Genomic DNA, 451748 nt, shown 5'->3' with positions numbered 1-451748 from the left:
TCGAACGTAGCGCTGCGCTTCCTCGATGTTGCGCGGCGTGACGTTCATCGTCTGCGTCATCTCACGGGCGACGCGTCGTGGGACACCGACTTCGTTCAGCGAGAGGGTCGGGTCCGGGCTGATGACGGTACGTGCGGAGAAGTTCACACGCTTTCCGGACAGCGAGCCACGGAATCGGCCCTCCTTCCCCTTCAATCGCTGGCTGAGCGTCTTTAGCGGACGTCCGGAACGATGACGGGCAGGCGGCGTGCCCGAAATCTCGTTGTCCATGAACGTCGTAACGTGGTACTGAAGCAGTTCCCACAAGTCCTCGATGATCAGCTGTGGGGCACCAGCCTCGCGGTTCTCCATGAACCGCTGGTTGATGCGGATGATGTCCACCAACTTGTGCGTCAAGTCGTCCTCGGAACGCTGGCCGTTGTCCAGCGTAATCGACGGCCGAGCAGTGACTGGCGGTACAGGGAGGACAGTAAGAATCATCCATTCGGGGCGCGAGCGGTCGGAGTCAATACCGAGCGCTTCGATATCCTCGTCCGGGATGTCTTCGAACCAGTCGCGAATGTCCGAGGGCATTAGTTTGTTCATGTCCTCGGTCGTGAGGTCGATGTCCAGCGCTTTCTCGATGGCCTTGCGGTCTTCCTCTCGTGGACGGAACTCGCCCGAGATAATCTGGTTGATGCGAGAGAGGTCGATACCCGTCTCTTCTGCGAGTTCTGGCGGCGCGATTGGTTCGCGCTCTTCGTCCTCTTCACCGTCCTCGTTCCGACCTTGCATCGCCGAGGCGATGCGCTCCGAGTACTCGCTCGTGAGAACCTGCTGAACCTCGTAGTAGGTCGTGGGTTTTTCGTGGTTGATGTCGTACTGGACTTCGCCACAGTGCGGACAGCGGTCCTTCTTGCGTGCCTCCCGAATCGCGGCCTTCGTCACGTCGGTGATATCGTTCCCGAGTTCCTTCGTCCGCGTGAGCATATCGTGGTATTTTTCCTGTTCTTCCTCAGTGAGGAGGAGTCGGGAGCAATCACGGCAAGTACCACGAAGCAGTCTGCGGATGAGTTTCGTAAAGCCGACGTGGATGACCGGTGCAGCGAGTTCGATGTGACCGAAGTGGCCGTTACAAGACCCGGAGTGTTGCCCACAGGTCTTACATTCCAGACCGGGGTCGATGACGCCCAGTCGTGGGTCCATGAGCCCCATATCGATGGGGAACCCGTCGTCGTCGTACGTGTCGGCGGTAATGATTTTCGTCGCCGACATCTCGCGGTACTCCTCCGGGTCCATCAGGCCGAAGCTGATGGAGCCGATCTCCTTGGGAGTTTGATTTGTTGCCATGTTAGACTGCGTCCTCCAGTTCGAGTCGCGGTGCGATTCCGAGCGCCTTCATTTCGTCGAGGAGGAGCTTGAACGCGTAGCTCATCTCTATTTCGTGGATATCCGTCTCCTCCTCACAGTTCGGACAGTACACGCGGTTCTGGTCGATGTTCTCGACTGCGCTCATGCCACACTGACCGCAGACGTAAATCCATTCGCGGTCGGAAGAGTCGAGAAGCCGTTCCTTGAGCGCCAATGCCGCACCGTGTCCGATGAGCACTTCGCGCTCCATCTCCCCGACACGAAGGCCACCCTCGCGGGCACGACCTTCGGTCGGCTGGCGCGTCAGCACCTGGACCGGTCCGCGCGACCGGGCGTGGAGCTTGTTCGACACCATGTGGTAGAGCTTGTGATACAGAATAGTGCCGACGAAAATCTCCGCCTCGATTTTCTCACCCGTCACACCGGAGTACATTATCTCCTTGCCGGAGGATTTGTACCCACGAGCTTCGAGGGCCGAACGGAGTTCCTCTTTGTCTTCGCCGGTGAAGGCGGTCCCATCGACGCGCCGTCCTTCGAGCGCACCGACTTTGCCACCGATCATCTCCAACACGTGCCCGACCGTCATGCGCGACGGAAGTGCGTGCGGGTTGACGATGAGGTCAGGGACGACACCTTCCTGCGTGAAGGGCATGTCCTCCTGCGGCGCGATGTGGCCGACGACGCCTTTCTGACCGTGTCGCGATGCGAACTTGTCCCCGAGTTCGGGGATTCGCTCGTCACGAACGGACACTTTCGAGAGCTTCGAACCGTCCTCGCCCTCCATCAGTGTGACGGTGTCGACGACGCCGGATTCGCCCGAGCGCATCGTGACGCTCGTCTCGCGGCGTTTCTGTGGCGACAGGCCGCCCATGTCGTCCGGCTCTTCGAGGAATCGTGGTGGGCTCGTCTTACCGAGCAGAACGCTGTTTTCGTCGACGCGTGTCTCGGGGTTCACCAACCCGTCCTCGTCCAAATGCGTGTACGCATCCTCACCGCGAGCACCACGCACGTCGTCGCTCGGGATCTCGAATCGGTCTTCCTGACCACCGGGGTAGCGTCGTTCTTCACCTTCGTACGTGCGGAAGAAGTGCGAGCGTGCGAGGGCGCGGTCAACCGAACCGCTGTTGAGAACGAGCGCGTCCTCGATGTTGAACCCTTCGTAGCTCATGACGGCGACGGTGAAGTTCTGTGCCGCAGGCCGGTCGTCGAAACCGATCTGTTCCGTCGTCTGCGTCTTCACCATCGACAACTGTGGATAGTGGAAGAGGTGTTGGCGCGTGTCCGGTCGAATCCGGTAGTTCGCCGCTGGCAGGCCGAGCGACTGCTTCATCATCCCCGACCCCATCGTAATACGTGGGCTGGCGTTGTGTTCAGGGTACGGAATCATTCCGGCACCGATACCGAAAATGAGCTGCGGGTCGATTTCGAGGTGCGTGTGATCCTCGTTGAGGTCATCTTCGTCGACGGCGACGTAGATGTCCTCCTCTTCCTCGGCGTCGATGAACTCTATTTTACCCCGCTCGACGAGTTCGTCGAAGGTGAGGTCGCCCTGTTTGACCGCCTCGACTTCGTCCTCGTCGAGGAGCGGTTCGCCGTTTTCGATGACGAGGAGTGGTCGGCGAGCACGTCCCGCGTCGGCGTTTATGATGACTTCACGAGTACGGTCCTTGACCGAGACGTTCACCATCTCGCTGACATCGCCGCGTCGGCGTGCCTCCCGTACCTGATCTGCAAGCTGTTCCGGGTCGGGATGTGTCCCGACCAAACTCCCGTTGACGTATACTTTCGCTTCTCGTCCCTGGCTCATGATTTAGTCCGCGCTCCCTTCGATGCTCTCGATTCCGGGGATACCCTCGACGCCCATCGACGAGAGTTCCTGTTTGAGTTCCTGTTCGTCCTCGATATTCTGGCTCAACTCCATCGCCTGCGCGAAGTTCTTCACCAGGCCACAGTTCGGTCCTTCCGGCGTCTCGGAGGGACAGATGCGACCCCACTGGGTCGCGTGTAGGTCTCGCGCCTCGAAGTGGGGCTGGCTTCGCGACAGCGGACTACGCAGACGGCGAAGGTGTGAGAGTACACCCATGAAGTCCGTGCGGTCGACCAACTGTGAGACGCCGGAACGGCCACCGACCCAATTTCCGGTCGCAATCGGATGTTCGAGTCGCTCGGTGAGCACGTCGGAACGAACGACGGTGTTCACCGACAGCTGACGGTTACGCATGTTCGCACGTTCGAGCTGGTATTTCACGTCGCGTGCCAGTTTGTTCAGTGCCGTGCGGAACAGGTCCTTCATCAGGTCGCCGGACACCTTTAGACGTTTGTTGGCGTAGTGGTCTTTGTCGTCCGAGTCACGCCGTCCGAGTGCGAGTTCGAAACACGCTTCGGCCATTCGTGCGAGGTAGTACGCCTTGTTGATACGCACTTCCTCCTCCTCGACGCCGTCCTCGTGGAGGTGCGGGAGAAGGTAGCGGTCGATGACGTAGTTCGCTCGCTTTAGCTGGTAGTTTTTGCCCTGTCCGGAGGCGACTCGTTTCCCGAGGGACTCGATTGCCTCCTCTTGGGTCTGGACTTCGGCAGCCTCCAGGTTTTCCAGCATGAACTTCACGATTTCCGGGTCGTCGGAAACACGGTGGACGATTTCCTCGTCCGACTCCAGTCCCAACGCACGAACCAGCGTGACGAAGTTGACGCTCCCCGAAACCGACGGGAACGACACTTCGAGCAGACCGTCACGGGTTCGCTCGACGAGCACCAGCGCGCGGTATCCTCGGCGCTGGCTAAACGTCTTTGCGACCTGAATCTCGTCGCCGTATTTTGTATCGTATTCGGCGAGAATCTTGTTCGGTGCGAGGTCCTCCGACGTCATCAGCACCCGCTCGGAACCGTTGACGATGAAGTAGCCACCGGGGTCTGCTGGGTCTTCACCGATTTCGACGAGGTCCTCCTCGTCAAAGTTGGCGATATTACATTTCTCGGAGCCGACCATTATCGGCATCCGGCCGACCTTCGTCTCGGTCGTATCGACGACTCGTTTGTCGTCGCCTTCGCCTTTGACGATGGTCATTTCCATGAAGACCGGTGCGGCGTACGTGATGTTACGGAGGCGGGCCTCCTGCGGATAGAGGAGCTCCTCGCTCCCGTCCGCTTCACGCACGCGCGGAGTGACGACGCGAACGTCGCCGAGTTCCACGAAGACCGGTTCTTCGCCCTCTTTGTCGCCGATATCCGTGTCGATAGTGCCCTTCTCGGTCACAACTTCCTGCATGCCGCGAGTCAGGAAGGAGTTAAACGAGCGGTAGTGATGCTCTGCGAGTCGTTCTTTCGAGAAATACTGTCTCGATAGTGCGCGTCTGTCTTCCCGTTGCATTATTCCACCACGAGTCGGTATACGACTGCTCTGTCTGTCGTTCGTGAGTCACGGACGATTTTGATCACGTCGCCGATTTCAGCATCGTCAGGCAACGCTGGGTCCGTTCGCTTGATTTTTGGCAAGTCTGTACTCTTGATTTCGTATTCCTCGAGCACTTCGTCGAGTTCGCCCTCATCGACGATGGAGTGCTCCGGAACCATCTTGTGTTGGCTTACGTCTACCATGTGTGCACGATTTTCTGGCCAGCGGGAGAAATGGCTATCACGAGATACTACAGGGTATTACTGGCGGCACTCATTTAAGGCTTGCTAAGTAGCGCGCACACGCCCGGCTATCGCACCCCACATCACCATGTGGGCAGTTCTCTAACACCAGTCTCTACTTCGTTCTGGTATAAATGATTTGGGCCGACCGGCGGTCGTACCACCGCTCGGTACGACCCGACACACTGCCTCCGTTTGGAAAGCCTTAAGCATACAAGCCAGAAAGAATGAAATGCGTTCGAAAGCCCGGGTGGTGTAGTGGCCCATCATACAACCCTGTCACGGTTGTGACGCGGGTTCAAATCCCGCCTCGGGCGCTTTCTGACGAAATAACGTTCGAATAGCAAATTCTCTGTGACTGCAGAATTTTAATCATCTATTCGAGAACGGTACTGTTCCTTTTTATCAGCTGTCGTTGATTCATTAATATTTATTATATAATCTAAAACAACAATTGTTATGTTCAAATACCAATATATTAATATACTGGGGAGTATAGAAGGATGAATACGAAAGGCAAAGGAGGCGAGACGGAGGCTGAGATAATCCATACATTCATCTCCCGTGGATATAGTATCTCGGTCCCATTCGGAGATAACGACAAATACGATATTATAGTGGATAGCGGTCAGAATATCTGTCGAGTGCAGTGTAAGACAGGATGGGCAAATAAAGATGCGACAACGCAAAAAATGGAACTTCGGTTTGACGCCGAAATAAACCATCCCTCCATCAACTGGGCAGAAGATTACGAATTTGATGGAGAGATACGATAGTTCGAACAATCTTATGTCACGGACTATCAAACAAGGACAAAATCGACACCCCTTAATAAGGGCAGGCTAAACAAATAGATGCGTTCGAAAGCCCGGGTGGTGTAGTGGCCCATCATACAACCCTGTCACGGTTGTGACGCGGGTTCAAATCCCGCCTCGGGCGTATTTTTCAAACGTCAACTCGCGAGCAAGGCGCTTTCACCGCGTAGATACCGAAGCCGGGAGGATTCGAGAAGAAAGAGATAGGACGGGGAGGATTTTCGGCCAGAAATAACAGACTACCGATGCGAACTATCGGGAAGATAGTTGGACAGGAGGCAAATCTATAGGAAGCGTCGTGACGTGACAGGAGAGGGGAAGGGGACAGATGGCGCTAATCAGGGGGCGGCTGGTACCGAGACGCTCAGTGCTCACGTCGAACAGTGAGCGACGGATGGGACGGGTGGCGCAGCAATGATGAGTCGGGAGTCGTTCGTACCGATTTTCATCGCTCTTCTCCTCATACAGGGTTCCATCGTCGTCGGTGGAACCCATCCAGACGCGGATATCGAACAGCGGACACAACCGACGGACGGAGGTGCGACTGCTCGATTCGAACTGGTTTCCGTCGCTTCGAACGTCCCCGTCGATGGGACCGGCAACCTTTCGCTCACGTTCGAGAACACCGGAGATGATATCACGAACGCCAGTGTCGCCGTGCAGTCACCGAACGAGAGTGTTCGGTTCGGTCAGTCACGGACCGCCAGCAAATCGGTGGGGAACTGGTCCGCAGGGGAACGACGAACAGTCACGTACAGACTGTTGGCGGAGGAGTTCGCGGAAATTCGAAGTTACCCGTTTCAGGCGTTTATCTCGTACACGACGGCGAACGGTTCGCGGGAGCGAGCGGGACCGTACACGTTCGACGTTCGTCCGACTGAACGTATTCGACTGGAACGGTTCGAGGTAACCGACATCTCCTCGAACGTGCAAGCGGGCGACACGGGAACGATATCCCTCACGCTCGAAAACACGGGACGGGACGTGAGCGATGCCGTCATCTCGCTACAGTCGCAAACCGACCAACTCCGTCTCGGGGAGTCGCGAAACGCGACCCAGTTCGTCAACGAGTGGGCGACAAACGAGGACGTACAGGTAGAGTATCAAGTGACGGCGAGCAACGATACCGTCGGTGGCAGCTATCCATTCAGTATCTCGGTATCGTATCGGGAGGACGGGTCACGGAATCAAACCGAGTCACAACTCATCGGAATCATCCCGGCTCCCGAGCAGTCGTTTTCGCTTTCCGACGTGAACAGCACACTCCGCGTCGGAGACGAGGGTGTCGTCTCCGGGCGGGTGACGAACGAAGGGCCGCAGACCGCCCCAAACGCGTTACTCGTCCTACAATCGCAGGGGGAGAACGTCTTTCCGCGAGAAACGGAATACGCACTTGGTACCCTCGACCGCGGCGAGTCGGTTCCCGTCCACTATCGAATCGATGTCAGCGACGGCGCGGACCGCGGGCCGCGGCAGTTCTCGTTCGTCGTTCGATATCAGAATCAGGATGGCGACCCACGGCAGAGCAAACCGCTCGAAACCGCGGTGGTAGTCTCTCCCCGAAAGGACGAGTTCGTCCTCGAACCACGTGGCGCGTCGGTCGAAGCAGGGTCGAGTTCGACCATTTCCCTCGTCATCACGAACAACGACGACAGGGCTCTCCGAAATATCGACGCGCGGGGATTCGTCGATAGTCCGCTCACACTTAGCGACAACCAAGCGTTTATTCCACGACTGGAACCGAACGAATCGGCGACCATCTCGTTTCGCATCTCGGCGGACAGCGGAACACTGGCCGGAACCTATCCGATGTCGCTGGATTTCCAGTATGAGACCCCTGACGGCGAGAGTCGGCTCTCGGATACCTACGAGGTCCCAGTGCGTGTGTCCGAACCGGAAGGAAACGGCCTCCGCTCGTTTCTAAGTGGAGGCGTTGGTCTGGCTGTGGGCATCTTCGCGGTTGTCCTGTTGGCAGTCGGGGGTTTCATCGCACTCCGGAGGTGGCGTGGTGATTGATTATCAGGCACTCATCGACAGAGCGGACGAGTGGATCGTCGGCCGCTCGAAAACCGTCCTGCTCGTCTTTCTCGTCTTGACTGCCGTATTCGCCGTCGGGTTGACTCGCGTTTCGACGGAGGCCGGGACGAGCGAATTCACGGAAGACAGCCCGGCACAGGAGGCGTTCGACGACGTCAACCGCGAGTTCACTCGCCCGTTCGAGGCCGAAAACGGGAGCACACAGCTCATCCAAAGTGGCCGGAACGTGCTTTCGAAACCGGAGCTCGTGGCGATGCTGACGGCGCAGTATCGACTCGAGCAGCGGGAGGAGCTGCGCGTCGCATCCACGGTGAGCGCCGCAGGAATCGTCGCCCAGCGACTCGACCCGAACGTGACGACGCTCGAAGACCAGATTCGTGTGTTGGAGCGCGCAACACCTACCGAAATCGAAATTGCGGTTCGAGAGTCGGCGACGGATCCTCGATTTCGTACGTTGGTGAGCAAGGATTTCAACCCACGATCCGCCTCCGCCTCAGCGACTATCGGTATCGTCGAACACGCGATTCCGCGGGGCGTTTCTCAGGAGGCAGGCGCCGAAGCATCGCCGGAAACCGACCCGCTCGCACGGATTCAGCTCCGGTCGCAGTCGGTCGTCGGGCCGGTCGATAGCGACATCCGACTGTTCGGAAGTGGTATTCTCTCCGATGAGTTGTCGAGCGTTACGTTCGATTCGCTCATCATCGTCATTCCTGCCGCCGGGATACTGATATTCGTCTTTCTGCTGTTCGCCTATCGAGACCCCGGCGACCTCGTTTTGGGAGTCGTCTCGCTTGTGATGACCATCGTATGGACGCTTGGGTTTATGGGAATCGTCGGCGTCCCGTTCACGCAGTTGTTGGTCGCTGTACCGCCGCTCTTGCTCGCCGTCGGAATCGACTACGGTATTCATGCTATCAACCGCTACCGCGAGGAGCGCGTCACCGGTGCGGGCGTAAAACAGTCGATGCGGCCGGCGACCGACCAACTGCTCGTCGCCTTTTTCATCGTGACGGGAACCACCGTTCTCGGATTCGGATCGAACATGACGAGTCGCCTCCAACCGATTCGGGAATTCGGACTGGTCGCGGCCATCGGCATCGTCTTTACCTTTCTCATCTTCGGCATCTTCCTTCCCTCCGTGAAGGTCGCTTCCGACGACCTTCGCGTTCGGTTCGGCCTTCCGACGTTCGGCGAGCGACCGTTGGGTGAGGAAGGGTCGGTTTTAGGCCGACTTCTGTCGAGCAGTGTCGTTCTCGCGCGTAACGGTGCCACAGTCGTCGTTATCGGTGCAGTCGTTCTCACTATCGTTTCTGGCACCTACGCGACCGGAATCGACACGTCGTTTTCAAACGAGGATTTCCTTCCGCCGGAGGAAACACCCGCGTATCTGGACGCTCTCCCCGAACCATTTGCACCGGAAACGTACACCATCACCGAACTCACCAACTTCTTGGCGGAAGAGTTCGCGTCCGCGGAAGACGACACCGTAACGGTGTACGTCGAGGGACCGCTACAGGAGGAGTACGCTCTCGAATCGATCGAGCACGCCAATCGGAACCCGCCGGATTCGTTTCTCTCGTCCCAACGGCAAGCCGACGCCGAAAGCATCATTAGCGTTATCCGCGCCTATAGCGACCAGTCGACGGAATTCCGCCGACTGGTTGAGAGGAACGATATCAACGATAACGGCGTTCCGGACGATAATCTGGAGTTGATTTACGACCGACTGCTCTCCTCGCCCGTCCGGGAGCAGGCGCTGGAGTTCATCTCCGAAGACCGACGAAGCGCACAGGTCATCTATTCGACGAAGAGCGGTGCGTCGCAGGACGCGATTACACGCGATGCCCGTCTCGTCGCCGACCGGTATCGTTTCGATGCGGTTGCGACCGGCGAAATCATCGTGTTTCAGTCCATCGCAGCGACTATCTTTTCTTCCGCCATTCGAAGTTTAGCCACCGCATTGGTCGCGACGGCGCTCTTCCTCATGTTCCTCTATCGAGTCCTCGTGGGGCGCGTCGCGTTCGGCATCATCAACCTCTTCCCGATCGTCGTTGCGGTTTCGTTGCTCGCGGGAACGATGCGGTTGCTCGGGATCCCCTTCAACGCCCTGACCGCAACCGTGCTGGCGATTGCACTCGGATTGGGTGTGGATTACTCCGCCCACGTCGTCCATCGATTTACGGACGAATATGCGTTCGACGATGGACAAGCGAGCGATAACGTACTCGACGCACTCATCCGAACCGTTCGCGGAACCGGGGGTGCACTGACGGGAAGCATGCTCACGACGATTTCCGGTACCGGAATACTCGTCCTCGCAATCACACCCGTCCTCGGACAGTTCGGACTCGTGACCGCGTTAAGCATCTTCTACTCCTATCTCACCGCCATTTTCCTGACGCCTTCCGCTATCGTTCTGTGGAGTCGGTACTCAAGGTGAAATCACGGTGACTACGAACCCGCCGACCGCCACCGCCAGCAGTGCGCCGACGAGATTGATCGTCGCGTTATTGATCGCTTTCCTGCGTTTGCCACGCTCGTACAGCCGGACCGTCTCGAAGGCGAAACTGGAAAAGGTCGTGAACGCGCCGCAAAAGCCGGTTCCGAACAGCATAAGCAGTGAGGCGTTTGGGGTGAAACTGGCGGTCAGCGCGCCGAGGAACAAACTCCCGAGAACGTTTACCGCGAGCGTTCCCCGGCCATCACCGGACACTCGCTGCCCGACGAAGTAACGACTCAACGCGCCGAGCATCCCGCCGACCCCCACGAGAACGACGGGATTCACGAGACGACACCGCCGACGATTCGCCGACCGAGAAGCACGGCCAGAAATCCGAGGACGTAGTTCGCACCGATGTTGAGGACCGCGACCATCGGCGACAGCTGTGACGTTTGCACCGCGAAGGTGCTGTAGGTCGTGAACGATGAGAGAAAACCGGTTCCGACGACCAGTCGGGTTTCGGGCGCGAGCATGTCGGCCAGATGTGCCTCGTACAGGAGGACACCGAGTGCGAAGCTCCCGGTGACGTTGACCGCGAGCGTTCCCCACGGAAACGCTCCCGGAAGCGCATCGCTCACCGCGGAACGCAATATTGCACCGACGAAGCCACCGACTGCGATGAGCAGAATCGGTTCGAACCGTTTCAGCGCGTGTGATTTTTGTACCGACATCGTACCATCGTTGGACCGTCTGCCCGGTGGGCAGTTTCCGAAACGTCGCCGGGAAACGTGGTCCGTTTCTCGTATCCGATTGCAATCAGCAGCGCAACCTATCCCTTTCGGAGTTCGTTCGCACTCGGACTCCCGCCGCCGTGTTCGACCTGTCGTTTTCGGATTTGTACCGAATGGACGCGTTCGGTAGCGTCGTCCACGATGACAGCTGAACCGGGGGTTTCCGGCATCCGATCGGTGAACGACCCCTGCATGTAGGTCGGGCGAGCACGGGCAAGCGCGTCGCGGTCGCGACGAGAGGTCAATCGATGGGCGACGAGCAGATCGGACTGCGAAATCGCCACCTCGGGCAGTGCGGCGGGACGCTGTGTTGCGGCAACGAGGCTAACGCCGGGATGTCGTCCTCTCGTGATAATCGTCCTGAGTGCTGCGTCGGCGATACCACCGAAGAAAGCGTGGGCTTCGTCCACCACTAACCACGGGAGCGTATCGATGGATTCCGCAACCCGGGCGCGGTACAGATCGCCCGCGACCGCTCGAACCACGGCGTTCATCGGTGCGTGATCGCAGCCGGAGCAATCGAGGAGAATCCCGGATTCGGGTTCTACACACGCCGCTGCGGTGAGACCGTTCGACGAGAACACGTCCCACGACGCCGCGAGCGCGAGATGGTTTCGTGCCGAGCGGCAAGTTGCCGGGTTCGCGTCAGCCTCGGAGACGAAATCCCTCATTTCAGCCAGTGTCGATGTTTCACTGACAGCACGCCACACCAGCGAACCGGTTGCACTCTCGTGATCGAGGCCAAGCAAATCACACCACGCCCGCGGCGATAGCGTATCGGCGGACACGCGAGGATCGGAAACGACCTCGAAGCCCGAAACCCCTTCAAACGTCGTGAACACCCCGATCGGATCCACGACGACCGGTGTGACCCCCTCCGCGTCCGCAAGTTCTTCGACCAACACGCCGAGAGTGTACGATTTTCCGTACCCCCGTTTTCCCACTATCAGCCCGACGTGGGGGTTGTCGAGGTCGATTCGAACAGTTGCCCCCGGACTTCCGTCCCTGGCGCGGTAGTGGCCGAGGTTACCTGCCGTATCCAAGCCCCTCGTTCCGCCCAAAACCTGCGTCATGGAGGTGGATAGTCCCGCCTTATCGGATAAACTCTCGGACGAAGGTTTATATTCGAAACCGGTACCAGACCGGGGCATGTCCATACGTCAGCGGTTTCGGACAGACGACCGCGCCATCGAGGGGCTCCCGATTCGGCTCGTAATCGCGCTCGTCGTCGGCGTGGCTAGTTTGAGCGTCATGATGAACATGCTCTCGGGGCTCAACGGATTGGCCGTGAGCGAACTCGATGCGAAACCGGAACCAGAAGTTATCGAACCGGGACACCAAACGCTCGACATCGTCGTCATCGACGCGGACGGAGAACCGGTTGCCGACGCAACCGTCGTCGTGAAAAGCGATTCGGCGAGGCTGGAGAGCGTCGAAACTGCAACGACGGAAAGCGACGGGCGGGCACGCCTCTCGATAGACCCAGGGCTCGGACCGAACCAGGACGACGGAACGCTTGAAATAGACATCAAGCCGCCTGCAGGGAGTGAGTTCGCGGACAAACGTGAAAATACCCGAATACTGGTAGTCAGTGATTGAAAAATCGGGTTCACGGACTACCGAGCCGATTAGCAGTAGCCGTCCCAGTCGATCCAGTCGTGCTCCCAACCGTGCCGTGTCTGGGCGTGTCGTTCGGCGAACTCACGGTCTTCCCTGTTGGTTCGGTTACGCTCGATGGTATCCGCCTGTTCACCCTCGACGAGGAGCGGTGCGAATGCAGTGGTTCCGAACGCTTCGGCGATTTCGGGAACTCCGGCGTCCACGGGTTCGACGGCGACGAGTTGCTGCGTTCCACTTCCAAGCGGAATTACGAGTCGGCCGTCGTTGGTGAGTTGCGAAACGAGCGTTCTCGGCGGTTCGATGGCTGCGGCTTCGACGAGAATCCGATCGAACGGCGCGTACTCTGGCAGGCCGTCGGCACCGTCGCGACAATCCACGAGGACGCCACCGTATCCCGCGGAATCGAGGTTTTGCCGGGCTTCGTAGACGATGGTTCGCGTGATATCGAGCGCATGGACGTTGTGTTCGCCGACGATTTCGGCCAGTACTGCCGAGGTGTAGCCGACTCCGGCACCGACGACGAGGACGGAGTCGTCCTCCCGAACGTCGAGCGCTTCGAGCAGTTGGGCGACGATACTTGGAGCGAGGATTCGCGTCCCCCGGTGATCGAACGACTGGTCGGAGTACGCCCCTTCGTCGGCGTCTATCGGCACGAACTCGTGGCGAGGTACGGTTCGAAGTGCCAGACCAACGTGATCGCTTCGCACCAGGCCCTTCATTTCGTGCTCCAAACTGGCGACCATATCGTCGCGCAGGACCGGCGGTTCCATACGCCCGCGTTGGGTTCGGACGTTCTTCAATTGCGCGGCCTGTGACCGACGATTGCTTGCTGATTCGTGCCCGGAATATCACGAATTTCGAACTCCACGAACCCCGCGCTGGCGAACCAGTTTTCGAACTCGTTCGCAGTGTACGTGTCGCCGTTTTCGGTTTGTGCGAGCATGTGTGCTCCCATCAGCGCGGCCCCCTCCGCACGCCCGCGTACTTGGTCGGTGAAGACGGCGACACCGCCGGGTTCGAGCGCATCGAACGCGTTTGCGAGGAGCTGTCGGTTTTCGTCCGGACCGAGGGCGTGAGCTACTCGGGAACAGAACACGATATCGAATCCGGTCGGAAGGGAGTCGGTCACATCACCGGCGGCCAGTACGACGGGTTCGTGTTCGAGAAACCGACTGTCGATGTCGATAACGTCGGGTTGGTCGACCAGCGTTGTTTCGTACCCCCGACGAGCGAACTCCGTGGCAAAGGTGCCGGGACCGCCACCGACGTCGAGAACGCGCTCCGCGTCCGGGTGTTCGTGTACCGCCTCGGTGACACACGACCGAACCGTCGGTTCCTCCACCGTGGCCATCGCACCCATGAAATTCGTCGTCCAATCGTCCGGAAGGTCCGGCGGAGAGCCAGTTCGCATCGTTTTCGGGAGTTCGATCCATCGTGAGAGGCAATCGAGCCGATGTGGAACGCTTCCGACCGATCGAACGTCCGTTTTGGTGAACAGGCCGAGGGCACGATTGGTTGCTTCGTATTCGTCGTCCAACCGTTCGAGAAACCCCATCTCTACCATCGCTTCGAGCGTGATTCGAGTCGAGCGCTCCGTGACACCGGTTTTTTCGGCGACATCCTCGACGGTTCCTGCTTCGAACATGACCGTCTCGATGAGGCCCGTCTCGCGGGCAGCCCACAGCAGACAGAGTTCACGGTAGTCCATACGGATTGCTCGGGTGGTATTCGAAAAAAGCTAGGCCTCCGCATCAGCCGAACTCGTGAGGTGGAATCAAAAAGCTCGTTCGGAGTCGTCTCGAGTCGGATTCGGACGCGCTTTACTGCGCTACCACGCAGACCACGCGGTCGAACTCTCGTCTTCCGCGTAGATGCGCTTTACGTCCTTTGCTATCACGGTGTCGCCGTCGAAGTCGAGTCGGTCGTGGTTGTAGCCAGTCGCGTCGTCGGTGACGAGAATACCGTCGATCGTGAACTCCTCGTTGGCGAGTTCCTCGGTTTCGCCGACGACGAACTCGTAATCACCGGGGATGTTCACCTTGATGCCGCGGGAGTTGTCCCTGCGTCCGTCGTTCGGATGTATCGTCACGTTAACCGAGACGTTGTCCACCGCTCGTGTCCAGATGGTTTCGACGTCCTCGGCGGCGGACTCCTCGACGCGTCGGTCGTGGTCCTGTTCGAGGCTCGTGATTCGGACGACGAATATCGCCTCGTCGGTTTCGAGGACGAATTCCTCGCCGACAGCTAGCGTCTCCTCGACCGGCACATCGGCCGCCGCGGAGAACGACTCGCCCTCCTGGGAAACGATGACGTCGATTTCTTCGGTCTGTACTCGCTCTATTTTCGTCTTGTGGACGTGACTGCACTCGGTACAGCGCACCGTCGCTTGCCCACCCGGTTTGAGCACCTCGTGGACGGTTTCATCGTTGGGGGAACAGGATGGGCAGACGACTGCCACACGTTCCGCAGTATCGCTCATATCGGAGGGTATGGACTCGGGGCGTAAAAGTGCGTGGAGACGAATCAGTCCTCGAAGTACAGATGAGAATGGTTCGCACAGCCCGGATTGAATTCCGTGTCGCAGTCAGGGCACTGCGATTCACAGGCCAAATACTCCGCAATCGTTAGTTCGGAACCGCAAGCACCACACAGCACCGCCTCCGAATCGCGCTGGTTTTCGGGCCACGTTTCCCGGGGATGGTCGGCTACTTCGTCGTGACACTGAAAACAGGGATAGAATTCGTCACAGCACGGGTACCGAATCGCGATTACGTCTCGCTCAGTGTGATAGTGCGAGCATCGTGTCTCTGCATCGACCTCGACGCCGTGAACTTTGGTTCCGTGGATGATTGGCATTCGGAAGTGGAAAGGTGGCGACTTCAGGATCGCGGCAGTTCGACTTCCTCCCCGTCTGCATAGACGGTCGGTTCGCGGATGATACCGTCGAGATGCAGCGGAGCGTCGGTGTCGCCGCCGATGCCTGCGTCGTCGCCGATTGCGATGTGAACCGTCCCGCCCGCTTTCTCGTCGAGCAGGACGGAGCCGACGAGTTCGGTGACGGCGACGTTCGTTCCGATACCGAGTTCTGCGAGGTTGTAGGCGTCTTGGCCGACTTCCTCGGCGGCGGTTTCGACCTGCGAGCGAATTTCGTCGTCACTGATTTCGGTTACGTAGCCGTCCTCGACTTCGAATTCGAGGGTTTGTCCGTCTTCGAGAAGGCCGTGGGGGCGCATCGTACCGTCCACGACGTAGCGTCCGTTTACGTTCTCGGGGCTGACGAACACCTCACCGGCCGGGAGGTTCGTGAAGTCGCCGGGTTCGTGACAGAGGCCGGTGTCGTCGTACCACTCGCGGTCACCGGGTTCGAACGTGATATCGGTTCCTTTTTTGGTCGTGACGCGGATTTGGTCCGCGCCTTCGACCTGCGCGAGCACGTCCTGACACTGTTGGTCGATGGTTTCGTAGTCGGCGGACAGACCTGTGACCATCACTTCCTCCGTGATTCCTGGGAGGGTGGCCGCTCGTGTCCCCGCATCGTTTGCCTCGCCACGTGCACGAGTGTGACTTAGACTCTTCGTCGTCGGTGCGAGAACGACGTCCGCGCCGGACATCGCGGCGGCGACGGGTTCCGGCGGTTCCTCGCCGTGCTGATTGCCGACTGGATAGCGCGCGATAACGACGTCGTCCGTGATTTCGCGGGCCGCGTCGTATAACGCCTTTCCGATGTCCCACCGTTTGTCGTCGGTGATGACCGCACAGCTTTCGTCCGGTCGGAGGGCCATACACTGCTCGACAGCGGTTTTCGCCGCGTCGTCCAGACTCATGTGTCTGGCGTAGCTTTCGGGTGCGGTTAGGTGTTCCCTTTCAGCCTTACTCGGAGGCGAGTTAGTTCCGGGGCGAGACGGCTCGAAACGGTTTTAGTGGCGGGTGTTGGATTTGGGGATGTACATGCTACAGGTCGGCATCAACGGGTACGGGACTATCGGGAAACGAGTCGCTGACGCTGTTCGGGCGCAACCGGACATGGAGGTCGTGGGTGTCGCAAAGACCCGACCCAATTTCGAAGCCGAGGGAGCAGTCGAGAAAGGGTATCCGCTCTACGCCGCGATTGAGGAGCGCGCAGGGCAGTTCGACGACGCGGGAATCGAACTCGCCGGAATGGTCGAAGAGATGGTCGAGAAGGCCGACGTGGTCGTGGACGCCTGTCCCTCCGGAATCGGTGCGGACAACAAATCGCTGTACGAGGAGTATGACACACCCGCTCTGTATCAGGGCGGTGAGGACGCGGACGTTGCCGACGTGAGCTTCAACGCACGCGCAAACTTCGAGAAAGCCGTGGATGCACGACACGTCCGCGTCGTTTCGTGCAACACGACCGGACTATCACGCCTCATCGCGCCACTCCGAGAGGAGTACGGCGTCGAGAAGGTTCGCGCGACACTCGTCCGGCGTGGTGGCGACCCGGCCCAGACCGGTCGTGGCCCCATCAACGACATCGTGCCAAACCCGGTCAGCCTGCCGTCGCACCACGGTCCCGACGTGAAAACCATCTTCCCCGACCTTTCCATCGACACGCTCGGTCTGAAGGTTCCGGCGACGCTGATGCACATGCACAGCGTCAACGTTTCGCTCGAATCCGAACCGGACGCGCAGGAAGTTCGTGAGCTGCTCGAACGCCAGTCGCGCATCTTCGTCGTTCCGGAACGAATGGATATCGACGGCGCTGGCAAACTCAAGGAGCACGCCATGGACAGGGACCGACCGCGGGCAGACCTCTGGGAGAACTGCCTCTGGGGCGAATCGGTCTCGATGGAAGGCAACGACCTCTACCTCTTCCAAGCGATTCACCAGGAGAGCGACGTGGTTCCCGAGAACGTCGATGCGATTCGCGCGGTGACGAACACCGCGGACGCACAAGAGAGTATCGAAACGACGAACGAAGCGCTGGACATCGGTTTCTAAACCGTCGCTGTTTTCGATCTATTGTCGGGAAGCGGCATTCGTTAGTTTCGTGTCGATATTCGACGAAATCAAAACACCTCGATGACGGGAAATATTCGACAGTTCGGTATTGGCTCGTGTTAGCATCCACCATTTAAAAGACACGATACTGTCGAAAATCCTCGAATTCTGTCGCTAGACCGGGGTGAAATACGAGGTATCTCGTACGTAACGGTCTGTGCCGAGCGAGAGCCGACAGTGATGTTCTACAATACTCACGAGTAGTCGGTGATTTGGTCGTTCGTGAACGTACAAACGGATTCAACAGTGGCGACCGTTCATTTTCACCTCGGGCGATGGTGCGAAACGGGTGGGACGGATCGCACGGAGCGAACGTGCGTCCGATAACTCTCTCCCGCCCGGAGAGAAAACCATGAAACAAACGCTCAAAGTCCTAATGACGCTGTCGCTCGTGGCGAGTCTGTTCGTCGCTGGCTTCGCAGGAACAGTGGCCGCAGACGAGAACGAACAGGAAATCGACCAAGAAGCAAACGCCGAAGTCAACCAGTACCAAGACGTCTATCAGAGCAATAGCAACTACCAAGGTGTCGCTGCTGCAGACGCGTACTACGGTGACGCAACGGCAGTCCAGTACAACGAGCAGGAGAACAACAACGCGCAGATCGGCATCGCGGAAGCCGAGAACAACGCCGAGCAGAACCAGTGGGTCAACAAGCACAAGAAAGACCGAGAGCGACCGGACCAAATGTAAAATCGGCAGATAGCCGACGAGAATTTTTATTTTTGTTGAGCGACCTCGCGAGCGACGCAAGCGGAAACCACATTACGCGCAGGTGGCCGATTCGAGCCGTCCAAACTGTTCCTAGAGTGCTCACCGAGTTGATTATCTGGCATGAAGTCCACCAGTGCGAGTTCCATGTCGTTCGGCCGTACGCCTCGGCGAGCGCTAGCAGCGAGAAGAGACAACCGGCGATTGAACGATTATCAAATGGAGTCGAACCCCTCTGTCCGACGAAACGCTTCCGGAGATACTCCGACGCCACGTCGATGAGGGGAGTTTCCTCATAAACCAAGTGTGGATACACGACACATCCTTCTCCGAACAGCAATCACCAACGGGACGCGACCACAACCGATGGCAAAGCGGCCGAGTCAAGACGCCGAAGTTATCTCCGCATCGCGGGAGCGGACAGAGGATTCGATTTTCGTACCTGACGTCGTGAGGTTCTCAGCACGAATCGTCTAGTTAGCTGGTACACACTCCGTCATAAACGGGTATACCAGTACGAGGATTGAACAGTGAATCGAGGTACTCGACGAACGCAGTTAGCGGCGGAAAAACGGCGTCGTGAGCGGGTATGTGGGTGTGGTCTCCGAATCATCTCAGTCCCAGCATCCTCCGAGCCATATCGAATCGAGGTGAACGTCCATCGCAGGTCTACAATCACACCCCCATTCAGCCAGTTCATGGACGTGCATCCCGTATCGATGTTCACTTACGCGACTTGCGTTGACTCGTTCATCGATGCCTGAACCGTGACAGTACTTGTTCGTTTCCTCGAGCGAGAACGGAGCACGTGCCACCGTTATCTACGGAATCCGGCTAGATAGTCACGCTTTTTATCGGCTTCAGCGTACAGAACGGTTGTTCCGATTACTGGCCGATAGCACCGGGTACAGGTCGGCGATTCGGGCTGACGATAAGGAAGCAGTAACGGAATTAGTATCACGGAGACCACGACGTATTCACCCACGTTCTTCGTTACTCACGGTAAGTTCGGGATTTGACCGTTTACGAAACGACAAAACCGTATTAACGGTGCTGGCCATTCATTTACACCTCGGGCGATGGTGCGAAACGGGTGGGACGGATCGCACGGAGCGAACGTGCGTCCGATAACTCTCTCCCGCCCGGAGAGAAAACCATGAAACAAACGCTCAAAGTCCTAATGACGCTGTCGCTCGTGGCGAGTCTGTTCGTCGCTGGCTTCGCAGGAACAGTGGCCGCAGACGAGAACGAACAGGAAATCGATCAAGAAGCAAACGCCGAAGTCAGCCAGGCACAGGCTGTCGCGCAGGGTAACTCAAACGTGCAAGGTGCTGCTGTTGCGGGTGCAGCCTTCGGTGACGCAACGGCGGTCCAGTACAACGAGCAGGAGAACAACAACGCGCAGATCGGCATCGCGGAAGCCGAGAACAACGCCGAGCAGAACCAGTGGATCAACAAGCACAAGAAAGACCGCAAAAAGCCACCTTGGGTCGACGCATAAAACACACTAATTAGCGATCGCGGAGTTTTATTTTAGCGACAAGTGAGACGTTTCGATACCGAATCGAATTGCGGTACACCTGGCGGCCGTCCAAAACCTTTTGCTTGGGAGGGGCTTACTATCGCGTATGCGACGAGACGACCGCGACGACCCCTTCGACGACCTCTTTCGCGAAATCGAACGTATGATGAACGATATGATGGGCGGAAACGTGGACATGCAGGTCGATACCGGCGCGTCGGGATTCGGGGCAGACACGCACGTCGACATCCACGAGGATGACGAACACGTTCGCGTCATCGCCGACCTTCCCGGTGTCGAAAAACAGGACATCAACCTCAAATGCGACGGCGAGATGATGACCATCAGCGCCGTCAGTGACCACCGCGAGTACGACGAACGCATCTCGCTTCCGGCACGTGTCGACGAACGATCTGCAAAAGCGACCTACAACAACGGCGTCCTGGAAGTCACCCTCGAAAAGACCGACGAATCGGCGAACATCAGCGTCGAATAGGCCTAAAGCGTCGAACCGTCTGGAAAAACGTCAACGGCTGGTTGCTCGAATCAGTCCGGCGAGGCGGTCGTAAAACCCGTTTTCGTATTTCGTTTCCGCGTCGATAGTCGGACGAGCGTTCGTTTCGCCGACGACGATTCGGTCACCGGTATCGAGCAAATCGACGCCACAAAACGGAATGTCGAGCACGGCCGCCGTTTGCTCCGCGATTTTCCGATGTTCGTCCGGTAGGCTAACGCCGCGAGCGGTTGCCCCACGGTGGACGTTGTGTTTCCAGCGACCGGATGCGAGCGCATCATCCGGTAGTCGTCGTTCGACCGCCCCGACGTACTCCCCATCGACGACCATCGCACGATAATCGACGGCCGCCGGGAGAAACTCCTGGACGAGAAACGATTTGTCACCCGTCGCTCGATAGTCGTGAACGAGATTCAGATAATCGACGACGCCGAGGAACGAGTCGAAGTCGCCGACCTTTGCGATGCCCGTCCCGCGCGTGGTCGAGTTGGGTTTGACGACGACCGGCGGGTCGAATCGGTCGAAGACGTCGCGAAGGTCGCCCTCTTCGACGGGGTTCGAAACCATCACCGTTCTCGGAACCGGAACATCCGCCTGCCCGAGTCGAGTGACGACACCGGCCTTGTTCCGCGAGGTGAGCACTGCTGCCCGATCGTTTATCCACGGAACCGAGAGCAGTGTGTCAACGACACCACCCTCCATCATCCGGGATGGATAGACGAATCCAACGTCGAACTCGCCCGATTCCCACGACGGGTTCGAGAGGTCGAACGTCCGCGCCTCGTTCGGAACGTGGCGTGCATGGATACCTCGTTCCGCGAGTGGCTCACACATCCGTTCGAACGTCTGTTTTCGGTACGCGACCGCCAGATTCAGCATTCAAATCGAACCTTTCGGGAGAACGGATAAAAAGCTGTGCTCGCGGAATCGGAGCGGTGAGAAGAGACCCGAACAGAGACGGTGGATGATTTTTGATGATGCTCCTGTCATCACGAACGAGAGCGTCATCCGCACCCCGTCGGCAAGCCGACTATATCATCCAATGGCTTCCGAAAACCGCACGGAGAGGGATGGCTACCCATATCCCATGTCACCGTGTCTCAATAGTTTTATGCCGATGGGGTGTTTCGATTCGTAACGATGATGAGCCAAACAGAACGGGAGGAAATCGACGATCTGCCACCGAGTGCCAAACTCGTATTCAAGGTCCTCGAATATCAGGGATCGCTCACGCAAAAACAGATCGTCGATGAGTCGATGCTGTCCGCGCGAACGGTTCGCTATGCGCTCGAACGACTCGAAGACATCGGCGTGGTTACGGAAGATATCTACTTCGCTGACGCCCGACAGAACCTCTACGACATCGATCTTCCGACCGAGACGGAGCTGGAGCAGTGTGCGGACGCTCAGTGTGCTGAATAACTGATTTCTTCTTTTCTTTCGTGCTGTTCTACGCAGTCACCACCGTAATCTGTCGTTCCCTGTCGATTGCGTGTTCCAACTCCTCCGCAATCGCGCTTCCGCGCGACACTTGGATGTCGCCACCACGGCCGACCGTCGCGGTGAACAGATAATCGCCATCCGCCTGCACTTCGACGGTCTCCCCCGCGTGGCCGTCCAGCGGAATGATGACGTGCCGCGAGGTGATTTCCGGAACGACGACGTCACCGCGCGGTTCGGCCTGTGCAGAACCGTTTCCGACCGATGACGGTTTTTCCTCGTGCGTGCGTACGTCGATGCTTATTCCGAGTCGGTTTTCGATATCGTCGATTCGACCGCCACCCTTGCCGATGACGTAGGAGATGTCGTTTTCCTCCACGTAGACGACCGCGTTGTTCTGTCCTTGGATTTCTACGTCCACTCGGCCGCGAGTGACGGATTGGATTTCCCGTTCGATTTCCTGTTTGGCGAGGCGTGAAACGCCACCTTCGTCACGGTCGCCCTCCTGTAGTGGGACGGTGACGACCTGCCGGTTGAACGTGTAAATCTCGTACTCGGGCGTCCCGGTTTCGAACTCCTCGACCATGATGACGGGGCGGGCGAGATCCTCTTCCATCATGCCTTCGGGCACTTTGACCTTCGTCGTCACGTCGTACACTTTCTCGATTTGACCGTTTTCGATGTAGACGACGGTGTCCACGATTTGCGGAATCATGCCGAGTTCGACGCGACCGATGAGGCGCTGAAGCGCGTCGATGGGTCGCGTCGCGTGGACGACACCGACCATGCCGACACCTGCGAGGCGCATGTCCGCGAACACCTCGAAGTCGTTCGTCTTTCGCACCTCGTCGTAGATGGTGTAGTCAGGGCGCACCATCAGCAGGGAGTCGGCGGTTTTCTCCATCTCCCCGGCGAGTTCGGTGTACTGGGTGATCTCCGGACCGACCTGCAAGTCGCGGGGTTTCTCCATCGTTTTGACGGCGAAGTCGTTGTCCGCGAGGAACTCCGCGACGGCCTGTGCGAACGTCGATTTCCCGGCACCGGGTGCACCGGAGATGAGGACACCACGCTGGCGTTCAAGCAGTCGCCCCTTGAGTTCGTCGGCGTGTTCGTAATCCTCCATCGAGGTCTTGACGATGGGTCGAACTGCGGTAATCTCCCACGCATCGGCGAACGGCGGTTCCGCGATGGCGATTCGGTAGTCGCGGAACTGGACGATGGTCATGCCGGGTTCGTCGATTTCGATGAACCCCTCCGTACTCTGTTTCGCACTTTCGATGATCTCCTGTGTGTACTCTTTGAGCTCCTGTTCGGTCGAGATATCGTCACGAATCCGCTGGTAATGCATCTCACCGACCTCACCACGTTTGGCCATCGGTTCGACGTCGGCCCGGAGGTGGACGCTCATCGTCTGTTCGTCGAAGTAGTCCTCGATACCGAGTCGTCCCACGTCGCGGGTCTTCGGCGAGATGTACTCGACGTCCAATCCTTTCGCCTTCGCTACCTCGCTCTGGACGAGATCGCTGGTGACGAACGTCGCGTCGTATTCGTCCGCGAGTTCCCGGATGAGGGCATCGATCTCGCCGCGATGGGCGTATCCCTGCTGTTCGGGTTCCGGACGCACGCCGACGTATTCGAGGTTGATATCACCCGTATCCGCGATGTCCGCCAGTCGTTGGAGTTCCGACAATCCGTTCCATCCGCTCTCTTCGCCGTTGTTCGCCTGCGATTCCAGTTCGCTGACGACGGCCTCGGGGATGAGTACCGTCGCCCCGGCAAAGTCACCGTCATCGATCTTCTGTGAAATTCGACCATCGATGACGGCGCTCGTATCCGGCACTACGTTCATGGCTGCACGTTCGTGTGGGGGACTGATAAGGGTTTCAGCGTTCGGAGTCATGCTTTTGCCATTCCATGACGTACCATAGTCGATGCGACACACCCATCTCGTCCTCACCATCGACGCCGAAACGCGCGAACAGATCAAAGCCGACTGCGCCGACGAAACCATCGACGAATGGCTGTTGGACGCAATCGAGCGGAAACTCGGCCGATACGACGAATACGAATTCGTCGATGATTGTTCGATATGATGACGACTTGCGATAGCAAGCGCCATCGTTAGGGGTGTGACGAGTAAACGAAAGACCGATGGTACAATCCGAGTCACGCCGACTCGACGCAGTGTTTTCTGCACTCTCCGACCGCAAACGGCGGCGTATAATCGACCACCTTTCCAAGGAGACCGACGGAACGGCGACCGTTTCGGAACTAGCTGCGCTCAGCGACGACCCAACGCACAGCCAGGTTCATCTCCGACACGTCCACCTTCCACGCCTCAATGAGACGAAGCTGGTCGAATACGATGCCAGGAGCGAAACGGTTCGGTACCGTGGCAATCAGTCCCTCGAAAAGGTCATCAGTTGTTGTCTCGACAGCGACCCGGCACTCTGAGGAGGATGGATGTGGAAACGGCGATGACCGCTCGAAGTCCCATCCAATCGAAATGTTCAGGCCAGCACCGATTTGCCCATCGACATAGTTCCTGCTGATATGCCGCGAGCAGACCTCGACGAAATTCGAACCGAACTCGAAATCGTTGCCGACGAGGCACCGGAGTCCGTCGCCTCGGAACTTCGGTCACTGAAAAAGGGCCTGACGAACCTGCCTGACGACGCGGAAACGAAGGAAACGCAACTCCGTGAGACGGAAAACCGGCTTTCGGAACTCGAACACGAGGTTGGGGAAGAGATAGCGACGGAACTGCACACGATTCAACAAAACCTCCAGTTGGTTGCCGAGGACATAGAGTACTAATCCACTGCCCGTAATGAGGAGGGTATGGACGAACTGGTCGATATTACCCATGACCTCGTGTCCATTTCGAGTCACGAGGACGAAACGAAGGCGGGCGATTTTATCGAGAAATGGCTTCGAGCGGAGACGGATGCGGAAGTAACTCGGGACGAGGTCGGAAACGTCATCGCTCGAAAAGGGGACGGCGCCGAACTGGCGCTCGTCGGCCATCACGATGTCGTGCCGCCGGACGAATCGCAGGTCGAAGACGGGAAGTATGTCGTCGAAGAGCGCGACGGCAGACTCTACGGACGGGGGGCCGCGGACATGAAAGGGTCGGTGGTCGCTTCGATGCTCGCGTTTCGTGATTCGGACCCCACCTGTGAACTCGTTTTCGCCAGTTTCGTCGCGGAGGAGTTGGGCGGCGACGGCGCGCGCCACGCCCTCGAAAACGGCTTCGCGCCGGAGTACGCTATCGTCGCCGAAGGCTCCACGAACTATTCGAAAGACGGCGTCACTGACGTGGTCATTGCCCATCGGGGGAGACGTGCAAGCACCATCACGGCGCGTGGGTCGGCGGCCCACGCGAGTGAACCGGAAGCAGGCGAAAACGCCATCTACCGAGCCTGTGATGCCACCGACATCGTCCGTGAGTGCGAGGTTCCGACCGTCTCCGTGCTCGGACACGATCTTTCCGGAAGTGTAGTTGCCACGGAAATCGACGGCGGGAGCGCGTGGAACGTAATTCCTGCTATCTGTGAGGTGACGATAGACGAGCGAACCGTCCCCGGCGAACGCGCCACACTCGAATCGGTCGAGGAGATCGAAGGCGTCACGTGGACCGTCGAACAGGACCTACCACCGATGGAGTGTGACGACGCCGAGTTCGCCGACACGGTACTCACTGCCGCCCGTCACGCACAGGACGGCGATCCAGAACACGTCACGAAGCCGCACGCGACCGACGCCGGGTGGCTCTCGCAGGCCGGAACGACCTGCGTCGTTTGCGGAGCCTCGGAACCCGGCGAGGCGCATACGAAAGACGAGAGTGTGGGTATCGACGTGTTGGAGCGATGTTATCGGATCTATCGGAATACCGCCGAACACCTGTGAGAGTTTCGTTCCGAAACCCGGTCATTGATAATCGGTGACAGCAAACACCCTGTGATGGCAACCGAAGCCGCCACAGAGAACGCCACGTACGAGGAGTTTCTCGGCAAAGTCAAGCGAATTTCGAACGTGAAAAACGCCGCAGGAATTCTTGGCTGGGACCAGGAAGTCGTGATGCCCGAAGGCGGCACACCCGCTCGGTCACAGCAACGGTCCGCCCTGTCAGCGATCGCCCACGAACTGCTCACCGACGACGAGATGGGTGAACTGCTGGACGAACTCGAATCGCAGGAGTTGGACGACGAACAGGCCGCCGTCGTCCGCGAAGTACGGCGCGAATACGAGCGAGCGACCCGCGTCCCCGGCGAACTGGTCGAGGAAATCTCCCGCACCACGTCCGAGGCGCTTCCGCAGTGGAAAGAAGCGAAAGCGGAGGACGATTTCTCGATTTTCGCGCCGACGCTGGAAAAGCTGGTCGAACTGAAACGCGAGTACGCGGAACATATCGATCCGGAGAAAGATCCATACGAAGTCCTGTTTGCGGACTACGAACCCTACCTCGGAATCGACACCGCGGAGGAGATGCTGTCACGCCTCCGCGACGAACTCGTCCCCCTTATCGACTCGATTCGGGAGAGTGGCGTCGAACTCGCAAGCCCGTTCGACGGCACCTACGACACCGATACGCAGGAGCAGCTTTCGCGGGACATTCTCGACACGCTCGGGTACGATTGGGACCGTGGCCGACTCGACACCGCACCACACCCATTCTCCAGCGGAACGCAGTTCGACGCTCGCGTGACCACACGGTTCGACGAGAGCGACCCGCTCGGCGCGATGATGAGCACCATCCACGAGTTCGGGCACGCGACCTATACACAGGGACTTCCGGACGAACAATACGGGACACCGCTCGGTCAATCCCGCGACCTGACCGCTCACGAATCCCAATCCCGGATTTGGGAGAACCACGTCGGTCGGTCGCGCGCCTTCTGGGAGCGATTCCTCCCCGCCCTCAAAGAGCGATTCCCCGACGTGGAAGACGTCTCAGTCGAGGATATGTACGAGGCCGCAAACCGCGTCTACGAGGACAACCTGATTCGTGTCGAAGCCGACGAACTCACCTACCACATGCATATCGTGGTTCGGTTCGAAATCGAGAAGGCGCTCATCCGCGGCGAAATCGAAGTCGAGGACGTGCCGGAACTCTGGAACGACAAGTACGAGGAGTATCTCGGCATCCGACCCGATACCGATTCGGAGGGCTGTTTGCAGGACATCCACTGGAGCCACGGAAGCTTCGGGTACTTCCCCACCTACTCGCTCGGAAGCGTCCTCGCGGCCCAACTCTACGCGAAAGCCGAGGAGGACATTCCGGACTTGGAAGACCAGATTCGTGCGGGCGAGTTCGACGACTTCCACGACTGGCTGACCACCAACGTCCACCAGCACGGCTGTTTATACACCACTGACGACCTTATCCAGGAAGCGACTGGCGAGGAGTTCACCGCGGATTACTTCGTGGAGTACGTAAACGAGAAATACTCCGAACTGTACGACTTGGAGTAGAGCGTCGGATTTTTCTCACGCTTCTTCTTTTTCCGGAGAGGACGGTTTGTCGGGTGTAGGTTGGACGAGCGGGCCGTTGGCCCGCCCGTCCTATAGTACCTGATGAGCGCGGACGAACGGGGAACGAACGACTGCAAGGGAAGTGACGAGTGAGGGCGTGGTTTGTAGGCGTGAGTTGCATTCACAACGATTCGAAAGCCACAATTCACAACGGAGAAAAAAACTTCGAGAACCCATCACTTAGTCAAACACAACCGCGCTACGTTCGTCGTAAAAGTGTCCGAAGGTGTTCCGTGGAAAAGAGCGACGTCGGCCTGTCCATGTGAACGCCGATTTCCCCGGACATCGTTCTGAGTCCGACGGTTTGTATCGGTTTCGGGAGCGAGTATGCCCGTCGGACCCAATGACCCAGCCGAATCTCGTTTTTCAACTCCTTGCGCCACGCGCGCTCGTAATCGGCCAACGTGCCGGGGTCGTCGGGGTCGATGGTCCGAACCGCGTGGTCCGCGGACGTCATTCCGTAGAGGATACCGCCGCCGGTGAACGGTTTCGTCTGGGCCGCGGCGTCACCGATGAGAAATCCTCGGTGGGCCGTAACGCTGGCCGGAGGACCGATAGGGATCATCCCGGCACAGAACTCGTTCGTCTCCACGTCGTAATCGGCGGTGAACTCATCGAAGAGGGCACGGGCGCTCCGTCCCGGCGGTGCGGCTAGACCGTATTCCACGCCAGCGTCACCGCGCGGGATGCGCCATGCGAAGAATTTCGGGGCGGTGAGATGCACGTCCACGAAGTTCCCGCCGTGAGCTTTCGGTGCGAATCCGAGGACGCCCTGTAGTTTTTCCGCCGGTTCCGGCAGGCCGAGTTCCCGCCGAACGCGCGAAACGGGACCATCACAACCGACGACCATCTTTCCACGGAAGGTTTCAGTTCCGTCGGGGGTGTTTGCCGTCACGTCCACGAAGTTTCCGTGTTCTGCTACGTCGGTAACGCTGTGTTCCTCGCGTACATCCGCGCCCGCATCGCGTGCGGCGCGGGCGAGTACCCTGTCGAGACCTACCCGATCGATAACGTTCGAGATGACTTCATCTTTGTAGAACGGATGTTCCGAAGAACGAGGACCACCGACGTGGAAACGCGCACCATAGATTTCGTTCTGGAGGAGATGGTCACGCGCACCGTCGGGGATAAACTCCCAGATATCGGTGCTCACGTGGCCGGAGCAGGCAAGTGGTGTCCCGACCTCCCCGCGCTCGAGGACGAGGACGTCGCGCCCTGCGTCCGCGGCTCGTCGAGCGAACCGCGACCCGGCAGGGCCTGCGCCGACCACCACGAAATCGTACATTGTCCTCGCTTACTGGCCGCCGAGTCAAATACCTTCTTTCTCGTTGCGGGAAGTGAAGACGGAGTGAATCGAAAGCGGGACTGCGTGTTTTTACCTCGCGGACGGAGGTCGCTCTCCCGCCCCGAGTTGACGGCGCCGAAGGTAGTGAACCAGTGCCGACAGTGCGAAGGCGGCGACGATGATGACGCCCCAGATTTCGTCCGGGATGGCCGTAAACGGAGGAATACCGAGGAAGTCCGCGAGTACGAGAATCGCGCTGACGATGGCGAGTCCGAGGTAGTACCGAATCCACGGGAATTCGTCCTGTGGGCGTAGATACCCCTCCAACTGTGCGGCGTTCGCCGAGAGTTCGACCACACCCCTGCTCTGATTATAATCTACAATGCCCGCGTCCGCGAGCTTCGGTAGATGGGTCTGATAGAGCGAGGTGTACACCGATTTGCGCTCGTTGGCCGACAACCCCTCGACGGTCGTGTCGTTCTCCCATGCGGCGACCTGTTCCGCAAGCTCGCTTAGCTCCACAGGTCGCCCCTGCTGTTTGAGGTAGTGGAGTGTGTATCGTCGCCGTCGGTTTTTCAGAACGTCGAAGATGAGGTCTTCGGACAGTTCTTGTGGGGTTCCATCAGTCGAACTCATGCCACCAGTGACCTGCAATCCGTTGTTTCGCTATGCCATTACCACCCGGACGTAACACGAGTGCGAAATTACCGCGGACGACACTTTGTTATCCAGTGCTTAGCTGGCAGTAATTTTCAAATTAATTAGAATACTCGGGTATAGGTGTGCGATTCTCCGGGGTAAGCCCGGCATTCCACAAGCGAGCGTCGCTCTCTGATGGTTCTCAATCGTCCATCGCGGCAGGTGCTGGTCTGTCGGCACGCGGACCATCGAGTTCCACACCTGGGAGTTTATCGCGGAGATACTGCCCGGTGTACGAATCTTCGTTCCGTGCAACCTCCTCCGGCGTTCCGGTGGCGACGATTTCGCCGCCCTTCTCGCCGCCCTCAGGACCGAGGTCGATGACGTGGTCCGCGTTCTTTACGAGGTCGAGTTCGTGTTCGATGACGACGATGGAGTTCCCCTTCTCGGTCAGCCGTTGGAGTACGGAGATGAGTTTGCGCTCGTCTTCGTGGTGCAGTCCGGTGGTCGGTTCGTCCAGCAAGTAGAGCGTGTCACCCGTCGATTTCTTGCCGAGTTCTTCGGCGAGTTTGATGCGCTGGGCTTCCCCACCCGATAGCGTCGTGGACGGCTGGCCGAGCTTCATGTAGTCGAGGCCAACGTCCTTCAACAGCTTCAGCCTACGCCGAATCCGCGAGTCGTGTTCGAAGAAGTCGTGAGCGTCCTCCACGGACATGTCGAGCACCTCCGCGATCGTCTTGCCGCGGTAGGTGACGTCCAACGTCTCGTCGTTGTAGCGTGCGCCTTCGCACTCTTCACAGGGGACGTATACGTCCGACAGGAAGTTCATTTCGATTTTTACGGTTCCCTGTCCGCCACATTCCTCACAGCGCCCGCCTTTCACGTTGAACGAGAAGCGACCTTTCTCGTAGCCACGCTGTTTGGCGAGTTTCGTCTCCGCGAATGCCTCACGAACGTAGTCGAAGACCCCGGTGTACGTTGCCGGGTTCGACCGTGGCGTTCGACCGATGGGCGACTGGTCGATGAGTCGTACCTTCTCGATTTCGCCCATTCGCTCGATGTCGTCGTGTTCGCCGGGGTCCACGGAGGTGTTGTTGTTCATCTCGCGAGCCAGTCCCTTGTAGAGGATGTCGTGCATCAGGGTAGATTTCCCGGACCCGGAAACACCCGTGATCGCGGTGAACTTGCCGACCGGTATGTCCACGTCGAGGTTTTTCAGATTGTGCTGGCGGGCACCGCGAACGGTGAGGTAGGTGTCGCTGTCCCTGCGCTCGTCCGGTACCGGAATTTCCTTGCGCCCGGCGAGGTAGTCGCCCGTGATGCTCTCCTCGTGGGCCATCACTTCGTCCACGTCGCCCTGTACGACGACTTCGCCGCCGCGTCTGCCGGGGCCGGGGCCCATGTCGATGACGTTGTCCGCCCGGCGCATCGTTTCCTCGTCGTGTTCCACGACGATGAGGGTATTACCCAAATCCCGAAGTTCACAGAGCGTGTTGAGCAGACGGTCGTTGTCTCGCTGGTGAAGACCGATCGATGGTTCGTCGAGGACGTACAGCACGCCGACCAGTCCCGATCCGATTTGGGTGGCCAGCCGAATCCGTTGGCTCTCGCCACCCGAGAGCGTCGATGCTTCGCGGTCGAGCGTGAGGTACTGTAAGCCGACTTCCTCCATGAAGCCGAGACGGGCGCGGATCTCCTTCAGGATCTCCTCGGCGATCCGGTTCTGGCGGTCGGTGAGGTTCGCTTCGAGGTTTTCGAAGTGTTCCAAAGCGTCGCCGATGGACATCCGGTTGACCTGCGAAATCGAGGTGCCATCGACGTACACCGAACGACTCTGTGGCCGCAGTCGGGTTCCGTCACAAGCGGGACACTCGGTCACCGCCATGTACTCCTCGATGTGCTTTCGAGCACGGTCGCTATCCGTTTCGACGTAGCGACGTTCGAGGTTCGACATCACGCCCTCGAACGGCTCTTCCTTTCGTCGAATGCCGTTCTTCGTGTTCCATTTGAACAGCACGTCCTCGTCGGTGCCGTAGAGGAACGCGTCTCGAATTTCGGAGTCGAGTTCCTCGAACGGCGTGGTCAGTTCCACGTCAAAATGACGGGCAACCGAATCGAGTTGTCGCCGATAGTACGTTCGCTGGTACCCCCACGGTTCGAACACGTGTTTCAGCTGTTTCGATGGGTCCTGGACGACGAGGTCTTCGTCGACTTCCTTCGTTTCGCCGATTCCCTCACACTCCGGACATGCGCCGTGTGGACTGTTAAAGGAGAAGCTGCGCGTCTCGATTTCGCGGAAATCGATGCCACAATGCGTACAAGCGAGGTCTTCCGAGAACTCCACGGTGAGTCGGTCGTCGCCGTCGCCAGCCAAGTCACCCGTCGAGCGCGACTCCGAACCCAGATCCACGTCCTCTGGCGGGTCCGGCACGATGAGTTTCATCATCCCATCGGCCTCTTCCAGCGCGGTCTCGACACTGTCGGTGATGCGCGATCGCGCTTCTTCGCTGACCTTCACCCGGTCCACGATAACGTCGATAGTGTGGTCGTAGTTCTTATCGAGCTCCGGACGGTCGAGGGTCAAATCGAACTCCTCGCCGTCTACTTCGACACGGGAGTAACCGTCCGAAACGAGGTCGTCGAACAGGTCCGCGAAGGCGCCTTTCTGGTCGCGGACGACCGGCGCTGCGATCTTCGCTTTGGTTCCTTCCGGTAGATCCAACACCCGTCGAACCATGTTCTGGGCGCTTTGCTCGCCGACTTCCTGTCCACACTGCGGACAGTGGGGTGTTCCTACACGCGCGTACAGCAAACGCAGATAGTCGTGCAGTTCGGTCACCGTCCCGACCGTCGAGCGTGGGTTGTTCGCCGCGTTCTTCTGATCGATGGAAATGGCGGGCGACAAGCCTTCGACGTTCTCGACCTGCGGTTTGTCCATCTGCCCGAGGAAGTTTCGGGCGTAGGCCGACAGGCTCTCGATGTATCGTCGCTGTCCTTCCGCGTACACCGTTTCGAAGGCGAGCGAGGACTTGCCCGACCCGGATAGGCCGGTCACGACGTTGAACTCCTCGCGCGGAATCCTCACGTCGAGGTCCTTGAGGTTGTGCTCCTCGGCCCCCCGCACTTCGATGTAGTCCTTGCTCATCTATCCACAGACAGCGACTGAATGAGGGTATGCCTGTCGGTTGCAGATGAAAGCAGAGTGAAAGTGAAACGGGGATCGAATACATGATATCGGTGATTGCTGTCCTCGTTCACTTTCACCGCGCTTAAGACTGAGTTTAAATACCGAGGCGACTGTCATTCATGTTCCCGTCTGAAAAGATGGGGGGTGAAAAGTGCCGAGGGGAGCATCGACGTTTGGCCCTTCCATCGCTCTCATAACGGCTGGCGGAACGGTGTTGGCGAGCGGACAATCCACTGGTTGGATACTCGTCGCTATCGGCGTGTTATGGGCGCAAAGGAAGTCGGTCGAGTGAGGGTTCAGACAACACCGCTCGACCGAAACCTTACAATTGTTTTTCCAACGCCGAGCAGCAGTGCTCGACGGTATAGGGTTGGGTAACTGATTTTTTATACGTTATGCTGGACTCGGAAGGCCAGTGACGAGGCGGTCGAAACGCCGAGTACGAGCAGGACGCTCAGAAAGCGTTTGACGCGAGCGAAAGCCGATCGAAGGGGAAAAGTCACGAAGACGTCGATGGGACTCGAAAAGTGAATGGCCGATCCACGAAGCAGCCGTACGTTCCCTCACCTAAACACACAAACCCACTGAACACCTAGATCCCACGATCAGGTGATATCATTCAGCGTCCGCAACCGACTTTCTGACACGCCGGAACCGGCCACGGAACGGCACACGATGTGGCGACTCTTCGTTGAATACGGCCGCGAGTACGCCTCACAGTTCGTCGCGGGAGTAGTCGCCACGATACTGTCGCGACTGTCAGGGCTGCTCCCGCCACTCGTTCTCGGTATCGCTATCGACGCGATCTTCCTCGACAAGCGGCCGTTCACCCTCCCGTTGCTCCCGGCAGAGTGGACACCGACCACTGCGAGTGGACAGCTTTGGCTCTCTATCGCCGTCGTTCTCGCGTCGTTCCTCGTTGGCGCAGGATTCTCGTGGGTCGAAGGGTGGGGTTGGAACGCGTTCGCACAGGGGGTCCAGCATCGACTTCGGGTCGATACCTACGACAAGATGCAACTGCTGGACATGACGTTTTTCGACGGCAAGCAGACGGGTGAGCTAATGTCAATCCTCAATAACGACGTGAATCAGTTGGAGACGTTCCTCAACGACGGGTTGAGCTCTGCGCTTCGAATCGTCGTGATGGTGATCGGAATCGGAGGCGTTCTGTTCTCGCTCAACCCGTCGCTCGCGCTCGTCGCCCTCTTTCCGGTTCCTCTCCTCGCGCTGTTCACCTATCTCTTCGTCCGAACGATTCAGCCGAAATACGCGGCGATGCGGGCCAGCGTCGGCGCACTCAATTCCCGACTGGAGAACAATCTCGGCGGGATTCGCGTCATCAAATCGGAGACAGCGGAGGGGTACGAATCGGACAGAATCGAAGCTGCGTCGGGCGATTACTACGACGCGAACTGGGACGCAATCACGACGCGTATTACCTTCTTTCCCGGTCTCAGTCTGTTAACCGGTGTGGGGTACGCCATCACCTTCACCGTCGGTGGGTTCTGGTTGCTTTCCGGCCCGCCGGGACCGTTTTCCGGCGTGCTGGAACCCGGGGTGTTCGTCACCTTCGTCATCCTCAGCCAGCAGTTCATCTGGCCCATGGCCCAGTTCGGCCAGATAATCAACATCTACCAGCGCGCAGAGGCGTCGAGCGACCGCGTCTTCACGCTGATGAGCGAGCGCGGGACGCTCGACGAAAGCACGGACGCGCCCGCGTTGGCCGTCACTGAGGGCCGTGTCGAATACGACGACGTGACCTTCGGCTACGACGACGAAGTCGTCATCAAAAACGTCGATTTGCACGCCGAACGAGGCGACACGATAGCACTGGTCGGACCCACCGGAGCAGGAAAGTCCACGGTTCTGAAACTCCTGCTCCGAATGTACGACGTGGACGGAGGCGCTATCCGAATCGATGAAACTGACATCCGCGACGTGAACCTCCGGAGTCTTCGCCGGGAAATCGGGTACGTCAGCCAAGAGCCGTTCCTGTTCTACGGAACGGTGAAAGAGAACATCGCCTACGGAACCTTCGAGGCGAGCGAGGAAGAGATCGTATCCGCGGCGAAAGCCGCAGAAGCTCACGAATTCATCGTCAATCTCCCGGACGGATACGACACGATGGTCGGCGAACGTGGCATGAAACTCTCGGGCGGTCAGCGACAGCGACTCTCCATCGCGCGGACGATTCTCAAGGACCCCGCCGTCCTCGTACTGGACGAAGCGACGAGTCACGTGGATACCGAAACCGAGGCACTCATTCAGCGCAGTCTGGCACGACTCGTCCGAGAAAAAACGACGTTCGCGATCGCTCACCGACTTTCGACCATCAGAGAAGCCGACGAAATCGCGGTGTTGGACGACGGGAAGATCGTCGAACGCGGAACCCACGACGAGCTGCTCGCGCGTGACGGACTCTACGCCAACCTCTGGCGGGTGCAAGCCGGAGAAATCGAATCGCTTCCACGGGATTTCATCGAACGTGCGATTCGACGGCGTGCCGAAGTCGAAGAGGAAGAGGCGAGCCTCGGAGGAGTCGATGCGCAAGCGGATGGCGGTGAATGATCCACAGAACCGAGGGGAAACCGCTCGACCTCAAATTTAAATAGCAGAGGACGACAAACGATGTTCGATGGAAGACCGCACGCAGGAACGCGACATCGGCGGCATCGTCCTCGACGAGGACGAATACACGGTCGAACAGAGCTACTTCCGAAACAAGTACAAAGTGTACGACACGGCCGGAAATCTCGTTCTGAAGTCGAAACAGAAGATGTTCAAGATGAAAGAGGAGTTCCCGTTTTTCGATTCGAACGGGAACACGGTTTTCCGCGTAAAAGCGAAGAACATCCTCGATGTCGCGGGCGATTACGTCCTCACGGAGGATGGATCGGACGAACCGGTGTTGGTGCTCACGAAGAACTTCACCTTCTTCCACCACCGCTGGAGTATCAAGCGTCCCGATGGAACCGAAGTCGCGGAAGTCGCTTCACGCAGTGCGTTCGTCGAAGCCCTCCGCTCGATCTCGAATATCTTCTCACTCCTGCCGCACAAATACTCGATTACGACCCCGGACGGGGAATCGGTCGGCGAAATCGCGGGGCAGTTTTCGCTCCGGGATAGATACGACATTCGAATCCACGATGCGGGGTCCGTGCCTAAAACCCCCCTCGTCGTCGGAGCCGTCGCCATCGACGCGCTAGAAGGTAATTAAACGGTCTCGGGTAACCACCCTCCATCGACTTCGACGTTGACTCCACTCAGGTAATCACTGTCTTCATCCAGGAAAAACCGAACTGCCTGTTCCATGTCCTCGAATCGGGCGGCACGACCGCGAGGCAACTCGTCGGGGAACTCGTCGGAGTTCTCGACGACGTAGGGCGAAACCGCGTTGACGGTGATGCCGTCGTCTTGGGTGTCCCCGGCGAGCATTCGAGTGAACATCAGGACGCCCGCTTTGGCCATGAAGTATGGTGCGTTTTTGGGATTGATGAGGCCCTTCTCGGAACTGGCGTAGCCGACGTTGACGATTCGCCCGTAGCCCCCCTCGCGCATTTCGGGGAGTGCCCGCTTCGAACAGAGGTAGGTTCCGTTGATGTTTCCCTGAATCACCGTGTTCCACGCTTCGAACGAGATGTCTTCCCAGTGGTCCGGGGCGAACGGGCCGACGTTGTTCACCAGCACGTCCACCGAACCGAGTTCGTCTTCGATAGTCGAAAAGAGGTCGTCCACGCTATCGGGGTCGGTAACGTCACCCTGAACGGGAATCGCGTCCACGCCACGATTCCGCGCTCGTGCTGCGACTGCTTTGGCATCCGTCTCGCTCGAACGATAGTGAACCGCCACGTCGGCCCCGCAGTCGGCCAGCGACAACAGTAGCTCTGTTCCGATACCGTTCGAACTGCCGGTAACCAGCGCAATTCGTCCACTCAACTCGGGCGTAATCATGTGCCCATTTCGTTGGGAGGAATAAACTAGCTTGAGGTTCCCATTTCTTCGATTCTACGTTGACCCCCGCAGTTTTAAGATTCTGCACGAAGAGCTAATACTATGGCAATCGATACTATTCTGCTCGCCGTGGGACCGGGCGACGCGGACCGTACCGACAGGCTCGCATCCGCCGTCGCGGACGTTGCAGGGCCGACTGGTGCGACAGTCGTGCTCGCACACGTATTTACGAACGAGGAGTTCGATGACGTGCTCGAACGACTCGACTACGACCCATCCGGAAAACCGAACTCGGACGAGGTGGCGACGCGTCACGCGACGATTCGCTCACTCTCGAACGCGCTGGACGAGGCGAACATCGGCTACTCGGTTCGTGGCGCTATCGGTGACCACGCTCAAACCATCGTGAAACTCGCGAAGGACGTCAATGCCGACAGCGTCTTCGTCGGCGGACGGAAGCGTTCACCGACCGGAAAGGCGGTGTTCGGAAGCACTGCACAGGAAGTGATGCTCTCGTCACCCTGTCCGGTAACGTTCGTGCGAGCGGACTGAGGCGACCGAATCAATCTCTCGCGCGCTCCCGCCACCGTCGCTGTTGGCGGCGCTCCATGACGTGGCGCTCGCCGGATGCGATGGTTTCGCAGGCGTTCCGTTCGAACGTGAGCACGTCGTGAAAGAACTCCTCTTCGAATTTTTCGAGCATATCGTACGTCCATCTGTCGTCACCGAGGACACCGCACGGCAGGATTTCGTCCCGAATGTGGTCGGCGAACTCGTCGTGGCCCGCCGCACGGAGGCTCGTTTCGGCGTCGCGGAGGTGGTTCATCGCGTGACCTGTCGCGTGGTGGAAATGAACGAGGTAACCGTGTGCCTTTCTGAGTCCTTCGACGCCGAGTTCGAGTTCGTGGAGAGCGACCGCTTCATCGTCGTTGAGTTGGGGTAGATCGTCAGACATAGTATCACATATCGTTCTGGACGAAGTTAGCTTTAGTCGGTGAGATGATACTCACCCGCGAGTAAATGCCTGTAGTTAAATGGGTCGGGCGACGTTTGTACATCTGAATGGCCTACTACGCGGGTGTAGACCTGGGGGCGACCAACGTCAGAGCGGCGGTCGCCGACAGGGACGGGAACGTCGTCAGCGCGTACGACCGCGGCACGCCAGGAGGTCCGACTGGCATCGCGGTTACCGAAGCAGTGCTCGAATGTTTGCGAAACGCATGTGCCGATGCGGGTATCGACCCGGCCGAAATCCGCGCGGCGGGTATCGGCAGTATCGGCCCGCTCGATCTCGCAGAAGGGGCGGTCGAGAACCCGGCGAACCTACCGGACACCATCGGCCGAATACCGCTCACCGGGCCGGTCGGAAACCTCATTCACAGTGACCGGGTGTATCTCCACAACGACACCAACGCGGGCGCCATCGGACAACGATTTTATAGCGACCGCAACCCCGATGATATGGTCTACATCACGATTTCGAGCGGTATCGGTGCTGGCGTGACCGTCGATGGAAACGTCCTGACTGGATGGGACGGAAACGCTGGCGAAGTCGGTCACATGGTTGTAGACCCACAGGGGAGACGCACCTGTGGCTGTGGCCACGACGGTCACTGGGAAGCCTACTGTTCGGGGAACAACATCCCGGAATTCGCGCGGATGCTGGCCGAAGAAGACGGCGACGTCGAAACCGCCCTTCCACTCGACAATCCGGATTTCTCCGCCAAAGACGTGTTCGAAAACGCTGGACTCGACGCCTTTGCGGACCACGTCATCGAGCAAGTCGCCCACTGGAATACCGTCGGCGTAACGAACGTCGTGCAGGCGTACGCCCCTCTCGTCGTCTATCTGGGCGGCGCCGTGGCGCTTAACAATGAGGAACTCGTTCTCGACCCGATTCGGGAACGAATCGAAAACGGTCTGCTGAACAACGTTCCCGATGTACAGTTGACCACTCTCGGCGACGAAATCGTGCTGAAAGGTGCCGTCGCGAGTGCGCTCACCGAGGGTACCGGAGACGAGACACGAGCGCCCGACTAGTTCCGTCGGTTCGCTTCCGCCACCCGCGCTTTTATTCTTCTCGCTCCCGACTAGGTCGTTATGCGACGGCGAGAGTTCCTCCACGCTACCGCCGTAGGGGGTGCAAGCGCGACTTTGCTCGCGTCCGGGGGCGTTACTGCAGAAGAACCGTACGAACCGCTCGGGAAGGTGGCTATCGAAAACGCAAAAGAGGCCGTAGTTGGCAACGGCGGAAAGACTGCATTCGTCGCCGCGACGGACGGGTTTGCGACGGTAGATATCAGTAATCCAGCGAAGCCGACCGTGTTGGCGGAGCGACGGGACTTGCTCGCCGACAGGGACGGTGGCCCACTGTCCCAGATCTGGGACGTGAAAATAGACGGCAACCGCCTCCTCGTCGCAGGACCGGCGAATCCCATCTCCAGCGATGCTGTCCACGGGTTTTTGTTGTACGACGTGAGTAACCCGGCGAAGCCAAAACGGGTGGCGTTCCACGAGACCGACTATCCGATTCACAACGCGATGTTCGTGGACGAAATCGCGTATCTCACGGGGAACGACGGGGCGGGGAATCCGCTCGTGATGGTCGATACGTCGAACGACGAACCGAACGAAGTCGGTCGGTGGTCGATTACGGAGTACGATTCGAAATGGTCGAACGTCGATTCGTGGGTCCGAACGATTCACGACGTGTGGGTGCAGGACGGTACGGCGTATCTCGCGATGTGGGACGCCGGAACGTGGCTCGTGGACGTATCGAACCCGAAGCAACCGACCTACGTCACCCGTTTCGGTGGGCGACCGGTCGGCAAGCTCGCGTCGATTCCGGACGACGAAGAGCAGGACGCCGTTCTCGGCTTGCCCGGAAACGACCACTACGTCATGGCGAACGAGGACGGGTCATTAGTCGTCGTCAACAAGGAAGCGTGGGACACGGACGGTCCGGGTGGCAACGGACCCGGTGGACTGGCTCTCTGGGACCTGTCGAACCCACGGAACCCGAAACGGCTGTCCACGATTTCCGCTCCGAAATCAGCCGACCCGACCTACGATCTGCAACTGCCATCACTGCTTCCGATCGGCGTCGCCTCGGCGCACGGAAAATGCCACGAATGCACGGGCGGGGCTGGAAGCGGGGGGCAGTGGACCACCTCACACAACTTCGACATCGTCGGCGATCGTCTCTACACCTCGTGGTATCAAGGTGGTGTGAAGCTGTTCGACATCAGCGACCCGGCGAATCCCGAAGAACTCGTCTGGTGGCGCGACCCCAAGACCACCGCCTTTTGGACAAGTCAGCGCGTCTCGGACGCTTTCTTCATCGCGTCGAGCATGGGCCAGCACGACGGAAAGGGTGCACTTTACACCTTCCCGAACCGCGCCGGAAAACAGGCGAACCCGCCGAAACTCACCGGGGGTGGAAACGGAGGTGGGAACGGAACCGGGAGTACGATACCCGCGCCGAAGGACGGTTCGACCACGTCGGCGAAACAACCCGGTTTCGGCCTCGGCGTTGCCGGACTGTCGGTGCTCGGGGTCGGGATTCTGAATCGGGTTCGAAATCGAGAGTAGGGTTCGTGGATTGTCACCATCCTCGTGGCACATGCGCCGTCCATCGTCGGGGATGGGACCCATCGACGATTGTCGGTTGGTGGTTGTTCACGCGAGGGAGGGGAAAGGAGCATCGGCGAGAACGGGAACGTCCGTCTCACGACACCAAACATCATGGATTTACACGCACCTACGAACACGAACCCCAACATTCCCATACCTCCAGCACCTAGGGATAGTCAATGAGCAAGTCCAGCGAGACGGAAGCGACGGAAGACGACCTCAAATCGCGGGTCGAACGCTGGCTCACCGCCCAAATGCCGATCATTCAAATGCACGGCGGAACGAGCGCGGTTCGGAAGGCGGACCCGGAGGACGGTGAGGTCGTCATCGAACTCGGCGGAGCCTGTAGCGGGTGTTCCATCACGCCCATCACGTCCCAAAACATCGAGATAGAACTCCTCAAGGAGTTCGAAGAAGTCGAGGACGTGACGGTTCGCATCGCCGAGGACGGAACCAGTCAGTGGAAAACCGAGCAGTCGGAGAGCGTAATGGGCATCGACCGAAGCGAAGGTGGCCGTGGTGGAAAGCTCAACACATCATCCGACCAAGAACACTTCTAAAACCACCTTTTACGACGGTCGCAGGCAAGAACGCCGTCGCTGTTCGTCGCCGTTCTTGCTGGTTCCCTGTAAAAGCTGGAGCAAAAGCACTCCTCACCCCGTCAGGAGCGCCAAAGACGCTCCTTAGAGGGATTCGTCGGCCCGCTCGTTCGTCACTTCGTTCCTCACTCGCGGTGAGTGTGCTGGCCTCCGTGGTTGTGTCGCTTGCCGATTCTCGTGGTTTCTATGCTTCTCTCCGTTCATCGGTTCGTTTCTGGCCGTCACATATATTGAAGACATGTTTTACTACCATGTCCGAGTTCGAGACAGCGAGGGGTCGGTGTCGGATCGAGGATGGGACGATTCGGATTCAAGGCGGTGCAGTAGGGGCACTTCGCAAACAGTTTCGACACGACCCAGTACAGTTCCTCGCCCTTTTCGGGTTTTACGCGGTAACTGTCGGATTTCTCTGGTGGCTTTCTTCCACTTTTGCCTTCATAGATCCCGTTTTTGTGTTCGCTATTGCGGTCGGAGCTGTTGTGATGGTACTGCTCTTCGGTCATATACAGGCTCGTTTCACTCGGCTTTCGTTGACGGCGGAAATTCCGGTATCAACTGTGAAAAAGGTCGTCTACGTGGATGGCGGGAAATGGAGCAAGCCGAGATTCTCATTTATTTCGAGACGGGGGATGCTGTCAACGTCTGACTCCCTCTCGGGGGTTCCTTTGGTAACGCCATTGGCGGCCTCAAACCGGAAAGAGGGCGTTCGAACGCGCCGGCTTCGAAGTCGATGACAGCATGTTGAATGCAGAGTTGTAAACGTCGAACTAACTACCGAAGCACTTTCTCCACGCTCGCCGCTACGCTCCGCGCTTTCTCGGCGAGTTCCTCGGAGATGTACTCCGCTTCGACTGCCGAATCGAGTTCGTCGTCGTCCACTCGCTCGACGGTTCCGTCGGGGCGTTTCACGACATCGACATGCAAATCGACGTAGCGCACGGAACGCGGGAACAATTCGACCGGCGTGCAGACGTTGACGTAGGTTCCCTTCGACTCGCCGTCCTCGCTCCGATAGGCTGTTGGATACCACCAACGGCCTTCGCGGAATTTGGTGACTGCCACGTCACCTGCCTCGCGGTCGGTGCCGATTGCGTCGTAGGTTCCCGGCCCCTGCATCTCCCGATGGACGGTGTATTTACCCGATTCGGGGTCGCGTTCAACGACGGCACCCTTCCCGAGCGAGAAACAGCGGCCGTCCGGTTTGCCGTGGTCGATGAACACCTCGCCGTCTTCCTCGGGGCCGAACTGACGGAGCGTGGCACCGATCGGCACTTCGTCCCCGGGTTCGTGGAGGTCTTCGGCAAAATCGACCGCCGCGCTGGCGGACTCGTCCGCGGCCTTGATTCGGTGATGGCCAGGGAGAGTCGTCGTGACTTCCCGCCGGGCGTCGTCCAGTTCGAATCGCGACTCCCGACCGAACCAGAGCCACGCTGTGGCATCGGGTTTCGTGATGGATTGTGGTGCGTCAGCGTCGCGTGCCGTGTTTACCGACTCCCCGAGCGCACTGTCGATGGTTTCTGCGCGTTCAACGGCGCTTGACAGTGCGGCGTCCATCTCGCCGATGGCGGCGTCGTTCGCACCGTACTCCCAGCGAACACCCCAGTCCTCCGGAACGTCGGTCGGCAGCATCTCGGTGGTTCGGGCGAGTTCGCGCCTGCTTGCGTCGTCCGGTGCGCTCGCGACGACGCGATTCACCCCTTTCGAGAGGCTCGCCACGCCGCCGAACACCTGCACGTCGGTTCCGAGGAGGGGTCGGTCGCGCGACCACGGCGGTGCGGGGTCGTGAACCTGCACGCGAACCTGGTCACCCTCGTCGATCCGTCGATCGATGTTCCGGAAGGGGAGAAAGCCGTCGCGCTCGCCGAGGGTAACGACTGCACCGCTGCCGAGGGTTTCCGTGACGACGCCATCGAACAGCGAACCGCGGGGCGTAGGGTCCTTCCAATCGAACGTGTCGATTCCCGTTCCTGCCAATCGTTCGACGACCGTCTCGACTACGCCGCCTTCGCCGGAGATGCCGATTCCCTGCCTGTCGTCGGTAGTTTCGACCGTCACGTCGTACTCGCCGGTTTCGAACTCGTCATCGAACCGGCGTCGAATCGGCGGCGACGCTTGGACGATATCGAACTCATCGCCAAGCAGGTGTGTGAGTGCAGTGGTGTAGATACCTCGAATACGGATTCGACTCGTAGAGCTCATCGTCGATTCGCGAAAAAGCAACGGTCAGTCGGGATGCGGGTGGTCGTCACGCAGGAACCAATCGTCCCACGAGAGGCGAGTGTGTCGCGCTTGCTAGTCATGCCTCCCGATTGGTGCGGAGGGGTTTTCAGCGTGACGAGGTCGGCCGTTGGATGGGAACCGTCTCAGTCGTCCGCCGAAACGGCGCCCGTCCAGTTCGCCTCAGTACCGGGGGATATCTGCGTCGCTTCTTTTTCTTCCGTTTCGAGGGACGTATCCTCTTCTCGTGGTTCTTCGTTTGCTGTCGATTCTGTGGGCGGTGCCGAGTACAGTATTCCTCGGCTATGACTCGTGGGTGTCATCGTGTGTCACGAATCGTGAGCCCTGACTAATAAGCGCAACCCTACATTTGTTTATGTTATTTAATTCCATTTAAGGTGTTAAAGGACGGAAGTGCCGAACGATTTACTCCCCGTCCGTTCGTTCGCTGGAGCATGGACGAGAATCGGGATCCGGTTGCTCGGGGGACGGACGACTCGGTGGACCTGTACGACATCGCGACGTGGGACGAGCGATCGCGTCTCGATCGGTTCGCGACGAAGCTCTACGGAACCATCGTCGTTTCGGCGCGGGCGTTCATCATTCTGCTCGCGGTGGCGATCCTCTTACTCCAGTTCGCGTTGGGTGGACTGGCGGCGCTTGCCGACCCGTGGATCGGGCTGTTCGTCGTGCTCTCGGTCGTTCCCGCGTTCGCCCTCGCGGCCTACATCTGGTATGCCGACGTGACGATGTCGGAACCGCTTCCACTCCTCGTCGGGACGTTCCTGCTCGGCGTGTTGTTCGCCGGGTTCGCGGCGATTTTGAACTCGTACGCACAACCGGTGTTCAACGAGATTCCGCTGGTCGGAACGGTGTTGTTTTTCTACATCATCGTCGCACCGGTCGAAGAAACGGTGAAACTGCTCGCGGTGCGTCTCTACGCTTTTCGAAGCAGTCGGTTCAACGCGGTCATCGACGGTGCCGTGTACGGGGCAATGGCCGGACTCGGCTTCGCAACCATCGAAAACGCCATCTACATCAGCCAGGGGGTGCTCAACACGTCTAGCACCGACCCGCTTCTACAGGCCGGTCAGACAGCCATTTTTCGGCTGTTCGCCGGACCCGGCCACGTCATTTATTCGGCTTTCGCGGGCTACTATCTCGGGTTGGCGAAGTTCAACCGCGAAAACGCCGGGCCGATCGTGATCAAAGGATTACTTATCGCGGCGGCCATCCACGCGACCTACAACACGCTGGTCGGATTCGTGCCGGCGTTAGCGACCATGATCTATCCTTCGGTTACACCGGTTATGGCCTACATCGCCTTCGTAATCGTTTACGATGGCTTCTTCGGCTATTTGCTCTATCGAAAACTCTCACGATACCGCAAGCTGTACGAACAGGTAGATCACCGCGAACCCGAGACGTTCGGCGTCGGTGTAGGGAAGCAAGTCGGTGAAGGCGCAAATGTCGAAGGGTATACAGGAGTCGAGGGAACTGGACGAATCGACAAAAGTGCACGAATCCGCGACGGGTCGAGACTCACCGAAAACGGCGGGAACGACGAGTACACAGGGGTCGGAAACGACGACATCCCGGAGGGGGAATCGGAGGACGACCGCAACCGACAGCGGGACGACGACCCGTTCGGCCTCGACTCGAAATAGCACCGCCGCTGCCGATAGTTGCTTACTTCGCCAACAGTTGTTCCGCGTACTTCGCCAACACGTCCACTTCGAGGTGGACAGGGTCGCCGGGTTCCTTCCCGGAGAGGTTCGTCACATCGCGTGTCGTCGGAATGATGGCCACGGTGAAGGTGTCCTCGCCTTTTTCGGCGACGGTGAGACTGATGCCGTCCAGCGCGACCGACCCTTTGTTCACGATGTACTGCCCGAACTCCTCCGGAATGGCGAACTCGTACTCCCAATCCTCACGGACCTGCCGCACGTCAACCACCTCGGTCGTCGTATCGACGTGACCCTGCACGAAGTGGCCGTCAAGTCTGGTGTCCGCCCGAAGCGCGCGTTCCAAGTTGACGGTGTCGCCCACAGTTACGTCGCCGAGGTACGTCTTGGCCACCGTTTCCTCGGCCAGAAACACCTCAAACGTCTCGTCGTCGAACTTCTCGACGGTAAGACACGCCCCGTTCACGCTGATGCTCGCACCGTGTTCGACGTCCGTGAGAACTTCCTCGGCTGAAATCGTTAGTCGGCGACCACCGTCGGCGTCTTCCACGCGACGAACCTCGCCGGCTTCCGCAACAATTCCGGTAAACATAACGGAACTGTTACGGTGGACGGGTGAAAACCGTTCCGAATCGGGGACTGCCGTACGTATCTCGTAGCGCCCCCACCGCCGTGACGTCGCACTTTTAATCGGTCGTTGGATAGAACGACCATGAACCTCGGTATTCTCGACACCGTGAGTCTGGCGGCGACGCTGGTGTTCGCGCTTCCCATCGCCCTGCTCGGCATCGAGCGCCTCATCGCGGGGCAGACACTCCTCGGCGGTGCTTTTCTTTCGATTGGCGTGTTGATGGTCGTCCTGCGCGAATGGGTTACGACTCCCGAAGACGTGCCCGCAAGCGCCGCGAAGAAGGTGGTCGGGACGGTTGCGAAGACCGACGACGACGAGGAGGAGTAACGGAAAACGGTCGCCGTTCGTCTTCCTACGCGGAGCGGCCAGATTCGCCGTTTCAGTCCAAATCGTAGATGTCGGAATACTTCTCGCGTACGTAGTCCAAGAAATACTCCGCGGTGAGCGGTTCGCCGGTCGCCTCCTCGATGAGTTCGTCGGTGGTGTATCGGCATCCGTGTTCGTGGATGTTTTCGGTCAACCATTCGCGGATGGGGTCGAAGTTCCCATCGCGGATGAGGTCCATCGGGTCGTCGATTTCTGCTTCGATGGTCGCCCACAGTTGGGCCGCGAAGACGCTCCCGACCGTGTAGTTCTGGAAGCCGCCGAACCGACTCGACCAATGGATGTCTTGCAGACAGCCCTCCGAATCCGTCTCGGGCACGATACCGAGATACTCGTCCATGAGTTCGTTCCACCGCGCGGGGATCTCCCCGACGTTCAACTCGCCGGCGACGAACTCCTGTTCGATCTCCGATCGGAGAATGATATGCATGTGGTAGGTGAGTTCGTCCGCCTCGACGCGAATCGTGTTGTCCGTGAACACCTGATTGACCGCCTCGTAGGCCTCGTCCACCGTCACGTCGTCCGCCTGCGGGAATCGCTCCTTGAACGTCGGCAGGAACAGTTCCCAGAACGCCTTCGTTCGTCCGACGTGATTCTCCCAAAACCGCGACTGGGATTCGTGAATACCCGAACTCCGCGACTCACCGAGCGGCGTTCCGTAGGCATCGTCGCGCAGGCCGAGTTGGTAGGTTGCGTGCCCGAACTCGTGAATCGTCGCCGTGAGCGAGTCGATCGGGTCGTCCTCGTTATACCGCGTCGTGACACGAGCATCGAACTGCGTTCCGGACATGAACGGATGTGGTGCGGTGTCCAGACGGCCGCGATTCCAGTCATAGCCGAGGACGTCGAGCGCGTCGCGCGCGACTGCTTCCTGCGTGTTCGTGTCGAACGTTCCCGAAAAGGCGTCGGCGGCGATGTCCGCACCGTTTTCCTGAATCTCCTCGATGAGAGGAACCAGTCCGTCCCGGAGTTCGTCGAAGATTCGTTCCACGGTGTTCAGTGGGAGGTACGGTTCGCCGTCCTCGAACATGACCTCGTACGGGTCTTTGTCTGGGTCGATGTGTTCTGCACGCTCGATTTGGAGTTCGCGCAATCGGTCGAGATACGATTCGAACGTCTCGAACTCGTCCTCGGCTTTCGCTTCCTGCCACGCAGGTTGCGCCTCGCTACTCGTCTCGGTGATTTCGGTGACGAGTTCGTTGGGGACGTTGACCGCTCGCTCGTACTGGCGGCGTACTTCGCGGACGACGGCGGCCTGTTCGTCGTTCAACTCCTGCGATTCGAGCTCGGTCAACAACTCGCCCGTTCGGTCCTCGGTCAACAGTTCGTGTTGAATCGACTGAAGCGAGGAAAGCTGTTTTGCCCGGGCGGGTGTTCCACCATCCGGCATCTTCGTCTGCTGGTCCCAGTAGAGAACCATCGTCGCGTTCCCGATATTCGAGATTCGCTTCGTTCGGGATTCGAGTTCGTCGTAGGCGGAATGAAATTCCTGTTCGGAAGTTGCCATGCGAAGCTATTCCATCGGCTGACGGTATCAATGCACGGGTATCGGAAAAGGGAGTCAAAACCCGGATCGTCCGGCTACTACGCTTCGAGTTCCTGGTCGAGGATGTCGTCGACCGACCGTCCGTTCGGTTCGTTGAACAACAGCACGTCGAGTTCGAGGGTCGGCGCGCCGCTGACGAGGTTCTCCATGAGGACGAGGCGTTCTCGGGCACGGCTCATCCCGACGTAGAAGACACGTCGTTCGTTGTCGGTAAGCACCGGCACGGGGTCGGTTCCCGCCGTGAACTCGTCCACGCCCGGAACTTCGAGGCCCTCGTTTTCGACGGTCGCCGCCATCTGCTCTACGACCTTCTCGGTCAGGTCGGTTGCGACGAACACGTGGTCCGCTTCACGACCTTTCGCGCTGTGGATAGTACCGATGCGGATTCGGTCCCGATCCATTCCCTGATACTTTCCGCTGAAATACGCCTTCATCGAGCGCTTCTGATAGCTCGTCACCTTCCGAACCATATCGGACGCGGATTTCGGACCGGGCATGAAGGGGGCAAAGTTCCGGACGAAGTCCCCGTCGAACTCCAGGTCAGTGAGGTCGTCGACACCTGTTTCTTCCTTGCGCTCGTCGATGGCGTCGAACATCTCGTCGCGGTCGTTCGACCCAAACGTGGAATCTGCGAGCATGTCCGCAAGTCGGCGGGCCTGCAGACCGTCGATGGGTTCGCCCTCATCGATCTGTTCGACCGCATCGACGTACTGGCACAGACGGTCGGTCCACATCCGCTGGTCGGTGAGCGTGCGGAACGGCATTCCCTCGTCGATGAACTCGTCGATGAACCGAAACATCTGATAGCGAGCACGGAACAACACCATCGCGGTGCCGTCGAACTCGCCGATCGTGTAGCGGACGTTCCGCACGAGGTCGAGCATCGAGGGGTTCTCGACGGCCTCAACGACACCGCCCTCTTTACGCGGTTTGAGGTTCTTCTCCTGTCGCTCTTCGATGTGTGTGACTTCCTGCTGGACGACCTTGAGAACCCGAGAGGGAAGACGGTGAGAGGTGTCGAGAATGACGTCTTCGCCCCCTTCCTGAAGGAGGAGTTTCGGGTCTGCGCCCTGCCACGCGTAGACGACCTGGTCGTCGTCACCTGCGATGAGAACGTTCTCCATGTGTGGTTTCCACTCCTCGTAGATGTCGAACTGGAGTCGGGTAATGTCCTGAAACTCGTCGATGATGAGATAATCGACGCTCGGCAGGAGCGAGCGCTGTTTGACACGTTCGAGCATATCGGCGAATCCGACGAGTCCCTCGTCGCCTTTGTACTTCCGCCATCCGCGAATCGCTTCGGGAACGTCGAATCGGTCGTCACTGCTCGGCCACGTCGGTGTGTATTTGTTACCCTCCTGTGAGTTCGGGTCGATTTCCGGCGGCAATCGAACAGTCTCCACATCCCACTGGAACGGAACGTCATACCAGTCTGCGACATCCCGGCGGGTTCGCTGAAGCCACTGTGAAGTAGCGATGATTTTGTTTCCGAGCGTCGTCGAGCGTGCCGTTCGACGACCTTTGCCGCTGTATTCGTCCTCGTACTCCAGACCGAAATCCTCACAGAACTCCTGTTTGTGTTTCTCGCTGACGACGTCGCCACGCGAGAGGTTGAGGAGTTCGTATGCTTTCGCGTGCATCGTACAGACGTTGCCTTGGAGCGAACGTGGGTCCACGTCGAGTCGTTCAGCCAGTCGTTCCCGAACTTCGTTTGCGGCCGCACGAGTGTACGAAACGACGAGAAGGTCGTTGACCGTGACGCCATCCTTTGCGAGAATATCCTCGACCCGGTCGAGGAGTTCGGTGGTTTTACCGCTTCCCGGTCCACCGAACAACCGAGTTACTTTCGCATCCGCCTCTGCCGTTGGCATGGTCATTACACCACCACAAGTGACGGGGACGTATAAAACGACGTGAATCGAACCGACGAATTTTAGCGTCTCAGGGGTTCCGCAGTGAACATGCCTCGTGAATCACCGAGCCGTCTCGAATATTCCCTTCATAGTTCGGAGAGACCTCCGATACTCGAACGCTTCACTGAATCGATGACAACCGATTTATTTTCCGACATCCATCCGAACGCGAGAGTTAACCCCCACGGACGGAAAGACGGGGACAATGGCACTTCCTTTCGAAGTGTACCTCCTTTCGCTCATCCCGGCCGTCCTGTGGGGATTCGAACCCATCGTCTCCAAGCGAGCGATGGCGAGCGGTGGTGATACCCTTCAAGCATCGCTCGTCGTAGTCGTCGTAGATACGGTCGTGTTCTGGGTCGCTCTCATTGCGCTAGAAGGTGGAAATCCGCTCGCGGACCTCTCGAACGCCACCATCGGTATCTTCCTCCTCGCGGGATTCGTCGGAACCGCAATCGGCCGACTGGCCGCGTTCACTGGTATCCGGCGCGTCGGTGCCAGCGTCAACAGCGCCGGAATCAGCACGCGACCGTTGTTCGCAACGACACTGGCGGTATTTACCCTCGACGAGCCACTGGCGCTCACGACCGCGTTCGGTATTCTCGTCCTCGTCGGTGGACTCACGGTGCTGACGCTGGCGAAGGGCGGGGACCTCTCCGGATGGGAGCCATGGGATTTGTCGTTTCCGCTAGCTGCTGCAGGAGCGTTCGCAGTCGGAAACGTCGTTCGTCGGTTCGGATAGGAGACGACGCCGGTGACCGCACTCGAAGCGGTCGCCCTGAACGAGACGGCGGCACTGGTCGCGCTTGCTGGGTACGCTCTCGCTCGAAACCGTCGCGACGTACTCGCTGCTCCGAGGCGAACGTACGGACTGTTCGCGGCGAGCGGCCTGCTCACCGCAGCCGCGCTGTTGTCGCTGTTCTCCGCGCTGGCGCTTCCGGAAGGACGGGTCGCCATCGTCGATCCGCTAACGGGAACCGCACCGCTGTTTACGACCTTCTTTGCGTACTTTCTGCTCCGGGATGTAGAACGAGTGACCCGCGGAATCGTCGCGGGCGCGATGTTGGTCGTCGTCGGTGCCGGAATCATCACCGCGCTGTGAGCGCGGATTTCGTATGTGAGGTACTACTTTTTCGCTCGCTGTTTACGAGTTCCACCCACAGACTGTACATTCAGTCGCGGCCATTTCGTGGAGTCCGCCGCACTCCGGGCACTGCTTTTTGTTATACTCCTGCTCCCAGTCTACCCGTTCTGTCTCGTGACCACGGTCGGTGAGAAACTGGTCGAACACGGACTCGTCATTGCCGGTCGGTGCGGAAGCCATACATGATATGCTAATGCACACCAACCATATAATCCTGATGGTAAAACAGACATCGATCTGACTACAACTGCGAAAATCGTGGAAAATTTTCCGTTTGATTCGGTGGAATTACGGTTTCGGATCGAAGTAGCGGGCGAGTTCGTCACCGAACTCCTCGGCTACCGTTCCGATTTCGTCGCCAGACAGCAGTTCGTATCCTTCTCGCATCGCTTTCTCGACGTGAACGCCGAGTGCCGCATCGAAAACCAGGTCGCTTTCGAGGAACGCTATCGCAGTGGTGAACGCACGTTCTCGTTCGACGACGTACCGGTCGCCGTCGATGAACGGGCCGTACGAATCGTCGTCAGCGTACTTCTCATAGAACCCGGTCGCGTGCTGACGGACGTGAACGGGCGGGCCGTCGTGGCGCTCGACTGCCGGACGCTCGGCGACCGCGAGTTCGAAGAACAATACGGCACTGTCGTCCGCGAACAGTTCGGCACGTAGTACTTCGAATCCCCGTCGGGAGAGCGCGTCAGCCACCCCTGAGAGCGATTTCTGCAGTTGCGGATACAGTTGGTCTTCGACCACGTTCGGTGCGTCGAATCGAATCGCAACGGGCGTGGTGCCGCGGTCGGCGACGAGTTCACCTAGCTCGGCCGGCGACAGCGGGTCGGGTGAATCGGCGAAAAAGAGCGATTCACGCGGGTCGGCAAGCAAATCGCGGGCATAGTGCTGGAGTCGGGCGATGTTCTCCGCGGAGAGAACGGCGGCGACGTTTCGCTCGGGGTCCGTCGGATCGATAACCACCAGCGGGTCGGCAAACGTTTCCGTTCCGTGGTCTTCCGGATCGAACCGAACCTGTGGTTTCCACTCCGACACTGCTTCGAGTAGGTCGCGGAAGCCACCGTATTCGAGGACGAGAAGCTCCGCCAGATAGCCCGAAAACCCCTTCGTCCGGAGGTCGCTTCCGTATGCCCCGATACCCTTCAAAAACTGTTTGAAAAGCAAAACGTCGCGGGCGAGGTCGTCGTCCAACCGTGCTTCGAGATACTGCGTGTGGAATGGCGTGCGGTCGACCGCCGACTGAATCTTCGTCGCAGATTCGACGTGATAGCAGGGGACGAGGTCCACGTCGAACCCCTCGAACTCGCCTTTGACGTACGGATGTTCCGCGAACTCTTCGTGACCATCCGGAAGCACGGCGTGACCGACTTCCAACCCGTAGGATTCCAGCGTTTCGCGATCGAGGTCCGGCGGGAATCGAACGAACAAGTCGATATCCCGGTCCCCACTCGTCCACGTTCCACGGGCGGTGCTCCCGACCTGTATCACGTCGGCCTCGACCGGCAGGTCGGCGACCGCCTTCTCGGTTCGCGAAGCGAGCGCACGGACGACCTCGCGAAGACGCTCGCGCTCGTCGCCGTCCGGTTCGACCCGTTCGCGGACCCCCGCGACGACATCCTCGAAGCGTTCCATCACGCGATGGTTTTCCACGAACGCGTGAAAGCGTATCGATGCTGCTGGATGAAAACGAAAGCCCTATCAAAGAACTCCGTCTATGCAAAGATGCAGTCGGAAGCCGCCGTAGCTCAGTTGGTAGAGCACCTGGTTGTTACCCAGGTTGTCCCAGGTTCGAGCCCTGGCGGCGGCGCTTCTCTCGGTTCGTTGTTCCGTGAGTGATTGCTGTGTCTTTCAACGGCCGGTATTCACGTAAAACCCGGTACGTTAAAGAGGTGTCACGGATTACCGATAGCCGACAGGGCCCTTAGCTCAGTCTGGTTAGAGCGCTCGGCTCATAACCGGGTGGTCATTGGTTCGAATCCGATAGGGCCCATCCAGATTTTGGTTGATTCTAAGCCAGCGGATTTGTGCGCTACAGGGAGTTTATTCGTTATTTTCTGATTTTTGGTTCAGAGACTATTTTCAGCCACTTCGGAGTACAACCACTGGGTCTCCTCGGGTCGCTTCTATATTGCCACCACTGCGGGCCGACGGTGCGATAGGAGGTAATCAATCGCCGATTGCACGATTCGCTGGGTACATGCCAAAATTGTAGGAACGAACCGAACACCTCAGATAATCATTCCTGATGCAATCGTGCACTCTATTCAAGGCCATGTTTGCATATAGAAGTGGTAGATCCATACATGAGAGCGACATATTTATTGTTGACCAAAACACATTTTTGATACAAATGTTAAAATTCCAACATATTTGGTGCTGATTTTTGCCATGATATAATCCACGGCAACAAATAATCATTGGAGCTATTACCATAGCTGGACACATATCTGTGTAGAGCAGTTAAATTACAAAACCTTCGTTAAGTCAAATATCTTATTACTGCCGTCTTCGGCTTTAGGAATGGCATAAATAAGGGAGTAGAACGCCAAGGGGGAATCATGTCTGTTTGGAGGCGGTACTCTCTCCAGAACGCACGTCGGGTTCTGGAAAATCCCGAGCTTCTTCGTGGAGAAACACGACGACTACGCAAGGACGCACTGAAAGCGAACGCCTACGTCTCCCGGTTACTGAACACCGACGACCGAGTGGACGTGATGGCGGAGGACTGGGATAATCTGGTCATTCTGGACGCCTGCCGATACGATATGTTTGCCGCGCGGGCCACCATTGGTGACCGAGTGACGAGCAAACTTTCGCCAGGAAGTGAAAGTTGGGAGTTCATGCAGGAGAGTTTCGTCGGGGGCGAGTACCACGACACGGTGTACGTCACGTCGAATCCACACGCGTACAAACTGCCCGATGGAACCTTCCACGCCGTCATCAACCTGTTGGACAGCCACTGGGACGACAAGTTCCGGACGGTCATGCCTGAAACGATGGTCGAGCAGACCATCGCGGCCTTCGAGAAATATCCCGACAAGCGCATCATCACGCATTTCATGCAACCGCACTTCCCCTTCATCGGCGAGAAGGGGCGGGAATTCGGCCACGCGGGCATCGAAATGCAACTCGACTCGGACGAACACAGCGACGAACCACATCCGTGGAACGCCCTGCAGTTCGGCGAGACGGACAAGGAGTCGGAAATAATCGAGGCTTACGTCGAGAACCTCAACGTAACGCTCCCGCACGTAGAGCGACTGCTGGACGAACTGCCGGGCAAATCGGTCATCACCGCGGACCACGGCAACCTCATCGGCGAGCGAACGTATCCAATTCCGATGCGAACCTTCGGTCATCCCGGTGGGTTGCACAAACGAGAACTCATCGAGGTTCCATGGGCGGAGATCGATTCCGACGAACGCCGCAAAATCACGGCGGAGTCGCCCGAGACACGCGAAGAGATGACCGACGAGGTTATCGAGGATAGATTACGGAATCTCGGCTACGCGGAGTGAGATGACGCAGGAAAGTCAGTCGTAACGTCGGCTACAATGAGGCGAGGCGAGCGATGTACACCAAACTCAACACATGGTCGTTCGTGTCGAGGTCATTTGGCCCGTCGGAGCCGAATCGGTCTATTTCAGAGAATCCGAACATGTACGACTGGAGCGCATCGCAGGCCGGTTCGCTCAACCACCCGACATCTTCGTAGTACGAGAGTGCGTTGGCAGTGTTCTCGAAGCCAGCCTTTTCGATGAGGAAATCAAGCCATTCGAAGACGATGACCTCCGCTCCGTATCTGCTCGGAAGGAGACTCAGATACGGTTTGTCCGGAAGCGAACCGGCCGCGAGCAACCGCGTCTGTAACTTCATCAGTTCCTCCCGCTGGCCGAGCCGAAAGAAATCTTCTGCGGTCCGCTCTTCGTCGCCCGCGGAACAGTCGAGAGGTGACTCATCCTCGTCAGCCATCCTGCGAAGTTCCCGCAGGTCGTAGTTGGCGGGTTTGATCGTCATCCTGATATTTCGAATACAACTCACCATACCTATTTAACTCTTGGTACGGGGCTTTTTCCAAATTCGATGTCAAAAATCGATAATTCCCTATTCGTCCGCCGACCCACCACGAACTTTTCGTGCGAGCGCGACGACGGCGAGAATCGTTCCCAGCACGCCGACGACGCTGGCCGCACTTTGTCGTCCTGACTGTGAGTCTGCATCGTCCGTCTCGAAGGCAGACGACTCGTCCGACGTGGTGCGACGTTTGCCGACCAACAGAGCGATACCGGCAACGATAAGGAGTCCGACCAGTGGTTTGACCAGCGACACGGCGGAGCGACCCGACGACTCGGATTTCGTCCTCGCACTGGCAGGAGCGGTGTCTCTGTTTGGGTACACCCGTTCTTCGACGAGTGCGGGTTTTTCGATGTTGATTTCGAGGAGCGACATCACAGTCCAATTCGTTACCAACCATCGTTATACCTTCTGGCTTGTCGTTCGGACTCCAGCAACCGACTGGGGTCCCGTGAGTCGGTACATTAGAGCGACGCGAACGACCCGCGAACTGCTTTTTCGAGCGTCCGCCTGACACCCGGGCTGACAACGAGGAGGATGCCGACGTAGACACCGCCACCGAGGGAAACGAGAACTGCGAGGTCTATCCATGACGTAATCGAAAACGAAGCACGGGTCATCGCCACGACGACGAACATGGCGAGACTCGAACCGATCTGTTCGATCATCGGTCGAGAAATCGGGGCGAGTCTCGAAACCACCTGTCGCAGAAACAGGAGACCGCCGAGGTAGAGGCACGTTTCCGCGATGATGGTCGCAACGACGACGCCGATGGGACCGAAACGGAGCGTCAGCACGACACCGAGAACGAGATTCACGACGACCGACACTGCGGAGAGTCGCATAGCGACATCCGGCCTGTCGAGTCCATTGACTGCTTGCATGAGCGGACCGCTTTGAGTTCTGATGACACGGTATCCGGCCAGTCCGACCAACAAGAGCGCGGCGTTCCGGTAGTCGGGGCCGTACACGGTCACGACGAGCGATTCCGAAAGTGCGAGTGACCCGAAAAAGATGGGAAACGCGAGAACACCAGCATATGCGATGGTGTTCGAAACGTCTCGTCCGACACCACCACCCTCAGCGCGGCGGGCGCTCACGGTTGCCATCAGTCCCCTGCCCGCCACGTCGGCGACGAACACCGCAGGGAGCGTGAGTTTCCACGCGACTTCGTAGAAACCTGCCGATGCCGATCCGAGCAACAACCCGAGCAGGAGAACGTCGAGGCGGTCGTACGTCGTTCCCAGCACAGTCGTCGGGATGCTGTAGCGGGCGTAGTCGGCGAGACTTCGAACGAACGCCCGGGACGGAAGCCTCGGCCGCGAGGAGACGAACAGCGCGACCACGGGAAGCGTCACTGCCGACGCGACGGCGAGACCGTACACCATTCCCGCGGCCGCGATTCCGGGAAGTGCGACGAACCAAATCTGAAGCGGGAGGGTCACCACCGAGCGAAGCGTGTCGTTCCACGTCGCGGCGCTGATTCGGCCTCTCCCTTGAACGAGACTTTCGATGGTTTCGTACATCGATTCGGTCGCCAACAACAGAACGAGCAGAAGCGGTGCGAGTGCGAGCCCGGTGTAGCTCCGTAGCGCGTCGTTCGCGAAAAAGACGGCAACTGCGGCAACCGCTATCCATGCGACGTTGAACAGTAACTGCGCGCCGAACGCGGGCGGGCGGAGTGCGTCCGACTCGGAGAGGCGTTTTTTCGCGGCGAGCGACCAACCGTTCATCGGGCGGTCCACGAGTTTCGCCACTGCGAACAGGAGGTACACCCCACCGAACGCGGATGGGCCAAGCCAGCGGGCGAAGATGACGGTTCCCGCGAACCCGACCGCAGCCATCGTAAACTGGGCGACGGTTCCGCCGAGCGTTTCCCTGCTGAGGCTGATTCCCGCCGCCTCGCTCATGCGTAGCCCAAGTCGCGGAGTTGGGCTTCGACCGACTCCGAGACGGCCACGTCGTTTTCGACGACCCGCCTGTCGAGACAGTCTACGAGGGCATCGATTCGCTCGCGGGGATCGTCTATACTGCCCAGTTCGTGGAATCCATCGATCGCCTCCCAGCCGTAATAGTCGCGAGCGATCAGCCCGTGCATCTCGTCGTCGAGTCGCTCGGTATCGAACCCGTCGCGACCGAGCGACGTTCGATGGCGGTCGGTCAGACCGTGATACTCCGCGAGCCACTCCCTGCTCGTCGTTTCGTGATGGCCGAGGAGACAGCGACCCCGCGACTCGCCGTCGAGATTGGCGATGTCGAGCAGTGTTCCGTGCACGTTGAGGATGCTCACCGTCTCTTCGCGGATCGCGTTCTGTTCGTTCGTCTCTCCGTTCCAGATACACAGTGGAATCCGTGTTACTTCGGGATACAGGCCACAAAGATGCTCCCACGCGCCGTATTCACCGAGGGCTTCCCCGTGGTCTGCAAGCGTGATGACGTAGTCGAACTCCTCCCGGAGTTCCGCGAAGATGGCACGATACATCGACGAGAGGTACCGGACGCTGTCGTTGTATGCTTGCCGAATCGTGTCCGGGTCGGCTTCCGGTTCGTCGAGCGTGGCCCGAAGCCCGTTCAGTTCGGGCGGTTCGACCGTCCGAAACTCCTCCGGTGGATCGTACGGCGTGTGGGCTTCCATCAGGTTGACGAACAGGAATTCGTCGTCGCCGAACTCGGTGTCGCGGACGAACCGAAGCGCCTCGGTCGCACCGTCGTCACGTGTCGTTTTCCCCCAGCCTAAATCGCGGAGCTTGAGCAGTGCACCTCGTTTGAGCGATGGAACCGTATCACAGTCGCCCGTTACCACCTCGTGAAGGGCAGACAAGTAGCGTTCTGGTCCCGATTCCCTCGTTTCCGCGATGAACCCGTCCCAGTCGAAGACGTTCTCCGAGAGGGCTTGCAGTCGCCAACTGCCCTCGAACTGGTCGAATCCGCGATGAAAACCGAACGGGCGGGAGATGTTCACGTTCGCGCTGAACGCCCGCGTCGTGTAGCCTGCCTCCCGAAACGATTCCGCGAGAACTGGTTCTTCGCAGTCGAGCAGTTGTGCCCCGGCGTACACGCCGAGTTCGCTGGCGTACTTGCCCGCGAACAGGGAGGCGTGCGCTGGAACCGTCCAGTGTGATGTGGAGTACGCGTTCTCGAACCGCTGGCCAGGGAGCCAGTCGAAGTGGCTGTCGAAGGCATCCTTCCGAAGGGTGTCGAGGACGACGAGCGCGACGTTCATCGGTACCCCAACGCGGAAAGACGGTCTTCGACCGATGCGTTCGCCCCTTCCATCCACGATTCCGGGTCGTGTGATCCGGAATCGTGAGCACTCGTCACGGACCACGGGACCTCCCGAAGGACGCGAATCGGAATCCTGTCCGGATGACCGTAGATGTACCATTCGCCGAACCCGTTGCCGTGGTCAGCGGTTAGCACGACGCGATGAGCATCGAGATTATCGAGGAGGAGGGAAACGTCAGCGAGCACGTATCGAAGATTTTCGCGATAGGCGCTCCAGACACGCTCTCGTGTGAGGTCGCCCCTACGCAGACGCTCCCAGACGCCGACTCGACTGCCGAACTGGTCCCGGCTCATCGCATCGCCCGGAATCGGATCCGACACGGAGGGGAAATGTGGTTGCATGTAATGGACAACGAGTTTTTCCGGGTCGTGTTCGCGGCCTGCCGAGATCGCGCGATCGGTAACCGCGCGAGCGGGAACCGTCCCGAGTTCGTCGTCCCAGCCGTCACGCCAAACTTCGTCCAGGAGGGCGAAATTGTCCGAGTCGAGATGTACGTCCGAGTTCGGGTTCGCCGTGACGTGAACCGTGTCGGTGCAATCCCTCCCCGAGAAGTTCGCGCGCATCCACTCGTCGGAGCGAGTTCCCGCCGATTGAAACCGGCCGATATGGTCGATAAACGAAAACTCTCCGGCGACCTCCCGCATGCAATCGACGCGACAACCATCGAGGACGACGAGCGCGTCCCACGGCTCGTCGTATATCGATTCGCCGTAGTTTCGTCGTCCGCCGATTCTTCGAAGGACACCTTTGTACAACTCGTAGGCAGACGTATCCACGCCGTGCCAGCCGTCGGTACGGACTCTCTCGTGGGTTTCAACGATCCAGTCTCCGAACGTCATCGTCCACCCCCAGCGTATCGAACCCTATCGACCGCGGCCCAAACCCCGCGCCGCCAGAGCCAGTCGTTGACACGTCCGACGGTCGAGTGCGGAACGATTCGTTTCTCGTAGTGAGACGGATATTCGCGCCGAAGGCGTGCTTCCTTCCGTTCATCGATGGTGGCACGTGGACGGTCGGGATGGTACATCACCAGGTTCGGGTCGTAGCGGCACGGTCCGTAGGCTTCCATGCGCCAACCGAATTCGGTGTCATCTCGCCATCCGGCGTACTCGTTTCGGAACCCACCAGCGGACAGCGCCGTATCGCGGTCGAACGCGAGATTACAGCCGACGTACAGCCCTTCACCGCGATACGTTCGACCGCCCTCCACGCTTCCCTCTACACACACTACGTCGTCCGAGAACGCTTGGTCTATCTTCGTAACCCAGTCCGGTGGCGGTCGGCAGTCATCGTCGGTGAGCGCGATTACATCCGCACATGCGGCCTCGATACCGGCATTTCGAGCCTCACAGATGTCGAGCGTTGCGTCGTCCACCAGTATCACCTCGAACGCTCGCATCGTCTGGTTGCGGAGAGTGGTGATCACTTTCTCGTGGTCGTGCGTCGGAAGCGTCGGGATGACGACTGAAACACGAGGTTCAGTAGATGTGTATGGTTTTCGTATCATCGCTATCGACTGCGGAGCGCTTCGAGGCGGCTTCCGCGTGGGTCTCCTCGACGAGGTCGAGAAGGGCTTCTTCAAACGTCGTTCGTTCGTACCGTTCGGCAAACTGCTGAATTTCACCGCCGTCGAAATCGTCCGGGTCAAACCGTTCGACGGCGGCGCGCAACGAATCCACGGTCGGCTCGAACCGGAGTCCGGTCGTCCCGTCGACGACCTGCTGGCGAGTGTAACCCTCGTTCACACCGATGAGCGGTTTTCCGGCCGACAGTGCTTCCGCGCCGACGAGGCCGAAATCCTCGTCTTTCGGCGCGTACACCACCGCTGTCGCACGGGAAACCACTTCTTCGATGTTGTTCACGTAGCCGAGCAGTTCGATGTTGTCGCAGTCGCGTGCTTTTCGTTCGAGTCGCTCGCGTTCCTGTCCATCACCCACCACCACGAGTCGGTCGTCCAACTCGGCGAATGCATCGACCACGAGGTCGATTCGTTTTTCCGGTGCCAGACGAGACCACGTGACGAAATAGCCGTCGTCGCCGTCGTTATACCAGTCCCCGATTACCGGAGGATAGACGACGGCGGCGTCTCGTCCGTAGTATCGTTGGATACGATCACGAACGAGTTCGCTGTTGGCGACGAACCGGTCCACGTAGTCGTTCGCCTCCTTGTCGAGTGCTCGCCACCCCTTTGCGTACGCCTTCAGCGCGAACCGGACGCCGGGGTAGTCGAAACCGGTGAGACGCTCTCGATAAAGGTCGTAGAGCCATCTCGGAGGGCTGTGTGGATAGTGAAGCACTGTCTGTTCGACGGGGGGGACGTACGACTTCGACAGCGGCGCACTCTCGAGAAGCACGTCGTAGGTCGCCAATTCGTCGTGTGCATCGGTCAGGTCGAGCGCGACCGATAGCGTTTCGAGCGGATTCATGCCCTCGTTTTTCCATTCGAGGAATCGGCCCGAGAGGCCGCGAGTGTACTTCTCCTGATGAATCGGTACGACGGTCACGTCGTCCGGGAGATGAACGCCGTTTGCGACGTACGTAGTATAAATCGGTGCATCGAGCACGCGTGCCGCCTCGATGGCGAAACGTTCTCCCCCTCCCATACCGGGAAACCGGTCGTGTAACACCGCCACGTTCTGTGTTGCCTTCTTCATTGGCCCACCCCTTCGGGTCTGACAACCCTACACCACGTTAGAACATAAATCACGGGTAATTTTTGAATCAGAGATGACTCCTTCGCGAGTGGGATACAAAACGCCCCTCGACGATATCCCGGAACACACTGTCCCGTGTTCGCGAACGGCGGCGAGAAAAGCAGCGGTTTCCAATCGTGGTCCCCGCTCAAGCAGAGTCGAAAAGCGGATGCGTCTCCCGAGCCTTCGAAATCAGCCCTCGAACGTCCTCATCCGCGTCCTCATCCGGAACCACCGGTTCCATCCCGTCGAAGACTTCGTGGACGATGGCAACTCCGTCCGAAAGCGTATCCAATCCGTAACCGCCTTCCAGAATGAATCCGAGGGCTGCACCGACCTCGTCAGCGACGGACCGCACTCGTGCGGTTAGCATCCCGTATCCTTCCGTGGAAACGCGCATTCGAGAGATCGGATCGTGTCGGTGCGCATCGAATCCGGCACTCACCAACAGCAGGTCGGGGTCGAACTCGATAATCGCGGGTGCAATCAGTTCGTCGAACACCGTCCGATACTCCGAGTCGCCCGACCCCGCCGGGAGCGGAACGTTGAGGGTCGTTCCTTCTCCGTCCCCGTCTCCGAATTCTTCGATTTCGCCGGTACCGGGATACAGTCCCTCCTCGTGAATCGAGGCGTAGAACACGTTCTCGTCGTCGTAGAAGATGTCCTGGGTTCCGTTTCCGTGATGAACGTCCCAGTCGAAGATGGCGACGCGTTCCGCGTCGCCCCGGTCGATGACTGACTGGGCCGCAACCGCAGCGTTGTTGAAGAAACAAAATCCCATGGCGTCGTCACCGACCGCGTGATGCCCCGGCGGTCGCCCCAATGCGAAGGGTGTTTCGCGACCGTCATTGCCAGCCAGCGCAGCGTGTGCTGACCAGCACGCCAATCCCGAGCTTTGGAGTGCGGCGTCCCACGTCTCCTCGACGGCGACGGTGTCCGGGTCCCAGTTTCCGCCACCGTTCGCACAGAACTCCCGGAACTCCTCGACGTAGTCCGCGTCGTGGACGGCAGTTATCTCCGACTCGGTCGCGGGGTCGGGATCGATATACTCGATACCGTGTTTGCGCGTGAGCGCCTGTCGAATCGCGCGCAGTCGATCCGGATTCTCTGGGTGGCGTTTGCCGGTGTCGTGAGCTAAACAAACCTCGCTGTAGCCGAATTTCATTCGAACAGCCTGAAGTAAGTCTCGATGTCCTCGGCCTTAACCGTTCTCCGGTCCGCGTGATGCGCGAGGATCGATGCCGCGGACGCGACGTTATCGGCGTAGTCTTCGAGAATGTCCGCTAGTGCCACGCGCGCGTCCATCGCAACGCGATAATCGTCGGCGATTTCGAGTCGCGCAATTCGATCGACCGGCGCGACCGGCAAGGTGAGTTCATCCTTGTCGATGACCTGCTGAACACCGAAATCCTCCGCCATCAGCGTCTTCCGTCCATCCCTTGTCGCCTGCGTTGCGGCATCTACGGCCAAATCAGCCCCGTGAATTTGAATACGACGGGCGAGTTCCTCTGCTGCCCCCGCACTGACGCGGAGGGAACCCGCGTTCCGTCGGATTATCGTATCGACCGGCGCAAACGGAAGCTCAACGCTCATAATCCAACAGCGGGAGTCGGTCGCCCTTAATCTTTCCCTACTGTCGTTCGCGGCAAACGGGACGGGGTGGCGGTGAAAATCTGCCAGCACGAATAAGAGCGATGACGACGAAGCACCGACCACGATGAGTGACGAAAACCCACACGAACGGGACCGAACGATGGCAAAGGAGAAAGAAGAAACGGACGAGGCGGATGGGAAACAGGAAGCGGAGCAAGCTCGCGAGGAGGAGCTCGAAGACGAAACGGAAGTCGAACACAAAGAAGCGCGTGAAGACGCCGCGGCTGACGAACAGAACATCGATAACCACCGCGACGAAGAACCGTTCGAGAGTTAAAACACGTCTTCCGCGTCGAGTGTTCCGTCGCGGAGTTTGCCTCGGGCCGTGACTTCTTGCCCGAGGTGCACATCCGCGCTCGTCTCGACGCTCATTGTTTCTTCGCCGTCGTCCAGAACCACTGGATTGCCCGCTTGAACGACCGTTCCCGTGAATTCCACTTGCTCACCGTTAGTACCGTTTGCTGTCGTGCTATCTGCTGAAGCACTCCCTTCCGAGTCCGTTTCCGTGTCCGCCGTAGAGGACTCAGTGGAACTGTCCGTTTCGGACTCATCCGCGGTGTCGCCACTGAACGCACCGAGACCGGTCGCGTCGTCGTCCGATTCCGCGGACTCCGAAGCCTCCGTCGGTGAACCGCTATCCAAGACGGTGATAGTGGACTGCCAGCCCGCGGAGGCCTCGATGTCATCGGCCCACCCATCTTTGATGTCCACGTCCGCAAACTGGGCTTTATCACCCGGCGCGAGTTCGTGGTCAGCTTTCTCGCCCCAGAGCGCGACCCGGATGTCGCCGGTTTCGTCCTGCACACGGACGTTTTTGACTTGGCCTTCCGACCCGTCGTCCCGATCAAAAGTTCGCTTGGGGTCCGCCGAACGAATCACGCCCGCGATGTCTGTCGTATCGCCGATTTGGAGGTCGGCAATCGGCGTGCTTTCGGGGACGTACTCGATGTCCACATCGATGGTTTCGACTGCGCCACGGTTTCCAACGTGGAGTTCGAGACTGCCATCCCGTTCGCGCACGTACCCATCGACTACTTCGACTGCGATGCCGGGCGAGAGTTCTTCCGCGGTGTTCGCCTGTTCGTCCCAGAGTGTGACGCGCAGTCGCCCCGTCTCGTCGCCAAGCGTCAGGTTCGCGACCCGCCCCTCCGACCCGTCGTCACGGTCGAAGGTACGGACCGTCCCCGTGTCGAGAAGCTTTCCTTGCAGGTTCACGTCCGAGAGACCGAGCGAGAGGTCGGAAATCGAGTAGGTGTCCTGCACCTGAACGTCGATTTCGGTATCCTCGTCCTGTTCTGCTTGGTCAACGTTGACCTCAGTACCGTTGTAGCCGTCCTTCGGGCGACCCTTGATCCGAAGCACCTGCCCCGGTTCGAGTTCCTCCTTCGCGGCTGCCGCCTGTTCGTCCCAGAGTGAGATGCGAATCGAACCAGTCTCGTCGGCGACATCGACGTTGAGAACGCGTCCGTCCTCGTCGTCCCCGTCGCGTTCGAAGGTGCGAATATCGCCGACGCTCGTGACCTTGGCGATGAACTTCACTTCGTCCATGCCGGGTTCGATGTCGGCGACCCCGTTGACCTCGTCCTCGTCCAGTTCGTGGGCAATGAGCATCGCGGCGGTTTCCTCGTCCGCGAGCCCGCCCATCTGTTCTACTTTTTCCTCGACGGCGTCCCGGAACTCGTCCAGAGAGATGTCGGCGTCGAGGTCCCCATGTACCTCGTCTATAACGCCCATAATCGTACTCTGGTGCAGGGTTGGCCGTCGCTTAAGCGTTGTCTTTGTGTCGGCAGTCCGACGCCGTCTGGTGATTTTATTGCGCTTCTGCTCACGAAGAAGGATGGTCGCGTCTTTCAAAATAAACCTACGCCTCCTCGGAGAATTCGTCTCGACCCGCTCGGCTCATCTTCGTTCTGTTATCCGTCGTTCGACTGCTTACGTTCCCTCGCTACTGCTTGCGCTCGCGTGCTCCGCCGTCGTGACCTTCTTTTTCTTCTCGTCGTCTCGTCTGTGAGAGACCGTTACCGACTTCGGGACGCCGGAGTCGAACACGAATGTCGATTCGTATTCGATCGCCCCGAGGCACTGTTGGCAGGCACCGACGCCCTTCTTTTTCTTCGCTTGAACGGTAATGTCGATCGTTTCAGCGTCCCGGTCGTAGTTCACTTTCCCGAGCTTTGCGACGTAACACGGGTCGCTCGTTTGAACGGTTCCTCTCACGACGAGCTTGTTTTTCGACTCCTTGAACGCCACCGACGATTCGTCGGCTGTGCCGGATGCACACCCCGCATTGACTACCGTGAGAGAACGATTCTGGAGGGTCGGCTTCGGCTGTGTCGTCTCTTTAGTCGTGGTAGTGGATTCGTTACCGGACCCATCGTCGGGGCCACTACCGCCGGGCGAACTTCCCTGGCTGAGACAGCCAGCGAGTGCACCGACCGTCACTGCCGCACCGGTTCGTTTGAGGATGTCGCGTCGTAGCATAGCAACAACCACCATGCCTACCGTAAAAGAACTCCTGTAGGCGAAAATAGCGATTTGAGTTACTGGCATGATTCCCTCGAACGACATTCGAGAGGGTGCGTACCACACGCACAGTGTCTCCAGACCGTAACCCCTATTAAGGGAACCGCGAAATGAATGAATGAGTCCTGGTAGGGTAGTGGACTATCCTCTTGGCTTGCGGAGCCAGGGACCGGAGTTCAAATCTCCGTCAGGACGTCTTCTTACGGAATCAACCCGAGAGGGGCAACGCCTCTCTCGGGTCATGGAGGAAGATGACGACTCGCGGAGGTTTGAGCAGGGAAATCGCACGCCGGGAAGCGCAACGCAGTGATCATCCCGGAACGGTTTCACGAGTTCAAATCTCCGTCAGGACGCTCACTTCGTTCGCGACCTGACGTGCCTCACACTCGCTACGCTCGCGTGAGACTCCGTCAGGACGTTTTGGCAAATACATTATCGACGAACGGAGCGACGCGTTTGCGCTCGAAAAACAGGTTTTGGCGGGAAAACCATACGCTAGCGAAAAAAAGCGTATACGACCGAGTAGAAGCGTCTCACTTAGTTCGAACATCGATTCATCTACAAACAACGTTATGCAGGTTCTATGGCTTATGGACTTCTTGCTTCCAACACGTTGTATTTGAATTACATTCGAAAAGATCGATTCCGTCCTCCGTTACCGTGTGAAGACGGGAACCTCGCTCAGTCGATCGAATCGGAGCGAGTTCGGTGCTGTATCCTCGCTTCGGAAGTCGTGCAGTGACTTTCACGGGTGTGTTCAGGGAAGATACGTTGACTGTTGAAACCACCCACACTTCGCCCGAATCAAGCGTTTGTGACCGGTTGAGCGCCGTTTTTCCACCGTTCGATGTGAACGTGATACGGACTTTTTCGGTCGATGATGCATCGTTTTGAACTACGAACTGAAGTTTCTGTTTTTGCTCGGCGGTATCAGACGGTTGGCCCGGCCCGTTGAGCGGTCCACCAGCACAACCGGCCACCAGAATCAACAGGAGGAGGGATAGGGTTCGTCCTTTCATAGTAATCGACCGTGGAAACAGAACCATTCCCCCAAGGATAAAGTGATTTTGGGATTTCTTACCTTCTCGCCCGAACCAACAGTTTCTCGTTGCTGAATCCACGGACGGTTCCCACCTCGAGGGTCACGTTGTACACCGTCTCTGCCGCCGGTCGTCGAACCAATTCGTTCAATCGTTCCCGCTTTTCCGCAGCAGGGTTCGTGCGCTCCACCCACGACTCGTAATCGAGTTCCTTGCGCATGGTCACGCTCTCGTCGATGGTAAATCCGGCATCCCGGAACCAATCCAACCACTGCTCGACGGTGTACGATTCCCCATGCGTCGAGTCGCGGAGACGCTCGAACCGGTTGTAAAAGTCGGCCAGTTCGTCGTCAGCGGGTGCGACGTTATCCTCGAACGCCAGAACGCCGCCGGGTGTGAGGACGCGGGCGGTTTCGTCCAAGAAAGCTTGGGGAGCAGGAAAGTGATGGGCCGCGATTCGGCACGTGACGGCGTCGAACGAATCGTCAGCGAACGGGAGTCGTTCCGCGTCGGCGACGGTGCCGGGAAGGTCGAACGCGGCGGTTGCTGTCTCGACCATCGCGGGTGTCGCGTCAGCCGCGATGACAGTTTTGACGCGCTCCGCGAGTGCGCCCGCGGTGTGCCCCGCCCCGCACGCTATGTCGAGGGCGCGACTCGCGTCGGAGCACCACGATACGAGAAGTTCCAAATCCGCGCCGGACTGGTGGACGTCGCTATCGAGATAGGCGTCGGCGATGTCGCCGAACGATGCGGTCGTCGTCCGTTTTCGTTCGAAGTCGTCCATACCAGGACGACGGCTGTCGTCGATATGACGGTTCGTGTTCTGTCAATTCTGGCTCGGATGGGAGGAGACACCCAGTCGCAACCCGTGATATGCCTTCACAAGTCAAATATACCTCCAACCGTGACACTTTTCTACTCCGGCCGAGTGTTTACTCGTGTATGAGTAAAATCGAAAACTACCGACTGTTCGTACAGGACTTGAAGAAGTGGGCCGTCAAAAAAGCGGCTGAGAAATAACGCCCCCATTTTCCGCGCGAACGCGTCGTATGACGTTGTGAGCCGATGTCCACAATAGCTCCTGAAGTTGCTACTCGTTGATGAGCGGCCGCTCTATCCGCGCCGCGAGGAGAAGGAAGAGGCCGAGAAGCTTGCCGGGTTCGCGGAACCGCGCCATCTCCGTCCTCGAATCGTACTCCACGACGCCCACGTCCGCCAATCTCGGTAGGTCGATGTTTCGCAGACGTGTCGCCGTAAGTTGGCACTCGTCGTCGGTTACGTCACTGATCGGTTTTTCGCCTTGCCACGCAGATACCTGAACGGCAATATCTTCGAGTTCCGCCGAGCCTTCCAACTCGTGAAGGTAGTAGAGCACGTACCGTCGTTGTTCGTCCGCCAGCAGTCGGAATATCTTGTTCAGTGACCGCTCATCAGTAATCGTTCCCTGTACCATCGCCTCTCCCCCCTGTACGCTCTCCCGCTGAATAACCATTGTGGCATGTTAACAAGATTCGTTCCGGAAGCGATTTTCCACTCCATCGAGAACGTCGCGATATGGACGACTATCTCCGAGCAGGTCTCGCGATCTTCAACGCGGGTCAGTTTCACGCCGCCCACGACGCCTGGGAGGACCGCTGGTTGGAACTCGAGCGAGGAAGTCGCGACGAACGGTTTCTCCACGGACTCATCCAATTTACCGCCGTCGTGTACCACGCACAGGACGCAAACTGGGACGGCGTTTGCGGCCTCGCCGAAAGTGCAGTCACGTATCTCGACGGCCTTCCATCGGACTATCGAACGATCAACCTCGATACAGTTCGAACCTATCTCCGGGCAGTTCGAAACGACCCCGAGCACGTCGAGCGAGTCGCACCGCCGCGACTGACGTACGATGGCGTTGTTCTCTACCCAAATGACTTGGATTTCGACTCGTCAGCGGTCACGGCCCACGTTCTCGCCGAGGAGTTTGGGTACGATGAATGGGTCATCGAGCGGGCCATCGGTTTCGCACGCACGGATTTGGACTCCGGCGATGAAGGGAGCCAATTCATTACCCTCATCATGGATTTCGTGCAGGAAAGCGAGAACCGAGGGCTGGTTTTCCAACGCCTTCGAGGACACGTCGAAAAGAGGGATTCGCGTGAACGCGACGTTGACGGCCTGTTCGAGTGACTCTGACGGACGAATCGTGAAACGTCGAGGGGAACCGAACGCGTAAACCCGACAGAGCAAACGCTATCCGATAAGCGACACCACCACACCGGTGAAAAACGGTTTCGCGTTTAGCTGATGAGCTCTTCCTCGCCACGCTCGACGACGATCCGGCACGGCGGGGAAATCTTGTTGTACGCACGGCGGAAGGCGTCCTTGACGGCGTCGGCGTCCTCTACTTCACACCACGCTGTGAAGAGGCGCTCACCGTTCTGGATACGTGCCGCGGTACCGACTGGCTTCCCGAATGCCTGTCGCATTCCGTCGGAAACACGGTCTGCACCCGCACCGGTTGCCTGCTTGTTCTCACGCAGGACGTGGTGTGGGAACTTGCGCAGAATCATCTTGTAGCCGGTTTCGCCGATGTTCTTGAGCAGGAATCGGTTTGCCGAAAGGCGGGAAGCCTCCAGCGCACCGTGTCGAATCTGACACTCCTCTTCGAGCACGAGGGAGATCTGGACGGGATAGTTGTCCTCGTCTTCTCCAACGTCGCCCATCTTGTGCTGTGCAATCTTCGAACCCGGGATACCCGTGATGTATTCGCGTCGCGTGTACGGGGGCTTTCGAATCTCCCGGTACATTGAGGCAGGTTTGTCGGACATAGTTACTACTGAAGTCTGATGGTCAGGCCGTGAATAAACCCTTCGAAGCGAGTTCGCCGCTTACTGTACGAAATCCCGGACGAACCGATCGGGAATGTAGTCCAGCATCGGCGCCGGGATCCGCCCGACCAGCCACTCAGCCGCAACGACGAGTTGCTTGCGAAGCAAAGCGTACACCGCTGAAACGAGGACTGCCACGATGACGAGGGTTTGGATCACCCCATCGTAGAGGACGATACTCGGGAGGGCAACGAACACCGCCAACACGAAGTCCTCGGGGGCGCCGTCGTATCGGATCCACCGGCGGGGAGGAATCCATCGCCCGCGAAAATGGTCGTACACGGCACGCTCGGACTCGCCGAGCCACGGTTTTAACTCCAACCCGCCGCCGAAGGCATCCGAGATGGAGTGAACGGCCGCCGAAAGGACGAAAACGGCGACGGCGATGGTCCATACGGTCGGCACGAGCACGGCAACACCGAGCAACGCCGATCCGGCAATCGAATAGTACACCGGGAAGTGCAGTGTTTTTCGGTGGCCGGAGTAGAGGTCGAAATCCGGAAATAGCCCACCGAAAAGCCCCGCGAAGACCGCGACGGGAGCGAGTTCCGGCGCGACCAGCAGCGTAGCACTTCCGAGGAGCACGCCGACGAGGGCGTGCGTCGTTGCCATCATTGTGACCCCCGGTAGGGGGGGTTCACGTAAACACCTATCGGGAGTTATCGTCGGTAGCACGCAACAGAAGGGTTATGGTTTACCTGCTGCGAACCGTACGTCCCTCCCGAGATGGGGGACGGAGGGAACACGCACGAACGATTCCTCTTTCGGGCGATGCAACTCGCAATCATCAGCGTCGTGATCACCGGTCTCGCCACCCGAAACGTCGGCGTGTTAGTGAATGGCGTCTTTGCACTCGGTGTGACGGTACTCCCCGCGCTACTGGAACGCGACTTTCGAATTTCGCTCGACCCCATGCTGACGTTGTGGATTACCGCCGCCGTTTTCCTCCACGCCATCGGCATGGTCGGGCTCTACGAAGTCGTCTGGTGGTGGGACCACCTAACACATCTCCTCTCCGCGACCATCGTAGCGGGCGTCGGCTACGCGACTGCACGGGCACTCGACGAGCACTCGGATGCGGTGGCGTTCCCACCGCGGTTCATGTTCATCTACATCCTCCTTTTCACGCTCGCTTTTGGCGTCGTCTGGGAAGTACTGGAGTTCGCCGCGCACGGCGTTGCTCGACACATCGGTGTCGAACCCGTACTGATCCAGTACGGACTAAACGATACCGTCACGGACCTCATTTTCGACGTTACCGGAGCGCTTCTCGTCGCCGTTTTCGGAACCGGAGTACTTTCCCGAACGATAGAGACGCTTGCAACCCGATTATCGGGAAGCACCGAATAGCCGAGTCGCGGTTACTCGCGTGAATAGTCCCACCCTGTTACGTCGCTCGGGAGTATTTCACCGTTGATGTGCCACTCTCGCGGTCGATATGCGACGACGAGGATTGCGGCGTAAAATGCGACGACGGTCGCCAGAACGACACCTCCGGGTACCCACGCGACGGCTGCACTTTGGGGCCACTCGCCACCTGACGCATAGGCGGTTAGATGGAACATCCACGCCGCGAGTAAAACTAAAAAGAGCGGCGCGTACACCCGACGTAGACGATGGGCGAGTGCCTCCTCCAGCGATACTTTCATTTTCGGCATACGATAATCCTCGCTCAACTTCTGTCGCCATTCCTCGTCAACGACGCCCGACGATTCGTGTAGTCCCACCGCGAAAACGTTCTGCTGGAGCATCCGAACTCGCGAGCGCCAGATGTCGTAGGCCCGATATCGCCGTGCCTCGATGAGCAGGAAGATGCTAACCGTAACGATCGCGAGAAGGACGATATAGTGGGGGTTAGTTCGACTCGAAAACGCCCAGGTCAGAATGGCTGCCATCAACGTAATCGCCCAGTTGCTCGTTCTATCGAGTCGTTCACGCCAGAACTTCATTCGGTGAATTTCACCACGGTAGAGATGTGCCAGCGACGAGCTCGGACCCATATTTGCTTCGAGCAATCCTGCACCGATATCAGCATCGCACGATTCTGGAGATTCGGATCGTTTTTGGCCAGTCATGGTAAATCCGGGGACTCTCGCCCAACGGTCATAGAACAGTATTGCACTGTATAGTGAAAACCGTAACGATAGAGTAGCGCAAATAGCTGTCATGCAGCCAGATCGTGAAGAAGGTCGTGTGACTGGTGGGTATCAGTGACGCAAGAGTATCGAGTGTTTCGCGCCGCTCCGCGTATCGCGGCTTCTTCAAAAAGTAATACTATTCGGTGATAAAAACCGATTTATAGGCGCGTGACGTTCGTCGCGCGCGGTCCTTTTGGTGCCTGTTCGATGTCGAATTCGATTTCCGTCCCCTCTTCGAGGTCCTCGCCGCCAACGTCTTCCATGTGGAAGAAAACGTCCTCGTCAGCATCCTCAGTCTCGATGAAACCGTAACCGCCAGTGTCGTTGAAGAAATCAACTTTGCCTTTCGCCATTGCTTTTGAACAAACTGGTGCCCCACGGATAACACTTCCGAGAGAGATAGTAACATGGATTTCAGCGCTCCTCCGTCGTCGTCGGGAGGTTCTCTGGGACTAGTAGTCATCGTGGACTATCGTACGCGCCGCTGTTGTCAGCGATATAATTTGCCACAGTAAAATTTCGATAAGGACTATCTCTTTCGTCCGCGTCAGCGGACGCGTATTCCGCTATTTACAGTCGCGTGACGTTGGTCGCGCGTGGTCCCTTCGGTGCCTGTTCGATGTCGAATTCGATTTCCGTTCCCTCTTCGAGGTCAGGGCCGCCAACGTCTTCCATGTGGAAGAACACGTCGTCGTCCGCGTCGTCAGTCTCGATGAAACCGTAACCGCCAGTGTCGTTGAAGAAGTCAACGTTTCCTTTTGCCATTGCTTCTAAAGGGAATCGCCTGTAACGGATAAGGCTTGGGAAAACGTTGTCGCCAGCGCGAAATACAGTTGATGTTTTTCGAAACCAACCTATTTCGGTGAACGAATGTCCGGTCCACCCAGCTATCTCCACCAGCAGTACCGGATCTGTCATCCCTTTCCGGCCAAACTATCGTTATTCACAGTTATCGATAGCTGGTCGATTTTCGCCTTCGAGGTTTTCGAACCATGGACGAATCTCGTTCCTTCGATACATCGGAAAACCGCTCAGTCGTCCGCTGTAACACCCGGGCGGAACTTTCGGCTGATCGTCTTCCATTTGCCGGTCGAAAACCGATAGTAGTTGATAGCCGCGGGAACCGTCGTTTCGGCCACAAACGAAAGGTAGAGACCCACAATACCGAGTGTCGTCGTAGCACCGAGGTACGCGACCGGTATCACACAGCCGAACATCCCGACTACCTGGCTGTAAAAGGGCCACCGCGTATCTCCACTGGCGTCGAGTGGGCCTGCGGCGGCCCCTTTGACACCTTGTGCTATGACGGCGACACACGAGGCATGGACGAGTGATATCGCGATGACCGACACCGATTGATCCGCCGTGCCCCCGACGAACGAGAGCACGATTGGTTCGGCGAACGCGAAGACGATGACTGCTGCAATAGCGTACGTAGCTACGGAAAACACGATTACGTCGCGCGCGTACGCCTCGGCGGCCATTTCATCGCCGCCACCGAGTTCCTGTCCGACGAGACTGCTCGACGCCAAACCGAAGCCCCATCCTGGAGTGTTCATCAATCCCCAAATCCGACGGCTGATGACGTAGGCGGCGACCACGTTCTGCCCGAACAGCGCGACGATAGCGAGCATCGGGAATTTGGCAACGGTCCACACCATATTACGCCCGACGACCGGAAGCCCGATTCGAACCAGCTGCCGAATCGTCTCCATATCGGCGTACCGAGCAACGGGGGCGACCTGGACGGGAAGGTCTCCAGCAATCGGAAGTTTACCCGCAACCAACCCGCTGGCGAACGCCGCAGTCACGAAGACGTTCGCCAGCACCGTTCCCAGCGCCGCACCGGCGACACTCCACCCGAATGCAAAGACGAACACCCCGCTGAGGACGATGTTCGAGATGGCCCCACCTGAACGAACCAGCATCGGGGTCCACGCATCGTCCATACCGATGTAGATTCGACTCCCGATGAGGTTCAGTCCTGCAAACGGGACGCCGACCGAAAGGATACGTAAGTAGGTTGCGCCCAGTTCGATCGTTTTCTCGCCGTCGGTCATCAGGGAGATGAGCTCCGTCGGGAACAGCCAGAAGACGCAGGCGACGGGGAGCGTCACTGCAAGCACGAGCGCGACGCTCGACCGTATTGCTTGTCCGAGTTCGTCGAACGCCGCCGCCCCGTAGCGTTGTGAAACGAGCGCGATGGTCCCGCCCGCGAACCCGCCACCGAGCGAGAACGCGATCCCCCAGTACGGAGTGGCGAACCCGACGCCAGCGATCGCCGCCGGACCGACCGCGAGGCCGACGAACGCGACGTCCACGGCGTTCTTCGACATGCGCGCCAGGCCAGTGACGATGCGCGGCCACGCCAAATCAGTCGTTCTGCGGACGTGTTTCGGATCGACGAGACCAACGCGAGCGAGTGAGAGACCGACTGCGAGGATGAGTAACCTAACCGGGTTCGGGAAACGGGGCACGACACGGAAGTATTTCGAATCGAAAGTAAAGTTTGTTTCAGATGCGGTAAAGGAAGACGGGTTGTCCGTACAAGTCGGTCCCCGTATCACCGATTCGCAGGCGAGTTAGTCGCCCAACGAGCGTTCCATGGAAATCCCAGTCGGCATGGATTTCCGGCGGTGCTTGCGTCCCCTCGTAGGAGTCGGTGAATTCGAACCCCCGGTCGAGATAGAGCAGGCGTGCTTTCTCGTGGTACGGGGCTACACCCATGGAAGGATTCAGAATTCACTCGAGTTATATGTCTGTCACTAACGGCGTTGTTCGTGACAGAAATGCCGCCTCCCGGATTGAACAACGTCCGAGAACCTGCGCTTCGCGCAGAACCTCGGTCTAATTCAAATCGCGCTCGGGTACATTCGTACTTCTGACGTGGCTTGCTTCGCTCGCAGGTCAGAAGTACAGAAATGCCGCCTCCCGGATTTGAACCGGAGGCGAGCAAAGCTTGCCGTGCTCTCGTTCGCGTTGCTCACGAGAACGGGGACAGCTCGATCTTCAGTCGAGTGCGATAGCTCGAATGGAAATCGTGTGAAAGAACCATGCCGCCTCCCGGATTTGAACCGGGGACAGCTCGATCTTCAGTCGAGTGCTCTCCCAGTCTGAGCTAAGGCGGCGCATTCGGAAGGAAGCGGATGGGACAAAAAAGGATTTCGAAATGCGATGGAGGGCGGGCGATTTTCCAAACCACACCTACACCCCCACAGTTCACGGACAGAAGGCATTTATCCCGTTCCATGTTACGAACAGCCATGGGAGACCGTGCCTGTTATCTGGAGTTCTGTCCCGCATGTGATGCACAGGTGACGATGGTTGACGAGACGTGCCCGGATTGCGGAATGGTGCTGGCGGAGGGCGAATAGGGGACCATCGTGTTCTTGTTCCGGCGCAGATGCAACGGATAGATTATGCTATTTTTTATCACGGTTGCTGTTGTTCCCGTGTTCTGGGGGAGCAATGAACGACACAGAGTTTGCCAGTCACGAGTGGTGGGAGCACTACAAAGAAACCGTAAACGGCGACCCGGAGATGCAGGTGAGGGGCCACGACAAGTTCAGCGACAACTTCTACGTACAAATCGACGACGAGCGGTTTCTCATCCAGATGCAGGATGGAACCGTTCGCGACATACTACCGAATCCGGCGCTGAACAACCGGTGGTCCTTCGGCGTCGAAGGCGACCGCGAAGCATGGGAGGAGTTCATCCAAGAAACGCCACCGGCGTTCAATCACGAAATCATCGCCTCACATTATCGGAGTGCGGTGAGAAATGAGGACGGACACCTCATGATGCGAGGGGATAACAAGAAAATCTTCCAGAATCTGCGACCGTTCCAACGCGCACTCGACTTGATGCGCGTGGCGAACAACAACGGAGGGAGCTAACATGGCCGAATCGGGAACCATCGAACCGATCACGGGAAAGTACGTCCACGTCGATATCGGCGGGGTAGACCACCGAATCTACTTCGAGGAGAACGGGCCGAAAGACGGGATTCCGCTCCTCTGTCAGCATACCGCGGGCAACAACTGTCAGGAGTGGCGACACCTCCTCACCGATGAGGACATAACCGAGGACTTCCGCGTCATCGCGCACGACTTGCCGTATCACGGAAAGTCGGTTCCGCCGACCAGCCAATCGTGGTGGGAGGAGGATTACAAGATGACGGGCGAGCAGTTTACCGAGACGCTCGTCGCGCTCGCCGATGCGCTCGAACTCGAAGACCCAATTTATATGGGGTCATCGATGGGCGGTAACATCACGCTCGAACTGGCCGACTGGTATCCGGACCGGTTTCAAGCCCTCATCGGGTTGGAGTGCGGCGCATACAGTCCGGGGTTCTACATCGATTGGCTCGACCACCCGCACGTCAACACGACTGAAGTGAACGCATACTCCTGCTGGGGATTGATGGCACCGCAGAGTCCCGAACAAACCCGTCGGGAGACGATGTATCTCTACGAGCAGGGAGCGACGGGCGTGTTCAAAGGAGACCTGTACTACTACTCGGTCGATCACGATTACCGGGACAAACTCGACCAAGTGAACGCCGACGAGTGTCCGCTGTACATCGTTAACGGCGAGTACGACTACCTTACCACGCCGGAGGATGGCGAAGAGACTGCAAAAGGCGTCGGCGACGGCGCGATCGCCATCGAAATGGCTCAAATAGGTCATTTCCCGATGAGCGAGCATCCGGAACTGTTCAACGCCTACCTGAAGGAGATCCTGAGCGATATTACAGGTGACCGGGAAGGAGACCTTCCGAGCGTTCTCAAACCCGAAGACGTCGGAATCGAACTCCACCCACCTGCACCGGCACGGGAAAAATCGGCGAAGTAACCGACGGAAAAACACCGCCCCGTTCTTTCATTGGAATGTTGTCAATTGTACGGTAAGCGGTGAATACCGCAACCGGGGGAAAGCTTATACCCACACGGTTCTGCACTCCGAATGTACCCAATGGTGCAAGAAAACACCGAGGAATGGGGCGATTGTCTGGAGCGCGAAATCGACGGCGGCGTCGAACTCTACAATCCCGATAACGAGGAGGCCTGGATTTGGTCCGATATGGGCATCGAACTCTCGTGGGAAGCGTAAGTTCACGCGCTTGGCAACCGATTCTGCAAACCTATCCATACCTCCTTCGACACTGCTACCACGCAGCGAAATTACCCGAACAGTGAGATTCCGAGATATTCGCTCACGCTCAGAACGAGCGTCATAACGACTGCTGCGAACAGCACGATTCGAACGTGCCACAACCAAAGCAAACCGAGTAGTCGCCCCCGTCGGCTATCCACACCGTGCAGGAGTTCATCGACTGCATCCCGACCGTATACCCACCCGACGAAGAGGGTAATCAGAAAGACACCCGACGGCAACAATAGCTTGCTCGTCACGGAATCGTACAGCGTAAGCACGTCCGTGTCGAACGCCACCGGAATCCCGGCGAGAAAGATCAAGCCTCCGATGGTGATTGCGACGACGGGACGGCTGAACGATACGTTATCGACGGCAAACGAAACGACGACTTCGAGCAGGCTGATCGCGCTCGAAAGCGCCGCGAGTGCGACCACCGCGAAGAAGATGACCCCGAGTATTTCGCCGAACGGAAGCGTTCTAAACGCCGTCGCGACGCTAACGAAAATAGCCCCCGCACCGGGTTCACCTGGGTTGACTCCCTGTGCGAACAACAGCGGGAAGACGAGGAGCCCCGCGAGATACCCGACGAACGTATTGACGAGCACGATGGCGATGCCGTCGGTACTCAAATTTTCGTCCGAATCGACATACGATGCATAGGTTATCATCGCACCCATCCCGAGCGACAGCGTGAACAACACCTCACCGACGGCCGCGGGAATGATGGTCTCCGCGTTCGCCACGATGACCGAAACATCGGGTTCGAGGAAGAACCGGTATCCTGCCCCGGAACCGGGGAGGGTGCTGGCCCAAACGACGAGTGCGATCATCATGAGGACGATGCTCGGAACCATGAGTTTCGTGCTCAGTTCGATACCACGCCGGACGCCGAGTGCGACGATACCGACGGTCAACGCCATGAAAAGCGTGTGATAAAAGAGCGCATCGAAACCGGCGGCGGACGCGGAGAAATACGCGCTCGGGTCCCCGAAGTACGCCCCCGTCACGCTCGCGGCGAAATACCGAAGCACCCACCCTCCAACGACGCTGTAGTACGCGAGGATGAGAAATCCCGTTATGACGCCGAGTACGCCGACGAACCGCCATGCCGGATGGCCTACACCGGCAAAGGCGTCGACGACGTTCTTCTGTGCTCTCCGCCCGACGACGAACTCGGCGAGAATCGCCGGAAGCCCGATGACGAAAATAGCGATGAAGTTGACGACGAGAAACGCAGCACCACCGTTCTGCGCTGCTTCGTACGGAAAGCGCCAGATATTCCCCAATCCGACCGCGCTCCCTACCGCGGCCATGATGAAACCGATCCGCGACGTCCAGTGTTCCCGAACCGGCACCCGTTTTCGAATCCCCCCGAACACACTGTCGTGTTCTGCCATAGCACATCCACACGTTAGCAACGATAATACGTCTGTTGACCGATTTCTCGAAGAATGGACGGAAAAATTCGTCCCAACTGCTGTTCGTTGGGGTTCCACTTGACAACGGAGCGTCCGTAGGAGGGACTCGTATCATGCCACTTGTTACCTTGTGACTTTTTCTCGACAGATTTAAATTTACACTCAGGATATGAATACGAGCGATGTACGACTCACTTCCGGAAGAACACCAGCGAGGTGTGGCGGCGTTCGTGGAAGGGCTCGAACACAAGAAAAAGCAGTGCGAGAACTGCGAATTCGAGGACAACATCCTGCACAGCGAGTGGAAGACACACGTCGAAACCGACCCACGGTCCGGACATATCCTGTACAAGCTTACGTGTCCGGATTGTGGTTCCCTCGAAACGGTCGATATAAACATCTCCTAACGGGGATGAAGTTCGGACGAATGCGAATCAGCTCGAGACGTTTTTATTGGTGCACTCCAGGACAGCGAACCGCTTCCGTACCCTCATCAGATCGTTTCTCGAGCCTGTGATATTTCCGGTCCAGTGTCCCCACACTGAGATCACTCCTCACGTCCGTTCGTCATAAAATTCGATGGGTTCAGGCGGATTCGAACCACCGACCTCGGCCTTGTAAAGGCCGCGTCATAACCAACTAGACCATGAACCCGTACCCGGGAAAAATCGCTCCGGGGGAATAACTGTTACTTTCTCGTTTTCGTAACGACTACCACACCCGCTAGCAATTCGCAGATATGAACGACTCGCTCTCCGCCCTCGGCGAACAGGATGGCTGGAAGATAGACGACTTCGCCGCTCGGGTTCACTATCGCGGCGCGGATGACTACTACAGCATCGAATACTACGAACCCAGCGACTGTGTGCTCTACTGGAAAGTAAAGGGAAACGGCGACGTGGCAGTACCGGTCGGCCGCGGGACGGTTCCCGGACCGCTCCGCGAACGAGTCCGACAGGATTTGGATGCCGCTGGAATCGACCCAACGGTCGAGGACCGCGACCTCTGACCGGAGGAAAGGACCGCGAGCGGTGAACGAACCGCTTGCCGTGATTGGAGTCATCCTGAGTAGCACCGACGATTGCCATCGTTTTAGAACGACTGAACTATCCAAACATTTATTCGTCAGGCGAGCACACAATCGAAAACTGGATTTCGAACCGTCGAGTAGGGGGTGTTTCGGTTCGTAGGAAACTCTTATCAATCCGGTGTCCCATTTATGAGTATCATGAGCACACACACGGACGAAGACGACCCGTTCGAGGAGCAACGGGAAAACGCCGATAATCCGATGCGGCGTCTGTTCCTCGAATACGGGGGCGAAAACCGGGTCGCCTTCGTCGTCGGGGTCATTTCGAGTTTCTTCGCTCGAGTGCTTAACCTCCTGCCGCCCATTATCCTTGGAGTCGCCCTCGACGCGCTGTTTGAGAATAAAGAGCAGATTCCGTATACGGAAGCACTCTCGAAATCCGTCCCATTTCTCTCACAGAGCTTCGCTACGCGAATCACACCGGGATCATCCCAAGGACAGTTCTGGTTCTCCGTCGGGGTCGTCGCAGTCGCGTTCGGGTTGGGTGCGGCCTTTCACTGGGCGCGAAACTGGGGGTGGAACTCGTTCGCCCAGAACATCCAGCACTCGATTCGTACCGATACGTACGATAAGATGCAGCGACTGGATATGGAGTTCTTCTCGGACAAGCAGACCGGGGAGATGATGTCCATCCTCTCGAACGACGTGAACCGCCTCGAACGCTTCCTCAACGACGGGATGAATTCCGCGTTCCGTCTCGGCGTGATGGTGGTCGCCATCGCTGCCGTCCTACTCACCATCAACTGGCAACTCGCGCTCGTCGCACTGGTACCTGTTCCGCTTATCGCCCTGTTCACCTACAAGTTCATTCAAATCATCCAGCCGAAATACGCCGACGTCCGCTCTTCCGTCGGCAAAGTCAACTCTCGGCTGGAAAACAACCTCGGCGGGATTCAAGTCATCAAGACCAGTAATACGGAATCGTTCGAATCCAACCGGGTAGAAGACGTCTCGAACGACTATTTCGGTGCAAACTGGGACGCCATCGTGACCCGAATCAAGTTCTTCCCGTCGCTCCAGATACTCTCGGGTCTCGGCTTCGCTCTAACGTTCATCGTCGGGGGGCTGTGGGTGTTCAACGGTGAAGGGCCGTGGTTCTTCTCGGGCGAGCTCGAAGCTGGACAGTTCATCACGTTCATGCTTCTCACCCAGCGATTCATCTGGCCGATGGCGCAGTTCGGCTCCATCATCAACATGTACCAACGCGCGTACGCCTCCAGTTCCCGTATCTTCGGCCTGATGGACGAACCGAGTCGGATCCGTGAGGACCCCGATGCAAACGACCTCGTCGTCGGCGAGGGCAAGGTCGTCTACGACGACGTGACCTTCGGCTACGACGACAGCGAGACCATCGTCGAGGACATCTCGTTCACCGTCGAGGGCGGCGACACACTCGCACTAGTTGGGCCGACTGGGGCGGGGAAATCCACCGTTCTGAAACTTCTCCTCCGGATGTACGACGTGAACGAGGGTGCGATTCGAATCGACGGCACCGACATCCGCGAGGTGAGCCTGCCGAGCATTCGCCGGAACATCGGCTACGTCAGCCAGAACACGTTCCTGTTCTACGGAACGGTAAAGGAAAACATCCAGTACGGCACCTTCGACGCGAGCGACGAGGAAATCGAGGAGGCCGCGAAAGCCGCGGAAGCCCACGATTTCATTACGAACTTGCCCGACGGATACGACACCAAAGTCGGCGAACGCGGCGTCAAGCTCTCCGGCGGTCAACGCCAGCGGATCTCGATTGCCCGTGCAATCCTGAAGGACCCCGAAATCCTCATCCTGGACGAGGCGACCAGCGACGTGGACACGGAGACGGAGATGCTCATCCAGCGCAGTCTCGACCGTCTCACCCAAAACCGCACGACGTTCGCCATCGCACACCGCCTCTCAACGATCAAGGACGCGGAGAAAATCATCGTCCTCGAAGGCGGAAAGATCGTCGAGCGGGGGCCACACGACGAACTCCTGAGAAACGACGGTCTGTACGCCCACCTCTGGGGTGTCCAAGCCGGAGAAATCGATGAACTCCCGGAGGAGTTCATCGAACGCGCCGCCCGCAGAACCGCGCGGACGGACGCGGACGACTAGTCCCACTGACCGGGGACGCGTCGCCGATCAAGCGACTACCGCTGGCCGCGCTGATATCGCCAGGTGCTCTTTTCCTGTCGGCTGGGGCGCTGTTGGCCGAACGCGACGTCCATCATCCGTTGATTTCCTTGCCACTCGGCCTTTTTCAGTTGCCGTCGTCGCTCCCAGTCCGGATCACGCGGCCCACCGTACTTTTCGACCTCGGTTGGCTCCGCTTCGCGCCGGTTTTCGCTTCGACGAGGGTGCGGTTCCGACGGCACCCCCTCACGAGCGCGCTCGCCGGCTTCCCGCTTTCGTACTCTGCTTCCATATCGGCCGCTGTAGGATTCGGTTCCCCTTCGCCCCTCGTTCCGCGGCGGGTCGGACGGTCCCCTCGATGGGGGTCTCGATCGATGGTTATCGCGGGAGGTATCTCGTCGATACCGTCCAGTGGGCCGCTGGCGCTCGGAGGGATGACGTGGTGACCGTTTTCGTCGTTCCACCGACTCCCCGTCCCTACCAGCGCGTGATTCCTCTCGTTCGGTTCGTTCTTCCCACCGGTGTTCCTCCGGTTCGTCGTTCGAACCGTCCGTGGTTCGTTCGGTCTTGTGGTCGTCGGTTGCCATGGGTTTTCTGCCGCCTGCTACTCGCAAACGGAGAATAAACCGGCGTGACTGTTCAGACAGTTTGTGAATTCCGTCGCCGGTTTCGAAACGGGTAACGTGAAGTTTCGTCAGCTCGGCGTTCCGTTCGAAAGCGACCCCATCCGAAGGAATTTGACACCATACTCCGCCAGCCACGCGATAATCGTCTGTACCGAGGACGGGTCGGCGACACGATATCTCGCCACAGTCGGGGGGTGGTGACCGACTTTGACGGCGAGACCGGAGTCCGGAAGCGTGTCGAACGCATCCTCGTCCGTTCGGTCATCGCCAACGTACAGGGGAAGCCACGTCTCGTCGTCCGGAACGTGGTGGTCGTACAGCCATCGGATGGCCCGTCCTTTGTGCCAATCCACGTCCGGGCGCAGTTCCAACACCTGCTTGCCCGACGTGACACGAACGTCGTTCAGCCCGCGAACTGCGTCCCGAACCGCCTGTCGAACTGCCGGAACGTGCTCATTATCGACGAGGCGATAATGAATCGACGCCGTAACGCCCTTGTTCTCGACGAATGCGCCCTCTACGTCGACGAGGTTCGATTCGAGTTCATCACAGAGAGCCGCGATTTCGACCCTCGCGTCGTCGGCGATCGGATGTGTTTCCCGTCCATCCTCGGTCTGCAGTTCCAAACCGTGATTTCCGGCGTACGCGATCCCATCGATACCGACACGCTCTCGGAGGTCGGCGAGGCCGCGACCGCTGACGATACCGACCTGGACGTCTTCGTTGTCACGAAGCGCCTCGAGTGCGGTTTGGGTCGTCCGTGGAAGTTCGACGTCGTCCGGATGATCTTCGATCGGAGCCAGGGACCCATCGAAATCGAACATGGCGAGCAGTCCGTCGGCCTTATCGAGTCGGGTTACCAGTGCGTGGAGGTTTTTTCGGAGTGGTTCGGGTACGTCGTTGGTCATTGTCGTTTGACTGATTTTGCGGCAACATCACGTCCACGCTGAATCGCCTTCACTGTACGGAATTGTGCATTCATCCACGCGTACACATCGTTCGAGTGAACCAGTCGTTCGAGGTCCTTCATTCGGCGCGCTCGTTCCGTTTCGGAGAGCGAAAGCGCGTACTCGATAGCATCGGCGAATCCCGGCGTATCGTGAGGATGGATCGTTACGGATTCGTCACCGAGTTCTTCGTCCGCGCCGGTCAACTCGCTGAGCAACAGGACACCGGGGTCGTCCACTTGTGAGGCAACGTACTCCTTCGCTACGAGATTCATTCCATCGCGTCTCGGACTGACGATACCGAGATCCGCCTCGCGATACAGCGCCGCAAGACCGTCTTTCGGAAGGTGTTCGTTCAGGTAGACAATCGGCGTCCAGTCGTCCGTCCCGAACCGTTCGTTGAGGCGTGTGATTTCGGATTCCACGAAGTCTTGTAACGCTTGATACTCCGGAATCCGGCTTCTACTCTCGCTCGCTTTCTGGACGTACGTGAGCCGTCCTTGCCATTCGGGCCGCGTCTCCCAGAAGTGTTCGAGCGCCGCCAGTCGTTCGGGGATTCCCTTCGTGTAGTCGAGTCGTTCGACACCGAGTGCGACGGTATCGCCGAGATTGTGTTCCTCACGGAACTCGGGCCAGAACGAGGAGTCCGCGCTCGACACAGCGAACTGTCGCCGTTGCGTCGCGTCGATACCGAGCGGGAAGGGTCGAACGAACGTCCGCCGCCCATCGTAGACGACGCTCCGAGTTGCTCTATCGACTCGAGCATCGGACAGCATGGCGGCGCAATCGAGGAAGTTCTGGCAGTACTGCTCGGTGTGGAATCCGATCAAGTCGTTTGCGAGAAGTCCGTCGAGCAGTTGTCTATACTGTGGACATGACTGAAACGCGTCCCGCGATGGCCACGTGATGTGCCAAAACTGCATACAGAATACGTTCGGGCGAGTTTCACGAACCATCCGTGGAGCAAGCGCGAGATGGTAATCCTGTAACCAAACGAGGGCATCATCACCCGCCTCGTCGGCGATGGCGTCCGCGAATTTTCGATTCGCCTCGCGATACCGGTCCCAGAAATCCGCACGGGCGTTCATTTTCGACGGGTCGATGTGACAAATCGGCCAGAGCACTTGGTTACTGTAGCCGTAGTAGTACCCCTCGACCTGTTCGTCGGAGAGCGAAACCCGTCGGAGGTCGTATGCGGGGTCTTCCGGGGGCACACCGACACGGCCGTCCTCGTCGATAACCTCGTCGTCCGCGTCGCCGCTGGCCCATGCGACCCACGTTCCCCCCGCGGACTGCACGACGGGGTCAAGCGCCGATGTGAGTCCGCCCGCGGGTCGGTTGACGATGATTTCCCCGTCTTCACGTTCGTGGCTATACGGCTGGCGATTCGAAGCGACGACCAGTTCGCGGTCGCCGAGAATGGACGACACCGTCTCCGCTGTCGGATGTTCACCTGTCATGGCTTCGTTCGCAGGCTCCGGTGGAGACCTGCACGTCTGTACTCACCTCTCATCAGGTGTCGGTCTGTGCGGGACTACGAGGAATAAGCCAGTCGTCCGTTCACGTTCGTTCGATTTCGTAAACGATAGTAACGAGGGTCTACCGTCGAAGTAATCGAAGCCTACTGCAAAAAGGAGGGATTTCGCTCCGTGTCTAGAGCATCAGAACGAGGCTTGATCCGGGTCGTCATCCGGTGACGATTGTTCAGTACCACCCCGGTCGGAATACCGCTGGCGACCGACGGCGTCACTGTCCGCCATGTTGAGTATCGACTGGCGAACGTCGTCCGCGGACTCGTACGTTTCGGAGAGCGGACCGATCACCTCTTCGAATCGCTCGGAGCCGTTCGGATACTCGATTTCGTAGTCGCCGTATTCCTCCACGAGTTCGTCCGACGAGGCCGGATAATCGTATCCGTCCAGTTTGTCGCTTAGTTCACCCAGTTCCACTCCCATTTCGCGATCTCTATCGGCCATGGAAGGGACGTCATCCGAGAGCGAGTAAGTCCTTCTGGCTAGATCGCGGAAAAAGGAACCGATCATCGACTCCGGCGGGTACAAGGGAATGCCCGCAAACAGGACAGATATGAATCTCTCTCACGCGACGTGGACCGACGCGGACGAGGTCGAGACGGATCTTGCACTCCTTCCGGTCGGGAGCACGGAACAGCACGGTCCCCACGCACCACTCGGAACCGATTGGCTGAACGCAGAAGCGGTCGCGAATGCGGCCGCTGAGGCGTACGACGAGGATATCGTCGTCGCACCACCCATCACGGTCGGTGTGAGCGAAGAACACCGACAGTTCACGGGGACGCTGTGGGTGAGCGAGGAAACCTTCCGACGGTACGTCCGCGAGACGGTCGCCAGTCTCGCCCATCACGGCTGGAATCGAGTCGTCGTCGTCAACGGTCACGGTGGCAACGTCGCCGCACTCCGCGAAGTCGCGGGGACAATCACGCGTCACGACGAGGCCTACGCGGTTCCGTTCACGTGGTTCGAAGCCGTCGGCGACCACCGGGGCGACATGGGTCACGCAGGGGCCCTGGAAACGGCTTTCTTACGCCATACCCGCGGCGAACTCGTTCACGAAGATAGAATCGAATCGGCCCGCGAGGGCGCGAGCGATGGATGGGGCGAATGGGTGTCCTACACCAACCTCGCCTATGACAGCGCGGAGTTCACGGAAAATGGCGTCGTCGGTGACCCCGCGGAAGGTGACGAAGCACGCGGTGAAGAACTGCTCGAACTGGCGACGCAATCGCTGGTGCAACTGCTCTCGGCGGTATCGTCGCGGGACGTTTCTCGTCCCGGCCACCGATAGTTACTCTTCCGTCTCTTCTTCCGCTTCTTCCGCTTCTTCCGCTTCTTCCGCTTCTTCCGCTTCTTCCGCTTCTTCCGCTTCGGACTCGTCGTTCACCGAGTGCAGTTCTTCGAGCGACCCCTTCAAACTCGGGACCGTACTCGCCAGTTCGCCGACCTGCTCGCGGGCGCTCTCGATGTCGCTGATCGCCGAGTCGAGCGTCTCGATCTCGGCCTCCAGGTCGTCCGCATCCTCGAAGGCGTCGGCGCGCTTGCCCATCGCGTACCATTTTTTCGCGTCGCGGAGGTGGTCCTCGGCGTCACCCACGTCGAGGGCGGAACGAAGTGCGTTGAGTGCTCCGAGCGTGTTCTCGGCGTCCGTCTCCCAGATCGCTTCGACCGGTGGCAGCACCTCGCGCGCGGCGGCGAGATGTTCCTCGACATCCTCGCGCATTTCGTTTGCCGCTTCACCGAACAGTTCGTCCTCGAACGAAGCTTGGCTCATAGCAGTCGATTCAACGGGATTGCATTTAAAACGTAACCCGAAACTGAAAGTGAAAACCCACCGTTTGCTGTGGGAGCGCGGCAATACCGCGCCCCCTGGAAAACCGGGACCGAAATCTCGGTGCATCCTTCGGTCCGCACCGAGTTCCCTCACTCGTCGCTAACGCTGCTCGCCGCCGACCTCGTCGGGGAGTTCTGGCCTTGGATATTTTCGGTGGTGGTTGGCGGCGGGAAACGATTGTTCGGTGAGGGAACAGTCCCTTCAGCCCTCGAACCGACGGAAGCGGAGATATCGAGTATGGATGGACAGATGCGTCGATACGAGCGGTCGGGGGAGATCGATCTCGGATCGTTCGCCTTGGACGATGCAACGAGTTGATTCGCGGACGACGCTCCTCAGTTCTCCTCGACCGACTCGATTTTCATCAGCGGATAGCCGTCCTCCATCTCCATCGTCGTCACGACTTCGGTGCCTTCGTGGTCGATGACGATTTCGACTTCCATGAACCGTCCCGTCAGTTCGGTGTATCCGTGCTCGATTTCCTCGGCCAACTCGTCGGCCAGGATGTCCACATCGACCGATTCACAGAAGGGCTGGTTTTCGATGCTCTCCTCGATGGCGCGTTCGAGGCTGGCCGCACTGTCGAGGCTAACGGGAGTTCCGGCAAACTGGTGATAAAGCGCACCGAACTTTATCCCTGCCTCGAAACAAGCCGCATCTCGCGTGGTCGGTTTCATCGACGATGGATACGGATTCGGGGGTTAAAGTTCGTGATGACATGGAACACGGAGAACCTTTATGCGTCCAAATCCTGGCACGAGTATGGATTACGATTCAGCTCTCGACAGAGGCATGGATGCGGTTCCGGAGCTCGAAACGAGCGACGAACGGTTCAGTTTCCCGAATCCGGCAGTACAAAAAGACGGGTCGTTCACACGATTGACGAACCTGGACGACATCTCGGACTCCCTCTCCCGGGACGCGGAGCACGTCCATAGCGCGCTACAGCGCGAACTCGGTACCAGTGGCAAGTTCGAGGACGGTCAGGCCCGCTACAGCGGGTCGTTCTCGGAATCGGACTTCGACGCCGCACTGGACGAGTACGTAGAGGAGTTCGTCACCTGTTCCGAGTGTGGCCTGCCGGACACCCGTCTCGTCCGCGAGGACCGCAACCTCATGCTTCGCTGTGACGCCTGTGGTGCGTTCCGTCCCGTCACGAAACGAAGCACGTCGAGTCGAACCCATCAACAAGATGCCGTCGAAGAGGGCCGAACCTACGAGGTCAAAATCACCGGTACCGGACGCAAAGGCGACGGCGTCGCTGAGCGCGGCAAGTACACGATTTTCGTTCCAGGCGCGCAAGAAGGGGACGTCGTCACCATCTACATCGAGAGCGTCCGCGGAAACCTCGCTTTCTCCCGTCTCGCGTAAGTTTTCAGTCTCTCCCGTTCTCGTTCTACTCCGTCAGCGGGAGGAGGATACCGAACACGAACGGCGAGAGCAGTCCGAGCAGGATGCCGACGATTTCGAGGTCAGTAAGAAGCATGTTTTCCCAGGCTGGCAGTGGTCCAAATAGCGCAGGGCCGGCGATTTCACCGAGCGCACCGATTGCGATCAGCGCGACGCCGAGCAAAAATCCAGCCTTCGTCAGTTTCGGATAGTCCAGTTTTCCGTATCGTCCCATAGTATCGGCTCCGTGATATCCCGTCAAAAAAGTTCCGCCGGACATCAGCGAAACGCTCATAGGTTCCACGTTCGGATAACTGAGCATGTACGAAGCACTACTCGAAGTCGGTGCGTTTTCGTTGTACGCTCTCGGGTCAGTACTCCTGACGGCACTCGGCCTGTTCGCGGAGTACGACGGACTCCAAACGGCGAGTTCGGGCGACACCGTGACCGCGATTTGGCTCGGCGTTATGGGTGCCGTTGCGCTCGTCGCTGGCATCATGCTGGCCCGAGACAAAGTTCTCCGACGCGTGCTGGCGTAAACGGTAGTCCCTCGCTGTCGTGAGCGAAATCGCATGGTTCTTATCACCGTTGTCCCTCTAGCCGACTGAATGGACGACCCCGTTCTTCTCACGGGTGCTGAAGGCCGCGTCGGGTCGGCGATTCTCGGCGACCTCGAATCGAAGTACGATTGGCGGCTCCTCGACCGAGAACCGCCAGCAGAGGAATCATCGAACGAATTTTTCGTTGCTGACATTACCGACTACGATGCGGTCTACGAAGCCGTCGACGGAGCAGGGGCCATCATCCACCTCGCGGGTGACCCCCGCCCGGAGGCACCGTGGAACAGCGTCCTCAGCAACAACATCGACGGAACCCACAACATCTTGCAGGCCGCAGTCGATTCGGGAAGCGTCGAAAAGTTCGTGTTCGCGTCCTCGAACCACGCGGTCGGGTCGTACGAAACCGACGATCGCAAACCGGATCTCTACCGCCCCCACCACGAATTCCGTCTCGATGGAAACGAACTCCCCCGCCCCAGCAACCTCTACGGCGTGAGCAAAGCGACGGGCGAAGTTCTCGGACGATACTACCACGACGAGTTCGGCCTCAGCGTGGCCTGCGTTCGAATCGGTAACCTCACGAAAGGCCACCCGCCGAAAGACTACGAGCGAGGACAGGCGATGTGGCTTTCGTACCGCGACTGCGCCCATCTCTTCGATTGCTGTCTCCAGGCCGACTACGACTACGAAATCGTCTACGGAATCTCCGACAACGACCGAAAATACTATTCCATCGACCGAGCGCGCGAGGTGTTCGACTACGATCCACGGGACAACTCCGCCCATTTCGACGACTAGCAGTTCGTGACCTCCTTCTGATCGATACGCTACTGGTCTTCGAACCAGCTGTAATGACACCACCGAACGAAACGAAGGAGATACACGCAAACGAACACCTTTTGAGGCAGGGTAACCGAGTGCCACCCATGGCGACTGAACAGGCATCCGAGCGACGGGCGGCCCATTTACGAAGTATTACCGTCACGTCGCTCGCTTCACTGGCCGGAATCGCAGCCGGATTCGTCTCTGCCATGATGGTAGGGACGACTGGCGAGGCGGCCACAGATCAGTTAGGATTGGCGATTATGGTCGGGTTCGTAGTGGTTCAACTCCCACTGCTCCGTTTCGTCGGCTACGAACTCGATGGAATCAAAGACCACCTCTACGTGGCGTTCATGACGTTCTCACTGTGGTTCATTACGTGGGGTATTTTGCTCACGAATCACGTGAAGGTGTAAAATGGCGGACGACAGCATTGCCGTCGTCGATTTGGAGCGCTGTTCGCCCGACCGATGCAACTACGAATGTAAGAACTACTGCCCGCCGAACCGGACCGGAAAGGAGTGCATCACGCTTCGCGGCGAAGACACCGAGGAGGGACAACCGGACCAGATACACATCAGTGAGGAAATCTGCCTCGGCGAAACGTGTGGTATCTGTGTCGAGAAATGTCCGTTCGACGCGATAGAGATCATCAACCTCCCGCAGGAGCTCCAGGACGACCCGGCCCACCGCTACGGCGAGAACGCCTTCTCGCTCTACGGACTGCCGGTTCCACAAGAGGGGCAGGTCACCGGTATTCTCGGTCCGAACGGGAGCGGGAAGACGACCGCGGTGAAGATTCTCGCAGGGGAGCTCGCGCCGAACCTCGGCCAGTTCGAAGACCCGCCGGGGTGGGATGCCGTCCTCGACCGATATCGTGGAACGGAGCTCCAGAACTACCTCGAAGACGTGCGGGCTGGCGACGTGACCGTGGCACGCAAGCCACAGTACGTCGATAAGATTCCGAATCGCTTCGACGGGAGCACGGCCGATCTGCTCTCTCGAACCGACGAACGCGGTGTTCTCGACGACCTGTTGGAACGGCTCGAGATCGAGCACGTGGTCGAACAGGACATCGATAGCCTCTCCGGCGGGGAACTCCAGCGCGTGGCGCTGGTTGCCGCACTCGCCCGCGACGCCGACTTCTACTTCCTCGACGAAATCACGCCGTACCTCGACATCAGCCAGCGCGTCAAAGTCGCGCGACTGATTCAGGAGATGGCGAACGAACAGGGTCGCTCGATGCTCGTGGTCGAACACGACCTCGCGATCCTCGATCTGGTCGCCGACAACCTCCACGTCGCGTACGGCGAACCGGGGGCATACGGTGTTATCACGACGCCGAAATCGGTTCGAAACGGTATCAACGAATATCTCGCGGGGTATCTCAACAACGAGAACATGCGGATTCGCCCGAACGCCATCGAGTTCGACGAACACGCGCCGCGCGAGACGAAGACCGCCGACGCGCTCGTTGAGTATCCCGACCTCACGAAATCCTACGGCGAGGGCGAGTTCTCGCTCGATGTCGACGGCGGAACGATTCACGAAAACGAAGTGCTCGGCATCGTCGGTCCGAACGGGATCGGTAAATCGACGTTCGCCAAGCTGCTCGCCGGACGACTGGACCCGGACGAGGGCGACGTGGACCTCAACCTCGACATCTCCTACAAGCCACAGTACATCGAAATCGACCAACCGATGCGCGTCGACGTGTTCCTCTCGTCACTTTCGGACGATTTCGGCTCCTCCTACTGGAACACCGAAATCGCACAGCCCCTCCAACTCGACCGTATTATGGAGCAGAACCTGACCGACCTCTCCGGCGGCGAACGCCAGCGGGTCGCCATCGCGGCCTGTCTGTCGAAGGACGCGGACCTCTATCTGCTGGACGAACCTTCGGCGTACCTCGACGTCGAACAGCGCGTCAGGGCGACGCGAGCGATTCGACGCTACGCCGAGATGCAGGACGCCACGGTGCTGGTCATCGACCACGACATCTACATGATCGACCTTCTCTCCGACCGCCTGATGGTGTTCGACGGCGAGCCCGCGGAACACGGTCACGCCGGACGGCCGAAGGGGATGCGCGACGGCATGAACGATTTCCTCGCCAACCTCGACATCACCTTCCGTCGGGACGAGAACGTGGGTCGGCCGCGTATCAACAAGCCCGGCAGCCAACTCGACCGCAAACAGAAGAGCGACGGCGAGTACTACTACAGCTGACGACGGTTCACTTTTCGATCCGAAGGGCATCTGCAGCGATGTTACGAGCGGGGAGCGAACTCGGGCGCCGAATCGGGAACCGAATCATCTTTTTTCGGAGCCGACAAACCGATTGATCGTGATTCCGACGCTTGCCGCGTGGTTTTCCCGCTCCGACAACCGCGCGAACCTGTTCGCCCTCCTTGCGGTCGTGTTGTTCGCTACTGCCGGGGTCGGCGCGTTTACCGCCCCTGACCAACCGCGTCCCACGACGGACGGAGAGCGTCCCGTAAACAACACGCTCATCGCGCTTCAGGGGTACGAATCCGAAGGACGGGCCATCGAGGTAACTCCGGAGGGGGACGTCGTCTGGGAGTACGCGAAGACAGACGACGTGTTCGACGTGGAAGCGCTCGGGGAGAACCGCGTCCAAATCGCGGTGGCCGATGAGCTCCCGGACGGGGAGTGCCCGGTTCGATTCCGCGACGACGGCCACGAAAACTGCGTCAGAAACGCGCTCCGCGTGGTGGACAAGGGGACCAACGAAACGATCTGGGAATATGCGTGGTTCGACGCGAAACTTCACGCTCACGAACTGCACGACGCCGACCATTATACCGTAAACGGGGAAGATCGGTGGGTGTTGGTGGATATGGGCAACGACCGTGTGTTCGCCGTGAACCGCTCGAAAGGGATCGTCTGGCAGTGGAACGCGACCGACCGCTACGACCGACCGTCCGAGATGGGGCCGGAAGGCGACTGGACACACGCCAACGACGTTGACAGGGTCGGGCCGGGCGTGTTCCGGGTGAGCCTCCGCAACTTCGATACGGTGATCGATTTGCACGTGAACGAAAATTCGAACCGAGCCACGGATTCGATTCGAGTCGAACCGGTCGTCGGTCCGGATTCGTTTTCGGAGCGCGGCGAGATCCTCCACGAGCAACACAATCCCGATACACTCGGCGAGACGCTGCTCGTGGCGGACAGTGAAAACGACCGCGTGCTCGAAATTCGAGACGGGAACATCGTCTGGGAATACGGAGGTAGCGCGATATTCGACTGGCCACGGGACGCGGACCGCCTCTCGAACGGTCATACGCTCGTCACGGATTCGTACAACGACCGTGTCGTCGAGGTGGACGAAAACGGCGAAATCGTCTGGGCCGTCGAAACCGGGTCGCTTCCCTACGAAGCAGACCGACTGCCGGGTGAAGGCAGCGACGGGCCGACAGCAAGCCAAGCAGCGATTCCATCTCGGACAGAAGATGCCTCCGTCGTCCGTGAACGCGGGTCGTGGGCGGTTTCGATGGCGAAATACGTCGCGCCGGACAGTCTCGCGGAGCAGTCGTTCGTCCTCCTCCTTGGACTGCTCGCGCTCGTTGGGGCGGGAGTGGAGCGATGGCGGTAGCGCTTTTCGTTGGAACGTCCATCAGCGGCAGTACGCTGGAGATGGAACTCGTCGGCAGGGAAGCAGATATAAACGCCGTATCGAAGGATGGCGGTCGGCGAATCTTCGAAGCGCGGAATCGAGACTCGTCCGCGTTTACAACACCTGACGCTGGCAGGTGCCACAGAGGTTCTCCTCTTTCACGTCCACCTCGCGGACGGTCGGCGAGAAGTTCATGACACAGCGACTGTTGTCGCAGTGTTCGAGCCCCATCGTGTGACCGATTTCGTGAACGACCTCCTTTCGAACACGGTCCGAAAACACTTCATCGACGGGTTTGGTCGTAATGCCACCGTCGGAAGAGAGCCCGTCAGCGGCGGGTTGCAGTCGATAGGTAGAGATGACGCTTCCCCGGCCGTCGAGGTAGGCGAGTCCGAACACGTAGTTTCGTCTGCGATAGAAGAGGTCCTGTGGCGTGATGGCGATGTTTTTTTCCCCCGTTCCGACACGACTTGCCAGTTCGATGAAATCCTCCGCGCGGTGTTGATCGCGGTTCGGGTCGTGTGACCCAGCGGGGATTTCCTGTCGCTCGTGAACCATCACGTCGCAGTCGTAAATCCGCCGCAGTGCCGAAGAGGCCTCGCGTTTGACCCGTCCCGTCACGTCCCCCACGGGGACGATGTCAATCAACATAGCAACCCCTATGGTGGGACGCCCCATAAACATCCCGCCGTGAACCCGGATACTCGCGATGAAATCGTTGCCCGTCTTGCCGATTACCAGTCCGCTGTCGAAATCGGAATCGGCAATCGTCCGGATGTGGCGGGCGCGCTCGCCGATGCAGGAACCGATGTCACCGCTACTGACATTCGGCCTCGAAAGGTGCCGACGGACGTTCGGTTCGTCCTCGACGACGTGACGAATCCGGATTCTACATTGTATCAGGATACGGACCTCCTTTACGCGCTGAACATTCCACCGGAACTCCATCGGTCCGCTCTCTTGGTGGCGAAGGAGTATGACTCCGCCTTCGTCTTTACCACGCTCGGCGGCGACCAACCCTCGGTTCCAGTGCGTCGGGAGACGATTTCCGGGGAAACGCTGTTTTGGGCCCGGGAGTGAGTCGGAAAATATCGAAAGATGGCATCTATGAAGTGGTTTCGGTCGGTTGCAGTGTGTAGTACGTGGTTACGTTTTTTGACAGTTCGCCGGCGAGCGCCCCACAGCCCGCGTTTGTGACCGATTCCTCCTCGACTATCGTGTAGGCACGAAGTTTCGACTGAGAACAGCCGTTTTCGAGCGCCCCGTGTCCACGCAGGAATCGCTCGCCTTCGACACGATACGTCGTCAATAGGGCCGCATCCTCGGGCATCCCGTCGAGACGGATGACGATGTTCGACTCCGGTTTGACGGTGTAGGTCTGTGAGGCGATACTATCCCCTTCCGGTTCGACGGTGAGTTCGTCCGTGACGTTGGCGGGAACCCTCGCCTCGAAGGTTCGTGTGGTCACCGTCCCGTTCCGCACGTAGGTGACGGAGTACGCCGAAATCGGGGCGTGTGTGACGGTGACGGTCACTTCGTACGTCGTGTTCGGCTCCGTGTTTTTGAAACCGTAGTAGGACGTGTTCGCATGGATGCCCATCGTGGCTTCCGGTTCGGCGCTCGTGGAGGGCGATGCAGGTGGCTCTGTGGAGGTTACTCCGAGACAGCCAGCAATCACGAGTACCCCGACGAGGACGAGCGTTTGGAGGGAACTGCGTCGCATACACCATCGTTCATGTTGGTAAATAAAAAGAATAGAAGAATGTTCTCACGTCCCGAGAATGGCGTTGCACCGGATTGGTTGGTCGAATACAGCCGAGACATAAAATTCTACGCACAGTAATTCGTCGATATGAATGTCATGTTCATCGATGGTAGCCTCCTTCTCATACTCGGAGGTTCTACATCCGATGGAATTCAAAGGGCCTGTGGAACCAACTCGCCGGAAGCCACACCGAGATGTAGCACGACCCTAACGCCGAGGAAAACATGGCGGGAGGCGCGCCGGTCATCGGCGGGTTGATGATGGTTTGTGGAGTCGCCGCGGCAATCGCCGGACTGTTTCTCGGATAAAAACGCCTGTCAGGCGCGGTGTTCGTGTCCGCGGTGTTCAATGAGGGTCGTATCGCTCTATGCCTCGGCATCGTAGCCGAGTTCGATTATCGCTTGCCGAACTCGGTCGGCCGTGTCGGGTTCTCCCCGGATGGTGACTTCGTTGGACTGTGCATCGGGGGCGACACTGCTGACGCCACGGAGGCCGGTGACGGCGTCACGAACCATACTTTCACAACTCTTGCAACTCATGCCGGTCACCTGGAGGGTAAATTCTTCCATCTGCACTCAAACAGATGGCCTCCATTTAATTAATACCGTAATATCATCCAAATTTATTGACTGTATTTCCGATTCGAATCGGATTATCGCTGGGGTCGAACTCGCATCGAGAAACACGAGTGAAAAATCCCGTGAGTCGTCTACGCTTCCGGCTTCTGTGCAACTATCGTCTCCGCGGCGTGTTGGTGTGGTTCGCCGCCGGAATCGTCGTCGAACACGAACGCGTCTTCGTCCATGACTTCCCAATCGTCGTAGTAACTCCGGAGTTCACCCTGTTCGTGAAAGTACTCGTTGTCCCCCCAGTCGGGTGCTGTCGGGATGTCTGGATGGTTCACGAACGCGAACAAGACGTGAATCCCGCCGTCAGTCGTCGAGGTTTTGAACTGTTCGAACTGCCTTCTGCGGTTCTCCGGGCGGAGATACTGGAGCGTACCGCAGGAGTACACCACGTCCATCGCCGGGAACGAGAGGTCGTTTACGTCCGCCTCGCGTGTCTGGATGACCACATCGCGCTTCTCCGCAAGTTGCTCGGCTTTTTCGAGTCCGTTGGGAGTCAAATCCACCGCGAGGACACCGTACCCCTGTTCGGCGAGATACACCGCATCGCGGCCTTCTCCGGCACCGATATCGATTGCGGCAGGGGCTTGCCGTTCGGGGGCGAACTCCAGAACCGTCTGGGCCAATCCGTTCGGCTCCGTTCCCCAGTAATATTCGGCGTGACCGTAGAGTTGCTGGAGTTCGTCGTATTCCATGGACCAACAATCACGCGCGATGACCATAGTCGATTCGGTAGACCCATACCGCCGGAAACGAAGCCAACCACATGGACGCGGACGCTGTCGTGCTGGACATCGACGGAGTACTCGTAGACGTTGCGGATTCGTACCGACGCGCCATCGTGGAGTCCGTCTCGCACGTGTACGACGAAACCATCCCGAAAGCGGACGTACAAGCCTTCAAAGACGCGGGTGGGTTCAACAACGATTGGGAACTCACGTATGCCGCGGCGCTGTACGTCCTCGCCTCGCGTGACGGACTCGACCACTCGATCGAGGAGTTTACCGATCAAATCGCGGAGGCAGGGGGCGGCCTCGACGCCGCGGAGCAATTCGTGGCCGATTCGCTGTCGGAAGATTCTCTCTCCACTGTTCTCGAAGAGTGGGACCCGAATCGACTGCGCGCGGTGTTTCAGCAACTCTACCTCGGGGGGGACCTGTACGCCGATCTCGAAGATGCGGCGCCAACTCTCGATACACGAGGCTACATCAACGACGAACCGGTGCTGGCACACTTCGAGACGATTACCGAACTCACAAAATCCTATCCGGTCGGTATCGTCACCGGTAGGCCATCCGCAGAGGCCGACATCGCGCTCGCCCGCGTCGAACTGGACGTGGCCGACGAGCATCGATTTACCATGGACGACTGGGAGGAAGGCAAACCACATCCACGCGCGCTGATGACGCTCGCGGAGCGATTCGACGCCGACCGAATCGTCTTCGTCGGCGACACGCTGGACGACGTTCGAACCGCGACGAACGCGGCGGATGCCGATTCCGAGCGCGACTACTTCGGCGTCGGCGTTTTGACTGGCGGTCTGACGGGGGAAGAGGGCAGACGGAAATACGAGGATGCCGGGGCAGCGGCGGTCATCGACTCCATCGACGACCTGCCCGAACTGCTCGCGGACGAGTGATCGGTCGCGGAGCGCTGATATTGCCGACGCGAGACGGTCGGCATCTACGTTCGCCTCACGTGGGGCATCGCCACGCTTCCAGTAGTTGCTGGGCTGTGTACTTTCGTGAATCCGATTTCGGGCTCGAAGAAAGCGGTGCCTGAAGAACGGGCGAAAAATCACAAGGGGGGCATAACAAAGCCACGGGAGGACGGTTGCAGAACGATGAGTAATCGTACTGCACTGACCGCCCTCCTCCTCGGCATACTCGTCTGTTCGACGTTTGGCATCGCTACCGCCCTCCCACCGCCCGGATTGCCCGGCGACACCCTTCCGGACACGCCAGCGTCGGAGCACGACACCTATACCGTCCAGCAAGGCGATACCTGTGTCGCGGTCACACCGATTCAGGGAAGCGAAGACGTCGTTTCGTTCTACGACTACCGAAACCCATACACGGAGCCGAGCGACTGGTCGTACAGTTCGTTCGCACCGGGGTCGGTCACCCGAGAGAACGGGAGCACGATGTTCCTCTACGAGGCCCCCGACGGCACGGTGAGCCTCGTCGTGCTTCACGACCGGTTACGAAAGGAACGAACCGGCGACAAACTGCCGATGAGTACTGCCTCGTTCGGTTTCGATGGCCTTCCCGAAGCCGGGCAGTGGATACTGATGGACGACACGTACGAAGGACGAGACGACCGCTGGTCACGAAACCGCATCGACTGGACATGGACCGGTTCGCGAGTCGATGGTGCCGTCTTCCGCGGTGTCTCGGGTGACTTCGACATCACCGTCTCACCGGCGTGGAACGAAGAAGCGACCCTGTATGACTCCCGATTCGAATCGGAACCGGTCACCTCGTGGGCGTTTCTCTCGGGGAGCGTTCGCAACCCGACAGAGACGCAACTCGATATGGGTGAATCAGTGACCATCCGACCTGGAGGATGCGGCTCACCACCCAGTGCACGCCTTTCCACGGCCAGTTCGTCCACGGTGGGACAGCGGATTACTTTCGACGCGAGTGAAACGAGCGACCCGGATGGCGACATTTCGGAATATCGCTGGGACTTCGACGACGATGGAACCACCGACGACACGACTGCTAAACCGACAACGACCCACACCTACCGAACAGTCGGAACGCGGACAGCGAACGTGACGGTCGTCGATAGCGAAAACAGTACCGCCAGCGCAAACGTGACCGTGCGAGTGACGAAGGCGACGAGTTCCGATACCGATGGGACGCTTCACGACGGGAGGGACGGGGACGACCAAACGAAGGATAGCCAACAGAGGGAGACCGGGACACGCGTTCCGGACGCACTCCCGGGTTCTGACGTGTTGTTCGACCATCCCGAACTGGGTGCAGTCGCGCTTGCACTCATCCTGTTGGGCGGGGCCGTCGTCGCGCGCCGGTGACGAGGCGTTTTTATTCGTCCCCTCCATATCGCCCTCCAATGACGAAAATCCTCGTCGTGGACAACCACGGCCAGTTCACGCACCTCGAGCATCGCGCGCTCCGTGACATGGGCATCGAAACCGACCTCATCGACAACGACACGCCGCCGGAAGACATCGACGCAGACGGCCTCGTTCTCTCGGGCGGCCCGTCGATGGATGACATCGGAAACAGTGCAGAGTATCTCGACCTCGACATTCCGGTCCTCGGCATCTGTCTCGGTATGCAAGTGATGGCACACGTTCTCGACGGTGAGGTCGGCGGTGGCGAATACGGCGGCTACGCCGACGTGACGGTCGAAATCACGGAGGATGGAGACCCGCTCGTCGGGTCGCTCGCGCCCGAAACTCGCGTGTGGGCCAGCCACGCCGACGAAGTCAAGGAAGTCCCCACCGGATTCGAACGAACCGGTACGAGCGACGTTTGCGGTATCGAAGCCATGAGTGACACCGACCGAGACCTGTACGGCGTCCAATGGCATCCTGAAGTCGCGCATACGGACGAGGGTGAGGAAGTGTTCGAAAACTTCCGCACCATCTGTGAGTAGTATCTTTTAACTCTTCACGGCGTAGCGTTTCTGGCAATGACAGCGACCCAGAGCGACCTGGCGAGCCTGTCCCGCTACATCTTCCGCGCACCGCGATGGTACGCAAGCGTCACGTTCGCGCTTCTCATCGCCGCTCTCGCGGGTATCGGGGCATTCGACTCCCAGTACATCCTTCAGGACGCGTGGGAGGGTGTGTTTTTCATCGGGATTCCGACGGTCGTGGCGAGCGTGCTAACAACGCCGGTCGACCGCCGTCTCGGCGGCCAGTTGACGTACAATCGGTCGTCACTGCTGGCGTTGACGTGTGAAATCATCGTCGTCGCAGTGATGACCCTCGCCGGGATCATCGCCGCCTTCACGTGGATCGGCCAGCAGTTCGTCTTCGACATGCTACTCGTCAGCCTCGCGTCCGTCTTCGCGCTCCGTCTTCTCGTCGTGATGGCCGTCTCTCGGACCTCGTTTCTCATCTCGGCGATCTCCGCGAGCATCCAGACCGGAACCGCCGCGATCCTCTTTTTCATCTACAGCGAGACGATTCGCGTCCTCGAAGTCGGCGGCCCGCTCGTGCAAAACGTGCTCGCTCGGGGGAACAAAGCACCACCTGAGCTCGCGGGTGTTATCGCACCGCGAGATTTCATCCTCCTCGCCCTCGTCAGTGGGGTGTACGCGCTTGGAGTATACGGGTTCCTCATCGTCATCGACCGTCCGTGGCGGCGCAGTCTCGGCGTCAGCGTGCTCGATTTCGTCCGTGGTTTCATCGGCCACATCGCCGAAGGTACCCGTGAACTGGAGGACTTTTTCGAGCAGATGGGCCAAAAGGCAATGGTTCCCATCACCGTCCTCTCGTTTCGAACCGATGGTGAAAGCGAAAAAGCCCGGTTCGTCTTGCCAATGATACACCCCGGACCGATGGGTGAGATCGGCGGCGGCAACCTCCCCCGGCGCGTGGCGAGTCAAGCAGACGGACTCGCGTTTCCACCACACGCCACCGCCGGGCACGATTTCAATCTCGTCACCGAACGCGAAGTGGACACGATCCTCGAAGCCGCAAACACGGCCTACGAGCGGATCGAATACAGCAATACCGCGACCCAGAGCGTCCGAACGCAGAACGGCGACGCGAAGATCGTCGGACAGGGGTTCGGCGACGACGCACTGCTCGCCGCCACGTACTCCCCCGAATTTGCTGATGACGTGGAATACTCCGTGGGCCTCGCTGCCGCCGCGGAGGCCCGGTCGAACGGGCTCGACGACGTAATGCTCGTCGATGCCCACAACTGTAACAACGGGCTTCAAGGCGACGACCTCGGCCACGTCTACCCCGGGAGCGAACGCTCGTTCCAGATGATTCAGGCTGCGAAGGCCGCGGGTGCCGATCTCAAGAATGCGAAGTGTGATAACCCCTGTCTCGGTATCGCGTGGGATGAAACCGAGTGGACGCCCGCGGAGGGAATTGGTCCGCTCGGAATCCGAGTCGCCGTGTTCGAAGTCGCAGGACAGCATACTGCCTACGTGCTCGTGGACGGGAACAACATGGAACCCGGGCTCCGGGACCGCATCGTCTCGGCTGTCGAAGCCGACGAGGTCGAAGTGATGACCACGGACACACACATCGTGAATATGGTCGAATCCTCGAATCAGGTCGGGAGTGCTATCGACCACGACGAACTCGTCTCGCTCGTGAATCGACTGGTCGATGAGGCGACCGACGACCTCGAACCGGTCGAGAGCGGCATGGAGAGCGAGTACGCCGAAGTAACCGTATTTGGCAACGACCGAACGGAGACGTTAGCGAGTCACGCCAATGCGCTCATCGCCATGGGTGGCGCACTCGCGGGGGCGGTCATTCTCGCGGTGATGTCCATCAGCATTCTCATCTTTTTCCTCGCGTGAAACTGTCCGCCGATTTCACAGTCGCGTTTATCGACGTGCCAGTTTAACAGTCACTTGGTGGGGGACCATGGCAACAGAGACAGTCGATTCGCCAGTCGAGAGGCTCGAATCGGAACTGAAAGGCGATCTCGTAACTCCGGAAGACGGGGACGTGTACGACGACGCACGACGGGTGTGGAACGGAATGATAAACCGACGACCGGCGATGGTCGCCCGGTGTGAGGGAGTTGCGGACGTGCAGACAGCGGTGCGATACGCTCGGGAATTCGACCTTCCAATCGCGGTTCGGGGCGGCGGACACGGCGTTTCGGGACGGGCGACCGTGGATGATGGACTGGTTATCGACCTCGAACACATGAACTGGGTACAGGTCGACCCCGACTCCCGGCGCGTCCGTGCCGGAGCGGGGGCCACGTGGGGAGACGTGGATCGGGAGACACAACTGTTCGGGTTGGCCGTCCCCGGCGGCGTCGTCTCCGATACAGGTATCGCGGGGTTAACGATGGGTGGCGGTATGGGACACGTCCGCCGAAAGTACGGGTTGTCGTGCGACAACCTCGTCTCCGCGGACGTCGTGACTGCTGACGGGGAGTTCATTACGGCGAGCGAGGACGACCATGAAGACCTACTTTGGGCGCTTCGCGGCGGCGGCGGAAACTTCGGCGTCGTCACCGCCTTCGAGTACGACTGTCACCCAGTCGGCCCGAAGGTCGCGATGTGTTTCGTCTGGCACGAAGGAGAGCGGACGATGGAAGCCCTCGAATTCTTCCGGGAGTATTCGGAGGACGCCCCGGACGAAGTGAGCCTCGTTCCGTTCTGCGCGTGGGTACCGGAACTGGAGGAGTTCCCGGAAACGTCGTGGGGAGACCCAGCCATCGCCTTCCTCGGGTGTTATTCCGACGACCCGGAGGAAGGAACCGAGGCACTTCGTCCGATTCGGGAGTTTGCCGACCCGATCGTGGATTTCAGCGGCACGATACCGTATGTCGAACTCCAGTCGTTGCTGGACGAGGATTACCCGCACGGACGCCTGTACTACTGGAAATCGCTCTATCTTGAAGACCTGAACGACGACGTCATCGAGAGCATTATCGCCTGTGCCGAACGGTGTCCGGTGCCGCTCTCGACCATCGATATCTGGCAAGGAGGGGGCGCAGTCGCCCGTGTCGATGAGGACGAAACGGCCTTCCCATATCGTGACGTGCCGTACGGACTCAACTTCGAGGCGAACTGGGACGACCCCCGGCAAACCGAGGTCGCAGTGGAATGGGTTCGCGATAGTATCGCACAGATGCGCAAGCATCCCGAAGCGCACGGCCAATACGTCAATTTCCCCGGCCTCGAGGAGGACCCCTCTGGAGTTCCGTTCGGGGAGCACGCGGAGAAACTCGCACAAATAAAGGCAAAATACGATCCGGAAGGAGTGTTCCGTGCCCACGGCAACCTCCAGGTTCGAGAGTGAATATCCGGAGAGCAATCACCGAAGGTGGTCGAATCCGGTCCGACAGAAGTGGATAGAGGTTGGATCGTCGATACGGACACTGCTCGGCACAAGTCACGCTTGTGAAAGAGGCCCCTCCTTCCTTTCCCTCGAACTGCCGGTACCGTGGCTCACCACACTCGCACTCACCCTCCTCGTGCTCGTGGTTTTCTCCACAACCGCGGATAACTCCATGAAGAGGCCCCAAAAACCGTAACCGCCCGGAAAGTGTGAAAGCCCTGAAATCGCCCCGGAAACCGCTGGATCAGGTGTGACAGACCAATTCTCCGTGTGTGACGACTGCACGCTGACCTACTCCCCCCCGATGTCTCCATCGAGGGTTTTCGGGTCATCATGTTCGGCGTGTCCCGGCGTACGTCGATGATGCAGGTCCTCGCCTACTCCAACTCGGGAGGGCGTTTCACTGCTCGGTGCGTACCGGTTCGCCCGTGGAAACAAACCCGGCCATCGGTTGTCCCGCTGGGAATCGGGTGGGCGGATCAGCCCGAAGGAACGCTGTCTCACGACGCGAGGAAAGCGCGTCGATTCCGCCATTGAGGGCGGTCGTCCTCCTCGCAGGCCAGTGACTGATGACTCGTCACGGATAATTTGAAGTGGCTAAAATGGCATAATCATTTTCCTTGCACGAGCAAGGAACGGACGAACCCTACGCCGATTCTTCGGCGAACAGTTCGTCCACCGACGCGCGGGCTGCCAGCGCCGCATCGTTTGCGACCTTTTCTTCATCCCGATTCGCGTTCGGGGCGTTGACGTACACATCCACGTCGAGGACGCCCTCTTCGAACGTGACAGTCACGTCGAAGTCCTTCACTTGGGACTGCTTGATACGCGAGAAAATCACGTCCTCGGCTGCCTCCGCGGCAGTTTGGACGACTGCTTCGTCGTCTACCATCGCTTACGCGCCGCCAGCGCCGCCAGGTCCGGACGGTCCGGATGGTCCTGCACCGCCGCCACCAAGCATGCTTTGGAGTTCGGTCTGAAGCGACTCGAACTGCTCTTGCACGCGGCTCTCCTGTTTTTCGAGCGTCTCGACGCGGATTTCGAGGCTGTCAACCTTGTCGTCGAGGTCGGACTGCGCTTCGTCGAAATCCGTCTTGACGAACAGTTCGCCGACTTCTCGGAACATCGTCGTGTCCTCGTCGATGTCTTCGAGTTCGTCGAGCGCGTTCTTCGCTTCGGTCAGTTGGGTCTCGGCCTGATTCTTCTGCACGGCGACCTGCTGTGCCGTGTCCTGAAGGTCTTGCAGTTGCTCGAGTTTCTCCTGTGCTTCCGGTGGAAGATTGCCCTGCATATGGACAACCTCGTGGTCAGGACGGAAAAAGCCACTCTTTTAGCTGAACACGCGCCCGAGGACGTAATCGGCTGTTGTCGGGTTTGAGTGGGTTGAATCGCTCTCGAGTGCGCGGTTCGAGCGTGTTCGCGACTAACCGTGCTTCGGTCCGTCGCAGGAGGTCGGAAGCCGTGGAGTGACGATGGAACGACGCTGATCGACACCACCGCGGTCGCCGTCGAACAGTCGATTCGGGAAGGGTAGTCGGATTCGAAAACTCGTTGCTTCGTCGGTTGCCTCCTCGAGCCACGATTCGCATAGAGTAACCAACGTGCTGCGGCAGAACACCTATCGACATCCATACCTATCGAATATGTATGAACGTCTTCGTCGCAGGAGCGACCGGCGTCCTCGGTCGCAGACTCGTCGAGCAACTCACCGGGCGAAATCATTCGGTCGTCGGTCTCACGCGGGATGCACGAGGCGACGAAGTCGTCGACGAGTGCGGGGGAGAGCCACGTCGCGGCGACGTCCTCGACCGCGAATCGCTCATCGACACGGCAGCGGACTGTGACGTACTCATCCACGCCGCGACCGCGATTCCGACCGGCACGAAACCGACGGACGAGGAGTGGGTGCTGAACGACCGGGTGCGCGTTGAGGGGGCGCGAAACCTCGTTTCCGTCGCGAACCAAGTCGGTGCCGACCGACTCCTCCAACAGAGCATCACGTGGTTGGCCCGCAGGCCGGACGGGTCGCCGTACGACGAGAACGCACCGCCGAACCCGAACCGGGTGACGCGGTCCGCACTCGACGCGGAGCGGGTCGTCCGGAAAGGGGGGAAGAAACACGGGTTCGAGGTCGGAATCCTCCGGTGTGGCTGGTTTTACGCGCCCGAATCGACACACACCCGTCAGATGGGTTCCGGACTATTGGACGGAAAATACCCGATTCTCGGCGGCGGTCTCCTCGGACGACGGGATGCAATGCTCTCGATAGTGCACGTCGAAGACGCAGCGAGAGCGTTCACGACGGCGAGCGAATCGAACCCGACCGGGATCTGGCACGTCACCGACGACCGACCGGTGACGCTTTCGACCTTCCTCCGGTCCTTCGCCGACCGACTCGATGCCCCCGAACCGCGACGGATCCCGGGATGGCTGGCGCGCCCGATCGTCGGCAAATCGTCGGTCCGTCTCCTGACGAACTCGGCTCCGACATCGAACGAGCGATTCCGCGAAACGTTCGATTGGGAACCTCGATTCCCGACCTATCGGGAGGGGCTCGAAGCGGTGGTCGAAACCTGGCGCGATGAAGGGATATTGTCCGACGTCGGGGATGGATACGAATGGAGGGACGACTGACGGTCGCCGGAGTCGCCCGTATCGTCTTTCGCAACCGTTGGTCGCGGTGGCTGGCGCGATCGGTACGATATCCTGGCGAAAACCGAACTGAGGTCACTGACCGATAGGGGACGAGTCGCCGACCGCCGACACTCGCTCCGCGACACCGGCGAGCGTTTGCCACGTATTCATCGCGGCACGGAGGGCAACGAGGTCGTCCGCAGAAACGTGAATGACGACCGTACACCCATCCATTTTCACGGTCGTTCGTGAGCGTTCGTCGTCGATTTTACCGATTTCTTGTTCGACGCTCCGGAAAATCAGCAGTGCACGCTCTGTGGATTCGTATTCGAAATCGAAACGCGCGTCGTGTGACACGGGGCTATCGGACGTGAACTTCCTTGACGTCCCTGCTCCGCTCCTTCAACAGGACGCGGTGGCCGCAGTACGGACAGCGAACGCCGCCGTACTCGTCCAGTTCGACATCCCGCTTACAACGCGAGCATTTGTAGCTCATTCTTCGTCAGCGAGTGCGGCACGGATGGAACGTTTGACGGTCTCTCCGGCGGGCGTCTGCGGGCGGTAGGTACCGCCAGCGAACGTGTAGCCACAGCGGCCGCAGGCCCAGATACCCGTTCCTTTCCGGTCGACGGTGTCGTTACCGCAGTCCGGGCAGGTGTGGTTCTCGTTCATGTCCGCTTCGATTTCGGAGATACGCTTGCGGGCGACGCGACCGTATCGCGCGCCGAACCGACCGGCACTGCCGGTTCGTGATTTAGAGTCTTCGGCCATAGTACCGGAGAATTACCCGAGAGGACAGATAAAGCCTTTGAGTTCAGACCGGCGGTCGGGCCAACGCGTACCCGATAACCAGCACTGCGCCGAGCAGTCCGAGCACCGTCAGCGGAAACGTCGTGAACTGCCCTGCCACATATCCACCGCCCGATAGCGTCGGAATCGCCGCGAGGACCGCGTCGTAGCGTGTGGCCATGTAATTACATCTAATTAGCCAGCCCCAAAAGCCCTGGGGCTCGAATGAAGTGATACGGGGTAAGCTCGGCGAGCCCACAGCATCCGGCTATCGGAACCCGGTCTCCCCGAGTGCTTCGTTCAGGTCGTCGCGGATACGCTCGCCGAGTTCCCTGTCCATCGCGGTAGTAACGACGCGGTTTTCCTGGACGCTCGAACCATCTCGGAGCAGGAGTCTAACGTTCCCGTTTTCGTCCGCTCGGGTGGCTTTGGCGCGAACACCGGAGTCCGAACTCGCACCACCCGCACTGATCGGGCCGGGTATGATTTTTTTGACGTGCGGGTGGCAGGCGACTTCTTGAATCACGCGCATGCCATCGCGGTTGCCGATGAGCGTGGTGTGTGACCCACCGAGTTTGTCTGCGGGGTCGGTTTGGACGACTTCTAGCGAACGCTCACCTCGCCGCGAAAGCACGTCTTCGACGGGGTTCTCCGCTCCGACCCGATAGAAATCGTGGTGAAGGTGCGCGCGAACCGCCCGAATCACGTCGCGCTCGCCCGCCGCAAACACTTCCTCGGGGCGTTTTCGCCGAATCTCGTCCGCGATTCGACCCGCGAAGTTACGGAGTTCGACCACCTCCGCATCACCGTTCTCGGGCGTCGTCCGCACGTCCGTTTTTCCGACCACCACGTCTTCCGACAACATCGTCAACTCCGCGTGGTCGCGGTCGAGCGAAAGCACCACCGTGTCGGCGTTGTGCGTCCGGCAGACGAGGCAGTAGTCGCCGGGACGTTCGAGCGGGGACGCACACTGCCGACACTCCATAGACGTCACTTTCCAATCGTCGCGTTTAATCTCGGCGTTTCGCGTTCGTGGAAACTGCGTGAGGGGAAACAAACATATCTGATTAGAAATGATTCCAGATATGGCACGTTCCCGCCTTCGAACGATTGCTCTCCTCGTCCTTGTCTTGCTGGTAGTGACGCCAGCGATGGCCGGTCGCCCGCCACAAACAGTCTGCGAACCGTGCGGTTCCGGATTCAGTGAGACGGCAATGTGGTACGGTGAAAAGAACCAACTCGAAAACGAGACAGCAACAGATGTCGAGTACAGCACGGTAACGGTTCACGTCTACGAGAACGAAACCGCGATTTGGACGGTCAGAAATCGGCTGACGAGCGAACGGGCAGCAACGTTCTTCCGGGAAAACGAATACGCATTCACCGAAATCGCTCGTGATGCGGAAGGATACAGCGATATAACCTACCTCTCGGCCGAAATCGTCGGGAACGACACTGTCGTCCTCCGGTATCGGAGCGACGAACAGGTCATCGAAACACGCGGTGGCACTCTCAGATTCGATGGCTTCCGTGACGAGGGGAGCAAAAAGTTCTCCGGATTAGGTGCCGACGAGATGACCGTTGTCGGGCCGTCAGGAACCCACGTTACGCGCGCACCGTCGCTTCGCTCGGTGCGCGGAAACAGGTTGGTGTTGACTTCCTTTACCGACGATGCGGGTGATGGCCCGTTCGTTACGTTCACACAGTCAGGCGGTTTGGTCGGGGAAGCGTGGAGTTTTGTGTCGGTCTCGGAAACGCTGACAGACGACGTGATTCAGAATTTGCTGGTCAACGTTCTTCTGCCCTCAGTCTCCTTGCTGGTCTTCCTCCTCGGGGTCGTCTGGCTCAGCGGAAAAACCGTGAAGCGAGATGAGCGGACGGCAAAATGGCTTGCGGGAACCGTCACCGCACTTGGCGTCCTCATGCTTCTCTTCGGCGTTGTGCAAATGGCAAACTGGGCAAACTTTCCCACACATATGGTCATCGCTGGCGGAGCCTATACCGTACTGGCACTCCTGACCTTCGCTGACCTTCGTCCGACGCTCCCCCGCGTTGCGGGCGGCGTCCTCCTCGCGTGGGGAACAGGAATGGCGGTGATGTTCGTCAGTGCTATCGTCGTCGATAGTTACCTCGTCCCTCGACTGCTCGCGGTGAACTACTACGCTGTCAACGATTTGCTGTTGGCCGCATTCTCCACCCTCTTTCTGCTCTCGATGGCAGTCGTGGGCTACGCCATTAGCGACCCGAGATACCGGAGAGTCGCTATTGCCCTTCCGCCAACGGTTCTGGCGGGCGCGCTCGCGATGATGAGACCGATCACGTCCGTCGGGTCGCCGCTCGACCTCTTCTATTCGCTCCTCTTCGTCGGCGTCATTCTGGTCGCCGTAACCCTGTTCGGCGTCCCAGCGTTCCTCCTCGGCAGAACGATTCCGGCGAAAAGGTCGTAAGCTGTTCCAGTCGAAATCTACCCCATATCGAGTGGGTCCGCTTTCAGGAACTCCCGCAAAAAGACCGTGGCGTACGACCCCGAAGGGAGCGAAAATTCGAACGACAGGGGGTCGTGTCCAACGGTGCAGTCGGTGCGAACCAGAATCGCACGGCGGGTACCGGTCGAGTAAAACTCACCTGGCGAGTTGAAATCGGCCGGTTCGAGGCCGAGGTCCGCCAGTACCTCGCGCTCGATATCACCTTGTTCACCGTCAGCGAGTTCGGTTTCCGTGCCGACGAGGGGTGCAGTGACGAACGCTCGACCACGCTCGCAGTGACGTTCGATGGTTTTCACGCGCTTTTCGGTCACGTTCTGTTCTCGGCCCATATCCGGCAGCAGGAAGCCATCAACTTCTTCGGCGAAACAAACCACGTCGCCAGCGACGGGTTTGTCGAACGGAAGCCCGCGTTCCAAACGTTCACTGAGGATTTGGTTGAAGACGTACGACTGGGCCGCGTTCACGAGCAGTCGCTGAAGATTGGTCGGAAGTGATTCCAGCGCGTCACGGAAGTCCTCCGGCTCCGTGCCACCGTTTTCCACGAGTCGATGGGCCATCGAGCGCTCGAATCCGAGTCGTCTCGGAAGCGCGTCGAGGACGGCATCCCAGTCGGGTGCGACTTCCTCGACACGGTTTCGGGCGGACTGAGTGTCTTCGGGTTCCGTCTCGAACGGATTGCCGACGTAGGCCATGACTGCCTCCTCCCACTCGCCGCGGACGATGTGCAGACCGACTTCGTGCGTGATTGGGCGCAAACTACCGAAGCGCTGCTGGCCGAAAAAGTTCGGCACCGCGACGCCGTCCGGGGAGCCAGCGAACTCCCGCAGTTCGCCGGCGATTTCGTCGGCGTTTTCGGGTCGGTCGGGATTCGAGACGACGATTTCGAACTCGTTCCCCGCGAGGTCGCCGAACTGGAGTGCCCGCCCCGACCGTCCGAGCGGTTCGATGTCGGCATTCCGAATTGCTGGCAGCTCGTCGGGAGTGACCTTTCGAAGGCTGAACAGTTGGGTCGTCACGGCGTACTTGTCCTTCGTCCCCGCCCACGAGACGCGCTCCCTACTGATGGCCAGTTTACTGGACAACCGTTTGGCGAAGTCGTTCGTATCCCATCCTCGCAGGGTTGCTCGGACGACGAGGTGAGGGTACGAACCTGGGTCAGCGTCGAGCGGTTCGACGTCGAATCGCTCTATTTCCCGAACGCGAAAATCTTCGTCAGTGTCACGGAGGTGGCCGCCAACTCCCGCGGCGTCGCTAACGTAGTAGTTCATACCGACCGCCGTTTCGATGGGATGTGCCTCGCGCATTCGTCCGGAGAATGAACCGGACGGGATTAAAATTCCGCGAGTTCGAGACAGTCCGTCGCTGACTCGATACCGTTGCCAGGTGAAACGACCCCATCCCCTGAATCGTATGTTACGAGGTCCGAATCCGCCATTTTCGGCAGGTGAACGTGATACAGCAGTATTTCGATATCCTCCGCGATCTCCGTGGATACATCAGCGACCGTGGTGCCTGCCTCCCATGCAGCGAGACGGTACGCGAGATCATCGATCGGAATCGGAGTCGATTCGTTGGAGAGGTTCGACAGGACGAACCGGCGGTGTTGACTGCCGAGAATATCGAACAGTAGTTCGGGTGAAAGGGCGGTATCACTGCCCGATAGTCGTGCTTGTGTTTCTAGCTTTGCCTGTCTCTCACTCATCGACTCTGTAATGGGGCGTTGTAGGCAAGTACTGTGTACCTACGTGCGTTGGTAGACACACGGCCCGACCGACAAAACCACCGTTTCAGGCCCGGTCGTCGCCGAAAAACGCAGACGCCAATTTACCCTCTGCCTTCCGAAGATGCTGATGGAGCGTGGCAGGTGCGATTTCCATGGTGTCTGCAACGTCTTCGGCCGTACTTCCACGTGGCCAGTCGTAGTATCCGGCGAGATACGCCGCACGGAACGCGGCGCGTTGCCGGGACGTGAGGTCCGCCGAAAACGACTCTCGAAACGCACTCTGCCCTTCCTCCGTCGGTTCGACTTCCCGTTTAGCGACGAGTTCCACGTCCGGATGTGACGACTGAACAGAGTCTATCAGCGTACGGATATCGGTATCCTGTGCGACTTCCACGACGAGGTGCTCTTCCCCTTTTTGTGCGCGAGCAGTTCGTACCTTCGCGCCGATTTCCACGAACAGTTGGACGAGTGATTCGGAGATGGACAACACGAGCAGTCCCGTGTCATCGTGTGAGGAGATGACTCGTGCGTCTTCTACCTTCGAAAACGTATTCGCGACTTCCGCAACTCGTTCCGGTGACGACCCCTCGGTACGGAGGTAGTAGAGAAGCTGGCCATCGGACGTCGGGACCGTCCCTTCGAGGACGAACGTACAGTCCGCTCGACGGGAGAGGGGAACCAGCAGCGCGTCTTCGTCCGCAACGTCGAACTCCAGCTCGACTATCGATCCCGTTGTCAGGAGTTTCTTGCTCTCAGTGGCGTTGATCGCGAACCCGACGAGTTCGCCGAGGGCTTCGAATCCGTCGGCCTCCCTCTCACTGAACGCGTCGGTGCGACTCGCATAGACGACGAGAACGCCGTAGGTCGTTTGGCCGTACGAAAGCGGTACCGCGATTCCCGAGTGAATTCCACGATTAACCCCTTCCGAGCGGAGTTCTGCAGGGAGTGAGGGTTCCTTCGAGATATCGCGAGTAACGAAGGAGTCCCCCGTTCGAAGCGCTGTCTCGGCGGGGCGTTCCTGGTCGGAACCGATTCGCCGGGTTATGATTTCATGGTATCCCTCGTCGTCGCCAGCACTCGTTCGAGAGACGAGACCCTCTTCGACGACATCGTATTCGCCAACCCACGCGAACTGATACAGCTCGGAAGCAGCGAGCCTCTCACAGACGGTTTGTTCGATCTCCTCACGAGTCGCGGCCGAGACGAGCGCGTGAGTTACCTCGCGGACGATTTCGTTGATACGGTTGAATGTCCCCAGTTCATCGCGTTGTCGGCGAAGTTCACGCTCGCGATTTCGTTGTTCGGTGATATCGGCGATCGAAGTGATGACTTCCACGACGTCACCATCGGCGTCGAAAATCGGCGCGGTGTTGACGGACAACCACACACGATCACCGGTCGGTCGGTCGATGCCGTAGGTCATGTCATACGTCGGTTTTCCGGTACGAACTGCCGCAGCGACCGGTCGTTCGTCGTCAGACACCGGATTACCGTCGCTGCCGAGGAGATTCCAACTCTCATATGATCGGTTGGCGATCTCCGACTTCGACATCCCAAGGATCTCACTGGCACGGTCGTTCACTTCGATGGGTGTGGCTTCGGCGTCAAAGATGACGATTCCGATCGGACTCGTTTCGAATATCTGTCGTGTCCGGTCCCGCTCGCGGCGAAGCTCCCGCTCTCGCCGTCGGCGATCGGAAATATTCCTCCCAACACCGACGAACCCGCGAACGGTTCCATTCGCATCGGAGATCTGTCTCGCATTGAATTCGAACGGAATTTTTTCCCCGTTTCTCGTCACGAGCGCGGATTGACGTGTCTCGACATGACCATTCGTAAGGACAGAGTCGATGGCATCCAGAATCATATCCTCGTCCTCCTCGGGCACGAAATCGAGGGGATGCATCCCCTCGATTTCGTCGTCATCGTAGCCGGACAGTTCAGTGAGGCGCCTGTTCCATTCGACGAGCGACCCGCTGGTATCGTAGGCATAGAACACGTCCGGAAGCATATCGAGGACTGAATGAACAGTCAGCTCGTCCATTACCGACTTCATAAGATGGTTGTTAACATGGGACGTTCTTCATCGAGAGAATGGGCAATCGACTCGCTAAAACATTTCGAATTTGGTATTTTGACGGGAGCAACCATCAGTACAAAGAAAGGTCTCCAGTGACCCGGTCGACGAGGTCGTCGTCCGCAGGACCGACCGCCAACGCAGTTACCGTCCCGGGGTCGAGTTGCGTGTGCCCAGCATCCCGGATCACGGCGTGTGGAAGCCCCTCCGCCCGCGCCTTTTCGGCCAGTTGGAAGATCGCTTTTTCGCCGCTGGCTTTCAACACGACTTTCTTTTGCCCCTCTCCCTTCCATCGTTTTCGTGCTTTCCGTCCCGTCTCCTCGTACGCGGACAGAGATGCGTGGGCGACCTGTGCTGCGAGCTTTCCCCGCCCCATTCCGATATCGGTACGGGCGACGATGGCCTGTTTCATACTCGGTCGTGGTGGTGGTGAGACAAAACGCTGGCCACTCGATCCTCGTCCGTAGGACGAATGCGGCAGCAGGGGTATCGCATTAGTATAATTCTAATGATAGTTTTCGGCAACGCATGACGACCGAACCTTCTTTACTTACCCCCGACCGTTCTACCGACATGATACTCTCCGATGCCGATATTCGCCGTCGTTTGGAGTCAGGGTCACTGGTCGTCGAACCGATAGACGAACCCGACCTTCAGATTCAACCGGCGAGTATCGACCTCCGTCTCGGGAAGGAGTTCCTCGAATTCCAGCGCACGAACATCCCGTGTATCCATCCGGATAGCGAAGGCGAAGTCGATAGTTACGTCGATGAAACCGTGGTGGAAGAAGGCGACGAGTTCATCCTCCATCCCGGCGATTTCGTACTCGGGACGACGAAAGAGCGCGTCGAGATTCCGGCGGACCTGTTGGCACACGTGGAAGGCAGGTCCTCACTGGGGCGACTGGCGGTCGTCGTCCACGCGACTGCGGGAGTCGTCGATCCGGGTTATCGCGGCCAAATCACTCTCGAACTGTCGAACCTCGGAACGGCACCCGTCGCACTGAAACCCGACACACGAATCTCACAGCTCATCTTTACCGAACTCAAGAACCCGTCGGAACGACCGTACGGGTCGGAACGTGGGTCGAAATATCAGGACCAAGACGGCCCACAGGCGTCCCGAATCGGAAGCGACCACGAGTTCGGTGGGGAACAGGATTTCGGAGGTGGAGGTACGTGAAGTTCGCCGAGGAGATCGTCGTCGAGGAGTTCCTCCCGACGTTTCGCTCGATGCTCGCAGAGGAACTCCGTGAGCGTGGGTTGACACAGAGCGAGGTTGCTGACGCGCTCGGTATCAGTCAGAGCGCCGTTTCGAAGTATGCCCACGGCGAGGTGGCACAAAACGACCGTATTCGTGACGACGAACGCGTCGTCCGCCTCGTGGATGAAATCGGCGAGGGACTCGCGACGGGAAGCATGAGCCAAGTGCAGGCCCTCGTGGAGGTGGAAGTACTCATCCGACGACTCGAAGACCGCGACCTCATCGCACAACTCCACGAGGAATCGATGCCGAAGTTGGAGGGTCACGGCGGCGATTTCAACATCCACGACCCAGAAGACGAACTCCGTGCGACGGAACGTGTTCTCACCTCGATGCGCCGAGCAGTACGCGTCGTCGAGCAGACCAGCGGCTTTTCGTCGCTCATCCCCGCAGTCGGGTCGAACCTGTGTGAGTGTTTACCCGATGCGGACGGTATCGACGACGTTGCAGGCATTCCAGGACGTATCTTCGATGTGAAAGGACGGGCAACGATTCCGGCCGACCCCGAGTTCGGCGTCAGCGAACACGTCGCTTCCATCCTCCTCTCGGCGCGAGACAACGGCGTTGGGGCCCATGCCGCACTCAACGTCAGGTACGACCCCGATATCATCAGCCGACTCGAAGCGTTGGGATACGAAACCGCGGAGTTCGATGCCACGTACGACACGCTCGATGAAACGCTCGGGACGGCCCTCGATGAAAAACCCGATGCAACAGTTCTCTATCACACCGGGAGCTACGGTATCGAGCCCATCACGTACATTCTCGGAGAAACCGCGGAAGAAACGGCGGAAATCGCGCGCAAAATCGTCTGAGCCGAACTGACTACACAGGGATTCGTTGGCCGCGTTTTACTTCCCGAACGATGTCGTCCGGGCGGACATCCCCCCGCTGATTACGAAGGTCGTTGACAGCCTCGGCAAGTGCCAGGAGTGCGATTACCGCCTGTTCCCGGGTATCAGCCTGCCCCACCGGTCGAATCGTCGTGTATTGGTTGCTGATGCTGTCCTCCATCTCGAGTTCCCACTCGTCCGCGCTCGTCGTACGTACCGCCTTTACCGCGATCGTTCCGTTTTGATGTTCGAGTTCGATTTCGTCGCCGCGGATGGGGGACTGCTCCCATCCGGCGGGGATTTCACTGGCTTTCGGCAGTGGTTCCATACTGTATTGTTTCTGTATCGTTCTCATTTCGTTTAGTTCTTACCTACTTGTGCAGGCCGTTTATGTCATTACGTTACATTCCCACACACAAAGTATATATCAATTGAGTCTCACTGTTCAGTTACCTCGGGTAGGGGTACACGAGGTTTTTTTGGACCAAACCGCTTAGCCGCGGGTCTGCAATACGACCCTATCGTCCTCGATTTTCTCGATAGCATCTTCGGAGAGTGCGTACGTGTTTTCGTCGCTTCCGCCCGCACTGAGTTCCTGCTTCATCTTTTCGACCACGCTCGGTTCTGCTTCGACGTGAGCCGTTCCGTGGCGAACGTCCGCAACGACGCCGATTTCCGCTCCGTCCGCCTCTACGACACGCTTCCCTTCGTCGTCTTTCGTTATCGCAGTCGTCATGCAATATGAGGCGAATACGCGAGAGGTCTTGGGGACTGTGGCCGTCCCGGCGAACGACGAACCCACCCGGTGACGAGTCCCGTACGTTACCGCCGTTCGGCCAACTCGGCCCGCAAATCCGCCAAATCCATGTCCTTCATCGCGAGCAGGACGAGCAGATGGTAGACGATGTCCGCACTTTCGTGGGCGATTTCCTCGTGATCGTTATCCTTCGCGGCGAGGACGAGTTCCGTCGTCTCCTCGCCGAGCTTTTCTAGAACAGCGTTCTGCCCCTTCTCGTGAGTGAACAGCGATGCGGTGTAGGAATCCTCCGGGAGCGTTTCCTTTCTGTCCTCGATAACGGCGAAGAGGTCGTCCATGACGTCACTCATGATCCGATCTGGGCAACTTCCCGAATATCCTGCAAATCGTCGAACTGTTCGCGTTCCTGCTGACCGTGCTGGAACACTTCGTCAGTGACTTCGATGGGTGCGTTGGTTCGCGATGCGAGTGCCAGCGAGTCGCTCGGTCGGGCATCAATGACCTCGTGCCCGCGAGGGGTCTGGATGTGGAGGTCCGCGATGTACGTGTTGTCTTCGAGTTCACTCACCACGACTCGTTCGACACGCCCACCGAGTTCCTCCATCACATCGAGCAGAAGGTCGTGTGTCAACGGTCGTCCGATATCCTCGGCTTCCATCCCGCGGGCAATGCTGATGCCCTCCTCGAATCGAATAAAAATGGGGAGCACGCCATCGGCGTCGTCCGGCGCGAGTACGACGACTGGAAGTGGACCGTCACCAGTCGCGGCGACGCGCACCGAATCGATTGAAACGTCCATGACCGAACCGAAGCGGTCCAGCGCCAAAAACTCTTGCTCACTGCCGTACAGAATGGAACGGACCGTTGTCAGTCGCGGAAGAACGCGAGTCCATGAATCCGACTGTCCGGCGTCAGTTCCGGGTGGAACGACGTACCGACAACTGGACCATTCCGTACCGCAACGGGTCTCCCATCCCATTCCGCGAGAACGTCGGCATCGCCAACGTCGCTGATGAGCGGCGCTCGAATGAAGACGGATGGGAAGGGGTCGTCGAGACCTGTTACGTCGAGCGGGGCCTCGAAGCTGTCCCTTTGTCGCCCAAAGGCGTTGCGTTCGACGGTCACGTCCAGCAAGCCGAGGTTTTCCACGCGGTCGTCGCCAGCATCCGCTGCGGCGACGATGAGACCGGCACAGGTTGCGAGGACGGGGTTTCCCGCTTCGACGTGCGCCTGTATCTCGGACGCGATGCCTTCCGATCGAAGCAGACGGGAAATGGCGGTCGATTCGCCGCCGGGCATACAGAGCAAATCACAATTGGGCACGATGCCCGATTGACGAATTTCGGTGACTTCGGCCGTCTCTCCGTGGGCGGTGGCGGCCCGACGAATCGCGTCGGCGTGCTCGCTCACGTCGCCCTGAACGGCGATAACGCCAGCGTTGAGACTCATAACCGGAGTTGGAAGTACGTCGGGAAAAGAGGCTCGTTTATATCGCGAGGACGTTCAGTACCATGATGAGAACACCGAAGAGAACGCCGAACGCGACGACCGTTTTGGGGTCGATGCGAATGGCGTTCCGGTCTTCAGCGTCGAAATAGCGCACGAGTCCGGCACTGGACATCAGTCCGCCGGAGTTTTGACCACTGCTCATGGTTGGGCATCCGACAGCGTGCGGCGTAAACCTTTCGCAACGATTGTCGGTTTCACGACGAGAATCGATTCGTTCAACCGTGGTCTGCTGTGCGGACGACACCGAAAACCCCTTGGCGAACCGACAGAATGGGAATTCATGGACGAGCAAATCGCGTCCGTGCTCGAACACGCCTTCCCCGATAGGGAAGCCGATGCTGTGCATCCCTCCGGACCCTCCTGGAATGAGAAAAATAGAACGGTCAAAATCGACTTCGCCGACGGGTGGGCGACGTATCTAAAGATGGCTACCGACGGGGACGGTTCACGAATCGTTCGCGAACGGGCAGCGCTTGCCTACGTCGGTGAACAACGGACAGTGTCTGTTCCGACAGTTTTGGTCAGTGATTCCGAATGGGAGGTACCGTACCTCGCTACCGTACCGGTATCCGGACAGAACCTCATTCACCTGTGGTCCAACGCAAGCGTGTCGGAACGGCAAAAAGTAGCTCGGCAGGTCGGGGAATCGCTGGCGAGCGTTCACTCGCTCCGTTTCGAGAATCACGGCCACATCGTCGGTGGCGACGGCGACGGTATCGAACTCGAAACGGGGCCGTGGACGGACGTGCTCATCGACACGATCGGGGATATGAGAACTGTGGCGTCATCCGACCGCTTCGGCCACTATTTCGACGATGTGGTTTCCGCCGTGGAAACCAACCGGGAACTGTTGGACGACGCGTCCGCCGCACTCCTCCACGGCGACCTTGCCCAACCGAACTGTTTCGACACCGGAGGCGGGATCGGCTTTCTCGACTGGGAAATCGCGCACGTCGGCGACCCTGTTCGGGACATCCATCGGACACAAGAGTTGCAGTTCGGCTCGCTCCGCGCTGATGCTCCCGAAGAAATCGTCTCCGCGTTCAACGACGGGTATCGTGAGCAGGCAGGTGGCTTTCCGCCCGGATTCGAGACCCGCCGACCCGTATATGATGCCGTCCGATTCCTCAACCACACCGGCGTCTTCGACAAATGGGCGGAGTTTCTCGACGAACCGCGCGAGGAACTCGCACGGTGGATGGACACGGAGATGCAGCGTCGGCTTGCCGAAATCAGCTGAGTTTTTTCCGTCACGACGTCATCGGCAACGATCATCAGTTCACTAGCTACTGAACCATTGTCGAGATAGCGGAGAAACAATCGGCAGAGTCGGCAGAGTGAGAAACCCTTATGCACGCGGCGGCAGAATCTGGACAGAGAAAGTATGACCGTCAAGCTACTCGACTTTTACGCAGATTGGTGTGGCCCGTGTAAGACGCAAGACCCGATCCTCGACGATTTGCAAGAAGACTGGGGAGACGATGTCGAGTTCGAGAAAGTGGATGTGGACGAACATCAGGACGTCGCAAACGAATACCAAGTACGTTCGATTCCGACCATCGTCATCGAGGACGACGACGGTGTCGTCGAACGATTCGTCGGCGTCACCCAACGCGACGACTTAGAACGCGTCCTCGAAGAAGCAGGCGCATAAAGTCGCGAGAATTTCTTTTCGACCGATTCGTCACCCGTGAGCAGTCACGCTACTCGAACGTAACGCCGACATCGTGGAGTCCGTCGTTATTGACTGCGAGATTGATGAGCAGCGGCGTCATGCTCTCGACTTCGGCACTGTTGGCGAGACCACCAGCGTCGAGTGCACGAAGGCCCTCGATACCGTCCGCGAGCAGTCGAACCGTCTCCTTTGCATCGTCGTCGTCGGCCACGAGAAGCGTATCCTGCGAGAGTTCGGCTTCGAGGTCGGCGAGTCGCCCCGCCGAGAGGCCGTGGAACGCGCCGACGACCGAGACGTGGTCGGGGGCACTCTCGGCCACGAGTTCCGTTACGCTCCCCGCCTTCGGTGGTTTGTAATGAAAGCCGTCCTTATCGCGGTCCATTCCGACGGCGGGCGTCACGAGTACGTCCACATCGTCCAGTCGGTCAGCCACTGATTCGACCGTATCGCGGACGTGGAACGGCGGCACGGCGAGGACGACCACGTCTCCCCGCTCGGCAGCCATCTCGTTGGCGAACCCGTTGATGGAGCGTGAAACGCCCATGCTGTCGAGTTCGGTTTCGTACTCCTCGGCCATCGTACGGGCTTTTTCCGGGTCACGAGAGCCGATAACGACCTCGTGATCGGTGTCGAACGCCCAGCGGAGCGCGAGTCCCTGCCCGATGTCGCCAGTCCCGCCCAAGAGTGCGATTCGCATACACGGGATGTCTTTCGGAGTGAGGATAAGTTCTCCGGAACGGCCACCCTGATGGCGATATTGGTGGACTGTTCCGTAACTCGATTCGAGTACTGTCCGAGGAGTCGAGTCTCGGTTGCGGGAGCGTGGTGACGGTGCAGCGATGGCTAACTCGCAAAGGGGTCGTTGCTTGCGATGAAGGAGGAGCAAGTGCCGACTCCAACGAACAGCAATACCGGTAGCCCACAGCTCCGCCGCCGGTACGGGAAAGTACTGCCTGACTTCGAACGACTGGTTACGAATCCAGTCGGTATTTCCGCCGCCACAACCGCTTTCTTCCCCCTTACCCTTGCAGTGTATACGATGACGTACGATGCTAGCGATGGGATTCCAAAGCTCGGACTTGGAACGTGGCAGAACACCGATGGAGCGCAGTGTGCAAACAGCGTCAAATACGCCCTCGACCTCGGTTACGAACATATCGATACGGCACAGGCTTACGACAACGAGGAGCACGTCGGCGACGGAATCGCGGAATCGTCCGTCGCTCGCGAGGATTTCTTCCTCGCGACGAAAGTTTGGATCGACAACCTCTCCCACGACGACGTGTTGGAGACGACCGAGGCGAGTCTGGAAAAGCTCGGGACGGACTACGTAGACCTCCTCTACGTCCACTGGCCAGCCCGCGAGTACGACGCCGAGGAAACCCTCTCGGCCTTCGACCAACTGTACGACGAGGGGACGATCGAACACGTCGGCGTGAGCAACTTCGAACCCGAGCATCTGGAGACGGCACAGGAGGTTCTCGACGCCCCCGTCTTCGCCAACCAGGTCGAGATGCATCCCCTGCTTCCACAGGACGAACTCCACACCTACGCCAAGGAGAACGACATCCAACTCGTCGCCTACTCGCCGCTGGCGCGCGGCGAGGTGTTCGATGTTCCCGAACTGAACGAAATCGCCGACAAGCACGACGCCAGCGAAGCGCAGGTCAGCCTCGCATGGTTGATGCAAAGGGAGAACGTCGCCACCATTCCGAAGGCAACCGGCGAAGACCACATCGAGGACAACTTCGCCGCCCTCGACCTCGAACTAGACGACGAGGATGTAGCGAAAATCGACGATATCGACCGAAAGGAACGTGAAGTCGATCCGGATTTCGCGCCGTGGTGACTACCCTCGCAAAAACGCAGTGAACAACTTTTCTTCGGCTTTTCGGAGATGTTGGTGGAGCGTCGGGGATGAGATTCCGAGCGCATCGGCGACATCCTCGGCGGTGCTCGCACGTGGCCAATCGAAGTATCCCGCCGTGTACGTCGCTCGAAGAATAGTGAACTGGCGGTCAGTAAGTTCGTTTTCGACCTCCGCACGGAGTTCATCGACGGTTTTTGGAGATCGGTCGCACTCACGTTTCCCGACCAGTTCGGATGCCGGGAACGACGTTTCGAAGGTTTCGACCGCGTTTCGAACGTCCGCGTCAGCGGGCAATTCGGCGACGATTCGTGCGGTACCGTTCTCGGCAGCCGCTTCGGTCACCGACGCGCCCAATTCCGCCAGTGTTAGAACCGGCGAGGCGTTCATGATTACCAGTTCGAACAGCGTTCCGTCGATGTTCCGAATCCGTCGAATCGCATCAGCGTTCTCCGCACGTTCGAGAACGTCTTCCGCCGGAATTCCCTCGACACGAACGTATTCGAGGAGCGTTCCGCCTTCACCCGGAATTACCTCTTCGAGGACGCATGTTGCACCCGCCTCCCGTGATAGGGAAACGAAAAACGACGCCTCGTCCGTCGTTCGAAACACGAGTTCGATAACGCGGTCTGCAAACAGCAGTCGTTTGCTCTCGACCGCGTTGATGACGAATCCGATGAGTTCACCGAGGGCTTCAAATTCGACGGCTTCACGCCGGCCAAACGCGTCAGTCCGGGTCGCATAGACGACCAACACACCGTACGTCGTTTGTCCGTGGGAAAGCGGTACCGCGACTCCGGAGCGAATCGCATTGTCGGTTACCTGCCGTCGAACCGACTCCGGAATCCGGTCGTCGGAGCCGATATCGTTGATGACCGTCGTCGTTCCGGTGCGGAGAACCGCGCTGGCTGGACGCTCCCACTCGCTCTCCATGTCGTGCGTTTTGAACAGTTCCCGTGCACCGTCGTCGGTTCCAGCCTCCACCTTGACGCTGACACCACCCGTCTCTCGGTCCCGCTCGCCGATCCAGGCGAACTGATAGAGGTCGGAATCACCGAGGTGGTGGCACACGGTTCGTTCTACTTCCTTGCGCGACGCCGCCGAAACGAGCGCCCACACGAGTTCGCGGATGACCACGTTGATGTGGTTGAGGGTTTCCAACTGGTCGCGTTGTCGACGGATTTCCGATTCGCGTTGTTGGCGCTCGGTTACATCGCGTGTCACACCGACCACCGTCGTAGCCCCGTCCTCCGGGAAGTAGGTAAAGCGCGTTTCGACCGGCAGCAGGGACCCATCCCTTCTGATGAGTTCGGATTCCAACGATGCGAGGTCCCGTTCGCCATTCCGTATGGCCTGCGCCAACTGCGTCCCCCGTTCGAAACCTTCCTCGGTACTGAGGACCGACGCGTCCATTCCAAGCAGTTGCTCTCGGTCGTATCCGGCCAACGATTCGAACGCGTTGTTGACCGCAGTGAACCTGAATTCGTCGTCCAACGCGTACACACCATCGTCGATGGTCTCGAGCAGGGTTTCGTACTTTTCGAGTTCGTTCTCGCGCCGCTTTCGTTCGGAGATATCCCGTGCCGTTCCCGCGAGTCCGATGACGGTCCCGCCCTCGTCCGTAATCGGTGAGCCGTTGAATTCGTGAGGAATCCGCTCCCCGTCTTTCGTGCGGAGATACGATTCGACCGTTTGTGTCTCCCCGCCTTCGAGCACCGCTCGGGTCGTCGCCGCGATCACTTCACGCTCGTCTTCAGGGACGAACTCGAGTGGATCCATTCCGCCGAGTTCGTCGGCGGTGTATCCCGTCCGTTCCGGTACCCGCTCGTTCCACCGACGGAGTTGCCAGTCGCAGTCGATAGCATAAAACAGGTCGGGAAGTGCATCGTAGAGGTTACTGTCGAATAGCGTCGCTTCCGATTCCGACCCTCTTCCGTGCTCAGATTCGTCCATCCCTTTCCCGTAGTTGGGGATATGCCAACTACTGAAGAAATACCTTGTGATGATGAATCATACCATCGTTTTCGGCCTTTCGAAATCATCGACCACTCCCACGACTGATTGCATCGGCTTACCGGGTGAACTATGAGTTCCCCGGTCCATCTCGCTCACATGACCGACCTCGTGACGTTTGGCGAGACGATGCTACGCCTTTCACCACCGGACCGTGAGCGAATCGAGAGTACGTCCACCCTCGAACTCCGTGCCGCGGGTGCGGAGAGCAACGTCGCAATCGCTGCTAATCGACTCGGTGCGCAAGCGATGTGGGCGTCGAAACTCCCGGACTCACCGCTCGGCCGACGAGTCGTCGCCGGACTCAGGCAGTACGGTATCGATACCGAAATCGCGTGGAGCGACGAGGGGAGACAGGGAACATATTACCTCGAACACGGGACTGACCCTCGTGGAACGAACGTCATCTATGACCGGGCCGACGCCGCCGTCACGACGGCGGAACTGAGGGACCTCCCGCTCGATTCGATTCGTGACGCGAGGATTTTCTACACGTCAGGTATTACGCCCGCCCTCTCCCCGACGCTCGAATCGACCGTGAGCGAGATACTCGAAGAAGCACAGAAGACCGGGACGACGACCGCGTTCGACGTGAACTATCGCTCGAAGCTCTGGTCCCCTGCCGAGGCCCGCGAGACCCTCTCGGACCTCTTTCCTGCAATCGACCTACTCGTCACGGCCGAGCGTGATGCCCGTGACGTGCTCGGACGGTCGGGCAGTGCCGAGGACATCGCCCGTGGACTCGCCGACGAATGGGGATTCGAAACCGTGGTCGTTACTCGCGGTTCCGAAGGCGCCTTGGCGCGTCACGATGGTGAACTGTTCGAGCAGTCGGCGTTCGACACCGAGACGGTTGACCCGATAGGAACCGGGGACGCATTCGTCGGCGCGTTTCTCGCTTGCCGACTCGACGGCAAAGGGGTCCAGACCGCGCTCGAATACGGTTCCGCGACCGCCGCACTCAAGCGAACGATTCCCGGCGACGTGGCCGTCGTGACGCGACCAGAAGTCGAACGAGTGCTCGATTCGGATGGAGGCGAAATTTCCAGATAGGGGAGAGGGGAAACGTGTAGCCGATTGGGAACGGGATGCCGGTCCTCGTCGGGGTCGTTTGGTGCCGACTCCAAGCAAAACCGCCACCCGGACCACCCTCCTCCCAACCGACACCCGTTACTCGGGTTCGCTCGTGCCGGTCGTCCTTCGTAAAAGAGTCGAACAGGTCCGAGAAACGTTACCACACGTGTCGATTCGAAAATCCGGATATCGGCCAGCGCAGACGATAGTTTTCCGATCATTCCCGTCGGCACCTCAAACCCTAATGCCCACCAGTCATTACAACCCGTATGACCATTCACGTAGCGATAATCGGCGCGTACGGAAGTGCTGGCGTCGCAGTCGCGAACGGACTCGCCGATGAAGCAGACGTACAGTTGACGCTCGTGGACGACGGCGAACCCGGCGGTGGCCTATGTATCCTTCGCGGCTGTATGCCCTCGAAAGAGGTACTGTCGGCGTCTGCTCACAAGTTCCACGCCCGGCACGACCCGCGACTTTCCGACACGCCGGAGGTAGATTTGGAGTCGGTAGTGAACAGCAAAAACGAGCATATCTACGACTTCGCGGAGCACCGTCGAGGCGCGGTTCACGACCTCGCAGAGCGTGAAAACGTCACGTTCTACCACGATACCGCCCGGTTCGTGGACGATCATACGATTCGAATCGGCGATCAGGAGATCGAAGCGGACTACGTCGTCGTCGCCACCGGCTCGGTGATAAACGTGCCCGACCTCCCCGGCATCGACGATGTGGATTTCATGACCAGCGCGGACGTGCTCGATACGATCCGATTCCCCGACTCGGGTATCGTGATGGGCTTTGGCTACGTCGGCCTCGAACTCGCCCCGTACCTCACCGAGGCGGCGGAAATGGACATCACCGTCATCGAACACGACCCACGACCGTTGGACGAGGCCGACTCGGCGTTCGGCGACGAACTACTCGAGATCTATCGCGACGACTTCGGTATCGACATCCTGACCGAAACCGACGAGAAGCGGGTCGAATCCACGGACGACGGGGTCCGACTTTACGTCGAGCAGGACGGCGAGGAACGCGCCATCGAAGCCGACGAACTGTTCCTGTTCACTGGACGGCGGCCGAATATCGAACGACTCGGATTGGAGAACACGGACCTCGAACCGAATCCGGGGTGGGTTATGGACACCATGCAGTCCCGCGACGACCCCCGAACCTTCGTCGTCGGGGACGTAAACGGTAAAGAGCCGATCCTTCACGTCGCCAAGGAACAGGGGTTCAAGGCCGCCGAAAACGTTCTCGCTCACGCACGTGGGAACGACCTCGAACCGTACGAGAACGTCCACCATCACGTCATCTTCTCGGCCACCGGAGTGTATCCTTTCGCGCGTGTCGGCCTCTCGGAAGATGAAGCCGAGTCAGAAGGCCGGGACTACGTTGCCGTCTCTCGGCAAGCGAGCGATGACGGCGTGTTCAAAACGAAGCAGGCCTCGGAAGGGTTGGCAAAACTCGTCGTGGACGCGGACGACGGCACCGTCCTCGGTTATCAAGGATTACACTACCACGCTGATGTGATGGCGAAGACGATGCAAGTGGTCGTGGAGCAGGGGATGGACGTACGCGACGTTCCGGATCGGGCGTATCATCCGACGACCCCCGAGATTCTGGATGGTCTGTTCCGCGATGCGAGCGAGGAAATCGGCGATAACTAGCGTCACTCAGATCGACCGCCGGTTCGAATACGCTGTCAGCATCTCCTTTGCGGTATCGCCGAGGTGGTGCAGATCCTCTTTCGTCATGTGGAACTTCGGTTCCCACTCCGAGAGACCGAGATAGTCGCTGATCACGAAAATAGATCCCGCGTCCACGCCACGATGCGTCGCAACGGCGAACACCGCGGACGCTTCCATGTCCACCGTGAGAACGCCCTCGTCGGCGTATCGTTCGATTTCGGCTTTCGTCTCCCGATAGATGGCATCGGTCGTCCACGACGGGCCGACGTGAAACGTTTCGTCCCGATTTTTGAGCAGTTCCTTCAATTTCGCCGTGAATGATTCGCTTGCGTGTGCGAACTTTTCGGATTCGACGTAGTGATGCGACGTTCCTTCATCGCGGATCGCTTTGTCACAGAGTATGAAGTCGCCCATCTCGATGGAGTCGTCCAGACTGCCCGCGATTCCGACCGAGAGAAACGCCTCGACGCCGTCCGCGATGAGTTCGTCCATCAGCATCGCGGTCGTTGGCGCGCCGATACCGAAGTTCCCCATGACGCCCACGGAGTGACCCGTATCGGCAAAGAGGAACAGGTCGCCGTAGTAGTGGCTCACTTCCCGCCCTTCGTAGATGTCCGTGAAATAGCGCATCAACGCGTTACTGTAGCAGAAGATCACTGCCTGCGGAGGTTCCACAGCGTCGCCTTCGGTTTTCGATTGTCTGTACTCGGAGTGCGCTTTCGGCGTGATAACCGGTTCTGCTCCGTACTTTTCTCGGAGGTTCGGAAACATTATATTTCAGATAAAATACAGAGAACGTGGTCAAGTACTTTTTGCCGACCGTCCATCGGTTACAATTTATAGTCGAAGCTCCCTTCGGGAATAGGACGATGAATTCACCGTACTCCCACTTTCCATCCGAAACGATTCCTCGAAATGAATGGGAGGTAAGGCTAAAACCCGGGGTGACATAGAGACGGATATGAAGGCCAAGCGGGAGTATCGACGCCGCCCGGATATCGAGGTTCGGGTGCTCGACGCCCTCGTAGACCGGAGCGAGGATGGGATGACGGTATTTGAACTCCGGACACAAGTCGATGTGGCTATCGACGATTTGGAGGACGCGCTGGGCAATCTCAAAGAGGACGGCCTCATCAACGCGGAAACGAAGGAGAGACGAACCCTCATCAAACCGGACGAGCGCGTCGTTCCCGACCCTGACGAGGTGGGGGAAGAGCCGTCCATCGTCGATCGAATCATCGAGCGTCTGCCGCTCTGAGATATCCGACGTTTTTACCCGCCCTCGGCGACGAATACGACCATGCACTTGGAAGACCTGCACGCCGACCACGGGGCGACGTTCTGCTCGGTCGGCAACCGTCGGGTTCCACGCGATTATGGACGACCGGAACGCACACATCGTGCAGTCAGAAACGGTGTCGGACTCACGGAAATGCCGTACGGCGTTCTCGTTATTTCGGGCGACGACCGAATCGAGTACGTGGACAACGTCATCTCGAATACGGTTCCGACTGAAGACGGGCAGGGAGTTTACGCCCTCCTCCTCGACCCGCAAGGAAAAATCGAGATGGACATGTACGTCTACACGACGGACGACAAACTCCTCCTCTTTACGCCGCCCGGAAAGGCGACCCCGTTAGCCGAGGAGTGGCGGGAGAAGGTGTTCATTCAGGACGTGGAAATCACGGTAGCGACCGATCAGTTCGCCGTCTTCGGTGTTCACGGTCCGCACGCAACCGAGAAAGTCGCCAGCGTGCTGAACAACGTGAGCACACCCGACGAGCAGTTGTCGTTCGTTCGTGGGAAGATGGCCGACGTGGGCGTCACAGTGGTGCGAACCGACGCCCCGACTGGCGAGGAGGGATACGAAGTCATCTGCACGACCGACGAGACGGAAGACGAAATCGGCCGTCCCCGCCCGAACATCGAACTGGTCTTCGACGCGCTCATCACTCACGGGATGAACGCCGCGCCGTTCGGCAGAAAAACGTGGGAATCGCTGACCCTGGAGGCTGGAACGCCCCTGTTCGAGTTCGAACTCGAGGACGAAATTCCGAACGTCCTCGGAATTCGAAACGCGCTCGACTTCGAGAAGGGCTGTTTCGTTGGGCAGGAAGTCGTCTCGCGCGTCGAAAATCGCGGGCAACCGAGTCGTAGACTCGCGGGACTACGTCCCGAATCGATACCGGAGCGAGGCACGGCGGTCTTCGACGGCGACGAAGTCGTCGGCGAAATCACCCGCGCAATCGACAGTCCGTCCTGCGAGGAACCGATTGCGATGGCATTAGTGAACTACGGCGTAGCGATGGGAACCGAACTGACCGTCCGAATCGACGGCGAGGACGTCTCTGCGGAACTACTGCCGCTTCCGTTCGTGGAAGGGAGCGATTCCTCGGGGCGCGTACCGCGTTACGACTAAACGAACGCACAGACGATTCACCGCGACGGATACCATCTGATGGCGGTTTGCGGATGTAGCGGGTTCGCGCCGACCGCGTCGTACTCGGTATAGGTCACCGAAACGTCCGGATGCGCTCGAAGGACAGGCAGCAGGTCGGTTTCGAACCCACGAACGTCGGCGTATCGACGACGAAGCAGACCGAGGACGGTGTTCGAGGGATGTGGCACGGTCTGTTCGAGATGGACGCCCACGATGGATCGTTTTTCTGCATGGGAAACCAATCGATCGATCACCGACTGAACGCCGTCGAGCGTGGTAAGCGCACCATAGGTGAACACCACCACGTCGTCGTGGCCGTCGAAGATGCTCCAGTCGCCGTGAAAATCGAATGTTTTGACCGAGATACGGTTTTCGTCGGCGTGCAGTTCCCGCGAGATGGTGACACCTTGTTCCGCGATTTCACCACCGACGACGGTCACGTCGGGAAACGAGTCGGCGATGATGCCGAGATTCCGACCCCAACCGCAGCCGAGGGCGACGACGGTTTCGCCACCGTCGAGAACCGGGCGAAGGGTTTCACGTACGGCATCTTTTTCCAGGGCGACCAGGTCGTTCGTGCTGGCGAGGTATAGCGATTCATCGATGGAGATGACGTCCGGTTCCTCGCGACCTTTCGCACGTGTTTCGAGGGAGAAAGTCTCACGGTCGAGGCCAGTGTCACGATAGTGTTCCAGTACATGACCGTATATCGTATCGTACACATCGATATCGGTGTAGGCGTCTAACTCGCCCGGTGGGTCACGGTTGGGGTCGAGGAGATAGCTGGCCCATTCGGAATACTGAGGCAGTCGATCGAGCGGGAGGAGTTCCATCGGACTTGTACTCTGTTCACATGCAAGTAATGAAATTTCCGATTGGCCGAACCGTTCGGCCTCCGTTTACCGTCCTTGTACCACCAACGGAGGGAAACCGTTTTCAATAACTTAGTAATATCACTAGGTGGTATGCACGATTTCGATGGATTTGCGGACGTTAGTGAAGCGGAAGTAACGCGAGCAATCGGCACCGCGTGGAGCGACGAGTTCACCGAGTTTTCCGAGAGCGAGGTCATCATCGTCGGCGGCGGTCCGTCCGGACTTGTGGCCGCGAAGGAACTCGCCGACCGTGGGGTGCAGACGATGGTCGTGGAGAAGAACAACTACCTCGGCGGAGGCTTCTGGCTCGGCGGCTTCCTGATGAATAAGGTCACGGTTCGTGACCCCTCACAGACCGTCCTCGACGAGTTGGGCGTTCCCTACGAGGAGTCGGACGAAGCCGAGGGACTGTACGTCGCAAACGGACCACACGCCTGTTCTGCGCTCATCGAATCGGCCTGTGCCGCGGGCGCGAAGATACAGAATATGACCGAATTTACCGACGTCGTGGTTCGCGAAGGCCACCGCGTTGGCGGTATCGTGATGAACTGGACACCGGTTCACGCCCTCCCGCGCGAACTCACCTGTGTTGACCCGATCGCGGTCGAATCCGACCTCGTCATCGACGCGACGGGTCACGATGCGGTCGTCGTCTCGAAACTCCAAGAACGCGGCGTACTGGACGCCCCGGGTCTCAGTCACGCGAAGGAGTACAACACCGGGATGGACAAGACCGAGGACGGCCAGTACGGTGCACCCGGTCACGACTCGCCCGGGCACGATTCGATGTGGGTCGCGAAGAGCGAGGACGAAGTGGTCGAACACGCTGGCACCGTTCACGACGGACTCATTGCAACCGGCCTCGCCACGGCGACGACGTACGGCCTCACCCGAATGGGACCGACCTTCGGCGCGATGCTGCTGTCGGGCAAGCGTGCCGCACAGGTCGCGCTCGACGAATTGGATGTCGGTGGAACCGTGGAGATGGCGGGAAGTCCGTCGCCCGCTGACGACTGAGCACGAATTCCCTTTTCCCGGCTCCCCTCGCCAAACTCGTCTTATCTACCCGCGGAGTCAACAGAATACGGCTGATTCGATTAAGCCCCGAAAACGCAGGAAAGTCGCCACCGACCGTGTCGCATACTCCGATTCACCGGGACGTATCAATGACCGTAATCGATTCGTTCGGATGGATAGTGACCTGGTAGCCAGCGTATTCGAAGACCGTTCGTGGTGAAGAACGTCCATACATCGCATCGAGTGCGTCCGGGTCCAGAACATCGTACAGCGGTGGCGTCAGGTTCGCCGGTTCACAGCCTTTTTTCTCAGCAATTGCTCGGATAACTACGTCGCTGATTGCTTTCGAAATCGGTTCGGAGGTCATTCCGTCCTCCGAACCGTCGTTTCTGGGGTCCAGTGGGGGCTTCGAAACCATTACAAACCCCTTCACTGGCCAATCATTAGCCACTGTGGATTGATTATGTATGGCATTTATATTCTTCTGCGGTCGTTCATTCCTCGCGTCGGGGATGAATAAGCGTATTCGCGATGAGATTTCGATGTCCGCGCCGGAGGCGTTCGGATAGGGCTTGACGTGTGATTTCCAAGTCGGCGGAAACCTCTTCGAGAGTCGCTTCGCGGGGTTTGTCGAAATAGCCCGCATCGAATGCAGAAACGAGTGCTGACTCCTGTGGCGGAGTGAGCCGATACTGCGTCCCCACTTGCATTTCGGCGACAGTGTAGATTCGAGTAATAGTGATCGGAATATCGTGATCGGCACAGTAGTCCTGAAATTCCGTCATTCCCTCGTGGTCTTGCGTTCGAAATTCGAACTCCCAGTGGTCCTCCGAACCGGTGGCAGAAAGCAGTACCAATCGTGTTTTGGTGATTCCCTTGAGAATTCCGTCCACATCGAGATTCCACTCAGTTCGGAACAGTGCTCCGTCTTTGACCGTATCGACGAGTTCGATGGAGTGAACCGCGGGGTTGCTTTCGAACGCATCCTCGATATCGTCCACGTCTTTTCCCCAGACCCAGAAGTAGGGAACGAGTGCGTGGTTCGTCGGAATTACCCGCTCGAGTTCGATATCCACCTCGGAGAACGTCTCGAAGATACTACCGAGTGGAAAATCGGTCGGCGGAACGGTGATGTTGATTATTGTCGTCATTTGTAAACGTCTCCTTACGAGCAATCCCGATTGGTCGGTGCAGCCGATATTACGGTATTTTTCCACCCGTAATCCGAACGATACCTAGTGCGTGTTCGCTATTGCTTGTTTCGACTGTACGCTCCGATAGCATCCGTCGTGCTTCCGCGACCCTTTCGTCTAGCACGTTCCACGGTGGCTTCTCGAAGTTCGTCCCACCCCCGGGCGTCGAAGCGATGACCAGTCCGCGGAACGCCTGATTTACGGGCCAAGAGTACGGATGCGTGCTCTGGCCTGCATCGAGCAGTGCCAGTCCACCACCCGAACTGATTCCGTCTAGCCAGCGTCCGATGGTAGTATGCGGGTCGTCGAGCATTCCGACGACGAACGTCGCGAGAACGGCATCAACCTCCCCGCGGAGCTCGAACGCGGCGGCGTCAGCCTGTACGAGATGGACGTTCTTCCACCCCTCTCGTTCGACTCTGTTACGCGCTTGCTGAAGCATCCCACGGGTGAAATCGACACCGACAACGGTCCCGTTCGGTCCGACGCGTTTCCGAAGGTGTGAAAAGTTCGCTCCCGTACCACAGCCCATTTCTATGACCGTATCACCGGAGGCGAGGCCGAGTTCGTCGACGGCGCGGCCGCGCAACTGGGAGAGGCCGGGCGTCGCCGACGCCAGGAAGTCGTAGAGCCGTGCCCACCGCCCGTAGAACTGCTGGGCGGCAGTTGTTCCGCGCTCTGACATGGGGACAGGTACGACCGGATTGGATAAAAGGAGTCGGGCTGGATATGCGGGTTCGTCGTATCGTATATACGCGAAAGACGTGGAGGCTTACGCTACCTGTTCGAAGCGATGCCGGTAAACTGTCGCATCGTCGTCCCACTCGAAATGATCGTGAGCGTGTTGCAACCGTTCACGGTACGCATCCAGATCATCCGAGCCTTCCGCCTGCGCATCTTCGTCCGTTAGGTCTCCCAATTTTCGCTCGGTGACTTCGACCACTTCGAACGTCTCGCCGTCGATGTCGAAGGTGTCACCCTCATCCGCATACCGGTCTCCGCGATGCAACTGCGAGACGCGCCCGGACGCGACTGCCTGTTGAATATGCTCCGCTGGAAGGAGTGTGTCGGCGTCGATCGTAGCCATGGTGGGAGTTCGGTCTGTGAACAAAAAACGTCTGCCCTTTCGGAAGTTCCGCTCGACGGGTTAGCTTTTGAGCAGTGAACCGACGGCACCGCCGATCGCGCTGTCGAGTGCCATGATGAATGCGACGAGGAGTGCGGCGAGGAAGATACCGATGCCGCCGAACAACGACCCGACGGGACCGCCAGCCAATCCACCGACGACAGTTCCGGCGAGACCCAAAACGAGAGCGACGACGATTCCGCCGAGCGCCCCCGCGAGCAGCCCGTGCCAAAAGCCACGAGCCATGCTACCGCCTGCGACGTATCCTGCGGCAAACCCCCCGATAAGTCCGGCACCGATGTGGCCGATTCCGGGGACGGCGAACGCGACAACGCCCGCGATAACGGAGACGATGAAGCCGACAAAAACTGCGTACCAATCGGTCATGGGATATCAAATACGCGTCCAACGAAGAAAAGCTTCCCACCGAAACGGAGCAAACGACGCTATGGACGCGCTTTTAAGCGGGGAGTTCATACAGATGATCATGATTTTCGAGACCCTACCGACGACGCCCACGTCGGAGGAACTCATCGACAAGGCGTTCTCGCGGGCAGCACGGGCAGGCCGTGCCAAAAGCGGCATTCAAGCCCAACAGTCCATGCTCCAGACCGCCTCGAACGTCCTTTCGGACAATCTCCAGAACGTCGTCACCGAATGGCCCGATTTCCGCGAGGTAGACCCGTTCTACTACGAAATCGCGGACGCCGTCGTAGAGGTAGACGAGATTCGACAGAGCCTCTCCGAAATCCAATGGGCCTCGCGAAAGACGAAAGAAATCGGCCGAGAGTACCAAGGCAAGCTCCGCGGCGACATCAACTACACCCGAAAGGTTCGTAAACAGGGGTTCGCCCGCCTCGCGGACATCGTAGAGGAAGTCGAAGACGACTTGGACCGCGTCGGCGAGGCACGGAACGACCTCCGCAAACTACCCGACATCAACCCCGACGATCCGACCGTCGTCGTCGCGGGATACCCCAACGTCGGGAAATCGTCGTTCGTCAACGATGTCACCCGCGCTCGCAACGAAATCGCGAAATACCCCTTTACGACCAAGGGGGTCCATGTCGGCCACTTCGAGCGCGACCACATCAGATACCAAATCGTGGACACACCCGGTCTGCTCGACCGACCCGAAGACGAGCGGAACGCCATCGAAAAACAGGCAGTGTCGGCACTCACCCACGTGGCGGACTGCATCCTGTTCGTGGTGGACGCCAGCGCGTACTGTGGCTATCCGCTCGATGCACAACTCGAACTCCGCGATTCCGTGGAAAAACAGTTCAGTGACGTGCCGGTGCTCACGGTCTGTAACAAATCCGACCTCTCAACCGACGTGGAGGCAGACCGATACATGAGCATCGAGGAGGATGACAACGTCACGGAAACCCTCGATGCCGCCGTGGAAGCCATCGGCTACGAACCCGAACTGCCGTTCGACGGCTAACGAACGCTGCAACAGTTGCTGGTAAACGGCGGCTACTGCCGTCGAACGGCTTCTTCCGTCCCGTCGGTTGTACTCACCCATGAGATACCCGTTACTCGTCTGAACCCGACCGTCATTTCCGTACCAGTGTCCACTACTGAGAACGTAGATTCCAAGCGCTGTGAGTAGTGAACGTTATACTGAGGACGAGATACGATAGCGACAATCGAATAGCTCAGGCAGGGGTTTCGTCTATTTCCACGTATCGAACCTGAACCGCGACCTCTCGCCCCGTTTGGCGTTCGATGCTGTTTTGGAGGCGATTCGAAAGGTTCGGATAGCGCTTTCCTTCGGGTCGCCCGACCGTTACCGTGACACGACTCGGTTTTCGGAACGGGAGATTACCCGCATACGTGGCCTTCCCCATCGGGAGCGCACGCCGATATTGCACCTCCATATCCAACTGTTCCGCCTGTTGAAACTGCGACTGGTTGAGTACTTGCACCACCGTCGTATCTGCTTGCTGTTCGAACTGCGCGCCCTGATACGTGGAGTACGTCACACCACCGAGGAAAACGGAGAGGACGGCGAGAGCCAGGACGAGCACGCCGACCCGTCGAACCGTCTCTTTCCGCGACCGCTCCAGTTTGAACCAGCTCCGCGGTTGGTAGCCCATATACTGGAGCGTCGCGATCGCCGAGAGGTTGATCGACAGTACGTTCACCAAGACGAGGACACTCGCGCCGAGTGCGACCATGGGTTCTCCCCATGCGATACCGACGCCGACCGCCGCGGCGGGCGGGATGAGCGCTGCGGCGATCATCACACCCACGAGGGCGACCGATACGCCTGCCGCGAGACTGACGATACCCGCCGCACCAGCGCCGAGTGCGACGATGAGCGACAGGAAGTCGGGGGTCAACCGGCCGCTTATCTGCTGAATAGCGACGATATCCGTGTTGGGCGGGAACAGGAAGAGGTGGCGAACGAGCAGGGCGAACAGGGTCGAACTGGCGATGGCCGTGCCGACGCCGAGCAGTTGGAGTTTGACGCCACGGTGGAAGAGATCGCGCTCGTGGAGGACCGTCCCTACACCCGCACCGAGTGCCGGGCCGACCAGTGGGGCGATGACCATCGACCCGACGACGACGGCAGGTGAGTCGAGCAGCAGTCCCGCCGTTGCGACGACGGCACTTACCACGGTCATGAAGACGAACGTTTGGAGACGGGGCGACATTTCCCTGGCTTGCGTGAGGATTTCGTCGCGGGCAATTCTGTCGCCACCGTTTTCGGCGTCGTAGCGTTTTGATAGCTGTTGAAACTGTCGAGACGTGTCCGTTTCGGCGTCGATGATGACCGTGTGTGCATCGTCGCTCAACCCAGCATCGTGAAGTTTGTCGATGACCGGTTGCACGGCGTTCGGCGGGAGCGGAAAGGTGGCAATGGCGGTGTATTTGCGTCCGCTCGTTTCGTCGGTTAGAAAGAAGTCGATACCCTCGGCCTCGAGCGTCTGAACGACCGCCTCGCGCTCGCCCGTCGGGATAGAGACCTGTAAGAGTCGCATAGTTCCCGGTGGGGTTCGCAGATTGATATAATCGCTGGCCCGGGTGCGAAAACACGTCCGTTAAGCCCGGTCGGGGAGAAAGACGTGTATGTTCGACAATCGACCCAACCGAGATGCTGAAATCGTCTTCGTCGGGCGCTCGAACGTCGGGAAGTCCACCCTGATGCGCGAACTGACGGGGCATAAATTCGAGACAGGTGGCAAACCCGGCGTGACGCGCAAACCGAACCATTTCGACTGGGCCAGCGAGGATTTCATGCTCACTGACCTTCCGGGCTTCGGGTTCATGTCCGGCGTCGAAGAGGAGTACAGGGAACAGATAAAGACCGACATCGTACACTACATCGAGGACAACGCTGACGAAATTCTTCTCGGCGTGCTCGTCGTGGATGGCAAGAGCGTCATCGACATCATCGACCGTCACTCGGGCGAGGACGAAATCCCGCACGACGTGGAGATGTTCTATTTCCTTCAAGACGTGGGTATTCCCGTCGTCGTCGCGGTGAACAAGATGGACAAAGTGGATGATAGGGACGAACGATTGGACGACCTCTGTGACCGACTCGGACTGCACCCGCCGTGGAAACAGTGGCAGGATACCATCGCGCCGATCACCGCAAAACGCGGGAGCATCGACGCACTGAACGAATCGGTGAAAGAACATCTGCACGACCAGAAGCGCGACGATTTGCTCAAATTCTTCTCGTAACGGCGGGTAGTTCGGAGAGATCGTTTTCCATCGTCTAGTTTCGAGCACTAACCGGTTTGGTCGCTTTTTGACATATAAACCTACGTGTGAAGGGTTAGGCGTTGGCCGCTGGAAAATCGGTTGGAGACGAATCAATGTGCTTCGTCCTTCGATTACTACTGTGGTGCTAGGTAGTCCCGACAACAAACGAAGCCACCGGAAGAGCGAAGCCCTTCCGAGGCTGGGAAAATCGGGAATTTTCCCCGGCCCTCAGTCGCTTCGCTTCCTCGCCCTTTATCCATCAAGGAACCGCCACCGCCAGTGTTCCCACCCCTCCGCACCAGCGTAGGCTGGACTCGCGCCTCACTTCGTTCGTCGCTCGTCCGAATACGCTGGCGCATCCTTTTGGCCGAGTAATCAAGCGACGTGGCGCGCGCTGGCGGGGTTTCGAGGACACTTCGTCCGAGAAATCGAGTAAAAGCGTGCGGGGGGAGCGAAGCGAGTCGGTTGGGGAGGCATATGGGCGGTGTCGGAACGTTATAGAAACCGCCACAAACTCACCACCTACTGGTTCGTCGAAACGATTTCGACGACCGACCGATGATCCAACTCAGTGCTGGAGCCGATCTGACGCTTACTACGACAGTCGATACCGTGGAGGAACCCGTCGCCGATATCGCTGTGCAGGTGATAGGCGAAGTCCTCGGCGGTAGAACCACCGGGGAGAAGGAAGCAGTCACGGAAGACACCCTTTTCGCTGGCGCTGCCGTTCGCGGAACCGGGGAAGATAGCCATCAGATTCAGTTCGTCGAACAGCGCCGCTTCGATGGCTTTCTGGACACCCGTACCACCGAATTCGGTGACGAACTCCCGAATTCGGGAGAGACCTTCTTCCTGTTCGTCGCTCACGTCACCCATGATTTCGAAATCCTCGTCGCCAGCGTCGTAGTCGATGACACCCTGTTCAGCCGCGTTTTTGAGCGCCTTTTCTGCGTGTGCACTGGCCGGAACGATGGTCAGATGTTCGTATTCCGGGTCGGACGTGATGTCATCGTAGTTCGCCTGCGCCTCGGGCGTGTCCATCTTGTTCGCCGCGATAACCATCGGTTTGGTGCGCTTTCGGATTTCGCGGGCGAGTTCCTCGCGGTCATCGTCGTCCCACGTATCGGGGTCCAAATCGAGTCCGAGCGCGAGGATGATTTGCTTGATTTCGTCCTTGTTCGTTTTGAAGGCGGACATCTGTTCGGCGAGGTCGATTTCGATGTGTTTCTCGTCGCCGTCGTAGCCCGACCGGTAGCGCTCGATTCCCTTTTCCAGAATCTCCAGATACCACATGTCGAGTTCGTTTTCGAGGAACGCGATGTCCTCTCGTGGGTCGTGACCCTCGGTCGGTTCACCTTCGATATCGGTCTGACCCGAGAAGTCCACGACGTGAACCAACACGTCGGCCTCGTTTAGGTCAGTGAGGAACTGGTTGCCGAGACCGTTGCCCTCGTGAGCGCCGGGTATCAAACCTGCGACGTCAACCAGTTTCGTCGGAACATAGCGCGTACCCTCCTCACAGAACCCGACGCTCGGAGTACACGATTCGTCGAATTCGGGTGCCGCGCAGTCCACGCGGACGTACGCCTCGCCGACGGAAGGGTCGATGGTCGTGAAAGGGTACGCACCCTCCGGCACATCGTTCATCGTTGCAGCATTGAAAAACGTCGATTTGCCCACGGAGGGCTTCCCGACGAGTCCGATTTTGTAACTCATTAGGCCGGATTGGGCCATCCGTGGGTAAAGGAGTTTTCAAACGTTGACACGTCTGATACGTGGTATCGAATGGCGTGGGAAGTCGGGTAATGGGACTCTCGACAGGTCGTAACGGCGCAAACTGCGCCTGCGAAAGAGGTCGTCGCTCTCGCGGCCGGGACAGTCGATTGTTTTCGCCGGCGCGAACTCGATCACTCACTTCGGTCACCCCACAGAACACAGGTTCAGCGCGAAGGCGTAATTCCGTGCCCCGGCCCGCCGATGTCGATGGTTGGCTCCCGATTCGTTGCAACCACATCGTCCGCGAGCAAGCGATTCCCATCCAAATCGACGTGCGAGAACGACCCGATTCCGGACACGAGGTGCGCGCTCGCATGGATGCCGATTGCGCTTTCGAGCATACATCCGACCATCAGTTCGACGTTTGCGGCTTCCGCAATGCTCGCGATGTCCTGCGCGGCTAGCAAGCCTGATTTGCCAAGTTTGACGTTGAGTATGTCCGCGGCGTCCTCGCGAACCACTCGAATCGCGTCCTCCGGCGTGAACACCGTCTCGTCCGCAGCAACTGGAATCGAAACCGCATCACGGGTGCGGGCGAGACCGACCACGTCGTCGGCCGGAACCGGTTGTTCGATGAGCGAACAGTCGATTCCCCGCGATTCGAGTTCGGCGGCGAACTGGATGGTCTCCTTCGGCGACCATCCTTGATTCGCATCGACCGCCAGTTCCGCATTCGGCGCCCCCTCGTGGACGGATTCGACTCGCGCAACGTCGCGTTCGACCGTGGTTCCGGTTTTCACTTTTAGATGATCGAAACCCTCTTCGACGGCGCGAGTTGCGCGGTCGGCAGCCTCGTCGGGTGGGAGAATCGGAATCGTGAGGTCCGTCGTCACCGGGTCGGGTGACCCGCCGAACAACTCGGAGAGGGGAACCCCTCGCTCCCGGCAGTAGGCGTCTACAATCGCGGTTTCGACCGCGAACAGGGCCGAAACCATTCCGGGGAACGTAGTACGGACCTCCGAAACGAGTTCCCGATAGTCGGCGATATTCTTCCCCTCCAGCAGTTCGACGGCGGCACGTGCGGTCGCGAGCGCCGCTTCCTGTGTTTCCCCCGTGACTGGCGTAAGCGGCGAGCCTTCGCCGTAGCCGGTGGCGTTCTCGGTTTCGACCGTCACGAGCAGATTGTTCGCGTGATGCTGCGTGCCGAGCGAGATTTCGAATGGTTCACGGAGGGGTAAATCGAGGGGCGAGACAGTTACCTGCCCGATGTTCATCTTACAATGCCTCCCGAACTGCCGCGAGCAGGTCCTCCGGCCCGTTTTCGTCGTAGACGTTCGCGGCAGGAACGGGATAGGTAGCTTCCTCGGGGGTAGCCCACGTCGAAACGCCCGCAACCGTCGCGTCCGACAGTTCGGTCACGAGGTCGATTTCCGTCTCGACGCCCGCGACGGGCCACTGTTCGAAGTGGGTCCGGCCCTCTCGGTCGGGGTCGTCCACCAGTACGACGGCATCCGGCCATGCGCCGTGCAATAGCGAGAGCGTAACACCGGAGTACGCACGATGAGTGAGCGCGGCCTGTCCCTCCACGAAAACGATGTCGTGGTCCCGTGCGACCGCATGAACGAGGTCTTCGACCACTCCCGAAGTAAAATCGGCGGGGACGCGGTCGATAACGACGCCTCGGTGTGCTCCGACCATGATTCCCGTCTGGCCGGTGGCGACCCACCCCGCGTTCAGTCCAGCACGCGTCGCCGCGCGGTAGAGTTCGAAGGTCGTCGTTCGCTTGCCGACAGCACAGTCAGTACCGACGGTCAATACGACATCGGCGTCGGCCTCGTCAACTGTTCCGTCCGCGACCCGAAGTTCGTCCTCTTCCGGCGGTTTTCGTACGTCGAAGAGTCGAGCGTCGTGTTCGTCCGCGAGATCCTGCCACGAGGACTGTTCGGAGAGAAAGACGTGAAGACCGGAAACGATGTCGAGTCCGCCGCGAATCGCCGCTTCGATATCAGCTACCCACTCGTCCGGCAGCGCACCACCAGCAGGTGCGACACCGATGACGAGGGCTTCGGCGTCAGGGGAGCGCTCGATGGCTTTCTCAGTGGAGGTGACGATTGGGACGTTTTCGACGTCGTCTCGGCCGAGAACGTCGCCCGCATCCTCCCCGGCGTGCGTCGAGTCGACGACCGCTTTTGCGTCGAACAGTTCGCTGTGCATGACGACGCCGTTCGCCGTCTTGCCATCCATGGTTCCGAATGCGCCCTCTGCGAGAACGATCGCCGATGCAGGGGCGTCGAAAGCGTCGCGAAGGTTCATGTGCTACACAGGCGGGTTGCCAATGAAAGTTTTGCCCCCTTTCATAGTAGGGTTGCCGACGCTTGGTCGTGGTTTTCGAGCAGGAATCCCTCAAATCGACAGTAAATACGTTTTTCCGCTGCTCCTCGACGGGGGACGGTAGTAACCGAAGTCGCACGAATCGTGACAACGGTGCAATACGCTTCATCGTGGTAAGGAACAAAAAAGTTCGAAGCCTCAGTTTGCCGGTTCGATGTTCTGGTTCACGTGGAAGAAGTTGTCGGGGTCGTACTCCGCTTTGACCTCGCGCAACCGCTCGTAGTTATCACCGTAGCTGGCTCGAATCCGATCCTCTCCTTCTTCCATCATGAAGTTGATGTACGAACCGCCGACCGTGTGCGGATGGAGCGCATCCCAGTAATCGCGCGCCCATTTGGTGATTTTTCCGTCGTTCGCCGGGTCGGAATCGACACCAACGATGACCATCGACCACGTTGCATCGCGAACGTTCCAGGCGGTTTCGTCCGGTGCAACCTCGTGGACGGCACCATCGATGGGATAGAGATGCATCGTCGATTTCGCGGTTGGGACCTCGCTGAAGCGCTCGTGTACGTCGATGGCTTCATCGGTCAGCTCGCGCACGTAATCCCCCTTCCAGTACCACTGGTCGCCCGGCGGGTAGAGGTCGTCGAACAAGCTTTGGAGCGCCGGATAGGGCATCGGCCCTACGTGCTCGAACAGCGGTTCGGCGACATCACGAGCCGATTGAAGCATCTCCTCGGCTTCGGATTCCGATCCAAGACAGCACCACATCAGTCCACAGACGTTCTCACCGTGAATCTCCTCCGGGAAGGGGTCGCCTGGAACTTCGGCAACTAAAAAGAACGCGTACACGTCCTCCGGTGCCTGCGGTAGCCACTCGCGGTACCAGCGCATCGTCGATTCGAGTTCGTCTATCGGCCAAAACAGCGGCCCGGCAACCACCGTGTCTACCGGATGTAATCGATACTCGAAGGAGACGACCACGCCGAAATTGCCGCCGCCGCCGCGGAGCGCCCAGAACAGGTCTTCGTTTTCGTGTTCGCTCGCACGAACCAACCGCCCATCTGCCAGTACGACGTCCGCGCTCAGCAGATTGTCGATGGTCAAGCCGTATTTTCGGGTCAGATAGCCGTGTCCTCCGCCGAGGGTGAGGCCACTGACACCCGTCGTGGAGATGACACCGCTGACCGTTGCGAGGCCGAAGGCGTGAGTTGCGTAATCCACGTCACCCCACGTGCACCCGGGTTCGACTCGTACGGTTTTCGCTTCAGGGTCGACATGAATGCCGGTCATGTCCGAGAGGTCGATGACCAATCCGTCGTCCACCAGTCCCAACCCGGGACCGCTGTGGCCGCCGCTTCGTATCGCGGTATCGAAGTCGTTTTCCCGGGCGAAATGTACCGTCGAAATCACATCCCCGACGTTGGCACAGTGGACGATCAACCGTGGCCGTTTGTCGATCATCGCGTTATAGATCGTGCGTTCGTCGTCGTACCCCGCGTCGTTCGGGCCAATCACGGTTCCCCGAAGACCCTCCCGAAGTCGTTCGATGGCCGTTTCCTCATCGTCTCTTGCTTTCGTCGCCATTGTGTTCCCCCGTCTTTTACGCCCATCCTGACGGCCGTCATGTCCGATTCACCGCCACAGCGAGCGCTAGTTGACCTACAATTCACACAACATTAGAAGTTGCTAAATGATAACTTCTGTCAAAGTATCGTTCCGAATCGACAAAATATCATATCACGGCCGGTTCGACGGAGACCACGCTATCGAAGAACTGTCGGCGATGAACCGTCTACACGACGCGGTTCGTGATCTCTTCGTCGGCGTCGATATGTTGGACGTTCTCCCGCACCAACTCCGCGATATGTTCGTAGTAATCGCGCTCCGCCGCGGCAGCGTGGGGCGTCACGATTACGCCGTCCATCTCCCACAACGGGGAGTTCTCGGGAAGGGGTTCCGCCTCGAACACGTCCAGGGCAGCACCCGCGATTTCTCCCTCCTCTAACGCGGCGATCAATGCGTCCTCGTCCGCGCATTTTCCGCGGGCGACGTTGACGAAGTAGGCATCCTCGCGCATGATGGCGAACTCCGCCTCGCCCATCAGTTTTTCCGTTGCATCGGTGAGCGGCGTCGCTAGCGCGACGAAGCGGGCCTCCGAAATCGCCTCGTGGAGGTCGTCGTTCGAATACACCTCGCGAACGTGTGGGACCGGTTCGGGGGACCGCCGGACGCCTGTGACGTGCATCCCGACCCCGTCAGCCCGTTTTGCGATTCCCCGTCCGAGCGTGCCGAGACCGACCACGCAAAGCGGTTCGTGTTGGAGCGTGAACGGTTCGTCCCACGCGGGACGGTCCCATTCGTGGTCGATCTGTTGGCGAGAAAACGCGTGAAGACGGCGTGAAATGGAGAGCATCATCCCCAGCGTGGATTCGCCGACGCTGGTACCGTGGATTCCGGTGCTGTTCGTCAGGGTGATTCCTGCATCCTCGAATTCGGAAAGCGGGAATCGGTCGTAACCCGCCTGAATCGAGTGAATCCATTCAAGCCCCGAATCGAGGAACGCATCACAGTGTGCAAACGTGACTACCGCGTCACAGCCCGCGATTTCCGTCGGGTCGTCACCGACCACCGCGACGTTCGGGTCGATGGACGAAAGCGCCTCGTGCAACCGTTCGGGTGGGAAGACGGCCTCGACCGACTCGTGGATTCCGAGGTGGGAAATCTGCATACGGGTGGTTACCGATGGCGTGCGGATGAATCTTCGGAACGGGGCAGAAGAGCACGGGAGGAGCGATAGCTATCGCACAGCTTGTCTGTGCTAAACCTGTTACTCACCATCGATGTACGGAAGGGCGGCTCGGGTAAAATCCTCGTCACAAGGGGCTCGGAGGGGGTAACTTTCGTCACCGCCGCCCGGACGAGTGTATCCACCCGAGCGGTTTGACTCTTACGTGCAGCCAGCAGAATGACGGCCAAGTATCATTTCGAAACTAGCTCGATTCACACCCGGTCGATTCCCACGGGCGAGATGTCCGAAGTGAGGTTGCCGACGATGACTGCAATCCCAACCGACATCGTGACGCCGGTAGTGAGCGACATATACCTTCGGACGAACACGGGGTGACTACCACTCCGCGAGCGAGCGCAGTTCTTTCGCTACGGCACCGATATCCTCGCTGTCCAGCACGCCGCGCTCAGTAACGTAACCCGAGACCAGTTCCCCGGGCGTCACGTCGAACGTCGGGTTCGACACCGACAGATGTGCGTCGCCGTCGTACACCATCTCCGCCGTGCCGAATTCCAGCACAGGGTCAGCGTCGGTGCGTATCTTGTCCGTCGCCGTGACGACGAACACCGGCACGTCTTCGTAACGTGCCGCGACTGCCGTTGCCCGCGTACCGGTCTTGTTCACCACGTCACCGTTCGGCAGAACCGCATCAGCGCCGACGACCACGCTATCGATGGTTTCTGTCGCCAGCAGATGTGCTATCGCGGCGTCGATGTGGAGTGTTACGTCCGTGTCGTCAGCCAGTTCTTCCGCAACGCTGACCCCCTCACGCCCCGGTCGCGATTCCGCCACGAAGACGCGCCTCGCGGCGCGAAGCGCGTCGAGTACCGTTCCGGAGCGGGAGAGCGTGCAAACCGTCGAGTCAGCGACTTTCTCGCGCCCGGTTTCGGTTGCCTTTTCATCGACGCGATACGCACGGTCAATGGCGTCGATAGCGGCCTGTTCCGCCGTTTCCGGGGAGTCGGATTCGGCCATCACGCGATTCACTCGATTTTCGAGGACGGCCATGCTCGGGCGGGCCGAACGGAGTTCGGTCGCCAGTTCGGTCAGTTCGTCCCAGTCGCCGCCGCGAACCGCGTACAGACCGGCCCTGTCGCGGAGGACTTCGAGGGCCCGAATCGAGAGAGACGCCGAACCGTGCGTCGTGTCGTCGGCAACCGATCCCGTGGTCGGGGCGACGTGCCCGTACGATGTCCAGAGTTCCGGGACTACCTCCCGCCGCAGGATTTCGGTCGGCGAAGCCCACTCCACCTCGGTCGATTCCCAGTCCGATTCGACCGCGCGACTCGCGCAGTCGAACAGGTACGGATGAACGACCCAACGTTTGCCCAGCGACTCGTCTTCCACGTCGAAGGGGTCACCCGCCCGAACGAACGTGCATGCATCGAGCAGGCCAGTTTCCTCGTCGATTTCTTCGCGTGCGAGGCTATCGGGGTTGCCTTCGGCGTGTCCGGCGACGCCGCCCCACTTGCCAGCATACGACCCGACTTCGTCGCTTCGGCGGAGCAGGAGTACGTCACCCCGATTCCGCAGAAAACAGGTGACGACGTGGGTTTCGTCCATACGATGTGGACGCTCTAAGGACGGGTTAATCTGTGGGCAAAACCGTGAGGCATCGACTCAACGGTCGTGGGCGACGATGGTGTTTCCATCGCTGAAGATGACGACGCCGTCGCGAAGGATGGGTTTCATCGTCACCCGTTCGGAGAGATCGTACTGCTGTTTTCGCCCACCGCCGACGCCGAAGATAGACAACCGGTCTCGCGGTTTCATTTCTCCGTCGGACGTCTCGGCCCGTTCGACCGATTCGAAGGCCACGACGTTTTTCGTCGCCGTGAGCGGCGTCCCGAACCTCGCTCGTTTGCGCCATCGCTCCTCACCAGTGGTTCGATTGTACGCCACCACGTAGGTCTCCATCGCGAGTCGGCTACGGGCGTGATTCGAGTAGAGCGAGAGAACGGCGTACACGGTGGAATCGTTCGCTTCCGGTATCGTTCCGACCGACCCGATCCAGTCGCTTTCGGTGTGCCAGCGCACTGTTCCGTCGGTTGGACTCAACGCGGTAACGCCGTCCATAGACGCGACGAAGACGGTGCCGTCGTGATGGGTGAGTACCGCATTTCCGGCCGTTTCCTGCCGCCACTCCGTCCTACCGTCGGCCGCGTTGTACGCTCGAACGGTTCCCGTCGGTGACGCGGCGAAGAGTCGTTTACCGTCGGTATCCACCGACGACCGCGTGTGGCCGAATGGATGCAACCATTCGAGTCGTTCCGTTTCGAGGTTCAGCGAAAACGCGCCGTACTTCTCGATACGCTCGCTGTAGCCGACGCCGTACAACCGCGAGTCGGAAATCAGCGGGGAGTAGCGGCCGAAGGCGAGGTACTCCGTCCGAAGACGGGTTGGTTCCCCGCCGTTCAACGGAACGCTGCGGACGACGCCGTCCGCTTCGACGAACGCTCGATTTCCGTGGTTGATTGGCGATGCGGTAATTCGCGGGAAGTCAGCGAGCGATTCGTATTCTCCCGAGAAGTGAGCGAAGCCGAGTTCGCCATCCGCCACCAGCGTGGACGCCACTACGAATCCGTCGTTGGACACGTCCACGGCGCGTGCCGGCGACCCGTCCAACTCGATCGACCAACGTAAGTTCGCTCGAAGCGTGTTACACCCACTCCCCAGTGCCAACAAACCAGCGCCGGTAGCACGGAGAAATTCGCGGCGATGGAAACCGCGGTCCATATCGAACCCACCCGAACTGAATAAAAAAGCGTTCCGGTGGAACGGACGCTCCAACGCTTTTCTATCAGCACATACAAACGACGATCATGCTCCAAGTCGCCATCATCAGTGACACGCACATACCTACCCGTGCAAACCGTCTCCCCGACTGGGTTCGAACTCGAATCCAGCGCGCGGATTACACGATTCACGCGGGGGATTTCGACTCGGCGGACGCACTGGCCTCGGTGGGGGAACTGACGGATGGCAACCTCACCGCGGTCGCCGGGAACACCGACCCACGTTCGCTTCGCCTGCCGGAACTAGCGACCCGTGAACTCGACGGCGTTACGTTCGTCGTGACACACGGGACAGGGCCGAAACGGGGGTATCGAAAACGGGTCGCGAAAACCGTCCGTGAAACCGCTGGGACCGTCGAAAACGGGGCGGTCGTCGGTGTTGCAGGACATACTCATCGAGTGATGGACGAGGAAATCGACGGCGTGCGCCTGCTCAATCCGGGAAGTGCGACGGGGGCCGCCCCCGCTCGAAAAGCGACGATGCTCGTGGCAACCGTCGAAGACGGGAGCCTAACCGTACAGGCACACGAAAGCTGACGGGATTTGCACGTTTCGGACGGGTTTTTATTCGGGCACTCCAACGCTCAAGCATGAACGTTTTCGCGGTCCCGGGGATTCCGGAGGTCGAACCCGGCGACGATATCGCCGAACTCGTAGAGGAACGAGTGAACCTCGAACCCGGCGACGTGTTAGTGGTGGCGAGCACCATCGTCTCGAAGGCGGAGGGTCGTGTTGCAACCCTCGCGGACTTTCCCGCGAGTCCACGAGCGGAGGAACTCGCGACCCGCCTCGGCGAGATTTCGGGCGAGGAGAAAGACCCCAGATTCGCACAGGCCGTGCTCGAAGAGAGTACCGAGATCATCATGGACGCACCCTTCCTGCTCACCGCGACACGATTTGGCCACATCGGTGTCAATGCGGGCATCGACCGCTCGAACACGGGGAATGCGGACCTACTCCTGCTTCCGAAGCGACCGACCGAGAGTGCCGAGCGAATTCGCTCGGCACTCTCGCAGGACGTTCCGGTCGTCGTTACGGACACCTGTGGAAGACCGTTCCGGCACGGGCAACGCGGTGTCGCACTCGGCTGGGCCGGGATGCCCGCAAGCCGTGACTGGCGGGGCGAACGCGACAGGGATGGGCACGAACTCGAAGTGACGGTCGAATCAGTTGTGGACGAACTCGCATCGGCCGCGAACCTCGTGAGCGGCGAGGGTGACGACGGCCTGCCGGTCGTCGTCGTCCGCGATTGGGAGTTCGGCAACCACGAAGGAAGCGACAACCTCTTTCGGGCAGTCGATGGTGATTTCGTCCGGCAAGCGCTCCGGGGGTGGCAGTTTGCGCGGGATTGAACTCACGCCCGAACACCCGGTTCCGGACCTGGTCGAACTCGGCGTGCGGGCCGAAACGGAGGGCTTCGATACGCTGTTCGCTAGCAGTCACTACAACAACCGGGACCCCTTCACCGTGCTGTCCCAAATCGCGGCGGAGACCGACGACATCCGACTCGGGCCGGGTGTCGTCAACCCCTATGAGACGCATCCTGTCACTCTCGCGTCACAAGTCGCAACCATCGACGAAGCGAGCGACGGCCGCGGGGTTTTCGGATTGGGAGCGGGCGACCGTTCGACCCTCCGAAACCTCGGCATCGAGCGCGAGAAACCGCTCCGACGCGTACTGGAGACGATGAAAGTCTCGAAACGACTCTGGGGTGGCGAGCGCGTAACCCACGATGGAACCTTCGTTGCGGAGGATGCGGGCCTGAACTACGACGGCGGCGAGATACCGGTTTACGTCGGGGCACAGGGGCCACATATGCTTCGGATGAGCGCAAAACACGCTGACGGTGCGTTGGTCAACGCCGCACATCCCCGCGATTTCGCGTGGGCGGACGAACGAATTTCGGAGGGGTTGGCCGAGCGACCCGACCACCGCGGCGAGTTCGATTTCGCGGCATATGCCAGCGTGAGCGTCGCCGAAGACGGTGACGAAGCACGCGAGGCCGCCCGCCCACCGGTCGCGTTCATCGCTGGCGGCTCGGCAAAGCCGGTATTGGAGCGACACGATATCGACCACAAACGCGCCGAGAAAATCGGGGAGAAAATCGGGGCAGGAGAGTTCACCTCGGCGTTCGAGGCGGTGACACCCGAGATGATAGATGCCTTCTGTATCGCCGGAACGCCGGAGACGGTGGGCGACCGAATCGACGCGGTGCTCGACTACGCGGACAGTTTCGTCGCCGGGTCTCCACTCGGACCCGGCAACCCGATTAGCCTTGTCGCTGGGGCCCTCGACCGGACGTGTCTGGGACGATAGCCGAACCGAGTCCGCCGAGCGTGAGGATTCCGAAGACGAGCACCGAAACGCCGACGAGAAGCGCTCCGAAGAGGAGCAGTATCGCGGAGGTGGGGAACGCCGTTGCGACTTCGGTAAACAGCCGAATCATTTCCGTGATGTCGTGGACGGGATTTACCATAGGTAGTTCTCAGGACCGAGGGTACTTGGTTTCTCCGTCACGCTTACGAAGGGGCGATTCGTAGGCAGACACGTGTCGCGGGATACCTCACTGGCCGACTTCGGGGCGAAGACGGACGAGGCGGAAGCCGAGTCCGACGAGAAAGCGAACTCCACTGAACAGGCCGACAGCGACGACGAGAACACCGAGGAAACCGCCGAGTCGGTCACGAAATCCGAAGCCAACGAGCAGAAAACCGGTTCCGAAGCGAAAAACGACCTCGACTCGGACGGCGCCGAATCATCGGTCGATTTCGACACCGAAACCGAACCGGCTAGTGCGACGTACGATTGGACGCCAACCGGGGCGCTCTGCGAGTGCTGTGGTGAATCGGTCAAAGCACGATGGCGGGACGAGGGCGGAATGGTTTGTGCGAACTGTAAAGAGTGGTAGCGGGTACTGGACGAGAAGGATGTATTCTTGCGGGAGGCTCGTTTGAATCCGAAAAAGGCGCACTCCAACAGTGGCTCGTTGAGATGCCGAGCGATTTCGTCGAAGGTCAAGTAACAAACAACTCGAAGGCACGACCAGCCACATGTCGTGATACGGTAAACACCAATCCACAAAGTATTCAACAGTAAGTCAATCTACTCTTTGAGTAGCGACAAAAGTTACAAAGGTATGTCTCCCTACTACGTGTAACGAGGGGACGCATTTTATAGCGTCTCCAAAGCGAAATCCGAACTCCTCAGACCCAACCGCTGCATTTAGAGCATGAAGGAAGCTAACAAAGACCCCGAGCCAACCTCCGTGGAACGACCGACAGACGAATTTGCAGACCCACTCTCGATCGAAGATGCGGCGGATTTGACCCAACGGATCATCGACAATATCGAACACGTCATCGTCGGCCAACACGATGCCGCCCAACATATCTTGACGACAATTCTTGCACGCGGACATTTGTTACTCGAAGACGTTCCGGGCGTCGGGAAAACGATGCTAGCACGGTCATTGGCCCGTTCCGTCGATTGTTCGTTCAAGCGCGTACAGTTCACGCCGGACCTGCTTCCGTCGGACGTAACCGGAGTCAACATCTTCAATCAGCAAAGCCGGGAGTTCGAGTTTCAGCCCGGCCCGATTTTCGGCAACGTCGTTCTCGCGGACGAAATCAACCGTGCACCGCCCAAAACGCAGGCCGCCCTGCTGGAAGCGATGGAAGAAGAGCAGGTCACTATCGACGGAACGACCCACGACGTGCCGAGTCCGTTTACCGTCATCGCCACACAAAACGCCATCGACCAGGACCGAACCTACGAACTCCCCGTCGCGGAGATAGACCGGTTCATGAAGAAACTCTCCCTGGGCTATCCGAACCCGGAAGACGAATCCGAAGTGCTCCGTAGGGTCGTTGGCGAACATCCGATTCGCAGACTCGACCCGGTCGCGAGCGCCAGCGACATCCGACGAGCACAGGCAACCGTATCGCAGGTGACGGTTCGGGAACCGGTACGTGATTACGTCACCCGACTGGCGAACTACACCCGCGACCATGGCCAACTCGGCGTGAGTCCCCGCGGATCGATTACCGTCCTCCGTGCCGCACAAGCGCGGGCCGTCCTCGAAGGCCGCGAGTACGTCGTTCCCGACGACGTCAAGTTAGAAGCCGAAACGGTGTTGGCCCATCGTGTCCGCGCTAATTCCGGCACGATGGGCGGCGACGAAGGGAAAGCCGTCATCGAAGCCGCCCTCGATAACGTTCCGGTGGAATGAGATGTTGACGCGACGTGGACTGGGATTTCTCCTCGTCGGAGCCCTCGGAATCGGACTGGCGTTTTTCTTCGGTGCGCGGTCGTTGAACGCCGTCGTCGGCCCAATTTTAGTCGCGCTGGTCGTCGGATACGTCCAGCTGAAACGAACCAGCCATCCGAACCTCGACGTTTCGGCCCCGAGCGTGGGATTCCGCGGCGACGAGGCGACCGTCTCGCTCGATTTTTCCGCACCCGACCCGTTCGCCGGACGGGTTTCGTTGGACTTCGGTGATGGACTCGAATACGCGGGAGAATCGGTCGAAACCAGTATCGGAGACACGGCTGTCGAATTCGACGTTCGTCTCACAGAACGCGGCGACCAAACTATCGGCCCGGTGCGAGTCGTCGGCGAGGACGTATTCGGCCTGTTTCGACGACCGTTCACCCATCAGGTGCGTGAATCAATACTCGTCTTCCCACAAATACGTCCGGTAGACGGACTCGAAACCGCCACAGCGCTCGAAGAGGACCTCGGTGTTTCGCTCCATCGCGAGTTCGACCAACTGCGCGAGTATCAGCGCGGCGACCCACTTCGTGACGTACACTGGAAATCGAGCGCAAAACGACCGGCGGACGATTTGCTCATCAAAGAGTTCGAGACGGGAAAGGAGCGTCAGCAGATCGAAATCACCGCGGAAGCCGACGCTGGTCGCGTCGATACTGTTGCGGATGCGACAGCGAGCATCGCATCGGCATTGCTCGATGCGGACATCTCCGTCGGGGTAACGACGCCAGAAGGGCGAATCGCACCCGATTTCGGCGACACGCAGCAGACCGACATCCTCACACAACTCGCCCACATGGAAAGCGGGCGCGTTCACGAACGCGAACGGGGACGAGGAGACATCGTAATCCGTGGGTCAACCGGGCGCGAAGATGTCGAAGTTCGGTTCGCTGGTCGAACGATGTCGTTCGACGAATTCGCTGCGAGCGGGGCACAGTCGCGACGGGCAGCACGCGCGGATGGTGGAACGAACGAACGGGAAAACATGCACACCGAACGAGGTAACTCGCGATGAGCACGATGCAGGACGACCACCTGCAGTTAGGCGGGGTAACGATTCCGTATCACTGGCTTGCCGTCTCGTCGACCGCAGTGCTCATTTGGTCGTATCTGAGCATCCTGTATCGCATCACGAACGTCGTCAGCGCGGCGGACGATTTGTTGTTGCTGGTCGCAGGGTCGCTCGTCGGAGCGATGTTGCTCGCACGGAAGCTTCCAGCATGGACAGCGTTCGTCTTCGGCGCGGTTTTACTCACCATTGGCCTGTTCAGTTACTATGCGACGGTTCCCGGGGCGTATCTCACCCTGTCCCAGTCGAGTCGCATCATCGCCGACACCGTCGCACTGCTGACTGGGTTGTCAGTGGAGATGATGCGCGAGATAGAGACGTGGGCGCTGAGCGTCGCACCGGGTGCCGTCTTCGTTCCGTGGTATCTCGTTTTCCGACGGCGGTACGGTCTCGCCGCGGCGAGCGGCGGAGCAGTACTCGGTTTCTTCGTCCTCACCGGTGACGCGGGAGCGTTCGTGACCCTCATCGGGATGGTCGGCGCACTCGGTATCGTCGCCTTCGGGACGATGTCCCGGTACGGCGGCACCGTCGCACAGATGGACGTGTTGGCTGTGGCTTTGGTCGCGATGGTACTCCTCTCGACGACGATTAGCGTCGTTCCGGGCGGGAGCGCGAGTCCGATTCTCCCGAGTGGCGGGAGTGGCACTGGGGGGAGTGGTGGACTCATCAGCAACGATCAGCGCGTCGCGGTGCAGGGGAGCATCGAACTCTCGCCGAAGGTCCAGTACACCGTAACAGCGAACCATGGGGGCTACTGGAAAGTCGGGTCGTACGACCGCTACACTGGCAGCGACTGGGTTCGCACCGGCAGCAGTCGCCCATACGACGACCAGTCTCCGCCACCGGGAAGTTCCTACGAAGTGCGACAAACGGTTACCGTCGAGGCGGACCGCGTCAGCGCGATGCCCGCGGCATGGAAGCCGGTACGAGTCATCGGCAACGCAAGGGAAAAAACGCGGATCAGTAGCGTCGGCGGATTGTCACCGAAAAGCGCGCTGACGAGAGACCAGACGTACAGCGTCGTCAGTCGTGTTCCCACGAAAAATATGGACGAGTTGCGGGATGCCGGAACCGACTACCCGACGGGGCTGAAACGACAGTACACGCAGTTGCCCGGAACAACGCCGGACCGGTTAGAAGAAAAGACGAATCGGATTACCGCCGAGGCGGATACCCCGTACGAGAAGGCAGCCATCGTCGAATCGTGGCTTGAAGAGAACAAACGGTACTCACTCGACGTCGAGAAGCCGAAAGGGGACGTCGCCGATTCGTTCGTTTTCGACATGGAGAAGGGGTACTGTGTGTACTACGCCACGTCGATGGTCACGATGCTTCGGACGCAGGGAATTCCAGCACGGTTCGTCACCGGGTACACCTCGGGACAACGCGTCTCCGAGGACGAATGGGTCGTCAGAGGTCTCGACTCACACGCATGGGTAGAAGTGTACTTCCCCAACACTGGCTGGGTTCGGTTCGACCCGACGCCGAGTGACCCACGGTCGGCCGCGGAGGATGAAATGGTCGAGGAAGCGCGAGCGAACGACGAAACGCGAATCGACGTCGCTGGGAGCGAGAACGGATCGTGGACGCCCGAACCGACAGAAACTACGACGACAACGACCACAACCACGACGACGGACGAAGAGAACTCGACGAGCAGCGAAATCGACGGTCCGCAACCCGACCCCCAAAATCAGCCGAATCCAATCGGCGGCGGAACGAGCGTGGCAACATCGACCGAAACGACGGCGAACGCGTCGGTGAGTGGTGGGAGTGAGATTCCATTCAGTATGCCGTCGAGGGAACAGCTGTTGTACGGTGGATTGTTGGTCACTGGACTGCTGCTCACGGCGAGACGGAGTGGCGTGCTCCAGCGGGCATATCGAGCGGTGTGGGTGCGTTGGCAACCACGCGACAACCCCGAAACGGACGTCGAACGTGCTTTCGGCCGGCTGGAGTATCACCTCTCTCGAAAACATCGGACACGACGTACAGGTGAAACGCCACGCGAATATCTCGCTGCACTTTCGCACGTCGGCGTGGACGACCGGGCACAACGTGTCGGATCGTTGTACGAACGAGCGCGGTATGCAGGCGACGTGAGTCGAGAACACGCGGACGAAGCGGTGTCGCTCGTAAATGACATCGTTCGAGGGTCACGACGTCGGAAACCAAGTGGATAAATACCACCTGACATGGCAACATACCCGACACTGTTTAATAGGTTGCTTTCGTAGCCCCATGCGTAATGTCGGAAGTCTGCTCGACGTGCGGACTGCCTCAGGAACTTTGCGTCTGCGAAGACGTCGCCAAAGAATCCCAGCAGATCACTATCCGCATCGACGAGCGCCGTTACGGAAAAGAGGTAACGATCATCGAAGGATTTGACCCCAGAGACGTGGATCTAGACACCCTATCATCGGACCTAAAATCCAAGTTCGCTTGCGGTGGTACGGTCGAAGATGGGCAAATAGAGCTACAGGGTAATCACACTGGGCGCGTCGAGGATTTCCTCCGCGACAAAGGATTCAACGTCGCCTGACGAGTATCAGTAGTTGACCCTCGAGTTTTGAGAGAGCGGCCTCAAACGGATCGAGGCCATTTATACCCCCGAGAGAGGTATCGTGACGGCTACGGCCGAACTCGACGAGCGATGCAATCTAAAACGGTGCGTCGGACTCGGGACTGTTGACCGATTCGAGTTCGTGGTCCCACTCTTCTAAGCCACCGGCCATACTTTCGACGTGAGCGTCCGCCGGTACACCCTCATACGAACTGATGAGTCGGGCGGCCTGCACGCTCGATTTTCCGAGGGGGCAGACGGTGACGACGCGGTCGGCATCGTCCAACTCGGAAACACGTTGTGGAAGCGTGTGAAACGGGATATTTTCGCTACCGGGAATATGGCCGCGTTCGAACTGCGACTGTGGCCGAATATCAACGATGCGCACGTCAGCGTTAGTCTCTATGAGTTCGTGAACGTCGTCCGTGGAGATTTCCCCGTCCATCGGGACGACATATGAACGCCGACGGAATAAGCGACCCGGTCCTCTTCCGGTCGAAAATCGGTCAAAGCAGTCCTGCTTCTTCGGCGAGCAGCAAAGGCGGAAGCGACCACCCACAGGTCGTGCCGGAACGGACGACATCGAGAGCGTCCTCGACTGGAACCGTCCGTACCTCGATGAACTCGTCAGGTTCGAGGCGTTGCGCTCCCGGCGTGAGATCATCGGCGAAGACGACGGCTCGTCGTTTTCGCATTCCTGCCGTCGGATAGTACGTTTCGAGGAGTTCGACGTGTTCGGCTTCGTAACCCGTTTCCTCGCGAAGTTCGCGTTTGGCGGCGCGTTCGTAGGATTCTCTGGGGTCGCGCCGTCCCGCAGGGCAGGAGAGCACCCGTTCCCCGAGTCGTGGGCGGTACTCCTCGATAAGCACGAGTTCATCTCCCGAGCGGGCCACGATTGCCACCGAGTCCGGCGGGTCGAACCAGAGACGACGAACGTGCTTTCCATCGGGACGTTCGAGGGAATCGTATCCCACGGCGTGGCCGAGCAGCGTGATACCCCGTCGCGCGCGACGTTTCCAGTTCATCCGTCGATGAAACCGGCCTCGCTGGCGAGGAGCAGCGCCTCGATAGTTGCGTCGTTTGCGGGAGCCTCACGGGCCGCGTCGAGAGCGTCCTCGACCGGTATCGATCGGACCGAGAGGAACTCGTTGTCGTCCAAGTTTTGGTCGGTCGGCGTCAATCCGTCGGCGAAGACGATACCGCGTTCGTGGCGGAGGACGCCCGTCGCAACCCAAAACGTTTCAAGCAGTGCGAGGTTGTTCGCGTCGAACCCCGTTTCCTCCCGGAGTTCCCGTGCCCCCGCGGTGGTGTAGGATTCGCCATCCTCGACGATTCCGGCGGGACACTCCAAGCAGGCTTCTCGAATCGCGGGTCGATACTGCTCGACGAAGACGATGTCGTCGCCCGCAACCGCCAGTACGACGACTGCTGGTGGGAGTTCGGCCCAGTAATATTTCTTCGTCGTCCCGTCGGGTTGCTCCACGAGGTCGTAGCCGCCCGTATACCAGCCGGTTTCGTACTCGACTTCCGATTCGAGCACCGGCCAGTCGTGGTCACGCCAGTCGTCAGTCATAGTCGTGAAATGTTACGGAAGGGGCTTAAAATCGGAAGGTTGGGTCGTGGGGGTGTGAGATGATGAGTGTTCTCTCCGCGAGTGAGGAGCAACGCGACGAGCGAGTGGGCCAACGACCGAACGGAGCAGAGCGAAATGAGGGAAGAGTTTTTTGGTCCAGCTTTTACGGGAGACGGGCAGGGCCAGTGCGATTCGCACTGGCCCTGCCGCTCGACCGTGGTAAAAGGTGGTCTTGAGGGATGGATTTATGCCTGTCCTGCACACATGTGTAGACGATGAGTGAGGTTTCCGCGAGTGTCGGGCGCTACCTCAGCACGATACATCTCGTGAGCGAGAGCACCGGTCGCCCGGCGAAAACCGGCGAACTGGCGACTGCCCTCGACGTGAGTGCCGCCAGCGTCACCGAAATGCTCACCGCGCTCGAGTCGCGCGACCTCGCAACCTACGAGAAGTACAAGGGTGCGACGCTCACGGACGAAGGTGAGGAGACGGCCCGCGAAGTGATGTGGAAACACTGCCTCGCAGAGAACTTCCTCGCCGACGACCTCGAAATCGAGAGCCCCGAGGAAGCACGCGAAATGGGACAGGCGCTCTCCGACGAGGTTGCGGCGCGACTTCGCGAACTAATCAATCACCCGTGTGCTGGACAGTGCAGTGCGCCTCAAACCGAGTACAGCGAGTGCTGTGACGACGTGCGTGGCGATACCTGATTTTCGAACGACCGGTGTTACTGAACGATATCCCGGTAGATGCGACCAAAGGCGATTCGCTGGAGGGTTGCGACCGCCGCTCGTTCCTTCTCGTGATACGTGGCCGCAATAACGGATTCTACGGCAGGTGCGATATGCCACGCAACGTTTTCCACGTTCTCACTACCCTCCTCGTGAACGTCGAACGTGTCCGGTATCGCGTCTTCGAACTCCTCGCGTGTTCCAGTCGAAATTTTTAGAAGTGAAGCAAAAAGGGCGTCCCGTGCAGTTTCGACCACGTCACTAGTCACACGCTCGCCGTACTCCTCTCGGTCGAAATCCATGGCCTTCGCCGACTCCCTGACGACGGTTTGGGCCGACGGGCCGACGGTCTCGTACTGTTCGCGCGCCTCCGTCTCGTCCGACGGGGCGAAAATCCCGTGAGTTTCCATACCCAGTGCTTCTCGGGCCGGGGACTACTCGTTTTCGCCCTCGTCCTCCCCGTCTCCGGCATCATCGTCCCCCAACTCCTCGTCGTCCAGCATCGCTTCAGTCATCCGACGCGCTTCGTTCATGATGGACTGGGCTTGTGCGCCCAGATTTGCGTCCCGTCCGTATCCTCCCGCTTGCTGCAGCTCGGTCTCCAATCCATGGCCGTGCTGGCCGTGACCGTGTTGATCGAGTTCCTGCTGACCGTGATGATGGTGACTGTGGTCGTGAACCGTATCCTCGAACATCTGGGGATACTCCTCTTCCGACGCGTACTCCGTGACGCGGGACGCGAGTTCGTCCGGACTCTCCTCGCTCCATCCCGGTGCATGCTCGTCCAACCACGTTTCGTGTTCGTCGTCTCCGAGAATGGCGGCGAACGCGAGGTGGTTAGCGAGGTGCTTCCCATCGGACTGAGGCGTCGCACAGACCGGACACGCAAATCCCATGTCGCGCCCTACGAAACGCAGACGGAAAAACGGTTCAGTTCGGGCGGGTCAATCGAGTTCGACGATCATCACGAGTGCGTTCTCTCCGTCGCCGTAGTAGCGAGGCACCGTCCGAAGGTATCGAAAGCCGAACTCCTGATAGAGCGAAATCGCCGTTTCGTTGCTCTGGCGTACCTCCAGTTTGACGGAGTGGACACCTTGTGCCCGGAGGCCGTTGAGCGCGCGTTCGAGTAACGTCCGTCCGATACCTTCCCCGCGTCGGGCGGGATGCACCGCGATATCTTTGATGTGACCGAGTGCTCGGCCGTGATTCGGGACCATATCAGCGACGACGTAGCCGAGAACTTTCGAGTCATCAACCGCCACGAGGAACGTCGGCTTACCGACATAGCGCTGGAACGCCGAAAACGGCCACGGCTGGCTGAACGACGCCTTCTCGATGCGGAAGATGGCGAGTAAATCCGCGTCTTCGGCGGGCCGGATAGTTGGCGTATTCGCTTCGCTCGCCGTGGTCGTCACAAATGAGGGTTCGACACGCATACCTAAAATACCACCTTTTACGACGGTCGCGCCGCTCTTCGTCTCTCGACCGTCGTAAAAGGTGGTTGCTGAAAGGTGGGTTCTAGTCGTCAGCAGGTGCCGCGCTGTCGCCGGACTCGGCCTGCTTCTTCGTGTGCGAGAGCTTGCCACCGTCGGCGAGAATACGACGCTCGCGTTCGGAGGCGTCGAGGGTTGCGGTGAGTTCCCAGTCGTCGTTCACGCGAACCGTGAACTCCTCCTGACCGGAACGAACTGCTTCCGCAACGTCGTCAACGACTTCGATGTCGTCGCCCTGCTCGATCTTCTCGTAATCGTCCGCGTCGATTTCGAGGGGGAGCAGACCGAAGTTGAAGAGGTTCGCCTTGTGGATGCGGGCGAAGCTCTGTGCGAGAACACCTTCAACACCGAGGAACATCGGGCACAGTGCCGCGTGTTCGCGGGAGCTACCCTGGCCGTAGTTCTCACCAGCGACGAGGAATCCGCCGTCGGCGTCGAGTGCGCGCTGTGCGAACGAGTCGTCAACGCGCGAGAGGGTGAACTCGGAGAGTTTTGGGATGTTCGACCGATACATCAGGATGTCCTGCGTCGCAGGGATGATGTGGTCGGTCGTGATGTTGTCCTGCATCTTGAGCAGGGCCGGACCTTCGAGGTCGGATTCGAGTTCGTCCTTCAGTGGAACGTCGCCGATGTTCGGACCTTTGATGAGGTCGTCGTCCACGGCCTCGTCGGGCGAGATGAGGTCCGGGTCGTCGGCACTACTGCCGTACTGGTCGCCCATTTCGATGCCCGGTGCGTCGAGGTCACCGAGTTCGTCGGCGAGGTCGCGTGGGTCGATGATTTCGCCCTTGATCGCCGCCGCCGTGGCGACTTCCGGCGAGCAGAGGTACACCGAGTCGTCTTCGATACCGGACCGACCCTCGAAGTTGCGGTTGAAGGTTCGGAGTGAGACGGAGTCGGATGCCGGAACGTGGCCGATACCGATACAGGCACCACAGGTCGCCTCGGAGAAGTTGACGCCAGCCGCCATCATCTCCGCGACCCAGCCCTCACGGGCGAGCATCTCGGAGGCCTGTTTGGAACCGGGTGCGACGATGAGGTCGGTTTTTCGGTCGACCGTACGACCTTCGAGCATCTTCGCGGCGGGGAGGATGTCCTCGTAGCCACCGTTCGTACAGGAACCGAGGATCACCTGATCGACGGATTCACCGGCGACTTCACGGACGGGAACGACGTTGTCCGGCATCGACGGCTTCGCGATGAGCGGTTCGAGGTCGGAGAGGTCGATGACGACTTCGTCGTCGTACTCCGCATCGTCGTCGGGCGTGAGTTCGACGTACTCGTCCTCACGGCCGAGTCGGGAGAGCCAATCTTTCGTCTCCTCGTCGGTTGGGAAGATGGAAGTCGTCGCGCCGAGTTCCGTCCCCATGTTCGTGATGGTCGTTCGCTCGGGGACGGTGAGTGTTTCGACGCCTGGGCCGGTGTATTCGAAGATTTTGCCGACGCCGCCTTTCACGGAGAAGCGACGGAGCATCTCGAGGATAACGTCCTTGGCAGTTGCCCATTCCGGGAGTTCGCCTTCGAGTCGGACGCTGACGATTTCGGGCATCTCGATGTAGTACGGGCCGCCACCCATAGCGACCGCGACGTCGAGACCGCCGGAACCGATCGCGAGTTCACCAAGTCCGCCGGGGGTTGGCGTGTGGGAGTCCGAACCGAGCATCGTCTTGCCGGGTGCGGCGAAGTTCTCCTTGTGGACGTTGTGACAGATACCGTTGCCGGGGCGGGAGTAGTGTGCGCCGAACGTGCCTGCCGCCGAGCGAAGGAATCGGTGGTCGTCCGTGTTCTTGAAGTCGAACTGGTACGTCTGGTGGTCACAGTACTGCGCGGCGACCTCGGTCTGGACCTCGTCCATGTCGAGCGCCTCGAACTGGAGCCAGACGAGGGTTCCAGTCGTGTCCTGTGTGAGAACTTGGTCGATCTCGATTCCGATTTCCTCACCGGTTTCGAGTTCGCCCTCGACGAGGTGGTCGTCGAGAATCTTTTCCGTCAGTGTTTGTCCCATATCGGACGGATATCGACTCTCCGGAGTTATAAATCCCGCGCGTTTCATTTTTCATCAATCGTGGTAAATCCGCATCTGGTGTGGCAATTCTTTCGAAAACAGGGGCAAAAGTGTGCCAACAAGGAACAACCGAGCCAATGATTCGACACGATTTTTACGGGTAGAACTGAAGGAGGTGTATGTTCCGGAGTGGAACGTTCGTTGCAGAGCACATTGCGGAAACCACAGATGAGCAGATTCAGCCCAACGGGGTCGATCTGACACTGGAAGTCGTTTACGAACAGCGTGATTCCGGTCGAATCGGCCGAGAGGAAAAGGAGATCGGCGACCGTCAACGGATCGAATCGGAGCAGGTCGGCGAAAACGTTCCGGAAACGTACTACCTCCCGAGAGGCGCATACATCGTCCAGTACGGCGAAACGGTTCGAATTCCGGACGGACACGTCGGTTACATCTACCCGCGGTCGTCGCTCATGCGCAACTCCTGCATGCTCAACACCGCGGTGTGGGATGCAGGCTACGAAGGCAAAGGCGAGGGACTACTTCAAGTCCATCACGACATCGAACTCGAACGAGGAGCACGAATCGCACAACTCGTCCTCAGTGAGGCGAATCACGAGGAAACCTACGACGGCGATTATCAGGGCGAGAATACCGAGCCGATACCATAAGAGCGACTCGAAAAGGAGATCATTTTTCATCTTTTTCCGAACATTACACGTAGAAACACATTTCAATTGGAAGCGGAAACTCTTTAGTTTATTAGATGTAATGTCGATAATAGGATGGTTGACAACCAACCACAAGGTAGGCGGCGATTCCTGAAAGCAACTGGCGCGGCAGCGGTCGCGTCGGCAATACCATTTAGCGGGACTGCGAGTGCGGGTGAGGGGATTATTGACAGTGCGTTCGACCTCGCGACGAATGCGCTACAGCAATCCCTCGTCGTATTCGACAGCAACGACGATGTCGATCTGTTGGACACGCTAGATCTCACGAACGGTTACCACAAGTTCGAGGTACTCCCAATCGGCTACACCGAGCTATCGGTCGGTCAGTTGAACACGGTTGCCAACTGGGATTCCGTCCGGTACGTCCAGAAGAACGTCGAACTCGACTACTACAACGACGACACACGGGAGGTAACGCAGGTTTCCGAAGTCCAATCGAGTGGCTACACGGGAGACGGCGTTCACACCGCAGTTATCGACTCGGGTGTGGACGGCGATCATCCCGACCTCGATTCGAGTCTCGTCGCGAACTGGCGGTGGGCAGGTAACCCGCTCGGCTCACCGACATTGTGGGTTCGTGCCGGTGACTTGGACACCGACGACAACGGACACGGAACACACTGTTCCGGCACCGTCGCAGGTGATGGAACGCAGAGCGACGGCCAGTACAGGGGGATGGCACCGGACGCCGACCTCACCGTCTACTCGGCGGGGCTGACCCTACTCATCGTGAAACCGGTCGCGGCGTTCGACCACCTGCTCGCGCGTCAGCAGGCGGGTGAAACAGACATCTCCATCGTCTCGAACTCTTACGGTTCCTCGAACGGCGAGGCGTTTAACCCGGACGATGCACTGAACGTTGCCACGTGGGAAGCGTGGACACAGGGCCTCCTCCCAGTGTTCGCGGCAGGGAACTCCGGACCGCAGACGAACACGCTCAACCAGTATGCCAAAGCACCGAACGTGCTTGGCGTCGCCGCAACGAAAGACAACAAGAAGGTCACAAACTTCTCTTCGCGCGGGCGGAAACAGAGCGCGGACCCGAGCAATTGGGACCGCAAGACGGCCCTCGACAACTTGGAGCAGTACCGAAACGGTGGGTCACCGTCCGGCCCGCTCGGCGTCTACCGACCCGGCGTCGGCGCGCCCGGCAACGCCATCGTCAGTACGATGGACCCGACCGACCCGCTCAACGTTTCGGGCGGCGACACCGACTTATGGTACGCCAGCATCAGCGGAACGAGCATGGCCTGTCCGGCAGTGGCCGGAATTGCCACGCTCGTCGTCGATGCGTACCGACGGAACAACAGCGGGTCGCCGACGCCCGCCGAGTTGCTGAATACCGTCTCGGCGGAAGCCGAGGACGCACTCAGTAGCTACACGCCGTGGAACATCGGCTCCGGGTTCGTGAACGCCCAGTCCGCCGTGACTCGTGCGGAGAACGGGAACATGGGGACGTACAGCGACGTGAACCTCGTAAACTACTGAAATCGGTCCATCCCACCACTGCAACCGACACGATTATTTTTGTCGGGGAGCCATAGTCGGTCGAAGTGACGTGAGCTCTTCAGACGTACTTGAAGCATGCGATAGCTGTGGCGAACAGATGCTTGACGTATATCTCGAAGACGGTCTCTGTGCGGACTGTCGAGACGATGCAAATCGGTAGCACCGCGTACTGTTCGCAGGTCGTGTGACCAACGCCGAGAAATGGTTATCTCGGTTGGCAACCACCGTCCGAGTAGAAGTGGGTATCATGGGTTCAACAATGCAGGGGAAACCATGAGTGGACGGACCCTCACCTCGGTGTTCGACGAGTTCGAACTCTTAGACAGTCTCGGCGAGGAACTCGTCGGCCTCGACGACGAATGGCAGTTTACGCACGTGAACGACCAAATCGTGGAACGGACGGGTATCGCCGCGGACTCACTGCTCGGGAAGACGATTTGGGAGTCACTTCCGGACCTCGTCGGAACACGCTTCGAATCCGAACTACGGGACGCCATGACGACGGGGGAAAGTCGGTCGTTCGAATACCGTCCGGACGGCACTCGTGGTTGGTATCGAGTACGAGCGCTCCCGGGAGAAGAAGGTCTGCTCGTGCATTTTCGAGACGTAGCCGAAGAAAAGCGGAGCGAGCGCGAGCGCGACGAACAACTTCGCCAGCAGCGCGCAGTCGCGGAATTCGGACAGAACGCGCTGGCACGTAGCGACCTAGATTTGCTCTTTCGGGAGGCGACGGAACTCATCGCCGAGTTGATCGACCACGAGTACTGCAAGGTGCTCGACCTCCACCGGGACGGGAAAGCATTGACGCTCCGAGCGGGTGTCGGTTGGCAAGCCGGACTCGTCGGGTCAGCGACAGTCCCCACACACCTCGATTCACAGGCCGGGTACACGTTGCTCTCCTCGAAACCCGTCGTCGTCAACGATTTACGAACCGAAACGCGGTTCAGTGGCCCGGAACTGCTTCACAATCACGGTGTTCGCGGTGGAATCAGCGTCATCATCGGAACCGTCGAGGAACCCTGGGGAATACTCGGAACGCACACAACCGTTTCGCGAGAATACGAGGACCACGACGTACAGTTCGTCCAGAGTATCGCGAACATTCTCGCGACCGCTATCGAACGACACGAACGCGAATCGGAACTGGACAGCAGACGCCGGTCGCTCGAATCGTTGAACGAGACGAACACGATCATTCGGTCGGTTGACCGGGCTCTCGTGCAGGCGGTGACGCGGCAACAGATGTACGAAGCGGTGTGTGACGCGTTGGCAAAAACGGAGCTATACGACGTAGGGGTCGTCGTCGAACGCGGGAGTTCGAACACGAACATCGAGATACAGGCGCAAGCGGGAGGGAAACCGGAAGCAGTTCAGGAGTTCGTCGAGTTGAACAACGCCGCGACATCCGGATCACCGATGAAAGACGCGTTCGAGACCGGTGAATTGGTCGTGATCAAGGACATGGGAGACGAATCGGAACTAAATGACGAACTCCGTCGGTTCGCAATGAGGCATTCGGTGAGCATGCACATCTCGATTCCGCTCGTCCATGACGAGATGGTCTACGCGGTGTTGTCGCTCAGGTCGCTCGAAAGAACGATGACGGCCGACGAAATCTCGATTCTAGAGGAGTTGGGTGAAACGATTGGAAATGCCATAAACACCCTTCAGACGCGGGAGTTGCTGTTCAGTCAAACGGCTCTCGAACTGGAGTTCGACCTTTCGGAAACTGATGCATTCTTGGTCCCACTATCGGCGGAGTACGAGTGTACGTTCACCATCGAGCGCGTCGTCTCGGGTGCGGACGGGCTGCTGATGTACTGCACCGCAACTGGAGTACACCCTGCAGACATAAAGGAGGAGTTGCTGGCGCTACCGCCGGTGCATCGCGTCAGGGTCATCGAAGACGCGAAAGACGAAGGTCGATTCGAGATGACGTTTCAGGAGACGTCGGTGCTTCGCGCCCTCATCGAACGCGGTGCGATTATCAGCGAAGCGACTGCCTCCGACGGGGAGGGAAGGGTTCGAATCGAAGTCGCACCGGACGCCGACGTGCGAGCGTTTGCCGAAGAAATTTCCGCCGTCTATCCGGAGTCGAGGCTCGTCGGCAAACGAGAGATCAAGCGCGAACAGCGAGCGCTGTCGAAGCACCGAACCGCCATAGAGGAAGCGCTGACCGAACGACAAAAAGCCGCCGTCGAGGTTGCGTACTTCGCGGGATACTACGACTGGCCGCGCAAGAACACCGCCGAGGAGGTTGCCGATTCCCTCGGCGTCTCGACGGCCACGTTCCACCAACACCATCGAAAAGCGATCAAGAAGGTGTTCACCGAACTGCTCGGTGTCTAATCGACCGATTTTCGAGAGACGACGATGCGGAGCCCGACATGCGTTGGGTCGGTGTTGATATCCTCAAAGAGGGATACCTACGCCCGTAGGCTCAACGAAAAGGTCGTCCGACAGCCTACGACGGATTGTCCACCAATGATGGACAACACCGACAAACCAGAGCGAACTGACGAAGCAAACCCATATGGGGGAGCGTACGACCTCCTCAAGCACCCGCACAGACGGGCCGTTATCGCCCAACTTGAGGGACGAGAGAGTTCGACTACCATCTCCAAACTGTGCGACGAGTTGCTCGTCACGGAGTACAACGGGGAGGCGACCGAACGTGACCGCCGACGGATAGAACTCGAACTCTACCACATTCACCTGCCGATGTTGGCAGACCACGGTGTGGTGGAGTTCGATACGGAAACCGACGTAGTCGCGCCGAAATCGATTCCCGATGTGGGGTGGCTCGACTCGAGCATCGCCGAATCAGGGGGGCTCTCGGGCGGGTCGGATTAAACACCCAACTTTTTGATGGACGCGCCTTGAACGGCATACACCACGTTCGCATTCGGGGTGATCATTTTCACAGTACAAAACCGGGACGACGGGGCGACGTCCCCTCGAATATTGGTTGTACAAATCGGCAGTCACATTCTCGCACCGGAAATGGATTTGTCGAGAGGCGTACCGAAGTACCTCGGCACCCGATTGATATGGCGGAATCCGTGCCTACACACGTAGGCATCGGAATGATAATGAAATACTGTCTATCCTCATCCGTCCGCCAATGATGAGCCAAACCAACGATCGAAACTTCGGGGAGGTCACGAGCAACCAGGAACGACCGTACGACCTGTTCGGTCACCCCTACCGACGAACTATCCTCGCACTGCTCGACGATCGGGAGATGCCAGTTTCGATGTCGGAGCTCGTAGACGAGCTCATCGTCGCGGAATACGGCGGTGAAATAACCGCCCGAGACAAGGAAAACGTAGAAATCTCGTTGTATCACGTACACCTGCCAAAACTCGCTGATTTCGGCGTTATCAACTTCGACTACGAACACGGTCACGTCACCGAGAAAGCAGGGTTCGATGACGGTGAGGCGTGGCCGGACTGGATAGATTCCGAGGAACTCGTTAGCGAATCTAGGTGACGGGTTCCGGCGACTATCCGTACCCTCCGAAATGGGGTCGGAAGGGTTTCCGGTGGCGATGTATCACGACCGAAACTGACGGTTTGTTTTCCGACGGCTATTGTTTCTCGTCGCCGAGCAGTTCGCTCAGCTTCGAACGGAATCGATAGAGTCCGCTCCCGGTTATGGCGACTCCGAGCACACCCGCCGTACTGGCCGCGACTACCGAGTTCTCTTCCGTCGTTCCCGGTAGTGGATACCACGTATCGCCGTCCAGGCTATACTCGATCGGGCCGAACGCGTATGTGCCCGTTTCGTCCACCCCGTTCGGAGCCTCAACGAGATAGGTTCGGTCGTTTCCTTCGACCCTACCGTCGAATTCGATATATCGATCGCCGCCTTCGATGTACGTCTGGTGCGGGTCACCCGTGACGATCCCCCATTCGCGCGGAAGTCTGTCGCGGACGCGAACTGACTCGTCTGCAGCGATGGTGATATCGATTTGGTCGGTTTGCCCACCAGTGAAGCTAGACCCATCGTCGCTTCGCTCGGCAGTGACGTGGATGTCCGAGCCGGAATCGTTTCTGAGGGGAACGAAATCGTGGTGAACCGCGTACACTCCGGTGTTGATGTCGGCGGCGTAGGTGACGCCGTTCTGCTCGACCGCACACCACGTAAACGGAGTCGCCTCGTTCAAGCCCTGCATCTTCGACTCTTCTGGAACGTTCTGGTTTGGAAGATAAAAGCCGTCTTCACGGAGCAACCAACCGTCGGTGTCGATGTCGAGGAAGCGGATTCCACCGTGGTAATGTCCGAGATGTACCCATCCGTCTTCAGTCACGTCGAAGTTGTGCGGACTGAGCGTGAAGTTGTCGAACGTGGTGTTGGTTTTCCATTCCCACATGTCCAGTTGGGCCGGGCTTTCACCATCCTCAATGCCGTCCGCGTCGAGCAAATAGAGCTTGCCGCTCGATCCGTTCTCGACGCTGGGAATTTCCTGTCCGACGACGACGACGCGTTTACCGTCGAGAAGCGTCGGTGCAGGTTCTGCGAAGTGTGCCGAGTTCATTTCGAAGACGGAGAGTTCGACGATGTTCGTCGGGTCGGAGAGATCGAGAATACGGAGGCCATTGTCCCAGTAGGAGAGATACCCCGTCGGAGTTCCGGTCCTGGGGTCGTTTTGAACCGTGATGTCGTGGATGTAATCCAACCCACCAGTGGCCCCGCTCGCTGTCCATCGATTTACGAGAGTGAGCTGTCCCGTCGTCCGATCGAACTGAAGAACGTACAGCCCCGCTGTGCCATCATTTAGGTCCTTGCACGCGAAGAGGTACTCCTCGCCATCGATACGGTGATAACTGGTGTTGTGCGACCCGGTGGACCAGCCGTTGTACGAACCGACGACGCTGGGGTTTCCGGGATCCTCGACGTTCACTGCGACGACCGACCCGGCAGTCGGGTCGTTCGAACCGCCGTCGGTTCCCGGTGTCGGGTCCGTTTCGTTGAACAGCGCAGTGTAGGGCTGTTTCGACAGAAAGACGTACTTCCCGTCGTCGCTGATTCGGATATCCATCACGGCGGATGCCGGGTCGTCGTTCCGGACGAATCCGAGCACGGAGAGTTCGGCATCGCGCGCTTCCGCTAGCGTTTCGGCGTCGTTGAACTGGTGAATATCGAGAATCGCCATCCCGCGGTCGTTCGTTGGGTCGTCCGACGAGAAGATACCGGCGTATGCGTAGTCGCCGTGAACGTGGAGTTCAGTAATCGCGCCGTAATGGGGGTCCTCAGGTCGGCCGCTGTTGCTCGACGCGCCGACGCCTCCGAGGCTGTGGTAATCGAGCAGCTCCGCTCGCTCCGATTGCTGGTGGATCGATGGATTCGTGTGGTCGTGACTGCCGCTCGCCTGGGTTCCGGAACCGTCGCCATAACTGTGGGCGCTGGAACGGCCAGCGCCGAACGCGAGCGCACCGGACGTAGTGGCCGAAAGGCGGAGGAATCGCCGTCGGTCGAAGTGGTTGGAGCTAGCCGTACTGTCGATATCGTGTGCTGTGTCGTCTGACATGGTTGGTAGGTGTGTGTTGTCGTGCGTTTCAGAGGCTCGTATCCGCGCCGAGTACGTTGTTTCTGTCCGTCGTGTCCGGAATCGCTATCCAGTTCTGTCCGCCGTCGAGACTGTACTCTATCGGACCGAATTCGTACGTCTGTGTCCCGGCCAATGACGACGGTGCTTCCGCGAGGTAGGTTCGAGTGCCGTCTTCGACCGACTCGGTGAACTCCACGAACCGTGTGTCGTCTTCGACGTGAGTAGTGTGAGCATCGCCACCGACGACGGACCACTCGCTGGGTAGACGGTCGCGGACGAGAACATCGGCGTTCCCGCTAACCGCGATGTCGATTTGATTCGTCTGACCGCCGGTGAACAGGTCACCGTCGTCGTCGCGCGTCGCGGTCACGGAGGGATCCACGCTGAACGAGTCGATGTCGCCAAACGTCGAAACCTGTTGTCCGTTGACGTAGCGGGTCTGCTGGTATCCGAGCGCGTTCGTCAGCATGGTGTGACCCAAGAACGAGACGGTGTAGTCCAGCAGGCCGAACGGGTGAAGGTTCCCTTGGTTCGCTGGGGGGAGCAGGCTTCCGATGACGTGGATTCCGGTACCGTCGCTACGGCCGCCGGTGAGCGACCCCGCGCTCACCTTCCCGGCCGTCTCGCCGGCGATGGTACCCCCGGCGGCGTCGAAGGCGTCACGGTTCACGAGACGCATCGGGGCCTCGTTGCTCGTCGAATAGCCCATCGGGACGATCTTCCAGAGCTGTTTCTGGATGGGACGGGTCCCTTCCAACAGTTCGTGACCGGGATATCGCTGTTCGAGATGGGCGATGTAGAACCGTTCGTGGCCGATATCCGGGTCCGCGATATCGGTGGCGTACTCGTTGTCCATCGGGGCGAGCAGACGGACGCCGTCGTCGGTGAGGACGAGGTTACCGTCGGCGGCGACGAAGTCGTCGAGCGAATCGATGTACGAAGCGTCGCTGATGGCGTCGTCGTGAATGACGACGAGGTTGTCGTAGCCGAGGTGGGCACCGGCCTTCACGTCGGCGACCGTGAGCGCGTCCACGGGTGCGTCGGCGAAAGCGGCGTAATCCTCGAAGAAGGCGAACGGAGACACGTCATAGTCGCGCTGCTGATAGCCCAGTGCGTCGACGGGATCGGGGTTCGCCTCGTCACTCTGCAGGGTACCGAATTGGACCTTCGTGCCCGCCCGCTTCGACGCCATCAGGTTCCGAACCTCGACGGTCCACTCGCCCGCAGCGGGATTACGGACGACGAATTCGGGGGTACCGACGGCGGCGTTCGCACCACCCTTGCCGACGGTCGGATCGTGACTGCGGACCACGTCACCGTTCGGATTCGTCAGCGTCACGGCATGCATGGTGCCGGGCTGAGAGGCCATCGACACCGAAAGGGAGTCCACGTCCTCGCGGACGCTCCGGTAGAACTCCGTTACCTCGTCGGGGCCGAGGAGCGAGGACTGCTCGTCCATCTCGCGACTCGTCTCCTTCTGACCGTAGGTGAAGTAGGTCGCGTCGATGCTGTAGTCGGCTGCCGCGTTGGCGTACGTCTCGGCGATGAACGTATAGGTCTGTCCGGCCTCGGCGCTCATCTGTATGGTTTCAGGGTTATCGCCCGTCGCCGAGACGGCGACGCGGTTGCCGTCCGTATCCTCGACATAGAACTCGAGGTCTTGTCCGGGTGGCGTCCACGAGAGACTGGCTTCGAGGCGGTCGGCGTCCGCGACGGCCGTGAATTCGTGGCGAGCGTAGGCAGGCGTGGCTGTCGTTCCGGGACCGAGCGTCCCCTCGAAGTGCTCGTCCTCGTCCATCTCGACGAAACCCGTGCCGGGGTTTTCGACGAACGAGAGTTCGGACGACGAACGCGTCAGCGCATCCGAGGTGACGTACGCGGTGGAGGCACCGCCGGTCTCGATATCCGCCGTCGTGGTCTCGGTGACGTACTGTGAGATGGTTTTGATGGCAGTGTCGTTATCCCAACACTTGCATATCGACGAGTTCCGGGTCGTAGACGTTCGACCCGATCATGTGCGAGTATGCCATTTCGAAGTCCATCGTCGTCATCCCGAGACCGCCGAGCTCCTCGGGATGACTCATCCAATCGAGGACGCCCCCCGAGACGGTGTAGTGGATGGTGTCCCAGATTCCGGCGTAATCGAACGCCTGCTCGGGGAGCGTTTCGAAGCCGAGCGCTTTCGGGTTCAGCTCGCCGGTGAGTCGCTGCTGAGCGTCCGCCAGCGTGTTCCACTTCGAGAGCGCCGGTTCGAGGGTCTCGTCGATGGTACGGTTGAACTGGTAGAGTTCATGTAGTTGGCCGTGGTCGAACTGGTCCTGGCTGATGAGGCCGAGCACGAACTTCGAGGAGGTCAGCGCCCCGTGGAGGTCGGCGCCGTAGTTGAGGTTCTCGTACTCCCGGAAGTGCTCGATAATGGCCATCTGGTCGGGGACGCGTTCGGCGGCATAGTCGGGAACGTCACTGTCGATGCCGGGTTCGTCGTCCGTGAGGTTCGCGCCTAACGGCTCACCCGGGTAATGGCCAGGGTTGATGAAACCCACCGACGGTGCCTGCCGATTCGTGTCGTAAACGCCGTCGTTGCCCCGCTCGTAGAACGGGACGACGGGCGCACCGCCCTCCGGACCGAGCAGCTGCCAACCGCTCTCGTACTGTGGATGCTTGGCGACCCAACCGTCGGCGTTCGAATAGACGAAAACGATGACCAGGTCGTCGAGCAAGTCGGCGATATCGCTGTCCTCGCCGGAGAGGACGTCCTCGATGAACCGCGATCCGGCCTCCGCACCGGCGCGTTCGAGGCCATGCAGCGAGAGGCTGAACATCACCTTCTCCTTGCCCTCGAACGACGCCGCGTCGTTGACGTTGTTGGTCAGCTCGGCGACGTGGATGTCCTTCGGGTCGTCCTCGCCGGTGACGTAGTTGTAGTGCCCGGGAGATTCCCCGATTGAGTAGAACTTCAGCCGGTCGGGATGCTGCGATTCGAGGTGCTCGAGACCATCGACCATCTGCTCGTAGTCGATGAACCCAGTGGACTCCTTGGGTTCCGGGAAGACACCCAGCGGATACTCGCCGAGCCGCCAGAACGGGTTCGACCCGGGTGAGTGACTAAGTCGTTCTGCTGCAGGGATGTCGAGGACATCGCCGACCTCAGCCGTCGTGAGATGAGCGTGTGCAGCCGGTTTGGGGTTCGTCGTCCGTCGGTACTCGACATCGAGCGTGTCGAGGTCGCCGAAGCCTGCATCACTCGTGAATTCGATGAGTGTTGCGACAGCGTACTTGTCCTCAGTATGGTTGACGGTATACTGGTAGCGGGCGGTCATCTTCCCCGATGTCAGTTTCGCCTCCGCCGCACCGGGAAGTGCGAGTGCGCCCGTCGTCGCGGTTGCGAGTCGTGCGAAGTCGCGTCGTGTGATACCTGTGCTATCGAACGATGAATTTTCGTTTGTCATGTGGTAGTCGAAACGGCAAGAACGGTGGTTTCGTTCGTTGACCCGGTAGCGCCGACCCACACAGGACCGTCAGTGGGGTAGCCCCGAACTGGGCCGAACGAGTAGCTGTTCGCCTTTGCTGCGGTGGACGGCGTTTCCGCGAAGCAGGTATATCCCGTCCGGCGATCTTCGAATACAGTCTGCGTAAAGTAGACGGACGTCCTATCAGCGTCGAAACGAGTGTCAGTTGTAGCGGTGACCGCCGTTGCCGCATCGGCCGCAAGCGCCCTGAATCTCGTTGTGTCGAGCACTGAAGGACTGTTCTACGATCGATGTTATTCAAGCGCATACCATCATCAACCATAATTAGATATGAAGAAGTTTAAATCTTAGTTTGGTTGTTGGTAGTTTTTACATCAGGCGTTCGAATCCTCGCCGACGACCGTGTTCGTTTCCGTCCCGCCGAATGCGATCCAATCGTCGTCCGTCTTCGCCGACTCGGCTTCGGCCGGGCCGAACGTGTATTGGCCGGTGTCGCTCGTGTCGTCCGGTGCTTCCGCGAAGTAGGTACGAGTTACCTCACCGTCTGTCGGTGCGACCGACCCGAGGAAGACGTGTTTTACGTCACCTGCAGTTTCGACGCGCTCCACGTCGCCGTAGTCGGCATCGACGGTCCATTCGGCCGGAATCGTATCGCGCACTGTCGCGACGTACGATACGGAACGTACGGAGATGTCCACCTGATCCGTCTGGCCACCGGTGAACGCCGACCCGTCGTCCGAGCGCGAACCGGTCACCGTGAGCGCTGTCGGCGTATCGGGGTCTGTAAGCGTCGTCTCGCTAAATCGTGCGAAATCGCCTGACTCGGCACGCTTCACGGCGGACAGAGCATCGACGAAGCCGGAGCCGATGTTCCACGGCGTGTAGCTTTTGTGAACGTCACGGGCAGTCGCCTCGATAGTGTTGATGACGTCGATGGGGGATGGGTCATGACCGTTCTTTCGGGCCGCATCGATGATGAGGGTACAGACGCCTGCGGCGGCCGGACAGGACATCGAGGTGCCACTCATCGGCCCGTAGTAGGGTTCAGTGTCAGCTCCATAGGCATCGAGTGGGTCAGTCGGTCCGAGCGTGCTCATCACCATGTCGCCGGGTGTGCCTACCGACGAACGATAGAGACCGACCGGTCGCTGTTTCACCGGTTCGCCGGGAACCGTTTCGTGAGATTCGTAGTCGAGGGTGTACTCGACGGCGACTGAAATCATCGGCTCGACCTCGACCCAGTAGGTCGTCCCACCGTCTATGTCGGTCGTCAGTGTCCGGTGTTGATGGACGGGTTCTTCGCCCATCTGTGCAATGACGGTTCCGTCCTTGCTTCCCTCACGAATGGAAACCCGCACCTGCTCACCTTCGGGCGTGACATCGAGCGCGAGTTCCAACGTGTCCGCGTTCGGCGGGGAGTTCCATTCGTGGAACTCGCTTTCCGTCGATGCGTCGGTGCCAGCCGTCCCATTATCCGCGGCGGGGCCGACCGTCCCTTCCCACGTCCCGACATCAACGACATACTGCCAGTCGGTCATCGCGGCGTGGAAACGGACGAGGTTCCAGAGTGCCTTCTTGCGGTCGTAGTTGGTTTCTCGATTCTCGTCCGGGGTTCGACCCCGCGATGAAAAGCCCGTAACGTGTTTGTCGTCGCGAGTCGCGCTCACACAGAGGACGTGTGGTGCCTTGGCGAAGCGCGAAAGCGTGTCGGCCTCCGGGCCGCTGTTACCCGCCGAGAACACCGGAACGATGCCCCGGACGAACGCCTCCCACGTAGCGATGTTCACCGGATCGTTCGGATTGTATCGAACGTCCCGGGCGACACCGTAGGAGTTCGAAACGACTGCCGGGTCGAAGTCGTCGTTTGGGTCGTCCGCGCGGGAAAGCACATGATCCCACGCACCCACCACGTACGGCAGGTAGACCGCCTGATTCACCGAGTAGACCGAGAGGCGCGCCCCGGGAGCCATGCCTTTGTATCTCCCGTCGCTGGCCGAACCGTCACCCGCGACGATCCCGGCGCAGTGGGTGCCGTGGCCCAAGTCGTCGGTATCGCCCTCCGCACCGAGGTTCAGCCAGTCGGGGTCCCGCGTCCCGAGCGGGTTGTCCACCCACTGCCAGTTGGATTCGAGTCGGCCCTCGAAGTCCGGATGCGGCCCGCTGAACCCGGAATCGATGACGACAGCATCGACACTCGACCCGTCGTAGCCGAGTTCTTGCTGGACTACATCGACGCCCATCGCATCGCGTGAGTCGTCGTTGTGATACGCCAGTTCGACGGCCTTCCGGATCCGACGAACGTCATCCCATCCGGCTGCGGTGCGAATCGCATCGCTCGACAGCGCCGTGTAAGTGATGGGAAGCACGGAGTACTCGTGTTTCCCTTTCGGGAGGTCGAGGTCGGTTAACCGATCCATCGATTCACGCGCGTCGAAGACGACGAGCACTTCGTGGGGGCCTGGAGTCGAGAGGTCGAGTTCGTCGTCGATGATGGTCGTCTCGGAACTCGCCTGCACAGGATGGGTGAGCATCGACCCGGCCGCGACGGCACCGACGCCGCGAAGGACGGTTCGACGGTCGAGTCCGGGGAATGGAGGTTCCGTCATCTCGCTCACCTCAGGTTTGCTCCCCGACGACGGTGTTCGCCTCGCTCCCGGTCAGCGTCCGGAACGCGCCAGCATCAGCAGGACGCGCTTCCGCCGGGCCGAACTCGTACTGGCCGGTCGAATCCGGTGCCTCGATGAAGTAGGTTCGCGTCTCGCCCACCGACGCCGGGTCGGTGAACTCGACGTACCGTGCACCGTCGTCGGTATAGACGGTGTGTGCGTCGCCGCCGACCACGTCCCAATCGAACGGAACCCGATCACGAACGGCCACCTGCTCGCTGGCCGAATCGACTGTCACATCGACCCGATTCGTCTGCCCGGCCGTGAACGTACTGCCATCGTCCGCTCGCGTGCCGTCAGCAGTGAAGACGGGATCAGTCGTTTTTCCATCGACCGCGAGCGATACATCGTCGAAGGACGGAACGTCGCCCGATTCCGCAAGGGCGACGGCAGCGTCCGCATCCGCGAATCCGGCCCCGATGTTCCACGGCGCGTGGTCGTCCCGGGCATCGTGGGCAGTGGCCTCCACGAGGTTGATAGCGTCCATGGGGTCGGGGAACTCGCCGTGAGTCTGGTAATAGGCGTCGTAGACGAGCGCGACGATTCCAGCCAGTACCGGACCGGACATACTCGTTCCCGAGAGCCGACCGTACCACACGTCAGTTCCTTGTTGTTCCGGTCGTCCCGCGAAACCGGTGGGATACGTCTGCAGCGGGTCGTCGGGTGCAAGCGTACTCATGACCAAATCACCGGGCGTTCCGACGCTGGTTCGGTAGAGGCCGTACGGACCGGACGGTCGCTCTCCCGCCGGGAGCGCTTTTCGAGCGGTCACGTCAGCAGAGTAATCCGCCACGACGACGGTGTACGGCTTCAGTTCGAGGTAGTAGGTTGTCCCCGGCGAGATGGTACCTGCAAGTTCCTCCGGATTGTTGAGGGATGCTCCACTGGCGACGACGGGGCCGTCTTCTGCCCCCTCGTGGAGATACACGTCCACGTCCTCACCTTGTGGCGTCCACGAAACGGTTATCTCGACATACCCCGCGTCGTCGGGAGCGACCCATTCCTCGTAGACACTCTCGCCCGCCGAGACTCCGGTCGTACTGTCGGTTACGCCGGGACCAACCGTGCCGGAGTAGGTCGTCTCGCCGACGACCGGTCTGTTCTCGTATCCTTTCGCGTACAAGTCCCGGAGGTTAGCGTAGGCAGCCTCGCGGTCGTACTGTGCCCCCTCGCCACCACCGTCGTAGCCGGGTTTTCGCCCCCGGGAGGAGAAATCAGTGACCGTCATGTGGTCATCGGTGGCGGCGGAAGCGAGGATGTGTGGTCCCTTGGCGTAGTTGCTTAGCGTGTTCGTATCCGGACCGGAGTTGCCCGCCGAGAACACCGGGAGAATGCCCTCCTCGAACGCCATCCATGTCGCAACCTCGAGCGCGCCGTTCGGATTGTAATCGGCGTCGTTCCCGCTGGACGGTCCGTAGGAGTTGTTCACGACTTGTACGTCGTGTTTCCCGGCGCGCTGTCGGTCTATCATGTCGTCGTACGCACCGACGACTTGGAGCAGGGCGGCGACCGCATCAGTCGAGTAAACGGTGAGATCGGCGTCCGGTGCCATCCCGCGATAGGCACCGTCACTCTTCGTCCCGTCGCCCGCGATGGAACCACTGACGTGCGTGCCGTGACCCATACTCGCGGTGTCGGCGGGACCGGCATCGACCCACATCGTCTCCCTGTCGAGGGGATCAACGAATCGGAAGTTGTGTTGCAGGTTGTTTTCGAGGTCCGGATGGTCGCCATCGACTCCGGAGTCGATGGCGACCGCGTGGACGCTCTCACCGGTGTAGAATCGCTCCTCTTGTACCGTCGATACACCGGTCGTCTCGCGGGCGTCGTCGTTGTGATACTCCAGTTCGACGTTCTTCTGCACAGCCCGCACGTCGCTCCACGACGCGACCGTCTCGATTTGGCCGCCCGTGAGCAGGCTGTAGCCAATCGGGAGGACCGAGAACTTGTAGTAGCCCTCGGCGAGGTTGAGGCGGCGAAGGTGGTCGACGTCGTCGTTCGTTTCGAAGACAACGAGGACTTCTTGAAGTCCACCGGACGTGTCCAGCGCGTCGTCTACCGTCGCAGCGCTCGTCGTCCACGGTGCGACAGCTGTCGCACCCAGCACGCCGGTCGCTTTCAGTACGTTCCGTCTGCTAAGTTGGTTTTCTGTCATGATACTCACCTTATGAGCTGGCACCGACGACAACCAGCGTGTCGTTCGTTCCGCTCACGTCCACCCACGACGAACCGGGGTTCACTTGCAGGGAACCGAAGGTGTATTCGCCGGATTCGGCCAGCGAGTCGGGTGCCTCAACGAAGTAGGTGAACTCTGTCTGCTGATCGGCGGTCGCGTCGTTTTCGAAGTAGACGTGCTGTACGTCGCCCACATCTTCGACACGAGCGACATCGTCGGAGTATTCCGTCAGAACGGTCCACTCGGTCGGCACCACGTCGCGAACCTGCGAAGTTTCGGACGGGTCGACCGAGAGGTTCACCTGGTTCGTCTGGCCGCCGGTAAAGACGGTGGCATCGTTCTCGCGCGTACCATCCACGAAGAAGCCGTCCTTGGCCGTCACGTTCACGTCGAAATGCGCCTGCACGTCGTTGCCGTTGACGGCACCGGGAACGTTGACGAGTTTGCCGACGACGTACAACACGTTCTGGCCACTGTTCCGACCGAGAGAGACGGTGAGGGAAGCGTCTCCCGTCAGTCCCTGCGTTCGAGCGAGGATGTTCGGTTCGCCGTTCGTGGACGGATTTTCTGCGTCGTACACGAACAGGTCGATATGGGGGTTACCTTTCGCTATGCCCTTGTTACCGCCAGACAGGTGGCTGAAGGACACGTCGACTTCGACGGTTCCCGGCCCTGCTTCGACGTAGCCAGCGAAGGCGCGCTCGTCTTCGGGGACGTTCAGCCCGATGGTGTCGCTCGAAACACCGGTAATGTCTCGGGACACGGCGTCGATTGCCGTTCCGACGTTGGCCCGACCGTAGCCCTCGTAGGGGTCACGAGAACCGAAATCGTAGGTCGGTCCCTCCGTTCGATGGTAGGGTGCCGCAGTGAACGCGGTTTCCGAGGCAGTCGCGAGGATGGCCTGTTTGAGCAGATACACGTCCTCCAACCCTGCATCATCCGGCGACGAGAGTCGAATCGCGCTCGGCGCGTCGTCGCTTTCCATCGCCTCCGCGACGAGTCCCGAAATCCCAGAGACGTACGGTGCGGCCATGCTCGTGCCAGCTTTGCCCGTGTAATCACGGATGGGTGGCTGCTCGCTCTCGGGGTCGGCGGCGATGCCTTTCTTCGCCGCCCGCGCGAGGTCGGTGACGGTTCCGCCGGGAGCGGTTACGTCCGGTTTGCGGTAGACCGTGTCCGAGTCTTCGTCGTATGCTCCGAGACCTCCGCTGGAGTACGCCGCGATACCGTCGAGCGGGCCGGTCGCCACGACCGAAATGGTCTCGTCGGCGACGTTCGGCGCACCGTTTCCGTTGGCCGGCGTTCCGGCGTTACCTGCGGCAGCGGAGACGAGGATGCCCGCAGACGCGATATCCTTGATAATCGATGGATCTTCGGCCAGCAGCCCCCCCGCCGCGCCGAGTGGTGCGCCGCCGACGTACCCCCACGACATGTTGACGACACGCATGTTGAACCGGTCGGCAAACGTCTCGGCGTGTCGTGCGAGGTCGGCGGTCGCACCGCCGAGACCCTGTAATCCGACGACGCTCGAATTGGGTGCGATCCCGGCGTGGACGGAACGGTCACCACTTGCGAGTCGGTCACCGACCGACTCGTCCTCACCGAAGAACGCGCCGACGCTCACGGAATCGACGGTCCCGGTCGAGGCCGATTCGCCTTCCGCAGGGCGGACGTAGACGGTGTAGGTCGCGGTACCGGACTGGTGGACGGTATGGGCTTCCGCGACGTTGTTGTCCCACTCGCTCGTATCCGAGAGCACCTTCGAGGAGCCGAGTTCCTGTCCGTTCGGGCCCTCGATGATGATTTCGATGCCGTCGCCGTATGCGCCGCCGAAAATGCCGCGGTCCGGGCGTGCATCGACTTCGTAGGAGAGCGTCTCACCGAGTGTCAACGTCGTCTGGGGTTCGTCTTCGGTTACCGTATCCGGGTCAACCGCGCTGGCGATACCGGAGCCAGCCATGATGGACGTGACGTGTGTCCCGTGGCCATTCTCGTCCCGCGGTTTGGCGTAGCTTCCGTAACGACTACCGGAGTCGTACCAGCCGACGACTTTCGGGGTGTCCGGGGTCACGTTACCTGACGGGAAGACACTCCCACTGTAGGGCGTAAGCGACCCCTCATATCGATAGTAGTCGCCCGTGATTTCGTAGTCAGCGGTGGCGTTCAGGTACGTTTCGACGACGAACGTATACTCGTTGCCGGGAGTCAAACCCACCGTGAGCGTTTCAGGGTTTTCCGCGGTTGCAGAGCTGGCGACGCGTTCCCCCGATGCGTCTTCGATATAGAATTCGAGATCTTCGCCTTCGCCCTGGACGTTCTCCGGCGACCACGCGCAGGTTGCCTGAATCTCGTCCGCACCGTCGGGCACGACGAAGGCGTGGCGTTTCGTCTCCGGTGCGGCGAACGTACCGGGGCCGATCGAGCCGGAGAAGGATTCCGACGTCGTGAGTTCGACTCGGTTGACGGCGTCGGGGGCGTCCTTCGTGATGAGAAGTTCGCCGTCGCGGGCGACTGCTCGAACGCCGTTCCACGGACCGAGATCGGGATGACGCGAATCGATGCCGCTGTCGGTCAAGCCGATCGTTCGGTCGGTTCGACCGCGATAACCACGGTCCCATGCGTGCGTCGCTTCCCTCACCCGCCAGTTCGAAAATCGGTCGTCGAACGAGCCATTCGCGGTTACATCGCCGGTCGAGAGGAAGCCTGCTCCGGCGAGAGCGCCGCTCGCTGCGAGAAATGTTCGTCGAGAAAGTTCATTAGTACAATCATCTTGAGAATGCTCTGTTCCCATACACCATGGGAGAACTACCCACTGAAAAGAGATTGTGACAAAACCATCCAAACGTCCAAACGGAGCAAATAGTTGGGATAACGACAGTCAGCACTAAATATCTGGAACGGTGTATGATATCTGAGGACAGAGGAGGGGATGGCCGTATCTATCGACCGGCCCGTTGTGGTACTGCTCGCCGCATTACTTTGCTTGCCGAGCATGGCCCTTGCGATTCCGGGTGGCGGGACGAGCGGAGCGGCATTGGACAGCACGAACACCATGAGTGCCGAATCGGCAACAACGATATCCGCGACGGGGAGCGCCGAAACGATCCCGAGTACGACTGTTGCTGCGACGAGTGCGAAAACGACGACACCGACGCCAGTGACGACGACAGCGGAATCTAACAGTGGTATGGTCGGAGACGCAACGAACACCGTTTCGGACACTCCTTCGACCGGTGTTGATACGACTACGGATACGCCCGAGGATTCGACCGACGACGTGACCGAACCCGTTTCCGACCCGACGGACGGGACAAATCAAATCACGGACTCCGGGGACGGCGTCACCGATATCGGTTCGAACTCGACTGATGGGACAGCCAACAACGGCGGACCATCCGTCCCGAATACCACGGAAACGACGGAAGCTTCGATTGGAAATCCCATCGGAAATACGGGCGAGTCCGTCGAGGATGCCACGACAACAAGCGGTGCGGTCGATTCCCCCGATCCCGAAGCAGGTCAGACGACTGCGATGGCACGAACGGACGACGACCGAACCGGGGCGGTCGAGCAGCCATCACCCGAAGGGGGTGTGACTACGCCGAAAAACGTTCCAAAGTCAGCTCCATCGACTGGTCAGAGGGATTCGGCCGGGGCGGAAACGGTCTCGAAGTCGAGAGATGACCACACCGATGAAACGGCGGATACAGGGATTCAGCGCCAGGGACGTACCAAGTCGGGGATGGACGGCGCCACGAATGCAGCCGAAACCGCAAAGGAACGCGTCGCAGAGAGCGGCAACGAAGCAGTGACCGCGGAAACAGTCGGACAACAACCCGCGTCGGCAAACCAGCGTGAAACAGGCGACGCAAGAGCGGATGGTAAGCGGACGGAATCGGACAGTGAGTCGTTGGGAGCAACGGATGAAACGGCGGACGCAGGCGGTGAACTGGATAGCGCCGACGGGACTCCGTCGAAAACGAACGCACGCCAGCGATACCCGTCGGAAGAATCGATTCCGAAACCAGTCGAAGCCGCGGGACTTGCCGGTGCAGCGCTCGTAATGGGCGTCGCCAGTCACCTCCCGGATGTAACCGCGCTGACGATAAACTCGGGTGCGGCGTCGGTCGCACCCGTCAGTACGGGAAAGGGGACCCCCCGACTCTGGCGATTTATGACGATGTATCGATATAGCCGATACGACGATTCCGATCCGTTGGAGCATGAGGTACGGCAGGACCTGTTCGCTCGAATCGAGCGAACGCCGGGGTTGTACCTCTCGGAGTTAGACGAACGGATGAGCGTGTCGCTCTCGACGATTCGGCATCATCTCCGGGTGTTGGAGCGAGAGAAGATGATAACAGGAGCGAAATTGCGCGGCAAGCGCCGGTTTTATCCCGACGACGAGGGAGTCGAACTGGCCGCCGCGTTAGCCGACGGGCCGACTGCGGCGGTGCTCGATGCGGTCGCCCGCAGGGAACCAGCCTCCGGTGGCGAACTGGCCGACGAACTGGGACGCGATCCAAGCACCGTTACGCACCACCTAAAACGACTGGAAGCGGACGGATTGATCGAGCGGGAGCGGGATGGTCGAGCGATCGTCAATCGGCTCTCTTCGGAGACAAGAAATGCGTTCGCCAATCGACCGACGGCAAGTGCGGACGACTGACCAGCACATCTATTTCGAAACGAAAGGGTTTTTCCGCGTTTCTTCGCAGGGAAGACCGTGCACCGAACTCGAGTCCAATTCTACGCGCTCTATCTCACGCGGTTCGCCACGGGGTTCGGTTTCATTACGCTGGCGACGCTTCTGCCGGAGTACCTCAACATCCTCGACCCCCAATCGGGCGTCGTCGTCGGGTTGTTCGTTTCCGGACTCACCGCAGCACAGACCGTCGTCGTCGTTCCGATGGCGTGGGCGGGTGACCGATACGACAAACGAACCGTCCTGCTCGGGAGCTTCGCGCTGTCGGTTCTATCGTACGCCGCGTTCCCCTTCGTGGAGAGTAGTTGGGGCTTCATCGCGGCGCGGGCGCTGCAAGGCATCGCCATCACCGGTACCGGCCTCATCACGCTCTCGTTGGTCGGTGAACTCTCGTCGGCAGACACACGCGCGAACCACATTGGAAAAGCCAACGCGGCGCGGTTCGCCGCGTCCATCCTCGGGTCGATTTCCGCTGCCATGCTGTACGCTCGATACGGATTTGACGTGGTTTTCGGCGTCATCGTTGCCCTGTTGATTCCAGCTTCGCTCGGTGTACTGTTATTCGTCGAACGCGACGGAACACGAATCGAGGGATTTCCGTTCTCCAACTTGGCGCTCAACCGCAAACTCCTGACGCTGACGAGTTTCCGGTCGCAGTACGCCGTCGCGGTGACGATGGTCCGAAACTGGGTCGTCGTGTATGCGGGGCTGGAGGCTTCGAGGGGTGGACTGGCCTACGCGGCGCTCGCGGTCAGCGTCGTGCTCATCTCGGAGAAATTCATGAACATGCTGTTTCAGCCCCACACGGGGCGACTCTCCGACCAGTACGGCCGCGCCCTGTTCGTATTCGTCGGCGGGGGTATGTACGGACTCGTCGCGCTCTGTATTCCGTTTGCGCCCGCGATTGGAACGGTGCTCGGGCTGCCCGCACTGTTCCCCACCCTCGGCGAACTCTCGCCCGCTTTCCTGCCGCTCGTCTTCCTCAACGCACTACTCGGCGTCGCGGACAGTTTCCGCGAACAGCCAGCATGGCGTTGTTCGCGGACGAAGGTGCGGACGGAGCAGGCGTGGCCAGCAGCTTCGGAATCCGGGAGTTAGTTTGGCGACCCGGTAGCATCCTCGCCCCGATTCTGGCGGGCATCCTGATGACCGGTCCCGGCATCCAGTGGGTGTTCTACGTGGGCGGACTGACGTCTATTTCCGGCGTCCTGACCTTCTTCGGCGTGCTGTCGTATTCGCATGGCGCCAAGGCGCTGACGCAGTGGTGAGAGCCGATAGGCATCTCCATATTTCGATTTTCGAGTTTGTAGCCATCTGTACCCGATTTGATCACCCTGACGACGGTGTAATCGAATGGAGGACAACGAATGAGAGGGACAGCGGATTTCGACACGCCGATGGATACGAAAGCGGATGGCACATCACGAAACCACAGATTGCGATACGACGAGGGCGTTCGTGACGTAGCATCTTGGGCGCTATCTCCCCGAGATCTAGTACGATCACCCGACTGCGACGCTATCGCTTTGGGAGGTCACGAACCGCTGGACCGTCGAGAACCGACCCGTCGCAGTCGAATCGTGAGCCATGACACGGACAGTCCCACGTTTCCTCCGCGTCGTTCCACTTCACGAGACATTTGAGGTGGGTACAGACTGCCGAAACGCGATGGAGTTCGTCGTTTTCGTCCCGATACTCGGCGATTGCGCTGCCATTTTCACGAACGATCCGCGCATTACCCGGTGGTAGTGGTTCCGTGGTTGCGTGCGGTTTGGTCGTCCAATCCGCCACGAACTGTTTTCCGGCGTTCGTGTTCTCCTCGACGAACGACGTTGCGTTCGAGAGCGGCGGCAACCGTCCGGGGTCGAACACGTCGGCCCACTCGCTGCCCGTTCCAGCGATCTCCTCCGCGAGGATTCGACCCGCTACGACGCCGGTCGTCATTCCCCACCCGCCGAACCCGGTCGCAACGTACACGTGCTCTCGCCACGGTGCGATGGGACCGATGAACGGTACGCCGTCTACCGACCGGTAGTCTTGCGTCGACCAACGGAAAACGACCTCGTCAACGTCGAAGTGGTTTCTCGCCTCGCGTTCGACCGCTCGGTACCGCTCCGTAGTCGAACCGCCCTGCCCGGTCTTGTGGTTCTGACCGCCGACGAGGACGACCGACTCGCCGTCGATTTCGTGCGACCGGGCGGAGAAGTACGGCGTTCCGGTCCGATAGAACATCCCATCCGGCGCCGGGTCCCGCGTTCGAACGGCCACCACGTACGATTGTTTCGGATACATTCGGGCGAAGTATCCCGCAGGGTCAGTTATCGGGAAGTGAGTCGCGAGAACGACGTCGTCGGCGAGCACGGTACCGCGTGCGGTTTCGACTTCGCAGGGCGAACCCGGCGTTACCCCCGTTACCGTCGTCCCTTCGAACACGTCGCAACCGTCGTGCGAAACCTCGTCGGCGAGGCCGAGCAGATACTTCCGGGGATGAAACTGCGCTTGGTCGTCGAATCGAACCGCGGCTACGGCAGCAGGTATCTGTGGAATCCTCTCGACGAACGAGGCCGGGAGGCCGACGTTTCGGGCGGCGTTCACCTCCCTTCGAACCCGGTTTCGGTCGTTTTCGTCGTTGACGAAGGTGTACGCCGGTACCCTTCGAAGATCACACTCTATTCGGTCGGCTCTGTCGGCGACGATTTCGATGGCTGCCTCGTTCGCATCCGCGTACTGACGCGCCTTTTCGCGGCCGAACTTCGATGTCAACTCGTCGTAAACGAGCCCGTGTTGGCTCGTCACCTTGGCCGTCGTTCGGGCAGTAACACCGGACGCTATCCGCTTCGCTTCGAGTACGGCAACCGATTTTCCGGCGTCCGTGAGTTCCATGGCGATGGACAGACCGGCGATACCACCCCCGACGACCGCGACATCGACCCGTTTATCCTCGGCCAATGGCTGAAAGTCGGTCGATGGCGTCGTCTCTAACCAAAGTGATGCATCCGTGCCCGGTAACTCGTTCTCGTTCATGAAACCCCCTCGAACGCGTTCGAGGCCACGCCGAATAAGCGGATGGGCCGGTACGGAAGACGACCGTTCCCCCGGGAGGGAGCTACTGCATGTAGCCGAGGTCGGCCAACCGCTCTTCGACGCCCGCTTCGTCTTCACTGTTCATGGAGACGTCGTCGTCCTCCTCGTACTCCGGATAGCTCTGTGCGCCGATGTCCTCGGCGAACGGAATCACGGACCCGTCCATTCGGTCGCTGTACGGGATTCCGAAGATGGACATGATCGTCGGAGCCACGTCGAAGAGGTGCGCCTTCGTCGGCATTCCGTCTCGGTCGATTCCCTGCCCTTTCGCGGCGACGACGCCCTCCAGTTTGTGGTTCCACGGTTCCGTCGGCGGTGCGAAGTAGTCCCCAAGCAGCTGTGCGGAGAGGAACTGTCCCATCTCGTTCGGAATCGTTACGATGTCAGGGGCGTTGTCCGCGTTCTTTCCGTGGAAATATTTCTCACGGGGCGCGACTTCACCGAATATCGGTTCGCCATCCGGGGTTTCGACGGCACTGAGCTTTTCTATCAGTTCGTCTCGAACCTCGTCGTATTTGTCGGGGGGTACGATTCCCTCCGGTTCGCGCCCTCGTAAGTTGATTCGAACACCCAACTCGGTTCGAGCGCGCATGTACGCGGTCGATTTCGGGAAATCGACCTGCTCGTTGCCGGTTCGGGCGACGTTTTTCGGCGCGTACTGTTTGGCGATTTCGGCGAGACCGACCTTCTCCAGACCGGTCCTGATGCGGTGGGCAGTGAACCCGAACTCGGCCATCTTTGCGGCCAGTCGCTCGAAGGTGTTCGGTTCCCACGTCTTGGTGTCTTTGCCCTCACGAAGTTCCTCCTGAATCGGGTTCCACGACGGCATCCCCTTTCCACCTTTTCGCGCCTTCACGTAGCCCTCGTCCCGAAGAAACTCGTTGACGCGGAACTCGTATTTGTCGTATGGACCCATCCCGTGGTCGCTGGCGATGAGGACCGTGTTCGGGTCGCACTCGTCGAGTATCTCGCCGACCTGTCTGTCCGTCTCCTCGTAGACGGTTTTTACCTTGTCCCAGTCGCCGTCGAACTCGTGAAAAACGGTATCCGTCTTCTGGAACTGGACGAATCCGAAGTCGGGGCTGTGCTTATCCGCGAGGTAGCGGAACGCTTCACCGCGCATTCGCACGAGGTTCGTATACTCGTCCATCTTCTCCGCGTCGGAGAATCTGGTGTCGCCACGCGAGTAGTTGGGATACACCCGATAGCCGCCGATTTCCTCACGAACCTCGTCCAACAGCCCATCGGGATAACATCGTGGGTTCTCCGGACCGATGAATCCCGGAATGACCGCACCGTCGATCTCGTTCGGTGGATGGGTCACCGGCACATTGACGACGACGCTCGATTTGCCGTGTTTATCGAGGAGCGACCATATCGAGTGTTCTTCTACGTCGTTTCCGCTCACCACGTGGAAGTCGTATCCATCGTAGGCGACGAATCCACAAACGCCGTGTTTGCCGGGATTGACGCCGGTGTACAGCGATGGCCACGCACTCGGCGTCCACGGTGGCATCTGGGACTCCAACGGAGCCGACGCGCCATCCTCACAGATAGAACGGATGTTCGGGATAACGTCGTCTTCGTAGAGGCGTTCGAAAACTGGCAGACAGCCCGCATCGATGCCGATGAGGAGGACATCTACGTTGCTCATCGTGTCTCACCTGGGATACAGTTTCGGCCAGCGCGTTTCATTACAGTCGTCGAACAGGTTTCAGATAGCACCCGTTTTGCGACGCTCGCCAGACTCATTGGTGACCCCTACCAGTTCTACTCATTTTATTATGGCACGCTTAAACCTCCAGAGCAGTAAATCAGTCGCCTTCGCCATCCGTAATCGCAACCGACGAATCCTCGATAACGGTCTGTTTCCACGTCCCTCGAGTAAACCAGAGCGCGGCAGTAATCGCCCCGACGACGTTTCCGATGGCCATTCCGAACCAGATTCCGGACGGACCCATGTCCCGGACGAATGCCAGATAGTACACGACGGGGACCCGACCGAGCCACAACGTCACCATCGAGAACGCCATCGCCGTCTTCGTGTTCCCGGCCCCACGGTACGCCCCTAAGAGCACTTGCAGTAGTGCCATGAACGCGAACTCGACCGAGCGAATCCGGAGATAGTCGCTTCCGAACTCGATGGTCATTTCGGCTTCCGGCGACCCTGTCGCCATAAAGACGCCGACGATCGGTTCCGGAAACAGTGCCGCAACTATCGCAACGACGAGCATTACCACGGTCCCGACTTTTGCCGCGAGCCAAACGGCTCGTTCTGCTCGCCCGGGTTTCTCGGCACCGAGGTTCTGTCCGACCATCGTGTTCGTCGCACGGCCGAGTCCCATCGCCGGAAGAAACACCAGCGAAGCGAGACGATTACCGAGTCCGTAAGCACTGACAACGGGCGGGGCGAACTGGACGACCATCGCCGTCAGCGTAATCATCGCCATCGCACTGGTGGACTGTTCGAGGGCACTCGGCGTCCCGATACGAACGATGTCCCAGATGTAGCTGAGGTCGGGCACGAGGTCGTCGATTTGAACGTCCGGTCCGGCACGAGCGACGAACAGGACATAGAGGCCGAGCACGGTCGCAATCGCCCGTGCAGAGATGGTCGCGAGTGCAGCACCTTTGATTCCGATTCCCTCGATAGGTCCCACCCCGAAGATGAGAATCGGGTCGAGGACGACGTTGATGACGACGCTGACGAACATGATTCGCATGGGCGTTCGGGTGTTGCCGTAGCCTCGCATCAACGAGGAGAAGACGAAAAAGCCGAACAGGAACGGCAGACCGAGGAAGAACACCTCCATGTAGTCGCGGGCGAGCGGGATTATATCGTCCGTCGTCGCGGCCTGCGAGGGCATCAACGTGAGCATTGGCTCGGTGAGAAAAAACCCGAGAATCCCCAAAATAACCGAGAGAAGTGCCACGAACGACAGAATTTGGCCGGCGACCTTCCCCGCCGACCCTTCGCTATCGGCACCGGTGTACTGGGCGACGAGGATGCTTCCAGCGGTCGTAAACCCGCCCGCGATGGAGATGAGGAAGAAAATGAGCGGGAACGCGACACTCATCGCGCCGACCGCGTCGGACGACAGTCGCCCCAACCAGAAGGTGTCTGCAACGTTGTACGTCACCTGGAGAAGCTGGATAACGACGATGGGCCACGCGAGTTCGAACATCGGTCGCACCAGCCCACCTTCCGTGATAGAACTGCTGGGCTGTGTGCTATTCATCGTACCTTCGAAACGAAATAGTACCGTTTCAATATTTCGACTCTGAAATCAGGTGGCAATATCCGCCACGAAAACGGAACGGTATTGGAGGTCCCGAACGGCGGCGGAAACGGCCATTAAACACATCCTAAACACGCTGAAACAGGGATTAATCGGCGATGAAAGCACCGGCAGTGATATCCAGGAGCGTGAAACTCGACGATTTCGGATGCTCGTTCAATCCCTCTGCAGTGCGAACATCGCACCCGCAAGCGCGACGACTGCCACTCCGATTCCGAATCCGGGTTGGCCGGTCGTTCCGGTGGTGGTTCCGTTAGTCGTTTGCGTTCGACCGAATTCGGTCGTTCCTACGGTTGTCTGCCCAAATTCGGTCGTTTTTGCAATCGTCGTCGTTCCGGGTTCAGTCGTGGTCGTCTCGTACTCGACGGACGAATCGAGTCGTCCGTTGAACACGGAGTGGTCGAAGTACGACCGCTTGCCGTCGTACTGTGAATCGATATACTGTCCGTACACCTGTAGACCGGTATCGGCGTCGAGCACGAGCGAGCGGAGTTCGGTGTCGTCGAAGGTGACCATCAACGAGCCCTCGTCGAGAGTCACATGTTCGGCCGAAACGGTACCGCCGCAACCGCACATGGCATAGTAGGTTCCGTCCACGACCGCGGTCGCGTTGTCGGGTGCGTCGAACGTGACCGTCACGTCTCCTTCACCGTCGAGCGTTACCGCGGATACACCGCCGTTCGCATCGACCCGTCGGATTCGGTTCGTTTTCTCGGGGGCGACCGGACTGTGTTCCTCGATGTACTCCAACGTGACCGTTCCGTAGAGTTTCTTCGTACTGCTGATACGCGTCGCGTTCGCGAGGACGCCGTCCCAGCCAACCATATAGGAGTTGACCGTGACGGTGTACGTCCCGTCCTCGGACAGTGGTTCACCGTTGACCCACACGTCCTGAATGCGTTCCGCTGGCGGCGTAGCGGCATGGCCGTTCCACTCGTAGTGAACGCCACTGGCTTGCAGTTTGGACTCCTGCCCGTACCGCCTCCCCTCCTCGCTTTCGAGCGTGACGATTTGACTGGCGAGCAGTTCCTTCAGTTCCGCACCGGAAAGTTCGACCGTCACCAACGAGTTACGGAAGGGGAGCGCGTTGTACACGTCTCCGGCGGTGATGTTGCCGGGGCCGTAGATACTGTTCGAACGAATGCCACCGGCGTTCGTTAGGGCCACGTCGGCACCGGTTTCTTCGCGGAAGGCATCGGTAATGAGGTTGCCGTAGGCCGTCTCGTCGTGATAGTTCGAGGCGAATCGGGCGTCGAGTTCGACCTCGGATCTTCCGACGAAACGCGAGAGAACGTCACCGCGGTCTTCGGTAATAATTCGCGACAGCGTCTCGTTTTTCGGATTGGCGTCGGTCACGTTCAATAGCCGACCGTCCCAGCCGACGACTTCGCCGTTTTGGATCGTGAGGTTCGCTTCCGCGACGTGTTCGGCACGTGCTTCCGCCTCCATGATGACCGTCCCGCTGGTCACGTCAGGGGGATATTCGACCTCGTCGTCGCCGACGACGATGGCATCGACGTTCCCCGTCCGATTCGCGAGGTCTTTCGCGACTGGAACGCCGAAGTGGCCGAGAACGACGACCGCATCGACGTTTTTCTCCTCCTTGAGCATCGTCGCGTACTCCGTTCCGGTTTCGGCGTACTCGGTCAGTTCGTAGCCTTCTTCATCGAAGTCAACTGCAGTCTTCGACCTGATTTTCTCGTCTGCAAGTCCAATGACACCGACCTTCACGCCGTCGCGCTCGATGACCGTGTAGGGTTTCGTCCCTGGAATCGGATCGCCCGTCTCGGAATCCTCGATGTTCGCCATGAGCCACGGAAACTCGGATTCCGCGGAGAAGTTTTCGACGGCTTCGAACCCGTAGTCCAAATCGTGATTCCCGATGACTTCCGCGTCGGGGGCGATGACGTTCAAACCTTTGACAGGAGTTTTCCACGTCGTTAGCGGTGACAACGAGTGGGGGCTGACTTCGTCACCACCACCGAGGACGACGGTGGGATTGTCGTGGGCCGCCCTTCGACGCTCGATGAGCGTTGCCATCCGCGGAAACGTCCCGTTCTCCACGGCGGCAGTCTGGATGTCGTTGTACGAAAGAATCGTGAGTGTCGTCGAAGACGGCTGTGCATTTGGTGTGTTTGAACCGGTGTCCGAGGTGTTCGACGAGGCATTCAGTGTCGAACCGTCGTACGATTCGGGTATCGATGCTGTGGCGAGGGTTGGAGCGACCGCACCGGTAACCAGACACAGCGCGAAGAGTATTGGTAACAGTGTTCGCATTCACGGACGTATTTTGGTCGTAATCGTATAGTTTAATCTATGTTGTTATCGTTTGGGATCATTCCTCAATAGAGGATTCGAGCGAGCGAATCGAAGTACTCATCACCGTGACGCCCACCAGTGGAGACGGTACGAAGCGAGAGATATGATACTGACTGGAACAGTCGTCGCCGACGCGACGACGATTATCGAGGATGGGGCTGTCGTCGTTCGCGCCGACACGATCGAGGCCGTCGGTGAGCGTGTCGAACTGCTCGACCGCTATCCCGCACATGAAGTAGACGAGTACGATCTTTTATTACCCGGTCTCGTCGGTGGGCACGTCCACTCGGTGCAGAGCCTCGGGCGTGGTATCGCGGACGACGCCGAACTGCTCGATTGGCTGTTCGAATACGTGCTGCCCATGGAAGCGAATCTCGGTCCGGAGGAGATGTACGCCGCTGCACGACTCGGTTACCTCGAACTCATCGAGAGTGGAACGACGACGTGTATCGACCATCTTTCAGTTCGATACGCGGACCGGGCCTTCGACGCCGCAGTAGAGATGGGAATCCGCGGCCGACTCGGAAAGGTCCTGATGGACCAACGCGCCCCGTACGGTCTCCACGAAGGGACCGATGCAGGATTGGCGGCGACGGAGCGACTCATCCGGCAGTATCATGGTGCGAACGATGGCCGGGTTCAGTACGCCGTCACGCCGCGGTTTGCCGTTTCTTGCACCGAAGAATGTCTCAGAGGCGCGCGCCGACTCACGGACGAGTACGACGGTGTTCGAATTCACACCCATGCAAGCGAGAATCGAGACGAAATCAGCACCGTCGAAACCGAAACTGGCCATCGGAACATCCATTGGCTGGACGAAGTAGGACTGACGGGCGACGACGTGGTGCTCGCCCACTGCGTCTGGACTGACGAATCCGAGCGCGAGGTCCTCGCGGAGACGGGCACGCACGTCACCTACTGCCCCTCATCGAACATGAAACTCGCCAGTGGAATCGCGCCCGTCATCGACTATCTGGACCGCGGCGTGAACGTTGCCCTCGGCAACGATGGACCGCCGTGCAACAACACGCTCGACCCCTTCACGGAAATGCGACACGCCAGTCTTCTACAGCGGGTAAACGAACTCGACGCACAGGCTGCGCCGACCGGAACGATTTTCGAAATGGCGACGATAAACGGCGCTCGCGCTGCCGGGTTCGACCGCGTCGGAAAACTGAAGGGAGGATGGAAGGCCGACATCATCGGCTTGACGACCGACGTGACCCGTGCAACCCCGCTCTACGATCCACTCTCGCACGCAGTCTTCGGAGCACATGGCGATGACGTGGAATTCACGATGGTCGCCGGAGAGGTACTACAGCAAAATGGCGAAGTGCTCGCCGCTGACGCCGATGCGATTCGAGCAGAGGCGAACGAAATCGCGGCAGGACTCGACGTGGCTCCGGAAGCCGGCGTGTTCTAATGTCGTCTCTCGACGCCGCTATTTCGTGAGCGTCGCGATTGCGGCGGCAGGTGTCTGTCCCCGTGCGGACCGTCCGTTTGCGTCCTCAGCAATCCATTCGCCGTTCGAACTTTGGCGAACTTTGGGGAGGTCGGCAGGGTCGCGAACGGCATATTCCGACACGTGATGCTGGAAGAACATACTATTTCAATGGGAGTCAAACGTGTTAAGTAATCACTGGCTGCGGTTGGGGTAGGGAGGGGTTACACTCGGTTTTAGCGATCAACAAGGGATAACATTTACTCGAAACGGACATCATTCTCTCGCATGACACACTCGATCCAGGGCTTCGACCACGTCGCACTGCCCGTGTCCGACCTTCGACGAGCGGTTTCGTTTTATCGGGACGTGCTGGGTTTGCGGTCGGTCGATCGTCGTGATCCGGACATCGACGACTACCATTGGCTGAACCTCGGACAGGGGCAGGGACTCAATCTCGCCCGTGTTGATGAGGAATCTCGTACCGATACGAGCCCCCGGCATATCGCGTTCAACGCCCCGGAGGAATATCTCGGTGAAGTGATCGATCGACTGGAAAAGCGGAATAGAGACGTACGGAAAACCGACACGAGTATCTACTTTTCCGACCCGGACGGGAACGAACTAGAGATCACCTGTTGGCGTGAGAAGCGATTGCGAGAATCAGGGGTAAATCATTGGTAGCGTACATCAATCCCGATCTGTCCGTTCACGAAAAAGCTGGCCCGTGTAGCACTTCCTATCCTGCGTTTCCGTCCCCTCTGCTCGGAATTGACCATCCGTGTTCCTTGACGATTTTCGGCGCGCAGTCCTCACAGAACGTGAACTCCCGGTCTTGTTCCCGTCCCCCCGGACCAACTCGAAACAAGGAGTGGGGCTTGACTGTAAGAAAGTCACCGCACTCGTCACAGACGTATCCTTCTGGCATGATGTTTTATTACATATTCGGCGATATACGTCTTTCTCAGGAAATCATTCGGCGGACGCGATGAATTGTTACGCCGTCGCGGGTCCGATTCGTTGCAGGGAGGTTCGGGGCCACGGTTCCGGATGATTCGTATTGCGCGATAGCAACTATTTTTGAAACAAGGGTATCACTCCGGCTGACAGAACGGATGCTGAAAAGCGAAAACAATCGCAGTGAATGGATTACGGCGTTTCGTTCGTCTCGACGCTGATATCTGCCTGCGGATAGGCGGTACAGGAGAGGAAGTATCCCTTTTCCAGTTCGTCGTCGCTGAGCGTGTCGTTGTTGCTGTGGACGATATCGTCCGGTTCTCCGTCGGCGATTTTCGCACCACAGGAGAGACACGACCCTGCGCGACAGGAGTACGGGAGGTCCCAGCCTTCCTCTTCGCCCGCTTCGAGAATCGTCTCGTTGCTGGCGACTTCGATGGTCGAACCTTCCTTGACGTATTCGACTTCGAAGTATTCGACTTCGTCCTCCGGAATCGCCTCGGGGTCAAAGCCAGCGTCTTCTTCCTCGCCTTCCTCGCCTTCGAGTTCGCCTTCAGCACCGGCACCGACGGCGACCCCACCGCCACCACCGATGGAGCGGTTCATCGGTTCGGGGAAGTCGGTTTCGGGGACACTCGCCGCACGGCGGTCGAGCACTTCTTGGGAGATGTCGTCCGCAGTGCGCCATTCGGTTCCCTTGGCGAAGTGCAGAGCCACTGCGGTGAGCGTAAGCAGTAGCCCGAGTCCCAGACCCAGTTCGTTTACCATATGGCGGAAGCTACGGAACGGTGGTTTAACAGCATTGTGATTGACGCGAGTGAGGCGAGGAGTTAGGGTCGCCCACTGCATCGTGGAACATATGTTCCTCGACACTCTCCTCCACAGAACATTCGGCCGCCCGAACGGCCTGCTCGGACGACTCGGTGGAAAACTGATGTCTCGGTCGAAAGGGGAGTTCGCGGCGTGGGTTATCGCCGATCTCGACCTCGAACCGGATGACCGCGTTTTGGAGGTCGGTTTCGGCCCGGGTGTCGGTGCAGAACGCTTGGCCGAAGCAGTCCCGGACGGCTTCGTCGCCGGTATCGACGCGTCCCCGGAAATGGTCGAACAAGCGCGGAAACGAAACGCGGCGGCGATTGGAGATGGGCGGGTTGAATTGCGTTACGGGTTCGCGGACGACGTACCGTCGGAAGACTGCGTTTTCGACGCCGCGATGACGATGAACTCCATGCAGGTATGGCCCGACGCCGTGGCCGGACTGCGGGAGTTGCGTCGCGTCGTAAAACCCGACGGAACCGTTGCGGTCGCCTTTACGCATCACTCCGGGCAATCGAAAGACGAACTGCCAAAACTGCTCGCAGACGCGGGATTCGACGAGGTTCGAACCGGGGACCGCGGGGACGATTTCTGTGCGTTTGCGAAGGTGTAGTTTCGTATTCGATAGGGGACGAACGGGCAGCAAAAACTGCTAAAACCGAATCAACAAATCGATTTACTCGCGTTTCACTTCGTGCCGACCGAAACCGTACCGGAGGCGGTTTGCGAGCCGCCGTGAGAACCGACCGTCGGACCGACTATCGAACCGTTCGCCGAGCGCCTGATAGATGAGTGGGACTGGAACCTCCTGTTCGAGCGCTTCCTGCACCGTCCACGTCCCGGTCGAACCGCCCGCGACGTGGTCCGCCACGTCGCCCAGGTCGGTTCCCTCCTCGCGGAACGCTTCTTCACAGAGTTCGAGGAGCCACGAACGAATGACCGCGCCGTTGTTCCACGTTCTGGCGACGTCCTCCAGGTCGAGGTCGTAGCGACCTTCGTGGAGGAGTTCGAACCCTTCACCATAGGTCTGCATTAGCGCGTACTCGACGCCGTTGTGGACCATCTTCACGTAGTGGCCCGACCCTGCTTCGCCCATTCGGTCGTGCCCGTCCGGCCCGGTTGCGACCGCGTCGAAGACGGGCGTCAGTTCGTCGTATGCCCATTGCGGTCCGCCGACCATCAGCGAGAAGCCGAGTTCGGCACCGGCCGGGCCGCCGCTGGTTCCGCAGTCGAGGTACGCCGCGGACGTAGTTTCGGCGCGCCGAACCGAATCCTCGAAGTAGGAGTTGCCACCATCGACGACCACGTCATCCTCGTCGAGGAACGGTTCCAAATCCTCTAGCGCGGCGTCCACCGGTTCCCCGGCGGGTACCATCAGCCAGATTCGCTTCTCGTCGCCGAGCGTTTCCGCGAGGTCAGCGACCGAGTCGGCGGGTTTCACACCGGCTTCCGCCGCGGATTCGACGGCCTCCTCGGCCACGTCGTATGCGACGATGTCGTGTCCCGCATCGAGCGTTCTGTCCACTACGATTCGACCCATGCGTCCCAGTCCGATGACGCCCAGTTGCATGGCAGTAGGTGAAGGTGGGGGAGAGGTAGGGGTTGCGATTCCAATTGCGGGGTGGTTTATCGGAGAGGGGTATCGCCTTCGGGACCGTTTCGAACACCGAACTACGTGAAGGCCGTCTCCAAGGTGTTCGTAACTCTATCCGCGTGTTGGATCAACAGCGTCCCGAGGATACTCATGATAAGCACGTAGCCGACGGTAAACGCTGGGATCAACTCGCCGAGCGCGCCGGTTCCGACGCTCATGGCGAGGGTGGACAACACCAGGGAGAACTCCCCGCGGGGAACCATCCCGAGACCGACGCGAAACGAGCGCGTTCTGTCGAGGCCGTAGGAGCGACCCGAGAGTGTCCCACTCACGAACTTACCGATCGTCGTAATCAGCACCGCAACGCCTAGCAGGAGAAGCACGTCTGCCAACAGGGTGATGTCCGTGCTCAAGCCGATCGAGAAGAAAAAGACGGCGGCGAAGAGGTCACGGGTCGGCGACAACACCTGCTCGATTCGGCTGACGTGGTCGGTCTGGCTGAACATCGTCCCGACGAAGAAGGCGGCAACCGCTTCACTGATACCCATCGCTAAGGCGGTTCCGGCGATGAGGACGGTGATGCCGGTCACGCGAAGCAAAAATAGTTCGTTCGATTCGGTTTGGAACAGTCGTTCGACGTACTCGGAACCATACCACGCGACCCCGACGAGAAGCGCGAGGAAAGCGATGGAGGTGCCGATCGAAATCGCCGCATCCATCGGCGTTCCTTCGCCCAGCGCGACTGCCGACAAGAGCGCAAGATACACAGCGATAAAGATGTCCTCGAAGACGAGTGTACCGAGAATCGGTTCGCTCTCGGCGTTCGCGATCCAACCCTGGTCGATGAGCGATTTCGTGATGACTGCACTCGACGAGATGTAGACGATTCCGGCGAGGAAGAACGATTCGAGCCACGAGAAGCCGAACAGGACGCCGAGTCCGAGACCGAGAAGGAAGTTGATTCCGAGGTCTACGAGGCCGACTTTCACGAGTCTGTCGCGGTTCGAGACGAGTTGTTGAAGGCTGAACTCCAGTCCGAGGAAGAAGAGGAGGAAGACGATTCCCAGTTCCGCGAGGAGGTCGATGAACTCGCCAGTCCGGACGAGTCTGAGCGAAACATCGCCGATGGCGGTCGGTGGGTTGGGGCCGACGAGGATACCGACGACGATGTATGCGGGGATGACTGAGAGACCGATACGGGACGCAAGCGCTCCGACGAGGGCGATAGCCGTCACTGCGATACCGAACTGGACGAGGAGCGGGTCTGCCATCGGCGCTTCAGTTTCCCTCGTCGGTGGTAAGGAGGGTCGTGAGTTCAGCCTGCTCCTCGCGAGTTCCGATGGCGACGAGAATATCGCCCGACTCGATGGTCGTGTCCGGTTTCGGGTTCGCAATGGTTTCCTCGCCGCGCTGAATCGCGATGACCGAGACGCCGGTTCGTCGGCGAATGGCCGCCTCTTCGAGGGTCTGTCCGGTCAGTGGCGATTCGGCTTTCACTTCGATCCACTCGATGATGGATTCCCCGAGCGGGACGTTCAGCTCGTCCATTTCGACCGGCTGAAAGTACGCCCCTTCGAGGATGGAACCGAGCTGACGGGCTTTCTTGCCCGTCAGCGAGGCGAGCTTGACGCTGTCCTCGTTCGGCGATGGACGGCGATACAGTTCGCGTTTTCCGTCGTGATGGATGATGACGACGAGTCGCTCCTCGCCATCGAGTTCGAGTTCGAATTTGTGGCCGACACCGGGGATTTCCGATTCGTAGATAGTCATACCGAAAGGGGTGTCGGAAAGAGCATAAGCGTCACGCTGGAGGAACCCAGCCTCTCACTACACTCGATACTCGTCGAGGGCGTCCCGTATTTCCTTCCCCTTCGACATTTTGTGGAGGTATAGTGGGAGTCGCGGGGCGGTTCTGTAGCGAAGGTTTGCCTTCGCACCGGTCGGTTCGTTGCGAGGTCGGAGGCTGGCGACAACGAATCCTGTGGACGTTCGAAATTCGATGACGCCGTCGCGCCGGACGACACGAAGGTCACCGAGTTGACGACGGATGACGTCCGTGGCTTCGTCGGGGGAGATTCGGAGGTCGATTTGCTCGAAACTGCTCATCTCGGTAGGAATAGATTGAACGAGGGAAGGGTAATCCTTTCCCCCGCAAATTCGCGTCGGCGAATCGCGACTAACAGAAGTTCTGTGTCGCGTAGACCTTGCCGTCGTCGGTCACGTAGATGCCGATCCCTTCGTTCTGCCATGCATCGGTAAGGATGTTTTCGCGATGACCCTGCGAATTCATCCACTGGTTCACGAGGCCGCGAGCCAATTCGCGCTCCGTAGTGTAGCGAACCGTTCCATCGTCGGTGTTGATGGACCTGTCGTACCAGGTTTGAGCGATATTCTCGCCGCCAGGGAGAGAGGAACCGTCACCAGTCGGGGCGCGGCAAGTGTAGCCCGCTTGCTCGTAACGGTCGACGAAGTTATCGCCCTCCGGAGAGGTGTGCGAGAAATAACTTCGCGCCGCCATGTCTGCACTGTGTGACCGGGCGATGTCACGCAGTTCGGTATCGAATGAGATCGGGTCGAGTCCGCGCTCCGTACGCTCTTCGTTGACGAACTGGTGAACGAGTCGTTCGACGTCACGTCGGTCGAATCCGTCTGACTCGGACGAAGTCGTGGTCGGTGACGTCGTTTCCGATGTAGTGGTTGAAGTCGGTTGCGCCGTTGTCGTTTCCGGCGGGGTGGTCGTTGCTTGAGGAGTTGTAGTCGTTTCCGGAGTCGCCGTGGACTCGGGGGGCGAAGTCGTAGACGTGGCCGTCTGCTCCGGAGGAGTCGTGATTTCCGGCGCAGTCGTTGCCGAAGAGGTTGTCGCCGGTCGTTCAGTCGTCGCTTTTCCGGTCGTCATCCGCTTCGGCGATTCCGTGGTAGACTCCGGTGCTGAAATCGTCGTGGACGTGGTTCTTCGTGACTCCGACGTAGTCGTGGTAGTCATCGGTTGCTCGGGCGTCGGTCGATCCGGTCCGTCGGCAGCCACGGAAATCACCAACCGGAAGAAGCGCCAGAAGTCGCCGTCCAAATCACCGTCTTCGAATGCGTCGTGGACAGCGAGGGAAACCGCTCGTTCCCAACTTTCGGTTTCGGGTGCATTGCTTTGATGCTCAGTAGCGTTTACGGTCGCATCGTGACCGTCGTGCGGTGTCACCGGGACGGGAGCGAACGCTCCGGCAGCAACCGTGCTGGTAAGCAAGAGGACGACGAACGTCACCGAGAGGCCGACGGAAAGCGATTCGCGTGTCATTCCGTCGTCACCGGTTCGGAGGTCGTCTGTCGATACGCATCGATGCAGTCCGTCGAGCGTCGTAACTGTCGAATACCGTGGAAATCAGCGTGCCATGCCATCGCAGATAGGTGTCCCAACGCAAGAAACATAATTTTTCGCATAGACGGGAGCTTATTATGAATTTCCAATGAAATACGCACGAGAGATCACTAAACAAAATTTTCTTCGGAAACGAATAACAAAATGCTCAAATTAGAGAGGGAAGGATGCGAGAGCAAACTGTCGTCTCAGAGGTTTCGGTACGCCGCGAAAAATGGGACCGAAATCGACTGCTATCGGGGTGCTCAGTAGACACGACTGGTAGCTCGACTGCCCGAACCCGTGTCGAGAAAGGCGGAGTCACCGGCGTTGTTCCAGACGGCGGACCCGCGATTCCAGTACAGGTCACTGCTCGAATCGGTCCCGCTTCCGGTGTGGAGCGTGACCGTCTCGCCGGGTGCAAGCGACACGTCGGAGAAGCTATAAGCGTTGCCCGCCGCGTCCGAAATCGTCCATCCGGAGAGGGAAACCGTATTGGAACCGGTGTTTTCGAACACGACGAACTCATCATTCAGATTGTAGTTGTCGTTCCCCGACGCGTCGGCGTGAATGGTCTCGATGTCGATATCGCCCGCACCGCCGGCGTCCCGGCACCGCCACAGGTCTCTGCGCTCGCTCTGAGCGTCCGATTCGGCGCCGTAGTAGCTATCGCTTTTCGAGAACGTGGAATCGTACACCCGTGCCTGTCCGGCGTTCACGAGTTTGTAGTTGTAGTCCTCGCCACCGTAGTAGACGTAGGCCAGCAGCCGCCCGTAGTAGCCACGTCTGTCCGACTCGGAATCGAACTTCAGCGTGACCTGCTTTCCTTCGAGCTCGTTCGTTATGAACGACTTCGCATCCTCACCCTCGTCGGCGAGGCAGTCCTCCCCCGCACTGGAGGTCGGAACGCCTTCGAACTCGTCCGGCGTATTTCCGCCGTACGTTTCGGGCGTATCGACACCGAGCAATCGAACCGTGTCCGTCGTGCCGTTAGGATACCGAACGTCCACTGTGTCGCCATCGACGACATCGACGACGGTGACTTCTTCACTGCCAGTGATGGATGCACCAGCGGGCCCAACCGCGAACGAACCCGCGATACCGGCGATTGTAAGTGCGAAAGCGATTGTCGCTACCGCCCCGCGAGCTTTTAATCTATTTTCCACATATAAAAATCAACTTTATCTATATTAGAATTTTGCATGAGTAAACCGATGAGGAACAGACACACATCGATGGAAACGCGGGGCGTCCCGAGTAAACTCGCCGGAACGTGCAGAGCCCGAACGGTGCTGGTTTTGGTTCGTCTTTCGGTATGATCAAATAACTAACCTGAATAGAACAGCGAACATGAACGACGACCGAATCGTCCGGCGACTGAACGTCGTCATCGTCCTCCTTTCGGTCATCGGTATTCTCGTCGCTGCCCTATTTTCTATTCGCTTTCGAGCATCTAACTAAGGCATTTCAGACAGTCGTCGCCGCCTTCGGAACGATCGCGTTTTCGCCCTCATTCAAAGATATCGGACGGTTCAGGATTGATTCGAGGCGACATTGGACGGGAACCTTTATCAGCGAAGACGCGCAGAGTCACAGGTATGAGCGCGATGGTGTCGGTAGTACGTCTATAGTGTAGACGAAGAGCCGGTCGTGTTTCTCACCGAACCACCATTCAGCGACAGGAATTTGTATCCATGAGCGACGTTCCAAGCGACTACGAACCCGAGCGTATAGAGCGACGATGGCGGGAAGAGTGGCAAGATTCCGACGTGTATACTCCGGATGGCGATTTGGAGTACGTCATCGATACACCGCCACCGTATCCGACCGGTAACCTCCACATCGGACACGGTCTCCAGTGGAGTTACATCGACTTTGCGGCACGCTATCACAGACTGCAGGGCGAACAAGTGTTGTTCCCGCAGGGATGGGACTGCCACGGTCTGCCGACCGAGGTGAAAGTCGAGGAGAATCACGACATCCACCGAACCGACGTCTCCCGTGATGAGTTCCGTACCCTCTGTATCGAGCACACCGAGGAGCAGATAGACTCGATGAAGGAGACGATGAACGAACTCGGATTCTCCATCGACTGGAGCGCCGAATTCCGAACGATGGACGAGGAGTACTGGGCGAAAACCCAGCAATCGTTCATCGAAATGGAAGAGTACGTTTATCGCGATGAACACCCCGTCAACTGGTGCCCGCGCTGTGAGACGGCCATCGCGGACGCGGAAGTCGAGAAGGAAGAACGGACTGGGACGCTCTATTACGTCACGTTCGACGGTGTCGATACTGATGACATAGAGATTGCAACTACCCGTCCCGAACTCCTCGCGGCCTGCGTCGGTATGGCGGTGGACCCCGACGACGAACGCTACACCGACCGAATCGGCGATACGTTCGAGGTGCCACTGTTCGGGCAGGAAGTTGAACTCATCGCCGACGACGACGTCGATGGGGATTTCGGAACCGGCGCGGTGATGATTTGTACGTTCGGTGACAAGCAAGACGTCGACTGGTGGGCAGAACACGACTTGGACCTGCGCCCGGTGTTCACCGAGGATGGGCATCTGAACGACCTCGCGGGCGAGTTCGAAGGCCTAACTATCAGCGAGGCGAAAACGAAAATCGCCGAAACGCTGGACGAGGAGGGGTATCTGAACGACTCCGAGCCGACCGAGCAGTCGGTCGGTGCATGCTGGCGCTGTGACACGCCGATCGAGATCCTCTCGAAGGAGCAGTGGTTCGTGAAGGTTCGTTCGGACGAGATACTCGAGAAGGCGGAGGAAGTCGAATGGATTCCCGAGCACATGCACTCGCGTCTCGAAGAGTGGGCCGAAGGTATGGACTGGGACTGGGTTATCTCCCGCCAGCGCGTGTTCGCCACGCCGATTCCCGCGTGGGAGTGTGAAGAGTGTGGTCACTGGCAGCTCGCGGAAATAGACGAACTGCCGGTTGACCCGACCGAAACCGGCCCGGCAGTCGACGACTGTCCGGAATGTGGTGCGGACTCGTGGACGGGCGAAACCGACGTGATGGACACGTGGATGGATTCTTCCATCACGCCGCTTCACATCAGCGGCTGGCCGGACAACCTCGAACTGGACGAGTTCGAACCCGTCTCGCTTCGTCCGCAGGGACACGACATCATTCGAACGTGGGCGTTCTACACGCTCCTTCGCGTCGGCGAACTCACGGACGAGCATCCCTGGGATACCGCCCTCATCAACGGTATGGTGTTCGGTCCCGACGGCAACAAAATGAGCAAGTCACGGGGTAACGTCGTCACGCCACGGGAGGCCATCGACGAGTACGGTGCCGACTCGCTTCGACAAGCGTTGGTGCTCGGCGGGCAACCCGGAAGCGACGTTCAGTTCCAGCCAAAAGAAGCGACCTCCGCATCGCGATTCCTCACGAAGATATGGAACATCTTCCAGTTCTCGCTCAACCACTTCGACGAAAATACACCGGAAATCAGCGACCCGGCCTACCGCGACGCCGACCGCTGGATTCTTTCACGGTTGTCACAGACCGCCGACTCGGTCAGCGAGGATATGGAGGCGTACCGCTACGACAGCGCGCTCCGCACGCTTCGTGAGTTCGTCTGGAACGACCTCGCGGACGACTACCTCGAACTCGTCAAGGGCCGCCTGTACGAAGGCCGCCCCGGAGAGCGAAACGCAGCGCGACACGCACTCTACACCACGTTCTCCGCAGTTGTCCGAATGCTCTCGCCGTTCTCGCCCTTCTTCAGCGAGGAGGTGTACAGCCATCTCCCGGGAACCGACGGTAGCGTCAATCTGTCGTCGTGGCCGGACGTCGAAATGCACGACGAGGAAGCTGAACTCGCGGGTGAAATCATCGCCGAAGTTGCCAGCGAAGTCAGGGCGTGGAAATCGGACGAGGGAATGGCGCTCAACGCCGAACTCGACCGCATCGAACTGTACAGCGACGCCGAGCGCAAACCCGACACCTACGACCTGAGCGAGGCCGTGAACGCCCCGGTCTATCTGGAGGAAGGGAGGCCGAACGTCGAACTCGCACCGGTTGGCGTCTCGCCCGACCACTCGTCCATCGGACCGAAGTTCCGCGACAAAGCGGGCGCAGTCGTCGGCGCGCTGGAATCGACCGACCCCGCCGAACTCAAAGCCCAGTTGGACACCCACGGAGAAATCACGCTGGACGCAGGTGGCGAAGAAGTCACCCTCGACGGCGACTGGGTCGAAATCGAAGAAGAGTACCGCGCCGAAAGCGGTGAGGAAGTCGAAGTGCTCGAAACCGAGCACGCGACGGTTCTCGTCTTCCCCTGAATAGGGCAACGACAATCGCCACGCCCCCGAAACCGCGGGAACTTTTCTTCCGGTCCCCGATTGGCGAGTATGGACGAGCGAATCCACGAGCACGCCGAAGTACTGGTAGATTGGAGCGCACGGGTCGAGGAGGGAGACGACGTCGTCGTTCTCGTTGACGATGGCGCACACGAACTTGCCGTGGCAGTCGGTGAGAAACTGGGGGAACGAGGGGCGAACCCACTCACGGTGTACGATTCCGACGAGGTCGAACGGGCATTCCTCCGCGGTCACCACGGGGAGTTCGACGAAAGCCCCGGACACGAACTGACGATGTACGAAAACGCCGACGTGGTACTTCGACTCGCGGGTAGCACGAATACGACGGCGAAAGCCGACGTGCCGGGCGAAACGGAACAAGCGTACAACAAAGCGCGAATGGGCATCCGCGAAACTCGCCTTGGAACCGATTGGGTTTCGACGCTGCATCCGACTCGTGCCCACGCACAACAGGCCGGGATGGCCTACGAGGAGTTTCAGGACTTCGTCTACGATGCAGTCCTGCAGGACTGGGAATCGCTCGCGGAGGAAATGGCGAAGATGAAGACGATTCTGGACGAGGGGACCGAGGTCAGAATCGTCAAGGAGGACACCGACCTGACGATGTCCATCGAGGAACGCACCGCAGTCAACAGTTGCGCGACGGTCGCCTACGATTCGCACAACCTACCAAGCGGAGAGGTGTTCACCGCACCCCACGCAACCGAGGGCGAGGTGTTTTTCGACGTACCGATGACACACAGCGGCAAGCGAATTCAGAACGTCCACCTCACGTTCGAAGGCGGTGACGTGGTCGATTTCAGCGCCGAAACCGGCGAGGACGTGCTGGCCGACATCCTCGACACGGACGAAGGTGCACGCAGACTGGGTGAACTCGGTATCGGGATGAATCGCGGCATCGACCGGTTTACCGACAGTATCCTCTTCGACGAAAAGATGGGCGATACGATTCACCTCGCAGTCGGACGCGCTTACGACGCCTGTCTCCCGGAGGACGAAAAGGGCAACGACAGCGCGGTTCACATCGATATGATCACCGACATGAGCGAAAATTCACGAATGGAAGTCGACGGAGACGTCGTCCAACGGAATGGGACGTTCAGGTGGGAGACCGGGTTCGAAGCGTAATCACGAGCAGTCCCACCCGAATGTGAGGTTCGATTTGAACGCGGACCGTGCGCTATTTCCACCACTCACTCCGTCGTTCCCGCTCCGATGCGTCACGGAACGGCGAGGCCAGTTCCGACTCTTCGAGACCGAACCCGTATCCCAACCAGTAGCCAGTGTACCAGCCGATAGCGTCGGTATCGATGCCGGAAATCGAGATCGTCATTTTTTGATACTCCTCAAGCGCACCGTCTTGGTCGGGGTCCGTCCCTCGGACCCCGCCACAGGAACCGCTCGAACCGGGATTACACGACAGTTCGTCGGGAAACGTCACCACGATATCGGCATTCGCTCGGGTTTCGGTGAACGAAAACGAGACGTTCGAAGGGACGGTACCGCTCGCTCCACGAGCGTAGTAATCGAGCGCGTGCTGTACTTGCGCTCGAACGTCCTCTCGGTCGCCAGTTTGGCCGAGATAGACGGTGAAGTCTGCGTCGGCCCACGGCAGGTCGCGGTCGCTCGCGTTCGTAAAGGGCCGTGTCGAGAGTGCGGCTTCGGCGGCCATAATCGACTGCGGAGCAGAGCTGTGGTTCAGACCGAGCGTGTGACCGAGTTCGTGTTTGAGGATGAGAACGGTCGAATCGCTCGAAAACGAATCGTCGATATCCACGCGCATGGGGCGGGAAATCTGGGCGGCGTTCGTGATGTAGGGCGCACACCCGGCGGCGTGTTTGACTCGGGGGCAGCTTTCGACGTTCTCAACAAAGTTGACCACGAGGTCGGGGTCGTTTGCGTCCGGGGTGAGTTCGTACTCGATGTCGTAGCCCGCGTACTGCTCGCTGTTTTTCTCCCAGAAGTCGAGCGCCTGTCGAACATCGTCGGCGTACTCGTGTGAGGGGTTCGAGCTCGCGTTGATCGCCACGGTTACCACCGACTCCCCCCACGGGTTCGATCGGTCCGCAACGGCCCCCATCGTTCCTTTCGTCGGCTCTCGTATCGATTCGCTCGTCGTCCCCTCGGTTCTGTCGTCCTGATTCGTATCGGTCGTCACGTCGAACTGTGTGCCAGCACAGCCGGAGATGACGAGACAGAGTACAAGTAGTAGGACACGCCGCGTCATTATCGTACAGACGGGCCGAAGTGATATCAAACCTTGCGACTCCGGAAGTTACAGTCGAAATCGAGCGTGTGGCTGTACGACTCCGATTCGACCTGTATCGTGGCGTGGTCGATGCCGAACTGATCGCCCAGTTCCCGTTGACAACGCCGGAGCACCGAATCGGAGTCGACGCCATCATCGACCACGACGTGCGCCGAAAGCGTACACTGCGTCGAGCTCAGGGACCAGACGTGAACGTGGTGAACGTCCCTGACGCCCTCCAACCCGACGAGATATGCTCGAACCTCGTCCACAGAAATACCGGACGGCGTACCCTGCAGAAGAATGTTCACACTTTCCGCAAAGAGGTCTTTCGCGGAGTATAACACCAGAAACGCGACGAGGACGGCAAACAGCGGGTCGAGCACGTACAGGTCGGTGAACACGAGCGCCACGCCGACGACGATTGCCGCTACGCTTCCCGCCGCATCCGCGAGCAGGTGCAAAAATGCGCCTTCGACGTTCAGCACGCCTCGGTGCTCCGAGAGAACCCATGCACCAGCGAGATTCGCCAAGAGGCCGAGGACGCCCACGACGATCACGAGTTGTGCATCGACCGGTTGTGGATTCCCGAACCGACGAAGTGAATCGTAGAGGACGTAGCCGACCGCAACCAGCAAGAGGAGCCCGTTACCCAGCGCGCCGAGGACCTCGGCGCGCTGGTAGCCGTAGGTTCTGCGGGCGTCGGGTGGCCGTGCGGAAACCCACGACGCGAAGAGCGCGAGTCCGAGACTCGCGCTGTCCGTGAGCATGTGAACCGCATCCGCCAGGAGGGTCAGCGACCCGGAATATACTGCGCCGAGCAGTTCGACGACGAAGAAGACGGTGTTGATAGCCAGTGCGATGGTCAGCGCGCGAAAACTGGTATCGCTGGAATCGTCGCTCGCAGCGGTGTCGGTTCTGGCGTCGTGGTCATGCGCCATCGAGAGACGTACGTGCCGAAGGCTATCAGTCGTTGTGGGGAAACCGAATCGCTCGACGCTATTCGTCGTCGGGGGTGACCCCCGCTAGTCGCATCGCGTTGCTCGTCACGCCAAGGCTCATCCCCATGTCGCCGATGACGATCGCTTGCGCGACGGTGACGAGGCCGATCGGCGCGCCGACCGCGAGGACGGCTTTCACGGCGAGGCTCGTCCAGATGTTCTGCCGGATGACGCGGTTTGCCTTTCGGGCGAGCCGTCTGAGATACGGGAGTTTCGAAAGGTCATCACCCATCAGGGCCACGTCGGCGGTCTCGATGGCGGTGTCGGTGCCTGCCGCACCCATGGCCACCCCGACGGTTGCGGCGGCCATCGCAGGTGCATCGTTGATACCGTCGCCGACCATTGCGACACCGCCCTCAGTGAGTTCCTCGACGGCTGAAACCTTCTCCTCGGGAAGGAGTTCGGCACGGAACTCGTCCACGCCGACCTGCTCCGCGATTGCGCGGGCGGTCCCTTCGTTATCACCGGTGAGCATGACCACGCGGGAAACGCCCAAGCCGTGGAGACGTTGAACGGCTTCTTTCGCGCCAGGGCGGACTTCGTCCGCGACGGCGATGACGCCCTCCAGTTCGTCCTCGGTGCCGACGAGGACGATGGTTTTGCCCTCTTGCTCGAGTCGTGGAACGACCTCCGCGAGCAGGTCGAGGCAGTCGTCCCGACCGTCACAGATGCTCTCCGGTTCGACCATCTCACCTTGCTGTGCGATCGCGCCGCCATCGGTCGTCATGTGCGTGTGTTCGAGGTCGAAGCCCAACTCGGCGAACAGGGCCGGTTTCCCGGCGTAATGTGTCACGTCGTCCAAATCCGCGCGAACGCCCTTTCCGGTTAGGCTCTCGAAATCGGATACCTCGCGCTCGCCAACGCCTTGTTCGTGGGCGTGGTCGATGATGGCACCGGCGATGGGGTGTTCGCTCCGGTGTTCGATACTGTGCGCGCACTGGAGTACGTCGTCCGCACTGTTGCCGTTGAGCGAGATCACGTCGGTAACGGTCAGTTCACCCTTGGTTAGCGTGCCGGTTTTGTCGAAGGCGATCGCATCGAGTTCGCCCATCGCTTCGAGATGATCGCCACCTTTGACGAGAACCCCGTTTCGTGCGGCGCTGGTGAGCCCCGAGACGATACTGACGGGCGTACTGATGACGAATGCACAAGGACACGCGACGACGAGGAGGGTGAGTCCGCGGACGAACCACCGTTCGAAAGGTGCGCCGAAGAAGAGCGGCGGCACTGCTGCGGTGAGAATCGCTGCGACGACCACGATAGGGGTGTAGTAGCGCGCGAACCGGTCGACGAACTGCTCGTGGTCGGTCTGGTTGCCCTGTGCGTCCTCGACCATCTCCACGATGTGCGAGATGGTCGAATCGTCCGCTTCCGCGGTCGCTTCGACTTCGAGATAGCCCTCCTCGTTTACCGTTCCGGCGAACACTTCGTCACCCGTTTCTTTCTCGACGGGGACGCTCTCACCCGTGATCGGTGCCTGATTGACCGAACTCGTTCCCTCGTGGACCTCACCATCGACCGGGATTTTCTCGCCCGGGCGGACGATGACGACGTCACCGATGTGAACCGATTCGACGGGAACCGTCTCCTCGCCGTCTTCCCGGCGAACGGTCGCCGTGTCAGGGGAAAGATCCATCAGTTCTCGAAGGGAGTTACGAGCACGATCCATCGAGAACCGTTCCAGCAGTTCAGCGACGCTGAAAAGCACTGCGAGCGTCGCGGCTTCGAAGTAGAGGCCGACTGCGAGCGCGCCGAGGATGCCGACGGACATCAGCAGGTCGATATCGAGGCTTCGGTTCTTCGCCGAGTAGTAGCCGTTTCGGACGATTTCTTGTCCACCGATTGCAGTGGCGGCGAGGAACCCAACGCCGGCAACAGTTAGCGAGTTACCGACTGCGGAGACCAATTCCGGGTTCAAAGACGGTGTTATGAACTCCAAAACGAGGCCGAAGACGAGGAAAGCGGCCCCGGCCCACGTCTTCAGTGCACGGGTACTCGTCCACACCGCGTGGGGCGATTCGACCGCCGGTCCGTCGTCGCTCGCCACTTCTTCGACTTCGTATCCCGCGCTCTCGACTGCCGCAACGAGGGTCTCACGGGATGTACCCGCGGATGCCGTGATGACGACACGGCCTGATGCGGGTTGCGTATCGTATTCCTTGACACCCGAAACGTCGGAAAGTGCGTTCTCGACTTTTCCGGCGCAGGACGGACAATCCATGCTAGGAACCGACAGTGTCTCCGTCCGCTCGTCATCCGTGTCGTCTATCTCGTAGCCTGCGTTCGTTACCGCGGTTCGGATCGCGTCGGTATCGGCCCGGTCGGGGTCGAAGGTTACCACTAGTCGGCCGGAGGCGACTTGCGCGTCGATGTCCCTGACGCCAGCGACCGATTTCACGCTCTTCGTCACTTTTCCGGCACAGGATGGGCAGTCCATGCTCGGAACGGAAAGACGAAGCGTCTCGGTCCCGGTATTGCTCATTATCTACCCGTAGTTGCCGAGTAGTTATTAATTGCACTGCCACAAAACCGGCACATCTTAGGCCATCCTTATTAAATACACAGTTAATATTTAATAAGAAGGCGCGCGTCTGACGTTCGTTGTCCCCCGTTTCATGGGCGCTTCGTGATAGACCTCCGTATCAAAAGCACTGTTTAGGACCGTTCAATCCGTTATTACGTCGTTGAAACGGGAAACGATGCTTAACCATCGTTCTCACTTATTGGGTTTGGTACCGAGTCGCTAACCGGGCAGCATGACGTACATCAAAGCAAGTGCCGCCTTGGCGATGGTCGTAATGGAACTACTCGCCGGGGTTGCAATACTGGCTCTCGCGTTCGGCATCTGAAAATCGGCTGAGGGGAGTAAGCCCCCTTCTGTTCGGCTCGGCATTCGGCTAAGCGTCCGCACCGTGTGTCCGGGCTACCATTGTGGCGCGGACTTGCACCGGCAAGGATTCGCCGTTCCATCCATTCTTCGTGATCCGCGTGTTGACAGAGTCAACACGACGTGGCGTGACAGACGTCACGCACCCTTAGTGGGTTAACTCCCTCCCCTCTCGGGTCGGTTCGCGCACTGCATCGGTCACACGAAGTGGTCTCGTTTCTGTTCCAGAGCCAGTGGTCTCCCACTCCGGACTTGCGCCCGGTTGCCTGCTCGGACGGTGGGGGGACTTTCCTCACGTGAGTGCTGATCATCAGCACCGTCAACCGCGGGAACCGAGCTCCCTCTGCCGAAGTAAGCTAGCCCATGCTCGTGTTTAAGCCGTTCGGTCGGATTAGTCATGGGGGCTTAAAACCAGCCAGATTGAAGGGAAGCGTTGAAGATGCTTCTGTGCATAAGATGATTGTATGTCTGAGGCACAGGCAGTTTCCCTCACCTACGAGGATGGCACGCGCGCGGTCGAACTCGCACGGGAGGCGGTGAACTCATACGTCATCAATGGACAACGAGAGCAACCGGGCAGCATGCGAGAAGCATTTTACGCCCGAACTGGCGTCTTCGTCAGGCTAGAATCCACTCGTGGACGCGGGAGCCTGCGCGGGTGCGCTGGTGCCTACGACACGAGCGAACAGTTAGGGCATCAAATCGTTGACTCCGCCATCGCGGCCGCCAGCGGGGATTCCTGCGGTTCCGAGATCGAACCCGCTGAGCTGTCGAATCTCAACATCTCCGTGTTCATCGTCGAGAACACCGTGTTGACGGATGACCCCGTAAACGACATGCGATTGGGTCGTCACGGCATCGCTGTCGAAGGCAACGGACAGCACGCATGGATGTATCCGACGCTCCCCGTCGAACACAACTGGAGCGAGTTCGAATATCTCGACCGCGCATGTCGAAAAGCGGGCCTTCCCCACGGTGCGTGGGAAGACGACGACGTCTTCGTCACACTCATCGAAGGGCCAGTGTTCCGCGAGCGCGAACCCGAAGGGAGTATCGAGCGAATCTAAAAGCCGACCATCGATGAGTCGTCGCGCGCGCGACGAGCCGCAGTATCCACGTCGAATTCTCGGACGATCGTGCCGTCACGAATCAGCGGTTGCAGTAGCGGTTCGCCGTCCGCATCGTGGCGCGCGAGGCCGATGTGATGATCACCGTCGGTCGTTCGATACACTTGTTTCCTTCCGGAGAGCTTTCCACGTTTTGCCACCGGTTCGCCGTCGATTTCCACGATATCGAGGGCGAAATCCACGGGTTCAGCGTTGCTGATGTAACTGCCGACACCAAATCCGTCAGCGACGTCACTCAGTTCGAGAAGGTCGTCCGGACCGAGTCCACCGCTGGCGAAGATATCTACGTCCTCGAAACCGTGTGAATCGAGTTCCCAGCGCAGTTCGCGCAGAATGTGTCGGAAGTTTCCTCGACGCGAACCGGTCGTATCGATACGAACGCTGTCGAGCGAATCTCCGAGCGTGTTTGCCGCGCGAAGTACCTCGTCTTTTTCGTCCGAAAACGTGTCACAGAGCGCGATACGAGGGACGTCCTCCTCGACTGCCTCGTCGAAGGCCCGCCACGCTTCCTCCTGTTTTCCGCTTCCAAAGCAGATGAGGAGTGCGTGCGGCATGGTTCCGCTCGGGTCCGTTCCGAGGATTTCTCCTGCGGCAACGTGTGAAAATCCATCCAACCCGGCGACGAGGGCCGACCTTTCGACGACTGCTGCGATCGACGGATGAACGTGTCGCGCGCCGAAGCTCACCACCTGGGCGTCCGGGGCTGAAACACGTGTTTCGAGTGCGTTCGTGGCCATCCCCGAGGCGTGTGAGAGAAATCCGAGGAGCGAAGTTTCGTACCGCGCAAAATCGAGGTACCGTCCTTCGATGGTACAAACAGGTCCTCCGTCGAATAGCCGCCCTTCTTCCATCGCGTCCACGTCGATCGGTAATCCTTCGAGGAGGTGGGCCGCATCTTTCATGCCGGAGAGAAGTTCAAATTCGCCGCTCGGGAACTGGTCGGCAGTTACCTCGGCGACGACGTGTGGATTCTTTCCCGCGGATGCGAGTGTCGTCTCGGTGCGCAAGAAGTAGGCGTCCGTCGCGGTTCCGTCGCGGATCGCATCCTCGGAAACCACGTCGAATCGGTCGCTCACGCGAACCACCTGTTGCTCATACTGGGGAGTTTCCCCGCGACAGCGAAAAAGCACCGGGTTTGTCGATAGTACACCTTCGAATCGAGAACGAAATCAGCCAATCAAAAACGAACGCGAGAACTATGCGTTCGGTGCGGAGCCGTGTCGAACGTCGGAGAGATCGCTCACTGTGGGCGCATTCACGATGACGACGGTGTCGCCGTTTTGCTGGATATAGAAGGCGTCGCCGAATCCAGTGCTATCGGGAACCCGCCACGTGTTTTGTTTGCTATCGACCTGCTTTGCATTCCGATAGTTGAGCAGTTTCTTATACGCATCCACGAATTCGGTGGCGTCTTTTTTCGAGTCCCACTTCGTCTTGAAGACGTATCCGGTTTCGTTTGTAGCCGTATCGTCGTTCGTGTATACGACTATTTTGTCGCCATCCCAGCCGTTCGTTGCCTTGCTCCGATAGTTCAGCGGGTCGAACTCTTTCAGTTTTCCCTCGTTGTTCATGTTGAAGAACTTTCGGGCAGGAAGGATCTGGGTACTTCCCTGACTCTCGTAGTAGGGGTACATGAGCATCGAGAAGATGCCCGCTTCGCCGACTTCGCCGAAGTTCGGACGACCCTTCGGTTTCAGACGTTTCCAGCCGTTGCTGGTCGTATCCCGCACGGTAATCTGTGCGGGCTTGTCGTTCGGGTATTTTTTCGGATGGATGACTTGTTCCGTACTGGCTGGCGGGTTTTTATAGAGGTCGTTGACACCCTTCCAGCCCTGTTTTTCGTGAATTCGCTTCACGAACGGTGGGCCATCGCTGTACGGTTGATATTTGACGAGATACGGGCCGATGTTGGCGAGTTGGCCGCCACCACTGCTCTCGCTTTTGTCCGACATGAGGCACGTTCCTTTCCATTCGCTGTTACATCGTTGTTCGTAGAGATAATCGAGATAGTTACCGTCGCCCTCGATGACGCCATCGATAGCGTTGTGGCGTTCTCGAGTGGATTGGTCGAACGATTTGAGGTCGAACGTCTGGTCTTGAAGCGCGTGGAACAGCTCCTGAGACAGTGTAATCTCGTTCATCTTGGGCGACGTCTGGTTGTTCGAGATGATGACGATGGATTCCTTGCCAGGACTGTAGTAGCCGCCGACCGACGATCCGGAGTTCCGACTCTGCACCGCAATCGAGTCGGTCGATTCGTCGATCATCATCAACGCCTCGAACTTGACGTTATCGAACAGCCTACGCTTCGGCGGCGTCGTCTGGTTGTCTTGCTCACTGCGGAACTGGTCGCGCGAAATGACTTTCACGGGAACCTTCCTTTCGAATTCCAAATCTCGGATTTTTTCGACGCGAGCCATTGACCGACTGACGACGGCGTCTAGTTCCGACTCGTTCAACCCGTCGTCCCGTGTGACGGAGATCGTCTCGTTGAACCAGTAGCCTTCCTCCCATCCCAAGACGTCGTCGTCGGGGTCGGCCGGGTGAATTGCCTTCTTTTCACCCGGTGGAGCTGTGGTTCCGGGGTCCTGCGTCGTGTTCGTCACGTCGGGTCCACTCGTGGTCGTATCGTCACCGGGTGCCGATGAGCACCCCGCTAGCACGAGCATAAGAGCAACCGCGACAGCGGTAATCGTTCGCATTCCTGTAGCAGACACCTGGAACTACTGTGTAAAAAAGGTCGTGAAAGTGATGAGATACGACAAGTCGGCGACCTCCGAAATCGTTTGGTGCATACATTCCCTAGAACCAGTATGAACTTCGACCCAGATTCGACGGCAGTCGTCGTCGTCGATATGCAAAACGGGTTCTGCCATCCGGACGGAAGCCTCTACGCACCAGGCAGCGAGGAGGTTACCGACACGATTCAGGCACTACTTTCTCGCGCGCGCGAAGCGGGTGCAGCAGTCGTCTTCACCCGTGACGTTCACCCACCGGATCAGTTCGAGGGGAACCATTACTATGACGAGTTCGAACGCTGGGGAGAACACGTCGTTGAGGGAACATGGGAGACGGAAATCGTGGACGAACTCGACGTGCACGAGGACGACCACATCGTAACGAAATACACCTACGACGCCTTCTATCAGACCGACCTCGAAGGGTATTTGGATGCTCACGGCATCAACGACTTGCTTATTTGTGGAACATTGGCTAACGTCTGCGTCCTCCACACCGCCGGAAGTGCCGGACTACGGGATTTCAAACCCGTCATCGTAGAGGACGCCGTGGGCTACATCGAAGAGGGACACAAGGAATACGCCATCGAACACTCCGCGTGGTTGTTCGGGGAGGGTGCGAAATTGGAGGACATCGAGTTCGAGTAGGCGCGTGTTTTTTCGCCAGGAAGTATCACGACGATCGAAGGAGGACCCCGCCGAAACAGCCGAACGAACCAACCCTTTCCAAACCGAACCCGAACCAGTGACGGAAGATGACAACCCCGAGGACGACGTGAACTACCGCGACCATCCCGAGAAGTACGGCGAAAACTACGAAATCGGTCGAACCGAGAAGGGCGTTTTTAAAGTCGAACCGTACAAATCGGAACTCCTCCCTCACTGGTCGTACGCCGACCCGGAATCGGCGCGCGAATCCGCCGAGAAACTCTTCGAGCAGTACGAAACGTACCGGGAAAACGATGATTTCGTGGGGATGGATATGGCGCGGAAATACTGTCAGATGGGGTTCACGCGGGCGATGCGCTATGCGAAGTACCCCGGCGGGGAAAAATACGACGACAATGGCGACGAACGCGAGCCGAAACGGTGGGCGGACCCGAAAAAAAGAGCGGCAGCGAAGGTTTTTAAGCGAAGGTGGGACCAGATCCGCCACGATGAAAAATACCAGCGGCTGAAAAGCGAGTATCAAAACCGGACGCAGTAGCCAGCAACGACCCGAAGATGCAGGATCGGGAGCGTAGCGAACGCGCTCTCTATCCGAGAAAGCCAAATTTCACCGGATACTTACCGAAACCGAGTCACCGACGGAGAAATCGTGGCCCGGATGAACGAGTTTCGCGCCGAACTGCTCGCGCGAGACGAACAACGAGAGACCGGTGATTGACGTTCCGTTTGCACGAATCTCCACGTCGTTCCACGTCACGGTTCGTCCGTTAGCCACACCGACGGGTGAACCGGCGAGCGACACGACGTTCTGCGGACTGTCATCACTCACGCACAGCGCTCCTCCTCCCTCGTAGTGTGGCAGTCCGCCGTCCAGCACGGTACTATCGGGACCCCCGACGCCAGCAATTCCCGCGAATCGTTCGCCGGGTGCAGGGTGCGCCGGTGAGTCGAGAACGACGAACGTCTCGCCCGTCTCGACGACGCGGCCCGTACCATCCCACGCGAGGGGTTCGATTTCGACCGACAGGTCGATTGGAAGCGACCCTGAGGCCCGGACCGGGTCCGAATCTCGAGGGCGAAATCCGAGATGGATGTGGTTTGCGACCCACGGCGCAAAGAATCCCGACCGGACCATCTCGCCCAACGAGTCACCGACTTCGACGATGTCACCGGGTTCGACGGTCGGTTCGACGTGAAGCATCCGCGCCAGATACTCACCAGTATCAACGACGATGAGGTAGTCGTGTGCCACGGCGTAGGGTTTTCGGGGTGCAGTCACCGTTCGGGTATCGACGACCTCGCCAGCAACAGGACTCGGGGCGCATGTCTCGCGGGACGCTTCGCTTCCCGTTTGACTGCCAGGATACAAGTCGATGGCACAGCCCTCATCGTGGGCAGTATACGGCGAGTTGTAGAGCGAAAAACGTGGATAGCGCGCGAGTACCGCCGGTGGAAGCCCGACCATGGATCCATTCCGGACCGAGAGCGTTTACATACATCGGGTTACAATGGGGTGCTATGCGCGTGCTTCGTGGCCGGGCCGAGACACGAGACGACGACCGAGCGGTCACTGCCGCGATGCTCACCGAGACCGCAGAGAGTGGCGAGGCTGCCGTTCGAGTGTGGACACCACATAGACAGATCGCGTTCGGACGACGGGATGCTCGCGCCGACGAATTCGACGTAGCCAAATCCGTCGCCGAAACGTGTGGATTCGAACCCGTCGAACGAAGCGTCGGCGGACGCGCCGTCGCGTACACTGGTACGACGGTCGCGTTCGCTCACACCGTCCCGCTGTCCGATATTCGGACAGGAATGGAGGAGCGGTACGCCGAGACCACCGAAGCGGTTCAGCGTGCCTTCTGGCGACTCGGCGTCCCTGCCCAACGGGGCGAACCGCCGCGGTCGTTCTGTCCCGGTGACTACTCGCTCCAGTGGAAGGGAAAACTCGCGGGCGTCGCACAGCGGGTTCGAACCGGGGCGGCGCTCGTCTCCGGGGTCGTCGTCGTGGACGACCACGACGAAATCGCGGGAGTGCTCGACCCGATTTATGCGACACTCGGCGTGCCGTTCGACTCGGACTCCGTCGGTAGCATCGCAAACGCTGACGGGGATGCCGACCCCGACCGCGTTATCCAAACCATCGAAGCCATGCTCGTCGGCGAGGAGGAGACGATGGTCGAACACATTGGCGACCGAGAGACTTAGGACGCTTCCCGAAACAGTGGCCAGTATGCTTACGATTCGGAACGCGACGCTCGCGGACGGGAACAAGCGGGACGTTCGCATCGACACCGAGGCGGGACGGATTTCCGCAATCGGGTCCTCGCTGACGGAGTCCGGGGAACAAATCGACGCGACCGGAAAGTTGCTTTTACCGGGGGCAATCGACGCCCATGTTCACTTTCGACAGCCCGGCTTCTCCCACAAGGAGACGTGGGAGACGGGGAGTATGAGCGCCGCCGCAGGTGGGGTCACGACCGTCGTTGATCAGCCGAACACGAACCCGCCGACGGTGGACGGCGACTCGTTCGACGAAAAAGCCGAACTGGCGACAGCATCATATGTCGATTACGGAATCAACGGTGGCGTCACACCGGACTGGGAGCCGGAGTCGCTGTTCGCCCGCCCGATTCTCGCGTTGGGCGAGGTATTTCTCGCCGATTCGACCGGGAAGATGGGTATCGAGGAGGAACTCTTCCGCGAAGCGGTCGAACGTGCCACCGACGATTACGTCGTCGTGACGGTTCACGCCGAGGACGCTGACTTGTTCGACGAAGACGCGAAATCGCGCGACGACGATGATGCCGACGCGTGGAGTGCCTACCGAACGGCGACGGCCGAGGCCGCCGCCGTCGAGCGTGCCTGTGAAATCGGTAAGGAACTCGGTGGGCGGCTACACATCGCCCACACCAGCACGCCGGAGGGCATCGATGCGGCACACGAAATCGGGGCGACCTGTGAGGTGACACCCCACCACCTGTTCCTCTCGCGTGACGACCTCGACGAACTCGGGACGTTCGGACGGATGAACCCACCACTTCGGAGCGAAAAGCGACGCGAGGAAGTGTTCGCACGTGTGGCGGACGGAACGGTCGATATGATTGCGACCGACCATGCACCCCACACCCGAGACGAGAAGGACGCGGGTATCTGGGACGCACCGAGCGGCGTCCCGGGCGTCGAAACGATGCTCCCGCTACTGCTCGAAGAAGCCCGCAACGGAAATCTGAGTTACGACCGTGTGGCCGACCTCACCGCCCGAAATCCGTCGAAGGTGTTCGGTTTGCCGCGAAAGGGGCGTATCGAAGAAGGACGGATGGCCGACCTCGTACTGGTTGACCCTGACGAGAGTCGCGAAATTCGGGGCGACGGCCTGCACTCGAAATGCGGTTGGACGCCGTTCGAGGGGAGAATGGGCGTGTTTCCCGAACTGACGATGGTTCGCGGGAACGTCGTGTTCGAAGACGGTGAGTTCGGGGAGGCGGTCGGCGAGAACGTTCGCGCCTGAGAGTCCCGCGTTTACGGGCACCCCGTCCATCGCACCATAATTCAAGTTTGTTCAATCGAAATACACGATCATGCAAGCAGTCGTCCTCGCTGCTGGAAAGGGGACCCGCCTCCGACCGTTGACCGACGAAAAGCCGAAGGCGTTAGTCGAAGTGGCCGGAGCACCGATTCTCACGCGCTGTTTCGGGACGTTGGTCGAACTCGATGCCGACGAACTCGTTGTCGTCATCGGCTACGAGGGGGAGAAAATTCGGGAGTACTATGGAGAATCGTTTGCCAGCGTGCCGATAACCTACGTCTGGCAGGATGAGCAGTTGGGGATGGCACACGCACTTCGACAGGCCGAACCCCGTGTCGAAGGCGACTTCATGTGTATGGACGGAGATTGCGTGATTCAGTCCGACCTCCGTCCACTCCTCGAACGGCAACGTGAGGACGCAGTCGATGCCGTACAGCAAGTCGAGTTCGTCTCGACGGAGGAAGCGCGCGTAAAGGCGATCTGTGACGTGAACGAGGGCGGCGAACTGCTCGGAATCGAGAAGGAACCGGACGACCCACCAAATCCGAGTCTCGTCGCGGCGGGGTTCGCCGTTTACAGTCAAGCGATGTTCGACGCCTGTGCGGACACGGAGCTATCCTCCCGGGGCGAGTACGAACTCGCCGAAGCGATTCAGCGGTTCGTGGATGAAAGGACGATGCGAGCGATGACGACGGACGGATGGTCAGTCAACATCAATACACCCGAGGAGCGAGAGATGGCGGAGCAACGACTTCGCTGAGATATCGAGCCGTCACGATTACTCGCTCGCGAGTCGAATAATGACGTGCCATGCAACAGGGGGAGATAACGATTCCAGTCGATACCGTTCGGCTCGAAGGAAATCTGCGGATTCCAGCGGGGGCATCCGGAATCGTGCTGTTCGCACACGGAAGCGGAAGCAGTCGAAAAAGCCCGCGAAACAACTTCGTGGCCGAGCGACTGCAGGAGTTTGGCCTCGGTACCCTCCTGTTCGACTTGCTCACCGAGACGGAAGACACCGCCTACGAGAATCGGTTCGATATCGAACTGTTGACCGACCGTCTCGTCACGGTCACGGAATGGATCGAAGCGCAGGCGGGGTCGGATGAGTATCGCCTCGGTTACTTCGGGTCCAGTACGGGTGCGGCCGCCGCGCTTCGTGCGGCGGCACGCCGCCCTGCGACCGAGGCAGTCGTGTCGCGCGGTGGGCGCGTTGACCTCGCCACGGCGGTACTGGACGACGTTTCTTCGCCGACCCTGTTCATCGTTGGCGAACGCGACGAGCAAGTACTCGAACTGAATCGAGAAGCCTACGATCGATTGACCTGCGAAAAGGAACTCGAAATCGTGGCTGGCGCGGGACACCTCTTCGAGGAACCGGGAACGCTGGAGACCGTTGCTGACCTCACGGGTGAGTGGTTCGCATCGCGTTTATAGCCGACGGCAAGCACCAGTAAGGGGGTCCTCACCCTCGATGGGCGTCGAGGAGCGAGCGTCGTTACAGAACTGACCGGTGAGTGTCCTCGTTTCACCGACGCGCTCCTCTACGAAGACGGGCTGATGTGCCCAATGTCACTCGGGCAGAATGTACACACGGTCACACTACAGGTACGATCGGTGAGGCTGAATACGGTTCTCTTACGGAAGAAAAAACGGGATAACCGCGATCGTTACCCCGATGAGCGTACAGAATAGCCCGTACGCTTGATATCGTGCAGTTCCGAATTCGCTGAGTTCGCCCGTTGACGCGATCGCAACCTTATGTCTGATTTCAAATGTTTGTTGTGGTCTTGTCGCTACCGCGACGCCGATTGCGGCGATGAGAAGCCCCACGAACGTCGATTCGAGAACGACCATATCACTCCCAATTATGATATGTGGCTAAAAACTTTACGGCCTAATATGCCGCTCGCAAGACGAGCGTCATCACGCTTGCACCGATCATCCATCCGGCACCGGTACTGCCGATGACTGTCATCGCGCGTCGAGAATCCGCCTCCGTCCAGTTGGATTTCGAACCGAGGCGTTCGTTCATGCTTTCGACGGCTTCTCCGGCGAAGACGGAACCGGACCAACCCAACAGTGCGAATCCGAACGCGAGCGCCGCGACGGAAAACACCTTTCGACTGGCGAACGCCACCGTTTCACCGGACAAGACGACGAGCAAAACACCGATAGCGCCGAGCGCTATCCCTCGGAGAGCGAACCGAGAGACGAGGCGAACGCGCGGGAAAAGATAGCCGGACAGGTTCATCAGTCCACCGTTTCACGCATTCGCGGGTCGAGCGCGTCCCGCATCCCATCACCGAGTAGGTTGAATCCCAACACCGTCACGGCGAGGAATAGGCCGGGGAAGAACGACCACCACCACGCGCTCGGGACGCTGAAGAGGCCGTTTTTGACGCCGTTCGAGAGCATGAGCCCCCACGATGGGGTTCCGGCTTCCGCACCGAACCCGAGGAACGAGAGCGCCGCGAGGTCGATGATGGCGAGGCCGAAGTTGAGCGTGCTCTGTACCGTAATCGGCGCGAGGCAATTCGGCAGAACGTGGCGAATCAGCACGCGAGGGTTCTTCGCCCCGAGCGCCACTGTCGCATCGATGTACTCGTCTTCGAGCACTTTCAGTGCCGCACCGCGGACGACACGCGCGAACCGTGGCGTATACACGAGCGTCAATGCGGCGACTGCGCGCCAGAGACCCCACTTGTCGGGGAAGATGGCGACCAGTGCCAGCGACAGCAGGAGTGCCGGGAACGCGAGCAGAACGTCCATCGTCCGCATGATGACGTTGTCCGTGAGATCGCTGTAGTAGGACGCAACGACACCGAGTCCGACGCCGAGGAACGTCGAGGCACTGACCGTGACCGTTCCGAACAGCATCGCGTACCACGCACCGTAGAGGACACGGGGGAAGAGGTCTTGTGCTTGCAGGTTCGTTCCGAAGAGGAACTGCCCACTCGGGGCGGCCAAACTCGGTTGGGAACCGATCTGTGTCTGCTTGATAGCGGTAAGGTCGATCGTCAGCCGAGCGTAGACGGCGACCACGAGCATGAACAGGATGATTGCTAATCCGGTAACTGCGAGGCGATTCGACAGGAGTTCAGAGAGGAACGGCGAGGCCCGCAGACGCTCTACAAAGCCGCGGGAGGTTGCCGTTTCGCTTGATTCAGTTTGTGTGCTCATTGTTCAATCCTCGGGTCGAGGTAGGAGTACGTCACGTCCACGAACAGGTTGACGACCGTGAACAGGAACGCGAAAGTCAACACGGTTCCCTGTATCACTGGGAAGTCACCGACTTCGATAGCGTCCACGAGCATGCTTCCGATGCCCGGGATGCCGAAGACGGTTTCCGTCAGTACGGCCCCACCGAGCAGGGTTCCAAACTGGATACCGATGACGGTGACAACCGGAATCATCGCGTTCCGGAAGCCATGTTTCATCACGGTGATTTTCGCACCTTGTCCCTTCGCGCGGGCAGTCCGCATGTAATCCTGCCGAATGATTTCCAACATCGACGAGCGCATCATCCGCGAGATGAGCGCCATGGAGTAGATGCCGATGACCGCGGCCGGCAGAATGAGGTGGAGTACCGCCGACTTGAACGCCGGAATGTTCCAGTACAGCAGTGTGTCCAATGTGATGAGGCCGGTTACCTGGTTGATACTGTACGCAGACCCGATACGGCCACTCGGTGGCACGAGACTCAGGTACTGGGCAAACAGCAGGATGAGCAGTGGTCCACTCCAGTAAATCGGGATGCTGATTCCGGTCAGGGCACCGATACGAGTGAGATGGTCGGTGGCGGAGTCCTGCTTGATGGCGGAAATTATCCCGAGTGGAATTCCGAAGAGGATACCGAGGAACTGGCCATATATCGCCATCTCGATCGTCACGGGCAGTCGGTTCCGAAGGATCTCGGAGACCGCAACGCCTTTCCGAATCTGATAGGATTCGCCGAGGTCGAGTTGAATCGCGTCCCAGAGGAACTGTCCATACTGCACCCAGATGGGGCGATCTAACCCGAGTTCGTGGCGAACCTGCCGAACGAACTCCTCCGACGCACGTTGGCCTGCAACCACGCGTGCAGGATCACCCGGTGCGAGCTGGAGAATGGCAAATACGAACGTCGCTACCCCGAATAGCACGGGTATGAGTAGCAACAGTCGTTTGACAACGAACCGCTTGGAGATCATCAGCCGAAACTGAAACGCGTGGGGTCAAAAAAGCCTCGTTAGGGAATCACAACCCGTTAGTTGATTTTCACCAGACGGAGGAACGGACCGCTGATAGGTGCGAGTTCGAACCCGCTGACATTCTTGTGAACGCCGCGAAGGTCTTTCGCGTGGTCCATGAACACCCACGGTGCCTCGTCGTGAGCGATTTTACCGGCTTTCTTGTACTTCTCTTTACGTGTCGCCTCGTCGTAGGTTGCCTGCGCGTCCTCCACGAGTTTCATGTACTCCGTGTTCGCCCACGCTGCGGCATCGAGCGTGTTGATGTTGTCGTGTTTGCTCGGGTCGATCCAATCCTGTCCGCTCGGCACCTCGTCGATGGAGACGCCGGGGTGGAGCAGCGCGTAGTAAAAGTTGTCCGGGTCGGCGTTGTCCGTCATCCAGCCGAGGAAACACGCGTCGTGTTTGTACGAGTCGGTGTAGCTCAGGAACGGGTCGAACGCCTGTTGCTTGATGGTTACGTCGATACCGACCTTCTTCAGGTTCGATTTGACGGTGTTCGCCGCCTGAATCGGACTCGGGTTGTAGGTACGTGGGTTCTTGAACGTCGCCAGTTCGAACGAGAAGCCGTCACCGTAGCCCGCTTCTTTGAGCAATTTCTTTGCCTTCTCCGGGTTGTGTTCGTATGGGCTTAGACTGTCGTTGTAGCCCATCACGCTGCTCGGGATCGGTTGGCTGGCCTGTTTCGCGATGCCGTTGAAAATGGTGTCCACGATACCTTTCGTGTCGATGGCGTGGCTGATGGCCTTTCGTACCTTCTTCTTTCGGAAGGCTTCGACCTTGGACATGTTGAACGCCATGTAGCCGACGTTGATACCGGCGTCAGAGACGAGTTTGGTGTCGCCGGATTTTTCCACTTGCTGTGAAGACTGCGCGCCGAGTCCGTCGATAATCTGTGCATCGCCGGAGATGAGCGTTTGTGCGCGCGACGTGTTGTTGCCGACGACCGTGAACACAACTTCGTCCACGTGCGGTCCTTCGCCCCAGTAGTCGCTGTTCTTTTCGAGGCGAACGCGGTTGTTGCTCTTGTCCCACTTCTTCAGCTTGAACGGACCGGTGCCGACGGGGTCGGATTTGAGACCCTTACCCTTGTCTTTGATAGCCTTCTCGGAGTGGACCGCGGAGACGAACATCGCAAGGTTCGGCAGAATAGGCGCGTACTTCTTGCTCATCGTAATCTTCAGTTTGTGATCGCTCGGGGCTTTGACGTTGTCGATAACGCCGAGCGTATATGGACCGTACGACGATGCGTACGATTTACCGGGGTAGTGTTCGTAGCTCTCGTCCACGAATCGGCGGTACGTGGCGACGAAGTCGGAGGCGGTGAACTTCTCACCGTTGTGGAATTTGACGTTCTTTCGGAGGTCGAGAGTGACCGTTTTCCCGTCGACGTTCCAGTTCGTTGCGAGTCCCTCGGTTAGAGAGGTCTTGCCGGGTTTGAACGCGATGAGCGTATCGTAAATCTGGTTCGTGACTTTCGCAGCCTCGCCGCTCGTCGTGTTCTGGAAGTCGAGCGAGCCGGATTTGTCACCGCGGGCGTAGGTGAGCGTCCCACCGCCACCACTGCCACCACTGCCGTTATTATTGTTACCGTCTCCACTGAGACAACCGGCAAGTGCCGCCGTTGCCGCAGCACCACCAGCCGCTTTCAAGAAACTACGTCTGTTCGTTATGTTATCGCGTGACGCCATACGGCACTGTGCTCACATGTGCCATATAAACATACCGAAGCCATAATAGATAGTGTACGTACGAAACGACGGATAAAATCAGTTTCAATTATCGATTTTTCAGTCACAACTCGATGAAAAGATAGAAAATAATGGAAACTTGTTGTCCTGTCAATAGAATCAGATTCGAGACGAGTTGGATACGAGTTCGGCAGGGCAGATTCACTCTGCCGAAGGAATCAGGATACTACCGATATTATTCAGGTTGTTCGTAGAGGTGGCATGCCGACGGATGTGCGGAGTCTTGCAGAACCGGGGGCTGTCGCTCACAAACGCTCGTGAACCGATCACGCAAGAGTGACTCGACGGATTCCCAGTCACCCGTTTCGAGGTGGTCGAACGACCGTTCGACGATCTCTCGGGGTTCCCCCGTCGGTTCGGTTTCGAACAGACGGTCCCAGAGCACTGCACGGAAGGAATCGTTCGGCGGCGTCCCACCGTCCGTCGCAGTCGCCTTCTGTACAGGAGCATTCTCCCCCATCGCTTCCTCACGAACGGATTCGAGGTTGATGGCCCGGTTTTCGACTCGTTCGCGATAATCCATCACCTGTCGATACGCCTGCTGGTCGATATCCATCCCCCCCGGCGGGATGATCTGTGGACATCGCGTTCGGAAGTGACACCCACTCGGTGGATCGATGGGCGACGGGACGTCACCCTCGAGGATGATACGGTCGTCGGTGTCCACCCGTGGGTCGGGTTCCGGAATCGCCGACAACAGTGCTTGCGTGTAGGGGTGTTTCGGATCGTCGAACAACTCATCAGTGTCCGCGATTTCGACGATTTCGCCGAGGTACATCACTGCCACACGGTCGGATATATGTCGTACAACCGATAGGTCGTGGGCGATGAACAGGTACGTCAGGCCGAACTCCTCTTGCAAGTCTTCGAGCAGGTTGATGATCTGGGCCTGCACGGACACGTCCAATGCCGACACCGGTTCGTCAGCGACGATGAAATCGGGGTCAACAGCGAGTGCACGCGCGATGCCGACACGCTGGCGCTGTCCGCCGGAAATTTCGTGCGGGTAGCGGTCGCGCTGACCCGGTTCGAGGCCGACGTTTTGCATGAGTTCTTTGACGCGCTCGCTGCGGTTCCCTTTCGCAAGTCCGTGAATCTTCAGCGGTTCGGCGATGATCTGACCGATAGTCATCCGTGGGTCGAGGCTGGACAGCGGGTCTTGGAAAATCATCTGCATGTCCTTGCGCGTCTCCCGAAGCCCATCGTCATCCAATCCGCCGAGGTCAGTACCGGCGAAAACGATGCGCCCATCGGTCAACTCCTCGAGACGGAGAAGCGAGCGACCCGCAGTCGATTTTCCACAGCCGGACTCGCCGACGAGTCCGAGCGTCTCACCCTCGTAAATATCGAACGAGATTCCATCGACCGCTTTCACGCTTCGGTTCTCCTCGGCGAGCCATTTGTCGAGGAAGTCGTCCGCGCGCGAGTAGTGTTTTTTCAACTGGTCAACGGTTACCAGCGACTCGCCGGTTTCGTGTCCGCCAGCCGAGACGCTCTCGTACTCCTCGATATACTCCTCCGTGTCGAAGTCTTCGAGAACACATTTGGCGCGGTGGTCGACTTCCTCGGGTCCATGCTGAAGGTGTGGGATGTCGCCCTGCGTGCACTCCGGTTTCGCCCACGGGCAGCGTGGTGCGAAGTGACACCCTTCGGGCATGTCGATGAGGTCGGGAACGTTCCCGTCGATGGGCGTCAGGCGCTCCCTGTCCTCGCGCGGGATGGATTCAAGGAGTGCGTACGTGTAGGGATGGCTCGGGTTGTGAAATATTTCGTCAACCGGTCCGACTTCGACGAGGTCGCCCGCGTACATGACCGCAACGCGGTCGCACGTCTCCGCGACGACGCCGAGGTCGTGTGTGATCATGAAGACGGACATTCCCAGTTCGTCCTGCAAATCGTTGATGAGGTCGAGGATTTGTGCTTGAATCGTCACGTCCAATGCCGTCGTCGGTTCGTCCGCGATGAGCAGTTTCGGTCTGCACGCGAGCGCAATGGCGATGAGGACGCGTTGGCGCATCCCACCGGAGAACTCGTGGGGGTATTCCTCCACGCGGGATGCGGGTTCCGGAATCCCGACTTCCTCCAAGATGTCGATGGTGTCCTGAAGGAGCTCCTCGTCCATCTCGTTGTTGCCGAGTTTGGGCGCGATTTCACGAACCGCGTTCCACCAGTTGTCGTTCCGCTTGCCGTCGTACTGATGGAGACGAAGGCTCTCCGCTACTTGTTCGCCAACCGTCAGCGCGGGGTTGAGCGACGTCATCGGGTCCTGGAAAATCATCCCCATTTCGCCGCCACGGATGTCCCGCATGACGGATTCAGGTGCAGACATGATGTCGATGTAGCCCTCATCGGGGAAGACGTACTCACCGACACCCTGTGGATACTTGTCGGCGAATTCGGTAGCGATGTCGTCGTGCTGGAATTTGATATCGCCTTCGACGATTTCACCCGGGTCGTCGATGAGTTGCATCGCGGAAAGCGCGGTAACACTCTTTCCGGACCCTGATTCGCCGACGAGCCCGACCGTCTCACCCTCGCGGATGGATAGTTCGAAATCGTCCACCGCCTTGACCGTTCCCCGCTCCGTATGGAACTGCGTCTTCAAATTCGAGATGGACAGTAAATCGGTCACAGTTACGCGGGTATCCTTGGCGGGTGAGCAAAAATCGTTCGGTTGGGTGTAGCACACGATATTCGAGGGAGAGGTCATGTATCGGCGTGGAAAATAGGCGTCCGGGCGGACGAGTCGAAACGGTATGAAAAACCGTCCGAGCTGAATTCCTGGAAACAACACGGTGGCTTCTCCCTGAACAATTTCTTTCGAGAACTATACCTAAGAGGACAATGGATCGTCTATCCGAGTTCGAGTCCGCACCTGAACGTCGATTTCGAACGACGGTCGAACCGAGAAGTCGTGGGCGATGAACTACAACCGCAGTACCATCTCCAACTCGAAGCTCTCCGCGTCGGCAGTCTCGAATCCGACGTTTCTGTAGAGGTTCACGGCGGCGCGGTTCCAGCGTTCGACCGTGAGCCACACCTTTTCGATCCCCGCTTCCTTTCCGTGGCCGAGAAGGGTACGGATGAGGTGCGAGCCGATACCCGCGCGCTGGTACTCCTGGTGAACGAAGATGGCGAGTTCGTACGCGGAGTTTCCGTCGGGAACGAGCGTCGCGTGGCCGGCGACTTCGTCGCCATGCCACCCGATGACATTCAGTCCGTCGCCGTCGGTCAGCGTCTCCACCCAATCGCGGACTCGCTGTTCCGTGGCCGGGGGTATCCCCTGTGCTCGGTCGGCAGGGTCGAAATCAACGTACATTCGAACGAGCGGTTCCTCGTCCCCGTCGTCGAACGGTCGGATTTCGATTTCCCGGTCCTCGCGGTCGGTAAACGAGAGCGGTGGCTCCGGAAACGGTCCGGCAGGCTCGTCCGGAAATCGTCGGTTCTCGTTCATCGTACCAGTTTCACCGACACGTGGGAATTCAACAGGACGAACTCGGCGATATGTCCAAGTCGAATTTTCCCCATCGGACTGCGTTGCCCGCCACCGAGGACGATTTGGTCGTAGCCTTCGTTTTCGGCGATGTCAAGCAGTCTGCTCCCAGGGTCGCCGGAGACGTCACGAACGGTGGCGTCGAGGTCGGCATCCGAGAGCACCGCTTCTACCTTCTCGCCGATTTCGTCTTTCGACCGGTCGCTTTCCGGGTTGTCGAGGATAGCAACCGTCAAGTCATCGTCCGCGAGCACCGCACGCGAGACGGTTTGATCGAGTGCAGTGAAAGAATCGTCGCTTCCACCGATTCCCAGCAGTACGTTCATACTACCCCCATACCCGCCAGGTGCCAAAACAATTGGGTGCGATACGCTTTTGCACCCTGCTTGGTAACGACGGCGTATGTCGAACGACCCCTCCCCGCCAGAACCCGAGACGGAGGACACGAGCAAGATGGACGGGACGGACGAAGTTGACGAAGCGAACGAAATGAACGAAGGAGGCGAAACGGCGGTTGGAGATGCAAGGTCAGAAAGTTCCGGTTCAAGCACTTCGAGCGCGCATAAAGCGGAATCCGAAGTGAATTCCACATCCGAACTTCCCCCGGACGTGCAAAAATACGCGCGTTTCAAGAAGATGGACGGCGCACAGTACGACCGCGTCAACGAGTTTCTGCGCGACCGAACGTACATCACCGCGCGCGAGTGGGCGATTGCCCGACTCTGTGCCGACTTCCGAACCGAAACGGGCGTCGAAATGACGAAAATCGGCAACAACCTGCCGTACCTCATTCCGTTCATGACCGACACGTACACGCCTCAAGCGGTCAATCAGGCGCGGTCAGCGTTCGAGGATAAAATCAGAAAAGCTGGTGCGACCTTCCTCTACGGTGCGATGTCCGGATTCTTCACCGCTGAAGAGTTGGACGACGTGATGTACGAAGTAACGGAAGTCGCGAAGTTCCTCCTCGAAGTCGAGGGTGTCGACCTCTCCGTGGACGATGAACTCGCCGCCGAGGACCGGATTTCGAGCGTCATGCGCGAGGTGCGCGAATCGAGCGAACAGTTGCGTCACGACGAGATGGAGTGTCCCCACTGTGGGCACGAAATCGGCGAGGAGGAGTAACTACTCGTCCGCGTCGGTTGATTCCGCATCGTCCGATTTTTCGGGGTCCGGCGGTTGGAACACCGTTGGGTCGTCGTGAGTAAACTGAACGCGGTCCTCGCTCAGCGTTCGGATGTAGGTGTACATCGTTCCCGCGTCCATCGCTTCTCGTAACATCTTCTCCGCACCACGAACGTCGTAGTATGCCGGATAACAGACCGCAGCGTCTTCGTCGTGGTCTTCCATGACGACCACGACGAAGACGAGGTGGTCGCCCATCGCTCGATAGACTTCGAAGGCGTCGAACTCGATACCGTCGTCGAGTAGCCTCTCGACCGCTTCGAACTCGTTGTCCGGCACGAGCACATCCAACCCAAACTCGTCGTCCTGTTCCGTCCAGAGTGGCGTCACGTCGCCCGGGTGGAGTTCCAACGTGTTCCACCCCATTTCCTCGTACTCCGCTGCCGTCGCTTCCATGTCTGCGATGACATCCTCCCAAAATGGCATCGCTCGTGAGTGTGCCGTAACGTTCGGCGTCGTCCCGTCCATACACCGATGGGCGGTTTTTTCGCGTAAAAACGTTGTGTCATTCCGGTTCGGAAACGCGGGTGAGAAGAATCATCAGACCGAAAGAACTGGTTGACTGGCGTACAACAGCACGTACTCGGCAGCCTTTTCCAACACTTCGCCGGGTTCGCCGGAGAGGGGTTCGCGCGGGATGACGAGGAAGTCAGCGTCGATTTCGTCGGCACAGTCGAGGACGGCACTGCCGGGGTGCTGGAGTTTTCTCCGGGTCGAGAAGCCGAGCGCGATGGAGTTGCGGAGTTGGATACCCGCGTCGTCCGCGACGGCGCGGGCGCTGTCGATGAACGATTCAGTTTCGACGACCACATCGTCCTCCTCGATAGCACCGGTTTCGACCGCACGGGTCATCTCTTCCCCGAGGACGTAAAGCGCGTGGACGCTCGCGCCGTACTTCTCGGCGATGGAGACTGCGCACTCGATAGCCCGCACCGATTCGTCGCTTCCGTCAACCGGAACGAGCACTGTGTTCACTTCGACTGGCGACTCGGTCATATGCGTGGGTGGTACGCAGGTAGGCAAAAAAGCTTCTCTCACAGTGTCTCGGTGGGGGGACTAACGGCTGAAATTGATCGCTTCCGAGTAGGGGTCGTCAATAGCGTAGAACTGGCCGTGTGATACCAACAAACCGCAATCGGATGTGATTGCGGTTTGGGTGCAACCTTGCCCCGTCGGGCATGTTGCCAATTGCTAACATAGTATTTAGTGATTTGGATTAGCGCAATATATTACCTCAGCGTTTAAGAGCGATGCAGAAGGAAGGGGAAACAATGCTAGATACCGTCGTCATTGCCACTGATGGCTCGGAGAGTGTCGAGCGTGCGGTTACGGTCGCGCTCGACCTTGCGCGCCGGTTCGATGCGGAGGTTCACACCCTGTACGTCGTAGACACCGGTGAGGTCGAGTCGTCACCCGAAACGCTTCGAGAGGAGCTCCACACCGCCCTCGAATCGCAGGGCGAGAGGGCACTCGAATCGATACGCAAACACGCCGACCGCGAAATCGTCACAGCGGTGCGTGAAGGCGACCCAGCCGCGGAAATCCGCGAGTACGCTCGTGACCACGATGCGGACGTGGTCGCAACGGGTACCCGAGGTCGCCACGGCGAGAACCGATTCCTCATCGGAAGCGTCGCCGAACGCGTCGTCCGTACCTGTCCGACCCCGGTGCTGACGGTTCGGCAACTCGACCCTAGCGAAGCCTGAACGAACTTCAGTACATGCACGATATCATATCGACTAGTATCGATAGCATCGTTCATGTCACACGTGACCGTCAAGAGTTCGTGGGGGAGAACCGCCGAGAACGACACCATTCCCACGGATTGAAGACACCAACGTCTATCAAATATTCCGTCCGTCGTGGAATATTCTATTCTGTTTGATAATATATTTATAAAATCTTGAGAAAGTAATAATAGACGATTAGTTACTATACAATTCATAGATGGTGAGAGACAATCAAACCAAAAAATCGAACGGTTCGAAAATCGAAGCGACGAGTTCGCGTCGGAGTTTTCTACTGAAATCTGGAGGGGCACTCATGGCGGCGACGGCAGGATTCGTGGGAACCAGTGCGGCGAGCGAAACGCAGCCATCACACACGATCCGAAGCGGAACTGAAGAGGAAACCGAAGTGTACGTTACTGACACCGGCAAGCCGGGGCCGACGGCGGTTGTCGTCGGTGGGCTTCACGGTAACGAACCGAGTGGATACCTCGCGGCCGACGACGTAGCGACGTGGTCTATCGACAAGGGGAAACTCGTGGTAATTCCGCGCGCGAATCCGGTCGCCATCGAACGTGGAACGTACTCGAACGATAATGGAAACCTGAACCGGAAGTTCACGCCCGGAAAAGAGCCGAGAACCGCACTCGCAAGGTCGATTTGGAGCGCTATCGAGAGATACAACCCGAAGACGGTGCTCAGCCTCCACAGTTCGAACGGTATCTACCGCGAAGCCGAAGGACCGGACGGCGACGGGCAAGCCATCTATCCGACGCTCTCTTCGGGAGCGGACGTGGACGCGACGATGGCTGCGGAGTATATGAATCGGTACCATCTGGACAATTCGTTCCCTGAATACTACGAATTCAAACAGGGCAATTCCCTCGACGGCGACAGCCCGCTACTGATTCATAAAGTCGGTGCGGACTTGTACATCCCCGGTTATATCGTGGAGACGACGCGATACGGGACGTCACTCGATACGCGAGTCAACTGGACGTTGAACATCGTTCGCCACCTTCTCCGTCGGAACGGAATCGACCGCACCTACGAATAGCCGAATCGTTTCGGCTCGTCCGCAGAACCGGCAACTCTTTGCGCCGCGCGTCTGAGAGATGGTATGAAAGATTGGGTTATCGACGACGAAAATCTCTCTCTCGAACGGAAATCGATGTTGCCGGGCGAGGGCTTTTTTATTCCCGATTCGGTCGAAGAACACCGCGAAGAACAGGAAGCAGAGGAAACGCTGTCCGGTGCCGACGTAGCAGTCGTCGCAGACCCGGACGCCGATGGACTGGCCGCCACGGCGCTCGTCCGCGAGGCGTATGGTGAAGGCGCGCTCATCGACGCGGGGCCGCACGACCTCGACGACGCACTCGAACGCGTGGTCGCCTACAGCGAACCGGGTGCGACCATCTTCGTCTGTGACCTCTGTCCCGACGCGTACGAAGATATCGCGGCGGAGTTAGAGGTTCTCGTGGACGAGGCCGATGAAGTGTTCTGGTACGACCACCACCAGTGGGACGACGCCGTCGCCGACGCGGTTCGCGCCGCAGGCGTCGAACTCGTCGTCGGCGAGTCCGAGGAGGAGTGTACCGCCGACGTCGTCGCCCGCTCCCTCGACTACGAGTTCCCGGAGTACTTGGTCGAACTCGCGATCGTTACGCGGGACCACGACCTGTGGCTCCGTGAAGATCCACGAAGCGACGATCTCGCGGACTACTCCTACTGGTCGGAACCCGAGGAGTACATGGAAGTCATCCAAGAACACGGTGCGGACCTCCCCAAAGAAGTAGAGGAGTTCCTCGCCGAGCAGCGCGTGGAGAAGGACGCACTCGTCCAGCGGGCAGTCGAACGAGCCGATATGAAAGAGATCGGCAACTGGACCGTCGGCGTCACGTACGGTCGCTGTTCACAAAACGAAGTCGCAGAAGCGATGCGTGAACAGGGCGCGGACGCCTCCGTAGTCGTCAAACCCGCCGGAAGCGCGAGCATCCGCGGCACCGACGAGTTCCAACGGTGCCACGAAGTCGCCCGGCAAGTCAACGGCGGGGGCCACCCGAAGGCCGCAGGGTGCAAGCCGAGCATCTACGACGATATGCTCGATTATGCCCACCACTGGACGACTCAGGGTGCGGTGGCAAAGCAGGTGATTCTCGAGGCGTTTTGGACCCTAAAACACGAAGACGACGAGCAGGAAGCGGAAAAAGGCGAATCGAACGAATAGAACGAAGGACGGGGTAACGAATCGCCGACAGCAACGGAACCGACTCGTGCCGTTTAATTCGGGGCGCAACGACTGTCCGCTATGACCATCTTCGGCACTAACACCGCCATCATCGGCATGGTTCACCTCTCGGCTCTTCCAGGTTCCCCCGGATACGACGGCAATTTCGATGCCATTCGAACGCGCGCGCTCACTGACGCTCACGCGCTCGAATCCGGCGGCGTGGATGCCATCATGGTGGAAAACTTCGGCGATTCGCCGTTCTATCGCGACGACGTGCCGAAACACGTCGTCGCATCGATGACCCGAATCGTGACCGAACTCCGGCAGGCCGTTAGCTGCCCGCTCGGCGTCAATGTCCTGCGAAACGATGCCGAATCCGCGCTGTCGATTGCAACTGCTAGCGGTGCGGATTTCATCCGCGTGAACGTCCATACGGGCGCACGGCTGACCGATCAAGGCGTCGTCGAGGGGAACGCACACGAGACGCTTCGCCTCCGCGAGGAAATCGGTTCGGGCGTTACAATCCTCGCCGATATCGACGTAAAACACTCCGCACCACTGGCGGAGCGACCACTGGACGAACTGGTGGCCGAAACCCTTGGACGTGGGCGGGCCGACGGGGTAGTCGTAAGCGGCGTCGGAACGGGTCATGAAGTGGATACCGACCTCCTCGAATCGGTCGTCGCGGTTCGAGATAAAACCGGTTCGAGTGCACCCGTGCTGGTCGGCAGTGGAACGACGACGGAAAACGTGGCGGACTTGTTAGACGTTGCTGACGGCGCAATCGTCGGAACGGCGCTGAAATCGGGCGGAAAAACGACGAACGAGGTGGACGAGTCACGGGTTGCAAAACTCGTTTCGCGAGTTCACGACCGGAACGAATCGTAACACCTTATCCGTGTACTATCTCGAGCGACGAAGGGCGGTACACATGGAACGTCGCCTCACCTCAGGCGTATCGCTCGGGATTTGCTTCGAACGTTTCTGTGCACCCCCTTCCCTCGCAGAAAACGTCCATTGTGCCTTCGTACTCGACTTGCTCCGGTGGGTCGTCCGCATCGACTTCCATACCCCAGACGGGGCAGTCAGCCATCATTGTCGATCACTTTCGGAGCACGAGTCGCTTGCCGATGATCGTTGTGGACGGGGAAGAGGTGCTTCGATGCGGATGTGACACTGTTCACTTTCACTCCCCTGTTTGCGCCTGTTTAACACGATGCAACCCGTATAGCCCTCGATGGCCGCAACAGACGAACTCGAAACACTCACTGGTGTCGGCCCGACGACTGCCGAGAAACTGCGTGCGGCCGGCTTCGGCTCGTATCGGCAACTCGCAATCGCGAGTCCGACCGAAATCGCCACTGCCGCCGAACTCGGCGAGTTGGTCGCTGGAGACATCATCGACGAAGCACGCGAACGAGCGGAACTCGGTGGGTTCGAAACCGGTGTCGATCTCCTCGAACGACGGTCGAAAATCGAGAAGCTCCAATGGCTCGTCCCGGCAGTGGACGTCCTTCTCGGTGGTGGCGTCGAATCGCAATCGATCACCGAGGTCTATGGCGCGTACGGAACGGGAAAATCACAGATCACCCACCAACTCGTGGTAAACGCTCAGCTTCCGCGCGAACACGGAGGATTGGGAGGGAGCGCGGTCTTCATCGACAGCGAGAACACGTTCCGTCCGGGTCGAATCGATGATATGGTTCGGGGACTCGACGGTTCCGCGAAGACCGCCATGATGGACAGACACGGTGTTGAAACGGAAACCGACTTGGTCGAGGCGGTCCTCGACACCATCTACGTGGCCGAGGCATTCAACGCGAACCATCAGATGCTTCTCGCCGAGAAGATCACTGACTTGGCGACCCGCAGTGCCGAAACGAGGTGGCCAATCCGCCTCGTCTGCGTCGATTCACTCACCGGTCTCTTTCGTGCCGAATATCCCGGCCGGGGAAATCTCGCGGAGCGCCAACAGAAGCTCAACAAGCATCTCCACGACCTCGTACGGGTCGCGACCCTCCACAACGCCGTCGTCGTCGTCACGAATCAAGTCCAGTCGAACCCTGACGCGTTCTTCGGCGACCCAACGAGACCGATCGGCGGCAACGTGCTCGGACACGCATCCACGTTTAGGTTATATCTGCGACGTTCGAAAAAAGACAAGCGAATCATCAAACTGGTCGATGCACCGAATCTCCCGGACGGTGAAGCCGTGTTTCGAATCACAGGTGACGGGGTGAAACCGGAGTAGCATAACACGAGCGACGGAGTGTGGTGGCCACAATCGTTTCGGCAGACCACCACTAGACATAGTGGGTGAGAAAAACGGAACAGACACGGGAGAACGTTCGTCCCGAACGAATCCGGTTACACGGGACGGGACAGGACTTATCGATCGAATGACTCCCGTTCAAGCTCGACGGAAATTCCTTCGCTCCGCCGGTCTCGCCACCGCTTCACTTCTCGTCGGATGCTCCCAAATCGCCGATTCGACCGGCGCTGAGTCCGGGGAGACGGCCACCGACTTTACCGCGAAAACCAGAAACCGGGCGAAAAACCTCGGACGCACGGTCCGAAGGTCCGTCGTACGGATAGTGGACGGTGACACGGGGGGCACGGGATGGATCGTCGAAGACGGATACGTGCTCACCAATTCGCACGTCGTTCGAGGATCGGAGGTCGTCGATATCGAAACGTTCGGCGGGCGAACGGCGTCTGCTACCCGCGTAGGGTTCCACGAGGATTTCTTTCCCGATATCGCACTCCTCGAAGCCGACTTCGAAACGCCACCGCCACTTCCGATGATGACGAACGCACTACCCTCGAACGGTGACGAAGTGCTCGCAGTGGGACATCCGAAAACCGTCGGCGACTGGGTGATCAGCTTAGGGAGGTACGATTCGTACAACCCTCGCGCCGATTGGATACTGGCTACAATTCCGACCGGAGATGGAGATAGCGGCTCACCATTACTGACGATGGACGGTTACGTGGTCGGATGTATCAACGGGACGACGCCGAACGCAGTCGGTCCGGAGCGGTCGAACCGTTCGGAAGCGGTCTATACCGCGTACCCAAAGCGGGTTACGATGGCTACCGCGACACCCGCGAAGACGATCAGCAAGTGGCTGTCGGAGTGGCGATGAGCACACCGGTCGTATCGACATCATTCGGTACGGTGTGCAACGAGTAGATAGCGTTCAGACACCGCTCACAGATTCGGTGATGGCAAAAATAATACCCCCGTTATCCCCCGAATGCCACCCATTCATCGGCGGAGATTCTGCACCGTTGGCGAGTTCGAGGTTTCGCGACAGAGACGGGATTCACGAGACCAACGGGAAATCGATTTCCGAGGTCTCGAAACGATTTGTCGCAGTTATGCTGCGCACTGTTCGTTTTCGTTGCTCGCTTCCGACTCCGCGACCTGCGCGTTCTGGTTGACCTGGTAGTTGAGCTGTTCCGCCGTCGCACTACCGTCGTCCTCGGCGTACGCGATTGCGCTGTACTGCTCGTTGACGTTCAACTGCTCGACGTACTGTTCCTGGACGATGTTGGCGATGGCCGTCTGTTCGCTGACCTGCTTGCCACCCTTGTCGTAGCTAACCGCCCACGAACCGTCGCCGTTGGCGTCCATGCCGTTCAGCACTGCAGTTGCCTTCTCGGCACCTTCGTTGATGTTCACCGCAACTGCCTCGGCGATCTGTGCGTTGAAGTTCGCCTGGTAGCTGGCCTGCGTGGCCGTCGCATCGCTGTAGTCGAGGGCGACGGAGACGGCGGCGTTCTGCAGGTTGATGTTCTGCTGGCTGACGTCCTGGAACTGGTCGATCGACGCCGAGGCACCCTGCGTGTTCGACTGACCCTCGCCGTTGTCCGCTCGCTTAACGTCCGATTTCGAGAAGTCGCCCTGCATGCTGGCGTTTGCAGAGACTTCGGCGATGGAGTTCGGTTCGAAGTTGATCGCCGTCGCGTCCGCGATCTGTCGGTTCACGTTGTACTGACAGCTGACCTGCCACGCCTTGGCGACACTGCCGTCGCCGACCGCGATCGCCACTGCGATACCCTGCTCGTTGACGTTCACCTGATCGACTTCCTGTGACTGTTCGACCGACGAGTCGGCACTTTGGTCGTCACCGTCGCCGATGTTCGCTGCCACGGCCTCGGCATGCTGAACGTTTGCGTTCTTCTGGTAGCTCCGCTGGAACGACCTGGAGTAACTGCCACCCTCCGCGATTGCGACGGCGGTGCTCTGACTGTTGTAGTTGAGCTGTTCGACCTCTTGTTCCTGGTCGATTTCCGCTTCGGCGGTCTGCTCGCTCTCGTACGTATCGTCAGCGACGACCCATCCGGAGAATTCACGCGATCCGCCCTCGTCCGCGAAGACGATGTACACGTGCTCCATGTTCTTGAAGGAGTGTTTCTTGTCCTCCTTCTGGATGTTTATCGACTGTGCGTTCCCTTCCTGCGTGTTGGTGTTGTACTGGTAGGTACGCTGAATCGCGTCCGCCTCGCCACCGTTGATGGCGATTGCGACGGCGTTCTCCTGCTGATTGACGTTCAGTTGATCGACGTCCTGATACTGGACGACCTCCGAGGAGGACTCTTGCGAACTCGATTGAATATCGCCCATTCGGTCTTGCAACCACGATTCGAGGTCGCTTTCCGACGTGTCAGCACCGAAGACGAGGTAGACACTGTCGCCGTCTGCGTCCGTGTACGACTCAGCGCTCGACGACGCCGAAAATGCCGTACCGAGACCGATTCCGGCCGCTACCATCCCTTTCAAATAGCCTCTGCGTTTGAGCTTGCTCTCACTGCCGTTGTTTTTTGACATGCTACGAAATGGTGGAACACGGATTCCTACTTCGTTATGAGTCCCCTGACGGAATAATAATACAGTAATCACTACCTACAACGGTCTTAGACCGAATAATTATTATTCGAATGACGAAAAATACATGTTTACCGGAGGACTTGTTAATTCACCATAACATAAATTAGGAAAGGGCAGACAATAGTACGAGTTCGGAGCGGAAAGAACAAAACAGGGGATAGTAACGAGCATATTTCAGTCGGCGGAAAGAGGACATCGTGGAAAATCCGGGCCGTATCGAGGAGCATATAGCGACAATGGTCAGCCAAGAAACCAGTGATAGAATCGATTGCGCGTCGTTGCCGCCATGACCGTGTTATAGAATACCAATGACATCGTCATGGATCGTGAAAGCGAAGTAAAACCGCAGGCAAGCGGAGGGCTTTTCGTCGAAGTAGAGATAGTTCTACGGTCTGCGAAACACGTAGGTAATCCCTGCGCGTTCGATTCGAATCGTACCGGCGCGATGGTCAAACACGAGCGAGTCCGCTCGCCCATCAAAATCGTGCAGTGGCATTCCCGCAGTGACGTGGCCATCACGGGTAATGGTAAATCGAGCAACCCCCATTCGAGCGATGAGTCTCGTATCGTTCGTATCGACGTTCGAGGCGAATCGGTGGAGGTTGTCCGCGATTGCGTCCCAGTCGGAAACGGGTACGCGCGTTGCCATGGAGAATAGACATTCGCAGACGTCAAATCGGTATCGACGGGGGAGGGAAAATGCGTCGTTTATTCGTCCGACGTATCGTGAACACACTCGACGTCCGAAAAGTGAAAACGAACACCACCATCGTTGCTTTCTCCGATGTGCATCGTCCAGTCGTGCGAATCGGCGATTTCCCTGACGATGCTCAGACCCAGTCCGGTGCTGTTGGCGGTCGAATAGCCCGATTCGAGCACTTTTTTGCGCTCCGCCTCCGGAATACCAGGGCCATCGTCCTCGATGTAAAACCCGTCCTCGGTGATTCCGACCGAGATGATAACACCGTCGCCACCGTGCTCGACCGCGTTTCGAAAGAGATTGGCGAACAGTTCGGTCAGTCGGTCACCGTCGGCGACGATTCGAATCTCGGGAAGTTCGAGACGAAGTGTCGCCTCGTCACTCTCGATGCCGTCCCAGACACGTTCGGTGAACTCAGGGAGCGAAACGGATTCGAGGTCGAGTTCCTTCTGACCCTCGCGAGCGACTTCCAACAGATCGGTGATGATAGCTTCGATGCGGTCGGCAGCGTCTTCGATCTTGTCGAAGTGCTTTTCGTCACCCGTTTTTCGAGCAACGTCGAGATAGCCGTAGATGATACTCAGTGGACCGCGAAGGTCGTGTGAAACCTTGCTTGCGAACTCGTCCAGTCGTTCGTTCTCCTGGAGGAGTTCTTTTTCTCGCTTCTTTCGTTCGGTTACGTCTCGGACAGCACAGACGTACTCGTCTTCCGCGACGACTGAAACCGAAATAATCAACGTGAGCGATCCACCGTCGTGGTGTCGGCCAGTCAGTTCACCGGCCCACTTGCCCTTCGAATCGACGGTTGGGACGATATCGGACTGGAGACGCTCGCTCGATTCTGCTGTCATCGTTACCGTCCAATCGCGACCGATGAGGGTTTCTTGGTCGTATCCGAACAAGTCCGCATACGCCTCGTTGACGTAGTTAAAATCGAGCGCATTTGTCAGAAGGGCGATTCCTTCGTGTGTCATCTCTATCGCGCGGAACCCACGGTGAACCTCCTTTTCGGTCCGACGATGCGAGACTGCGTGCTGAATTTGGGAACGAAGCGAGAGCAACCCGACGTCGTCCCTCCCTTTTCGGAGATAGTTCGTCGCACCCGCGGAGATGGCCTGGCTGGCGACATCCTCGCTCCCGTTGTCGGTAAAGAGGATAAACGGCAGGTTGGGATAGTACTCCCGAACGACATCGAGGAGTTCCAAACCGGAGTTCCGTTCGGGGTCGTAGTCACTAACCACGCAGTCGATATCCGTGTCAGACTCGAAGAGGTACTCGATTGCCGTCTCGTTGGTGGTGACGGGAATCACGTCCTCGATGTCGTCTTCGCGTTCGAGGAAGAGTTTGGATGCTCGTAGCACCAACTCATCCCTATCGACGTGAAGAACTCGAATGCCGGAGGGGAGGTTCCTATCCGTCGAAATCCGTTCTACATCCGGCATGCGGTTCTCTGTTCGTTACCGGCCAGAAGACTTATATTTATCTTATTGATTTCGAGTCAACAGTTCACGGCCATTCCGAACCGGTCGAGAAGATATTGAGACGGTCCTATCGCTCACCGGCGACCCACTTATCGGAGAACGCAGTTCCACACTCGCAGTAGGCGTATGCGTGAATGACGTCACCCTCGGCGTAGAGTCCTCCGACATCCTCGTTCTGTTCCTCGGCGAACGCGAAGACGAACTTCACATCGTGGCTACCGTCCGGACACTCACCGGCAGAGAGATCGTCGGCGATCTCTCCCTCGGTTCCCATCGCCTGTTTGGCGAAGTTCATCGCCTCCATTCCCGTCGCTTTCTGAAAGACGCTTCGGCCAGTTTCGCCCGAAACGATGAGGAGCGTCCCATCGGGAACCGACTCGCCGTAATCGGCGACCGAATCCTCCGAGACGAACGAATCGGCGAGAAAGAGCGCCACGTCATCGGGGCGCTCACCTGCTAAAAATTCGGCTCGTGCTCCATCGCTCATTCGTCTTCCACCTGCTTTGCGATGTCCGCGAGGCTCTCGTTCGGTGCTTCCGTTGCCTCATATACGGCACGTTCGCCCGGATGGCGAATCCCATATTTGAACCCCTCCTCGACAATATCGACGAGGACGGACCCGCCGAACTGACGATTACTCTCGGCGAACCACTCGGTGAGTCGGTTCTCACCGTCACCCGGGTTTCTGGCGATCCGGGGCGTGTCGTAGAGGCCGCGGATCAAGCGACCGTCACCGGTCAGTGGACGCTCGATTCGGGCCCGATACTCGGAATCGTCCATGACGAATCGAACGATTTCGTCCTCCGGAAACGCGTCCGCTTCGTCCGCCGAAATTTCGATTCGTGGACGATTCGTCGCGCCTGCTTGTGCCATCGTCGCCCGAACAGTATCGGTCGTTTCGCTCGAAACCCGCTGGGTCATGGTGATGAAAAGACAGTGTAGGTGTTTGAGTACTTCGACGGATTATTCGTCGGCTTCTTCTTCGTCGCCGCCCTCGCCGTACAGTTCCTCGACGGACTGGTCGCCGCGCTCGGCGATTTTGACGTTCAGTTGAGCGACCGCCTCGCTGATCTGTTTGCCGCGAACCGAGATACGGCGTCGCTCACCGTCTCGCTCCGGGTTGTAACCGGTTCCGCCTTCGAGGAGCACGTCCTTGAGGTTCGGTCCGTTGACGTCGCCGCGCATCGGTCGGCCGGCGTTGTCCGAACCGCCCGTGATTTCCACCGTGTAGCCGTCAAGACCGACGGCACCGCCGTCTACGTCCTCGCCGATGGATTTGTTGAGGAATCGGTTTGCGTCCTGTCCGTCGATTTCGCGTTGATAGGCCGCTCCGGAGTCGGGGTCCGCAACGACGACCTGAAAGTTTGCCATACGGAAACGATATCGGCCGTTCCGTAAAAGGAATACGATTTTGGCTCCGCACCCCCAGCGATTGCCGACTCCGATCGGATCATCTTCGCACCGTAACCCCAGGCCACGTGAAAACTGACGATGGTGAACCGACGGGCATCGATTCGGTCGAGTGGTAATGAATCGCCGAAACCACTTTCCAGCGGGGCGTCGTGCCAGTGATGGGGGAGCATGGCCGAGGCTTACTATTTCGTCAGCGATCTGCACGTAGGGGGCGACGAACAGTTACAGGAGTGCGAGTTCGAAGCCGAGTTCATCGGATTTCTGCAAACGCTCGAATCGACGGACGAGGACGCCGAACTGATAATTCTCGGAGATGCGTTCGGACTGTGGGAGTTCACTGAAACGGACGGGATACAAAAGTTCGACGAACTGGTTGACCACCACCCGAAGCTGTTCGAGCAGTTCCGTAAAACCGGCGAGAACGTCACCATCACGCTTATTCCCGGCAATCACGACGCCGAACTCGCGGGATACTCCGAATACATCAAGCGACTGCGGGAGTTCAACGTCGAACTCGATCCAACGCTCTCGCTGGAACGAACCGTCGCCGACCGGACGATTTGGATAGAGCATGGGATGCAACAGGATTCGCACAACCGAATGCCGGAGTTCGGCAACCCGCGGGCGAACCCGCTCGGTTACTTCGTGAATCGCCACATCACGAGCAAGGCCGGACAGCTTTCGGGTCGAGGGAGATACAACTGGCTGAAGGATATCCAATCGTTGACGCCGCTCGAAGAGATTCCGGACTGGATCGCGTCGAACTACTTCTACCGCGAGATGAGTCCCTTCCTCCGGTATGCCGCATTGCCGTTTTTGTTGTTGTTCAACGTGAGCCTGCTCTATCTGGTCGTCCTCATCGTCGGGGATAGCGGTCTGTTCGGCGCGAACGCGGCGACGAAAGCGACCGGCGAGATACTCCGGGACTTGGGATTCGTCGGCAGCCTTATCGAGTTCGTCTTCTTGGTCAACCTCGTCGTCGTCAGCCTCCTGTTCGTCATCTCGATTCCGCTGTACTTCTTCGCGCGCGACGTGCGGAAAACGCTCGAACGGTTCGACCTCGTCAGGTCGGAGAAGCCGACCGAATCGCCCGACAAGACATACGTCGAAGCCGCCAAGCGCGTGTTCCGAGAACGTCCCGACGTTGCGGCGTACATTTACGGTCACACCCATCGCGTCTCGCTCACGAACGTCGGCGAGCGCGTCATCATCAACACAGGAACGTGGCTCAAGCGACTGCACCGAACCCCGACATGGATAGGGTTGCTTCCACCGGTCTACTACCCCTCGTTCCGGCTGAATTACTTCCGGATCTGTGAGGAAGACGGCGACGTGCTCGTCGAGTACCACACCATCCAAAAGGAGGCGCCGAAGGAGCTCACGCTGCTGCAACGACTGCTTTCGCGCAAGCCGAAATCGGATCCAAAGATTCCGGAACGAACGGTCATCGGGGGGTCAAAACGGGAAGTCGTCGAATCGGCGTCGAAGGAGTAAATAGACCGTGACTTCGTCCGGAAAGGGTTACCGCGCCCGGACGACCACGGTGTCGGCGACGTGGTCACCGATTCGCTGACGGTCGTCGGAAACGAGCATGACCACGAGACCGACCGCGTAGCTCAGAATCCCGTCGATGACCCGAAGCAGGTTGCGAGCGAGCGACGAACCCATCGAAATCGGTTCCCCGCTTCGTTTGACGACGACGATACCGAGGAGTCGCTTCCCGAGCGTCTGTCCGAACAACCCTTCGAGAACGATGAAGTAGCCGGTAAATCCGAGAATGATGCCGAGCCATACTCCCGCCCTGCCGAGAACGGCTGCGAGTCCGATGCCGAGGACGACTGCCGCAACGATCGAAAGGACGTGATCGATGATGAATGCGAGGACACGACTCAGAATTACGTCTTCTTGTGTTCCCATGACTGGTTCTGGCATTATCCTGACCACTGGAGTTGGTCGGGATAAGTTTTCTGTCCTTCCTACTGAAATCGATATTGGAGAAAACCGAGATCGGCAGGGGTTACTGGGTAGAAAGCGACCGGAGGGAGCGCTCGAAGCGCGCAGCACGCGTCGCGGGAGTCGAGAATGCGAGGGCTTTCTACACGGTCGTTACACAATCGACGAGCGAGAGCCGTGAAAATCGGAAAAAGAGCCGCCTTAGAACGGATACTGTCGCTGGTTACGCTGCACCGAGATCCATTTTTCCTGCGTGAGTTCCTGCACGATGGCGTCGCCGTCGTAGCGACCGATACCGGAGCCTTTCACGCCGCCGAACGGAACGTGGGGCTCCTCGTTGATGGGTTGGTCGTTGATGTGAACCATTCCGGCGTCGATGGCGTCCGCGAGGTCCTGCGCCCTCCCGAGGTCGCCAGCGTGAACCGAAGCGGCGAGGCCGTATTCGGTGTCGTTGGCGAGTTCGACCGCCTCCTCGTCGGAGGAGAACGGGATGACCGGCGCGGTCGGTCCGAAGGTTTCGTTGCACGCCGCGGCCATGTCGTTCGTCGCGCCCGAGAGCACGGTCGGCTTGACGAACAGCCCCTCGTGGTGACCGCCGGTTTCGAGGGTTGCACCCTCTTCGACCGTCGATTCGATGTAGTCGAGGATCTGGTCGCGCTGACCCTCGTCGATGATCGGACCGATGACGTTGTCGCGGTCGGTCGGGTCGCCGATCGGCAGCTCCTCGGCGCGCTCGGTCAGTTTCTCGACGTACTCGTCGTATACGTTCTCGTGGACGAGGTGGCGATTGATGGAAATACAGACCTGACCCTGGTGGAGGAACGAACCGAAGACTGCGCTGTCAATCGCGGCATCGATGTCGGCGTCCTCGGTGACGACGTGGGGGTTGTTCCCGCCGAGCTCCATCGCCGGTAGTGCGAGGTTCTCCGCCGCGAGACTGGCAACCCGTTTTCCGACGTCGGTCGAACCGGTGAACGCCATCACGTCGAGTTCAGGATGGGAGGCCATTCGGTCGCCGATGTCCGAGCCTTTTCCCGTGACGACGTTCAGGACACCCTCCGGCAGTCCCGCTTTCTCGAACAGTTTGGCGATGAGCAGGCCACCCGTGACGGGAGTCGGGGATGCGGGCTTCAGCACCACCGCGTTGCCGAGCGCGAGTGCAGGGGCGACGGCGCGAATCGAGAGGTTGAACGGGAAGTTCCACGGCGAGATTACGCCGACGACGCCCATCGGGATACGTTTGACCTGATTTTCCTTGCCAGGAATCATCGAATCCTTCAGGTTGCCACCGACACGGAAAGGGAACTCAGCCGCCTGCTGAGTGATCCCGCGGGCGGTCTGCCATTCGGCGAACGCCTTCATGTTCGCGCTTCCTGACTCGACAGCCAGCGCCTGGAGGATATCGTTTCGGTGCTCGTCCAACAGGTCGAGTGCCGATTCGATAACGCCGATCCGTTTCTGTGGCGGTTGGTCTGCCCAGTCGGATTGTGCCGCCGCCGCAGCCTCGTAGGCACGGTTTACGTCCTCTTCGGTTCCCGCGGGAACCGACGTGATTCGCTCACGCGTCGCCGGGTTCGCTACGTCGATTTCGTCGCGGTCACCACCCTCGACCCATTCGCCGTCGATGTAGAGCGCGTTCCAGTCTCCGTCCGCGGTGAAGTCTCTGTCCGACATTCGTTTTCGAGTCCGGTCTTGACGCCGATAAAGAGTGGGGAATCGGCGGTCGTGTGGTGTTTTCTTGGGTGCATCTCGAACCGACGAAGAAAAACCACGTCGGTCACTACTGGGAGTAATGAACATCCAGTTTCTCGGTGGCGCACACGAGGTGGGGCGAAGCGCGATTCTCGTCAACGACTCGCTCCTGCTCGATTATGGCATGCTGACCGGGAATCCACCGCAGTTTCCGGTTGGCGATGTGAATCCGGATGCTGTCGTCGTCTCGCATGGCCACTTGGATCACGTCGGCGTACTTCCTTCCCTTCTGTCGGGCGACGACCGACCACCGATACACTGGACACCGCCGACCCGCGAATTGGCCCTTCTGCTCGCGCGGGACACGTTGAAACTCCACGGCGGGAGCTACGACTGTCCGTTTACGGAAGCCGACCTGAAGCGACTCCGGCAGGTATCCGTTCCCCACGGGTATCGCGAGACGTTCGAAGCCGCTGGCCACGAAGTCACGTTCTTCGACGCGGGGCACATCCCCGGAAGCGCGCACGTCCTCGTCGACGATGGCGAGACGAAGCTACTGTACACCGCGGACTTTCACACCGGTAATCAACAATTGCTATCGGGAACGACGGCGCGGCCGGACGCCGATATCGTCATCTGCGAGAGCACCTACTCGGACGTGGAACACGGCGACAGGAAGGAAGTCGAAGCACGATTCGCCGAAAGCGTGAAAACGACCCTCTGGGAAGGGGGGACGGTCGTCGTTCCGGCCTTCGCTATCGGACGAACACAAGAGATGTTGCTCGTCTGTGAGGCGCACGATATCGATTGCTACGTTGATGGGATGGGCAAGGAGGTGACCCGAATGCTCCATCGGAATGCCGAGTTCGTCCGCGATGGTGATGCGCTCAAACGAGCGATCTCCAACGCGCGATTCGTGACGGGCAAGAACGGCCAGCGAAAACGAATCGCGAGGAAGAACACGGTCATCGTGACGACTTCCGGGATGCTTTCCGGCGGGCCGGCGATGACCTACATACCTGCAATCCGCACCAACCCCGTCAACAAAATCACGATGACAGGGTATCAGGTCGAGGGAACGCCGGGGAGGGAACTGCTGGATTCGGGGCGGGGCGAAATCGATGGCCGAGTGATGCCCGTCAGCGCGCAGGTCGAGTCCTACGACTTCTCGGCCCACGCTGACCGGAACGGCCTGCTCGACTTTTTGGATTCCTACCGGGATTCGACGGTGCTCGTGAATCACGGCGACAGATGCGAAGCGTTCGCCGAGGAACTGCGAGAAGAAGACTTCGACGCGAGTGCACCCGAACTCGGGGAGAGCTACGTGGACACTCACTGAGGACGGACGAAGGCAAGCATCGACAGATACCAGTGGTGACATGCCGTCACTCCGACACCCGCAACGACTTCAACAGATGAAAACATATCCACCGATTCCAAACACCGACGACGCACCCGAATCCATGTTCGAAGGTGGCCACCTTTGGATTCAAGAAAAGGTAGACGGCGCACACCTCCGTTTTCGACTCCAAAAAACCGGGGTACTCCGGTTCGGCAACCGGAACCGCGTCTACGAACCCGACTCGATTCCGACACCGTACCAGCACGCGGTTCGGCATATCCGTGAAAACGTAGACCGGTCGGCGCTTCGGTCGGCAGTCGATACCGTCGAATCGATCGTCTTCGTCGGCGAAGCGATGCACCAACACACGATCGACTACGACTGGAGCCGAACGCCGTCGTTTCTGGGATTCGACGTTTGGTCCGAAACGAACGAGCGATTCCTCTCGCCCGACCGGGTCGAGGCGGTGTATGGCCGTCTCGGCCTTCATCCCGTAAACACGTTCGAAAAGGAGGTTCGAGCGGTCGATTTCGACCCCGACGAGTACGAAATCCCGCAGTCGAAATGGTACGATGGGACGGCGGCGGGAGCCGTCATCCGAAACAAAACGGGGGACCATGCCAAACTGCTGGCGGCCGATTTCGGCGAAGAAGAGCGACGAACCTCGATAGACGCGCCTGCTGACGAGATAGCCCGACGGTACGCAACCGAGAAACGTTTCGAGCGAGTTGCGACGAAACTCGAAACCGACGGCCGGCCGGTTACCGTCGACTCATTGTTCGAGCGTACCTTCGAGACCGTCGTCCGTGAGAATCACGCTCGACTGTTCGACGAGACAGCGGACGTCGACGTGCAGGCGTTTCGGTCCGAACTCGCCTCGCTCACGCAGCAGTTCGTCTCGAAACGAGCGTAAAATACCCGAGACGGAGGACGGTCTCGCCGTCCGGACTCACTCCTTCGTCTCCGGAAGGCGGACGATGTCCTCCGGATTTTGGTAGGCGTAGATGACGATATCACCCTGTTTGCGTTGCTTTCGAAGCAGTTCCTCGCCTTCCTTTCGGTCGATATTGGCGATTATTTCGAGCGCGGTCAGAACGTCTGGTTGTGGAATTCCCGCATCACCCTCCGAAAGCTCCCGACTCTCCAGCATCACCCGCACGTAGTCGGCGATGTCGAGCGTATCGGCCAACCGTTCGTGCCACGAAAGTGGATAGATGCTGATGTTGTCACCCATTCGATAGAACACGTCGTCGGAAACCCACGTCATCGAATCGGTTAGCCGTTCGTCGAGCAGCTCCTCAGTCCGCTCTCGACTGTAGCCGAGTGCATCGGCATAGGCGTGAAGATGGTCCATCGAGACGCCCGGTTCGTCGTCGAGGTGGCGTTCGAGATACGTCACGAAATCCTCGATATGGTAGTAGCGGTCGTGTTCGGCGATGTCTTCGACCAAGCGTTCATCAACAGTTGGCATACTGAACAGTTCGTCGGACGAGCGGATAAGGCTCTGCACAACATTTCTGAGAGATGGCTCGTTACCCCTACTCGTGGCATCGCCTGTTCCATACGAATACGCCCACTGAAACATCGGCGACGGACGAGTGGATGAATCCCGACCGAAAAACCACACGACCACTGGCGGGAGTTCGATCGGTTCCGACGTGACGACAGGCACGATCGCAGAGGTTTTCAAAACGTCAGGTGTGACGATGACGACGGCATGCCGTCGTCATCGTCGTCTTCGTCCTCGATTCCGCCCTCGTGAAGGAAATCACACGTCCTATCCGTGAGATAGATATCGTCGTCTTCGACAGTCACATCCACCGACAGGAGGGTCGATCCTTTCGCTTTTCCGTTGTCGCAGTGCCCGGAGCAGGCGTCGAACATCGACCCGTGCTTGGGACAGACGATTTCTCCGTCGCGCATGACGGCACCGAACCCTCTGTCGAGTCGTTGATCGGTTTCGTGCTGGCAGAAGTTGCGCCACGCCGAGATGCAGTCTCCGCCGTTCACGAGAATCACCTCCACCTCCGAGCCGTCCCGTTCGCGAATCGTGAATAGAAAGGAGCCGTTTTCGGGGAGTTCGTCGACCGTCGTCAACCGCGTAGCGTCCGTGGCAACCATGGGAAACCAATCGCATTCACGACAGTTAAACCGTACTTCTCGCAGGGGGTTATTCCGTCGTGGCTTTCGATTGGGGAAAGCCGTACGTCACACCCGTCAGCCCCTCCGAAACATCCCAGAGACGGCGAGCCAGTTTCTCGTCGTAGGATCGCTCACTCGACGGTTGAACGTCTGGCGATCCGCGCATGTTCATCAATCCGCTGGGGCCGACGTACTCCCCGCCGATGAGTTCGTCCGCGGTCGCGGCGTAGAGCATCGGAAGTGCACCGCGTTCCGCACTCTGGGCGAACACCGCGTTTGCGAGGCCCATCGCCCACAGTCGAATCAGTGAGCCTTCCCGTTCCGGTCCACGTCGTTGCAGATCGGTGCTCGCGTATCCCGGATGGCAGGCGAGGCTCAGGACGTCCTCGGTACCCGAATCCGTGAGTCGGCGGTCGAGTTCGTAGGCAAACAGCACGTTCGCCAGTTTGCTTTGAGCGTATGCCGCCCACTTGTCGTACTCCTGCTCGCCGTGCAAGTCGTCGAAGTCGATGTCGCCACGTTCGTGGAAGCCACTGCTCTGGGTGACGACACGTGTCTCCCCCGGCGTTTCGAGAAGCGAGTCGAACAGCAGACCGGTCAGCGCGAAGTGGCCGAGATGGTTGACGCCGAACTGCAACTCGAAGCCGTCCTCGGTTTCCGTTCGTGGAATCGCCATCACACCGGCGTTGTTGCAGAGGACGTGCAGGTCGTCGTACTCCGACTCGAAGTCGTCCACGAAGGAGCGAATCGACTCGCTATCAGCGAGGTCGAGTTCGCGCACGTCGAGTGTCGCATCGGGGAGTTCCGTGAGAATCCGCCCTTTGACCGTCATCGCGTGGTTCGTCCGTCGGCACGCCATGACGACGGACGCCCCGTTTCGAGCGAGCGCGCGGGTCACCTCGTAGCCGAGGCCGCTGTTCGCACCCGTGACGATGACCGTTTTGTCGGTTAGATCCGGCAGTCGTTCCGTCGTCCAGCGTTCCGGGTTCGCCATGGAACCGTCTACGACTGCACAGTACAGAAAGCCATTGCCCGACCTAGTTCGGAACCGCGTTCGGAAGAGCAGTTCAGAACTGCAAACGCGTCCTACACGCCAGCGCCCGTCGGTGCGTCGGGAAGTTCGACGGGGTCGGCAGCAATACCGAGTTCTTTCAGCGCGGCTTCGAGGTGCTCCGCTTTGGCGTAGTCGGAACCGTCCTCCTCACGCAGTCTCTGAGCGGTTGCGAGCACTTCGGCCCGTCTGTCGTCCGGAATATCGAACTTGTCTGTCGTCAGTTCGAGGGTTAGCCCGTTGTGGTCGCGGGTGTACAGCGAGTAGAAGATACTTCGGTCGAAAACGTTGTACCGGTGGCCGTTCGCTTCGAGCCCCTCCCTGATTTCTTCCAAGCGCTCCGGTTCGAAGCGGAACGCGAGGTGGTGAACCGCACCGATTCCGGTCCGTTGTGGGGACGGGTTCGATTGTCGCCCCTCCTCGACGAAGAACGTGATGACGCGTCCATCGCCGGTGTCGAAAAAGAGATGTGTGACGTTCGGCGCGTCGAGGTTCGGTTGGCGGAGGATGAGCGGCATGCCGAGGATATCGCGGTAGAACGCGACCGTATCTTCCTCGTTACTACCGATGAGGGTAATGTGGTCGGTTCCACTGAGGTGGAACGCACTATCAGGTCGCTCGGCCGTGACAGGAATGGCAGTGTCTGGGTTATCGGACATGGTTTCGTCGTGAAGAAGTTGGTCTCCAACGGCAATATACTCTCGCGGACAGCGACGACACCACGTAACACCGATGTCAGTTCGTCTGTGAGGTTCGTATTATCGTTTTTCGATGAACGAGCGGATTTCTGGGTCGAGAGCTTCAAATGCTTCTCTGCGGCCATCTCCGTCGTCGCCCGATTTATTGCCCGCCTTCTTGACGTACGTTCGTTCCTCGAAATCGAAAACGGTTGATTCGTCGAAGGCACGCTCCTCGGCGAACTGTTTGAGCTTCGTGGTGTCGAAACTCATCGCCTCCCGAGGGTCGATACCAGCGCGCTCCAACTCGGCGCGAATCACTGCCTCGTCCTTTTGGTTCCGTCGTCGGGAAGTGTACCGTCTGACCGTGCCGAAATCGGATGGTACCGTTCGGTCGTCCTGCAGTTCGTCGCTGAGAACGTCACGGACCTGCTTTCTGGCGTCGTCAGCACCCCTACTCACGTCGGACAGCAACGTATAGAGGTTCGCCAGCCGGAACGTATCCAATTCAGCCAGCGAATCGGTATCGTACCGACGTATGAGGTCGAGCAAAACGAGCGCATCCCGAGCGAATTCGAGATCCAGTTCGCGTATGTCGTCGGCCATTTCGGAAGTGGACGCCTTCGAACCGGTAGTCGAAGTGGCCGCTGAACTGGTCACCGAGTCGCTTTTTGCACGCCCTACTGCAGTTCCGTCGGAGTTCGTTCTCCCCTGCTGTCGTCGCTTTTGCTGTATCACGAAATCGCGGGCACCGTCGAAGGCGAGGTTTTTCCACGAGTGACGGTCGTCGTCAGTGCCGCTGATGTGCGCGGCGACGGAACGAATGGAATCCTCGTACTCACAGCCCGCGGCCGGGCACGTCGTCGGGTCGTAATCTTCGTCTCGCATGTGTCTGTTCGGGTCGTTTTGTTTCGTCGAGGTGGTTGGATGCGTGTGTCGATCTCAGTTCGGGACGGAGGCGGTCACGAATTCGGCAACTCGAGGGAAGGCAAGCGCACAGCCAAACGAGAGCACCACGGCGACCGCGGCGGTCACGGCGGGAGAGTGAAGCGTGATGTCGGCCATCGCACCGAAATAGGATACGGTCAGGATGACCGCATTGTAGTAGCACAGTCGAACGACGACTAGCACGGGCGTCATCCGGGGCCACCGAATGTCGTGCCACTCACAGCGCATCGTTCCGGTTATGAGTGCGAGCGTCGCCCAGACGAATATCGCGGCGAACTTCAGCGGGCCGTTCGGTTCGGCCAGCATCAACAGCGCAAAGGCGGGCAAACCGAGAAACGTCACCTCGCCGACAGCGAAGAAAACGTACTCTACCCACTGTTCGAGACCGCCTTTTTTCTCACGAGGGCGAAGCTGACGCTCGTCGTTCGTCCGGTCGGTGCTATGACCCGTCACTGTCGGAAATTTCGTCGCCTTCGCTTATAAAATTGCGGAGGGAGTCGGAGCACAGGATGGTTCCGAGACGGTGCTGATATCGATGAGACCAAGGCAAGCAGGTCAGCGGAACGTGCACGAAGACACCGAATCAACAGCGCGATAAAGACCCGGACGAACAGTTCCTTTTTGCCCCGTCGGAACAATCGTCGTACAATGACTGACGGCCTCGGCGAGGAACCGCCGGCAGACCGTGAATCACCGGTCGGTGAACCCGTCATCCGCGGCGACGAGTCGATTACCGGCGAGCACGCGGACCAAGCGAAAGCGTTCGACCCGAACGACCCCGAAAGCGTTTCCGAGGCGGCAGAGACCGTCCGGGCGTTCGCCGACGGAAGCGGAGCGGCTGAAGACAGCGTCTACATGCTCCGCGGAGCAGCGGCCTGCGCCGCGCTGGTTCGCGGCGTCGGGTCGTACAAAGGTGCCGCGGAGGAGGCAGGTGGCGAAACGACGGTCGCCTTCATCCGCAAATGGGCGCGGGTACACGACCTCCCACGGTCGATTCGCCGCCACGTCGCGTTAGGACGGATCGCACCGACGGCGGCGAAACACATCGCGCGAGTCGGTGGCGACGCTCGATTCTATTTGGCGTGGGCCATCCTCGACAATTCGCTGACCGTCCGCGACGTTCGATCCATCGTCAGCGAGATCAACGACGGAACTCCAGCCGAGCGCGCGCTGTACAACCACGGCGTGACGTCCGGCGAGGTGACGCTCTCACTTCCGCCGGAGGTGTACCGGGAACTGCGGCGTGAGGCCGCATTGGCCGATGAGGAACCGGAAGCGGTCGTCGTTCGAGCACTGAAGCGCGAGTTGGAGTGAAACGCAAACGAAGAGCGAACCGAATCGTTCAGCCGAGGAACTCGCGGGCCGCCTCGGCAATGACTGCTCCTGCAGTCTCGACGTCCGGCCAGTGAATCGTCTCGTTGGGGAAGTGGGCCTGTTCGATGGCTCCGGGGCCGAATATCGCGGTCGGAATTCCCGCGTTGGCGTAGTGGCGTGAGTCCGCGCCGTAGGTTTCACCGCGGAGGGTCGTGTCGAGTTCGAAGTCGGCCATCGCCGACTGGAGCGCGCCGACGATGGGTTCGTCCGCGTCCGTCTCCGCAGCCTCGAACTGGATAGAAAATCGCTCGAACGTCGGTGGATGCTCGGACAGCCATTCGCTGTCCTCGACTACTTCAGCTAGTCGTGCCTCGTACGCTGATTCGACTTCTTCGACGGATTCACCCGGTGCGACCCCGAGACGCATTTCGGCGGTCAAGTTCGCTGGAACGGTAGACGACCACGTTCCCGCTTCGACGGTCCCGATGACGATTGGCCATGGGACGGGGAACTCCTCATACAACGGATGTGTCACCGATTCGCTTCGCTCGGCTTCGAGTTCGTAGAACGCCTCTCGGATTCGCTCGAAATGCGGCAGGACGCTCTCGCCGCGCCAGCGCGTGGCCGCGTGTGCCGACCGTCCTGCGAGGCGGAGTCGCTTCATCACGCTTCCCTCGGTTGCGATGACGGGCGTGAGGTCGGTCGGTTCGGCAACGATGGCCGCATCGCGCTCGAACGGGTATGGATTGGAGAGCGCGGCCGCCGCCGCGCCAAGTCCGCCCTCCTCCTCGCCAACGACGCTTTCGACGGCGATTCTTCCGTTGAGGTCGGTTTCGGTGCCATCTTCCGCCCGTTTCGCGAGATATTTCGCGGCGAAGATACAGGCGGCCACGCCGGATTTCATGTCCACTGAGCCGCGGGCCGTGAGTCCAGCGTCGTCCCACGTCGGTTCGAAGGGGTCGGTATCCCACGACTCGCGCGCGACCGGAACCACGTCCATATGACCGTTCAGGACGAGCGTCGGTCCGTCGTCCGGATTCCCGAACTCCAGTACGCCCGCGATGTTCGGTCGATCCGCGAGACGTGGCCCGGAAGCGCTGGCTTCGGTCTGTTCGATCTCCGTCGGGTCGTCGGGAAACGATGGATGGTCGGCCAACGCCTCGGCATCGGCAGTCCATTCGTAGGTTTCGAACCCGATTTCGGCGAGTTCGTTGGCGAGCCATTTCTGTGCTGGACCTTCCCGTCCACCGGTCGTATCGAACGAACAGAGCCGTTCGGTAAGTGCCCGCAGTTCGTCGCTCTGCGAGTCGGCAAACCCTGTCATGGTTCGACAGTCGTAGCGGGGATGGTAAACGTTGCCGACACCACCGGCGGAAGAGAATGGTAAACGTTTAACCGTCGCACCACTCACAAATGGATGAGGGCTGGTAGCTCAGTTAGGCAGAGCGTCTGGCTTTTAACCAGACGGCCAGGGGTTCAAATCCCTTCCAGCCCGCTTTTGCGAGGAACGAAGGTGAGGAGCGAAGCGTGTGCTCACTCAACGTGAGCGACGGTGGACGGACAGGAGGGGCGATTCTGGGGAACACACGAAACATCTCAATTGTGACATCAATTCACCGGATATCGCGCCACAGATGACCCGCAAACTGCCGAAAAGACGTTTCCGGCGGCGTGGTAAACGGTGTCTATTGTATCCAATGACTTAACCATGTCCGGCACCATTTATGGATGTGAGCGAAGAAAGTGAACGCCGAAATCTCCGGATGCCTAATAGTGACGAGATGTTCGGCGTCGTAACACAACACAACGGCGGGAACCACGTTCGCGTCCGTTGTGAAGACGGTAAGGAGCGAATGGGGCGAATCCCAGGACGAATGAAGTACCGAACATGGATCGAGGAGGGCGACGTCGTCGTCGTCGAACCGTGGGATTGGCAGGATGAAAAAGCCAACATCGAATGGCGCTATACGAGCCAGGACGCCGACCAGCTCCGTCGCGAAGGCCACATCCAGTAACGTCCGCACTTTCTGCGGCGAGAACAGTACAATACAGCGCTGCTTTTCGAAACTATCGGTTATTGGGTCTCTACGGTAGGTACGCAGTAGAACGTCTCAATGTCATCACGCAAAACGTTGATAAACTTGGTCCCACCCGGAAAGCGGAGTACGTTGGCGGCATTATGAACGTCCCGTGTCGCGGACGCAGTGTTCACGAGCAGTGCAACGCTCGCGAAATAGCCGAGGAACGATGGAACCGAGGAGAGCGGCGCGAGAACTAAGCTCACGGAGAGCGCGACGGCGTCGATGACGACGAGCTGCGCAAGAAACGTCACGAAACACTCACATCTACTGAGATGATGATGGAGTGAGACGACGTACGGCATCGGCTCAGGAATACCGAAAAACGAACCCCACCGGAAGCCGAACTGCGGTTCCTTGTCGAGCCGAGCGCAGGCGGCGTAATGGACTGCTTCGTGTATCACCACCGTGAGGAGGCCAAACCCGACTTCAGGCGCGAGTGCGAGCAACCGAAATATCGCCGTTTCCGTCGGCGCTGACGACAGGACGAGAACGTCCCTCCAAAGCCCGGGAAACAAGGCGTTCGCTAGCACGAAACCGACCAGCGCGTGCACGACGAAGCTGATCCACTCTCGGAACGTATATCGTTGATAGTTGGTGTATCCGGGGGGCGATTCTCCGAGCAGATCCATCTAATCCGGGTACGTACCGATTTCGCATAACTGATACGTACCTGATATCCATGCTTTTTATAGGAGTCCGAAAATGGGTAGCTTCGTTCAGTAGGTGTTATACGGTAGCCGAACACAGAACACGGACATGAACCGATTCGTTTCGGATCCGCTCGAACCGCTCGGCATCGCTATGGGGGTGCTCCTCGTCCTCATCGGGATCGCAACTCTCGTCGGAACCCCATGGGCACACAAATCCGGGAATTTCCTCGTTATGCTCGGCCAAATACTCGGCGCTCTCTCGGCAATCGGCATCGGCGGGGCTCTGGCGTGGGTGTCCCGGACGTAAAAATCGATTTTCGTTTCGTTCGTTACCCTTTGAACGGCATGTAGGCCAGCATGGCTAACAGGAGTGCCGCGAGGAAGCTCAGGATGGACACACCCCAGAGACCCGCGATTCGCTCGTTGAAGTGATTGATTTCCGCCTTTTGCTCGTTGTAACCCTCGACGTCGGACGAGAGGAGTACCTTCCCGCTTTCACTGTGTGCCACGAACGTTTTGTTGTTCGGACCGAGGTCCGCAGTACCGCCGTCGGAAAGCGAGGTCGTCGTCGTCTTTGGTGCCTTCCACTGGAGCATTACGGCCTCCTTTGTGATGTTCTGAATCGTCGTGGTATTGTTCTGGTACTGGAAGTTGTTCCCCTGTCGCAGCGTCCGCGTCTCCGGTTCGCCGTACTGTTGGCGTTTGTACTCATCGACCGGGACGAGCGATTTGTTGGCGGAGCCGTTGTCGCTGCCGTTGACGACGACGTACGTCTGGTTGCCCTGTTCGATCGTCTGGGTGTCGTTCGTCAAGTTCTGCACCTCGCGGAGCGTGGCTCGGTTCGGGTTCGACTGGTTCGGGATGAGGAGTCGGAACGTGGTGTTGTTCTGCTCTATCGTGGAGTTGTTCGTCAACTCCGCCGAATAGGTGGCTGACTGTTGTGTCCACGCGACCTCCGCGGAACCGTCGCTGAGAGACGTGACGTTGTACTGTCGCCCGTCCACGTTGAGTTTCTGCCCTTGCTTCGAGAGGGTCTTGTCGGGATTCTCGACCGAGACCGTCGGCTCCTGAGCGACTCCGATGAGTGAGTACGCTCCGGCAGCGATAACGAGAAAGACGGCGATGTAAACGCCCGCTGCTCTTCGTTGCATATCCTAGCCCCGGTCCGCGTTGGGTATAATGGTTACTTTTTGGCGACACCGTTCAAAACCCGTTCTCCCCTCCCCATTGTTCACCGCAGACGCTTTCCTTACGCTCAAAAGCACACCAACGGTATGAGATTCGGCGTCTTTAGCACCGTGAACACCGGAACGGGCCTCGTGGTTCCTGTGATTCGAGACGCGGAATACGAAGTCGTCGCGCTCGAGGAACGACCCATCTCGCCCAATCATGTTATTCGTATTACTCGTTATCCACGAGTGGTGATGAAGACGACCAAGCCCCACGCGAACGCGACGACGCCCGCACCGAACAGCAGGAGTCGGTAGCCAGTGCTCACAGCGAGTCCGGCGAACAGCACGGGACCGACTGCGCGACCGAGGAACGTCGTACTGTTTCGTACACTCAACGCACCAGCTCGAAACCGGGGCGCGACGAGTCCGCTGATAGCCGCGTCCACCGACGGCATGCTCAGGCCAACACCCCCACCGATGAGAGCGACACCTAAGCCGACGACAATGACCGACGATGCAATCCAGATGCCGAACAGTCCGAGACCATAACAAGCGAATCCGAGTGTCACGAGCACACCATCTGAAAACACCCGGGCGAAGCGACCGTTCTGAGAGGCAATAACCACCGACACTGCTTCCGCGACCGTGATGACGAGACCGATAAACAGCGGGGACACAGCAAACCGCTCGGTAAGCAAAAACGGGAGCACGGTGAGTACCGAACCGAACAGCAGGAGTTCGGTAAAAAAGGCCGTTCCATAGAACGCGATCGTCCGCCGACCGACGAGTGCCGAGAGTGCACCTTTGAGATACGCAATACTTCGCGGTCTGTGCTCGGTCTCCGGTTCCTCGAGCGTCACCAGGGCGAACACCGCAACTGGAACGCCAGCGAGATAGGCAAAGAACGGAACGTTCCATCCGTAGCCGACCAGCACACCGCCGACCAACGGATAGAACGCCGCCCCGGCCGACAACACAGCCGTATTCACACCGAGAACGGTGTTCCGTTGGACACCGTCGAACGCATCACCGATGAGCGTTACCGTGGTAATGAAGATTCCCGCGGCGGCAGTCCCTTGGACGAGTCGAATCGCGAGCAAACCCCCAAAATCCGGCGACAGTGCGAGTGTCCCACCGCTGAAACTGAAGATGAACAGAGAGGGAACGAGCACCACCCGGCGACCGACTCGGTCGGCCAGTATGCCGAGAAAAGGGGAGAGAACGATACCGGTGATAAAATAGACCGAAATGAGTAAACTCGCTTCCGCGTCGGAGATCGCGAAAAAATTTCGAATGGCCGGGAGAGCAGGGCTGATGAGTGGCACACCCAAGGGAGCGAGCGCCGTACTCGCGAGGACAACTCTAACCGTCGAAGACTCCCACGGAATCGTCGTCGATTTGCGTGTCCGTTCGTCTGCAGTCACCATACCGCATCCAACGGTGGGAGTCTCGATATATCCGCGTTTGAGGTTCGGCGATCGTAGGCCGAAATCAGTCAATACGTCACAACTACTCGACCTCAGCCGATCTGATTTCCGACACGGTGGACGTTGATATAGTAATTCGGTGAGTTATAGTTACTTAGCCAACACAGTTATTGCCGGTTCGATGGATATTCAATAGAGGTGTCGTACAATGTCGGCTTCCAACGTACTCACGGAGCTCGATACGCGAGCAGAACAGCTCTCGACGTGGCAGTACGTCATCGTCGCAGGATTGTTCGGGCTTATCGCTGGCGCCGTTATCTACCTCGCTCTCGGCAAACACATCGGGGCTGCATTCCTCGATGCCCTCAGTACGGCATTCGCTGCGATGGTAGGAGGATATATCCAGCGACGACGTGCGTAACCGACAGTCACCTCTTTTTCAAAGCCATACTCCTACAGTTCCATCATATCGAATCTCAATAAACCGACAGAAACATCGACATCGTCGTGTCACAACTCGATCAGTTCATCGTACGATTGTATGAGTATCAGTAATAGCGGTTCAGTAGAATCGGTTATCTCACGCTCACATCATACGAACACAGCCGCCAGCGTAGCGATAATACCAAGTCACCTTCGGACATCCGTCATCGGTTTGTATCGATTCCAAGCAGATGCGACCCACACGCGTGACGAAAGTCCCCTCACTGATACCGCTACAGTTACCACTCCAAATTTACTCGTACCCAAAAGCCAAGGGCCGGATTTGAACCGGCGATGGGCGGCTCTGCAGGCCGCTGCGTTCGGCCGGACTCTGCCACCTTGGCGCAGTCTTCCCTTTGTATTCTGCTGGTTTAAGTATAGCGGTCTTTGTCGAACTGCGATAAATAGCGAAACCCCACCGAGAGCGTCCGCTCTCGGTGGGGTAAATGAAGTATGAATGGAGGCGGCGAATCGGATTTCCCAGAGGCTCGCGCACTCCAGTACTGACCGAAACGCAGACAGGCTTAACTACCGTGTTCGGGATGGGTACGGGTGTGACCCTGTCGCTGTGGCCGCCTTAACGTCGACTCACGGAATCGAACCGTGATAATGATACCAATCGTCGATGGTTCGATGATGAACCGTATGATTACGTGCAATCCAGTTTGCGCCTGGACTCACATTTCGTGAATGTGAATTCCAATATGCGGTATGATTGTGTGGCGTTGACCGATTAGTACTCGCGGGCTGAACACCTCGTTGCCTCGGTGCGTACACCCCGAGCCTATCGAACTCGTCTTTTACGAGTGGTCTCGGTGGTATCTCTTTTCCAGGTGGGTTTCGAGCTTAGATGCGTTCAGCTCTTACCCCGTGGTGCGTGGCTGCCCGGCACGCGCTCTTTCGAACGACCGGTACACCAGTGGCACCCATTCGTAGTTCCTCTCGTACTATACGAACGTTCCCGTCAGATACCGTAACACCCCCAATAGATAGCAGCCGACCTGTCTCACGACGGTCTAAACCCAGCTCACGACCTCCTTTAATAGGCGAACAACCTCACCCTTGCCCGCTTCTGCACGGGCAGGATGGAGGGAACCGACATCGAGGTAGCAAGCCACCGGGTCGATATGTGCTCTTGCCGGTGACGACTCTGTTATCCCTAAGGTAGCTTTTCTGTCATCAATGGCCCGCATCAAGCAGGCTCATTGGTTCGCTAGACCACGCTTTCGCGTCAGCGTCCCTCGTTGTGTAGGACACTGTCAGACTTCCTTATGCTCTTGCGCTCTTTCCCGAGTCTCCGACTCGGGTGAGGAAATCTTGGGGCGCGCTCGATATCTTTTCGAGCGCGTACCGCCCCAGTCAAACTGCCTGGCTACCGGTGTCCTCCGCCAGGAGTGAGGGTCACAGTCACTACCGGGTAGTATTTCACTGATGCCTCGGTGGCCCGCTAGCGCGGGTACCTGTGTAATGGCTCCTACCTATGCTGCACAGTAGCGACCGTGTCCCAGCGACAGCCTGCAGTAAAGCTCTATAGGGTCTTCGCTTCCCCTTGGGGGTCTCCAGACTCCGCACTGGAACGTACAGTTCACCGGGCCCAACGTTGGGACAGTGACGCTCTCATTGATCCATTCATGCAAGCCGCTACTGAAGCGGCAAGGTACTACGCTACCTTAAGAGGGTCATAGTTACCCCCGCCGTTAACGGGTCCTTCGTCCCATTGTACTGGGTGTTCAGATACCCGCACTGGGCAGGATTCAGTGACCGTACGAGTCCTTGCGGATTTGCGGTCACCTATGTTGTTACTAGACAGTTGGAGCGTCCGAGTCACTGCGGCCTGCCCTTATACAGGGCAGGCATCCCTTATCGCGAACTTACGGGACTAACTTGCCGAATTCCCTAACGTCGGTTGATCCCGACAGACCTTGGCTTTCACCGCCAGAGTACCTGTGTCGGATCTCGGTACGATTAACACACTCGCCTTTTCACGGGCCCCGGGTACCACCAACTTTCGCTATCTCAACATTCTTCCGCTTCCTGCCATTACGGCTTCCACGGAGTTGGATGATTCGACCGGGCGAAAGCCCGGCTTGGTGTTTCCTGAGGCGTCGGCTTTGAATGGTGTTAGCACTGGAATATTAACCAGTTTCCCTGTTGTCCCACTCGAATTGCGATGGGACTTAGGATCGGCTAACCCTCAGCTGATAAGCATTGCTGAGGAACCCTTACTCGTTAGGTCGTCGGGGTTCACACCCGACTAACGCTGCTACTATGGCCAGGATTTTCTAAACTGAACGGTCCATACGAATTCTCACCCGTACTTCCACCCATTCAGATTGCCAACCTACTGGATCACTCGGTAAAGAGTGCCGCCAGGTCTCGGTGATGCACTTGAGCCCCGATCATTTTCGGCGCCGCAAACCTCGGCCGGTAAGCTGTTACGCTATTCTTAGAGGGTAGCTGCTTCTAAGCTCACCTCCCGGCTGTTTAGGGCTTGCGACCACCTTCAATCGCACTTAGCGCATACTTGGGGACCTTAACCCAGCTCTGGGTTGTCTCCCTCACGGTACACAGGCTTACCCCGCGCACCGGATTCCTTGCGTCGACGACGTCCGTAGGTTTGGAGTTTGACAGGGAGGCCGACTCCTCTCGGAGGCGGCGTTCCCAATCGGTCGCTCTACCCCACGAACTATCTCAGCAAAGGTCATGCTTCGACATGTTTCGGTTGGAACCAGCTGTTGCCGGATTCGATGGGCCTTTCACCCCTACACATAGGTCACGAGAGGGTATTGTAGGACACCAACTCTAGCAGGCCTCCACGTGGCTTTCGCCACGCTTCGCCTTGCCCATGCGTAGATCATCCGGTTTCGGGTCGTACCCAATTGACTCCCCGCCCTTGAAGACGGTGACCCTCACACAAAGTGCTGCGGTCGTATTGGTTTCCCTGTGCCTGCCTCGATGCTCGAGTTAGGCTCGCCAATTTGGTACACTCCCTGGCTCGTTTTTCAAAACGTACGACAGAACATCGGCTCCCAGCAATTCCTACTGCGGGTTTGCACCCGGGTCGTTTTTTGCTGGGCCTTGTATGCCCTGTCGCTCCATCGCCACTTGATTTCAGGCCCTATTTCACCTCTCTTTTCGAGGTGCTTTTCAGCGTTCGCTCACGCTACTTGTTCGCTATCGGTCTCAAGACGTATTTAGTCTTCGCGGTCGATGCCCGCGATATTCACGAGGGATTTCCGACCCCCGCTACTCGGGAGCTGACGCACAACATAGTGGTCTATCGTACGGGATTGTCACCCTGTTTCATGCTCCGTTCCAGAAGACTTCTGATAGAGGTTCTGTTGCTGATTGTCAGTCCGTACACCACATTGCCCGAAGGCTTCGGTTTGGACTGTGTCGTGTTCACTCGCCGTTACTGGCGACATCGCGTTTGCTTTCTTTTCCTGCCGATACTGAGATGTTTCAGTTCTCGGCGTTCCCCATTGCGCGAAGCAATTGCGGTGGGGATTCCCATTCGGAAATCTACAGTTCTTAGTCTCCGTGCGACTCCCTGTAGCTTTTCGCAGCTTGGCACGTCCTTTGTCGGCGCTTGAGCCGAGCCATTCACCAAGTGGCACAGTAGCCACGTAATAATTGGATTGGATTCACTGTAATAACTCACGTAATGTGAGTCCAGTGGACGCCTGGATTGCACGTACATACGGTTGTCATTGCACGACACGGTGGTCGCCGAGTGCGTGCGTCGAACCCTTCCCAACCACGTTTTCACGGGTTGGTGCATCGGTTGTAGGGATTGATTCCTTTCGCCCCCTTATACTTAAGGGGCACGATTCGAACCAATCCGTGTAATGGACCCACAGGGATTCGAACCCTGGGCATCCTCCTTGCAAAGGAGGCACTCTACCACTGAGCTATGGGCCCACCTCGCCAGATGACGAGGGACTTGGTTAACCCTGGTAGTTCAAAGGTGCCCGGCCAGAAATGTGGCCGAGGTCGACGAAAACCCTAATGTGAGCCAGGCCATCGGCCTGGTCTCGTTCGTTAGGAGGTGATCCAGCCGCAGATTCCCCTACGGCTACCTTGTTACGACTTAAGCCCCCTTGCGAAGCCCAGATTCGACCACCGCATGGTGGCCTCATCCGGACCTCACTCGGGTGCTTTGACGGGCGGTGTGTGCAAGGAGCAGGGACGTATTCACCGCGCTCTTCTGAAGCGCGATTACTACCGAATCCAGCTTCATGAGGGCGAGTTTCAGCCCTCAATCCGAACTACGATCGAGTTTAGGAGATTACCGTCCCCTTTCGGGGTTGGAACCCATTGTCTCGACCATTGTAGCCCGCGTGTAGCCCAGCACATTCGGGGCATGCTGACCTACCGTTGCCCGTTCCTTCCTCCGCTTTAGCAGCGGCAGTCTCCGTAATGTACCCAGCCACCACAAGGGTGCTGCTGGCAATTACGGACGCGGATCTCGCTCGTTGCCTGACTTAACAGGATGCCTCACGGTACGAGCTGACGGCGGCCATGCACCTCCTCTCAAAAGCTCAAGTAAGCTCATCAAACTGACCGTCACAGCTATTGTCGGTGCTGGTGAGATGTCCGGCGTTGAGTCCAATTAAACCGCAGGCTCCTCCGGTTGTAGTGCTCCCCCGCCAATTCCTTTAAGTTTCATCCTTGCGGACGTACTTCCCAGGCGGCTCGCTTCTCGGCTTCCCTACGGCACAGCACAGGCTCGTAGCCTGTGCCACACCTAGCGAGCATCGTTTACAGCTAGGACTACCCGGGTATCTAATCCGGTTCGTGACCCTAGCTTTCGTCCCTCACCGTCGGATCCGTTCTCCCGAGGCGCTTTCGCCACCGGCGGTCCGTCTAGGATTACAGGATTTCACTCCTACCCTAGACGTACCCCTCGGGTCTCCCGGTCCCAAGCCAACTGGTTTCCGTCGGACGCCTGCTCGTTGAGCGAGCAGATTTCCCGACGGACCTGTTCGGCCGGCTACGGACGCTTTAGGCCCAATAATATTGGCCATCACTCGAGCTGCCGGTATTACCGCGGCGGCTGGCACCGGTCTTGCCCAGCTCTTATTCGTGTACCACCTTACGATACACAAAAGCGAGGACTATATGCCCTCGCACTTGGAGTTCCCTTATCGCACTGTCGTGCAGTGTAAAGTTTTCGCGCCTGCTGCGCCCCGTAGGGCCTGGATTCTTGTCTCAGAATCCATCTCCGGGCTCTTGCTCTCACAACCCGTACCGATTATCGGCACGGTGGGCCGTTACCCCACCGTCTACCTAATCGGCCGCAGCCACATCCTATAGCGCCGGAGCGTTTCCGGCTCCCGGTGTTCAAACCTGGGAGCGTTATCCAGTATTAGCCTCAGTTTCCCGAGGTTATGCTGGTCTATAGGGCAGTTTGGCCACGTGTTACTGAGCTTTCCGCTACGAATCTAAATTCGTGCAACTAGCATGGCTAAATCGAACTCCAATAGCAATGGCCTCCGGCAGGATCAACCGGAATGGTTTACCGAGCACAATGCTCGGTGGGTCTGGCGGAGACACTAATGCATAATGCATTGTGTGCTATGTTCCGTCGTTCGACGACCCCGAACCAAATGACTGGCCAGGAGTCACCGAACTACCAGGGCTAACATCAGATCCCATCGTTTACGGCTGACCGCAGGGGTGGAATCCTCATTTCCTTCGGACTTGTTGGTAGGCGCAAGAGGGTATTAAACCCTTCGAAGCTCCTTGAAGAAGCCAAGACGCCGAACCGAAACAGTCCGAGATTGCGGGACGAGTTGAACGCCCCGCAGATCGCGTCGTATCTTTCTTCGCGTTCTTATCCGAAGCCCCTTTCATACTTAAGGGCGTCGGATTTCGCTCGCCCCCGGCGACTGACCGCCGAGGGCGCGTTCACATCCTTTCCGAGTGCCCCGTATTACTTAAAGGCACCGGATCGAGTGTGTTTCGTTCGTCCCAAACCGAGGGACGCCGTCTACATCACATCCGAGTGCTCCCATACACTTAAGGGCATTGGATTGGGTTTCTTTCGCCCGAATCCCGTTTCCAGCCCATATAAAGGGCATGGGATTTGGGCAATCACACAATGGAAGACCACCGTGCGACCTTCGCATTTGTACGAATGGCAGGCATACGTTTAAGGCCGTCGAAGAAGAATCTCATTGGGGTATATTGACTAGCATTAAGGAGATGAGCGAAAGGCTAAGCTAACAGGTTGTGGATTGTAATAGTATCGCGCGAGTGGAGGCCGAACCGTCATCCCACGCGTCGTGCGTTCAGTCCGGTCGGATGTGCCCCGCGCGTCCGTACCGTTGTAGGGGACGAGTAAAAATCTTTGTCAACGTTTACGCGTACGTACGAACAATCATATATTATCGAGAAGACGCGATAAAACGCTCGGGTAGATAAGTGCGTGCAGTTCACTCGTCCAGGTGCTCGATGCCCTGCTTGGAGACGTTTGCCTCGGTTATCTCGCTTGGCATCCAGTCCGGTTTGTCGTCGGGAGCCTCCTCGTGCCAGGCCCACCCTTCATAGATGTGTACTTTGTCAGTGCCTTTTTCTCGAAGACGCAGTTCGATTCGATCCGCGGCGTCCTCGGAACTTCCCGGGTCAAGTCGTCGTGCCGCTTTCAGTGCGGCCTGTCGCGGAGTGTTGCCCGAAAAGACACTCGATTCATCTCCATCCGATTGGCGCAATGCAAAGTTTCGCTTACCATCGTCACGTACCATGGTTTTCTCCTCCATGCCAATCCAGCACAGGGTTCATTATAAATATATCGCCGATATGAGCGGTTTTCGGCGATAGTTTTTTATATTGGTGTTCCGCCGTCGTGTGATTTTCGGCGAGAATACGAAGGCCGAGCAAGGTAAGTGGCTACGGTACATAGGAAATCGGTAAGAACGGCGAAGCGGAACAGTACGGTAGAAAACACTTAAGTACATGCTACGGCGAAGGTCTGCATAAGATACCGCGATGGTACGGAAAAAGAAGCTCAGCCCGAGTGGCGCGAAAGACGAAGACGGCGAATACCACAACGTCCACGTCAACCTTCACGAAGACGAACTGGCCGTTGCTGGCATGGAAATCGGCGACGAGGTCTTCGTCCGGGTCCGGGAAGACAAGATTATTATCCAAAAGGCTGACAAAGACGAGGTCGAGCACGAGTTTTAACTCGCCGCGGCAGACCGCAGGCGATACGTTTCTCTATACTGGTAGAACGATGCACGGATACGACGCCGTCAGACCACTGTTGTTTCAGTTACCCGCAGAGACCGCTCACGGAACCGTCCACACTGTACTCGAAGCGATTCAGGGAACGCCGGTCGAACGACTACTCGACGCACACTACGGAGTCGATGATGCCAAATTGACCGTCTCTGCGTTCGATCAATCGTTCCCGAATCCGGTCGGCGTTGCCGCAGGCTTCGACAAAAACGCACAGATACCCTCTGCACTTGCCAGTCTCGGGTTCGGTCACGTCGAGATCGGTGGTGTGACCGCGGATGCACAGGACGGGAATCCGAAGCCCCGGATGTTCCGCCTCCGCGAGGACGAGGGCATCATCAACCGGATGGGGTTCAACAATCACGGTGCGGACAGAATCGGGGCACGGATGGCCACGCAATCGCTCCCGGACATCCCCATCGGCGCGAACATCGGAAAATCGAAGGCCACACCGCTCGAAAGCGCCGAGGAGGACTATCTGTACTCCTACGAACGCGTGTCCGCGCACGCCGACTACTTCGTCGTGAACGTCTCCAGTCCGAACACGCCGGGGCTACGTGAGCTACAGAACCGCGAGAACCTCGAACGAATTCTAACGACGTTGCAGGATGCGGGCGCGAGTCCACTCCTGGTGAAGCTCTCGCCCGACCTTCCAGAATCAGCAACCGAGGAAGCGCTCGATCTCGTAACGGAACTCGGTCTGGACGGCGTCATCGCGACGAACACGACCATCGACCGTCCCAACACGCTCCGTAGTCAGTATCGTAAGGAAGACGGCGGACTGTCCGGACGACCCATCCAATCGCGTGCCACGGAGATGATTCGGTTCGCTGCCGAGCGCGTGGACGTACCGGTCGTCGGCGTCGGTGGGGTGTTCACCGCGGAAGACGCCTATCGGAAGATTCGCGCCGGAGCGCACGTCATCCAGTTGTACACCGGCCTCGTCTACCGCGGCCCGGCAGTTGCCCGCGACATCAACGAGGGACTGCTCGAACTGCTCGATCGTGACGGCTTCGACAGCGTCGAGGACGCTATCGGTGCGGACCTCGACTAAGTGCAAAACGTTTTCCGCGAACAGTCGAATTCCGTGTCTCTCAATTCGGTAAAGGCATTTTCCCACGTGGCGTGCGCTGGCACAGGGCTGAGGACAACGGTCGTCCGAAACCCTGTGCTGACAGCGTGCGAGGGATGATGAGCGAACGGAGTGAGGGAAGGAATCGGTTGGGGAGGGCGTGGCTGGTGCGGTGACGGTTATTTGTTGTCGGCAACTGCTAACGGCAGAAATAATCAAGAAGTGGCTAGCAGTTGCCGACAACAAACGAAGCCTGCGAAAGACGGAGTCTTTCGCGGTCGTGAAAATCTTCGATTTTCTCCAGCCCTCGCTCATATTCGTTCGCTCGCCCTTCATCCACCAAGGAACAGCACCGTCAGTGTCCCCACTCCTCCCCGCCAGCGCGGAATTTCACTCGGTATTCGCGTTGCTCACCTCTGGCGCAGCCTCTTATAGGTCACTCCGACAAATCCGAGAGAGTCATGCGGAGAAATTCGTACTCTTCACCGTTCGTTTCCTGCATGAACGTCCCCGACGCTCGAACCCGACGTCTTCATACACGGAAATCGCGCGCTCGTTGAACGTCGCTACGGCCAACGAAAATTGCTCGGGGTTGTACTCGTCCTGCGCAAACGCCAATCCTGCCTCGACGAACGACTGTCCGTGACCGTCGTCGGTCACCTCCGGATGCATCCCTAACCCGACTTCGAGCGTTCCGCTATCGTCATCCAGTTCGAACGAGAAGAATCCGACACGTTGGCCCGACAAATCGAAGGCAGCATACTTGTCGTCCCAGTTATCCGGATTCGTGAACAGCGCCAAATCTTCCGGGTCGCTCTCCATATCGTAGAAATCATAGGGCGGGTCGTAGTGCCACGAGACGATCGCATCCACGTCGTCGGCAGTGAGCGGGGAAAGTTCGTACTCCATACCCGAAAAGCAAGGAGGAGACAGTCAGTCGTTTCTATCGCAGCGCGTCCAATCGGAACTCGAATCCAGTAACGGGGAGTTCCAAATCATGACCGACCAGCACTTCGGGATGAATCTCGCCGATGACGCCCACGGTTTCGCCGTCGATTACGACGTCCGCCGCACGTCCCGAGATGAACGACGGGTGCTCCGTCGGCGGTGTTTCGAGGTCAGCGTCGAAATTCCGCGCGATGGCTTGCAGTCGTGCCTTGGCGTCCTCATAGGAGGCGTCGTGGCGGGCGAGAACGCCAGCGACGGTTCGATGTTCCGCGACGCCCGTGTTCTCCGACTCGTCCACTCGTGCTGCGAGACCGATTTCCGCGATATCCTGTGGATAGGAGCGATGGGTGTTGTTCTCCAGCACCATCAGCAGCGAGGGGAGCGCCCACGTTCGGAGCATGGTGTAATCCTCGCTGTAAGGGTTTTTGATGGTCGCCGGAGTGCCACCGCCGACCACGTCGGTTCCTGGTTCCACGCGCATTCGCTCGAAGTTCTCCTCCTCGCTGATCATGTGGAAGTTGAGCAGGTCCTCGAAGCCGAGACCGACGAGCACCTCGCGGGCGGCGTCTTCGAGTTGCGAGCGTTCGTGTCGGCCGCCGACCGTCCCAACGTCGGGATAGCGCGGCGACAGGTCGTTGAACCCATAGGCACGCCCGATATCGTCCACGATATCCACGGGATGAAGCACATCCACCCGATAGGGCGGAATTTCGACCTCGTAGACGACCGAATCCCCTTCTTCGCTCGCCTCGCCGGACAGTCCGGAGCGGGCGAGAAGGTCGAGCACTTCGTCCGGGGTGAACTCGATACCGAGCAGCGTCTCGATTCGGTCGTGCGTAACGGACTTCGTCGTCACGTCCAAATCCGGACGAACGAGGGTTCGGTCGTCGTACTCGATTTCGACCTCCTCGATGGTCGCACCTCGGGCGTCCAGCGCGTAGCAAATGATGGTGCACATCTTGTCGATGGTCCACTGATCGGTCCCCGTGAGTTCGATGAACAGGTCCCGGGAATCCGCCTCCACCTCCGTCCGCCGACCGTTGATGACCGGTGGGAACGAGAACAGGCCGATGTCGTCGTAGATGGCCGGGTATCGCTCGTATTCGGAGACGAGGTCGGCGTATTTCTCCCCGGTTGGATGGGCGCGCAGAACGTTTTCTGGCGTCATCTCCGCGTCGGAATCGAGCGGGACGAACCGGTCACCTCCGGGTTCGACGCCGACGTACTGGATGCTGTTTCCACCGTCCTCGGTCGCGGAGGAACCTTTCAGCATCGTCAAGTCATGAATGCCGATCGCCCCTTTCGCGCGCTTTCGGCCCATCGTCGCGTGGAGTTTCTCCTGCAGTTGGATGAGCGAGTCGAGCGCCTCCTCGCTGAGGTTTACGCCGCGGGCAATCGCACCGGTGACGTACGGTCGCTCCTCTGGAACGCTCTCATCCACTTCGATAGTCCAATCGGCGTCGTTCGGTTTCGGGACGTAGACCCCGCGGTCGTCGCCGTACTGGTAGCGAAGCGACCGTGCCACGCCCTCGATGGAGAGGCGGTCGAGACGGTCAGGCGCGAACTCCAGTTGCATATCGCCCTCATCGGTCTCGCCTTCGTACTCCAATCCGAGCGCGAACATGTCGTCTTTGAGCTCTTCGTCGTCCTTTTCGTCGTGGCCGGTCAGTCGGCGCAGTTCGCCGGGGGAAACATCTACAGTTGGCATCAGTGAATCACCTCCACGTCGCGGAGCAATTCGAGGTCACACAGCGTTCCGTGCACGTCGCGGATATCCTCGAAGCCATACATCAGCATGAGCAGGCGTTCGAGGGCGAGCCCCCACGCCATCACGTCGCATTCGACACCCAGTGGTTCCAACACCTCGGGACGGAACATCCCGCTGTTGCCGATTTCGATGAGTTCGTTCGTCTCGGGGTGACGCCCGAACAGTTCGAAGCTCGGTTCCGTGTACGGGTTGTAGTGCGGTTTGAACTGGATATCGGTGATGCCGAACTGCTCGTAGAACTCCTCGAAGGTGCCCATCAAATCACGCACCGAGAGGTCTTCGGCCATTACCCAGCCCTCGATTTGGAAGAATTCGAGCAGGTGCGTCGGGTCGAGGGTGTCGTTGCGGTACACCTTTTCGACGCTGAAAAACCGCTGTGGCGGTTCGAGGTCGCCCTGTGCATACCCCGAAAGATATCGCATCGAAAGCGATGTGGTGTGTCCTCGAAGCGCGATTGCCCGGGCGAAGTCCTCGTCCCACGGCGAATGATAGCCGTCACTGTTTTCGCCGATTCCTTCGAGATGTGCCCCGCGAACCTTCTCCACTAACTCCTCAGGCAGGTCGCCGATTTCGGTCGGGTTCGACAGGGCAAACCGATCCCAGTGGGTCCGCGCCGGATGGTCTTGAGGCATGAACAGACAGTCGTTGATCCAGAAATCAGCGTCTGCATGCGGCCCGTCCATCTCCTCGAAGCCCATCCCGACGAGTACGTCTTTCACCCTGTTCGCCGTCTGGCGCAAGATGTGGACCTTTCCGCCGTCGATTCGCTCCGCGTCGGCGTCCACGTTGTACTCAGCGAATTCCACGTCGCGCCACTGGCCAGTCGTGAGCATCTCGGGCGTCAACTGGCCGACCGTCTCGGCGGCCTCCACGCCTTCCATCAGTACCGTCACGCCCTCGTCCGTGAGCGTTACCGAGCGAACCGTCGATTCTGCACGCTCAACGAGGCCGCGACTCTCCAGTTGGTCGAGCGTGTCGGCATCGTCTACGGTTTCTCCCGAAGCGAGCGCCGAAAGCGCGCTCGCTTCCGTATCGTTTTCCGAGTCGGCGTCGGGATTTGCGGAAATTTCGCCGCTGTCGATACTCCCGTAGCCCTTCCGGGCATAGTTCGAGAGCGCGATGTTCACCTGCGGTCCGCCCAACCCAGACTGGCCGATGGCCTGGCCCATCTGAATCCTGTCCTCGTCCGCGCCCGCGGAGAGTGCCGCCTCGTAGAGTTTGATTTCCGGCAGACCGTCTTCGGCGTAGTCCTCACCTTCCTCGGTCAACGAGACGGATTCCTCGGTTCGTTCTTCGACGGAGAGCAGTCCTTCGTCTTCGAGTTCGAAGACCGCACCCGTCGCCGTCTCCGGTTTCAGACCCGTCTCCTCCGCAAGTTCCTCGATAGTCTGTTCCTCGTTCGCGCTCGCGGCTTCCAACACCGCGACCTGTGATTCTGGTAGCTTCATCTCCACTTGATAGTCGTTGGTCGTATGTCCCTGTCCGCCGGTTTAGCCCTTCTGAAGACCATCGGGCAAACTGCGTGCGGTTTCGTCCTCCCGCCGCGAGAGGAGTCCGCCGGACGCTTAGGCCGCGGTAAAAAAGCCGAATCCCGTCGCTGGTCGTGACTCGACTGCGATACTGCCACGGTGGGATTCGGATGGCATGGCTGGATGATAGCCCAGAATCGACAAAAACGTTCCGGAGGAGTTTATTTCCCAGCCACACGATAGGAGAGCCATGATGGACTGGGAGCGGTTCTACCGACGCGCCGATTACGACCGCTGTGCCTACATCGGCGGGGAACGGATGGCCGACCTCGCCGAGCGATTTTTCGAGCACGTGGGCCAACCCGACGACTTCGCATCGGTCGGTTGCGGTCCGGCGGTCGTTCCCTTCCTCCTCGCGGAACGCTACCCTGGCACCGACTTTTTCGGCTTCGACCTCTCGGAAACGGTGGTTCGGGACAACGCCGAAAAAGCCGAGGAACAGGGGCTCGACAATCTCCGATTCACGGTAGATTCGCTTCCCGACCTCGATACCGACCGCCGGTTCGACGTCGTGTACTGCGTCGCCACGCTCTACTTCGTGGAGGAACCGCGGCGCGCAATCGAGCGTCTCTACTCCCGAGTGCGGGACGGTGGCCATCTCGTGGTGAACTACCCGAACGAAATCAGTCGAGAGCAGTTCGACAGGGAGTTCGAGGGTCGAAAGCGCGAGTCGTTCGAACTCGTGTTGAGTGGTGCGAACCTGATAAACGAGGACGTGGTTCGGGACGTGACTGGTGCCGAGACGCGAAACTACTGGGAACTAGTCGATGCCGAGGACGAGGAGTTCGCCGATGCCGCGACGCCCTGTGTCGTCGTCGAAAAGTGAACCGTGGGAGTAAGGGTTCTTAGACGTGGGAAGCGTAGACTTCGTGAATGTCTTTTATGATAACGGAGTCAACAACGACGCGGTGGCTGCGAGGATTGTGGGAGTTTTACCGGGAGTACACACATACTGCGATTCACGCCGCCTCGGCGGCGGCGCTCACTGCGTTCGGTCTACTCATCTTCATCAATCGGGTGTTCGTGGTGTTGGCGATTGCTGCGTACGTTCTTCCACCTATCATCCTCTACAGCCTCGGTTCGGATATCGGGAAGCCAACCCCTGCATCAAAACCGCCAACTGCCAAGTCGGAATCGTCCGCAACCGGCGACTCCGCCATTAACTCGGTGAGCGGGAACGGGGACACCGATTCAGACAGCGATAACGGGGATACGGATTCCGATAGTGACGACGGAGACACCGACTCGGATAGTGATAATGGAGATACGGATTCCGATAGTGACGATGGGGATACCGACTCCGATGGAACCGATACCGACACGGACACGGATAGCTAGCCGAACTGACCTACCGGTCCTTTTGCTGAAACGAATCCTCGATTTCACCGCGTGTTCGAGGAACGAATCGATGGACGATGTCGATACGCGAACGTCAAAGGGCCGAGTCCGACGAGCAAAACCAGCACACCGGGAGCCAGGTAGGCGATATTCGGGGAGCATTGACCCTCTCTCCCCAAAGCCAGAGTGCACATCTGGCGCTGAAACGAGTACCAAATCAAAATACCACTGCTGGCGATACTGAGCGCACCGAGTCCCTGTAGCGGGCGAACCCAATTCATTACGTTCTGCATACGAATCCGTCCGGAAAGGCCTTCTGTAGGGTCAAACAATCGTTTGACTGAAGCCGGAGGCGCAGCATCGACAACCCCCGGAACTCCTATCGCCGCGACGATTCCAATCGAATATCCAACTCGTCCAGCAACTCTTCTGCCTCTTCGCGTTTCTCCTGATGCTCTTCCAAAAACTCGCGCATCAACTCCGCCGCCTGCTCCTTGCATCCGCCACAGAGTCGCTCCCCGCCGACACATTCCTCGTAAACTTCCGTCGCAAACTCGTCGTCATCGCCCGAAAGCAGGTAGGCATACAGTTCGTACACCGGACATTCGTCTGCTTTGCCGCCTTTTTCTCGCTGAAGTTCGGCCGTCTCCCGCCCGCCCGTCGTCGCGGATTTGACCTTGTCGTAGCCGTCTTCCGGGTCGTCCATCAAGCTGATATGACTCGCCGGAACCGACGAGGACATCTTCCCACCCGTCAGGCCGGTCATGAACCGATGGTAAATCGAGGAGGGCATTATGAACCCATAGCCATCGTTTTCCATTTCCACCTCGCGGGCGAGTTCCTCGGCCTCCTCTTGTGAATACTCGAACACGTCGATATGCTCGTCGAAGACGCGCTTTTCGCCGTTGATAGCCTCGATGAGGGCATCGAACGCCTCGTCCGTCGAGTTCCGATCGAGGAACCGAACCCGAGGGCGAAGCGGTTCCATGCCCGCTTCGTCGAGCTTTGCTTTCGCCGAGGCGATAGTTTCGGCGTCGAAGCCGAGTTCGTCCGACGTCATTCCGTCGAGCGCCTGTGCGACGTGAACGCATCGAAGCGAATCGTCGTCGAAGTCCGCAGGGTCGAGTGTGCGGTACAGTTCCGCAACGAGTAGTTGTTCGTCCTCATCGAGTTCGAAACTCGCATAGGCTTTCGTCACGCCGAAGAATCGCATTCGAACCGCGAGGTCACGGGCCAGTCTGACGTGGGGATCCTGGTCCGGGCCGACCGGGATGACGGTCGGTTTCGGTTCGTCGAGTTGCGGATAGAGGATGTCCGCCATCTGCGTGACGACGCTCTGGACGTGCGAGACGTTGGTTTCCCCGTCGAAGCCGTAGATGGATTGGAACTCCGAGTAGTTCGCTTTCGACCCGAGTTCGAACGCGAGATCTTGGAGTTCGCGGTTCTCGGACTGCCGGTAGAGCGTCCCCTCTTCGGCGTCGAATCCGAGCGCGAGAAGCGAGAGTAGATAATCGCGGGAGTGTTCGTCGATTTCCTCCCACGACAGACCGCGGGCGCTGTGGGCTTCGAGGTCGGCGATGAGACCGTAGGTATCCCCGCCCTGCTGTTGGTGCCAGATGAGTTCGTCGAACACCAGTTTGTGCCCGATGTGGGGTTCGCCCGTCGGCATGAACCCCGAGAGCGCGGCGAAGGGTTCGTCGTTCTGCATCGCTTCCGCGACCCGGCGATAGCCTCGGTTGCCGAAAATAACCCCCCTCCGCATCAGGTAGTGCGGATGAGGAACCTCGGAAAGCACGTCGTCGAACTCCTCGATTCCGAACTCCTCGAACAGTTTCCGATAGTCGGAGACGGTCGCCGACCCCCATGGGTCGAGTGCGACTTCGTCTTCGCCGACAGCGGTCCCACCGTCCGGAACGAACGTCGATGTCTCGAACGGCGATTTGGAATCGTCGGTGTCGTCAATACCGTCAGTAGTGTCAGTGTCGTCTCGTGTCATGGTGTGAGTCGGGTAACCGAAAGCCAGGTCTCTATTCGTTCGTTTTCGGTGACGAGCGCAAAAATCATTTTCTTTCGAACGCCGTGCGCCAGTCGAACGTCCAACGCGAGGTCACGCGGTGCGAACGCGTGTCCGTCCGGAAGCACGCGAATCAGATATTCGGAGTGGCCCAGATCGTCCACCGATTCGACGTCAGCGTAGGTTCGGAAATCCGCTCCGAACTTGAAACCCGTCTTCGGAACGACGTTCCGATTTCGAAGCGCACGGTAGACGCGCAATCGCCGGTCGAACCGCTCCCCTTCCGCGTCCCGACCACGGGCGATGATTTCGTCGTATCCACCCTCTACCGAGAGGGTTCCTTCCGCGACGAGGTGGGCCGCCTCGACCAGCGATAACTGCAAGACGCCCGCCGGGTCGCGACCACCCATCGGCTGTCCGTAGAACGACTCGTGGTGCAGTTCGTCCGGCGCGTCCCATAGCAGGACGCGGTCGGCAAGCAGCGATCCTGAAACACCGCTCGGGACGTCGTGGTTCGTCGTCCCCGAAATTTCGATACGATCGGTTTCGAAATAGGTGATTTCGCTCTCTTCGTCCACGATCGCGAGCACCACATCACCGAGGCGTGACGCGGAGATCGTCTCACGTTCGCTTGTGACGCGAAGGCGATACAACACTTCGTCGTCCCACGGCCCACGTCCCCGCGGATAGACGACGAAGTCCGATTCGGGAAGCGACTCGGACACCCATCCCGAGCGGTCCGGCGAGAGGTAGAAGCCACGTTCCCGCAAGTCGGCGTAGACGAGGAATCGGGCCGCAAATCCGTTGCCAGTGGAATCCCGTAGGAACTCACGAAACCCCATCTCGTCCACCGAATCGAGGTCGCCGCGAAGCAGGAGATGGGCAGCCTCGACGCTCGAGAGCGCGATTTCGTTACCGTCGAGTGGTCTGCCGTATCCCCGCGAATCGTAGTAGCGCTGACGGGCATCGCCGCCGACGACTACCTCGCCATCGCGTAGGCGTCCGTTCATACACTCTATGTGATGTGAGTCATCAAAGGCACTGCGACTTTCGGGTGTCTCCACGGGAGGTGCGTGTGAACGATAAAAGCCACTGTGACGCGTGCCGGTGCGGACCGGAAGCATATCGCTCGGAGGCACGTACGGGCAGCGTGTGAGGCCTTCGTAAGTGAAGCGAGCGAAGGCCTCACACGTCACATACCTGCTCGCTCCGCTTTGCAGGAGCGTCTTCCGGCGGACGACTGGAAACGAGCGTCAGCGAGTGAGGAAGTCGGGGAGGGAGTCGGTTGGGGAGAATGTGAACGATGCGGTGCGTGGCAGTTTTCACCGGAGCCGTGATTTGCTCACACCCGTTTGTGGTATACTGCGTTGTAGCAGGTCACGACTCCAACCGAAGCTCTTGTACGCTATCAGCGCAGGCCCCCCAGAGGTGAACTCTCCAGTCCTGTGCCAGCGCGCGCCATCGGGGTTGGTCAGCCACAGGTGTCCCCGTCTCGAATGGGTAAATCAGGTCGCGGAGTCGTTATCCTCGAACTCCTCACAGTCGGTGTTCAGACACCGACGTCCGGTCGGAGTTCGAAAAACGGGAAGTCCACAAGCACACGAATCGACGATTCCCCCGTTCGGAACGCCGAATCCCGTGTCGCAATCGGGATACCGGTCACATCCCGCAATGATTCCACCTCTGCGCAGAATTCGTAAATCGCCACCACACTCCGGACAGTCCCACTCCCTGTCAAATCGCTCGCCGACTGCGTCGAGGATGGTTCCACAGCCTCTATCGAGACAGAGTTCGAGCTCCGCTCCTCGTTCGACATACATGGTCGGCAAGCCGCACTCACAGGAGTCGTCCCCGACGCGAGCATGGCGTGGGATGCTGTACTCCCGGCCACGGCCGAGACAGGAGACGGTCCCTCTCGCCCGTGTAAGCGCGCTGTCGCAGTCGGGGCAGATTCCGACCGGAATCCCGGCCTTCGAACCCGGATACCGGGAGATGCCGTAGCAGGTGTGACAGTCCACCCGAACCCGTCGGTCGCTGGTCGCCGCGACGAGCGTAAACGTGTCCCCGTCGAGACTCGCGTGGGCGGTTTCGGCGCGGGTCAGCCACTCGACTGGTTGATAGCCGTCTACGTCGTGAACGAGCAGTGTGTCGTCGGGTTTCAGTACGGCGACCACCTCGCCGCGTCGTCTCCGTTTCGTGTCGCCGTCCGTCGTAATCGTGCAGTCGCCCGCAAACACACGAATGGTTTCGGTCATGGCCCCGAACTGGTCTCGGTTTCTGATTTAAACGTTCGGGCGAAGGTCTTTGCCCGGGACAGGAGAAGTACAGAAAAATGGGTGCGAAATCAATGAACGCGGTGCTGTTCGACATGGACGGCGTCATCGTGAATTCGGAGGACTTCTGGGTCGAACTCGAAGAGGAGACCATTTTCCCCCAAGTACTCGAAGCGGACGTGGAGGCCGGCGAAATAACGGGGATGAACTACCGCGAGATTTACGACTACCTCGATTCGAAGTACGAGACGACCGCGACGAAAGAGGAGTTCATCGCCATCTACGACGAGGCCGCGACGAAACTCTACGGCGAACACGTCTCGCTGATGGACGGCTTTCACGACCTGCTGGCCGATTTGCGCGAACGGGAGACGGAAATCGCCCTCGTCTCCTCCTCTCCGCACCACTGGATAGAGATCGTCCTCGACCGGTTCGACCTCGATTTCGCGGAAGTGGTCAGCGCCGAGGATATCGATGCCCCGGGGAAACCGGAACCCGCGATTTACGAATACGCCGCTGGCTTGCTCGACAGGCACGCCGACGAATGTACCGCAGTCGAAGATTCGGAACACGGCGTCCAGTCGGCGGCCCGCGCAGGAGCCTACTGCATCGGCTATCCGAACGGTGCCAAAGAACTCGATTTGTCGGCGGCGGACGTGGTCGTTTCGTCGCCCGCCGAACTGCGTGCGGAGCTACTCAACTGACCTGCGTCGGATTGCGATTCAGTTCATTCGACCTTCACGATCCGAGAATCGGTAATCGGCACGAGCGGCAGGTCGGGGAACGAGACCCGAATCACGAACTCCATCTCGTCGTCGGTACCGCCGAAGACGCCGACCGGAACCGTCGCGTCGGCGTCGAGATACGTCGATTTTGTCGTCATTTCGATACCGTTGACCGTGACTTCGACGACGGCCTGCTCACCCTGTCCCCGATTTTGCAGGGTGACTTCCTGCATGTCGTTTTCGCCGCGAGCGATGCGTTCGGGGAAGTCACCCCACTCAATACCCACGTCGGGGAGTTCGCGGGCGCTCCCCACGACCTGTTCCGCGACGCCTTCCGATAATCCAGCCTCGATGAGTCCATCGACGCCAGCCTCGCATACGTCCGCAGGGGTTTCGAGTCCCTCTTTTGCCAGTTTGTTCGCTCGACCGGCACCGACGCCGTCGATCGCCGTGAGGCCGACGGCGCTCTCGCCCACGCCGTTTTCCAGTCGCGCTTCGACGCGAGTCGCGAGATTCGCGGCCATCGGACGGTCGAGCCGTTTCAAAAACGCGCGGAGCGCGGCGAGCAGTCGAACCGCGTTCTGTTGGATAACCCACGCATCGCTTCGCAGTTCACCCGGCGTCGAACCGGTCATGCTGGCTCGAAGGATGGCGAGTACTTTGCGCCCACCGCCCTCCAAATCGCCCGAATCCTGGCCGACGAGCACGGAGTTGATGGCGTCACGCTCCGACTGCCGGGCGTTCACGCTGTCGAACTCGGCGGCCCCGGCGACCGCTTCGAGGATGGCGGGCGTGTCGATGTTCTCCTTCTGGGCTACCTTTCGGAATCGCTCCGCCGTATCGAGGTCGAGATAGAACTTCGAGGTCAGCATGGCGAGGGGCGTTCCGTCGATGCTGAGGTCGTCGCCTCGTTCCACGAATCCGCGGGAGACGAGACGCTTGAGCGTGTTCCGGACACGTTCGCGGACGTTTTCGAAGTCGTACTCGTCGGGCTTGCTCCGCGCCCGAACGTAGTAGAACGTCGTTTCGAGCCACGACATCACGTCCTCCAAATCCGAGATGGTTCCCATGGCGATTTCCGCGTTCAGATGGTAGTCCAAATCCTCGGCCAACCGGGATTCGATCTCTTTCCCTTCACGGAGCAGTTTCCGGTATTTGTCCGCGTCGGCGTAGTCACAGACGACCCAGCCGTATCCCACGTCGTCGTAGCCGGGTCTGCCCGCACGTCCGAGCATCTGCAGGACGTCCAGCGGACTCATATCCACCTCGCCTTCGAGGGGGTCGTGAAGTTTGGTATCCCGGAGGACGACGCATCTGGCGGGAAGGTTGACACCCCATGCGAGCGTGGACGTCGAAAAGAGAATTTGAATTTTTCCGTCCTTGAACCACTCTTCGACCATGTCGCGGTCGTTTTTCGACAGTCCGGCGTGGTGGAAGGCGACACCGTCGAGCACGGAGTTTCGAAGGGTGTCGTTTCGGAGTTCCTGTGTTTCGGTATGGAAATCGTAGTCCCCGCGTGCGCCGATTGGGATATCCCGTTCCGCGATTTCGTCCCGCGTTTTCTTCGCGGCCTGCACCGTGTCCTGCCGAGAGGAGACGAACACGAGCGCTTGCCCGTCCTCGCGAACATGCGGTTCCGCCAGGTCGAGGGCGCGGTAGAGTCGGCGGTATTTGTCCGCGAAGGAGTTGTCACCGTGAGTATAGGTCTTCACGTCGGCGTGCAAATCCACCGGTCGATAATCGTCGCCGAACTCGAAGGTCGTCTCCGGGGGTGCATCGAGCCAGTTGGCCACGTCCCGCACGTTCGGCATCGTCGCGGAGAGCGCGACGATACGGGGTTCACAGAGCCTGCGAAGGCGCGAGATGGTCACTTCGAGGACGCTCCCGCGTTTATCGGAATCCAGCAGGTGAACTTCGTCGATGACACAGCAGTCCACGTTGGTGATAAAGGAGTAGCGTGCGGAATCGTGTTTCCGAGTCGCGGAGTCGGTTTTCTCCGGCGTCATCACGAGGATGTCGGCGCGCTCCGCGCGGCGCGGGTTCAAATCGCGTTCGCCCGTGACGACGTAAACCGAGTAGCCGAGTTCCTCGAACCGTTCCCATTCGGTCTCCTTTTCGTTGGTCAGCGCGCGCATGGGCGCGATGAATAGCGCGGTCCCTCCGTCGCGGAGTGCTTTGCAAATCGCCAGTTCCGCGAGCGCGGTCTTACCGCTCGCCGTCGGCGCGCTGGCAACGACGTTCTCCTCGCTATCGAGTAACGCGGGGAGCATCTCTCTCTGCATCCGGTTGAACTCCTCGAAGGCGAACGCCTCCGCGAACTCGGGAACCGCCTCGGAGACCTGCATCATTTCGTAGGCGGGGTGGCGGGCAGAAAGGCGTTTCTGTACTCACTCACGAATTCGACACCATCGTTCCGAAATTTCGAACGAAAGCGATCGTCTTCGTTGCGTCTAGTATTCACTCGGGTCGGATTCGTATCGCGACGAGACGACCAAATCGACCGCTGTTTCCCAAATGGTAAAGCGGACCGGGGAACTAGCGACCACCATGCTAGAACTCGAGGACGTGCGTTCGGCCCGCGAGCGGGTGGCCGAAACAGCCCGTCACACACCGCTCGACTACTCGCACACCTTTTCTCGGATGACGGGGGCTGAGGTTCACCTGAAATTGGAGACGTTTCAGCGCACGGGGTCGTTCAAGATTCGCGGTGCGACGAACCGCATCATGACCCTCTCCGAGGAGGAAAAGGAGGCGGGCGTCGTCACGGCCAGCGCGGGCAACCACGCGCAGGGAGTCGCGCTCGCGGCTACACGAAGTAACGTAAATTCGAAAATCGTCATGCCCGAGCACGCCCCGATTTCGAAGGTTCGTGCGACGCAGAACTACGGCGCCGAAACCGTGCTCTACGGCGAGGATTACGACGAGGCCGCCGAACGCGCGCACGAAATCGAAGAGGAGGAGGGTCGGACCTATGTTCACGCCTTCGACGACGAGAAGGTAATGGCCGGACAGGGAACTATCGGCCTCGAAATCGTGGACGACCTTCCGGACGTTGACACCGTCGTCGTCCCCATCGGTGGCGGGGGCCTCATCGGCGGCATCGCCACTGCAATCAAGGGTCAGAACCCGGACGCACGAATCATCGGCGTGCAGTCCGAGGGCGCATCGAGCGTCGCCGATTCGCTCCAGAAGGGGTCGGTACAGACCCTCGATAGCGTGGACACCATCGCCGACGGTATCGCGACCCGGAGGGTCGGATACAAGAATTTCGACGTCATCGAATCCCGCGTGGACGAAGTCGTCACAGTCTCCGACTCGGAAACTGCTGTCGCGCTTGCCTACCTGCTCGAACGCGGAAAGACGCTCGTGGAGGGTGCGGGTGCCGTGCCACTCGCCGCGATTCTTGGGAACAAGTTCGACTATGATGAGGATGAAATCATCGTGCCAGTTCTGAGTGGTGGTAACATCGATATGAACGTCCTCACGACCGTCATTATGCGCGGATTGGTCGAAACTGGACGCTATCTAAAAATCAAGACCGTGCTCAAAGACCGCCCCGGTTCGCTCCGTCAGCTACTCGACGTTATCGCCGAGGCACAGGCGAACATCTACGCCATCCAGCACGACCGAACCTCCCGTGACATCGCGATGAACGCGACGGAGGTCGAACTCGACCTCGAAACTCGTGGCCAAGAGCACGTCGATAGCTTGCTCGAATCACTCCGAGAAAGCGGCTTCGACGTGGAAGTGCTCGTCTGATATTGTCACCCTCTTCCCCTGTGTCGAGGTTCAAACAGTTATCGACTGCATTTCGCCTCCTCTTGACGTAGGTTTAAGTTCTGGCGGGCGAACACACCGACATGAAGCGCGTTATTAGCACCCAGGATGCGCCGGAAGCGGTCGGTGCGTACAGTCAAGCAACCACGAACGGAGACATTCTGTTCACTGCCGGTCAGATTCCGATGACGCCCAGCGGCGACCTGCTCGACGACGAAAGTATCGCGGTTCAGACCCGTCAGAGTCTGGAGAACGTCAAGGGTATTCTCGAGGAGGAAGGCCTGACCATGCAGGACGTGCTGAAGGTGACCGTGTTCATGGACGACATCGAGGACTTCGACGAGATGAACGACTCCTACAAGGAGTATTTCCAGGACAATCCACCGGCCCGGAGCGCCGTCGAGGTCGCCAACCTTCCGAAGGGCGTCGGCGTCGAAATCGAAGCCATCGCCAGCAACGAGTAAACCGTGAACCCCCGCGTCAAGGCGAGTCTCCTGTGGGGCGTCATCGGCGTCCTCGTGTTTCTCGTTCTCTTGCAGGGATACGAACTCTACTCCGGGTATCGGTACGACATTGGTCTGAAAGTTGGGGCGACGGCCTTCGTCGCAGTCGGCACGTCGGTTTTGACCTACACTGCCGACGGATTTCTCGATTAGAACAGAAGGGTTTAAACACCACACCCGGTTACGATTTGATAGGCCGGGATGGCCGAATGGCAAAGCGCACGCCTGGAAAGCGTGTTCCCGTATGGGATTCTGGGTTCAAATCCCAGTCCCGGCGTTTTCGAGTGAGCTAATCGGTGAGCATCGCGTAGCGTGTGCTCGCCAAACCAACGAACGCAATACCAACTACCATGCCGACATAACGATACCTGCAACAGTTTTGAGCGAAAGTCGGTTTACGGCTGTATAGTCTATATAATGATTGGGGGATGAGAGGCGGCTGGTTTCGCCTCCACTACTCGGCACTGTTCGGTATGTTTCGTCACGAGGACGGAGAGTAACACTGTGCCTGCGTACTGCTATGGGGACGTATCTTTCTTATGTTCACTCCACTGTCGAACGTATTTCGACATAGCAATATTATAAACACTCATTCCGTAATAGTTGAACTATTTCGCCGTATAAGATGTCACTAGATAGAAGCAAAAATAAGAAAAATGAGCAGAATGATAAATTTCTTTCAGCGAAACGACGGGAGTTCCTTCGCACGGCTACTGGCGTCGCAGGACTCACCACCTTCGGGAGCGTCGGGTTCGCAACCGGGGAAGACGACGACGGCGCTCGTTTCAGCGACAACCCCTTCACGCTCGGTGTCGCCTCCGGCGACCCGCTGCCCGATTCAGTCGTCCTCTGGACCCGTCTCGCGCTCGACCCGCTGAAGGCGGACGGCGGGATGCCCGACCGTGAAATCCCGGTTCAGTGGGAGATAGTAACGGAAGGAGACGACGAGGACGATGATGACGATTCGGAGACTGAGAGGGGCAACGAGAACGATTCGGATGACGACGAAGACGAGCAGAATGAGGATGAAGACGAACAGGATGAGAACGAGCGGGAGGACAGTCGCGTCGTCCGATCGGGGACCGCGTATGCCCGACCCGAGCACGCGCATTCGGTTCACGTAGAGGTCGAAGAGTTAGAACCAAACACGGAATACATCTATCAGTTCACAGTCGGGTCCTACCGAAGCCCTGTCGGGAGGACGAAAACGACACCAACGGTGGATTCGGACGTCGATGAACTCAGATTTGTGTTCGCGTCCTGTCAAAACTATCCGTACGGCTATTATACCGCTCATCAGCACTTGGCCACGGAAGACCTCGACGTAGTGTTTCACCTCGGCGACTACATCTACGAAGGAGGTTCGCAAGGCTCGCTGGACCGCGGTCACGAACCACCACGGGAAATCGAGAGCCTGGCTGACTATCGAATCCGGCACGCACAGTACAAGTCGGACTCGAATCTCCAAGACGCGCACGCTTCATCCCCCTGGATCATCACGTGGGACGACCACGAGGTCGCGAACAACTACGCCGATGAAATAGACGAAGGGACCCCACCGGAGGAGTTCCTCGAACGGCGGGCGGACGCGTATCAAGCGTACTGGGAACATCAACCGATACGCCGCTCGCGGATGCCCGACGGTCCGGACATGCCGCTGTATCGCCAGTTTACGTTCGGAGAGCTGGCCGAGTTCAACGTACTCGATACACGCCAGTACCGCGACGACCAGACGAGGTCCAGCGAGAAGGCGAAAAATCCCGATCGAACCATCCTCGGTGACGAACAGGAACAGTGGCTCGTGGACGAACTGAAGAACTCCAAATCGCAGTGGAACGTCCTTGCACAGCAAGTTCCCTTCGCGGCAACGGACAACGATGCGAGTCCGGAGAACGTGGACTTCGGTGGCGGCGACAAGTGGGACGGTTACCGCGCCGACCGGAAGACGTTGCTCGATGTCATGTCCGACGATGACGACCTCAATCCAGTCGTCATCACCGGTGACGTCCACCGGAACTACGCGTACGACCTCAAAGCCGACTTTTCGAATCCCGACTCCGAAACCGTAGGAACGGAGTACGTCGGGACCTCCATCTCGTCGTTCGGAGACACATCCGGTTTGACACAGTACGGTTCGTCGGCGAGCGAACCGTGGCAACGGTTCTTCAACGTCGAACGCGGGTACGTCCGCTGTACGCTCTCCGAAGAGGAGTGGCGAACCGACTATCGAGCGGTCTCAACCGTCGAGGAGCCAACGGCGTCGGTTCGCACCGTCGCGTCGTTCGTGACGGAGGCTGGGTCCCCCGGGGCAGAATTGATCTCCGAGCGACCGGACCAAGAACCCCTCGAAATCACGGAAATCCGACCGAATCAGGACGGGGACCTCAACAACGAGTACGCCAGAGTGCAAAACACAGGCAACGATGCTCTCGACATGTCGGGATTCATTCTCAGCTTCGAAGGAGGACGGGCACAGAACTATACGTTCGAAAACGTCACGCTCGGAGCGGGCGAGACGGTCACTGTTCGCAACGGACAGGGAGAGGACACCGAATCGACCCTCTACGCCGGATTCAATGGGGCAGTTCTCAACAACAGCAATCCTGACACCGTAGTCGTCGCCAACGACGAGGGAATCATTCTGGACGAAGCATCGTACCAGCCGACCTAGGTTCGGCTTCGAAGCGGGCACCGTCCAGTAGAGACGCGAAGTATTTCGACTCAAGAATATGAGTGCCAAGCGATGATTTTCGGGACGGACTACAGTCGGACCCGAGGTCCATTCGCTAGCCGATAGCTCGTCATTCCTTTCTTTCGCCGCCGTTCAACACGTCCTTCAACCACCAACTCGCTGAGTGCGGTTTCGGCCGTTTCCCGTGAATCGTCCGCCACGAGCGAAACCAACGAGCGGCCGGTGACGGGCCCCGGATACGCCCGTTCGAGTTCTCGTTCCAGTGCTTGCTTCGTCGATTCGGATACCATACTTTCCCCACCAACAACTGTTCGATTGCCGATCCCTTAGAACCTACCTGCCACAAAACGATGGCCAACGACCGACATCACGACACCGGTACGAACAAGCGAAAGGATGGAACGAGAGGTGGAGTCGACTTCGACGCTGCAGATGAGCCACGATCGGGGACACGACGATACCATGAAAAGGGGTCACATATCGAATAGTTCACTTCATCACCGTCCTACTCCATCGCCATGTAGGTGTGCGTGTTCTCGACGCCGTGAATGGACAGAATACCGGTCGCAACAGTTTCCCTGACGTTCGCCGGCGTATCGACGTCGATTTTTGCGATGATATCGACATCACCGGCGACGATATGGGCGGTGACGACGCCATCGAGTTCCATAATCGAGTCGCGTATTTGTTCAACTGTCGGGACGTTCGCTTTGATGAGGACGTATGCAGTGACCATGGTATCTACCTACATATAGATAGACGGTAGCAACAGTCATAGACTTCGCGACTCTCGAAGAAGCACAGTTACGGATTAGCCGGAAACCATTCCAGCGATCGTCGGCACGTTTTCGACCCGATTATCGATTACGCGAGAACGGACCGCAGACGTCGAAAGCCGGGGCATGCTCCGAAGTACCGTATAGCCTATCGTTTCGTCGTTTTCTGCAGAGATACTGCCCGGTTTGCCCGAGGTTCGATATCCTCACGTTCAACCGTCCGAGCGAACGTTCGGTCCCCATCTCAGCGACGACGACACCCTGACCTCGGATAGACGCGAAGCCTCGATCAGATCATCGCTAACGCCACCATCGACTCGCGCATCGGTTACGAACGATTAGGCTACAACCTCGATTTCGTCGCCCATCGCTCGTACCCGTCGCCGCTATCCGCGAAAGCAAAATATGGGCATGGGGTTCATCTTTCTCCAGGTCGAAGGAAAACCGAATGCGTTCGCTCGTTCCTCCAATCCTCGTCCTCGCGGCGATGCTGTTTATCGGGGCATACGTCGTCGGCTATCCCGTTCCCGGAGCGGAAACGCTTGATTCGCTACAGGGGGCGGAAGTAATCGAGGTTCCGGACGACCGGCCGGAGCAAATTACCGACCCAAGCAACCCACAGTTTCGTCGCTGGGTCGAGTTTTATATCCACATCTACGTGAACGAAGAGCGGACCGACCACGGTCTCCAACCAATCGAGTTCGACGCCGCACTCCGCGATATTGGGCGCAATCACAGTGCCGAGATGGGGAGAAAACAGTATTTCCAACACGTATCCCCATCGGGGGAAACGCCGGGAGACCGGTATCAAGCGGCGGATTACTACTGCCTTCGAGGTGCGGGCGAGAACATCGCGTATACCTACTTCGACCAGCAGGTAAGAACCGAAAGCGGCACTATCGTCCGATATCGGACCGCCGAGGAACTCGCTCGCGGTATCGTCTCACAGTGGATGAACTCACCGAGCCATCGGGAAAACATCCTTTCTGAAAACTGGGAGCGGGAAGGAATCGGCATCTATTACGCCGAAAACGAACGTATCTTCGCCACACAGAATTTCTGCTGAACTGGTATAAAAAATTAAGTACCAGTGGTAATATTTTTCTGAAAATAACAGTCGCAACAGGGAGACGAGAGATGGAAAAACAAGCCGGCGAGACGGAAGCGGAAACAGAATCGTTGTCGAGAGACGTCGTATTCCAACTACTAAGCAATCAGCGCCGACGATATGCACTTCATCACCTTCGCCAATGCGATGGGCCGGTCGAAATCGGCGACCTGGCGAGACAAATCGCGGCGTGGGAAAACGACATTACGAAACAGGGTGTGACGTCACAACAACGGAAACGGGCATACAACACCCTCCAACAGGCTCACCTCCCGAAACTCGACGAGACAGGATTCATCCACTACGACCCAGCACGAGGAACCGTAGCGCTAACGGAGAAAGCCGAAACGCTGGCCGTATATTTGGAACTCGCCCCAAGCAATGACTTACCGTGGTCCGAATACTACTTCGTCCTTGGCTGTGTTAGCCTCGCCCTCGTCACCGGCGCGTGGTTGGATGCGGGACCGCTCGGCCTGATACCGGATTTCGGCTGGGCGGTCGCACTTGCGACGTGTGTCACATTCTCCGGGGCGATCAACATCTACTATCATCGGAACCACTACCGTGGACACACCGAAGTACCGGAGTTCGATGAACGGGACGAGACAAACTGACGACGATGAGTACACCTACTTTCCGACGATGGTGAAACGTGTGTTACGGACGAGTGAAACGTCGTAGCCGAACGCGGATAGCAGTTCGAGACTCGTTTCGACGTGTTCACTGACCCGAGGAACGGTGACTCGCCCGCCCGCAAGTGCGAGAAAGACGAGCAGTTGGTCGGCCATATTCACGTCTACCACGCCACGGCCGCTGTGAAATGCGGAAAACGCGCTCACGGCACGCTTTGCGATGTCTTCAGCAGGAACACCGCGCTCACCGACGACATCGAATCCGGCAAGGGAGTAGCGGCCGTCGGAATCGTAATCGGCACGCACGAGCAGGGAAGTTCCGGGTGAGTTCGATTTCGCGTAGGTCGTTCGACGTTCGAGTACGGAATGGCCAGCAGCGCGGAGATGGGTATATGCGGTCTCTAACTGTCGTTCTGCGACGTTCCGTTGTGCCAACGACGTGGACGCTTTCGAGTAGATCCGTACTCCCGAGAGTGACCCGCGGTCGGCCAGTTCGATTCGTGAAAACGACGAGGGAGCGAGCCACAACGTCGCCTCGCCACCCCCCGAGGGATAATATCCAGTTCGACTGCTATCGATGCCAACTTGGAGCCCGAACTGACGACAGAGCGGGAGTTTGACTTCGCGAAAGTAGTCTATCGTCGGTGACCAACGAACGTCCGTACCTCCCGTGACCGTTACCGCGAGGGGCCGATCGAGTGACACCGCAAGCGGAAGGAGCGTATCGAAAACGAGTGTCGTACTTCCGGCCGTTCCAACATCGATTTCGAATCGGTTGCCTTCGACCGCCTTCGGCCGAAATGACACCGCCTCGGAGCCGACCGCATCGCCGTAAAGTTCTGCGTTACAGACGCGAGCCACGGCGCGCACGGCGGCGAGATGTTGCGGTCTGAGACCGGGGTTCGAGCGATTGGTTCGGATTCCAGTCATCCGAAACGGTTCGCCGGAGAGCGCGGAAAGCGAAACTGCAGAGCGAAGCAGTTGCCCGCCTCCGGACGAACCGTCGAGCGAGTGCATCGGTCGGACGTACGGAGTCGGACGTGAAAAGTGGAGAGCATCGGCTATCGAAGTATATAAATAGGTCGTTTAAATCGGGAACCGATGACAGAGATTCGTGTTAACTAGAGTCATAGACATTCAATCGACCTGCCGCCCTACTGCGATTAGAGTGGATTTGACTGTCGATTCGACAGTGGGATTCCCACGTAGGAAATAAAGACTTATATAGAAGCACAAACATAGTCGCTCCTGTACTATGAGTCAGCGCATGCAAGGTCAGCCGATGATCGTAATGTCCGAGGATTCCCAGCGCGTCAAAGACAAGGATGCGCAGGAACACAACATCACCGCGGCACGAGCGGTCGCGGACGCTGTACGTTCCACACTCGGTCCGAAAGGGATGGATAAAATGCTCGTCGATTCGATGGGCGACGTGACCATCACAAACGACGGTGTGACCATCCTCAAGGAGATGGACATCGACAACCCGACGGCCGAGATGATTATCGAAGTCGCCGAAACCCAAGAGGACGAAGCGGGAGACGGCACCACGACGGCCGTCGCGGTGACGGGTGAACTCCTCAAGAACGCCCAGGACCTTCTCGAACAGGACATCCACCCGACGGCGGTCATCAAGGGATTCCACCTCGCAAGCGAGAAGGCCCGCGAGGAAGTCGACAACATCGCGGAAAACGTCGATACCGACGATGAGGACCTCCTCCGAAAGGTCGCGGAAACCAGCATGACTGGCAAAGGCGCGGAACTCAACAAGGAAGTTCTCAGCGAGATCATCGTTGACGCCGTGCAAGCAGTCACCGTCGAGGGGACGGTTGACCTCGAATACGTCAACATCGAGACGCAGACCGGCCGCTCCGCGGGCGAATCCGAACTGCTCGAAGGCGCAGTCATCGACAAAGACCCCGTCCACGACAACATGCCGAAATCGGTCGATGACGCCGAGGTTCTCCTCCTCAACGAAGCCGTCGAAGTCGAAGAAACCGACGTTGACACGGAGATCTCCATCAACGACCCCGACCAGCTCAAGAACTTCCTCGACCGCGAGGAAGCACAGCTGAAAGAAAAGGTCGAGCAGATCAAGGAGACGGGCGCGAGCGTCGTCTTCTGCCAGAAAGGCATCGACGACCTCGCTCAGCACTACCTCGCAAAGGAAGGCATTCTCGCCGTCCGCCGCGTCAAAAAGAGCGACATCAAGTTCCTCCGCGAAGTCCTCAACACGGACATCGTTTCGGACCTCGACAGTGCCTCCGAGGTCGAACTCGGTACGGGTAGTGTCACCCGCGACGACAGCGACGAACTGTTCTACGTCTCGGGCGGCGACGACGCTCACGGCGTGACGCTCCTCCTGCGTGGTTCCACCGACCACGTCGTCGACGAGCTCGAGCGCGGAATTACGGACGCCCTCGACGTCGTGGCTCAGACAGTCAGCGACGGTCGTGTCGTCTCCGGCGGCGGCGCCATCGAGGTCGAACTCGCTTCGCGCCTCCGTGACTACTCCGACAGCGTCGAAGGCCGAGAACAGCTCGCAGTCGAAGCGTTCGCTGATTCGCTCGAACTCGTCCCACGCGTTCTCGCTGAGAACGCAGGACTCGACTCCATCGACACGCTGGTCGACCTCCGCGCCGCACACGAGGACGGCGACAAGCGCGCCGGTCTGAACGTCTTCAGCGGCGACGTAGAGGACACCTTCGACGCGGGCATCGTTGAACCAGCCCACGCCAAAGAGCAGGCACTCTCCAGTGCTACCGAGGCCGCGAATCTCGTGCTCAAAATAGACGACATCATCTCCGCAGGCGACCTCTCCACCGACAAGGGTGGCGACGAGGGCGCAGGCGGCCCACCAGCAGGCGGCATGGGCGGCATGGGCGGCATGGGCGGCGCGATGTGAAGTTCGGAACGACCTGACTTCCACGCCCAATCCGACGAATCGTTGTCTATCTAATTCACGCAGATTTTTTCGATATCGACGAATAGTGGTGCGTTTTCAGTACAGTCAGATACACCAACACCTCTTTTCGAGAATCACGCCAGAATCGCTATTTGCCACCCGTGACGACTCTCAACTGCCGTGTCCAATCAAAATGGTACCCCGCTGGACGAGACGAGTTCACACCAAACCAGCCGTCGCCGCCTCCTCAAAGCCGGTGCTGGAATCGCTCTGACCGCCCTCGCGGTGCCGACACTCAGCAGTACCGCCATCGCTCACTTCCCGGAGAACCTCGACATCGACGTGAAACCCGACAACGACTCGAACGAAATCGACCGCAGCAGTCGCGGTGTCGTCCCCGTTGCGGTCCTCCAAACCGACGAGTTCGACCCGACGAGCGAGGCAATTCGCTATCGATTCGGATCGCCCGCCGCCGTCGAGAGTGGCGGCGGAGCGTGTCCAGTTCACGAAGAAGCGGTCGAAGACATCGATGGAGACGGAAACGACGATTTGATGCTCCATTTCGCGGTTCAGGACGCCGGATTCGAGAGTGGAGAGACGGAAGCCGAACTCCGATGGGAGCGAGACGAATCCGGCGAACACGGACTTTCCGGACGGGATTCCGTACGAATTGTCGGAGATAATGAAAAGCACGAGAACAAAGACGACTCGATGAAGACGGATGAACATAAACACGGGAACGACCACCAGCACGGCGGTGAGCATCAAAGCGAAGACGAGTGCTGACGACGTTCGTAATCCCACCTACTTTCAGTCTCTTCTGCCACCAATACGAGAACGTTTCCGAGCCTGAGAGTTGGGGTGCACCGCCAGATGGTTCGACTATCCATCAAACACTTTTTCGAAAGATACTCAAAACACCATAAGTAACCGCGAAAACCGTAAAAGATGGAACTAAGTGGGAACCACGTTTTCCTCCGACTATGGAAACACTCCTACTCAATCAGGATGCTGTAGACGAGAACACACAGATGTCGGAGCTCATCCGAGCCATCGAAGACGCGTTCGCGGCGTACGCAACCGGGGACGCACAGATGCCTGCAAAATCCTACATCGACCTTCCACAGTACAACGGCGACTTCCGTTCGATGCCCGCCTACCTCGAAGCGGAGACCTGGGACGCCGCAGGCATCAAATGGGTGAACGTCCACCCAGACAATCCCGAGCAGTTCGACCTGCCAACCGTCATGGGGACGATGGTGTACAGCGACCCCGAAACCGCGTTCCCGCTGGCCATCATGGACGGGACGGAGCTGACGATGAAGCGCACCGGCGCGGCCGCCGCCGTAGCGACCGATTACCTCGCCGTCGAGGACGCAACGAGCATGGGCCTCATCGGTGCCGGTGTCCAGTCCTACACGCAGTTGGAAGCCATCTCGGAGATCCGACCCATCGAGGAGGTCATCATCAGCGACCTAAACGAGGAAGCGGTCGCGGACTTCATCGACTATTTTGACGACGAGTTCGACGTTCGCGCCGGGTCGATTTCGGAGGCCGCATCCTGTGACATCCTCTCGACCGTCACGCCCGTCGAAAGCCCGATCGTCTCCACCGAAGACCTCAGCGAGCACACACACATCAATGCGATGGGCGCGGACGCCGAGGGCAAACACGAACTCGCGGACGAAATCCTGCTGAACGCAAAACTCGTCATCGACGACCACGCACAAACGACTCACTCCGGCGAAATCAACGTTCCGTACAACGAGGGTATCCTCTCGGACGACGACATTCACGGCGACATCGGTGACATCGTCATCGGCGACCTCTCGGGTCGAACCGAGGACGACGGCGTCACCGTCTTCGACAGCACCGGACTGGCGATTCAGGACGTGGCCGCGGCACACGTCGTTTACGAACACGCAAACGAGAACGACAACGGCTACCCATTCGACCTCCTCGGCGTTCAGTAATCCCGTTGTGCTGTTTTCCCGTCGCTATTCCTCCTCGCCTATCGGCGCTTTCTGTGCGAATGCTTCGGTCAGTTTTGAGATGAGCCACACGATTACCAGAAACGGTAACAGTGGAACCATCAGTACGACTAGCCCGAGGAACAGCGCGATTCCGATAGCGTTCATTTCGCTGTCCGGGTGCCCACGATAGGATGGCGTGACCGTCCGAATCGCCTTCTTCACTGGCTGTGTCCCCGAATCCCCTTGACTCATGGGAATGTAAACGGCTGCGGAAATGATAAGCATTCGCACAAAACGACGGCAGAGACCACGTTCGTCTCTCGAAGATACGACTTCCGTCGGCACGGATTCGCCGTAAGCCCGCTTTTTCCGCTATCGCGGTCGTTCAGCCGTGATTTCGGATATGGAATCGGGTTCACGCTCCATCGTCGCTCGTTTGCCTGTCGAGAGGATGTCACAGCACGAAGGCTACACATATACCGCCACGAGGACGAAATACACTGAATCCTGAGCGCGAGCGGGATTCCCGTTGACAGATGGGACGGCCCACCGACCACGAGACCAACCAGTCGTTGGTCGCCAAACCAAACGTGGTTGAAGAAGCCAGCCTCGGAGGCTACTCCAGATACACGGCTGGTCGCAGTGGCGTCGCATGCTGTGCCTTGTCGGCAGGGTCGGGCACGTCCTCACCTTCGCGGGAGATTTCCACGTCGGCGTCGAATTCCTGTTCGAAGAACTCCCGACTCTCCTCGTACACCGACAGTTCGTCAACGTCGGCCAGCGCGTCAACTTCATCGTCTGGTCGTTCGCGCACGTCTTCGACCAGTTTTTGCACGAGTTGGTTCACTTGGTCGCCTTTCTCGCGCAGTTGTTCGTCCTGCATGACGCTTCCCATCACGGCACCGACGTTCGTGTCGGTTTCGACGACTTCGGCGAGGACTTTTCCTTTCCAGTCGGCGGCGACGTACACTCGAATCGTCTCGGGGTCGGTGTCCGTCACGTCCATGATGTCGCGCACGTCGTCGGCCAATCCTTCGACCAGCGACTCCTCGATTTCAGTCGTGGTACTCTCGAACTCCGGGTTCGGCTCGGGCCACGACGCTGAAGCGATTGGTTCGCCCGTCAACTGCTCGTACAGTTCCGCCGCCATAAACGGAACGAAGGGTTCTAACAGGCGCAGGCGAGTATCGAGAACGGTTCGCAGTGTCCAGCGTGCACCCGGACGATTTGTCCCGGTGCGCTTTCGATACCACTTCAGGTATTCCTCAAAGCCGTAGAAGGCGATCTGACTCGCGCTTCGCGTTTCGAACCGATCCAACGCCGTCGTCGCCTCCCGCACCGTCGCTTGCAGTTTCGACAGCAACCAGCGGTCGATCCGCTGCAGGTCGAGGGGTTCCTCGTCGTCCCTGATTGCGTCCGACTCGATCGCTTCGGTAGCGCGGTTCCAGAACCGTCGCAGTTGGGTCTGTGTGCTCTCGACCTCATCGCTTCGCCAATCGTAATCCTGCCACGGTTCAGCGCTGTTCATCAGGAAAAAGCGCACCGTATCGGCACCGTACGTCTCGATGGCCTCCTCCGGCAAGACGACATTCCCTTTCGAGGAAGACATCTTCTCACCTTCCAGCAAACCCATTCCCATCACGGTGATGCCCTGCGGCCAGTGTTCCGGTTCGAAGAACTCCGCGTGGTGAAACAGGAAGAAGGTCAGGTGGTTGCTGACCAAATCGTTCGCGGAGCAGCGGTAATCGACGGGATACCAGTACTGCCACTCCTCGCGGAGGGAACGGGCAGTTTCGTTGTCACCAGCATCGAAAAACAACGTGTCGAAAAACTCCTCGTCCATCGCTTCCGGCGAAACCTCCGCCAATCGATGGGCGACGGTGTAGTAGGCCATATAGATGGTCGAATCCGACAGCGGTTCGATGACGAACCGGTCGTCCCACGGCAGGCGCGTCCCCAACCCGTAGTTCCGAATGCAAGGCCACCCGTTCAGCCAATCGACGGTGTGGTCGTACTGTTCGCGGGTATTCGCCGGAATCGCGTCCAATCGGGCGACAGCGTCGTGAGCTTCCGCCTTCCATTCGGCGTCATCATAGCACAGAAACCACGTTTCCTGTTCCGCGACTTCCACGGTACCGCCACAGCGACAGACGACGTCCTCGCTGAACTCGTGCATCGTGTCGAACGAACCTCGTTTCTGAAACGCCGTTTTCAACTCGTCACGCACGTCCTCGACGACCTCACCGGCGTACTCGCCGTACATGTCGCGCAGTGTTCCGCTGTGGAACTCGCGGTTGTACACCTCCTGTGTGGCCTCTTTCAATGCCGGGTCGGAAGAGCCCTCGATACCGTGTTCTTCGACAGCGTCTTTCGCGGGGAACTCGCCGTAGCGCTCCACGTCGATGATGGATTTGGGTTCGATGACCTCGATATCCGCAGGGTTGATGCCATACTGCGCCATCCGAGCGTCGTCGGTCTTCGCTTCCTGCAGAGCAATCCAATCGTCGGGACTGTGGGCCGGGACGGACATCACGATACCAGTCGCATTGTCGCTATCAACGAACTCCGCAGGCAGTATCGGCACCGTTTCGTCCGTAATCGGGTTTGTGACGTACTCTCCGACGAGTCGTTCACCCGCGAACTGGTCGCCAACCGCCACATCGTGGGCTTGCAGTTCCAGTTTCCCGGCCGCCGCTTCGGAAACGACCCATCGCTCTCCGTCCACGTTCGCCTCGACGTATGCCGCATCGGGGTCGATGTAGACGTTCGTCACGCCGTACACCGTCTCGGGTCGCAGGGTCGCCATCGGAACCGTGATTCCATCCCAATCGAATTTTACGAGGGTGTACTCCTGGAACTCGGCATCCTCACCTTCCAGCAGGTCGTGGGTCGTGACTGGATTCTTCTCGTTCGTGCAGAATTTCACGGGATGCAGTCCTTTCTCGACCAGGCCGCGTTTGTGCAGGGTTTCGTACTGCCACGTGATGAACTTCGAGTAGCGCTCGTCGTTCGTCGTGAACTCCCGTCGCCAGTCGATGGACAACCCCAGCGACTGCATGTTTCTCTTGTAACTGTTTTCGATGAAGTAGCGAGCGTACCCCATCGGTGTCTCCATTTCGGACAAATCCTCGTCGGAGACGTGATAGGTGTCCTGTAGCACTGACAACTGCGTTTTCTCGCGATTTTTCAGGCGTTCGACGGCGCCGACGATGGGCGTGCCAGTAACGTGCCACGCGATTGGAAACAGCACGTTGTCGCCCTGTAAACGGCGGTAGCGCGCCCAGACGTCGGGAACGGTGTACGTCCGTGCGTGCCCGATGTGCATCCCACCGCTCGGATACGGGTACGGCACCGTAACGAAGGTGGCAGTTTCGTCGGACGGAGTGGCCTCGTACCGGCCGTCTTCCGTCCATCGGGACTGCCACTTCGATTCGATTTCCCGTGGGTCGTAGTCCATACCATCACTTCGTACCCCCGAGTGAAAGAGCTAGCAGACCAGACTGTCCGGTCTGTCGGATTGTGGTAACTATTGCGATGAGTTCGATCAGTTCAAAGCGACAAGGTCGTCGTCGAGCATGTCCGATAACACGTCCCGAGCGTGGCCATCGGGATCAACGCCGCCGTAAACCGCCTGTACCTCGCCATCAGCGAGGACGAACGTGGTTCGCTCCGTAAAGTCGTCCTCGACTGTCACGCCGAACGCATCCGCAATCGCTCCATCCGTATCCGCGAGCAGGTCGAAATCGAGGCCGAACTTTTCCGCGAAAGCCTCGTGGCTTTCCACGTCGTCGGTCGAGACGCCGTAAACCGTCACACCAGCGTCGTGGTACGTCTCCAGTTCCGTGTCGAACTGCTTCGCTTCCACGGTACAACCCGGCGTGTCGTCGCGGGGATAAAAGTAGACGACCGTCGGGGATTCGAAATCGGGCGAGACCGTCTCGCCGTGTTGATTTTCCGCGGTCACGTCGGGCGCGCTATCGCCTGCTTTGAGCGTCATGGTCGGCGATAGCGACCGAAGTGACAAGCCGTTTGTGGTCGGGAACGGTCGTTCCGGTCAGTTGACGTCGATGGAGTGCGATTCGTCGCTTCCGCCGAGTTTCGGAAGCGTAATCGTTAGGACGCCGTTTCGGTACTCCGCGGAGACGCTCGATTCGTCCACCGGGTCGGGAAGCGTGATGGTTCGACTCATCGACCGCTGACTGCGTTCCTGACGGATGTACTCCTCGTCACCCTCCTCGATTTCCGATTCCTGTTCCGCCGAGATTCGGAGGCGGTTGTCCCGGAGCGTGACGTCGATGTCATCTTTTTCGAACCCTGGTAGATCGGCGGTGACCACGAACTCATCATCGTGGTCGGCCACATCGACCGATATCGCACCGGCCTGCCAGTCCATCCTGCCGCCACCGAATTGGCTCCCTATATCCTCGAACTGTCTGCTCATGCGTTCGAACATCTCTTCTAAATCGTCGAATGGATTTTTTCGTCGTGTCATCCAATCACCACAAAACAGTTCAACGCGCTACCGCTTAAAAATTCACGCCGACCCGAACAGGACGTGTTCGGTATCGTACGAACCGAGCCTACGAACCCATCCGTTCTCAGCCAACGCTTCGACTTCGGCGACGGCTTTTTCGGTGCGTTTCTCGTACAGCCCCGCTTCGAAATCCACGTGGAAGACGTAGTCCCCGAGGCGCTCACCGCTCGGACGCGATTCGACCCGTGTGAGATTGATATCGCGCTTGGCGAACGGTTCGAGCAGCGAGAGCAGAAGTCCGGGGTGGTTCGCGTTCGGATAGACGACGAGGGAGGTTTTGCCCCCCGCGCGTGAGCGCTCGCTCGCTGGCGCGACGACGAAAAACCGCGTCGCGTTCGAGGTTCGTTCCTGAATGTCTTCGGCGAGGATGGACAGTTCGTTGGCGTTGTCCGGATGCGCGATCGCTGCCACGGAGGGGTCTGCACGTGCACGTTCGACGCCGCGGGCAGTGCTGGCGACTGCCTCCCGCTTCGCGTCGGGATACTCCTCTTCGAGGTACGCGCGGCACTGTGCAAGAGCCTGTGCGTGGCTGGCGACCGTCTCGAAGTCGGAATCCTGTGCGATGAGAGCGTGCCGAATCGGCGTGACGAGTTCGCGGACGACGGCGATATCGTTCTCGGCGAGGGCGTCGAGCGTTCCCGTAACGCTCCCTTCGATGCTGTTTTCGATCGGGACGACACCGCGGGCGAATTCCCCATCGGCGACCGTTTCCACGATGGTAGTAACCGACTCGCGGAATACGACATCGTCCGCAACTGCACGTGCGGCACGATGCGAGTAGGTACCTGCCGGACCGAGCGTGACTGCCTCCATGTAAGGGAGTTCCGATTCGGCGGTCAAAAGCGCGTCGGGAATGGCAAATTAGACGTGTTCGTTCGCGACCTTTCGGTCGACCAATTTGTACGACTGATTCACGTTTTCGTCTTTCGTCCCCTTCCGGTAGACGAACGCAAAATCACCTGAGTCGAACGTTTCGAACCACTCACGCCACGAAATGGAAGTGACGTTATCGGGATCGTCCGTAGAATCCGGAAACTGCAGTCGAGGGATACTGATACCGTTGGCCGTCGTTTCGACCGCGACAGGGCTACCATCGTGCTCATCGACCCACTGTTTGATAGTCTGATGGTCAGTCGTCACCTGACTATGTTTCGGGTCAAAATGGATGTCCATTATGAATGCACCGTCTCTCGTGGTACCATATTGGGAAAACGGATGCCTGAACGTGATGCTTGCAAATACAAGCAAAACCGGTCGTAAAACGGTACGGTCATGTCGACGTTCCAGATCGAGGTCCAGCCGTGAGTTACCCGCTATTCCGACGAACAGCCGATAGAAAGCACGTGACGGCGGTCGGATTTAAGATGAATAACGACGAATCGTGAGCCATGGTGAGTGACTCTGGCGAGCGACCGGACGAGGAAACCGACGTGGAGAAAATCGAACTCGGACAGAAAGTACACGACGAGGACGGGAACAAACTCGGCACCATCCGTGGCTTCGACGAGTCGGGATTCTACGTCACGATGCGGGAAGGGTACGAAGCCCTCTCCATCGGTCACGCCCGCGCGGGGCACGAATTCGGCGAAGCGGAACTGATGTGGCGCTGTTCGAACTGCGGTGAGATGGGCGACCTGGACGGTGGCCTTCCGGACAACTGCCCGAACTGTGACGTCCCGAAAGAGGACATCTACTACTGGACGGAAGACTGAGCACTTGACAGCGACTCGAGCACCGAACGAAAAATGGAGTGCCGAACGGAAGACTGAATTTTCCACCGTTCCCTCCTTCGATCGAGTATGGATATCGTCGTGTTCGGTGCCGGAAGTCTCGGCAGTCTTGTCGGTGGCTTGCTCGCCCGTGAGCACGGGGTAACGCTCGTCGCCCGCAATCCACACGCCAGTGAGGTGCACGAATTTGGCCTCCACGTCGGCGGCGAGTTCGACTTTCGAGTCCATCCGAACGCGACTGACAACGGACATGAACTGCGAGCCGACTGTGCCGTCGTGACCGTCAAAGCATCGCAGACAGACACGGCGGCCCGGGAATTGGCGACCGGGGAGTTCGACGCGGTTCTTTCGCTCCAAAACGGGTTGGGAAACGAGAGCCTCCTCGCCGAGCATCTCGATTGCCCGGTTCTGGCCGGAACTGCGAGCTACGGCGCGGTCCTGACCGCCCCCGGAGAAGTCGAATGCACGGGAATCGGGGAAGTCGTCCTCGGCGCGCGGGAAGGAGGCGTTTCCGACACGGCGCGCCGTGTCGGAAACGCCTTCGGCACTGCCGGAATCGAGACCAAAATAGCCAACGACATGCCGCGCAGGCTGTGGGAGAAACTCGCGGTCAACGCCGCGATCAATCCGGTGACAGCACTCTCTCGTGTCGAAAACGGAGCCGTCCTTTCGGGGGATGTCAGCGAAATCGCGGCGGATGCGGCCCGCGAAACCGCACGCGTCGCCCGCGCTGACGGCGTCGAATTGACCGATGAAGACGCCGTTTCAGCAGTCGAGACGGTCGCAGAAGCGACCGTCTCGAACACGTCCTCGATGCGGCAAGACGTGGAGGCAGGTCGACGAACCGAAATCGACGCGATAAACGGATCCGTCATCGCTCGCGGGCACGAGCACGGTATCGAAACGCCGGTGAACCGAATTTTGTTCGATCTGATGAAAACGTGGGAACGAGGCAACGTACGGTGAAAACGTTCAGCGCGACGTTCACGACCGCATGATGACGAACAACGCCGCGAGACCGCCGACCCCGAGAACGAACCAGTAGCTCGCAAAGCGATAGATAAGCGTGGCCGCAACCGCCGACCCCGTGGTGATCGTCGGGACGAGTCCCACGATGAGCACGACCAGGGCCGTTTCGACGCCCGCCAATCCACCCGGTGTCGGGGTCATCCCGGCTAGCGTACTCGCCGGAACGATGAACAGCACGAGAACCAACCCGAGCGGAAGGCCGAGCGATCGCCCGGCGAAGTACAGCGGCAGGGCGAAGAATATCCATCCCGTGTACGAGAAGACGAGCGCGAACAGCAGTTCACGTGGTTCATCCGCGATTCGCTCCAACGCCTGGTAAAATCGCTCGATACGTTTCCGAACACCCTCGATGGTCAGTCGAGACGTTCGAGTGGCAAATGGACGAGCGAGCCCGAGGACGAGGTCCTCGACACGGTCACGGTATCGCCATCCGGCGTAGGCGATCGCCGGAACGCCGAACGCCAGCACGACGAGTCCCTGTGCGAGCGTCTTCGCGTTGTCCGGAAGCGACGCTCGAAGCAGGAGATAGCTCAACCCGAGCGCCGCGAAGTTGAAAAACGGCAGGAGGTTGAGTAAGTCCGCCGTTACGACGCTGGCGAGGCTATCCTCGTAGTTTGCCTCCGTATCCCGCGACAGGATGTAGGCGATGAACGGTTCACCGCCCGCCTGTCCGAGTGGGGTGACGTAGTTGGCGAACGTCGCCGCGAAATACGTAACGACGAGCCGTTTGAATTTCACTTCGATATCGAGCACTGCGAGGACGATTTGCCACGCCTTGCCCCACGCGGCAAGTCCGACGATCGTCGAAGCGCAGGCTATCCAGACCCAGGTGTAGTCCGCTCCTTGCAGGGCGTCGATGACGCGCCGCCATCCGGCGACGACGATCAGCAGGTAGAGCAGGACACCTGCGACGACGAACCCCGCCAGTAGCTTGCCGGTACCCAAGCGTTCGGAAAGTCCTGCGGACAGCGCTTTGCCGCCGTCCGGTGCCGACTCATCAGTCACGTTAGTCTATGTAACCGAGGTCTTGTAATCGGTCTTTCGCGTCGTCGCTCATATCGCCCAACACGTCGTCGTCCGAGACGTCCTTCCACTCGCCGCCGACGCTCTCCTCGAAGTCCGAGAGCGCCGCTTCGAGTTCGACTTCCTCCTCGCTTCCCTCGCCGCGGGCGTTGTGAAGTTCGTCGGGGTCCTCGTCCAAGTGGTAGAACTCGTCGGCGATTCGTTCGTTGCGGATGTACTTAGCATCGGGGCGACGAGCGGAGCGCATCCGCGAGTAAAAGCGCGAGTCCTTGTCGAGTTCGATGTTCGCGCGCTTTGCTTTCTCTTCGAGTTGCTTCAACTCGACGACGGGGCGGTAGTACTCGACGAACGCACACTCGCCGTCGCCCGGTACGTCCTCGGCGAACGAACGGTAATTCGCGTTGAGAAGCGACCGCGCTTCGTCGAGCGGCCGGGTCGAGCGAGACCCGGAAACGCCAGCGTGGTCGAGGACGGTATGGTAGAGATCGATGAGTTCGACCTGTTGGTCGCTCACGTCGGCATCCAGCTCGGGATGTTTGACCATCAGTGGGACGTTGATGAGCGGGTCGTAGATACAGAATTCGTGTCCGTACAGGTCGTGTTCGTCGTGGAGTTCGCCGTGGTCGGCACAGATGACGACCATCGTGTCGTCCCACTCGTCGTTCTCCTGCATCCACGAGAACAGGCGCTGGAGTTGGTCGTCGATATGGCGGATTTCGGCGTCGTAGAGGCCACGAATCGCATCCCACTCCTTGTCGCTGATATCACGTGCGCCGCAGTTGAACTCCTTCGAGTTTTGGCACACCTTGGTCGAATCGACGTTCGGCGCGAACTGCTGTCGGTACTCCTTCGGCGGGTGGTACGGCAGATGGGCGTCCATCAGGTTGATGAACGAGAAGTACGGGCCATCGGAGTTATCGATGAACTCGATGGTCTGGTCGATGACCTGTGGCGTCTTCGAGTCCGCACCCTCACCGCTGGCGAGGTACTCGTGTGCTACATTGCCGAGGCTGACGAGTTTGTCCGCGACAGTGCGGAGTTTCTCGTTGTCGTTCATCATCTTCCACGCCTTGGCCATCGGTCCGGAGAGGAAGTCGCCGGGCATCACTTCGAAGAAGTTGTCCTGGTCGTCGAATCCATCCGTCAGATGGGTGTACGGCGTAATCCACGCGTTCGAAGAGTAACAAGACGTGTCGTATCCGGCGTCCGAAAGCGTCTCCGCAAGCGTCGTCGCGCCTTCTAGATAGGGGTTTTCCTGACTCGCACCGTGTTCGCTGGGATACATTCCAGTGAACAGCGAGGCGTGAACCGGCAGGGTCCAAGGAGCGGGAGCAACGGCCTGCTCGAAGACGGTCGCATCCTCCGCGAACCGTTCGAGGCCCGGCGTCGTCGGTTTGTCGTATCCGTAGACAGAGAGGTGATCTTTACGCACCGTATCCATCACAACGAATACCACGTTCTGCGCCGTGGCGTCGTCGTTCGTCATACTGTCGCCTGCTACAGCGTCCGGTGGGATAAATATCGTGATTCCATGCGTGGAATCGGCCGAAAACTAAAAATACCGCTGTTAGAATGGTGCCTGCGGACCTTCGTCGTCGCCGTCATCGCTGGTTTCGCCGGGGAAGGACGGACTCATTCCGCCACCGCCGCCGCCCATGCCGGTGTCGGCGTTGACTTTTTCGATTTCGGGGATCTCTTTGACCATTCGGCTTTTGATAGCCTGAATCGTCATCGGGGAGATACCGCACCCACTGCACGCGCCGCCGAGCATGATGGTGACTTCGCCGGTCTCGCGGTCGATGTTCTGAATGGCGGCACTCCCACCGTGCATTTGAATCTGCGGGAAGTTACGGCGCAGGAAGTTACTGACCCGTTCTTCGAGGTCGTCGCCGTCTTCCTGAGTTTCGGTGCTCATGTGCCGAGGTATGGTTCCAGCATCCTTAGGCCTTTCCACTGTTATCGGGTCGAAATCGGCGATTTTCGCCGGTCGTTTCCGGCTCTGCCCACGGCTTCCAGTGAATCCGACGAGGCGTATGGAGCGCATTCGCGAATCGGAGCGGCAACGATGAATCTACGGGAAATACTACTCAAAATCGTCGAGAGGTTTTTGATGGCGGCGTGAACGGAGCACTCGAAAAGTGTCGGAGAAACCGTAGAATAGGCACTCAGTTGCGAACTTTAATTACTCGACTGAAGTCCGAAGACGCGACGCAGTTCGGACTCGATCCGTTCGACGTAGGCTTCGAGTAGTTCTTCCAGTTTGTCGTCCGCGACGACGACTCCCTGTACGCGGTCGGCAGGGTCGTCGGGGAGTTCGATGCGGAATTCGCCATTCCCATCGTAGAAGGGTTCGCTCTCGTTCAGCACCTGCTGGTCGATGGCATGAATCACTTGGGAATCGTGTCGTTCGTTCATGTAGTTAAACGCGTTTTTGTACGCTCGCTGGAGTTCGTTGAAGTAGTGCACGTACTTGTCCTCGAACTTCTCGGGGTCGAACTCGGTCATGCCCGAAACGTGGGGAGGGGTGGGTAAAAATGGGACTATTCGGAGACAGAAGCGACGGGGCGAAAAACACCGACGAGATCATCGCCGACCGATTCGACTTCGACGAACTCCGTGCCTGAGAGAAACATGAGAGATGATGACACGACTCGTTGGCCGTTACGAAAGGGAATATATTCGTGGCGGGACGAACTGGTACACGATAGTTAGAGGACGGGGAGAGGCGTAACCACATGATTCGAGCGTTCACATCGGTACGACGATGGGTCGGCAACCTCGACCGGGACTGGCAGGCAGTGCTCGTCGCCTTGTGCCTTCTCGGAGTCGTGCTGGCCGGCGGGTCGATTCCGTGGTAAAGCGATGAAAGACCGAACAGAATTGTTGTCCGGTATACTGCTTCTCGCCGGAATCGGTCTTCTCGGGCGGGGGATCGCGACGATTATCCCGAGCATCGACTATCTCATCGCCACGATCCTCGTCGGCGTCCTCGTCGGAAATACGGCCGGAGGATTGGGCTGGGCGAAAGCGGGCATCGAGACCCACAAACTCTGGTTGGAAGCCGGAATCGTCGTGATGGGTGCGAGCGTCGCCTTCGACCGCGTGGTCGGTGCCGGGCCGACGATACTCGCCCTCATCGTGGGAACGGTCGCAGTCGCCATCCTCTCGGTCGAATTACTCTCACGACGCTGTTTCGGCATCACGCAAAAGACGGGGTCGCTACTCGCTGCCGGGTCGAGCATTTGCGGCGTGTCGGCAGTCGTCGCCGTCGCGGGAAGCATCGACGCCGACGAGCGACAGATCGCCTACGCCGCCGGGACCGTCCTTCTGTTCGACACGCTGACGCTCCTCGTCTATCCGGCGGTCGGTCACGCGCTCGGTCTCTCGGACAGGGTTTTCGGCGTCTGGGCGGGTTTGACGATGTTCAGTACGGGACCAGTCACTGCAGTCGGATTCGCGTTCTCGGAAACCGCGGGAGAGTGGGCAGTACTCGTCAAACTGGCTCGAAACGCGCTTATCGGCCTCGCGGCAACCGGATACGCACTGTATTATCTGCGACGTCCCGGCGATGGGAGACGGCCGGGGAAGGAAAAGACTAGCCACCTCTGGCGAACCTTCCCGAAGTTCGTCTTCGGCTTCCTGTTCCTCATGATCCTCGCCAGTGTGGGCGTCATCAGCGCGGACCAAGTCACGTCGCTGGAGCACGCTTCGAACTGGTTGTTCATGCTCGCCTTTGCCGGGTTAGGGCTTGAACTGAGGCTCGACGACCTACGCTCGACCGGATTCGAACCGGTCGCAGTCGTGCTGGTGAGCTTCATCGTCGTCAGCACGACAGTGCTCGGAATTCTCACTGTCCTCCTCTAGTCGAAGACCACCTGTGGAGCGACCACGATTCGTCGCGGTCATTTCGCGGCCCGGACGGTTCCGTCTTCGATACGAACGACGGTGTCGAACCGACTGCTCAGCTGTGGGTCGTGACTGATGGTGACGAGCGCGGTTTCGGTGTCCGCGCGGAGTTCGAAGACGAGTTCGAGCACCTGTTCCGTCGTCTTTGGGTCGAGCTGCCCGGTTGGCTCGTCCGCCAACAGCACCCCCGGTCGGTTCGACAAGGCTCGCGCGGTCGCAACGCGCTGTTTCTCGCCGCCGCTGAGCGTCGCCGGATACTGTTCCCTGACGTCGCCGATGTCGAGTTTCGCGAACAGCGTTTCGAGCCACTCCTCGTCGCGAGTACCGGTGTGATCCTGTGGGAGTGCGGCGTTCTCCCACGCCGTGAGGTCGGGGATGAGCTGAAAATCCTGAAAGATGAAGCCGATATGTTCCCGGCGAAGGTGGGCACGTCGTCGTTCCGAGAGTTCCTCCGCGTCCGTCCCCATGACCCGGACCGTCCCCTTCGACGGGGTCGCCAACAATCCGAGGAGATTGAACAGAGTCGTCTTCCCCGCGCCGCTCGACCCTTGGACGAGGATTTTCGCGTTTTCCGGTACCGTGAGCGAGACGTCGCGCAAAATCTCGGTCCCGCCTCGCAGGACGCCGACCGAATCCGCTTCGAGCACTGTTGCAGTCATTCGAAACCGGATGCAACGCGGAGACACAAAGGTGTATGCCGGATCACCCTCCTCAACGGTCGGCCGGGTCGGCGAAGAGGAACGGAATCGTCACCACGAGCGCACTGATGTTAGCGAGGAGGAACGACCCGATGGCCACCGTGGCGAGGATCTGCGCGGACACCGAAATCGATAGCTGAACCCCAAACACGGTCAACAGCCCCATTCGTTCGAGGAAAATTCCGATGAGGATCGCGGCCGTGATTCCGATGAGTATCGACACGACTGAAATCCGCCATACGTCGGCGAGAACGCGCCGGAGAACCTGTCGCCGCGTGGCACCAGTAGCTCGGTGAATCGCAACGGTCCGTCGGCGAGCGTGAACACTCTGTGCGAACGTCGCCGCCGTGCTTCCTACCGTGGTGATGCCAGCGAGGACCGCCATCGAAACCAACAGCGTTCGAAGATCACCGAACACGCTCCGAACGGCGTGGCCGATACCGGATCCCTGCGCGTACTCGCTGTTCTGTGCCACAGTGGAGAACAGACGCTCGTCTCCGACGATCGAAAACTGGTCGGTCGCGAGGACGTCGCCGCCGGAAACGATTCGAACGGTGTAGTCGCCGGGTGCGAGCCGTTCTTTCCCTGTATCGGAGGAGAGGCTGACGGATACCGATTCGGTTCGATACGGCGGGAGCGTCACGTTCTTCGTGACCGTCTTCCCCGGTGTGACGATTGATATCGTCCGAGTCTGCGTTCGCCCCCACGGGTTGACGAGCACTACTTCAGCCGTCGGGCGAGCATACATGCTGGCCGTATCCGGCGTCACCCGAACCCGTGCTCCGAACGGGTGCAATGCGTCCTCCGAGACGACGACGTGCGACGATACCGTCCGGGCACCTTTCGTGGTCCTTATCGTGTAGTTTCCCGTCCGATTCGGGAGTGGAACAGTCGCGACTCCACGCTCGTTCGTCGTCGCTGTCGTCCCTGCGATTTCGACGGTCGCACCGGATACCTGCTCACCGTTCGGCGTCAGAACCGGGACGAGCATTCGTTCTCCCGGCTGTCCGCGGTTCGGGACGGCATCGAGGGATAGCGGCGGTTGTCGGTAGACGGCGATGCGCTTTTCACGCGACCCGACGCGAAGCGTGTAGTTTCCGGGATTCTGGACGGTGAGATTCACCCGTCTGCTCGAACGCTCTCCGGGAGCTGGCGAGACAGTGACGGATTCCGATTCACCGCCGATACGGGCGGTGATTCGCCGTTCTCCCGTCTCCTGTCCGAAGTTTTGTACATTCATCGTCACGGTAAATGGCTTGCCGACCTCCGCGGTCGGCGGTGCACTCACGCCGGTCACCGTGATAGCGCCGTCATCGGCACCGGAGAAATCCGGCGTTCCACCGTCAGTTCTAATGAACTGAACCGTCCCGGGTGCCGTAGAGAGGTCGTGTGCGGTTGGAAGTGGAACGACGAGTTGGTCGTCGAGGACGCCGGGTGCGTCGAACGTGCCGACGATATGAACTCGCGTCACGGTAGGTGACGACGCCCCACCGAGGGTAATCGAATCACCGATATCGATACCGAGCGTCGTCGCGAGGTCGTGGCCGATAACCGCCTCGTATTTAGTTCTCGGGGCGTGCCCGGAAACTAGCCGTGCGTCGGAGACGGTGGTGAACGAACTGAAGTTCGCCCCGCGGGCGAGATACGGTTGCCCATCGTGAAGTTGTGGGACGAGTATCTCGGGGCTGGCCTCGATACCCTGCGAACGTAGGACGGACGCATACTCGGCGTCGATGCGACTCGCCATCGGGTACGGCGCGCCCGATTCCGTGACAGTTCCGCTCGACGGACTGGCAAGCGGCGTCAGCGCGGTCGCCAACGAACCGGAGAGGAGAACGATGAGCGCGAACACCGCCAAGGTGGTCGCGGTCGGAATCAGCGCGCGCCATCGCAACAGCGTAGTACTGGCACGGTTCGGGAGCAATCCGAGACGGGACGTCTGTTGTGACCCGGACGGGGTTTTGAGACCCGTCAACGACGCTGGCTCTCCCGAAACCGCCGGCCACGCGGCCAGTAGACCCGCGAAGAAGCCGACGGCGACGACGCTACCGAACATCGGGAGCAAGACGACGAGCGATGTGGTCGTGACTTGCGGAGAGAGTGAGAGGGAAACCCCCGCGTAAATGGCGACGTTGACGGCGAGACGGGTGAATACGACGCCCCCTGCATAGCCGAGGAGGACACCGGTCGCTGTGAGCAGCCCCGCTCTGAGGCCGAACAACCCGAGAATCTGCCGTGGAGTCGCACCAGTCGTGCGAACGACTCGAATCGTGGTCATCCTATCACGGACGCTCATCCGGGTCACGTTGTAGAGAACGACGAGAACGAGGACGGCCGCCAGTATCGTCACGCCGGACAACACCCGAAGCACCTCCCGCACCCCGGCGAGGAAGTACAGGAACAGCGACGGGGTTACCGTGCCGTCGGTCCGGAGACGCGCGAAGCCGTTATCTCCGGCGTTTGCTTCGACGACGAACGCACCAGACGTACCGACCTCACGAACGGTCGATGGGGTTCCAACGTACCACGACCGCGGAAACACCGAATCGCCGGTGTAGGGTGAAACGCGGAGTCGAACCGAACCCTCGTCGGTTTCGAATCGACGCGTCGTCGGCCGCTCCACCCCGCCCTTGATTCCCGTGTCGGGTGGCGGAGGAAGACGGGCCGTTCGCCATTCGACCGAATAATCGGAGAGAACGGTCGGCGAATCCGGAGGGATTCCGACGATTTGGTGTTCGATACCGTTCCTCGTAACGGTCGCTGTCGGGAGGACGATATCAGACCGATTCGCATTGCTCCGTGCGGTCGCAACCGAATCGTACTGTGTGACCGTCATCGAGTCCGAAAACTTGTTCGAGACGGCTTCGGTCTCGGTTCCGACGGAGAGCAACAACAGCGTGGTCCCGACGAGGAATGCGACGATAACGGCGACGACCAGAACGGTGAGACGGTCGCGCCGTGACCATCGCGTAAGCAACGGTTGGCGATACGTTCGCGTCATGCCGGTCGTCGGCCGCCCCCTTCCAGAACGTGACGGCCGACGGTCGAAGGTCGCATCGCACTCGGCCCGGCGGACACGTATCGATAGAGCGAACGCATATACTCCGCCACCACGTGAACCGAGTTGATTGTATCGCCCGACGAACAGATTGGCCCAAAACGTCCGGATTTCGGCGTCCTAACCGTACCGTGCCACAGTTTACGTGCGTTCGGTCCGTTGGTCGATCACGGTAGTTCAGTCGTGATAGCTCCAGCGTCTATCGGAAATAAGCAGATCTGCGAGTTACTCGACGGTGACGCTCTTCGCGAGGTTTCGTGGTTTGTCGATTTTTCGTCCAAGGTGTCTGGCCGTGTGGTAAGCCAACAGTTGATACTGGACGTTTACGAGTACCGGCGCCAACTCTCGGCTCGTCGATGGAACTCTGAGAACTTCGTCAGCGAGGCGTTCGATGGATGACGTCCCATCAGTGATAGCTACAAGCGGCGCACCGCGTGCCTTCACCTCCTCGGCGTTCGCCACCGTTTTTCGGACAGTTTCGTTGTCACCGACGGCCGAAACGAAGACAGGCGTCTCGTCCGTCACCAGCGCGAGTGGACCGTGTTTGAGTTCGCCCGCGGCAAACCCCTCCGCGTGTTCGTAGGTTATCTCCTTCATCTTTAACGCCCCCTCTAACGCGACGGGGTACTGCAACCCACGCCCGATGAAAAAGTATCCCGAACCGTCCGCGAGGCGGCTAGCGATCTCCCCCGCGGTGGTCGTGTCGAAGAGGCGTTGAATCTGTCCCGGAAGCTCGTCGAGTGCCGAGACGAGTCGTCGAGTCTCGTGATTCGACTCGGTCGATGACGAGTGGAGTGCGAACAGGGTGAGTGTGACGAGCTGACTCGCGAACGTCTTCGTTGCGGCGACGCTGATTTCGGGTCCGGAGCGGATGTAGAGCGCCTCGTCACACTCCCGAGCGGCGGAGCTACCCACGACGTTCGTCAGCGCGAGCGTTCGAGCACCTCGCTCGTCGGCCGCACGAAGTGCAGCGAGCGTGTCGGCCGTCTCGCCGCTCTGCGTGACGCCGACGACCAGCGTACCGTCCTGAACAGGTGCTGGAGTCATCGCGTACTCGCTCGCTAAGAACGCCTGTGCCGAAACCCCACGCTCGCGGAGCATCTGTGCACCGAAAAGCGCCGCGTGATAGCTGGTTCCGCAGGCGACCAGATGAACCCGGTCTACGGAGTGATAGTCGTCGAAAGTATCGAGCGAAATAAGTCGGTCGGTGGTGGACCGGTTACGGAGACATTCACGGAGTGCAGCCGACTGCTCGTAAATCTCCTTTATCATGTAATGGTCGTGATGACCCTTTGTGATTTCTTCGACGTCCCACTCGATGGTCGTCTGTGCCTTCGATTGTCGCTCACCATCCTCGTCGATGATCGTGTATCCGTCGGGTGAAAGGAAGGCGAATTCACCGTCGTCCAGGTGAATGACACTGTCGGTACGCTCGATCAGCGCAGTCATGTCGCTCGCCACGTAGGTGGCTTCATCGCCGACGCCGAGGACGAGTGACGAATCCTGGCGGGTCGCCATCACCTCCTTTCGCGATTCGAAGACCGCCGCAATCGCGTAGCTTCCCTCCAGTTTCTCGACCGCACGATGGAACGCCGCTTTCGGCGACGAACCGGCGTCGAGATAGTGACCGACGAGATGCGGGATGACTTCGGTATCCGTGTTGCTCTCGAACTCGTGTCCCAGCGAGCGCAGGTCGTCACGGAGCGATTGGTAGTTCTCGATGATGCCGTTGTGAACGACTGCAACCCGATTTTCACAGTCCGTGTGCGGATGCGCGTTGGCGTCCGACGGTTTTCCGTGTGTGCTCCAACGTGTATGTCCGACCCCAGCCACCCCATCGACTTCGATCTCCGATTCGACCGTCTCGACGAGTTCGTCGAGTTCTCCCTCCCGCTTGACGACGTGAATATCCGAGTTGCTGACCGCCAGTCCCGTCGAATCGTAGCCGCGGTACTCCAGTCTCGCCAAGCCGTTCAGAAGCACAGGGACGGTATCCCCTTCGTGCCCTGCACAGCCGATGATACCACACATGAAAATCACCCTCGTGTGTCGGTGGTACGTTTTTCCGACGTCCGGCTAGATTCGAGTCCATCGTTCGTTCTCCGTTGCTTTTTCCTCAGCGACCGCGAAATACCGGTGCTACGGCAAGCTATTGTTATCATAAACAACGTCGGCCTGCTATGGCACCGATCTCCATTGTTATTTAGTCGATTCCGACCTACTAATCTAGATATTTTTCTAGTATTTTGGAAGAATATCAGGAAGGACGACACTAATTGCCAGATACGACACGACAATACGCGATAGTCGAATGAGACCGCCATTTTCATCGACGAGAACCGATGAGAGCACCCATTACCCTCCCGAAGCGGCGGCCCCTCCAAAAATGACCCTACCGAACCGCAAGCGGGTGCAACAGAGTGGTATCAACTGTTCGACCACCGATGGAGCGAGGGAGGTTTGGGAAAAATCACTGCTTAGTGATCGGTTATGATGAGTGAATATACAGTATCGATATGAAACACTGTTCGTCGTGTAGAAGGACACGACTACTGGACCGTTCCAGTAAGCCTGGACTGCGGATCGACAAGACATTCAGTCCCAGTTCGCCGATGCACACAGATTGGGGTGGAACTGAGGGATGGGTCGTTCCACTGGAGCGGGCCGACGAACCGGCGAACAGCATTCTAGCGACCCTCAAGCCGACAGACGAGCGTCAACAGCGCGACGAGTGCACACGTGATCATACCGAACGGACATTTCCTGTGGAAAAATGTACGAACAGACACGAAACCACCGACAGAACCGTCCGTGAGCAACAGTTCTCCGTCGATGCGACGAAATCGAACCCATCCACCGAAATGTTTTATGTCCGGACATGACCTGATAAACGGAAGCACTCTTTGTATCAGCGATTGGCACTAGGTTCGGGATGGGGGATCTAACGTTAGTGACAATCTTGGGGACTCGTCCGGAAATCATCAAACTATCACCGCTCATACGAAGGTGCGACGAGAACGGAGTGTCGAACAAGGTCGTGCATACGGGCCAGCACTACTCCGCAAACCTGGATTCGATCTTTTTCGAACAGCTCGATCTACCGACACCGAACTACAATCTCGAAGTCGGCTCGGATATACACGGCCGACAGACCGCCGAGATGCTCCGAAAAATCGAGAACATCGTCGTCGATGAGAATCCGGATGTCGTCCTCGTCCAAGGCGATACCAACTCCGTTCTCGCTGGAGCGCTCGCGACGGCAAAACTCGACAGCGAGTTGGGTCACATCGAAGCGGGTTTGCGAAGTTTCGACCGTGAGATGCCCGAGGAGGTCAACCGAGTGCTTACTGACCACGCGGCGGATTTCCTGTTCGCTCCTACCGAGAAATCACGCGAGCTTCTGCTATCCGAAGGGATTCCCGACCGAAAAATCACCGTCACCGGAAACACCATCGTCGATGCGGTCGAGCAGCATCGACGAATCGCAGCCGACAAAAGTTCGATCCTCTCGGAAAACAACCTTACTCCGGGGGCGTTCGCTCTGATGACGGCACACCGAGCCGAAAACGTCGATGACCGCGAACGGTTTTCGAACATCCTGCGTGGTGCCCACTCGTTTGCGAACGAAACCGGACTTGATATCGTCTATCCGATTCATCCGAGAGCCGAAAATCGCGTATCGGAGTTCGACCTCCCCATACCGGAGACGATCGAGACGATCGAACCGCAGGATTTCCTCGATTTCCTGCACCTCGAGAACAGTGCAAAGGTGATTCTTACGGACTCCGGCAGCGTTCAAGAGGAAGCCTGTATTCTCAACACGCCGTGCGTGACGATGCGCACGTCGACCGAGCGCCCGGAGACGCTCGATGTCGGTGCGAATACCCTCGTCGGAACCCACCCCGAAGGAATACGGTCGGGTGCGAAGTCGATGCTCACTGTCACGCCCAATTGGCCGAATCCATTCGGGGACGGCACGGCAGCGGAAGGGATTCTTGACGAACTTGCCGAGTCGGTAGAGGGCAACCACTAGACGCTCAGGAGTATATACCTAAGCCCACAAACTAGTTAATGATAGCTAATGACTGTTTCTATGCCATGTCCGTCTTCTTAGTTACGGGGGGAGTGGATGCTACCGAGGCGCCACTTACTGAAGAATCGAGGGGGCACGATGTTTTGGTTGCTGACCGACCGTCGAACGAACGCCAGCGCTACTACCAGTGTGGTGTGAGTACGTACCGACGAATCGAGCGTGTTTTCGGGGAACGAAACTGTGACCTCGTCTATCATCTTATCCGCGGATTCGGGCGACAGAGCGAGGAAGCATGACGTCGAATAGCACCGATCAATCGACCACACGAGAGTCCGTCGAAACCGTCGTCGTGGTGGGGATGGGGTTCATCGGTTTGCCACTCGCGCTGCTCCTCGCCGAGAACGGGAAACACGTCGTCGGAGTCGATATCGACGAGAACGTGGTGAAAGCGATCAACGACCGAACGCTCAACTTCGACGAAGCAGAGTTCGAATCCCTACTGGCGAGCGACGATGTAACGGAGAACCTCGATGTCCGGACCGAACCGGTCGAAGGGGATGCGTTCATCATTTCGGTCCCAACACCACTTGCAAATCCGACGAAGTCACCCGACCTAAGTTACGTTCGGAGCGCGCTGGAGTCCATCATTCCGCATCTCACGGACGGTGATTTGATAAACATCGAATCAACGCTCCCGCCGCAGACGTGCGAAGAGATGGTCGTTCCGCGACTGGAACAGGCCGGATTCGAACCGGGAGATGACGTGTCTCTCGCGCACTCCCCTGAACGAATACTTCCGGGAAACGTCTTCGAGGAGATTCGAACGAACGACCGCGTTATCGGTGGAATCGACGAAACGAGTATTCGCCGTGCGACAGAGATATATCGACCGTTCGTGGAGGGAACCATCTACACCACAGACTTACTCTCGGCGGAGCTGTGTAAACTCATCGAGAACACGTTCAGGGATGTAAACATCGCATTGGCGAACGAGTTCGCGCTCATCGGCGAACGGCTCGGCACCAACATGAATGAAGTCATCGAACTAGCGAACAATCATCCTCGCGTCGATGTTCTCACGCCGGGTATCGGTGTCGGCGGTCACTGCCTGCCGGTTGATCCGTGGTTCCTCGACGAGATCAATCCGGAGTATTCGAACCTCATAACGAGTGCACGGCGAATCAACGACAAGATGCCCACTGTCGCCGCCCGGAAAGTCCGTCGTTCACTCGCCGAGTACGTCGATCCGAAAATCGTCGCTCTCGGAGCGGCCTACAAGCCGGGAACGTACGACTGTCGGAATAGCTCAGCGATACAAATCGTCGATTCGCTCCGGAGCGACGGCTATCGGGTGAACCACTACGACCGGCACGTGGAAGGAATGACGTACGAAACGCTCGAATCGGTGCTGGCCGAGCACCGACCGGACGTGGTGTTACAACTCGTTCCACACCCGAAATCGGTAGACGAACTCGATGTACTCGAACCCTGGTTCGTCGAAAACGACGTAAAGCTGCTTCAGTTCGGCGGGACCGACCCACTCGACCCCGAATCGAGAATCCAGTTATGAAGGACGAACGGAGCGCGTATTCGTCGTTTCGCGGTTGTTGCCCCTGCATCAGTCGGCGGAGCACATCACTAGGCGAAGCGGAGCAATCTCTTCACCGACGAGTTCACATCAGATGTCCACTATCGACCGTTCCGTAGGGCGAGTTCTACCACACGCTCCGTCCGGGTGTGATTCTACTACTTTCGGGTGTTCGTCGAAGCCGTGACAACGTCCAATCCTGGGGTACCATCGAATAGCCAGACGATGAGTGCCACGGCCACGAGGAGGAGTTCGAACGCGAAAAATCCCGACGCGTCGAACGGCGAAACGTAGACAGGATGGTTCGTCGGGAACGAACGGATGGGCCAGAGTAAGAACACTGCGTATTGGTATTGACCGAGCAAAACTGGTTGAAACACGTCAGCAAATGGATGGGTGAGGTATCCGATTGCGAAGGCAGCCCAGAAGTTTCGAATACCCCTTCGTCGACAGTAACCGTACGTAATGGCGAGCAACAAACTCGCCGTCAGTAGCGAATGTGCGAGCGAACGACCCGTCGGCAAGACGCCGAACCCCCACGCAAGCGGTTTATCGATGATATCCGGAAACTGCGTTCCGAGGGCGAGTGCGAAAACTTCGTAATCAGTCGGCGGGCGCGCTGACCAGGTTCGTCGAAATCCGGAGTACGCGATGTATCCCACCGCCAGATGTCCCCACGGCCACATGCCGAGTGTCTCAACTTGGGTTGTCTTAATCACTCTGGGGGTCTCGATTCTCCGGATTCCGAGCGCCGCATAACGGTCCAACGGCGCTCGGTGTACGAAAAGTTGTGACCCGCTTAGCAACCTTTGCGGAATTTATAGAGGTTGTAGAGCGTGGTACCGCGCTGCATGAGGCTTCGCTTTCGCTCCGGCGGCATGTCGCTATTTTGAACGCGCGCGATACCGTGCTGATACGTAGCATCGAGTTCAGCACACGACATCGAGTCGAGTTGCGATTGCGTCATCTGTCGGTCCTGTGCGGCAGTCGTTCCGGCAAAACCGGCAGCGAGAATACTGCCAGCGAGTAGTATGACCAGCGCGCTTCTCAGTTTTCTTGTCATGGATTCACACGGGAGTCAAAACTCCCCACAGGTGCGTCGCCAAGTCGGGACTTCAATCCGGGCCACCGTTCTCGTATCTTCATCCCGTTATCGATACCGTAACGTCGATTTTGGACAGCGGCACCGGCGGTATCGTCACTCACACCAAATCCCCGGCGTCGGTGTCGAAGGAAACCCGTAAAACTAGTGGGTAGCATCGAGTTCCGGAGACGAAATATTCGAAACGGCCGTCCAGTCCCGGTCGAACGGATAGAATGCCCGACATCGAAATCCAGAGTCGGTTGCGAGTACCGGCCAAAAAAACCGAACCAGCAGTCATAGTTGCAAGGGTTGCATCCGAATCGGGTGTCAACCCGGTATAGTCGTAGACACCTGGGGATGAGCGAGAAACTATCGATTGTCAGTAATATGGTTTCGATAGTCGTTTCGTAGTTATTTGATCCCGCTAGGTGCCGTGCACTGCCGATATGCCTTCGCTAGACGTACACCTCTTCTCGAGTACGGTTACGATTGTAACGACAGTACCCAAGCGTCCGTCCTCCACAGTACGATTTTGTATAGCGATAGGCGATATACACACGAGAGTGGTCCGCTTCGGCAATCGTGGGAGAAACACGGGAAGGGCAACGCTCTCGCCGTCTTTCTTCGGCAAAGCTCGAATACCGCTACGGATCGCCTGGACCCCACGACACCAAGAACGGAACCACGATGTGGATATCCTCCCGATGTATCCGATTAGACTCGAAAAATGGACTACTTCGTTCGACGCGCACCAGGGTCCGGATTGTCGAGTGTCGGTTCGGTACAGAATCGAGGCCTCGGGCCGTTTCCGATAGGTCTGTGAAATCGACGAGAGATGTTGCGTAAACCCTATGCTGAGATATCAAATCCACTCGGGATAGCGAATATCCACGGCAACGTTCGAACCGACAGGCTCAGTGATTATCGAAAGGAATACAGCGTCATTACCGGTGAGACGCTCATCTCATTTGCTCGCCAACTAGTTCGTCCGCACGGTCGATAAACGTTCGTTCTTCACCCTTCGGTATCGTCGCTCCTGCCGCAACGTTGTGACCACCACCATCACCGCCAACGGCACGCGACGCCTCTTTCATTACGACCGAAAGATCAAGCCCGCTGCGTGTGAGGCCCGGCGTTCCGCGTGCGGAAACTTTCACTTCCTCGTCGTTCTTTTCGGCAAAGGCAAAGATGGGCGTTCCGCGGTCGATACCGTCGGCACCGACGGCCATTCCGGCGACGATACCGACGATAGTTTCGCGGACACGGTCTTCGGCATGAAACCACTGAACGTGCTCCTCTCGATTGACGCCCTCGGACTGCACCCAACTGATCGCTTCCGAGAGGTTACGGCGGTGGTTCGTCAAGAGGGTTCGTGCGCGTTCTAATGCCTCACCACGGTCGCCGAGGCAAACAGCGAGACCGACATCCGCCCGTTCGTAGCGCGCAGTAGCATTCAGTAGGGTCGAAAACTCGCTTACGTCACGCAGTTCGGTCCCTTCCGGCTCGGCAACGAGGGTGTAGGAGGTCCCAACGAGTCCGCCGATTTTCTGCGCAGGAACGCCCTTCCGCATCGCGCGTTTGACCAGTGCACTGGCGACCGTCTGGCGCTCCTCGTCGGTCAAATCGACCCAGCGACGCCAATCGCCGTCCGCTTTCAAATCGATACCGACACCGTCGAGAAATCGAAGAACACCGCTCTTGTTGTTCGAAATACCGGGAATGTACACGTCGGTCGCATATTCGAGCAGTTTGGGAAGCGGCCTGGTCTGTTTCCCGTACAGCGCGAGATCGGTTCCAGTTTCGACGACGCCGGCTTCGGTACCTTCCTCGACGATACCGGTGTTTGCACCCACGAGTTCGCCATCCGAGATCTGCATGTCGCCGACGGCACCGACGACGGCAAGGGCCGCGAGGTCGCGGTTGTCGCCATTTCTGGGTTCGAGCGCCCGCGCGAGGACGTAGCTTGCTCCTGCACCGGAAAGTTCCGAGGAACCATCGAGGCCGAACAGAAGCGGATTGAGATGAAATTCCGTGTCCGCATCCGCCGGTTGGTGATGGTCGGCGATGATGGGCGTGAAATCGCCGGCGGATTCGTGCTCGGCGATGATGTCGAGTTGTCCGCTTCCGAAGTCCGTAAACAGGACGGTATCGTATTCGGTCGCCGCGATCGCTTCGATTTCCTTCGCGTCGAGTTGTTTACTGAACACGGTTTCGAACGGGATTCCGGAGCGAGACAGCGCGGACGACGCAATCGCGGCGCTCGTCAGGCCGTCGGCGTCGATATGCGAAGCGAGAAGGATTTCATCTGCATCGCGTATTCTGTCCGCACAGGCTGTCGCACACTCGCTCAGTTCCGGAACCGGAGGACTCATCGATACATCCTTGATTCGTCTTCTCGTTTAAACCTCCGCCTTCTCCCGAAGACGTTCGACCGCTTTACGTGCCAATCGGTCGAAAGAGGCGGTTTTGGGGACCACATCGACTCGGATATCGTGGTCACGGGCCGTGTCGTGAGTTGGACCACCGATCGCGCCGACGACCATGTCTTCGAGGTTGGTCAGCGTTTCCTCTCGAATCCCACGGTCTTCTGCGGCCTCTAAGAAGTGTTGGACCGTGAGCGACGACGTGAACAAAACACCGTCGAGTTCACCATTGGCGGCGAGTTCTGTGGAATCTCCCGACCGCTTCGGTCGGACGAGTTCGTAGAGGACGGTTTCGTTCACTTTCGCACCAACGTCGGCGAGGCCATCCGTGAGAACGTCGCTTCCGTGGTCGCTCCGAGCGACTTCGACGCGTTGTCCCTGCACACGGTTCGCGAGTACGGCGACCAATCCGTGTGACGAGAATTTGTCCGGCACGATATCGACCTCGTAGCCGTATTCGCGGAATGCAGCGGCGGTTCCTTCGCCGATTGCGCAGACAGTGGCGTCCCCGGGATTCCACCCAGCCTCGTGTGCTAGTTCGACGCCCGTCTTGCTCGTCAGGACGACGAAATCGGCTTGTCGTGGTTTCTTTCCAGTCGGACGAACCGCAAGCATCGGGTCCGGAACCGGCTCTGCATCGAGCGATTCGAGCAGGGAAACCGCATCCTCGAGTCGTTCGTCATCCGGGCGGAAAACGGCGATTTTCATTCCTCGTCAGCCCCCGTTTCTCGTCTCGCTTCGGCGATGAGGTCTCTGGCACCGCGGTCCGCAAGGTCGCTTGCGACGTTCTTTGCGCCAGTGACGTGGGTTTGAATCGGAACGTCGCGTTTGAGGGAGACCTGTTCCGATCCATCCTGACTGAACACCTGTACCTCGACGTGAACGTTCTCCCCCTGAATGATGGCGTGGACCCCGATAGGAGCGATGCAACCACCGTTCAGTTCGCGAAGAATAGTCCGCTCGACGGTCGTTTCGACCCGTGTCCGTGGATGGTCGAGAACCGTGTTGATGTCCCGGGAACGTTCGTTATCGAGCGTGGTGACTGCCAGCGCACCCTGACCGGGCGCGGGGACGAACTGACTGCGCGGAAGTCTGTCGTACTCCACGTGATGTGCTAACCCACTTCGTTGGAGTCCCGCTTCGGCGAGAACGATGGCGTCGTACTCGGTATCGACGTCGCGTTCGAGTGCCTGTCGTTCGATTTCGGCGAGGTCGTCGAACCACTCCTCGACACGTTTGTCGTAGGGGAACTCGTAGCTGTCCTTCTTTCCGGAGTGCGCTTTCCGTTCTTTTTCTTCCTCAGTACGTTCTTCGTGTTCAGCCTGAAGCACCGGGGCGAGCAGTTTCTCGATTCGCGTATCGACGTTTCCACGCAGGGGTTCGACCGTGAGGTCCGGTCGATGGTTCAGCAGTTGGGCTTTCCGACGAAGGCTTGACGTGCCGACGACTGCACCCTCCCGGAGCGCGTCGATGGGCTTTCCATCGGGCGTAACCAGCACGTCGTTCGCGCTCGCGCGCTCGGGGACGCCCGCGACGATGAGTTCGTTCGGATGTTCGGTCGGCATATCCTTCATCGAATGGATCGCTCCATCGACCTCCTCGTCCAGCACTTTTTGGTCCAAATCACGAACGAACGCACCAGTCTTTCCGAGTTCCGTGATGAGTGCGTCGTCCAACTGGTCGCCAGTCGTCTCCACTTCGACGAGTTCGACCGAGAACCGACGGTCTTCCAGTGCCGCCGTTACCTCCCCCGACTGTCGGATGGCGAGGTCCGACCCCCGCGTCGCCAACGTGAGTTCCTTTCCGCGCTTGCTCATATCCTCCCCTCCGCACTGGATAGTAAAACCATCTTCGCAACCGACCTTTTACGACGGTCAAAAGACGGAGTCTGCGCGATTCGAGCAGACCCCGTCCGTTCCCCTGTAAAAGCTCGACAAAAGCACCGGAGGACGGTTCTGCTCACACGGGAAGCGGCAAGCACTCTACCGGTTGTGTCACCGGCAGCAGCATGGCTATTAATCGACCTGCTGATTTCAGGATGCACGGCGGGAACACCTGCGCCGACCGCTGGCGCAGATGTCCGAACACCCGGGGAGGAGAGGGAACGTCGCGGACAATCGGGGGAGCGGTCGGCACGACTGTCCGCAGGCGGTTTTTGGAGCCAGCAATTCGGGCGATGCTGTGAGTCGTCGTTCCAGAAAACCATCGAGAGCAGAGAAATCATCGACAGCCTCACGAGATCCGCATTCTTACGGAACGCCGAGCTTCTCGTGACGTTCCCGAAGATAATACAGTGCGAAGGGAACACTCAGGACGAATCCGGCGATGATGGCGAGCGAGATATCGATGGTGAAAATCCCAACTACGACTGCTGCGATGAGTCCAAGCAACCCGGAGAGGGCGAAGTTCCGGCTCGACGGCTCCCATCCAGTTTCAGCACGGTTGATTGCGACCGTATCCTGAAACACCGCGAGCGGGAGGATCGCGATGAGAACGGCGAACGGAATTCCGACCGCCACCAGTGAGACGACGGTTGCGTGCGGGATGGCGACGAGAAGACGGACGAAAAACGACGGAGCGGAATCACCGACGAAACTAGGGTCAATCGACATGGCGAACGCGACCCACGCGACGGTCACCAACCAAAAAACGAAAACGATGGGAACCGCCGCGATCCAGTACCACCAGCGCGACTGTACCCGGTCGCCGGAGAGCTGTGGGCGTCTCATTACGTCCCTGTTAGGACGGGGGGATAAAACGAATGTCGCCTGCGGAAGGACGACGAGCCCATCGGAGGGAGTCTACAATGCTTCCTTGTACGCCTCCAACGTTTCCTCGACATCCTCCTCGGTATGGGCGTAGCTGATGAACTGCGATTCGAACTGATTCGCCGTGAGGAAGATCCCCTGGTCCAGCATGGCGGGCCAGAAGAGACGCTCCCAGCGGTCGGTTTCCGCACGGTCAACGTCCGTTTTGTCCTTCGGGCAGTAGTCGAATCGCGGACAGTCCGGATTCTGCATGCAGCCCGCATCACATTGTCCCTCCAAATCACGCGGCCCGTCGCGCGTGAAGACGACCTTGAACATGCTGTCCTGTCCGACCACGGTATATTCCGGCGCGTGGTCGGCGAGGATGTCGGTCAGTCCCGATCGAAGTTTCTCCCCGAGACCGTTGACGTGGTCGTACACGTCGTTTTTCGCGGCGAATCGTAGCATCTCCAATCCGGCGGTCAGTGAGAGCGGGTGACCTGAGTAGGTACCTGCCTGAAACACGTTTCCTGTCGGTGCGAACTGCTCGATGATGTCCGCTCGCCCACCGATTGCGCCGACAGGGAAGCCACCGCCGATAACTTTGGCGAAGGTCGTCAAGTCGGGTGTGACGCCGAACTTGCCCTGTGCACATTGAAGACCGCCGATTCGAAAGCCGGTCATCACCTCGTCGAACACGAGGAGCGAACCGTGTTCCGCGGTCAGTTCCCGCAGGGTTTCCAGATAGCCATCGACCGGCGGGATACTGGCGCAGTTGCCGAGAATCGGTTCGGTCATCACGCAGGCGATTTCGTCGCCGCGTTCCTCGAACAGTTCGCGCGCTGCCTCGGCGTCGTTGAACGGGAGCGTGATGGTTTCCTCGGCGAACGCCGACGGAATCCCGCTGGAACTCGGTTCCGAGGTTCGGCCCGAGGAACCTTGTACAAGTGTTGACTCCTGTGCGCCGTGGTAGCCGCCCTGCATGACGACGATTTTGTCGCGTCCGGTGTAGCCACGCGCGAGACGAACTGCGGACGAAGTCGCTTCCGTCCCGCTGTTGACGAACCGAATCATCTCGACGCTCGGAACATGCCGGGTGACGAACTCCGCGAGTTCGACTTCGACCTCCGCTGGCGCGCCATACATCGGCCCGTCGGCGAGTTGGGACTGGAGTGCCGACTGGACGGATTGGGGCAGGTCGTGACCCAAGAGGAGCGGGCCGTACCCCCCCACGTAGTCGAGGTACCGGTTTCCGTCGGCGTCGATGACGTGCGCGCCATCGCCTCGTTCCACGAAGAACGGATGCGGTCGAACGGCTCGAACGGGGGAGTTGACGCCACCGGGCGTCACTGATAGCGCGCGGTCGTACAGGTTTCGAGAGCGCTCGCGGTTCATACTGGGCCGGTTCGGACTGCCGGGTAAAGTTTGTGTCGAGAATACGTGGATAGGGAGATGAATTATCGAGGAGCCACGTTTGTTGCGGAGTCGGTACGTGGAGTTGGAAATATGACGATTCCAACTGCCAGACGTACGCCTCGTTTCGCCCGTTGCCACCAGGACAGCAGGCGAGCAAGTGCACTGCACTTGCTCGCCAAGTGATTAGTCGGGGTTGCCACCGAATGTTGGGAAGAGAGTTTCAGCCCAGAATCGGCTGGTTGGCCGTGGAGTGGGCGGGCCGATGACCGACGGCTAGCAGTTGGAATCGGCATCATTCGTCTCCCCCGAACGCCTGGCGGAATACGGCCGAAAATGTCTTTCTACTACGAAACAAGTTTATATAGTCTGTTCGGATATCTATTTATGCCGACTGTTTCCGCCCGCGATGCCCTCCGATATGCGATGAGCGACGAAATGTTGAAACTCTACGGTGTACTCATCGGGTCGTGGGTCGTGGCGTTTTTTGCACAGTTCGTGTTACAAACCTCGTTTCAACCGATCGTGACGTTCGGTGCAGGTGTCCTCCTCCTCGCAAGTGCCGTTACGCTCCTGAGTGGTGGTGTTGCGATCGCGTACAAACTGCTTGCCGAAAGCTGACCGAGGGGACGAACCGGAAAACGAGCGTCCGTATGTACTGAATCCCCCAACTGCTGGAAGTGGTCCACCTTACTGCTGGAAATGGTCCTGCAGGATTTCGAGCGTCTTCTCGCGGTCATCCCAGTCAACGAACAGCGCCACGCTGGTCGCGCTGGTAATCAGGTCGTGGACGTTGATATGGGCGTCCGCGACCGGTTGAACGAGTTCGTGGATGATACCCGGTTGGTTTGGGAGTTCGCCGCCAGTGACTCGAATCACGGCGATTGGGTCGTCCACGGTAACGCTGGAGAGCGTCTCCTCGCCGATGACCTCCTGGTGAAGGATGTTTTCGGCTCGCTCCGAAACGTCGGTGTCCACGTAGAACGTGATGCTGTCCATCCCGCTGGCCACCGCATCGACGTTGATGTCGCTATCCCCGAGCGCGGTGGAGAGATCGGATAGGATACCGGGGCGATTTCGCATCGCACGTCCGGCGACGGTCATACAGGAGAGTGGCGATTCCCGCATGTCGATGAGGTTTTCGAACTTGCCGGTGACGCTCGTGCCGCCGGCGAGCAGGTCGCCGTGCTGGTAGTGGACGACGCGAACGTGCAGATCGTCGTCCTTGTACGAAAGCGCCGACGGTGCGACGACTTCCGCCCCGCGGAACGAGAGGTTTCGAAGCTCGTCAACCGTTATTTCGCCGACGTTTCGAGCACCCTCCACGACGCTCGGGTCGCCGGTCATGACGCCCTCCACGTCGGTGACGATGACGACCTCGTCCGCATCCATGTACGTACCGAGCATCACGGCGGTCGTGTCGCTCCCACCGCGTCCGAGGGTGGTGACGCCGCCCTCCTCGTCTTCGGCGAGGAATCCCGTGACGACTGGAACGGTACCGTCCAACGCTTCGGCGAGCTGGGCTGCCCGTTCTTTGGTTATCTCGGCGTTCACTTCTCCGCGAGAATCGGTGACGATTGGCCATCCATCGCTACCGGGTTCGAGGAACAGGGCATCGACCCCGCGCGCGGCGAGAGCGGCTTTGAGCATTCGAACGCTCGTTCGTTCACCCATGCTAACGATTTCGGCCCGGTCGGGTTCGTCCGCGTCGAATTTGATTTCCTCTAGCAATTCGTCGGTGGTGTTACCCATCGCACTGGCGACGACGGCGATTTCGTGACCTGCTTCGACGGCAGCGGCGACGGAGTCTGCGGCCCGGTTGATGCGGTCACCGCTTCCGAGGCTCGTGCCCCCGAATTTGGCAACTACGCGCACCGAACCACCACTCGTGGTCGGTAATTCATGCGCAGGCATAGCAACGGTGACCAGATAACTGCTTTCATGTCCGGAATATCTGCCAGTAGTTGAAGTATGGTCCGAACCCGAGGAAGAAATAGTGTTTATGGGTCGAACCGCGACACGGGAGGGACTCAGTTCGACGAGAGGGAAATACTCGTGCTGTCCGTATCGTCGTTGGTATCAGTAATCCGGAGTTTGACCGTCAGCGACCCACATCTCGGTACAGTGACGGAAATCGAACTTCCCGAATCCTCGTACTGGCCGTCGCCGCCGATGTCCCATTCGAACTGAAGTCCACGACCGATGGAACAGGAGGCGTCGAGTTGGAGGAGGTCCCCTGCGTCGAGATCGTCCCAATCGATGTTCGAAATGGCCTCGATACAAGCCTCGGGGGTCGGCACATCGGTCCCGTCGTCCGGTCCCTCATCAACCGGTAGTCGGTGGTCTTCGTCCGGCCGTTCGGCACATGAATCGAGGACGAAGAAGTTGGAATAGTAGACGTACCGATAGTCGAGCGTCGAACCGGCCGGGTACGTCGCGGCGTACAGTTTTCCGTCCGACACGACGGGTGTTCCGGCAGCAGGCGGGTCTTCGGGTGACGTTTCGAGGTCGCCGCTGTCGAGCAGGTACGACCATTTTCGGTTGCCCGTCGCACTGTCGAGCGCGTAGATGAGCGCTTTGCCTTCGGATGGGTCGGACTCCGAAACGTACTGCCCGCCGAGGTATATCGTTCCGTCACCGACGACCGGACTGCTGAAGAATGCACCCGGGATTTCCGTCGTCCACGCCACGTCACCTGTTTTTGAATCGAGCGCCGTTACCGCCGACCCGTCGCTGTCCGAATCGACGACGAATATGTGTCGTTGCGTGACGGCGGGTCGGCCGTCCCACGCGTTTTCGGTCTCCCGATACGACCACTCCATTTCTCCGGTGTCCGCCGACCGTGCTTGGACCCGAATGCGGTCGTCGTCCCCTACGAGATACTCGTTTCTCGTGTAGTAAACCAACCCGTCACGAACCGACGGGTTTCCGAGCGTACCCCGCTCGGGTTTTACCTGCCACTCGGTCGAGCCGTCTTCCGCGTCCAGCGCGGTGCCGTCGCTGACGAAAACGGTCCCATCGGTGTAACTCAGCGCGTCGTCGATATCATCGGATAGGCTGTCGACGCCATCCGCTTCCCAGACGGTCTCCCCAGTCATACGGTCGAATGCGAACGTTGCATTCTTGTTCGACGTATATATTCGATCTTCCGTGACCACCGGTGGGGACCAATAGTCGTGGTCCGTGCGAGACCACATCGTGTCGCCGCTGTCCGCGTCGAGTGCGTAGAATCCGACGTCGTCAGAATCGGACGTTTCCGGAACTTTCGTCGCGATGTAAATCATCTCGTCGCCGACTGTGGGCGTTTTTGGGGCAGGGATGTCCGAACGGGTCCATTTCGCAACGCCGCTTTCGAGATCGTACGCGCCGAAACTTCCGCTGAATTCCCCGGGCGTGTCGTTCGTCGTCACGGCGAGGTACAGCGTGTCGTCGGCAACGATGGGTTCGGAATGGTACATGCTCCCGTCCAAATCCGTCTTCCAATCGGTCACGGGATATGGCGTCGGGCCGCGATCATCGGTGGTTCCTGTTCGTCCCGGACCCGACCGAGGGCCAGTCCAACCGTCGGGGCGGGCCCAGTTCGAACGCCCCTCACGTCGAGCGATGGAAATACCGCCGTACCCTGCGACAGTCGTTACAGTGCCGATAGTTTTCAGAAACGTTCGACGAGTGTTTCCGTACTCCGATGTGTGGCGTTTTTCACTCATATTTCACAGATTTAAACCCAACGAATAGACGCTTTGTTATGGTGTCCTTGAACTCAACATTTTACCTTCAGGCTCTGTATAACAATGTTCTGGACAGTGTTTGATCAAGACATGCGTCGGAGAGAAATAATCGAACACCAAAGCGAAAATACACCGCCAACGAGTCAGACGCCAACCGCAGCGATCCGACCGAAAGACGCGTGCGATCCATCCGGAGGAAGGATCTAAATGCCGACCTACGACATCGTGAATCAAGGCGCGGACGATACCGGAGGCACCGCGATCGATTCCGTTCTCAACGGTCTCATCGGTGGTGATACGACCGTCATCTTCCCGCCAGGCACGTACAAGCTCAACGAACTTGTCGTCCCGTCAGGGACGGATGACTTCGAACTCATCGCGCCAGATGGAGCACGTCTCGTCCCCGGAGTGTCGGACGACAATCAGCGCTGGATAGATGTCTCCTCGAACGGGTTCGTGCTGGATGGTTTCGAACTCGACATGCGAAACACCCCCCTCCCACCCTTCGTCCGAATGAACTCCGAGTCAGGGAACTGGGAACTCAGACGGCTCATCACCCGTGGTCGAGTCCGAGCAGCCACGGACACGAACGTCGGGTCGAACAGTTCGAGCGAGGCACGAACGTACTTTCGACTGTCCGCAGCGGCGGGAAAGCGCGGTCTCCTACAGGATTGCTACTTCCACGAGGGAGCGTGCGAGCCGACGGAAGCGGGCAATCGCCGAGCCATCCTGGTCGAGTCGGCAGCGGGCGCGCTCACGTTCAACCGATGTTGGTTCGAAAACTGGGGCGAAAACACGATATACGCCAAGAAACCCGCAGGGAGGCTGAAAATACTGAACTGCTATGTCCGTAATTCACAGAATGGACTGCGACTCGGTGGCAACACCGACGTCCAAAACCACGTCTCGATAAAAGACGACCAGCACCCTCGACAGGCGTGGTCGAACGGGTCGCTCCAGCGCGGCGTGAACGCGGAAGCCACTGATCCGGCGGATTCGTCGGCGGGTATCAACACCTACGACGGAACGCTCACCGTCGCTGACAGCGACTTCTATCACCGGTATTCGGACAGCAGTTGCGGTGGAGCCATCACGGCGCCGACGCCGTGCCAGCGCATCGACGTTCAGAACGTTCGTATCAGCTACGACTCCAGGAAAGGCCACGACGCCATCTACACGCTGAACGGAAGGATGAGCGATGGGACGACACCCAACCTGGAGTATCTCCAGCTTCAGAACGTTCACGTTCGCAACGATCACAACTCACAGTACGCCATCTCGCTCGAGCAGCTTCCGGACACGTGGGGGACCGTCTCTGGCGTTCTGGGCGGTAGCGGTGCGGCGACCGATTCGTCCTACGTGAGCGAGCGGATGACGATCGGCGGCAACCCGACAGCGCCGGATACGACACCCCCGCTACCGAGTCCACCACCGCTGGGAGAAGTGCCGATGGAACCGTCACAGCTCGTCCGTATCGACAACAAGGGCAACAATAGTGCAACGACCTATCGGATTACAGCAGGGGACTACGCCCTCCCGGCGGGCAACGACGGCGCGACGATAACCATGTCGTGGGGGCCGAACGGGGAACCGAGACGACCGCCGAATTCGGCGGTCGCCACCGGGACGGTTCCAGCAGGAAAAGTGTACGCGTTCTACGTGACCGGTGGCATCGTTTCGACTGAAGCGAATGGACCAGCAACATGGACAGTCGATGGTGAGCCCTTCGATCCGAACGCCAGGAGTATATTCGTCACGAACACGATCACTAGTGACTATCAACAGAACAGAAAACAGTGGCAACAGGCTGACTCGGTCGTTCCGCAGAACGGCATCGCCATCGCGAAACCGCTGTCGTTCGACGGTGGGAATCCAGTGCACACCCGTCTCCGAAACGTTGACGATGGTTCCTTCGAGTACAAACTCGAAGAGTGGGTATATCTAGACGGAGCACACGTGAGCGAGACGTTCCACACGCTCGCCACGGAACCGGGCGAGTTCGAACTGCAACTCAACAGCGGTTCCTCGTATCGGGTGAAGTCCGGGGAAGCCGCGGTCTCGAGCAAAGGAAAGACCGTATCGTTGGGTAATTTCTTCGGGTCGGAAGCACCAGTCGTTCTGGCACAGGTTCAGACGTTTGACGGCTCCGATCCGATCGTCACACGACTGTCGGATATTTCGAACAGTTCGTTCGGGGTGACGATTCAGGAGGAAGAAGCGAGGGATGGGCACTTGGATGAAACGGTCGGCTACATCGCACTCGAACAAGGAACAGGACGGATCGGAAACCAGCCGTTCGAGGTACGGCGGACCGGGACCACCATCACGGACAGCTGGACCCGGCTGTCATTCAACCAACAGTACGAGTCACCGCAGTTCGTCGCCAACATGCAAACGATGAACGGAGTAGACACGGCGAATCTGCGGTATCGAAATCTCACTGGAACCGGCGTCGAGATCAAGATTCAAGAAGAACAGAGCTTGGACAGCGAAATGGAACATACCGAGGAAGTGGTCGGATTCGCTGTGTTCGAAGGGGCAGTCTGAGAACGCTCTTAGGGTATTCGACCCGGTATCGTCACTTCATCGTGTCGAGTGTCGATTGTGCGTCCGAAGCAGGATGTTGTCGATCGTTCGGTGCGGATTCGGACGAGTCGTCGAGCATCTCCTTCGACTTTTCGAGTTCTTCCACTGGATCGAACGTCACCAACCCCTTGGTATCAGTGTATTCGTAAGCGACCCATTCCGGGACCGTAAGAACGCTGTTCATTTTCCGGATTCGAATACGTTTGACGAGAACGTCCTCGATTATCGAGCCGTTCAACTGCAGTTCGATGAAGCCATCCACGACGTAGCTCAAGTCGTGTGGAAAGATGTCCTCCTCTCCGACGAAAGTGGCACCTGCGAACACCGGAACGAATCGACCCTTACAAACGTCTGCTCGAACGTCTTTCACGAAATCGTAGGCCTGTACGGGCTGAACGAGCGTTCCAAACTCCGTCAGCGAGTCGAACACTACGATACCGATATCGCCCATCGAGAGCGATTCGAGGCAGTTATCGAGTTTGTGCTGCAGTTCGCTCGTATCGGTCGGGTCACGGACAGTGGTCGTGACGGACCTGGTAATTCGATGCAGAAACTGGTTCCAATCGTCCATTCGGGCGAACATCCGGTTGCGGTCGCCGACCCGATAGGTGAAACAATCGATGATATGAAACAGTCCCGCTTCGAGATACGGGAGGACGTTCCATTCCAACGAGAGGAACTGTTCGACGATAGAAATGGGTGGTTCAGTAAAGCTGAGGATAACTGCGGGTTCATCGCGCTCCAGTGTTCGCCAGATGAGTTCAGTTTGAATCGCGTTGTCCCGGGTACCGCCCTCACCCGAAATCAGGACGAAGGAGTTCCGCGGAAGACCCTCGGGAAGATGATCGTCCAGCGCCGACACACCCGTCACGATTTGTCGAAATCCGTGATACTCGGTAAACACTCGATCGTTTTCTCTCATCTCGTCTCGACACGTTTCCGAGCAGAACTCGTACGTATCCCCCTCGTACTCCAGCACAACGGAGTTCTCGTGACAGAGAAGACGGCAGAAATCACATCGCTCCTGGCCGTTGTCGCTGGGTGTGTCACTCATACTCAATCGTTGGTACTCGAACGAAATGAAGCTACTCCCGGTTTTAATGTGGGGGAGCGAGAAATACCACCCATGCGTGTCCGAGATGCGGTAGAGGCGGACGGAGGACGCCTCGCGGCGCTCGCCGATCTTCCGACCGAAGTGATGGCCGACGTGGTTCATGACCGAACGGTCTGTGTGGCGGAATCCAACGAAAAAATCGAAGGATTCGTCGGCTTCGAGGCGGACGAGAAAGCAGTTCACGTCACACACCTCTTCGGGGAACGATCGGCTTGCGAACATCTCATCGCCGAACCGGTTCGCTTCGCGGAGCGCGAATCGATGCCGGTCGAGATACTGCTCCCCGAACCAAAACCGGAGATCGTTGCTGTCGCCGAAAGCACCGGATTCGAGGAGACCGAATCGGGGCCGTGGTTCGACGGGAAACGAACCCGTCGGTTTCGACTGGAGAATCCGAAGACCGAATCAGAGTGACCGGGGCACACGGTAGCGATCACCATCGGACGAACGCTCGCTTTCGAAACGTATTTTAATCTCACCCGACTACGAAGAGATGCGTGTCCGGGTTGGGGTAGTGGACTATCCTCCAGCCTTGTGGAGGCTGGGACGCGGGTTCGATTCTCGCACCTGGACCTTTTTCAGCGAACAAATCGGTAAGCGCTGGGTAGCGGACGCTCTATCGCGAGGGGAAAAACACGTTATACGCGAACGGTTTCCCGAAAAACCGTTCGAGACAACTGTCAAACCGAAAAACGGAACGTTACGCTTCGGCGGAGTAGTCGACGGTGATCTTCTTGACGCCGTAGATGTCGTCCCAGTCTTTGTCTTCGTCCATCAGCAGAATCAGTATCGTAACCTCACCGTCCTCGGTTTCCGTCTTTTTCAGCCCGCCAGGACGAACGTCGATGGTATACTCGCCGTTCTCGTTCTGGCTGACCTCCTGCGATCGCTCGATGAGCGTTCCATCGGTGCGAGTGAATCGGGACCCATTGTCGAGCGAGCCATCGACGTAGACGAGGAAGTAAGGCTCACCCCTCACGGAACCGTGATCCGAAGGGTCGATGTTCTTCATCCGGGTGTCGGCGTTGATTTTCAGGTCGAAATCCGAATAGCCGCCACTGCTGGCCTCGGTTTTATCCACGAGTTCGACGCTCTTGATTCGACCCTGTTCTCGATCTTCATCCGCCATTTTGTTCTGGAGTGGTGTATTCGGGGGCGTAGGCTTCGACCACGAATCCGATGACGTCGTCGAGGTGGCAGTGGTTTCCGAAGCGAACGTGGTTGACGACCCGATTGTCGTCCCTTCCGTTGTCGTCTTTTCGACCGTATCCGTAGTCATTTGTGCGGTTGTCGTCGTTCCCGTAGTCGTCTTCGAGCCTTCGGATGGCCCCAAGCCGCTACAGCCTGCGAACAAAACGACAACAACGACTGCTATCGCGGTGAATCGTTGGCGATCCATACGTTTCCGTCGTAACGCCATTGGAGGATTATTATGAGTATCGTAACGCGCTGATTATGGATTTCGTAATAACTAGACGAAGACATTCGAATCTGAAAGATACCGGGCTTCGAGACATGGGGAGGGTAATCGACGATGACGCAGTGTTTTTGCTTTCTGGTGGATATCCAACTAAGAATCCCACATATATCAGTAAATAGTACGGTAACAGCCAATTACTTAATTAGATGAAGAAGGGTAGAAGAACCAAGTCCATCCAAACGGCCAACTGGTTTGCTGCTGAAACGGAGCAACTTGGCGACGATGGCGTTCACCAGTATACGCTGGTTGCCCCATTCACGATGGATCCAACGCGTCCGGTGAGTCTCTGCGTCGCCGATGCGGTGACTGCAGTTGCCGAGTCGTCCGGTCAGACGGCGCTCACGCTCTACGAATATCTGGACCCCGATGGACTCGATGAAATCGTCGAGGCAAGTTCGGACAAACGGAGCGAGGTAGAGATCCGGTTCACCGTCGAGGAGTATTTGATCATCGTCCGGAGTCCGCACACGATTCTCGTTTACGAGCCGGAAGAAAAGACGGTCAGTTGAAGTCGCCCAAGCCAGTCTGAGAGTCTTCATCAGCAGCCACTTCTTCGACCAGGTCCGGCGAATCGTTTTTCGGACTGTTCACTCGTTTCGACACGGGATACGCGCGCATCTCGTCGCCAGGGAACGGGTCAAGCAGGGGTCGCAGTTCGTCTTCGTCGCCATGAAGCCACCGTGATTCTTCGTCCGGGGCCAAAATCACCGGCATTCGGTCGTGTATCTCGCCAACGAGGTCGTTCGGTTCGGTCGTAACGACGGTAAACGACGCTCTCGACGCTCCGTTCTGCCACGGTTCCCAGAGCCCAGCCATCGCAAACGGCTTTGCATCCGCTCGGGTCATCCGGTAGGGTTGCTTTCCGGTGGCTGTTTTCTTCCAGTCGTAGAATCCATCGGCAAGGACGAGACACCGACGCTCCCGAAACGCATCCCGAAAACTCGGTTTCTCGGCCAGTGTCTCCGCCCGAGCGTTGATGTGACCGCTGCCGAATTCGTCGGCCCAGTGGGGAACGAGACCCCACGTCGGAAAGTGCATCTCATCGGACGCGTCGTTCCGGACCACGGGATGTTCCTGTCCGGGAGCGACGTTGTATCGGGGGCGAAGTGGACGGACGGGGGTTGCGTCGAATCGCTCCGACAGGTCGGTCTCCGGAGCGAACAGTGATAAACGGCCGCACATAATCGATACTCCGTCGGGAACGAGGTTAAACACGACGGCGAAGAGGGAACGGCAACCAAACATAAATCACATCCGGACGAATCGAGGTCATGAGCGTCATCGCCGATTTTACCGTGCCTCCGGAGCATTTCGTCCTCGCACACACGATGCACGACGGTCCGGGCGTAGCGGTCGAAATAGAACGCGTAGTCGTTCGGACAGAGTCGAGTCTCACCCCGTATTTCAGAGCGACCGGAAGCGCGCTCGACACCTTCGAGGAGAGTATCGAGGACGACGGAACCGTGACAAACATAACGACGCTCGAACGTGTCGAAGACGAGCGGTTCTACCGTGCTCGATGGACGCGAAACGTCGACCACCTCATCACGGGGCTTCGTGACGCCGAAGCGACCGTCATGCACGCCAGAGCGAGCGATGGCGAGTGGGACCTTCGAATGCTGTTCCCCAACCGAAGCGCGCTGTCGGGGTTTTACGACCACTGTAGTGCGGAGTACGACTATACACTGAAGGGAGTGTTCGACCGCTCGAATCCAGCCACGTTCGGCGAATACGAAGTGACACCGGAACAGCGCGATACGCTGGTTTTGGCGCTCGAAAACGGGTACTTCGAGGTACCTCGACGAATCACGATGGACGAGCTGGCGGAGGAGTTCGGCATCTCGACACAGTCGGTTTCACAGCGACTCCGACGCGGTCACGCGAACGTGCTTCGGAACACGCTCGCCCCGAGAGACACCGAAATCGACGCGGCGGAGGACAACTGAATATTCAGTTTCCAAGCGTGGTTCGACTTAAAAGGGATTGGATATTCAGCCACTAAATTTGCATACTTTCATCCCTTCACGATACGTATGGGAGAAACGCTTGGGTTAAAGGAAGCGATAGCGATGGCCCTCGGAGGCATGATCGGCGGGGGTATCTACTCGGCGTTCGGTATCGTCGTCGCCATCTCCGGAAAAATCGCGTGGCTGGCGTTCGGCATTGCCGGATTCATCGCGTTGTGTGCCGGCTATAGCTACGTCCAACTGAACGAGCTGACGGATGATAACGGCGGAGCACCGACATACATCGAAGAGATAGTCGAAAATTCGACGGTGGCAGGAATGACCGGATGGACGCTCCTGTTCGGGTACATCGGGTCGATGGCGCTGTACGCCTACGCCTTTTCGTCGTTCTTCTCGGAGCTCATCGGGCGGCTTCAGATGGCCCTCGTGATTCCGGTAGTGAACTACGAACTCCTGGTACCGATTCCGAACCTGATTTCCGTTCTCCTCATCGGACTGTTCGTTGGCCTGAACCTCCTCGGTGCCGCCGAAACGGGCAAGGTAGAGGACGTGCTGTCCTTCTTCAAGGTCGGCGTCATCGCCATCTTCGGAGCGTGGGGCGTCTGGTTCGCCTACACCGGACAGACACTCACTCTTGGCTTTTCGGAGTTGGGGTTCAGCCCGATTATCGGCGCGGCGATGTCGTTCGTCGCGTTCCAAGGCTGGCAGTTGCTGATGTACGATCAGTCGCAGTTCGAAAACCCCACGGAGAACATCAGGAAGGCGATTTACATCTCGATACCGATAGCGACCTTGCTGTACGTTTTGGTCGCGTTTACCACCGTCAGCATCCTCGAACTGTCGGTCATCGCGGTATCACCCGAAGTTTCGCTGCTGTACGCCGCCCTTCCCTACATGGGTTCGATTGGGGCGTTCATCATCGGAATCTCCGCGTTGTTCTCGACCGCCAGTGCCGTGAACGCCACGCTGTTCAGCGGCGCACAGTTCTCCCGTGACCTTATCGACAAGGGGCTTTTACCGGAGCGGTTCAGTGCGAGCGACGACGAGGGAGTTCCATCGAAACTCGTCATCGTTCTGGGCGTCCTTTCGGCCGCGTTCGCGGTGTACGGGAGTCTTCGAAGCATCACTTCCTTCGCGTCGCTCGCGTTCATCGCCGTCTTCGGCGCGATGAGCTATCTGGCATTCCGCCAGCGAGACGAGATAGACGACATGATAGTCGCCCTGCCAGTTATCGGAATGGTCGGCTGTGTAGCCTTCTTCCCGCTCTTGCTCTACAACCTCTACCTGAACAGTCCGAGCACGTTCTTCCTCGTGCTCCTTATCGGCGTGGTCGTCATCGGTGTCGAGCTGATTTACTTCGAGCGACAGCCAATCGAGGACGCGATTCCGGGGGTCAGCAAGTAACCATGAACGAAAATTCGAACACGATCGACCGTCGCACCGCCCTCAAAGGAATCGGCGCAGTCGCCGGGTCCGCGGCACTCGCTGGATGTACTGGCGTCGCTGGTAGGTCCGGCGAACAGTTGCGTTACGCGCAGGTTCTCACACCGGTCTCGCTCGACCCTATCGCGGTGGACGACCCGTGGTCCGGCCAAGTCCAGTCGCTCGTCTTCGAAGGATTGTACACCTACGATTTCGGGATGAATCTCGTTCCGGTGCTAGCGAACGGGAAACCGAAACGGAGCGACGATGGTAAAAAGTACACCGTCGAACTCCGCGATGAGGCTCGCTTTCAGAACGGAACGTCGGTCACGGCCGAAGACGTAACATACAGTTTCGAGAAGCCGAATCAGGAGGAGACGCCGCCACCAACCAAGTGGCACGTCGATATGATTCGGTCGATGAAGACGCTCGGTGAAAAGAAAGTGGAGTTCGCCCTCGAGAACCCATACCCGGGATTCGAGCATACGCTGACGCGACCGGTCGTACCGAAATCGATTCGAGAGGAGGACCCGGCGGCGTTCGGAAAAAAGATGACGATAGGCTCTGGTCCGTACCGGATCGACCGATTCAAACCCGGAAAGTACGCTACCCTGACATCGTGGAAAAACCACTGGCGGTCACAGGGAGAGCCGATTCGACGGGCAAAGTTCGTCCCCAATCACGCCGGGTTGGCGCGGACAATGAGTTTGAAAACGGGACAGAACGATATCGTCGAGCGAATCCAGCCGAAACTCTGGCAGACGACGAAGGACTTTCCGGATTCGACGGTCGTCTCGGCCGAGAGCTATCACTACCATTTCGTCGGATTCAACTGCAGTAGCGGGACGCCGACGGCAAAGCCAAAAGTACGCGAAGGTATCGACGCCTTGCTCTCGATGGACGAATTGGTAAAACACCTGGTCGAACCTGCGGGACGGCGACAGTATGGACCGCTCCCCCGACAGGTTGCAAAATCGTGGGATATGCCACTCGAAGAGTGGAAAAGGATTCCAAAAAAGAAGAGCCACCACGAGGCGAAGAAACTCATTAAGGGGGAAGCGGGCCTGAAATCGTGGAGTCCGAAGATCGCGGTTCCGGGGACGAAGAGTTCGGGCGATAAGATGCGCGAGAAAGTAGCCGAGACCATCGTTCACGGTCTGAAGAAGATGGGATTCCGAAAGGCACGAACAGTGAAGTATCCGTGGCCCAAGTTCCGCGAACTGGTCACCAACGGCGACCAGGGGAACTATGCCATGTTCGTCGGGTCGTGGGCGGGCTATCCCGACCCCGACACGTTCCTCTATCCCCTGTTCCACAGCAACAACGAGGGGCTGACCAACGGCACTTACTACCGCGATGAGAGCGTGATGAAGCAAATCGAGAACGCTCGGCGGACGTCGAACCGCGGGAAGCGACAGCGGCTATACGAAGAGAGTATTCGAACCATCCTCGAAGAGCGGGTTCACCTTCCGGCCTACACGCTTCATAACAGTTTCGGGGTGAAAAACAGGGTTTCGGGGTTCCGACCACATCCCATCTCACAAGTCAATCCGCTCCTCGTGAGTCCCGATGGGTCCATGTCGTTGGACGAGTAGCGACGGTAAATCAAAACGGTTGTTCGCTCGGCGTCAACTCTTCCTCCTCCGAGCGCCCACTGCTTTTGATGATGTCGAACGCCGTCATCAAGTCCGTTCGAGAGATGATACCCGCGACGTTTCCGTCGGTGTCGATAACCGGCAATCGACCGATACCATGCTGCTGAATGGTTTCGAGGGCGTCCAGCGCGTTGCTGTCGGCGGGAATCGTTTTCACGTCGGTAGACATCACTTCCCGAACTCGATAGGCGTCGCGTTCGACCGGTCGAACGCTCCGCGCGTCGTCCAGCGTTATCATGCCAACGAGATCGCCGTCCTCGATGACTGGATAGCCGGTGTGACGCTGTCGGAACATCATCTCCAGCAGGTCGGCAATCGAGGTGTCCGGTGAGACGGTCTTGAGGTCTTCTTCAGGTGTCATCACGTCGCGAACACGAACGTCCCGGAACGCAGCCGAGAGAACCGTTTGTTGGGCTTCGCCGGTTGCACCGATGTAGATGAAGAAGGCGATACCGATGAGGATGATGTTCCCTCCGAGCAGCCCGAACAGGCCAAGCAGAATGGCGAACAACTTCCCCACTTCGGCGGCGGTTTGGGTTGCCTCGGCGAATGGACGAGTTCGCGCAAGCAACGCACGAAGGACTCTGCCACCGTCCATCGGGAAGCCCGGGAGGAGGTTGAACGCGGCGAGCACGAGATTCATCAGCGCGAGGTAGCCGACCACGAACCGGACTGCTTCCAGTTGAATGGGGATGGCGAACAACGTGAGATACGAGGCCACACCGAGTACGATACTGACGACCGGGCCAGCGATAGCGATGAGGAGTTCTTCGAGCCAGTCTTCGGGCTGGTCGGTAAGTCGGGCGATGCCCCCGAAAATCCACAGCGTGATGGAATCGATGGGAAACCCGAACCGCATCGCAACGACCGAATGGCCGAGTTCGTGGAGGACGACGCCAACGAATAGACCGACCGCGGCGGCGGCACCTAACACCCATGGCATCATTCCGGACGAAAGCGGTTCTGCCGTCAGTCCAAGCCCCCACAACCGGTTCAGTGTCTCCACCCAAAGATCGACCTGCGTTCCGATGAGCCATGCGAACACGGGTAGGATGAGCAGGAACGTGAGGTCTAGTTTGATCGGGATGCCAAACGCACTCCCGATTCGAAAGCTACGCATGGGAGTATCTAGCGGCGGAAACGTCTTAAAGTTCGTCGCGCTCGCATCGTCTCCGAAGTATTCAAGGGGACGCTCCGGGGAGGAAATAGCGTGACTGGTCCCGACTATTTCAAGCGGACAGCAGTAACCCGCCTCGCGGTCGAGTCGGCCGATCGTGGCCGCCTGCTGGCGATGGTGCGCGAGTGGAAGCGGGGGTGTCAAATCGCGGTCAACACCGCGTGGGGCGACTGCCATACGCGCAGTGAGGTACAGCAACTCGCCTACGACGTCCTTCGCGAGCGTACCGATCTCGGCAGTCAGCACGCGGTTCTCGCGACGCATCGCGCTGCCGAAGCGATAAAAGGAGCCCTCGATAGAAGCGACGGGGATACCGAAACTGCTGTAAAGCCGGAATTCACCAGTCCGACGGTCGTGTACGACACCCGGACCATGACGCTGTTCGATGACCGGAGCGTCAGCCTGACCACGACCGAAGACAGAGTTCAGTGTGACCTCGTCTTTCAGGACGGCGGATACCAGACGCAGTATTTGAACGACGACCGCTGGGAACCTGCAAAGAGCAGCCTTCGCTACCGTAACGGGGAGTTCGATTTACATCTCGGATTTCGTGCCGAGCGTCCCGAAATCGGAGCATCCAACGACAACGAACCGTCGGACGAAGGTGCGACAGTTCTCGGCGTCTCGCTCGGTGTCGATAGTTTGGCGGTGACGAGCACGGCACGGTTCTTCTCCGGCGATGAACTCTCTCATCGACACCGTGAGTTTGCCGAACTGCGCACCGACCTCAACGAAACTGACACTCGAAGCGCACTCCGAACGCTTCGACAGGCCGGTGAACGAAACGACAGTTTCGTTCGGGACACCCTCCACACCGTCGCTGGCGGAATCGTACGCGAGGCAGAACAGTACGCTTGTTCGGTCATCGCGTTTGGCGAACTCGAAGCAGTACGCGAGACACTCCCCAAAGCCGACGACTTCCACGCGTGGGTATTCGACCGACTGTTCGATTTCGTCGCCTATCGGGCAGAAGAGCGTGGAATTACGGTCGTGCAGGTGAATCCGGAGTATACGAGTCAGCGATGTACGTCCTGCGGGTTCACCCACCCACAGAATCGCGATATCGAGCGCAATCATTTCGAATGCCTGAAATGTGGCGACGAGGCGAACGATCATTACAACGCGGCGAAAAACGTCGGCTTCCGTTGCATCCGTCGCGGACCGCTTTCGTCGCGCGGCGTCGGTGCAAGATACTGCGCACTCGGGTCGGGACGAGTAACACCGGACGGGGATTTCGTTCCGAACGAGGAGTTCGCTGAAGTGCAAAAACATTAGCCCCCATGCCGTGAATGGCGACCATGGTCGAACCAATCGTACGAAAACCGGACGATATCGAATACGAAGCAGTCGGGGCCGCGGACGGAATGTCGAAAGGAGTCCTCATCGGTGACCGACAGGAGGCGCCGAACTTCGCCATTCGGAGATTCACGCTCGAACCGAACGCGAAGGTTCCGGAGCACACGAACGAAGTCGAACACGAACAGTACGTGCTGGAGGGAGAGTACATCGTCGGCATCGGGGACAAGGAATACGAAGTCAGCGCGGGCGATTCACTGCTTATACCAGCGGGTGCCGTTCATTGGTATCGAAACGAGGGCGACGAATCTGGTGCCTTTCTCTGTGCAGTGCCGAACGGAGACGATGAAATCAACCTCGTCTAGCGCGATCCGGTCTATCGACGCTCGGAGAGCGAAACCACGGCATCGATAGATGTCGACACCCACGCTTCTTCCGCTCGCGTATCGCGCATTCGAATGAGCGGTCGTTCGTGATCCGATCCATCCTCTATCTCCAGAACGATCTTCTCATCGAACCGCCGTGGGAGTTCTTCTTCTTGCGTGCCTTCCATTCGTTTTGTCCACCTTGAGGGCGCAGCAGTGCGCTGTCCGGTGTTAGCGAACGAACCGGCTTTGTTATGAGCCGGTTGCAAAACGGTATTCGCGGAATAACGCTCTCTCACGGGTGTTATTGGACGGTTGATGGATTTTAAGGACCGATTTCCAGAACAGTTGCTATCGCCTACCACGGTCCGAAAGTAGTACGCAGGGCGACCGTGAGATTCGTTCAGTCCGAATCGCTCAAATAGCTTCACCGTATAGAATTCGTCGTGTCGAAGCAGGCCCAGCAGGTGGAAACGCTCTTCTGCCACGAGACGGATCGGGGCTATCAGATCGTTCCCCAACGGGACGGTGAGCGACTGTTCCGGGGAATTCTCGAACTCAAAGAAACGAGTGCCGGGCCGCGACCGGGCCGGTTTGTGGTGAAGAACGGGTCGAGCGAAAAACCGCGGAACCCGGATGAATTCATCGAACTCGCGCGAGGTGCAGACCGTATCCGTATCTCACAGCAGACCTCCCGTGATGGACGTGCGGAATTGAAGGAGATGCTTTCGGGCTATCAGCTCGATGCGACAGCAGTTCGAACCTGTCGACTGTGTGCTAACAAAGGCGAATACTCTCCCATCAGCAGTGAGACGGCCATCGACGCGGGCAACGAATATATCTGTCCCGACTGCGCGACGGAGGAGTTGGAACGAGAACTCGCCTTCAGGGGAGACCTAACGGGGGCCGCACAGGACCGTCTGGAGGACTTGTTGTTGGAAGTGCAGGATTTGGAGCGAATAACGAACCTGCTCAAGGGTCGTCTCGACCCCGACTTGACGAAGTTCGACGAAATCAGCGCGAACGTCGACGACGTGGAGTTACAGCGGGTCGATTCACTGAACCTCCATCCGGGTGTCCAGAACCTGCTCGAATCGCGGTTTGAAACCCTGCTCCCCGTCCAGAGTCTCGCAGTACAGAACGGACTGCTCGACGGCGACGACCAACTCGTCGTCAGCGCGACGGCGACCGGAAAGACCCTCGTCGGGGAGATGACGGGACTCGACCGCGTACTGAACGGGCAAGGAAAGATGCTCTTTCTGGTGCCGTTGGTCGCGCTAGCGAACCAGAAGCACGAGGATTTCGAGGAGGAGTACGGCGACCTCGCGAACGTGACCATCCGCGTCGGTGCGAGTCGCGTGCGCGATGACGGAAACAATTTCGACCCGAGTGCGGACATCATCGTCGGCACCTACGAGGGTATCGACCACGCGCTCCGAACCGGACGCGATCTGGGCGACATCGGGACGGTCGTCATCGACGAAGTTCATACCCTGCAAGAACAGGAGCGCGGTCATCGACTCGACGGCCTCATCTCGCGGTTGAAATACTACTGTGAGAGGCGTGCAAAACGAAAACAGGAGTACGGTGGTGCACAGTGGGTGTATCTCTCCGCGACGGTCGGGAACCCGCGCGACCTCGCAGGGGCGCTAGAAGCCAATCTGGTGGAGTTCGAAGAGCGTCCAGTCGCGCTGGAGCGCCACGTCACCTTCGCCAGCGGGCAAGAAAAACCGAACATCGAGAACAAGCTGGTCAAGCGTGAGTTCGACCGCGAATCGTCGAAGGGGTATCGCGGCCAAACCATCATCTTCACCAACTCGCGACGACGCTGTCACGAGATTTCGAGAAAACTGGAATACAACGCCGCACCCTATCATGCCGGACTGGATTACGGGCGACGAAAGAAGGTCGAACGCATGTTCGCCGAGCAGGAACTTTCGGCGGTCGTGACGACTGCAGCGCTCGCCGCCGGCGTCGATTTCCCGGCCTCACAGGTCATCTTCGATTCGCTCGCAATGGGTATCGAATGGCTCACCGTCCAGGAGTTCCACCAGATGCTCGGGCGTGCTGGACGCCCGGATTATCACGACCGCGGAAAGGTGTACGTCCTCGTCGAACCCGACGGAAGCTATCACAACAGCATGGAGATGTCGGAGGACGAAGTGGCGTTCAAACTCCTGAAAGGCGAGATGGAAGACGTGCGGACGCTCTACGACGAGAGCGCCGCTATCGAGGAAACGCTGGCGAACGTTACGGTTGGCGGCAAGGCCGCGAAGCGGCTGAACGACCGAATGATCGGCGATGTGCCGACGAAGCACGCCGTCGGAAAGCTCCTCGAATACGAGTTCATCGACGGCTTTTCACCGACGCACCTCGGCCGCGTCATCACGAGTCACTTCCTCGCACCGGACGAGGCCTTCCGAATCGTGGACGGTATCAGGAAGGACAAGCATCCGTTCGACATCGTCGCCGACCTCGAACTGTTCGGTGATGACGAGTGACAGGCGCGGGCGCGAAACGAAACGCTTTACAGTGCAAGTGCGCTACTCGTGAGTACGGGATCGTGGGGTAGCTTGGTATCCTTTCGGCCTTGGGTGCCGATAACCCCGGTTCAAATCCGGGCGATCCCATCCGAATTTTGTCGCGTTCAAAAGCGTCAGAAACACTTCTTCACTGGCAAAACATCGGTTTAAAGGCGGTGCGTCTCCCTCGGCTTGTGACTTCACCGCTCGCTTTGTGAGGCGTTCCGCCCCTCACACCGGTCGTCGCTTGGACTGCTCACTTCGCTCACAGAAGAGTCAGTCGAAACGCAAGCGCGTCTGCAAGTCACCATCGATGCTGGAAAGTTTTCACTTGGTTTCATTCCTCGCACGTCCGAAAATCGAAAGAAAACGCGTTTATTCGGCCTGCTGACTCTGTTCCGTCCCTGTTTCGGTGTCCTCAGTGTTCTCGTTTTCATCCACCGACGGTTGGTCACCCGCCATCATCGATTTGACTTTTCGTTTGGCGGCGAAATATCCGCCGACGGCAACGGCACCGAACACGACTGCACCGAATTTGCCGAATTTTCGATAGCCGAACTTTGCCGCTTTCTTGCCGACCGTCAGTGGTCCGAGCATGGACGATGGATTGGGACGCGGTGGAGAAGGTAGTGGGGTTGCAATCGCAAGGGATTAATATGGTATCATCAATGAGTGGCGGAAATGTGGCTCAAAAACAAATAGAGGGGAGAACGAAATATAAGAGCGGACAGGGAGAACGATAGGTAGCCACCGAGGATAGTATTTGACGATCGATGGAACGATCGGATGGCTTATACTCTATAACTACATAATAGATAATGGAGGATTGTAGTGACACGAAGAGTAAGTGGCAAAGCCATCGGAAGGTGGATGAAGCGCGCCGGGGCACTCAGGAACGTCGCGGCGAAAGACGAAGCGCGAGAAGGAGACTTCCACGGCTCGAAACTCGAACCGGTAACGGGATACGAGCCGAAGCAGGTTTCGATGACCGATTTCGCGGTTGAAACAGGACTGCTACCCGAAGGATACATCGTACAGGTGCTCGAAGCACACGGCGGTGAGCTACGCCAACAGGAACTCATCGCGGAAACCGGGTGGTCGCGTTCGACCGTGAGTAGATTGCTCACGAAGATGGAGTTACGGGGCGAAATCGTTCGCGTTCGTCTCGGCGCAGAAAACGTGGTGTATCTCCCGGGATCGGTACCGACTCTGGCTCGCCAGTCCGAACTCTATGCAGCAGTGACAGCCTGACGAAATTTTGCGAAACTTCTTACGTAATCGGCGACCAAAGGTTGATGAATGGCTCGCGCGGAAAACACGGAACTGGTAGACCGATTCGAGCAGTTCTACCGGCGGTATTACAACGACCAAGTCGGGGAACTCGCCCAGCAATACCCGAACGAAAAGCGGTCGCTGTTTATCGACTGGAACGACCTGTATCGATACGACGCAGATATCGCGGACGACTACCTCGCGCAACCACAACAGTTGCAAGAGTACGCCGAGGAGGCGCTCCGCCTATATGACCTCCCCGTCGATGTGAGCCTTGGACAGGCACACGTCCGTCTTCAGGGCTTACCGGAACACACGGACATCCGCGCGATCCGTGCCCGGCACGTCAATACGATGGTCAGCGTACAGGGTATCGTTCGCAAAGCGACCGGCGTCCGGCCCAAAATTCAGGAAGCTGCCTTCGAATGCCAGCGCTGTGGAACTCTGACGCTCATTCCCCAATCGGGGGGCGATTTTCAGGAGCCACACGAATGTCAAGGCTGCGAGCGACAGGGACCGTTCCGAATCAACTTCGACCAGTCGGAGTTCATCGACTCGCAAAAGCTCCGCGTACAGGAAAGTCCGGAGGGCCTCCGCGGCGGCGAGACACCCCAGAGTATCGACATCAATATCGAAGACGACATCACCGGCAACGTCTCTCCCGGTGACCACGTGACGGTCACCGGTGTTTTGCATCTCGAACAACAGGGAAGCGGACAGGAGAAATCCGCCGTCTTCGACGTCTACATGGACGGCGTCTCGGTCGTCATCGAGGACGAAGAGTTCGAGGATATGGACATCACGGACGAGGACAAAGAGGAAATCATCGAACTCTCCGACGAACCGGACATCTACGAGCGGATGGTTGATTCCATCGCACCGGCCATCTACGGCTACGAACAGGAGAAGCTGGCGATGATTCTCCAACTGTTCTCCGGCGTTACCAAACATCTCCCGGACGGGTCGCGGATTCGTGGCGACCTGCACATGCTCCTCATCGGTGACCCCGGTACGGGTAAGTCGCAGATGATATCGTACATCCAGCACATTGCGCCACGGTCCGTCTACACCTCCGGAAAGGGTTCGTCCTCGGCTGGACTGACTGCCGCCGCAGTCCGCGACGACTTCGGCGACGGGCAACAGTGGACGCTGGAAGCGGGTGCGCTGGTGCTTGCGGACAAAGGTATCGCGGCAGTGGACGAGCTGGACAAGATGAACCCGGACGACCGTTCCGCGATGCACGAAGGGCTCGAACAGCAGAAAATCAGCGTGAGCAAAGCCGGAATTAACGCGACGTTAAAATCGCGCTGTTCGCTTCTCGGGGCGGCGAATCCGAAGTACGGACGATTCGACCAATACGAACCCATCGGTGAGCAAATCGACCTCGAACCCGCACTCATCTCGCGATTCGACCTCATCTTCACGGTAACGGACAAACCGGACCCGGACCACGACTCTCGGCTTGCGGAACACATCCTTCAGACAAACTTCGCCGGAGAGTTGAACACTCAGCGAACGGAAATCAGCGCACCGGATATCACCGAGGAGCAGGTCGAAAGCCAGACGGAGGAGGTCGCACCGGCTATCGATGCCGAGCTCCTGCGCAAGTATATCGCCTACGCGAAATCGAACGTTTATCCGACGATGACCGAGGAGGCCCGTGGAGCGATACGGGACTTCTACGTCGACCTGCGCTCGAAGGGTGCTGACGAAGACGCACCGGTACCAGTAACGGCCCGAAAACTGGAGGCACTCGTTCGACTGGCTGAAGCGAGCGCACGGGTTCGACTTTCGGATACAGTCGAACAAAAAGACGCAGACCGCGTCATCGAAATCGTCCGGTCGTGCTTGCAGGATATCGGCGTTGACCCCGAAACGGGGCAGTTCGACGCCGACGTGGTCGAAACGGGAACCTCGAAATCACAACGGGACCGCATCAAAAATATCAAACAACTCATCGCAGATATCGAGGAAGAGTACGACGAAGGTGCTCCCGTTGAAGTCGTCCTCGACAGAGCGGACGAAATCGGCATGGATCCTTCGAAAGCTGAGCACGAAATTGATAAGCTAAAACAGAAGGGAGAGGTGTACGAGCCCTCCACCGACCATCTTCGAACGACCTGATATGGACCGGATTTCTGCACTTCGGAACATCGAGGATGCCCTCTCCTCATTCGAATCGGGGGAGAGTGACTTACGTACGACCGAACGGCGAGTACTGGCCGTACTCCGGACCTACGCAACCGAATTCGAGAGCGACCGTGACTTATCAGCGTATCGAGCGCATGGTGACGACCGAGCAGATGGTATCGTCGTCGTTGCTGAATCGAAAGAGGCGGCGCGAAGACGAGTTCACGAACTGCTCGATGAGAGTGATATTGATTTCACGATAGACACTCCGTAGAACCTGTCAGAATTTGAAATATGGAAAAATAAATAAACATGGTCTGACAATAGAAGAGACGTAGAATCGCGTGTGCAGGTGTGTCAAATGCGACAGTATCGACAAAAGTACAGGTACTTATCGATCCCATAATAATGCAGGTTGCCGGATGATACACACTGGATGGCACAGGATGGATCTCACGGAGAGCGAACGCGGTATCGTCGGGAACGATCACCGATGAGTGGTCTCCCAGCGGATTTGAACGACGAATCCAACGTCCTTGTTCTTGCCCCATCGATGAGTCCGGAGACCGACGAAAGGTGCATCGATTTGCTCACGCAAGCACCGTCAGAACAGGAGAACGTTCTCTGGGTCACGTTTACGCGCTCACCGGACGGTTGTCTGCAAGATTGGACCTCACACGCTAGCGGGCGTCCGGCGAACCTTCGTTTTCTCAGCGTTGGGGAGACTGTTCGATCCGTGACCGCTTCGACACCGACACGCAAAAGCTCAAACGATGCCGTCGTCGATACACTCTCCAATCCAGGGGATCTGACGGGACTTGGAATCAAAATCAGTGAGATACTCCAGCAATGGCACGGAAACGGCTATGAAACCGTCGCGTGTTTTCATTCGCTCACCGCCCTGCTTCAGTACTCAGATGTCCAGACAGTATACAAATTCCTTCACGTGCTTACCGGTCGCTTTGCAACCGTGGGCGTCAATGCCCACTTCCATCTCGATCCTAACGCACACGATTCCCAAACCATCAACACGCTCAAAACGCTGTTCGACGCCGTTGCGGAGTTCGACGATGGGGAATGGTCGGTCAGGACACGGTGAGATGATTTTACATTAACGTAGAGGTGAACGCACTGATATGCTACTGGTAATTACGTACTCTCGCCCTGCTCGGCAGACGCTCCGAAACGTCTGCACGAGCTATGAGAACTGTGTCGTCCGCCGGTTCGGACGTGCTGTTTTGTTTCGAAGCACGGAGTTGGGTGCATTTCTTGCACTTCGACTCCAGGAAAAACACGGTTCCGACGTACAGATCGAACGCACCACACCGCTGAACGAGTTTCGGGACGTTCCGAAATCAGTTCGAAACGCCGCGAACGAGTACGAAAACCGCGAGCATCCGAGCACTCCGTACGACAAGTTCGCGATTGGAACCACCCATCCGTCGCCAACTGCCATGCGCGACGAAGAACTGTAACGCGTCGAAGACAGGTGTTCGGAAAGGATGAACGTTCGAATCGAAGGTGAAACACTGTCGGGACGCGCTATCGACCTCTCCGATCGGTCAGTGACACCGGAGATGATTCTCGCAGCCTTCAGAAACGATGTTGAAACGTCGGTCGGTTCAGTTACCATCGACTGTCCGGAACCCGAACCGGTCCACGACCACATCGGTTGTATCGAACCCGAGATGTCGATCAATGTTCGGTCGGCGGTAGCTGACGCCGCACGTTCCAGAAACCGAACCGCACCGCAGGACGAGGAGATAGCATCACTCGCACGCAAACTGGAGTCGTTCGACGTGCCGGAGGTTTCGCTCCGAGCAGAACGGAAGCGGGTGATGGAGACGAGTGGTTCGGAGACGAAACTTCGGGAGCGAGTCGCATCACTTCGAGGCCGAGTCCGGGCGGTAAAGGAATCCGAACGGGACGTCGAACCCGCCGAATCGGAGCTTCGAGCGGCAACGCGAAAGCTGTCCGAGGTCGAGACAGAACGAATCGCCGCCGAGCAAGCGCTCGAACATGCACGAAAACGACAACGTTCGGCTCGGGACGAACGAGCGAAGCGACTGCGTCTCCGCGACCGGAAGGCGAACCTCGAACGGAGTGCTCGTCGGCAACTTACACAGCAGATACACGAATCGTTCGTCGATGCGGTTAGGACAGTACCGGGAAGGGGGCGAGTAACCGGTCCGGGAACGTTCGAAGGAGAGTCGGTGACTGCGGCACTGGCGGTCGCACGAATCGCTAGCCTTCGTGCACCAATCGTGTTGGCGTGTGATCGGTTCGAGACGGCGAAATCAGCAAGCAACTGTCTCGGTGCTCCCGTGCTACAGGTTTAAGTCCGAAGACGAGTCCAACCCGGAGCATGGTGACGCTACGCTGGACGACGGATGAACACTCCCACGGGCACAAGACCGTCACGCTGGTCGAGCTGGTGATCGAAAATTCGAGCGAAATACCGATTCGGCTACGGATCGCAAACCAGCTCGACGGAGCGGTGTGGCCGCCCCGAGTTGAAGGCGTTCCGGAAGTAGGGTGGGATGATGGTGGGTACGAGGGCGTCGTCGATGCGGGCGAACGGCGAGCGCTCGGCTATGCGAGTCCGGCAAAACAGCTCGGACCGGACACGGTGCCCGTCGAAATCGTCTGGACCGAACGAGCGGCGAAACCACAGAAACCGGCACAGTCCGGCGATGTTGGTCTCGATGCTGGAGACGGTTCTCTTTCGATTCGGCCGACGACAGACGGAGTTATCCGGTCACTAGGGGACTCCCGTCCACCGTCCGATGCCGTTCCGCTTCCGGTCGCTTTCGAGCTACCGGAAAACGTCGAATCGTGGCTGGTCGAAGTGGAAAGCCGGATAGAACGGCACGACATACGCGATACGGACAGACGAGCACTTCGTGCAGCTGCTGACCAAGCGTCTGACCTGCTCGAACGTGCCGAAACCGCTCACGAAGCGACCAAGACGAGTGGAGGAAACACGTGATTCTGGCCGTCACGGGTGGGAAGGGCGGGGTCGGGAAATCGACCGTGGCGTTGAATCTCGGACGAGAGCTCGGTGGCGTCGTCGTCGATGCGGATCTCGCGATGGCAGACTTGCCGCCAGCACACGGCCCGAATTTACACGATGTGCTTGCCGGACGAGCGGAGCCACTCGAAGCGGTTTCCCACGCTGGGGGAGTCAGTTTGCTCGCTTGTGGTCGCACGCTCGCCGGTGCACGAGCGTGCGACCTGACGACGTTCGTAGAAACGGTCGAACGATTAGCAGACGAATACGAACACGTGATTATCGACTGCCCGGCAGGGATGGCCGCCGATGCAGGACTTCCGCTTGTCGTTGCGAACGTGTGTGTGATCGTCACCGTTCCACGGCGGTTCGCGCTGGCAGATGCGGTTCGAACCAGAGCGTTGGCTCGCCAACTGGATGCGGGGCTCCTCCGAGTTGTCCTGAACCGAACGGGAGCCGATCCGCCGATCGATACCGTCGAGCAGACGCTCGGTGCTCCGGTAACGACGATGCCGGAGTCGAAGACGCTTGCACGCGCACAGCGACACGGTCGGCCTGTCGCAACGATCGCACCGGAGAGCAAGTCAGCAGAACAGTTTGCGGAGCTCGGCCGTGTAGTTCACCGTTGTAGGTCGTGATAGGTCGAACGGAGCGTAACAGGAGTTACATCGGCTACGTCGGCCGTTTCGCGTTGGGTCACCTTCTCGTTACACTCGGAAGCGGCGGCGTAGAGACAAGCCGCTGCCACGCCACTCGGATTGCGACCGCTGACGATATTTTGCGTTTCTGCCTGCGTCACGAACGCTTTCGCTTGCCGCTCGACCGACATCGAAAGGCCGAGTTGGCTCGCGAATCGAGGGAGATACTCGCGGGGGTCGATCGGCCCTATCGGAAGGCCGAGTTCGGAATTCAAGGCATCGTAGGCGACTATCAGTTCGTTTCGGTCGGCGCGGGCTTTCTCTACAACTTCCTCCAGCGTCCGGGCGACGGTAGCCGTTCGGCACGTCGCGTACACCGCCGCCGCGGCGAATCCTTCCAACGAACGACCACGGAGCAGGTCTTCACTCTGTGCGGATTCGAACAGCACGCAGGCTTGGTCGCGCACGTTCACGGGGAGTTGGAGTGCGCCGACGAGTCGGCGGATTTCCGTGAACCCGTACACACGATTTCGCTCGGACTTGGAGGAGATCCGTGCACGGTTGTGCTGACGGCGCATACGCATCACCTGTCGTCGTTTACGACCGGTCAATCGAACCGAGCTGTCCCGGTAGCCGATCTCAGTCGAGAGGCCACGGTCGTGCCGCGAGCGCGTGAGGGGTGCACCGGTCCGCTTTCGATTCGTCTCGTCGTCGGAGAACGAGCGCCACTCCGGACCGCGATCGAGGTTGTCTTCCGCAACGACGAGTCCACATTCGGTGCAGACTGCCTCTGCGCCGCGTTCGCGGACTCGGCTGTAGCATTCGGGACACGTTTCGGCGTGGGTCTCTGTCGTACTCATCACACTGAAAACTTCTCCCGAGATAGTATTTAAACGAGCGCAGAAATCAGGGAAACGACGATGTTCGGCGGGAATAAGCATACCGGTAACCGGTACGCTTGAACTCGAGCGCAATTACCAATTTTGATACCTGTCATAAACATTCAAGTCGGGAGAGAGACAAGAAAGCCACATGGCGCTGTCGGATATTGCGGAGGGGTTGGAGGTGACGACCGAGCAGAGAAACCGCGGTGTCGCAACCGTGGACGATACTGGTCGGAATCTCGGCGAGCAACTGACCGCCTTCGCCAGCGACTTACCCTGCGATGCCGACACGGCGGAGAAAATACTGGAATCGTACTCCGCTGGCATATCTATCGGCGAAACCGCTCGTGAGAGCGGGGTTGCACCGATTACTGCGGCAAAGACGCTCCACCTGCTCAGCGTAGATGGTGTCTCTCCACTTGGACCGATCGGCCACGAGATTATTCGGGATTGGCTCTCGGCCGACCTCTCACGTACGGAAGCACGGACGCTAACCGGCGCGAATGAAACTGAATTTGCGTTGGCTACGTTCATCGAAACGCATGAACCGATAGCAGGGTCGGCAGAAGTGGTGGAAAGTGTGTTGACACCCGGTGGCGATGCGGCGGTCGAAAAGCGGGACGCACTGGCTGAGACGATGAGCGACGTCGGCGATCTGTTCTAACGTATTTTCGGGGGAACGAAGCGGGTTGAGAAGCACGCACGGAGAGTTCAAGGGTTACCGATCAGTTGAACCCACGACTACGGGAGTGATTCCGGTAAATAGTCGTCCGGATCGATATCGAACAGGCCCTCCTCCGGAAAATCGATAGCAAGTGTGGTGTCGAAAACGGTTTCAGCGGCGGTAGCGATAGCAGGCGAAAACGACGTATCGAGGTCGGGGACGCTCGAAGGTACGTCCTCAGCGGCAGTAGCGTCCGTCGGAATCGCCAACGCATCTCCCAATGGATGCTCACCATCCACGCGATTGACGATGACGGAATCCGCATTCGTTCCGAGGTCGACAAGGCGACCACGCATCCCTTGAGCCGCATCCGAACCACTACGGGAAGCAGGTGCGACAAGTGCGATGGAATCGACGGCGTTCACCGCCGCAACAGACTGATTCGCTGCGACCGGCGGTGTATCCACGAGAACGTGGTCGAACTGATTCGACAGGATCTCGATGAGCGTTTCGAATCGCTGGACCGCATCAACTCCTTTTGCGCGTGCTAATCGCTCGAAGGGTGCGTATGTCGGGCAGAGCGCGAGTCGTCCAGGTGTTTCGACAGGATGGTCGATGAGCGCATCAGTGAGTCCGTTCGCAAGATCGTTCTCGTCGGTCAACAGCGTGGTAAGGTCAGTATCGATGCGACCGGGTGCATGGTGGGCCAAGCCCTGCGTCGCGAACGCGGCATCCAAAATAACCACGTCGCGGCCGGTGTGTGTGAGGATGGCACCGAGTTCGACACAGAGGCGTGTCGTTCCGGCCCCGCCAGTTACGCCGACGAGTGCAGCAGTTCGTTTCACAGTTCTACAGCGGAATAGATTCGCACTAGTATAAAAATCCGAGGCTTATCGAGCGTCGCGGATGTCGGCTGCGATCTCGTCTAACTCTTCATCGGAGAGATCCGGCGTACGTCCGGCGATGGCGTGAATCGGGTTGCCACCGTCATCGTCGAATCGTGGAATGATATGTCCATGGACGTGCGGAACTTCCTGTCCCGACGCCTCACCGTTGTTGAACGCGACGTTGCTCGCGTCGGCAGCAACCGCATCCTCGACGACGGGCGTGAGGCGGTGGAGCGCCGAGAACAGGTCGGTTGCAGCGTCTTCGGGGAGGTCGGCAAGCGTCTCGTAATGGTGTTTCGGAATGACGAGCGTATGCCCCGGCGCGAGAGGGTTCACGTCGAGAAACGCGAACACGCTGTCGTCTTCGTAGACGGTCTTACTCGGAATGTCGCCTGCCACGATTTGACAGAAGATGCAGTTTTCGGGCATATCTCTCTAGTTGTGAGACGGTGTGATGAAAGTTGAGGCTTCGTGGAACCGTCGAGCGATTCAGTCCCGGAGTTGGAGCAACTGCTGACGCCGCGATTCGATATCGAAGTTCGGTTCGAGTTCCGAATCCGCCGCGAGTCTGTCGAGGGCAAGAAGCGGGTCGATACCGGCCGCCTCGACCCGGTCGAGGAGAGCGTCGATACGCTGTCGATGGAGTGCAAGCGACGAAAGGAGTGCGGTTGCGAGAATCATTGCTGCTGCGACGTCTCGGTCCTCGGGAAGTGTGCTACTTATTCGCGTAAAGTCGGCGAGTTCCGCTTCCACGTCTTCCGTTGGGTCGAGATGAAGGCAATGTGGACAGAGGAGCACTGAAGCCGGTTCACTCGGCACGTATTCGCGGAGTTCGGATGGAACGGTGAATGGAAGCCGTTCGTCCCCACATTCTGGACACGTCATAATTGAAAGGAGAACTGCAATCCTCAAAAGATTACCAGTTTTAATTTTTACATTACTGCGTCGGCGGGGGTGTCTTCGTGTTGTCCTTGCCTTCCTCAGTCACGTTGATCGGAATTCCACTTTCGCTGTTTTCTCCGAATCCAGCGCTCAAGACGCGAGTCAAGGCATCCTCGACGCTCTCATCGGTTTCCGTGAACTGGTCGGGTTCGACCTCCACGACGAATCCAGTCGTAATGTTCGGTGCAGTCGGCAAAAAGAGGAGTTCCCGACCGTCGTCGGTCGTCTTTCCGGTTTTGAACGCCGTCATCCGCATTCCGTTCCACGTCTCGATTTTGACCGGTTTCTGCAGTTGGTTGGTGTCGGAAAGTGCGGTTTCGGCGGCCATTTTGGACGCGTTGTAGACGATTCGGAGGCCGGGCAGTTGGTTCATCGCTCCGTCGATGGCGTTTTCAACGATTCCACCGACGGTCGTCCGCATGAGATATCCCACGCTGAGCACGAGCATCGAAAACACCGTGAGGACGATACCGACACGAATGAGGCTACCGGGTATCGTTATGAACCCTCCCAGAATCGTGTAGTTCGGAAGTTTGACCAGGAACGGAAGCCCAGCGATTTTGAGGAACATCCACGCCACGATATACGCGGTGACCAGTAAGGGGGCAAGAACGATGAGACCGCTGCCAGCGTCACGCTTCCACGAAGACATTTGTGTGTAGCATACGAGTGCAGGAATATAAACCAGTTGCAACGTTCGCGTTATCTACCGAGCACTGCACGGGCCGCAAACAGCAGGTTCTCCTTCCGTTCCATCACACGACGGTAGAAGTACGACATCCATTTACCGCCGTACGGAACGTACTGCCAAACCTCGTACTCCTCCGCGAGTTCGTATTGGGCGTCTTCGCGGACACCCATCAACATCTGGATTTCGAAGTCGGTGCCGTACTCCTCGTGGAGTTCTTTGGCATATTCGATCATCGCTGGGTCGTGGCTGCCGACTGCGATGCCGCCCTCGAACTCCTGAAACATGAATTCGAGATATTCACGATAGACGGCGTTGACCTTCTCCTTTTGTTTGTACGCGATATCCTCGAGTTCGTCGTAGGCGCCCTTCACCAGTCGCACTTTCCCAGGAAGGTCTGCGAGTCGTTCGAGGTCGTCCGCCGTCCGCTTTAGGTTCGCTTGGAGACAGACACCGATGCCACCGTCGTGCTCGCGAGTCAGTTGTTCGAATACGTCGAGGGTTGCGTCCGTCGTCTCGTGGTCTTCCATATCGATCCAGACGAACGTGTCTTCGGCGGCGTCCGCGATGCGTTCCATATTTTCGCGGAAAACGTGCGTGCCGATATCGAGGCCGACTTGCGATGGCTTGACCGAAACACATGCAGAAAGATCAGAACGGTCGATGTCTTCGAGCAATCGGACGTACACCTCGGCGTCTTCGTCCGCCGGTTTCCGGTCATGGTAATGTTCGCCGAGCAGATTGAGAATGACGCTGACGTTCCGCTGATTCAGCTCCTGCGTGTACTCCAACGCCTCCGCCGGTGTTTCACCAGCGACGAACCGACTGGCAATCGGTGGTATCATACTCCGGGGTTTGCACCCCCATGCCTTATGATTATATATACCAGCGCCAGACCGTCGGGTCTTAAGACCCGGGGAGTTTCTGTCTCGATATGGACATTCTCGGTGTGGACGTTTTCGAAGCCGTTGTCGTCGCGGTGTGGGCGATGTTGCCCGCGTACGTGCCGAACAACGTCGCGGTGCTTGCGGGCGGTGGCGCACCCATCGACGGGGGTCGGACGTGGAACGGAGAACGAATCCTTGGGGACGGGAAAACCTGGCGTGGGACCGTCGCAGGCGTCGCCGCGGGAGCGGTGCTCGCACTTGGGTTAAACGCAATCAACGGGCCGAATGCAAGTATCTTCGGCGCTCGACTTCCCGACCCCTTCCCCGCAGTCGTCATCGTCGCGATGCCGCTCGGTGCGATGCTCGGTGATATGGGGGCGTCGTTCCTGAAGCGTCGAACCGGACGACAGCGTGGCGCGGCGTTTCCCGGCGTCGACCAGTTGGATTTCGTCGTGATGGCGCTCCTGCTCACGTCGCTTTCCGCGCCGGGGTGGACGTTACGGACGTTCACCCTTCCGGTGCTCACCGTGGTCGTCGTCGTCACGCCGTTCTTACATCTCGTGACGAACATGGCCGCATACATGGTCGGGTTGAAAAACGAACCGTGGTAACGACCGCGATAAACTACTTTTAAACCCGTTCCCCGCCCGTTGTCGCACATGGCGAATCAGGAACTCATCGAAGCCCTTCGGGCGGCGGACGCCGTTCAGTACGGCGAATTCGAGCTCTCGCACGGCGGAACGAGCAACTACTACGTTGACAAATATCTGTTCGAGACGGACCCTCACTGTCTCGAACTCATCGCCGAGGCGTTCGCCGAGCGACTGGGGGATACGAAACTCGCGGGCGTCGCCCTCGGTGCCGTCCCACTCGTCGCAGTCACCAGCGTCGAGACGGGCAACCCCTACGTCATCGCACGAAAGCAGAAAAAGGAGTACGGGACCGCGAACCTCGTCGAAGGGAGGCTGGAGGCGGGAGAAGAGGTCATCGTTCTCGAAGACATCGTAACGACGGGCCAAAGCGCGGTGGATGCCGTGGAAGCCCTCCGAGACGCGGGTGCAGAAGTGAACAAGATCCTCGTCGTCGTGGATAGGGAGGAAGGTGGCCGCGAAAATCTAGCCGATGCCGATGTCGAGATGGAGGCCCTTCTCTCCGCCTCCGACTTGCTCGAACAGGGCGAATAGCCGGTGAGTCCGTTTTTTGATGGAGCGGTCGTATCGTCGTGAAGTTGGATGGTAGTTCTTTGGCGCGTGAAGGCGACTGTCGGCGAGAAACTCGAAAGCGAAACCGCCACGAGAGACCTCTCGAACTCGCACAAGACATATATACGATTCCACGATTAGTATCGGAACACGCAACACTATGCTAGGTGACTGCTTTACACGCCGGGTTCTCGCCCGTTAATATAGTCACCACCATCATCGTTTTCCCGTCCGCCTCTGACGCCCCCAGCGATGCATTTCCGAGTCGGTTTTGGAATGCGAGTTCGGGTTCGTGTCCGGGTGTCCGTTGCGCACTCGAATGGAGTACGTGGCGGCGTAGAATTTCACTGAATCAACAGTCACAACCATGAATCATCGATCACAGCCAGCAGTCGTCGTATCGCTTCCGGACGGATCGAGTCGCGAGTTCAGCCGCCCAGTTTCGGTAGAGGAGGTCGCCTACGAGATCGGACCGGGTCTCGGAAACGACTGCGTCGCCGGAATCGTGGACGGCGACCTCGTCGCACCAGAATATCGAATCGAATCGAACGCAAACCTTCGGATCGTCACACCGGATTCGGACGAATACGTTCGTGTCTTGCGCCACTCCGCGGCGCACGTACTCGCGCAAGCAGTGCTTCGCCGCTTTCCGGATGCGAAACTGGCTATCGGGCCGCCGACGGACGACGGCTTTTACTACGATTTCGATGGCGTCGAACTCGACGGAGACGATCTCGCCGTAATCGAAGCCGAGATGCGCGATATCGTGGTTGAGGATTACGATATCGTCCGGGAAGAAGTCGCCCCTGACGATGCGCGTGAACGACTTGCAGACCAGCCCTACAAACGCGAACTGATGACGAAAATCGAGGACGTAGGCGAACCGGTGTCGTTCTATCACCAAGGGGAGTTCGAAGACCTCTGTGCTGGCCCGCACGTCGAGTCAACGGGCGAAATCGGTGCGCTCTCCCTGCTCGAAATCGCCGGGGCGTATTGGCGCGGCGACGAGGACGAGGCGATGCTCACGCGACTCTACGGTACGGCCTTCGACCGCGAGGCGGACTTGGAGGAGTTTCTCGAACGCCGCGAGAAAGCCAAAGAGCGTGACCATCGCAAAATCGGCGCGGAGATGGAACTGTTCTCGGTCCCCGATCACTCGCCGGGATGTGTGCATTTCCACCCGAACGGGATGGCACTCCGGCGAGAGTTGGAAGAGTTCGTCCGCGAGAAAAACGCCGAGTTGGGCTACGAAGAGGTGAAAACGCCCGAACTCAATCACGCCGAGCTGTGGAAGAAGTCGGGGCACTACGAACATTTCACGGAGAAAGGGGAGATGTTCGTATGGGAACAGAACGGCCACGAATACGGTCTCAAGCCGATGAACTGCGCGAATCACGCGCACATTTACGATTACGACCGACGGTCGTATCGTGATCTTCCACTGCGATTCTCGGAGTTCGGCACGTGCTATCGAAACGAACAGTCGGGAGAGCTCTCCGGAATGCTCCGGGTACGCGGGTTCACGCAGGACGACGGTCACGCCTTCGTTCGCCCGGACCAGATTCAGGCAGAAATAGCACGGACGCTCGCCGTCATCCGCGAAATGTACGCCGTCTTCGGACTGGACGTCCTGCTAAAACTGGAGACGAAACCCGACGACGCAATCGGTGACGACGCGCTCTGGGAACGCGCACGTGAGGCCCTTCGAAACGCGCTGGACGACGAAAAACTCGATTACGAAGTCGCAGCGGGAGAAGGCGCGTTTTATGGGCCGAAAATCGCAATCAACGCGAAGGACGCTATCGGACGCGAATGGACGATCGGGACGGTGCAGTTGGATTTCGTCCAACCAGAGCGACTCGGGATCAGCTACATCGGCGAGGACAACGAAGCACACCGTCCCGTGATGATACACCGCGCGCTCCTCGGGTCGCTCGAACGATTCATGGGCGTATGCATCGAGCACTTCGCGGGCAATTTCCCGCTCTGGCTCGCACCGGAACAGATTCGAGTGCTGCCGATTACGGACGACGACGCGGAGTACGCCGAAAGCGTAGCGAACGAATTCGATGAGTTCCGAGTTGAGGTGGACAACCGTGATTGGACGCTCGGGAAAAAGATTCGTGCTGGGCACGACGACCACGTTCCGTATATGCTCATCGTCGGTAGTGACGAAGCGGAGTCGGGTACGATATCGGTCCGCGATAGAAAGGAGCGACAGCACGGTAATATCGAACTGGCGGCGTTCCGGATTCATCTCGAAGAGGAGTGCGGAGAGAAGAGACAACAACCGGATTTCCTCGACTAAAACGTCGAGTGGAACAACACGGTTGTGTGTAGACTGCACCGGTTCATCATCGAAGTGTTCAAGGTTGCACGATGGTGAGTATTGGAATATGAATCGAGCCGAGAAGGCTACTCTCCAGTTACAGGCAGTCTCCGTTCTGCGGATGTTAAAAGAGACGCGAACCTATGACGAACTTGCCGAGGTGACCGATCTCCCTGCGGGCGATTTGAACCGCTACGTGAACGGTCACGTTCTCCCGAGTACCGACCGCGCCGAAGCAGTCGTCGAAGGAGTCGGCAGGGAAGAACTCGCGGACGAACTCGAAGCTCGTACTCGTCTCGACACCGAAGGCTACGTGGACAACTCGGGCGTCGTCTTCGACCAAGCGTTTCTCGACCTCGTCGCACCGGTCGCCGCCGAAACGTTTGATTTCAGCCACCCTGACGTAGTACTGACCGCCGCAACCGACGGCATCACCCTTGCCGCCGCGATGGCGAGTTACTTCGGCGCGCGCTGTGCCTACGCGAAGAAGTCGAAAGAGACCGCCGTCGAGGAGTTCATCGAGGCTCGTCAGCGACTCGCTTCCGGTATCGAACTCACTTACTATCTCCCGTCTTCCGCCATCGGATCGGGCGAAACCGTGCTCGTCGTGGACGACCTCATCCGCTCCGGCGAGACCCAAGAACTGCTTCTCGAAATCGCCCACGACGCGGACGCCGATGTGGGCGGCGTTTTCGCACTCATCGCAGCAGGGGATGAGGGAATCGAGCGTGCAAAAGCCCGAACTGACGCACCAGTCGGTGCGTTGGCGCTGTTCGAGTGAGGCAACCCCGTGCTGGTCTCCTGAAATTGTACTCACATTCATGCGAATATAACCATCAGAAGGCGATCGAAAGCGATGATATATACATATTTGCGTATAGATGCTCAGAATCAATGAGAACTGTTAAGTATGTTTTCACGGTTATGCTCACTCGTTCATCATGGGGACGAATGAAACCGGCGACACTCGCACAGAATCGGGCGTGTTCAGCTCTCTGGCCGAATACTTCGGCTTCGAGGAACACGGTACGGACTTGCGGACGGAGGTAATCGCAGGGCTGACGACGTTTCTGACGATGAGTTACATCGTCGTCGTCAACCCGAGCATCCTCGCGGATAATCCACAGATTCCGATTCAGGACGGCATCCAACTGGCCAACTACTCCTACGGTCAAACTGTTTCCATGCTCGCAGTCGTGACCATCATCGCGGCGGCAGTCGCGACATTGACCATGGCGTTCTACGCGAATCGACCGTTCGCGCAGGCACCCGGCCTCGGCTTGAACGCCTTCTTCGCGTTCACGGTCGTCGGGGCGCTCGGGATTTCGTGGCAGACCGCGCTGGCTGCAGTGTTTGTGGAAGGAATCGTCTTCATCGCGCTGACTGCAATCGGCGCGCGAAAGTACATAATTCGCCTCTTCCCCGAACCAGTGAAATTCGCCGTCGGAACCGGTATCGGACTGTTCCTCGCGATTATCGGTTTGCAGGCGATGAACGTCGTCGTCCCCGACGAAGCGACCTACATCACGCTCGGTCCGGTCGCATCCGACCCCGTCGCGATTCTCTCCGTGTTCGGCCTCTTCCTCACCTTCGCGCTCTATGCCCGTGGTATCCCGGGCTCCATCATCGTCGGCATCGCACTGACGACGATCATCGGCTACGCCGCGGAGTGGTTCGGTCTCGTCGCACCAGGCACACTCACCCCGCAGATGGTGAGTGCGACCTACGATATCACCCCCGTCGCTGGCGCGTTCATCTCGGGATTGAAGGGCGTCGAAGCGTTCTCGTTCGCGCTCGTCGTGTTCACGTTCTTCTTCGTGGACTTCTTCGACACCGCCGGAACGCTGGTCGGCGTCGGGCAGGTCGGCGGCTTTCTCAACGATGAAGGGAACCTCCCCGAAATCGAGAAACCGCTGATGGCTGACGCCGTCGGCACGACCGTCGGCGGAATGCTCGGCACCTCGACGGTGACGACCTACATCGAATCCGCTTCTGGCGTCGAAGAAGGTGGCCGGACCGGAATGACAGCACTCGTCGTCGGTGTCCTGTTTCTGGTATCGCTGGCCTTCGTCCCCGTAGCCGCAGCGATTCCGCAGTACGCCTCCCATATCGCGCTGGTTGTCATCGGCGTCGTGATGCTCGGTAACGTCGTCGATATCGCATGGGACGACATCACCAGTACCGTCCCCGCCGGGATGACCATCCTCGTCATGCCGTTTACGTTCTCCATCGCCTACGGCATCGCCGCGGGCATCGTCTCCTATCCAATCGTCAAACTCGCAGCAGGTGAGCTGGAGGACACCCGTCCTGGCCACTGGGCGCTCGCAGTCGCATTCGTTCTCTACTTCTTCGTCCGGACGAGCGGTCTCCTCAAAGGAAACGTTTAGTCGGCCACGTCGTTTCGTCGATTATTTTCGGTTGCCGTACTTTCGGCTCCCGAGTCCCGGATGTATCGCTTCGATTGTTCGGACGTTGTGGAGTTGTGTGACAGATGACCCATTTCTTTTACATCTACCGAATGTGCTCTGCCACAAACGACAACTCGCGTTGTCCGTCGTCCAGAAAACCGGTCGCTTTCCTCGCGAACACCACACTCTTATTTCAGACCCCCCTAACTACGCTCATGCCCACCCTCGAACTGTACGAACTCCAAGGCTGTCCGTTCTGCGCGAAAGTGACGAGCAAGCTGGACGAACTCGACCTAGACTACGAATCTCACTATGTCCCGCGCGCCCACGGGCAGCGAACGGAAGTGAAAGAAGTGAGTGGCCAAACCGGCGTCCCAGTGTTGGTGGATGAAGAAAACGGCGTCGAGGGAATGCCGGAAAGCGACGATATCGTTGAATATCTGGAAGAATCCTACGGCGCGTAGCACCACTTCCGATAAGCCGGAGTGGTTTTTCAGAGAAGCTCGTTCAGGTAAAGGCCATAAAAGGTCGATAACGGCGATGAGTTGATAACTGTCGAACAGCGAACGGAACGCGTTACACTGAATAACCCGGTGCCATCTCTCCCTTCGTTCGATAGTATTCGCGTGTTGGCCATCCGGTTTACTTGTTCTCAGTACATCGAAGTCTGCATGACGACGAGGCGAAAAATACTGTCCACGAGCGGCCTGGTCATCGCTGGGTGTGCGGGTTGCATGGGACCGGGCGAAGAGGGTGGAGAAGGAGGCGGCGAAGAAGGTGGAGGCGGTGACGGCGGACAAGACAGTGACGGTAAAATGGGCGGCAAAGACGGAGAAGCCGATGAAAACGGAGAGATGGGTGGTGAAGACGGGGAGGGTGAAGGGTAAAACTACGCTTCCGCTCGTTCTCGAATCAGCTTCCGGAGTTCGTCAGCGTCCTCTATTCCTTCGACTTCCTCGCGTTCTACCAGCGCGGTCCCTTCGACGGTTTCGCGCCGCGCTTTATCGACGAAATAGACCGACCGAGTGCGTGCGACTCGGCTGATCGAACTCATGATTCGAGCGCGTTTTTCGGCAGTTCTAGTGAACTCCGAGTGACTCGTCAGGACACGGTCCTCGTAATCGTCCTCACTGACCGTTTTGAACGGTGCACGAGTCGTCGGATGCACCGTGAAGCCGACGCGGGTCAACGTCGTGAACATGTGTTCGTCCTCCGGTTCGGTCTCCGACTCTGCCAGTTCGTCCTCCTCGGTGAGTTCCTCCGCGCCATCGAACACTTCGACGGGACTGGTGAGCTCGCCGTTGAACAGCTCTTCGAGTTCGATTGCCACCTCGACGCTGGCGTTCATGCCATCCTCGTATTTCGAGACGGTTCGTCGGGAGACCCCGAGTTCCGAGGCGAGTTGACCGAGACTCCATCCACGACCCTTACGTTCGTCCTTCAACACGTCGCCGTCGATGTTGACGTACAAGCCGCCGGGCGCGGCGTAGACGAGCGGTGGCACTCCTTCAACGAAGAGGTCGAGAGCGGTATCGGGGCTGAACACCGGAACCCCATGGCGGAAGTACACCACGCCGGATTCGAGGTCTTGGTTTCTCGTCCGTAGACCGATGACTAGCGGAGTTGCATCGAGATACGTACCGAGTCGTCGCATCTCCATGCCGGTCTCGGCGTCGAACGCGTCGATGTTGCCGAGAATTTTCAACAGTAGCAGGTCTGGTCCACGTCGCGCTGCCACATCGAAACTCTTTGGTCGGATAGCACACCGGTCACTGACCACGAATCCCGCATCTTCGAGCATCGCGGTCACGTTGCCGACCAGTGCAGACCGGGACATGGTGTCGGGTAAGCGATTCCGATATAAATACGTTTTGGGTGTATATGATACCGCAGTCTTGCGATTTCGTGAATCGACGACGATAGACTCATATATTACAATGCGGCTTCGAAAGCTGTTAATCCGCCACGCGACAACGCTTCTGTGTGACGGTTATCGGTCTCGACGACACCGACTCCCGAACACGTGGGATGTGCACGACCTACCTGGCCGCGCGCGTTGCGGACAGTGTGCGAAACGCAGGTGGGGACGTAGAGCGACTGCTCCTCGTCCGTCTCAATCCCGCGGTCAAGCACAAGACGCGGGGCAACGCTGCACTCGCGGTCCACACTGACCTTGACCCGGGAGTGGCGTTCGAACTCGCGCGGGACGAACTCGAAGCTGCGGCTGAGACCGGTGACCCCAATACGAATCCCGGACTCGTGGTCGCGCCTCATGCGCCCGAAACCGTTCCGGACGGCGTGTCAACGTTCGCGCAGGCCGCCGTTCGAGACCACCTATCCCGCGAGCAGGCCGACCGGCGAATCGAATCAGCGGGCTATCGTTCTACCGGATGGAAAAACGCGCGAGGGAAAATCGGTGCGCTCGCAGCGGTCGGCAGTTGGGCCGCGTTCACGGAGTGGACTTACGAACAGATCTCCTACCGCGAATCGGAGCGATGGGGAACACGCCGAAACGTGGATTTCGACTCGGTGTTCGCGGCCGAAAGCGACGAGTATCCGACCGTCTGGGACACGGTTGACCGAGGAACCGGCGAGGCCGTTTGTGTCCCGCATACGCCCTGTCCCATCCTTCACGGAATCCGTGGCGACGACCCGGATGCAGTCCGGCGAGTCGCCGACGAAATCGAAAGCGAACAAGTGATCAAAACCGCACAGTTCGTGACGAACCAAGGGACTGACGCCCATCTCCGTGATGCCGACCCCGGGAACGTGAAAGACGGTCACGCTTACAGAATCACCGGAACGGTCACCTCGAAGCCCGAAACTCGGCAAGGAGGTCACGTCTTTTTCACGCTCACGGATGGGGCGAGTCGCCTACCCTGTGCTGCCTTCGAGCCGACGAAACGGTTCCGCGACCACGTCAGGAATCTCCGCCCAAGGGACGAGATCACGGTCTGTGGGGAAGTCGCTCGTGGAACAGTAAAGCTGGAAAAGTTCGCGGTTCGAACCCTCGATGCCACGGAACTCGTCACGCCGACCTGCCCGGACTGTGGCCGGTCGATGAAGAGCGCGGGGGCGGAGCAAGGCTATCGGTGTCGAGACTGTGGTACGCGGGCGGACGGAAAAGTCGAGCGAAGAATCGAACGAGAATTGGAACACGGCTGGTACGAAGTACCGCCGGAAGCACGTCGCCACATCGCCAAACCGCTCGTTCGAGGTGGGTTCGACGGACCGACACATCCCGAACGATAACTGGTATTTGACCCGATGTCGGGTTTCGGGAGGGGGACAGCAACAGTCACCGTAGAAACGACTACGATGACTTCAAGCCGTGTCCGGTGAGCGGGACGACGACATCCGCGTCCTCCGCAATCGTCCCCCGCTCTCGATACGCCGACAGCCCCGCCACTGCCACCGCACTCGTCGGTTCGACGTAGAAGCCAGTTCGATGAAGTTCGTCGAGGGCATCCTGCGTCGCCGCCGCGTCGAGTGCAATCGCGTCGCCGTCGGTCGCTTCGATGGCATCATCAATCTGGTTCTTACGCGCCGGATGCGTGATTTGAATGCCGTCAGCCACGTCGTTTCGTCCGTCGCCGTCCCCGTGTCGTTCGTCAGCAATCGGGGCGGCGCCTTCTGCCTGCACGCCGAGGAGGCGAGGCATCTCGTCCGTCCACCCCGCATCGAGTAAGGCTTGGAATCCGCGATACATGCCGAGAAAGAGCGTTCCGTGGCCGAGCGGCGACACGATGGCGTCCGGCACCGACCAGTCGCGCTGGGCGGCCAGTTCCAACGCGAACGTCATCGTTCCGGCGAAGAAGGCGGGATTCCATGCGTGACTGGCGTACCAGCCGTCACCCGCTTCGACTGCGGCGACACAGGTATCGGTTACGTCCTGCCTGCTCCCTTCGACACGAACCGGGGTCGCACCAGCACGCTCGATGGCTTTCAGTTTCGATTCCTTCACGTCCGCCGGAACGTAGATTTCGGCGTCGATACCGGCCCGTGCAGAGTACTGAGCGATTGCCGCCCCCGCATTTCCGGAGGAGTCTTCGAGAACCGTTTCGACGCCGAGTTCGGCGGCACGGGAGAGGGTAGCAGTTGCACCGCGGTCTTTGAAACTTCCCGACGGGAAAACGCAATCGAGTTTGAACTGCGCATTCCACTCGTCGGCATCCGTGAGCGGCGTAAATCCCTCGCCGAGCGAGACGACTCGGCGGACCGGAAGAAACTCCGAAAACGCCCACAACCCATCACGCGTGTCGAATTCAGCGAATTCCGGTGGGTCGTCCGCACTGGGAAGCGGTTGGCGCGCAAAATCGAGTGGATGGCCGCAGTCACAGCGCCACGGCTCGTTCGGGCCAGCGGCATACTCATTTCCGCATGCGGAGCAGAGAAGATCGGTTTTCATCAGTTTGGTCAATATTCGTCGATATCGATTCCGACCGAACAGACGTACTCCCCGGTGGCGACCTGAGGGAGTCGCCGCGAACGCCAGAAGACGCCGGAACGGTCGGCGGTCACTTCAGCTTTCAGCGTACCGAACACGTCCGTGACCTCGAACAACGTTTCACCCGGCGACACCGTTTCGCCGAGGTCCTTTTTGAATGTCACGATACCGCCGTTCGGTGCGCCGTAGCGGTCGAATCCCGACGCTCTGGTTTGTGGTTCGAGTTCCACGTCGCCGTCTAGAAACCCGTAATGGTGAAGCACATTGAACACGCCATCGACGCCGTACTGGATACTCTCCTCGTCCCAGCCGACACAGCCGCCGAGTTCGGGGTCGATGGTAGGGATACCCTCGTCCGGTGCAGCACGGGCGAGCTGTCCGTCCGGCCCCTTCTGGTCCAAAATGTGGCCGCATCCGAACACCTTGGCGAGTTCCAAACACTCGTCGTGAAGGCGATGACGTTTGCCACAGCGGACGCGGACCTCGTTTATCATCCGGCTGGTCGAACCCTGATGAAGGTCGAGAATGAGGTCGGCCCGTGATGCGGCCTCGAAGGTTGCCGCCGCAGTTCGCTCGCTCGACGTACCCGACTCGTTGCCGGGGTACGCGCGATTCATTTTCGTATCGTCGATAGGGTTGCGATGCTCCGCCACTTGGAAGGCGTGATAGTTAACGAGACCAACGACGAGAATCGTGCCGGAGATGTCTTCCGGCGCGAGCTGTGGGACGACCCGTTTGATGACGCCGAGTCCGTTGAGTTCGTCACCGTCGCTGACGGCCTGTATGTATAGCGTTTTTCCCTCGTTTGCACCGTTTATCACGGCGACGGGGAGACCGAACTGGCTCCCATCGCGGGTCTCTCCCACCGCGAGTCGGCCCGTGTCTATTTCTCCGGGGGCCGCGCTCGCCGTTCCGAGCGTTGTCATTACAGGTACACCGTTGCTGAACGCCCTTAGCAGTTCGGTATTACCGTTGCCATGTCCGGTGAAACGATTAGCAGTCGGGCGAATGAGGTACCCGTGGCAACCGAAAACGGATCGGCATTTGCATTCGGATTGGTCACCGTAGTCGGCATCGCTGACACGGCCTATCTCGTCGTCTTCGGACGGGAACTCGATTCGTACGCCTGAGATGGGTTTTTGCCTCATCTCGACGTTTTTCCACTGTGACCCGCAAAACCATCTCCAGCGGAACAGAATGGGAAGACCGCGTTGGCTACTCACGCGCCGTCCGTGTTGGGAACGAAGTTCGAGTGTCCGGAACCACAGCCACGGACGAAGACGGGAACATCGTCGGAAAGAACGATCCCTACGGGCAGACGGAAAAAGCGCTCAAAAATATCGAAACGGCGCTCGAATCAGCAGATGCAAGCCTCGAAGACGTGGTTCGAACGCGAATCTACGTGACGGATATCGAGGATTGGGAAGCAGTCGGGGATGCCCACGCCGCGTTCTTCGAAGCGATTCGACCGGCGACGAGCATGGTCGAAGTGAGCCGATTGGTCACCCCGGAAATGCTGGTCGAAATCGAAGCCGACGCGATTCTCGAACGCTGACCGACGAATCTTTTATTGATGGATACCAACCCCAGAAGGTGCAAGAACAGATACCAGAGCGCCCGGCGACAGCGAACCTCATCGAAGCGTTGAACGTTCGCCGAAACGCGATGGTTGGGTTCGCACTGAGCATCGTCTTTACCGTGCTCGTGTACTTTTATCGCGTCGTCTTCATCGGCGAGGTCCCCGGACAGGCCGGAACGCCGGTCGCGTTTCTCGCGCTCGGATTCGTGCTAGCGATCACGCTCGGCGCGCTTTTCACGACACTGCTGACGCTTCTCTCGGCGCGGCGACTCGCACGCGATCTCGACTGATCGCTTCGTGACCGGTCACACCGACCTGTCCATACCGACCAGTTCTTCGAGTCGTTCTGCACCCGACCGCGTTCCTTTGGCGAGCAGGACATCACCGGCGTGGATGTCGGTTTTCGGACCCGGTGAGATGACCCAGTCGTCCGGTGGCCTGCGAACCGCGATAATTCGCATCCCGGTTTCCGTTTCGACCCGTTTCTCGCCGAGTGTCGTGCCGTCGAAGCCACTCCCACGTTCGATGGTCACCCGAACGATGACCTCGTCGCTTTCCTGCACCGCATACTCGACGACGGGATGTGTTCCGAGTCCGTGGAGCATTCCTTCGCTGATTTCGACCGCTGCGTCGCTGATGACTTCCGTACTGTTCGCGAGGTGGACGAGGCCGCGGAGCGAGACAGGGTCGTCAGCGTGGCTCGCGGCTTGTAACACCCACGCCTCGAATCGCGATTGAAGCGCATCTACTTCGGCTTCGAGTTCGACGACTTCCTCCGCCACTTCTTCGCTGTCGAAGAGGACGCTTCCGTATGCGAGATCGACCGCAAGTTCGCTCATGTTCTTCATCAGCACGATGGAATCGACCGCCCGTTCGAGGTCGGTGTCATCGGCCTCCGGCGGTTCCGGCGGTTCGTACTCCTCACCCGTCGCTTGTTCGTACACCGATGCGATACCTTCGTCCGGGCCGCGCAGAAGGAGTCTATCGTCCACGCGGAGGTCGGTGTCCTTGTCGGGGTTCAGAATCCAATCTCCGCCACGATGGATGGCGATGACGCGAACCCCCGTTTCAGTTTCGAGATTGAGCGTACCGAGCGTCTGCCCCGCAAGTGACGATGTTTCGGTCACCGACGCGCGGACGAGCGTTTCGATCGCCTCCGGGAGTGCCGCGCGCATGGTCTGAGGAAGGCCGATATCTTCCAAGACGACTTTGGCGATGTCGCCTGCGGCATCGCTGATTTTCTCCGCAGCACCGACGACGCCGAGAACCGGCGCGAGTTCTTCCGCGTCCTCAGGACTTCTCGCGGCCATGAGCAAGCTCATTCTGGCTTGCAGTTCCAGCACGTCCATCTTCCCTTCGAGCGCAAGCACCTCCGACGCGATGTCGTCGCTCCCGTGGAAGACTGCGGAAAACGAGAGGTCGATGAGCAGTTCGGCTGTATCTTTCATCTCCGCCAAGACCTCCTTTACGCTCCGCGGTTCGTACTCCACCTCGCCGCTCGCGGGTTCCATAGTTCGGGATTGGTCGTTCTCCCGTAAAAACGTTCGTAGAAGAGGAAAAACGGCGTAAACGACCACTACGACCCACCTACCGTTCGATAGAATCGCGCCGAAAACAAGTCCCGGCAGAACGACCACGAAAGATAATCCTTTTGCGGGTACCCCGTGAATTGTCGGGATATGGCAGACGAGGTCAAAAAAGGCTTAGAGGGCGTCGTAGTCGCCGAATCAGCACTCAGCCACATCGATGGAGACGCAGGAAAACTCGTTTATCGTGGATACACGATAGAAGACCTCGCGCGCGATGCGAGTTACGAGGAAGTGCTCTATCTCCTCTGGCACGGTGAACTGCCGAATCGTGACGAACTCGAATCGTTCAGCGAATCGATGGCGAACGAGCGCGCGGTCGATGGCGGCGTCATGGAAACCGTTCGGGAACTCGCCGAGTCGGACTCGAATCCGATGGCAGCGCTCCGAACTGCTGTTTCGATGCTCGCGACCTACGACCCTGACGATTCCGACTCGGACCCGGCAGACCACGAGGCGAACCTCCGAAAAGGCCGACGCATCACCGCGAAGATGCCGACGATTCTCGCGGCGTTCACACGCATCCGAAACGGGGACGAACCGGTCGAACCACGAACCGACCTCGGTCACGCTGAGAACTTCCTCTACATGCTCAACGGCGAGGAACCTGACGACGTGCTTGCGGACGTGTTCGACCAAGCACTCGTTCTGCACGCCGACCACGGCCTGAACGCCTCGACCTTCTCCGCGATGGTAACGGCGAGCACGCTCGCCGACCTTCACAGCGCAGTGACGAGCGCAATCGGCACGCTGTCGGGGTCCCTCCACGGCGGCGCGAACGCCAACGTCATGCGGATGCTGAAGGAAGTAGACGAGGCAGACCAAGACCCGGTCGAGTGGGTTCAGAACGCGCTCGATGAGGGACGACGCGTCGCTGGGTTCGGCCACCGTGTCTACAACGTGAAAGACCCGCGTGCGAAGATTCTCGGCGAGCAAAGCGAAGAACTCGGCGAGGCCGCAGGCGATACGAAGTGGTACGAGATGTCCGTCGCCATCGAGAACTATATCAAAGAAGAGAAAGGTCTGGCACCGAACGTGGACTTCTACTCCGCCTCGACGTATTATCAGATGGGAATTCCGATCGACATCTACACCCCCATTTTCGCCGTCTCGCGCGTCGGTGGCTGGATCGCTCACGTGCTGGAGCAGTACGACGATAACCGACTGATTCGTCCCCGTGCGAAGTACGTCGGTGACGAGGACGCCGAGTTCGTGTCGCTCGACGATCGATAGTCTGGTATCCGGCGACTTTTCTACGCTCTCGCGGTCCGCTTTTCGAGATACGTTATTTCGACCATCAAATCCCAGGGGTCGGTGTCGGCGAACTGGAACCGCCACGAACGGTCGAACGCTATCCCCCCCTCCTGTGCCCGTATCAGTAACTCTCGGAGCATCGGCTCGAACTCGAATTCCGGATGTCGGTCGGACGAAGCCGATGTGGAACGCAGGGAAGGGGCATTCGAACCGCGAGAACGGAGATGCGTCACTTCGACCATCAGGTCACGTCGCTCTTCATCAGAATAGCGGAACGTCCACGACCGGTCGAGCGCATCCGAAGAGTCGTAGTGGATGCCGAGTAGCAACTTCAGCGTCGTACGAAATTCCTCGAGCGAGGTGACCCGCGTTGGAAGGCGACGGGAATGGGTCATACCGGTACATCTTCCAGCAGCAGTATAAGCCGAGGCGACGCTCCCCCTCCGTTTCGGCCGTCGTTGCGGGGGGTAAACAGTTCGAAACGCGGTGAACGGTTCTGAACGCTCGACGTTAGGTTGCCATCAGTTCGTCCACCATTTCTGCAACGCTGGCGATTTCCTCGGGCACGACGCCGTGGCCCATCCCCTCGAAAATTTGCTCGGTCACATCCGCGTCGAGGTCACGGAGCACGTCCCTCGTCTCGTGGACGCGTTCGACCGGAATGTGCGGATCGCGGTCGCTACAGCCAAGATAAATCGGGGTATCGTCGAGCGACCCCTCGTATTCGCGGGGCGTTCCTTCCGGACCGATAAGACCGCCGCTCAACCCGGCGACGCCGCCGTACCGCTTCGCGTTTCGTGCGACGAACTCCGTCGTCAAGCACGCACCTTGTGAGAACCCGAGGAGAAAGATCCGGTCCGGCGGGATTCCAGCGGTATCGAGGTCGGAAACGATCGTGTCGAGCAACGCCAACGCGGACGACAGATACGGCTGGTTCGACTCCATCGGGGCGAGAAACGATTGGGGGTACCACGTGTTTTGCGATGCCTGTGGCGCAACGTAAGCGATTTCGTCGTGTGAAAACTCGTGGGATAGTTCGAGGATACTCTCGGCAGTCGCGCCGCGCCCGTGGACGAGTACTATCGCCGTATCGGCCTCGTCCACGTCCGAACCTGTGGTCGCGATATGTTGTCCGGCGTGTGGGCCGTCGATCGTATCCGTGGTGAACCGGGTATCTGGCATTGGTTCAAAATAGGCCTCACCACGCGTATCGTTTTCTTCTTCCCCCGTTTTCTGCCGCTACGTACGCTGCTCAAGCCTCCTCGGCGCTCCCTCGCTCCTTCATCATCGCAGTAGCGCGCGACGCCCATTCTCCCCAGTAGAATCCCGCTCCGACGATCGCTGTTGACCAGACGTAATACAGGATAATACCTGCATAAACACCCGTCACACCGTATCCAAGCCGGACGCCGACCAGCCACGAGAATCCGACCATGAACAGGAACATTCCAGACGTGCGGGCGATGAATGGTGTTTTCGTATCGCTCCCACCCTGCAGTGACCCGGCGAGGACGACGAACGAAACGAGGAACGGCGCAGCTAATCCGTACACACGGGCGAAGTCCGCGGCGTATTCGAGCGTCGGCGGGTCGGAGGTGAAAAGCCGGACCAGCGGCACGGCGGTGAGAAAGAGGAGACCGCCGATTCCGCCGACCGTTAGAAGTCCGAGGGCGACGGTTGCCCACCCCTCGAAGCGTGCTCGGTCGGGATCACCGTTACCGAGAGCCTGACCGACGATGACACTGGAAGCAACGCTGTATCCACGGGAGAGTGGACCCGTCACCTGCTGATACACCCGCCGACCGATTTGATACGCCGCGTTGACTTCGGTTCCGAAGGCGAGCAAAATCGCGTTGAACGGGAACTCGGCAATCGTCGCGGCGATGCCTTCGCCGATTCGTGGAGCACTGACGACGAGTAGTTGTTTGGTGATGGTTCGATTGTGGGGTCGGGCAAACGACGACTGCGTCCACCCGCCGTGGATCGCCAATAGGAGTGCTGTCGCAGTGAACAGGTTGCCAACTGCGGTAGCGACGCCGACGCCGACGATGCGCCACTCCGGAAACGGACCGATGCCGAGTCCAAGTGCGACGGTACCACCGATGTTGAGCAGATTGGAAACCACGTTGACATACATCGGTGTTTTCGTATCGCCAGTTCCCTGTAAGGAGCGTGCGGCGACGAGCGCGACGTGTCGAGCGGGTGCAGTGAGAAAGATGATAAGGAGATACGTGCCGCCCATTCGTGCAACGTTTGGAGGTGCGCCGAGGAGTGCGATCGCTGGCTCGGCGAACAGCAGACCGAAGAGGACGAAGGGGATGCCAGCAACCGCGCTGACGAGAATCGCTTGCGTAACGGCTTCGTCGCGGTTCGCGGTTGCACCGACGCCGGTGTCCTGACTCGAGAGCGCGATAGCGCCACCACCAAGACCGAGACCGATTCGGAGGGGGAGTCTGGCATAGAGGTCGGCGAGACCGATTGCCGCGACTGCGGCCGGAGAAAACAGGGCAGTGACGATGATGTCCGTCGTCCGCATCAACGTCCGAAGCACCTGCTCGGCCATCACCGGCCACGAGAGGTGAACTACTCGCTGCCAAACGGCGATGGTTCGCGTGCGAACGGTCACGCAACGCGATACCCCACGGCGGGATTTGGGTGTACCGGAACGGGCAACCAACGAAGCACAGGAAGAAACGCTTCCCCCCCCACAGCTGTCGTACGTTTTCGTACTGAAAAATGAGGTCGCTTGCGATCGTCGACGGAAGCGAAGAGCAATGCGGGGGAAAGGTGACGAGCAGTTGGAGCGGGTTCGGCAGGCGATCGACCGCCGTTCCCAACCCATGATGAGTGTGGGGAACAATATGGAAAACAGCGTATGTTAGTGTTCGTCTACGGGACACTCACCGACACAGACCATGTCGAATCGGTCGTCGAAACGTTCGAGTTCGTCGATGATGCAATATTGTCGGGAATGCATCGTGTCGATGGAACGTATCCGACAGTGGCACCAGGTGGTGAAACGAAAGGTCGGCTGCTCGAAACGCCAGACACGACCATGCTCGATTCGTACGAAGGCGTCGAACGTGGATTGTACGTACGGGTCACGGTTCCATCGGAAGTCGGAGAGGTGGCGGTGTACGTCGGAGAGCCGGGTCAACTAGGTGTCGAAGACGCTGTTTCGTGGCCCGGTGATGGAAGCTTAGAACAGCGTGTCCGCCGATACATCCGTAAGCAAAACGTTCGGATTCGAACTGCCGAATGATTTATATACGACGACCGTCGGACATCGATGTCTGCCTTCCGTCAGACACACCATTTTTCCCCGAGCTTGCTTGCGATTTCACTTTCAGTCTGCCCACCGCGTCTTTAAGTACTCCGGCGTTCACTCTCCGGACGCGGTCAAACGCTCCGCGCTCCCCATTCTTTCCCCTTTCGAACCCCTGAGCGACAGCGTTAGTCCGCCGGGTTCGACGCGGTTTCTATTGCACGTTCGATCATTCCGTTGCTAGTCGAATAGTAGTAGTACGTGCCCGCGCCGATCGCACCGACGATGTTCGAAATCGTGACTGCCCAGAAAGCGGCACGAACGGTGTACCCGAACCACAACACGCCGATCGCAGCGATCGGCAGTCGAACCGACCAATATTTCAGCAGATCAGCAAGCATAGTTACTTTGGTCCGGCGTGCACCGTTGAAACCAGCATTGAACAGGTACATCGCTCCGATGGCCCAGTAGCCGTAGGCCAATATTTTGAGGTATTCGACAGTTAGTTTGAAACCATTCGGAGTCATGTCGGGCACGAATATTCTGACCAGTGCTCCGGGGGCCGCCCACTGGACGACGCCCACGAACGTCAGACCGATAGCGGCGATAGCCGCACCGGTCCACGTGGTCCGTCTGGCACGCATCGGTTTGTCAGCCCCGATATTTTGACCGATGATGCTCTGTGCGGCCTGTGAAAGACCACCTGCTGGAATGAATGCGACGCTGGCGATGCGCGCACCGACTGTGTACGCCGCAAGTGCGGCAGAACCACCGGCAGAAACCACGACCGCGATGATGAAGAGGCGGACTGATTGGCCGGCCGCACGCTGACCGCAAATCGGAAGACCGATATCGAGAATTTCACGGTAGTCGGTTCTCCGAAACGTCATTGACTTTCTCGTAATCGAGAATCCGTTTCGCCCCCGAAGCGTCATCCCGAGGGCGAACAGCAACGACATGGCATAGCCGAGGATGGTTGCAAGAGCGGCGCCAGCGACTTGAAATCCGGAAAAGTCCGGGATTCCGTAGCCGAAGATGAGAAACGGGTCAAGAATCATATTGACAACGACTGCAATGATATTGATGTAGAGAGCCGCACGTGAATCACCCCATCCGATGAAACCCATCTCGATGGCATCACACATCCCTATAAGCGGGAATCCGAGCGAATACGTGGTGAGATAAACAACCCCCATCGACGCGACCGACGCCTCGGCGCCGAACAGGGAGATGATCCCGACCCCAAAAACGAACACGAACGCAGCAAGCATCGTTCCAAGGACGAGCGCGAGTGTAACGCCGTGAAAGACTGCACGTCGTGCACCGGATTCATCATTCGCACCGACACGCTGGGAGACGAGAACTTGCGTTCCGACGTTGGTAATCATGACGGCGGAAAACAAGAGTGCGAGTAACGGGAAGTTCAGTCCGACCGCCGCAACCGTATCCTCACCGAGTCGCCCGAGCCAGAACGTGTCGACTACTTGTTGAGCAACTTGAACGAGGTTTTGCATGACAAGCGGAGCGGCGAGAAGGAGGAGAGCGCGTGTAAGAGATCCGTTCGTTATTTCCTCCCGAGAGACATCCACCATGGTTTTACTGTTATAAGCAGTATAAAATACGGATACTATTTATAGATATCCTAGAAGCGGGGAAAATAGTATCCTGAAATCGATTTACAGGAACAGCGTAACGAAGACGCCGACGAAAATCGTCTATTCAGTTTGTTGTGCGACCTGTTGGCGCGACCGGCGACTCGCACGACGGATTTTGTAGCTGGTGTAGATGAAGTACAACCCGGCTAATCCAACGAGGACGTAGATGAGATTTGCGACGACGAGGGCGATATCAGGAAGGAATAACAGCCCCATCGCTTGTTGGACGACGTTTACTCGCGTGCCAGTCAACCCAGTCACGCCAATAATACCCCAGTTGAGCGCGCCAACGACGACGAGGAGCATGCTGAACCAGTCCAACCCATTAGTCTCCATAGCTCTGCTCGTCTCCATGCTCTCTTTCGTTGCCATAACACGTGTATAGGCGCAGAGAGAGCATTGTTATTTGGCAGTTGTACACCGTCAGACGAGAGTATTTCCGGATTTCCAGTCGGCAACGCCGAACTATACACGGATTGTGAACGAAAAGCGCGACCCATCTTCACGAATACCCTATCCTTTTGTCGCCCGGGCCCGAAATCGCGGATAATGAGTGGGCGGCGCAAACCCGACTGGCTGAAGATGCGGCCTCCGTCGGGTCAGGAGTTTACGGGAATCAAGCAGACGCTCCGCGAGCACGACTTACACACCGTCTGCGAGGAAGCGAACTGTCCAAACCTCGGCGAATGTTGGAGCGGCGGAGGATCGGACGGCGGGGGGACTGCCACGTTCATGCTGATGGGTCACAAATGCACCCGAAATTGTGGGTTCTGTGACGTTGATACGGGCGGCGGCGAGCCGCTCGACCCCGACGAACCGGCGAACGTAGCGAGCGCCATCGCGAAGATCGGTCTCGATTATGTGGTTCTCACCTCGGTTGACCGAGACGACCTCGAAGGGCAGGGTGCAGAACACTTCGCACAAACGATTCGAGAAATCAAAAAACGACACCCGGGTATCCTCGTGGAGGTGCTGATTCCGGACTTCCAGGGCGAAGACGAGTTAGTTCGGAAGATTATTGACGCGGAACCGGACGTTATCGCGCATAACGTCGAAACGGTCGAACGACTACAGCGGCACGTTCGTGATCCACGTGCGGGATACGAACAGAGTCTTGGCGTGCTCGAACAAGTCAAACGCGAGTCCGACATCTACACGAAAACGAGTCTGATGTTGGGCCTCGGCGAATACGACCACGAGGTGTATCAGGCGCTTTCCGACCTTCGTGAGACGGACGTCGATATCGTGACGCTCGGGCAGTATCTCCAACCGTCACGAGCGCATCTCGATGTCGAAGAGTACGTTCACCCCGCGAAGTTCGAGACGTGGCGACATGTCGCCGAGGACGAATTGGCCTTCCTGTACTGTGCCAGCGGACCGATGGTTCGCTCGTCGTACAAGGCAGGCGAACTGTTCGTCGATGCCATCCTCCGGGACGGGAAAAGTGTCGAGCAGGCACGGCGGGAAGCGCGCCGCGCGTCGGTCTGAGTGAGCGACAAGCGGTGAGGTGGAGACGCCACACGAACCGCGAGACATGATGAACGAGGGGACCACGTCCCATCGTACAACGAACACGAGCGCACCCGGATGAGAGGAGGAGGAAGTCGATGAGCTGTCCATCATTCGACTTACAACCGTCGAGGAATTTTAAATAGAGAAATTTATCCGAGTTATAAACGACATTCCGGTAGAAATGGCAGACGGAGGAGTTCCTATGGGAAATTAATTACGAAAACCCTATAACCCGCGCCAGAGTTCTTTCGCACATGTCAGGATGGGTTCGACCGTGAGCATCGTACACCAAGACCCCCAGGAACGAGTACAGATACTGGATGAAGACGGAACGGTGTTGGACGGTGCGGAAGTGCCGGACCTCTCCGACGAGGAACTGGTGGACATGTACCACCAGATGAGCCTCGCCCGTCACTTCGACGAACGCGCAGTCAGTCTCCAGCGCCAAGGCCGGATGGGAACCTACCCGCCACTTTCGGGGCAGGAAGGTGCCCAAATCGGCAGCGTCTACGCACTGGACGGCGACGACTGGATGTTCCCGAGTTACCGTGAGCACGGTGCGGCGCTGGTTCGTGGTCTCTCGCTTACACAGACCATGCTCTACTGGATGGGCCACGAAGCGGGGAACGAAATCGCCGAGGATTCCAACCTTTTCACTGTCGCAGTGCCGATCGCAACGCAGATCCTTCACGCGACGGGTGCGGCATGGGCATCCCGCCTGAACGACGAAGAGAAAGCGTTCCTCTGTTATTTCGGCGATGGCGCCACCAGCGAGGGGGACTTCCACGAAGGACTGAATTTTGCAGGGGTTTTCGACGCTCCGGCAGTTTTCTTCTGTAACAACAACCAGTGGGCGATTTCGGTACCACGAGAGCGCCAGACCGCCTCGAAAACCATCGCACAGAAAGCAACCGCCTACGGGTTCGAAGGCGTGCAAGTAGACGGAATGGACCCGCTGGCGGTGTATTCAGTCACCAAGGATGCGGTAGACAAGGCAAAGAATCCGGGCGAGGACGAACTGCGTCCAACACTCATCGAGGCCGTCCAGTACCGGTTCGGCGCGCATACGACCGCCGACGACCCGACGGTCTACCGTGACGATGAGGAAGTCCAGAAATGGAAGAAAAAGGATCCAATTCCGCGGATGGAGAAGTTCCTGCGGAACAACGGTCTACTGGACGACGAACGCGCGGACGCCATCCAGGAAGATATCAAACAACAGGTCGCCGACGCCATTGACGAAGCAGAGGCAGTTGAGCGTCCAGAACCCGAGGAGATCTTCAACCACGTGTACGCGGACATGCCACGGCGACTCCGCGAGCAGATGGAATCGTTCGAACGACTCCGTGAACAGTACGGAGACGAAGCCCTTCTGGAGGATTAAATCATGAGTCAGGCAACTAGTGAATCGGAAAACCTTACGCTCGTTCAGTCGGTCCGCGACGGACTGTACACTGAAATGAAACAAGACGACGACGTCATCGTCATGGGCGAGGACGTCGGCAAAAACGGTGGCGTATTCCGCGCAACCGAAGGCCTTTACGAGGAATTCGGCGACGACCGCGTCATCGATACGCCGTTAGCAGAATCCGGTATCGTCGGAACGGCGATCGGGATGGCTGCCTACGGTCTGAAACCCGTTCCGGAGATGCAGTTCTCCGGGTTCATGTACCCAGCATTCGATCAAATCGTCTCGCATGCCGCCCGCATTCGCACACGTTCGCGCGGACGGTTTACGTGTCCGATGGTCGTCCGTGCGCCATACGGTGGCGGAATTCGCGCACCGGAACACCACTCCGAGTCGATGGAAGCGTTCTACACCCATCAGCCCGGTCTCAAGGTCGTCATGCCGAGCACGCCCTACGATACGAAAGGCCTGCTCACGGCCGCAATCCGTGACCCCGACCCGGTAATTTTCCTCGAGCCGAAACTCATCTACCGCGCGTTCCGCGGCGAAGTGCCGACGGAATCCTACGAGGTGCCGCTCGGTGAGGCCGCAGTCCGCCGCGAAGGTGCCGACATCTCGGTGTTCACGTGGGGTGCGATGACCCGTCCGACGATGGAAGCCGCGGAGGAACTCGACGGCGAAATCGACGTGGAAGTCGTGGACCTTCGAACGGTGTCGCCGCTCGACGAAGACACCATTATCGAATCGTTCAAAAAGACCGGACGCGCGGCAGTCGTCCACGAAGCCCCGAAGACGGGCGGTCTTGCCGGAGAAATCGCGGCGACGATCCAGGAGGAGGCGCTCCTGTATCAGGAAGCCCCGGTCGAGCGAATCACCGGCTTCGATACGCCGTTCCCACTGTACAGCCTCGAAGATTACTACCTCCCCGAACCCGCCCGAATCAAGGAAGGCATTCGCGACGCGGTGAACTTCTAACATGGTACGCGAATTCAAACTCCCGGACGTTGGCGAAGGTGTCGCAGAAGGAGAACTCGTCAGTTGGCTGGTCGAAGAGGGCGACGAGGTCAGTGAGGACCAACCCGTCGCGGAAGTCGAAACCGACAAGGCAATCGTGGAGGTTCCCTCCCCGGTCAACGGGAGCGTCCGCGAACTTCGCGCGGAGGAGGGCGAAGTCGTCCCCGTCGGCAACGTCATCATCACATTCAACGTGGAAGGCGAGGATGACGAGGAATCGACGACCGAGAGTGCCAAGTCGGAAGAACCGACGGAATCACAAGCGGAAGTCAGCGAAGAGCCGGAAGTTTCGGAAGAGACCGAGACGCCCGAAGGACGCGTCTTCGCGGCTCCGAGCGCCCGCCGACTTGCGCGTGAACTCGGTGTAGACATCGGTGCTGTCGATGGGACCGGGCCGAGCGGTCGTGTGACAGAACACGATGTTCGCACAGCAGCGGAAAGCACGACGGACGAGGTCGAACAGGAAACGGAAGCGGTCGAGTCGGATGACGACCTCGAAATCCAGCCGGAAAACGGCGGTTCAGCCTCTGCTGGTCCGTCGCCGGACACGATCGAACCTGCTGACCGTGAGCGAACGCTCGCCGCACCCGCTACGAGACGGCTCGCTGACGAACAGGGTATCAACCTCAATGCTGTGCCTGCCGTCGAAGAGCGCGACGGACAGGCGTTCGTCACGCCGGAAGCCGTGCGGGAATATGCGGAAGCACAACAGCACGCACAGGCCGCGGACGCCGCCGCAGTCGCGTCAGGCGAAACCGGCCCGCGCGAGGAGCGGATTCCATACCGCGGCATTCGGCGAACCATCGGCAAACAGATGCAGAAGTCGAAGTTCACCGCGCCGCACGTTACCCACCACGATTCCATCGACGTGACGGAACTGGTGGAGACGCGCGCCGAACTCAAGGAAATCGCCGAGGAGCGCGGTATCAAGCTTACCTACATGCCGTTCGTGCTGAAGGCAATCGTGGCGGCACTGAAAGAGTACCCGTACCTCAACAGCGCGTTAGACGAGGAGAACGAGGAAATCGTCGTCAAGAACTATTACAACATCGGAATCGCGGTAGCGACCGACGATGGCCTGATGGTGCCCGTCTTGAAGGACGTGGACAAGAAGGACATGCTCCAGATCTCCTCGGAAATGAACGAACTGGTCGAGAAGGCCCGCGACCGCACCATCTCCCGTGACGAGATGCAGGGCGGCACGTTCACCATCACGAACTTCGGTGCCATCGGCGGCGAGTACGCGACGCCGATTATCAACCATCCGGAGGTCGGTATCCTCGGACTCGGCGAACTGAAAAAGCGTCCCGTCGTCGTGGACGACGAAGTCGAAGCGCGGTACACGCTTCCGATTTCGATGTCCATCGACCATCGTATCATCGACGGTGCAGTCGTGGCGTCGTTCGCCAACCAACTACTCGAATATCTGCACAACCCCCGACTGCTCCTGTTGGAGTAATCGAGGAGCATCACACGGATTTCCGTATTTTTTCGATTTGAAAAGCGGTGCGTCAGAAAGGTCCAACGACAAACCGGGTCCACCGATTAATCGAAGAAAACTGCGATAGCCGTTATTGAGACACGATAAGTTCCCTCACCGAGAGTAGATAGGGTACAAAATCGTGCTCATTGCCAACATGCGTCCAATTGCTGGCTCGTAATCCACCTGATTTTTTACCCGGTAGCTACTCTACTCGGGTAATGGTCGTCGGAGACATCTCGACAGGAACGGACGTGCTGGTTATCGGCGCAGGACCGGGTGGCTACGTCGGCGCTATCCGCGCTGGCCAGTTGGGACTCGACGTAACGCTCGTGGAAAAGGACGCCTACGGAGGAACCTGCCTGAACTACGGGTGCATCCCGTCGAAGGCGATGATTACGGCGTCCGACTTGGCGTACGATGCGAACAACGCCGAGGAGATGGGTATCTACACGAAACTTGACGTGAACTACGGCGAGATGGTCGAGTGGAAGGACGGTGTCGTCTCCCAGTTGACGGGCGGCGTCGAAAAACTCTGCAAGGCCAACGGCGTTTCACTGATGGAAGGTCGCGCCGAGTTCGCGGACGACAAATCGGTTCGCGTCGTCCACGGCGGCGAAGGACAAGGTTCGGAAACCGTCGAGTTCGAACACGCCATCGTCTCGACCGGAAGCCGGCCGATCGAGATTCCCGGCTTCGAGTTCGACGGAGAGCATATCCTCAGTTCACGACAGGCACTCGCGTTGGACGACGTTCCCGAGAGCATCGTCATCGTCGGCGCAGGCTACATCGGCATGGAACTGGCCGGTGTCTTCGCCAAGCTCGGCTCCGACGTGACGGTCGTCGAAATGCTCGATTCGGTGCTCCCGGGCTACGAGGATGACCTCGCACGACCGGTGAAAAAGAAGGCCGACGAGTTAGGAATCGACTTCCATTTCGGGCAAGCCGCGAAAGAATGGGAAGGGTCGGGAAGGGGCATCACCGTCGTGACCGAGGACGAGGACGGCGACGTTTCGGAGTTCGGTGCCGAAAAGGCACTCGTGGCGGTCGGTCGGCAACCCGTCTCCGACACGCTCGAACTCGAAAACGCCGGTATCGAAACCGACGAAAAGGGATTCATCCAGACGGACGACCGTGCCCGAACCGAACAGGAACACATCTTCGCCATCGGCGACGTGGCTGGCGAACCGATGCTCGCACATAAAGCGAGCAAGGAAGGACAGGTCGCCGCGGAAGTCATCGCGGGCGAACCCTCGGCCCTCGATTATCAGGCCATGCCCGCCGCGGTGTTCACCGACCCCGAAATCGGTACGGTAGGACTGACCGAAGAGGAGGCCGAATCACAGGGCTTCGAACCAGTCGTTGGCAAGTTCCCGTTCCAAGCCAGCGGTCGCGCACTGACCACGGGTCACGCCGAAGGGTTCGTCCGAATCGTGGCCGACGAACCGAGCGGGTTCGCCCTCGGCGCGCAGATCGTCGGACCGGAAGCCTCCGAACTCATCGCTGAGTTGGGACTGGCCATCGAGATGGGCGCGACGTTGGAAGACCTCGCCGCAACGATCCACACCCATCCGACGCTCTCGGAGGCAGTGATGGAGTGTGCCGAGAACGCGCTTGGACACGCGATTCACACGTTGAATCGATAATCGCTACAGACTCGGTAGCGAAGTGGTTCCCGCGGTTCGTTCCCTCGGCGCAGATACTCACGTCCTTTTTAAGTCGACTATTTGTATCAATCCACTATTATCAATGTATTTCAACGGGAAAAACCAGCAACCGTGACCGACGATTCGAATCAGGCGAACTTCCGAACCGTCACATCGAGCGTATCCAAATCGACGATCGGTGCGAACCCTGAGTCAGGGTTGATGTTCACGCTTTTCTGGAAATCGGTCTGTGCTTGCCAACAGCCGGAGTTCATCGCGAGAACGTTGTGATACTTGCCGAATCCGAGTTTGTGGACGTGTCCCGTGTGGAAGATGTCCGGCACTTCGTCGATGACGAGATAATCCTTTTCTTCGGGTGCAACTCGGGTATGGCCGCCGTACTGTGGCGCAACGTGGCGCTTTTTGAGGAGTTGGTACATCGCTTTGTGTGGCTCCTCGTAGCTCGCTTTCTCCTCGGGCATCTCCGCGATGACCTCGTCCAGCGATACGCCGTGGTACATCAGCACCGAAACGCCCTCTATCGTAACTGTGGACGGGTTGCCCGTGATTCGGGCGTCGTGAACGTCCATAATGTCGCGTAGTTCCTCGTCGAATCCGGGTTGGGGTTCGGCGAGTCGAACTGCGTCGTGGTTGCCCGGAATCATGACGATCTCCATGTCGCCGGGTACTTCCTTCAGATACTCCGAGAACTTTTCGTACTGCTCGAAGATGTCGATAATGTCGAGTTCCTCGTCCTGATTCGGATAGATACCGACGCCCTCGACCATGTCACCTGCAATGAGGAGATATTCGACATGTTCTGCCTCCTCGGTATGGAGCCAACTGGTAAACCGCGACCATGCGTCAGCCATAAACTCCTGGCTACCGACGTGAACGTCGCTGATGAGCGCGGCCTGCACATGGCGATCAGCAGTCGAAGGTTTGTAGGTTCGCGGTACATCCGGGAATTGGAGCGAATCGACGAACAGGATGCCAGCATCGCTCGAAAGCGTCCCTTCGACCGCAACCGTCTCGTCCAAGAGGAGTTCGTCCACGAGACCAGCGAACTCCTTGTCCTTCATAATGAGACACGGAAAGGTACCGTTCGTATCCTCGAGTTCGACGAGCCAATGCCCGCTCGCCGTCGAACGAATGTCACTGATCATACCGACGATGGCGGCATCGCTGCCGCCAGGCATGCTCGCGACTGCGTTCGTGGGACGAGCGTTCACCCGACCACGAAGCTGTCCAGAGAGTTGTTGGAAGCGGTCGCGAAACACCGTGACGAAATCGTCGTACTCGCCCGTTCCCGTACTCTGTCCGGTTACGTCCCCCTCGATACCGACGGACTGAAGCGCTTCGTTTCGTGATACGGACCCCTCCGTTTCGACTGGAACAGCCGTCTCCATTGTGGATGGTTTCGGCGTTTCGTTTCCAGTCGAAACAGAGGGGTTTTGACCATCGGATGATTCGGTATCGAGAACCTCCCTAACGTGATCGACGGAGAGTTTCAGCGCGTTTTCGGGGGCGGATTCGACTGCACGGATGAGCGCACTGTCGGGGTTCGGTGCGCTTGCGAGAAGCGTCACCGCCTCTCGGTCAGCGTTGTACCCGCGGCTCGTGAGTTCTTTGACGATTCGAGCCGGGGTCTCTAATGGCACGTATCGATGAACGAACGGATGTGCAAAAAACGTAGCGAACTAACCCAGAAGGTTGACAATCCATGGAAGTTTAGAGAGCCGTAATGAGTCCCCCAGACGAGTCGTCATCAGACGGCGTACGGGACACCGGCCCCGAGGGATCGGGGCTTGTCTCGTGGCTTCGTTGGTTCCGGCACACCGACAACGGGACGGTCGTGTTCGTCCGAGAAATGCTGGAGAGCGCCGCTGTCGTCCTCTTGATCGGTCTCGTGCTTTTTGCGATCAGTGGTGTATGGCCACCGATGGTCGCCGTCGAAAGTGGAAGCATGGAGCCACAGATGGAGCGTGGTGACCTCATCTTCATCATGGATCAGAGCCGTTTCGTTCCGGATGCCGCACAGGAAGGAACTGGTGTCGTCACGTACCAACAGGGTGCAAAAACCGGGTACAGCAGTTTCAATCAACCCGGGGACGTGATCATCTACCGACCCGATGGAAGCACGTACGAAACGCCCATCATCCATCGTGCGCGGTTCTGGGTCGATAAGGGGGAGAACTGGTACGGCAAGGCAAATCCGGAATATCTCGGTGGTGCCGACAACTGCGACGAACTCCCGAACTGTCCCGCCGAACACGCTGGATTCATCACCAAAGGGGACAACAACAACGCGTACGATCAAGTCGTCCGTATCAGCGAACCGGTCAGACCGAATTGGATTCGCGGCACAGCCGAAGTCAAAATCCCGTGGCTCGGCCACGTGCGCCTGTTCTTCTCCAGTACGGCACCCGCGGATATGCACGTGCAATATCAGCCGTCTCAGCCGGGAACTAACGGGACTCGCTACGCGCCGCCCGCCTGAATCCTGCATCCGACATCCGCGTGCTTCCTGACGAGTTTTTATATATTCGGCGTCACATTGACCGCGCATGAGCGACCAAGACGAACCGGAACTGTGTGACGATTGCCAAGAACCACTGACGGATGCACTCGCACGAACAGTTCGTTTGACGGTTGACCGTTCGCAAATCGACAGTCAGCGACTCTGTCCGGAATGTTTTGCCGATTGGATAGACCGCTACGAAAACGAGATACAGCCATCCCACGAAACCGGGAACGAAGGTTCCGAAATCATCGTCGACTGAACCCCCTTCTTTCGAGTCGAAATCGAGTGAAAGCGCTGAGGGAGGGTTCATTCGACCCGCTAATGAAACCGGCCACAAAGCAGTATAGAGCACTCGATACCGCGATAGAGGGGTAACCACCGAGCATTACAGCTCGTTTCGAACTATATCTCGAACGGGACGGTCGAACGAATCAACCCCTTCGTTTCCGGTCAAAAACCGGCAGACTGCGGTCGAATTCTCGGAAAAACCAGCCCGAACGAAACACACCTCTCCACGACAACAGTTGGCGTTATTCGTCTCCGTTAGTCTCCTGGTCTTCGTCGTCCACATCCGCCGCAGAGAGTCCGTCATCACCGCGTTCCAATGCTTTCGGCACATCGTGGTAGTCGGAGTAGCCGTCGAACCAGCGAACGATTCGTTCCAGTCGGTCGACGACATGGCCCGGTTCTCCGCTTCGAGAGAGTTCGTGACCCTCACGCGGATACCGTACGAGACGGGTTTCCACGTCGTTTTTCTTCAACAGCAGGTAAAGCATCTCGGCGTTGTTCACCGGGACGCGGAAATCGTCGTCGCTGTGGATGACGAGCGTCGGGGTCGTCACGTCCTGCACGTAGGCCATGGGAGAACGGTCCCAGAGGAACTCCGGTTCGTCCCACGGTGTCGTGTCGAAGTCCCACTCGATGAGTTTGAACGCGTCGGTCGAACCGTAAAAACTGCTGAGTTCGTACACGCCACGTTGCGTGACGGCACCCTTGAAACGGTCGGTGTGACCGACGATCCACGACGTGAGATAGCCACCGTAACTGCCGCCGGTGACGAACATGTCGTCCGTATCCACATAGTCGCGTTTTGCTATGGCGTCGGTACCTGCCATCACATCCTCGTAATCGACAGTTCCCCATCCACGCTCGATTGCGGCCATGTGCTCCTCGCCGTACCCGGTCGAGCCCCGTGGATTGCACCAAAAGACGACGTAGCCCTGTGCAGCAAGCGTCTGGAACTCGTGCCACATCGTGCCGCTGGTAGACCACATTGCGTGTGGCCCACCGTGAATTTCGACCACGAGCGGGTACTGTTTGTCCGGTTCGAAGTCAGGTGGTGTCAGCGTCCATCCTTGAATTTCCGTGCCGTCGTCGGATTCGAACCGAAGTTCCTCCGGTTGGCTAACCGCCCTGTCGTCCAAATACTCCGAGTTGGTGCGTGTAAGCCGACGGGTTTCGGCGCCGCCAGGTGTCGAGACGAACACGTCTCCCGGATGGTCCCACTCGGATTTTGCGTACGCGATGGCATCGGAACCGACGGAAAACTCCGTGACGTGTCCATCGGCGACGACCCGTTGTGGGTCGTCGCTTCCGTCACCGGGAACGCGCCAGATGGCGTAGTCTCCCTCGTCAGGTGTGCCGAAGTAAACGCGCTCCTCGTTTGCATCCCACTGCGGCGGCTTCGAAACCGTCCTGTCGAGGGTGTCAGTGAGGGTCACCGTCTCCTCGGTCGAACGGTCGAAGACCTTGATTTCTGTCTGACGGAGTGTCGCATTCTCCTCCGGGCTGTAGACGTAGGCGATCCGACCGTCCGCCGTTGCAGAAATAGATGCCCCCCAGCAACTCGTCTGGAAGATCGTCTCTTCCTCGCCGGAGTCGATGTCGTAGAGCGCGACATCCATGATGATGTTGTCGTCGGGGTCATCCTTACGCTTGACGCCGTAGTAGAGCGTCGTTTCGTCGCCCCACTCGGGACTCGAAAAGTCGAAGTCACCGTCGGTAAGTCGGATGACCGACTCGTCTTCGAGGGTCGCGAGATAGATGTGGCTTCGTTTACCGTCGAAATAGCGCTGGCCCGCCCGATACACCTTCCGGTCGATAACACGGGGGTCCGGCGTTTCGGGTTCGTACTCTTCACCATCGAGTGCGATATCGCGTTCCTCCTCACGGTCGTCTTCAGTGCTCCGTTGGACGAACGCGATTCGTCTCCCATCTGGCGACCACGCGAGTTGTGAGACGCCGCCTGCTACGTCCGTAACCCGTCGGGCCTCGCCGCCTGTGGTCGGTAGTACCCAGAGCTGTGGTCGGTCGTCGTCGGCACCACGGGTACTCACGAAGGCGAGTCGGTCACCACTGGGACTCCATCGTGGACTGCTATCTACGCCTTCGTCGATAGTGAACTGGGTCGGTTCACCGCCTCCGAGCGGAACGACGTATACCGTCGATTCATACTCCTCGTCGTCCTTCGGGACGGAACGAACGAAGGCGACGCGCTCGCCGTCCGGTGCCACTTGAGGATCGCTCACTTTGGCGATGTTGTGATAATCGTTGGCATGTATCGTTTCCATACCCAATTCTCGAAATGGGACCCAAATATACTTTCGATTCGAAATACTGAGGTAAGTGAGCCTTTCTTTGCGGTATTTACCGTTTCCGGTCGGTAGTGCAGCGTTTCCGATTCGAAGCGTCGATTGGCTATATGAACTCTCAGAAAGAGGTCAGAAACATGGTGGGGGAACTCAATCGACGTGGATTCGTGAAAGCTGTGGGCGCAACCGGGCTCCTTGGGCTTTCCGGAACCACATCGGCACAGCAACAGCGATTAACCTGGTTTGCGGGCGGAACCGGCGGGACATACTTCCCGCTCTCGAATCAGTTCAAGACGATAATCGAGAACAACACTGACTACACAGTACAAGTGCAATCGACTGGCGCGAGTGTCGAGAACGTCGGCGGTCTCGCACAAGGAAACGCCGATTTTGCGCTCATCCAGAACGACGTCGCCTTCTACGCGTACAACGGAACGGGCATCAGCGAATTTCAAGGGACCGCGATCAAGAGCCTACGCGGCGTGGCGACGTTGTATCCCGAGACGATTCACATCGTAACGCTTCAGGAGAGTAACATCGATACGCTGGAAGACCTGCAAGGGAAGACCATCAACACGGGTGACCTCGGAAGCGGAACCCAGTTGAACGCGATTCAGATTCTGGAGTCGGTCGGCATTCAGCAGAACGACTTCACCCAACAGAATACCAGTTTCTCGCAAGCAGCGGATCAACTTCGAAACGGCGACATCGACGCCGCATTTGTGGTCGGCGGCTGGCCCGTCGGCGCAATCGAGGAGTTGGCGACGACAAACAACATCGCATTCGTGCAGATTTCCGGCCAGACCCGACAGAATATCAGAAATCAGGCGACGTGGTTCGCCGACGACACGATTCCGGCGGGAACCTACAGTGGCCAGAACGAACCCGTCCAGACCGTCGCAGTGCAGGCAATGATTGCGACAACCCAAGACCAACCGAACCCGGCCGTCAGCGGCGTGACGGAATCCATCTTCAACAACACCGGCCAGCTAACTCTGAAACAGCAGTTCATCAACCGGAAGACCGCGCTTGACGGAATGTCCATTCCGCTTCACCCCGCCGCACGGGAAATATTCGGCCCAGCGACGACACAGGGAGGTGGAAACCAGGGCGGCGGAAGCGGATCAGGAGGCAATGACTCCGGTGGAAACGGTGGTTCGTAATACCACGATATGGTCGCTCGCCCTGTGTGCCATCCTCCTGTTTGCGATTCCGGCGGGAGCGGGTTCGGGAATACGGAGTACGAACGACGGAGCGAGCGAGCGAATCCTCGTCGTTGCCGATGCCGACACGGGCGATCCGATACTCGTCTCACCGGTCGAAAACGGAACGCGGGTAACGCTTTCGTACACGCACAGCGTCGAGAAAACGCCGGTTCACGACGTGTACACGGTGAATGGGGATGAACTGGTGATGACAGAGATGCGGTTTCAGTCCTACGGGGCAGGACTCCCAGCCACGGCCAACGTCACGACGGAAAACGGCTGGTTCGTCTTCGACCCGCCGGGACGGTACGAGCGGATTTCCGTCGCGCCGGGTGACGTGGCAAGCCACGAACTACGAATCGATGACGAACGGTACGACCTCGTCGAACTTTCGGGCGACGAGTCGGTCGAACTGTTCGTCATCAAACGGTGTCCGACATGAGCGACACACTCAGTGAACAAGCACAAGAGGAACTCGTCGAAGAACTCGAACATAGACGCCACCTTCGAGGGACGGTTGCAGTCGTCGCCTCGGCTATCGCCATCGCGTTCTCGGCGTTTCAGATGTGGCTCGCGGCTCGCGGATTCATCTTCGAGGTGACGCTCCCTATCGTTGGAGGGATTCGACTGGGTGCGCTTCAACTGCTCCAAGTGAACGCGGTACACGTCACGTTCGCCCTGCTGTTATCGTTTCTCCTGTTTCCGACTTCGACCGGGCGAGGGTTTCTCTCGCGCCGTCTCGGCCGCATCGTCCCGACACTCCGCGAACGACTCGGTGACGATAATCCGGTGACCCGCGGCGCGGCAGGGTTACGTCGAGGGGTTCGCTGGGCGATGGTAGATTCGGACAGGAATAGAGTTACGCCAGTCGATGGCGTCATGATGGGGATATCGCTGTTGGCCGTTTGGTACATGTTGGCCGACTTCGAAGAGATCCGGGGAATGCGGGCGCTCGGCCTCGGATTCGGGCGCACGATTTCGGAGGTATACCCGTTTCTCTCACCGATCGTCGATGCACTTTCGGCTATCGGAATTCCGTTAAACGACGTGTCCTACGCGTTCGTTCTCGGGGTGCTCGGCGTCCTCCTCGTGCTCGACGCGACGCGACGAGCACTCGGCCTCTACTTGATGATCATCGTCGCATCGTTCATCGTTTATGCGCGGTGGGGGTATCTGATTCCACTCGATGCACCCATCATCGGCGTGCTTTCGATACCGCCGCTCGACTGGGATTCCATCGTTCAGAACCTCTGGTACAACACCGAAAACGGGGTGTTCGGAATACCGGTCACCGTGAGCGTTCGTTTCATCTTTATCTTCATTCTCTTCGGGGCATTCCTGGAAATGAGTGGGGCTGGCCAATGGTTCATCGAACTGGCGTACGCCGCGACCGGACGCAGAAAAGGCGGTCCGGCGAAAGCGTCCATCCTCGCATCCGGGTTCATGGGAACCATCAGCGGGTCGTCAATTGCGAACACCGTGACGACGGGGGCATTTACGATTCCGTTGATGAAACGCTCCGGCTATCGCCCCGAGTTCGCGGGGGCCGTCGAAGCCTCTGCATCTTCCGGCGGGCAAATCCTCCCGCCAGTCATGGGCGCGGCGGCGTTCCTCATCGTGGAATATACGCTGACGCCGTTCCGCGACGTGATTATCGCCGCGACGATCCCCGCAATCGTCTTTTTCTTCGGTGTCTGGGTAATGGTCCATCTCGAAGCGTCGAAGGAGAGTATCGGTGGATTGGCGGATTCGGAAATCGTTAACGTTCATCCGCACCTCCTTCGTGGATGGTTTTACCTCATTCCGCTACTGTTGCTCCTTTACTTTCTCATCATCGAGCGATTGTCCATCGAACGCGCAGCGTGGTTCACTCTTATCGCTATCGGTGCACTCATCGCGTTCGTTGCGGCGTACAATCGCCGTTCGAGAGTGGCCCTCATCGGAACGATCGGAGGCCTCTCCGCGCTTCAGTTCGTCTCGTTTGTGACTGGTGGTGTCGGTATCGTCTCACTTCTCACCGGTGGCGGCGGAGCGGGAACCACACCTATCGTCGCACTCAACGCCGTGGCTGGACAACTCGGATGGATAATTCTCGCGGTGAGTTTCGCAACCATGTTACTTCGACCGCACGCGGACGCACCGCTTCTCGATTTCGACGGGCAAGTCGATACCGCGGTGGCAAAAGGAGCGAAGGCACTTCGGCGTCCGAAACTCGCCGACAACCGTGGGTTCCAGTACGGTGGATTCGTGCTCACGTCGATGGATTCGGGCGCGCGAACCGCGACGACGGTCGTCATCGCAGTCGCGGCCGCGGGTATCATCCCCGGCGTCATCAGCGTCAGCGGACTCGGGCCGAATCTCACAGCACTCATTCAGACGGTCAGTGGCGGCTCTATCGTCGTACTCTTGATTTTGACGGCGATTTCATCGATCATTCTCGGAATGGGGATGCCGACGACGGTAACGTACATTATCCTCGTTTCGATGCTCGGTGATGCTATTGCCGGGTTCGGAATACCCATTCTGGCGGCCCATCTGTTCATCCTCTATTTCGGTGTCATCGCGGATATCACGCCACCGGTGGCGGTTGCGGCTTATGCGGCCTCCGGAATCGCGAAATCCGACCAGTTCCAAACGGGGGTAGAGGCGTTTTCGCTCTCGTTGAACAAGGCCATCGTTCCGTTCGCGTTCGTGCTGACACCCGGAATTTTGCTTCTGCGCGGTGTCGGGACCGGACAGCAGGTCCACGTCATCGGATTGAACGACGTTACCAACCTCGGCTACTTCGTTCCCGACGTGTTGATTCCAGTGGCAGGCGTTTTCGTCGGTGTCGTGGCACTCGGTGCGACGGTCATCGGCTATCTCTACGCCGACGTGAGCAGGATGGACCGAGTATGGTTTGCGTTGTCCGCACTCCTCCTCATGGCTCCGCTGCTGTTGTTCAACACCGTGACAGGCCTGTTCGGATTGGTCGGGTTACCCACCTTCGAACCAGGGTCGTTCGACCTCGTCCTCCGGGCAGTCGGGGCAATCGCGTTCGTCGCACTCGCGCTCAAGAATCGGCGACGATCGGACAGGCAAGCGGCGGAGGAGCGTGGCAGGACTGAAATGGCCTGATGTCCGGTCGCATTCAATCCGATATTTCCACGGGACCGTTCGCGTTTCGACACACCGTCTGCTGAACGTGAAACGCGATTTCGATAGAAGGCGCGCCCGCGCATCGTTCATGGCATGGCACGCGACAAACGGCACGCGGGCGCACTCGAAGGTACGTTTTCAGGAGAGTTAGGTCTATCGCTATGGTAAAACCACGACAGTTCCAAACTGAGCAAGATTCCGTCGGGGGGTTTCCGACCGAAGCCGAGATGTCAGTTGTGGGTTAGAACAATGTCAAAATACGATGATAGTTCAGAACGGGAGGTAGTCGAGGAGGCCGAGTTCGATGGTGTAAATCGCGAATGCGGCGAGCCACGACTGAAAAATCAGCGTACCGATCGCCGAGAGGATGATGAACTCCCAGTCTCGCATCTCCGCGAATCCGGCCGGGACGGTGATCATTCCGCGCGTAAACAACAGCGCGTTACTCACTGGAACGACGATACGACCCCATCGTTCGAACCAGCCATCGAATCGGTCCAACGATGATTCGCTGATACGGAACCATGGCTTTTCGAGGAGGTACTCCCGGCCGCCACGTTTTGCGAGCGAGAACAGCGCGTACTGGCCGATCGTCGCGCCGACGACGGCGACGAAAATAATGACGGCGATACCTCGAAAATCGTCGGGGGAAGCTAATACGTAGACTGACGTGGGGACGAGACTCTCGCTCGGTGCGAAATAGAGTAACATCGCACCCTCCAAGATGAGGATGAGGAAGAGGGCAAGCAGTCCGTACTGGTCGAGCCACTGTTCCGCGAGTGCCTTATCGCCGATTAGGAAGAGGTAGATACCGACGACCGCGGCGGCCGCGACACCGGCAACGAGCAGGATAATGCCGTAATCGGAGAGGAACTGTCGGATGGAGTTTGACTCCGAGCCAACCGAGAGGAGTGCCAAACCGAACATCGAAAGGGCGAACAGACCAACGAGGGGAGTCGTCTCGGCTGCGACGAGCGAGGCGAGTTGCATCTGCTACGGCTATTGACGTGATGTACTAAATGTGTTATGACCCGCGTTCGGAGCGACGCGGTTTTGGGTGCTCCACCGGTAGCATCGGTATGAACCCTATCGAGCGCCCGCGTCGTCTTCGACGAGACGGTCTCCGCGAACTGGTCAGCGAGACTGAAATAGCGACGGACGACCTCATCGCCCCCGTCTTCATCGATGCGACGACCGACGAACGGGTTGCAATAGATACTATGCCCGGACACGAACGTGTCCCTATCGACGAGAGCGTGGCTCGAGTCGAGGAAGTACTCGAAACCGGTGTCGAGGCTGTCATGCTGTTCGGCATTCCGGAGTCAAAAGACGAACGGGGCAGTCGTGCGTGGGCAGACGATGGCGTCGTCCAAGAAGCGACTCGAAAAATCACGAGGGAGACGGGCGCCACAGTCATCACCGACGTTTGCCTTTGTGAGTACACCGACCACGGTCACTGTGGCGTGTTGGAAAACGAGGCCGCGGACGAGCCGCGGCTCACGGTAAAGAACGACGAAACGCTCGGCCTCCTTCAAAAAATCGCCGTCTCACACGCCAAGGCCGGTGCGGAGATGGTCGCACCCAGCGGTATGATGGACGGGATGGTCGGCGCGATTCGAGAGGCGTTGGACGATACGGGATACGCGGACGTACCCATCATGAGCTACGCCGCGAAGTACGAATCGGCATTTTATGGGCCATTTCGCGACGCGGCGGACGGTGCACCGGCGTTCGGAAATCGGCGGCATTACCAGATGGACCCGGCCAACTCGCGCGAAGCCATGCGCGAAGTCGAACTCGACGTGGAACAGGGCGCTGACGTGCTGATGGTGAAACCGGCACTCCCGTATCTCGACATCGTCCGCGACATCCGCGAGGAGTTCGACCATCCCATCGCCGCCTACAACGTCTCCGGAGAGTACGCGATGATTCACGCGGCAAACGAGAAGGGGTGGCTCGATTTACAGGAGACCGCAGTCGAGTCCCTACTATCCATCAAACGTGCCGGTGCGGACCTGATCTTGACGTACTTCGCCGAAGATATCGCCGACGAACTCGCTTGAGCGAGTTCGTCGGCCGTCGTAATCGACCTCAGTACCGGTTCGAATGTCGCCAAAACTGTCGATACACGCCCGTCTGCGAGTGATTCTCGTGCGCGCCAAGTTGCGAGCGTAGAAATAAACCGTCCAACTCTGTTCGGTTTTACGTGGACGACTGTCCAAAAGTTCGTTCCAGAACGACCACTTTTTGCCCATATTACAACCTTAAACAGATAGTATACAATAATAAACTGGTCGTTTGGCCAATACTGGCGCAAAGAATTTGGACTTTTCAACAGTTATCGTTATAAACAACAACGCTGTCCCGTTATACCGTGAGACAGAAATCAAACGATTCGAAATACACCTTATTCGTGGACAGTCGTCCAGATGATATCGTAGTTATTCCCGAAAAAGGGGAGGGCGAATGAGCGATTTGACCGTGCTCGCGCAGGGCGCAAGCGACCTCGAAGTCATCGCGAAGGGCGTCAATCTCCTCTGGGTACTCGTTGCAACGTTCCTCATCTTCTTCATGCACGCCGGATTCGCCATGCTGGAAGCCGGTCAGGTGCGTTCGAAGAACGTCGCCAACCAGTTGACGAAAAACCTACTCACGTGGAGTGTAGGCGTTCTCGCCTTCTTCCTCGTCGGGTCGGCGCTGTCTACCATCGTTGGCTATCTCACCGGTGCGACTGGAGCGTGGTCCATCGCCGGTGAGTTCGCCGCCATCCTCGAACCGAGCGGCGTGAACGATTGGGTCAACTGGCTGTTCGGCGCGGTGTTCGCCATGACCGCCGCGACCATCGTCAGCGGGGCCGTTGCAGGACGGTGCAAACTCCGAACGTACGTGACCTACACCGTTCTACTGGCAGCAATCATCTACCCCGTCGTCGTCGGCTTCACGTGGGCGGGGGGCATCCTTGCGACGATCGGTTTCCACGATTTTGCGGGCGGCATGGTCGTTCACGGAATGGGCGGTCTCGCGGGATTGACCGCCGCATGGGTCGTCGGACCGCGTCTCGGTCGCTTCGACGAAAACGGAAACGCGAACGTCATTCCTGGTCACTCGGTGACCTTCGCCGTTCTTGGAACGCTCATCCTCGCGTTCGGTTGGTACGGGTTCAACGTCGGTACTGCCGCGACGGTGTTCGCGGTCGAAGGCGAGACCCTCTCATTGGATGCGTTCGCGACGGTCGGCCGGGTTGCCCTCGTCACCACGCTTGGAATGGCGACGGGCGCAATCGGCGCAGGCGCGGTTTCGTTGCTCCGTACCGACAAAGTCGATACCCTCTACGTTGCCAACGGCCTGCTCGCAGGACTCGTCGGCATCACGGGAATCGCCGACGACATCGTTTGGCCCGGTGCGCTTGCAGTCGGCCTCTTGGCGGGTGCACAACTTCCCTTCGTCTTCGAGTTCGTCGAAAAGCGGCTCAACATCGACGACGTGTGTGCCGTGTTCCCAGTTCACGGGTCCGCAGGAATTCTCGGGACGCTGGCCTACCCGTTCGTCGCAGTCGGGACGTGGCAAGGAGGGGGTCTGAACTCGGTACTTTCGGGGCTAGCGGTCCAGACCGCAGGCGTCTTGCTCATCGGTCTGTGGACGATCGTGGCGACTGGTTTTGTGTTCGGTGTCGCCCGCTCACTTGGACAAGCCCGCGTCACGCCTGCCCACGAGCGCGAAGGACTCGACGTTGCGGAACACGGCGTCGAAACCTATCCCGAATTCGGCATCGGTGACTCCGGTGAGATACCTGCGGAGCACCTCCGTGCAGACGGTGGTACACAACCAAACGACGGAGCCATCAAACTCGTTACTGCAATCGTCCGACCGGACAGATTGACCGACGTAAAGCGCGCACTGGCGGATATCGGCGCACCCAGCCTTACGGTGACAAACGTCAGTGGCCGCGGCAGTCAACCCGCGAAACTCGGTCAGTGGCGTGGCGAAGAATACGTCGTTGACCTCCATCAAAAAGTGAAAGTCGAGTGCGTCGTCGCGGATATCCCTGCTAACGAGGTAATCGAAGCGATTCGCGGTGCCGCGAATACGGGCGAACCTGGCGATGGGAAGGTATTCGTCGTACCCATCGAGGATGCCTGTCAGGTTAGGACCGGAAAAAGGGGAACGGAGGCAGTTTGATCGAAGGGAGCAGGAGAATCGGCACCAGCCCCGTAGTTTGCAACCGTTGCCCACCTACTCAGTATTCAACGTCTTTTCTGCCCATTTGATCGCATAGTCGACACCATGATGTCGATATGCCTCGGTATCGAGCGCGGAAAACGGCGGTGGCGGTTCGATGTCGTGTTTGATCGCATTACACGCGAACTCGGCCGCATCCGGGAAATCGGTTCGTCCGGTGGCGATTTCCCGAGTGATTCCTTCCAATCGCGGTTCGATACGCCCGCCTGCATCCTGCCAGGCCTCGAAAAGGCGCGAATAGGATTTTTCCCAATCAGCGAACACCTCGTGGGTGTGTAGACCACTGTAGGCGTCGGTCAGTGCAACGGCGAGTTGGTAGGTACTTCCCGAATCGAGTGGAACCACATCGGCAAACTCCCGGTAGCGTTCGCCGAAGAATTCGAGAAACTGTTCGGGTAAATCGAGGCCGACTTCGACTAACGCTTCTGCAAGCAAGAAATCGATGAACTCCTCCGGTGATCCGGCCACTCGTGCCTTGACAAAAACGACCGGCGGGGAAGTCTGCTTCGTCCACGCCACGCTTCCATCGCCCGGCATCCCGACGACGAGATCGGGTCCGGCGAACCGGCGCAGGAGTTCGGGGATATCGTCCGGTAGCCACTCGTCGGGCGCGGAGAACGGACGGAGCTCGTCCGTTACTAGTGCGAGGTCGTCTCGCGCCGGAACGGGTAGTGTCTCGAAATCACGATCACAGTCGAGAACGAGGGCGTCGGATGTGTGTTCGTTCCGAACAGCCGCTACGTCTTCGGTGAGCGTTCGTTGGCTAAACATCGAATTTAGGCGACAAGCCAAAGGTTGAGGATAACCGCAACGGCGGCCAAGGCCGTCAATCCAACGGTGCCAATGACGATTTTCGTCGGTGTACTCATACCCCACCATTTCCACTCGAACGCTTAAAATCTGCCGAGTCGGGGCGGAACCCCTTCGTTTCCACTCCAGAGCTGATCCGCATGACAACAGAGTCCCACGATGAGACAAATAGCATCTTGCTGTTGTCGCACGTGAGAACAAGATTCGTTGACGAACGTGAAAACAGGATTAGTTGTCGCCCGAACCGGCCCAGGAGTCGGGGACTTGGATGACGTACCGACCGTTCTCTTTGAGTGCGATGATATACTCGTCGCGCTCGTAAAGTTCCATCAGATTGAGTTCGTACTGGCCGGGTTCGACAACCTTGATGCTCTCGAACTGGCTGTTGAGTTCTTCCCGGAGTTCATCGAGACTCGGTTGATTTTCATCGGGAGGTTTTTCGACCGTCTCGCTGTCTTCCCGGGCCGGTTTTTCCGGGAGTTCGTCTTCCGGGACGACATCTGATCGCGCGCTCGCCTGCGCGCGATCTTCACCTGGATCGATTGCGGCGTCAGGTCTCGAATCGACAGCAGGGTCGGAAGGAGAACTCGCTTCTGTCTTTACATCCGATGACGGTTTACTGGCGCCTGCACTAGCTTTCGTGGCGGCGGTATCAGTAGTCCTCGCTGCGGACGAATCGGCAGCCGATTCGTCCGCAGTCCTTCGTGTGCGATTCGCTTGTCGGTCGCGCGACCCGACCCATCCTTTCACGGTCGAGGCAGCACGACCGACCGCACCGGAACTGGACGGTGCATCGGCATCAGAGCCCGTCGATTCCGCCGGCGAACTGCTCGACTCGGAGGCCGTTGTTTCGTCTGGAGACGACCCTGATGGTCGAAACTGAAACTTGTTCCCACCGCAGTCGGGACAGCCCGAGAGCATCTCTTTTGACCCGTCGGCAAACGCACGTCCGCAGTTCGTACACGTGTGCGGCATTATTTACGGGAGATGAGTGCGCTGATGAGGTTTTCGTCCTTATGAAGCGTCTCGATTTGGTTCGCAGGGCCGATAACGGTGAGTTTCGAACCGCTGGATTCGCGGCCCATCAAGCGACCGAGAAATCCGCTGTCAGACGTCTTCGAGCGAGGATACGTCTCGATTTCGATACCGCTGAACTCATCGGGACTGATCTCTGCCATCGTCACTTCGATGAGTTTGCTTTCTTCGTCAGGTGCAAGTCCCTCTTCGAGGATGACGATGTTTCCTTCGTGAACGCTGTCCAGTATCATCCGAATCTTTTCCATGCTGGTCTTCCCGGACATTCGCTCACCACCGATGAGGTCGATTTGGACGCCGTCGTCTGATTTTTTCACTTCCGGCATGAGATCACCCGAAGTACTCCGCGATTTTCGTGTACACTTCGTCCATATTCTCTCCTTCTAGAGCTGAAAGCGGAATCGTCTCGTGCTGTGGGTAGGCGTTTCGAATACGCTGGACACTCGAACCTTCGAGGTCGGTTTTGTTGGCGAGAATCAGGACGGGAAGGTCTTGGCTCTCGATGATGCCGATGAGCATCGTGTTCACCTGCGTAAACGGGTCGGTCGAACTGTCGAGGACATAGATAACGCCATCCACGTCCTCTCGAAGCCAGTGCATCGCTTCCGCGACACCTTCGGTCGCTTCACGGGACCGACGTACCGCGTCCTCCTTTTCCATGTCGTGGTCGAGGAACTCCTCGTAATCGACTTTCGTCGTCACACCGGGCGTGTCAACGATATCGATCGTGACGGTTCTCCCGTCCCGCTCGATTTCGACGTTTTCTTTTCTTCGTGCGCGACGTGTCTCGTGTGGAACGTGACTTTCGGGACCAACAGCGTCGCCGGTCCAATCGCGGGCAATCCGATTAGCGAGTGTCGTCTTTCCGGCGTTCGGTGGGCCGTAAATGCCGATTCGCTTCGGCTCTTCTGACGTGAAGAGCTTATCTGTAACGCGTCGTATACTTTGTTTGAGACCTGTAAACAATCCCATCCTTTTTCCTCCCAGACCCCGGTCGTCGGCAATTACACCAGAGATATCTGTTATCGGGCGATTTGACCGGACACGCGGGGCTGTTGCGCGTACAAATTTACGCCATTCACTTAAACCTACGTCAGACAACTCTTGACACAACTCGCTTGCTTCTATACAGAAGAATCGAATTGGAATAAGAAAGGCCGTAACAGACACACGAAACAACAGTAGGAACAAGGAACAACAGTAGGAACGCGAAACGACACTGAAGGATTTTAAACGAGGTGTGGCTGAACTCGGATAAGAGACGTGAAGTTGTTGGGCTCGGTGATCGGCGCAAAGAGCCGTGTGAACATTCCACTTGAAACCAAGGGGCCGAAAAAATGCTTGATCGAAAGACGATAGAGGTGTGTTGAACGGTGTTTCGAACTCCGCGGAGCTGGTCGGCTAAAATGGGTGTGGCTCAGTCAAGGGTGTCGTAGACGGTATCACAAACCATGGTACGAAACCATGGCATGTGATTACGAAACGGGATTTCGATACGGAATTTCGATACGGGATTGTGACATGGGATTGTGATACGAGTTGACGGAACTGCTGAAGTCGGTGATCGAAGAAATGCATAACGGGAGACCCCCACCCCTCTGTTTCAGGTGGAACACGGGAAAGAAGGGGTGGGGGAGTACCGGCGGCAGCTAACTTACAGACAACCACCTCCTCTAGAAAACTATCTCTCTAGTTTGCGGTTATTGTTTGAATTAGTTTGTATTAAAGGTTCGTGTTCCAAAAGTTCGTCTACCCCCTCCCCTCCCTCTTTCCTCGTTCCACCCGAAACGAAGGGGTGGGGGGCTACAGACCCCCGTGTCAACACACGACACGGGCCGATCTTCGCCGACTAACTAGGGAGTCTCTGTTGCTCTGCATCCAGCGCTATTCCGTTCAGTGTGTGAACAAGTTCCACTCGAAATAAGGGGGTATGAGGGAACAGAATCACCGTAGCATTCGCTACGTCGATTCCACACGAAACACACGGGTCCAACACTGATTACCCTCTGTGGAACATATTCGAGACTGCAAAATTGATGCTGTCAACGAAAACATCGAATTTGATGTTCGCCGAATCACACTAATAAATTTCATGACTTTTCATTTGGTATCGTTGTACGTCCTCCATATAAGTTACACTTGGCCGTGGTCTCGACTTGAAACGGTGCTGTTCCGGATGACTACCGCCGAAAAACCCGTTTTTCGCCAGTCATGCCACCAATAAGAAAGATTTTAATACTGTGCTCTACCTTTTGTTCATCTGCATCAACTGGACGCGCTGTCGCTTCTGTGGGAAACGAATGCGGGTGTTCTTCCCGATGTCGTCCCGTCTCTCTCCGCACGGCGCGGTAACTCCAGTGGAAATGAAGGGGTACGTAGCCGACGTATGTCAGACGAAAATACCACTCCACCGGACGAACGAACTGACCGCGGGAGCCGTGGTTTTGAGGGTGTTGATTTGGACGAAGTCGTACTGGACGACACGGATGGTGAGAGCAACCAGGGGTTGTTCGATGATCTACTCAGTGGTGAGCCGATCTTCGAGAACAAGGAAGTTCTTCGACCCTCATACACGCCGCACGAACTCCCACATAGAAAAGAGCAGATCAATCGGATGGCGACCATTCTCGTCGCCGCCCTTCGAGGCGAAACTCCGTCGAATATCCTCATCTACGGGAAGACAGGGACTGGCAAGACTGCAAGCGCGAAGTTCGTCAGTCAAGAACTCGAACGAACCTCGTTGAAGTACGAAGTGCCGTGTGAAGTCGAGTATATAAACTGCGAGGTCACCGATACACAGTACCGCGTGCTCGCGCAACTCGCCAACAAGTTTATCGAAAACAACCAAGTCGATATCGAAAATCGAATCTCCGAACTTCGAGACGTCCGTGACGGCGTTGCCGCCGAATCCGGTCAGTTGACAAATACGGAGTTCGATTCGCTCGATGCAATCGAAGACCGCATCGACGAACTCGAAGACGACGCCGACGAGATGGAGGCCGTCCCGATGACTGGATGGCCGACCGACCGCGTCTACAACACGTTTTTCGAGGCCGTCGATTATCAGGAGCGAGTCGTCGTTATCATGCTGGACGAAATCGACAAACTGGTCGAAAAATCCGGTGATGACACCCTCTACAACCTTTCCCGGATGAACTCGGAACTCGAGAACTCGCGGGTGTCGATCATGGGTATCAGCAACGACTTGAAATTCACCGATTTTCTCGACCCTCGTGTCAAATCCAGTCTCGGTGAGGAGGAAATCGTCTTCCCACCATACGACGCGAACCAACTTCGCGATATCCTTCAACACCGAGCGGATGTGGCGTTCAAAGCCGATGCCCTTTCAGACGACGTAATTCCACTGTGTGCCGCCTTCGCCGCGCAGGAACACGGTGACGCCCGCCGTGCGCTCGACTTGCTTCGCACCGCTGGCGAACTTGCAGAACGTGATCAGAAAGAGCGCATCGAGGAAGGCCACGTCCGCAAAGCACAGGACAAAATCGAACTCGATCGCGTAGTAGAAGTCGTTCGAACGCTTCCGACGCAGTCGAAACTCGTTCTCTTTTCGACTATATCGTTGGAAAAGAACGGCGTCCACAATATCAACACGGGCGAGGTGTACAACGTATACAAACACCTCTGCGAGGAAATCGACGCCGATATTCTCACTCAACGCCGTGTAACTGACCTCATCAGCGAACTCGACATGCTCGGAATCGTCAATGCAGTCGTCGTCTCGAAGGGTCGTTACGGCCGCACGAAAGAGATCAGCATCTCCGTTCCGATCGACGAAACCGAAGCAGTCCTCCAGTCTGACTCCCGACTGAGCGATATCGACGACATCCAACCGTTCATGCAACAAGCGCGATTCGAAAACTGACCCTTCGTTTCGTTTCTTCGCTTCGTTTCCTTCGTTTCGTCCTCCGTGTCTGACCCCATTTTTGGGCAGTCGATTTCACGACTTTCGACGCTTCAGTCCTTGGCTTTCCACCCGAAACGGTACCCTTTCGAGTTCACCCGAAACGAAACCCTTCTCCAAGCGACCGAACCGGTATCTTGTTCAGATCGGCTGAAACGAATCTGCTTGCTAAAACTCCTCAAACGATTTGCTCGCCATCGTCGTCGAACACCTTGATCGCGTCCACGGGACAGACGCGGGCAGCCATTTCGGCGTCGAATTCCGCTCCTTCGGGAACATCTCGCACGAAAATTCCGTCCTCTACTTCCTTGCTTTCCAGCAGGTCGGCTTTCCCTTCCTGCCGATTCTCCACGAATTCCTCCCATTCGGCGGTGCACTGGTACATACCCGTACAGGTGTTCCGGTCGTACTCGATCTTCATACGTGTCACTCGGAATCGGACCTTCAAATGGGTGACGGAGAGTCGTCCGTGGGGACTCGAACCCGAGGTGGATGGTCGGTGGTATGTCCGGTAGCTTTCCGCCGTGGACCTTCACTGTATCCTCGGGTGAAATGAGCGTAGGCGCATCGTACTCCTCGCCGAATTTCGGAACAGACATACTCGTACCGACCGACATGATGAAAAATATCTCGCCTCCGCTTCCACCCGACAGTTTAAACGGGAAGACGCGCCAATCGATGGTAATGACCGGATTCGCATCGCGCACGCAGGGTGAGCGTGTGTGAAAGTCGCCGATTTGACGGGATTACCGGAGGGGGTCCCCGAACATTTCGAAGACCACGGTATCGAGGAGCTGTACCCGCCACAGGCTGAGGCAGTCGAAGCGGGTATTACCGACGGCGAAAGTATCGTCGCCAGCATCCCGACTGCCAGCGGAAAGACGTTCATTGCGGAATTGGCGATGCTTTCGAGCGTCGCCCGCGGCGGAAAGGCCCTCTACATCGTCCCGCTTCGCGCCCTCGCCAGCGAGAAAAAAGAGGAGTTCGAGGAGTTCGAACAGTATGGCGTTTCGATAGGCGTCTCGACCGGAAACTACGATAGCGATGGCGACTGGTTGGCGTCGAAGGATATCATCGTCGCCACGAGCGAGAAAGTCGATTCGCTCGTTCGAAACGGCGCGAAATGGGTTGACGACCTTTCTTGCGTCGTTGCCGACGAGGTTCACCTCGTCAACGACGCACACCGTGGCCCGACGCTCGAAGTTACCCTCGCTAAACTTCGACGTGTCAATCCGAACCTTCAGACCGTCGCGCTCTCCGCGACGGTCGGTAACGCCGACGAGATGGCGGAGTGGTTGGACGCTACTCTCATCGATTCGTCGTGGCGGCCCATCGACCTCCGAAAAGGCGTTCTCTACGGACAGGCACTCCATTTCGACGATGGCACACAGCAGGAACTCCAGCGCGGGAAACAAAAGGAGACTGCCGCACTGGTTGAAGACACGCTCGGTGACGAGGGTTCGTCGCTCGTCTTCGTCAATTCGCGTCGAAATGCGGAGGCAGCGGCGAAGCGACTCGCAGACGTGACGAGCGAGTACCTCTCCGACGACGAGCGTCGCCAGCTCCGTGATATCGCGGAGGAAATTCGGGAAGTAAGCGACACCGAAACGAGTGAGGACCTCGCAAGCGCGGTCGAAAAGGGCTCCGCGTTCCACCACGCCGGACTCGCCAGCGAACACCGTTCGCTGGTCGAGGAGGTGTTCCGTGACCGTCTCGTAAAAGTCATCAGCGCGACGCCGACGCTCGCGGCAGGTGTGAACACGCCAAGCCGCCGGGTCATCGTCCGCGATTGGCGGCGCTACGACGGCGATGTCGGCGGTATGCAACCCCTCGACGTGCTCGAAGTACACCAGATGTTCGGACGAGCGGGAAGGCCGGGACTCGACCCCTACGGCGAAGCCGTGCTCATCGCCAAAAGTCACGAGGAACTACAGGAACTGTTCGACCAGTACGTCTGGGCCGACCCGGAACCGGTTCATTCGAAACTCGCCGCTGAACCGGCGCTCCGAACGCACATCCTCGCGACGGTCGCGTCAGGATTCGCGGGCACTGAGGATGAGCTACTGGATTTCCTCGAACGAACCTTGTACGCGACACAGACCGACGAAACAGGCCGGCTCGAAACCGTCACTCAGCGAGTGCTCGACTATCTCGAACGGAATGGCTTTCTCGAACGTGATGACCGTCTACGGGCGACCGGTCTCGGTCACCGCGTCTCGCAACTCTATCTCGACCCGATGAGCGCGGCGGAAATCATCGACGGTTTGCGCACAGCAAACGACGACCCCACTGCGTTGGGACTGTATCACCTCGTCTCGCGCACACCGGACATGTATCAGCTCTATCTCCGGTCCGGGGACCGTGAACGCTACACAGAAATTGCCTACGAGCGGGAACAGGAGTTCCTCGGTTCGATGCCCTCCGAGTTCGAAGATCACGCCTTCGAGGATTGGCTCTCCGCACTGAAGACGGCGCGTCTCCTGGAAAACTGGGCCAGTGAACTGGACGAGGACCGGATTACGGAGCGTTACGCTATCGGCCCCGGCGATATCCGCGGCAAAGTCGACACGGCGGAGTGGTTGCTGAACGCGGCCGAACGGCTTGCCGCCGAACTCCAGCGAACCGACGGCGAGAGTCTCCCGTCTACGACCACGACCGCTGTCCGCGAGGCGCGAAAACGAGTCGAGTACGGTGTCGAGGAAGAGCTGCTTGACCTCGCAGGTGTGCGAAACGTCGGTCGAAAACGTGCCCGTCGGTTGTACGAGGCGGGAATCGAATCACGTGCGGACCTTCGCGAGGCGGACAAGTCGGTTATCCTCGGCGCACTTCGTGGCAGACGAAAGACCACGGAGACCATTCTCGAAAACGTTGGTCGAAAGGATCCCTCGCTGGACGGCATTGAAGCTGATTCCGAGGCAAAGGCCAATGCAGCTCAAGCCGCAAACGAACACAGTGGCCAGCAGAGCCTCGGTGATTTCGAATGAAACTGGTCGAAGGGAGAACGAATATCGAAGACATCGACGAGTTTCTCGCTCGTCTCGGAGCTATCGGCGACGAGTTCGACTGTGCGATACAAGCGTTCGACGCACGATACGTAGCAGGATGTGACCATCTCGAATCGGCGGTCGAACACGCAAATCGGGCATTCGAGCGCGGGGACAGCATCGCTCGCGACCCGGCAGTCGAAATTCTGCTGTACGCCGCTGGCCGCCGTCAGATCAATCAGGCGCTCGAAATGGGTGTTTCGGAGGGCGAACAGCGACTGGTCGTGGCTATCGACGGAAAGCAGAACGGGAATGAAACAGCAGCTGCATCGGCTCTTTCCGAGATTCTCGTCCCTGCGGAGACGCTCGGCAATCCCGACCGCGAAACGATGTTCGACTTTTTCGACCTCTCCGAACGGGAGTTGGAAGCGACCAGCGCAACTCTCAGTGACTTGGTCTGTGAGCGTGTCGCTCTACTCGAAGTCGAGAAGTAGCGAAGCAGTAAAACGGAGGAGGCACTCTGCAGTGCGGGGAACGGTGGCCAACACGAATTTTAACGTCCTGATGTATCGTAACACCATGCCCAAGGATGACCACGATGTCGGAGACGTGCAGGACAGCGCACGCGAGCGACAGCACGAACGCGCGGAGAGTGTCGAGGATATGCTCGGTGACGTCGGTCGGATGCTCGGCGAACACAAATACCCGACGACGAGTGAGGAGTTAGCGACGGAGTACGGAGACCAGCAAATAGACCTGCCAAACGAGACAGAAACCCTGGGAAGCGTCTTCGACCGGCTCGTGGACGAACGATTCGAGTCCGCCGAAGAAGCACGGGAAGCAGTGTACAACGAAGTAACCGGAGGGGCAGGAGGAATGGCGGAGTACAATGACGAGCGGGAGTTAGATGAGATCGATACAACGGAGTCGGATACGGACTTGTCGTAATCTCCAGTCGAAATGGAGGGGTTGCTGAAGCAAACAGTGGTCGAAAACCAGCGATAAGTCACACCTTCAATTTTCGATTTCATCGATAATACGGAGTAATGTCCAGTACACCGCGAGTGTATCGCCCCTAACGACTGTAGATTCGACACGAACTTTTTTAGCCTGCGTTTAATTCCGTGAACCGTCGCGGCAGTTCATCCTCGCCCCGCGCGTGAATCTGACGATGAATCGAACGAGTATGTTCGTCCTCCTTGTCTGTCTCGCTATCGTCGGACAACAGACAGTAATACTCGCCGCATCGAGCGCGGCGGGACGGACGGGAACTGACACGCAGTATATTTCGTCGTGTACGGTAATCGACAAACCGGGAGAATACGTCCTTACGACCGACATAGAGAGCGATGCCGATCACTGCCTCGATATTCGTGCAAATGGCGCCACGATCAGTGGTGAGGGGCACGAAATCGTTGGACCGACTCCCGATTCGGAACTGGTCGGTGTATTCATCAACACGTCGAACGTGAGCGTCGAAAATCTCGCGGTCAGGAACTGGGGATACGGTGTTGTGCTGTACGAAACCACGGACAGCACGCTCGATGGCGTTTCCGTATCCACTACGAACGTCGGCGTTCGTGCCTTGCGCACGATTCGAACGACACTTCGAGACGTCTCCGTCTCGGAAAGTTCAATCGACGGTGTCCACCTCGAATCGAACGATAGAACCCGTGTTATCGATACGAGAATAACGGAAAGCGAAAAAACGGGGCTCTTCTTGCAGAATTCGTCGTCCACGACCGTTCGAAAGGTCGTAAGTAGAGGGAACGAATTTGGCGTCGAACTGGAATACTCCGATAGAACGCACATCCGAGAAAGCACTATCGAAAACAACCGCGAACACGGCTTCGTTCAAACGTACTCGAACGACGTCACGCTGTCGAACAATGTGCTCGAAGACAATGGCAACAATGGGATTTATATCCGCCTTTCGGAGCGTGCAGTCGTCCGGAACGGAACCGTTCGTAAAAACGGTGATGCCGGTATCGCCGCCTCGAACGTCGGGAATTCGACCGTCATGGATACTCGGGTGACAGGGAACGAGATCGGCATTTCCGTCCTCGAATCGAGTGTCGTCTATCTCGGTGAAAACCGAGTTCGAGGAAACGACGACGAGGGGATCTTGCTCGACCGTTCCACCGGATCGCTCGTCAGGGAAAACGTCGTGATGGACAACGAAGACGGTATCTTCCTGCAGGAGGCAAACGGGAACACGCTCCGACGAAACGCCGTCCATAGAAACGAGTTTACCGGCCTCCTCCTGAATCGCGCGCTGAACAACACCGTCCTCGGAACGTCCGCAAAAAACAACACCGACGGAATCGTGGGGGTAGAAGTGGAAAGTGTCGTCTTCGCGAAAACCACGGCTACGGAAAACCGTGAGTCAGGGATGACCCTTCTCCGTTCGAACGAGAACGAGATTCGCAACAGTACGGCGAACAAAAACGGAGAGGCTGGAATCGTGCTCGAACGAAGCGAACGAACCCGTCTCATCGACGACACTGCCAACTCGAACGGCAACGATGGAATCCTTCTGAACCAAGCAGGATACAACGAGTTAGTTCGTGTCAATGCCGTAAATAACCCGAAGGGTGTGTGGTTACGTTTCGCCGGGCCGAATCGCTTGATTGGACCTGTTTTCGTGGAGAACCAGTACGGGATCGTCCTTCTCGAATCCGGTGAGAATCGGATCGTCAACTCCGTTTTCAAACGCAACACCGAGAACGTTCGTCGAATTCGATCGAGCGGGAATCGCTTCACGACTGGGTGTTACCGAACCGATGGAGGAGCCAGTCGATTCTGCGATACACGATGAAACGCGGTATCTATGGCCGACTCTTTGGTGGGTCGTTCGTCGTTCTCGTCGGCAACGTCCTCGGGATGGGTATCGCCTTTCTGACTCGTGTCGTCCTTGCTCGCCTGTTGGGAGTCGATGGATACGGTGTGCTTGCGTTCTGTGTTTCGCTTCTTGAACTGCTCACGCTCGTCACAAGCCTCGGCATGGAGGAAGGCGTCGCACGAAACATCCCCAGACACGAGGATCCGGGTGGCATCTTTCTGACCGCGATTCAGGTCGCTTTCGGTACCGCGCTCATCGCGGCAGGCATACTCGCGCTCTTTTCGACGACCGTTTCGAAGCTCTTTCTCGTTCCAACTGCGGTTCCCGTCGTCACTCTGTTCGCTGTCGCCCTCCCGTTCCAGTCTGTCGTCTGGTTATCGCTCGGCGGGTTTCGTGGTATCGGCGATGCGACGCGAATCGCGGTAGTGCAGAACGTTCTACTCAGGGGTGCCATTGTTCTTTTCGCCGTCGTGGGAATCTATCTCGGGTACGGCATCGTCGGGGCCGCAGCAGGGTGGGTCGTCGGAACCGCAGTTACTGCCGGTCTCGCCGTCCTTATCCTCGCCCAAGAGACGTCCCTGCTCTCGTCAGCACAACGGACGTACTCCCGTCTCTCTAACCACACTGTCCCGCTGCTTCGGTTTTCCGTACCCCTCGTCATCGCGACTGCGGCCTGGCAACTCATCCAGGCAACCGACGACATGGTTATCGGGTACTTCCTTCCACCCGCAGAAATCGGCGTTTTCGATGCGGCGTTCACGACCGGCAGAATCATGCTCCTCTTTGTCTGGTCGTTTTCGGCGCTCTTTCTCCCGATGTTCTCGGAATTGGATGACGATGAAACGACGCACGAAGAGATGACGCGATTATATTCACTGGTGACGAAGTGGGTCGTCGTCTTCACACTCCCGGTGTTTCTGTTCGTCGTCGGCTTTCCGGGGACGATAATGACTGCACTTTTCGGTGAAGCGTACACGTCCGGTGGATTGGTGCTTGCAATCGTCGTCGCGGGGTTTTTCGTCGAGGTGACGACTGGAATGACGCGCGCCGCGCTCACGGCTATCGGCGATACGACGTTTATATTTTGGACGACGACGGCGACCATTATCGCCAACGTCGGGTTGGGAATCCTCCTCGTCCCCTCGTTCGGGATCGTCGGCGTCGCTGCGGCCACTGCCGTGACGTATGCTGCGCTTAACGTCGGTTCAGCGATTCGACTCTACGTTGAGCGTGGGTTTCACGCTCTTTCTGACGCGCTCGCTCGTATCACAGGTTCCTCGGTGGCCCTCTTCGGACTTCTGTACGTTCTTTTCGGATCATCGATTCGGTCGTCACTGCCGCTAGTGCTCCTCTCCGGGATGGTTTTCTACGTCGTTCACATGGGCTTGTTTTTCGCAGTTGGAGGTCTCGAAGCGGAGGATTTCGAGCTGCTGAAGGGGTACGCGGATGTGCTCCCGATCGATATCAACTCGTTGCGCGATCTGCTGAACCGTCGATGACGTGGTCCGAAGCACGGGTTCTTCCCTCGACAGTCGGTGTATCCACACACAACGACTGCCTACCGCCTCGTAACGAGTCTCGGTTTCATTACCCGTGGCGTTGTCGGTCGATTTCGGCGGGAAGAACTGTCTTCGTGAAACGGATACGTCGATGATTCGAACGATACGATCGCTCCGACGGCGGACGAGAGATCTGTATGACGAGCGAATTCGCTCGCTCGCACGACTGGAACGAATCGGTATCGTGTTTCTCCTCCTCGCATGCCTCGCTGTCGTCGTCAAAGCGGTTCTCGTTCCTCCGTTGGACGACCCGTGGGCGTACTCGTTGTGGTACATCGAGGAATGGACACTCGATCACGGGCTCGCTCTCCCGACCTGCGAGTACGTGTCGTCGGTCGGTAACTACGATTCGTATTGGAGAAAGATCTGCGTGGACATCGACACGCCCGCGGCGGCGTACGCGACGAGTGTTCTCACCGCAGCTACCGGACTCGACTTCGTTCACCGATGGCGGCGTTTTTTCCTGTTGACGCCGATATTGAAGTTCGGCGTTGGCTACCTCCTCGCCTCGTTGTACACCGACGACGTACGATACCGAACCCTGTGTGCGACGGCTATATTCCTGATTCCCGATTATTCCGCGCTCTATCTCACGGAGGCGCGCGGACTGTCGTTTCCACTCACTCTCTTTGGGTTCTACGCTGTTATCCGCTGGAAACGAGACGGTGAACACTGGTTCTGGGTCAGTGCAGCTACCCTCGCGCTCACGTCGATGTTTTACTTCCCTCGGTCACTGCTTCTCCTGCCGTTTCAGTTCGCGGTCGGCATTTTCCGGTGGCGATGCGACGATTCGCGCTCGGACGCTGCGCTCGGAACGTTCGTCGGTTCGCTAATCGTCCTCCTGCTCCATGGTGACCGTCTTTCGAAATCCGGCAGCGAACTCACCGGTTCGATGGCGGATTTCGGCAACACCATCGGAGTCATCGGTAGCCGGTTCGGCTTCGACGGTGGAAAAGAGGTTCCGTTACTCCTCTCGTGGCCTCCCTACGTGATGTTCGTACTCGTCCCGGTGGCACTCGTCAGTGCGGTCAGCGGTCTCCGTGCGTTCAGCCGCGTCGGGAGACGGTTTCTCCTCGACGAGCGAATGGTGTGGCTCTATAGCGTTCTCGTAGTGTACCTCCCCGCCGGTTTCTCGGTGAGCTTTTTTTGGACACGGATCTTTTTCGAGGCGTCGATTCCGGGCCTGCTGGTCGCGGTCGGTGAACTCGATTCGCTACCGACGGACCGAATCGCCGACGGTGCTCACACGGCGGGATACGTTCTCATCGCACTGATGGTCGTCGGCAACCTGCTCATCGTCCCCGGCGTCTGGACGTTTCCGTACCACGGCGACTACGAAGGTCTCGCGGACGAGATGCACAGAAACGGTATCGAACGGAATGATCCGGTTTTCACGGACCTGAAAACCGGCGCGTATCTGGTCGGGATGGCACAATACGAATACGTTTACCGCAACACCGATGATTACGACAGACGAGCGTTGATGGACGTCTGGTACGGGACGAACGCGATTGTCGCTTGTCGAGAGATGCGGTCGTATGGCGCTGATTATTTCATATTGAATCGAGAAGTATCGACACAGGTTCTCTACGTCGAAAACTACCAACGCCGGCCGATAAACCGATCCGCCTCTCTGAAATTCCGCCGAAGTTCTCTGTTCGAACCGGTCGCTCGTCAATCGCAGTTTACGGTGTATCGAATCGACGCCGATTGCACGGCGTCTTCGGTAGACCGTTATTCCGAGCCTCACGCGAGGAACTCACTGACGCTTGAAGTGACCTGATTATGCCGTTCGCGTCAGTGCCGAATAAACGTCCAGTACCCGTTCCATATTCGTTCGTGCCGAGTATCGGCGCTCACACAGCGACCGACAACGTTCCGGAAGCGTACCGTCGTCCCACCCGAGAACGTCACGAATCCCTTTCGCGAGTGCACCTGGGTCGCCCCGGTTGACGACTCGACCGACATCCGTGGATTCTATATCGTCCGCCACGCCGACGATGTCCGTCGAGACGACGGGTGTTCCGGTGGCGAGCGCTTCCAGTAACACGAGGCCAAACCCTTCCTGGTCCGAGTCGGTCGATGGAAGCACGAACGCGTCTGCCGCGTTGTACGCCGCTACCAGTTCGGAATCGGGAATTCGACCGAGAAACCGAACTCGGCTCTCGACGCCGAGTCGGGCCGCCAACGTCTCGTACTCCGGGCGGAGTACACCATCCCCACCGACGACGAGCTGTGGTGGCTCCGGCATGATTGCCGCGAGCATGGACATCGCCTCAAGCAGTACGTCGAGGCCTTTGTATCGATGATACTCGTCCAGCGTGCTGAGGAAGAGAACGCTGGTTCGGTTCGGTGCAAACCCGAGTGATCGTTTTTCTCCCGGAGAAACGGTAACCGGCCGAAATCGACGAATATCGACACCATTGGGGATACATTCGACCTTCGACTGCACCGACTGCAACGGACGTGAGCGCTGGACGTACGACTCTTGTGTGGTGATGACGGTGTCGGCGAGACGGAGCGTCGTCGGTAGTGGAGCAGCATTGTACGCTCCTGCCGCAACCCTCGCGATTCCCGTTCCGACGACGTTGTTGTGATAGGTGAGTACCGTCGGTGTCCGGGTGATGGTTCCCACGAGTGCACTCAAGTCGGCACTCCACGGCGTCGGCAGGTGCGTGTGAATGATGTCCGCCTGGGCAGCCTCGTCGAGCAGGACGCTCGGCAGATGCGGCATTATCGGCGTGTTCGCCAGATAGCCGAACACTGGGAGACGGCGAACTCGAACCGAGTTCCGTACCTCTCGTGCTGGCGTGTCTGGTTCCGATTGCGCACAGAGAACGGTCACCTCGTGTCCCCGACCGACAAGCTTCTCGGAGAGAGTCGCGACGTACTCCTCCACGCCGCCGATGAATGGATGATATCGTGGCGGTGTCTGAAGCACCCGCATCGAGCTATTGCTCGGCGTCCGACGGTTCGACCGTCAACGGTTCCCGTTCGATCAAATCACCCAATCCCTCAACGAACGACAGTTTGGGTTCCCATCCTATTTCTGCGTGAATTCGTGATATATTTGCACAGAGATGTTGTCGGTCGGTCTTCCGAATACGCTGTTCAGTTTGCGTGATTTCGATTTCTTCACCGACGAGTCCGCCGACGTAGCCGACTACCTCTCGGACCGAGTGCTCATTTCCCGTCCCGACGTTGAACGTTCGATACGATTCGTCGAAGTCAGCCGAGAGCGTGACGAGCGCATCCGCCACATCGCTCACGTGGACGAAATCCCGCCTCGGTGTGAGGTTTCCGAGCGCGAGGGTTCGATCCCCATCACGCAACTGGTCGAGGATCGCTGGGATGAGATGTGGATTCGTTTCGGCGTCCCCGAATACGTTGAACAGTCGGGCTGCTGCACAGGAAACGTCGGTCTCGCTTGCGAACAGCTCGAGGAGGTCTTCGCCGACGAGCTTCGTCTGTCCGTAGATGTCGATCGGTGCCGTCTCGTCTTCCTCCCGGTTCGGTGCGTCACCCGGTGGATACACTGCGGCAGACGACGCGAAGACGACGGATTCGAGTTCGTCTACGTCACTTGCGGCGCGATAGAGGTTCCGGGACCCCATGACGTTCACGTCGAACGCTTCCTCCGGATGCTCGTTGCAATACGGAATGTAATGGAGCGCGGCGAGGTGGACGATTCGTCGCGGCGAGATTGCTCGAACGAGACGACGGAATTCCTCCGTGCGGATATCTCCCTCGTAGAATGTCGCCTCGTTCGGGACGAGGTCTCGCGTTCCCGTAAAGCAGCTGTCCACGACGTGAACGTCACATCCCGACTCGACAAGAACGTCTGCGACGTGCGAGCCGATGAATCCGGCACCTCCCGTCACCAGCACGCGGTGTTCTTCCTCGTCGATATCTCGGTTACTGTCTGGCGATTGCTCTTTCATATACGGTCTCCATTTCAGCGACGATTCGATTCCAGTCGTGATGACACGCGAACTCGCGGGCGTTTCCGCTCATTCGCCGTCGCATCGCGTCGTCCGCGAGGAGTGTCGCAATTCCCTCGCCGAGTGCGTCCGCGGAGAAATCGACGATACCGCCCGTGACGCCGTCTTCCACGACGGCCGTTCCGCCGTTATCCTCGTGGTCGATGACGAGCGATGGCACTCCGCAGGCGTTGGCTTCCAAAATGGTGTTCGGAAACCCTTCCCGCGTCGATGGGAGGACGAACAGCCGGGCGTCTTTGAAGTTGCCGATCACTTCCGCATCGGATTCGACCGACCCGAGAAACGTGACGCTGTTCGAGAGCCCTCGCCTATCGGCGTGTGCCCACAATCGCTCCCGCTCCGGGCCGTCGCCGAGTATTCCACAGTTGAGCGTCCGGCCGAGTCGGGTTTCCGCATCATCGACCGCGTCGAGAAGCAGATCGACGTTCTTGTGGCTCGACAACCGGCCAACGTAGAGAACGTCCCAATCGTTTCCGGCCGGTTCGACCGCATCCATCCCGTGGAAGTCGATCCCGTTCGGAACGACTCTGACCCCTCGCTTACGTCCGATGGTCGCCAAGTTTTTTCGGACGAACTCGGAAATCGCGATTATTGTCGGCGAGAGCTTCACTGTCGACTGTTCGACCGCTTTTCCGAACACCCCCTTGTAGCCGAGGTACTCGTACCAGTAATCGTCCCATACCTCGTACCACGTGATGACGAACGCGGAACGGCGAAGCAATTGATGTCCCTTTGCCGAGAAACAGGGAAAGTATGGGAACGACTGACAATCGACGACGTCGAACGATTCGCGCAGCAGAGGCATGGTCACGTGACGAGTGAAGTACAAGGCCTCCGGAATAGAGCGTCTCTCCCCGGCATACAACTCGGTCGGCTTACAGACGCCGTGTAGCGTTACGCCGTCACGATCGATGGTTGCTGGGCCGTCCCAGTACTGCATTCCGTAGATGTGAACGTCGTGGTTGTCGGCCATCCGTCGTGCGATTTCCCAAACGCGCTTTTGTGCTCCACCCTTGACCCACGGATAGACGGCGTCGTAGACGTACGCGATTTTCATTTCGTCGCTTTCGCGGCCGAGAGTCACGTTTCTAACACCCCCTCCCTCGCAAGCAGCGTCCGCGCGTAAAATCCGGTTGCAAGCATCTGCACCCCGACGACGACGAGAATGAACAACACGATTTCCGTCGCGGAAATGGAGAGGCTGTTCAGGTCACCAACGTTACGGGTAATCATTCTGCTCGACATCATGATGCTCCCGACGAGCGTGAAAACCGACCCAATGTAGATTCCGTAATTCGGATTCAGATGCTCGTTCATCCACCGCGTCACCGTATCCTTCGGATATCGGTTACCGACCGTAATAGCGGCGAGAAAGATTCCGAGCGTCCCGACCTGTATCCCGGCGAGCGTCAGTACGCCCCCGACGAGTAGCATCTGGAGGCCGAAGAAGAGGTCGAACTGCGTACCCAGAATCGAGCCAACGAACTGGGTATCGAACAGCGACAATCCCATGAAGGTTGCGCCGATGAGAGCGACGATGATGGCGGGAATCGAGAACAGATAGCCGGGTGCGTACAGCAGCATGAACCTGACGTGTCGCCACCCGTCGTGGAACGTGTTGAGCTTTGCTTCGCCGGTTCGGGGATGATAGGTTATCGGAACGTCTTCGAGCGTGAGGCCCTTCGAACGTGCATCGACGACCATCTCCGTGGCGAACTCCATTCCATCCGTTTTCAGGTCGAGTCTGTCGAGCGCATCGCGCGAGATAACTCGAAAACCGCTGTGAGCGTCGGAAATCCCGGCACTGTAGAAGACGTTCACGAACTTCGTCAGTATTGGATTCCCAACGTGTTTGTGGAGCCACGGCATCGCGCCGTCCTCGATCGTCCCGGAGAGGCGGCTTCCGAGGACGATATCCGCACTCCCGTCCAGTACCGGCGGAAGCAGCTCCGGCAACTCCCGGAAATCGTACGTGTTGTCCGCATCACCGATGACGATGTACTCCCCACGGGCATGCTCGAAAGCATATCGATAGGCGTATCCGTATCCCGGTTTGTCCGGCTTGACCACAGTAGCACCCATCTTACGTGCGATTTCCGGGGTTCGGTCCGTCGAACTGTCGCTGACGATGATCTCTCCCGGGAGTCCGACCGCTTGGATAGCGGCCCTCGCCTGTTCGATACTTTCGGCGATGCCACCTTCCTCGTCTTTCGTCGGAAGGACGACGCTAAGCATTGGGTCGATCCCTTCGAACTCCTCACGGTCATCGAGAATCCCGGTAGCCTCACCGACGTTGAAGTCCGTCGTACTGGTTTCTTCGTCTCGATCGATCGTCATTTTCCCCCATCTGTCTCGTCGCGGCATGACGCAACGCCTTCGCGTATACGAGACGGAAAACTACCCAACTGAATACCGCATAAAGCTACAGGATCGTCTACTCGGAAACGGTGTTACTCTACCCGATTACTTGTTCATCTTCGCTCGCTATCGAACCCGTAGTCTCACCTTTAAGGTTTATGCACCCATTACGCTCGTTATCTGTCCGTGATTTTTAGGCGTAGTCGGCAAGAAATCGACGGATTACGACGATATCGGTCATGAGAACCATCCGTTCGACTTTCGCCATCGGTTTTCTCGAAAAACATTGTAACGAACGTGTTCCCATGTCGCCGTCGTGGAATTCTCCAGATCGATTGGAACAAAACGGCTGCTGTGATCCGTGTAGTTGCGAAAGAAATTACTATTCTTTGAAACGCTTAGGAAAAATTTTGATAGTCCCACACGGATTCGAACCGCGGTCGAAGCCCCCAGAAGGCTTCAGGATTGGCCACTACCCCATGGGACTTGGCTTGCTGCAGAATACCGTACTTGCCGCTTACTTGTAAGCGTTGCGCGTTCGGTCTCCGTATGTTACCCCGGCTCATTCCGTAACCATGCACAAACCACCACCTATTTGCGCCACGAATACACATCCTCGTGTATGTACGTTGGACGCTTCATCGTCATCGGTCCCGAAATCGGTGCGTATCGAGTTTCCTCGCGATCGTTTCCCAACCGAAAAGCAGTCGCTCGCGACGACGCCATTACCGTCGCACCGACTGAAGACGCGCCGGAGACCGACAACCCATACATTTCGTACAACTGCGCTCGGACCGTCGGTGACACCGCCGTTATCGGCAACGGGTCACAAGTAGACCCCATCGCGGAAAAACTCGAACTCGGCTATCCGGCACGGGACGCCCTCGCCGAAACCCTGCTCGCGCTGGACTACGAGAAGGACGACTACGACACCCCCCGAATCGCGGGGACGATCGGCGAGGAGTCGTACATCGGTATCGTTCGGCGCGACGCCCTGGTGGTCGAAGAAGTGACGCAACCGACGCTCGTCGCAACTTATGAAAAAGACACCCCCGAACCAGTTACGTTCAGCCCCGAGAACGCTGAAGAGGCGGCGGGTATGGCTTACGACCTCGATTTCGAACACCCGGTCTGTGCGGTCGGCGTGGCCCGAACTGGTGGGGATGCGGGCGATGTGAACGATGGCGATTCGTTCTCGTTCGCGATCGAGAACGGGAATTAAGTCCACGGCGAACGTTCTTCCTCGCATGAACGTCGCTGTCATTTCGGACGTTCACGCGAACCGAGTCGCACTCGACGCCGTGCTCGACGATATGCCTGCAGTCGATGGCCTGCTCTGTGCGGGCGACGTGGTCGGCTACAATCCGTGGCCTGCGGAGTGTATCGACATCCTCCGCGACCGGGTGACGGCGAGCGTGATGGGCAACCATGACCGCGCCGTCGTTTCGGGTACGATATTCAGCTTCAACAGCATGGCGAGCGCGGGCGTCGAGTACGCCTGCGACGAACTGAACGACCTCCAGCGCGAGTGGCTGGCGAACCGCCCTCCCACTACGACGGCTTGTGATGGCAGGGTGCGAATCGTACACGGTCATCCGGACGACCCCGACCACTACACCTATCCGGACGAGTTTTCCCCGGAGTTACTGGACGGCGAGGACGTGCTCGTGATGGGCCACACCCACGTCCAGCATCACGAGGCGTACGACGAGGATATCGTGATGAATCCCGGAAGCGTCGGCCAGCCTCGAGATAGGGACTCTCGAGCAGCCTACGCGATCTTGAATGTCGATGAATTGACGATCGATGAACGCCGTGTGGAATACGATATCGAAAGGGTGCAGGAGGCGGTTCGGGAGGTCGGACTCCCCGATAAAATCGGTTCTCGGCTCGCGAAAGGACGGTAGGAAGTTATCGATCATTTCCCCTGTTTTTGTCGATAGACGCTCCTCGCTGGTACAGTGTGCTACGAGATCTTCGAGCAGGGTAAAACGGATATTTGTCTCAACAACGCTCTTACAACTCATCATATCGAACGGTTAGCTATGAGGCGACGAACCCTCCTCGGCGGTTTACTCGCAGGAACCGGAGCACTGAGCGGCTGTCTCGGTCGCAGTATCGGCGCGTCGAAGAAAACCCAGCCACCTCGAAACGATGCATCGACGACGAAACCGACCACCCCGTTCGAGACCGAGGTCAACGATACGCACGTCACGCTCGAAATCCTTGATAGACAGATGCCAGCCCCCGATGAATCGGTCAACGGCGAGTTCGACTGTGACGCGTCGAGGGTCGTCATCACCGGATGGCTTCGACCGCCGAACGGCTGCCACGAACTGGTGTTCGAATCGCTCGAACGCCACACCGAACCGGACGAGGCTCCAGTTGCTCTCACGACCGAATCGAACGAGTCGGACGATACCACGTGCGAAGGTATCGAGTACAAATACCAGTTGACGTTGGCGTTCGAAAACGACCTCCCCGATGTGATACGAGTCCAGTACGAATCACTCAAAGACGACTCCGTTGACTCGTTCGAAGTCCAAAACGAATCGTGCCGATAGCGCTACCCGATGACCGTCGAGCCACTCACGCTATCCCCACTTTCAGAAAAACGAACCTCGAATGTGCGCAAAAATCGGTTTCTGCAAAACCGTCGTTTACGCGATCTTGTCGTACTGCTCCGCGAGTTTGTCGGCGGCCTCGCCGAGCTGTTCACGCTCGAACTCGGTGAGGTCCCATTCGACGATTTCCTCGACACCGTTCGAGCCGAGTTTGACGGGGACGCCAAGCGCCACGTCGTCGTGACCGTACTCGCCGTCGAGCTTGATCGAACCGGGGAGCACTTCGCCCGTGTCGCGCAGAACGGCTTCGACCATGTGGCCGACGCCCGTCGCCGGACCCCACTGGGTCGCGCCCTTCTTCTCGATGACGTTCATCGCGCTCTCTTTGAGTTCGTCGAGGATTTCCCCTTTCTCATCGTCCGAGAACTCGGGGTCCGCACCGTTGACGCGGACTTTCGAGAACGCAGGAACTTGGGCGTCACCGTGCTCGCCGAGGATGGTCGCTTCGACGTTCTGAACCGGCGCGTCGAACCGCTGACTGAGCACGTAGCGGAATCGAGCGCTGTCGAGGCGGCCACCGAAGCCGATGACTTTCTCCCGTGCGCGGTCGCCGACCTCGTAGAGGTGGCGGTTGAGCAGGTCCACCGGGTTCGAGGTGGTGATGGTCACGAAGTCGTCGTTGTGCTCCGCGAGCGAGGAGCCGATATCCTCCATGATTGGCGCATTGTCGCCCGCGAGGTCGATACGGGTCTGTCCCGGCTGGCGTGGAATGCCTGCCGTGATGACGACCACGTCGGACCCGGCGGTGTCCTCGTATGTACCTTGTCGAACGACCGTGTTGGAGTCGTAGGCGGCTCCGTGGTTCACGTCTGCGGCCTGTCCGACCGTCTTGTCTTCCATGTCCGGAATGTCCACGAAGACGAGTTCGTCCGCGATGCCACGCAGCGCGATGTTGTAGCCTGCGGCGGCCCCGACAGTGCCTGCCGCACCGACTACGCTAACTTTCGCCATATCACGTAGAAGACGCCCTCCGATTTGGTTAAATCCTCCGGAAAACGGCGATGTAGATATGATTCGATTTCGCCCGAAAGGAGATCGAAACCCAGTTTGTCGGTTTGTTCCACTCGAAACGAAGGGGTTCAGGGGGAGACGCCGACCGTCAACAGCGTCCCGAACTCGCGATAGCGTTCGACCATCCCCTCACGGGTGTCCCAACTCTCGGTCGGGAACTCGGCCGAGTCCGGGATTTCGATTTCCCTATCCGGGATGTTGTCCTGCTCCGCCACGTACAATCCTGCATCGCGAAACGCCTCGCGGTACTCCTCGCCGCTCCACCGCGTCATTTCGACCGAGATGGAATCCTGCCACTCATGCGAGTACACGTTCTCCTCGTAATAGTTCACTGCGCAGAAGAACGTCCCACCGGGGCGGAGGATTCGACGCACTTCTCGTAGCGTTTGATGTGGATCGTTCGCGTAGTAAAACGCCTCCATCGTGAATATATGGTCGATACTGTCGTCTTCGAGCGGGAGATGGTCGAAATCGCCGACGAGGTACGCCACGTTCGAGTCGTCGGTGTAGCCCTGTGCGTTGCGGGCCATTTCGGGCGACCCGTCGAGACCATACACTCGCCCCGCATCGTTCGTGTCTCGGAGTGCTCGTCCAGCGTAGCCGCTTCCACACCCTAAATCGAGGACCGTATCGCCTGCTTCGACCGGCATCCGAGCGAGAACGTATTTTGCGGTATGCCAGTGGCGCTCTTCCATTCCTTTGTCCCTGCCGCTTTCGGCCCACTCGTCGAACTCCTCGCGTACGCTCATAGCCGGGGAAACGAACGCCGCCGACAAAACCGATTCGAAGCGGAATGAATCGATTCGAAGGGGGATGGGGGGTTCGAAGCGATGGATCGCGAATACGCGAGGGCTTTACATTCTCTCGGTTCTTTTCTGCGGCTATGGTCGGTTCGAGAAAACGGTTCGCCCTCGCTGATACCGCCCAGCAGTTAGTTGGTGGGTTCCTCCTCGCCGGACCGTTCGTCGTCACGGAGGAAGTGTGGCGGTTGGCGGAAAACATGTCCGTCTTTCACGGCTTGATAACCGTCTGTATCGTCTTTGCTATCGGATACGGTGCACTGTACAAGGCGGACCACGACCGAAACCCCGATCGAGAAGCCGACGTTGCGGGAATTCCGACGCGATTCATCTCGTTGATGATCGTCTCGTTCGGCTCGGTAGTGCTGCTCGCTATCGTTTTCGCCGCCCCTGAGACGTTCTACGGCGACGGCCTCATCGATGGCGTTGCCTCCCGACAGGTCGTGACGAACACGCTGAAAGCCATCAGCGTCGGTGCCATCTTCAGTGTCGTCGGAGCGGCCACTGCGGACAGCGTCTTCTGACCCCGAATCCCGCATATTTTAAGTCGGTGCCACTGGTTAACGGACGATATGGACTACCAACTCGCTATCGAGAACACGCCGGACACAGTACCGGGCGGCACCGGTATCCTTCTCCTCCACCCGAGTACGGGCGAGACGGACCGGATCGACACGGATTTTTTGAAAACCGACACTGACCACTTTCTCGTCATTTCAACCCGCACGACTGCCCGCGAGGTGAAACAAAAACTGGACCATTACGACGTAGACGAAAGCAAAGCCGACATCCTCGACACGCTGTCCATCGAACGCGGCTACTCCCGACGGAGCACGGACGACGTTCATTACGTCTCCGCCCCTGATGACCTCGAGGGTATTCTCTCCGTAACCGAGGACTTCCTCGCGGAAACCGACGGAAAGCGCCGAATCAGCTTCGACTCCATCACCGAGATGGCTTACTACGCCGACGAGCAACGCGTCTACGAAGCGGTTTCACAGGTGCTCGAACTGCTTTCGAACCACGACGCAGTTGGCCTATTCCACCTCTCGAAGGGTGTCCACGATGAAGTGCAAATAGAACGGTTCTTCGGTCTGTTCGATGCCGTCGTGGATTTGGACAGGGATGGCAACGTCGAAAGCGACTTCCCCGAAACTGAGTAGTCGTTGCCCGCTGCCGTCTCAACTCCCTGACTCCCGAACTGTCGAGCGTCCTCCGCATTGTTTTTTTACCTGTTCGAGGATACCTCTCACATGTTTCCCCACCGCAGTCGGCTCTTTTCCACCTGAAACGATACCCTTTTCGAGAGAGCACGATGCTGCCGACTAAATATAAAAAACATACAATAACGCCGGAATGAATCGTGACTCTCTTTTCGAAATCGATTCCGAGAACAAAAGATGTACGAGAGCCAATACTTTTGCTCGTCGCCACCGTACTACCGTCGATGGGGGAATCGAGCGACTATCGGGTCGCAGTCGCGGTGGCCAACCCGGAACATGCCCCGCAGCTGACTCGTACCGCGGTTGACCTCGCACGCGAACGAGACGGCGACGTGCTCGTCTTTAGCGTCTTGGTAACTGAACGCGAATCACCGTTTGCACTGTTTACCGACGAGGTCATTATCCGTGAGTTTGGGGGGAAACAACAGGAAATTCTGGACCGTGTGGTCGAAACCGCACAGGGGACGGTTCCCGTCCACGGACAACTGCTCGTTTCTTCCGGCATCGTCCGCGCACTCTCCGACGCCGTCGTCGAGTTCGACTGCGATACGCTCATAATCGGGTGGAACGAGCGCAAACGACCGAGCGAAATCGTTTTGGGGAGCAACGCTGACCAAATCGTCGCACGCGTTCCCTGTGATGTACTCGTGGAAAAAATCGGTCCTGCAGAGGCCGTCGAGTCCATTCTCGTTCCGGTCGCGGAAGGACCACATGCGGCGTTCGCCGTCGATGTTGCGCGTGCCATCGCGCTGGCGAACGATGCTCGGATTCATCTACTCCGGGTCGTTGCTGGTGGATCTATCCAAGCGGAAAATTTGATACCGAATATGGCGAACCGTGTCGAACCCGCGCAGGTTTGGACGGAGATCAGAACTGGAAACGTTACCGAAATCGTCATCGAGGAAGCGTCGGAACACGATATAACCATCCTCGGTTCGACGAGACGCGGAATGCTCCGGCGACAACTCGTCGGGACCGTTCCACAGTCAGTTGGACGTCGGGCGGAAACTACCGTCATCATCACTCGTCGGGCCGTCGGTATCCGACCGCGGCTAAACCGACTCATCCGGGAAACACTGTGACGGTTGGAACCATCGCCGTCGTCTTGGTCGCAGTGCTGGCCAGTCTCTTCATGGCGTGGTCGCTCGGCGCATCGAGCAACTCGCCGCCATTCGCTCCTGCGGTCGGCGCGAACGCCATTCCGACGATGCGTGCGGCGTTTTTCATCGGCGTGTTCGCGGGGCTTGGAGCCATCGCACAGGGCGGCAGTATTTCCGAAACGGTCGGCACTGGGCTGATAGATGGCGTCTCGATTTCCGCCCTCGGTGCCGCCGCGGGACTGTTCACCGCCGCACTGTTCATCGCTCTCGGCGTTTCGACGGGGTATCCGATTCCGGCCGCGTTCGCGACGACCGGCGCGATGGTCGGCGTCGGTCTGGCACTCGGCGGAAATCCGGCGTGGGATACGTACCGGGAGATTGGCACGTTCTGGGTTTCCGTCCCGTTCGTTTCGGCGACCATCGCGTACACGACTGCATCGCTTCTGCGGAACGATTCCATTCCCGAGACGGTCGGCGTTCCACTTCTCGGCGGCTTCGTCGGCTTCGTGTTGGCAAACGTCGAGATTACGATCATCCCCGGTCCAACGGGTCAACAGACCCTCGCCAACTTCGCTTCGTCACGAGTCGGGACGACGCCGACGCTGTTCGGTACCTTCGACGTGGTGATGGTAATTACGAGCTTCATCGTCGGTGCGGTCGTTTTCACGGTTCTACGACGCTCCATGAAACGGTCGATAGACGGTGGAATCAGACAGTTTCTGGTCGGCCTCGGTGCAGTCGTCGCTTTTTCCAGCGGTGGCAGCCAGGTCGGCCTCGCCACCGGACCACTGGAACCTCTTTTTACGACCTTCGACGTACCGAGTATTTCGCTCCTTCTCCTCGGTGCTATCGGCATCCTCCTCGGAGCATGGATGGGATCCCCTCGACTCCTTCAAGCTGTTTCCCGTGAATATTCGCAACTCGGGGTTCGACGTTCGATTGCCGCGCTGGTGCCCGGATTTCTCATCGCACAGGCTGCTATCGCGTTGGGGATTCCCATCTCGTTCAACAACATCATCATCTCCAGCGTTATCGGGAGCGGACTCGTCGTCGGGTCGGGTGGCGTCTCCGGACGAAAAATCGCGTTCACGCTCAGCGCGTGGGTCGTCTCGCTCGTCGGTGCTGGCATCATCGGCTATGGGATATACACCGTGCTGACGACGCTCACCGGGATCAGATAGCAACGATACCCAATGCATCAAGGAGTCCCGAAAGCAGGTCTCCGTAGCCGAACGCGACGACCAATCCGGCGAACATGGGGACGATGAATGGAATACCGGGCGACACCCACACCTCGTCTTCGGTGACCAATACCTCCAATCCCTCCCGGAGTTGTGTCGGCGTCGTCCCGTACGCGCCGTGGTCGATGTCGTCCAGGAAACGGGCCGCACCCCATGGATCCTCGTAGCCTGACTCATCGGATATCTGTCGTTTCTCGATGACTGCCCCGCCGTCGGTGACTGTCTCGTTGGATACGGAAACGGCCCCATCCGTCGGCGGATTGGGTTCCGCGGGGAGGGTGGCTGGGTCACGAAAGTCGCTCGCTCGTTCACGCAACTCCACCAGCGTAATTCCTCGCCAGCGGAGATACATTCGAACTGCGTCCAAATCCGCCCCAGTGCGACTGGTTCCACTCGGCGTCTCGAGGAGTCGTCCGTGCGTGTGCGGGATGTCGTTCCACGGAACGACGCGCCCGACGAACATCACTGACGCGAATCGCCCCGCCATGAGGTTTCGGACGAATAACCCTCCCGGATAGAGCGCACCGAGGAGTACTGTGTTCGTCAGAATGGTAAGCGAAAACACGCCGAGTACGGTCCCCTGTATGGGAAACACCCACTCCCCAAGATGGTAGAGCGGATACGCCGGAAACAGTGCGGCGACGACGAGAAACGCCTTCGCGTCCGCACCACCAAACGCTCGGAACCACCAGAAGGCAACAACCAGTGGAGCGACGAAGCCAAGACTCACGGCGACGTAGAAGAAGTACCATTCACTGACGACGACTTGCAGTCCGAACCACTCCCGTGCGAACGGCGGCCCGCTCCATGCAACCCACCCCTCGACAACCAACAGCACGATTGCGAGCGCTGAAAGTGGATACCACGTCACGTTTGCCACCCGGCGTGTCTGTATGTCACGCCATGCAGCCCATCCGAAAACGGGCAGTACGAGCAGTCGCAGAAGGTCTGGAATCGGAGTATGCACCACGCGGTAGCGCTCAGGGAGGGATGTTAGCTGTTACGGTCTCCCCAAAACGAAACACGAACGAATTACTAATTTTATCGTCCAATACTCTGTAACTGAAATATGAGCCAACAAAACACCGAAATCGTGAAAATACGGGCATCAACGTTCATTCCAACGGCGTGGATTTCGAGCTCAGGCGATGGCAAACAGCTCGTCGAATTCCGCGGCGACGACAGGGAGTTTACCCCGCACGCCGTCAACACGGGTCGCTCCCGGATCGAACAGGAGGCCGTCGTCGACTTTTCGCGACGAACACTCACGGAATACGCCGATACCGGTACCTCGGTTGAACGGATTACTCACGCGGACGGAAAGGAGGACGTTCGAACGGAAAAGGCATCCACTGACGGTATTTTCTGTACCGACCCTAGCTGGTACGATGACCGTGTCGAGTTCGAGATGCATGCCAGCGCCAGCAACCCGCTGGTCCCACATCCCTCCCCGGTCGATTATTGTCTCGAACTTACAGTTCGATACGGTACTGTCCAAGTCCGTGGTCAACACGACGGATACCCCTGTTACGAATTCTACGTCCAAACCGACTTCGGGTCCTTCGAAACGCTGTATCGCCACGATTTCCGGGAAACAGGCGATGAAGCGCTCGCATTGTCCGGGGCGATGGAGTACGAGTTCGACGCGCGCATCTGAACGTACGAGCGCCTGTTCGGTTGCACTCGGATGTATTTGTGGTTCGTTCCCGTATGGTGTATGAGGTATCGATATGACAGGACAGGATTCGACGCTGGATGAGCAAGGGCCTCTCCAAGCGGACGTGAAACGGGGAATCGAGAGAAACGAGGCGTCCAAAGGACCTCCTGCAATCGAAACGGACGGATTGGAACTGACCTACGCCGACGGAACGCGGGCCGTCAACGGCATCTCGTTAACGGTGCCGAAAGGCGAGTTTTTCGGCTTTCTCGGACCGAACGGGGCCGGAAAGACGACCGCGATCAAGGTGTTAGCGACCCTGCTTCGACCGACCGCGGGGGACGTACGGGTGAACGGATTCGACGTCCAGACGGAAGCGCGGAAGGTACGCGAATCCATCGGCTACATGGCACAGGAGACGAGTGTGGACCCGGAACTAACCGCAAAAGAAAACATCAAGTTCGCGTGCGAGGCGTACGGCGTCCCCCGAAACGAACGTTCACGTCGAATCGACGAACTGCTCGACCTCGCTGATTTGGCGGCCGTGGCGGATAAGCGCTCGGAGGATTTTTCGGGCGGGATGAAAAAACGCCTCGATACGGCGTCTGCTCTCGTGCATCGGCCGCCGCTCGTTTTCCTGGACGAACCGACGACGGGGTTGGACCCGAAAGCACGACTGCGACTGTGGGAGTATTTCCGAACGATCAACGACGAGGGGACGACGATATTCCTCACGACACAGTACCTGGAGGAAGCGGACCAACTCTGTGACCGAATCGGTGTCATCCTCGACGGCGAAATCGTCGCGATAGGGGCGCCCGACGAACTGAAACGACGCGTCGGCGGTGAAATCCTCGATGTCGAACTCGACGACGATGGTACCCGCGAACGTGCGATGACAGTCACTCGTGAATCCGGGCTCTTTGGCCCGAATGCAACGATAGACCGCACCGACGACGGAATCAGTGTGACCGCCCAGTCGGCGCGAACGAACGGTACTGACCTCCTCGTCGCGCTTCGTGATGCTGGTTTAACGGTCACCGGTTTCAACGTTCGAGCGCCGACGTTGGACGACGTTTTCCTCGCGATTACGGGTGAACACGTCGAGGACGCACAGCCACTGGCTGATTCGGCGAACGGAGACGGCGGATGAGCACCTCATCCCAGGAATCGATCGATGGCGAAGTCCGACGGTCGAGCAACTCGTTTTTCGGAGACGTATGGGTGAACTTCAAACGCTGGAATCTCAAAGCGGTTCGAAACCCGTTCGTTCTCGTAGTGTCACTCGTTCAGCCGATCATCTTCCTCGTGCTGTTCACGCAGGTATTCGGTCAGGTCGCGACCGGTGCCGTCAACCGCGGCGGTTCCGGCATTTCCTACGAGACGTACCTCGTTCCCGCGATCTGTATTCAGGTCGCGCTCGCGGCGGCCGCGACTTCCGGCGTCGGACTCGTCAACGACATCGAGAACGGGATGTTCGAGAAAGTGCTCGTAACACCGATGAATCGAACCGCGGTGTTCGTCGGCAAAACCGCCGCCGAAGTGCTTCGCATTGCGGTACAGATTTCCATTATCATCGGCCTTGGCATCCTTCTCGGTGCCGAAGTCGCGACCGGACTAGTTGGGGCAGTCGGTATCGTCGCGGTTGGCGTGTTGTTTTCGCTCTGGTTTACGTCGCTGTCGAACACGCTCGCCGTATTGACCAAAGATCAAGAATCGACCATCATCGGCGCGAACTTGCTCCAGTTTCCACTGTTGTTCGTCTCGACTGCGTTCTTGCCACTGGACGTGCTCCCGTCGTGGATTCAGACGGTTGCCACGTACAACCCCGTCACCTACGGCGTGGACGCTGCGCGGTCGATCATGCTCGATGCGGACGTGATGCAGGTCATTCAGGTGACGCAGTTCAGCGGCCCATGGAATACGATCGTTCCGGCCCTTATCGTGCTCGTCGCGCTGGACCTCGTATTGGGTTCGATCGCCGTCTACATGTTGCGACGAGCATCCAGTTCGAACGTGCAGTAGACGCTCTCCGGCACACATGTCGCTTTCCGATAAAAAGAAAACCCCCTCGAAGTCCGTTGGGGTTTATATAACGCGGTTCTGCAGGTAGTCGAGGTGCTTTGCGTTGTAGACGATTTTGACCTCGTCCGTCGCCGCGCTGCCGATGCAGGTCAGGCGGACGTTTTTGTCGTCGACTTCCTCGTCGCTGAGGATCTGCTGCATGTCCATGTCGATTTCGCCTTCTTTGACGATGGCAGCACAGTTCGCACATGCGCCTGCGCGGCACGAGAAGGGCCAGTCGTAGCCCTGTGCCTCTGCAGCTTCGAGGATGTACTCGCCTTCGTTGACATCGAGCGTGCCGTAATCCTCGGCGTCGAGGCCAGCGTCTGCGGCGGTGTCGAACAGATCGTCGTCGTTCAGGTCCCAGCCTTGGTCGTCCAGCACTTCGTAGTTGAGATATTCTACGGTGGGCATCACCCGAGGGTTTGTCCGGGGGATGGTTAGTAGTTGTTGTTTCGCTCGCCCGTATTATGAATCAGGAACGACTCATGCGGGCGAGAGCGGTACTAACGAGAACAATAGATAGGACGCGATGGCGGAAATAGACGGCGTGAGTATCCATAGGCCGACAACACGGGCGGTCGTGGACGGGTTGAACAAGTCGCTCGCTTCGAGCGTATCCGGGTCCTCCTCACCGATTTTTGCCACTTCCTTCTGCTCGGCAGTGAGCGCGTTGACGGACATTCCTGGGCGCTCCACTTCGTCGTCGCCGCGGCCACGAACCGCGACGGCGGCCGCGTCGGAAATCCGAACGGTTCGCGTCGCTCGACCCCATCCGAGTCCGACGATACACATCGTTGCACTCACCGCGAGGCTGGCCGGAATACCGATGAACGAGAGGAAGGTAATGAGGCTCGCACTAACGACTTCGACGATGAGTGCGGCAAGGAGGGGAAGGTCCGTCAGGTCGTTCCCGACCGTATCGAGGGTTCGACGGGCAATGGTGAACGCGCCAAGACCGATCGCTCCGGCGGCAAGCAGAACGCCTTGACTTTCGCCGATCGCACCGCTTCCGACGAGCGGTGCGACGGCGTTGGCGACGTTCGACGCACCAGCGGAGAACGCCATATAACACCCGATTCCGACGACGAGGACGGTCACGAACAGCTCTTTCGCCGTCGCGTTCGATGAAACGGTTGGATACGGTACCGATCCGACACGGCTGACCTGGAACAGCGGTCCTTCGGACTGCTCGAGTCTGAACCATACGTCGAGATACGGGTAGAGATATCGTCCGATAACTGCACAGAGCCAGAACGCGAGGACGGGTGCGATGAGCCACCACGAGACGATTTCGAACATCACGTCTTGATTGAGCGTTCCAGTTGCGACTCCCAACCCGGCAATCGCGCCGACTGCGGTCATCGACGTGGATGCGGGCACGCCGAACAGGTTGGAAATGAGAAGGGCCATCCCAACGAAAAACAGAACACCAACGCTCATCCCGAGCGTAAACTGCATACTGACGATTTCTCCCCCCATCGTCTCGATGACGTTTCGCCCAACCGTCCATCCGCCGAGGAGGGCAAACCCGGACATCAGCCCTGCGGCACCGAGTTTCGATACTGTTTGACTCCCGACCGCGGGGCCGAACGCAACGCCAGTCGAGGAGCCACCGATGTTGAACCCGACAAATACCGCGACGGCAAGACCGACGACCAGCAAGACTTCGACCATATCTCTACATTCTCGCCTACCTCTTAAACGGTAACGACTCGTTGGGTTTAGACGACTCCCCGTCCAACGATGGGTATGTTCCCAACGTTCGAGGTCGTTCCCGCGGTCGATATGCAAAACGGCGAAGTCGTCCAACTCGTGCAGGGTGAGAAGGGCACAGAAACCACCTACGGTGATCCAGTTGTGGCCGCACAAGAGTGGATAGAACAAGGCGCAAACACGCTCCATCTGGTCGATTTGGATGGCGCGTTCGAGGGCGAACGTGCGAACGCCGGTGCGGTTGACGCGATTTTGGACGCGGTTGATGTCGATGTCCAGCTTGGTGGCGGTATCCGAACGGCGGACGATGCGATCGATCTACTGTCCCGCGGGGTGGACCGCGCCATCCTTGGAACCGCAGCGATCGAGAATCCGGATATCGTCGCAGAAATCAGCACGGAGTATCCCGAGTCGGTGATGGTAAGCCTCGACGCCAAAGATGGTGAGGTGTTGGTCTCCGGATGGACCGAATCGACCGGTCTCGACCCGGCGGAAGCGGCGACGAGATATGAGGAACTCGGCGCTGGAGCGATTCTGTTTACCGACGTAGACGTAGAAGGACGGATGGAGGGCGTTCAGACCGACCCCGTTCGGCGTGTTGCTGAGGCCGTTGAAATCCCCGTCGTGGCAAGTGGCGGTGTCGCGTCGGTTGACGACGTTCGAACCCTCCGCGATACGGGTGCCGCCGCCGTCGTCGTCGGAAGTGCACTGTATCAAGGGGCGTTTACGTTAGCGGACGCACGGAACGCGTTGGACTAACGAGCTTTGCTGGCGATTCGCTCCAGAACATCGGACTGCGCCCCGAGACGTGGCTCGGCAAGTAGAAAACAGCCTGCCGTAGCCATCGGTGCGCCGAGGATGAGGCCAGGTACCGTCCCACTGAGGAGGACACCGATGACGATCATCAGTACACTCAGGACATCACGTTTCATGGTCTAATTATCCTTTGGGACTCCACATAAATATATTTACGTCAGACGCTCCGCGATCAAACCCAAGCGGAACCACCTTGTTTCTCCGGCCGAATCGTACCATATGAGCGACCGAACCGCCGCCGTAAGCCGTGAGACGGCGGAAACGACTATCGAAGTGACACTCGACGTCGATGGTGATGGCGACACTACCATCGAGACCGGAATCGGATTTTTCGACCACATGCTCGACAGCTTCGCGCGCCACGGCCTGTTCGATCTCACGGTGCGCGCCGACGGCGACCTGCACATCGACGACCACCACACGGTCGAAGACGTGGCAATCACCCTCGGCGAAGCCTTCGATGAAGCCCTCGACGACCGCCGAGCTATCCAGCGGTTCGCCGACCGAAAAGTCCCATTGGACGAAGCAGTTGCCTCTATCGTCGTGGACGTGAGCGGACGCCCGCTTTTCGAATTCGACGGCGAATTCTCGCAGGAACGCGTCGGCGAGATGACCAGCCACATGGCGGAACACTTCCTCCGCTCACTGGCGATGAACGCCGAATTGACCCTTCATGCTGGTGTTGTCGGGCAAAACGCCCACCACGAAATCGAAGCGCTGTTCAAGGCGACTGCCAGGGCGATGGACGATGCAACGCAGATTGATGAGCGACGGAGTGACGTGGCGAGTACGAAAGAATCGCTGTAACAGCGGTTGGTGATGCGACCCCTCCATTCGATTTTTGCGCAGAAATCGGGTCTGTATCGCTGTCGGTTTTGCAGTTCGTATTCATCATCCCTCTCCCGTTCTGAATTTCTTGCCTTCCCTTTCCTTTTTATACTGCTCTGGAACGATAGTGATGAGCGCAAGAACCAATTTCCCCAAAATAGAACGCTAAACAGTGTAAGGCCGAGTAGAACGAAAGTGAAGCGTGATTCAGAAGCACTTGGAACCGGCCGAAACGAGAACATGATTGGATGTTCGATATTTTGCACGAAAAGTTGATTGGCTACAGTTGGCGGTAGCACGGACTCGATACTGGATTAAAACTGATAACGAATTCTGTCACCTACAACTCCACCCGCCGAAACACGTCGGGATAATCCTCCACAACACCATCCGAATCGACCGGCAACTCGGCAGTAAATCCGCTCTCCAAACTCTCGTACCGGAACAGACCACCCTCAGAATCCAGTGATTCCAAGCAAGTGTATCGCTGCTTGACTGCCGTCGCGGTCATCACAGGGACGTCGAGATAGACGACGGAAATCGTCGCGCTCTTCCCCGATTCCCAATCTAATCGCCGAATCGGAATCGTGTTCGTGAACGGCGTCACTGCGATATCCACATCGAAGCATCCTGCAAGTCTCGGGGCGGATTCTCCATCTTTCGTCCAGTTGCCCTCGCCGTCGTGTTTGAGTTCGATTCCGGAATCCGTGCCAGGACTGCCAATTTCGACCTCTCGAACCGTCTCAGAATCATCACAGTCCACGCGATAACGAACCCGAAACGGCGCTTTCGCTTCCTCGCTCTCTGCAACCCTCACGACGACTCCGTCCGCATGGACAGGGTCGAACTCCACGATGAGGTGTTCTGTGCTGATGCCATCGACCAGCTCCCAGACGATATGTCGTTTCATGTGCTATTCACGAAGTACGACGTGATGAACCCCGCTATCCGAACCCCACAGACTAAATCTTCGGGGGCGTCTACCATCGACAAGGATGTTCGACAGAATAATGCAGAAGTTCGAGGGGAGTCCGAGCCAACAGCAGGTCATCCGACTGCTCCTCGAACGCGGCTTCTCGGTGAGCGACGAGGGGCGCGTCGTTTCCGGCGGCATCGAGATTCCGAACACGCAAATCGCCCGCGAAATCGGGGTGGACCGCCGAGTCGTGGATTCGACGACGGATGCGATTTTGGCGGACGAGGAACTCCGGCGTATCTTCCAGAACATCTCCTCGATTCCGAGCCTGATGGATCTGGCTCCTGTGCTGGACTTGTCGGTGTTGACTATCGAGGTCCTCGACGCCGACGAACCGGGTATCGTCGCGACCGTCACGTCGCTGTTGGCGGACAACGACATCTCGATTCGACAGACGATAAGCGAAGACCCGGAGTTCACGAACGACCCGCGTCTCTATCTCGTCACCGACGAGGATCTCCCCGGTGACGTACTGAACGAACTGAAGAATCTCGAGTTCATCCGGCAGATTCAGTTGAGCTAATCGCCGAACTCGGTTCTCGGATATGTCGTCCGCGTCACCAGTTAGAAATCCACGCCTTTTCAGTGACTCCCCACGAACCGTTCGTCGATGGGTGGCTCAACGTACCGTACCGTGGCAGGACAGGGGGAGGCAGCCTTCGAGGTTCGGGGGTCGGAGTTCATCGGCTACGCCGCTCCCGCCGAGAGCATCGATACCGCGGAGGCCTTCGTCGAACGAATCAACGAGCGCCACCCGGATGCGACGCACAACGTTCCAGCCTATCGAGTTCGAGCCAGTTCCGCTGGTGCTGATCGTTTCAGTTCTGGTGGCGGCTTCCTCAGGGAATATTCTAGCGACGATGGCGAACCCTCCGGCAGTGCGGGGAAACCGTCGTTGAACGTCCTCCAGCAACGTGACGTGGAAAACGCCATCGTCGTGGTTACGCGCTACTACGGCGGTACGAACCTCGGCGTTGGCGGACTCGTGCGGTCGTACTCCCGAGCCGTCAAGGAAGCCGTAGATGACGCCGGAATCGTCGAGGAGCGCCCGCACGAACGATTGCGAATCAGGGTCACCTACGACGATTCGGGAACCGTACGTGGAATTTTGGAAAGCGAAGCCGTCGAATTCGAGGCTGAATACGGTGAAGACGTCTCGTTTACGGTTCGAATCCCCGTCGAAGAGACGGACGCGCTCTGTGACCGCCTTCGAAGCGCGACCAGCGGGCGGGCCGAAATCGACGCTGCTGGTTGATCAGAAAATCGTCTGAACCGCGGCGAACACGCCGTAAGCGACTCCGAGCGCGAGGGCCAGTGAGAGCACCCACGCGAGTATCGTGTAGAGCATCTTTCTTGCACTGACGCCACCGTCGCTGGCAGCGTAACCGCTTCCGATGATAGTGCTGACGATGATTTCGTTGAACGAGACGGGAATGCCGAAAAACACGGCGGCTTGTGCGATAGCGAAGGCCGGGATGAGTGCGGAGATCGAGCGACGCGGTCCGAGGGCCGAGTAATCCTGTGCGAGTGCTTTTATCATTCGAGGCGCACCGGTCCACGACCCAGCGAGCAAGCCGAGTCCGCCGCCGACGAGCACCGGCACCAGTGGAATCGAAAACGGTTCTAACAGAGGGAGGAGCGGACCGATTGCGAGGCCGACCTGACTTCCGCCTGCCGAGAACGCGACGAGCCCACCGAGCACCAGCAGGAACCGGCGCTGTCCCCGGGTGATGTCGATGACGAGTTCCCGCCGAAGTGCAACGCCGACTAGCCCGGCGATAACGAGCGATGCGACGATGATACCAGCATCAACTCCGAAAACAGCAGGTAGTGAAACCAGCCCTGCGACCGTTTCGGCGATCGAAGCGCTCACACCGGATGGACCGAGGAAGACGAACCCGATGTTGGCGATGATGAGTCCGACGATGCCTCCAAGAATCGGAATTGCGACCGTTTCAGAGACGTCTTCGTGTCGAAGCGTTCGCGCAGTCGCGTAGGCGACACCGCCACCGACGAAGGGCGTCAACACCCACAACGAGACTATCTGTTGATATTTCGTCCATGCTGGCGCACCGCCCAGTGCCAATCCGACTCCGACGATTGCTCCCGTCACTGTGAACGCGGTTGCGATGGGATATCCGGTAAACACCCCGATTGCGACCAGTATCGCGGCCGTGAGCAGTCCCGTGGTCGCGGCGAGTGGTGACAGTTGGACGCCGAGAATCAGTTCTTTCCCGACCGCCTCCGAAACGTTCGCGCCCTGTAAGGCCGCTCCCAGAAATCCGAGAATACCGACGAGAAACCCAGCGCGCATCACGGAAAGGGCGTTCGCTCCGACCGCTGGGGCGAATGGAGTCGACCCACTCGACCCCGCACCGATGGCCCACGCCATGAACAGGCTTGCAACACCGGCGATAATCAACGTCAACAACCCGCCATCCATGTCTGGCCAGTATTCTCTCTCGTGTGAATAGTGTACCGGCTTGAAATGTAGAAATTATTATGTTCTGTCGGCTTGAGGACCATCCCCCGGCTTCGGGGCTTCGACCCCTTCCGCGGCCTCCACCGTCTCCGTCTCTTTTACGACATCCACGTGCCATCGATCGATTTCGTCCTCGTACGTGGTGAGTAGGTCCGAGACGCGCTCTTTGAGTTCGTCATCGTTGACGTTCACTTCGAAAATGAATCCCTCTTCGCCGTCTTCCATTCGACTCGTCTGCTGGATGTTCGCACTGACGAGGTCGTTGTCGAAGTAGTACGGCGCGAGTTGGGTCATCACTCGCTGGTACACCGTATCCTCGACTTTGCGAATCGCTTTTCTGCTCGCCGAGTCGGCGGCACGAGCGACGTAGTTTACCGAATCTTGCCACCGGTCCATCGCACCTTCTGTATCGTCCCTTTCGAGTTTTTCGTACGATTCGGTCAGTTTCTCTCCCGCTGTTCGGAGGTCGTCGTCGGGCGATTCACCCGCTTGTTCGCCCTTCCCTTCGCTGACGTGTGCCTGCTCGGCGGTCTTTTCGGCGACGTCCTCCCCGAGCCGTTCGTGTGATTTCGGTCGCCATTCGTCCCATTCTTCGAACGCCGCACCGGAAACGTCTGCTTCACGAAGGGCATGCGTGATTCGTTCGCCGTGCTCAACGATATCTCCCCAGCTACCACGGAGCTTGAAGCCAGAGATACTCTCTTCCATTCAGTGGGTAGGCCGTATGTCGTGCAGGGTTTTACTTCTTACTGCCAGTGCCCGGAAATCACCGTCTTATCGGCCGAAATGAGGAATTTTTGATTTTGGGTAACGGAACGTTATTCCCGTATGTTTCCGTATGTAACTCGCTCGGCGAACGCGTTTAGTTTGTTTTTGGCCTTCCCGAAAAATTCCGTATGCCTACTGACCGCTCGCATCTCCGACTCGGATACCTCGATACGGTCCTCGCCGTACACATCACGTGGTTCGCCGTCCGAAGTCGCGTCGATAACGGACGAGAGACCGCATCTGCCACACGCTTCGGTCCGTTTTCCACCCATGACCTTCGATACGGACGCATCAATGTTATGTGTTATCCCTCTCCGCTCCTTGCTTGTCTTTTCGTCTCATTCACCGTTTTTCCAGTACGGCTTTGTAGTACCCCTCGTTTGCCTGCACTTCGGCGACTTCCCACTGCGTCCCGACCGTAACATCGCGGAGTCTGTCGGGCGAGAAGAGGACGAAATGAAGGTCGCGCCCGACTTCGCGCTCACCGTCTCTGACGTATTCGAAGTGGAAGGTTCGATGGGCAACACCCCGACGTGGGTCGGGTCGATAGCCGAAAAACTCGCTCGGGTCGAGTGCCGATGGGTCGTAGTTATCCACGACAGTCACGCCATCGTCGGCCGTGATGCGGGCGACATCAGTGAGGAAATCGCGAGCGCCAGCGAGCGACTGCGCGAGACCGATTTGGGTTCCGTTGACGAGCGCGGACTGGAACCTGTTCCGTGGGAACTCCAACTCGAACATATCCATCACGCGAACATTCTCGATGCCGCGCTCTCGCGCCGCCTCGATTGCGCCCGGACTCACGTCGATTCCGACGACTTCGCCCTGTTCTTGAAGATATTCGGTGTAATGGCCCGACCCGCATCCGACATCCACCACGGGCGATTCGAGCGAATCGAGGAGGGCTTTCAAGTCGTTGCTCCACTCCTCCGGCGGTCTGAAATAGTGTTCGTAGATGTGGCCGTTCTGTGTGTCCGCTCCATCTCGGTACTGACAGCTACCGCGCAGTCCACCTTGCTGATAGTCGAGCATCGCTTGACCGAGTGGGTCAGCTTGCGTCATGGCTCTATCACCATCCCAATTTGTCACACACTAACATCTGTAATAAATATGCAATGAACCTCGGTACCGACCCACGTTCAACAGTGGATATTTATCGCTCCCGACCAACCGGTTGAGCATGGATGGCGGTATCGAGTCACACGACTCGGGTCGAACGGATGCCGAACGCTCCGGCATGGAAGCGGACGCTGATGTCCCTGACTGGGAAGACGAATACGTAGACCGGGTGAGCGACCGACTGTTCGTCAACTACGATCTAGAGAAGTCGTACTCGGTTCACGGGGAACAGTTCACCCTCTACGGCAAGTTGTTGATGGAGAGTCGGAAACACTTCTTCCACGAATCGCTCAACTACGCCAATCACGCGTCGATAGAACACGTATTCGTTCGTCGAACCGATTCGGTCCGCTGTTCCGACCTCGAACGCCTCACCGACTTCGGCCACGAACTCGCCGACGAGTGGATAACCGCCGACGAGGAGCATTTCGGTACCGACTTCACGTTCGTCCTCGTCGCCGATGGAATTCCCGCCGAGGTGCGCGAGTTCGTCGCCGACTTTCGTGACCGAACCCTCCTGAAATTCGGCTACTATGGTCGCTACGAAATCAATCTGGTCGTTGTCGCACCAGAGCGAGAGGAAATCGTCGCCAGCACGAACGCCGACGTGAGTCGGGCGTTCGTACTCTGGCAGCGAATCGAACCGCAAAAAGCAGGTCTTCTTCAGCGCGTGATGCGCCGACTCAAATCGTAGGAATCGGTTTTCCCTATTTCCGTTCGGTGGCCGACCCAGTGAGGTTTTTCAGTCGTCCGATTCGCCTCCGTCGGTAACCGGAGCGCCGGTTCGTCCTCGTCGGGCGGACGTGATGTTTTTGTACCCCTTCCAGACGAGTGAGAGCGCGAGTCCGATAAGGGTGAGCGCGATGGCGGTCTGCAGTCCGGCGGAAATCATGCTACCAAGGGTTGCACCGCCGTCGCCCCATTCTCCTTGCACGAATTTCAGAATCACGTTCTGGTAGAGTGCGAGGTAAAGGAGGCCACAGATCGTTACGAACGTCATCAGCACCATCGGAACGCCGGTGCTGATCAGTTGTTTGTTCTTGCTCCAGTTGGCCAACCAGACGGTCGCGGTCAGGAGCGCGAGCGCGGCAAGCAGTTGATTCGCGCCACCGAACAGCGGCCAGAGGTCGGACCACGTACCCGTCGCAACGAGTCCGAACGCGATGACACACTGGAATCCGGCGTTGAAATACCGGTTCGACCCGACGCTCTGGACGGTCGTTTCCGGCGTGCCGACGATTTCCTCGAACATGTATCGACCGAGGCGAAGCGCCGTGTCGGTAGATGTGAGCAGGAAACTCACCATGACGAGTGCCATGAACGGTTCGCCGAATCCTTGCGGAATGCCGAAACTGGTGAGCATGATGCCGCCACCCTGTGCGAAGTTCGGGAGCGCTTGCCCGACACCGCCGCCTTCGGATGTAAAGCCGACGAGCGCGACCGTCGAGAGCGCGAGCACCGCGAGCAGTCCCTCACCGAGCATACCACCGTAGCCGATGACCCGGGCGTCCGATTCGCGGTTAAGCTGCTTCGCCGTCGTCCCCGAGGAAACCAGCGAGTGGAACCCGCTGATGGTCCCACACGCGATGGTGATGAACAGAATCGGGAACAGTGGTTGGTCGGTCACGCCCCAGAACCCGTTGAACGCGTTGAGCTTGACCGTCAGGGGTTCGCTCGGTGTGACCGCACCGATACCGAAGGCGCTTCCCATCGTGCCGACGATGACTGCCAGCAGCGCGCCGCCGACCCCCGCGTACAGGAGGAACGACGACAGGTAATCACGCGGTTGAAGGAGCGTCCAAACCGGAAGGACGCTCGCGATGAACGCATAGACGAGGATGATCGGTACCCACGTGCTCGCGGCGAGTTCGATGGGATACTGCATGCCGACGAAGACGCTGGCGAACACGCCTGCGACGAACACGATCGTTCCCGGAATGAAGGGAAGGTCGAGTTGATACAGGTACACCCCGAAAATCATCGCGAGAGCGATGTACAGAACGCTCGCCGTCGCGGCGCTCGGATACGCCTCGAAGACGACGCCGACGACGAACGCGAACACGCCGACGACGAGAATGATAGTGAGAAACGCGAACCACAGCAGCATGTTTTTCCCTCCTTCGCCGACGTACTCCCCGATGATGTAGCCGATGGACTTTCCTTCGTGCCGAAGACTACTCGACAACGAAATGAAGTCGTGAACCGCGCCCATCAGTGGATTGCCGATCGCAATCCACAGCAGGGCAGGAACCCATCCCCAAATGACTCCTGCCGTAATCGGGCCGACGATGGGTGCGCCGCCCGCGATACTCGAATAGTGATGTCCTAACAGTACTGGTTTCTTCGCTGGAACGTACTCCTGACCGTCCTCGTACTTATGCGCCGGTGTGTCCCGACTGTCGTCCAGATCGACGAACTGTGCGAGATACCGTGAATAACCGAGATATCCGACACTGAAAAGCACCAAAACGGTGAGTACTAGCCATATGATTGCGGTCGCCATGCTATTATCCCTCATGGCTCAAAATATGACGAACGATAATAAGTGTTCTTTTTGTTCTTACCAGTATGACGGGTTTGTATTGCTCCTTTCCGTGACAATGTCAGCTTTCACTAGACGGCTGGCTAGCAGATTTCGGTGTCGGTTCGACGGCAACATCTAACTCGTCTGCCACTTCATCTAGAAGCGAGCCTTTTACTTCTTCGACCCGTGATTCGATGACCGCAACGACCGATTCGTCGAACGATTCGCGGATGTGTTCGATACGTTCCCGTTCGGTCCGGCAGCGATCACGGAGGTATCTCGCGCCCCTCCCCGATTCGTTTTCGTCCGGTTCCGGCGTGACCTTGTTGATGACGAGTCCGGAGACGCCGAGGTCGTACTCGGTCAACTCCTCTACTGCACGTCCCGTCTCACGAATCGAGAGTTCGTCCGGATTGAGCACGAGGAAGTAAGCCGACTCGGTACGAAGCACCTCTCCGGCGAACTCGAACATCTCCTTTCGTTCCTGAAGTCGAGCGATGATGGGGTCGCCTTCGGCCATCCGTCGTGGTTCACGCCCGCCGATGGCGGCCTTCTCGAACAGGTCGATGCTCCGCTTTCGTTTGTGGAGGAGTCGCTCTATCCACCCTTCGAGGAACTCCGGTAGCGAAAGCAGTCGAAGCGTTCCACCTGTCGGGGAAGTATCGAATACAACGCGATCATACTCCTCCGCGTTTTGCATCACATCGACGAATCGGTCGAACAACGCCGATTCGTGTGCGCCGGGCGTTTGATGTGCCATCTCGACTTGGCGGTCGATGGCGTTGACCATTCCTGGGCTCACTTGGTCGCCCATCGCTCGCTTTATCTCCATCAGATGATTTTCGACCTCCTGTTCGGGATCGATTTCCATCGCCCACAGGTCGTCGTGGCCTTCGACTGGTGCGGGTTCGTCACCGAACTGCTGGTCGAAGACGTCCGAGGTGCTGTGTGCCGGGTCAGTCGAAACGACGAGCGTCTTCAGTCCCGCCTTCGCGCTTTTCAGCCCGTACGCGCTGGATACCGTGGTTTTACCGACGCCGCCCTTACCGCCGAAGAAAACGAACTTTTTCATGTTAGAAATGGTACTGCTGCCCCTTCCGTTCGATGAGCGACCCACGGTCCCACATCCGTCGTTCCCACGCCTCGAACTCGTCGGTCAGGTAGGGAAGCAGTTCGGCGGTGTAGTACGAAATCGGACTCGGGACGCCGAACACGTCGGGAAAACACGCGAGCATGAATTCGTCTTCGATGTCCTCGGCTTCTTTTTCTATCAGTTCGTACGCTGGGTGAGAAACCAGTCCGTGATAGAGCCCACGAAGCCACTCCGAGACGTGCCGACGGTACGTCTCTATCCTGTCGGCTAGTGACATACTACCACAGTGTCGTCCTCGCTATTTAAGCAACCGGGTCGAATTCCTGCTACGGGTTTCGGATCCATCTCCCGCCGCTAGCCTGCGGGTAGGCTTAAGATGCTCCGGTTCGTGCGACGGGATAGCAAATGAGTCAGGGTCGAATCCCGGTTACGATTTTGAGCGGCAATCTCGGTGCAGGCAAGACGACGACGCTCAATCACCTCCTGCGAGAAAGCGGCGATAGGGACATCGCGGTGCTCGTCAACGACATGGGGACGATAAACATCGATGCCGAACTGATAGAGGATGGAACCGAGCTGACAGCCGAAAACGGCGTTGCTGAACTCTCAAATGGCTGTATCTGCTGTGAATTACAGGACGACCTCCGGACCGAGGTCAGCCGACTCGCTCGCGAGTGGGAGTTCGACACCCTCGTCGTCGAATCCTCGGGAATCAGCGAACCGGCCCCAGTCGCTCGACTGTTCACGACCGAATCGCGCGCCGCTGCACGGTACGAAGTGGATACGACCGTTACCCTCGTTAGCGCGCGCCAGTTCCGCGACTTCTTCGATGGCGACTCGCCGGTCGAGCGAACCGAGACGGAGGATGGAGAAACGCGACCCCTCTCCGACCTCATTATCGAGCAGATCGAGTTCTGTGACGTGCTCGTCCTCAACAAATGCGACCTCGTGACCGACGAGGAACTGGACGAAATCGAGGCGACTCTCCGCGCGCTTCAACCCCGAGCCGAACTGATTCGAACCGAACACGGTCGGGTTTCGCCGGATGCGGTTCTTCAGCGAGGAGTGTTCGATAGAGATGCAGTCGGTGATTCGGCTGGCTGGAAACGAGCGATGGTCCACGCTGGTGAACATCCAAACGATGGGAGTGGTCGTGACCACGACCACTCCCACGAAGAAGAAAACCACACCCACGCCGAACATAACGACGATCTCCACGTCCATCGCCATCCCGAGGAGACCTACGGCGTCTCGTCGGTCGCATACCGTCGCCGCCGACCGTTCCATCCCGAACGTCTCGCCGACTTCCTTCGATCACTCCCTGACGGCATCGTTCGGGCGAAAGGAACCTTCTGGCTCGCCGGGCAAGAATGGGTGATGGAATACGGGCAGGCCGGGTCGTCCGCCCGCGTCGAAACGGCGGGTAAGTGGATTGCGAGTCTTCCCGAAATCGACCAGAAACTCTACCGCGACAACCGATCTAACCTCCAATGGGACGACGAATGGGGGGACCGCGAGACGAAACTCGTCTTCATCGGAACGGACGTGAACGAGGACGCCATCATCGCCGAATTGGACGACTGTTTGCTAACCGACGTGGAGATGGGTGCGGACTGGACGACGTTCGAAAATCCGTTTCCACAGTCCGAGAACGGGCTACTGACGCTTGGCGTATGAGTCGAGAGTCCCGTGTCAGAGTTTCCCGATGCTTCGCTCGTATCGTTAGCTTATAGCCCCTCGCCGCGCACGAATCGCATATGACTATCGAGCAGCGAGGTGACGCCCACCTCATCACGCACGCGATGGCGAAGGACACGCTCTCGAAGATTCGGGACGAGAACACGGAACAGGTCGGCTTCCGTAAGGGACTCGTCAAACTCGGTCGTATCTGTGGCTACGAAATCATCGACGGTGCGATGGACACGGAGTACGTTTCCATCAACACGCCGCTTACCGAGACAACCGGCGAGCGCGTCAAAGGACTGGACGACGTGGTCATCATCAACGTTCTCCGTGCCGCCACGCCATTCGTCGAAGGACTGCTGAAGGCGTTCCCACGCGCGAAACAGGGCGTTATCAGTGCTGGCCGGAACGAGGACGCCGGAATGAACGAAGACGGCGAGTTCCCCATCACCATCGACTACGTGAAACTCCCCGAAATCACGGAGAAAGACACGGTCATCGTGGCCGACCCGATGCTCGCTACGGGGAGCACGATGTGCGCCGTCCTCGAAGAGGTCCTCAACGAACAACCGAACCCGGAAAACTTCTTCGTCCTCTCCGCGGTCAGCGCACCGGACGGCCTGCTCAACGTCCACGAGAAGTTCCCCGAGGCGGACCTCCTGACGGTAAGCATCGACGACCGACTCAACGACGACGGCTTTATCGTCCCCGGATTGGGAGACGCTGGCGACCGCGCGTTCCGCACGCAGTAATTCGAACGATTCGATCTTCTCCTCGCTAATCCAACGGACAGCGACGACACACGAATGGGATAGAGGTATTTCGTTTTCGGTCGTCTCCATTTGCGATGTCCCCAACGACTGTCTGTTTGACCTATGATTTCGACGCGGTATCCGTCTGGATACACACGTTCGGTGCGTCCGACGCACCGACGCAACTGTCACGGGGAGTTTACGGCGCATGGGTCGGAGCGCCTCGCATCCTTGACCTCCACGATACACACGATATTCCCGCGACGTGGTTCGTTCCCGGTCACACGATAGAGAGTTTTCCGGACCGTGTCGAGGAGGTTTCCGACCGCGGTTACGACGTGCAGTGTCACGGTTGGCGACACGTCAACCCGAGTACGTTCGACAGCAAGGAAGCGGAGAAGTCGGAGTACGAGCGCGCGATTTCGAACATCGAGGATGTAACGGGACGCAAACCCACTGGATTTCGCTCACCGGCATGGGAATTTTCCGAACACACCCTCGAAATCCTCGAAGAATTGGGGTTCGAATGGGATTCCAGCCAGATGGGTAACGATTTCGAACCGTACCATCTCCGCAAGAATTGGAGCGCACCCGACGACGCCGCGTTCAAACTCGGCGATCCGACTGACATCATCGAAGTCCCGATTTCGTGGAAGCGGGCGGATTTTCCGGCGTTGATGTTCGTCTGGGAGCAGTCGATACTGTGGGGATTCGCGGATGAACGGTCGGTGTTCGACCTTTGGCGAGCGCAGTTCGATTGGATGGAAGAGAACGTGGACGACGGGATCTTCACGCTCGCTATGCATCCACAGGTCATCGGGCAACCGCCGCGAACGAGGCGGTTGGAGGAGTTGATTCGTCATATGCGAACCCAACCCGGCGTCGAGTTTGCAGACCTCAGCACGGTCGTGAGCGAAATTCAGGACGGTGACAGAGCAGTTTTCGAGGTGATGGGTCGCAAGTGAGCGTTCTCCTGGCCGGTTCGAACCGGCATCTTCGCGGATAGCGCCCCGTCTTTTGAGAGACTGGTGAAAACACCTTTTCCGACGGCATACGTCAATCTATAACATGGCAAAATACGTTGCGCTCGTCGATATTCGCGAGCAAATCCAGAACGCACAGGAGTTGGCGTCGGTATGGGGCAACGTTCGTGCCGAGTTCGAAGAGTTCGGCGTCACGCTGGACGGCAGTTATGCAGTACTCGGCGAGTACGATTACATCCTCATCTTCGATGCGCCGGATCGGGACACTGCATTCAGAGCGGGAATCGCGGTCGAAAGTCACGGGATGGATATGCAGACGATGGAAATCATCCCGATAGACGATTTCGCTCAACTGGTCGAAGATTGACCACGTTCTCGGATCTCGTTCCACCACGAGCGAAAAAGCCTATTCCCCATCGACACCTTCGCCCAACCATGACCGAGGAAGTCGCGCTCGCGTTCGACGACACCGATCTACTCCCCGCAATCACCCAAGACGCCGATTCCGGCGACGTACTCATGCTCGCCTACGTATCGCCCGAAGCGGTCAAGCAAACCCTCGAAACCGGTCTCGCACACTACTACTCCCGAAGTCGTGACGAACTCTGGCAGAAAGGTGGTACGAGCGGCCACGTACAACACGTCGAAGACGTTCGAGTCGATTGCGACGGCGATGCATTCCTCTACCGAGTCGAGCAGGAAGGCGGTGCTTGTCACACCGGGTACGAGTCCTGTTTCTATCGCGAACTGGACGCCCTGAACGAGGACGACACCGCCGAAGCCGAAGTCGTCGGCGAAAAAGTGTTCGACCCCGACGAAATCTACGAGTGAGATGTCTGACCCACTTGCCGACCTCCAAAACACGGACGAACTCTGTCGGGAAGCGGAGGCAGCGGTCGCGGAGCACGGAAAGCCGCACATCGAGGCAGTTGCCGACGCCCACGACCGCGCGACGCGACTGCTCAATCGATACGAGGGCAAAGCCACCGGAACCGGGGATTTCAAATCGTTCGTGGAGTTTCAAGGCCAGTTCGCCGATTTGGTCGAGAGCCTCCCCGATGACGTGCCCGCCCGCGAGTCGTTCGAGCGAGCGGAAGACGTCACCGACAAACGCAGGTTGAGCGAATCGGATTTCGACCGCATACGAACGATACTCCAACCCGCTCGGGAAACCGCCTCCCTTCTCGAAGAACGTCGGGAAGCCACCGAGCGATACCGCGATGCCCGTCACGCTGTCGCCACCAGAATCACCGAACTGGAGGAGCGAATCGACGATTTGGATCGGTTGCAGGAGCTAGGCGATGCCGATTTGGACGCTCCGACGGATGAACTGCGGGAGCCGATCGAAACCGCGGACGAGGCCATCTCATCCGCATTCCGTGCGTTCAAACACGATTCGACCGCCCGCGAACTCGTTCGATTTCTCACCGCAACTGAACAGTATCCACTCATCGAGTTCGACGCTCCGCCGGACGAACTCAGAACCTATCTGCTCGAGAACGATGTGGGTGAAAAATCGGTTCCGAAACTACTCGAACTGGCTCGCTACTCTCGATCGAAACTCGGCCACTACGTCGACAACCCCGTCGAACTGAAACGCGCCGTCGCCACGAACGAAACGTATCTCGACCGCCTCGACGCCGAACCGTTGCTCATCGGCTGGCCGCCAGCGCCCGCTAACGAACTTCGCTGGTGGTGTGAAGAGGCAATTCGCATCGCGGATCGGTTCGCCCCTCCGGAGGCGGTCGCTCGACTTCGTGACGTTCAGCAACTCACGTACGACGACCGGTTTGATGCCTTACGAACGGCAGCGCAGGCACGGGCAGAACTAACGGACGAGGAGCACGACCGACTCGCTCGTGGTGCTGTCGAGGACGAACTTCAGCAAGCACGTGAGCGAAAAGCCGAACTTTCGGACGCCCTTTCTTCGTATCCGGAACGCTGAATTCGAACGTATCGTTCCCGTTTCGATTTCGGAATCAGACGCTCGCCTTCGCGATTCGAAGGGCAGCCTCCATCTCCTCTGCGAGTTCCTCGGCACGATGACGTTCGCGCGCCTCGGCGTAGATGCGAACCATCGGTTCGGTTCCACTCGGCCGCGCGAGCACCCACGCATCGCCGAAGTCGAGTCGATAGCCGTCGCGAGTGTTCAGCTCCGCATCCGATTCTTTTGCTCTCTCCTCCGCGGCGGAGAGGAGGGCGTCGTGCTCCGCGTCCGTCGTGTACGAGATGTTCGTTCGAACGTTCTGATACCCGTTGTACGGTTCGACGACTTCACTGGCACTCCGTTCGGTGAGTAGTTCGAGGAATTTCGCGGCGGTATATGCCCCATCGCGGGTCAGACGATAGTTCGGGAAGAAAATACCGCCATTGCCCTCGCCAGCGACGGGGACCGCCACGTTCTGGTCACGCAGCTCTCGGATTCGGGTGATAATGTTCGTACTGCCGATCGGCGTCAGTTCGAGTGTCGAACCTGTTTCGTGGGCAACGTCCACGAGTCGCTGGGAGACGTTGACGGCGGAGACGACGGCATCACCTGGCTCGAGTTGTGCGGCGGAGAGGGCGGCCAGCGTCGCGTCACCCTCGATGTACTTGCCGGTTTCGTCGTAGAAGATGGCGCGGTCCGCGTCCCCATCATGTGCGATTCCAACGTCCGCATCTGTCGATTCGACCAATCGGCCGAGGTCGCGGAGGTTTTTCGGAACCGGTTCCGGATTGCGTCCGGGGAAATGTCCGTCCGGCTGGCTGTTCGCCGTCACGACTTCACAGCCAAGCTCTCGGAAAAACTGTGGCGAGGTGAGCGACCCTGCGCCGTGTCCGGGGTCGAGGGCGACGGTGAGGTTTGCATCGGCGATTTTCTCCCTGTCGATGTTGTCGAGCAGCTGTGAAACGTACCAGTCGCGAGCGTCGTCGATTCGATGGCTGTGTCCCGTTTCGCTCCATCGAACTTCCTCGAACGCCTCAGTCAAGAACTTTCCCTCGATGCGTTCCAAACTCCCGACGGCGAGCTCGATACCATCGTCGCCGATGAGTTTTACGCCGTTGTATTCCGGTGGGTTGTGGCTCGCCGTTATCATCAACGCCGGGATACCCTCGCGCTCCGCGTACGCCTGCGCACCGGGTGTCGGAACGATACCGAGTCGATCTACGTCCGCTCCGATGCTTGCCAATCCGCTGGCTGCGGCGTCGGCGAGCATGTCGCCAGTAGCTCGCGTATCTCTGGCGAGAGCGACTCGGTCGGAGCGCCACACCGTCCCCGCCGCCTTCGCAATCTTGAGCACGAACTCGGGGGTCAACTCGTCGTTCGCGACCCCTCGCGTCCCACTCGACCCGAACACCTTCATGTTCGGTGGTGGGGAGTCTGTCTTGAAAGAGATTCCGAATACTGGTGCTACTCCGCCTCAGCGGGGTGTCCCATGGGTGATTTGACGGGAGATTCCCATACAAGAACGGCGAACGACCCGACTAGCAGAACTCCACCAGCAATAGCGAGAGCCGTCAGCGGCGACGCCACATCCGAAATCACGCCACTACCGAGTTGGAACGGGATGACCGCGATCGAGCTCACCATGGCGAGCGCGGAGAGCACAGTTGCTCGTCCGAGGGTGTCGATCCTGTCGTTGACGTACTGCGAGGCCAGCGAACGCGTCGTTTCCGAGATTCCACGGGCGAAGAGGAACGCTGGAATCGCAAGCATCGGCAGTGCCCTGAGGGCGACAAGCCCGATACCAACGACGAACGGAATAACGAGAAACCACTGGCGGAGTCCCACGCGGTCCCGAATCGTGCCGGTGTGATAGCTCAGTCCCGCCGAAAAGAGACTGACTGCGGCATAAAACCAGCCGAGAAGCGGTTCGACTTCGCCTGTCGGTACCCCAACCTGCGGAAGGACGGTCTCGAGCACCGGTTGGACGTACATGAAGACGAGATACGAAACCGCAGAAAAAAGGACGAAGTAGTAGACGACGAACGCGCGAAGCCGTGGATGCGAGAGTGTTTCACTGATGACGCTAACTGCCTCTCGCAAACCGAGTTCGTCGGCGTCGCTCTTCTCGTAACTCGTGGGTTCCTCCAAACTCAACAAAACGGGTACGCCGAGGCCGGATACTCCCGCCGCCATCAGAAACGGATAGGCGAGGTCGATGTTTCCGAGATAGCCACCGACGACGCTTCCGACGACGCCGACCAGCAGGGCGACCGACTGCCCCCGCCCTCGAACGGAGGCGAACTGGTCCGCGGACAGTTCATCGGTGAGTGTATCGTAGAGCCATGCATCGTCGCTTCCCGACCGAAAATTGTACCCCATCGACCAGCAGGCGTACAGCACCGCGAGCTCGAGGAAGGTCTCCGCGAATCCGATTCCGACGAGCGTCAGCGTAATGACTGTCGTTCCAAACAGCAGACTGTTTCTGCGTCCAACTCTGTCGCCGACGTACCCCGTCGGAATTTCGCCGAGAACGGTCGTGACGTTGTAAATCCCTTCGAGAATCGCAATCGCAGTGAAATCCAATCCGAGTGAAAGGAAGTAGAGATACATTATCGGCCGATAAAACTCGACCGCCTTGGTCGATTTGTAGGCGTAGTAGAGTGCGATATTTCGACTCAAGCTCCGCATACGAATTTGGAGGAACTGACGTATTGAAGCCGTTCTGCGCACGCGATTGCACATGGAAATCTGACATCTTTTCGGGAGTGATATACTCCTCCACGTACGAACATCCCGTATGGGAGATCCCCGTCCTGACCCGGCAGACGCGCTCGCCGCCATCGGAAACGAACGACGGGTTTCGATGATTTACGAACTCCAACAGGCGTTCCGGAACGGTGAGTATTCTCTTTCATACGCGGAACTCAAGCAGCGTGTCGGCCTCCGCGATAGCGGGAATTTCAACTATCATCTTCAACGTCTCGTCGGACAGTACGTTCGGAAAACGACCGCTGGGTACGAACTCACCTATGCAGGCCGAAAAGTCGCGAGCGCGCTGACGGCCGGAATATTCACCGAACAGGCGGATGGGACGACTCTTCCTGCACCGGGGACGTGCTACAACTGCCACGAGGAATCCATCATCGCTCGATACGAACATGAGCGAATTCGTATCACCTGTGATGACTGCGGCGAAGAAATCCTTCATAACCCGTTTCCACCCGCTCCAACCACGCGTCGAGACGACCTCCTTTCGACGTTCGACGTGTGGACTCGTCGTTGGAATGCCCTCGCATCCGCCGGGACGTGTCCGGAATGTGGCTCCCGAATGGAGGGGCAAATAACCGAATCGGAGCCGACGCTCAGCATCGGTGACGTGCCATACCGACTCCGAGTGTCGTGTCGAGAGTGTTGGGCGATGTCGAACCTCCCCCTCGGTTGTCTGGTTCGCGAGCATCCACGAGTCGTCGGCTTTCACGCCGCTCACGGCGTCGATATCGACGCCCGTCCGTTGTGGGATATCGACTGGGCACTCCACCACGAGTACCTCTCACTCGTCGGAACCGATCCGCTTTCATTCCGGCTGCGAATCCCGTTGGACGACGAAGAACTTCGATTGACGTTCGACGACGAGGGGACCGTCGTTTCGACCGAATTCCGGGGTCGGTAGCCCGAACCCGAACGTTTTCCACAGTTCGCATCCCTCACTTGGATATGACGAGTATCGACGAAAAACGCGTCTACAGCGACCAGTCGGGGACGACGACTGCCTACGTCGCCACGGAACTAGGTGTCGCCCGCGTCGAGATTTCCGGTGACATCGTCGGTGAGTTCTCGATCGCTCACCGCTGTGTCGCTCGTGACGTTGCGGTAACTGGCGATTCGCTCGCAGTCGCCACCGACGAGGGCGTTATCGACGGCGACTTTTCGCCGCTCGGTTTCGGACCCGCAGTCGCGGTCGATTTCGATGGAGACGACCTCCTCGCGGCAAGCGAGGACGGCATCCTTGCACGGTACGATAGCGGCTGGAACGAACTGGCTTCGCTCCCCGAAGTACGAGCTATCGACGGTAATTTGGTGGCGACTATCGACGGTGTCTATCGGATCGTGGACGATGGTGTCCGCCACGTCGGCTTGAACGACGTCCGGGACGTCTCCGCGAAGGGCGTTCCACTTGCGGCTACCGCCGACGGCCTCTACTGGCTCGGTAATGGTTGGATGGATGCGATGGAGGGCAGCTTTCACGTCGTAAACACCACCGATGAAGACGCCTATGCCGCGGCCGATGACACGTTGTTCGTTCGAGACAACGATGAGTGGGTGGAAATCACGCTTCCGGTCGATGAACCCGTCGCCGACATCGGATTCGGCGAGGGTGTGTACGTCGTGACTGAACCGGGGACGTTTCTCTCGTCCATCGGCGACGGATGGCGGAGTCGAAATCTCGGTCTCTCAGGAATTCGAGCAGTTGCCGTGCACTACTCGGCAACGAGTTCGTAGAGTCCACGATGTCTCTTCCGGACGAGTTCGAGTCGCGTGAGGTCACGGAGACGAGTTTTGACACATTCCTGTGTGACGTCGAGCTCCTGAGCGAGGTAGGCCGGTATCGCCCGTCCTTCGGCGAGTAGGTTGAGGATTCCTCGCTCGGTCGGTGTGAAATCGTCGTCTTCGAACGGAACGTCAACGAGGAGCGTTTCCGTCGTTCGATATTTCGAGCTGTCGTCGGTTCTATCGAGTCGAAGCTCGTACAGACCACGGTAGGGCTTTCCGACGATTTCGTACTCTCGCAACCTATCAAGCGTTCCCCTGGCCGTGTCCGCCCCAACCGCCATCTCGCTGGCCACGTACGCGGGAGTACATCGACCTTCGGCGAGTAGATTGAGAATACCTGTCTCAGCTGGTGTAAGATCGGATTCGTCTACCGACGACACGTCCATACTGAGCCGAGTTACCGATACCATTGACCAGCACTACTATTTAATAACATAAATAATATATTAATATTTTTGAACAGGAAATATAGGTCCCGACACCCGATCGCACTCAGTCGATTACGTTTGTCAAAGACGTTCACAGTCCCACACCGCCGAGTGAAAACGCGTTTAACCTGGGATGTCCAGTTTTTTCGTATGATACTCAGTGGGTCTGCCTCGCAATCCTTGGCGGCCACACTCGCTGCCGAACTAGACGAACCGCTCGCGTCCGTGGAGTATCAGTCGTTCCCGGACGACGAACTGCTCGCAAGTGCGCCTGGCTTCGACGGCACTCGTGCTATCGTCGTTGCTTCGACGGTTTCGAGTGATGCCCACATCGAACTGCTCCAACTGCAGGACGCCGCCCGTGAATGGGGTGCCGAGGAAGTCATCACTGTGCTCCCATATATGGGATACGCCCGACAGGACAAGACGTTCGAACGTGGTCAGCCGATTTCCTCTCGCGCGGTTGCTCGTGCCATCAGTACCGGAACCGACCGGGTACTGACGGTCAATCCGCACGAAACTGCCGTCTGTGACTTCTTCGACGTTCCTGCGGAACCGGTAAATGCCGCCGGGTGCCTCGCTGACCCGCTGCCAGACGACTTGGCTGATCCGGTGTTTCTCTCACCCGACGCGGGTGCACTCGACATCGCCGACACTGTCAGAAATGCGTACGGTCGTGGTGTCACGGATTACTTCGAGAAGAAGAGACTCTCCGGAACGGAGGTCGAAATGACGCCAAGCGATACCGACGTGACTGGCAAGGATATCGTCATCACCGACGACATCATTGCGACCGGTTCGACCATGAGCGGGGCGGTTTCTCTCCTCCAGAAACGGGATATCGGTCGTGTGTTCGTCACTTGTGTCCACCCCATGCTCGCGCTAAACGCTCGAACGAAACTCGCAAACGCGGGTGTCGTGGCTGTGTACGGCACGGATACCATCGAACGTGCTGTAAGTCAGGTATCGGTTGCGCCCGCTATCGCCGACGCGTTGTAAAATTACCTTTTGTTGCACTCGCTCACTGTCGCTGGTAGTATCTTGAGCAAAAAACTATCGTCACCGTTTCTGGCTTAGTCACTTCGGTCGTCGTCAAAGGTTCTCTGCCCGCTCGCGATGTTCGCGCCTGGATTCTATAGCTCCACTTCCGCGAGTGGCACGATTGCAATCGTCATCGTAACACCTTCGACATCCCACTCTTTGCGGTGGCCGTCATCGACTTCACCGACGCTTTCGGCGCGAACTTCCTCTTTCACGAGCTCCATATGTTCCTCGACGAAGTCGGCAACTCGATCATCGTGAACATCGAGTTCGAGACGGATTTCTTCCTCGATGTCGAGGTCCATCTCCTTGCGCATCTCCTGTACACGGCGGATGACTTCGCGTGCGTAGCCCTCGCTTTCGATGTCCTCCGTGAGTGTCGTATCGACGTAGACGACGCCGAGTTCGTTGCCGTCCACGCTGAAGGACGTGCCGCTTACGTCGTCCGGCGTCTGCGTGACGAACTCGACCATTTCGTCGTCCAGTTCGATCTCTTCATTGAGCGTTTCCGCAACAGCATCTTCGAGTTCCGCGAGGCTTGCATCGCTGACTCGTGCCTCGTTGAGCGCGTTCATCACGCGCCCTGCATCGTCGCCGAAGGTTGGACCGAGGACGCTCATATCCGCCTCGGCGCTGTAGGCCAGTTCGCCCCAACCTTCATCGGGCATCACGAGTTCGACATCACGAGCGTTCAGGCGATCAGCAAGCAGGTCGGCGTGCTTTTCGACCGCGCGGACGACGGAGTCGTCCCGCGCGTCCACGACGATTCGTGAGACTGGCCAGCGGAGCTTTCGTTCAGCCTGCTGGCGGGCGTTCGCTCCTGCTTCTTCGACGGCACGAAGGACTGACACGTCGGCTTCCATTTCCTCGTCGTGCCAGAATTCATCGACCTCGGGCCAGTCGAGCATATGCACACTCGCTTCGCCCTCGTCGCCCGTGAGGTTCTGATAGATCTTCTCGCTGATGAAGGGGGCAAACGGCGAGAGCAGGGCCACGACTGTCTTCAGAATGTGGTGGAACGTCGCGTAGGCGGCCTGCTTGCTCGCGCTGTCCTCTTCTTCCCACATTCGCTCGCGAACGACTTGGATGTAGAACCGTGACACGTCTTCCACGACGAAGTCGAGCAGTGCGCGAAGTGCGCGGTCCTGGCGGTACTCCTCCCACTGCTCGGTCATCTCCGCCGTCACGGTCTGTAGACGCGAGAGCACCCATTCGTCCACGAGTTCGGTTTCGGCATCTTTGACACCGACCTCGTTCGGATCGAAGTCGTCCAACCGCATGTAGGGCAATGGGAACCGGAACACGTTCCAAAGGATGTTCAGGCTTCGCTGCATGTTCTGCATCTCATCCCACGAGAAGCGCATGTCCTCACCTTGCGGATTTTGCGAGAGGAGGAACAGACGCATCGGATCCGCCCCATGACGCTCGATTGCCTCCTCGGGAGCGACGATGTTTCCGATAGATTTCGACATCTTACGCCCGTCTTCGGCGAGCGCCCAGCCGTGCATCAGCACGTCATCGTATGGCACGTCGCCGAGTGCGGCGGTTCCCATGCCGAGTTGTGACCAGAACCAACCGCGGGTCTGGTCGTGGGCCTCCATGATGAGGTCGGCGGGCCACAGTTCCTCGAAGTCCTCTTCATCGCTCGGATAGTCGAGCGTACCCCACGACGCGACTGAGGAGTCCAGCCACACGTCGAACACGTCCGGGACGCGGGTGTAGGTCGTCCCGTCTTTCGTGATCGTCAGGTCGTCCACCGTCGGCCGGTGAAGATCGACTTCTTCCGGGTCTACGTCTTGGTCAACCGCTTCAGCGAGCTCCTCACGGGTGCCAACAACGACCACGTCGTCCATGTTTCCGTCCCAACCGTCCGCGGACTCGTCCGCGCTTGGCGTCCAGATCGGGATCGGAACGCCCCAGTAGCGCTGCCGCGAGACGTTCCAGTCCGGCGAGTTCTCCACGAAGTTGTAGAACCGTTCGTCACGGGCTTCCTGAGGATGCCACTCGCTATCCTCGATGTTGTCGAGGAGTTCGTCCTTGATGTCCGTGACCGTGATGAACCACTGGTCGGTGACGATTTGGAGGATACCAGTGTCACACCGCCAACAGTGGCCATAGCTGTGGTTGACGGTGCCCGAGGCGAGCAGATGACCGTTCGAATCGAGGTCGGCCATGATGTCCTCGTCGGCATCCTTCACGAACTGCCCTTCGTACTTACCGCCCGCTTTCTCGTACACGCCGTCACCGCCGACGGGACAGAACACGTCGAGTCCGAGTTCCGTCCCGCGATTGAAGTCCTCCTCACCGTGTCCGGGTGCGGAGTGGACGAGTCCGGTACCGTCCCCATCGACTTTCACGTAGTCGGCTTCGTACACCTGCAGCGTTCCATCGCCGCTCGGGTGGTTCGGCACTTCGTCGTCGAGTGGATGCTCGTATTTCCAACCGAGGAGTTCCTCGCCGGTCAGTTCGGAAACGACATCGTAGTCGTCGTAGCGGCCTTTCTTCAGGACTTCTTCGACCTTCGGTTTGCCGACATAGAGCGTTTCCGTCTCGCCGTCCGTGGTTGCTCGGACCTCGGCGTAGGTGCCTTCCGCATCGACGGCGACGAAGGTGTTCGCCGGAACCGTCCACGGCGTCGTCGTCCAGACGACGAGACTCCCTTCGCGGTCGCGGAGCGGGAACTTCACGTAGATAGATGGATCATCAACGTCCTCGTATTCGACTTCGTTGTTGGCGATGGCGGTTTCACAACGCGGACATTGGCTGATGGAGCGCTTGCCCTGCTCGACGAGACCTCGTTCGTGAGCGCGTTGGAAGCCCCACCATGCGGCTTCCATATACTCGGGACTTACCGTTTTGTAGGGGTTGTCCCAGTCCATCCAGACGCCGAAAGATTTGAAGTCGTTTTGAAGACCCTCGAGTTGGTCGTCGGCGAACTCCTTGCACTCCTCGATGAAGTTCTCCATCCCGAACTCCTCGATGTCCTTCTTGTTCTCGAAGCCCATTCGCTCCTCGACTTTCGTCTCGATGGGCAGCCCGTGCATGTCGTACCCCGGTCGGTCGGTCACATCGTACCCTTGCATACGCAGGTAGCGGATGTAGGCGTCCTTCAGCGACTTGTTCCACGTCGTTCCCATGTGGGCCGCGCCGGAGGTGTAGGGTGGGCCATCGACGAAGAAGAATCGCTCCGCGCCCTCCCGGTTTGCCTTCGTTTTCTCGTAGGCGTTTACCTCGTCCCAGTAGTCGAACACCCGGTCTTCGACCGACTCGGGTTCGTACTGGTCGTTTACTTCCGCGAATCTACTCATGTGCGATGTGAGTGCCCCCGACAATAAAGTGGGTTCGGTTATGCAGTTGGCCTGTACACCGTGGCGTAGCATGGGTTCGAACCGAATCCACGGTAAATACTTGTAGTATCAATACGGACTCATGTCCATGCCCTCCCTGCCTCCCGTGTATCTCGTGTCCCTCGCCATGTACGTGGTCACGGTTCTCTCGGTGAACTACTGGGTGTACTCCGACGCCACTGCTCGAGGAAGTTCGTTTCCTTCGTTCTGGAGCATTTCGTCCGTTTTCTTCTGGCTCCCCGCACTGTACTACTTCATCAGGTATCGTCACCTTCACGAGCGACAGCGACCACCGACACGTGGAAACCGTATCGCGCAGACGCTCGCAATCAGCAGTCTCTCTGCGACGGTTGTCACGACTTTTTTCGCACCACCCGACCAGTTTACGCGAACACTCCTCGTGCCTGCCTGCTTCGCAGGTACCCTTTCAGTCACGTACGTTCTCGTCTACCGGCGTCAGTACAAGCGAATTCCGGGGATTGCCTGACGGCGTACACTGACAATCGATACTCGATTCCGGTTGTGGCGCTCCCTTTCAATATCAGCGAGTGAATTTATAAGCTAGTCTCTCGGACTGTGTATGGACAGGACTCCGATACAGTCTCTCCGGGTTCTCGGAACACCGTGTTGGTACCGTCAACACACCTTCCGGTCGTCCGTAACTGCTTTCGTGAGTTTCCGAACTCCCGTGATTCCAATGCCCGACCGATTCGACGACCTCACAGACGAGTTAGCACAGTCGCTCGCGGACTTCGAGAGTTCGCGGTCGGAACAGCCACCTGCGGACGACGACGCCGACAGCTCCCTCGAAGCGTTCACGGATCGCGTTCGGACGTCCGTCGGACGACTCGAAGCCGCCTTCGAATCCGCCGAAACGTTCGACAAGGTAACCACCACGGCTGACGACCTCTGGACGGTTCTCGACGAAGGTGAAGACGTCTTCGACTCGTTCGACGCGGAGGCGTTCTTCGAGACGGTTGACGTTTCGGAGTTACCGAACGTCATCGAACTCGCCAACGTTCCGGAAGCGGTCGAGAGTGGTGACCTTCGAAAGGCGCTCGACCTCAAAGCGCTCGCGAAAACCGTCGATTTCCGCGAGTTCTGGAGTTCCGAGGAGATGCAGAAGATATGGGAGGAGAGCAAGGAGTTCTCGGACGCCCTCGGCGGCGGTAGTGGGGAAGACGATGCGGATTCGGAACTCGCCGAAACGACCGACAAACAGTCCGAAATCGCCGCGGAGGCCACCGAAGGAAAGCTTCAGTCCCAGCTGGCGGAGAACGTGGAGGATTTCCGCGAACAAATAGAGACGGCCCGCGACCGACTACAACAGCAGATAGAAGCAAGCGAATTGGGGTCGGGTGGCGAAGGCGGGTCCGCGAGCGAAAGCGTCACCGCCGGTTCGACGATGCCGGAAAACCGTCCGGATATGGAGGTCAGTACGGGATTCTCGACGATGCCGAGCGATCGTCCGGATATCGACGTTACCCTGAACCATTCCACGATGCCAAAGGGACGAACGGAGTCGGGCGACGAATAGCCGACTCCGTGGTTCTCTTTTCCAGAAGTCCGCTCGAAACACGACGAAAACGAATCCGCAACGGAAGGACAGTAGTCGGGTTAGACGCCGGTCGAATATCGCAGGATGCCAGCGACGCCACCGAAGGCGTTCAACAGCTGTTCGCCTTTCTCGAAGTCCGTACTGATGAACTTGGTTTCCGTGCCGCGCTGTTCGGCGATGGTCATCAGGTATTCGATGGCGTCCTCTCGTTCCACCATCTCGGCCTCCGAACCGTCACCGCAGGTGTGTTCCGGCGTGTTCTTTCGCCGGTCGATGAACTCGTACTCCTCCTTGTCGCCACAGTCGTAGACGACCACGTCCCTGCGAAGGTCTTCGGAAAGGAGGAGGCGGTCAACAGCACCCATCACGAGGTTTCTGCGCGTCGGCTCGAACCCGTACGTGGCGAGGTCGCCCTCGTTGAGCTCCTTGAAGAACGTCTCCATCTCCTGTTTGTCCTTCATTACCTCGGCATCGGCAAGCGTGTCCGATGCGGCGTCTACGATGTCATAGAGCCCGGATTCGTCGGTGTAGGACACGTCGAACTTTCCGAGAACCATGTCCCGAAGTTCGTGATGGAGATAATCCCCGTCGAGGAATTCGTCCTTGGTCGGCGATGGGCCGCCGACGAGGACGCCGTCCATCTCGTGGCGCTTTGGAACGAACAGGTCGTTCGCCATTCCCGCGACTTCCTGATAGAAGTTATCGATCGCTTCCAATCGAAGGCGGGCGAAACGCTGGGCGGACTGCCCACCTTTTCTCTGCTTCCCTGGCACGAGCGACGATGCGGATTTGACGGGTTCGACCCGTTTGCCCTTCAGCCAACCGACGTTGGCCTCTCGTCGGTCGAGCACGACGAGACCGTACAGTCCCTTGTCGCCGAGCATCTCCTCTAGCGGTTCCGTGAGGAACGCCGAGTCGCAGTGGTACCGGAACGATTGCACCGGTTCTGGGGGGTCTTCCAGCGCTTTGGTGACCATCTCGGTCTGGCCGCCGCCGGAGTTGATCGCCCCACTGAAGAGAACGAGACCGTTGTCCGGCGGGAACGTATCGTAGTAGCGAAGCCTGTCTTTGATGGACGTTAGTGCGTCCTGAACGTTCGTTCGCGTTTGTTTCGACTTGATGTTGCTCGCTTCGCTGTGCTCCTGTGTAACGTGCGCGACCACGTCGCTGATTTGCTTGTCCGATGGAATGTAGATGGTGACGAGTTGTGTCCCAGAGCCTTCGTACTGTTTTAGGTCCTCGATGACCTTCTGGAACTCGTATTTTTTCCTGTCGGACTGTCCTTCCTCCTGCTGGCTCATTACTCCCATCTAGCCGCCTCAATCGGTAAGTACCCTTTGACCTCCCATCGTCTTTGCTGACAAACCTATTTTCGAATCGGCCAATTATCTTTTACTGCTTGATTTAATATTTTATAATTGTGGTATAGAATATGATCAACAGAAACGAACCGACGACGCCGCCCACGGCCTCAACGCGCCGGTCGTTCCTCCAAATGACCGGTCTTACCGCCGGAATCGTCGGTATTAGCACGCCGACCGCAATCGCAAACGACGAAACTACTACCACGACCATGACGTACGAACTTCCCCCGCTCCCGTACGAGTACGATGCATTGGAACCGACCATCGATGCGAAAATAATGCGATTACACCACGACAAGCATCATCAAGGCTACGTCGATGGTGCGAACGCTGCGCTCGAATCGCTAGCGGAAATGCGACAGTCGGGGAATTTCGACGACGTAAAAGCAGTCAAACGCGATCTTTCGTTTAACCTATCGGGGCACGTCAATCACTCCGTGTTCTGGAAGAGTATGTCACCGGACGGTGGCGGAAAACCGAACGGTGAACTCGCCGACGCCATCGACGAGCATTTCGGATCCTTCGAGGGATTCAAGGAGGATTTCTCCGCAGCAGCCAAAAACGTCGAAGGCTCCGGTTGGGGTATGCTGGTCTTCGACCACATTTCGAACGAGCCGATGGTCATTCAGGCCGAAAACCACAACGATATCGCAGTTCAAGGCTCGACACCCCTTCTCGTTCTGGACGTTTGGGAACACGCTTACTATCTCCAGTACGAGAACAAACGCGGCGACTACGTCGATAACTTCTGGAGCGTCGTAGACTGGGACAGCGTTGCAAAGCGGTACGAGACGGCTCGGAACGCGAACGTCTTCGACGACTGCTGACGACTCTCCTCATCGCTGCCCGTTCCGGCGAGTCGTCCAGTTCCAGTACGCTCGATCTTTTGAAGTCTATTGCAAAAGTGGCCAGTACAACCTTCGTTGAAAGTCGATAGGAAGCAGTACGGCGCCGGATGGGAGACCGTTCACGTATCCAGTCATGACCGTGCCGTTCCATTATCATTGTGCTCCGAGTAGTTGGTCGATCGTAAGGCGCGATAGTTTCGTCCCGCCAACGGACTAGGTTTATATACGTGCTATTGTTCGGTTTGACGTAACAACCATGACTGGGACAGTATACGCGGTTGCTAGCGGAAAAGGAGGTGTGGGAAAGACGACGACCGCAATCAATCTCGGCGCGATGCTCGCGGCGGCAGAGCATGAGGTCATCGTCGTGGACACCGACCTCGGGATGGCGAACGTCGAAGGATATCTCGACTTCGACCCGGCTGGTTCGACCCTCCACGAGGTGCTCGCGGGCGAAGCAGCTGTCGAGGAGGCGATTTACGATGCACCGGGGAATATCGATGTACTTCCGAGCAGCACCGATATTCACGCCTTCGCCCAATCGCAGACGGCGAAACTGCAGCAGGTCGTCGCCCAGCTTCGTGAGACGTACGAGTACGTCTTGCTCGATACTGGCGCGGGAATCAGTTACGACACTATTCTTCCCCTTTCGCTCGCGGACCGCGTTCTCCTCGTCACGACGCCGGATGTCGCTGCAGTGCGCGACACCGCCAAAACCGCGGAGCTCACAGCACGTGTCGATGGTACCGTCCGCGGTGCGGTGCTCACGCAGCGAAGCAACGATATTCTGAATGCGAACGACGTGGAGGGCACGCTCGATACCGACGTTCTCACCGTCGTTCCCGACGACGAGACGGTTCCGTTGGGAATCGACGCGGGTAGACCGCTCGCCGTGTTCGCGCCGAATGCCTCCGCCGCGACTGCCTATCGCGAACTTGCCGATATCCTCACTGGCGAGACGGATACGCCGGAGCTTTCCGGCGAACCGAACCCGACGAAATCTTCGGAATCCATGTTCGTTGACGATGACTCGACACAAGTAGAATCCGACCCGGACCGTGTGCAATCCGATGCCGAAGCCGACGGGACGGATACTGATTCCGACATCCCTGACCCCGACCCCGTTCACGATCTTATCGATAGACGCGTCATCAAAACTGACGACACCTCCGATGACGGTGAACCGACCGTCGAGGCGGTGCCAAACGATGCCCCCGCGACCGTTGAATCAACGCCTGATGGCGCTAACGGTGATGAACCGGCGTTCGAAACGAGCTTCGACGAGTTGGATGCGGCTCCGGAAGACGAACCCCTCACTGCTCCTGTTGACCCCGATACAAATGCTGCGGTCAGTCCGTCCTCAGACAGCGATGATTCGGGTGAGGCCGATTCCGCGGAATCGGCCTCAATGACCGTGGCTTCGACCGAAGCTGACACGGAAACGACCGAATCCGATACTGCCATCCCCGACTCGATCGAACGTCCCGAAAAATCGACGACTGATGGGGAACTGACGGCCGCTGAGGTATCAGCGAACGATGGAAAATCGGCTGTGGACGGGTCTCCGGACCTACCGGACGAAATCGTCGAAGCCGAACCGGAGAGAGACGAGGATATCGACGCGGTTCCGTTCCAAAATGAACCGGTCCGACCGGAGTTGGACACTGACGAAATCGACGAGGAAGACGGCTCCGAAGGGAACGAAACGAACGGATTGTTCGGCCGCATCGGTTCCCTGTTCCGATAACGCGACAACACCCAAGTGATCCGGCGTGATTTACGAAGGTGGAATGGCGGATGAGGGTTCGGTTCCGTTCTGGTGGATAGTGCTGTTCATACTGCTCGCACTCGGTCTTGGGGCTGGCGCGATACTCTTCGTCGGCGGTGAGTTGTTCGTGAGCCTCCGATTTCTCTACATCGACTCCGGTGCTTCGATGCCGATG

The 451748-nt window shown here is 58.6% G+C and carries 451 protein-coding genes, 14 tRNA genes, 3 rRNA genes, 1 other RNA gene and 3 pseudogenes (2 of these 472 only partly in view); 219 read left to right on the top strand and 253 right to left on the bottom strand.

Translation table 11 applies throughout. The annotated features are described in order from the left end of the window. The 4 genes in view from OOF89_RS08525 to OOF89_RS08510 are tightly spaced (at most 3 nt apart) and all read right to left on the bottom strand, a layout consistent with a single transcriptional unit that may run on beyond the window. A protein-coding gene (locus tag OOF89_RS08525; protein WP_266075160.1) for a DNA-directed RNA polymerase subunit A' crosses the window boundary here: on the bottom strand, positions 1-1329 show its 5' portion. 1602 nt of this gene lie to the left of the window's left edge; 1329 of the gene's 2931 nt are visible here — the first part of the coding sequence; the start codon lies at positions 1327-1329; its stop codon lies off the left edge, out of view. 1 nt (position 1330) lies between these two features. Continuing rightward, positions 1331-3157 (bottom strand): DNA-directed RNA polymerase subunit B, encoded by a 1827-nt coding sequence (gene rpoB, locus OOF89_RS08520; protein ID WP_266075158.1) that lies wholly within the window; start codon positions 3155-3157, stop codon positions 1331-1333. 3 nt (positions 3158-3160) lie between these two features. Beyond that, complete coding sequence (locus OOF89_RS08515; RefSeq protein WP_266075156.1) at positions 3161-4717, bottom strand: DNA-directed RNA polymerase subunit B''; 1557 nt, start codon at positions 4715-4717, stop codon at positions 3161-3163. Further along, entirely contained in the window at positions 4717-4944 is a 228-nt protein-coding gene (locus OOF89_RS08510) for a DNA-directed RNA polymerase subunit H (protein ID WP_227773887.1), read from the bottom strand. Before OOF89_RS08510 ends, OOF89_RS08515 begins: the two co-directional genes overlap by 1 nt. A 283-nt stretch (positions 4945-5227) precedes the next feature. Between OOF89_RS08510 and OOF89_RS08505 the strand changes: the two genes are divergently transcribed. The 5 genes from OOF89_RS08505 (at position 5228) to OOF89_RS08485 (ending at position 10275) form a co-directional block, all read left to right on the top strand. After that, positions 5228-5300 (top strand) — tRNA-Asp (locus tag OOF89_RS08505). Between the two features lie 186 nt (positions 5301-5486). Further along, positions 5487-5759, top strand: a complete 273-nt coding sequence (locus OOF89_RS08500) for a group I intron-associated PD-(D/E)XK endonuclease (protein WP_266075151.1) — start codon at positions 5487-5489, stop codon at positions 5757-5759. A gap of 90 nt (positions 5760-5849) precedes the next feature. Beyond that, positions 5850-5922: transfer RNA gene (locus OOF89_RS08495), tRNA-Asp, on the top strand. A 290-nt stretch (positions 5923-6212) separates the two neighbouring features. Further along, a complete protein-coding gene (locus OOF89_RS08490) occupies positions 6213-7814 on the top strand; it encodes a COG1361 S-layer family protein (protein ID WP_266075149.1) in 1602 nt (533 codons plus the stop codon). Beyond that, a complete protein-coding gene (locus tag OOF89_RS08485) occupies positions 7807-10275 on the top strand; it encodes an efflux RND transporter permease subunit (RefSeq protein ID WP_266075147.1) in 2469 nt (822 codons plus the stop codon). The genes OOF89_RS08490 and OOF89_RS08485 overlap by 8 nt, the downstream gene beginning before the upstream one ends. Here the strand turns inward: OOF89_RS08485 and crcB (OOF89_RS08480) are convergent. The 3 genes from crcB (OOF89_RS08480) to OOF89_RS08470 all read right to left on the bottom strand — a co-directional run bounded on the left by crcB (OOF89_RS08480) (position 10267) and on the right by OOF89_RS08470 (position 12139). Beyond that, positions 10267-10620 carry a fluoride efflux transporter CrcB gene (crcB, locus tag OOF89_RS08480; protein WP_266075145.1) on the bottom strand — a complete coding sequence of 118 codons (354 nt, stop codon included), beginning with the start codon at positions 10618-10620 and terminating at the stop codon, positions 10267-10269. The genes OOF89_RS08485 and crcB (OOF89_RS08480) overlap by 9 nt on opposite strands. Next, positions 10617-11006 carry a fluoride efflux transporter CrcB gene (crcB, locus tag OOF89_RS08475; protein ID WP_266075143.1) on the bottom strand — a complete coding sequence of 130 codons (390 nt, stop codon included), beginning with the start codon at positions 11004-11006 and terminating at the stop codon, positions 10617-10619. The genes crcB (OOF89_RS08480) and crcB (OOF89_RS08475) overlap by 4 nt, the downstream gene beginning before the upstream one ends. Positions 11007-11104: 98 nt before the next feature. Next, complete coding sequence (locus OOF89_RS08470; protein WP_266075141.1) at positions 11105-12139, bottom strand: ATP-binding protein; 1035 nt, start codon at positions 12137-12139, stop codon at positions 11105-11107. A gap of 76 nt (positions 12140-12215) precedes the next feature. Between OOF89_RS08470 and OOF89_RS08465 the strand changes: the two genes are divergently transcribed. Beyond that, positions 12216-12665 carry an Ig-like domain-containing protein gene (locus OOF89_RS08465; RefSeq protein ID WP_266075139.1) on the top strand — a complete coding sequence of 150 codons (450 nt, stop codon included), beginning with the start codon at positions 12216-12218 and terminating at the stop codon, positions 12663-12665. Between the two features lie 29 nt (positions 12666-12694). On the opposite strand, the gene OOF89_RS08460 is transcribed toward OOF89_RS08465, so the two are convergent. The 5 genes from OOF89_RS08460 to OOF89_RS08440 form a co-directional block, all read right to left on the bottom strand. Beyond that, a complete protein-coding gene (locus OOF89_RS08460; RefSeq protein WP_266075137.1) occupies positions 12695-13456 on the bottom strand; it encodes a protein-L-isoaspartate O-methyltransferase family protein in 762 nt (253 codons plus the stop codon). 26 nt (positions 13457-13482) lie between these two features. Then, positions 13483-14394: a class I SAM-dependent methyltransferase gene (locus tag OOF89_RS08455; protein WP_266075135.1), complete on the bottom strand. Its 912-nt coding sequence runs from the start codon at positions 14392-14394 to the stop codon at positions 13483-13485. 120 nt (positions 14395-14514) lie between these two features. Then, on the bottom strand, positions 14515-15165 hold the full coding sequence (locus tag OOF89_RS08450; protein ID WP_266075133.1) for an HVO_0476 family zinc finger protein: 651 nt from the start codon (positions 15163-15165) through the stop codon (positions 14515-14517). A gap of 44 nt (positions 15166-15209) precedes the next feature. Next, a complete protein-coding gene (locus OOF89_RS08445; protein ID WP_266075131.1) occupies positions 15210-15542 on the bottom strand; it encodes a CHY zinc finger protein in 333 nt (110 codons plus the stop codon). Between the two features lie 23 nt (positions 15543-15565). Next, positions 15566-16510: an aminopeptidase gene (locus OOF89_RS08440; RefSeq protein ID WP_266075129.1), complete on the bottom strand. Its 945-nt coding sequence runs from the start codon at positions 16508-16510 to the stop codon at positions 15566-15568. Positions 16511-16634: 124 nt separating this feature from the next. Between OOF89_RS08440 and OOF89_RS08435 the strand changes: the two genes are divergently transcribed. The 4 genes from OOF89_RS08435 to OOF89_RS08420 all read left to right on the top strand — a co-directional run bounded on the left by OOF89_RS08435 (position 16635) and on the right by OOF89_RS08420 (position 20435). After that, a complete protein-coding gene (locus tag OOF89_RS08435) occupies positions 16635-17648 on the top strand; it encodes a type II glyceraldehyde-3-phosphate dehydrogenase (protein WP_266075127.1) in 1014 nt (337 codons plus the stop codon). A 412-nt stretch (positions 17649-18060) separates the two neighbouring features. After that, a complete protein-coding gene (locus tag OOF89_RS08430; RefSeq protein WP_266075125.1) occupies positions 18061-18399 on the top strand; it encodes a hypothetical protein in 339 nt (112 codons plus the stop codon). 1174 nt (positions 18400-19573) lie between these two features. Continuing rightward, positions 19574-19918: a hypothetical protein gene (locus OOF89_RS08425; protein ID WP_266075123.1), complete on the top strand. Its 345-nt coding sequence runs from the start codon at positions 19574-19576 to the stop codon at positions 19916-19918. Positions 19919-20045: 127 nt separating this feature from the next. Further along, positions 20046-20435, top strand: coding sequence for an Hsp20/alpha crystallin family protein (locus OOF89_RS08420; RefSeq protein WP_266075121.1), 390 nt, complete (start codon positions 20046-20048; stop codon positions 20433-20435). A gap of 30 nt (positions 20436-20465) precedes the next feature. Here the strand turns inward: OOF89_RS08420 and OOF89_RS08415 are convergent, their stop codons facing one another. Further along, positions 20466-21332 (bottom strand): ATP-grasp domain-containing protein, encoded by an 867-nt coding sequence (locus OOF89_RS08415; RefSeq protein WP_266075119.1) that lies wholly within the window; start codon positions 21330-21332, stop codon positions 20466-20468. 264 nt (positions 21333-21596) lie between these two features. Between OOF89_RS08415 and OOF89_RS08410 the strand changes: the two genes are divergently transcribed. Continuing rightward, positions 21597-21875, top strand: a complete 279-nt coding sequence (locus OOF89_RS08410) for a MarR family transcriptional regulator (RefSeq protein ID WP_266079719.1) — start codon at positions 21597-21599, stop codon at positions 21873-21875. 28 nt (positions 21876-21903) lie between these two features. Here the strand turns inward: OOF89_RS08410 and OOF89_RS08405 are convergent, their stop codons facing one another. Further along, a complete protein-coding gene (locus OOF89_RS08405) occupies positions 21904-23742 on the bottom strand; it encodes a PINc/VapC family ATPase (RefSeq protein ID WP_266075117.1) in 1839 nt (612 codons plus the stop codon). 82 nt (positions 23743-23824) lie between these two features. On the opposite strand from OOF89_RS08405, the gene OOF89_RS08400 reads away from it, so the two are divergent. The 5 genes from OOF89_RS08400 (at position 23825) to OOF89_RS08380 (ending at position 27368) form a co-directional block, all read left to right on the top strand. Further along, positions 23825-23986 (top strand): hypothetical protein, encoded by a 162-nt coding sequence (locus OOF89_RS08400; protein WP_266075115.1) that lies wholly within the window; start codon positions 23825-23827, stop codon positions 23984-23986. A 58-nt stretch (positions 23987-24044) separates the two neighbouring features. Continuing rightward, positions 24045-24347, top strand: a complete 303-nt coding sequence (locus OOF89_RS08395; protein ID WP_266075113.1) for an ArsR/SmtB family transcription factor — start codon at positions 24045-24047, stop codon at positions 24345-24347. 99 nt (positions 24348-24446) lie between these two features. Further along, positions 24447-24710, top strand: a complete 264-nt coding sequence (locus OOF89_RS08390; protein ID WP_266075111.1) for a hypothetical protein — start codon at positions 24447-24449, stop codon at positions 24708-24710. A 24-nt stretch (positions 24711-24734) separates the two neighbouring features. Further along, positions 24735-25802 (top strand): M20 family metallopeptidase, encoded by a 1068-nt coding sequence (locus OOF89_RS08385; protein ID WP_266075109.1) that lies wholly within the window; start codon positions 24735-24737, stop codon positions 25800-25802. Between the two features lie 54 nt (positions 25803-25856). After that, a complete protein-coding gene (locus OOF89_RS08380; RefSeq protein WP_266075107.1) occupies positions 25857-27368 on the top strand; it encodes a carboxypeptidase M32 in 1512 nt (503 codons plus the stop codon). A 259-nt stretch (positions 27369-27627) separates the two neighbouring features. Here OOF89_RS08380 and OOF89_RS08375 read toward each other — a convergent pair whose 3' ends face one another. From OOF89_RS08375 to uvrA, 3 genes are all read right to left on the bottom strand, one after another. Then, the gene (locus OOF89_RS08375) at positions 27628-28713 is read right to left on the bottom strand and encodes a geranylgeranyl reductase family protein (protein WP_266075105.1); all 1086 of its coding nucleotides are present in this window, start codon (positions 28711-28713) and stop codon (positions 27628-27630) included. Between the two features lie 90 nt (positions 28714-28803). Beyond that, positions 28804-29349, bottom strand: a complete 546-nt coding sequence (locus tag OOF89_RS08370; RefSeq protein ID WP_266075103.1) for a DUF7344 domain-containing protein — start codon at positions 29347-29349, stop codon at positions 28804-28806. 205 nt (positions 29350-29554) lie between these two features. Continuing rightward, complete coding sequence (uvrA, locus tag OOF89_RS08365) at positions 29555-32497, bottom strand: excinuclease ABC subunit UvrA (RefSeq protein WP_266075101.1); 2943 nt, start codon at positions 32495-32497, stop codon at positions 29555-29557. 717 nt (positions 32498-33214) lie between these two features. Between uvrA and OOF89_RS08360 the strand changes: the two genes are divergently transcribed. Further along, positions 33215-35107 (top strand): ABC transporter ATP-binding protein, encoded by a 1893-nt coding sequence (locus OOF89_RS08360; protein WP_266079717.1) that lies wholly within the window; start codon positions 33215-33217, stop codon positions 35105-35107. 67 nt (positions 35108-35174) lie between these two features. Next, positions 35175-35756: an LURP-one-related/scramblase family protein gene (locus OOF89_RS08355; protein ID WP_266075099.1), complete on the top strand. Its 582-nt coding sequence runs from the start codon at positions 35175-35177 to the stop codon at positions 35754-35756. Here the strand turns inward: OOF89_RS08355 and OOF89_RS08350 are convergent. Then, positions 35753-36490 carry an SDR family NAD(P)-dependent oxidoreductase gene (locus tag OOF89_RS08350; RefSeq protein ID WP_266075097.1) on the bottom strand — a complete coding sequence of 246 codons (738 nt, stop codon included), beginning with the start codon at positions 36488-36490 and terminating at the stop codon, positions 35753-35755. The genes OOF89_RS08355 and OOF89_RS08350 overlap by 4 nt on opposite strands. Positions 36491-36592: 102 nt before the next feature. On the opposite strand from OOF89_RS08350, the gene OOF89_RS08345 reads away from it, so the two are divergent. Then, positions 36593-37042, top strand: a complete 450-nt coding sequence (locus tag OOF89_RS08345; protein ID WP_266075095.1) for a universal stress protein — start codon at positions 36593-36595, stop codon at positions 37040-37042. Positions 37043-37052: 10 nt separating this feature from the next. On the opposite strand, the gene OOF89_RS08340 is transcribed toward OOF89_RS08345, so the two are convergent. Then, positions 37053-37445 (bottom strand): hypothetical protein, encoded by a 393-nt coding sequence (locus OOF89_RS08340; RefSeq protein WP_266075093.1) that lies wholly within the window; start codon positions 37443-37445, stop codon positions 37053-37055. A gap of 107 nt (positions 37446-37552) precedes the next feature. On the opposite strand from OOF89_RS08340, the gene OOF89_RS08335 reads away from it, so the two are divergent. The 4 genes from OOF89_RS08335 (at position 37553) to OOF89_RS08320 (ending at position 41456) form a co-directional block, all read left to right on the top strand. Then, entirely contained in the window at positions 37553-38530 is a 978-nt protein-coding gene (locus OOF89_RS08335) for an ROK family protein (RefSeq protein WP_266075091.1), read from the top strand. Between the two features lie 60 nt (positions 38531-38590). After that, on the top strand, positions 38591-40081 hold the full coding sequence (locus OOF89_RS08330) for an LVIVD repeat-containing protein (protein WP_266075089.1): 1491 nt from the start codon (positions 38591-38593) through the stop codon (positions 40079-40081). 221 nt (positions 40082-40302) lie between these two features. Then, positions 40303-40683 carry a NifU family protein gene (locus tag OOF89_RS08325; protein WP_266075087.1) on the top strand — a complete coding sequence of 127 codons (381 nt, stop codon included), beginning with the start codon at positions 40303-40305 and terminating at the stop codon, positions 40681-40683. Positions 40684-40973: 290 nt separating this feature from the next. Then, positions 40974-41456 carry a hypothetical protein gene (locus tag OOF89_RS08320; protein ID WP_266075085.1) on the top strand — a complete coding sequence of 161 codons (483 nt, stop codon included), beginning with the start codon at positions 40974-40976 and terminating at the stop codon, positions 41454-41456. A 37-nt stretch (positions 41457-41493) separates the two neighbouring features. Here the strand turns inward: OOF89_RS08320 and OOF89_RS08315 are convergent, their stop codons facing one another. Both OOF89_RS08315 and OOF89_RS08310 read right to left on the bottom strand, forming a co-directional pair. Beyond that, positions 41494-42921, bottom strand: a complete 1428-nt coding sequence (locus OOF89_RS08315) for a DUF402 domain-containing protein (protein WP_266075083.1) — start codon at positions 42919-42921, stop codon at positions 41494-41496. 164 nt (positions 42922-43085) lie between these two features. Next, the gene (locus tag OOF89_RS08310) at positions 43086-43262 is read right to left on the bottom strand and encodes a hypothetical protein (RefSeq protein ID WP_266075081.1); all 177 of its coding nucleotides are present in this window, start codon (positions 43260-43262) and stop codon (positions 43086-43088) included. Positions 43263-43394: 132 nt separating this feature from the next. Here OOF89_RS08310 and OOF89_RS08305 point away from each other — a divergent pair. Continuing rightward, positions 43395-44363, top strand: a pseudogene (locus tag OOF89_RS08305) (PrsW family intramembrane metalloprotease); the annotation flags it as partial. A gap of 265 nt (positions 44364-44628) precedes the next feature. Here OOF89_RS08305 and OOF89_RS08300 read toward each other — a convergent pair. Then, positions 44629-45216 (bottom strand): riboflavin synthase, encoded by a 588-nt coding sequence (locus tag OOF89_RS08300; protein WP_266075077.1) that lies wholly within the window; start codon positions 45214-45216, stop codon positions 44629-44631. Between the two features lie 120 nt (positions 45217-45336). On the opposite strand from OOF89_RS08300, the gene OOF89_RS08295 reads away from it, so the two are divergent. After that, positions 45337-45582 (top strand): DUF7533 family protein, encoded by a 246-nt coding sequence (locus tag OOF89_RS08295; RefSeq protein WP_266075075.1) that lies wholly within the window; start codon positions 45337-45339, stop codon positions 45580-45582. 52 nt (positions 45583-45634) lie between these two features. On the opposite strand, the gene OOF89_RS08290 is transcribed toward OOF89_RS08295, so the two are convergent. After that, a complete protein-coding gene (locus tag OOF89_RS08290; protein WP_266075073.1) occupies positions 45635-47146 on the bottom strand; it encodes a carboxypeptidase M32 in 1512 nt (503 codons plus the stop codon). A 77-nt stretch (positions 47147-47223) separates the two neighbouring features. Then, complete coding sequence (locus OOF89_RS08285; protein ID WP_266075071.1) at positions 47224-49062, bottom strand: UvrD-helicase domain-containing protein; 1839 nt, start codon at positions 49060-49062, stop codon at positions 47224-47226. 241 nt (positions 49063-49303) lie between these two features. Between OOF89_RS08285 and OOF89_RS24610 the strand changes: the two are divergent. Continuing rightward, positions 49304-50200 (top strand): annotated as a pseudogene (locus OOF89_RS24610) (EamA family transporter). Positions 50201-50242: 42 nt separating this feature from the next. Here the strand turns inward: OOF89_RS24610 and OOF89_RS08270 are convergent. Together OOF89_RS08270 and cca are read right to left on the bottom strand one after the other, a co-directional pair. Further along, the gene (locus OOF89_RS08270; protein ID WP_049971719.1) at positions 50243-50422 is read right to left on the bottom strand and encodes an HVO_0416 family zinc finger protein; all 180 of its coding nucleotides are present in this window, start codon (positions 50420-50422) and stop codon (positions 50243-50245) included. 108 nt (positions 50423-50530) lie between these two features. Then, positions 50531-51880, bottom strand: a complete 1350-nt coding sequence (gene cca / locus OOF89_RS08265; RefSeq protein ID WP_266075067.1) for a CCA tRNA nucleotidyltransferase — start codon at positions 51878-51880, stop codon at positions 50531-50533. A gap of 102 nt (positions 51881-51982) precedes the next feature. Between cca and OOF89_RS08260 the strand changes: the two genes are divergently transcribed. From OOF89_RS08260 to OOF89_RS08250, 3 genes are all read left to right on the top strand, one after another. Then, positions 51983-52055 (top strand) — tRNA-Asn (locus OOF89_RS08260). A 108-nt stretch (positions 52056-52163) separates the two neighbouring features. Then, positions 52164-52238 (top strand) — tRNA-Ile (locus OOF89_RS08255). A gap of 568 nt (positions 52239-52806) precedes the next feature. After that, positions 52807-53766: a hypothetical protein gene (locus OOF89_RS08250; protein WP_266075065.1), complete on the top strand. Its 960-nt coding sequence runs from the start codon at positions 52807-52809 to the stop codon at positions 53764-53766. A gap of 31 nt (positions 53767-53797) precedes the next feature. Here OOF89_RS08250 and OOF89_RS08245 read toward each other — a convergent pair whose 3' ends face one another. The 9 genes from OOF89_RS08245 to OOF89_RS24530 all read right to left on the bottom strand — a co-directional run bounded on the left by OOF89_RS08245 (position 53798) and on the right by OOF89_RS24530 (position 61894). After that, on the bottom strand, positions 53798-54265 hold the full coding sequence (locus OOF89_RS08245) for a FlaD/FlaE family flagellar protein (protein WP_266075063.1): 468 nt from the start codon (positions 54263-54265) through the stop codon (positions 53798-53800). A gap of 87 nt (positions 54266-54352) precedes the next feature. After that, positions 54353-54697: a hypothetical protein gene (locus tag OOF89_RS08240; protein ID WP_266075061.1), complete on the bottom strand. Its 345-nt coding sequence runs from the start codon at positions 54695-54697 to the stop codon at positions 54353-54355. Between the two features lie 89 nt (positions 54698-54786). Beyond that, positions 54787-56232, bottom strand: coding sequence for a lipopolysaccharide biosynthesis protein (locus OOF89_RS08235; protein WP_266075059.1), 1446 nt, complete (start codon positions 56230-56232; stop codon positions 54787-54789). Then, on the bottom strand, positions 56229-57545 hold the full coding sequence (locus tag OOF89_RS08230; RefSeq protein WP_266075057.1) for a sulfatase-like hydrolase/transferase: 1317 nt from the start codon (positions 57543-57545) through the stop codon (positions 56229-56231). Before OOF89_RS08230 ends, OOF89_RS08235 begins: the two co-directional genes overlap by 4 nt. After that, on the bottom strand, positions 57542-58447 hold the full coding sequence (locus tag OOF89_RS08225; RefSeq protein ID WP_266075055.1) for an alkaline phosphatase family protein: 906 nt from the start codon (positions 58445-58447) through the stop codon (positions 57542-57544). Before OOF89_RS08225 ends, OOF89_RS08230 begins: the two co-directional genes overlap by 4 nt. Then, on the bottom strand, positions 58444-59115 hold the full coding sequence (locus OOF89_RS08220) for a glycosyltransferase family 2 protein (RefSeq protein WP_266075053.1): 672 nt from the start codon (positions 59113-59115) through the stop codon (positions 58444-58446). The genes OOF89_RS08225 and OOF89_RS08220 overlap by 4 nt, the downstream gene beginning before the upstream one ends. Continuing rightward, positions 59087-60262, bottom strand: a complete 1176-nt coding sequence (locus OOF89_RS08215; protein ID WP_266075052.1) for a glycosyltransferase — start codon at positions 60260-60262, stop codon at positions 59087-59089. The genes OOF89_RS08220 and OOF89_RS08215 overlap by 29 nt, the downstream gene beginning before the upstream one ends. Before the next feature lie 187 nt (positions 60263-60449). Beyond that, positions 60450-61466 (bottom strand): histone deacetylase family protein, encoded by a 1017-nt coding sequence (locus OOF89_RS08210; RefSeq protein ID WP_266075050.1) that lies wholly within the window; start codon positions 61464-61466, stop codon positions 60450-60452. After that, the gene (locus tag OOF89_RS24530; protein ID WP_303657557.1) at positions 61463-61894 is read right to left on the bottom strand and encodes a histone; all 432 of its coding nucleotides are present in this window, start codon (positions 61892-61894) and stop codon (positions 61463-61465) included. Before OOF89_RS24530 ends, OOF89_RS08210 begins: the two co-directional genes overlap by 4 nt. Before the next feature lie 124 nt (positions 61895-62018). Between OOF89_RS24530 and OOF89_RS08195 the strand changes: the two genes are divergently transcribed. After that, positions 62019-62231: a hypothetical protein gene (locus OOF89_RS08195; protein ID WP_266075048.1), complete on the top strand. Its 213-nt coding sequence runs from the start codon at positions 62019-62021 to the stop codon at positions 62229-62231. On the opposite strand, the gene OOF89_RS08190 is transcribed toward OOF89_RS08195, so the two are convergent. Beyond that, on the bottom strand, positions 62228-63688 hold the full coding sequence (locus OOF89_RS08190; protein WP_266075046.1) for a single-stranded DNA binding protein: 1461 nt from the start codon (positions 63686-63688) through the stop codon (positions 62228-62230). The genes OOF89_RS08195 and OOF89_RS08190 overlap by 4 nt on opposite strands. 198 nt (positions 63689-63886) lie before the next feature. Beyond that, on the bottom strand, positions 63887-64435 hold the full coding sequence (locus tag OOF89_RS08185; protein ID WP_266075043.1) for a hypothetical protein: 549 nt from the start codon (positions 64433-64435) through the stop codon (positions 63887-63889). Between the two features lie 164 nt (positions 64436-64599). Between OOF89_RS08185 and OOF89_RS08180 the strand changes: the two genes are divergently transcribed. Continuing rightward, a tRNA-Arg gene (locus OOF89_RS08180) sits at positions 64600-64672 on the top strand. Positions 64673-65058: 386 nt separating this feature from the next. Here OOF89_RS08180 and OOF89_RS08175 read toward each other — a convergent pair. The 3 genes from OOF89_RS08175 to OOF89_RS08165 form a co-directional block, all read right to left on the bottom strand. After that, positions 65059-65496, bottom strand: a complete 438-nt coding sequence (locus OOF89_RS08175; RefSeq protein WP_266075041.1) for a hypothetical protein — start codon at positions 65494-65496, stop codon at positions 65059-65061. A gap of 58 nt (positions 65497-65554) precedes the next feature. Next, positions 65555-66301: a class I SAM-dependent methyltransferase gene (locus OOF89_RS08170; protein WP_266075039.1), complete on the bottom strand. Its 747-nt coding sequence runs from the start codon at positions 66299-66301 to the stop codon at positions 65555-65557. A gap of 306 nt (positions 66302-66607) precedes the next feature. After that, a complete protein-coding gene (locus OOF89_RS08165; RefSeq protein WP_266075037.1) occupies positions 66608-67009 on the bottom strand; it encodes a DUF7344 domain-containing protein in 402 nt (133 codons plus the stop codon). 62 nt (positions 67010-67071) lie between these two features. Here OOF89_RS08165 and OOF89_RS08160 point away from each other — a divergent pair, with 62 nt between their 5' ends. Then, the gene (locus OOF89_RS08160; protein WP_266075035.1) at positions 67072-67689 is read left to right on the top strand and encodes a DUF309 domain-containing protein; all 618 of its coding nucleotides are present in this window, start codon (positions 67072-67074) and stop codon (positions 67687-67689) included. A gap of 110 nt (positions 67690-67799) precedes the next feature. Here OOF89_RS08160 and OOF89_RS08155 read toward each other — a convergent pair whose 3' ends face one another. After that, complete coding sequence (locus OOF89_RS08155) at positions 67800-68330, bottom strand: 50S ribosomal protein L16 (RefSeq protein WP_266075033.1); 531 nt, start codon at positions 68328-68330, stop codon at positions 67800-67802. A 60-nt stretch (positions 68331-68390) separates the two neighbouring features. Beyond that, entirely contained in the window at positions 68391-69005 is a 615-nt protein-coding gene (locus OOF89_RS08150) for a metal-dependent hydrolase (protein WP_266075031.1), read from the bottom strand. 111 nt (positions 69006-69116) lie between these two features. Between OOF89_RS08150 and OOF89_RS08145 the strand changes: the two genes are divergently transcribed. Further along, complete coding sequence (locus OOF89_RS08145) at positions 69117-69740, top strand: hypothetical protein (protein ID WP_266075029.1); 624 nt, start codon at positions 69117-69119, stop codon at positions 69738-69740. A gap of 11 nt (positions 69741-69751) precedes the next feature. Here OOF89_RS08145 and OOF89_RS08140 read toward each other — a convergent pair whose 3' ends face one another. From OOF89_RS08140 to OOF89_RS08115, 6 genes are all read right to left on the bottom strand, one after another. Continuing rightward, positions 69752-70465, bottom strand: a complete 714-nt coding sequence (locus OOF89_RS08140; RefSeq protein WP_266075027.1) for a DUF2270 domain-containing protein — start codon at positions 70463-70465, stop codon at positions 69752-69754. 221 nt (positions 70466-70686) lie between these two features. Continuing rightward, complete coding sequence (locus tag OOF89_RS08135) at positions 70687-70881, bottom strand: cold-shock protein (protein WP_266075025.1); 195 nt, start codon at positions 70879-70881, stop codon at positions 70687-70689. Between the two features lie 217 nt (positions 70882-71098). Beyond that, on the bottom strand, positions 71099-71293 hold the full coding sequence (locus tag OOF89_RS08130) for a cold-shock protein (protein WP_006182670.1): 195 nt from the start codon (positions 71291-71293) through the stop codon (positions 71099-71101). Between the two features lie 266 nt (positions 71294-71559). Continuing rightward, complete coding sequence (locus tag OOF89_RS08125; RefSeq protein ID WP_266075015.1) at positions 71560-73005, bottom strand: MATE family efflux transporter; 1446 nt, start codon at positions 73003-73005, stop codon at positions 71560-71562. A gap of 37 nt (positions 73006-73042) precedes the next feature. After that, positions 73043-73255 carry a hypothetical protein gene (locus tag OOF89_RS08120; RefSeq protein WP_266075013.1) on the bottom strand — a complete coding sequence of 71 codons (213 nt, stop codon included), beginning with the start codon at positions 73253-73255 and terminating at the stop codon, positions 73043-73045. 327 nt (positions 73256-73582) lie between these two features. After that, positions 73583-73656: transfer RNA gene (locus OOF89_RS08115), tRNA-Phe, on the bottom strand. A gap of 135 nt (positions 73657-73791) precedes the next feature. Between OOF89_RS08115 and OOF89_RS08110 the strand changes: the two genes are divergently transcribed. The 4 genes from OOF89_RS08110 (at position 73792) to OOF89_RS08095 (ending at position 75641) form a co-directional block, all read left to right on the top strand. Beyond that, entirely contained in the window at positions 73792-73902 is a 111-nt protein-coding gene (locus OOF89_RS08110; RefSeq protein WP_266075011.1) for a zinc ribbon domain-containing protein, read from the top strand. A 94-nt stretch (positions 73903-73996) separates the two neighbouring features. After that, positions 73997-74425, top strand: coding sequence for a hypothetical protein (locus OOF89_RS08105; protein ID WP_266075009.1), 429 nt, complete (start codon positions 73997-73999; stop codon positions 74423-74425). A 1-nt stretch (position 74426) separates the two neighbouring features. Then, positions 74427-75383 (top strand): alpha/beta fold hydrolase, encoded by a 957-nt coding sequence (locus OOF89_RS08100; protein WP_266075008.1) that lies wholly within the window; start codon positions 74427-74429, stop codon positions 75381-75383. Positions 75384-75503: 120 nt separating this feature from the next. Continuing rightward, the gene (locus OOF89_RS08095) at positions 75504-75641 is read left to right on the top strand and encodes a hypothetical protein (protein WP_266075006.1); all 138 of its coding nucleotides are present in this window, start codon (positions 75504-75506) and stop codon (positions 75639-75641) included. A gap of 71 nt (positions 75642-75712) precedes the next feature. Here the strand turns inward: OOF89_RS08095 and OOF89_RS08090 are convergent, their stop codons facing one another. Next, a complete protein-coding gene (locus tag OOF89_RS08090) occupies positions 75713-77041 on the bottom strand; it encodes a sodium-dependent transporter (protein ID WP_266079714.1) in 1329 nt (442 codons plus the stop codon). Between the two features lie 245 nt (positions 77042-77286). On the opposite strand from OOF89_RS08090, the gene OOF89_RS08085 reads away from it, so the two are divergent. Then, positions 77287-77511, top strand: coding sequence for a hypothetical protein (locus OOF89_RS08085; RefSeq protein ID WP_266075003.1), 225 nt, complete (start codon positions 77287-77289; stop codon positions 77509-77511). 173 nt (positions 77512-77684) lie between these two features. On the opposite strand, the gene OOF89_RS08080 is transcribed toward OOF89_RS08085, so the two are convergent. Continuing rightward, a tRNA-Val gene (locus OOF89_RS08080) sits at positions 77685-77758 on the bottom strand. A gap of 85 nt (positions 77759-77843) precedes the next feature. On the opposite strand from OOF89_RS08080, the gene OOF89_RS08075 reads away from it, so the two are divergent. Then, positions 77844-78113 carry a DUF7538 family protein gene (locus OOF89_RS08075; protein ID WP_266075001.1) on the top strand — a complete coding sequence of 90 codons (270 nt, stop codon included), beginning with the start codon at positions 77844-77846 and terminating at the stop codon, positions 78111-78113. A 219-nt stretch (positions 78114-78332) separates the two neighbouring features. Then, entirely contained in the window at positions 78333-80288 is a 1956-nt protein-coding gene (locus OOF89_RS08070; protein WP_266075000.1) for an ABC transporter ATP-binding protein, read from the top strand. Positions 80289-80323: 35 nt separating this feature from the next. On the opposite strand, the gene OOF89_RS08065 is transcribed toward OOF89_RS08070, so the two are convergent. The 4 genes from OOF89_RS08065 to OOF89_RS08050 form a co-directional block, all read right to left on the bottom strand. Next, positions 80324-80893 carry a hypothetical protein gene (locus tag OOF89_RS08065; protein ID WP_266074999.1) on the bottom strand — a complete coding sequence of 190 codons (570 nt, stop codon included), beginning with the start codon at positions 80891-80893 and terminating at the stop codon, positions 80324-80326. A 107-nt stretch (positions 80894-81000) separates the two neighbouring features. Continuing rightward, complete coding sequence (gene otsB / locus OOF89_RS08060; RefSeq protein ID WP_266074996.1) at positions 81001-81840, bottom strand: trehalose-phosphatase; 840 nt, start codon at positions 81838-81840, stop codon at positions 81001-81003. Further along, positions 81837-83339, bottom strand: a complete 1503-nt coding sequence (locus tag OOF89_RS08055) for an alpha,alpha-trehalose-phosphate synthase (UDP-forming) (protein ID WP_266074994.1) — start codon at positions 83337-83339, stop codon at positions 81837-81839. Before OOF89_RS08055 ends, otsB begins: the two co-directional genes overlap by 4 nt. A gap of 201 nt (positions 83340-83540) precedes the next feature. Beyond that, positions 83541-83855, bottom strand: coding sequence for a DUF5789 family protein (locus tag OOF89_RS08050; protein WP_266074992.1), 315 nt, complete (start codon positions 83853-83855; stop codon positions 83541-83543). 109 nt (positions 83856-83964) lie between these two features. Here OOF89_RS08050 and OOF89_RS08045 point away from each other — a divergent pair, with 109 nt between their 5' ends. Further along, positions 83965-84702, top strand: a complete 738-nt coding sequence (locus OOF89_RS08045) for a creatininase family protein (protein WP_266074991.1) — start codon at positions 83965-83967, stop codon at positions 84700-84702. Here the strand turns inward: OOF89_RS08045 and OOF89_RS08040 are convergent, their stop codons facing one another. Continuing rightward, on the bottom strand, positions 84703-85185 hold the full coding sequence (locus tag OOF89_RS08040) for a DUF5790 family protein (protein WP_266074990.1): 483 nt from the start codon (positions 85183-85185) through the stop codon (positions 84703-84705). A 69-nt stretch (positions 85186-85254) separates the two neighbouring features. Here OOF89_RS08040 and OOF89_RS08035 point away from each other — a divergent pair, with 69 nt between their 5' ends. Continuing rightward, on the top strand, positions 85255-85563 hold the full coding sequence (locus tag OOF89_RS08035; RefSeq protein WP_266074989.1) for a hypothetical protein: 309 nt from the start codon (positions 85255-85257) through the stop codon (positions 85561-85563). A 17-nt stretch (positions 85564-85580) separates the two neighbouring features. Here the strand turns inward: OOF89_RS08035 and OOF89_RS08030 are convergent, their stop codons facing one another. Then, positions 85581-85922, bottom strand: a complete 342-nt coding sequence (locus tag OOF89_RS08030) for a dihydroneopterin aldolase family protein (RefSeq protein ID WP_266074987.1) — start codon at positions 85920-85922, stop codon at positions 85581-85583. An 85-nt stretch (positions 85923-86007) separates the two neighbouring features. Between OOF89_RS08030 and OOF89_RS08025 the strand changes: the two genes are divergently transcribed. After that, complete coding sequence (locus tag OOF89_RS08025) at positions 86008-86616, top strand: translation initiation factor IF-2 subunit beta (protein WP_266074985.1); 609 nt, start codon at positions 86008-86010, stop codon at positions 86614-86616. A gap of 25 nt (positions 86617-86641) precedes the next feature. Here OOF89_RS08025 and OOF89_RS08020 read toward each other — a convergent pair whose 3' ends face one another. Next, complete coding sequence (locus OOF89_RS08020) at positions 86642-86869, bottom strand: DUF7860 family protein (protein ID WP_266074983.1); 228 nt, start codon at positions 86867-86869, stop codon at positions 86642-86644. 85 nt (positions 86870-86954) lie between these two features. Between OOF89_RS08020 and OOF89_RS08015 the strand changes: the two genes are divergently transcribed. From OOF89_RS08015 to OOF89_RS07995, 5 genes are all read left to right on the top strand, one after another. After that, positions 86955-87173, top strand: a complete 219-nt coding sequence (locus tag OOF89_RS08015; RefSeq protein ID WP_266074978.1) for a hypothetical protein — start codon at positions 86955-86957, stop codon at positions 87171-87173. 69 nt (positions 87174-87242) lie between these two features. Continuing rightward, positions 87243-87992, top strand: a complete 750-nt coding sequence (azf, locus tag OOF89_RS08010) for an NAD-dependent glucose-6-phosphate dehydrogenase Azf (RefSeq protein WP_266074976.1) — start codon at positions 87243-87245, stop codon at positions 87990-87992. Between the two features lie 128 nt (positions 87993-88120). Next, positions 88121-88432, top strand: coding sequence for an EMC6-like membrane protein (locus OOF89_RS08005; RefSeq protein ID WP_266074974.1), 312 nt, complete (start codon positions 88121-88123; stop codon positions 88430-88432). Position 88433: 1 nt separating this feature from the next. Beyond that, positions 88434-90245, top strand: coding sequence for a ribosome biogenesis/translation initiation ATPase RLI (locus tag OOF89_RS08000; protein ID WP_266074972.1), 1812 nt, complete (start codon positions 88434-88436; stop codon positions 90243-90245). A 118-nt stretch (positions 90246-90363) separates the two neighbouring features. Further along, positions 90364-91635, top strand: a complete 1272-nt coding sequence (locus OOF89_RS07995; RefSeq protein ID WP_266074971.1) for a hypothetical protein — start codon at positions 90364-90366, stop codon at positions 91633-91635. A 135-nt stretch (positions 91636-91770) separates the two neighbouring features. Here the strand turns inward: OOF89_RS07995 and OOF89_RS07990 are convergent, their stop codons facing one another. After that, positions 91771-92307 carry an archaemetzincin family Zn-dependent metalloprotease gene (locus OOF89_RS07990; RefSeq protein ID WP_266074970.1) on the bottom strand — a complete coding sequence of 179 codons (537 nt, stop codon included), beginning with the start codon at positions 92305-92307 and terminating at the stop codon, positions 91771-91773. 39 nt (positions 92308-92346) lie between these two features. Here OOF89_RS07990 and OOF89_RS07985 point away from each other — a divergent pair, with 39 nt between their 5' ends. After that, positions 92347-92736, top strand: coding sequence for a UPF0146 family protein (locus OOF89_RS07985; RefSeq protein WP_266074968.1), 390 nt, complete (start codon positions 92347-92349; stop codon positions 92734-92736). A gap of 25 nt (positions 92737-92761) precedes the next feature. On the opposite strand, the gene OOF89_RS07980 is transcribed toward OOF89_RS07985, so the two are convergent. From OOF89_RS07980 to OOF89_RS07970, 3 genes are all read right to left on the bottom strand, one after another. Continuing rightward, positions 92762-93379, bottom strand: a complete 618-nt coding sequence (locus OOF89_RS07980) for a hypothetical protein (protein ID WP_266074966.1) — start codon at positions 93377-93379, stop codon at positions 92762-92764. Positions 93380-93786: 407 nt separating this feature from the next. Next, positions 93787-93936 carry a cation transporter gene (locus tag OOF89_RS07975; RefSeq protein WP_407661559.1) on the bottom strand — a complete coding sequence of 50 codons (150 nt, stop codon included), beginning with the start codon at positions 93934-93936 and terminating at the stop codon, positions 93787-93789. A gap of 194 nt (positions 93937-94130) precedes the next feature. Beyond that, the gene (locus tag OOF89_RS07970; RefSeq protein ID WP_266074962.1) at positions 94131-94742 is read right to left on the bottom strand and encodes a methyltransferase domain-containing protein; all 612 of its coding nucleotides are present in this window, start codon (positions 94740-94742) and stop codon (positions 94131-94133) included. A gap of 71 nt (positions 94743-94813) precedes the next feature. Between OOF89_RS07970 and OOF89_RS07965 the strand changes: the two genes are divergently transcribed. The 5 genes from OOF89_RS07965 (at position 94814) to OOF89_RS07945 (ending at position 101029) form a co-directional block, all read left to right on the top strand. Next, the gene (locus tag OOF89_RS07965) at positions 94814-95686 is read left to right on the top strand and encodes a TIGR01548 family HAD-type hydrolase (protein WP_266074960.1); all 873 of its coding nucleotides are present in this window, start codon (positions 94814-94816) and stop codon (positions 95684-95686) included. A 204-nt stretch (positions 95687-95890) separates the two neighbouring features. Further along, positions 95891-97087, top strand: coding sequence for a PKD domain-containing protein (locus OOF89_RS07960; RefSeq protein ID WP_266074958.1), 1197 nt, complete (start codon positions 95891-95893; stop codon positions 97085-97087). Positions 97088-97125: 38 nt separating this feature from the next. Further along, positions 97126-97674 (top strand): GMP synthase subunit A, encoded by a 549-nt coding sequence (locus OOF89_RS07955; protein WP_266074953.1) that lies wholly within the window; start codon positions 97126-97128, stop codon positions 97672-97674. 36 nt (positions 97675-97710) lie between these two features. Next, positions 97711-99567 carry a DUF2070 family protein gene (locus OOF89_RS07950; protein WP_266074951.1) on the top strand — a complete coding sequence of 619 codons (1857 nt, stop codon included), beginning with the start codon at positions 97711-97713 and terminating at the stop codon, positions 99565-99567. A gap of 67 nt (positions 99568-99634) precedes the next feature. After that, positions 99635-101029, top strand: coding sequence for an FAD-binding oxidoreductase (locus OOF89_RS07945; protein WP_266074949.1), 1395 nt, complete (start codon positions 99635-99637; stop codon positions 101027-101029). Between the two features lie 330 nt (positions 101030-101359). Here the strand turns inward: OOF89_RS07945 and OOF89_RS07940 are convergent, their stop codons facing one another. The 3 genes from OOF89_RS07940 to OOF89_RS07930 all read right to left on the bottom strand — a co-directional run bounded on the left by OOF89_RS07940 (position 101360) and on the right by OOF89_RS07930 (position 102359). Further along, positions 101360-101602 carry a hypothetical protein gene (locus tag OOF89_RS07940; protein ID WP_266074947.1) on the bottom strand — a complete coding sequence of 81 codons (243 nt, stop codon included), beginning with the start codon at positions 101600-101602 and terminating at the stop codon, positions 101360-101362. A gap of 112 nt (positions 101603-101714) precedes the next feature. Beyond that, positions 101715-101960, bottom strand: a complete 246-nt coding sequence (locus OOF89_RS07935; protein WP_266074945.1) for a DUF3194 domain-containing protein — start codon at positions 101958-101960, stop codon at positions 101715-101717. A gap of 3 nt (positions 101961-101963) precedes the next feature. Beyond that, positions 101964-102359, bottom strand: a complete 396-nt coding sequence (locus OOF89_RS07930) for a prefoldin subunit beta (protein ID WP_266074942.1) — start codon at positions 102357-102359, stop codon at positions 101964-101966. Positions 102360-102715: 356 nt separating this feature from the next. On the opposite strand from OOF89_RS07930, the gene OOF89_RS07925 reads away from it, so the two are divergent. Further along, a complete protein-coding gene (locus OOF89_RS07925; RefSeq protein ID WP_266074940.1) occupies positions 102716-103702 on the top strand; it encodes an NAD-dependent epimerase/dehydratase family protein in 987 nt (328 codons plus the stop codon). Between the two features lie 93 nt (positions 103703-103795). Here OOF89_RS07925 and OOF89_RS07920 read toward each other — a convergent pair whose 3' ends face one another. The 5 genes from OOF89_RS07920 to OOF89_RS07900 form a co-directional block, all read right to left on the bottom strand. After that, on the bottom strand, positions 103796-104059 hold the full coding sequence (locus OOF89_RS07920) for a KEOPS complex subunit Pcc1 (RefSeq protein ID WP_266074938.1): 264 nt from the start codon (positions 104057-104059) through the stop codon (positions 103796-103798). 4 nt (positions 104060-104063) lie between these two features. Next, the gene (locus tag OOF89_RS07915) at positions 104064-104198 is read right to left on the bottom strand and encodes a DNA-directed RNA polymerase subunit P (protein ID WP_066144577.1); all 135 of its coding nucleotides are present in this window, start codon (positions 104196-104198) and stop codon (positions 104064-104066) included. Next, entirely contained in the window at positions 104195-104473 is a 279-nt protein-coding gene (locus OOF89_RS07910; RefSeq protein ID WP_266074934.1) for a 50S ribosomal protein L37ae, read from the bottom strand. Before OOF89_RS07910 ends, OOF89_RS07915 begins: the two co-directional genes overlap by 4 nt. Positions 104474-104516: 43 nt before the next feature. Then, positions 104517-104672: a hypothetical protein gene (locus tag OOF89_RS07905; RefSeq protein WP_266074932.1), complete on the bottom strand. Its 156-nt coding sequence runs from the start codon at positions 104670-104672 to the stop codon at positions 104517-104519. A gap of 87 nt (positions 104673-104759) precedes the next feature. Further along, on the bottom strand, positions 104760-105476 hold the full coding sequence (locus OOF89_RS07900; RefSeq protein ID WP_266074930.1) for a DUF2103 domain-containing protein: 717 nt from the start codon (positions 105474-105476) through the stop codon (positions 104760-104762). A gap of 100 nt (positions 105477-105576) precedes the next feature. Between OOF89_RS07900 and OOF89_RS07895 the strand changes: the two genes are divergently transcribed. Continuing rightward, complete coding sequence (locus OOF89_RS07895) at positions 105577-106938, top strand: hypothetical protein (RefSeq protein WP_266074928.1); 1362 nt, start codon at positions 105577-105579, stop codon at positions 106936-106938. Between the two features lie 17 nt (positions 106939-106955). Here OOF89_RS07895 and truD read toward each other — a convergent pair whose 3' ends face one another. The 4 genes from truD to pth2 form a co-directional block, all read right to left on the bottom strand. Next, positions 106956-108281 (bottom strand): tRNA pseudouridine(13) synthase TruD, encoded by a 1326-nt coding sequence (gene truD / locus OOF89_RS07890; RefSeq protein WP_266074926.1) that lies wholly within the window; start codon positions 108279-108281, stop codon positions 106956-106958. 26 nt (positions 108282-108307) lie between these two features. Further along, positions 108308-108679 (bottom strand): DUF7344 domain-containing protein, encoded by a 372-nt coding sequence (locus OOF89_RS07885; protein WP_266074925.1) that lies wholly within the window; start codon positions 108677-108679, stop codon positions 108308-108310. Positions 108680-108764: 85 nt separating this feature from the next. Continuing rightward, a complete protein-coding gene (locus tag OOF89_RS07880) occupies positions 108765-110744 on the bottom strand; it encodes a bacterio-opsin activator domain-containing protein (protein WP_266074923.1) in 1980 nt (659 codons plus the stop codon). A gap of 106 nt (positions 110745-110850) precedes the next feature. Continuing rightward, entirely contained in the window at positions 110851-111189 is a 339-nt protein-coding gene (gene pth2 / locus OOF89_RS07875; protein WP_266074919.1) for a peptidyl-tRNA hydrolase Pth2, read from the bottom strand. Positions 111190-111350: 161 nt separating this feature from the next. Here pth2 and dcd point away from each other — a divergent pair, with 161 nt between their 5' ends. Together dcd and OOF89_RS07865 are read left to right on the top strand one after the other, a co-directional pair. Further along, complete coding sequence (dcd, locus tag OOF89_RS07870; RefSeq protein ID WP_266074917.1) at positions 111351-111959, top strand: dCTP deaminase; 609 nt, start codon at positions 111351-111353, stop codon at positions 111957-111959. Then, entirely contained in the window at positions 111956-112855 is a 900-nt protein-coding gene (locus tag OOF89_RS07865) for a thiamine-phosphate synthase family protein (protein ID WP_266074915.1), read from the top strand. Before dcd ends, OOF89_RS07865 begins: the two co-directional genes overlap by 4 nt. Before the next feature lie 10 nt (positions 112856-112865). Here the strand turns inward: OOF89_RS07865 and OOF89_RS07860 are convergent, their stop codons facing one another. From OOF89_RS07860 to OOF89_RS07835, 6 genes are all read right to left on the bottom strand, one after another. Further along, entirely contained in the window at positions 112866-113201 is a 336-nt protein-coding gene (locus OOF89_RS07860) for a hypothetical protein (protein ID WP_266074913.1), read from the bottom strand. A gap of 165 nt (positions 113202-113366) precedes the next feature. Next, a complete protein-coding gene (locus OOF89_RS07855) occupies positions 113367-113609 on the bottom strand; it encodes a PRC-barrel domain containing protein (RefSeq protein ID WP_266074911.1) in 243 nt (80 codons plus the stop codon). An 86-nt stretch (positions 113610-113695) separates the two neighbouring features. Continuing rightward, positions 113696-113980, bottom strand: a complete 285-nt coding sequence (gene hisE / locus OOF89_RS07850; RefSeq protein ID WP_266074909.1) for a phosphoribosyl-ATP diphosphatase — start codon at positions 113978-113980, stop codon at positions 113696-113698. Beyond that, positions 113977-114429 (bottom strand): bifunctional nuclease family protein, encoded by a 453-nt coding sequence (locus tag OOF89_RS07845; protein ID WP_266074907.1) that lies wholly within the window; start codon positions 114427-114429, stop codon positions 113977-113979. Before OOF89_RS07845 ends, hisE begins: the two co-directional genes overlap by 4 nt. Before the next feature lie 68 nt (positions 114430-114497). Beyond that, on the bottom strand, positions 114498-115079 hold the full coding sequence (gene pdxT, locus OOF89_RS07840; protein ID WP_266074906.1) for a pyridoxal 5'-phosphate synthase glutaminase subunit PdxT: 582 nt from the start codon (positions 115077-115079) through the stop codon (positions 114498-114500). Positions 115080-115116: 37 nt separating this feature from the next. Further along, positions 115117-115281: a preprotein translocase subunit Sec61beta gene (locus tag OOF89_RS07835; protein ID WP_266074905.1), complete on the bottom strand. Its 165-nt coding sequence runs from the start codon at positions 115279-115281 to the stop codon at positions 115117-115119. A gap of 138 nt (positions 115282-115419) precedes the next feature. On the opposite strand from OOF89_RS07835, the gene OOF89_RS07830 reads away from it, so the two are divergent. Beyond that, positions 115420-116379, top strand: a complete 960-nt coding sequence (locus tag OOF89_RS07830; protein ID WP_266074903.1) for a phosphotransferase family protein — start codon at positions 115420-115422, stop codon at positions 116377-116379. Positions 116380-116508: 129 nt separating this feature from the next. Continuing rightward, entirely contained in the window at positions 116509-116793 is a 285-nt protein-coding gene (gene trxA, locus OOF89_RS07825; protein WP_266079712.1) for a thioredoxin, read from the top strand. A gap of 49 nt (positions 116794-116842) precedes the next feature. Here the strand turns inward: trxA and npdG are convergent, their stop codons facing one another. Further along, a complete protein-coding gene (gene npdG / locus OOF89_RS07820; protein ID WP_266074901.1) occupies positions 116843-117511 on the bottom strand; it encodes an NADPH-dependent F420 reductase in 669 nt (222 codons plus the stop codon). A 342-nt stretch (positions 117512-117853) separates the two neighbouring features. On the opposite strand from npdG, the gene OOF89_RS07815 reads away from it, so the two are divergent. Beyond that, positions 117854-118663 carry an aldo/keto reductase gene (locus OOF89_RS07815; protein ID WP_266079711.1) on the top strand — a complete coding sequence of 270 codons (810 nt, stop codon included), beginning with the start codon at positions 117854-117856 and terminating at the stop codon, positions 118661-118663. Here OOF89_RS07815 and OOF89_RS07810 read toward each other — a convergent pair whose 3' ends face one another. After that, positions 118664-120634, bottom strand: a complete 1971-nt coding sequence (locus OOF89_RS07810; RefSeq protein WP_266074899.1) for a PAS domain S-box protein — start codon at positions 120632-120634, stop codon at positions 118664-118666. A 159-nt stretch (positions 120635-120793) separates the two neighbouring features. Here OOF89_RS07810 and kdgK1 point away from each other — a divergent pair, with 159 nt between their 5' ends. After that, complete coding sequence (gene kdgK1, locus OOF89_RS07805) at positions 120794-121747, top strand: bifunctional 2-dehydro-3-deoxygluconokinase/2-dehydro-3-deoxygalactonokinase (RefSeq protein WP_266079710.1); 954 nt, start codon at positions 120794-120796, stop codon at positions 121745-121747. A gap of 290 nt (positions 121748-122037) precedes the next feature. Continuing rightward, positions 122038-123441 (top strand): dihydrolipoyl dehydrogenase family protein, encoded by a 1404-nt coding sequence (locus tag OOF89_RS07800; protein ID WP_266074896.1) that lies wholly within the window; start codon positions 122038-122040, stop codon positions 123439-123441. Between the two features lie 6 nt (positions 123442-123447). Here OOF89_RS07800 and OOF89_RS07795 read toward each other — a convergent pair whose 3' ends face one another. Next, the gene (locus tag OOF89_RS07795) at positions 123448-124233 is read right to left on the bottom strand and encodes a nucleoside phosphorylase (RefSeq protein ID WP_266074894.1); all 786 of its coding nucleotides are present in this window, start codon (positions 124231-124233) and stop codon (positions 123448-123450) included. Between the two features lie 190 nt (positions 124234-124423). Between OOF89_RS07795 and OOF89_RS07790 the strand changes: the two genes are divergently transcribed. After that, positions 124424-124720: a DUF6432 family protein gene (locus OOF89_RS07790; RefSeq protein ID WP_266074892.1), complete on the top strand. Its 297-nt coding sequence runs from the start codon at positions 124424-124426 to the stop codon at positions 124718-124720. A gap of 42 nt (positions 124721-124762) precedes the next feature. After that, positions 124763-125881 (top strand): CAF17-like 4Fe-4S cluster assembly/insertion protein YgfZ, encoded by a 1119-nt coding sequence (gene ygfZ / locus OOF89_RS07785; protein WP_266074890.1) that lies wholly within the window; start codon positions 124763-124765, stop codon positions 125879-125881. Positions 125882-125898: 17 nt separating this feature from the next. Here ygfZ and OOF89_RS07780 read toward each other — a convergent pair whose 3' ends face one another. Further along, positions 125899-126735, bottom strand: a complete 837-nt coding sequence (locus tag OOF89_RS07780; RefSeq protein WP_266074888.1) for a methyltransferase domain-containing protein — start codon at positions 126733-126735, stop codon at positions 125899-125901. 132 nt (positions 126736-126867) lie between these two features. Here OOF89_RS07780 and OOF89_RS07775 point away from each other — a divergent pair, with 132 nt between their 5' ends. Then, the gene (locus OOF89_RS07775) at positions 126868-127794 is read left to right on the top strand and encodes a sulfide-dependent adenosine diphosphate thiazole synthase (RefSeq protein ID WP_266074886.1); all 927 of its coding nucleotides are present in this window, start codon (positions 126868-126870) and stop codon (positions 127792-127794) included. Between the two features lie 133 nt (positions 127795-127927). Here the strand turns inward: OOF89_RS07775 and OOF89_RS07770 are convergent, their stop codons facing one another. From OOF89_RS07770 to OOF89_RS07750, 5 genes are all read right to left on the bottom strand, one after another. Continuing rightward, positions 127928-128212 (bottom strand): HalOD1 output domain-containing protein, encoded by a 285-nt coding sequence (locus OOF89_RS07770; RefSeq protein WP_266074884.1) that lies wholly within the window; start codon positions 128210-128212, stop codon positions 127928-127930. A gap of 76 nt (positions 128213-128288) precedes the next feature. Then, positions 128289-128945, bottom strand: coding sequence for a helix-turn-helix domain-containing protein (locus OOF89_RS07765; protein WP_266074882.1), 657 nt, complete (start codon positions 128943-128945; stop codon positions 128289-128291). A 49-nt stretch (positions 128946-128994) separates the two neighbouring features. Then, entirely contained in the window at positions 128995-129672 is a 678-nt protein-coding gene (locus OOF89_RS07760; protein ID WP_266074880.1) for a class I SAM-dependent methyltransferase, read from the bottom strand. Between the two features lie 87 nt (positions 129673-129759). Then, positions 129760-130074 (bottom strand): ASCH domain-containing protein, encoded by a 315-nt coding sequence (locus tag OOF89_RS07755; protein ID WP_266074878.1) that lies wholly within the window; start codon positions 130072-130074, stop codon positions 129760-129762. Between the two features lie 60 nt (positions 130075-130134). Next, on the bottom strand, positions 130135-130500 hold the full coding sequence (locus tag OOF89_RS07750; RefSeq protein ID WP_266074876.1) for a DUF5518 domain-containing protein: 366 nt from the start codon (positions 130498-130500) through the stop codon (positions 130135-130137). Positions 130501-130600: 100 nt separating this feature from the next. Between OOF89_RS07750 and OOF89_RS07745 the strand changes: the two genes are divergently transcribed. Next, positions 130601-131560, top strand: coding sequence for an NOG1 family protein (locus OOF89_RS07745; protein WP_266079708.1), 960 nt, complete (start codon positions 130601-130603; stop codon positions 131558-131560). A 214-nt stretch (positions 131561-131774) separates the two neighbouring features. Here OOF89_RS07745 and OOF89_RS07740 read toward each other — a convergent pair whose 3' ends face one another. After that, entirely contained in the window at positions 131775-133103 is a 1329-nt protein-coding gene (locus OOF89_RS07740; RefSeq protein WP_266074875.1) for a TIGR00341 family protein, read from the bottom strand. 88 nt (positions 133104-133191) lie between these two features. Here OOF89_RS07740 and engB point away from each other — a divergent pair, with 88 nt between their 5' ends. Continuing rightward, complete coding sequence (gene engB, locus OOF89_RS07735; RefSeq protein WP_266074874.1) at positions 133192-133812, top strand: GTP-binding protein EngB; 621 nt, start codon at positions 133192-133194, stop codon at positions 133810-133812. 543 nt (positions 133813-134355) lie between these two features. Here the strand turns inward: engB and OOF89_RS07730 are convergent. The 7 genes from OOF89_RS07730 to OOF89_RS07700 all read right to left on the bottom strand — a co-directional run bounded on the left by OOF89_RS07730 (position 134356) and on the right by OOF89_RS07700 (position 143410). Next, positions 134356-135549 (bottom strand): redox-regulated ATPase YchF, encoded by a 1194-nt coding sequence (locus OOF89_RS07730; RefSeq protein ID WP_266074873.1) that lies wholly within the window; start codon positions 135547-135549, stop codon positions 134356-134358. A gap of 224 nt (positions 135550-135773) precedes the next feature. After that, entirely contained in the window at positions 135774-136823 is a 1050-nt protein-coding gene (locus OOF89_RS07725; RefSeq protein ID WP_266074872.1) for a dipeptide epimerase, read from the bottom strand. A 1-nt stretch (position 136824) separates the two neighbouring features. Beyond that, positions 136825-137862, bottom strand: coding sequence for a DUF1611 domain-containing protein (locus OOF89_RS07720; RefSeq protein ID WP_266074870.1), 1038 nt, complete (start codon positions 137860-137862; stop codon positions 136825-136827). Between the two features lie 216 nt (positions 137863-138078). Then, a complete protein-coding gene (locus tag OOF89_RS07715) occupies positions 138079-139470 on the bottom strand; it encodes an FAD-binding oxidoreductase (protein WP_266074869.1) in 1392 nt (463 codons plus the stop codon). 208 nt (positions 139471-139678) lie between these two features. Next, entirely contained in the window at positions 139679-140614 is a 936-nt protein-coding gene (gene ddh / locus OOF89_RS07710) for a D-2-hydroxyacid dehydrogenase (RefSeq protein WP_266074867.1), read from the bottom strand. Positions 140615-141010: 396 nt separating this feature from the next. Continuing rightward, the gene (locus tag OOF89_RS07705) at positions 141011-142237 is read right to left on the bottom strand and encodes an NUDIX domain-containing protein (RefSeq protein WP_266074864.1); all 1227 of its coding nucleotides are present in this window, start codon (positions 142235-142237) and stop codon (positions 141011-141013) included. 57 nt (positions 142238-142294) lie between these two features. Further along, a complete protein-coding gene (locus OOF89_RS07700) occupies positions 142295-143410 on the bottom strand; it encodes an outer membrane protein assembly factor BamB family protein (protein ID WP_266074862.1) in 1116 nt (371 codons plus the stop codon). Between the two features lie 86 nt (positions 143411-143496). Here OOF89_RS07700 and OOF89_RS07695 point away from each other — a divergent pair, with 86 nt between their 5' ends. Genes OOF89_RS07695 through OOF89_RS07685 form a run of 3 tightly spaced genes read left to right on the top strand, consistent with a single transcriptional unit; the run spans position 143497 to position 145785 of the window. Then, positions 143497-144006 carry a metallophosphoesterase family protein gene (locus tag OOF89_RS07695; RefSeq protein WP_266074860.1) on the top strand — a complete coding sequence of 170 codons (510 nt, stop codon included), beginning with the start codon at positions 143497-143499 and terminating at the stop codon, positions 144004-144006. Between the two features lie 53 nt (positions 144007-144059). Further along, a complete protein-coding gene (locus OOF89_RS07690; RefSeq protein ID WP_266074858.1) occupies positions 144060-144821 on the top strand; it encodes a coenzyme F420-0:L-glutamate ligase in 762 nt (253 codons plus the stop codon). Next, a complete protein-coding gene (locus OOF89_RS07685; protein WP_266074856.1) occupies positions 144808-145785 on the top strand; it encodes a 5,10-methylenetetrahydromethanopterin reductase in 978 nt (325 codons plus the stop codon). The genes OOF89_RS07690 and OOF89_RS07685 overlap by 14 nt, the downstream gene beginning before the upstream one ends. On the opposite strand, the gene OOF89_RS07680 is transcribed toward OOF89_RS07685, so the two are convergent. After that, positions 145739-145945 carry a hypothetical protein gene (locus OOF89_RS07680; protein ID WP_266074854.1) on the bottom strand — a complete coding sequence of 69 codons (207 nt, stop codon included), beginning with the start codon at positions 145943-145945 and terminating at the stop codon, positions 145739-145741. The genes OOF89_RS07685 and OOF89_RS07680 overlap by 47 nt on opposite strands. A 72-nt stretch (positions 145946-146017) precedes the next feature. On the opposite strand from OOF89_RS07680, the gene OOF89_RS07675 reads away from it, so the two are divergent. The 5 genes from OOF89_RS07675 to yciH all read left to right on the top strand — a co-directional run bounded on the left by OOF89_RS07675 (position 146018) and on the right by yciH (position 151350). Further along, positions 146018-146377 (top strand): DUF7573 domain-containing protein, encoded by a 360-nt coding sequence (locus OOF89_RS07675; RefSeq protein WP_266074852.1) that lies wholly within the window; start codon positions 146018-146020, stop codon positions 146375-146377. A 321-nt stretch (positions 146378-146698) separates the two neighbouring features. Further along, complete coding sequence (locus OOF89_RS07670; RefSeq protein WP_266074850.1) at positions 146699-147697, top strand: AAA family ATPase; 999 nt, start codon at positions 146699-146701, stop codon at positions 147695-147697. A gap of 1 nt (position 147698) precedes the next feature. After that, positions 147699-148754, top strand: coding sequence for a DUF58 domain-containing protein (locus OOF89_RS07665; protein WP_266074848.1), 1056 nt, complete (start codon positions 147699-147701; stop codon positions 148752-148754). After that, positions 148751-150991 carry a transglutaminase TgpA family protein gene (locus tag OOF89_RS07660; protein ID WP_266074847.1) on the top strand — a complete coding sequence of 747 codons (2241 nt, stop codon included), beginning with the start codon at positions 148751-148753 and terminating at the stop codon, positions 150989-150991. Before OOF89_RS07665 ends, OOF89_RS07660 begins: the two co-directional genes overlap by 4 nt. A 65-nt stretch (positions 150992-151056) precedes the next feature. Continuing rightward, positions 151057-151350: a stress response translation initiation inhibitor YciH gene (yciH, locus tag OOF89_RS07655; protein ID WP_266074845.1), complete on the top strand. Its 294-nt coding sequence runs from the start codon at positions 151057-151059 to the stop codon at positions 151348-151350. 118 nt (positions 151351-151468) lie between these two features. On the opposite strand, the gene OOF89_RS07650 is transcribed toward yciH, so the two are convergent. The 3 genes from OOF89_RS07650 to OOF89_RS07640 all read right to left on the bottom strand — a co-directional run bounded on the left by OOF89_RS07650 (position 151469) and on the right by OOF89_RS07640 (position 152944). Beyond that, on the bottom strand, positions 151469-151816 hold the full coding sequence (locus tag OOF89_RS07650; protein WP_266074843.1) for a rhodanese-like domain-containing protein: 348 nt from the start codon (positions 151814-151816) through the stop codon (positions 151469-151471). Positions 151817-151877: 61 nt separating this feature from the next. Continuing rightward, on the bottom strand, positions 151878-152396 hold the full coding sequence (locus tag OOF89_RS07645; RefSeq protein WP_266074841.1) for an NUDIX hydrolase: 519 nt from the start codon (positions 152394-152396) through the stop codon (positions 151878-151880). Then, a complete protein-coding gene (locus tag OOF89_RS07640; RefSeq protein WP_266074839.1) occupies positions 152393-152944 on the bottom strand; it encodes an NUDIX hydrolase in 552 nt (183 codons plus the stop codon). Before OOF89_RS07640 ends, OOF89_RS07645 begins: the two co-directional genes overlap by 4 nt. A gap of 275 nt (positions 152945-153219) precedes the next feature. Here OOF89_RS07640 and OOF89_RS07635 point away from each other — a divergent pair, with 275 nt between their 5' ends. Continuing rightward, positions 153220-153654, top strand: coding sequence for a metal-dependent transcriptional regulator (locus OOF89_RS07635; RefSeq protein WP_266074837.1), 435 nt, complete (start codon positions 153220-153222; stop codon positions 153652-153654). Between the two features lie 17 nt (positions 153655-153671). Here OOF89_RS07635 and OOF89_RS07630 read toward each other — a convergent pair whose 3' ends face one another. From OOF89_RS07630 to OOF89_RS07615, 4 genes are all read right to left on the bottom strand, one after another. Beyond that, on the bottom strand, positions 153672-154085 hold the full coding sequence (locus OOF89_RS07630) for a DUF5809 family protein (RefSeq protein ID WP_266074835.1): 414 nt from the start codon (positions 154083-154085) through the stop codon (positions 153672-153674). A 24-nt stretch (positions 154086-154109) separates the two neighbouring features. Beyond that, positions 154110-154571 (bottom strand): DUF5810 domain-containing protein, encoded by a 462-nt coding sequence (locus OOF89_RS07625; protein WP_266074833.1) that lies wholly within the window; start codon positions 154569-154571, stop codon positions 154110-154112. A 48-nt stretch (positions 154572-154619) separates the two neighbouring features. Continuing rightward, the gene (gene rimI, locus OOF89_RS07620; RefSeq protein ID WP_266074831.1) at positions 154620-155111 is read right to left on the bottom strand and encodes a ribosomal protein S18-alanine N-acetyltransferase; all 492 of its coding nucleotides are present in this window, start codon (positions 155109-155111) and stop codon (positions 154620-154622) included. A gap of 82 nt (positions 155112-155193) precedes the next feature. Continuing rightward, positions 155194-157173 (bottom strand): aconitate hydratase, encoded by a 1980-nt coding sequence (locus tag OOF89_RS07615; RefSeq protein WP_266074829.1) that lies wholly within the window; start codon positions 157171-157173, stop codon positions 155194-155196. A gap of 179 nt (positions 157174-157352) precedes the next feature. On the opposite strand from OOF89_RS07615, the gene OOF89_RS07610 reads away from it, so the two are divergent. The 5 genes from OOF89_RS07610 (at position 157353) to OOF89_RS07590 (ending at position 162906) form a co-directional block, all read left to right on the top strand. Then, positions 157353-157844, top strand: a complete 492-nt coding sequence (locus OOF89_RS07610) for a deoxyuridine 5'-triphosphate nucleotidohydrolase (RefSeq protein ID WP_266074827.1) — start codon at positions 157353-157355, stop codon at positions 157842-157844. A gap of 114 nt (positions 157845-157958) precedes the next feature. Continuing rightward, a complete protein-coding gene (locus OOF89_RS07605) occupies positions 157959-159392 on the top strand; it encodes a S8 family serine peptidase (RefSeq protein WP_266074826.1) in 1434 nt (477 codons plus the stop codon). Between the two features lie 294 nt (positions 159393-159686). Continuing rightward, positions 159687-161762 carry a bacterio-opsin activator domain-containing protein gene (locus OOF89_RS07600; protein WP_266074824.1) on the top strand — a complete coding sequence of 692 codons (2076 nt, stop codon included), beginning with the start codon at positions 159687-159689 and terminating at the stop codon, positions 161760-161762. Between the two features lie 135 nt (positions 161763-161897). Continuing rightward, positions 161898-162266, top strand: coding sequence for a DUF7344 domain-containing protein (locus tag OOF89_RS07595; protein ID WP_266074822.1), 369 nt, complete (start codon positions 161898-161900; stop codon positions 162264-162266). Positions 162267-162537: 271 nt separating this feature from the next. After that, the gene (locus tag OOF89_RS07590) at positions 162538-162906 is read left to right on the top strand and encodes a DUF7344 domain-containing protein (RefSeq protein ID WP_266074820.1); all 369 of its coding nucleotides are present in this window, start codon (positions 162538-162540) and stop codon (positions 162904-162906) included. 97 nt (positions 162907-163003) lie between these two features. Here OOF89_RS07590 and OOF89_RS07585 read toward each other — a convergent pair whose 3' ends face one another. After that, positions 163004-164947, bottom strand: coding sequence for an LVIVD repeat-containing protein (locus OOF89_RS07585; protein WP_266074817.1), 1944 nt, complete (start codon positions 164945-164947; stop codon positions 163004-163006). Between the two features lie 28 nt (positions 164948-164975). After that, positions 164976-166766 (bottom strand): hypothetical protein, encoded by a 1791-nt coding sequence (locus tag OOF89_RS07580; protein ID WP_266074815.1) that lies wholly within the window; start codon positions 166764-166766, stop codon positions 164976-164978. Between OOF89_RS07580 and OOF89_RS07575 the strand changes: the two genes are divergently transcribed. Continuing rightward, positions 166749-166904 (top strand): hypothetical protein, encoded by a 156-nt coding sequence (locus tag OOF89_RS07575; RefSeq protein ID WP_266074813.1) that lies wholly within the window; start codon positions 166749-166751, stop codon positions 166902-166904. The two genes, OOF89_RS07580 and OOF89_RS07575, sit on opposite strands and share 18 nt — an antisense overlap. 22 nt (positions 166905-166926) lie before the next feature. Here OOF89_RS07575 and OOF89_RS07570 read toward each other — a convergent pair whose 3' ends face one another. The 5 genes from OOF89_RS07570 to OOF89_RS07550 form a co-directional block, all read right to left on the bottom strand. After that, positions 166927-168417, bottom strand: a complete 1491-nt coding sequence (locus tag OOF89_RS07570) for a M14 family zinc carboxypeptidase (RefSeq protein WP_266074811.1) — start codon at positions 168415-168417, stop codon at positions 166927-166929. Further along, positions 168414-168707, bottom strand: a complete 294-nt coding sequence (locus OOF89_RS07565; protein WP_266074810.1) for a hypothetical protein — start codon at positions 168705-168707, stop codon at positions 168414-168416. Before OOF89_RS07565 ends, OOF89_RS07570 begins: the two co-directional genes overlap by 4 nt. Positions 168708-168812: 105 nt before the next feature. Next, positions 168813-171044 (bottom strand): S8 family serine peptidase, encoded by a 2232-nt coding sequence (locus tag OOF89_RS07560; RefSeq protein WP_266074808.1) that lies wholly within the window; start codon positions 171042-171044, stop codon positions 168813-168815. A 10-nt stretch (positions 171045-171054) separates the two neighbouring features. Then, entirely contained in the window at positions 171055-173259 is a 2205-nt protein-coding gene (locus OOF89_RS07555) for a S8 family serine peptidase (protein WP_266074806.1), read from the bottom strand. Between the two features lie 10 nt (positions 173260-173269). Next, complete coding sequence (locus OOF89_RS07550) at positions 173270-176071, bottom strand: S8 family peptidase (RefSeq protein ID WP_266074804.1); 2802 nt, start codon at positions 176069-176071, stop codon at positions 173270-173272. A 138-nt stretch (positions 176072-176209) separates the two neighbouring features. Between OOF89_RS07550 and OOF89_RS07545 the strand changes: the two genes are divergently transcribed. Both OOF89_RS07545 and OOF89_RS07540 read left to right on the top strand, forming a co-directional pair. Next, a complete protein-coding gene (locus tag OOF89_RS07545) occupies positions 176210-177949 on the top strand; it encodes a helix-turn-helix domain-containing protein (protein ID WP_266074802.1) in 1740 nt (579 codons plus the stop codon). A 57-nt stretch (positions 177950-178006) separates the two neighbouring features. After that, positions 178007-179253: pseudogene (locus tag OOF89_RS07540) on the top strand (MFS transporter). A 250-nt stretch (positions 179254-179503) separates the two neighbouring features. Here OOF89_RS07540 and OOF89_RS07535 read toward each other — a convergent pair. The 4 genes from OOF89_RS07535 to OOF89_RS07520 all read right to left on the bottom strand — a co-directional run bounded on the left by OOF89_RS07535 (position 179504) and on the right by OOF89_RS07520 (position 186645). Further along, positions 179504-181009, bottom strand: coding sequence for an FAD-dependent oxidoreductase (locus OOF89_RS07535; protein WP_266074800.1), 1506 nt, complete (start codon positions 181007-181009; stop codon positions 179504-179506). An 82-nt stretch (positions 181010-181091) separates the two neighbouring features. After that, a complete protein-coding gene (locus OOF89_RS07530) occupies positions 181092-182723 on the bottom strand; it encodes an alkaline phosphatase family protein (RefSeq protein ID WP_266074798.1) in 1632 nt (543 codons plus the stop codon). Positions 182724-182883: 160 nt separating this feature from the next. Then, positions 182884-184308, bottom strand: coding sequence for an MATE family efflux transporter (locus tag OOF89_RS07525; protein ID WP_303657556.1), 1425 nt, complete (start codon positions 184306-184308; stop codon positions 182884-182886). A gap of 216 nt (positions 184309-184524) precedes the next feature. After that, complete coding sequence (locus tag OOF89_RS07520) at positions 184525-186645, bottom strand: bifunctional metallophosphatase/5'-nucleotidase (RefSeq protein WP_266074796.1); 2121 nt, start codon at positions 186643-186645, stop codon at positions 184525-184527. A gap of 145 nt (positions 186646-186790) precedes the next feature. On the opposite strand from OOF89_RS07520, the gene OOF89_RS07515 reads away from it, so the two are divergent. Next, positions 186791-188110, top strand: coding sequence for a 5'-deoxyadenosine deaminase (locus OOF89_RS07515; protein ID WP_266074794.1), 1320 nt, complete (start codon positions 186791-186793; stop codon positions 188108-188110). Between the two features lie 18 nt (positions 188111-188128). On the opposite strand, the gene OOF89_RS07510 is transcribed toward OOF89_RS07515, so the two are convergent. After that, positions 188129-188290, bottom strand: coding sequence for a hypothetical protein (locus OOF89_RS07510; protein WP_266074792.1), 162 nt, complete (start codon positions 188288-188290; stop codon positions 188129-188131). Positions 188291-188416: 126 nt separating this feature from the next. Between OOF89_RS07510 and OOF89_RS07505 the strand changes: the two genes are divergently transcribed. After that, positions 188417-188812: a VOC family protein gene (locus tag OOF89_RS07505; protein WP_266074790.1), complete on the top strand. Its 396-nt coding sequence runs from the start codon at positions 188417-188419 to the stop codon at positions 188810-188812. Between the two features lie 55 nt (positions 188813-188867). On the opposite strand, the gene OOF89_RS07500 is transcribed toward OOF89_RS07505, so the two are convergent. After that, positions 188868-189056: a hypothetical protein gene (locus tag OOF89_RS07500; protein ID WP_266074788.1), complete on the bottom strand. Its 189-nt coding sequence runs from the start codon at positions 189054-189056 to the stop codon at positions 188868-188870. 221 nt (positions 189057-189277) lie between these two features. Next, entirely contained in the window at positions 189278-189853 is a 576-nt protein-coding gene (locus OOF89_RS07495; RefSeq protein ID WP_266074787.1) for a 2Fe-2S iron-sulfur cluster-binding protein, read from the bottom strand. A 91-nt stretch (positions 189854-189944) separates the two neighbouring features. On the opposite strand from OOF89_RS07495, the gene OOF89_RS07490 reads away from it, so the two are divergent. Next, complete coding sequence (locus tag OOF89_RS07490) at positions 189945-190514, top strand: class I SAM-dependent methyltransferase (RefSeq protein WP_266074786.1); 570 nt, start codon at positions 189945-189947, stop codon at positions 190512-190514. A 63-nt stretch (positions 190515-190577) separates the two neighbouring features. On the opposite strand, the gene gnd is transcribed toward OOF89_RS07490, so the two are convergent. From gnd to OOF89_RS07460, 6 genes are all read right to left on the bottom strand, one after another. Next, positions 190578-191471: a phosphogluconate dehydrogenase (NAD(+)-dependent, decarboxylating) gene (gnd, locus tag OOF89_RS07485; RefSeq protein ID WP_266074784.1), complete on the bottom strand. Its 894-nt coding sequence runs from the start codon at positions 191469-191471 to the stop codon at positions 190578-190580. Between the two features lie 101 nt (positions 191472-191572). Further along, on the bottom strand, positions 191573-192766 hold the full coding sequence (locus tag OOF89_RS07480; RefSeq protein ID WP_266074782.1) for a cation:proton antiporter: 1194 nt from the start codon (positions 192764-192766) through the stop codon (positions 191573-191575). 7 nt (positions 192767-192773) lie between these two features. Continuing rightward, positions 192774-193265, bottom strand: coding sequence for a cation:proton antiporter regulatory subunit (locus tag OOF89_RS07475; protein ID WP_266074780.1), 492 nt, complete (start codon positions 193263-193265; stop codon positions 192774-192776). A gap of 57 nt (positions 193266-193322) precedes the next feature. Beyond that, complete coding sequence (locus tag OOF89_RS07470; RefSeq protein ID WP_266074778.1) at positions 193323-193601, bottom strand: hypothetical protein; 279 nt, start codon at positions 193599-193601, stop codon at positions 193323-193325. A gap of 70 nt (positions 193602-193671) precedes the next feature. Next, positions 193672-194784, bottom strand: coding sequence for a CAP domain-containing protein (locus tag OOF89_RS07465; RefSeq protein ID WP_266074776.1), 1113 nt, complete (start codon positions 194782-194784; stop codon positions 193672-193674). 326 nt (positions 194785-195110) lie between these two features. Beyond that, on the bottom strand, positions 195111-196010 hold the full coding sequence (locus OOF89_RS07460; protein WP_266074774.1) for a lamin tail domain-containing protein: 900 nt from the start codon (positions 196008-196010) through the stop codon (positions 195111-195113). Positions 196011-196538: 528 nt separating this feature from the next. Between OOF89_RS07460 and OOF89_RS07455 the strand changes: the two genes are divergently transcribed. Together OOF89_RS07455 and OOF89_RS07450 are read left to right on the top strand one after the other, a co-directional pair. Continuing rightward, positions 196539-199157: a valine--tRNA ligase gene (locus tag OOF89_RS07455; RefSeq protein WP_266074772.1), complete on the top strand. Its 2619-nt coding sequence runs from the start codon at positions 196539-196541 to the stop codon at positions 199155-199157. 69 nt (positions 199158-199226) lie between these two features. Beyond that, positions 199227-200324 carry an aminopeptidase gene (locus OOF89_RS07450; RefSeq protein WP_266074770.1) on the top strand — a complete coding sequence of 366 codons (1098 nt, stop codon included), beginning with the start codon at positions 199227-199229 and terminating at the stop codon, positions 200322-200324. Positions 200325-200376: 52 nt separating this feature from the next. On the opposite strand, the gene OOF89_RS07445 is transcribed toward OOF89_RS07450, so the two are convergent. The 4 genes from OOF89_RS07445 to rnpB all read right to left on the bottom strand — a co-directional run bounded on the left by OOF89_RS07445 (position 200377) and on the right by rnpB (position 205680). Continuing rightward, the gene (locus OOF89_RS07445) at positions 200377-201423 is read right to left on the bottom strand and encodes a matrixin family metalloprotease (RefSeq protein ID WP_266074768.1); all 1047 of its coding nucleotides are present in this window, start codon (positions 201421-201423) and stop codon (positions 200377-200379) included. Between the two features lie 26 nt (positions 201424-201449). Then, the gene (locus OOF89_RS07440) at positions 201450-202385 is read right to left on the bottom strand and encodes a cation diffusion facilitator family transporter (RefSeq protein WP_266074766.1); all 936 of its coding nucleotides are present in this window, start codon (positions 202383-202385) and stop codon (positions 201450-201452) included. A 58-nt stretch (positions 202386-202443) separates the two neighbouring features. Beyond that, positions 202444-204927, bottom strand: coding sequence for a heavy metal translocating P-type ATPase (locus OOF89_RS07435; protein WP_266074764.1), 2484 nt, complete (start codon positions 204925-204927; stop codon positions 202444-202446). 372 nt (positions 204928-205299) lie between these two features. Then, an RNA gene (gene rnpB, locus OOF89_RS07430) (RNase P RNA component) lies at positions 205300-205680 on the bottom strand. Positions 205681-205796: 116 nt separating this feature from the next. On the opposite strand from rnpB, the gene OOF89_RS07425 reads away from it, so the two are divergent. Beyond that, positions 205797-206399 carry a TIGR00296 family protein gene (locus OOF89_RS07425; protein ID WP_266074763.1) on the top strand — a complete coding sequence of 201 codons (603 nt, stop codon included), beginning with the start codon at positions 205797-205799 and terminating at the stop codon, positions 206397-206399. On the opposite strand, the gene OOF89_RS07420 is transcribed toward OOF89_RS07425, so the two are convergent. Beyond that, positions 206396-207535 (bottom strand): nicotinate phosphoribosyltransferase, encoded by a 1140-nt coding sequence (locus OOF89_RS07420; RefSeq protein ID WP_266074761.1) that lies wholly within the window; start codon positions 207533-207535, stop codon positions 206396-206398. The genes OOF89_RS07425 and OOF89_RS07420 overlap by 4 nt on opposite strands. A 120-nt stretch (positions 207536-207655) precedes the next feature. Further along, a complete protein-coding gene (locus OOF89_RS07415; RefSeq protein ID WP_266074758.1) occupies positions 207656-209161 on the bottom strand; it encodes an Hvo_1808 family surface protein in 1506 nt (501 codons plus the stop codon). Between the two features lie 111 nt (positions 209162-209272). Here OOF89_RS07415 and OOF89_RS07410 point away from each other — a divergent pair, with 111 nt between their 5' ends. Together OOF89_RS07410 and OOF89_RS07405 are read left to right on the top strand one after the other, a co-directional pair. After that, positions 209273-209845, top strand: coding sequence for a cysteine hydrolase family protein (locus OOF89_RS07410; protein WP_266074756.1), 573 nt, complete (start codon positions 209273-209275; stop codon positions 209843-209845). 97 nt (positions 209846-209942) lie between these two features. Then, a complete protein-coding gene (locus OOF89_RS07405; RefSeq protein ID WP_407661600.1) occupies positions 209943-210404 on the top strand; it encodes a DUF4385 domain-containing protein in 462 nt (153 codons plus the stop codon). Between the two features lie 69 nt (positions 210405-210473). Here OOF89_RS07405 and OOF89_RS07400 read toward each other — a convergent pair whose 3' ends face one another. Then, positions 210474-211331, bottom strand: a complete 858-nt coding sequence (locus OOF89_RS07400) for a hypothetical protein (protein WP_266074753.1) — start codon at positions 211329-211331, stop codon at positions 210474-210476. A gap of 53 nt (positions 211332-211384) precedes the next feature. Here OOF89_RS07400 and OOF89_RS07395 point away from each other — a divergent pair, with 53 nt between their 5' ends. The 4 genes from OOF89_RS07395 (at position 211385) to OOF89_RS07380 (ending at position 214832) form a co-directional block, all read left to right on the top strand. Further along, on the top strand, positions 211385-212074 hold the full coding sequence (locus OOF89_RS07395) for a lipoate--protein ligase family protein (protein ID WP_266074751.1): 690 nt from the start codon (positions 211385-211387) through the stop codon (positions 212072-212074). 25 nt (positions 212075-212099) lie between these two features. Further along, complete coding sequence (locus OOF89_RS07390) at positions 212100-213377, top strand: dihydroorotase (protein WP_266074749.1); 1278 nt, start codon at positions 212100-212102, stop codon at positions 213375-213377. Positions 213378-213447: 70 nt separating this feature from the next. Next, on the top strand, positions 213448-214155 hold the full coding sequence (locus OOF89_RS07385) for a sugar phosphate nucleotidyltransferase (RefSeq protein WP_266074747.1): 708 nt from the start codon (positions 213448-213450) through the stop codon (positions 214153-214155). 50 nt (positions 214156-214205) lie between these two features. Then, entirely contained in the window at positions 214206-214832 is a 627-nt protein-coding gene (locus tag OOF89_RS07380; protein ID WP_266074745.1) for a dienelactone hydrolase family protein, read from the top strand. Between the two features lie 201 nt (positions 214833-215033). Here the strand turns inward: OOF89_RS07380 and OOF89_RS07375 are convergent, their stop codons facing one another. From OOF89_RS07375 to OOF89_RS07340, 8 genes are all read right to left on the bottom strand, one after another. After that, positions 215034-215252, bottom strand: a complete 219-nt coding sequence (locus tag OOF89_RS07375) for a hypothetical protein (protein WP_266074743.1) — start codon at positions 215250-215252, stop codon at positions 215034-215036. Positions 215253-215292: 40 nt separating this feature from the next. Then, positions 215293-215649 (bottom strand): DUF7268 family protein, encoded by a 357-nt coding sequence (locus OOF89_RS07370; RefSeq protein ID WP_266074741.1) that lies wholly within the window; start codon positions 215647-215649, stop codon positions 215293-215295. Then, complete coding sequence (locus tag OOF89_RS07365; RefSeq protein WP_266074739.1) at positions 215649-216578, bottom strand: ABC transporter permease; 930 nt, start codon at positions 216576-216578, stop codon at positions 215649-215651. The genes OOF89_RS07370 and OOF89_RS07365 overlap by 1 nt, the downstream gene beginning before the upstream one ends. Beyond that, positions 216575-217588: an ABC transporter permease gene (locus tag OOF89_RS07360; protein WP_266074737.1), complete on the bottom strand. Its 1014-nt coding sequence runs from the start codon at positions 217586-217588 to the stop codon at positions 216575-216577. The genes OOF89_RS07365 and OOF89_RS07360 overlap by 4 nt, the downstream gene beginning before the upstream one ends. 56 nt (positions 217589-217644) lie before the next feature. Beyond that, a complete protein-coding gene (locus OOF89_RS07355) occupies positions 217645-219318 on the bottom strand; it encodes an ABC transporter substrate-binding protein (protein ID WP_266074735.1) in 1674 nt (557 codons plus the stop codon). Between the two features lie 235 nt (positions 219319-219553). Further along, positions 219554-222010 (bottom strand): ABC transporter ATP-binding protein, encoded by a 2457-nt coding sequence (locus tag OOF89_RS07350; protein WP_266074733.1) that lies wholly within the window; start codon positions 222008-222010, stop codon positions 219554-219556. 294 nt (positions 222011-222304) lie between these two features. Next, entirely contained in the window at positions 222305-222832 is a 528-nt protein-coding gene (locus tag OOF89_RS07345) for a GNAT family N-acetyltransferase (protein WP_266074731.1), read from the bottom strand. Then, positions 222829-223197, bottom strand: coding sequence for a universal stress protein (locus tag OOF89_RS07340; RefSeq protein WP_266074729.1), 369 nt, complete (start codon positions 223195-223197; stop codon positions 222829-222831). The genes OOF89_RS07345 and OOF89_RS07340 overlap by 4 nt, the downstream gene beginning before the upstream one ends. A 76-nt stretch (positions 223198-223273) precedes the next feature. On the opposite strand from OOF89_RS07340, the gene OOF89_RS07335 reads away from it, so the two are divergent. Then, positions 223274-223996 (top strand): DUF5806 family protein, encoded by a 723-nt coding sequence (locus OOF89_RS07335; RefSeq protein WP_266074727.1) that lies wholly within the window; start codon positions 223274-223276, stop codon positions 223994-223996. Here OOF89_RS07335 and OOF89_RS07330 read toward each other — a convergent pair whose 3' ends face one another. Both OOF89_RS07330 and OOF89_RS07325 read right to left on the bottom strand, forming a co-directional pair. Continuing rightward, positions 223997-224524: a DUF7529 family protein gene (locus OOF89_RS07330; RefSeq protein WP_266074725.1), complete on the bottom strand. Its 528-nt coding sequence runs from the start codon at positions 224522-224524 to the stop codon at positions 223997-223999. 72 nt (positions 224525-224596) lie between these two features. After that, complete coding sequence (locus OOF89_RS07325; RefSeq protein WP_266074723.1) at positions 224597-225052, bottom strand: universal stress protein; 456 nt, start codon at positions 225050-225052, stop codon at positions 224597-224599. A 275-nt stretch (positions 225053-225327) separates the two neighbouring features. On the opposite strand from OOF89_RS07325, the gene OOF89_RS07320 reads away from it, so the two are divergent. From OOF89_RS07320 to OOF89_RS07305, 4 genes are all read left to right on the top strand, one after another. Then, positions 225328-225762 (top strand): universal stress protein, encoded by a 435-nt coding sequence (locus OOF89_RS07320; protein WP_266074721.1) that lies wholly within the window; start codon positions 225328-225330, stop codon positions 225760-225762. A gap of 337 nt (positions 225763-226099) precedes the next feature. Beyond that, positions 226100-226840: a M99 family carboxypeptidase catalytic domain-containing protein gene (locus OOF89_RS07315; protein ID WP_266074719.1), complete on the top strand. Its 741-nt coding sequence runs from the start codon at positions 226100-226102 to the stop codon at positions 226838-226840. A gap of 63 nt (positions 226841-226903) precedes the next feature. Next, positions 226904-228010: a DHH family phosphoesterase gene (locus OOF89_RS07310; protein WP_266074717.1), complete on the top strand. Its 1107-nt coding sequence runs from the start codon at positions 226904-226906 to the stop codon at positions 228008-228010. An 81-nt stretch (positions 228011-228091) separates the two neighbouring features. Next, positions 228092-228901, top strand: a complete 810-nt coding sequence (locus OOF89_RS07305) for a BtpA/SgcQ family protein (RefSeq protein ID WP_266074714.1) — start codon at positions 228092-228094, stop codon at positions 228899-228901. A gap of 61 nt (positions 228902-228962) precedes the next feature. Here the strand turns inward: OOF89_RS07305 and OOF89_RS07300 are convergent, their stop codons facing one another. Continuing rightward, positions 228963-229109, bottom strand: coding sequence for a YHS domain-containing protein (locus tag OOF89_RS07300; protein WP_266074712.1), 147 nt, complete (start codon positions 229107-229109; stop codon positions 228963-228965). 141 nt (positions 229110-229250) lie between these two features. On the opposite strand from OOF89_RS07300, the gene radA reads away from it, so the two are divergent. Then, entirely contained in the window at positions 229251-230264 is a 1014-nt protein-coding gene (gene radA / locus OOF89_RS07295) for a DNA repair and recombination protein RadA (RefSeq protein ID WP_266074710.1), read from the top strand. A 148-nt stretch (positions 230265-230412) separates the two neighbouring features. Then, on the top strand, positions 230413-231159 hold the full coding sequence (locus tag OOF89_RS07290; protein ID WP_266079705.1) for a S1 family peptidase: 747 nt from the start codon (positions 230413-230415) through the stop codon (positions 231157-231159). Positions 231160-231392: 233 nt separating this feature from the next. Here OOF89_RS07290 and OOF89_RS07285 read toward each other — a convergent pair whose 3' ends face one another. The 6 genes from OOF89_RS07285 to OOF89_RS07260 form a co-directional block, all read right to left on the bottom strand. Beyond that, the gene (locus OOF89_RS07285) at positions 231393-232847 is read right to left on the bottom strand and encodes a hypothetical protein (RefSeq protein ID WP_266079703.1); all 1455 of its coding nucleotides are present in this window, start codon (positions 232845-232847) and stop codon (positions 231393-231395) included. Positions 232848-233292: 445 nt separating this feature from the next. Beyond that, complete coding sequence (locus OOF89_RS07280) at positions 233293-233556, bottom strand: hypothetical protein (RefSeq protein WP_266079701.1); 264 nt, start codon at positions 233554-233556, stop codon at positions 233293-233295. Between the two features lie 59 nt (positions 233557-233615). Next, complete coding sequence (locus OOF89_RS07275; RefSeq protein ID WP_266079700.1) at positions 233616-235049, bottom strand: ATP-binding response regulator; 1434 nt, start codon at positions 235047-235049, stop codon at positions 233616-233618. Between the two features lie 106 nt (positions 235050-235155). Continuing rightward, a complete protein-coding gene (locus OOF89_RS07270; RefSeq protein WP_266079698.1) occupies positions 235156-235575 on the bottom strand; it encodes a DUF5807 family protein in 420 nt (139 codons plus the stop codon). Continuing rightward, entirely contained in the window at positions 235572-236009 is a 438-nt protein-coding gene (locus OOF89_RS07265) for a DUF7112 family protein (protein ID WP_266079696.1), read from the bottom strand. The genes OOF89_RS07270 and OOF89_RS07265 overlap by 4 nt, the downstream gene beginning before the upstream one ends. A gap of 42 nt (positions 236010-236051) precedes the next feature. Then, the gene (locus OOF89_RS07260) at positions 236052-236459 is read right to left on the bottom strand and encodes a 30S ribosomal protein S6e (protein WP_266079694.1); all 408 of its coding nucleotides are present in this window, start codon (positions 236457-236459) and stop codon (positions 236052-236054) included. A 210-nt stretch (positions 236460-236669) separates the two neighbouring features. Here OOF89_RS07260 and OOF89_RS07255 point away from each other — a divergent pair, with 210 nt between their 5' ends. Next, on the top strand, positions 236670-237995 hold the full coding sequence (locus tag OOF89_RS07255; RefSeq protein WP_266079692.1) for a metallophosphoesterase: 1326 nt from the start codon (positions 236670-236672) through the stop codon (positions 237993-237995). A 27-nt stretch (positions 237996-238022) separates the two neighbouring features. Here OOF89_RS07255 and OOF89_RS07250 read toward each other — a convergent pair whose 3' ends face one another. Both OOF89_RS07250 and OOF89_RS07245 read right to left on the bottom strand, forming a co-directional pair. Further along, on the bottom strand, positions 238023-238433 hold the full coding sequence (locus OOF89_RS07250; RefSeq protein WP_266079690.1) for an RDD family protein: 411 nt from the start codon (positions 238431-238433) through the stop codon (positions 238023-238025). 222 nt (positions 238434-238655) lie between these two features. Then, the gene (locus tag OOF89_RS07245) at positions 238656-240128 is read right to left on the bottom strand and encodes an aldehyde dehydrogenase family protein (protein ID WP_266079688.1); all 1473 of its coding nucleotides are present in this window, start codon (positions 240126-240128) and stop codon (positions 238656-238658) included. Between the two features lie 118 nt (positions 240129-240246). Here OOF89_RS07245 and OOF89_RS07240 point away from each other — a divergent pair, with 118 nt between their 5' ends. Beyond that, on the top strand, positions 240247-241485 hold the full coding sequence (locus OOF89_RS07240) for an MBL fold metallo-hydrolase (protein ID WP_266079686.1): 1239 nt from the start codon (positions 240247-240249) through the stop codon (positions 241483-241485). Positions 241486-241561: 76 nt separating this feature from the next. Beyond that, positions 241562-242401 carry an RNA ligase family protein gene (locus OOF89_RS07235; RefSeq protein ID WP_266079684.1) on the top strand — a complete coding sequence of 280 codons (840 nt, stop codon included), beginning with the start codon at positions 241562-241564 and terminating at the stop codon, positions 242399-242401. 36 nt (positions 242402-242437) lie between these two features. Here the strand turns inward: OOF89_RS07235 and OOF89_RS07230 are convergent, their stop codons facing one another. The 6 genes from OOF89_RS07230 to OOF89_RS07205 form a co-directional block, all read right to left on the bottom strand. After that, a complete protein-coding gene (locus tag OOF89_RS07230) occupies positions 242438-242959 on the bottom strand; it encodes a hypothetical protein (RefSeq protein WP_266079682.1) in 522 nt (173 codons plus the stop codon). A gap of 215 nt (positions 242960-243174) precedes the next feature. After that, positions 243175-243609 (bottom strand): Rieske (2Fe-2S) protein, encoded by a 435-nt coding sequence (locus OOF89_RS07225; RefSeq protein WP_266079680.1) that lies wholly within the window; start codon positions 243607-243609, stop codon positions 243175-243177. 49 nt (positions 243610-243658) lie between these two features. After that, positions 243659-244624 (bottom strand): oxidoreductase, encoded by a 966-nt coding sequence (locus tag OOF89_RS07220; protein ID WP_266079678.1) that lies wholly within the window; start codon positions 244622-244624, stop codon positions 243659-243661. 92 nt (positions 244625-244716) lie between these two features. Further along, positions 244717-245340, bottom strand: a complete 624-nt coding sequence (locus OOF89_RS07215; RefSeq protein ID WP_266079675.1) for a VOC family protein — start codon at positions 245338-245340, stop codon at positions 244717-244719. A 99-nt stretch (positions 245341-245439) separates the two neighbouring features. Continuing rightward, positions 245440-246246 (bottom strand): hypothetical protein, encoded by an 807-nt coding sequence (locus OOF89_RS07210; protein WP_266079673.1) that lies wholly within the window; start codon positions 246244-246246, stop codon positions 245440-245442. A 54-nt stretch (positions 246247-246300) separates the two neighbouring features. Then, a complete protein-coding gene (locus OOF89_RS07205; RefSeq protein ID WP_266079672.1) occupies positions 246301-246759 on the bottom strand; it encodes a hypothetical protein in 459 nt (152 codons plus the stop codon). Between the two features lie 195 nt (positions 246760-246954). Between OOF89_RS07205 and OOF89_RS07200 the strand changes: the two genes are divergently transcribed. Then, on the top strand, positions 246955-247620 hold the full coding sequence (locus OOF89_RS07200; RefSeq protein WP_266079670.1) for a DUF7119 family protein: 666 nt from the start codon (positions 246955-246957) through the stop codon (positions 247618-247620). A 28-nt stretch (positions 247621-247648) separates the two neighbouring features. Here the strand turns inward: OOF89_RS07200 and OOF89_RS07195 are convergent, their stop codons facing one another. Then, positions 247649-248944, bottom strand: a complete 1296-nt coding sequence (locus tag OOF89_RS07195) for a M20/M25/M40 family metallo-hydrolase (protein ID WP_266079668.1) — start codon at positions 248942-248944, stop codon at positions 247649-247651. Positions 248945-249041: 97 nt separating this feature from the next. Here OOF89_RS07195 and OOF89_RS07190 point away from each other — a divergent pair. Continuing rightward, positions 249042-249115 (top strand) — tRNA-Lys (locus OOF89_RS07190). Between the two features lie 235 nt (positions 249116-249350). After that, positions 249351-249635 (top strand): translation initiation factor eIF-1A, encoded by a 285-nt coding sequence (eif1A, locus tag OOF89_RS07185; RefSeq protein ID WP_407661599.1) that lies wholly within the window; start codon positions 249351-249353, stop codon positions 249633-249635. Between the two features lie 59 nt (positions 249636-249694). Here the strand turns inward: eif1A and OOF89_RS07180 are convergent, their stop codons facing one another. After that, positions 249695-250330 (bottom strand): DUF3267 domain-containing protein, encoded by a 636-nt coding sequence (locus OOF89_RS07180; RefSeq protein WP_266079664.1) that lies wholly within the window; start codon positions 250328-250330, stop codon positions 249695-249697. A gap of 127 nt (positions 250331-250457) precedes the next feature. Between OOF89_RS07180 and OOF89_RS07175 the strand changes: the two genes are divergently transcribed. Beyond that, a complete protein-coding gene (locus tag OOF89_RS07175; RefSeq protein ID WP_266079662.1) occupies positions 250458-250658 on the top strand; it encodes a hypothetical protein in 201 nt (66 codons plus the stop codon). 22 nt (positions 250659-250680) lie between these two features. Here the strand turns inward: OOF89_RS07175 and OOF89_RS07170 are convergent, their stop codons facing one another. Then, entirely contained in the window at positions 250681-251502 is an 822-nt protein-coding gene (locus OOF89_RS07170; protein WP_266079660.1) for a hypothetical protein, read from the bottom strand. Positions 251503-251759: 257 nt separating this feature from the next. Then, positions 251760-252950, bottom strand: coding sequence for an MFS transporter (locus tag OOF89_RS07165; RefSeq protein ID WP_266079658.1), 1191 nt, complete (start codon positions 252948-252950; stop codon positions 251760-251762). A 208-nt stretch (positions 252951-253158) separates the two neighbouring features. On the opposite strand from OOF89_RS07165, the gene OOF89_RS07160 reads away from it, so the two are divergent. Beyond that, positions 253159-253371 (top strand): hypothetical protein, encoded by a 213-nt coding sequence (locus OOF89_RS07160; protein WP_266079656.1) that lies wholly within the window; start codon positions 253159-253161, stop codon positions 253369-253371. A gap of 330 nt (positions 253372-253701) precedes the next feature. Here the strand turns inward: OOF89_RS07160 and OOF89_RS07155 are convergent. From OOF89_RS07155 to OOF89_RS07130, 6 genes are all read right to left on the bottom strand, one after another. Next, positions 253702-253777: transfer RNA gene (locus OOF89_RS07155), tRNA-Cys, on the bottom strand. A 114-nt stretch (positions 253778-253891) separates the two neighbouring features. After that, positions 253892-254013, bottom strand: a 5S ribosomal RNA gene (gene rrf, locus OOF89_RS07150). Positions 254014-254147: 134 nt separating this feature from the next. Next, positions 254148-257064: ribosomal RNA gene (locus OOF89_RS07145) — 23S ribosomal RNA — on the bottom strand. A gap of 218 nt (positions 257065-257282) precedes the next feature. Beyond that, positions 257283-257354 (bottom strand) — tRNA-Ala (locus OOF89_RS07140). A 122-nt stretch (positions 257355-257476) separates the two neighbouring features. Next, positions 257477-258948, bottom strand: a 16S ribosomal RNA gene (locus OOF89_RS07135). Together the 16S, 23S and 5S rRNA genes with 2 tRNA genes alongside form the textbook arrangement of a ribosomal RNA operon. A 922-nt stretch (positions 258949-259870) precedes the next feature. Further along, positions 259871-260179 (bottom strand): non-histone chromosomal MC1 family protein, encoded by a 309-nt coding sequence (locus OOF89_RS07130; protein ID WP_069452541.1) that lies wholly within the window; start codon positions 260177-260179, stop codon positions 259871-259873. A gap of 244 nt (positions 260180-260423) precedes the next feature. On the opposite strand from OOF89_RS07130, the gene OOF89_RS07125 reads away from it, so the two are divergent. Both OOF89_RS07125 and OOF89_RS07120 read left to right on the top strand, forming a co-directional pair. Then, positions 260424-260621, top strand: a complete 198-nt coding sequence (locus OOF89_RS07125) for a hypothetical protein (RefSeq protein ID WP_007982308.1) — start codon at positions 260424-260426, stop codon at positions 260619-260621. Between the two features lie 49 nt (positions 260622-260670). Next, positions 260671-261729, top strand: a complete 1059-nt coding sequence (locus OOF89_RS07120; protein WP_266079652.1) for a quinone-dependent dihydroorotate dehydrogenase — start codon at positions 260671-260673, stop codon at positions 261727-261729. 477 nt (positions 261730-262206) lie between these two features. Here OOF89_RS07120 and OOF89_RS07115 read toward each other — a convergent pair whose 3' ends face one another. From OOF89_RS07115 to pheS, 3 genes are read right to left on the bottom strand one after another with little or no spacing between them, the layout of a single operon-like run. Continuing rightward, a complete protein-coding gene (locus OOF89_RS07115; protein WP_266079650.1) occupies positions 262207-262656 on the bottom strand; it encodes a GNAT family N-acetyltransferase in 450 nt (149 codons plus the stop codon). A 34-nt stretch (positions 262657-262690) separates the two neighbouring features. Next, positions 262691-264403 carry a phenylalanine--tRNA ligase subunit beta gene (gene pheT / locus OOF89_RS07110; RefSeq protein ID WP_266079648.1) on the bottom strand — a complete coding sequence of 571 codons (1713 nt, stop codon included), beginning with the start codon at positions 264401-264403 and terminating at the stop codon, positions 262691-262693. After that, positions 264403-265911, bottom strand: a complete 1509-nt coding sequence (gene pheS, locus OOF89_RS07105; RefSeq protein ID WP_266079646.1) for a phenylalanine--tRNA ligase subunit alpha — start codon at positions 265909-265911, stop codon at positions 264403-264405. Before pheS ends, pheT begins: the two co-directional genes overlap by 1 nt. Before the next feature lie 24 nt (positions 265912-265935). Between pheS and OOF89_RS07100 the strand changes: the two genes are divergently transcribed. The 3 genes from OOF89_RS07100 to OOF89_RS07090 all read left to right on the top strand — a co-directional run bounded on the left by OOF89_RS07100 (position 265936) and on the right by OOF89_RS07090 (position 267330). Continuing rightward, a complete protein-coding gene (locus OOF89_RS07100) occupies positions 265936-266070 on the top strand; it encodes a hypothetical protein (RefSeq protein WP_266079644.1) in 135 nt (44 codons plus the stop codon). A 112-nt stretch (positions 266071-266182) separates the two neighbouring features. Continuing rightward, positions 266183-266818, top strand: a complete 636-nt coding sequence (locus OOF89_RS07095) for a class I SAM-dependent methyltransferase (protein ID WP_266079642.1) — start codon at positions 266183-266185, stop codon at positions 266816-266818. 56 nt (positions 266819-266874) lie between these two features. Further along, positions 266875-267330, top strand: a complete 456-nt coding sequence (locus OOF89_RS07090) for a hypothetical protein (protein ID WP_266079640.1) — start codon at positions 266875-266877, stop codon at positions 267328-267330. Between the two features lie 379 nt (positions 267331-267709). Here OOF89_RS07090 and OOF89_RS07085 read toward each other — a convergent pair whose 3' ends face one another. Together OOF89_RS07085 and endA are read right to left on the bottom strand one after the other, a co-directional pair. Continuing rightward, complete coding sequence (locus OOF89_RS07085; protein WP_266079639.1) at positions 267710-269326, bottom strand: tryptophan--tRNA ligase; 1617 nt, start codon at positions 269324-269326, stop codon at positions 267710-267712. Then, positions 269323-270354 carry a tRNA-intron lyase gene (gene endA, locus OOF89_RS07080; RefSeq protein WP_266079638.1) on the bottom strand — a complete coding sequence of 344 codons (1032 nt, stop codon included), beginning with the start codon at positions 270352-270354 and terminating at the stop codon, positions 269323-269325. The genes OOF89_RS07085 and endA overlap by 4 nt, the downstream gene beginning before the upstream one ends. Positions 270355-270438: 84 nt before the next feature. On the opposite strand from endA, the gene OOF89_RS07075 reads away from it, so the two are divergent. Next, complete coding sequence (locus OOF89_RS07075) at positions 270439-270681, top strand: hypothetical protein (RefSeq protein WP_266079637.1); 243 nt, start codon at positions 270439-270441, stop codon at positions 270679-270681. Positions 270682-270849: 168 nt separating this feature from the next. Here OOF89_RS07075 and OOF89_RS07070 read toward each other — a convergent pair whose 3' ends face one another. Further along, a complete protein-coding gene (locus OOF89_RS07070) occupies positions 270850-271599 on the bottom strand; it encodes a topoisomerase DNA-binding C4 zinc finger domain-containing protein (protein WP_266079636.1) in 750 nt (249 codons plus the stop codon). Between the two features lie 92 nt (positions 271600-271691). Between OOF89_RS07070 and OOF89_RS07065 the strand changes: the two genes are divergently transcribed. After that, positions 271692-272321 carry an HAD family hydrolase gene (locus tag OOF89_RS07065; RefSeq protein ID WP_407661628.1) on the top strand — a complete coding sequence of 210 codons (630 nt, stop codon included), beginning with the start codon at positions 271692-271694 and terminating at the stop codon, positions 272319-272321. Positions 272322-272344: 23 nt separating this feature from the next. On the opposite strand, the gene OOF89_RS07060 is transcribed toward OOF89_RS07065, so the two are convergent. Further along, entirely contained in the window at positions 272345-274687 is a 2343-nt protein-coding gene (locus OOF89_RS07060; protein WP_266079633.1) for a DEAD/DEAH box helicase, read from the bottom strand. A gap of 202 nt (positions 274688-274889) precedes the next feature. Between OOF89_RS07060 and ilvA the strand changes: the two genes are divergently transcribed. From ilvA to OOF89_RS07035, 5 genes are all read left to right on the top strand, one after another. Then, positions 274890-276101, top strand: a complete 1212-nt coding sequence (gene ilvA / locus OOF89_RS07055; protein WP_266079631.1) for a threonine ammonia-lyase — start codon at positions 274890-274892, stop codon at positions 276099-276101. A 101-nt stretch (positions 276102-276202) separates the two neighbouring features. Next, complete coding sequence (locus OOF89_RS07050) at positions 276203-276583, top strand: Rid family detoxifying hydrolase (RefSeq protein ID WP_266079629.1); 381 nt, start codon at positions 276203-276205, stop codon at positions 276581-276583. A gap of 3 nt (positions 276584-276586) precedes the next feature. Beyond that, entirely contained in the window at positions 276587-276775 is a 189-nt protein-coding gene (locus OOF89_RS07045) for a hypothetical protein (protein WP_266079627.1), read from the top strand. A gap of 42 nt (positions 276776-276817) precedes the next feature. Further along, positions 276818-276899 (top strand) — tRNA-Ser (locus OOF89_RS07040). A 348-nt stretch (positions 276900-277247) separates the two neighbouring features. Then, positions 277248-279293, top strand: a complete 2046-nt coding sequence (locus tag OOF89_RS07035) for an alkaline phosphatase D family protein (protein WP_266079625.1) — start codon at positions 277248-277250, stop codon at positions 279291-279293. A gap of 89 nt (positions 279294-279382) precedes the next feature. Here OOF89_RS07035 and OOF89_RS07030 read toward each other — a convergent pair whose 3' ends face one another. Next, on the bottom strand, positions 279383-279604 hold the full coding sequence (locus OOF89_RS07030; protein ID WP_266079623.1) for a hypothetical protein: 222 nt from the start codon (positions 279602-279604) through the stop codon (positions 279383-279385). A 215-nt stretch (positions 279605-279819) separates the two neighbouring features. Next, complete coding sequence (locus OOF89_RS07025; protein ID WP_266079621.1) at positions 279820-280050, bottom strand: Lrp/AsnC family transcriptional regulator; 231 nt, start codon at positions 280048-280050, stop codon at positions 279820-279822. Between the two features lie 488 nt (positions 280051-280538). Between OOF89_RS07025 and OOF89_RS07020 the strand changes: the two genes are divergently transcribed. Both OOF89_RS07020 and OOF89_RS07015 read left to right on the top strand, forming a co-directional pair. Next, a complete protein-coding gene (locus OOF89_RS07020) occupies positions 280539-281156 on the top strand; it encodes a CAP domain-containing protein (protein ID WP_266079619.1) in 618 nt (205 codons plus the stop codon). 71 nt (positions 281157-281227) lie between these two features. Further along, positions 281228-281812: a DUF7344 domain-containing protein gene (locus OOF89_RS07015; RefSeq protein WP_266079617.1), complete on the top strand. Its 585-nt coding sequence runs from the start codon at positions 281228-281230 to the stop codon at positions 281810-281812. 15 nt (positions 281813-281827) lie between these two features. Here OOF89_RS07015 and rtcA read toward each other — a convergent pair whose 3' ends face one another. Beyond that, the gene (gene rtcA / locus OOF89_RS07010) at positions 281828-282847 is read right to left on the bottom strand and encodes an RNA 3'-terminal phosphate cyclase (RefSeq protein ID WP_266079615.1); all 1020 of its coding nucleotides are present in this window, start codon (positions 282845-282847) and stop codon (positions 281828-281830) included. 238 nt (positions 282848-283085) lie between these two features. Between rtcA and thsB the strand changes: the two genes are divergently transcribed. From thsB to OOF89_RS06995, 3 genes are all read left to right on the top strand, one after another. Continuing rightward, the gene (gene thsB / locus OOF89_RS07005) at positions 283086-284735 is read left to right on the top strand and encodes a thermosome subunit beta (protein WP_407661597.1); all 1650 of its coding nucleotides are present in this window, start codon (positions 283086-283088) and stop codon (positions 284733-284735) included. A gap of 180 nt (positions 284736-284915) precedes the next feature. After that, complete coding sequence (locus OOF89_RS07000; RefSeq protein WP_266079613.1) at positions 284916-285521, top strand: hypothetical protein; 606 nt, start codon at positions 284916-284918, stop codon at positions 285519-285521. 197 nt (positions 285522-285718) lie between these two features. After that, positions 285719-286708, top strand: coding sequence for an ornithine cyclodeaminase family protein (locus OOF89_RS06995; RefSeq protein ID WP_266079611.1), 990 nt, complete (start codon positions 285719-285721; stop codon positions 286706-286708). A 24-nt stretch (positions 286709-286732) separates the two neighbouring features. Here OOF89_RS06995 and OOF89_RS06990 read toward each other — a convergent pair whose 3' ends face one another. The 6 genes from OOF89_RS06990 to OOF89_RS06965 all read right to left on the bottom strand — a co-directional run bounded on the left by OOF89_RS06990 (position 286733) and on the right by OOF89_RS06965 (position 292415). Continuing rightward, positions 286733-286960, bottom strand: coding sequence for a DUF7535 family protein (locus tag OOF89_RS06990; RefSeq protein ID WP_266079609.1), 228 nt, complete (start codon positions 286958-286960; stop codon positions 286733-286735). A 364-nt stretch (positions 286961-287324) separates the two neighbouring features. Beyond that, positions 287325-290165 (bottom strand): leucine--tRNA ligase, encoded by a 2841-nt coding sequence (gene leuS, locus OOF89_RS06985; protein WP_266079606.1) that lies wholly within the window; start codon positions 290163-290165, stop codon positions 287325-287327. A gap of 87 nt (positions 290166-290252) precedes the next feature. Next, the gene (locus OOF89_RS06980; protein ID WP_266079604.1) at positions 290253-290705 is read right to left on the bottom strand and encodes a peroxiredoxin; all 453 of its coding nucleotides are present in this window, start codon (positions 290703-290705) and stop codon (positions 290253-290255) included. A gap of 57 nt (positions 290706-290762) precedes the next feature. Next, on the bottom strand, positions 290763-291200 hold the full coding sequence (gene hsp14 / locus OOF89_RS06975; RefSeq protein ID WP_266079600.1) for an archaeal heat shock protein Hsp14: 438 nt from the start codon (positions 291198-291200) through the stop codon (positions 290763-290765). A gap of 42 nt (positions 291201-291242) precedes the next feature. After that, positions 291243-292055, bottom strand: coding sequence for a prephenate dehydratase (pheA, locus tag OOF89_RS06970; RefSeq protein WP_266079597.1), 813 nt, complete (start codon positions 292053-292055; stop codon positions 291243-291245). Between the two features lie 48 nt (positions 292056-292103). Beyond that, positions 292104-292415 carry a hypothetical protein gene (locus OOF89_RS06965; protein ID WP_266079595.1) on the bottom strand — a complete coding sequence of 104 codons (312 nt, stop codon included), beginning with the start codon at positions 292413-292415 and terminating at the stop codon, positions 292104-292106. Positions 292416-292630: 215 nt separating this feature from the next. Here OOF89_RS06965 and OOF89_RS06960 point away from each other — a divergent pair, with 215 nt between their 5' ends. Together OOF89_RS06960 and OOF89_RS06955 are read left to right on the top strand one after the other, a co-directional pair. Continuing rightward, positions 292631-292954 carry a DUF7130 family rubredoxin-like protein gene (locus tag OOF89_RS06960; RefSeq protein ID WP_266079593.1) on the top strand — a complete coding sequence of 108 codons (324 nt, stop codon included), beginning with the start codon at positions 292631-292633 and terminating at the stop codon, positions 292952-292954. 87 nt (positions 292955-293041) lie between these two features. Next, entirely contained in the window at positions 293042-293938 is an 897-nt protein-coding gene (locus OOF89_RS06955; RefSeq protein ID WP_266079591.1) for a ketopantoate reductase family protein, read from the top strand. Between the two features lie 18 nt (positions 293939-293956). Here OOF89_RS06955 and OOF89_RS06950 read toward each other — a convergent pair whose 3' ends face one another. The 4 genes from OOF89_RS06950 to OOF89_RS06935 all read right to left on the bottom strand — a co-directional run bounded on the left by OOF89_RS06950 (position 293957) and on the right by OOF89_RS06935 (position 297529). Continuing rightward, the gene (locus OOF89_RS06950; protein ID WP_266079589.1) at positions 293957-295006 is read right to left on the bottom strand and encodes a lysylphosphatidylglycerol synthase transmembrane domain-containing protein; all 1050 of its coding nucleotides are present in this window, start codon (positions 295004-295006) and stop codon (positions 293957-293959) included. 1 nt (position 295007) lies between these two features. Continuing rightward, positions 295008-296510 (bottom strand): sulfatase, encoded by a 1503-nt coding sequence (locus tag OOF89_RS06945; protein WP_266079588.1) that lies wholly within the window; start codon positions 296508-296510, stop codon positions 295008-295010. A gap of 81 nt (positions 296511-296591) precedes the next feature. Next, positions 296592-296939: a NifU family protein gene (locus OOF89_RS06940; RefSeq protein WP_266079586.1), complete on the bottom strand. Its 348-nt coding sequence runs from the start codon at positions 296937-296939 to the stop codon at positions 296592-296594. A 263-nt stretch (positions 296940-297202) separates the two neighbouring features. After that, positions 297203-297529, bottom strand: coding sequence for a DUF5783 family protein (locus OOF89_RS06935; RefSeq protein WP_266079584.1), 327 nt, complete (start codon positions 297527-297529; stop codon positions 297203-297205). A 230-nt stretch (positions 297530-297759) separates the two neighbouring features. Here OOF89_RS06935 and OOF89_RS06930 point away from each other — a divergent pair, with 230 nt between their 5' ends. Both OOF89_RS06930 and OOF89_RS06925 read left to right on the top strand, forming a co-directional pair. Next, the gene (locus OOF89_RS06930) at positions 297760-297882 is read left to right on the top strand and encodes a hypothetical protein (RefSeq protein ID WP_266079582.1); all 123 of its coding nucleotides are present in this window, start codon (positions 297760-297762) and stop codon (positions 297880-297882) included. 4 nt (positions 297883-297886) lie between these two features. Further along, on the top strand, positions 297887-298888 hold the full coding sequence (locus tag OOF89_RS06925; RefSeq protein WP_266079580.1) for a YeiH family protein: 1002 nt from the start codon (positions 297887-297889) through the stop codon (positions 298886-298888). Positions 298889-298926: 38 nt separating this feature from the next. On the opposite strand, the gene OOF89_RS06920 is transcribed toward OOF89_RS06925, so the two are convergent. The 3 genes from OOF89_RS06920 to glmS form a co-directional block, all read right to left on the bottom strand. After that, the gene (locus tag OOF89_RS06920) at positions 298927-299589 is read right to left on the bottom strand and encodes an ABC transporter ATP-binding protein (protein ID WP_266079578.1); all 663 of its coding nucleotides are present in this window, start codon (positions 299587-299589) and stop codon (positions 298927-298929) included. 52 nt (positions 299590-299641) lie between these two features. Further along, positions 299642-302629, bottom strand: a complete 2988-nt coding sequence (locus OOF89_RS06915; protein ID WP_266079576.1) for an FtsX-like permease family protein — start codon at positions 302627-302629, stop codon at positions 299642-299644. 282 nt (positions 302630-302911) lie between these two features. Then, entirely contained in the window at positions 302912-304717 is a 1806-nt protein-coding gene (gene glmS, locus OOF89_RS06910) for a glutamine--fructose-6-phosphate transaminase (isomerizing) (RefSeq protein WP_266079574.1), read from the bottom strand. 581 nt (positions 304718-305298) lie between these two features. Here glmS and OOF89_RS06905 point away from each other — a divergent pair. The 4 genes from OOF89_RS06905 to OOF89_RS06890 all read left to right on the top strand — a co-directional run bounded on the left by OOF89_RS06905 (position 305299) and on the right by OOF89_RS06890 (position 308289). After that, a complete protein-coding gene (locus OOF89_RS06905) occupies positions 305299-305568 on the top strand; it encodes a hypothetical protein (protein WP_266079572.1) in 270 nt (89 codons plus the stop codon). A 50-nt stretch (positions 305569-305618) separates the two neighbouring features. Next, on the top strand, positions 305619-306719 hold the full coding sequence (gene wecB / locus OOF89_RS06900; protein ID WP_266079570.1) for a non-hydrolyzing UDP-N-acetylglucosamine 2-epimerase: 1101 nt from the start codon (positions 305619-305621) through the stop codon (positions 306717-306719). 65 nt (positions 306720-306784) lie between these two features. Further along, a complete protein-coding gene (locus OOF89_RS06895; RefSeq protein WP_266079568.1) occupies positions 306785-307015 on the top strand; it encodes a hypothetical protein in 231 nt (76 codons plus the stop codon). After that, positions 307012-308289 (top strand): nucleotide sugar dehydrogenase, encoded by a 1278-nt coding sequence (locus OOF89_RS06890; protein ID WP_266079566.1) that lies wholly within the window; start codon positions 307012-307014, stop codon positions 308287-308289. Before OOF89_RS06895 ends, OOF89_RS06890 begins: the two co-directional genes overlap by 4 nt. A 176-nt stretch (positions 308290-308465) precedes the next feature. On the opposite strand, the gene OOF89_RS06885 is transcribed toward OOF89_RS06890, so the two are convergent. From OOF89_RS06885 to hemC, 5 genes are all read right to left on the bottom strand, one after another. Continuing rightward, positions 308466-308993 (bottom strand): metal-dependent hydrolase, encoded by a 528-nt coding sequence (locus OOF89_RS06885; protein WP_266079564.1) that lies wholly within the window; start codon positions 308991-308993, stop codon positions 308466-308468. 113 nt (positions 308994-309106) lie between these two features. Next, a complete protein-coding gene (locus OOF89_RS06880) occupies positions 309107-309370 on the bottom strand; it encodes a hypothetical protein (protein ID WP_266079563.1) in 264 nt (87 codons plus the stop codon). A gap of 980 nt (positions 309371-310350) precedes the next feature. Continuing rightward, positions 310351-311763, bottom strand: coding sequence for a single-stranded-DNA-specific exonuclease RecJ (locus OOF89_RS06875; RefSeq protein WP_266079561.1), 1413 nt, complete (start codon positions 311761-311763; stop codon positions 310351-310353). Between the two features lie 27 nt (positions 311764-311790). Beyond that, positions 311791-312522, bottom strand: coding sequence for a uroporphyrinogen-III synthase (locus OOF89_RS06870; protein WP_266079559.1), 732 nt, complete (start codon positions 312520-312522; stop codon positions 311791-311793). Next, positions 312519-313631, bottom strand: coding sequence for a hydroxymethylbilane synthase (hemC, locus tag OOF89_RS06865; protein ID WP_266079557.1), 1113 nt, complete (start codon positions 313629-313631; stop codon positions 312519-312521). Before hemC ends, OOF89_RS06870 begins: the two co-directional genes overlap by 4 nt. A 191-nt stretch (positions 313632-313822) precedes the next feature. Here hemC and OOF89_RS06860 point away from each other — a divergent pair, with 191 nt between their 5' ends. Then, entirely contained in the window at positions 313823-313999 is a 177-nt protein-coding gene (locus OOF89_RS06860) for a hypothetical protein (protein WP_266079555.1), read from the top strand. 64 nt (positions 314000-314063) lie between these two features. On the opposite strand, the gene OOF89_RS06855 is transcribed toward OOF89_RS06860, so the two are convergent. Further along, positions 314064-314543, bottom strand: a complete 480-nt coding sequence (locus OOF89_RS06855) for a hypothetical protein (RefSeq protein ID WP_266079553.1) — start codon at positions 314541-314543, stop codon at positions 314064-314066. A gap of 72 nt (positions 314544-314615) precedes the next feature. Further along, positions 314616-315956, bottom strand: coding sequence for a glutamate-1-semialdehyde 2,1-aminomutase (hemL, locus tag OOF89_RS06850; protein ID WP_266079551.1), 1341 nt, complete (start codon positions 315954-315956; stop codon positions 314616-314618). A 405-nt stretch (positions 315957-316361) separates the two neighbouring features. Here hemL and OOF89_RS06845 point away from each other — a divergent pair, with 405 nt between their 5' ends. Further along, on the top strand, positions 316362-316595 hold the full coding sequence (locus OOF89_RS06845; protein WP_266079549.1) for a hypothetical protein: 234 nt from the start codon (positions 316362-316364) through the stop codon (positions 316593-316595). Positions 316596-316664: 69 nt separating this feature from the next. On the opposite strand, the gene OOF89_RS06840 is transcribed toward OOF89_RS06845, so the two are convergent. Both OOF89_RS06840 and OOF89_RS06835 read right to left on the bottom strand, forming a co-directional pair. Beyond that, positions 316665-317849: an aspartate kinase gene (locus OOF89_RS06840; protein WP_266079546.1), complete on the bottom strand. Its 1185-nt coding sequence runs from the start codon at positions 317847-317849 to the stop codon at positions 316665-316667. Between the two features lie 155 nt (positions 317850-318004). Continuing rightward, positions 318005-319681 carry a PQQ-binding-like beta-propeller repeat protein gene (locus tag OOF89_RS06835; protein ID WP_266079544.1) on the bottom strand — a complete coding sequence of 559 codons (1677 nt, stop codon included), beginning with the start codon at positions 319679-319681 and terminating at the stop codon, positions 318005-318007. A 228-nt stretch (positions 319682-319909) separates the two neighbouring features. Between OOF89_RS06835 and OOF89_RS06830 the strand changes: the two genes are divergently transcribed. Next, a complete protein-coding gene (locus tag OOF89_RS06830; protein ID WP_266079542.1) occupies positions 319910-322249 on the top strand; it encodes a hypothetical protein in 2340 nt (779 codons plus the stop codon). 31 nt (positions 322250-322280) lie between these two features. On the opposite strand, the gene OOF89_RS06825 is transcribed toward OOF89_RS06830, so the two are convergent. Continuing rightward, positions 322281-323342, bottom strand: a complete 1062-nt coding sequence (locus OOF89_RS06825) for an ATPase domain-containing protein (RefSeq protein WP_266079540.1) — start codon at positions 323340-323342, stop codon at positions 322281-322283. Positions 323343-323414: 72 nt separating this feature from the next. On the opposite strand from OOF89_RS06825, the gene OOF89_RS06820 reads away from it, so the two are divergent. Together OOF89_RS06820 and OOF89_RS06815 are read left to right on the top strand one after the other, a co-directional pair. Beyond that, the gene (locus OOF89_RS06820) at positions 323415-323816 is read left to right on the top strand and encodes a hypothetical protein (protein WP_266079538.1); all 402 of its coding nucleotides are present in this window, start codon (positions 323415-323417) and stop codon (positions 323814-323816) included. Between the two features lie 86 nt (positions 323817-323902). Next, positions 323903-323975 (top strand) — tRNA-His (locus OOF89_RS06815). A 127-nt stretch (positions 323976-324102) separates the two neighbouring features. Here the strand turns inward: OOF89_RS06815 and OOF89_RS06810 are convergent. After that, positions 324103-324801 carry a hypothetical protein gene (locus tag OOF89_RS06810; protein WP_266079537.1) on the bottom strand — a complete coding sequence of 233 codons (699 nt, stop codon included), beginning with the start codon at positions 324799-324801 and terminating at the stop codon, positions 324103-324105. 227 nt (positions 324802-325028) lie between these two features. Between OOF89_RS06810 and OOF89_RS06805 the strand changes: the two genes are divergently transcribed. Continuing rightward, the gene (locus tag OOF89_RS06805; RefSeq protein WP_266079536.1) at positions 325029-325391 is read left to right on the top strand and encodes a HalOD1 output domain-containing protein; all 363 of its coding nucleotides are present in this window, start codon (positions 325029-325031) and stop codon (positions 325389-325391) included. On the opposite strand, the gene OOF89_RS06800 is transcribed toward OOF89_RS06805, so the two are convergent. Beyond that, positions 325384-326064 carry an SOS response-associated peptidase gene (locus OOF89_RS06800; RefSeq protein WP_266079534.1) on the bottom strand — a complete coding sequence of 227 codons (681 nt, stop codon included), beginning with the start codon at positions 326062-326064 and terminating at the stop codon, positions 325384-325386. The two genes, OOF89_RS06805 and OOF89_RS06800, sit on opposite strands and share 8 nt — an antisense overlap. Positions 326065-326153: 89 nt before the next feature. On the opposite strand from OOF89_RS06800, the gene OOF89_RS06795 reads away from it, so the two are divergent. The 3 genes from OOF89_RS06795 (at position 326154) to OOF89_RS06785 (ending at position 329866) form a co-directional block, all read left to right on the top strand. Then, on the top strand, positions 326154-326828 hold the full coding sequence (locus tag OOF89_RS06795; protein ID WP_266079532.1) for a helix-turn-helix domain-containing protein: 675 nt from the start codon (positions 326154-326156) through the stop codon (positions 326826-326828). A gap of 87 nt (positions 326829-326915) precedes the next feature. Continuing rightward, positions 326916-328253: an APC family permease gene (locus OOF89_RS06790; RefSeq protein ID WP_266079530.1), complete on the top strand. Its 1338-nt coding sequence runs from the start codon at positions 326916-326918 to the stop codon at positions 328251-328253. A gap of 2 nt (positions 328254-328255) precedes the next feature. After that, positions 328256-329866, top strand: coding sequence for an ABC transporter substrate-binding protein (locus tag OOF89_RS06785; RefSeq protein WP_266079528.1), 1611 nt, complete (start codon positions 328256-328258; stop codon positions 329864-329866). A 10-nt stretch (positions 329867-329876) separates the two neighbouring features. Here OOF89_RS06785 and OOF89_RS06780 read toward each other — a convergent pair whose 3' ends face one another. Beyond that, complete coding sequence (locus OOF89_RS06780) at positions 329877-331046, bottom strand: M50 family metallopeptidase (RefSeq protein WP_266079526.1); 1170 nt, start codon at positions 331044-331046, stop codon at positions 329877-329879. Positions 331047-331136: 90 nt separating this feature from the next. Here OOF89_RS06780 and OOF89_RS06775 point away from each other — a divergent pair, with 90 nt between their 5' ends. Together OOF89_RS06775 and OOF89_RS06770 are read left to right on the top strand one after the other, a co-directional pair. Then, positions 331137-332378, top strand: a complete 1242-nt coding sequence (locus OOF89_RS06775) for an RNA-guided endonuclease InsQ/TnpB family protein (RefSeq protein WP_266079524.1) — start codon at positions 331137-331139, stop codon at positions 332376-332378. Positions 332379-332401: 23 nt separating this feature from the next. Next, entirely contained in the window at positions 332402-332764 is a 363-nt protein-coding gene (locus tag OOF89_RS06770; protein WP_266079522.1) for a cupin domain-containing protein, read from the top strand. 11 nt (positions 332765-332775) lie between these two features. Here the strand turns inward: OOF89_RS06770 and OOF89_RS06765 are convergent, their stop codons facing one another. Further along, complete coding sequence (locus tag OOF89_RS06765; RefSeq protein WP_266079520.1) at positions 332776-332952, bottom strand: hypothetical protein; 177 nt, start codon at positions 332950-332952, stop codon at positions 332776-332778. 258 nt (positions 332953-333210) lie between these two features. On the opposite strand from OOF89_RS06765, the gene OOF89_RS06760 reads away from it, so the two are divergent. Then, positions 333211-335265, top strand: coding sequence for a DEAD/DEAH box helicase (locus OOF89_RS06760; RefSeq protein ID WP_266079518.1), 2055 nt, complete (start codon positions 333211-333213; stop codon positions 335263-335265). A 56-nt stretch (positions 335266-335321) separates the two neighbouring features. Further along, positions 335322-335394, top strand: a tRNA-Pro gene (locus tag OOF89_RS06755). 267 nt (positions 335395-335661) lie between these two features. Here OOF89_RS06755 and OOF89_RS06750 read toward each other — a convergent pair. After that, on the bottom strand, positions 335662-335883 hold the full coding sequence (locus OOF89_RS06750; RefSeq protein WP_266079516.1) for a hypothetical protein: 222 nt from the start codon (positions 335881-335883) through the stop codon (positions 335662-335664). Between the two features lie 234 nt (positions 335884-336117). On the opposite strand from OOF89_RS06750, the gene OOF89_RS06745 reads away from it, so the two are divergent. From OOF89_RS06745 to OOF89_RS06710, 8 genes are all read left to right on the top strand, one after another. After that, complete coding sequence (locus OOF89_RS06745; protein ID WP_266079514.1) at positions 336118-336537, top strand: helix-turn-helix transcriptional regulator; 420 nt, start codon at positions 336118-336120, stop codon at positions 336535-336537. Positions 336538-336585: 48 nt separating this feature from the next. Continuing rightward, positions 336586-338682 (top strand): minichromosome maintenance protein MCM, encoded by a 2097-nt coding sequence (locus OOF89_RS06740; RefSeq protein ID WP_266079512.1) that lies wholly within the window; start codon positions 336586-336588, stop codon positions 338680-338682. A gap of 1 nt (position 338683) precedes the next feature. Beyond that, complete coding sequence (locus OOF89_RS06735; protein ID WP_266079510.1) at positions 338684-338962, top strand: DUF7854 family protein; 279 nt, start codon at positions 338684-338686, stop codon at positions 338960-338962. 219 nt (positions 338963-339181) lie between these two features. After that, on the top strand, positions 339182-339787 hold the full coding sequence (locus OOF89_RS06730; RefSeq protein WP_266079509.1) for a DUF7504 family protein: 606 nt from the start codon (positions 339182-339184) through the stop codon (positions 339785-339787). A 37-nt stretch (positions 339788-339824) separates the two neighbouring features. After that, the gene (locus OOF89_RS06725) at positions 339825-340163 is read left to right on the top strand and encodes a DUF7855 family protein (protein WP_266079508.1); all 339 of its coding nucleotides are present in this window, start codon (positions 339825-339827) and stop codon (positions 340161-340163) included. A 27-nt stretch (positions 340164-340190) separates the two neighbouring features. Then, positions 340191-341027, top strand: coding sequence for a DUF7856 family protein (locus tag OOF89_RS06720; protein WP_266079506.1), 837 nt, complete (start codon positions 340191-340193; stop codon positions 341025-341027). Positions 341028-341053: 26 nt separating this feature from the next. Continuing rightward, the gene (locus OOF89_RS06715) at positions 341054-341677 is read left to right on the top strand and encodes a DUF7857 domain-containing protein (RefSeq protein ID WP_266079504.1); all 624 of its coding nucleotides are present in this window, start codon (positions 341054-341056) and stop codon (positions 341675-341677) included. After that, positions 341674-342336 (top strand): MinD/ParA family ATP-binding protein, encoded by a 663-nt coding sequence (locus OOF89_RS06710; RefSeq protein ID WP_266079502.1) that lies wholly within the window; start codon positions 341674-341676, stop codon positions 342334-342336. The genes OOF89_RS06715 and OOF89_RS06710 overlap by 4 nt, the downstream gene beginning before the upstream one ends. On the opposite strand, the gene OOF89_RS06705 is transcribed toward OOF89_RS06710, so the two are convergent. Continuing rightward, on the bottom strand, positions 342318-343196 hold the full coding sequence (locus tag OOF89_RS06705) for a transcription initiation factor IIB (protein ID WP_266079501.1): 879 nt from the start codon (positions 343194-343196) through the stop codon (positions 342318-342320). The genes OOF89_RS06710 and OOF89_RS06705 overlap by 19 nt on opposite strands. A gap of 172 nt (positions 343197-343368) precedes the next feature. On the opposite strand from OOF89_RS06705, the gene OOF89_RS06700 reads away from it, so the two are divergent. Beyond that, positions 343369-343884, top strand: coding sequence for a DUF7858 family protein (locus OOF89_RS06700; RefSeq protein ID WP_266079499.1), 516 nt, complete (start codon positions 343369-343371; stop codon positions 343882-343884). Positions 343885-343961: 77 nt separating this feature from the next. Here OOF89_RS06700 and OOF89_RS06695 read toward each other — a convergent pair whose 3' ends face one another. From OOF89_RS06695 to OOF89_RS06675, 5 genes are read right to left on the bottom strand one after another with little or no spacing between them, the layout of a single operon-like run. Next, on the bottom strand, positions 343962-344729 hold the full coding sequence (locus tag OOF89_RS06695; protein ID WP_266079497.1) for an AAA family ATPase: 768 nt from the start codon (positions 344727-344729) through the stop codon (positions 343962-343964). A 45-nt stretch (positions 344730-344774) separates the two neighbouring features. Continuing rightward, positions 344775-345200 carry an HIT family protein gene (locus OOF89_RS06690; protein ID WP_266079495.1) on the bottom strand — a complete coding sequence of 142 codons (426 nt, stop codon included), beginning with the start codon at positions 345198-345200 and terminating at the stop codon, positions 344775-344777. A gap of 60 nt (positions 345201-345260) precedes the next feature. Next, positions 345261-345656 (bottom strand): DUF6276 family protein, encoded by a 396-nt coding sequence (locus tag OOF89_RS06685; RefSeq protein WP_266079493.1) that lies wholly within the window; start codon positions 345654-345656, stop codon positions 345261-345263. A gap of 52 nt (positions 345657-345708) precedes the next feature. Beyond that, positions 345709-346365, bottom strand: a complete 657-nt coding sequence (locus OOF89_RS06680; protein ID WP_266079491.1) for a DUF502 domain-containing protein — start codon at positions 346363-346365, stop codon at positions 345709-345711. 50 nt (positions 346366-346415) lie between these two features. After that, positions 346416-347246, bottom strand: coding sequence for a proline dehydrogenase family protein (locus tag OOF89_RS06675; protein WP_266079489.1), 831 nt, complete (start codon positions 347244-347246; stop codon positions 346416-346418). 89 nt (positions 347247-347335) lie between these two features. On the opposite strand from OOF89_RS06675, the gene OOF89_RS06670 reads away from it, so the two are divergent. The 7 genes from OOF89_RS06670 (at position 347336) to OOF89_RS06640 (ending at position 354114) form a co-directional block, all read left to right on the top strand. Continuing rightward, positions 347336-347899 carry a CDP-2,3-bis-(O-geranylgeranyl)-sn-glycerol synthase gene (locus OOF89_RS06670; RefSeq protein WP_407661595.1) on the top strand — a complete coding sequence of 188 codons (564 nt, stop codon included), beginning with the start codon at positions 347336-347338 and terminating at the stop codon, positions 347897-347899. Between the two features lie 48 nt (positions 347900-347947). Further along, a complete protein-coding gene (gene pyrE, locus OOF89_RS06665) occupies positions 347948-348472 on the top strand; it encodes an orotate phosphoribosyltransferase (protein ID WP_266079487.1) in 525 nt (174 codons plus the stop codon). Positions 348473-348857: 385 nt separating this feature from the next. Next, the gene (gene thrS, locus OOF89_RS06660) at positions 348858-350798 is read left to right on the top strand and encodes a threonine--tRNA ligase (RefSeq protein WP_266079485.1); all 1941 of its coding nucleotides are present in this window, start codon (positions 348858-348860) and stop codon (positions 350796-350798) included. An 88-nt stretch (positions 350799-350886) separates the two neighbouring features. Then, positions 350887-351600, top strand: coding sequence for a phosphoribosyltransferase family protein (locus tag OOF89_RS06655; RefSeq protein WP_266079483.1), 714 nt, complete (start codon positions 350887-350889; stop codon positions 351598-351600). Between the two features lie 160 nt (positions 351601-351760). Continuing rightward, positions 351761-353206 carry an NCS2 family permease gene (locus tag OOF89_RS06650; protein WP_266079481.1) on the top strand — a complete coding sequence of 482 codons (1446 nt, stop codon included), beginning with the start codon at positions 351761-351763 and terminating at the stop codon, positions 353204-353206. 236 nt (positions 353207-353442) lie between these two features. Next, the gene (locus OOF89_RS06645) at positions 353443-353691 is read left to right on the top strand and encodes a glutathione S-transferase N-terminal domain-containing protein (protein ID WP_266079479.1); all 249 of its coding nucleotides are present in this window, start codon (positions 353443-353445) and stop codon (positions 353689-353691) included. Positions 353692-353898: 207 nt separating this feature from the next. After that, the gene (locus OOF89_RS06640) at positions 353899-354114 is read left to right on the top strand and encodes a hypothetical protein (RefSeq protein WP_266079477.1); all 216 of its coding nucleotides are present in this window, start codon (positions 353899-353901) and stop codon (positions 354112-354114) included. Between the two features lie 2 nt (positions 354115-354116). Here OOF89_RS06640 and OOF89_RS06635 read toward each other — a convergent pair whose 3' ends face one another. Next, a complete protein-coding gene (locus OOF89_RS06635; RefSeq protein WP_266079475.1) occupies positions 354117-355064 on the bottom strand; it encodes a transcriptional regulator in 948 nt (315 codons plus the stop codon). A gap of 146 nt (positions 355065-355210) precedes the next feature. Here OOF89_RS06635 and OOF89_RS06630 point away from each other — a divergent pair, with 146 nt between their 5' ends. Then, complete coding sequence (locus OOF89_RS06630; protein ID WP_266079473.1) at positions 355211-356479, top strand: tRNA(Ile)(2)-agmatinylcytidine synthase; 1269 nt, start codon at positions 355211-355213, stop codon at positions 356477-356479. A gap of 61 nt (positions 356480-356540) precedes the next feature. On the opposite strand, the gene OOF89_RS06625 is transcribed toward OOF89_RS06630, so the two are convergent. Continuing rightward, the gene (locus OOF89_RS06625; protein ID WP_266079471.1) at positions 356541-357635 is read right to left on the bottom strand and encodes a threonine synthase; all 1095 of its coding nucleotides are present in this window, start codon (positions 357633-357635) and stop codon (positions 356541-356543) included. A gap of 8 nt (positions 357636-357643) precedes the next feature. Beyond that, positions 357644-358600: a succinylglutamate desuccinylase/aspartoacylase family protein gene (locus OOF89_RS06620; RefSeq protein ID WP_266079469.1), complete on the bottom strand. Its 957-nt coding sequence runs from the start codon at positions 358598-358600 to the stop codon at positions 357644-357646. Between the two features lie 51 nt (positions 358601-358651). On the opposite strand from OOF89_RS06620, the gene OOF89_RS06615 reads away from it, so the two are divergent. Genes OOF89_RS06615 through OOF89_RS06605 form a run of 3 tightly spaced genes read left to right on the top strand, consistent with a single transcriptional unit; the run spans position 358652 to position 359543 of the window. Continuing rightward, positions 358652-358804 carry a hypothetical protein gene (locus OOF89_RS06615; RefSeq protein ID WP_266079468.1) on the top strand — a complete coding sequence of 51 codons (153 nt, stop codon included), beginning with the start codon at positions 358652-358654 and terminating at the stop codon, positions 358802-358804. 35 nt (positions 358805-358839) lie between these two features. Continuing rightward, a complete protein-coding gene (locus tag OOF89_RS06610) occupies positions 358840-359229 on the top strand; it encodes a RidA family protein (protein WP_266079466.1) in 390 nt (129 codons plus the stop codon). A gap of 38 nt (positions 359230-359267) precedes the next feature. Then, entirely contained in the window at positions 359268-359543 is a 276-nt protein-coding gene (locus OOF89_RS06605; RefSeq protein ID WP_266079464.1) for a DUF7536 family protein, read from the top strand. A gap of 15 nt (positions 359544-359558) precedes the next feature. Here OOF89_RS06605 and OOF89_RS06600 read toward each other — a convergent pair whose 3' ends face one another. Further along, positions 359559-360764, bottom strand: a complete 1206-nt coding sequence (locus OOF89_RS06600; protein WP_266079462.1) for a potassium channel family protein — start codon at positions 360762-360764, stop codon at positions 359559-359561. Between the two features lie 168 nt (positions 360765-360932). Between OOF89_RS06600 and citZ the strand changes: the two genes are divergently transcribed. Then, positions 360933-362072 (top strand): citrate synthase, encoded by a 1140-nt coding sequence (citZ, locus tag OOF89_RS06595; RefSeq protein ID WP_266079460.1) that lies wholly within the window; start codon positions 360933-360935, stop codon positions 362070-362072. 20 nt (positions 362073-362092) lie between these two features. On the opposite strand, the gene OOF89_RS06590 is transcribed toward citZ, so the two are convergent. From OOF89_RS06590 to OOF89_RS06580, 3 genes are all read right to left on the bottom strand, one after another. Beyond that, positions 362093-362488 (bottom strand): hypothetical protein, encoded by a 396-nt coding sequence (locus tag OOF89_RS06590; RefSeq protein ID WP_266079458.1) that lies wholly within the window; start codon positions 362486-362488, stop codon positions 362093-362095. 115 nt (positions 362489-362603) lie between these two features. After that, the gene (locus OOF89_RS06585) at positions 362604-363275 is read right to left on the bottom strand and encodes an alpha/beta hydrolase (protein ID WP_266079456.1); all 672 of its coding nucleotides are present in this window, start codon (positions 363273-363275) and stop codon (positions 362604-362606) included. A gap of 70 nt (positions 363276-363345) precedes the next feature. Then, a complete protein-coding gene (locus OOF89_RS06580) occupies positions 363346-364656 on the bottom strand; it encodes an MATE family efflux transporter (RefSeq protein ID WP_266079890.1) in 1311 nt (436 codons plus the stop codon). A 312-nt stretch (positions 364657-364968) separates the two neighbouring features. Between OOF89_RS06580 and OOF89_RS06575 the strand changes: the two genes are divergently transcribed. Next, positions 364969-365355 (top strand): gamma-glutamylcyclotransferase family protein, encoded by a 387-nt coding sequence (locus OOF89_RS06575; protein ID WP_266079454.1) that lies wholly within the window; start codon positions 364969-364971, stop codon positions 365353-365355. Between the two features lie 191 nt (positions 365356-365546). Here OOF89_RS06575 and OOF89_RS06570 read toward each other — a convergent pair whose 3' ends face one another. Continuing rightward, positions 365547-366950 (bottom strand): MATE family efflux transporter, encoded by a 1404-nt coding sequence (locus OOF89_RS06570; protein ID WP_266079452.1) that lies wholly within the window; start codon positions 366948-366950, stop codon positions 365547-365549. Between the two features lie 123 nt (positions 366951-367073). Further along, a complete protein-coding gene (locus OOF89_RS06565; protein WP_266079450.1) occupies positions 367074-367385 on the bottom strand; it encodes a DUF378 domain-containing protein in 312 nt (103 codons plus the stop codon). Positions 367386-367562: 177 nt separating this feature from the next. Here OOF89_RS06565 and lipA point away from each other — a divergent pair, with 177 nt between their 5' ends. The 5 genes from lipA (at position 367563) to lpdA (ending at position 374073) form a co-directional block, all read left to right on the top strand. Beyond that, positions 367563-368501 (top strand): lipoyl synthase, encoded by a 939-nt coding sequence (gene lipA / locus OOF89_RS06560; RefSeq protein WP_266079448.1) that lies wholly within the window; start codon positions 367563-367565, stop codon positions 368499-368501. A gap of 286 nt (positions 368502-368787) precedes the next feature. Then, positions 368788-369909, top strand: coding sequence for a pyruvate dehydrogenase (acetyl-transferring) E1 component subunit alpha (gene pdhA / locus OOF89_RS06555; protein ID WP_407661594.1), 1122 nt, complete (start codon positions 368788-368790; stop codon positions 369907-369909). Between the two features lie 3 nt (positions 369910-369912). Then, on the top strand, positions 369913-370908 hold the full coding sequence (locus OOF89_RS06550) for an alpha-ketoacid dehydrogenase subunit beta (RefSeq protein WP_266079445.1): 996 nt from the start codon (positions 369913-369915) through the stop codon (positions 370906-370908). Between the two features lies 1 nt (position 370909). Beyond that, positions 370910-372406, top strand: coding sequence for a dihydrolipoamide acetyltransferase family protein (locus OOF89_RS06545; protein WP_266079444.1), 1497 nt, complete (start codon positions 370910-370912; stop codon positions 372404-372406). A 242-nt stretch (positions 372407-372648) separates the two neighbouring features. After that, on the top strand, positions 372649-374073 hold the full coding sequence (lpdA, locus tag OOF89_RS06540; RefSeq protein WP_266079442.1) for a dihydrolipoyl dehydrogenase: 1425 nt from the start codon (positions 372649-372651) through the stop codon (positions 374071-374073). Between the two features lie 149 nt (positions 374074-374222). Here the strand turns inward: lpdA and OOF89_RS06535 are convergent, their stop codons facing one another. Further along, on the bottom strand, positions 374223-375734 hold the full coding sequence (locus tag OOF89_RS06535; RefSeq protein WP_266079440.1) for a DNA-directed DNA polymerase II small subunit: 1512 nt from the start codon (positions 375732-375734) through the stop codon (positions 374223-374225). An 83-nt stretch (positions 375735-375817) separates the two neighbouring features. Between OOF89_RS06535 and OOF89_RS06530 the strand changes: the two genes are divergently transcribed. Together OOF89_RS06530 and OOF89_RS06525 are read left to right on the top strand one after the other, a co-directional pair. Further along, the gene (locus OOF89_RS06530; RefSeq protein WP_266079438.1) at positions 375818-376573 is read left to right on the top strand and encodes a S26 family signal peptidase; all 756 of its coding nucleotides are present in this window, start codon (positions 375818-375820) and stop codon (positions 376571-376573) included. 67 nt (positions 376574-376640) lie between these two features. Beyond that, complete coding sequence (locus tag OOF89_RS06525; protein WP_266079436.1) at positions 376641-376856, top strand: DUF7569 family protein; 216 nt, start codon at positions 376641-376643, stop codon at positions 376854-376856. A gap of 271 nt (positions 376857-377127) precedes the next feature. Here the strand turns inward: OOF89_RS06525 and OOF89_RS06520 are convergent, their stop codons facing one another. After that, positions 377128-379167: a S9 family peptidase gene (locus OOF89_RS06520; RefSeq protein ID WP_266079434.1), complete on the bottom strand. Its 2040-nt coding sequence runs from the start codon at positions 379165-379167 to the stop codon at positions 377128-377130. Positions 379168-379325: 158 nt separating this feature from the next. Between OOF89_RS06520 and OOF89_RS06515 the strand changes: the two genes are divergently transcribed. The 3 genes from OOF89_RS06515 to OOF89_RS06505 are packed head-to-tail and all read left to right on the top strand — an operon-like array spanning position 379326 to position 383510. Further along, complete coding sequence (locus tag OOF89_RS06515; RefSeq protein ID WP_407661627.1) at positions 379326-380351, top strand: TAXI family TRAP transporter solute-binding subunit; 1026 nt, start codon at positions 379326-379328, stop codon at positions 380349-380351. A 46-nt stretch (positions 380352-380397) separates the two neighbouring features. Then, entirely contained in the window at positions 380398-380835 is a 438-nt protein-coding gene (locus OOF89_RS06510; protein ID WP_407661626.1) for a DUF1850 domain-containing protein, read from the top strand. After that, a complete protein-coding gene (locus OOF89_RS06505) occupies positions 380832-383510 on the top strand; it encodes a TRAP transporter permease (RefSeq protein WP_266079429.1) in 2679 nt (892 codons plus the stop codon). The genes OOF89_RS06510 and OOF89_RS06505 overlap by 4 nt, the downstream gene beginning before the upstream one ends. A 291-nt stretch (positions 383511-383801) precedes the next feature. Here the strand turns inward: OOF89_RS06505 and OOF89_RS06500 are convergent, their stop codons facing one another. Then, positions 383802-384521 (bottom strand): DedA family protein, encoded by a 720-nt coding sequence (locus OOF89_RS06500; RefSeq protein WP_328517186.1) that lies wholly within the window; start codon positions 384519-384521, stop codon positions 383802-383804. A gap of 89 nt (positions 384522-384610) precedes the next feature. Here OOF89_RS06500 and hemB point away from each other — a divergent pair, with 89 nt between their 5' ends. Together hemB and OOF89_RS06490 are read left to right on the top strand one after the other, a co-directional pair. Beyond that, complete coding sequence (gene hemB / locus OOF89_RS06495) at positions 384611-385594, top strand: porphobilinogen synthase (RefSeq protein WP_266079427.1); 984 nt, start codon at positions 384611-384613, stop codon at positions 385592-385594. 403 nt (positions 385595-385997) lie between these two features. After that, positions 385998-387710: an ammonium transporter gene (locus OOF89_RS06490; RefSeq protein WP_266079425.1), complete on the top strand. Its 1713-nt coding sequence runs from the start codon at positions 385998-386000 to the stop codon at positions 387708-387710. Between the two features lie 54 nt (positions 387711-387764). Here OOF89_RS06490 and OOF89_RS06485 read toward each other — a convergent pair whose 3' ends face one another. The 5 genes from OOF89_RS06485 to OOF89_RS06470 all read right to left on the bottom strand — a co-directional run bounded on the left by OOF89_RS06485 (position 387765) and on the right by OOF89_RS06470 (position 390587). Then, entirely contained in the window at positions 387765-388541 is a 777-nt protein-coding gene (locus OOF89_RS06485; RefSeq protein ID WP_266079423.1) for a DUF7089 family protein, read from the bottom strand. Between the two features lie 5 nt (positions 388542-388546). Next, positions 388547-388639, bottom strand: a complete 93-nt coding sequence (locus OOF89_RS24745; RefSeq protein ID WP_456071280.1) for a hypothetical protein — start codon at positions 388637-388639, stop codon at positions 388547-388549. 169 nt (positions 388640-388808) lie between these two features. Beyond that, entirely contained in the window at positions 388809-389555 is a 747-nt protein-coding gene (locus OOF89_RS06480; protein ID WP_266079421.1) for an OapC/ArvC family zinc-ribbon domain-containing protein, read from the bottom strand. After that, positions 389555-389941 carry a DUF2073 domain-containing protein gene (locus OOF89_RS06475; protein WP_266079420.1) on the bottom strand — a complete coding sequence of 129 codons (387 nt, stop codon included), beginning with the start codon at positions 389939-389941 and terminating at the stop codon, positions 389555-389557. Before OOF89_RS06475 ends, OOF89_RS06480 begins: the two co-directional genes overlap by 1 nt. A gap of 4 nt (positions 389942-389945) precedes the next feature. Beyond that, positions 389946-390587: an Era-like GTP-binding protein gene (locus OOF89_RS06470; RefSeq protein ID WP_266079419.1), complete on the bottom strand. Its 642-nt coding sequence runs from the start codon at positions 390585-390587 to the stop codon at positions 389946-389948. Positions 390588-392001: 1414 nt separating this feature from the next. Between OOF89_RS06470 and OOF89_RS06465 the strand changes: the two genes are divergently transcribed. Then, the gene (locus tag OOF89_RS06465) at positions 392002-393498 is read left to right on the top strand and encodes a Cdc6/Cdc18 family protein (protein ID WP_266079417.1); all 1497 of its coding nucleotides are present in this window, start codon (positions 392002-392004) and stop codon (positions 393496-393498) included. A gap of 217 nt (positions 393499-393715) precedes the next feature. Here the strand turns inward: OOF89_RS06465 and OOF89_RS06460 are convergent, their stop codons facing one another. Beyond that, positions 393716-393958 carry a ferredoxin gene (locus OOF89_RS06460; RefSeq protein WP_266079415.1) on the bottom strand — a complete coding sequence of 81 codons (243 nt, stop codon included), beginning with the start codon at positions 393956-393958 and terminating at the stop codon, positions 393716-393718. A 301-nt stretch (positions 393959-394259) separates the two neighbouring features. Here OOF89_RS06460 and OOF89_RS06455 point away from each other — a divergent pair, with 301 nt between their 5' ends. The 6 genes from OOF89_RS06455 (at position 394260) to OOF89_RS06430 (ending at position 402705) form a co-directional block, all read left to right on the top strand. Next, a complete protein-coding gene (locus OOF89_RS06455) occupies positions 394260-396521 on the top strand; it encodes an ATP-dependent DNA helicase (protein WP_266079413.1) in 2262 nt (753 codons plus the stop codon). Further along, entirely contained in the window at positions 396518-397015 is a 498-nt protein-coding gene (gene cgi121 / locus OOF89_RS06450) for a KEOPS complex subunit Cgi121 (RefSeq protein ID WP_266079411.1), read from the top strand. The genes OOF89_RS06455 and cgi121 overlap by 4 nt, the downstream gene beginning before the upstream one ends. 85 nt (positions 397016-397100) lie before the next feature. Then, positions 397101-397469 carry a DUF5789 family protein gene (locus OOF89_RS06445; RefSeq protein WP_266079409.1) on the top strand — a complete coding sequence of 123 codons (369 nt, stop codon included), beginning with the start codon at positions 397101-397103 and terminating at the stop codon, positions 397467-397469. A 223-nt stretch (positions 397470-397692) separates the two neighbouring features. Then, a complete protein-coding gene (locus OOF89_RS06440) occupies positions 397693-399339 on the top strand; it encodes a NosD domain-containing protein (protein ID WP_266079407.1) in 1647 nt (548 codons plus the stop codon). Further along, positions 399336-400862 (top strand): oligosaccharide flippase family protein, encoded by a 1527-nt coding sequence (locus OOF89_RS06435; protein WP_266079406.1) that lies wholly within the window; start codon positions 399336-399338, stop codon positions 400860-400862. Before OOF89_RS06440 ends, OOF89_RS06435 begins: the two co-directional genes overlap by 4 nt. Before the next feature lie 94 nt (positions 400863-400956). Further along, the gene (locus tag OOF89_RS06430; protein ID WP_266079405.1) at positions 400957-402705 is read left to right on the top strand and encodes a hypothetical protein; all 1749 of its coding nucleotides are present in this window, start codon (positions 400957-400959) and stop codon (positions 402703-402705) included. Here OOF89_RS06430 and OOF89_RS06425 read toward each other — a convergent pair whose 3' ends face one another. From OOF89_RS06425 to OOF89_RS06405, 5 genes are all read right to left on the bottom strand, one after another. Beyond that, on the bottom strand, positions 402706-403869 hold the full coding sequence (locus tag OOF89_RS06425; protein ID WP_266079404.1) for a glycosyltransferase family 4 protein: 1164 nt from the start codon (positions 403867-403869) through the stop codon (positions 402706-402708). It abuts the gene before it with no gap. Between the two features lie 4 nt (positions 403870-403873). Beyond that, positions 403874-404863, bottom strand: a complete 990-nt coding sequence (locus OOF89_RS06420; RefSeq protein ID WP_266079403.1) for an NAD-dependent epimerase/dehydratase family protein — start codon at positions 404861-404863, stop codon at positions 403874-403876. Beyond that, complete coding sequence (locus OOF89_RS06415; RefSeq protein ID WP_266079401.1) at positions 404838-406007, bottom strand: glycosyltransferase family 4 protein; 1170 nt, start codon at positions 406005-406007, stop codon at positions 404838-404840. Before OOF89_RS06415 ends, OOF89_RS06420 begins: the two co-directional genes overlap by 26 nt. Further along, the gene (locus OOF89_RS06410; protein ID WP_266079399.1) at positions 406004-407260 is read right to left on the bottom strand and encodes a glycosyltransferase family 2 protein; all 1257 of its coding nucleotides are present in this window, start codon (positions 407258-407260) and stop codon (positions 406004-406006) included. Before OOF89_RS06410 ends, OOF89_RS06415 begins: the two co-directional genes overlap by 4 nt. A 435-nt stretch (positions 407261-407695) precedes the next feature. Continuing rightward, positions 407696-407768, bottom strand: a tRNA-Gln gene (locus OOF89_RS06405). Between the two features lie 135 nt (positions 407769-407903). On the opposite strand from OOF89_RS06405, the gene OOF89_RS06400 reads away from it, so the two are divergent. The 3 genes from OOF89_RS06400 to OOF89_RS06390 all read left to right on the top strand — a co-directional run bounded on the left by OOF89_RS06400 (position 407904) and on the right by OOF89_RS06390 (position 409845). Continuing rightward, entirely contained in the window at positions 407904-408503 is a 600-nt protein-coding gene (locus OOF89_RS06400; protein ID WP_266079397.1) for an IMP cyclohydrolase, read from the top strand. 25 nt (positions 408504-408528) lie between these two features. Continuing rightward, positions 408529-409188, top strand: coding sequence for a metallophosphoesterase family protein (locus OOF89_RS06395; RefSeq protein ID WP_266079395.1), 660 nt, complete (start codon positions 408529-408531; stop codon positions 409186-409188). A 138-nt stretch (positions 409189-409326) separates the two neighbouring features. Then, positions 409327-409845: a hypothetical protein gene (locus OOF89_RS06390; RefSeq protein ID WP_266079393.1), complete on the top strand. Its 519-nt coding sequence runs from the start codon at positions 409327-409329 to the stop codon at positions 409843-409845. Positions 409846-409941: 96 nt separating this feature from the next. Here the strand turns inward: OOF89_RS06390 and mdh are convergent, their stop codons facing one another. Together mdh and OOF89_RS06380 are read right to left on the bottom strand one after the other, a co-directional pair. Beyond that, complete coding sequence (gene mdh, locus OOF89_RS06385) at positions 409942-410856, bottom strand: malate dehydrogenase (RefSeq protein ID WP_266079391.1); 915 nt, start codon at positions 410854-410856, stop codon at positions 409942-409944. A gap of 128 nt (positions 410857-410984) precedes the next feature. Then, the gene (locus OOF89_RS06380; protein ID WP_266079389.1) at positions 410985-411665 is read right to left on the bottom strand and encodes a class I SAM-dependent methyltransferase; all 681 of its coding nucleotides are present in this window, start codon (positions 411663-411665) and stop codon (positions 410985-410987) included. Between the two features lie 134 nt (positions 411666-411799). Between OOF89_RS06380 and OOF89_RS06375 the strand changes: the two genes are divergently transcribed. From OOF89_RS06375 to OOF89_RS06360, 4 genes are all read left to right on the top strand, one after another. Further along, positions 411800-412240 (top strand): DUF2391 family protein, encoded by a 441-nt coding sequence (locus OOF89_RS06375; RefSeq protein WP_266079387.1) that lies wholly within the window; start codon positions 411800-411802, stop codon positions 412238-412240. 48 nt (positions 412241-412288) lie between these two features. After that, positions 412289-412879, top strand: coding sequence for a DUF7090 family protein (locus tag OOF89_RS06370; protein ID WP_266079385.1), 591 nt, complete (start codon positions 412289-412291; stop codon positions 412877-412879). A 284-nt stretch (positions 412880-413163) separates the two neighbouring features. Continuing rightward, positions 413164-414021, top strand: a complete 858-nt coding sequence (locus OOF89_RS06365; protein WP_266079383.1) for a universal stress protein — start codon at positions 413164-413166, stop codon at positions 414019-414021. 50 nt (positions 414022-414071) lie between these two features. After that, positions 414072-415220, top strand: coding sequence for an inorganic phosphate transporter (locus OOF89_RS06360; protein WP_266079888.1), 1149 nt, complete (start codon positions 414072-414074; stop codon positions 415218-415220). Here OOF89_RS06360 and OOF89_RS06355 read toward each other — a convergent pair. Further along, on the bottom strand, positions 415213-416247 hold the full coding sequence (locus OOF89_RS06355) for an A24 family peptidase C-terminal domain-containing protein (RefSeq protein WP_266079381.1): 1035 nt from the start codon (positions 416245-416247) through the stop codon (positions 415213-415215). The genes OOF89_RS06360 and OOF89_RS06355 overlap by 8 nt on opposite strands. 102 nt (positions 416248-416349) lie before the next feature. On the opposite strand from OOF89_RS06355, the gene OOF89_RS06350 reads away from it, so the two are divergent. The 3 genes from OOF89_RS06350 (at position 416350) to OOF89_RS06340 (ending at position 418962) form a co-directional block, all read left to right on the top strand. After that, positions 416350-416937 carry a DUF3238 domain-containing protein gene (locus OOF89_RS06350; RefSeq protein ID WP_266079379.1) on the top strand — a complete coding sequence of 196 codons (588 nt, stop codon included), beginning with the start codon at positions 416350-416352 and terminating at the stop codon, positions 416935-416937. 73 nt (positions 416938-417010) lie between these two features. Next, positions 417011-418090, top strand: coding sequence for an ABC transporter ATP-binding protein (locus OOF89_RS06345; RefSeq protein WP_266079377.1), 1080 nt, complete (start codon positions 417011-417013; stop codon positions 418088-418090). Next, positions 418087-418962 carry an ABC transporter permease gene (locus OOF89_RS06340; RefSeq protein WP_266079375.1) on the top strand — a complete coding sequence of 292 codons (876 nt, stop codon included), beginning with the start codon at positions 418087-418089 and terminating at the stop codon, positions 418960-418962. The genes OOF89_RS06345 and OOF89_RS06340 overlap by 4 nt, the downstream gene beginning before the upstream one ends. A gap of 63 nt (positions 418963-419025) precedes the next feature. On the opposite strand, the gene fer is transcribed toward OOF89_RS06340, so the two are convergent. Continuing rightward, positions 419026-419415 carry a ferredoxin Fer gene (fer, locus tag OOF89_RS06335; protein ID WP_266079373.1) on the bottom strand — a complete coding sequence of 130 codons (390 nt, stop codon included), beginning with the start codon at positions 419413-419415 and terminating at the stop codon, positions 419026-419028. Positions 419416-419487: 72 nt separating this feature from the next. Further along, complete coding sequence (locus OOF89_RS06330; protein WP_266079371.1) at positions 419488-420678, bottom strand: inorganic phosphate transporter; 1191 nt, start codon at positions 420676-420678, stop codon at positions 419488-419490. 75 nt (positions 420679-420753) lie between these two features. Here OOF89_RS06330 and hisA point away from each other — a divergent pair, with 75 nt between their 5' ends. Next, positions 420754-421476, top strand: coding sequence for a 1-(5-phosphoribosyl)-5-[(5-phosphoribosylamino)methylideneamino]imidazole-4-carboxamide isomerase (hisA, locus tag OOF89_RS06325; protein ID WP_266079369.1), 723 nt, complete (start codon positions 420754-420756; stop codon positions 421474-421476). On the opposite strand, the gene OOF89_RS06320 is transcribed toward hisA, so the two are convergent. Further along, entirely contained in the window at positions 421473-421649 is a 177-nt protein-coding gene (locus OOF89_RS06320) for a hypothetical protein (protein ID WP_266079367.1), read from the bottom strand. The two genes, hisA and OOF89_RS06320, sit on opposite strands and share 4 nt — an antisense overlap. 103 nt (positions 421650-421752) lie before the next feature. On the opposite strand from OOF89_RS06320, the gene hisB reads away from it, so the two are divergent. Beyond that, entirely contained in the window at positions 421753-422340 is a 588-nt protein-coding gene (gene hisB / locus OOF89_RS06315) for an imidazoleglycerol-phosphate dehydratase HisB (RefSeq protein WP_266079365.1), read from the top strand. Positions 422341-422701: 361 nt separating this feature from the next. Here the strand turns inward: hisB and OOF89_RS06310 are convergent, their stop codons facing one another. Beyond that, positions 422702-423271, bottom strand: a complete 570-nt coding sequence (locus OOF89_RS06310) for a putative glycolipid-binding domain-containing protein (RefSeq protein WP_266079363.1) — start codon at positions 423269-423271, stop codon at positions 422702-422704. Positions 423272-423356: 85 nt separating this feature from the next. Here OOF89_RS06310 and OOF89_RS06305 point away from each other — a divergent pair, with 85 nt between their 5' ends. Both OOF89_RS06305 and OOF89_RS06300 read left to right on the top strand, forming a co-directional pair. Beyond that, a complete protein-coding gene (locus OOF89_RS06305; protein WP_266079360.1) occupies positions 423357-423860 on the top strand; it encodes an amino acid-binding protein in 504 nt (167 codons plus the stop codon). A gap of 87 nt (positions 423861-423947) precedes the next feature. Then, on the top strand, positions 423948-424592 hold the full coding sequence (locus OOF89_RS06300; protein ID WP_266079358.1) for an IMPACT family protein: 645 nt from the start codon (positions 423948-423950) through the stop codon (positions 424590-424592). Here OOF89_RS06300 and OOF89_RS06295 read toward each other — a convergent pair whose 3' ends face one another. The 4 genes from OOF89_RS06295 to OOF89_RS06280 all read right to left on the bottom strand — a co-directional run bounded on the left by OOF89_RS06295 (position 424593) and on the right by OOF89_RS06280 (position 427649). Beyond that, positions 424593-425780 (bottom strand): inorganic phosphate transporter, encoded by a 1188-nt coding sequence (locus tag OOF89_RS06295; protein ID WP_266079356.1) that lies wholly within the window; start codon positions 425778-425780, stop codon positions 424593-424595. It abuts the gene before it with no gap. A gap of 57 nt (positions 425781-425837) precedes the next feature. Then, a complete protein-coding gene (locus OOF89_RS06290) occupies positions 425838-426527 on the bottom strand; it encodes a DUF5828 family protein (RefSeq protein WP_266079354.1) in 690 nt (229 codons plus the stop codon). A gap of 110 nt (positions 426528-426637) precedes the next feature. Beyond that, positions 426638-426859 carry a hypothetical protein gene (locus OOF89_RS06285; RefSeq protein WP_266079352.1) on the bottom strand — a complete coding sequence of 74 codons (222 nt, stop codon included), beginning with the start codon at positions 426857-426859 and terminating at the stop codon, positions 426638-426640. Between the two features lie 70 nt (positions 426860-426929). Further along, on the bottom strand, positions 426930-427649 hold the full coding sequence (locus tag OOF89_RS06280) for a class I SAM-dependent methyltransferase (RefSeq protein ID WP_266079350.1): 720 nt from the start codon (positions 427647-427649) through the stop codon (positions 426930-426932). A 118-nt stretch (positions 427650-427767) separates the two neighbouring features. On the opposite strand from OOF89_RS06280, the gene OOF89_RS06275 reads away from it, so the two are divergent. Continuing rightward, positions 427768-428400 carry a hypothetical protein gene (locus tag OOF89_RS06275; RefSeq protein ID WP_266079348.1) on the top strand — a complete coding sequence of 211 codons (633 nt, stop codon included), beginning with the start codon at positions 427768-427770 and terminating at the stop codon, positions 428398-428400. Positions 428401-428448: 48 nt separating this feature from the next. Here OOF89_RS06275 and OOF89_RS06270 read toward each other — a convergent pair whose 3' ends face one another. The 3 genes from OOF89_RS06270 to OOF89_RS06260 all read right to left on the bottom strand — a co-directional run bounded on the left by OOF89_RS06270 (position 428449) and on the right by OOF89_RS06260 (position 431600). Continuing rightward, positions 428449-430224, bottom strand: coding sequence for a carbon starvation CstA family protein (locus OOF89_RS06270; RefSeq protein ID WP_266079346.1), 1776 nt, complete (start codon positions 430222-430224; stop codon positions 428449-428451). An 85-nt stretch (positions 430225-430309) separates the two neighbouring features. Next, positions 430310-431302, bottom strand: coding sequence for an ArsA family ATPase (locus tag OOF89_RS06265; protein WP_266079344.1), 993 nt, complete (start codon positions 431300-431302; stop codon positions 430310-430312). A 1-nt stretch (position 431303) separates the two neighbouring features. Next, entirely contained in the window at positions 431304-431600 is a 297-nt protein-coding gene (locus OOF89_RS06260) for a hypothetical protein (protein ID WP_266079342.1), read from the bottom strand. 128 nt (positions 431601-431728) lie between these two features. Between OOF89_RS06260 and OOF89_RS06255 the strand changes: the two genes are divergently transcribed. From OOF89_RS06255 to OOF89_RS06230, 6 genes are all read left to right on the top strand, one after another. Continuing rightward, positions 431729-433000, top strand: coding sequence for a GTP-binding protein (locus OOF89_RS06255; RefSeq protein WP_266079340.1), 1272 nt, complete (start codon positions 431729-431731; stop codon positions 432998-433000). A gap of 80 nt (positions 433001-433080) precedes the next feature. Beyond that, positions 433081-433758, top strand: a complete 678-nt coding sequence (gene upp, locus OOF89_RS06250) for a uracil phosphoribosyltransferase (protein ID WP_266079338.1) — start codon at positions 433081-433083, stop codon at positions 433756-433758. Positions 433759-433853: 95 nt separating this feature from the next. Then, positions 433854-434723, top strand: a complete 870-nt coding sequence (locus OOF89_RS06245) for a polysaccharide deacetylase family protein (RefSeq protein ID WP_266079337.1) — start codon at positions 433854-433856, stop codon at positions 434721-434723. Between the two features lie 103 nt (positions 434724-434826). Beyond that, positions 434827-435108 carry a GYD domain-containing protein gene (locus tag OOF89_RS06240; protein ID WP_266079335.1) on the top strand — a complete coding sequence of 94 codons (282 nt, stop codon included), beginning with the start codon at positions 434827-434829 and terminating at the stop codon, positions 435106-435108. A 68-nt stretch (positions 435109-435176) separates the two neighbouring features. Then, the gene (gene hisI, locus OOF89_RS06235; protein ID WP_266079333.1) at positions 435177-435572 is read left to right on the top strand and encodes a phosphoribosyl-AMP cyclohydrolase; all 396 of its coding nucleotides are present in this window, start codon (positions 435177-435179) and stop codon (positions 435570-435572) included. A gap of 1 nt (position 435573) precedes the next feature. Beyond that, positions 435574-436686, top strand: coding sequence for a DUF7118 family protein (locus tag OOF89_RS06230; RefSeq protein ID WP_266079331.1), 1113 nt, complete (start codon positions 435574-435576; stop codon positions 436684-436686). A gap of 34 nt (positions 436687-436720) precedes the next feature. On the opposite strand, the gene glmM is transcribed toward OOF89_RS06230, so the two are convergent. Further along, positions 436721-438085, bottom strand: a complete 1365-nt coding sequence (gene glmM, locus OOF89_RS06225) for a phosphoglucosamine mutase (RefSeq protein WP_266079329.1) — start codon at positions 438083-438085, stop codon at positions 436721-436723. A 47-nt stretch (positions 438086-438132) separates the two neighbouring features. Further along, on the bottom strand, positions 438133-439356 hold the full coding sequence (locus tag OOF89_RS06220; protein ID WP_266079327.1) for an MFS transporter: 1224 nt from the start codon (positions 439354-439356) through the stop codon (positions 438133-438135). Positions 439357-439465: 109 nt separating this feature from the next. Between OOF89_RS06220 and OOF89_RS06215 the strand changes: the two genes are divergently transcribed. Next, complete coding sequence (locus tag OOF89_RS06215; RefSeq protein ID WP_266079325.1) at positions 439466-440338, top strand: DUF7351 domain-containing protein; 873 nt, start codon at positions 439466-439468, stop codon at positions 440336-440338. A 44-nt stretch (positions 440339-440382) separates the two neighbouring features. Further along, positions 440383-441168 carry an HVO_0234 family beta-propeller protein gene (locus OOF89_RS06210; protein ID WP_266079323.1) on the top strand — a complete coding sequence of 262 codons (786 nt, stop codon included), beginning with the start codon at positions 440383-440385 and terminating at the stop codon, positions 441166-441168. On the opposite strand, the gene OOF89_RS06205 is transcribed toward OOF89_RS06210, so the two are convergent. Then, entirely contained in the window at positions 441147-441629 is a 483-nt protein-coding gene (locus tag OOF89_RS06205) for a helix-turn-helix domain-containing protein (protein WP_266079321.1), read from the bottom strand. The two genes, OOF89_RS06210 and OOF89_RS06205, sit on opposite strands and share 22 nt — an antisense overlap. A 168-nt stretch (positions 441630-441797) precedes the next feature. Between OOF89_RS06205 and prs the strand changes: the two genes are divergently transcribed. Beyond that, positions 441798-442646, top strand: a complete 849-nt coding sequence (gene prs / locus OOF89_RS06200; protein WP_266079319.1) for a ribose-phosphate diphosphokinase — start codon at positions 441798-441800, stop codon at positions 442644-442646. Between the two features lie 134 nt (positions 442647-442780). On the opposite strand, the gene ileS is transcribed toward prs, so the two are convergent. Then, entirely contained in the window at positions 442781-445996 is a 3216-nt protein-coding gene (gene ileS, locus OOF89_RS06195) for an isoleucine--tRNA ligase (RefSeq protein WP_266079317.1), read from the bottom strand. A 127-nt stretch (positions 445997-446123) separates the two neighbouring features. Here ileS and OOF89_RS06190 point away from each other — a divergent pair, with 127 nt between their 5' ends. Continuing rightward, entirely contained in the window at positions 446124-446522 is a 399-nt protein-coding gene (locus tag OOF89_RS06190) for a DUF7534 family protein (protein ID WP_266079315.1), read from the top strand. Positions 446523-446732: 210 nt separating this feature from the next. After that, a complete protein-coding gene (locus OOF89_RS06185; RefSeq protein ID WP_266079313.1) occupies positions 446733-447572 on the top strand; it encodes a hypothetical protein in 840 nt (279 codons plus the stop codon). 80 nt (positions 447573-447652) lie between these two features. Here OOF89_RS06185 and prf1 read toward each other — a convergent pair whose 3' ends face one another. After that, positions 447653-448894, bottom strand: a complete 1242-nt coding sequence (gene prf1, locus OOF89_RS06180) for a peptide chain release factor aRF-1 (RefSeq protein ID WP_266079311.1) — start codon at positions 448892-448894, stop codon at positions 447653-447655. Between the two features lie 131 nt (positions 448895-449025). Between prf1 and OOF89_RS06175 the strand changes: the two genes are divergently transcribed. Both OOF89_RS06175 and minD read left to right on the top strand, forming a co-directional pair. After that, a complete protein-coding gene (locus OOF89_RS06175; protein WP_407661593.1) occupies positions 449026-449784 on the top strand; it encodes a superoxide dismutase in 759 nt (252 codons plus the stop codon). Between the two features lie 277 nt (positions 449785-450061). Continuing rightward, on the top strand, positions 450062-451552 hold the full coding sequence (minD, locus tag OOF89_RS06170; protein ID WP_266079309.1) for a cell division ATPase MinD: 1491 nt from the start codon (positions 450062-450064) through the stop codon (positions 451550-451552). A gap of 165 nt (positions 451553-451717) precedes the next feature. Here the strand turns inward: minD and argS are convergent, their stop codons facing one another. Beyond that, positions 451718-451748, bottom strand: the end of a protein-coding gene (gene argS, locus OOF89_RS06165; RefSeq protein ID WP_266079307.1) for an arginine--tRNA ligase. It continues 1721 nt past the right edge of the window; the window shows 31 of its 1752 coding nt (coding positions 1722-1752); its start codon lies off the right edge, out of view; it ends in the stop codon at positions 451718-451720.

This window comes from Haladaptatus caseinilyticus, assembly GCF_026248685.1.
GTDB classification, from domain to species: domain Archaea; phylum Halobacteriota; class Halobacteria; order Halobacteriales; family Haladaptataceae; genus Haladaptatus; species Haladaptatus caseinilyticus.
Note: the sequence above shows the minus strand (reverse complement) of the source record. Positions and strands in the feature narration are given on the sequence as shown.

Bases quoted from the DNA above. Each gene is read 5' to 3' on its own strand.
- OOF89_RS06490 (WP_266079425.1), top strand. From the start codon at position 385,998: ATGAGCGATTTGACCGTGCTCGCGCAGGGCGCAAGCGACCTCGAAGTC.
- OOF89_RS07270 (WP_266079698.1), bottom strand. From the start codon at position 235,575: ATGAGCGATGGAGCACGAGCCGAATTTTTAGCAGGTGAGCGCCCCGAT.
- OOF89_RS08160 (WP_266075035.1), top strand. From the start codon at position 67,072: ATGGACGACTATCTCCGAGCAGGTCTCGCGATCTTCAACGCGGGTCAG.
- OOF89_RS06230 (WP_266079331.1), top strand. From the start codon at position 435,574: ATGTCTGACCCACTTGCCGACCTCCAAAACACGGACGAACTCTGTCGG.
- OOF89_RS07285 (WP_266079703.1), bottom strand. From the start codon at position 232,847: ATGTCAAAAAACAACGGCAGTGAGAGCAAGCTCAAACGCAGAGGCTAT.
- OOF89_RS07770 (WP_266074884.1), bottom strand. From the start codon at position 128,212: ATGGTTTCGAAGCCCCCACTGGACCCCAGAAACGACGGTTCGGAGGAC.
- OOF89_RS06380 (WP_266079389.1), bottom strand. From the start codon at position 411,665: ATGAGCGTACGCGAGGAGTTCGACGAGTGGGCCGAAAGCGGCAGGGAC.
- OOF89_RS08130 (WP_006182670.1), bottom strand. From the start codon at position 71,293: ATGGCAAAAGGAAACGTTGACTTCTTCAACGACACTGGCGGTTACGGT.
- OOF89_RS07665 (WP_266074848.1), top strand. From the start codon at position 147,699: ATGTTGACGCGACGTGGACTGGGATTTCTCCTCGTCGGAGCCCTCGGA.
- OOF89_RS07215 (WP_266079675.1), bottom strand. From the start codon at position 245,340: ATGTCCGATAACCCAGACACTGCCATTCCTGTCACGGCCGAGCGACCT.
- OOF89_RS08235 (WP_266075059.1), bottom strand. From the start codon at position 56,232: ATGAGCGAGGCGGCGGGAATCAGCCTCAGCAGGGAAACGCTCGGCGGA.
- OOF89_RS06290 (WP_266079354.1), bottom strand. From the start codon at position 426,527: ATGGAAGAGAGTATCTCTGGCTTCAAGCTCCGTGGTAGCTGGGGAGAT.
- prs (WP_266079319.1), top strand. From the start codon at position 441,798: ATGATACTCAGTGGGTCTGCCTCGCAATCCTTGGCGGCCACACTCGCT.
- OOF89_RS07255 (WP_266079692.1), top strand. From the start codon at position 236,670: ATGGCCGAGGCTTACTATTTCGTCAGCGATCTGCACGTAGGGGGCGAC.
- OOF89_RS06780 (WP_266079526.1), bottom strand. From the start codon at position 331,046: ATGCGTAGCTTTCGAATCGGGAGTGCGTTTGGCATCCCGATCAAACTA.
- OOF89_RS07235 (WP_266079684.1), top strand. From the start codon at position 241,562: ATGAAAACATATCCACCGATTCCAAACACCGACGACGCACCCGAATCC.
- OOF89_RS06280 (WP_266079350.1), bottom strand. From the start codon at position 427,649: ATGACGCAAGCTGACCCACTCGGTCAAGCGATGCTCGACTATCAGCAA.
- OOF89_RS07360 (WP_266074737.1), bottom strand. From the start codon at position 217,588: ATGATCTCCAAGCGGTTCGTTGTCAAACGACTGTTGCTACTCATACCC.
- OOF89_RS06500 (WP_328517186.1), bottom strand. From the start codon at position 384,521: ATGCAACTCGCCTCGCTCGTCGCAGCCGAGACGACTCCCCTCGTTGGT.
- OOF89_RS07370 (WP_266074741.1), bottom strand. From the start codon at position 215,649: ATGAACCTGTCCGGCTATCTTTTCCCGCGCGTTCGCCTCGTCTCTCGG.
- OOF89_RS06515 (WP_407661627.1), top strand. From the start codon at position 379,326: ATGGTGGGGGAACTCAATCGACGTGGATTCGTGAAAGCTGTGGGCGCA.
- engB (WP_266074874.1), top strand. From the start codon at position 133,192: ATGTTCGACAATCGACCCAACCGAGATGCTGAAATCGTCTTCGTCGGG.
- OOF89_RS08390 (WP_266075111.1), top strand. From the start codon at position 24,447: ATGCCGCGAGCAGACCTCGACGAAATTCGAACCGAACTCGAAATCGTT.
- hisE (WP_266074909.1), bottom strand. From the start codon at position 113,980: ATGAGTGACGTCATGGACGACCTCTTCGCCGTTATCGAGGACAGAAAG.
- OOF89_RS07660 (WP_266074847.1), top strand. From the start codon at position 148,751: ATGAGCACGATGCAGGACGACCACCTGCAGTTAGGCGGGGTAACGATT.
- OOF89_RS07505 (WP_266074790.1), top strand. From the start codon at position 188,417: ATGACACACTCGATCCAGGGCTTCGACCACGTCGCACTGCCCGTGTCC.
- OOF89_RS07605 (WP_266074826.1), top strand. From the start codon at position 157,959: ATGGTTGACAACCAACCACAAGGTAGGCGGCGATTCCTGAAAGCAACT.
- OOF89_RS06470 (WP_266079419.1), bottom strand. From the start codon at position 390,587: ATGGGATTGTTTACAGGTCTCAAACAAAGTATACGACGCGTTACAGAT.
- npdG (WP_266074901.1), bottom strand. From the start codon at position 117,511: ATGCGAATCGCACTCTTGGGCGGGACTGGCGACATCGGGCAGGGACTC.
- OOF89_RS06295 (WP_266079356.1), bottom strand. From the start codon at position 425,780: ATGGATGGCGGGTTGTTGACGTTGATTATCGCCGGTGTTGCAAGCCTG.
- fer (WP_266079373.1), bottom strand. From the start codon at position 419,415: ATGCCCACCGTAGAATATCTCAACTACGAAGTGCTGGACGACCAAGGC.
- OOF89_RS06895 (WP_266079568.1), top strand. From the start codon at position 306,785: ATGTCCGTCTTCTTAGTTACGGGGGGAGTGGATGCTACCGAGGCGCCA.
- OOF89_RS08020 (WP_266074983.1), bottom strand. From the start codon at position 86,869: ATGGGACGATACGGAAAACTGGACTATCCGAAACTGACGAAGGCTGGA.
- pheT (WP_266079648.1), bottom strand. From the start codon at position 264,403: ATGCCAACTGTAGATGTTTCCCCCGGCGAACTGCGCCGACTGACCGGC.
- OOF89_RS06805 (WP_266079536.1), top strand. From the start codon at position 325,029: ATGAAGAAGGGTAGAAGAACCAAGTCCATCCAAACGGCCAACTGGTTT.
- OOF89_RS08070 (WP_266075000.1), top strand. From the start codon at position 78,333: ATGAGCACACACACGGACGAAGACGACCCGTTCGAGGAGCAACGGGAA.
- OOF89_RS07465 (WP_266074776.1), bottom strand. From the start codon at position 194,784: ATGACACGCGAATCGCTTTCCGTCGGCCTCTCGGTGACGTTCGTCGTC.
- OOF89_RS08120 (WP_266075013.1), bottom strand. From the start codon at position 73,255: ATGGGTGTAGCCCCGTACCACGAGAAAGCACGCCTGCTCTATCTCGAC.
- OOF89_RS06625 (WP_266079471.1), bottom strand. From the start codon at position 357,635: ATGAAAACCGATCTTCTCTGCTCCGCATGCGGAAATGAGTATGCCGCT.
- OOF89_RS06735 (WP_266079510.1), top strand. From the start codon at position 338,684: ATGGACCGGATTTCTGCACTTCGGAACATCGAGGATGCCCTCTCCTCA.
- OOF89_RS06935 (WP_266079584.1), bottom strand. From the start codon at position 297,529: ATGACCGAGTTCGACCCCGAGAAGTTCGAGGACAAGTACGTGCACTAC.
- pdhA (WP_407661594.1), top strand. From the start codon at position 368,788: ATGGGTTCGACCGTGAGCATCGTACACCAAGACCCCCAGGAACGAGTA.
- OOF89_RS08470 (WP_266075141.1), bottom strand. From the start codon at position 12,139: ATGACGCAGGTTTTGGGCGGAACGAGGGGCTTGGATACGGCAGGTAAC.
- OOF89_RS07160 (WP_266079656.1), top strand. From the start codon at position 253,159: ATGTCGGCTTCCAACGTACTCACGGAGCTCGATACGCGAGCAGAACAG.
- OOF89_RS08415 (WP_266075119.1), bottom strand. From the start codon at position 21,332: ATGCTGAATCTGGCGGTCGCGTACCGAAAACAGACGTTCGAACGGATG.
- pdxT (WP_266074906.1), bottom strand. From the start codon at position 115,079: ATGAGTCTCAACGCTGGCGTTATCGCCGTTCAGGGCGACGTGAGCGAG.
- OOF89_RS07245 (WP_266079688.1), bottom strand. From the start codon at position 240,128: ATGTCGGACAGAGACTTCACCGCGGACGGAGACTGGAACGCGCTCTAC.
- OOF89_RS08015 (WP_266074978.1), top strand. From the start codon at position 86,955: ATGTACGAAGCACTACTCGAAGTCGGTGCGTTTTCGTTGTACGCTCTC.
- OOF89_RS06615 (WP_266079468.1), top strand. From the start codon at position 358,652: ATGTCCGGTGAAACGATTAGCAGTCGGGCGAATGAGGTACCCGTGGCA.
- OOF89_RS06980 (WP_266079604.1), bottom strand. From the start codon at position 290,705: ATGACGCTCAAAGCAGGCGATAGCGCGCCCGACGTGACCGCGGAAAAT.
- OOF89_RS08055 (WP_266074994.1), bottom strand. From the start codon at position 83,339: ATGACAGGTGAACATCCGACAGCGGAGACGGTGTCGTCCATTCTCGGC.
- OOF89_RS07795 (WP_266074894.1), bottom strand. From the start codon at position 124,233: ATGTTTCCGAACCTCCGAGAAAAGTACGGAGCAGAACCGGTTATCACG.
- OOF89_RS06370 (WP_266079385.1), top strand. From the start codon at position 412,289: ATGGACTACCAACTCGCTATCGAGAACACGCCGGACACAGTACCGGGC.
- OOF89_RS07915 (WP_066144577.1), bottom strand. From the start codon at position 104,198: ATGAGCTACAAATGCTCGCGTTGTAAGCGGGATGTCGAACTGGACGAG.
- OOF89_RS06655 (WP_266079483.1), top strand. From the start codon at position 350,887: ATGAATCGAGCCGAGAAGGCTACTCTCCAGTTACAGGCAGTCTCCGTT.
- OOF89_RS08295 (WP_266075075.1), top strand. From the start codon at position 45,337: ATGAACCTCGGTATTCTCGACACCGTGAGTCTGGCGGCGACGCTGGTG.
- OOF89_RS06310 (WP_266079363.1), bottom strand. From the start codon at position 423,271: ATGAAACGACATATCGTCTGGGAGCTGGTCGATGGCATCAGCACAGAA.
- OOF89_RS06300 (WP_266079358.1), top strand. From the start codon at position 423,948: ATGGGTGGCTCAACGTACCGTACCGTGGCAGGACAGGGGGAGGCAGCC.
- OOF89_RS07855 (WP_266074911.1), bottom strand. From the start codon at position 113,609: ATGACGACTGCGATAACGAAAGACGACGAAGGGAAGCGTGTCGTAGAG.
- OOF89_RS07900 (WP_266074930.1), bottom strand. From the start codon at position 105,476: ATGGAGTGTCGGCAGTGTGCGTCCCCGCTCGAACGTCCCGGCGACTAC.
- OOF89_RS06620 (WP_266079469.1), bottom strand. From the start codon at position 358,600: ATGACAACGCTCGGAACGGCGAGCGCGGCCCCCGGAGAAATAGACACG.
- OOF89_RS06530 (WP_266079438.1), top strand. From the start codon at position 375,818: ATGAGTCCCCCAGACGAGTCGTCATCAGACGGCGTACGGGACACCGGC.
- OOF89_RS06635 (WP_266079475.1), bottom strand. From the start codon at position 355,064: ATGTCCCGGTCTGCACTGGTCGGCAACGTGACCGCGATGCTCGAAGAT.
- OOF89_RS06590 (WP_266079458.1), bottom strand. From the start codon at position 362,488: ATGACCCATTCCCGTCGCCTTCCAACGCGGGTCACCTCGCTCGAGGAA.
- OOF89_RS08285 (WP_266075071.1), bottom strand. From the start codon at position 49,062: ATGACCATGCCAACGGCAGAGGCGGATGCGAAAGTAACTCGGTTGTTC.
- OOF89_RS07765 (WP_266074882.1), bottom strand. From the start codon at position 128,945: ATGACGACAATAATCAACATCACCGTTCCGCCGACCGATTTTCCACTC.
- OOF89_RS06885 (WP_266079564.1), bottom strand. From the start codon at position 308,993: ATGTGGCCGTGGGGACATCTGGCGGTGGGATACATCGCGTACTCCGGA.
- OOF89_RS07315 (WP_266074719.1), top strand. From the start codon at position 226,100: ATGGCGGCGACGGCAGGATTCGTGGGAACCAGTGCGGCGAGCGAAACG.
- OOF89_RS06550 (WP_266079445.1), top strand. From the start codon at position 369,913: ATGAGTCAGGCAACTAGTGAATCGGAAAACCTTACGCTCGTTCAGTCG.
- OOF89_RS07880 (WP_266074923.1), bottom strand. From the start codon at position 110,744: ATGGACGAGCTGACTGTTCATTCAGTCCTCGATATGCTTCCGGACGTG.
- OOF89_RS07975 (WP_407661559.1), bottom strand. From the start codon at position 93,936: ATGGTTCGTGACGCCGTCACCGGCCTCCGTGGCGTCAGCAGTGTCGCC.
- OOF89_RS06420 (WP_266079403.1), bottom strand. From the start codon at position 404,863: ATGAAAGAGCAATCGCCAGACAGTAACCGAGATATCGACGAGGAAGAA.
- OOF89_RS24530 (WP_303657557.1), bottom strand. From the start codon at position 61,894: ATGAGCGTTGAGCTTCCGTTTGCGCCGGTCGATACGATAATCCGACGG.
- OOF89_RS06215 (WP_266079325.1), top strand. From the start codon at position 439,466: ATGGGAGATCCCCGTCCTGACCCGGCAGACGCGCTCGCCGCCATCGGA.
- OOF89_RS07500 (WP_266074788.1), bottom strand. From the start codon at position 189,056: ATGCCAGAAGGATACGTCTGTGACGAGTGCGGTGACTTTCTTACAGTC.
- OOF89_RS08410 (WP_266079719.1), top strand. From the start codon at position 21,597: ATGAGCCAAACAGAACGGGAGGAAATCGACGATCTGCCACCGAGTGCC.
- OOF89_RS06580 (WP_266079890.1), bottom strand. From the start codon at position 364,656: ATGGCCGAGCAGGTGCTTCGGACGTTGATGCGGACGACGGACATCATC.
- OOF89_RS06350 (WP_266079379.1), top strand. From the start codon at position 416,350: ATGAGCCAACAAAACACCGAAATCGTGAAAATACGGGCATCAACGTTC.
- OOF89_RS06400 (WP_266079397.1), top strand. From the start codon at position 407,904: ATGTACGTTGGACGCTTCATCGTCATCGGTCCCGAAATCGGTGCGTAT.
- OOF89_RS07515 (WP_266074794.1), top strand. From the start codon at position 186,791: ATGATACTGACTGGAACAGTCGTCGCCGACGCGACGACGATTATCGAG.
- OOF89_RS06800 (WP_266079534.1), bottom strand. From the start codon at position 326,064: ATGTGCGGCCGTTTATCACTGTTCGCTCCGGAGACCGACCTGTCGGAG.
- OOF89_RS07165 (WP_266079658.1), bottom strand. From the start codon at position 252,950: ATGGTGACTGCAGACGAACGGACACGCAAATCGACGACGATTCCGTGG.
- OOF89_RS07275 (WP_266079700.1), bottom strand. From the start codon at position 235,049: ATGCCGGATGTAGAACGGATTTCGACGGATAGGAACCTCCCCTCCGGC.
- OOF89_RS06870 (WP_266079559.1), bottom strand. From the start codon at position 312,522: ATGAAAATCGCCGTTTTCCGCCCGGATGACGAACGACTCGAGGATGCG.
- upp (WP_266079338.1), top strand. From the start codon at position 433,081: ATGACTATCGAGCAGCGAGGTGACGCCCACCTCATCACGCACGCGATG.
- OOF89_RS06705 (WP_266079501.1), bottom strand. From the start codon at position 343,196: ATGAGTACGACAGAGACCCACGCCGAAACGTGTCCCGAATGCTACAGC.
- OOF89_RS07440 (WP_266074766.1), bottom strand. From the start codon at position 202,385: ATGGCGCATGACCACGACGCCAGAACCGACACCGCTGCGAGCGACGAT.
- OOF89_RS08245 (WP_266075063.1), bottom strand. From the start codon at position 54,265: ATGACGATCAAACCCGCCAACTACGACCTGCGGGAACTTCGCAGGATG.
- OOF89_RS06835 (WP_266079544.1), bottom strand. From the start codon at position 319,681: ATGAGTGAAAAACGCCACACATCGGAGTACGGAAACACTCGTCGAACG.
- OOF89_RS06345 (WP_266079377.1), top strand. From the start codon at position 417,011: ATGACAGGACAGGATTCGACGCTGGATGAGCAAGGGCCTCTCCAAGCG.
- OOF89_RS08315 (WP_266075083.1), bottom strand. From the start codon at position 42,921: ATGAGCTCTACGAGTCGAATCCGTATTCGAGGTATCTACACCACTGCA.
- OOF89_RS07090 (WP_266079640.1), top strand. From the start codon at position 266,875: ATGATAACGGAGTCAACAACGACGCGGTGGCTGCGAGGATTGTGGGAG.
- OOF89_RS07345 (WP_266074731.1), bottom strand. From the start codon at position 222,832: ATGAACGAGAACCGACGATTTCCGGACGAGCCTGCCGGACCGTTTCCG.
- leuS (WP_266079606.1), bottom strand. From the start codon at position 290,165: ATGGACTACGACCCACGGGAAATCGAATCGAAGTGGCAGTCCCGATGG.
- OOF89_RS06790 (WP_266079530.1), top strand. From the start codon at position 326,916: ATGGGAGAAACGCTTGGGTTAAAGGAAGCGATAGCGATGGCCCTCGGA.
- OOF89_RS06855 (WP_266079553.1), bottom strand. From the start codon at position 314,543: ATGAGACGCCCACAGCTCTCCGGCGACCGGGTACAGTCGCGCTGGTGG.
- hisA (WP_266079369.1), top strand. From the start codon at position 420,754: ATGTTCCCAACGTTCGAGGTCGTTCCCGCGGTCGATATGCAAAACGGC.
- OOF89_RS08215 (WP_266075052.1), bottom strand. From the start codon at position 60,262: ATGAAGAAGGCAACACAGAACGTGGCGGTGTTACACGACCGGTTTCCC.
- ileS (WP_266079317.1), bottom strand. From the start codon at position 445,996: ATGAGTAGATTCGCGGAAGTAAACGACCAGTACGAACCCGAGTCGGTC.
- OOF89_RS07060 (WP_266079633.1), bottom strand. From the start codon at position 274,687: ATGCAGGTCTCCGAGGCGGTTCCCGAGTTCGCGGAGGCGTTCGCCTTC.
- OOF89_RS07320 (WP_266074721.1), top strand. From the start codon at position 225,328: ATGCTAGATACCGTCGTCATTGCCACTGATGGCTCGGAGAGTGTCGAG.
- OOF89_RS06520 (WP_266079434.1), bottom strand. From the start codon at position 379,167: ATGGAAACGATACATGCCAACGATTATCACAACATCGCCAAAGTGAGC.
- glmS (WP_266079574.1), bottom strand. From the start codon at position 304,717: ATGTGTGGTATCATCGGCTGTGCAGGGCACGAAGGGGATACCGTCCCT.
- OOF89_RS08270 (WP_049971719.1), bottom strand. From the start codon at position 50,422: ATGGCTTCCGCACCGACCGGCAATGACGAGTCCGTGTTCGACCAGTTT.
- OOF89_RS06435 (WP_266079406.1), top strand. From the start codon at position 399,336: ATGAAACGCGGTATCTATGGCCGACTCTTTGGTGGGTCGTTCGTCGTT.
- OOF89_RS07375 (WP_266074743.1), bottom strand. From the start codon at position 215,252: ATGGTCGTTCTCGAATCGACGTTCGTGGGGCTTCTCATCGCCGCAATC.
- OOF89_RS06505 (WP_266079429.1), top strand. From the start codon at position 380,832: ATGAGCGACACACTCAGTGAACAAGCACAAGAGGAACTCGTCGAAGAA.
- OOF89_RS06240 (WP_266079335.1), top strand. From the start codon at position 434,827: ATGGCAAAATACGTTGCGCTCGTCGATATTCGCGAGCAAATCCAGAAC.
- OOF89_RS08000 (WP_266074972.1), top strand. From the start codon at position 88,434: ATGGCGGACGACAGCATTGCCGTCGTCGATTTGGAGCGCTGTTCGCCC.
- OOF89_RS06465 (WP_266079417.1), top strand. From the start codon at position 392,002: ATGTCAGACGAAAATACCACTCCACCGGACGAACGAACTGACCGCGGG.
- OOF89_RS07690 (WP_266074858.1), top strand. From the start codon at position 144,060: ATGAACGTTTTCGCGGTCCCGGGGATTCCGGAGGTCGAACCCGGCGAC.
- OOF89_RS07730 (WP_266074873.1), bottom strand. From the start codon at position 135,549: ATGAGTTACAAAATCGGACTCGTCGGGAAGCCCTCCGTGGGCAAATCG.
- OOF89_RS07125 (WP_007982308.1), top strand. From the start codon at position 260,424: ATGGTACGGAAAAAGAAGCTCAGCCCGAGTGGCGCGAAAGACGAAGAC.
- pheS (WP_266079646.1), bottom strand. From the start codon at position 265,911: ATGAAGCTACCAGAATCACAGGTCGCGGTGTTGGAAGCCGCGAGCGCG.
- hsp14 (WP_266079600.1), bottom strand. From the start codon at position 291,200: ATGACACGACGAAAAAATCCATTCGACGATTTAGAAGAGATGTTCGAA.
- OOF89_RS07635 (WP_266074837.1), top strand. From the start codon at position 153,220: ATGAGTGAGGTTTCCGCGAGTGTCGGGCGCTACCTCAGCACGATACAT.
- kdgK1 (WP_266079710.1), top strand. From the start codon at position 120,794: ATGACCGACCTCGTGACGTTTGGCGAGACGATGCTACGCCTTTCACCA.
- OOF89_RS07600 (WP_266074824.1), top strand. From the start codon at position 159,687: ATGAGTGGACGGACCCTCACCTCGGTGTTCGACGAGTTCGAACTCTTA.
- OOF89_RS07885 (WP_266074925.1), bottom strand. From the start codon at position 108,679: ATGAGTGAGAGACAGGCAAAGCTAGAAACACAAGCACGACTATCGGGC.
- OOF89_RS07520 (WP_266074796.1), bottom strand. From the start codon at position 186,645: ATGCGAACACTGTTACCAATACTCTTCGCGCTGTGTCTGGTTACCGGT.
- OOF89_RS07220 (WP_266079678.1), bottom strand. From the start codon at position 244,624: ATGGCGAACCCGGAACGCTGGACGACGGAACGACTGCCGGATCTAACC.
- OOF89_RS07750 (WP_266074876.1), bottom strand. From the start codon at position 130,500: ATGACCGATTGGTACGCAGTTTTTGTCGGCTTCATCGTCTCCGTTATC.
- OOF89_RS08165 (WP_266075037.1), bottom strand. From the start codon at position 67,009: ATGGTTATTCAGCGGGAGAGCGTACAGGGGGGAGAGGCGATGGTACAG.
- OOF89_RS07680 (WP_266074854.1), bottom strand. From the start codon at position 145,945: ATGGTAAATCCCGTCCACGACATCACGGAAATGATTCGGCTGTTTACC.
- OOF89_RS08460 (WP_266075137.1), bottom strand. From the start codon at position 13,456: ATGGAACCGCCGGTCCTGCGCGACGATATGGTCGCCAGTTTGGAGCAC.
- OOF89_RS07970 (WP_266074962.1), bottom strand. From the start codon at position 94,742: ATGGAATACGACGAACTCCAGCAACTCTACGGTCACGCCGAATATTAC.
- OOF89_RS08385 (WP_266075109.1), top strand. From the start codon at position 24,735: ATGGACGAACTGGTCGATATTACCCATGACCTCGTGTCCATTTCGAGT.
- OOF89_RS06410 (WP_266079399.1), bottom strand. From the start codon at position 407,260: ATGACGATCGATCGAGACGAAGAAACCAGTACGACGGACTTCAACGTC.
- OOF89_RS08085 (WP_266075003.1), top strand. From the start codon at position 77,287: ATGTACGACTCACTTCCGGAAGAACACCAGCGAGGTGTGGCGGCGTTC.
- pyrE (WP_266079487.1), top strand. From the start codon at position 347,948: ATGGCGAATCAGGAACTCATCGAAGCCCTTCGGGCGGCGGACGCCGTT.
- OOF89_RS06265 (WP_266079344.1), bottom strand. From the start codon at position 431,302: ATGAAAAAGTTCGTTTTCTTCGGCGGTAAGGGCGGCGTCGGTAAAACC.
- OOF89_RS06585 (WP_266079456.1), bottom strand. From the start codon at position 363,275: ATGCCAGATACCCGGTTCACCACGGATACGATCGACGGCCCACACGCC.
- rtcA (WP_266079615.1), bottom strand. From the start codon at position 282,847: ATGCACTCGCTCGACGGTTCGTCCGGAGGCGGGCAACTGCTTCGCTCT.
- OOF89_RS07700 (WP_266074862.1), bottom strand. From the start codon at position 143,410: ATGGACCGCGGTTTCCATCGCCGCGAATTTCTCCGTGCTACCGGCGCT.
- citZ (WP_266079460.1), top strand. From the start codon at position 360,933: ATGGCAGACGAGGTCAAAAAAGGCTTAGAGGGCGTCGTAGTCGCCGAA.
- OOF89_RS08040 (WP_266074990.1), bottom strand. From the start codon at position 85,185: ATGAGCCAAGCTTCGTTCGAGGACGAACTGTTCGGTGAAGCGGCAAAC.
- ddh (WP_266074867.1), bottom strand. From the start codon at position 140,614: ATGCAGATTTCCCACCTCGGAATCCACGAGTCGGTCGAGGCCGTCTTC.
- OOF89_RS08095 (WP_266075006.1), top strand. From the start codon at position 75,504: ATGGTGCAAGAAAACACCGAGGAATGGGGCGATTGTCTGGAGCGCGAA.
- OOF89_RS08345 (WP_266075095.1), top strand. From the start codon at position 36,593: ATGGCAATCGATACTATTCTGCTCGCCGTGGGACCGGGCGACGCGGAC.
- OOF89_RS08335 (WP_266075091.1), top strand. From the start codon at position 37,553: ATGGCCTACTACGCGGGTGTAGACCTGGGGGCGACCAACGTCAGAGCG.
- OOF89_RS07525 (WP_303657556.1), bottom strand. From the start codon at position 184,308: ATGAATAGCACACAGCCCAGCAGTTCTATCACGGAAGGTGGGCTGGTG.
- OOF89_RS08155 (WP_266075033.1), bottom strand. From the start codon at position 68,330: ATGTCCGACAAACCTGCCTCAATGTACCGGGAGATTCGAAAGCCCCCG.
- OOF89_RS07390 (WP_266074749.1), top strand. From the start codon at position 212,100: ATGCTTACGATTCGGAACGCGACGCTCGCGGACGGGAACAAGCGGGAC.
- OOF89_RS08195 (WP_266075048.1), top strand. From the start codon at position 62,019: ATGAGTGACGAAAACCCACACGAACGGGACCGAACGATGGCAAAGGAG.
- OOF89_RS06830 (WP_266079542.1), top strand. From the start codon at position 319,910: ATGCCGACCTACGACATCGTGAATCAAGGCGCGGACGATACCGGAGGC.
- OOF89_RS07925 (WP_266074940.1), top strand. From the start codon at position 102,716: ATGAACGTCTTCGTCGCAGGAGCGACCGGCGTCCTCGGTCGCAGACTC.
- OOF89_RS08510 (WP_227773887.1), bottom strand. From the start codon at position 4,944: ATGGTAGACGTAAGCCAACACAAGATGGTTCCGGAGCACTCCATCGTC.
- OOF89_RS07290 (WP_266079705.1), top strand. From the start codon at position 230,413: ATGACTCCCGTTCAAGCTCGACGGAAATTCCTTCGCTCCGCCGGTCTC.
- pth2 (WP_266074919.1), bottom strand. From the start codon at position 111,189: ATGAAACAGGCCATCGTCGCCCGTACCGATATCGGAATGGGGCGGGGA.
- OOF89_RS06485 (WP_266079423.1), bottom strand. From the start codon at position 388,541: ATGTTTAGCCAACGAACGCTCACCGAAGACGTAGCGGCTGTTCGGAAC.
- OOF89_RS06545 (WP_266079444.1), top strand. From the start codon at position 370,910: ATGGTACGCGAATTCAAACTCCCGGACGTTGGCGAAGGTGTCGCAGAA.
- OOF89_RS06365 (WP_266079383.1), top strand. From the start codon at position 413,164: ATGGGGGAATCGAGCGACTATCGGGTCGCAGTCGCGGTGGCCAACCCG.
- OOF89_RS08340 (WP_266075093.1), bottom strand. From the start codon at position 37,445: ATGTCTGACGATCTACCCCAACTCAACGACGATGAAGCGGTCGCTCTC.
- OOF89_RS07365 (WP_266074739.1), bottom strand. From the start codon at position 216,578: ATGAGCACACAAACTGAATCAAGCGAAACGGCAACCTCCCGCGGCTTT.
- OOF89_RS07475 (WP_266074780.1), bottom strand. From the start codon at position 193,265: ATGACTATCTACGAATCGGAAATCCCCGGTGTCGGCCACAAATTCGAA.
- OOF89_RS08420 (WP_266075121.1), top strand. From the start codon at position 20,046: ATGCGACGAGACGACCGCGACGACCCCTTCGACGACCTCTTTCGCGAA.
- OOF89_RS06285 (WP_266079352.1), bottom strand. From the start codon at position 426,859: ATGGGTGGAAAACGGACCGAAGCGTGTGGCAGATGCGGTCTCTCGTCC.
- OOF89_RS07715 (WP_266074869.1), bottom strand. From the start codon at position 139,470: ATGGCGACGAAAGCAAGAGACGATGAGGAAACGGCCATCGAACGACTT.
- OOF89_RS07830 (WP_266074903.1), top strand. From the start codon at position 115,420: ATGGACGAGCAAATCGCGTCCGTGCTCGAACACGCCTTCCCCGATAGG.
- OOF89_RS07015 (WP_266079617.1), top strand. From the start codon at position 281,228: ATGGAAAAACAAGCCGGCGAGACGGAAGCGGAAACAGAATCGTTGTCG.
- OOF89_RS06920 (WP_266079578.1), bottom strand. From the start codon at position 299,589: ATGACTGCAACAGTGCTCGAAGCGGATTCGGTCGGCGTCCTGCGAGGC.
- OOF89_RS08330 (WP_266075089.1), top strand. From the start codon at position 38,591: ATGCGACGGCGAGAGTTCCTCCACGCTACCGCCGTAGGGGGTGCAAGC.
- OOF89_RS08450 (WP_266075133.1), bottom strand. From the start codon at position 15,165: ATGAGCGATACTGCGGAACGTGTGGCAGTCGTCTGCCCATCCTGTTCC.
- uvrA (WP_266075101.1), bottom strand. From the start codon at position 32,497: ATGAGCAAGGACTACATCGAAGTGCGGGGGGCCGAGGAGCACAACCTC.
- OOF89_RS07815 (WP_266079711.1), top strand. From the start codon at position 117,854: ATGACGTACGATGCTAGCGATGGGATTCCAAAGCTCGGACTTGGAACG.
- hisB (WP_266079365.1), top strand. From the start codon at position 421,753: ATGAGCGACCGAACCGCCGCCGTAAGCCGTGAGACGGCGGAAACGACT.
- OOF89_RS07595 (WP_266074822.1), top strand. From the start codon at position 161,898: ATGATGGACAACACCGACAAACCAGAGCGAACTGACGAAGCAAACCCA.
- OOF89_RS06175 (WP_407661593.1), top strand. From the start codon at position 449,026: ATGATCAACAGAAACGAACCGACGACGCCGCCCACGGCCTCAACGCGC.
- OOF89_RS06700 (WP_266079499.1), top strand. From the start codon at position 343,369: ATGGCGCTGTCGGATATTGCGGAGGGGTTGGAGGTGACGACCGAGCAG.
- OOF89_RS06565 (WP_266079450.1), bottom strand. From the start codon at position 367,385: ATGGCAACGAAAGAGAGCATGGAGACGAGCAGAGCTATGGAGACTAAT.
- OOF89_RS07170 (WP_266079660.1), bottom strand. From the start codon at position 251,502: ATGCAACGAAGAGCAGCGGGCGTTTACATCGCCGTCTTTCTCGTTATC.
- OOF89_RS06990 (WP_266079609.1), bottom strand. From the start codon at position 286,960: ATGAGTCAAGGGGATTCGGGGACACAGCCAGTGAAGAAGGCGATTCGG.
- OOF89_RS24745 (WP_456071280.1), bottom strand. From the start codon at position 388,639: ATGAGTACACCGACGAAAATCGTCATTGGCACCGTTGGATTGACGGCC.
- OOF89_RS08375 (WP_266075105.1), bottom strand. From the start codon at position 28,713: ATGTACGATTTCGTGGTGGTCGGCGCAGGCCCTGCCGGGTCGCGGTTC.
- OOF89_RS06825 (WP_266079540.1), bottom strand. From the start codon at position 323,342: ATGAGTGACACACCCAGCGACAACGGCCAGGAGCGATGTGATTTCTGC.
- OOF89_RS07560 (WP_266074808.1), bottom strand. From the start codon at position 171,044: ATGACGGAACCTCCATTCCCCGGACTCGACCGTCGAACCGTCCTTCGC.
- rpoB (WP_266075158.1), bottom strand. From the start codon at position 3,157: ATGAGCCAGGGACGAGAAGCGAAAGTATACGTCAACGGGAGTTTGGTC.
- OOF89_RS06860 (WP_266079555.1), top strand. From the start codon at position 313,823: ATGGCTATTAATCGACCTGCTGATTTCAGGATGCACGGCGGGAACACC.
- OOF89_RS07250 (WP_266079690.1), bottom strand. From the start codon at position 238,433: ATGCCAGAACCAGTCATGGGAACACAAGAAGACGTAATTCTGAGTCGT.
- OOF89_RS07945 (WP_266074949.1), top strand. From the start codon at position 99,635: ATGGCAACAGAGACAGTCGATTCGCCAGTCGAGAGGCTCGAATCGGAA.
- OOF89_RS07555 (WP_266074806.1), bottom strand. From the start codon at position 173,259: ATGACAGAAAACCAACTTAGCAGACGGAACGTACTGAAAGCGACCGGC.
- OOF89_RS06680 (WP_266079491.1), bottom strand. From the start codon at position 346,365: ATGTCTTCGTGGAAGCGTGACGCTGGCAGCGGTCTCATCGTTCTTGCC.
- OOF89_RS06425 (WP_266079404.1), bottom strand. From the start codon at position 403,869: ATGCGGGTGCTTCAGACACCGCCACGATATCATCCATTCATCGGCGGC.
- OOF89_RS06905 (WP_266079572.1), top strand. From the start codon at position 305,299: ATGCACACAGATTGGGGTGGAACTGAGGGATGGGTCGTTCCACTGGAG.
- prf1 (WP_266079311.1), bottom strand. From the start codon at position 448,894: ATGAGCCAGCAGGAGGAAGGACAGTCCGACAGGAAAAAATACGAGTTC.
- OOF89_RS06730 (WP_266079509.1), top strand. From the start codon at position 339,182: ATGAGTGGTCTCCCAGCGGATTTGAACGACGAATCCAACGTCCTTGTT.
- lpdA (WP_266079442.1), top strand. From the start codon at position 372,649: ATGGTCGTCGGAGACATCTCGACAGGAACGGACGTGCTGGTTATCGGC.
- OOF89_RS07705 (WP_266074864.1), bottom strand. From the start codon at position 142,237: ATGGACGAAACCCACGTCGTCACCTGTTTTCTGCGGAATCGGGGTGAC.
- OOF89_RS08190 (WP_266075046.1), bottom strand. From the start codon at position 63,688: ATGGGCGTTATAGACGAGGTACATGGGGACCTCGACGCCGACATCTCT.
- OOF89_RS07695 (WP_266074860.1), top strand. From the start codon at position 143,497: ATGCTCCAAGTCGCCATCATCAGTGACACGCACATACCTACCCGTGCA.
- OOF89_RS06880 (WP_266079563.1), bottom strand. From the start codon at position 309,370: ATGACAAGAAAACTGAGAAGCGCGCTGGTCATACTACTCGCTGGCAGT.
- OOF89_RS08310 (WP_266075081.1), bottom strand. From the start codon at position 43,262: ATGACACCCACGAGTCATAGCCGAGGAATACTGTACTCGGCACCGCCC.
- OOF89_RS08135 (WP_266075025.1), bottom strand. From the start codon at position 70,881: ATGGCGAAAGGCAAAGTTGATTTCTTCAACGACACTGGCGGTTACGGT.
- OOF89_RS08515 (WP_266075156.1), bottom strand. From the start codon at position 4,717: ATGCAACGGGAAGACAGACGCGCACTATCGAGACAGTATTTCTCGAAA.
- OOF89_RS07630 (WP_266074835.1), bottom strand. From the start codon at position 154,085: ATGGAAACTCACGGGATTTTCGCCCCGTCGGACGAGACGGAGGCGCGC.
- OOF89_RS08100 (WP_266075008.1), top strand. From the start codon at position 74,427: ATGGCCGAATCGGGAACCATCGAACCGATCACGGGAAAGTACGTCCAC.
- OOF89_RS06245 (WP_266079337.1), top strand. From the start codon at position 433,854: ATGTCCCCAACGACTGTCTGTTTGACCTATGATTTCGACGCGGTATCC.
- OOF89_RS07910 (WP_266074934.1), bottom strand. From the start codon at position 104,473: ATGGCCGAAGACTCTAAATCACGAACCGGCAGTGCCGGTCGGTTCGGC.
- OOF89_RS07940 (WP_266074947.1), bottom strand. From the start codon at position 101,602: ATGGCGGAATCGACGCGCTTTCCTCGCGTCGTGAGACAGCGTTCCTTC.
- OOF89_RS07935 (WP_266074945.1), bottom strand. From the start codon at position 101,960: ATGGTAGACGACGAAGCAGTCGTCCAAACTGCCGCGGAGGCAGCCGAG.
- OOF89_RS06740 (WP_266079512.1), top strand. From the start codon at position 336,586: ATGGCTCGCGCGGAAAACACGGAACTGGTAGACCGATTCGAGCAGTTC.
- OOF89_RS07895 (WP_266074928.1), top strand. From the start codon at position 105,577: ATGGCACGTTCCCGCCTTCGAACGATTGCTCTCCTCGTCCTTGTCTTG.
- OOF89_RS08105 (WP_266075009.1), top strand. From the start codon at position 73,997: ATGAACGACACAGAGTTTGCCAGTCACGAGTGGTGGGAGCACTACAAA.
- OOF89_RS07570 (WP_266074811.1), bottom strand. From the start codon at position 168,417: ATGACAAACGAAAATTCATCGTTCGATAGCACAGGTATCACACGACGC.
- OOF89_RS07990 (WP_266074970.1), bottom strand. From the start codon at position 92,307: ATGTTGATTGACATCGTCCCCGTGGGGGACGTGACGGGACGGGTCAAA.
- hisI (WP_266079333.1), top strand. From the start codon at position 435,177: ATGACCGAGGAAGTCGCGCTCGCGTTCGACGACACCGATCTACTCCCC.
- OOF89_RS06375 (WP_266079387.1), top strand. From the start codon at position 411,800: ATGGTCGGTTCGAGAAAACGGTTCGCCCTCGCTGATACCGCCCAGCAG.
- OOF89_RS07610 (WP_266074827.1), top strand. From the start codon at position 157,353: ATGTTCCGGAGTGGAACGTTCGTTGCAGAGCACATTGCGGAAACCACA.
- OOF89_RS07130 (WP_069452541.1), bottom strand. From the start codon at position 260,179: ATGGTACGTGACGATGGTAAGCGAAACTTTGCATTGCGCCAATCGGAT.
- OOF89_RS08110 (WP_266075011.1), top strand. From the start codon at position 73,792: ATGGGAGACCGTGCCTGTTATCTGGAGTTCTGTCCCGCATGTGATGCA.
- OOF89_RS07745 (WP_266079708.1), top strand. From the start codon at position 130,601: ATGATTTTCGAGACCCTACCGACGACGCCCACGTCGGAGGAACTCATC.
- OOF89_RS07580 (WP_266074815.1), bottom strand. From the start codon at position 166,766: ATGGACGAGGACGAGCACTTCGAGGGGACGCTCGGTCCCGGAACGACA.
- OOF89_RS08185 (WP_266075043.1), bottom strand. From the start codon at position 64,435: ATGCTACGACGCGACATCCTCAAACGAACCGGTGCGGCAGTGACGGTC.
- OOF89_RS07980 (WP_266074966.1), bottom strand. From the start codon at position 93,379: ATGCGACGCAGTTCCCTCCAAACGCTCGTCCTCGTCGGGGTACTCGTG.
- OOF89_RS06395 (WP_266079395.1), top strand. From the start codon at position 408,529: ATGAACGTCGCTGTCATTTCGGACGTTCACGCGAACCGAGTCGCACTC.
- OOF89_RS07240 (WP_266079686.1), top strand. From the start codon at position 240,247: ATGAACATCCAGTTTCTCGGTGGCGCACACGAGGTGGGGCGAAGCGCG.
- OOF89_RS06210 (WP_266079323.1), top strand. From the start codon at position 440,383: ATGACGAGTATCGACGAAAAACGCGTCTACAGCGACCAGTCGGGGACG.
- OOF89_RS07200 (WP_266079670.1), top strand. From the start codon at position 246,955: ATGACTGACGGCCTCGGCGAGGAACCGCCGGCAGACCGTGAATCACCG.
- dcd (WP_266074917.1), top strand. From the start codon at position 111,351: ATGATACTCTCCGATGCCGATATTCGCCGTCGTTTGGAGTCAGGGTCA.
- OOF89_RS06785 (WP_266079528.1), top strand. From the start codon at position 328,256: ATGAACGAAAATTCGAACACGATCGACCGTCGCACCGCCCTCAAAGGA.
- cgi121 (WP_266079411.1), top strand. From the start codon at position 396,518: ATGAAACTGGTCGAAGGGAGAACGAATATCGAAGACATCGACGAGTTT.
- OOF89_RS07410 (WP_266074756.1), top strand. From the start codon at position 209,273: ATGAACTTCGACCCAGATTCGACGGCAGTCGTCGTCGTCGATATGCAA.
- OOF89_RS06260 (WP_266079342.1), bottom strand. From the start codon at position 431,600: ATGTCACTAGCCGACAGGATAGAGACGTACCGTCGGCACGTCTCGGAG.
- OOF89_RS08300 (WP_266075077.1), bottom strand. From the start codon at position 45,216: ATGTTTACCGGAATTGTTGCGGAAGCCGGCGAGGTTCGTCGCGTGGAA.
- otsB (WP_266074996.1), bottom strand. From the start codon at position 81,840: ATGACCAACGACGTACCCGAACCACTCCGAAAAAACCTCCACGCACTG.
- OOF89_RS07545 (WP_266074802.1), top strand. From the start codon at position 176,210: ATGGCCGTATCTATCGACCGGCCCGTTGTGGTACTGCTCGCCGCATTA.
- OOF89_RS06725 (WP_266079508.1), top strand. From the start codon at position 339,825: ATGCTACTGGTAATTACGTACTCTCGCCCTGCTCGGCAGACGCTCCGA.
- radA (WP_266074710.1), top strand. From the start codon at position 229,251: ATGGCCGCAACAGACGAACTCGAAACACTCACTGGTGTCGGCCCGACG.
- OOF89_RS06445 (WP_266079409.1), top strand. From the start codon at position 397,101: ATGCCCAAGGATGACCACGATGTCGGAGACGTGCAGGACAGCGCACGC.
- OOF89_RS08440 (WP_266075129.1), bottom strand. From the start codon at position 16,510: ATGAGTCTGGACGACGCGGCGAAAACCGCTGTCGAGCAGTGTATGGCC.
- OOF89_RS08170 (WP_266075039.1), bottom strand. From the start codon at position 66,301: ATGGACGACTTCGAACGAAAACGGACGACGACCGCATCGTTCGGCGAC.
- OOF89_RS08320 (WP_266075085.1), top strand. From the start codon at position 40,974: ATGTCCGAGTTCGAGACAGCGAGGGGTCGGTGTCGGATCGAGGATGGG.
- OOF89_RS08395 (WP_266075113.1), top strand. From the start codon at position 24,045: ATGGTACAATCCGAGTCACGCCGACTCGACGCAGTGTTTTCTGCACTC.
- OOF89_RS07645 (WP_266074841.1), bottom strand. From the start codon at position 152,396: ATGAACTGGAAACGTCGCGCGCGACGGGGTATCACGCTGCTCGGCCAC.
- OOF89_RS06185 (WP_266079313.1), top strand. From the start codon at position 446,733: ATGCCCGACCGATTCGACGACCTCACAGACGAGTTAGCACAGTCGCTC.
- OOF89_RS08230 (WP_266075057.1), bottom strand. From the start codon at position 57,545: ATGAACGTCGCGCTCGTCGTCCTCGACACCCTTCGGAAGGATGCCTTC.
- OOF89_RS07640 (WP_266074839.1), bottom strand. From the start codon at position 152,944: ATGACTGACGACTGGCGTGACCACGACTGGCCGGTGCTCGAATCGGAA.
- OOF89_RS06525 (WP_266079436.1), top strand. From the start codon at position 376,641: ATGAGCGACCAAGACGAACCGGAACTGTGTGACGATTGCCAAGAACCA.
- hemC (WP_266079557.1), bottom strand. From the start codon at position 313,631: ATGAGCAAGCGCGGAAAGGAACTCACGTTGGCGACGCGGGGGTCGGAC.
- OOF89_RS07115 (WP_266079650.1), bottom strand. From the start codon at position 262,656: ATGGAGTACGAACTTTCCCCGCTCACTGCCGACGACGTGGATGCGATC.
- OOF89_RS07425 (WP_266074763.1), top strand. From the start codon at position 205,797: ATGTCTGAGGCACAGGCAGTTTCCCTCACCTACGAGGATGGCACGCGC.
- OOF89_RS08145 (WP_266075029.1), top strand. From the start codon at position 69,117: ATGGGGGACGGAGGGAACACGCACGAACGATTCCTCTTTCGGGCGATG.
- OOF89_RS06720 (WP_266079506.1), top strand. From the start codon at position 340,191: ATGAACGTTCGAATCGAAGGTGAAACACTGTCGGGACGCGCTATCGAC.
- OOF89_RS06650 (WP_266079481.1), top strand. From the start codon at position 351,761: ATGGGGACGAATGAAACCGGCGACACTCGCACAGAATCGGGCGTGTTC.
- thsB (WP_407661597.1), top strand. From the start codon at position 283,086: ATGAGTCAGCGCATGCAAGGTCAGCCGATGATCGTAATGTCCGAGGAT.
- OOF89_RS08490 (WP_266075149.1), top strand. From the start codon at position 6,213: ATGATGAGTCGGGAGTCGTTCGTACCGATTTTCATCGCTCTTCTCCTC.
- ygfZ (WP_266074890.1), top strand. From the start codon at position 124,763: ATGCACTTGGAAGACCTGCACGCCGACCACGGGGCGACGTTCTGCTCG.
- OOF89_RS08150 (WP_266075031.1), bottom strand. From the start codon at position 69,005: ATGATGGCAACGACGCACGCCCTCGTCGGCGTGCTCCTCGGAAGTGCT.
- OOF89_RS07030 (WP_266079623.1), bottom strand. From the start codon at position 279,604: ATGGTATCCGAATCGACGAAGCAAGCACTGGAACGAGAACTCGAACGG.
- OOF89_RS07070 (WP_266079636.1), bottom strand. From the start codon at position 271,599: ATGACCGAAACCATTCGTGTGTTTGCGGGCGACTGCACGATTACGACG.
- OOF89_RS07835 (WP_266074905.1), bottom strand. From the start codon at position 115,281: ATGAGCAGTGGTCAAAACTCCGGCGGACTGATGTCCAGTGCCGGACTC.
- OOF89_RS08350 (WP_266075097.1), bottom strand. From the start codon at position 36,490: ATGATTACGCCCGAGTTGAGTGGACGAATTGCGCTGGTTACCGGCAGT.
- OOF89_RS08250 (WP_266075065.1), top strand. From the start codon at position 52,807: ATGTCTGTTTGGAGGCGGTACTCTCTCCAGAACGCACGTCGGGTTCTG.
- OOF89_RS07530 (WP_266074798.1), bottom strand. From the start codon at position 182,723: ATGAGCAACGTAGATGTCCTCCTCATCGGCATCGATGCGGGCTGTCTG.
- OOF89_RS07775 (WP_266074886.1), top strand. From the start codon at position 126,868: ATGCACGATTTCGATGGATTTGCGGACGTTAGTGAAGCGGAAGTAACG.
- OOF89_RS08290 (WP_266075073.1), bottom strand. From the start codon at position 47,146: ATGGCAACTTCCGAACAGGAATTTCATTCCGCCTACGACGAACTCGAA.
- OOF89_RS06915 (WP_266079576.1), bottom strand. From the start codon at position 302,629: ATGACGCGAACGTATCGCCAACCGTTGCTTACGCGATGGTCACGGCGC.
- OOF89_RS08445 (WP_266075131.1), bottom strand. From the start codon at position 15,542: ATGCCAATCATCCACGGAACCAAAGTTCACGGCGTCGAGGTCGATGCA.
- yciH (WP_266074845.1), top strand. From the start codon at position 151,057: ATGTCGGAAGTCTGCTCGACGTGCGGACTGCCTCAGGAACTTTGCGTC.
- OOF89_RS08405 (WP_266075117.1), bottom strand. From the start codon at position 23,742: ATGAACGTAGTGCCGGATACGAGCGCCGTCATCGATGGTCGAATTTCA.
- OOF89_RS08500 (WP_266075151.1), top strand. From the start codon at position 5,487: ATGAATACGAAAGGCAAAGGAGGCGAGACGGAGGCTGAGATAATCCAT.
- OOF89_RS07615 (WP_266074829.1), bottom strand. From the start codon at position 157,173: ATGGGACAAACACTGACGGAAAAGATTCTCGACGACCACCTCGTCGAG.
- azf (WP_266074976.1), top strand. From the start codon at position 87,243: ATGGACGACCCCGTTCTTCTCACGGGTGCTGAAGGCCGCGTCGGGTCG.
- OOF89_RS07960 (WP_266074958.1), top strand. From the start codon at position 95,891: ATGAGTAATCGTACTGCACTGACCGCCCTCCTCCTCGGCATACTCGTC.
- OOF89_RS08025 (WP_266074985.1), top strand. From the start codon at position 86,008: ATGGATTACGATTCAGCTCTCGACAGAGGCATGGATGCGGTTCCGGAG.
- OOF89_RS06645 (WP_266079479.1), top strand. From the start codon at position 353,443: ATGCCCACCCTCGAACTGTACGAACTCCAAGGCTGTCCGTTCTGCGCG.
- OOF89_RS06795 (WP_266079532.1), top strand. From the start codon at position 326,154: ATGAGCGTCATCGCCGATTTTACCGTGCCTCCGGAGCATTTCGTCCTC.
- OOF89_RS06305 (WP_266079360.1), top strand. From the start codon at position 423,357: ATGTTCGACAGAATAATGCAGAAGTTCGAGGGGAGTCCGAGCCAACAG.
- OOF89_RS07780 (WP_266074888.1), bottom strand. From the start codon at position 126,735: ATGGAACTCCTCCCGCTCGATCGACTGCCTCAGTATTCCGAATGGGCC.
- OOF89_RS06440 (WP_266079407.1), top strand. From the start codon at position 397,693: ATGAATCGAACGAGTATGTTCGTCCTCCTTGTCTGTCTCGCTATCGTC.
- OOF89_RS06640 (WP_266079477.1), top strand. From the start codon at position 353,899: ATGACGACGAGGCGAAAAATACTGTCCACGAGCGGCCTGGTCATCGCT.
- OOF89_RS07395 (WP_266074751.1), top strand. From the start codon at position 211,385: ATGCGCGTGCTTCGTGGCCGGGCCGAGACACGAGACGACGACCGAGCG.
- OOF89_RS06945 (WP_266079588.1), bottom strand. From the start codon at position 296,510: ATGACGAACGACGACGCCACGGCGCAGAACGTGGTATTCGTTGTGATG.
- OOF89_RS08465 (WP_266075139.1), top strand. From the start codon at position 12,216: ATGTCCATACGTCAGCGGTTTCGGACAGACGACCGCGCCATCGAGGGG.
- lipA (WP_266079448.1), top strand. From the start codon at position 367,563: ATGAGTGGGCGGCGCAAACCCGACTGGCTGAAGATGCGGCCTCCGTCG.
- OOF89_RS08050 (WP_266074992.1), bottom strand. From the start codon at position 83,855: ATGGCCGATAGAGATCGCGAAATGGGAGTGGAACTGGGTGAACTAAGC.
- OOF89_RS06480 (WP_266079421.1), bottom strand. From the start codon at position 389,555: ATGCCGCACACGTGTACGAACTGCGGACGTGCGTTTGCCGACGGGTCA.
- OOF89_RS07210 (WP_266079673.1), bottom strand. From the start codon at position 246,246: ATGCGAGACGAAGATTACGACCCGACGACGTGCCCGGCCGCGGGCTGT.
- OOF89_RS06845 (WP_266079549.1), top strand. From the start codon at position 316,362: ATGCCGACTGTTTCCGCCCGCGATGCCCTCCGATATGCGATGAGCGAC.
- OOF89_RS06570 (WP_266079452.1), bottom strand. From the start codon at position 366,950: ATGGTGGATGTCTCTCGGGAGGAAATAACGAACGGATCTCTTACACGC.
- OOF89_RS06255 (WP_266079340.1), top strand. From the start codon at position 431,729: ATGAGTCAGGGTCGAATCCCGGTTACGATTTTGAGCGGCAATCTCGGT.
- OOF89_RS07965 (WP_266074960.1), top strand. From the start codon at position 94,814: ATGGACGCGGACGCTGTCGTGCTGGACATCGACGGAGTACTCGTAGAC.
- OOF89_RS07260 (WP_266079694.1), bottom strand. From the start codon at position 236,459: ATGGCAAACTTTCAGGTCGTCGTTGCGGACCCCGACTCCGGAGCGGCC.
- crcB (WP_266075143.1), bottom strand. From the start codon at position 11,006: ATGTCGGTACAAAAATCACACGCGCTGAAACGGTTCGAACCGATTCTG.
- OOF89_RS07175 (WP_266079662.1), top strand. From the start codon at position 250,458: ATGAACCGATTCGTTTCGGATCCGCTCGAACCGCTCGGCATCGCTATG.
- OOF89_RS08455 (WP_266075135.1), bottom strand. From the start codon at position 14,394: ATGGACTACCGTGAACTCTGTCTGCTGTGGGCTGCCCGCGAGACGGGC.
- OOF89_RS07510 (WP_266074792.1), bottom strand. From the start codon at position 188,290: ATGTTCTTCCAGCATCACGTGTCGGAATATGCCGTTCGCGACCCTGCC.
- cca (WP_266075067.1), bottom strand. From the start codon at position 51,880: ATGGAACGCTTCGAGGATGTCGTCGCGGGGGTCCGCGAACGGGTCGAA.
- OOF89_RS07065 (WP_407661628.1), top strand. From the start codon at position 271,692: ATGAACGCGGTGCTGTTCGACATGGACGGCGTCATCGTGAATTCGGAG.
- OOF89_RS07020 (WP_266079619.1), top strand. From the start codon at position 280,539: ATGCGTTCGCTCGTTCCTCCAATCCTCGTCCTCGCGGCGATGCTGTTT.
- OOF89_RS06675 (WP_266079489.1), bottom strand. From the start codon at position 347,246: ATGATACCACCGATTGCCAGTCGGTTCGTCGCTGGTGAAACACCGGCG.
- OOF89_RS08225 (WP_266075055.1), bottom strand. From the start codon at position 58,447: ATGACGTTCGGAGACTGGATCGTTGAAACCCACGAGAGAGTCCGTACC.
- OOF89_RS07455 (WP_266074772.1), top strand. From the start codon at position 196,539: ATGAGCGACGTTCCAAGCGACTACGAACCCGAGCGTATAGAGCGACGA.
- OOF89_RS06810 (WP_266079537.1), bottom strand. From the start codon at position 324,801: ATGGATCGCCAACGATTCACCGCGATAGCAGTCGTTGTTGTCGTTTTG.
- OOF89_RS07450 (WP_266074770.1), top strand. From the start codon at position 199,227: ATGGACGAGCGAATCCACGAGCACGCCGAAGTACTGGTAGATTGGAGC.
- thrS (WP_266079485.1), top strand. From the start codon at position 348,858: ATGAATCATCGATCACAGCCAGCAGTCGTCGTATCGCTTCCGGACGGA.
- OOF89_RS07720 (WP_266074870.1), bottom strand. From the start codon at position 137,862: ATGAACCTTCGCGACGCTTTCGACGCCCCTGCATCGGCGATCGTTCTC.
- OOF89_RS07490 (WP_266074786.1), top strand. From the start codon at position 189,945: ATGTTCCTCGACACTCTCCTCCACAGAACATTCGGCCGCCCGAACGGC.
- OOF89_RS08380 (WP_266075107.1), top strand. From the start codon at position 25,857: ATGGCAACCGAAGCCGCCACAGAGAACGCCACGTACGAGGAGTTTCTC.
- OOF89_RS07380 (WP_266074745.1), top strand. From the start codon at position 214,206: ATGCAACAGGGGGAGATAACGATTCCAGTCGATACCGTTCGGCTCGAA.
- OOF89_RS07585 (WP_266074817.1), bottom strand. From the start codon at position 164,947: ATGTCAGACGACACAGCACACGATATCGACAGTACGGCTAGCTCCAAC.
- OOF89_RS06770 (WP_266079522.1), top strand. From the start codon at position 332,402: ATGGTCGAACCAATCGTACGAAAACCGGACGATATCGAATACGAAGCA.
- OOF89_RS07810 (WP_266074899.1), bottom strand. From the start codon at position 120,634: ATGGACGAATCTGAGCACGGAAGAGGGTCGGAATCGGAAGCGACGCTA.
- truD (WP_266074926.1), bottom strand. From the start codon at position 108,281: ATGCGCGAGGCACATCCCATCGAAACGGCGGTCGGTATGAACTACTAC.
- hemB (WP_266079427.1), top strand. From the start codon at position 384,611: ATGAACCCTATCGAGCGCCCGCGTCGTCTTCGACGAGACGGTCTCCGC.
- OOF89_RS07535 (WP_266074800.1), bottom strand. From the start codon at position 181,009: ATGAACGAGAACGAGTTACCGGGCACGGATGCATCACTTTGGTTAGAG.
- OOF89_RS08065 (WP_266074999.1), bottom strand. From the start codon at position 80,893: ATGGCAACCGACGACCACAAGACCGAACGAACCACGGACGGTTCGAAC.
- OOF89_RS07035 (WP_266079625.1), top strand. From the start codon at position 277,248: ATGTCACTAGATAGAAGCAAAAATAAGAAAAATGAGCAGAATGATAAA.
- OOF89_RS08175 (WP_266075041.1), bottom strand. From the start codon at position 65,496: ATGAAAGGACGAACCCTATCCCTCCTCCTGTTGATTCTGGTGGCCGGT.
- OOF89_RS07740 (WP_266074875.1), bottom strand. From the start codon at position 133,103: ATGCGACTCTTACAGGTCTCTATCCCGACGGGCGAGCGCGAGGCGGTC.
- OOF89_RS07930 (WP_266074942.1), bottom strand. From the start codon at position 102,359: ATGCAGGGCAATCTTCCACCGGAAGCACAGGAGAAACTCGAGCAACTG.
- OOF89_RS07670 (WP_266074850.1), top strand. From the start codon at position 146,699: ATGAAGGAAGCTAACAAAGACCCCGAGCCAACCTCCGTGGAACGACCG.
- OOF89_RS08075 (WP_266075001.1), top strand. From the start codon at position 77,844: ATGAACGACTCGCTCTCCGCCCTCGGCGAACAGGATGGCTGGAAGATA.
- OOF89_RS06340 (WP_266079375.1), top strand. From the start codon at position 418,087: ATGAGCACCTCATCCCAGGAATCGATCGATGGCGAAGTCCGACGGTCG.
- OOF89_RS07340 (WP_266074729.1), bottom strand. From the start codon at position 223,197: ATGAACGTACTGCTGGGAATCGGTGGAAGCGACGATTCTTTCACTGCA.
- OOF89_RS07755 (WP_266074878.1), bottom strand. From the start codon at position 130,074: ATGGCTACGATCGACGCCGACACACTCCTTCCAGCGGAGCATATTCAA.
- OOF89_RS07470 (WP_266074778.1), bottom strand. From the start codon at position 193,601: ATGAGCAGTTTCGAGCAAATCGACCTCCGAATCTCCCCCGACGAAGCC.
- hemL (WP_266079551.1), bottom strand. From the start codon at position 315,956: ATGAACCGCGAGCGCTCTCGAAACCTGTACGACCGCGCGCTATCAGTG.
- OOF89_RS08240 (WP_266075061.1), bottom strand. From the start codon at position 54,697: ATGTCGCTCCTCGAAATCAACATCGAAAAACCCGCACTCGTCGAAGAA.
- OOF89_RS07225 (WP_266079680.1), bottom strand. From the start codon at position 243,609: ATGGTTGCCACGGACGCTACGCGGTTGACGACGGTCGACGAACTCCCC.
- OOF89_RS07790 (WP_266074892.1), top strand. From the start codon at position 124,424: ATGAAGGCCAAGCGGGAGTATCGACGCCGCCCGGATATCGAGGTTCGG.
- OOF89_RS07325 (WP_266074723.1), bottom strand. From the start codon at position 225,052: ATGACCGAGTCGCCAGTCGAAGTGAACACAGTGCTCGTTCCGGTTGAC.
- OOF89_RS06220 (WP_266079327.1), bottom strand. From the start codon at position 439,356: ATGCGGAGCTTGAGTCGAAATATCGCACTCTACTACGCCTACAAATCG.
- OOF89_RS08210 (WP_266075050.1), bottom strand. From the start codon at position 61,466: ATGAAATTCGGCTACAGCGAGGTTTGTTTAGCTCACGACACCGGCAAA.
- gnd (WP_266074784.1), bottom strand. From the start codon at position 191,471: ATGCAACTGGGCGTCATCGGACTGGGACGCATGGGTCGAATCGTAGTG.
- OOF89_RS07230 (WP_266079682.1), bottom strand. From the start codon at position 242,959: ATGCCAACTGTTGATGAACGCTTGGTCGAAGACATCGCCGAACACGAC.
- OOF89_RS08220 (WP_266075053.1), bottom strand. From the start codon at position 59,115: ATGATACGAAAACCATACACATCTACTGAACCTCGTGTTTCAGTCGTC.
- OOF89_RS06275 (WP_266079348.1), top strand. From the start codon at position 427,768: ATGGATGGCGGTATCGAGTCACACGACTCGGGTCGAACGGATGCCGAA.
- OOF89_RS07355 (WP_266074735.1), bottom strand. From the start codon at position 219,318: ATGGCGTCACGCGATAACATAACGAACAGACGTAGTTTCTTGAAAGCG.
- OOF89_RS07950 (WP_266074951.1), top strand. From the start codon at position 97,711: ATGACAGCGACCCAGAGCGACCTGGCGAGCCTGTCCCGCTACATCTTC.
- OOF89_RS07435 (WP_266074764.1), bottom strand. From the start codon at position 204,927: ATGAGCAATACCGGGACCGAGACGCTTCGTCTTTCCGTTCCGAGCATG.
- glmM (WP_266079329.1), bottom strand. From the start codon at position 438,085: ATGAAGGTGTTCGGGTCGAGTGGGACGCGAGGGGTCGCGAACGACGAG.
- OOF89_RS07800 (WP_266074896.1), top strand. From the start codon at position 122,038: ATGACCATTCACGTAGCGATAATCGGCGCGTACGGAAGTGCTGGCGTC.
- rimI (WP_266074831.1), bottom strand. From the start codon at position 155,111: ATGCGTGTCGAACCCTCATTTGTGACGACCACGGCGAGCGAAGCGAAT.
- OOF89_RS06320 (WP_266079367.1), bottom strand. From the start codon at position 421,649: ATGAAACGTGATGTCCTGAGTGTACTGATGATCGTCATCGGTGTCCTC.
- OOF89_RS07905 (WP_266074932.1), bottom strand. From the start codon at position 104,672: ATGGCCACACGCTACGACGCGGTCCTCGCGGCGATTCCGACGCTATCG.
- OOF89_RS06955 (WP_266079591.1), top strand. From the start codon at position 293,042: ATGGATATCGTCGTGTTCGGTGCCGGAAGTCTCGGCAGTCTTGTCGGT.
- OOF89_RS07955 (WP_266074953.1), top strand. From the start codon at position 97,126: ATGACGAAAATCCTCGTCGTGGACAACCACGGCCAGTTCACGCACCTC.
- OOF89_RS06360 (WP_266079888.1), top strand. From the start codon at position 414,072: ATGGCGTGGTCGCTCGGCGCATCGAGCAACTCGCCGCCATTCGCTCCT.
- OOF89_RS07625 (WP_266074833.1), bottom strand. From the start codon at position 154,571: ATGGGATTTGCGTGTCCGGTCTGTGCGACGCCTCAGTCCGATGGGAAG.
- OOF89_RS07590 (WP_266074820.1), top strand. From the start codon at position 162,538: ATGATGAGCCAAACCAACGATCGAAACTTCGGGGAGGTCACGAGCAAC.
- endA (WP_266079638.1), bottom strand. From the start codon at position 270,354: ATGAACGGACGCCTACGCGATGGCGAGGTAGTCGTCGGCGGCGATGCC.
- OOF89_RS08030 (WP_266074987.1), bottom strand. From the start codon at position 85,922: ATGAAACCGACCACGCGAGATGCGGCTTGTTTCGAGGCAGGGATAAAG.
- minD (WP_266079309.1), top strand. From the start codon at position 450,062: ATGACTGGGACAGTATACGCGGTTGCTAGCGGAAAAGGAGGTGTGGGA.
- mdh (WP_266079391.1), bottom strand. From the start codon at position 410,856: ATGGCGAAAGTTAGCGTAGTCGGTGCGGCAGGCACTGTCGGGGCCGCC.
- OOF89_RS07400 (WP_266074753.1), bottom strand. From the start codon at position 211,331: ATGGTCGGGCTTCCACCGGCGGTACTCGCGCGCTATCCACGTTTTTCG.
- OOF89_RS07860 (WP_266074913.1), bottom strand. From the start codon at position 113,201: ATGGAACCACTGCCGAAAGCCAGTGAAATCCCCGCCGGATGGGAGCAG.
- OOF89_RS07195 (WP_266079668.1), bottom strand. From the start codon at position 248,944: ATGACAGGGTTTGCCGACTCGCAGAGCGACGAACTGCGGGCACTTACC.
- OOF89_RS08325 (WP_266075087.1), top strand. From the start codon at position 40,303: ATGAGCAAGTCCAGCGAGACGGAAGCGACGGAAGACGACCTCAAATCG.
- OOF89_RS06750 (WP_266079516.1), bottom strand. From the start codon at position 335,883: ATGCTCGGACCACTGACGGTCGGCAAGAAAGCGGCAAAGTTCGGCTAT.
- pheA (WP_266079597.1), bottom strand. From the start codon at position 292,055: ATGGAGGCAGTCACGCTCGGTCCGGCAGGTACCTACTCGCATCGTGCC.
- OOF89_RS07305 (WP_266074714.1), top strand. From the start codon at position 228,092: ATGACCATCTTCGGCACTAACACCGCCATCATCGGCATGGTTCACCTC.
- OOF89_RS08435 (WP_266075127.1), top strand. From the start codon at position 16,635: ATGCTACAGGTCGGCATCAACGGGTACGGGACTATCGGGAAACGAGTC.
- OOF89_RS06270 (WP_266079346.1), bottom strand. From the start codon at position 430,224: ATGAGGGATAATAGCATGGCGACCGCAATCATATGGCTAGTACTCACC.
- OOF89_RS06965 (WP_266079595.1), bottom strand. From the start codon at position 292,415: ATGGACATCCATTTTGACCCGAAACATAGTCAGGTGACGACTGACCAT.
- OOF89_RS06460 (WP_266079415.1), bottom strand. From the start codon at position 393,958: ATGAAGATCGAGTACGACCGGAACACCTGTACGGGTATGTACCAGTGC.
- OOF89_RS07480 (WP_266074782.1), bottom strand. From the start codon at position 192,766: ATGGCAGACCCGCTCCTCGTCCAGTTCGGTATCGCAGTGACGGCTATC.
- OOF89_RS08360 (WP_266079717.1), top strand. From the start codon at position 33,215: ATGTGGCGACTCTTCGTTGAATACGGCCGCGAGTACGCCTCACAGTTC.
- OOF89_RS07310 (WP_266074717.1), top strand. From the start codon at position 226,904: ATGAAAGATTGGGTTATCGACGACGAAAATCTCTCTCTCGAACGGAAA.
- OOF89_RS07095 (WP_266079642.1), top strand. From the start codon at position 266,183: ATGATGGACTGGGAGCGGTTCTACCGACGCGCCGATTACGACCGCTGT.
- OOF89_RS07760 (WP_266074880.1), bottom strand. From the start codon at position 129,672: ATGTCAGAGCGCGGAACAACTGCCGCCCAGCAGTTCTACGGGCGGTGG.
- OOF89_RS08140 (WP_266075027.1), bottom strand. From the start codon at position 70,465: ATGACTGGCCAAAAACGATCCGAATCTCCAGAATCGTGCGATGCTGAT.
- OOF89_RS06685 (WP_266079493.1), bottom strand. From the start codon at position 345,656: ATGACGTGTCCAGAATGTGGGGACGAACGGCTTCCATTCACCGTTCCA.
- OOF89_RS07725 (WP_266074872.1), bottom strand. From the start codon at position 136,823: ATGAACATCGGGCAGGTAACTGTCTCGCCCCTCGATTTACCCCTCCGT.
- OOF89_RS06925 (WP_266079580.1), top strand. From the start codon at position 297,887: ATGAAAGACCGAACAGAATTGTTGTCCGGTATACTGCTTCTCGCCGGA.
- OOF89_RS07445 (WP_266074768.1), bottom strand. From the start codon at position 201,423: ATGACGCGGCGTGTCCTACTACTTGTACTCTGTCTCGTCATCTCCGGC.
- OOF89_RS06475 (WP_266079420.1), bottom strand. From the start codon at position 389,941: ATGCCGGAAGTGAAAAAATCAGACGACGGCGTCCAAATCGACCTCATC.
- OOF89_RS07845 (WP_266074907.1), bottom strand. From the start codon at position 114,429: ATGGACGTTTCAATCGATTCGGTGCGCGTCGCCGCGACTGGTGACGGT.
- OOF89_RS07495 (WP_266074787.1), bottom strand. From the start codon at position 189,853: ATGGTAAACGAACTGGGTCTGGGACTCGGGCTACTGCTTACGCTCACC.
- OOF89_RS07100 (WP_266079644.1), top strand. From the start codon at position 265,936: ATGTCCCTGTCCGCCGGTTTAGCCCTTCTGAAGACCATCGGGCAAACT.
- OOF89_RS07265 (WP_266079696.1), bottom strand. From the start codon at position 236,009: ATGACCCAGCGGGTTTCGAGCGAAACGACCGATACTGTTCGGGCGACG.
- OOF89_RS06205 (WP_266079321.1), bottom strand. From the start codon at position 441,629: ATGGTATCGGTAACTCGGCTCAGTATGGACGTGTCGTCGGTAGACGAA.
- OOF89_RS06575 (WP_266079454.1), top strand. From the start codon at position 364,969: ATGTTAGTGTTCGTCTACGGGACACTCACCGACACAGACCATGTCGAA.
- OOF89_RS06715 (WP_266079504.1), top strand. From the start codon at position 341,054: ATGGTGACGCTACGCTGGACGACGGATGAACACTCCCACGGGCACAAG.
- OOF89_RS07050 (WP_266079629.1), top strand. From the start codon at position 276,203: ATGAAGCGCGTTATTAGCACCCAGGATGCGCCGGAAGCGGTCGGTGCG.
- OOF89_RS08355 (WP_266075099.1), top strand. From the start codon at position 35,175: ATGGAAGACCGCACGCAGGAACGCGACATCGGCGGCATCGTCCTCGAC.
- OOF89_RS07550 (WP_266074804.1), bottom strand. From the start codon at position 176,071: ATGGGAACAGAGCATTCTCAAGATGATTGTACTAATGAACTTTCTCGA.
- OOF89_RS07120 (WP_266079652.1), top strand. From the start codon at position 260,671: ATGCACGGATACGACGCCGTCAGACCACTGTTGTTTCAGTTACCCGCA.
- OOF89_RS08370 (WP_266075103.1), bottom strand. From the start codon at position 29,349: ATGAGTTCGACTGATGGAACCCCACAAGAACTGTCCGAAGACCTCATC.
- OOF89_RS06330 (WP_266079371.1), bottom strand. From the start codon at position 420,678: ATGGTCGAAGTCTTGCTGGTCGTCGGTCTTGCCGTCGCGGTATTTGTC.
- OOF89_RS07085 (WP_266079639.1), bottom strand. From the start codon at position 269,326: ATGACACGAGACGACACTGACACTACTGACGGTATTGACGACACCGAC.
- OOF89_RS07415 (WP_266074758.1), bottom strand. From the start codon at position 209,161: ATGCGAACGATTACCGCTGTCGCGGTTGCTCTTATGCTCGTGCTAGCG.
- ilvA (WP_266079631.1), top strand. From the start codon at position 274,890: ATGCTAGAACTCGAGGACGTGCGTTCGGCCCGCGAGCGGGTGGCCGAA.
- OOF89_RS07385 (WP_266074747.1), top strand. From the start codon at position 213,448: ATGCAAGCAGTCGTCCTCGCTGCTGGAAAGGGGACCCGCCTCCGACCG.
- OOF89_RS08400 (WP_266075115.1), top strand. From the start codon at position 23,825: ATGCGACACACCCATCTCGTCCTCACCATCGACGCCGAAACGCGCGAA.
- OOF89_RS06390 (WP_266079393.1), top strand. From the start codon at position 409,327: ATGAGGCGACGAACCCTCCTCGGCGGTTTACTCGCAGGAACCGGAGCA.
- OOF89_RS08430 (WP_266075125.1), top strand. From the start codon at position 18,061: ATGAAACAAACGCTCAAAGTCCTAATGACGCTGTCGCTCGTGGCGAGT.
- OOF89_RS07025 (WP_266079621.1), bottom strand. From the start codon at position 280,050: ATGGTCACTGCATACGTCCTCATCAAAGCGAACGTCCCGACAGTTGAA.
- OOF89_RS06960 (WP_266079593.1), top strand. From the start codon at position 292,631: ATGGTGAGTGACTCTGGCGAGCGACCGGACGAGGAAACCGACGTGGAG.
- OOF89_RS06600 (WP_266079462.1), bottom strand. From the start codon at position 360,764: ATGGAACCCGCGAGCGGCGAGGTGGAGTACGAACCGCGGAGCGTAAAG.
- OOF89_RS06940 (WP_266079586.1), bottom strand. From the start codon at position 296,939: ATGAGCACCGAAACTCAGGAAGACGGCGACGACCTCGAAGAACGGGTC.
- OOF89_RS06995 (WP_266079611.1), top strand. From the start codon at position 285,719: ATGGAAACACTCCTACTCAATCAGGATGCTGTAGACGAGAACACACAG.
- OOF89_RS06930 (WP_266079582.1), top strand. From the start codon at position 297,760: ATGATTCGAGCGTTCACATCGGTACGACGATGGGTCGGCAACCTCGAC.
- OOF89_RS07335 (WP_266074727.1), top strand. From the start codon at position 223,274: ATGTCGAACGACCCCTCCCCGCCAGAACCCGAGACGGAGGACACGAGC.
- OOF89_RS06690 (WP_266079495.1), bottom strand. From the start codon at position 345,200: ATGCCCGAAAACTGCATCTTCTGTCAAATCGTGGCAGGCGACATTCCG.
- OOF89_RS07330 (WP_266074725.1), bottom strand. From the start codon at position 224,524: ATGGACGGGACGACGCCGAACGTTACGGCACACTCACGAGCGATGCCA.
- OOF89_RS06820 (WP_266079538.1), top strand. From the start codon at position 323,415: ATGCGTGTCCGAGATGCGGTAGAGGCGGACGGAGGACGCCTCGCGGCG.
- OOF89_RS06765 (WP_266079520.1), bottom strand. From the start codon at position 332,952: ATGGAAGGCACGCAAGAAGAAGAACTCCCACGGCGGTTCGATGAGAAG.
- wecB (WP_266079570.1), top strand. From the start codon at position 305,619: ATGGGGGATCTAACGTTAGTGACAATCTTGGGGACTCGTCCGGAAATC.
- OOF89_RS07280 (WP_266079701.1), bottom strand. From the start codon at position 233,556: ATGGCAACGCGCGTACCCGTTTCCGACTGGGACGCAATCGCGGACAAC.
- OOF89_RS08425 (WP_266075123.1), top strand. From the start codon at position 19,574: ATGAAACAAACGCTCAAAGTCCTAATGACGCTGTCGCTCGTGGCGAGT.
- OOF89_RS07650 (WP_266074843.1), bottom strand. From the start codon at position 151,816: ATGGACGGGGAAATCTCCACGGACGACGTTCACGAACTCATAGAGACT.
- OOF89_RS08005 (WP_266074974.1), top strand. From the start codon at position 88,121: ATGGCGACTGAACAGGCATCCGAGCGACGGGCGGCCCATTTACGAAGT.
- OOF89_RS06670 (WP_407661595.1), top strand. From the start codon at position 347,336: ATGGACATTCTCGGTGTGGACGTTTTCGAAGCCGTTGTCGTCGCGGTG.
- OOF89_RS06875 (WP_266079561.1), bottom strand. From the start codon at position 311,763: ATGAGTCCTCCGGTTCCGGAACTGAGCGAGTGTGCGACAGCCTGTGCG.
- OOF89_RS07180 (WP_266079664.1), bottom strand. From the start codon at position 250,330: ATGGATCTGCTCGGAGAATCGCCCCCCGGATACACCAACTATCAACGA.
- OOF89_RS07300 (WP_266074712.1), bottom strand. From the start codon at position 229,109: ATGATGGCTGACTGCCCCGTCTGGGGTATGGAAGTCGATGCGGACGAC.
- OOF89_RS06890 (WP_266079566.1), top strand. From the start codon at position 307,012: ATGACGTCGAATAGCACCGATCAATCGACCACACGAGAGTCCGTCGAA.
- OOF89_RS08045 (WP_266074991.1), top strand. From the start codon at position 83,965: ATGAATCTCTCTCACGCGACGTGGACCGACGCGGACGAGGTCGAGACG.
- OOF89_RS06190 (WP_266079315.1), top strand. From the start codon at position 446,124: ATGCCCTCCCTGCCTCCCGTGTATCTCGTGTCCCTCGCCATGTACGTG.